Annotated in this window: 304 protein-coding genes, 6 tRNA genes, 6 pseudogenes, 1 CRISPR repeat array, 3 riboswitches and 1 other annotated feature (2 of these 321 only partly in view); of the genes and pseudogenes, 54 read left to right on the top strand and 262 right to left on the bottom strand. The window is 35.7% G+C overall.

Annotated features, from left to right (window positions below):
* Nucleotides 1-353, top strand: partial view of an IS30 family transposase gene (locus tag K412_RS0114215; RefSeq protein WP_024833736.1) — the final stretch only. It extends 949 nt beyond the left edge of the window; the window shows 353 of its 1,302 coding nt (coding positions 950-1,302); its start codon lies beyond the left edge, outside the window; it ends in the stop codon at nt 351-353.
* A 438-nt stretch (nt 354-791) separates the two neighbouring features.
* Here K412_RS0114215 and K412_RS0114210 read toward each other — a convergent pair whose 3' ends face one another.
* From K412_RS0114210 to K412_RS0114170, 9 genes are all read right to left on the bottom strand, one after another.
* Nucleotides 792-1,244, bottom strand: a complete 453-nt coding sequence (locus tag K412_RS0114210) for a threonine/serine exporter family protein (RefSeq protein ID WP_024833735.1) — start codon at nt 1,242-1,244, stop codon at nt 792-794.
* Nucleotides 1,245-1,248: 4 nt separating this feature from the next.
* Nucleotides 1,249-2,004, bottom strand: a complete 756-nt coding sequence (locus K412_RS0114205) for a threonine/serine exporter family protein (RefSeq protein ID WP_024833734.1) — start codon at nt 2,002-2,004, stop codon at nt 1,249-1,251.
* Nucleotides 2,005-2,261: 257 nt separating this feature from the next.
* Nucleotides 2,262-8,135, bottom strand: a complete 5,874-nt coding sequence (locus K412_RS0114200; protein WP_024833733.1) for a tail fiber domain-containing protein — start codon at nt 8,133-8,135, stop codon at nt 2,262-2,264.
* 83 nt (nt 8,136-8,218) lie between these two features.
* Entirely contained in the window at nt 8,219-8,398 is a 180-nt protein-coding gene (locus tag K412_RS0114195) for a hypothetical protein (protein WP_024833732.1), read from the bottom strand.
* Between the two features lie 61 nt (nt 8,399-8,459).
* Complete coding sequence (locus tag K412_RS0114190) at nt 8,460-11,141, bottom strand: tail fiber domain-containing protein (protein WP_024833731.1); 2,682 nt, start codon at nt 11,139-11,141, stop codon at nt 8,460-8,462.
* 61 nt (nt 11,142-11,202) lie between these two features.
* On the bottom strand, nt 11,203-11,379 hold the full coding sequence (locus K412_RS22540; protein ID WP_173585625.1) for a hypothetical protein: 177 nt from the start codon (nt 11,377-11,379) through the stop codon (nt 11,203-11,205).
* A gap of 23 nt (nt 11,380-11,402) precedes the next feature.
* Nucleotides 11,403-13,982 carry a tail fiber domain-containing protein gene (locus tag K412_RS0114180; protein ID WP_024833730.1) on the bottom strand — a complete coding sequence of 860 codons (2,580 nt, stop codon included), beginning with the start codon at nt 13,980-13,982 and terminating at the stop codon, nt 11,403-11,405.
* A 48-nt stretch (nt 13,983-14,030) separates the two neighbouring features.
* Nucleotides 14,031-14,768 (bottom strand): tail protein, encoded by a 738-nt coding sequence (locus K412_RS0114175; RefSeq protein ID WP_024833729.1) that lies wholly within the window; start codon nt 14,766-14,768, stop codon nt 14,031-14,033.
* Entirely contained in the window at nt 14,768-15,637 is an 870-nt protein-coding gene (locus tag K412_RS0114170; protein ID WP_024833728.1) for a baseplate J/gp47 family protein, read from the bottom strand. Before K412_RS0114170 ends, K412_RS0114175 begins: the two co-directional genes overlap by 1 nt.
* Before the next feature lie 413 nt (nt 15,638-16,050).
* On the opposite strand from K412_RS0114170, the gene K412_RS0114165 reads away from it, so the two are divergent.
* The gene (locus K412_RS0114165; RefSeq protein WP_024832178.1) at nt 16,051-17,340 is read left to right on the top strand and encodes an IS110 family RNA-guided transposase; all 1,290 of its coding nucleotides are present in this window, start codon (nt 16,051-16,053) and stop codon (nt 17,338-17,340) included.
* Between the two features lie 213 nt (nt 17,341-17,553).
* On the opposite strand, the gene K412_RS0114160 is transcribed toward K412_RS0114165, so the two are convergent.
* The 20 genes and pseudogenes from K412_RS0114160 to K412_RS0114065 form a co-directional block, all read right to left on the bottom strand.
* Entirely contained in the window at nt 17,554-21,162 is a 3,609-nt protein-coding gene (locus K412_RS0114160) for a putative baseplate assembly protein (protein ID WP_024833727.1), read from the bottom strand.
* Nucleotides 21,162-21,557, bottom strand: coding sequence for a GPW/gp25 family protein (locus K412_RS0114155; RefSeq protein WP_024833726.1), 396 nt, complete (start codon nt 21,555-21,557; stop codon nt 21,162-21,164). The genes K412_RS0114160 and K412_RS0114155 overlap by 1 nt, the downstream gene beginning before the upstream one ends.
* Nucleotides 21,558-21,621: 64 nt before the next feature.
* Nucleotides 21,622-22,017, bottom strand: a complete 396-nt coding sequence (locus K412_RS0114150; protein ID WP_024833725.1) for a PAAR domain-containing protein — start codon at nt 22,015-22,017, stop codon at nt 21,622-21,624.
* A 153-nt stretch (nt 22,018-22,170) separates the two neighbouring features.
* Nucleotides 22,171-22,773 (bottom strand): phage baseplate assembly protein V, encoded by a 603-nt coding sequence (locus tag K412_RS20835; protein WP_242835628.1) that lies wholly within the window; start codon nt 22,771-22,773, stop codon nt 22,171-22,173.
* Complete coding sequence (locus K412_RS0114140; RefSeq protein WP_024833724.1) at nt 22,770-23,816, bottom strand: phage late control D family protein; 1,047 nt, start codon at nt 23,814-23,816, stop codon at nt 22,770-22,772. The genes K412_RS20835 and K412_RS0114140 overlap by 4 nt, the downstream gene beginning before the upstream one ends.
* An 11-nt stretch (nt 23,817-23,827) precedes the next feature.
* Complete coding sequence (locus K412_RS0114135; RefSeq protein WP_024833723.1) at nt 23,828-24,442, bottom strand: CIS tube protein; 615 nt, start codon at nt 24,440-24,442, stop codon at nt 23,828-23,830.
* Nucleotides 24,442-25,887: a hypothetical protein gene (locus K412_RS0114130; RefSeq protein ID WP_024833722.1), complete on the bottom strand. Its 1,446-nt coding sequence runs from the start codon at nt 25,885-25,887 to the stop codon at nt 24,442-24,444. Before K412_RS0114130 ends, K412_RS0114135 begins: the two co-directional genes overlap by 1 nt.
* Nucleotides 25,888-25,911: 24 nt before the next feature.
* Entirely contained in the window at nt 25,912-26,385 is a 474-nt protein-coding gene (locus K412_RS0114125) for a phage tail protein (protein WP_024833721.1), read from the bottom strand.
* A 9-nt stretch (nt 26,386-26,394) separates the two neighbouring features.
* Nucleotides 26,395-26,580: a DUF6760 family protein gene (locus K412_RS22535; RefSeq protein ID WP_024833720.1), complete on the bottom strand. Its 186-nt coding sequence runs from the start codon at nt 26,578-26,580 to the stop codon at nt 26,395-26,397.
* On the bottom strand, nt 26,577-26,945 hold the full coding sequence (locus K412_RS0114115; RefSeq protein ID WP_024833719.1) for a phage tail assembly protein: 369 nt from the start codon (nt 26,943-26,945) through the stop codon (nt 26,577-26,579). Before K412_RS0114115 ends, K412_RS22535 begins: the two co-directional genes overlap by 4 nt.
* 208 nt (nt 26,946-27,153) lie before the next feature.
* Entirely contained in the window at nt 27,154-27,597 is a 444-nt protein-coding gene (locus K412_RS0114105) for a phage tail protein (protein WP_024833718.1), read from the bottom strand.
* A 22-nt stretch (nt 27,598-27,619) separates the two neighbouring features.
* Nucleotides 27,620-29,164 carry a phage tail sheath family protein gene (locus tag K412_RS0114100; protein WP_024833717.1) on the bottom strand — a complete coding sequence of 515 codons (1,545 nt, stop codon included), beginning with the start codon at nt 29,162-29,164 and terminating at the stop codon, nt 27,620-27,622.
* A 123-nt stretch (nt 29,165-29,287) separates the two neighbouring features.
* Nucleotides 29,288-29,896: a Pvc16 family protein gene (locus K412_RS0114095; RefSeq protein WP_024833716.1), complete on the bottom strand. Its 609-nt coding sequence runs from the start codon at nt 29,894-29,896 to the stop codon at nt 29,288-29,290.
* Nucleotides 29,896-32,130, bottom strand: a complete 2,235-nt coding sequence (locus K412_RS0114090; protein ID WP_024833715.1) for an ATP-binding protein — start codon at nt 32,128-32,130, stop codon at nt 29,896-29,898. The genes K412_RS0114095 and K412_RS0114090 overlap by 1 nt, the downstream gene beginning before the upstream one ends.
* 101 nt (nt 32,131-32,231) lie before the next feature.
* Entirely contained in the window at nt 32,232-32,453 is a 222-nt protein-coding gene (locus K412_RS0114085; RefSeq protein ID WP_024833714.1) for a hypothetical protein, read from the bottom strand.
* Nucleotides 32,454-33,057: 604 nt separating this feature from the next.
* Nucleotides 33,058-33,353 (bottom strand): annotated as a pseudogene (locus K412_RS23055) (transposase).
* A gap of 85 nt (nt 33,354-33,438) precedes the next feature.
* Nucleotides 33,439-33,723, bottom strand: a pseudogene (locus K412_RS21895) (transposase); the annotation flags it as partial.
* A gap of 299 nt (nt 33,724-34,022) precedes the next feature.
* Complete coding sequence (locus K412_RS0114075; protein ID WP_024833712.1) at nt 34,023-34,532, bottom strand: SUKH-4 family immunity protein; 510 nt, start codon at nt 34,530-34,532, stop codon at nt 34,023-34,025.
* Between the two features lie 48 nt (nt 34,533-34,580).
* Nucleotides 34,581-34,910, bottom strand: a complete 330-nt coding sequence (locus tag K412_RS22780) for a nucleic acid/nucleotide deaminase domain-containing protein (RefSeq protein ID WP_278244554.1) — start codon at nt 34,908-34,910, stop codon at nt 34,581-34,583.
* Nucleotides 34,911-35,157: 247 nt separating this feature from the next.
* Nucleotides 35,158-35,682, bottom strand: a pseudogene (locus K412_RS0114065) (transposase); the annotation flags it as partial.
* A 254-nt stretch (nt 35,683-35,936) separates the two neighbouring features.
* On the opposite strand from K412_RS0114065, the gene istA (K412_RS0114060) reads away from it, so the two are divergent.
* The 3 genes and pseudogenes from istA (K412_RS0114060) to K412_RS20825 form a co-directional block, all read left to right on the top strand.
* The gene (gene istA / locus K412_RS0114060; RefSeq protein ID WP_024831761.1) at nt 35,937-37,169 is read left to right on the top strand and encodes an IS21 family transposase; all 1,233 of its coding nucleotides are present in this window, start codon (nt 35,937-35,939) and stop codon (nt 37,167-37,169) included.
* Nucleotides 37,166-37,960 (top strand): IS21-like element helper ATPase IstB, encoded by a 795-nt coding sequence (gene istB / locus K412_RS0114055; RefSeq protein WP_024831762.1) that lies wholly within the window; start codon nt 37,166-37,168, stop codon nt 37,958-37,960. The genes istA (K412_RS0114060) and istB (K412_RS0114055) overlap by 4 nt, the downstream gene beginning before the upstream one ends.
* Before the next feature lie 47 nt (nt 37,961-38,007).
* Nucleotides 38,008-39,107: pseudogene (locus tag K412_RS20825) on the top strand (IS256 family transposase); the annotation flags it as partial.
* A 352-nt stretch (nt 39,108-39,459) separates the two neighbouring features.
* On the opposite strand, the gene K412_RS0114045 reads toward K412_RS20825, so the two are convergent.
* The 24 genes from K412_RS0114045 to K412_RS0113925 form a co-directional block, all read right to left on the bottom strand.
* Nucleotides 39,460-41,115 carry a peptidoglycan D,D-transpeptidase FtsI family protein gene (locus K412_RS0114045; RefSeq protein ID WP_024833709.1) on the bottom strand — a complete coding sequence of 552 codons (1,656 nt, stop codon included), beginning with the start codon at nt 41,113-41,115 and terminating at the stop codon, nt 39,460-39,462.
* A gap of 542 nt (nt 41,116-41,657) precedes the next feature.
* Nucleotides 41,658-45,059: a CRISPR direct-repeat array (repeat unit 32 nt; unit sequence ATTTCAATCCACGCTCCTACGTGAGGAGCGAC).
* 171 nt (nt 45,060-45,230) lie between these two features.
* On the bottom strand, nt 45,231-45,521 hold the full coding sequence (cas2, locus tag K412_RS0114040) for a CRISPR-associated endonuclease Cas2 (RefSeq protein WP_024833708.1): 291 nt from the start codon (nt 45,519-45,521) through the stop codon (nt 45,231-45,233).
* Nucleotides 45,522-45,530: 9 nt separating this feature from the next.
* Nucleotides 45,531-46,562: a type I-C CRISPR-associated endonuclease Cas1c gene (gene cas1c / locus K412_RS0114035; RefSeq protein WP_024833707.1), complete on the bottom strand. Its 1,032-nt coding sequence runs from the start codon at nt 46,560-46,562 to the stop codon at nt 45,531-45,533.
* Nucleotides 46,562-47,227 (bottom strand): CRISPR-associated protein Cas4, encoded by a 666-nt coding sequence (gene cas4, locus K412_RS0114030; RefSeq protein ID WP_024833706.1) that lies wholly within the window; start codon nt 47,225-47,227, stop codon nt 46,562-46,564. The genes cas1c and cas4 overlap by 1 nt, the downstream gene beginning before the upstream one ends.
* On the bottom strand, nt 47,214-48,071 hold the full coding sequence (gene cas7c, locus K412_RS0114025; protein WP_024833705.1) for a type I-C CRISPR-associated protein Cas7/Csd2: 858 nt from the start codon (nt 48,069-48,071) through the stop codon (nt 47,214-47,216). The genes cas4 and cas7c overlap by 14 nt, the downstream gene beginning before the upstream one ends.
* A gap of 13 nt (nt 48,072-48,084) precedes the next feature.
* A complete protein-coding gene (cas8c, locus tag K412_RS0114020) occupies nt 48,085-50,028 on the bottom strand; it encodes a type I-C CRISPR-associated protein Cas8c/Csd1 (RefSeq protein ID WP_340139729.1) in 1,944 nt (647 codons plus the stop codon).
* A complete protein-coding gene (gene cas5c, locus K412_RS0114015) occupies nt 50,006-50,743 on the bottom strand; it encodes a type I-C CRISPR-associated protein Cas5c (protein ID WP_024833703.1) in 738 nt (245 codons plus the stop codon). The genes cas8c and cas5c overlap by 23 nt, the downstream gene beginning before the upstream one ends.
* Nucleotides 50,744-50,753: 10 nt before the next feature.
* Nucleotides 50,754-53,165 (bottom strand): CRISPR-associated helicase/endonuclease Cas3, encoded by a 2,412-nt coding sequence (locus tag K412_RS0114010; protein ID WP_024833702.1) that lies wholly within the window; start codon nt 53,163-53,165, stop codon nt 50,754-50,756.
* Between the two features lie 323 nt (nt 53,166-53,488).
* Nucleotides 53,489-54,709: a peptidase U32 family protein gene (locus K412_RS0114005; RefSeq protein WP_024833701.1), complete on the bottom strand. Its 1,221-nt coding sequence runs from the start codon at nt 54,707-54,709 to the stop codon at nt 53,489-53,491.
* A gap of 20 nt (nt 54,710-54,729) precedes the next feature.
* Nucleotides 54,730-55,422 carry an O-methyltransferase gene (locus K412_RS0114000; protein ID WP_081741771.1) on the bottom strand — a complete coding sequence of 231 codons (693 nt, stop codon included), beginning with the start codon at nt 55,420-55,422 and terminating at the stop codon, nt 54,730-54,732.
* 53 nt (nt 55,423-55,475) lie between these two features.
* On the bottom strand, nt 55,476-56,756 hold the full coding sequence (gene mltG, locus K412_RS0113995; protein ID WP_024833699.1) for an endolytic transglycosylase MltG: 1,281 nt from the start codon (nt 56,754-56,756) through the stop codon (nt 55,476-55,478).
* Nucleotides 56,757-56,844: 88 nt separating this feature from the next.
* Entirely contained in the window at nt 56,845-58,662 is a 1,818-nt protein-coding gene (gene typA, locus K412_RS0113985) for a translational GTPase TypA (RefSeq protein ID WP_024833698.1), read from the bottom strand.
* 155 nt (nt 58,663-58,817) lie between these two features.
* The gene (locus K412_RS0113980) at nt 58,818-61,196 is read right to left on the bottom strand and encodes an endonuclease MutS2 (protein ID WP_024833697.1); all 2,379 of its coding nucleotides are present in this window, start codon (nt 61,194-61,196) and stop codon (nt 58,818-58,820) included.
* A gap of 59 nt (nt 61,197-61,255) precedes the next feature.
* Complete coding sequence (locus K412_RS0113975) at nt 61,256-62,935, bottom strand: AMP-binding protein (RefSeq protein ID WP_024833696.1); 1,680 nt, start codon at nt 62,933-62,935, stop codon at nt 61,256-61,258.
* A gap of 40 nt (nt 62,936-62,975) precedes the next feature.
* Complete coding sequence (locus tag K412_RS0113970) at nt 62,976-63,524, bottom strand: helix-turn-helix domain-containing protein (RefSeq protein ID WP_024833695.1); 549 nt, start codon at nt 63,522-63,524, stop codon at nt 62,976-62,978.
* 108 nt (nt 63,525-63,632) lie between these two features.
* Nucleotides 63,633-63,923 (bottom strand): hypothetical protein, encoded by a 291-nt coding sequence (locus tag K412_RS0113965; RefSeq protein ID WP_024833694.1) that lies wholly within the window; start codon nt 63,921-63,923, stop codon nt 63,633-63,635.
* 122 nt (nt 63,924-64,045) lie between these two features.
* Nucleotides 64,046-64,561 (bottom strand): hypothetical protein, encoded by a 516-nt coding sequence (locus K412_RS0113960; RefSeq protein ID WP_024833693.1) that lies wholly within the window; start codon nt 64,559-64,561, stop codon nt 64,046-64,048.
* A gap of 34 nt (nt 64,562-64,595) precedes the next feature.
* Nucleotides 64,596-65,237 (bottom strand): J domain-containing protein, encoded by a 642-nt coding sequence (locus K412_RS0113955; protein WP_024833692.1) that lies wholly within the window; start codon nt 65,235-65,237, stop codon nt 64,596-64,598.
* Nucleotides 65,221-66,099 carry a DUF5685 family protein gene (locus tag K412_RS0113950; RefSeq protein WP_024833691.1) on the bottom strand — a complete coding sequence of 293 codons (879 nt, stop codon included), beginning with the start codon at nt 66,097-66,099 and terminating at the stop codon, nt 65,221-65,223. The genes K412_RS0113955 and K412_RS0113950 overlap by 17 nt, the downstream gene beginning before the upstream one ends.
* A 96-nt stretch (nt 66,100-66,195) precedes the next feature.
* Nucleotides 66,196-66,759 carry a CDP-diacylglycerol--glycerol-3-phosphate 3-phosphatidyltransferase gene (gene pgsA / locus K412_RS0113945; protein WP_024833690.1) on the bottom strand — a complete coding sequence of 188 codons (564 nt, stop codon included), beginning with the start codon at nt 66,757-66,759 and terminating at the stop codon, nt 66,196-66,198.
* A 104-nt stretch (nt 66,760-66,863) separates the two neighbouring features.
* Nucleotides 66,864-67,289 (bottom strand): acyl-CoA thioesterase, encoded by a 426-nt coding sequence (locus K412_RS0113940; RefSeq protein WP_024833689.1) that lies wholly within the window; start codon nt 67,287-67,289, stop codon nt 66,864-66,866.
* 113 nt (nt 67,290-67,402) lie between these two features.
* A complete protein-coding gene (locus tag K412_RS0113935; protein ID WP_004617462.1) occupies nt 67,403-67,606 on the bottom strand; it encodes an LAGLIDADG family homing endonuclease in 204 nt (67 codons plus the stop codon).
* 20 nt (nt 67,607-67,626) lie between these two features.
* The gene (gene mtrB / locus K412_RS0113930) at nt 67,627-67,860 is read right to left on the bottom strand and encodes a trp RNA-binding attenuation protein MtrB (RefSeq protein WP_024833687.1); all 234 of its coding nucleotides are present in this window, start codon (nt 67,858-67,860) and stop codon (nt 67,627-67,629) included.
* Nucleotides 67,861-67,927: 67 nt separating this feature from the next.
* Nucleotides 67,928-71,404 carry a DNA polymerase III subunit alpha gene (locus tag K412_RS0113925; RefSeq protein WP_024833686.1) on the bottom strand — a complete coding sequence of 1,159 codons (3,477 nt, stop codon included), beginning with the start codon at nt 71,402-71,404 and terminating at the stop codon, nt 67,928-67,930.
* Nucleotides 71,405-71,610: 206 nt separating this feature from the next.
* Here K412_RS0113925 and K412_RS0113920 point away from each other — a divergent pair, with 206 nt between their 5' ends.
* On the top strand, nt 71,611-72,219 hold the full coding sequence (locus tag K412_RS0113920; RefSeq protein ID WP_024833685.1) for a hypothetical protein: 609 nt from the start codon (nt 71,611-71,613) through the stop codon (nt 72,217-72,219).
* Between the two features lie 106 nt (nt 72,220-72,325).
* On the opposite strand, the gene secA is transcribed toward K412_RS0113920, so the two are convergent.
* From secA to K412_RS20820, 3 genes are all read right to left on the bottom strand, one after another.
* Nucleotides 72,326-75,064 (bottom strand): preprotein translocase subunit SecA, encoded by a 2,739-nt coding sequence (gene secA, locus K412_RS0113915; RefSeq protein WP_024833684.1) that lies wholly within the window; start codon nt 75,062-75,064, stop codon nt 72,326-72,328.
* 93 nt (nt 75,065-75,157) lie between these two features.
* A complete protein-coding gene (locus K412_RS0113910) occupies nt 75,158-75,565 on the bottom strand; it encodes a hypothetical protein (protein WP_024833683.1) in 408 nt (135 codons plus the stop codon).
* Between the two features lie 4 nt (nt 75,566-75,569).
* On the bottom strand, nt 75,570-75,866 hold the full coding sequence (locus K412_RS20820; RefSeq protein WP_034847567.1) for a YerC/YecD family TrpR-related protein: 297 nt from the start codon (nt 75,864-75,866) through the stop codon (nt 75,570-75,572).
* A gap of 200 nt (nt 75,867-76,066) precedes the next feature.
* Between K412_RS20820 and K412_RS0113900 the strand changes: the two genes are divergently transcribed.
* Nucleotides 76,067-77,464 carry a hypothetical protein gene (locus K412_RS0113900; protein ID WP_024833682.1) on the top strand — a complete coding sequence of 466 codons (1,398 nt, stop codon included), beginning with the start codon at nt 76,067-76,069 and terminating at the stop codon, nt 77,462-77,464.
* Between the two features lie 121 nt (nt 77,465-77,585).
* On the opposite strand, the gene K412_RS0113895 is transcribed toward K412_RS0113900, so the two are convergent.
* The 9 genes from K412_RS0113895 to K412_RS0113855 all read right to left on the bottom strand — a co-directional run bounded on the left by K412_RS0113895 (nt 77,586) and on the right by K412_RS0113855 (nt 87,619).
* Complete coding sequence (locus K412_RS0113895) at nt 77,586-78,125, bottom strand: ECF transporter S component (protein ID WP_024833681.1); 540 nt, start codon at nt 78,123-78,125, stop codon at nt 77,586-77,588.
* The gene (locus tag K412_RS0113890) at nt 78,126-79,370 is read right to left on the bottom strand and encodes a homoserine dehydrogenase (protein WP_024833680.1); all 1,245 of its coding nucleotides are present in this window, start codon (nt 79,368-79,370) and stop codon (nt 78,126-78,128) included. It abuts the gene before it with no gap.
* A gap of 34 nt (nt 79,371-79,404) precedes the next feature.
* Entirely contained in the window at nt 79,405-79,845 is a 441-nt protein-coding gene (locus K412_RS0113885) for an ACT domain-containing protein (RefSeq protein ID WP_024833679.1), read from the bottom strand.
* Nucleotides 79,846-79,970: 125 nt separating this feature from the next.
* Nucleotides 79,971-81,494, bottom strand: a complete 1,524-nt coding sequence (gene thrC / locus K412_RS0113880; RefSeq protein WP_024833678.1) for a threonine synthase — start codon at nt 81,492-81,494, stop codon at nt 79,971-79,973.
* Nucleotides 81,495-81,657: 163 nt separating this feature from the next.
* Entirely contained in the window at nt 81,658-82,743 is a 1,086-nt protein-coding gene (locus K412_RS0113875; RefSeq protein WP_024833677.1) for a patatin-like phospholipase family protein, read from the bottom strand.
* Between the two features lie 155 nt (nt 82,744-82,898).
* Complete coding sequence (locus tag K412_RS0113870) at nt 82,899-84,026, bottom strand: tetratricopeptide repeat protein (protein WP_024833676.1); 1,128 nt, start codon at nt 84,024-84,026, stop codon at nt 82,899-82,901.
* A 33-nt stretch (nt 84,027-84,059) separates the two neighbouring features.
* Entirely contained in the window at nt 84,060-85,334 is a 1,275-nt protein-coding gene (locus tag K412_RS0113865; protein WP_024833675.1) for a bifunctional folylpolyglutamate synthase/dihydrofolate synthase, read from the bottom strand.
* A gap of 97 nt (nt 85,335-85,431) precedes the next feature.
* Nucleotides 85,432-86,016 (bottom strand): hypothetical protein, encoded by a 585-nt coding sequence (locus K412_RS0113860; RefSeq protein ID WP_024833674.1) that lies wholly within the window; start codon nt 86,014-86,016, stop codon nt 85,432-85,434.
* Between the two features lie 250 nt (nt 86,017-86,266).
* On the bottom strand, nt 86,267-87,619 hold the full coding sequence (locus K412_RS0113855; protein WP_024833673.1) for a glucose-6-phosphate isomerase: 1,353 nt from the start codon (nt 87,617-87,619) through the stop codon (nt 86,267-86,269).
* Between the two features lie 221 nt (nt 87,620-87,840).
* Here K412_RS0113855 and K412_RS0113850 point away from each other — a divergent pair, with 221 nt between their 5' ends.
* On the top strand, nt 87,841-88,071 hold the full coding sequence (locus K412_RS0113850; RefSeq protein WP_024833672.1) for an alpha/beta-type small acid-soluble spore protein: 231 nt from the start codon (nt 87,841-87,843) through the stop codon (nt 88,069-88,071).
* Between the two features lie 105 nt (nt 88,072-88,176).
* On the opposite strand, the gene pheT is transcribed toward K412_RS0113850, so the two are convergent.
* Nucleotides 88,177-90,558 (bottom strand): phenylalanine--tRNA ligase subunit beta, encoded by a 2,382-nt coding sequence (pheT, locus tag K412_RS0113845; RefSeq protein WP_024833671.1) that lies wholly within the window; start codon nt 90,556-90,558, stop codon nt 88,177-88,179.
* Between the two features lie 12 nt (nt 90,559-90,570).
* Nucleotides 90,571-91,602, bottom strand: coding sequence for a phenylalanine--tRNA ligase subunit alpha (pheS, locus tag K412_RS0113840; protein ID WP_024833670.1), 1,032 nt, complete (start codon nt 91,600-91,602; stop codon nt 90,571-90,573).
* Between the two features lie 55 nt (nt 91,603-91,657).
* Nucleotides 91,658-91,901: a binding site (T-box leader), on the bottom strand.
* A gap of 145 nt (nt 91,902-92,046) precedes the next feature.
* Here pheS and K412_RS0113835 point away from each other — a divergent pair.
* The gene (locus K412_RS0113835; protein ID WP_024833669.1) at nt 92,047-92,742 is read left to right on the top strand and encodes a hypothetical protein; all 696 of its coding nucleotides are present in this window, start codon (nt 92,047-92,049) and stop codon (nt 92,740-92,742) included.
* Between the two features lie 54 nt (nt 92,743-92,796).
* Nucleotides 92,797-93,144 carry a hypothetical protein gene (locus tag K412_RS0113830; RefSeq protein WP_024833668.1) on the top strand — a complete coding sequence of 116 codons (348 nt, stop codon included), beginning with the start codon at nt 92,797-92,799 and terminating at the stop codon, nt 93,142-93,144.
* 327 nt (nt 93,145-93,471) lie between these two features.
* Here the strand turns inward: K412_RS0113830 and K412_RS0113825 are convergent, their stop codons facing one another.
* From K412_RS0113825 to K412_RS0113810, 4 genes are all read right to left on the bottom strand, one after another.
* A complete protein-coding gene (locus tag K412_RS0113825; protein WP_024833667.1) occupies nt 93,472-95,826 on the bottom strand; it encodes a glycoside hydrolase family 94 protein in 2,355 nt (784 codons plus the stop codon).
* Between the two features lie 75 nt (nt 95,827-95,901).
* Complete coding sequence (locus K412_RS0113820; protein WP_024833666.1) at nt 95,902-96,915, bottom strand: LacI family DNA-binding transcriptional regulator; 1,014 nt, start codon at nt 96,913-96,915, stop codon at nt 95,902-95,904.
* Between the two features lie 93 nt (nt 96,916-97,008).
* Nucleotides 97,009-97,806, bottom strand: a complete 798-nt coding sequence (locus K412_RS0113815) for a TrmH family RNA methyltransferase (protein WP_024833665.1) — start codon at nt 97,804-97,806, stop codon at nt 97,009-97,011.
* A 150-nt stretch (nt 97,807-97,956) separates the two neighbouring features.
* Nucleotides 97,957-99,615: a nucleoside kinase gene (locus K412_RS0113810; protein ID WP_024833664.1), complete on the bottom strand. Its 1,659-nt coding sequence runs from the start codon at nt 99,613-99,615 to the stop codon at nt 97,957-97,959.
* Between the two features lie 244 nt (nt 99,616-99,859).
* Between K412_RS0113810 and K412_RS0113805 the strand changes: the two genes are divergently transcribed.
* The 4 genes from K412_RS0113805 (at nt 99,860) to K412_RS0113790 (ending at nt 104,153) form a co-directional block, all read left to right on the top strand.
* Nucleotides 99,860-101,482 carry a peptide chain release factor 3 gene (locus K412_RS0113805; RefSeq protein ID WP_024833663.1) on the top strand — a complete coding sequence of 541 codons (1,623 nt, stop codon included), beginning with the start codon at nt 99,860-99,862 and terminating at the stop codon, nt 101,480-101,482.
* Between the two features lie 68 nt (nt 101,483-101,550).
* Nucleotides 101,551-101,627 (top strand) — tRNA-Gln (locus K412_RS0113800).
* Nucleotides 101,628-101,630: 3 nt separating this feature from the next.
* A tRNA-Lys gene (locus tag K412_RS0113795) sits at nt 101,631-101,706 on the top strand.
* A 479-nt stretch (nt 101,707-102,185) separates the two neighbouring features.
* Nucleotides 102,186-104,153, top strand: coding sequence for an endonuclease MutS2 (locus tag K412_RS0113790; protein WP_024833662.1), 1,968 nt, complete (start codon nt 102,186-102,188; stop codon nt 104,151-104,153).
* 41 nt (nt 104,154-104,194) lie between these two features.
* On the opposite strand, the gene K412_RS0113785 is transcribed toward K412_RS0113790, so the two are convergent.
* A tRNA-His gene (locus K412_RS0113785) sits at nt 104,195-104,271 on the bottom strand.
* Between the two features lie 341 nt (nt 104,272-104,612).
* On the opposite strand from K412_RS0113785, the gene K412_RS0113780 reads away from it, so the two are divergent.
* Nucleotides 104,613-104,789 carry a zinc-ribbon domain-containing protein gene (locus tag K412_RS0113780; RefSeq protein ID WP_004617411.1) on the top strand — a complete coding sequence of 59 codons (177 nt, stop codon included), beginning with the start codon at nt 104,613-104,615 and terminating at the stop codon, nt 104,787-104,789.
* Between the two features lie 55 nt (nt 104,790-104,844).
* Here K412_RS0113780 and K412_RS0113775 read toward each other — a convergent pair whose 3' ends face one another.
* Both K412_RS0113775 and K412_RS20815 read right to left on the bottom strand, forming a co-directional pair.
* On the bottom strand, nt 104,845-105,909 hold the full coding sequence (locus K412_RS0113775; protein ID WP_024833661.1) for an aldose epimerase family protein: 1,065 nt from the start codon (nt 105,907-105,909) through the stop codon (nt 104,845-104,847).
* Nucleotides 105,910-106,016: 107 nt separating this feature from the next.
* Nucleotides 106,017-107,549 carry a glycosyl hydrolase family 8 gene (locus tag K412_RS20815; RefSeq protein ID WP_024833660.1) on the bottom strand — a complete coding sequence of 511 codons (1,533 nt, stop codon included), beginning with the start codon at nt 107,547-107,549 and terminating at the stop codon, nt 106,017-106,019.
* 337 nt (nt 107,550-107,886) lie between these two features.
* Here K412_RS20815 and K412_RS0113765 point away from each other — a divergent pair, with 337 nt between their 5' ends.
* The gene (locus K412_RS0113765; RefSeq protein WP_024833659.1) at nt 107,887-108,996 is read left to right on the top strand and encodes a dockerin type I repeat-containing protein; all 1,110 of its coding nucleotides are present in this window, start codon (nt 107,887-107,889) and stop codon (nt 108,994-108,996) included.
* Nucleotides 108,997-109,060: 64 nt separating this feature from the next.
* On the opposite strand, the gene K412_RS0113760 is transcribed toward K412_RS0113765, so the two are convergent.
* Together K412_RS0113760 and K412_RS22320 are read right to left on the bottom strand one after the other, a co-directional pair.
* Nucleotides 109,061-109,879 (bottom strand): ZIP family metal transporter, encoded by an 819-nt coding sequence (locus K412_RS0113760; RefSeq protein ID WP_117385207.1) that lies wholly within the window; start codon nt 109,877-109,879, stop codon nt 109,061-109,063.
* 113 nt (nt 109,880-109,992) lie between these two features.
* Nucleotides 109,993-110,142, bottom strand: a complete 150-nt coding sequence (locus K412_RS22320; RefSeq protein ID WP_157833829.1) for a hypothetical protein — start codon at nt 110,140-110,142, stop codon at nt 109,993-109,995.
* A gap of 134 nt (nt 110,143-110,276) precedes the next feature.
* On the opposite strand from K412_RS22320, the gene K412_RS22930 reads away from it, so the two are divergent.
* A complete protein-coding gene (locus tag K412_RS22930) occupies nt 110,277-111,281 on the top strand; it encodes a CAP domain-containing protein (RefSeq protein ID WP_024833657.1) in 1,005 nt (334 codons plus the stop codon).
* A 45-nt stretch (nt 111,282-111,326) separates the two neighbouring features.
* On the opposite strand, the gene mscL is transcribed toward K412_RS22930, so the two are convergent.
* A complete protein-coding gene (mscL, locus tag K412_RS0113745) occupies nt 111,327-111,740 on the bottom strand; it encodes a large-conductance mechanosensitive channel protein MscL (RefSeq protein WP_024833656.1) in 414 nt (137 codons plus the stop codon).
* Nucleotides 111,741-112,037: 297 nt separating this feature from the next.
* Nucleotides 112,038-113,606 (bottom strand): hydroxylamine reductase, encoded by a 1,569-nt coding sequence (gene hcp, locus K412_RS0113740; protein WP_024833655.1) that lies wholly within the window; start codon nt 113,604-113,606, stop codon nt 112,038-112,040.
* A 126-nt stretch (nt 113,607-113,732) separates the two neighbouring features.
* On the opposite strand from hcp, the gene K412_RS0113735 reads away from it, so the two are divergent.
* From K412_RS0113735 to K412_RS0113720, 4 genes are all read left to right on the top strand, one after another.
* On the top strand, nt 113,733-114,401 hold the full coding sequence (locus K412_RS0113735; protein WP_024833654.1) for a Crp/Fnr family transcriptional regulator: 669 nt from the start codon (nt 113,733-113,735) through the stop codon (nt 114,399-114,401).
* A 127-nt stretch (nt 114,402-114,528) separates the two neighbouring features.
* Nucleotides 114,529-115,701, top strand: coding sequence for an MFS transporter (locus tag K412_RS0113730; protein WP_024833653.1), 1,173 nt, complete (start codon nt 114,529-114,531; stop codon nt 115,699-115,701).
* A gap of 108 nt (nt 115,702-115,809) precedes the next feature.
* Nucleotides 115,810-115,892 (top strand) — tRNA-Leu (locus K412_RS0113725).
* Between the two features lie 136 nt (nt 115,893-116,028).
* Nucleotides 116,029-117,258, top strand: coding sequence for a hypothetical protein (locus K412_RS0113720; RefSeq protein ID WP_024833652.1), 1,230 nt, complete (start codon nt 116,029-116,031; stop codon nt 117,256-117,258).
* A 57-nt stretch (nt 117,259-117,315) separates the two neighbouring features.
* Here the strand turns inward: K412_RS0113720 and K412_RS0113715 are convergent, their stop codons facing one another.
* On the bottom strand, nt 117,316-118,368 hold the full coding sequence (locus tag K412_RS0113715) for an HD-GYP domain-containing protein (protein ID WP_024833651.1): 1,053 nt from the start codon (nt 118,366-118,368) through the stop codon (nt 117,316-117,318).
* 373 nt (nt 118,369-118,741) lie between these two features.
* On the opposite strand from K412_RS0113715, the gene K412_RS0113710 reads away from it, so the two are divergent.
* The gene (locus K412_RS0113710; RefSeq protein ID WP_024833650.1) at nt 118,742-119,551 is read left to right on the top strand and encodes a metallophosphoesterase; all 810 of its coding nucleotides are present in this window, start codon (nt 118,742-118,744) and stop codon (nt 119,549-119,551) included.
* Between the two features lie 62 nt (nt 119,552-119,613).
* Here K412_RS0113710 and K412_RS0113705 read toward each other — a convergent pair whose 3' ends face one another.
* The 14 genes from K412_RS0113705 to K412_RS0113640 all read right to left on the bottom strand — a co-directional run bounded on the left by K412_RS0113705 (nt 119,614) and on the right by K412_RS0113640 (nt 133,860).
* A complete protein-coding gene (locus tag K412_RS0113705; protein ID WP_024833649.1) occupies nt 119,614-121,344 on the bottom strand; it encodes a phospho-sugar mutase in 1,731 nt (576 codons plus the stop codon).
* Nucleotides 121,345-121,436: 92 nt separating this feature from the next.
* Nucleotides 121,437-122,129 carry a hypothetical protein gene (locus tag K412_RS0113700; RefSeq protein ID WP_024833648.1) on the bottom strand — a complete coding sequence of 231 codons (693 nt, stop codon included), beginning with the start codon at nt 122,127-122,129 and terminating at the stop codon, nt 121,437-121,439.
* Nucleotides 122,130-122,208: 79 nt separating this feature from the next.
* On the bottom strand, nt 122,209-122,904 hold the full coding sequence (locus K412_RS0113695; RefSeq protein ID WP_024833647.1) for an LrgB family protein: 696 nt from the start codon (nt 122,902-122,904) through the stop codon (nt 122,209-122,211).
* Complete coding sequence (locus K412_RS0113690) at nt 122,901-123,251, bottom strand: CidA/LrgA family protein (protein WP_024833646.1); 351 nt, start codon at nt 123,249-123,251, stop codon at nt 122,901-122,903. The genes K412_RS0113695 and K412_RS0113690 overlap by 4 nt, the downstream gene beginning before the upstream one ends.
* Nucleotides 123,251-125,224 (bottom strand): excinuclease ABC subunit UvrB, encoded by a 1,974-nt coding sequence (gene uvrB / locus K412_RS0113685; RefSeq protein WP_024833645.1) that lies wholly within the window; start codon nt 125,222-125,224, stop codon nt 123,251-123,253. The genes K412_RS0113690 and uvrB overlap by 1 nt, the downstream gene beginning before the upstream one ends.
* A gap of 143 nt (nt 125,225-125,367) precedes the next feature.
* Nucleotides 125,368-125,937 carry a manganese efflux pump MntP gene (locus K412_RS0113680; protein WP_024833644.1) on the bottom strand — a complete coding sequence of 190 codons (570 nt, stop codon included), beginning with the start codon at nt 125,935-125,937 and terminating at the stop codon, nt 125,368-125,370.
* 94 nt (nt 125,938-126,031) lie between these two features.
* On the bottom strand, nt 126,032-127,042 hold the full coding sequence (gene trpS / locus K412_RS0113675; RefSeq protein ID WP_024833643.1) for a tryptophan--tRNA ligase: 1,011 nt from the start codon (nt 127,040-127,042) through the stop codon (nt 126,032-126,034).
* A 112-nt stretch (nt 127,043-127,154) separates the two neighbouring features.
* Nucleotides 127,155-127,325: a hypothetical protein gene (locus K412_RS22530; protein WP_173585602.1), complete on the bottom strand. Its 171-nt coding sequence runs from the start codon at nt 127,323-127,325 to the stop codon at nt 127,155-127,157.
* 146 nt (nt 127,326-127,471) lie between these two features.
* A complete protein-coding gene (locus K412_RS0113665; RefSeq protein WP_024833642.1) occupies nt 127,472-128,413 on the bottom strand; it encodes an ABC transporter permease in 942 nt (313 codons plus the stop codon).
* On the bottom strand, nt 128,414-129,493 hold the full coding sequence (locus K412_RS0113660; RefSeq protein ID WP_024833641.1) for an ABC transporter permease: 1,080 nt from the start codon (nt 129,491-129,493) through the stop codon (nt 128,414-128,416).
* A complete protein-coding gene (locus K412_RS0113655) occupies nt 129,493-131,022 on the bottom strand; it encodes an ABC transporter ATP-binding protein (RefSeq protein WP_024833640.1) in 1,530 nt (509 codons plus the stop codon). Before K412_RS0113655 ends, K412_RS0113660 begins: the two co-directional genes overlap by 1 nt.
* A 123-nt stretch (nt 131,023-131,145) precedes the next feature.
* Entirely contained in the window at nt 131,146-132,294 is a 1,149-nt protein-coding gene (locus K412_RS0113650; protein ID WP_024833639.1) for a BMP family ABC transporter substrate-binding protein, read from the bottom strand.
* A gap of 72 nt (nt 132,295-132,366) precedes the next feature.
* On the bottom strand, nt 132,367-132,939 hold the full coding sequence (locus K412_RS0113645) for a xanthine phosphoribosyltransferase (RefSeq protein WP_024833638.1): 573 nt from the start codon (nt 132,937-132,939) through the stop codon (nt 132,367-132,369).
* Between the two features lie 182 nt (nt 132,940-133,121).
* A riboswitch (purine riboswitch) is annotated at nt 133,122-133,223 on the bottom strand.
* A 139-nt stretch (nt 133,224-133,362) separates the two neighbouring features.
* Nucleotides 133,363-133,860 (bottom strand): QueT transporter family protein, encoded by a 498-nt coding sequence (locus K412_RS0113640; RefSeq protein WP_034847554.1) that lies wholly within the window; start codon nt 133,858-133,860, stop codon nt 133,363-133,365.
* A 320-nt stretch (nt 133,861-134,180) separates the two neighbouring features.
* Here K412_RS0113640 and K412_RS0113635 point away from each other — a divergent pair, with 320 nt between their 5' ends.
* Nucleotides 134,181-135,581, top strand: coding sequence for an NAD(P)/FAD-dependent oxidoreductase (locus tag K412_RS0113635; RefSeq protein ID WP_024833636.1), 1,401 nt, complete (start codon nt 134,181-134,183; stop codon nt 135,579-135,581).
* A gap of 70 nt (nt 135,582-135,651) precedes the next feature.
* Here K412_RS0113635 and K412_RS0113630 read toward each other — a convergent pair whose 3' ends face one another.
* The 4 genes from K412_RS0113630 to K412_RS0113615 form a co-directional block, all read right to left on the bottom strand.
* Entirely contained in the window at nt 135,652-136,173 is a 522-nt protein-coding gene (locus K412_RS0113630) for a peptidylprolyl isomerase (RefSeq protein ID WP_024833635.1), read from the bottom strand.
* A 39-nt stretch (nt 136,174-136,212) separates the two neighbouring features.
* A complete protein-coding gene (locus tag K412_RS0113625; protein ID WP_242835623.1) occupies nt 136,213-137,553 on the bottom strand; it encodes a PIG-U family protein in 1,341 nt (446 codons plus the stop codon).
* A gap of 305 nt (nt 137,554-137,858) precedes the next feature.
* Nucleotides 137,859-140,045 (bottom strand): DNA gyrase/topoisomerase IV subunit A, encoded by a 2,187-nt coding sequence (locus K412_RS0113620; protein ID WP_024833633.1) that lies wholly within the window; start codon nt 140,043-140,045, stop codon nt 137,859-137,861.
* A gap of 68 nt (nt 140,046-140,113) precedes the next feature.
* Nucleotides 140,114-142,096: a DNA gyrase/topoisomerase IV subunit B gene (locus tag K412_RS0113615; protein ID WP_024833632.1), complete on the bottom strand. Its 1,983-nt coding sequence runs from the start codon at nt 142,094-142,096 to the stop codon at nt 140,114-140,116.
* Between the two features lie 188 nt (nt 142,097-142,284).
* On the opposite strand from K412_RS0113615, the gene K412_RS0113610 reads away from it, so the two are divergent.
* Entirely contained in the window at nt 142,285-142,887 is a 603-nt protein-coding gene (locus K412_RS0113610) for a hypothetical protein (RefSeq protein ID WP_024833631.1), read from the top strand.
* A gap of 203 nt (nt 142,888-143,090) precedes the next feature.
* Here K412_RS0113610 and K412_RS0113605 read toward each other — a convergent pair whose 3' ends face one another.
* From K412_RS0113605 to iorA, 7 genes are all read right to left on the bottom strand, one after another.
* Complete coding sequence (locus K412_RS0113605; RefSeq protein ID WP_024833630.1) at nt 143,091-143,987, bottom strand: DUF4097 family beta strand repeat-containing protein; 897 nt, start codon at nt 143,985-143,987, stop codon at nt 143,091-143,093.
* Nucleotides 143,988-144,034: 47 nt separating this feature from the next.
* Nucleotides 144,035-144,559, bottom strand: coding sequence for a folate family ECF transporter S component (locus K412_RS0113600; RefSeq protein ID WP_024833629.1), 525 nt, complete (start codon nt 144,557-144,559; stop codon nt 144,035-144,037).
* Between the two features lie 87 nt (nt 144,560-144,646).
* A riboswitch (THF riboswitch) is annotated at nt 144,647-144,754 on the bottom strand.
* 119 nt (nt 144,755-144,873) lie between these two features.
* Nucleotides 144,874-145,440, bottom strand: coding sequence for an FMN-binding protein (locus K412_RS0113595; RefSeq protein ID WP_024833628.1), 567 nt, complete (start codon nt 145,438-145,440; stop codon nt 144,874-144,876).
* A gap of 248 nt (nt 145,441-145,688) precedes the next feature.
* Complete coding sequence (locus tag K412_RS0113590; RefSeq protein WP_034847552.1) at nt 145,689-146,930, bottom strand: phenylacetate--CoA ligase family protein; 1,242 nt, start codon at nt 146,928-146,930, stop codon at nt 145,689-145,691.
* Between the two features lie 78 nt (nt 146,931-147,008).
* Nucleotides 147,009-147,470: a methylglyoxal synthase gene (locus K412_RS0113585; protein WP_024833626.1), complete on the bottom strand. Its 462-nt coding sequence runs from the start codon at nt 147,468-147,470 to the stop codon at nt 147,009-147,011.
* 56 nt (nt 147,471-147,526) lie between these two features.
* Nucleotides 147,527-148,132, bottom strand: a complete 606-nt coding sequence (locus tag K412_RS0113580; RefSeq protein WP_024833625.1) for an indolepyruvate oxidoreductase subunit beta — start codon at nt 148,130-148,132, stop codon at nt 147,527-147,529.
* Nucleotides 148,125-149,918, bottom strand: a complete 1,794-nt coding sequence (gene iorA / locus K412_RS0113575; protein WP_024833624.1) for an indolepyruvate ferredoxin oxidoreductase subunit alpha — start codon at nt 149,916-149,918, stop codon at nt 148,125-148,127. The genes K412_RS0113580 and iorA overlap by 8 nt, the downstream gene beginning before the upstream one ends.
* A gap of 223 nt (nt 149,919-150,141) precedes the next feature.
* Between iorA and K412_RS0113570 the strand changes: the two genes are divergently transcribed.
* Nucleotides 150,142-150,483, top strand: a complete 342-nt coding sequence (locus K412_RS0113570) for a P-II family nitrogen regulator (protein WP_024833623.1) — start codon at nt 150,142-150,144, stop codon at nt 150,481-150,483.
* A 368-nt stretch (nt 150,484-150,851) separates the two neighbouring features.
* Here the strand turns inward: K412_RS0113570 and K412_RS0113565 are convergent, their stop codons facing one another.
* From K412_RS0113565 to K412_RS0113530, 8 genes are all read right to left on the bottom strand, one after another.
* Nucleotides 150,852-152,741 (bottom strand): ABC transporter ATP-binding protein, encoded by a 1,890-nt coding sequence (locus K412_RS0113565; RefSeq protein WP_024833622.1) that lies wholly within the window; start codon nt 152,739-152,741, stop codon nt 150,852-150,854.
* Complete coding sequence (locus K412_RS0113560; protein WP_024833621.1) at nt 152,728-154,467, bottom strand: ABC transporter ATP-binding protein; 1,740 nt, start codon at nt 154,465-154,467, stop codon at nt 152,728-152,730. Before K412_RS0113560 ends, K412_RS0113565 begins: the two co-directional genes overlap by 14 nt.
* Nucleotides 154,468-154,495: 28 nt before the next feature.
* Complete coding sequence (locus tag K412_RS0113555) at nt 154,496-154,927, bottom strand: MarR family winged helix-turn-helix transcriptional regulator (RefSeq protein WP_024833620.1); 432 nt, start codon at nt 154,925-154,927, stop codon at nt 154,496-154,498.
* Nucleotides 154,928-155,072: 145 nt separating this feature from the next.
* Nucleotides 155,073-156,629: an ABC-F family ATP-binding cassette domain-containing protein gene (locus K412_RS0113550; RefSeq protein WP_024833619.1), complete on the bottom strand. Its 1,557-nt coding sequence runs from the start codon at nt 156,627-156,629 to the stop codon at nt 155,073-155,075.
* A gap of 74 nt (nt 156,630-156,703) precedes the next feature.
* The gene (locus tag K412_RS0113545) at nt 156,704-158,419 is read right to left on the bottom strand and encodes a methyl-accepting chemotaxis protein (protein ID WP_024833618.1); all 1,716 of its coding nucleotides are present in this window, start codon (nt 158,417-158,419) and stop codon (nt 156,704-156,706) included.
* 270 nt (nt 158,420-158,689) lie between these two features.
* On the bottom strand, nt 158,690-160,117 hold the full coding sequence (locus K412_RS0113540; protein WP_024833617.1) for an SPFH domain-containing protein: 1,428 nt from the start codon (nt 160,115-160,117) through the stop codon (nt 158,690-158,692).
* Nucleotides 160,118-160,207: 90 nt separating this feature from the next.
* A complete protein-coding gene (locus K412_RS0113535; RefSeq protein WP_024833616.1) occupies nt 160,208-160,873 on the bottom strand; it encodes an NfeD family membrane protein in 666 nt (221 codons plus the stop codon).
* 211 nt (nt 160,874-161,084) lie between these two features.
* The gene (locus K412_RS0113530; protein WP_024833615.1) at nt 161,085-161,336 is read right to left on the bottom strand and encodes a hypothetical protein; all 252 of its coding nucleotides are present in this window, start codon (nt 161,334-161,336) and stop codon (nt 161,085-161,087) included.
* Nucleotides 161,337-161,539: 203 nt separating this feature from the next.
* On the opposite strand from K412_RS0113530, the gene K412_RS0113525 reads away from it, so the two are divergent.
* Nucleotides 161,540-161,755 (top strand): hypothetical protein, encoded by a 216-nt coding sequence (locus K412_RS0113525; protein WP_024833614.1) that lies wholly within the window; start codon nt 161,540-161,542, stop codon nt 161,753-161,755.
* A gap of 76 nt (nt 161,756-161,831) precedes the next feature.
* Here K412_RS0113525 and K412_RS0113520 read toward each other — a convergent pair whose 3' ends face one another.
* From K412_RS0113520 to K412_RS0113505, 4 genes are all read right to left on the bottom strand, one after another.
* Nucleotides 161,832-162,335 carry a GAF domain-containing protein gene (locus K412_RS0113520; RefSeq protein ID WP_051461028.1) on the bottom strand — a complete coding sequence of 168 codons (504 nt, stop codon included), beginning with the start codon at nt 162,333-162,335 and terminating at the stop codon, nt 161,832-161,834.
* A 25-nt stretch (nt 162,336-162,360) separates the two neighbouring features.
* Nucleotides 162,361-162,909 carry a hypothetical protein gene (locus K412_RS0113515; protein WP_024833612.1) on the bottom strand — a complete coding sequence of 183 codons (549 nt, stop codon included), beginning with the start codon at nt 162,907-162,909 and terminating at the stop codon, nt 162,361-162,363.
* A 111-nt stretch (nt 162,910-163,020) separates the two neighbouring features.
* Nucleotides 163,021-163,662, bottom strand: a complete 642-nt coding sequence (locus tag K412_RS0113510; RefSeq protein ID WP_024833611.1) for a chloramphenicol acetyltransferase — start codon at nt 163,660-163,662, stop codon at nt 163,021-163,023.
* Between the two features lie 409 nt (nt 163,663-164,071).
* Nucleotides 164,072-165,856, bottom strand: coding sequence for an S-layer homology domain-containing protein (locus K412_RS0113505; RefSeq protein ID WP_024833610.1), 1,785 nt, complete (start codon nt 165,854-165,856; stop codon nt 164,072-164,074).
* Nucleotides 165,857-166,096: 240 nt separating this feature from the next.
* Here K412_RS0113505 and K412_RS0113500 point away from each other — a divergent pair, with 240 nt between their 5' ends.
* On the top strand, nt 166,097-166,681 hold the full coding sequence (locus K412_RS0113500; protein WP_024833609.1) for a hypothetical protein: 585 nt from the start codon (nt 166,097-166,099) through the stop codon (nt 166,679-166,681).
* Nucleotides 166,682-166,749: 68 nt separating this feature from the next.
* On the opposite strand, the gene K412_RS0113495 is transcribed toward K412_RS0113500, so the two are convergent.
* The 4 genes from K412_RS0113495 to K412_RS0113480 all read right to left on the bottom strand — a co-directional run bounded on the left by K412_RS0113495 (nt 166,750) and on the right by K412_RS0113480 (nt 172,594).
* On the bottom strand, nt 166,750-167,181 hold the full coding sequence (locus K412_RS0113495) for a RipA family octameric membrane protein (RefSeq protein WP_024833608.1): 432 nt from the start codon (nt 167,179-167,181) through the stop codon (nt 166,750-166,752).
* A 64-nt stretch (nt 167,182-167,245) separates the two neighbouring features.
* Complete coding sequence (gene thrS, locus K412_RS0113490) at nt 167,246-169,183, bottom strand: threonine--tRNA ligase (protein WP_024833607.1); 1,938 nt, start codon at nt 169,181-169,183, stop codon at nt 167,246-167,248.
* Between the two features lie 25 nt (nt 169,184-169,208).
* Complete coding sequence (thrS, locus tag K412_RS0113485) at nt 169,209-171,116, bottom strand: threonine--tRNA ligase (RefSeq protein WP_024833606.1); 1,908 nt, start codon at nt 171,114-171,116, stop codon at nt 169,209-169,211.
* A 725-nt stretch (nt 171,117-171,841) separates the two neighbouring features.
* On the bottom strand, nt 171,842-172,594 hold the full coding sequence (locus tag K412_RS0113480) for a helix-hairpin-helix domain-containing protein (RefSeq protein ID WP_024833605.1): 753 nt from the start codon (nt 172,592-172,594) through the stop codon (nt 171,842-171,844).
* A gap of 301 nt (nt 172,595-172,895) precedes the next feature.
* On the opposite strand from K412_RS0113480, the gene K412_RS0113475 reads away from it, so the two are divergent.
* Both K412_RS0113475 and K412_RS0113470 read left to right on the top strand, forming a co-directional pair.
* Nucleotides 172,896-174,218, top strand: coding sequence for a D-alanyl-D-alanine carboxypeptidase family protein (locus K412_RS0113475; protein ID WP_024833604.1), 1,323 nt, complete (start codon nt 172,896-172,898; stop codon nt 174,216-174,218).
* Between the two features lie 129 nt (nt 174,219-174,347).
* The gene (locus K412_RS0113470; protein ID WP_024833603.1) at nt 174,348-176,066 is read left to right on the top strand and encodes an AMP-dependent synthetase/ligase; all 1,719 of its coding nucleotides are present in this window, start codon (nt 174,348-174,350) and stop codon (nt 176,064-176,066) included.
* A 184-nt stretch (nt 176,067-176,250) separates the two neighbouring features.
* Here the strand turns inward: K412_RS0113470 and K412_RS22925 are convergent, their stop codons facing one another.
* From K412_RS22925 to fba, 9 genes are all read right to left on the bottom strand, one after another.
* A complete protein-coding gene (locus K412_RS22925; RefSeq protein ID WP_278244540.1) occupies nt 176,251-176,526 on the bottom strand; it encodes a transposase in 276 nt (91 codons plus the stop codon).
* A complete protein-coding gene (locus tag K412_RS22920; protein WP_278244553.1) occupies nt 176,439-176,666 on the bottom strand; it encodes a transposase in 228 nt (75 codons plus the stop codon). Before K412_RS22920 ends, K412_RS22925 begins: the two co-directional genes overlap by 88 nt.
* Nucleotides 176,647-177,258 carry an IS256 family transposase gene (locus K412_RS22915; RefSeq protein ID WP_278244539.1) on the bottom strand — a complete coding sequence of 204 codons (612 nt, stop codon included), beginning with the start codon at nt 177,256-177,258 and terminating at the stop codon, nt 176,647-176,649. Before K412_RS22915 ends, K412_RS22920 begins: the two co-directional genes overlap by 20 nt.
* A gap of 102 nt (nt 177,259-177,360) precedes the next feature.
* Complete coding sequence (locus K412_RS0113460) at nt 177,361-178,317, bottom strand: hypothetical protein (protein ID WP_024833602.1); 957 nt, start codon at nt 178,315-178,317, stop codon at nt 177,361-177,363.
* 152 nt (nt 178,318-178,469) lie between these two features.
* Nucleotides 178,470-179,441, bottom strand: a complete 972-nt coding sequence (locus K412_RS0113455; RefSeq protein ID WP_024833601.1) for an acyl-CoA dehydratase activase — start codon at nt 179,439-179,441, stop codon at nt 178,470-178,472.
* Nucleotides 179,410-180,525 carry a 2-hydroxyacyl-CoA dehydratase gene (locus K412_RS0113450; protein ID WP_024833600.1) on the bottom strand — a complete coding sequence of 372 codons (1,116 nt, stop codon included), beginning with the start codon at nt 180,523-180,525 and terminating at the stop codon, nt 179,410-179,412. The genes K412_RS0113455 and K412_RS0113450 overlap by 32 nt, the downstream gene beginning before the upstream one ends.
* Nucleotides 180,479-181,459, bottom strand: coding sequence for an acyl-CoA dehydratase activase-related protein (locus tag K412_RS0113445; RefSeq protein ID WP_024833599.1), 981 nt, complete (start codon nt 181,457-181,459; stop codon nt 180,479-180,481). Before K412_RS0113445 ends, K412_RS0113450 begins: the two co-directional genes overlap by 47 nt.
* Before the next feature lie 84 nt (nt 181,460-181,543).
* The gene (locus K412_RS0113440) at nt 181,544-184,537 is read right to left on the bottom strand and encodes a family 10 glycosylhydrolase (protein WP_024833598.1); all 2,994 of its coding nucleotides are present in this window, start codon (nt 184,535-184,537) and stop codon (nt 181,544-181,546) included.
* 276 nt (nt 184,538-184,813) lie between these two features.
* Nucleotides 184,814-185,749 (bottom strand): class II fructose-1,6-bisphosphate aldolase, encoded by a 936-nt coding sequence (gene fba, locus K412_RS0113435; RefSeq protein WP_024833597.1) that lies wholly within the window; start codon nt 185,747-185,749, stop codon nt 184,814-184,816.
* A gap of 317 nt (nt 185,750-186,066) precedes the next feature.
* On the opposite strand from fba, the gene K412_RS0113430 reads away from it, so the two are divergent.
* Nucleotides 186,067-187,314 (top strand): 6-phosphofructokinase, encoded by a 1,248-nt coding sequence (locus tag K412_RS0113430; RefSeq protein WP_024833596.1) that lies wholly within the window; start codon nt 186,067-186,069, stop codon nt 187,312-187,314.
* 140 nt (nt 187,315-187,454) lie between these two features.
* Nucleotides 187,455-187,534, top strand: a riboswitch (ZMP/ZTP riboswitch).
* 87 nt (nt 187,535-187,621) lie between these two features.
* The gene (gene pflB / locus K412_RS0113425; protein ID WP_024833595.1) at nt 187,622-189,850 is read left to right on the top strand and encodes a formate C-acetyltransferase; all 2,229 of its coding nucleotides are present in this window, start codon (nt 187,622-187,624) and stop codon (nt 189,848-189,850) included.
* A 77-nt stretch (nt 189,851-189,927) separates the two neighbouring features.
* Here the strand turns inward: pflB and K412_RS0113420 are convergent, their stop codons facing one another.
* From K412_RS0113420 to K412_RS20795, 13 genes and pseudogenes are all read right to left on the bottom strand, one after another.
* Nucleotides 189,928-190,515, bottom strand: a complete 588-nt coding sequence (locus K412_RS0113420; RefSeq protein WP_024833594.1) for a flavin reductase family protein — start codon at nt 190,513-190,515, stop codon at nt 189,928-189,930.
* 87 nt (nt 190,516-190,602) lie between these two features.
* Nucleotides 190,603-192,372 (bottom strand): glycoside hydrolase family 9 protein, encoded by a 1,770-nt coding sequence (locus tag K412_RS0113415; RefSeq protein ID WP_024833593.1) that lies wholly within the window; start codon nt 192,370-192,372, stop codon nt 190,603-190,605.
* Nucleotides 192,373-192,489: 117 nt separating this feature from the next.
* The gene (locus K412_RS20805) at nt 192,490-193,662 is read right to left on the bottom strand and encodes an alpha/beta hydrolase family protein (protein WP_242835698.1); all 1,173 of its coding nucleotides are present in this window, start codon (nt 193,660-193,662) and stop codon (nt 192,490-192,492) included.
* A 39-nt stretch (nt 193,663-193,701) separates the two neighbouring features.
* Complete coding sequence (locus tag K412_RS22770) at nt 193,702-193,941, bottom strand: hypothetical protein (protein ID WP_242835621.1); 240 nt, start codon at nt 193,939-193,941, stop codon at nt 193,702-193,704.
* 107 nt (nt 193,942-194,048) lie between these two features.
* Complete coding sequence (locus K412_RS0113405; RefSeq protein WP_024833592.1) at nt 194,049-195,329, bottom strand: DUF6179 domain-containing protein; 1,281 nt, start codon at nt 195,327-195,329, stop codon at nt 194,049-194,051.
* Nucleotides 195,330-195,356: 27 nt separating this feature from the next.
* Nucleotides 195,357-195,827: a DUF6323 family protein gene (locus K412_RS0113400; protein ID WP_024833591.1), complete on the bottom strand. Its 471-nt coding sequence runs from the start codon at nt 195,825-195,827 to the stop codon at nt 195,357-195,359.
* A gap of 236 nt (nt 195,828-196,063) precedes the next feature.
* Nucleotides 196,064-198,094: a methyl-accepting chemotaxis protein gene (locus K412_RS0113395; protein ID WP_024833590.1), complete on the bottom strand. Its 2,031-nt coding sequence runs from the start codon at nt 198,092-198,094 to the stop codon at nt 196,064-196,066.
* 217 nt (nt 198,095-198,311) lie between these two features.
* The gene (locus K412_RS0113390) at nt 198,312-198,599 is read right to left on the bottom strand and encodes a DUF1292 domain-containing protein (RefSeq protein ID WP_024833589.1); all 288 of its coding nucleotides are present in this window, start codon (nt 198,597-198,599) and stop codon (nt 198,312-198,314) included.
* A gap of 99 nt (nt 198,600-198,698) precedes the next feature.
* Nucleotides 198,699-199,127, bottom strand: a complete 429-nt coding sequence (gene ruvX / locus K412_RS0113385) for a Holliday junction resolvase RuvX (protein WP_024833588.1) — start codon at nt 199,125-199,127, stop codon at nt 198,699-198,701.
* A 64-nt stretch (nt 199,128-199,191) separates the two neighbouring features.
* On the bottom strand, nt 199,192-199,458 hold the full coding sequence (locus tag K412_RS0113380) for an IreB family regulatory phosphoprotein (protein WP_024833587.1): 267 nt from the start codon (nt 199,456-199,458) through the stop codon (nt 199,192-199,194).
* A gap of 84 nt (nt 199,459-199,542) precedes the next feature.
* Nucleotides 199,543-200,841, bottom strand: a complete 1,299-nt coding sequence (mtaB, locus tag K412_RS0113375; RefSeq protein WP_034847947.1) for a tRNA (N(6)-L-threonylcarbamoyladenosine(37)-C(2))-methylthiotransferase MtaB — start codon at nt 200,839-200,841, stop codon at nt 199,543-199,545.
* Between the two features lie 205 nt (nt 200,842-201,046).
* Nucleotides 201,047-201,867 (bottom strand): annotated as a pseudogene (locus tag K412_RS20800) (glycosyltransferase family 2 protein); the annotation flags it as partial.
* A 271-nt stretch (nt 201,868-202,138) separates the two neighbouring features.
* Nucleotides 202,139-204,361, bottom strand: coding sequence for a pectate lyase family protein (locus K412_RS20795; protein ID WP_034847546.1), 2,223 nt, complete (start codon nt 204,359-204,361; stop codon nt 202,139-202,141).
* Between the two features lie 437 nt (nt 204,362-204,798).
* Here K412_RS20795 and K412_RS0113355 point away from each other — a divergent pair, with 437 nt between their 5' ends.
* Complete coding sequence (locus tag K412_RS0113355) at nt 204,799-205,026, top strand: HPr family phosphocarrier protein (protein ID WP_024833585.1); 228 nt, start codon at nt 204,799-204,801, stop codon at nt 205,024-205,026.
* A gap of 50 nt (nt 205,027-205,076) precedes the next feature.
* Here K412_RS0113355 and K412_RS0113350 read toward each other — a convergent pair whose 3' ends face one another.
* From K412_RS0113350 to K412_RS0113305, 10 genes are all read right to left on the bottom strand, one after another.
* Nucleotides 205,077-205,544, bottom strand: coding sequence for a 2-thiouracil desulfurase family protein (locus K412_RS0113350; RefSeq protein ID WP_024833584.1), 468 nt, complete (start codon nt 205,542-205,544; stop codon nt 205,077-205,079).
* Nucleotides 205,545-207,917 (bottom strand): ribonuclease R, encoded by a 2,373-nt coding sequence (gene rnr, locus K412_RS0113345; protein ID WP_034847542.1) that lies wholly within the window; start codon nt 207,915-207,917, stop codon nt 205,545-205,547.
* 86 nt (nt 207,918-208,003) lie between these two features.
* Entirely contained in the window at nt 208,004-209,479 is a 1,476-nt protein-coding gene (locus K412_RS0113340) for a hypothetical protein (RefSeq protein WP_024833582.1), read from the bottom strand.
* A 4-nt stretch (nt 209,480-209,483) separates the two neighbouring features.
* Complete coding sequence (locus K412_RS0113335; RefSeq protein WP_242835620.1) at nt 209,484-210,899, bottom strand: sensor histidine kinase; 1,416 nt, start codon at nt 210,897-210,899, stop codon at nt 209,484-209,486.
* On the bottom strand, nt 210,884-211,579 hold the full coding sequence (locus K412_RS0113330) for a response regulator transcription factor (protein WP_024833580.1): 696 nt from the start codon (nt 211,577-211,579) through the stop codon (nt 210,884-210,886). The genes K412_RS0113335 and K412_RS0113330 overlap by 16 nt, the downstream gene beginning before the upstream one ends.
* 16 nt (nt 211,580-211,595) lie before the next feature.
* Nucleotides 211,596-212,498: a polysaccharide deacetylase family protein gene (locus K412_RS0113325; protein ID WP_024833579.1), complete on the bottom strand. Its 903-nt coding sequence runs from the start codon at nt 212,496-212,498 to the stop codon at nt 211,596-211,598.
* A 122-nt stretch (nt 212,499-212,620) separates the two neighbouring features.
* Nucleotides 212,621-213,169 carry an HDIG domain-containing metalloprotein gene (locus K412_RS0113320; protein ID WP_024833578.1) on the bottom strand — a complete coding sequence of 183 codons (549 nt, stop codon included), beginning with the start codon at nt 213,167-213,169 and terminating at the stop codon, nt 212,621-212,623.
* Between the two features lie 169 nt (nt 213,170-213,338).
* On the bottom strand, nt 213,339-213,590 hold the full coding sequence (gene secG, locus K412_RS0113315; RefSeq protein ID WP_024833577.1) for a preprotein translocase subunit SecG: 252 nt from the start codon (nt 213,588-213,590) through the stop codon (nt 213,339-213,341).
* 298 nt (nt 213,591-213,888) lie between these two features.
* Nucleotides 213,889-215,184: a phosphopyruvate hydratase gene (gene eno, locus K412_RS0113310; RefSeq protein WP_024833576.1), complete on the bottom strand. Its 1,296-nt coding sequence runs from the start codon at nt 215,182-215,184 to the stop codon at nt 213,889-213,891.
* Nucleotides 215,185-215,461: 277 nt separating this feature from the next.
* Nucleotides 215,462-216,376 (bottom strand): helix-turn-helix transcriptional regulator, encoded by a 915-nt coding sequence (locus K412_RS0113305; RefSeq protein ID WP_024833575.1) that lies wholly within the window; start codon nt 216,374-216,376, stop codon nt 215,462-215,464.
* 211 nt (nt 216,377-216,587) lie between these two features.
* On the opposite strand from K412_RS0113305, the gene K412_RS20790 reads away from it, so the two are divergent.
* Nucleotides 216,588-216,935, top strand: a complete 348-nt coding sequence (locus K412_RS20790; protein WP_034847539.1) for a helix-turn-helix domain-containing protein — start codon at nt 216,588-216,590, stop codon at nt 216,933-216,935.
* 58 nt (nt 216,936-216,993) lie between these two features.
* Here the strand turns inward: K412_RS20790 and K412_RS0113295 are convergent, their stop codons facing one another.
* From K412_RS0113295 to tpiA, 4 genes are all read right to left on the bottom strand, one after another.
* Nucleotides 216,994-217,191 carry a hypothetical protein gene (locus K412_RS0113295; protein WP_034847537.1) on the bottom strand — a complete coding sequence of 66 codons (198 nt, stop codon included), beginning with the start codon at nt 217,189-217,191 and terminating at the stop codon, nt 216,994-216,996.
* Nucleotides 217,142-218,218, bottom strand: a complete 1,077-nt coding sequence (locus K412_RS0113290; protein ID WP_024833573.1) for a hypothetical protein — start codon at nt 218,216-218,218, stop codon at nt 217,142-217,144. The genes K412_RS0113295 and K412_RS0113290 overlap by 50 nt, the downstream gene beginning before the upstream one ends.
* Before the next feature lie 149 nt (nt 218,219-218,367).
* Nucleotides 218,368-219,903, bottom strand: a complete 1,536-nt coding sequence (gpmI, locus tag K412_RS0113285) for a 2,3-bisphosphoglycerate-independent phosphoglycerate mutase (RefSeq protein WP_024833572.1) — start codon at nt 219,901-219,903, stop codon at nt 218,368-218,370.
* 110 nt (nt 219,904-220,013) lie between these two features.
* A complete protein-coding gene (tpiA, locus tag K412_RS0113280; protein WP_081741770.1) occupies nt 220,014-221,954 on the bottom strand; it encodes a triose-phosphate isomerase in 1,941 nt (646 codons plus the stop codon).
* 374 nt (nt 221,955-222,328) lie between these two features.
* On the opposite strand from tpiA, the gene K412_RS0113275 reads away from it, so the two are divergent.
* From K412_RS0113275 to K412_RS0113255, 5 genes are all read left to right on the top strand, one after another.
* Nucleotides 222,329-222,814 carry a hypothetical protein gene (locus K412_RS0113275; RefSeq protein ID WP_024833570.1) on the top strand — a complete coding sequence of 162 codons (486 nt, stop codon included), beginning with the start codon at nt 222,329-222,331 and terminating at the stop codon, nt 222,812-222,814.
* Nucleotides 222,815-222,913: 99 nt separating this feature from the next.
* Nucleotides 222,914-224,008, top strand: coding sequence for an ABC transporter permease (locus K412_RS0113270; protein WP_024833569.1), 1,095 nt, complete (start codon nt 222,914-222,916; stop codon nt 224,006-224,008).
* A 17-nt stretch (nt 224,009-224,025) separates the two neighbouring features.
* Entirely contained in the window at nt 224,026-225,261 is a 1,236-nt protein-coding gene (locus K412_RS0113265; protein ID WP_024833568.1) for an ABC transporter permease family protein, read from the top strand.
* A 12-nt stretch (nt 225,262-225,273) separates the two neighbouring features.
* Nucleotides 225,274-225,975, top strand: coding sequence for an ABC transporter ATP-binding protein (locus tag K412_RS0113260; protein ID WP_024833567.1), 702 nt, complete (start codon nt 225,274-225,276; stop codon nt 225,973-225,975).
* Complete coding sequence (locus K412_RS0113255; RefSeq protein ID WP_242835697.1) at nt 225,968-226,606, top strand: hypothetical protein; 639 nt, start codon at nt 225,968-225,970, stop codon at nt 226,604-226,606. Before K412_RS0113260 ends, K412_RS0113255 begins: the two co-directional genes overlap by 8 nt.
* A 257-nt stretch (nt 226,607-226,863) precedes the next feature.
* Here K412_RS0113255 and K412_RS0113250 read toward each other — a convergent pair whose 3' ends face one another.
* The 34 genes from K412_RS0113250 to hprK form a co-directional block, all read right to left on the bottom strand.
* Nucleotides 226,864-228,081: an IS256 family transposase gene (locus K412_RS0113250; protein WP_024833290.1), complete on the bottom strand. Its 1,218-nt coding sequence runs from the start codon at nt 228,079-228,081 to the stop codon at nt 226,864-226,866.
* 153 nt (nt 228,082-228,234) lie between these two features.
* Nucleotides 228,235-229,458, bottom strand: a complete 1,224-nt coding sequence (locus K412_RS0113245; protein WP_024833565.1) for a hypothetical protein — start codon at nt 229,456-229,458, stop codon at nt 228,235-228,237.
* A 46-nt stretch (nt 229,459-229,504) separates the two neighbouring features.
* On the bottom strand, nt 229,505-231,382 hold the full coding sequence (locus tag K412_RS0113240) for a beta-barrel domain-containing protein (RefSeq protein WP_024833564.1): 1,878 nt from the start codon (nt 231,380-231,382) through the stop codon (nt 229,505-229,507).
* Between the two features lies 1 nt (nt 231,383).
* On the bottom strand, nt 231,384-233,585 hold the full coding sequence (locus K412_RS0113235) for a peptidase domain-containing ABC transporter (protein WP_024833563.1): 2,202 nt from the start codon (nt 233,583-233,585) through the stop codon (nt 231,384-231,386).
* A gap of 403 nt (nt 233,586-233,988) precedes the next feature.
* Nucleotides 233,989-234,387 carry a hypothetical protein gene (locus K412_RS0113230; protein ID WP_024833562.1) on the bottom strand — a complete coding sequence of 133 codons (399 nt, stop codon included), beginning with the start codon at nt 234,385-234,387 and terminating at the stop codon, nt 233,989-233,991.
* 18 nt (nt 234,388-234,405) lie between these two features.
* Nucleotides 234,406-234,660 (bottom strand): hypothetical protein, encoded by a 255-nt coding sequence (locus K412_RS0113225; protein ID WP_024833561.1) that lies wholly within the window; start codon nt 234,658-234,660, stop codon nt 234,406-234,408.
* A 46-nt stretch (nt 234,661-234,706) separates the two neighbouring features.
* A complete protein-coding gene (locus K412_RS22525; protein WP_173585612.1) occupies nt 234,707-234,862 on the bottom strand; it encodes a hypothetical protein in 156 nt (51 codons plus the stop codon).
* A gap of 130 nt (nt 234,863-234,992) precedes the next feature.
* A complete protein-coding gene (locus K412_RS0113215; RefSeq protein WP_024833560.1) occupies nt 234,993-236,321 on the bottom strand; it encodes a sensor histidine kinase in 1,329 nt (442 codons plus the stop codon).
* Nucleotides 236,315-237,019, bottom strand: a complete 705-nt coding sequence (locus tag K412_RS0113210) for a LytR/AlgR family response regulator transcription factor (protein WP_024833559.1) — start codon at nt 237,017-237,019, stop codon at nt 236,315-236,317. The genes K412_RS0113215 and K412_RS0113210 overlap by 7 nt, the downstream gene beginning before the upstream one ends.
* An 86-nt stretch (nt 237,020-237,105) precedes the next feature.
* A complete protein-coding gene (secA2, locus tag K412_RS0113205; protein ID WP_024833558.1) occupies nt 237,106-239,415 on the bottom strand; it encodes an accessory Sec system translocase SecA2 in 2,310 nt (769 codons plus the stop codon).
* A gap of 18 nt (nt 239,416-239,433) precedes the next feature.
* Nucleotides 239,434-240,627, bottom strand: coding sequence for a galactokinase (locus K412_RS0113200; RefSeq protein WP_024833557.1), 1,194 nt, complete (start codon nt 240,625-240,627; stop codon nt 239,434-239,436).
* Nucleotides 240,611-242,176 (bottom strand): UDP-glucose--hexose-1-phosphate uridylyltransferase, encoded by a 1,566-nt coding sequence (locus tag K412_RS0113195; protein WP_024833556.1) that lies wholly within the window; start codon nt 242,174-242,176, stop codon nt 240,611-240,613. Before K412_RS0113195 ends, K412_RS0113200 begins: the two co-directional genes overlap by 17 nt.
* Nucleotides 242,177-242,356: 180 nt before the next feature.
* Nucleotides 242,357-243,544 carry an enoyl-ACP reductase FabV gene (gene fabV, locus K412_RS0113190; protein WP_024833555.1) on the bottom strand — a complete coding sequence of 396 codons (1,188 nt, stop codon included), beginning with the start codon at nt 243,542-243,544 and terminating at the stop codon, nt 242,357-242,359.
* Nucleotides 243,545-243,690: 146 nt separating this feature from the next.
* Nucleotides 243,691-244,716 (bottom strand): hypothetical protein, encoded by a 1,026-nt coding sequence (locus K412_RS0113185; RefSeq protein ID WP_024833554.1) that lies wholly within the window; start codon nt 244,714-244,716, stop codon nt 243,691-243,693.
* A gap of 550 nt (nt 244,717-245,266) precedes the next feature.
* Nucleotides 245,267-246,118 carry a hypothetical protein gene (locus K412_RS0113170; RefSeq protein WP_024833551.1) on the bottom strand — a complete coding sequence of 284 codons (852 nt, stop codon included), beginning with the start codon at nt 246,116-246,118 and terminating at the stop codon, nt 245,267-245,269.
* 295 nt (nt 246,119-246,413) lie between these two features.
* Nucleotides 246,414-247,424, bottom strand: coding sequence for a type I glyceraldehyde-3-phosphate dehydrogenase (gap, locus tag K412_RS0113165; RefSeq protein ID WP_024833550.1), 1,011 nt, complete (start codon nt 247,422-247,424; stop codon nt 246,414-246,416).
* 148 nt (nt 247,425-247,572) lie between these two features.
* Nucleotides 247,573-248,481, bottom strand: coding sequence for a DUF2156 domain-containing protein (locus tag K412_RS0113160; RefSeq protein ID WP_024833549.1), 909 nt, complete (start codon nt 248,479-248,481; stop codon nt 247,573-247,575).
* A 31-nt stretch (nt 248,482-248,512) separates the two neighbouring features.
* A complete protein-coding gene (locus K412_RS0113155; protein WP_024833548.1) occupies nt 248,513-249,625 on the bottom strand; it encodes a M20/M25/M40 family metallo-hydrolase in 1,113 nt (370 codons plus the stop codon).
* Nucleotides 249,626-249,706: 81 nt separating this feature from the next.
* Nucleotides 249,707-250,201, bottom strand: a complete 495-nt coding sequence (trmL, locus tag K412_RS0113150; RefSeq protein WP_024833547.1) for a tRNA (uridine(34)/cytosine(34)/5-carboxymethylaminomethyluridine(34)-2'-O)-methyltransferase TrmL — start codon at nt 250,199-250,201, stop codon at nt 249,707-249,709.
* Between the two features lie 126 nt (nt 250,202-250,327).
* A complete protein-coding gene (locus tag K412_RS0113145) occupies nt 250,328-250,792 on the bottom strand; it encodes a chemotaxis protein CheX (RefSeq protein ID WP_024833546.1) in 465 nt (154 codons plus the stop codon).
* A gap of 176 nt (nt 250,793-250,968) precedes the next feature.
* Entirely contained in the window at nt 250,969-251,325 is a 357-nt protein-coding gene (gene spoVAE, locus K412_RS0113140) for a stage V sporulation protein AE (protein WP_024833545.1), read from the bottom strand.
* Between the two features lie 25 nt (nt 251,326-251,350).
* A complete protein-coding gene (gene spoVAD, locus K412_RS0113135; RefSeq protein WP_024833544.1) occupies nt 251,351-252,370 on the bottom strand; it encodes a stage V sporulation protein AD in 1,020 nt (339 codons plus the stop codon).
* Nucleotides 252,371-252,421: 51 nt separating this feature from the next.
* Nucleotides 252,422-252,865 carry a stage V sporulation protein AC gene (gene spoVAC, locus K412_RS0113130; RefSeq protein ID WP_024833543.1) on the bottom strand — a complete coding sequence of 148 codons (444 nt, stop codon included), beginning with the start codon at nt 252,863-252,865 and terminating at the stop codon, nt 252,422-252,424.
* Nucleotides 252,866-252,964: 99 nt separating this feature from the next.
* The gene (locus K412_RS0113125) at nt 252,965-253,153 is read right to left on the bottom strand and encodes a hypothetical protein (RefSeq protein WP_024833542.1); all 189 of its coding nucleotides are present in this window, start codon (nt 253,151-253,153) and stop codon (nt 252,965-252,967) included.
* Between the two features lie 31 nt (nt 253,154-253,184).
* Complete coding sequence (gene sigF / locus K412_RS0113120) at nt 253,185-253,931, bottom strand: RNA polymerase sporulation sigma factor SigF (protein ID WP_024833541.1); 747 nt, start codon at nt 253,929-253,931, stop codon at nt 253,185-253,187.
* Nucleotides 253,932-254,118: 187 nt separating this feature from the next.
* Nucleotides 254,119-254,544: an anti-sigma F factor gene (spoIIAB, locus tag K412_RS0113115; RefSeq protein ID WP_024833540.1), complete on the bottom strand. Its 426-nt coding sequence runs from the start codon at nt 254,542-254,544 to the stop codon at nt 254,119-254,121.
* A 37-nt stretch (nt 254,545-254,581) separates the two neighbouring features.
* Nucleotides 254,582-254,923, bottom strand: a complete 342-nt coding sequence (spoIIAA, locus tag K412_RS0113110) for an anti-sigma F factor antagonist (protein ID WP_024833539.1) — start codon at nt 254,921-254,923, stop codon at nt 254,582-254,584.
* A gap of 57 nt (nt 254,924-254,980) precedes the next feature.
* Nucleotides 254,981-255,922, bottom strand: a complete 942-nt coding sequence (gene whiA / locus K412_RS0113105) for a DNA-binding protein WhiA (protein WP_024833538.1) — start codon at nt 255,920-255,922, stop codon at nt 254,981-254,983.
* Between the two features lie 19 nt (nt 255,923-255,941).
* Nucleotides 255,942-257,933, bottom strand: a complete 1,992-nt coding sequence (locus K412_RS0113100) for an amylo-alpha-1,6-glucosidase (RefSeq protein ID WP_024833537.1) — start codon at nt 257,931-257,933, stop codon at nt 255,942-255,944.
* 4 nt (nt 257,934-257,937) lie between these two features.
* Nucleotides 257,938-259,242 carry a gluconeogenesis factor YvcK family protein gene (locus tag K412_RS0113095; protein ID WP_024833536.1) on the bottom strand — a complete coding sequence of 435 codons (1,305 nt, stop codon included), beginning with the start codon at nt 259,240-259,242 and terminating at the stop codon, nt 257,938-257,940.
* Nucleotides 259,239-260,114: an RNase adapter RapZ gene (rapZ, locus tag K412_RS0113090; protein WP_024833535.1), complete on the bottom strand. Its 876-nt coding sequence runs from the start codon at nt 260,112-260,114 to the stop codon at nt 259,239-259,241. The genes K412_RS0113095 and rapZ overlap by 4 nt, the downstream gene beginning before the upstream one ends.
* A 33-nt stretch (nt 260,115-260,147) precedes the next feature.
* Complete coding sequence (gene murB, locus K412_RS0113085; protein WP_034847529.1) at nt 260,148-261,095, bottom strand: UDP-N-acetylmuramate dehydrogenase; 948 nt, start codon at nt 261,093-261,095, stop codon at nt 260,148-260,150.
* Between the two features lie 2 nt (nt 261,096-261,097).
* Entirely contained in the window at nt 261,098-261,820 is a 723-nt protein-coding gene (locus K412_RS0113080) for a phosphatase (RefSeq protein WP_024833533.1), read from the bottom strand.
* Between the two features lie 34 nt (nt 261,821-261,854).
* Nucleotides 261,855-262,781 carry an HPr(Ser) kinase/phosphatase gene (gene hprK, locus K412_RS0113075; RefSeq protein WP_024833532.1) on the bottom strand — a complete coding sequence of 309 codons (927 nt, stop codon included), beginning with the start codon at nt 262,779-262,781 and terminating at the stop codon, nt 261,855-261,857.
* A 259-nt stretch (nt 262,782-263,040) separates the two neighbouring features.
* On the opposite strand from hprK, the gene K412_RS0113070 reads away from it, so the two are divergent.
* Entirely contained in the window at nt 263,041-263,241 is a 201-nt protein-coding gene (locus K412_RS0113070) for a hypothetical protein (RefSeq protein ID WP_024833531.1), read from the top strand.
* Nucleotides 263,242-263,375: 134 nt separating this feature from the next.
* Here the strand turns inward: K412_RS0113070 and K412_RS0113065 are convergent.
* The 16 genes from K412_RS0113065 to K412_RS0112990 all read right to left on the bottom strand — a co-directional run bounded on the left by K412_RS0113065 (nt 263,376) and on the right by K412_RS0112990 (nt 279,229).
* A tRNA-Gly gene (locus K412_RS0113065) sits at nt 263,376-263,449 on the bottom strand.
* A gap of 4 nt (nt 263,450-263,453) precedes the next feature.
* Nucleotides 263,454-263,528 (bottom strand) — tRNA-Gly (locus K412_RS0113060).
* A 77-nt stretch (nt 263,529-263,605) separates the two neighbouring features.
* Nucleotides 263,606-264,334 (bottom strand): DUF554 domain-containing protein, encoded by a 729-nt coding sequence (locus K412_RS0113055; protein WP_024833530.1) that lies wholly within the window; start codon nt 264,332-264,334, stop codon nt 263,606-263,608.
* A 10-nt stretch (nt 264,335-264,344) separates the two neighbouring features.
* A complete protein-coding gene (locus tag K412_RS0113050) occupies nt 264,345-265,691 on the bottom strand; it encodes a CCA tRNA nucleotidyltransferase (RefSeq protein ID WP_024833529.1) in 1,347 nt (448 codons plus the stop codon).
* Nucleotides 265,692-265,780: 89 nt separating this feature from the next.
* Complete coding sequence (locus K412_RS0113045) at nt 265,781-266,155, bottom strand: hypothetical protein (RefSeq protein ID WP_024833528.1); 375 nt, start codon at nt 266,153-266,155, stop codon at nt 265,781-265,783.
* A 349-nt stretch (nt 266,156-266,504) separates the two neighbouring features.
* Complete coding sequence (locus tag K412_RS0113040; RefSeq protein ID WP_024833527.1) at nt 266,505-267,368, bottom strand: TerC/Alx family metal homeostasis membrane protein; 864 nt, start codon at nt 267,366-267,368, stop codon at nt 266,505-266,507.
* Nucleotides 267,369-267,757: 389 nt separating this feature from the next.
* Entirely contained in the window at nt 267,758-269,233 is a 1,476-nt protein-coding gene (locus K412_RS0113035) for a zinc ribbon domain-containing protein (RefSeq protein ID WP_024833526.1), read from the bottom strand.
* A 15-nt stretch (nt 269,234-269,248) separates the two neighbouring features.
* The gene (locus tag K412_RS0113030; protein WP_024833525.1) at nt 269,249-270,421 is read right to left on the bottom strand and encodes a SpoIIE family protein phosphatase; all 1,173 of its coding nucleotides are present in this window, start codon (nt 270,419-270,421) and stop codon (nt 269,249-269,251) included.
* Nucleotides 270,421-272,145 carry a [Fe-Fe] hydrogenase large subunit C-terminal domain-containing protein gene (locus tag K412_RS0113025; RefSeq protein WP_024833524.1) on the bottom strand — a complete coding sequence of 575 codons (1,725 nt, stop codon included), beginning with the start codon at nt 272,143-272,145 and terminating at the stop codon, nt 270,421-270,423. The genes K412_RS0113030 and K412_RS0113025 overlap by 1 nt, the downstream gene beginning before the upstream one ends.
* 86 nt (nt 272,146-272,231) lie before the next feature.
* On the bottom strand, nt 272,232-272,492 hold the full coding sequence (locus tag K412_RS0113020; protein ID WP_024833523.1) for a (2Fe-2S) ferredoxin domain-containing protein: 261 nt from the start codon (nt 272,490-272,492) through the stop codon (nt 272,232-272,234).
* 131 nt (nt 272,493-272,623) lie between these two features.
* Nucleotides 272,624-272,809, bottom strand: coding sequence for a hypothetical protein (locus K412_RS0113015; protein ID WP_242835618.1), 186 nt, complete (start codon nt 272,807-272,809; stop codon nt 272,624-272,626).
* A 112-nt stretch (nt 272,810-272,921) separates the two neighbouring features.
* Nucleotides 272,922-274,601 carry a [FeFe] hydrogenase, group A gene (locus tag K412_RS20785; RefSeq protein ID WP_034847525.1) on the bottom strand — a complete coding sequence of 560 codons (1,680 nt, stop codon included), beginning with the start codon at nt 274,599-274,601 and terminating at the stop codon, nt 272,922-272,924.
* Nucleotides 274,602-274,607: 6 nt separating this feature from the next.
* The gene (locus tag K412_RS0113005; protein WP_024833521.1) at nt 274,608-276,479 is read right to left on the bottom strand and encodes an NADH-quinone oxidoreductase subunit NuoF; all 1,872 of its coding nucleotides are present in this window, start codon (nt 276,477-276,479) and stop codon (nt 274,608-274,610) included.
* Nucleotides 276,479-276,952: a complex I 24 kDa subunit family protein gene (locus K412_RS0113000; RefSeq protein WP_024833520.1), complete on the bottom strand. Its 474-nt coding sequence runs from the start codon at nt 276,950-276,952 to the stop codon at nt 276,479-276,481. The genes K412_RS0113005 and K412_RS0113000 overlap by 1 nt, the downstream gene beginning before the upstream one ends.
* A gap of 289 nt (nt 276,953-277,241) precedes the next feature.
* Nucleotides 277,242-278,339 carry an aldo/keto reductase gene (locus K412_RS0112995; RefSeq protein ID WP_024833519.1) on the bottom strand — a complete coding sequence of 366 codons (1,098 nt, stop codon included), beginning with the start codon at nt 278,337-278,339 and terminating at the stop codon, nt 277,242-277,244.
* A 143-nt stretch (nt 278,340-278,482) separates the two neighbouring features.
* Nucleotides 278,483-279,229 (bottom strand): M48 family metallopeptidase, encoded by a 747-nt coding sequence (locus K412_RS0112990; protein ID WP_024833518.1) that lies wholly within the window; start codon nt 279,227-279,229, stop codon nt 278,483-278,485.
* Between the two features lie 151 nt (nt 279,230-279,380).
* Here K412_RS0112990 and K412_RS0112985 point away from each other — a divergent pair, with 151 nt between their 5' ends.
* Nucleotides 279,381-280,046 (top strand): putative ABC transporter permease, encoded by a 666-nt coding sequence (locus tag K412_RS0112985; RefSeq protein WP_340139728.1) that lies wholly within the window; start codon nt 279,381-279,383, stop codon nt 280,044-280,046.
* A gap of 4 nt (nt 280,047-280,050) precedes the next feature.
* Here the strand turns inward: K412_RS0112985 and K412_RS0112980 are convergent, their stop codons facing one another.
* From K412_RS0112980 to K412_RS0112890, 18 genes are all read right to left on the bottom strand, one after another.
* Complete coding sequence (locus tag K412_RS0112980) at nt 280,051-280,386, bottom strand: arsenate reductase family protein (protein ID WP_024833516.1); 336 nt, start codon at nt 280,384-280,386, stop codon at nt 280,051-280,053.
* A gap of 37 nt (nt 280,387-280,423) precedes the next feature.
* Nucleotides 280,424-281,446, bottom strand: coding sequence for a protein-glutamate methylesterase/protein-glutamine glutaminase (locus K412_RS0112975; protein ID WP_034847522.1), 1,023 nt, complete (start codon nt 281,444-281,446; stop codon nt 280,424-280,426).
* A 110-nt stretch (nt 281,447-281,556) separates the two neighbouring features.
* Nucleotides 281,557-281,730, bottom strand: coding sequence for a DUF1540 domain-containing protein (locus K412_RS21880; protein ID WP_081741769.1), 174 nt, complete (start codon nt 281,728-281,730; stop codon nt 281,557-281,559).
* 376 nt (nt 281,731-282,106) lie between these two features.
* A complete protein-coding gene (locus K412_RS0112965; RefSeq protein ID WP_024833514.1) occupies nt 282,107-282,748 on the bottom strand; it encodes a PilZ domain-containing protein in 642 nt (213 codons plus the stop codon).
* Nucleotides 282,749-282,930: 182 nt separating this feature from the next.
* Nucleotides 282,931-284,025, bottom strand: coding sequence for a diguanylate cyclase (locus K412_RS0112960; RefSeq protein ID WP_024833513.1), 1,095 nt, complete (start codon nt 284,023-284,025; stop codon nt 282,931-282,933).
* A gap of 198 nt (nt 284,026-284,223) precedes the next feature.
* Nucleotides 284,224-287,376, bottom strand: a complete 3,153-nt coding sequence (locus tag K412_RS0112955; protein ID WP_024833512.1) for an endo-1,4-beta-xylanase — start codon at nt 287,374-287,376, stop codon at nt 284,224-284,226.
* A gap of 623 nt (nt 287,377-287,999) precedes the next feature.
* Entirely contained in the window at nt 288,000-289,220 is a 1,221-nt protein-coding gene (locus K412_RS0112945; protein WP_024833511.1) for a macrolide family glycosyltransferase, read from the bottom strand.
* 2 nt (nt 289,221-289,222) lie between these two features.
* Nucleotides 289,223-290,656, bottom strand: coding sequence for an acyl carrier protein (locus K412_RS0112940; RefSeq protein WP_024833510.1), 1,434 nt, complete (start codon nt 290,654-290,656; stop codon nt 289,223-289,225).
* A 26-nt stretch (nt 290,657-290,682) separates the two neighbouring features.
* Nucleotides 290,683-291,894 carry a macrolide family glycosyltransferase gene (locus K412_RS0112935; protein ID WP_024833509.1) on the bottom strand — a complete coding sequence of 404 codons (1,212 nt, stop codon included), beginning with the start codon at nt 291,892-291,894 and terminating at the stop codon, nt 290,683-290,685.
* Between the two features lie 83 nt (nt 291,895-291,977).
* The gene (gene fabD, locus K412_RS0112930) at nt 291,978-293,231 is read right to left on the bottom strand and encodes an ACP S-malonyltransferase (RefSeq protein WP_024833508.1); all 1,254 of its coding nucleotides are present in this window, start codon (nt 293,229-293,231) and stop codon (nt 291,978-291,980) included.
* Between the two features lie 17 nt (nt 293,232-293,248).
* Nucleotides 293,249-301,444 (bottom strand): non-ribosomal peptide synthetase, encoded by an 8,196-nt coding sequence (locus K412_RS20780; RefSeq protein WP_242835693.1) that lies wholly within the window; start codon nt 301,442-301,444, stop codon nt 293,249-293,251.
* A gap of 27 nt (nt 301,445-301,471) precedes the next feature.
* Nucleotides 301,472-304,471 carry a type I polyketide synthase gene (locus K412_RS0112920; RefSeq protein WP_024833507.1) on the bottom strand — a complete coding sequence of 1,000 codons (3,000 nt, stop codon included), beginning with the start codon at nt 304,469-304,471 and terminating at the stop codon, nt 301,472-301,474.
* Nucleotides 304,471-314,196: a non-ribosomal peptide synthetase gene (locus K412_RS0112915; RefSeq protein ID WP_024833506.1), complete on the bottom strand. Its 9,726-nt coding sequence runs from the start codon at nt 314,194-314,196 to the stop codon at nt 304,471-304,473. The genes K412_RS0112920 and K412_RS0112915 overlap by 1 nt, the downstream gene beginning before the upstream one ends.
* A gap of 26 nt (nt 314,197-314,222) precedes the next feature.
* Complete coding sequence (locus K412_RS0112910; RefSeq protein ID WP_024833505.1) at nt 314,223-315,521, bottom strand: C45 family autoproteolytic acyltransferase/hydrolase; 1,299 nt, start codon at nt 315,519-315,521, stop codon at nt 314,223-314,225.
* A 13-nt stretch (nt 315,522-315,534) separates the two neighbouring features.
* On the bottom strand, nt 315,535-317,487 hold the full coding sequence (locus K412_RS0112905; protein WP_024833504.1) for a cyclic peptide export ABC transporter: 1,953 nt from the start codon (nt 317,485-317,487) through the stop codon (nt 315,535-315,537).
* A 240-nt stretch (nt 317,488-317,727) separates the two neighbouring features.
* The gene (locus K412_RS0112900) at nt 317,728-319,107 is read right to left on the bottom strand and encodes a stalk domain-containing protein (RefSeq protein ID WP_024833503.1); all 1,380 of its coding nucleotides are present in this window, start codon (nt 319,105-319,107) and stop codon (nt 317,728-317,730) included.
* A 28-nt stretch (nt 319,108-319,135) separates the two neighbouring features.
* Nucleotides 319,136-321,937, bottom strand: coding sequence for a stalk domain-containing protein (locus K412_RS0112895; protein ID WP_024833502.1), 2,802 nt, complete (start codon nt 321,935-321,937; stop codon nt 319,136-319,138).
* Between the two features lie 99 nt (nt 321,938-322,036).
* Nucleotides 322,037-323,143, bottom strand: a complete 1,107-nt coding sequence (locus tag K412_RS0112890; protein ID WP_024833501.1) for a hypothetical protein — start codon at nt 323,141-323,143, stop codon at nt 322,037-322,039.
* Nucleotides 323,144-323,484: 341 nt separating this feature from the next.
* Between K412_RS0112890 and K412_RS0112885 the strand changes: the two genes are divergently transcribed.
* Complete coding sequence (locus K412_RS0112885; RefSeq protein WP_024833500.1) at nt 323,485-325,104, top strand: cellulase family glycosylhydrolase; 1,620 nt, start codon at nt 323,485-323,487, stop codon at nt 325,102-325,104.
* Nucleotides 325,105-325,192: 88 nt separating this feature from the next.
* On the opposite strand, the gene K412_RS0112880 is transcribed toward K412_RS0112885, so the two are convergent.
* Together K412_RS0112880 and K412_RS0112875 are read right to left on the bottom strand one after the other, a co-directional pair.
* Complete coding sequence (locus K412_RS0112880) at nt 325,193-327,322, bottom strand: GLUG motif-containing protein (RefSeq protein ID WP_024833499.1); 2,130 nt, start codon at nt 327,320-327,322, stop codon at nt 325,193-325,195.
* Between the two features lie 9 nt (nt 327,323-327,331).
* Nucleotides 327,332-330,028: a hypothetical protein gene (locus tag K412_RS0112875; protein ID WP_024833498.1), complete on the bottom strand. Its 2,697-nt coding sequence runs from the start codon at nt 330,026-330,028 to the stop codon at nt 327,332-327,334.
* Between the two features lie 179 nt (nt 330,029-330,207).
* On the opposite strand from K412_RS0112875, the gene K412_RS0112870 reads away from it, so the two are divergent.
* Together K412_RS0112870 and K412_RS0112865 are read left to right on the top strand one after the other, a co-directional pair.
* Entirely contained in the window at nt 330,208-330,618 is a 411-nt protein-coding gene (locus K412_RS0112870; RefSeq protein WP_024833497.1) for a toll/interleukin-1 receptor domain-containing protein, read from the top strand.
* Nucleotides 330,619-330,627: 9 nt separating this feature from the next.
* On the top strand, nt 330,628-331,068 hold the full coding sequence (locus K412_RS0112865; RefSeq protein ID WP_024833496.1) for a DUF4231 domain-containing protein: 441 nt from the start codon (nt 330,628-330,630) through the stop codon (nt 331,066-331,068).
* 4 nt (nt 331,069-331,072) lie between these two features.
* Here the strand turns inward: K412_RS0112865 and K412_RS0112860 are convergent, their stop codons facing one another.
* On the bottom strand, nt 331,073-331,351 hold the full coding sequence (locus K412_RS0112860; protein ID WP_024833495.1) for a hypothetical protein: 279 nt from the start codon (nt 331,349-331,351) through the stop codon (nt 331,073-331,075).
* Between the two features lie 139 nt (nt 331,352-331,490).
* Here K412_RS0112860 and K412_RS22765 point away from each other — a divergent pair, with 139 nt between their 5' ends.
* Nucleotides 331,491-331,682: a hypothetical protein gene (locus K412_RS22765; RefSeq protein ID WP_024833494.1), complete on the top strand. Its 192-nt coding sequence runs from the start codon at nt 331,491-331,493 to the stop codon at nt 331,680-331,682.
* Nucleotides 331,683-332,063: 381 nt separating this feature from the next.
* Nucleotides 332,064-332,966 (top strand): alpha-hydroxy acid oxidase, encoded by a 903-nt coding sequence (locus K412_RS0112850; RefSeq protein WP_024833493.1) that lies wholly within the window; start codon nt 332,064-332,066, stop codon nt 332,964-332,966.
* Nucleotides 332,967-333,234: 268 nt separating this feature from the next.
* On the opposite strand, the gene K412_RS0112845 is transcribed toward K412_RS0112850, so the two are convergent.
* From K412_RS0112845 to K412_RS0112835, 3 genes are all read right to left on the bottom strand, one after another.
* A complete protein-coding gene (locus K412_RS0112845; protein ID WP_024833492.1) occupies nt 333,235-333,726 on the bottom strand; it encodes a hypothetical protein in 492 nt (163 codons plus the stop codon).
* Between the two features lie 153 nt (nt 333,727-333,879).
* Nucleotides 333,880-336,936: an FtsX-like permease family protein gene (locus tag K412_RS0112840; RefSeq protein WP_024833491.1), complete on the bottom strand. Its 3,057-nt coding sequence runs from the start codon at nt 336,934-336,936 to the stop codon at nt 333,880-333,882.
* On the bottom strand, nt 336,930-337,631 hold the full coding sequence (locus tag K412_RS0112835) for an ABC transporter ATP-binding protein (protein WP_024833490.1): 702 nt from the start codon (nt 337,629-337,631) through the stop codon (nt 336,930-336,932). The genes K412_RS0112840 and K412_RS0112835 overlap by 7 nt, the downstream gene beginning before the upstream one ends.
* Nucleotides 337,632-337,804: 173 nt before the next feature.
* Between K412_RS0112835 and K412_RS0112830 the strand changes: the two genes are divergently transcribed.
* The gene (locus K412_RS0112830) at nt 337,805-338,383 is read left to right on the top strand and encodes a TetR/AcrR family transcriptional regulator (RefSeq protein ID WP_024833489.1); all 579 of its coding nucleotides are present in this window, start codon (nt 337,805-337,807) and stop codon (nt 338,381-338,383) included.
* 67 nt (nt 338,384-338,450) lie between these two features.
* On the opposite strand, the gene K412_RS0112825 is transcribed toward K412_RS0112830, so the two are convergent.
* On the bottom strand, nt 338,451-339,401 hold the full coding sequence (locus K412_RS0112825) for an aldolase catalytic domain-containing protein (protein ID WP_024833488.1): 951 nt from the start codon (nt 339,399-339,401) through the stop codon (nt 338,451-338,453).
* Nucleotides 339,402-339,704: 303 nt separating this feature from the next.
* Complete coding sequence (locus K412_RS0112820) at nt 339,705-340,181, bottom strand: hypothetical protein (protein WP_024833487.1); 477 nt, start codon at nt 340,179-340,181, stop codon at nt 339,705-339,707.
* Between the two features lie 226 nt (nt 340,182-340,407).
* Here K412_RS0112820 and K412_RS0112815 point away from each other — a divergent pair, with 226 nt between their 5' ends.
* A complete protein-coding gene (locus K412_RS0112815) occupies nt 340,408-341,595 on the top strand; it encodes a hypothetical protein (protein ID WP_024833486.1) in 1,188 nt (395 codons plus the stop codon).
* A gap of 108 nt (nt 341,596-341,703) precedes the next feature.
* Here the strand turns inward: K412_RS0112815 and K412_RS20775 are convergent, their stop codons facing one another.
* The 21 genes and pseudogenes from K412_RS20775 to K412_RS21870 form a co-directional block, all read right to left on the bottom strand.
* Nucleotides 341,704-341,946 carry a peptide maturation system acyl carrier-related protein gene (locus K412_RS20775; protein ID WP_034847510.1) on the bottom strand — a complete coding sequence of 81 codons (243 nt, stop codon included), beginning with the start codon at nt 341,944-341,946 and terminating at the stop codon, nt 341,704-341,706.
* An 82-nt stretch (nt 341,947-342,028) separates the two neighbouring features.
* A complete protein-coding gene (locus K412_RS21875) occupies nt 342,029-342,190 on the bottom strand; it encodes a CLI_3235 family bacteriocin precursor (RefSeq protein ID WP_081741768.1) in 162 nt (53 codons plus the stop codon).
* Between the two features lie 96 nt (nt 342,191-342,286).
* Complete coding sequence (locus K412_RS0112800; protein WP_024833485.1) at nt 342,287-343,417, bottom strand: TIGR04066 family peptide maturation system protein; 1,131 nt, start codon at nt 343,415-343,417, stop codon at nt 342,287-342,289.
* 14 nt (nt 343,418-343,431) lie between these two features.
* Complete coding sequence (gene ccpM / locus K412_RS0112795; protein ID WP_024833484.1) at nt 343,432-344,820, bottom strand: Cys-rich peptide radical SAM maturase CcpM; 1,389 nt, start codon at nt 344,818-344,820, stop codon at nt 343,432-343,434.
* A gap of 200 nt (nt 344,821-345,020) precedes the next feature.
* Nucleotides 345,021-345,302: a peptide maturation system acyl carrier-related protein gene (locus K412_RS0112790; RefSeq protein ID WP_024833483.1), complete on the bottom strand. Its 282-nt coding sequence runs from the start codon at nt 345,300-345,302 to the stop codon at nt 345,021-345,023.
* Between the two features lie 13 nt (nt 345,303-345,315).
* The gene (locus K412_RS0112785; protein ID WP_024833482.1) at nt 345,316-346,452 is read right to left on the bottom strand and encodes a TIGR04066 family peptide maturation system protein; all 1,137 of its coding nucleotides are present in this window, start codon (nt 346,450-346,452) and stop codon (nt 345,316-345,318) included.
* Between the two features lie 35 nt (nt 346,453-346,487).
* Entirely contained in the window at nt 346,488-347,924 is a 1,437-nt protein-coding gene (gene ccpM / locus K412_RS0112780; protein ID WP_024833481.1) for a Cys-rich peptide radical SAM maturase CcpM, read from the bottom strand.
* A gap of 128 nt (nt 347,925-348,052) precedes the next feature.
* Nucleotides 348,053-348,235 carry a CLI_3235 family bacteriocin precursor gene (locus K412_RS0112775; protein WP_024833480.1) on the bottom strand — a complete coding sequence of 61 codons (183 nt, stop codon included), beginning with the start codon at nt 348,233-348,235 and terminating at the stop codon, nt 348,053-348,055.
* 396 nt (nt 348,236-348,631) lie between these two features.
* Nucleotides 348,632-351,253: a dockerin type I domain-containing protein gene (locus K412_RS0112770; RefSeq protein WP_024833479.1), complete on the bottom strand. Its 2,622-nt coding sequence runs from the start codon at nt 351,251-351,253 to the stop codon at nt 348,632-348,634.
* A gap of 833 nt (nt 351,254-352,086) precedes the next feature.
* A complete protein-coding gene (locus tag K412_RS0112765; protein WP_024833478.1) occupies nt 352,087-352,914 on the bottom strand; it encodes an ABC transporter permease in 828 nt (275 codons plus the stop codon).
* A 48-nt stretch (nt 352,915-352,962) separates the two neighbouring features.
* Nucleotides 352,963-353,883 carry a daunorubicin resistance protein DrrA family ABC transporter ATP-binding protein gene (locus K412_RS0112760; RefSeq protein WP_024833477.1) on the bottom strand — a complete coding sequence of 307 codons (921 nt, stop codon included), beginning with the start codon at nt 353,881-353,883 and terminating at the stop codon, nt 352,963-352,965.
* A 46-nt stretch (nt 353,884-353,929) separates the two neighbouring features.
* Nucleotides 353,930-355,573, bottom strand: coding sequence for a B12-binding domain-containing radical SAM protein (locus K412_RS0112755; RefSeq protein WP_024833476.1), 1,644 nt, complete (start codon nt 355,571-355,573; stop codon nt 353,930-353,932).
* Nucleotides 355,574-355,626: 53 nt separating this feature from the next.
* Nucleotides 355,627-362,115, bottom strand: coding sequence for an HAD-IIIC family phosphatase (locus tag K412_RS21390; protein ID WP_198527698.1), 6,489 nt, complete (start codon nt 362,113-362,115; stop codon nt 355,627-355,629).
* Nucleotides 362,116-362,174: 59 nt separating this feature from the next.
* Nucleotides 362,175-369,272, bottom strand: a complete 7,098-nt coding sequence (locus tag K412_RS0112745) for a non-ribosomal peptide synthetase (RefSeq protein WP_024833474.1) — start codon at nt 369,270-369,272, stop codon at nt 362,175-362,177.
* A gap of 20 nt (nt 369,273-369,292) precedes the next feature.
* Nucleotides 369,293-378,709 (bottom strand): non-ribosomal peptide synthetase, encoded by a 9,417-nt coding sequence (locus tag K412_RS0112740; RefSeq protein WP_024833473.1) that lies wholly within the window; start codon nt 378,707-378,709, stop codon nt 369,293-369,295.
* 35 nt (nt 378,710-378,744) lie between these two features.
* On the bottom strand, nt 378,745-384,816 hold the full coding sequence (locus K412_RS0112735) for an SDR family NAD(P)-dependent oxidoreductase (protein WP_024833472.1): 6,072 nt from the start codon (nt 384,814-384,816) through the stop codon (nt 378,745-378,747).
* Nucleotides 384,816-393,365 carry an SDR family NAD(P)-dependent oxidoreductase gene (locus tag K412_RS21385; protein ID WP_024833471.1) on the bottom strand — a complete coding sequence of 2,850 codons (8,550 nt, stop codon included), beginning with the start codon at nt 393,363-393,365 and terminating at the stop codon, nt 384,816-384,818. Before K412_RS21385 ends, K412_RS0112735 begins: the two co-directional genes overlap by 1 nt.
* Before the next feature lie 40 nt (nt 393,366-393,405).
* Nucleotides 393,406-394,674, bottom strand: a complete 1,269-nt coding sequence (gene fabD / locus K412_RS0112725; protein ID WP_024833470.1) for an ACP S-malonyltransferase — start codon at nt 394,672-394,674, stop codon at nt 393,406-393,408.
* 16 nt (nt 394,675-394,690) lie between these two features.
* Nucleotides 394,691-397,267: a non-ribosomal peptide synthetase gene (locus tag K412_RS0112720; RefSeq protein WP_024833469.1), complete on the bottom strand. Its 2,577-nt coding sequence runs from the start codon at nt 397,265-397,267 to the stop codon at nt 394,691-394,693.
* A 310-nt stretch (nt 397,268-397,577) separates the two neighbouring features.
* The gene (locus tag K412_RS0112715; protein WP_024833468.1) at nt 397,578-399,353 is read right to left on the bottom strand and encodes a MutS-related protein; all 1,776 of its coding nucleotides are present in this window, start codon (nt 399,351-399,353) and stop codon (nt 397,578-397,580) included.
* Between the two features lie 481 nt (nt 399,354-399,834).
* Nucleotides 399,835-399,972: pseudogene (locus K412_RS21870) on the bottom strand (ATP-binding protein); the annotation flags it as partial.
* Nucleotides 399,973-400,064: 92 nt separating this feature from the next.
* Between K412_RS21870 and K412_RS0112710 the strand changes: the two are divergent.
* The 3 genes from K412_RS0112710 to K412_RS0112700 are packed head-to-tail and all read left to right on the top strand — an operon-like array spanning nt 400,065 to nt 401,171.
* Entirely contained in the window at nt 400,065-400,460 is a 396-nt protein-coding gene (locus tag K412_RS0112710; protein WP_024833467.1) for a hypothetical protein, read from the top strand.
* Entirely contained in the window at nt 400,442-400,753 is a 312-nt protein-coding gene (locus tag K412_RS0112705) for a hypothetical protein (RefSeq protein ID WP_024833466.1), read from the top strand. The genes K412_RS0112710 and K412_RS0112705 overlap by 19 nt, the downstream gene beginning before the upstream one ends.
* Nucleotides 400,743-401,171 carry a helix-turn-helix transcriptional regulator gene (locus K412_RS0112700; protein ID WP_024833465.1) on the top strand — a complete coding sequence of 143 codons (429 nt, stop codon included), beginning with the start codon at nt 400,743-400,745 and terminating at the stop codon, nt 401,169-401,171. Before K412_RS0112705 ends, K412_RS0112700 begins: the two co-directional genes overlap by 11 nt.
* A 100-nt stretch (nt 401,172-401,271) precedes the next feature.
* On the opposite strand, the gene K412_RS0112695 is transcribed toward K412_RS0112700, so the two are convergent.
* Nucleotides 401,272-401,850 carry a VanZ family protein gene (locus K412_RS0112695; RefSeq protein ID WP_024833464.1) on the bottom strand — a complete coding sequence of 193 codons (579 nt, stop codon included), beginning with the start codon at nt 401,848-401,850 and terminating at the stop codon, nt 401,272-401,274.
* 81 nt (nt 401,851-401,931) lie between these two features.
* Nucleotides 401,932-402,339: a hypothetical protein gene (locus K412_RS0112690; protein WP_024833463.1), complete on the bottom strand. Its 408-nt coding sequence runs from the start codon at nt 402,337-402,339 to the stop codon at nt 401,932-401,934.
* A gap of 361 nt (nt 402,340-402,700) precedes the next feature.
* On the opposite strand from K412_RS0112690, the gene K412_RS0112685 reads away from it, so the two are divergent.
* A complete protein-coding gene (locus K412_RS0112685; protein ID WP_024833462.1) occupies nt 402,701-402,997 on the top strand; it encodes a hypothetical protein in 297 nt (98 codons plus the stop codon).
* Between the two features lie 48 nt (nt 402,998-403,045).
* On the opposite strand, the gene K412_RS20760 is transcribed toward K412_RS0112685, so the two are convergent.
* The 4 genes from K412_RS20760 to K412_RS0112670 all read right to left on the bottom strand — a co-directional run bounded on the left by K412_RS20760 (nt 403,046) and on the right by K412_RS0112670 (nt 406,266).
* On the bottom strand, nt 403,046-403,891 hold the full coding sequence (locus K412_RS20760) for a replication initiation protein (protein ID WP_242835691.1): 846 nt from the start codon (nt 403,889-403,891) through the stop codon (nt 403,046-403,048).
* A 31-nt stretch (nt 403,892-403,922) separates the two neighbouring features.
* Nucleotides 403,923-404,597 (bottom strand): IS21-like element helper ATPase IstB, encoded by a 675-nt coding sequence (gene istB / locus K412_RS20755; RefSeq protein WP_117385199.1) that lies wholly within the window; start codon nt 404,595-404,597, stop codon nt 403,923-403,925.
* Entirely contained in the window at nt 404,594-405,826 is a 1,233-nt protein-coding gene (gene istA / locus K412_RS0112675) for an IS21 family transposase (protein WP_024831761.1), read from the bottom strand. Before istA (K412_RS0112675) ends, istB (K412_RS20755) begins: the two co-directional genes overlap by 4 nt.
* Before the next feature lie 86 nt (nt 405,827-405,912).
* Nucleotides 405,913-406,266 carry a PDDEXK family nuclease gene (locus K412_RS0112670; RefSeq protein WP_024833461.1) on the bottom strand — a complete coding sequence of 118 codons (354 nt, stop codon included), beginning with the start codon at nt 406,264-406,266 and terminating at the stop codon, nt 405,913-405,915.
* A 326-nt stretch (nt 406,267-406,592) separates the two neighbouring features.
* Here K412_RS0112670 and K412_RS0112665 point away from each other — a divergent pair, with 326 nt between their 5' ends.
* The 3 genes from K412_RS0112665 to K412_RS0112655 all read left to right on the top strand — a co-directional run bounded on the left by K412_RS0112665 (nt 406,593) and on the right by K412_RS0112655 (nt 409,234).
* Nucleotides 406,593-407,009: a hypothetical protein gene (locus K412_RS0112665; protein ID WP_024833460.1), complete on the top strand. Its 417-nt coding sequence runs from the start codon at nt 406,593-406,595 to the stop codon at nt 407,007-407,009.
* 34 nt (nt 407,010-407,043) lie between these two features.
* Nucleotides 407,044-407,694, top strand: coding sequence for a hypothetical protein (locus K412_RS0112660; RefSeq protein ID WP_024833459.1), 651 nt, complete (start codon nt 407,044-407,046; stop codon nt 407,692-407,694).
* A 313-nt stretch (nt 407,695-408,007) separates the two neighbouring features.
* Nucleotides 408,008-409,234 (top strand): IS256 family transposase, encoded by a 1,227-nt coding sequence (locus K412_RS0112655; RefSeq protein WP_024831416.1) that lies wholly within the window; start codon nt 408,008-408,010, stop codon nt 409,232-409,234.
* 379 nt (nt 409,235-409,613) lie between these two features.
* On the opposite strand, the gene glmS is transcribed toward K412_RS0112655, so the two are convergent.
* From glmS to K412_RS0112640, 3 genes are all read right to left on the bottom strand, one after another.
* A complete protein-coding gene (gene glmS / locus K412_RS0112650; protein WP_024833458.1) occupies nt 409,614-411,440 on the bottom strand; it encodes a glutamine--fructose-6-phosphate transaminase (isomerizing) in 1,827 nt (608 codons plus the stop codon).
* A gap of 687 nt (nt 411,441-412,127) precedes the next feature.
* Nucleotides 412,128-413,477: a phosphoglucosamine mutase gene (gene glmM / locus K412_RS0112645; RefSeq protein ID WP_024833457.1), complete on the bottom strand. Its 1,350-nt coding sequence runs from the start codon at nt 413,475-413,477 to the stop codon at nt 412,128-412,130.
* Between the two features lie 79 nt (nt 413,478-413,556).
* Nucleotides 413,557-413,629, bottom strand: partial view of an NAD(P)/FAD-dependent oxidoreductase gene (locus K412_RS0112640; RefSeq protein WP_024833456.1) — the 3' portion only. 1,514 nt of this gene lie beyond the right edge of the window; 73 of the gene's 1,587 nt are visible here — the last part of the coding sequence; the start codon falls outside the window, past its right edge; the stop codon is at nt 413,557-413,559.

The raw sequence follows: 413,629 nt of genomic DNA, 5'->3' as shown, positions 1-413,629 counted from the left end.
ACAGAGGTACGGAGTTTTCAAACCCAGAAGGACTGGAATGTGGGATTGATAATACCATACGCACATCCATATTTTTTTGTGATCCTATGGCTTCGTGGCAAAAACCAGGTATAGAAAAGAACCACGAATATATACGTTCTGTTCTTCCCAAAGGCTCATCCTTTGATAAACTAACGCAATGGGATGTAACAAGACTTGCAAATCATATTAACAGTACAGCAAGAGCCAGTCTAAATGGTAGAACCCCATTAGAACTGGCTCAATTGCTACTGGAAAAACATGCATTAAATGCATTCGGACTAAGAGAGATATCCTGCGACGATATCATCCTAAAACCAAAACTGCTGAAATAGAAACACAAACCAAGAGTTAAAACTGCGGATAGAAACCTCAATATCAACTCTATTCCGAGTGGAATTTAGTTTTACAAAAAATCCTCCAGTCGGCTGTTTGCCATGCAATTTTTTCTTCAGAGCAATTTCTGTATGCTTATTATACTATATTTCAGGCACAAAGAATATAGTTCAAAGACTTGATTTAGTGGAATTTACTCTTCATTGTGGAATTAAAATTTACAGTGGAATTTAACTTTTCAATTAACGGTAATTGTAGGATTACAATACATATGTGACAATTAGTAAAAAATAATGCAATAAATTTTAGTCCTTTATATTGGAGCAAATGTGGTTTTGAATTAATGTACCAAAAGCGATTATCAAATACACAGAGCAAATAATTCTTCTATTGGAAATGATATTTCAAATAGATGTATATTAATCAATAGCTAAATATTATAATTTGGTTAGCAACTTTTTTCTGTTCTTTTGTATTCTCGATATAAATTTAAAAATTGTAGTTGCAAGCATTATTCCAAAACCGATTGCACCGCCTACTGCTAATGTCTGAGTTCCGCTGCTGAAAGCTGAGGACATGTTATTTTCTACTATAAATAGCAGTGTTCTATATGCCATCATTCCCGGTACCAGTGGAAATATTCCTGGTATCAAAAATTCAAATGTAGGTGTTTTAAGTATTCTTGCCATGGATTCACTGTAAATACCAACAGTAAGCCCACCAAAAAAAGATGACAATATGGGATTGTTTGTATTTTCATATACAAGGCTGTATATAATCCAGCCAATAGCTCCACAAAAACCTGCCCATAGTATTTTTCTCCTATCAATATTAAATAGTATAACCGGAAATATACTTCCAAAAAAAGCCAGCACGGTTTGCTGAAACATAAAATCACATCCATTTCATAAATAGCGATAATGCACTTACTATACCTGCACTCATTGCAATAATTATAAGTACAGCCTCGCCAAATTGTGCAAGTCCAGAAACATAGTCACCATACAGTATATCCTTTATGCCGTTTGTGAGGGATACTCCAGGTAATAGTACAATTATTGCTCCGGTTATTACATTATCCTTTTGAATAATAGGAAGCAAATGCTGTATTGAGATACTTAATGCTCCTATTAATAACCCGGATAAAAAGTATTGGAGAAATTGAAAAAAACCAACTTCGTCAATTTTTTGAAGAATAAAATAAATTCCCAGGCTGATTATCAAAGCTACTATCGCATCAGGAATGGTTCCCTTAAAAAATAATGTATATACAAATGAGGTCATACTGGCTGCCATTAATCTTATTCCAAGGTTAAAGCTTGGAGCATCGGTTATATCCCTTAGAATTCGCTTTGCTTCTTCATATGAAACAGGTTTTTCCATCAGGCTTCTTGAAAAGGAGTTTATGAGTTCAACCCTGTACAAATCCACACGCCTTTGACGTATCCTTTTTATTGATGTAACCATTTCACCGTCTGGACCTGTTATTGAAATAAAAATACCGGTAAGATTTGAAATACATTCACCAGTTAAACCATACGAACTACATATTTTAGATATAGTATCCTCTACTCTGTAAGCTTCTGCTCCATTGCTCAACAGTATTTCTGCAGCTAATACTGCTATTTCAACAACCTTTTTTGTCTCCATAAATACCTCAATATAATGTGTATATCATTAATATGTCCAACATGATCATAATATAACACTTACTCATTTTATGTCTACAATAATTGCTGCAATGGGGCAGCAATAAATTCAATATTTTATCTCATTGTGTAATATCTTTATCTTTCTTATTGACATAAAATATGCTCTCCTCTAAGCAAACAAGTTTTTTACTATTTCACTTGTCTACTAAGAAGAGAGCATATCAATTGTTAGCACAACAGCAGCTGTTAAATGTTTTAAACTCCAAGTAATCCTGCTACCTGTTTTTGTAATGCAGACAGTTGTTTCTTTATTGCTATTGATTCAGAGTGTTGTTTTTTTACTACAGATGTTAATACTGCTACAATATCCATTACTGATATTGATTTGCAATCATCACTGGCAAATATCTCAGGAACATCCTCCGCAATAAAACCTATATTATGTTTTTTCAAACTGTCATTTTTATAATCAAATGTGACAGGATTTAGTTTTTTCAATAAATCTATTGCTGTTTTTAATGGCAGTGCTGATATATTTTCCTTAAGGGTTCTAGATGACGTTTGGGTCAATGTCGTTGCTGTTATGTTATTAGCCTTAATATCACCTTCTACAGACAATCTGACTCCATTTTCAGGAGTTCTACCTATTCCTACGTCACCATCATCACTTACATTTACTATGGGATCAGTTTTTGAATAAAGGGTGTTATGTGTATGTTTACTAAGAGCTATTTGGTCAGAGTCTGTTTTTGTACCGGCTTTCCATGAGGTAGTTTTTTCATCCCAGAAAATCTTGGCGTTATTTTGGTCGATTCTGGTTAATTCAATTCCAGTATTATTTATTATTGTACCACTCGCTGACAGTGTTCCTGTAACTACTACATTTCCTGCAACGGATAGCTTTTCGGTAGGTGATGAAGTTCCTATGCCTATATTTCCATTACTTACTGTTAATGCTGAAGTAAGATTAAACTCTGGGTGTGTATGGTCAGTAAAGCATATGGTTTTCATGTCATCGGTAGTACCTGCTTGCCATTCTCCACTTGATTCATTCCATGTAATTATACCCTTAGTTGAGTTACTTCCTGTTACTTCAATTCCCTTATTTAATTTTGTAACGACGCTTTTACCGACTGATAGTGCTCCTGAAACTTCTACATTTCCTGTTAAACTTATACTCTCGCTATTTGTTCTTATAGTATTTGTAACTAGATTAGAAGTCTTCACAGTTCCTGAAACTCCTACATCCCCTGTAACGGATAGCTTTTCGGAAGGTGTTGGAGTTCCTATACCTATATTCCCATTACTTACTTTTAATGCTGCAGTAAGCTCTGAAATTCCGCTATAATTATATTCTGGGTGCGTATGGTCAGTAAAACATATGGTTTTCATATTATTGATGTTACCTGCTTGCCATGCTCCACTTGATTCATTCCATGTAATTTTACCCGTATTTGAGTTACTTCCTGTTACTTCAATTCCTTTATCTATTTTTGTAACGACGCCTTTACCGACTGATAGTGCTCCTGTAACTCCAACATTTCCTGTTATACTTATACTCTCGCTATTTGTTCTTATAGTATTTGTAACTAGATTAGAAGTCTTCACAGTTCCTGAAACTCCTACATCCCCTGTAACGGATAGCTTTTCGGAAGGTGTTGGAGTTCCTATACCTATATTCCCATTACTTACTTTTAATGCTGCAGTAAGCTCTGAAATTCCGCTATAATTATATTCTGGGTGCGTATGGTCAGTAAAGCATATGGTTTTCATTTTATCTGTAGTCCCTGCTTGCCATACCTTACCCAGTTCATCCCATATAATCTGGGCATTGTTTACGGTACCTCCGCGGAACACCTCGATTCCGGCTTGATTGGGGACAGGTTGAGTCTGAGAATTATACTTGTTTAGAGTTATAATATTATCTTCAACTTCTAATGTTTTTGTATTAACTGTAACTGTGTCACCATTTACAACCAGATTACCACCTATTGTCAAGTCATTGGTTATACTGATATTGCCAGCTTTTAACGTACCGTTTACATCAGCAGTTTCACTCTTGACATTGCCTTTTGCAATAAGACTTCCAGAGACATCAACTGAAGTTACCCTTAAATTTCCTGCAACATCAAGTTTTGCTTCGGGTATGCTCTTTCCAACCCCAACGTTTCCACTGTTATCAACATAAATTACTTCTGTCCCAGTAGAAGTACATACATTATTGTGTGTATGATTCCCTAAGCAGATTTCTTGAATGGAACCTTCTATTCCTGCTTGCCAGACCTTGTTCTTTTCATTCCAGAGTAATTTGGCCGGCTTTTCGGTGTTTCTGGGTATCTCCAAACCTTCAGCAGCAATTTTTAATGTTGTACCCGAAGAGTTTGCTAATGTTAATTTACCGTTAACAAATGTATCACTGTATATGTCAAGTTTTCCTCCAGTAGTCTTTGCATCACCTATTTTGACATTACCGTAATTGTCCACAACTACTACAACGCCACCACCGCCGCTTGTATATAATTTTGAAGGAAGAAATGTATTGTTGAGATTTAGTTCAAATAAATGGTCACCAAATCCAAATGTCCATGCACATTTTTGTTCATCCCATAAAATTTTGGCATTAGGTCGTTCTGTTCCGTCCGAGGCAACCTGTCTTTTGACTTCTATTCCCCCGTTCAATACTATACTTCCGCCTAAATTTAAGCTACCGTTTATGTCAGCACTTCCAGCAGATAATTTACCTTTAACTTCGGAGTTACCAATAATTTCCATGTTGCCGTGTACAATTGCATTTCCATCTACGTCAAGCCTTTCTTCTGGATTTAATTTACCTATTCCAACCATCCCGTTGCTGGTAGCACTGATACAATTAACATCTCCAAATCCCAATTTCCAAAAATTCGTATCAAACTTCAAATATGTTGCTGTCTCGTTTACTCTGTTTATCTGTATACCATCCTTTTGAAGTGAAAGGACATCTCCGATTAGTGCACTTCCAGTGCTTAATTCTTTCTCTATTTTTGCAATAGGAGTCTGTATACTTCCATCATTGTTAACAACCAAACATGCTGAATTACCCGACGGAACCATTTCCTGACCACTATATTCCTGAGCCCAGGTCCAATCGGACATTCCTATTTTCCATACTCCTGCCTCTTCGTCCCAACTAAGAATTGCACTTTTTTCATCAAGCCCCCTGTAAACCGAAAGAGTACTTGTTCCCTTTTTAACCTCTCCAGACTCACTTTTATTCATAGTAAGTTTGTTACCTTCAAGTTCTATATTGGTACTTTTTATTGCTGTTACATCACCTTTTACATTAAGGTTTCCGGATACAGTAAGGTCTTGACTTACAGTCAAGTCGTGTTTTATGTCAACATTTCCTGTTGATGTTGTACTTAAAGAAAGTATGTTGCCCTTTGTATTGTAAAGCTGACCGTGGGTATGAAGAGCATCTGCGTTACCTTTTTTAGAAAGTTTCTGCCATGCAGATCCACAAGCTATTTCACTAAGGTTATTTCCAACGCCTATTTTCCATATAGAATCCTTTTCATCCCATATCAATCGGGCATTGTCTTTTGAAGTTCCCCTGAAAATTTCTAATCCACTTTCATTTAAAGGTATTTCATCTCCATCAAATTTGTTAAGAAGTATTACATTGTCCTGGACTTTAAGATCAGTTTTCTCTACATTTGTAACTGAGCCAACTACTTTAAGGTCTCCAGTCAAATTTATGTTTCCAGTTACATCAAGATCTCCTTTAACCTCCGTTGGTTTATTTATTGTGATTCTGTCATCTGCTACAGTACTGATTGCAGTATTACCCTTGGTATCACATACTGATGAATGCCAATGAAGGTTATCAGCTATCTTATTCTTAGTTAAAACTTCCCATTTATCTCCATACGCAAGCTCGTACATGGAATTTTTTGTGCCAACTTTCCAGATTCCTTCTTTTTCATTCCAAACAAGTCGTGCTTGATTAGAATCACTGCCGCGATATACTTCCAAACCACCTTCATTATTTATAGGCTGAGCTGCCCCTGTATATTTGTTGGCCATGATTGTGTTGTTTTCTATTTCAAGAATATTTTGTTTGATTACAGTTGGAGTTCCTATTACAGTCAAATCACCATCTATTGTAACAGAACCTTTTACGTCAACGTCACCCTGAATATACTCGTCATTATCTACAATAAGATTTCCTGAAACACTTAGATTTTTATCAATATCTACATTACCATTCTTGTCAACGGCTGCAACTACTGTTCCATCCTCCATTGAAAGTTTTCCATGGCTGTGCATATTGTCAATAACCTGTCCATGTGTAAGGTACTCCCACTCAATACCTGATGGTATTTCCGACATATTACTGCCTGTTCCCATTTTCCATGTGGAGCTACCTTCATCCCATATTATTCTTGCATTTTCATAACCATCTCCACGATATACTTCCAAGCCACCTTCTTTAACAGGAGCTTGCCCATTATCAGGTTTATTGACAATTACTACATTTTCTGTGACTACCTGATTAATTTGCTTATATTCCGTAGCCGGATTTAGTACCGTCAGCGTTCCTTGTACTGTAAGGTCTTCACCCACTGTCAGATTCGAGTTGATTTTAACATCTCCTGTGGGACCTACACTTATTGCCAAATCTCCATCATTGTTATAAACTTCACTGTGTGTATGAAGTGAGTCCGCATTTGTGCCAGTTGTTAAATCTTCCCATGCTCTGCCATATGGTATATTGTACATGTCATTTTCTATACCAATTTGCCAGCGACGGTCACTTTTATTCCATATAAGTTTCGCCTTCAAATCGTTGCCCGGCACTTCAATACCATTTTGGGTTACTATTGTTCCTCCTACAACTATATCGTTGGTTACATTGACATTTCCATCTTCAGCTGTCAATGAAATATTTCCATTGGCATCATGTATATAACTGTGTTTATGAAGATTGTCCACATTTGAACCATTATGCATTGCATCCCAATCAGGACCATATGCAAGCTTATATATACCGCTTTCAGGAATATCGTCCTTCTTGTCGGTTCCTGCCTTCCAAACTTTTTCATTCTCATCCCAAATCAGTTTTGCATATGGAAGCTCTTTGCTTCTGTATACTTCAACGCCACTGCTCTGTAATCTTGGTTCTGTTTCATTGTCCTTTGGGGTATACTTGTTTACCGTAAGCATATTACCAGTCATAACCACATGTGTTGTATCAATAGTTGTATTGTCACCGCTTACATTAAGTCCTCCCGTCGCTGACAGGACACCTGCTACTGCAGCAGTCTTGGATATAGTCACACTGCCTTTTGAATCAACTTTTAGGGCGGGTACATTATTAATATTAACTGATAATGCTCCATTTAAATCTGTATTACCATTTGCTTTTAAGTTTCCTGTTATTACTGAACCTGAAAATTTCGTATACGGTGAATGAACTTCCAATCCATCATTTTGACCAAGGGTTGGATCTGAAAGCCCGTCTATGTATGGAAGATTTGTTTTTTCCTGTGCACCTATTGAAATTTTCTGAAACTCCTGTGAAGTTCCCTGCGTAACAGCGTGTACTACTCCATCTTCTGCCGTATCGTAAATTCCTTCAATGGTCTTTTGTCCTGAGCCTGCATCCTTTAACCTGACACGCGCTACAATGATGTCTGTAATTTCGTCCTTGGTTTTCGGGTCTGGTTTAATTCTGCTGTGTTTTATTTCTGAGCGCTCCCAAATGTGGATTTTTTTATCCCCGCCCTTTTTGATATCTACATCTGATTCTACTTCTTTATATGATACCATGATGTAAATATCTTCATTTACATCATATTCAGATAAGTTTACGGGGTTATCCGGATGGTTATCACTAATCCATATCTCCTGACTGATTTTCTCTTTAGTTTTTTCATCTATTGTACTATTTAGTGCCAGTCCTTTAGTCACCTTTACCTGAGGATAGTTTCCTACTGCTTCGACCTTGAGGCCATCTACAATTCCCCAGTTATGAAAAAACCTGTTGTGCATACGGTGAAAATTTTTATGATAGTCTTGATCAAGCTCAAGGTCTTCTTTTTTTAGCAATAGTCCATCGAAATAATTCATACGCTTGATTTCGTTTGACATTTTATTGTTCCTCCAATTTCTCAGATTTTCCTGTGCCAATCCTTTTATGTTCACTTACAGAAGTACAGTTCATTTTATAACTTTTATTGCTCAGGAACATTTTCTTCAGGCATTAATTCCTCTAAAGCCTGTATAGCACCGCTTATACGTAAAAGAGTCTGGTTGAGGCCTGCACGTTTAGCATCCAAGTCCTCTAGTATCTTTTGACCATTTTCAAATTCACCTTTTAATTCCTTAATTCTTTCTTCAATCTTTTCTTTCATTAATAAATCCTCCTTTTTTAGTGGATATGATAATCCTCTTATTAATTAGTTTAGCTTTATATCAGGCTTGCAATTCTGCAACCTTTTTCTTGAGTTTTTTAATTAAATTTTCCTGTTCTTTTACTTCTCCTACTAGTACCGTAAGTATTTCCATTGGGCTAATGGCTTTTTTATCACCGGATGCAAGAATATCAGGAACATCCTCTGCAATAAAGCCCATTGTTTTTCTTTTCCTATCCCCTTTGAAATTAAACTCAACCGGTTCAAGACTATCAATGGTACTTCTTACTTTTTCTTCTTTAAGTTTCTTTATATTTTCTTTTGCTTCTTTTGTAGACGTATAATAGAAGTGTCCTTCAATGTATGTACCGCCGCTTGCCCTCAAACGTATTCTGTCTCCCTTGTTTCCTATTATTGTAGTGGTTACCGTCTTCCAATAACCACAGCCGTTAGGAATATTCCAAGGACATGTGGAAACAAAATAATTTTGTGTGTATGTTTCAATATTTGTGTCATTTGCGATTCCTATCTCAAGTGTCATATTTTCTCCGCCTCCGCGGAGTGTATCTGAATAGTATCTAATCCACGCAGCATCATCAGTGTTTTTAGGTCTTTCAAACATTATTCCTTTTACGTTGCAATTTCCAACTCCCGGTATTATTGCTCCCTTTACCTGCATATTTCCGGTAGTTATTAATGGTCCGTTAACATCCAGATGATCCCATATTGAAACCTTTCTACCCTGTCCACCCGATCTGTTTCCTACTATCATTAGTGTTTTATAGTCTTCTGTATCGTTGGATATTTCAGCATTTCTTGAGGCTATATCCGGGAATCCGCTCCACTTTTTTGTAAAACGTATGGGGTTTAAGCCACTCATAAATTGTGCGGTTCCAGTCACATCCAATTTGTCCAAGGGTGTATAGGTCCCTACCCCTACATTGCTGGGTGTTAAAATACATATGTTGTCGTCACTGTCATTTGAAGTACCTATTTCCAAGGTACATGCTTCTCCATATTTGGGATAATACTTTATCCAAGCACTGTCCGCTGAACCTCCACCGGGGTTACTTGGAAAAATTATACCATTATTGCCTGCTCCTGCACTCAAGGTCAGCCCCTTGGAAACTTGCATGTTTCCATTTATACTTAGTACTCCGTTAACATCCAACCTGTCCCATATTGCTACTTTCCTCCCCTGTCCTGCAGACTGGTTTCCTACAATCATCAGGGCTTTGTGTACTGTTGTATCATTACATATTTCTGCCTGATTTGTTGTAATATCAGGAAAAGCAGTCCATTGAGAAGTAAACCTTATTGGATTTAATCCTCCAAGTACTCTTGTACTGCCACAAACTTCAAGAGTATCAGATGGATTTATTGTTCCAATACCAACATTCCCGTTGTTTTTCCAGGAAAGAACCAGCTTCTGATCATTCTCAGCTGTGCCGAGAATACCGTTCTTTTTTCCTGTTAATACAGGGCCATCTACATCATTATTTGCAAATGATTTACCGTCTCCATAACATGACAGTGAACCTGATAAAAATGATATGTCTTTTTGGGGAAATACCATATTTACTAAAGAAGATATGTCTCCGACTTCATTTACAGACAACATTGTTCCTTTAGTTGAAGAAAATAGTTTGCTGTGTTCATGCATATTATCAGTAAAATGCCTTTTATCCTTATTATTTAGCTTCTCCCACGTATCCCCGTATACAATAGGATAAAGATCATTTCCTAGTCCTGCTTTCCACACTTTGTCGCTCTCAGACCATACTATTCTGGCATCAGGTGTACCTTCAAGGCCTCCACGAAAAACTTCAAGACCTCCGTCCCTAAGTTTCCAGATTTCAGGACAATCATCATTTTTGCTGTTTACTTGAAAGAAGCTCTTATTGACGAGAAGTTCCCCCATAGTTTCACCGTCTTTTTTGTGGATTAAACTTCCTTCAAACTTTAAATCATTAACTACGTCCACATTGCCATTAAATTTCACATATTTGGAATCTATATCAAGTTGTTGGACATTAACTTTATCTTCTTCAGGTATTGAAGAAATATTAGGCATGTTATTTAAATCTTCACCTAATTTGAAAATAAACTTTTTAAGTTCTAAAACTTTGGCATATGGACCGGCATATACTCTCAAAGGAGTTCCGTCAACATCGTCTTCAAAAATACATGTACTGTCTACAACTACTTCATAATATGTACTGATACTGCCGTCGCTATTTGTTATTTTTTTCTCAACTTTTTTAGGTACAACTCTTGCTAATATGATATTTTCTTTGCAGTTTTCGGGTTTTTTATTTGCGTGACTGATTTTTCCACGTTCCCATAAATGTATTTCCTGACCTTGACCTTTCTCATTGTCCCGATCAGCTTCGATTTCACAATAGCTAACAAAGATATAAATGTTTTCTTCTGCCGGATAGTCCGAAAGATCAAGTGGATTATCCGGATGCCCCTCGTATATAATTATTTGCCTGCTGGTACTCTCTTCTAATCCATAAGTTCCGATATTGGTTAAGTCCAGTGCAGCTCCTTCTGTAACAACAACCTCCATACTGCTGTCTATTACTGGCTTCACCTCAAGACCACAGACTATACCCCAAGTATGTAAGTACCGGTTATGGAAACCCTGAATTCTCCTAATGTACTCTTTATCCTGTTTATAGTCTTCCGCCTTCAAAAAGAGTCCGTCAAAATATTTCATTCTCTTTAATTCTTTTCCCATTTCCTCTTCCTCCGGATACTCAAAATGATGCCATCCTCGGCACTAAAATTTATTCTTTTCATCAGGAATCAGAGGATTCTTCTTGTATAAGCTCTTCAAGTGCCTGTATGGCTCCATTAATTCTTAAAAGAGTATACACAATATTTGTACGCTGCACTTCCAGATTTTCCATTGCTTTCTGTCCGGACTCAAGTTCTGCCTTGAGTTCTTTTATCCTTGCATCAATTTGCTCATTCATATTTAAAACCTCCTATATTTTGATTAACCGGCTAATGCTTCTATTTGCTGCTGAAGTTGATTTATGGCCTCTCTCTGATCCTTTACAACACTAGTTAATACCGCAATTATTTCCATAGGGCTAATAGCTTTTTGATCATTTGCAGCAACAGATCCCGGCATCTCCTCTGCTATGAAGCCCAAAGTTGTTTTTTCATTGTCTCCCTTAAAATTGAAAGTAACAGGATTCATTCCATCCAGAATTTGTTTTGCTTTTTTCGTTGTAAGAGATGTTATGTTTTCCTTAAGCTCCCTAGATGAACTGTAGTAAAAATATCCATCTATATAAACGCCACCGCTGGCAGTAAGCTTTATACGATCACCGCCTCCATAATATCCTCCTGTTCCAACATCATTGGCGATACCAATCTCAAGAGTCATGTTTTCACCGCCGCCCCGGCTTTGATCCGAGTAATACCTTATCCATGCACTATCACCGGTACCCCCATAATAATCCTTAGGGAACATAATTCCATTATTTTCGCTATTACCTATACTTGGAACTATTGCACATTGAGTTTGAATATCACCACTGACATTCAAAATACCATTAACTTCCAATCTGTCCCATATTGAAACCTTTCTACCCTGTTTTCCTGACTTGTTTCCAACTATCATCAAAGATTTGTAATTTGTTGTATCATTGCAAATCTCAGCCTGATTTTCTGCATAGTCAGGGAATCCGCTCCAAGATGATGTGAACCTTATTGGATTTGAACTACTCAAAAGTCTTACATAGCCACTTACATCAAGCTTATCATTAGGATTTGAGGTTCCTATTCCCACATTTCCTGATGCCATAAATGAAATGCTATCATCAGCATCGTTAGAGGTTCCTATCTCCAAAGTACACGCTTCACCGCTTCTGGGATAATATCTAATCCATGCACTATCCCCCGAGCCTCCCCCTGGATCACTTGGAAATACAATACCATTGTTTTTTTCTTTTCCTGCACTTGGCGTAAGTGCTTGATTTAACTGCATATTGCCATTTACATATAAAAACCCATTTACTTCAAGTCTGTCCCAAATAGCTACTTTTCTGCCTTGACCCGCCGATCTATTTCCTACTATCATTAATGCTTTGTGGTAGTTTGTATCATTACTGATTTCAGCACCATTGGTAATTGAATCAGGAAAACCTGACCATGCAGAAGTAAAACGTAATGGATTTGAATTGCTGAGGATGCGCATTGTTCCGTTGACTTCCATTGTGTCATCTTTTGGATTACTCTCTCCAATCCCCACATTTCCAAGGCTATTCCAAGTTATAACAGGTCTCTGTCCGCCATCTGTCGTTCCCAATATCCCGCCTTTATGACCAAATAATACCGGTCCGTCTACATTCAGACCTGCAAATGGCTTTCCGATACCGTACCAACCAAGACCATTGTTGACATTTCCATTGTCCCTAAGCCATATTGTCTTGTCATTCATACTCAGATTTCCGTATGCAGAAAGATTTCCTTTGTTATCTGACTCAAGGGCTACACCACCTTCAAAACTGATTTTTGAATGTCTGTGCAGGTCATCTACAATATCATTTTTTATTAGTCTTTCCCAAATCGGGCCATAGCCTATATTCCACAATTCTCCTTCATAACCAATTTTCCAGCATTTATCCAATTCCGACCATACAAGCCGTGCATCTAATGACTTCCCATCTTCATAGTCCCTGTATACTTCCAATCCTCCATCCTGTAGCTTCCATGTGTCGTGATTCTCAGTTTTACTGTTTACCTGTATGAATGTGTTTGATACTTCAAGTTCATTTTCAAATACTGCTCCTATACCTGTAAGACTTCCATGTACTTCTAAGTCCCCCTTAATGCTGACAGATCCTGTGAAATTTGCAAACGTGGAATTAACCTCAAGACCAATTCCCTTGCTCTTCTCTTCTTCCAAGGCTCTTATAAATGGCATTCCGGCTACATCATCATTTAATTTGAATATGATTTTTTGCAAGGACAATACTTCCCCAGCGGGACCTGCATATCTTCTAAGTGGAATTTGTTCATCATCATCATCATAGTACGATATTGAGCTTATAACTTTTTTGCTTTCACTTCCGTCTTGATTTGCAGCAAGTCCGACTTCTACTTTGGCTAGAATTATGTACTTTTTCTCGTCATCTGGCTTCTTGGTACTGTGCCAGATGCGTCCTCTCTCCCAAATATGTATTGCTTCGCCTTTGCCCTTTTCCAGGTCTTCCTTGTCTTCTTCAACCTCTTCATAACTAACATAAATGTAAATGCTCTCGTCATTTGCACGGTATTGGGACAAATCAATAATGCTGTCCGGATGTCCGTCATATATGTAGATATACTGACTTGTACTTTCATTGTTATCTTCTGTTTCAACTTGATTAATTGCTATTCCTTCCTGTACTTTTACTGAACAGTTTTCTAACGGTACAACCGTTAATCCTGCAATTATTCCCCAAGTATGCAGATATCGGTTGTGTAGCTGCTGAATTCTTTTCTGGTAATCCTGATCCAGTTTATAGTCTTCTGCATTCAAAAACAGTCCGTCAAAATAGCGCATTCTTTTTAATTCTTTTCCCATTTTGCCACTTCCTCCGGATATTCAAAATGTTATTTCTTCTTTAATGTCCTACTCATCAATCATACCGCCCAGCAAAGTCTCTTTTCCCACCCTGGAATAAACCCCGACCCGCATTTCCGGTATCTCTACATTAAGCCTGTAATTTGTATAAAATGGCTTTTCATTCTCTATAACTCTTCGTATAAGTCCAATCTTGTTTTCCAGCATACTTTTACTATGAGCCGGAATCATTGCATTTACACAAAAGAAACTAGTCGAAGAGTTACCAACCATGGTATTATGACCTATTTCTCTGGATTCCCCGATTCTTGCCGTATCCTGGAATTCATTTATTGAAATAGTACTTTCCTCACCTGCATACAGTTGCAGGTACTCCAGGAGACCATCACAGGTTCCGCGTTTTTTGTATAGCTGAACAATAGCCCCTATCATTTGTCTGTTGACTGAAGAACGTTTTTCATGTAGTGGCAGTATTTGAACTTGATTGACATTTTTCTCTGCAGTATCTTCTGCTCCAAAAAATTCAATACCTTCTTCCAAGTCCAGAGCAACCCAACTTGCAAGCCATTCGAGAAACTGCGGAGGAGTTAGTTCAGGGTCCAGATACATATCAAAATCATCTAATATCTCCTCAATTCCCAGTGTTTCCTGCATCTCCGTTTTTCCGGAAAGAATTTGTTCAAAAGCCTTTAGCAGACGTCCCAAAAAATCTCCATCTTCATTGTTTCCATTTTGAAAAATACGTGGGAGGTACTGGATATATTTACTGCTTTCGTGATTACTCATTATTCCACCTCGATGCTTAATTCTTTCAATCGTATTAATTGATATGGTTTAAGAAGGGGAGCATCCAGTTCCATATGTTTTACATGGTCAATCCCCTTTATATCTTCCACAATATAATAGAGGTCGGATGCATAAAGATTTCTTCCCAAGGGCCATCCATTTTTATTCTCGCCGCCTGTAATAGGGTCAATATATTTTTCTATAACCTCTCTTACCGTATCACCCATTTTTTTATCTTTCGCAACGACCTGCATGTTGATTCTTATTTCCTGATAGTCAGGATCAACTACATGTACTCTGTTTGTAAGTACTTTTCTTTCCGTCAAGTATTTTTTAATATACTGCTTGATGTCATAGGTTTCTTTGGTCAGTTCATTCTGATTATTTGTTGACATAATTAATATCAAGGATACATGACCAAATTGCCCAGCTTCCTCTGTTTTGTTGTTTTCCATGTCTCGGTTCGGCAGACAGATTGTTCTTGCAATTAAGTCAGGGTAGTTTTCTTTTATTCCGGGCTTTTCCATAAGTGCCTTCAATGCAAGAAACTCAAAATCCTGGGGAGTAACTGCTCTGGTACACTCATTAAGCTGCTGCACACCACGTCTGATTGCCGACGTTAGTTTCTCCCCTTTCTCAAGTTCTGTCCCCAGAAGTTTTAGAAAACGCAGGTTGTTTTTTTCCGGTACCTGATCAATTCGGTAAATAATCATTTCACAAAGCCATGCAAATAATTCTATTAAGGTAATTCCCGGATCTGAAGGATTATGGTTTGTCCATTCAGGGGCATGCATTGGTATCAATGATTTTGCTTCCTTAACAAGATCATCGAACGTAATTTCATCCAGTTTTTGTATTTGCAGTGACATTTTATATACCTCCTTGTACAATTATTTTGTATTAAATCAGTGACCAAAGCCACTGTTCGACCCATTAAAAGTCATAGTTAACATAACACTTCAAATTTTATTCTTTTCCAAACATCAAGCACATCATCCGGCTTCACATCTTAGCCATTATGCCAGCGTTTGTTGGCCTGAACTTTGACAATCATGTATAATATCTTCCGGACTTGGAAGGTGTGTGTTTCACCTCCTGGGACGGACCTTGGCGGGCCGATTACCCGTATGAAAGAGTATTTTTCCATTCCGGTAAGTCTACATGATTTGGCTGGTTGAGGCCAGCTTTTTAGCTGGTTCCTCGTGTCACATGCAAGGTTGTTTGCTTACATGAGAAGGAATGGAGGCTTTTAAGTCCATTAATTTTTTAAGGAGGCATTTTGATGAATTTCAGACCTATTGCAGGAATCGATGTAGGTAAATTCTTCAGTGAGATGGCAATTCTTTCTCCATCCAATGAAGTGATTGCCCGCATGAAGATCCACCATGATTCCAGTTCTGACGTTGAAAGAGTCGTTGAATTACTGAAAAAAACGGAAAAGGACTTTGATTCTAGGCCTTTCGTCGTCATGGAATCCACCGGGCACTATCACAAAATCCTTTTCCATTCACTTTGTAAAGCTGGATTGGAGGTCTCCATCATAAACCCCATCCAGACTGATTCTATCAAAAATATTGGAATCAGAAAAGTGAAAAATGATAAAGCTGATGCCCGGAAAATTGCCCTGCTATACAGATTTCAGGAGCTTAAAACTACTAATATCCCCGATGAGGATATTGAATGCCTGCGAAGTCTTTGCCGACAGTACTACAAGCTCTCTGACGAACTTACTGCCTACAAAAACAGGCTTACGGGTATTGTTGACCAACTCATGTTAAACTTCAAGGATGTATTCCCCAACATCTTTTCAAAGGCTGCTCTTGCAGTATTGGAGAAATATCCTACGCCTGCGCATATTCTTAAAGCGAACAGGAACAAGTTGATTGCACTGATCCAGAAGAATTCTCGCAGAAGCCTTAAGTGGTCAACTGCAAAGTATAATCTTTTGGTCTCCAAAGCCAGAGAGTTTGCGCCTTTGACTGTTCATAATTCCTCGAACATTGCTATGCTGGGTGTCTACATATCCATGATCAGAACTCTGGAAGATAACTTGGCGAAGGTCCTAAAAACCATTCATCTATTGATCGCTGAAGATATGGCAAAGGATATGCCCATGCTAGCATTAACTCTTGAACTTTTTCAGAGCCTGCCAGGTATTGGCCTTCTTACTGCTGCCACCATTCTAGCAGAAATCGGCGATTTTTCCGCTTTCTCTAAGCCGGGAAAACTGGTTGCTTACTTTGGCATTGACCCCTCTGTGATGCAATCCGGAGAATTTACCGGCACACGGAATAAAATGTCCAAGAGAGGTTCCAGGCTACTTCGCAGGGTTCTTTTTACAACTGCTCTTGCCAATATCCGAACTAAGCGGAATAAAGAGGCTTGCAACCCTGTATTACTTGAATTCTACAAGCAAAAATGCCAGAGTAAACCTAAGAAGGTAGCTTTGGGAGCAGTTATGCGTAAGATCATCATTTACATCTTTGCTGTTCTAAGGGACAGAAAACCGTACCAGTTACGCAGTCCTCAGGAACATGCTCAGATATTAGCAGCAAAGCATATAGCAGCTTAGCAGTACCTGCACTTGATGTTTAGTTTTCAAGGATCAGTATTTCATTTTAGACCAGCTATTTTATGTCTACTTCGCAAAGGTGGTCTTGTTGTTATGCATTTTTTCTATGTCAGGAGTTTTCAAAAATTCATAAAGCTTTTTCTTAAAAACTCTTGACTTTAATTAGCTGGTCTTTCATATTTTTTCATAGAATTAGAAATTAAAATCTAATTCTTATTTAGGAAAACAAAGGTTACATTTTGTTCCTTTGGGTTCGTCACTGATTTTTTCAAGATATCTTCTGTCTTCTTTTAAAAATTCTCCAATATTACATTCTTCAGCAGGATTGATGGAATCATGTATAACATTTGTATCCCTGTTAAGAAGGTATGGAAATTTAATTTCTGACTTTTTATTTATGAAATGCTCTCCGCTGTACACCAGTTCATCTTCCTCTAAAAATATGTCACCCTCCAAAACTTCTCTTATTTTTAGAGGTGTTGTATTGACATATTCATCATTTCTGCTTAAAAAGACTACATCTCTGGCTTCAGGAACAGCTATTTTGATATAAAATGTTTCACTCTGTGCTTTTAATTCATTAAGTATGAATGATCTTATGGTTAAATCTTGCGTAGCCTCAGCTTCTATATCGCTGCCAACCGGATAATCAACCTCAAGAGGTTCCCCGTCAAAAGTTCTGCATTGAAGTGTATCTCCTTCTACTGATTCCACAATCAGTTCCTTTGGAGGGCAATTTACACAGGTAAGCATAATTGTATCGCCTTCTCTAAATCCTTTTACAAGGAGGGTTCGAACATCCTTGTTTGCCTCGAGTTTTTGTGCTAATGCAAATATTATTCGGTTATCTTTGCTTTTTACGGCACAATATGATGGATAAGAAATAGTAGGTCTAAAGGGTACATCATTTATTAATTCAATGTTAAGGGTATAACATTGAACTGAAGCTTTAACTGAGATGTCTGTAATATAGTCTACTCCAGGTGTATTTTTTATTACTGAGCAAACCTCGGATATATACAGATTTTTCCCAAGGCTCCATCCGGTTTTTTCCTGGCCACCTCTTAAAGGGTTCAAAAACTCCCTTAGATTTTCAATAATATTACCCTCTATAATTTTTGCAGATTCAGGTTTTGTGTACTTTACCGATGCCTCTATTCCGACTCTTATATAGTCAGGTCCTATTATGTCAAGCCGCGGACTGTCAGAATTATTTAAAACAGCTGGGATTCGTTGAGTCAGATATTTCTCTATTTCATTTAGCAGCTCCTGACTTGGATTAGGTTTTGGATCATCATAATCAGGAACCACAATTACTGTTGCTTTCCCGGGGCAAAAATCTAGATTCTTATCCATTGTTGGAAAGCACTTTACAATTGCTATCTGAGGTGCAGCCTCACGAACAAGCCATTCTATATCTTCACAGGTTATTCCCCTGTCCATACTTTTTAATGTGTGTGGCCCTCTTTTCTTGGTTTCCTCTATTTCTTCCTGGTCAAAGCCTCCATCAGCTGCTACGGGGTTTGTGACGGAATCGATACCTGGATAACTGTCCCATAACTTTTTTATTGTATCTGCTTCAACATTTCCACAAGAGCCCCCACCGTATTTATAATCACACTGTATGTTCTCTTTTCCAGCAGGGGGAATCATGCCGTTTATACCATCTCCAAAGGTAATAACACCACTTTCGTTATCAAGCATATAATGCCTGCTGTTCGGTTCTGATAATGAAAAAGTCTGAACTTCTTCCCATACTGTGGAATTGCTCTGTCCAAGTGTTTCCGTTACCCTTACCACTTGACCATTTAATACCGGAGTACGTGAAAATTGGAATGTTTGGTTTGGCTCCCCATTACTTGAACCCAGGATTTCATTTTGAATTGTATTTGAGTTAGATGCCCACACTGCATTTGAATAAATTGCCCTTAATCTTGGATAAACTACGTAATCTCCGTCAACTTGATCTGCACTCTCCAGCCTAGCTCGCACCCAAAACATTTCTGACCCAAAAAGAGGTATTTTTTCAATATCCCCAGGAATTACAAGCTGTTGAATCTCTCTCCTTGTAAAGTCCCTTACTGCATCATTAACACTGAGTGTCAACCATTTTCTTCCGTTTGAATATTCCCATGCAACAACCGGATTTTTGCCTTTCTGATCTCCAGTAAGAGGAAAAAATAAAGAAACAGGCAAATTACTTATGTCTTTGTTAAAGCCAAGGTATAAGGCAGGTTCCTTATCAGTACATGAAGAGAAAAGTTTAAAGGTTTTTCCTGAGGCAAGACACTCCTTAGTTTTTTCTCCCATAATAAAGTTATTCTCTGTTACAACATTCTCCGGAAATACTTTCGGAGATGAATATGTATAATCTATTAGTAATTCCTTTATTGATGGCGGATTAAATGTAGGTTCGATGTACTCAGCCTCTGTTAAAGTAACTTCCTCATCATTTAACAACACAGTCTTTGGTACATATGAAACCTTTCCATCTTCACCATAGTTGCCCCCGATTATTCTTACACGTATCCAGTAATTTTCCTCACCGTTTATGCTGTGTATTTGTATATCGGGACATATAAACTTTATTTCTCCGCTTTTTGTTAAGGCATAGGTAGTATCTGAATAAATTAAACCTTCCTTTATAAACTTACTGTTACCGGATGTATCTAATATTCCAGTCTTTGCAAATTCACTCCATTTGACTCCATTCCAATATTCCCATGCAAGTAAAATATTTTTTGTATCAGGTATACTTTTTGCATCTGAAAGATTAATATTTAAAGTTATATCTGCATCTTTTTTTGAAAAAGCCTCTCTACAAGCAAAGTAAAAAGTATCATTAAATATAGGTCTTTCTCCAAATGGGAAAAAATCCTTTGTTAAGTCAATGGGTGCGTAATTAAATACTGCTACTCCCGGAGCAATACCACTTGCAAATGTATCAACACTTATTGTTATATCCTCAACATCAGGTAATAGATTTGAATCTTTCAAGGCTGATTTTAACTCTGCATAAATCCAATGATTTTTCCAGCAACAAAAGGAATTGTCTTTCTTGTATCCTGATATTTCCTTTTGAGAAATTCCCTTTATACCTGAAAATGAAATTCCTCCAGTTTGTAAAAGAGTCTGTCTGCTCCCATTTTCAAGCTTCAGTGGCTGCGAATCTCCTTTGTCGTCAAAATAATACCACTGAAGGCTGTATGTATCGTCGCTATCACCATTGAGTTGTAATTTTACATTTACTACAGCATCTTCTATACTGAATAATTTTGAATGTCCTATGTATATGCGGTGTATTATTGGTGACTCTCCTCTAAACAGTTCTGCCTCAATACCACTATTATTTTCATCCAGCAAAAAATCCAAATTGCTCCATTTGTCTTCTCGCGGATCTATGCTGATAGCCTTGATTAAGTCTGGTCTAATTACCGTCAAATCACTTTGAGTTTCAAAAACAACCTCTTCTTTATTCTCCGGTTGAGCTGAAATCTTAGCGCCTGCAGGTATAAATCCATCCTTGTCCCAATCATCTTTAAGTTTGAAAACCAAGGGTGCTTTTGACGGTATCGGAGAAGTAGGACTAACTCCTATAAGGTTTAGAAAAGCAGTAAAATTCTTATCCAATGCCTGATTCAATGAATAATTGACATGTCCCATCATATTGGAAAATATATTTACAAGTGCATCAAGTTCTTGGTCTGCAACAATGTCATCAATACTTCCAAATTCAGGGCAATAATAAAGTATCAAGCGTCTTATTTCACTAACCAAATCCTGTTGGCTTCGATTATCAATTTTTGGTATCATATCTGTCATTATCTTCCCACACTTTCAAGATAGAATGGATAAACAAGGTTCGCTTTACTGTTACTGGACTTTATAATGTATTCTATATTGATTTCTACAGTCGGCTCTGTCTGGCTCATAGTAGCCGATACGCTCTGTACTTCTATTCTAGGTTCCCAATTAAGTAAAGCCTCCTCTACATAGGTCTGGATTAATGTAGCCGTTCCAAGTTCATTGGATGAAAACAGCATGTCATTTAGTCTACATCCAAAATCTGGTCTCATTACCCTCTCACCTCTGGAAGTTCCCAGGATAAGCATTATTGATTCCTTTATAGATTCCTCGCCGACAGAAGTACGCAGTTTTGATTTTTTTGCTGAAACAGGATATTTCAATCCTTTTCCTAAAAAATCTATTACTTCCATATACCCTCCATTTCTCCAATGTTCCCGGCTAATGGTGACATCAGGATAAAAAGTATTTTTTTATTCAGCCTCCGATAATTACAGTACCTGCAGCAACTACCTTCCCCACCGGAATATCCGCAGGATCATTGCATGTAATAGCCGTATCTCCGTTTCTGGCTGCCATTTTTCCATTTATTTTAACAGTGGCACTACCCACTGAGATTTTGCCCTTATTTTTCGGTGCTTTTTGGAAAGGCCCCGATTTCGGGGAATGAGATGGTGTATTTGTAGCTGTTGAATCTACTGTTGCAGCTGGCTTTCCCATAATATTTACATTACTGCTAAGGTTCCCGTCTATAATGCCTGTAAAAGGATTCGGTATTGGTGTCGGCACTGTGCTTTTCCCCACCGGAACTAATTCTATATGCGTATCCGTTGCTATTATGCGGTCGCCTTGCTTTGCAGCTGGTTGTCCCATACACTTCTTCTCCTTTTGTATAATAAACTTGTAATTAATTTATGTTAACAGTTGCCCCTTTAATAGTCATGTTAGCGGATGACTTTATGTCCATTGCGGATGAAGCTTCGATTTTTGTAGCTGCAGAGGATTTAACTTCTATATCTTTTGCATTTATTGAAAGTTTTCATTAGGTGCTGAAAGTTCAATATCTTTACCTGATTTTATAGTTATTTTATTGTCTTTTGTACTGATATTCAGTGCATTACTACCTGATTTATCTATAATCTGTATACTTTCAGCTCCATTTTTGTCATCAATTTGCACTATATGGCCTTTTGAGGATTTCAATAAAATTCTTTCTTCACCGCTTTTGTCTGAAAACTCCAATATATGTCCGCTACGAGACTTTATAACCCTGATATTATTTTTTCCATCACTGTTTTCTTCAGGGGGTGTATCTTTTCCATTCCATAGAGCTCCGATAATAAAGGGCTTATTTACGTCTCCATTTTCAAATGCAACAAGTACCTCATCACCTACTTCAGGAAGGAAAAAAGCTCCTCTCTCTTTTCCCGCCATAAAGGATGCAATTCTGGCCCAATTTGACTCTTTCATTCCAAGTAATGGAATCTGTACCTTTACAAGACCCGGCCCAGGCTTTTCAGAGTCATTTGCAGAGTCATTTTTTATAACAACCCCTATCATCACACCTAAAACCTTTTCGTCTTTTTGAACATATTCGGTAAAATTTGAAATGCTGATACTTTCACTCATATTCCGGTCCTCTTTACCTTAAATTTAGTCATATAGCCCTGTTTATCTATGTTATGGATAGTTGAAATAATATAGTAAACTCCAGTGAAGCGTTCATCTATCCCTAAAAGTTTTACTGATTTCCCTGCCCTGACCATAGGATTACCATAGCATTTTCCCTCACCGGTTATAAATTCTCGCAGGAGACTATTATACGCTGCCGCCGCTGCCGCTTTACCTTCACTAACATCAATTAGGTTTTCAACCCAGAAGGATACCGGAGCTTTTTCAATACTTTTTTCAGTTAGTTCATAGCCCGATTCTTTTCCACCCATTTTTGTTGTTTCATCCCCTTTTTTTGCTAAGGCTTCTATTTCCTTCTTTTCCTTAACATTCCAACCTCTTACTGTGACTTCACTTCCCTTTGTTAATGCTCTGAGTTCAAGATTGAGTTCCTCATAATCTCTTTTGTAATTAAAATCAGGAAGTTCAGGGGCTTTAGGAGCCCTAGACTTAACAAAGTATAATTTCTTATCCTCGGCATAAAGCTCATAGTCTAGATATGCAGCTCTTTTAATCAAGAAATCATAATTGCTGATATTATTCTGAAAAACATATGGATAAACGGTTTTTGTGTCATCTACCTGAGGAGTGAGACCATGTTCCCTAGCGATTTCACTGGCAATTTCACTGTCTTTTTTCTTTGTAAAAACCTTGTTTCTTGTTCCCATACGCAGCCTGTGAAGCATGTCGTAGCCTCTTATTTCAACTAAACTGTGCTCGGCTACCAACAACTCCAAAGAGGTTATCTCTCCACTTATCATTAATTCGGGCTTGTCAAGCCCCATTGAGATTGATATCTTATCTCCGGGTTTGAAAGTTTTTAAATCAATTCCTCGCCATTTACCGTTACCGCTGTCCACCATATTCATTTGTATTCTAAACAGTGCTGGCAGATTTATTTCATCTTCAATTGTTACTGTTTCTATAGCGTTAAATAAGTCAGGGGATAAATCCGAGCCATTGAGCTGAATTTTATAATTTGCAACTTTTGTAGTATCCATAGTTCCACCCCTTAATCCGGTATTACCAGAGTCCTTCCGAAATCATTTTTGGTAGGAAAACCTATTGGATTAACTATTCCGTTTGCAGCAGCAATTGATCGCCACTTTAAAGGATCTTTGAGTGCTTCATTTGCAATTATATCCAGTCTGTCCCCACTCTTGACTATCCACAGTTTTCTACAAGCTTCCTTACCCTGAGCAAGTTCAACCTTCTTCTGGGGTTCGTCTGATATGAGTGTTATATCCAGCAATGACCTTACAGGAGTTCCGTTTTCCAGAAACATTGTATATTTTTGCTCTATCTTGCTGATAACCCCTCGATATGAGTAACCGCCCCAAACAAATAAACATGTTGGTGGCTTTTTTGTACTTTTCCCGGCTACTTTTGGGTCAAGCAGATCTGTTATTTTCATTGTTTCACGCCTTACGTCGCTTCTCTTTTCATATGTGTCATAAAATAATGAGACTTTAAATTCCGGTGTTTCTGCTATCTGAAACTGCTTCTTATCATTTTCTCCTGTGTATTTCCCTTCAAAGGATACGGTGTATTCATTTGGGTTAAACATTACCGATATCGGTTGGGCACCGGGTAAATCCAACGGGATTATTTGTGCTTTTTCTGCCATTACCTAAGACCCCTCCTATCTTTTTGAATTGTCAACCTCTTCTCAAGTATTTGAAAAACTTTGTCTGCCAGCACTTTTACTTCCTCATTTCCTATGGTTTGCGGCTTTCTATCCTGCTTTGACTGGGAGATTGCTTTAGCGTATACATTTTTTTCTGCTTGCATAACATCCATTGGCAAAATCTCTTTTATTTCGTGTTCTTTTTTATCTTTCTCCTTCATTTGAGGCCTGTAAAAAACTAAATCAATAATTTTGTCATTCTTTTTAGGTAAAAAATGAACAAACTTTTCATACTCATCTAAGTCCATTTCTTTTATTTCATGCTCTCGAAAAATATTACGATTAATTTGTTGTTTATATATACTGTGAATTATATCTTGTGTTGGAAAGCCTTCTTCAGCAAAAACTCTCTCTGTATTTAGTTCACCTGATTTCAGAGGTTGGTATTTTTCTTTTGTGATAAGGTTATTTATAAAAGTACTCTGGTTTATAATCCTTTTGTCTATATTTCTTTGGCTTATGTTTTTTTTGATTATGTTACTTTGACTTATATTCCTCTGGTTTATGTTTTGTTGGTTTATGTTACTTTGACTTATATTCCTTTGCTTTATGTTTCTTTGGTTTATATTACTTTGCTTTATATTTGTGCCTTCAAAAGTTTCATAGAGCCTTTCCCCTAAAGGTTTTGTTATCGGAAACACATTGTATACCAATGTGTTTAGGTTATGCTGCCCCACAAAGTTATTGCCTGCCATTACTGGCTTCTGAGCTATTTCCCGTACTACTGTTTGTTTTTCATAATCTTTCTTATATGTAATTTCTTTTTCAAGAATATTCTGATATGTATGCTCAGGTGCTTCTTTTATTAGCTTTTCAGTTTCAATCAGCTTTGTATCAGTTTCATCATAGAAAACATTTTTAATATTATTTTTGATATCCGTAACATGGTACACATATTTGTTATGATTAGTAGCGCTGTTCCTTACTTCAGTAAATACATCTGATGAAGCTAATTCTGTTTTTTCTGTGAGCTTATGAAAATAGTTTTTTTGCTCCTGCTTATTGTTATTTAATATAACTTTTTGAATAAGTTTTGTAGGTTCCGTTTTAGTATATAGCTTAATTTCCGTTGGGGATGTAATATTTACAGTTTTGTCGTGTATATTATATGACGGTTTTAAACTTACAGTATGTGTTGTGCTGAGCAATACTATTTTAGGAGAGCTATTATTTAAATATTTATAAACTTTTAGTAAATTATTGAACCTTTTTGTTTCAGTATAATAAATGTTTTTTTTCTCTTCACCGGATTCAGAAACCATATGGGAGTTGTTTCTAAAAATCAGTCTGGTAAATTGACCTTTCCACCTACCGATACCGTATTTGCTCAGTATATTTTGTGCAAAGGACGTATTAAGTTGGTTTATCTTTTTTATTTTAATCATATATTTACGTCCCTACCCTATGTTTTATTTATGCATATTTATACCATTATGGGTCAATACCAGTGTTTCTGCCGCTATAGAACTGCTTGTGGCACTAAATGCAGGGCCTTCCCACTTAATAGGACAAGCTTCCAAAAAATCCCACCATAGTTTTGGATTACCTGAATGATCCAATAAGCAAATTGAGCCGTTTTTTCTAGTTATCCTTCCATTGATTACCATTCGATACCAATTCCACAAATAATCATCATTTGTAATTCCATGTTTCAATGTTATATCGCTGTATTTAGTCTGAGTTAGGAATGTGTACTCTTTGTGGTTTTCTCCTCCGAAGGTTTTACGCTCCACCTGTGTTTCAATACTCAACCCTGAAACATCAGTAAATCCTGCAACAGCAATACCATCAATCTCTACTACAAAGTTAAATGTAAGGTATGGATCTTTTCTGTATCCTGGAACCCAGTTTCTTCTTTCCACCAAATTTAGTATATTTGCCATGGTATCCTCCTAAACCTCAAAGAAATCTTTCTTGCCTTCATCTCCGTTGAGCTTCTTGTTTATTTCACTTACTTCCCTACACCAGCGTTCTCTCTCAAAATGCTCCAAACCCATCACTGTTTTGTAATCCCAGTGCAGGTAGTAGGACAAAAAGGCTACCTCCTCGTAGAGGCGGTCGAGAGGGTAGCCGGTTATTCCCCCAGAATCTCAGCCTCTACCTCAAAAGCATGATCACATTTGGGACACTTGGTTTTTATAGTATTAGATCCATTCTGGTTGATTCTGTTGTATAATTCCTGCAAATAGGAAAAGTCAGAAGTATACAACTCCTCTATAACTCTGGGGGTTATCATTTTAAGTGTACCTAAGTTTGTTACTACACGTGAAAGCAGGATTACTGATAAATAAGCGGGATTTTGCTGAACACGTGCATCACGAAGGGGCATAATTTCATCTGCGGCAGTAGCAAGTCTCATTGTTCCCTGCTTATGTATTGTTCCTGTCTCGTCCACATACCCTTTGGGCAGTGTAAAGTTAAATTCAGTTTGTAAAATATCCATTCTGCATTCCTCTCTTTTGATTATTACCTTTACTGATGTAAGGTGCAGCTTCAGCCCTGCAAAACTGGGCTGAAGCGACCTTCACCATCATTTTGTTCCTCAAAATACACAATAAAGGGATAGTTATTGAAATTTGATTGCTTATACCAATATTTAATTTTTTGCAGTATGTTATCAATTCAATAAAAATCCAGCTAATTATTTAAATTTACTTAACTCTTGATATGCCTTCATGGGCAAGCTCAATGTTTTCAATACTAACTTCATTTCCCTTAGCACTTAATGCACTAACGTCATATTTGATTGGCCATGCTTCAATGATATCCCATTGAGCTTTATCATTGCCTTCTTCATCTACCAATATTATGGATAGGCTTCTTCTGTTGTTAAGTGCACCCTTTTGCACAACTGCTTTACGCCAGTTGTACAGTTCCATACTATCTGTAAGACCCCTCTTTAAAGTTACGTTACCGAACTTAGTAAGACCTGACAGTTTTCTTGAATGAGGTGCATCTGTTCCCTCTCTGTATTCTACTGCTTCTGTAGATATATCAGGAATTGTTGCATCAGAAAACGCTGCTATCTGAATGCCGTCAATTACTACTCTGAATCTAAAATTTCTGTATGGATCATTTCTCTTTCCTGTTGCCATTGGTTAATCTCCTCTCTGGATTTTATTTAGACAGCGTCTTTTGGCTGACTTTAATTATTACAAATTCTGCCGGTTTAACAGGAGCTACACCGACTTCTATTACTAATTGACCTGCATCTCTAGATGCTGGAGGGTTGTTTTCCTCGTCTACTTTAACGAAGAATGCTTCTTCCTGGGTGGAACCATATAGTGCTCCGTCTCTCCACACTCTTGTCAGGAAAGCTGATATGTTCCTTTTTACCTTACCCCAGAGGGTTGGCTCATTGGGTTCGAATACTACCCATTGGCTTGCCTTGTCAACTGATTCTTCAATATACATCATCAGACGTCTGATATTTATATAGCGCCACTCTGGATCAGATGAGAGAGTTCTGGCACCCCAGATGCAAATTCCCTCAGGTAAAGAACGAATTACATTTATACCTATAGGATTGAGAAGTTCCTGCTCACCCTTAGTTACTATCTTTTCAACACCTACTACTGTGTCAAGATATCCGTCTGTAGTTCCTGCAGGAGCTTTATGTACTCCTCTAGCTGAATCAACATACGCATATGTACCTACAACTGAACCTGATGGAGGAATGAGCTTTTTCTTTCCTGTAAGTGGGTCGTTGATAAATACCCATGGATAATACAGTGCACCATATGAAGAATTGAATGAATTACCTGCAAATTCTCCTGCACCCTCTTTGAAGTCCTTTACTTCCTGAGGTGTCAATCCGTGTGGAGGATCAATAACGTAGAAGCAGTCTTTTCTGTTCTTGCAGTAATTGAGAATTGCAAGAATAATACTTCTGTTAGACTCCATATTTGCTACGTCAGGAGCTGCAAGTATATTAATTTCGTCTATAGGGTCAAATGCATTAATTCCCAACTTTTGGTTTTCGCTGTCAATGTACTCTATGTATGATATTCCATCCACACCATTAGCCAATTCTATATAGTCATCTTCGTCAGTGAACATTGGAACCTTATCCATGTTATCTAGTTTAGTAAGATCTACCAATGGTGTTACTGTGATAAATGATGATACATCGTTGATTTTTTCTTCAAAGTTGGTTATCAGTAAATTATCAAATGTTTCAACAAGTTCACCTTCAACTTCTTCTCCAACATACTCATCGCTGAATGAACTCTTCTCGGTATACTTGATATTAAGTTTGAAACCGTTCATCTGTCCGTTTGATGAACTACCTATTTGAAAGGAAATTCTATTACCCCAAATTCCTTCAGAACGGGCACTGATTTGGAATAGATTTTCTCCTTGATCATCCTTTACAATGCAATATGCCTTCTTTGCATCTTCTGATGCGGCTCTTACAACATAGCAGGATGTTCCTCCTTCCGCAAAGAAATTATACACGGCGTAAGCAAGGTAAGCATTTGGAATAAATCCTCCAAATTCTCTGACATACTGGCTCCAATTAGTAACCAGAACAGCTTTACCAATGACACCTTTCTCAGCGACTCCGATAAAAGCGCCAACTGCTGTACCTACGCCTTCTATCGGCTTCACCCCACTGGAAACTTCTTCTACATAAACTCCTGGTGATAAATAATTTGGCATTTCAAGTCCTCCTTGTTATAACTGTTTTTATGGTCCTTCTATTGAATGGACCTATATGCCCTCGCTATATTTTTCAATAAGCGAAATCATATTCGTTAATTTGTATAATCTCTAGTTGAATTATCATGTATTCTTTTCTGATAATTCTGTATGGGTTTTTAAATTGTAAAATTTTGGCTTTGGTTCCTCTGTAATTAATGGTAATGTAATTATCTTTTCAGCCGGCATCCTTACTGCAGATACCAGATAAGACAGGCTCAACTTTGCAGGTTTTCCCGGGAATACCTCCCATAACTGTTTAATGTCCTGCAGTGATAGATTATTGTAGGATATTCTTATTTTCTCGTTTCCACAAGCAGCAAGGTTTCCTTTAAGGTCATCTCCACTGAGCACCGCATGCTCGTGAAACAGTTGAAACAGTTTTCCCAAAATCAAAAGTTCGGTATCCCTGTCCTTTGCATATGGAGTCATCAAATAATACAGGTCAAGATAGGAAGGAGAGTCAAATAACTGGTTTGTCCCTGGTATTCGTTCTCTCTCACTGTTTCTCATGCTATGGCTTTCGGTAAGGTAATACAAGCACAATGAAAGCGTCATGTTTGCTGAATCCACATCACTTGGAGAACCAAATGTTATGTAACTATCATCATTTAATTCCGGAACATTTGCTTTAATTAAAGCCTTTAGGCTTGCACTAACATCTCTGATTACTGTACGGGTTTCCACAGCCATTATTTCACCACCTCAATCAGTTGATAATATGGAGCAAAATCTGATTTCAAAAAGGTTTTACCCATTTTTTTGTATTCTCTTTTTGCCGCCTGCATAATTTGCTTTATCCCTATGGGGCACCCTGCATGGGCAGCATAAAAAGCTGCATTTACTGCTATATTTTTTATATTTCCCCCCGCCATAACAAATTTCTCTGCCAGAAAGTCATAATCTAAATTCTCATCTACCGGAGCCCCGGAAGGAAAAATACCCAACCATATGAGCTTACGCTGTTCCTTATCAGGAAATGGAAATGCTACGTTGAAGTGCAATCTTCTCAAAAAAGCTTCATCAATGTTCTGATTCAGGTTTGTAGCTAGAATAACTATTCCCTTGTACTCTTCCATTCTTTGAAGTAGATACCCTATTTCAACATTTGCATATCTGTCATGGGAATCTTTGACTTCGGAACGTTTTCCAAACAGAGCATCAGCTTCGTCGAAAAACAGTATGGCATTTGAAGTCTCAGCTTCATGAAATATTTCCCCAAGATTTTTTTCCGTTTCTCCGATATACTTACTTACAACTCTTGAGACGTCAATCTTGTATATTTCAAGGCCTATCTCATTTGCTATTACCTCTGCGGCCATTGTTTTCCCACTGCCCGGTGGGCCAGAGAACATAATATTTAATCCTTTTCCCAGGGCGAGACGCTTTTCAAATCCCCATTTTTCATAAACAATCGAACGGTATTTTACCTGCCTGCATATTTCTTTCATTTGCAACATTTGATCTTCAGGCAAAACAAGCATATCCATTGTATAAAGTGTGTCTATCTTTTTTGCCAATTCGCCAAGTTTTCTGTTTGATTGAGTATAGCAGGCATTAGTTAGGTATTTTGTCTCAATCCTTCCATCTCTGACTCCATTCCATACCGAATAGTTTTCACCCAATCTAAGAACATTTTCAATTTGACCCGGTGTAAAACGGAAAACTTCAGCAAAATTATTGAGGTTTAAATTTGAATCCAGCTGATATTTTTCACTAAGCTCTTGCCAATATTTCTTTCTTGCTATTGCTGAAGGATAAGGATATTCCACCGCAACATAGGCAAACCTGCTGTCGGTATTTGTTAAATGCCATTGAGTTCTCCCAAGAATAAATGTTGTTTCAGAAAACTCATGGAGCATTTGCAGGATTCTGTTGATTCTTATCTGCTGGCTCCATTCTTCTGAAACCAATAGTTGAAAGTTTTCAAGGCAGAGAATACAATTGCTTATTTTGATCTGCCTGCCCAGCAGTCTAAGAATTTCATCAAATGGTAAATCAGAGCTTAATATCTTTTCTAAATCTGCTGCAATAAGAGGTAATCTAAGGTGCTCACATACTGACAGTACATAATCTTTTTTACCGGCTCCCTCAGGACCATAGAAGTAAAGTATTTGATTTCTTTTTGTCCTTCCATTCCTGTAATAGTCGATAAAATGCAGTATTCTGTCATTTTCATGATTAGGGCTTATGTAACCTCTTTCCCGCGTTTGAATCAGTTCAGCCACATGTATTAACCGTGAATCAAGTATATTGATATCCAATAAATAGTTGACTACCCAATCATCTAATTTAAGGTGACGTGATATCAACGGAATGCAGTTATCTGACAGATCATTTCCATTTTCAAGCAAAAGTCTTACCAAAGGTGCTTGCAGACTGAAAAGCTTCCTTGCTTCAATTCTTTCATCCTCTGTTGATAAAAATATTTTCATCAACAAGTTAATGCTTGGATTTTTTATTGCTGTATCATTCTCAAAATACCCGTATACTTTTTCATATTTTGTATCTATCTCAGGGGCTATACAGGCGATAAGGCATCTTTCTTCAAACAGACTAAGGTTTAGCAATTGTGAAATATACGGTAGTGAAAGATTTATCCCGGATGCCTTGGTTGCTTCCACCCTTTCGGAAATTTCAGTTTCCAGTTCGGCAAGCCTGTACTCTATAGGCTTTTCCTGTCCTTCAATATTTTCTTCTTCCAAAAGACTACATATTTCTTCTTTTGATAGAACTATCCCCGCATATGCCGTTGTATTGCCCTCTTCTTTGTTGTCCCGGATATATCGTCTGAATATTAAATCCAGACGCCGTAATTCATCCACTATGTGTTCTCGGCTTGAAACATATGCCTTTGATTTCTCTGTACTTTTCATATCACCCTGATTTGCGGGAATACCTGTTGCATTGTTTTCTGAACTTATCATTTTTTGGCCTTTCATCAAAGATATACTTTACTTTGCTTCGGATTTAATCCGTTCACTATATACGGAAAATTTACAGTGTAATTTACAACTGCTATTGAAAATTATTTTTTATCTGTCCGCCTATAATTGATTAATTCCTTTTCTACCGCTTCAAGAAGTCCAATAACATTTTTGAGTCTGAAGTCAGCAGTCCAGTATTCCTGATATAAATTTCCGTATTCTATATCCTGCATTAACTTCTCATCCTGACATGAATTGAATACTACATTGTTTTTCGCCCTGATTTTTTTCAAGAGTTCTATTATAGTCTTGAGTTCTTCCATTAGGGAGTTCTCCTTTTTGTTTTGATTTATAACTTCTCACTTTATAAGTAAATAATTATTTTTGATTAACAACTAATAATATTAAGAAAAAAGCAGAGAAGAAAAAATTTAATCTTCTCTGCTTACTAACTGTTGTTTTTATGTGTCAAATGTTGTGCTTTACAGGGAATGCTTCGGAAATTTCCACTTTCGCCCTAGCCGTGTCTCATCTTGTCATGAGTAAAAAACGATTTATGCAGGTTTCACTATGGACTGTGCATGCTGTTTCGTTCCAACTTTATTTGATTAATCTTCAGACTCATTCACTATCAGAACTCTGTCTCAATGTATCTTGCATCTAATTAGCGATGTGCACCACTGTTTCCTATTATAAATTGGCTGTATGGTACGAATACCCTTGCAAAGACTGAAATGAAATTTAAGCCAATTTGACAACTGTTCATTTTTATAAGTATTTCGAACAATTCAGTACAACCCCATAAGGTTTATTATCTCTTAAAACAACATAAATAATGTTCGTTAGTTTTCTTGTGACATGACCTATAGCATTCATGTACGGCTTGCCTCCGGTCCGCTTTCTCTCCAAGAAATATTTCAAGTTTGGCTAATACATAGCTGCTCCTACGGACGCTTGCCAAATGGCTCGCCTAATATACGGTGATCCTCGCTTAGACATATGATTTTTAGTGGAGCTATATTCACCAGATTGCTTTATTGTAGGATCTATTCCAGCAAAAGTGCTAATTTTGCTGCCGATGAAAAACGGCTAATTTCCCTAATCTCACTGAAAATAGTCGCTCCTAATATAGGACCGATGCCTAGAATAATCGTAATGTAACACTCGAAAGTACTAAATAAATCGGTTAATTTATCATCTATTTCTTTTATTTGCCTTTCCATAAATTTAATGTACTCAACATGTTGGCGGATTATTAATTTCATCGAATCAAAGCCAAGAACAATGCCAAATGAATTTTGCGCAAGATTTTCGGTCTCGAGGCACATCGATTTCTGTGTCTCCAAAACTAATATGTACTGTCTTAGAGGAATATCCATTTCTGCTATTGTCAGTATCTTTGTTGCGATAATCGTACCTAGTATAGCCTAATTCTTCTAATTCGCCATCTAGGCCATTTTCAAAAACTTGATATATTAGTTCTTTAACTAAATCGTTGATGTCAATTGAGTCTTTGATAGGATTTTCTCGTAAAAATTCTCCTATCAATGCTCTACGTCTTTTCCTTTCGGGACTTTCATTTCTTCTTCCCATAAAAAACCCTTCGAATTGATATATTTATTCTAACATCAATTTGAAGGTTTACACAAAATTTGAAACGGTCTCTCCTACATACCTTACAAACAAATAAAGAACCAATCACCTGTTAAGCAATTGGCTCTTTATATGAAAATTTCAGTTTACTGTTCTACCCTATTGATATATAACCGTCTTAACAGAGAATGTATCTCCATTAAGACTTGACATATACATAGCGCATTTGTATTCGTACTAAACATTTAGTAAATAGGACTAAAACAAGCATCAGATTGTTTATTAAATGTACAGCAATTCTATAGTAGTCCTTGCTCGGTTTGCTCTAAAATAACGGCCCACCAATTTTCCTCATTACTTAATGCCATAGCATCTAATTTATCAAAATCATCTCTCATTGACCTTACTATTTCAACTGCTTCCTCATCATCAGCCTTTGATAGTTCAGGTCTCCTTGTGAAATAAATTTGCAAGAAATTTATAAAATGTTCAATACTCGAATTAATAATCCGAATGTTCATATCTCTTTCAATATCAACTGATATTATTTCATTTAAATTCTCTCTAATGCATATTTTTGTTCCGTAATCATCTCCAATTGCAATATAATTGCAACCCTTGATACTAATTTGCTCAAAAATATTATAAAAGCTAATATTTAGGTCTTTAAGGAACTCACAGTTTACTGGTAGCCCAAAAAGTTCCAAAAACTCTTTAGTCTCTTGTGTTAATGAGCATTTAGAAAGTAGTTCCATATTAAATCGAACGAGTGAATCATTCCAAAATTCTGTAATACTTTCCTTATCCATCTTATCGTAGCCCTCCTTTTTTATAAATGGATATGTATATTTTTCTTGTTACTTTCCTAAGCTCTGTAATGCTTGTTTCAATAAATCTACACCATTTGCTCTTGAAGCCGCTGATTCTCCGTACTCAAAGCAATAAGTAACTTCAGCTTGCTGAAAGGTACTTTCTATAAATCTTTTGCAGTAACCACCAGGAGCACTACATGGTTCAAGCTCAGAAAAAATCCTTGTTACTTGAGACGGTGGTATCCCCATTCCTTCAAGTTTTTTTGCTATAAGCCTTTCAGCATGACCTGCTCCCCTTTCACTTGCCATTGCTATCGTTTTTGTAACACCATTTTTAGTATATTCAAATACCGAAACATTTCTGGCTGTAAATATTCCATTAGCATTTCTAAACGCTATAGCAGATTTGCTTAAATCTGAACTTCCATACGGGATTTGTTTTATTGCTTTAACTGCTTTAGTAACCTCACTTACTCCCGCATTATAGATATTCTATACTGTGGTTGTATCCTGTAAGCCCTTTTTACCCCTAAAATACATAATCTATTGAAAGCCTCTTTTCAGAGGATTTTTTACAATTTTTACAATTCTATTCTATCAATAATAAAAGTTCTAAACAACATCAATATTCTAACTTTTCAAACGGCTTGTATTCGGTCTTTGTCCGCATCATGCCGTATATAATCCTTACAGCTCTTCTTGACACACAAACAAGAGCTTGAGGCTTACTCTTACCCTCTCTAAGCTTGCTTTCAAAATACTCTCTGAATACTGGATGCCTTGCTTTACCGTTTGAATTTACCTGTACCAATTGGATTGCAAGAAAGTGGAATATAGCATTTAAAACCCTGTTGCCCTGTCTGCTGCGTTGGTCTTTACCCTTTCCGGCAGAACTGAAATTAACTGGAGCTACCCCGCTAAATTGAGCCAGCTTGTTAGAGTTGGGAAACCTTTCAATATTGCCTATCTCTGAAATAATGCTTGCTGCTGTGATAAGGTTAATGCCAGGCATGGTATGAAGCTTATAGCCTGTAAGCTGAATCAGCCTTTCCAATTCTCTGTCGATATCCTCATTTTCCTGCTTCCTGAACTTTAATTCCCGCACAAGGCTCCTGATAACAAGGTCACGCTCATCTTGATAATGCTTCTCTTTCGGGCTGTTTACTTCTGATAATGTCAATATTTGATTCACTTTCTTTACAGTTGTACCCCTATGCACCTTCCTCAATTCTTCCAAAAGAGCTTCTGATTGAACGTCTTTAAGGTGCTTTGGGTGTGGATATGTTTCCCTGTCAATGACGGTGATAAAATGTAAGAAAACAGCGGTTAAATTTTGTATGTATATGGTGGTAACAAAATAACTTGTGATACACTTCAAATAAAACTTGGGGTGTACAAAGAATGAAAGGAAACTACTGGATGGAAATACGAAATGATCGCAAGAAAGGATTATCTTACACAGAGATTGCAAGGAAATATCATATGGATCCACGTACTGCAAAGAAATATGCAGAATCAGATATAAAACCTGTCTATCAGCTTACTGGTCCCAAACCTTCTAAATTAGACTCTTACAAGCACCAGATCGATTTATGGCTAGAAGAAGCACCATTTAGTGCAGTAAGAATTCATGAAAAGCTTCTAGAACAAGGCTGTAACTGCAAATATACCATAGTCCGTGAGTATGTTTCATCAAAAAAACAGGACTTAAATCAAAAAGCCACTGTCCGATTTGAAACGATGCCTGGACTTCAGGGACAGGTTGACTGGGGATTCTTTGAAAACTATAAGGTACTGGAAAATGGAGAATATAAAAAGCTTTACTGTTTTCTCATGGTTTTAGGGTATTCTAGAATGAGATATATTGAATTTGTAACAGATATGAGTACTTCAACACTAATACGTTGTCATGTAAATGCTTTTCGATATTTTGGAGGATATCCTGAAGAAATATTATACGACAATATGAAACAAGTTGTTGTAAAGCGATTATTAAAACAAGCTGACAGTGAACTCAATAGACAGTTTGAAGATTTTGCAGGATTTTATGGATATAAGCCTGTTCTATGTAGACCATATCGCGGACAGACAAAAGGAAAAGTAGAACGAACCGTTGCATATGTTAGAGACAACTTTATGACAGGTATAAAATACGCTTCTCTCGATGACTTAAATGGACAGGCGTATGCATGGTGTAATAAGGTTAACAGCAAGGTTCATGGAACTACCAATGAACGTCCTATTGATCGATTGAGAGATGAGATGTTATCTCCATTAAAAAGAGAATACATAATAGACAAAATTAATCTTCGAAGAGTTGAAAAAGACTGCCTTATCAGCTATGCCGGTAATAAGTATTCTGTACCAGCAGAATATGTAGGCAAAGATGTGGCAGTCATTGTCCTTCAAAATATGTTAGCTGCATATTTTCAAGGAAAACAAATATCAATTCATAAATTATCATACAGTAAAAACACCTTAAACGTCAACAAAGAACACTATAAAACAATGTTGGTTAAACAGAGTTTTGATATAGAAAACACACTTCTACATAATCCAGATATTGTAGATTTTCCATCTCCAAAACATTCTCTTAAACAGTATGATGAGCTGATGGGAGGAGTAACATTTTGAGTGAACTAGCTTACGAAAGAATCAAGAACAACCTTGAAACATTAGGAATGAGAAATACACTTACGATTATTGATAATTACTTAGAGCAAGCCATTCATGAAAAGAGAAATATCGTCGATATCTTAGATCATATTTTCACAGAAGAAGCCAAGTCAAAGAAATCAAGAGCTGTGGAAAATCAAATTAAAATGTCAGGATTTCCATATAAAAAGACACTTGACATGTTTGACTTTGATTTTCAACCTAGCATTAACAGAGAGCAGATCATGGAACTTGCGACCATGCGCTTTGTGGAAAATAAAGAAAATGTTGTTTTTCTAGGTACTCCTGGTGTTGGCAAAACACATCTTGCTGTAGCACTTGGAATGATTGCTGCAGAGCATAGATATTCCACTTATTATATTAACTGCCATAACTTAATTACGCAGTTGAACAAAGCCCATTATGAAAATAGACTTCAGGAACGATTGAAGAACTTTGCCAAATACAAGGTACTAATCATTGATGAAATTGGATATCTTCCAATGGATATTCAAGGTGCAAACTTATTTTTTCAATTAATAGCCAAACGATATGAAAGAAATACAACCATATTTACTTCAAATAAAGCTTTTTCAGCATGGAATGAAGTATTCTCAGATATAACTATTGCCTCCGCTATTCTTGACAGAATTCTACATCATTGTCAAGTTGTAAGTATTAAAGGTGAAAGTTATCGTCTAAAGGAACGAAAGGAGATGATGACAGGAAGTACCACAATGGTAAATACATTATTTAAGACTAAGGAATAATTTTTTTGCCATAAAACAGCAAAATTTAAACGCTATAAAATTACAAAATCGAAACGTCATTGACAGCCGAGATGGATCAGCATTTAGGCTATGAGCCATACGAACGTTCCAATAACACCAATTACAGGAACGGAAAAAATCCAAATCAATACAAAGTACATATGGTAAGATGGAAATTGACGTTCCACAAGATCGAGAATGTTCCTTTGAGCCACAAATCGTGAAGAAGCGTCAAAAGGATATCTCAAGCATTGACCAAAAGATCATTGCTATGTATGCAAGAGGTTTGACAACTCGCCAGATCTCTGACCAGATCGAAGAAATCTACGGATTTGAAGTTAGTGAAGGCATGGTATCCGATATCACAAACAAACTGCTTCCAGAAATTGAGGAATGGCAACAACGTCCACTATCCAGCGTTTACCCAATTGTATTCATAGATGCTGTGCACTTTTCTGTTAGGGACAACAATGTCATCAAGAAGCTGGCTGCATACATCATTCTTGGAATCAATGAAGAAGGCCAAAAGGAAGTGTTAAGCATTCAGATAGGCCAAAATGAAAGCAGTAAATATTGGCTTAGTGTCCTAAATGAACTGAAGAACCGTGGAGTCAAGGATATTCTTATACTTTGTGCAGATGGCCTGAGTGGCATCAAGGAATCCATTGCTGTAGCTTTTCCGGAAACAGAGTATCAACGCTGCATAGTCCATCAGGTAAGAAACACACTAAAATATGTTGCAGACAAAGATAAGAAGGAGTTTGCTAATGACCTGAAGACAATCTACCATGCCCCTACAGAGGAGACCGGATATGAGCGTATGATGCAAATTACGGACAAGTGGCAGGACCGTTATCCTAACGCCATGAAGAGTTGGTCTACGAACTGGGATATCCTAAGCCCGATTTTCAAGTTTTCTACGGATGTTCGCAAGGTAATCTACACAACCAATGCTATAGAAAGCCTGAACAGCACATATCGTCGTCTGAATCGTCAAAGAAGCGTATTTCCAAGTGACACAGCCCTCTTAAAGGCCCTATATCTAGCAACCTTTGAGGCAACCAAGAAGTGGACTATGACTCTCCGTAACTGGGGTAAAGTCTACGGTGAGTTGTCCATCATGTATGAGGGCAGGCTTCAGCAATAAAATCAGGACAATCAAAAACACCCTTTTGGAAGGGTGCTATTGACATGCCATTAATTTACTATTATATTGTAGACAAGTTATGAAAGCCAGCATCTGGCCTTCACAACTCTAATAAAATTATCATAGAAAGCTATTTACAGAGATTATTTCACACACTCCATATCAACAACCCAACAGAGGGTGTACTTGACATGCCATTCTTTAATTATTATATTTATTAATAAAGAGAACTCCATTTATATTATGGGTAACTCATCAAAAATTATCATAGAAAGCTGTATTTACAGAAAAACCTTCACACACTCGTTAAAATGGTTTCACAGTCCTTTTATATCTGTGAAACCATTTTTTATTATAGCCCTTTTTTCATAATCTCTTTTCCAACCTCGGCAAATATAGGTGCTGCTGATTCTCCACCGCTTCGTCCGTCCTCTATAAAAACAGCTACCGAATATTTAGGTGATTTTGCTGGGAAATATCCTGCAAACCAAGCCTGAACTATTTTTTGACCGTCTACATATTGGCCTGTCTCAGCACTTCCCGTTTTTCCTCCTGCTCCCCCAAACTCATCAATACTGGCCTTTTTTCCTGTTCCGGTGTTTACAACACCTTCCATTAGATTTTTAATCTTGTCACTTGTGGCCTTTGATAATACCCTTTTTTGCTCTGTTTCTTTTAAATCCCTTACTTTGTTTCCTTCTTCGTTTACTATACAATCAACTACATTAATATTGTTTTTTATCCCACCGTTAGCAATAGTAGCTATCATATCAGCTATCTGAACAGGAGTTGCCATGGTTTGTCCCTGCCCAATAGATACGTTTGCTACATCACCGGGATTTTTAAGATCCGCTATAGCAGGAATAACGCCCTTTGCTTCTTCAATGCCTTGTTTTGACAGTCCTGTAGGTTTTCCAAAACCCAGTTTTTCACACATTGATATTATGGGTTCAGCTCCCAGATCCATAGACATATTAATAAAGTAGGCATTGCATGATTTTGCTAGAGCACTGTTAATATCCATGATGCCATGGCCTCCTACATTATATGAAGAACATTTGAACTCGGTATCTCCTATCTGTATATATCCTGGACAATTAAATACCATGTTATAATCCTGATCCTTCTCCAATACAGATGCTAAATCAATCAACTTAAAAACTGAACCAATATTGTATTGAGCAACAGCCCTGTTAAATAAAGGTTTTTTGTTGTTGAGCAAATAGTTTTCGATATCGTTAGGGTTAAAATCAGGTTTACTGCACATACCTACTATATCTCCAGTTGCTACATCCTCTACTACTATGGCTCCTGTTAAACCTTTTTCATCTAAAACTTTTTCAATAATACTCTGTATATGGTAATCTATAGTAAGCCTAATATCTAGCTTTTTATTATCACTGTTTTCCTCAATTATTCTATACCCAAGACCGCCCAGCAAATTATTGTCTCTGTCAGTTATTACGCCTATTGAATCTGTTTTTCCATAATTCAATGTCTTTTCATATATTTTTTCTAATCCAAAACTTCCTACCTGGTCAACTTTGTTCAAATAGCCTAGCAAATGTTTTGCCTTAGTATCAGTATTGTACCTGCTTAAAGTGTTTACAAAAGATATTCCTTTAATATTAAGCTGAGAAAGAACATCCTTTGTTTCACTGTCAACTTCCATTATTATAGGAGTATTCTTTCTTTGCAGGGATTCTTTTGTCTTGGCGGGATCAAGCCCCAATATCTGACATATATTATCAACGGCCTCATTCTGCCCCCGCAAAAGAGAAGGTTTCAAAACCGCGGTAACTTTTGGTGTTCTTCCTGTAAGCTTTATTCCATTTCTATCCAGAAAATCACCTCTGGAATTTTCTATATTAACGTTGTTGACTCTTTGACTGGACGCTTCCTTTGAATAGCCGGGACCAACTACAGTCTGTATATAATATAGTCTTGTCACAAGTAAAGCACATATTGCCATAAATATAAATAGTATTGTTTTTATCCTTTTAGTCATATTAAACCCCTTAATTGAAAATGATTATTTATACTAATTATTTCCATACTAAAGGGAAGGTTATACAACTTATGTATATTCCTAAAATTGAATTATTGCATTTTCAAATATTATGTTTATAAAACCCATTTTTCATATAGGTGTTCAGCAACTATATTATCAATATCAACTCCTACAGAAATTTCTTCAAATCCAAGTTCTTTTGCATAATTAATAAGAAAATCAAGACATGGCTAGCATACGTAAAGGTATACCCGTTTATCCAGATTGTTATAATCATGGCACTGTTTAGTAATGCTAAAGTTTTCTGTCCTATAAATTTTCCATTTTATGTATAATCAAAAATAATTATTGTACCCTATACTAATTCACATATCCCCTCTTGGTATTTTCAAAATTACGCATTATATCCCTATATACTGCATATAGAGTAAATATCTAAAGCTGCATCTCATTTCAATTAACTATTTCTTTGATTCTATTCCTGTAGCTCCTACGTGAGGAGCGACATAAAGTTTCAAGAGATAAGTAATATTAAAAAAATTTCAATCCACGCTCCTACGTGAGGAGCGACTTTAAAAAGGGTGTTAGTAATATTCCTTGTATTGAAAATTTCAATCCACGCTCCTACGTGAGGAGCGACTATAATTTCAAAACAAATAAAAAATTACCAGATTATATTTCAATCCACGCTCCTACGTGAGGAGCGACAATATCGCAGTTATCAAATTAATTGTAGCTGCAAATTTCAATCCACGCTCCTACGTGAGGAGCGACCGGATACTTTGTAGTTGTTGCATAAACCTTTGACGATTTCAATCCACGCTCCTACGTGAGGAGCGACAAAATCATTTTCAAAACATTCTTGACCACAATTAATTTCAATCCACGCTCCTACGTGAGGAGCGACCCCTAAAGGCATAAGCCATAATTTCAGTTGTGATATTTCAATCCACGCTCCTACGTGAGGAGCGACTACTGGACATCTATTGCAAAGCCAATTATAACAATTTCAATCCACGCTCCTACGTGAGGAGCGACAGACTATGCAAAAAATAATCACAAATATGGTCAAATTTCAATCCACGCTCCTACGTGAGGAGCGACATATCCCGAGGCGGTAGAAGGTGAAGAGCCAACGATTTCAATCCACGCTCCTACGTGAGGAGCGACCTTTGGACAGAGTTGTCTTACCCATTTAGGCATAATTTCAATCCACGCTCCTACGTGAGGAGCGACGATACGTCATTTTCCCTGTCAACAAGTAGGCTGTATTTCAATCCACGCTCCTACGTGAGGAGCGACAGGATATTAAAGAAGGGGGAGATATAGTTGAGTATTTCAATCCACGCTCCTACGTGAGGAGCGACGTGAATGTACATAAAGATTATAAATTATAGGGACATTATTTCAATCCACGCTCCTACGTGAGGAGCGACGTCAGAGCTAGAAACATCATATAAGCATCCTGTAATTTCAATCCACGCTCCTACGTGAGGAGCGACTTAATCTCTTGATGTTGAACCATTCTTGCTAAAATTTCAATCCACGCTCCTACGTGAGGAGCGACTATCCTGTCTGGTATAAAAGGCACTTCTTGTAACAATTTCAATCCACGCTCCTACGTGAGGAGCGACGTTGAGTGTCAGGCACTTGAAAAGATTGAAATTATTTCAATCCACGCTCCTACGTGAGGAGCGACTTGCTTGGAATGTATTTAGTATTTACCCCTAACGATTTCAATCCACGCTCCTACGTGAGGAGCGACTATAATTTCAAAACAAATAAAAAATTACCAGATTATATTTCAATCCACGCTCCTACGTGAGGAGCGACGACGGCGAATAACCGTTTCAAAAACTAAGCCACTAATTTCAATCCACGCTCCTACGTGAGGAGCGACGAGGATAAGTTATGAATCTAACATGGAGGGGTAAGATTTCAATCCACGCTCCTACGTGAGGAGCGACAAGACGAAACAAAAAAAGACCCATATCAACGGGAAATTTCAATCCACGCTCCTACGTGAGGAGCGACGTATCCCATGTTTTCACCGGGTTTGTCATACTTAGATTTCAATCCACGCTCCTACGTGAGGAGCGACAGATGGATTCGTGCAATAGATTAAGTTTGAAAAAATTTCAATCCACGCTCCTACGTGAGGAGCGACATCTTAATTGGAATAATGACATGGAACTAGCTGTATTTCAATCCACGCTCCTACGTGAGGAGCGACTATATCATTTTGATAATGGTTCAATTCCAACAAACGATTTCAATCCACGCTCCTACGTGAGGAGCGACTTGGCTACTACAAATATTGCATTTACGCTAAAGAGATTTCAATCCACGCTCCTACGTGAGGAGCGACCCAGAGCCAAGACAGATAAGGGTATCGTGGATAATTTCAATCCACGCTCCTACGTGAGGAGCGACTCCTTTGTAACCTGGCATTTTATCAAAAGTTGTAATTTCAATCCACGCTCCTACGTGAGGAGCGACGATTGTTAAAATACATGATATTCATATCTTTTGATTTCAATCCACGCTCCTACGTGAGGAGCGACTTAAAGGTAAATGCATCAATGCTGCCTGAATAATTTCAATCCACGCTCCTACGTGAGGAGCGACTTAAAAATTACTTAAAAGAAAAGTATAAGGATGAAATTTCAATCCACGCTCCTACGTGAGGAGCGACTTTACATTCAAAGTACATTACAGCAATGGTGCAATTTCAATCCACGCTCCTACGTGAGGAGCGACATAATCTGGCACAGAATTTGGGTCAAGCGGTATAATTTCAATCCACGCTCCTACGTGAGGAGCGACTTTATATTAAAATAAAGGAGATAATTTAAAATATTTCAATCCACGCTCCTACGTGAGGAGCGACACCTGCTCTCAACACCCTTCTAATTGCTTCGGAATTTCAATCCACGCTCCTACGTGAGGAGCGACACCAGCATCTGCAGGTGTGTGGCCTGAGGCTGAATTTCAATCCACGCTCCTACGTGAGGAGCGACGGTTGTAGAATCTCCATCCGTAGCTGCCATTGTTGATTTCAATCCACGCTCCTACGTGAGGAGCGACATAGTATGAAATGTAATTGTACTAATAACATGATTATTTCAATCCACGCTCCTACGTGAGGAGCGACTGTGGAGATGAGGTAATAGACTATTCTTTTGTAATTTCAATCCACGCTCCTACGTGAGGAGCGACGGATATTTAAGTAGTAATAATACAATTAAATTTATTTCAATCCACGCTCCTACGTGAGGAGCGACTAAAGCTGTCGAAAGAGCTTCAAATAGCCATTAAATTTCAATCCACGCTCCTACGTGAGGAGCGACAGCGTACTTGGATTTTTTGGGCAACTGGGAAGTATTTCAATCCACGCTCCTACGTGAGGAGCGACGGCTTGATTTTATAACCTTCTTAATGGCTATTTATTTCAATCCACGCTCCTACGTGAGGAGCGACTCAAAAAGATTAGTGCCTAACTAAAAAATTCAACTATTTCAATCCACGCTCCTACGTGAGGAGCGACAGGTTGGTACGAAATCAGACATGACTTAGGATTTATTTCAATCCACGCTCCTACGTGAGGAGCGACTGATTGTGTCGCCGTTGAAGATTGCCGAACTGCCGATTTCAATCCACGCTCCTACGTGAGGAGCGACCCTCTCGCAATTTATGCCCTGTAGGAGCTACTTGATTTCAATCCACGCTCCTACGTGAGGAGCGACACTTCCGGACGTTCTTTCAATGCTACTCCAGTCATTTCAATCCACGCTCCTACGTGAGGAGCGACCCATGGTTAGCAAGTCAAACGGATATGCTTGCAATTTCAATCCACGCTCCTACGTGAGGAGCGACAATACTTGACCTCATAGAGTTTGATTGGGATTTATTTCAATCCACGCTCCTACGTGAGGAGCGACAGCAAAAATAAACAAAAGAAATAAATCTACTTGTTTATTTTGCACAAAAAATAAACATAAAAAGTCTATTTACAAAAAATATTAATATCAATAATTAAAAATTGATTAATGAAATACTATATTTTAGGTGCGAATGTCCCTAGCTTTTAATGTTTGCTATATATTCGCACACTATATAATTAATGTTCCTTCTACATCAAAAGATTCTTTTATGCCAATATGTTCTACTTTATTTTGGTAATTGTTACCTAGATAATAGAATCTTAAGCTGTCCCTTTCCTTGTCAATTATTTTTTCCAATTTATTCTTAACTTCCCTACATTTTGCAGAATCCATAACACATTCAAAAACAGAATTCTGAACCCGTTGTCCATAGTTCATACATTGTTTTGCAACACGTCTTAACCTCTTTTTTCCACCCTCTGATTCAGTATTAACATCATATGTAATAAGTACCATCATAAAATTCACCTACTTCCATAAAAATGGAGGATACTCGTCTAAATCTCCTCGAATAAATCTTGCTAACAGCATAGCCTGAGCATAAGGCACAAGTCCCCATTCAAGTTTTTCCTGTAAAAAAGGATGTGTAATTTTCTCTTGTTTTCTGTTCTGCCAGGCTTGTAAAATTGTTCTTCGGGTATCATCATCCATAATTACTGCACCATCCTCTTTCTGCATAAAACCACTGAAGTTGACTACCCTTTTATTAATAAGAGAAATTACAAATCTGTCAGCATACACATTTCTCAGTTCCTCCATTAAGTCCAACGCCAAAGATATTCTTCCGGGTCTGTCCCTATGCATAAAGCCTACATAAGGGTCAAGACCGACAGTTTCAAGTGCTGCGGCAGTATCATGTGCTAGTAGTGTGTAAACAAATGATAACATAGCATTTACATTGTCAAGAGGAGGGCGTTTGTTTCTTCCATGAAAGAAAAACTTGTCTTTTTGTTGAAGAATCAAGTCATCAAACACACTAAAATACTGTGTTGCTGACTCCCCTTCAAATCCCCGGAGTTCATCCAAATTTCTACTATTCAATACAAGATTCAAGGCTTTTGCCAACCCTTCCGATACCTTCTTGAGCTTAATTGCGTCAAGCCTCTCCGAATAATCTCTGGTAGCACGTTCAATTACCCACCTTCCGTTATAAATCTTCCCAAATATAAAATTTCTGGCTATCTTAGTGCTTTCTTCCATATTATCCGACAATCTGTATTGTGCTTTTCTTAAAGTAACATTTCCCCTTACCTCTCCAACGACTCTTGACAAAAATTTACCGCTTTGACTCATAAAACTAAGAGCAATATTTCGTTTTGCACATGCACCCATTAGTGCTGGACTTGCTCCGGTATATCCAAAAGCAATAATGCTTTCCAGATTGTGAAGCGGCAGCCTTGCCGCCTCAGTACTTCCCTTTTGTATAACAAGGTTTTCTCCATCCAGAGAAAGATAGCTGTCTGGAGAGGTAATATAAACTGTATTCAAAAGTTTTCTCATTACTCTGCCTCCTTCAAACTATCTCTAATGTATTTTGACACAGAAGTATTTTTGCATAGTCTTGGCATACAGATATCTGCCAAAGAACAGGCTTTACAACTCTTAGAAGGTTTTACCTTTGGCGTATACTTCCGTTCAAACAACTCATGCATTTCTTGAATAACGTCTCTAACCCTCTCACGTAAAGCATCATCAAGTGTAATTTTCAGCCTACGTTTAGTCTCCCCGTAGAACATGTATGCTTCCTTTATTTCACACAAGAGCATTTCTTCAAGGCACATAGCCTGTCCGCATAATTGAAGAATATCAGCATCATTTTCCTTTGGTTTACCCCTCTTGTATTCTATGGGAACAGGCCTGTACAACCCTTCCCTGCCAAATATGTTCACACCATCGGCACATTTATGCAATTCCACAATATCGCATACACCGCTGACTCCAAGGGTTCTTGAGAAAACAGCCATTCCCCTTGAAATAATTACGTCTCCGCGTTTTTCTGAGAATCCGTCATCATGAGCCTTTTCATGCAGTATATTCCCTTCAACCGTCCTCAGATTCTCCTGCCACTGCTGTTCAATATGTATCAGTGCCCATTGCCTCCTGCAAAAAGCAAAGTGCTGAATGCCTGATAATAGCAGGAAGTCTTCTTCGTTATATTCCGTCATAAACTTTCGGTTCCAATCCATCTAAATCATCAATGTAAATAGAATAATCATTAATGCATTTTGGCACATCAACATTTGCCTTTATTTTAAGACTTCTATGTACCTTTGCAGAAGAGTATTGCCCTACTTCGCAATTATGCTTCCACCAATAAAGCTTATATACCTCCATACTTCCGTCAGGCCTTGCAGACGAGCAATCATTTTCAAATAATGTTCTTAACGCTTCTTTAATATGTTCACTATCTTCTTCACTAAACCCTGTTTTAGATGCTAATTGAGTATTTATACTCCCATAAATCACATACACACCAAAATCAACTCTATGCTTCATACCCATTGTATCTGCACTCTTTTTGTCAGGGTCTTTTCCTGTCTCTCCATTTACACTTTTTGTAATTTGCATACTTGATATTTCTATTGGCGAAACACTTACAGCCGAATGTATTGATACAGGTCCCCTTATTCCTATAGAGACTGAATTCTCCTCACCTGCTTTAAATGCAAATACTTGGCCAAAGCTCCTTACATCAATCCATTTTGAGCAGGCGTACTCTGCATATTTCTCTTTATCCTTAGTTAATTTTTTTAATTCAGGACAACCGTCTGCTCTATCTTTCAAACTTCTGAAGCCATCTGTTCTTCTTTCGTCTGACTGAACAAATATCTCTTGCTTCATATCCTGCAAACGATTTCTTATTTTTCTTTTTATACACACATCTGATATTTCTCCATATCCGTCATAATTTTCTCTAGGACGGTTTCCATTCAGTGGGTCACCGTTTGGATTAGCATTTTTCACCGAAATAATCACTGCAAAATCAATCTTGTTTTTTAAAATACTCATATAAACAACTCCTTTAATTTATATTTTCAAGTTTCTTTTCATTTTTATCTGCAATTCTTCTATTCTTTTCATCAATAAACACTTGTCTCTGGCAGTAATAACCTAATATATAGCTATCCTCCAATGACTTTAGACTCGTAAAGTCTTCAAATGATATCCGTGAATTGACTTTGGTCATAAGTTCTACCAGAATATTTTTCCCACCCAGCCTTGCAATATATGGTCTGAGCTTATTAGTTATTATCCCCCATGTTTTATAAGGGTGGAGTTTAAATTGATGCATAAGCCTCTCCGCATTAGTATCCCTTTTTTCGCCTGTTATACTAATAGCCCATGCTTCAATTTCTTGTGCAATTGCTAGTAATCTTCCAAAAAGATAGCTCCTGTCATTTTGATTTTCATCAAGTGCCATGTCCCATTCCTCCTTTTTAAATTTATCATTTCTATACTTTTTTAATAAAGAACATGCAATACTTAATGTCTTTTCCCAATTGAAATAATTCATAGAAATCGGATTAGATGCCCTATTCACAGCCGAATTAACAATATCATACGGTAATCTTGCACCATCAATAATACATGGAAGTAATCTTTCTATTGTTGACTTTATTAATTTGTCATCAACCTCAAGCTTTTCATTTCTTTCAACACCGAAAGCTGCCCTAACAATTTCTTTTGGAGCCGGAGCTCCAATAAATTCTATTGTTTTATACTTGTTTTTTCCTTTTTCATCAGTCCCATCCAGAATCCTTTTATAACAGTGCCTCCAGCTACACGTATTGTGCCACTTTTCAATTCTGTTCAAAAAGTCCGGCCCTTTTAGCTCTTTGTAATATGTTATAGACAGCCTTCCGGTTGTCGCAGAATTAAGCCCCATTATTACAATATCTGCATTGGTGTCAAGCTCGCACCCATATCCGGCAATTGCCTTATTGAGTCGTTGTGCGTATTCCTTCTGAGTAGATACTATGATTAGTGAATCCTCTTCTTCTCCAAAAATATCATCCGTATCCGCTAATAAGGGAGGAACCTTTTGATTATTAGTACCCCACGCAACAATTACCTCTTCACCATCCTTGGGATTTCCAAATCTATATCCTTGGATATCGATAAGCCAGCGAAGTGCATTGTGTGCTTTTTGAGAAACTTCATAACTTACAATTACCGCCTGCTTTTTATCAGAGAACCTTCCACGGTATGTAAACCCGCTTTCATCATTAGCCGATATTAACTTTGCTTTATCTCCTGAGTTTCTTACTTTAGAAGGGTGCTTTTCAGAATATGGAATACTCACCCCTTTTATATAGCATAACTCTGTACCTTTCTCCTTATTTAGGTAATATTCTATATAGCTTTTGTAAATCTCATTATCAAGCCAAACCGCTGTTTCACTACTAGGATTTTCTGTATCCTCAACCTTGAATCTTATAAATGCATCAATTTGAGAAACTGTTCCGAGTTTTATGTCTTTTTTTAAATTACCGCTTTCATCACAAGTCAATATTTTCTGTTCAACTAAGTCTTTAATGAGCTTCTTCTTTTTTAAGTAATCAAAAACAGCACAAACTTTTTTGTTTTTATGCATTGAGCTACACCAGTCTTCAAGCTGCTCAATATATTTATTAAAATAATCTTCACTTTTTTCATTTTGTACATATTCTAAGTAGTCCCCGGCAACATATATAAATTTGTCGCATAATGCATGTGGAAAGTTTCCGTTTCCTCTTGATGCTGAATCTTCTGTTACAGGAATTATTGTAACCTGCTCTTCCTTTTCCAAAATTCTAGCACGACGAAAATTCCCTTCTATATCAATTACTACCTCAATTTGTGCATTTTGTGTAGAATGTCCCACAGGCAACAAAGGAATCTTTTTATCAGTTCTACGTTTTCCAACTTCACTTATACAATTTTCATATGTATCATAAAGTTTATCAATCCAGCCCAAGTATTTCACCTCCCTTATCAAATTCTTTAAGACCGCTAAAATTACTATTATTAAACTCTTTCATTCTCATTGCCTTTATCTCACGCTTTATCTCACACTTATCAGGTCTGATGAATTTTATATATCCGTTTTCCATTTTTGGATACCACAGTCTTGCTACAAGCTTGTCCTTGCCAGATTCATCATATGCCTCTTCAGGGTAATCAAAACCGTGAAACATTAATCCAAAAGATATCTCTCCGTAATTGTCATAGACTCCTTCACCATCTCCAAAATTACAAGGCTCCACATACCCCTGACACTCTCGTGTTCCTAAGAAAATATCTCGTCTTCCGCCTCTTTCGATCATTCTGTTAGCTACACTAAAATGTTTATTTTCATTTCTATCCTCTTCTAAATCCCTACGGTTATAGTTCCACTCGAAATGAGCTTTTACCTGATACTCCACATCAGTAAGATAAGAATATATTGATAGTGTATTTCCTCCTGTATAATTAATGGGTCGCATACCCTGTGACTGGGTTTTAATATATTTCATAACCCTAAGCTCATCTATATACCAGATAAAAGTGGGTTTCCAGTAAACACTCTCCAAAATTCCCTTTATAGCCTGATAGGTAGGTATTTGGTATGATACTTTTTCACCTCCAATCCTGTTTATTGGATCGCTGAAAAGTGCATACCTTCCGCTAACCTTAAATTCTACGCTGTTTGCTCTTTCCATCATCATCACCTCAATAATTTAAAAATTCCTGTTGTTGGTTTTCAGCGGTAATTCCTACGTTTTTATCATAAAATTCCTTTCTCAGTGCAATCACCCCTCCGTTATTCACTTGTACAAAAGCTCCCGAGTGATTCAAAATTCTATATTCCTGATCGTATAAATTGACCGAGTACTGCTGAGCCTCCTTTAAATATTTTTTTAAATCTTTAAGATTGCATTTGCCATTAATTTTTGTTATTAACTCTTCTCCCTTTTCGTAAGGCACAATTACACCAACTGTATTCTGGTCTATAACCCTGAAATAATCACCTGCCGTTTTAAAGGAATTATATAGCATCAAATCAGGTTTTACTTGTTTTCTATCAATATAGTCTTGTACAACTTGCTTATTTTCAGAGAGTAAATCAAACATAGTTTTATCAGCATATGGCTTAGGGAGGGTATAATTCATTTCTAATTTCAATTCATTGAAATAGTACTCGAAATATTTAGCAATAGCTTTTGGTGAGAGTAAGTCACAATCAAAAGCTTCCGGATTCTGATTATATTCTTCAAAAATCCGTAATGTTTTATCCTGACCTGCTTTTATCTCCAGAAGTCTGCTTACATTTTCACTGCTTGTATCCATATTTATAACAAAAACATTTCCGCAATTACTCTCAGCATGTCGATTACATCTTCCAGCTGCCTGAGCAATACTGTCCAGTCCTGCCAGAGAACGTACAACACACTCAAATGAAATGTTTACTCCTGCTTCAATCAATTGGGTACTAACACATATCACTTTTTTCTTGCCAAGAACTTCCCTTATTTTATTTAGTGATTCTATTCTGTGAGCAGGACACATATTAGTACTTAAGTGAAATACAATTGATTTTTTCTCCTCCGGTAACATTGAATTATCATTATTAATAGCTTTAAATAATTCTTTTGCTGCATTCTTTGTATTTAGTATAATTAAAGTACTGTTTACCTTCTCCATCAAACATAATGAAAAATCTTTTAGGTCTTGTATACTGTAACCTCCAGCTCGAATTCTTGGTATAACCTTTGTTCTTGTAAAATATCTGAATTTTTCATCTGCATTAGGGATAATATCTGCATTCTTCTCAATAAATACAGGCATTTCAGTCTTAGAAAGTAATGGCTGAGTGGCTGTACATAGAATAACCGTTGTATTGCAAACTTTAGACAAGAAATTTATAGCATAGTTAAACATATTAATACACTTAATTGGAATGGCTTGGATTTCATCAAAGATAATTATTGAGTTTACAAGATTGTGCAATCTTCTAACACTTTGAGTTCCACCGTTAAAAAAAGTATTTAGAAACTGTACCATTGTTGACAGAATTATTGGGCTATCCCATCTTTCCGTCAAAAGCTTATAATCTTCATTATCATTGTCCATTATCAGATTAGAATGATGCTCTAAAACAACATCCTCCCTATCCAGAAAATCCTTAATTTCTTTAGAATTCTGGTCTATTATGGTGGTGAAAGGTATTATGTATACAATTCTATCTTTCTTGAATTCCCTAGCATGCTCCAAGGCATATCTCAGGCTAGAAAGTGTTTTTCCTCCACCTGTAGGTACCAAAAGCTTGTATATTCCTGTATTATTTTTTGCAAAACTTTTGCATGATTGTGAAATTAAATTTCGTAGTAAATCTATGTTAGATATTTTTGGTAAATCATCAAGTTTTCTATTTAAATGTTCCGAAAGTACTGTCCATAGACAGTTTTTAAGTATACCCTGTTCGTTATCAATTATGTCTTTTGATTCCATAAAACTATATGTATCATATCTATCCGCATCAATAAGGCAGCTGAGTAAAAATTTAATTAATAGTGCCATAGAAAATTTAACAAAATGTTTTTTATCGTATACCAATCTAATTCTCGTTAAAATATTTTTTATCTCCTGAACGGCTTCCATGAACAACCTATAGATTTCATTCATTTCACAGCAATCCTGAAAAAAATTATTTATAGCTTCATCATAATTTATCTCTAAATCGTCTCTATTCATTCTTGAAGTAAATTTATCTCTCAATTCTAAATCAATACAATCGATTAACCCTCCATGATGAGAGCAAATTACAAGACAGATAATTTGTGCGGTAAGCTTTTCATAAGGATTTTTTGAGCAATAATATGTTTTGTAAATAAATTTAGCACCTGCGGTAGCATGGTCGACTGTTCCCCTACGAGACTTATCTTCAGGGTATTGAAAACTATATATTATATAATTTTTAAATTCTGTTGTTTCCTTTCCCATATCATGAAGCAGACCGATTAATCTTCCCATATTCTCCAGTGATATTTTTTTACAAGCTGTTGAACATAGCAAAGCTACATTCTCTAAATGCTCCTTGACACTTTGTTTTGTACCGTCTTCTCTTATATGAGCAACATACATTGCTTTTCTCTCCTCTTAATATGTTGAACTTTTCTTAATATAGTTAGATAATAATTAATGTAATAAAAATCAGAATGATTAATTTACATTTTTATCTATATATTACATTATCTTGAATATATCACTTTTGGAATAATATGTCAATGGGTTTTGACTTATTTTTATTCTGTTGATATAATTTTTATATAGTCAAACATTTGATTTATAATCTTTAAATGTCAAATGTTTGTGGATTGAAATAAGATAATGTATTATATAAAAAAGAAGAATACCATTTGGCATTCTTCTTTTTTATGTTTTAATGTTAATTATATAGCTAATGTCTACTTCCTTCTCAAAATCGTATAAGGCCCCACTTCTTCATCAATAGGCATATATACAATCATTTGTGCATGAGGTGCAGTTCTGATACTTTCTCCATCCTCATTGTGCATTTCTTTAATAGTTTGGGTAAAATAGCCTTTTCGGGGGCTTACCACCTCTATTTCATCTCCTACAATCATGCGGTTTCTCTGCTCAATCTTTGCAATACCGGTTGATTTATCATATTCCAGTACCATACCAACAAAGTCGTATTCTCTGATATAGGAACTGGTATTATATATCTGATCTGCACCTGTGGTCTTATTAAAATAAAATCCCGTGGTATATTCCCTATGACTGGCTTTTGAGAGTTCTATCAGCCATTCAGGGTCAAACCTGTAATTGTCAGGGTCAGCTAAATATGCATCAATAGCCTGTCTGTAGGCACTTACAACTGTAGCTACATAAAAGGAGCTTTTCATTCTTCCTTCAATCTTAAAGCTGTAAATACCCGCTTTAACTAATTCAGGAATATGTTCAATCATACACAAATCCTTGGAATTGTATATATATGTTCCCTTTTCATCCTCATAAACCGGATAATACTCACCGGGACGCTTTTCTTCAACCAAATGATACTTCCATCTGCAAGGATGAGAACATGCTCCTCTGTTGGAATCACGTTCTGCCATATAGCTGCTGAGCAGGCATCTTCCTGAATAGGAAATGCACATAGCTCCATGGATAAAAGCCTCTAAATCCAAATCATCAGGTATTTTTGACCTGATTTCACTTATTTCTTGAAGAGAAAGCTCCCTTGCAGTAACAATTCTTTTAGCCCCATGCCTGTACCAAAACATAGCACTGGCGTAATTGGTGTTATTAGCCTGAGTACTTATATGAATCTCCATGTCAGGAGCATTTTCACGTACAATATCAAAAATTCCAGGATCAGAAACTATAACCGCATCTATTCCCAGTTCATCAAGCTGCTTTATATATTCAGGTAATCCCTCAAGATCTTCATTATGAGGAATTATATTAACAGTCACATAAACCTTACATTCTCTCTGATGTGCAAAATCAAGTCCCTCCTTGATATCCTCAAGAGAGAAATTGTCAGCAGATGCTCTTAAACCAAACTTCTGTCCGCCAATATATACCGCATCTGCACCATACATAATTGCCATTTTAAGCTTTTCAAGATTTCCCGCCGGAGCCAAAAGCTCAACTTTATTCATAAATCCTCCCACAAATTTGTTTACTGTTTATTATAGCTAAGTGCTACTCCGTCTCCTATAGGAATTATACCTGTCTCAAATGACTCATCCTGGCAAAGCTCCTTTAGGAAACTTCTCATTCTGTTAACTATAGTTCTCTTTCTTCTTACCACAAGCTCATCACTTGCAGTCATACCCTTATATAGAACATTATCGGAAATAATAATTCCACCTGGGGCAAGCATCCTCTTACAATGTTCAAAAAACTCACTGTACTGTCCTTTTGCTGCATCAATAAATATCATATCATAGCTTTTGTTAAGGCAGGCTAGAACCTCTAGAGCATCGCCTGCAATTACATTTATAGTATCCTGAAGTCCGGCACGCTTTATATTTTTTCTTGCTATCTCAATCATTTCTTCATTTCGCTCTATGGTATCTATTATACCCTTTTGCTGCAAAAATCCTGAAAATAAAATTGAAGAATATCCTATTGCTGTCCCAACTTCCAGAATTCTTGTAGGTCGTTTCATATTTCCAATAACCTTCAATAGTGCTGCAACCTCAGGCTGAATTATTGGTACATGATGCTTGGAAGCATATTCTTCAAGCTCAGCCAACAATCCAGTGTTTGGTTTGATAGTCTCTCTTATATATTGAGTAATGTATTCGTAATTAATCATTTCATTGCTCCAATCAGTTACAACGTCAAAAATAAAGATGGCTGCTGCCATCTTTATTTAATACATTTCCGGCATTTAAGCCAGTCTAATTAATTTTTGCATAATTATTTTGCCAATCCGTATTGCTTCATAGCCTTTAAGTGTTCGGCATAAGTTTTTGAGAACTTAGTAGTTCCGTCACCTGCTGATAAGAAGAACATGTAATCCGTATCCTCATCAGGATACAACGCTGCGTTTATTGCGTCAATACTCGGTGAGCAAATAGGTCCTGGTGGTAAACCTGGATTAAGATAAGTATTATACGGATTATTAACATTCCTATCTTCGTATGTTATTACCTCATGTACCTTTCCCTCAGTATTTAAGAAAATATATTGAAGAGTAGCACATGACTCTAACTTTCTCAGATTCTTATTCTTATCTTTCAAACGCCTGTGAAATACTTCTGATACAACTCTTCTTTCCTGGGTGTTACTTACCTCTCTCTCAATTATTGAAGCAAGAGTAATAACCTCGTCCATTGTCATACCTAATTCCTTGGCACGTTTATAATGCTCTTTTGTTACTTTGTTATTAAAGTTTTCAAGCATTACATTTATTATTGTCTTTTCACTGGCATTCATTGCAAATTCATATGTATCGGGAAATAAATATCCTTCTAGCTTGAATTCACGGTTATTACTGTCTTTTATGTCCTTTATAAAATCATAGTCATACTTTTGATACTTCATTGCATAATCAAATTTATCTGCAGTACCAAGTTCCTTTTTAACAAAGGTATTGACAATCTGTCTGTAGCTCAAGCCTTCAGGTATGGTTACTTTTTTACTTTCAGGCTTTCCAGTAAGTATTGTCATTATAGTGTTGAATTCCAATCCCGGTTTCAAAATATGGGTACCAGCTTGATACTTGCCGTCAAATCCGTTAATTTTTGACACAATTGTAAAAATCTGAGGTTTATTAATAATACCTTCATTTGCAAGAATTTCCGCAATAGTCTTGGTATTTGAACCCATAGGTATGTCAATCATCTTTGCGCCTTCGGCATCAGCCTTTATTTTGACTTCCTTGGTTACTGCCTCAGATGTATCTGTGGAAACCGTACTCCTAAAAGTTATAGTGGCTCCCACAGTAAAAATAAATACAAAAACAATAAAAATGGTCAGCCAGAAAGACATCTTCTTCAATCCGGCTGATATTATAAATAATCCAAAAATAACCAAAGTAAGCCCTACAGCCGTAAACACCGCATTAAGCAAACCAAACTTAGCATCAAAACCTTTCAACAGAGTTCCGAAATAGTTCATGATATTTGGTATTGATAGCAATATACCAACAACCACAGTCAGTATCCCTGTCAATGATACTTTTAATCTTCTATCCATCAAATATGTGACTCCATTCTAAAAATTCAAAAACTCTTATAATAAATACTATAATATTCTTTTCAAATTTTGTCCATATTCCCGGCAATTACATTTTACTTCTCATTTTCGCTCTTGTTTCTGTATCCAGTATCTTTTTTCTTAAGCGAATACTTTTTGGAGTCATCTCTACAAGTTCATCTTCAGCAATAAATTCCAATGCCTGTTCTAGGCTCAAAATTATAGGAGGTGTTAATCTCAACGCTTCATCTGAGCCGGAAGCTCTCATATTTGTAACATGCTTCTTTTTACAAACATTTACAACTAAGTCATCGTATCTGGCATTCTCACCAACAATCATTCCTTCATAAACCTTTGTTCCCGGTGTTATGAAAAGAGTTCCTCTTTCCTGAGCATTGTACAACCCGTAAGTAACAGCTTCGCCATCCTCCCAAGCAATCAATGATCCTCTTGTCCTTGTAGGAATTTCACCTTTGTATGGTTCATATCCATGGAATACGTGATTCATTATTCCATTTCCTTTAGTATCGGTAAGCAATTCTGACCTGTATCCAATCAAACCTCTTGCGGGAATCTTGAATTCAAGTCTCATATACCCCTGGTTTGCAGATGTCATATTAACCATCTCGGATTTTCTTTGTCCAAGCTTTTCCATTACTGTTCCCATAAATTCTTCCGGAACATCTATCATCAAATATTCAATAGGCTCCATTAATACCCCGTCAATTTCCTTATTAATAACCGTCGGTTTTGAAACCTGGAATTCATATCCCTGCCTTCTCATTGTTTCAACTAATATTGACAGGTGAAGCTCACCTCTGCCCGAAACAACAAATGCATCTGGAGAGTCAGTTTCTTCAACTCTAAGACTAACATTTGTTTCCAGTTCTTTGAAAAGTCTGTCTCTCAAGTGCCTTGAAGTTACAAAAGTACCCTCTCTTCCTGCAAATGGGCTGTTATTTACACTAAATGTCATTGACAAAGTAGGCTCGTCAATAGCAACAAAAGGCAATGGGTCAGGTGCGCCTACTTCACATATTGTATCTCCAATTGTAACATCACCTACACCGGAAACCGCAACTATATCCCCCAGCTTTGCTTCTGCAGTTTCAATTCTCTTGAGGCCTTCATAGCAATAAAGCTTTGTTATTCTAGCGTTAAGCTGATTTCCTTCCTTTTTGCAAATTATTGCAGGCTGGCCAAGCTTTACCGAACCTCTTTCAATTCTACCTATAGCTATTCTTCCAACATATTCATCATAGTCAATATTTGAAACCAAAAGCTGAAGAGTTCCACTCAGTTCACCCTGCGGTGGAGGAACCTTATCAATAATTACATCAAATAATGGTTTTAAATCTCTTCTTTCCCCTCCAAGGTCGCAAACTGCAAAACCTTCTCTTGAAGAAGCATAAATAACCGGGAATTCCAATTGTTCATCGTCAGCACCCAATTCAATAAACAATTCCAGAACCTCGTCAACAACTTCCTCTGGTCTTGCTTCTGGTCTGTCAATCTTGTTTACAACAACAATTGGCTTTAAATTCAGTTGTAATGCCTTTTTAAGTACAAACCTTGTCTGTGGCATTGCACCCTCAAAAGCATCAACTAATAGTAAAACACCATCAACCATTTTTAGTACACGTTCAACTTCTCCACCGAAGTCGGCATGTCCGGGAGTATCAACAATATTGATTTTAAATCCGTTATAATTGACAGCAGTATTCTTTGCAAGTATTGTAATTCCTCTTTCCTTTTCAAGGTCATTGGAATCCATTACTCTCTCAGCAACAGCTTCGTTTTCTCTGAAAATACCGCTCTGCCTAAGCATAGCATCAACCAAAGTGGTCTTTCCATGGTCAACGTGTGCTATTATTGCTATGTTTCTTATATCTTGTCTGATATCCACAAAAATTCTCCTTCGCTACTCCTAATATACTATCTATAAATCAATCTCCTTTTTAAGCCATATTAAACCATTTAAATCTAATATAAAGTAAAAAGCCACTAATTATTCTAATTTACCCTGTTTAAATTGTCAACCTTAGCTGTAGCCAATAGAATTTATTTAAGCTCAACAACCGTAACCCCGTTTTCACCTTCACCTAGTTTACCTAGTCTAAAGCTTTTTATATGAGGATTATGCTTCAAGTGCTGATGGAGTCCTGCTCTTAAAGCCCCAGTACCTTTTCCGTGTATAAGCGTAACTTCTCCCATACCTGCTATACTTGCATCATCAAGATACTTATCAACAACGTCAACGGCCTCGCTAAGCATCATTCCACGCAAATCAATTTCAGTAGACATATTCTGTGCTTTAGAAACACCTATTTTACCCATTCCGGTTCTTTGTATCTGCTGCTTCTGTTCATCTACCAATTTTAGATTTGATATATGAACATTTATTTTCATGATTCCAGCTTGAATCTGAGCTTCTCCGTTTTTATCCGGCAGCGATAAAACCGTACCCTTCTGGTTAAGGTTTACTATTAATACGGTATCACCGGGTTTGAGATTTTTAGGCGGTTTCACAAGGCCCTGTCTTGGCATTATAGACTCAACCAAAGAATCATCCAATTTATTTATACTCTTGTTAAGTCTTTGACGAAGTTCCTCTGTTTGTCTTCGTACTTCAGCCTCTTCCTGCTCCTTTGCCAGTCTTTTCATTTCAGCAATCAGTTCATCTGCCTGACGTTTTGAATCAGTTAAAATACGGCGAGCTTCTTCACGAGCTTTGCGAAGTTCGCTTTCCTTCTGGGCTGCTAATCTTCTTTTTTGCTCCTCCAAATCCTTTTTAAGTCGTTCCGCTTCCTGCCTGTAGCTTTCAGCACGCATTTTCTCTTTTTCGGCCTCGCTACGATTCTTTTCTATACTTAACAGGATATCCTCAAACCTTATGTCCTCCTGAGACAGAAACTCCTTTGACCTTTCGATTATGTCATCTGTCAGACCAAGCCTTTTTGAAATGGCAAATGCATTACTCTTTCCTAGCACACCAATAAGAAGTCTGTAAGTTGGTCTCAGGGTTTCAACATCAAATTCACAGGATGCATTTTCAACTCCTACTGTAGAAATTGCATAGACCTTGAGTTCACTATAGTGTGTAGTTGCCAGAGTTGTAGCACCTATCTGGTGCAGAGATTCAAGAATTGCCATAGCCAAAGCAGCCCCTTCTGTAGGGTCTGTCCCTGCTCCTAATTCATCCAGCAGTATCAGCGACTTTTCATTGACATCACCTAGTATATCCACAATATTCTTCATATGGGACGAAAATGTACTAAGGCTTTGTTCGATGCTTTGCTCATCCCCAATATCTGCATAAATCTTTTCAAACACACTCATCTCTGTTCCTTCATTTGCAGGAATCAGAAGCCCCGACTGTGTCATTAAAGTAAACAGTCCTACTGTTTTTAGAGACACGGTTTTCCCCCCTGTGTTAGGGCCAGTAACAATTAATGAACTGAATTTTTCGCCAATCCAGAAATCAATTGGTACTACTTTTTGAGGATCCAGAAGAGGGTGTCTTCCTTTTTTAATAATAATTTTTCCGTTATCATTGATTCTGGGACAAATACATTTATAATCTACTGCCATTTTTGCCTTTGCAAAAATAAAATCAAGTCTTGCCATTATACTCATGTTTGCATTCAGCTGAGGCAATATTAGTGAAACATCCTGAGACAGCTCGGCTAGTATCCTGTCTATTTCCGTTTGCTCCTTCACCCTAAGCTGTTTTATACTGTTGTTCGCCTCAACTACCGCCATTGGCTCAATAAACAATGTTGCACCACTGGCAGAAGAATCATGCACTAACCCCGGTATATCTCCCTTATGCTCCTGTTTTACTGGTATTACATATCTGTCCCCTCTCATGGTTACGACAGATTCCTGAATGAATTTCTGGTATTTGGTGGAACGAATAATGGAATTCAGCTTATCCTTAATAGACGCTTGCTGCTCCTTAATCTGACGTCTGATGCTGCTTAGTGCAGGGCTTGCATTATCAGCAATCTCATCTTCGCTTAATATGCAGTTCTCAATTCTCTGCTCCAACCTCTGATTTGATTCAAGACAGGATATCAGTTCATTGACAACATTAGTGTTATTTTCATCCAGCTTATCGTTAACATATCCTTTTAGCCTTCTGGCGGCTCTTAATACTCCTGCAATACGCAGTAACTCGCTTGGATTCAGTATTCCCCCCATATCAAGTCTTTTAAGGGTCATCCTTATATCCGTAATCCCACCAAGAGGCGGTGAGCCTCTTTTTAACACACAATTTACACCGTCATTAGTCTCTGACAGCATTTTCTCAACCGTCCTGAAATCAGTTTGAGGAGTTAGCTCTAAAACAAGCTCCCTCCCCAATTCAGATGCGGTTAAGCCTTTTAATTTATCAATAATTTTATCAAATTCAAGTACTCTCTGAGTTTTTTCATTCATAAGATAATCCTTCCAATTCATATGAAACATCAGCTTCTATGATAACTTGGAAGTTTGAATCATGTAGATTCAAACTTTTTATGATCATCTTGACGAAGCTGTGCTCTTTTTATTTTTCCACTAATTGTTTTTGGTAATTCATCAACAAATTCTATTATTCTTGGATATTTGTATGGTGCCGTAATTTTTTTTACATAATTCTGAATTTCCTTTTTTAATTCATCTGAAGGTTTATATCCTTTTGCAAGAACAATAGTTGCCTTTACAACTGTACCCCTTATACTGTCAGGTGCACCGGTAACAGCACATTCAACAACTGACGGATGCTCGATTACTGCACTTTCTACTTCAAAAGGACTTATCCTGTAGCCGGATGCTTTTATAACATCATCATTTCTTCCTACAAACCACAGGTATCCATGCTCGTCCTTGTAAACAACGTCACCAGTATGGTATGTGTTATTATACCACACTCTTGCCGTTGACTCAGAATCTTTGTAATATCCGCAGAACAACCCTGCAGGCTTATTGGTATCAACGTCCCTTATTACCAATTCACCTTCCACTCCAACCTGACAGGAATTTCCTTCTTCATCCACTACATCAATGTCATAGGCAGGGTTCGGCATTCCCATAGCACCTGGATCTACAGGCAGCCATTCAAAATTTGCTACAATTACAGTAGTTTCAGTCTGTCCGAATCCATTTAATATTTCATGTCCCGTTAACTTTTTAAACCTGTTGAAAATCTCAGGATTTAACGGTTCTCCTGCTGTTGAACAGTGAGTTAGAGATGATAAATCATATTTCGTAATATCATGCTGAAGCATAAACCTGTAAATTGTAGGCGGAGCACAGAAAGTCTTTACCTGGTATTTTTCTATTTTCTCAAGCAGATTACAAGGATCAAATCTATCCATATCATATAAAAATTGTACAGCACCGCATATCCATTGTCCAAAAAGTTTACCCCATGCAAATTTAGCCCAGCCTGAATCGGCAACAGTCAAGTGCAGTCCATTTTCTACAACCCTGTGCCAATACTTGGCTGTAACAATATGACCAAGTGGATATGTAAAATCATGTATTGCCATTTTAGGCATACTTGTGGTACCCGAAGTAAAATATATAATCATATAGTCTTTATTTTGAGTATCCAATTCTCCTTCAGGCCTTGACCAGTTATTAGAAAATGCATTAATGTCCTTATCATAATCCATCCATTTATCTTTTGCTCCACCAACCATTATGTACTTTTCAACAGTAGGAGAATCTTCCATTGAATTCTCAACATGTTCAATAATTTCCGGATCATTATACGCTATAATAGCCTTTACTTCTGCTGCATTGTTTCTATATACTATATCTTTCTTCATCAACTGGTTTGTGGACGGAATAAAGGTAATACCTATTTTCATGGCAGCGAATGCAAAGAAATAGAATTCATACCTTCTTCTTAATATAAACATTACCTTGTCGCCCTTGCCTAATCCGTTAGCTATTAGGTAATTGGCAGTTTTATCAGACCAGTACTTCAAATCTCCGAAAGTAAACTTCTTTTCGTTTCCGTGGTCGTCGCACCATACCAAAGCAAGTCTTTCAGGTTCCAATCTTGAATACTCATCTATTATGTCATAAGCAAAGTTAAAGTTAGATGGAACATTTAGCTTAAAGTTCTCTCTAAAATCCTCATAGGATTCAAAATCAGTTTTACTCAAATATCTAGTTTCCAAACTCATTCGTATAGCCTCCCAATAACATTTAAACCAAATTTTAAAATTAAAGTAAAATTACGGTAAGAAATCTAGCTTCTTTACCACCCAAGGCAATCTGTTTGTGAGGAAGTGAAGAGTTGAAATATAAAGAATCCCCTGGCTCTAAATCAAATTTCTCTTTACCTATCAGCACCTGCATTTTTCCTTCAAGGCAATAATTAAACTCCTGTCCTTTATGAGAAACCATTTCAGGACTATTATGAGGATCAAGTACAACAAGCATAGGTTCTATTTTTCTGTTGGAATATTTGTAAGCAAGACTTTCAAAGCTGTATTGGTCATATCTTTCAACTTGGAGACCTTCCCCTTTTTTTACGTAGCATATATCGTGAAGTTTTGGTGATGTTCCTGTTAGAATTTCAGTAATGTTGACCTTATAAATCTCTGCCAGCTCATATAAAAGACTGACAGGAATATCGTCTTCCGCATTTTCATAAGACTTGTATTGCGTAAGCTCAATTCCCAACTGCTCTGCAACTTCTTCTTCGGTAGACCCTGCCAGAAGCCTGAGTCCCTTTATTCTGACAGCAATGTCCTTTACTTTTTCATTCATATTTAAACCTCCGTGAGTATTATATCAATATAAATATCACCTAAAAAATAACAACAATATTTTTATTATAGCATATTTAACCAGAGGTTTATTATATTTTTATCTATTTCATGGTCTGATTTTTTTTCTCAGGACAGGATAGAGCCAGAAGCCGAGAGTCATTGTTATAAGACAGGCAGATATGCCAAAAAGAGATGGCATGGACCTTAAAAAAAGAGTTTGAAATGATGTTTCAGAAGTTCTTTCAATATAGATAGCTGAATTGACTATAATGTACGTAAAAAAGAAGGCTATCCCCAGCAACTGAAATATGTAATGCTGCTTTAACAGATTAACTGCAAAGCCTGCAATAAATATTATAATAAAAACTGCTATTGAATAAAAAAAAGCCGGTGACATAAATAACCTCCATTATATTTTACACATAAAAAACACTGAATACTTTACAAATATTGTAATATACTCAGTGCCTTTATACAAATTATTTCTCATTCTAAGGAAATCATAACTAAATGACTAATTTAGATTTTTAGTTTTGGTTTTAGTGTAGAAGAGTAAAACCTTACAAACAAAGTGTACACATAGTCATAGACTACAAAAACTATTTCCACTAAAGCTGCAACTACATACACAGGTGCAGTTAATGTAACCCCCATCATTAAAAATTCTTTTATAAATACAAAACCCAGGAGCAAACATATATTAAAATAAACCAATTTTAATACATATTCTAAAACTCTGCTTTTCTGTCTTTCAAAATATAGTTTCAGCAATCCATATACCCCGAAAAACACTATATATGGCAGTACTTCAAGTCTGGGAATCAACACTGCCGTCAAAACAGCAGATGCGGCATAAAAAGTCCATCCTGCTTTTAAGCCAAATTCAATTATTATAATTGAAATAAAAAGTGAACTTATTGCATATAACGAAAGCTTGCTGGTAGGCAAAACAGATGCAAGAAATACACATATGACAGTAAACCCAAGAAGAATTCCGCTTAATGCAATTTTTTTAGCTCTTGTTGCGTTATTCATATCTACCTCATAATCTTAGTTTAAATCTGGAGCATTAGCAGCAAGAAATTAAATCTCCTCCACAGCACTCACATAATGAATCAGAACACCATAAACATGTACACATATCGCAAAAACTAGGTCCTGCACCATATCCACGATTAACGGCATTACCTCTGTACATGTTATTATTCATATTTATTCGGTTAAGGGCATCCCTATATTCATAGTTTGAAGGGTCCATGTTTACTGCCTGCCTGATATTCATTACAGCTTCATTATACCAACCTTTTTTCATAAAGATGAGCCCACGAAGATAAAACCATTCGGCATTTCTGTTTTGAATAGTTTCAAGTAGTGACTCCGCAGCTGCAATGTTACCTGTATTTATATACATTCTTATCTGACGGAAGTTATCTCCTCCTGCATTACCACCCGCTGCACCTCCAAAGCCTGAAGCCCCAGATGCACCGCTTCTGCCACTCCAACCATTACTGGTTTTTGCAGTATGACCTTTTCCAGTAAGATACTCGTATGCTTCATTTACTTCCCTAAGCTTTTCTTCAGCGAGTTTGGAAAGAGGATTATCCTGATATTGATCCGGATGATATTTCTTTACCTGTTCTCTGTATGCTTTCTTTATTTCTTCTTCTGATGCACCCTCACTTATTCCAAGTACTTCATATGGATTTTTCACCTTTACCACAGCTCCTCTGGCACAAAATTTTATCTGTTTTACTTAACATACCTATATATAATATGTTCTCTAATATTCCTTTATTTTCTTTTAAGCTAAGCAACTCAAATGCCTTGGATGCTTCCTGCAAACAATATAGCACTGTAAACTCAGCCTGACTTTTAATATCATTCTTAAAAACCTTCAAGTCCTGTCCTTTGTAATTGAACTGAGTAAGAAATGGGTTGTAGCTAGAGTTTTTTATATCATCTTCCATATCGTCAAAAGCATCAACAAGATATATCCATTTCCCGATATTATATCCCATCCATCTTAAAATCTGTCTGGTTTTATGGTCTAGTTTTTCATAGTCTAAAACCTCTTCCATTAGCTTTGCAAAAGGTTCTGCAGCAGCATCTATGGAATTGCACTTTTCCTTTTCCAGTATAGACAATTCACTTAGTCTTTGGTTAATTATAGCACACTTTTTGGGATATTCCATATCTAACTTTTTATATGCTCTTTTAAAAGCTGCTATACCTGCTAGTGCTACTTTCGATTTGTCATCTTTCCATTTATCTTTCATATTATTATACGCTAAAATAATATTTATGTCGGAAGAATAATCAATAATTTCATTATGGCTCACAAAAGATTTTTTTAATGGATGAACAATACATCTTTCTTTGGTAAGAGTTGTTTTTATATTAAGTACGGAGCCCAAAAGAAGTGCCAGAAAAGCAGCATCATATGTCAGTGTCATTCTTTTTATCTGTCCGTGTCTTTTTCCTATTGATTTACACACACCGCAATAATATGCCCTGTATATGTCAAATTCCTTTATTTTTAATTCCGGCTTTTCCGGCATTATATACCCGAACATTGTATCCTCCATTGATAAACATTGCTGCGACCCTTAAAACCCTAATTTTATTTAAAAAGGTACACGAAAAAGTGTACCTTTGAATATAGCTAAAATTTATTTGTTTATTTTCTCATTATAATCCTTGGAGAATCTAAAATAAATAATTATATACATTGCCAGTGCAAATAACGTGCAAACTACTGCCAAACCTATTGCTATATATATGGCATTTGATGCGTAGCCACTATCACCTGCAACAATTTTAAGTATAATGGTTGTGAGTATTGCAAAATAAAATATCACTGTGGCCAGCTTACCGTACCAGTTGGCACCAATAACTGTCTTTCCTTTTTTATACACCATTATACCGCCTGCCAACATTAAAGACTCTTTTATTATAACAATAACCAAAACTATTAAAGGTATAAATTTATGTAGTACAAGAAAGACCAATGCTGTTATTTGCATAAGTTTATCTGCCAAAGGGTCAAAAAACTTGCCCCATTTTGTAATTAAATTATACTTTCTGGCTATATAGCCGTCAAGTACATCTGTGAACCCACCAAAAGCAAAAAGAATAATGGCTATAGTATATTTTTCACAGTAAAAAAAGTAACCTAAAAAAGGCACTATTATGAGTCTTAAAAATGTTAATGCATTTGGAATATTTTTTTTCACCAGTACACCACCTGATTACCAATATTAGAGTAAATAGCAAACCTAGTTTATCATATTATGTCATTTAATTGCAATAACTTCTTATTTCTGCAACTTACACAACTTTATTCTTCCTTTCCCACTTTTTCAATGATTTCATACAGTTCAGGAAAGTGTTTTTGCAAATTTATAGGCTTTAAATCACATGTAGTCCAAACATGACAAGTTTCTCCTATTGTAATAGGATTTTTCATATTATCCGATTTAAATACCTCATATTTAAAGTTTAGTCTTGTTTTTGAATAGCTTTTGATGCTTGTCCTTACTATTATATTATCCTCATATGTAGATGAGTTGATATACTTACAATGCAGCTCCAACAGAGGCAGCATAATACCCATAGATTCCACACGTGAATAAGATATTCCGCTTTGTTTGATAAATTCTGTTCTGCCTACTTCAAACCATACAGGATAATTTGAATGGTGAACTATGCCCATCCTGTCTGTTTCAGCATACCTGACTGTTAAAGGTACATCTATATATAGCATACGGTTATTCTCCTTTAAAAGTATGATAGTTTATATTACAAATAGTAATATTTTGGCCTACTAAGCAGTAGTAGCTCCGGGCAAAAGCTCGGAGCTACTATCATTCATTTTTATTAATAACCCGTTTCAATGATTACGCTATGTGCCTCTTCAACCTCTGCTTCAGGAACGAGAACTTCATAATAGTTGTCATTATTTTCATGATTTTTACTTATAGGCCTCAGTTTCACAAGAATACCCTCATTGGACAAAAGCTCCTGAAGCTGATTAGCAACATCTTTGCTTTGGGCCATATATACCACTGTCCACATTATCATTTACACTACCTTTCAAATTGTTATTCACCGCTTTGAATAGTACCATATCTGCAATAAACTGTGGCCTTGCCTCTTATTTTTATCGCAGAAGTATTCTCTGTAAATTGCGCCAAAAGAACTTCGCCTTTATCCAATTTCTCGGTATGATGAAATTTTGTATCCCTTCCACGCGTTAACCCGATAATTGTGACCCCGTTTTCCACAGCCTTAATAGCAACGTACTCACCAGATAACTTATCCTCCAGGTTGTCCATATATAACCACCTCGACACTTATATTATATTATTTTGTACAAAAAATCAATATTTGGCTACTTATTCATTATTTTAATAATACATTTTCTTCGCCCAGCCTATTTACTAATTCTTCCATTATTACATTATTGACATATATCCAGTATTGCCTGTCAAGTTTTTTGAAAATTTTCTGATTTTTTTTTGTAACGTAAATTGGAGTAGTCCCCGAAAAATATTTTAAAAGTGCTCTCAAAGCTACACCATCTTCCTTTGGAAAATGTTCAGGCAAAGTTAAATACACTCCTTTTTCCTGAAGACCTTTTATAGGCAGAACTTCCTCAGCAATTATTTTAGGCTGTTCATCTTCTCTCACGCTCAATCTTCCATTTACAATTATTATACTTTCCGGTTGTAAAAGCTGGGTGAATTTCTCATACACTGTTGGAAAAACTATAAGTTCCATAGTGCCGAACAAATCTTCAAGACCTACGAAAGCCATTAAATTGTTATTTTTTGTTGCTTTGGTCTTTTTGGATACTACTATCCCCCCTACAGTTACCCTCATGGAATCCTGGAGTTTTTTACTGTTTATCTCCATATCACTTGAATTTTCATCATCAACATAAAATTCACTGCTGTATAAGTTTACATGCCGCTCCAATATATCCTGATATTCGCTTAGTGGATGGCCTGATACGTACAATCCCAGCATCTCCTTTTCCATTGAAAGAAGTGCATTTGCCGGGTATTCCTCTATATCAGGGAAATCCTCTTGAATAAGCTCCTGTGGTTCACTCATCATATCAAATATTGACATCTGACCGTCCATATTCTTTTTACGGTTCTGTGAAATTCCATCCAAAAGCTTCTCATATACTGCCATCAGCTTGGATCTGAATACTTTAAGAGAATCAAAAGCTCCGCTTTTTATAAGGCTTTCAACGCACCTTTTGTTTATATCACGGCCCTCAATTCTTTGACAGAAATCCAGAAAAGATTTAAATTCTCCATTTTGTTGTCTTTCTGTAATAACAGATTGAATTGCATTTTCTCCTACATTTTTAATTGCAGCCAAGCCAAAACGTATATTTTTATTTACAACTGTAAATTTTACGCTGCTTTCATTTATATCCGGCGGAAGTACTTTTATATTTAAGGTTTTACACTCATTGACGTACTGGGACACTTTATCGCTGCTCCCCAAAAAGCTGTTTATAGAAGCTGCCATAAACTCTACGGGATAGTAGTGTTTTAGCCATGCAGTCTGATATGCCACAACAGCGTAAGCAGCAGCATGAGACTTGTTAAAGGCATAGCTTGCAAAGTCCATCATTTCATCAAATATCTTATTAGCTGTAACTTCATCTACACCGTTTTTTACAGCACCCTTTACAATCTCGTTGCCTTCCTCATCTGTTATTCCGTATATGAAGTTCTTGCGCTCCTGTTCCATTACAGATATCTTCTTTTTGGACATAGCACGTCTTACAAGGTCAGACCTACCCAGCGAGTAGCCTCCCAGCTCTCTTACTATCTGCATTACCTGCTCTTGATACACCATACAGCCATAGGTAACATCAAGAATACTTTCAAGCATGGGATGGTGATATTTTATCTCTTTTGGGTTATTTTTGTTTCTTATATACCTTGGTATTTGATCCATAGGCCCCGGTCTATAGAGAGAAATACCCGCTATGATATCTTCCAGTGAATTTGGCTGGAGTTCTTTCATAAACTGAGTCATTCCTGCACTTTCCAGCTGAAATACCCCTGCTGTTCTGCCATCTCCAATCATTTTATAGACTTCTTTATCGTCATAATCTATTTGCTGGATATCGATTTTCTTGCCATGACCTTGCTCTATCAAATCTATTGCATCACGTATTACTGTAAGAGTTCTTAGTCCAAGAAAGTCCATTTTGAGAAGCCCCAACTCTTCAAGGGGCACTGCAGGTACTTGGGTTGTCACACTGTTGTCATTTAATTGCAGAGGTACATATTCCACTATTGGCTCCTTTGATATAACCACTCCTGCCGCATGTGTGGATGCATGACGAGGAAGACCTTCAAGGGTTCTTGCTGTGTCAATTAACACTTTTGTCTCCTCGTCGGTTTCATATCTTTTTTTCAGTTCCTGATTTAGCTCCAATGCCTTATCTATATTCATACCAATTTGAAAAGGTATCATTTTTGCAATTGAATCAACATCCCCATAAGGAATATCCAAGGCCCTTCCAACATCTCTTATAACCGCCCTTGCAGCCATAGTTCCAAAGGTAATTATTTGAGAAACCCTGTCTTTACCGTACTTTCCGATTACGTAATCAATTACTTCCTGTCTGCGCTCATAGCAGAAGTCAATATCTATATCAGGCATGCTGACTCTCTCAGGATTTAAAAATCTTTCGAACAAAAGATTATACTTGAGAGGATCAATACTAGTTATTCCAAGGGCATATGATACTATACTTCCTGCTGCGGAACCTCTTCCTGGCCCTACCATTATACCGTGATCTCTTGCATATCTTATAAAATCCCATACTATAAGGAAGTAATCAACATAGCCCATCTGTGATATAACTGATAGCTCAAATTCAAGTCTTTGAATTATTTCTTCCGAGCAATTCTCACCATACCTTGACCTAAGTCCATTATAACACTGCTCTCTCAAATATTCGTAAGGAGTATAACCTTCCTCTACGTCAAAGCTTGGCAAATGCAGTTTTCCAAATTCCAGTTCTACATTACACATTTCGGCAATTTTTACTGTATTTTCTAGAGCCTGTTTGACATTTTTAAAGTTCTCATACATTTCCTCCGGTGATTTTACATATACTTCATCAGTATTAAACCGCATTCTGTTATCATCATTAATTGTCTTACCTGTTTGAATACATAAAAGAATCTCATGAGATTTGGCATTTTCCTTTGTGAGATAATGTGCATCATTTGTGGCAACCAAAGGTATTCCCAATTCCCCTGACATTTTAATAAGCTGCTGGTTAACAAGAGTTTGATCATTTATACCATTATGCTGAAGCTCAAGGTAAAAATTTCCTTGTCCAAATATTCGATTTAAATTAATAGACAATTCCACTGCTTTTTCGTAATCGTTATTCAATATTGCAGACGGAATATCCCCAGATAAACATGCACTCAGGGCAATAATCCCTTCTGAATATTTTTCCAAGGTCTCATAATCTACTCTGGGCTTGTAATAATACCCTTCCGTAAACCCAAGTGAAACTATTTTCATTAGATTTTTGTAACCAATCTGATTTTTTGCAAGTAAAACTAGATGTCCGTAGTTAGAGTCAATTCCCGGCTGCTTGTCCGTCATTTTTCTTTTTGCAGTGTATACTTCACAACCAAGTATAGGCTTAACTCCATTTTTTACAGCTTCTTTATAAAAGTCTACAACTCCGTACATTACTCCATGGTCAGTAATGGCTACGCTGTCCATGCCAAGTTCTTTTACCCTTTGTATAAGATCTTTTATTCTATTTGCTCCATCAAGAAGACTATATTCAGTATGTACATGCAGGTGTACAAAATTCCCCATTCTATTCTCTCCAAACTAAATTAAAAACATTTTATTTAAACTAACCATAATAATTATACCACAATAAGAATATAACAATTTTTATGTTTTTTTCAGTCACAATATGTCTTATTATCCATTGGAACAGCTTGAAATAAACGGGTTTCGGGAAATATAGCGACCTAATTGTATTTTAGTGATACAATGTATATACGAGGTGGTAATAAATGGAATATACAGAAGACAAAGCAAATTCCTTAACAGGTATACTTAGAAAAGCGGGACTATTGTCCATAGATTTAATTTACAGGATAAACTATAAGCTTCTATTTGGTTCAAACCTCTACTATAGACATAGAATTTCATCCTTTAGGTCCTGTGTTTTTTGCCGCAATCTGCACTACAACAAGACCATAAAAAAATACGTTTGTTCATATAAGGAATATGAAGCCAGCAGCTCACTTGTTCCCTGTATTATTCCCGATACATATTCAAAGCTGGTTAAAACATATAGTGAAGAGGCCTTTGAAATACCCTGGCTTTTTAAAAAACCCTGTTTCAATTTTGACGTATTGGAGCCCAAACGTTACTATCGGAATTTCCTTTCTCTGAATATGACAAACAGTATTATCAAATTGGAAACTCTTGAAGGAATATTAACTGGCAAATGTTATGGAGAAATTCCATGTCATATATGTGCCTTGGTAAATAAAGATACTTACACAGGATGCCGGTATGCCACCCGAGCCAAGGAAGCAGGCAGGTGCAGTATTATTTATGATAATCTCAAGAAATACTATGCAAGTTATGATTCTTCTATGGCCAATGTTTCCTAAAATCTTTAATTTACATTTTACGCCTAACCCCTATTAGTGCTTAAAAATAAAATAACTCAACTTCTAACATAGAAGTTGAGTTATTTTATTTATATAATACGTGTTATTATTCACCTTGACCACAGCAGAATTTATACTTCTTTCCGCTTCCACATGGGCACAAGTCATTTCTTCCAACCTTCCCCTTGTTTACAACAGGTTTCTTAGGTTCGTCACCATGACTTGCTGCAACAGGTTCTGCAACCTTTTCACGTTGCGGCGCATGTTCCCTGTCAATTCTTGCTCTTACCAGTAATCTAATAGAATCTTCCTGAATGCTCTTAATCATATCTTCAAACATCTGGAATCCTTCAAACTTATATTCAACAACAGGATCTCTCTGTCCGTATGCTCTCAAACCTATTCCTGACCTTAGTTGATCCATTGCATCTATATGATCCATCCATTTTTCATCAACAACCCTGAGAAGTACTACTCTCTCCAACTCTCTCATTAATTCAGGAGTGTTTTCCATCTCTTTGAATTCATATATCTTATTAACAATTTCCATGAGTTTTTCTTTAATGTCTATCTTATCCATGGAAGCCTTTTCTTCGTCGGTCAGAACAAGAGCACCCTGCGGAAGGAACACACTCTCAAGATAAGCTATTATACTTGGCCAATCCCAAGCATCGGAATATTCACTTTCTGTACAGTAGTTTGCTATAACACCATCTATAACGCTTTCAAACATTTTTAAGAAGTAATCTTTCAGGTTGTCACCATCTAAAACTGTCTGCCTTTGAGCGTATATGATTTCCCTCTGCTTGTTCATAACATCATCATACTGCAGAACTCTCTTACGTATGTCAAAGTTTCTTCCTTCAACTTTCTTTTGAGCATTTTCAATTGCATTTGAAAGCATTCTGTGTTCTATAGGCTGATCATCCTCAAGTCCAAGGGCATTAACTATATTGGTTAACCTTTCTGAGCCGAAAAGTCTCATCAAATCGTCTTCCAATGAAATGTAAAATCTTGATGAACCCACATCTCCCTGACGACCAGCACGACCTCTCAACTGATTGTCTATACGTCTGGACTCATGTCTCTCAGTACCTATAATGTGCAAGCCTCCTGCTTCCACAACCTTTTCTCTCTCTTTATTTATAATAGCCTTAAATTTGTCATTTAATTTTCTGAACTGCTCTCTTGCCTCAAGAATAAGCTCATCATTTGTATCGTTAAAGCTGGTTGACGCATTTATAAGTTCCTCGTCATAACCCATCTTACGCATTTCCTGTTTTGCCATATACTCAGCGTTACCGCCAAGAACTATATCTGTACCTCTACCTGCCATGTTAGTTGCAATAGTTACAGCTCCAAGTTTTCCAGCCTGAGCAATAATCTCTGCTTCCTTGTCATGATACTTTGCATTCAATACCTGATGTGGAATTCCCCTTCTTTTCAGCATAGTGCTTAGGAATTCGGATTTTTCAATAGATATTGTACCAATAAGTACTGGCTGACCTTTTTCATGGCACTGTACTACATCTTCTATAACTGCATTAAATTTACCCATTTCGTTTTTATAAACAACATCCGGATAATCTTTTCTTGCCATTTCCTTGTTTGTAGGAATAATGATTACATCCAGTTTATATATTGTGTTAAACTCGTCTTCTTCAGTCTGGGCTGTACCAGTCATACCTGCCAGTTTATTGTACATTCTGAAGTAGTTCTGGAATGTAATCGTTGCAAGTGTTTTACTTTCTCTTTCTACCTTTACGCCTTCTTTTGCTTCTATTGCCTGATGGAGACCGTCACTGTAACGTCTTCCATACATAAGTCTACCTGTAAATTCATCAACAATGATAACCTCTCCATTATTAACCACATAGTCCTTGTCTCTTTTCATAAGACCATGTGCTTTTAATGCCTGATTAATGTGGTGAGAAATTGTCATATTTTCAGGGTCGGATAAGTTCTCTATACCAAAATACTGCTCCGCCTTTTTTATACCATTTGCTGTAATTACAGTTGTATGTGCTTTTTCATCGACAATGTAATCTTCGTCAAAGACTTCATCAGCATCAACTTTATCATCCATCTGAGTAATTACTTTTGCTTTTAACGTTGAAGCAAAGGAATTTGCTCTTTTGTATAAGTCAGTAGACTTATCACCCATACCTGAAATAATAAGAGGTGTTCTAGCTTCATCTATGAGGATGGAGTCGACTTCGTCTACTATGGCATAGTTCAATTCTCTTTGAACTCTGTCTTCCTTGTATATAACCATGTTATCTCTTAAATAATCAAAACCAAGCTCGTTATTTGTACAGTAAGTTATATCACAGTTATATGCTGCACGTCTTTCCTCATTTTCCATATCATGCACTATAAGACCTACAGTCAATCCCAAGAAGGTATATATTTTACCCATCCACTCACTGTCACGTCTTGCAAGGTAATCATTTACGGTAACTACATGAACTCCTTTTCCTGATAGAGCATTGAGGTATACAGGCAATGTTGCAACAAGGGTCTTACCTTCACCTGTTTTCATTTCTGAAATTCTTCCCTGATGCAGTACTACACCGCCTATGAGCTGAACTCTGAAGTGTCTCATACCCAAAACTCTTCTTGACGCCTCACGAACTACAGCAAAAGCTTCCGGCAAAATGTCATCCAAAGTCTCACCATTGGCAAGACGTTCTTTAAATTCAGGTGTTTTCGCCTTGAGCTCTGCATCTGTTAATTTCTGTATCTCCGGCTCAAATGCCTCGATTTTATCAATAATAGGGTAAATCCTTTTTAATTCTCTGTCACTATATGACCCAATAATTTTTTCTATAAAATTTTTAACCATGTCCTAATCCTCCATAACCCGAAACGGGAAATATTTTTATAAATATGACCGCACAAAATTAACCCCATATTTGTGGGGTAATTATTAAATTCATCAGCAAATAGGCGGTGAGGAATCAGATTGGCTAATCAAAAGCCTTCTCGAAGAAAATTTTTTATTATTTATATTTGAATTATAATAAACTAATACCAAAAGACATAGGATAGCAATGGAAATAGGCATCAGCAATGCTATTTCCCAATGTCTGTTGTTATTTGGCATTTCCTCATTTATAGCATCTGCGGAAATTGCCTTAAAAAATGAAAGAGGTGTTCCTTTTCTAATTAAAGAGTCCTCTTTTTGCGATTCTAAAACAGAAACAGCACTTCTGCTTTCCTGAAGCATATCAAGATGTGTAAGATTCACCAAATATAAATCATATAAATCCGCAGCATTATAAACCCCATTTTCAGAGGCTAATGCAGATAATATGATTATACTTAAAACAAGTTTCTTAAACATTCATTTACCCATCTTTCTCTTGCATTCTATCAAGTACGGTATTATAACCATCAGCACCATAAACAAGACATCTGTTTACTCTGCTTATTGTTGCCGTACTGGCTCCGGTTTGCTCACAAATTTCTGTATAGGTTCTCTTTTCTCTTAACATTTTCGCTACCTGAAGCCTTTGTGCCAAAGCCTTAAGCTCTGCAATAGTACAAAGATCTTCAAAAAAATTATAACATTCTTCTCTATCCTTTAAAAGTAAAATTGCATCAAATAAACTGTCTGTATGTTCATCCCTTAATTTGGAATTCATAGTTAAACTCCTCAACTTATTAAAGCAAAAATATTCTGCATAAATTATTTTATTATAAAGATACAATAACAGCTTTTTATAAATCAGTCAAGGTTCTACAAATGCTACTTATTCTCATTAATCCAATTCTATAATCACAGATAAATGAATAACTATATATTGTGTCAAGGGTATTTACCGAAGTTTATAAGGAGGAACATATGAATCGGCTTATTATGATAACTAATAAACAGAAACTTTTAATACTGGCTATATCACTTATATTTATTATACTATCTGCTGCCTTAGTTTCAATGCTGGAATTTCCAAAAACTTCAATAAATGATACTCCCATAAAATCACAGAACCTTTCCGATTCTCAAAGGGAAAACAAGCGGTTGAAGGAAATTTTATCCTCCATTGTTCCCAAAGCTAATAAAATTCTATATGAAGATGATTTCCGAAAAGCAAGTGATTCAAAAAATCTGGCTGGTGCTGCTGATGTCAAACCTGCAAACATACAGAATTCAGGGGATTCACTTTCTTATAATACAATTTATTCTGATGATGAGTATTTAAGGCCGATATATGTGAATTCGTGGAAACAAGCTTATTATCGTGGGTGGCTGTACCTCCCTCGTAAAGTAATCTATGCAAGGCATAATTTATTTGCTTATACAGGAAATGCCACAGATATTTTAGATATAGAAGGAGAATTGGGATTCCATCCTAACATATCCATAAGTAACGAAAACTATTTGAATTTCCTTATTTACAATTTTGATTTAGAAAATGCAGTTAAGCAGGATAATCGGATTGTCTTTTTAGGAAAACCTTTAAAAAAGGGCGTCCAGATAGTTGCCATAAAAAAAGAGGATATAAGTAATTATGAAAATTATAACAATATAATAGTTCAGCTTTGCACTCCGGCGGGATATGAACTGGATTATCAAAATGTAGTTTTAAGTAATAATGGAAATATAATAGAAGATTATGGGATTGATGATGATACTGTGTTAACATATTCAAAAAATAACCAAGACTTAACCAAGCAAAATATCCAGTTGCGTCAGGAATTGACACACTATATTTCAGATTCCTCTCAGGAAATCTATTTTCAACAAACCGGAAGCTATCAGACTTCTGATGTCCTTTATTCAAATATAGATATAGAAGACAGCTTTAACAGCTCTAAGCTTCTAAGTCATAAACTTCTTTACAATAACTTGAAATACAAAAGTCCGGTATACCATCCTGACTGGAAAAAAAATTACGACCTTGAATGGTGCTACTTGCCAAGAAAAATATATCTTAATATGAAAGAAATTTTTGTATTGCCTTCAGATATTGATGTTCTTAACGACTTGTATGGCGAACTTGGCTTTTTTGAAAAGAGTCCTTCCATAAATAAAAAAGATGTTGGATTTTTTATAAGGAACTTTTCTGTTGATTCTGTACATTTGTTTGAAAACAATATTATTGTTACTGGTACTCCTTGTAGAAAAGGAGTACAGATAATCAGTATTCCTAAAACTAATTTAGCGAAAAACACAGATTATGCAGTCAGACTAGTTACAAATGACCTATACGAAATTGATGCTGACGTATTGAAAAATTAAAAAACTGCATTAGGACTGCTTCAATGGTATAAATTGTATCAATGATTGCTATAAAGCTTCCATTGATACAATTTATACTCCTAAGTACAAGTTACTGAAGATATAAATTAAATCAACCTATTCAACGTAATAAATTTTTAACTGCTTTTGTCCTATATAGTACAGCAAGAAAAATCAATGCAAGAACTGCACTAAGAGCTCCCTGAATCAAATTTCCGGGAAGGTCTGCAATAATACTTGCCATACCAAGGTCACGGTTAATGGCTTTCATAACTGTGGCTTGATAAACAAAATACCCCAGAACCATTTCCAGTCCACCAGCTGCAACAGCGACTACCTGTCTCAGGCGGGATGGAACGCCATTTTTACTATTGCCGATTACCCCTATTATATATCCCTCAATACCTTTGATTATCAAGGTTGCCGGAGCATATATATAATAACCTGCCACAATATCGGCTAGTGCTGAGCCGACTCCACCTGCAATACATCCTACTCTTCTTCCTAAAAGAATAGCAGCAATCATTATAGCCGCATCTCCTATATTATAGTATCCCTGAGTCATTGGACTCGGAATCTGTAAAAACGGAGTGAAGGTTATAATAAAAACAATAGATGTCATTAATGCACATAGTACTAATTTTTTTGTGGAAATTCTCATTTATCCTTCAATCCTTATTCTGTTTAATACTGTAATGTCCGGTATGGATTCAAGCTTGTCAAGCTTTGCGTTGAAATCTCTTTCTGTTGTTTCGCCGCTTATAAATGCAAACTCATTATCCTTTGATTTAGAATGTAATTCTACAAATTCAGTTTCTCCGAATATTGATAGAACGTTCTTCTTAGTATCTGCTATATTCTTAGCAGTTACCCTTACCAAAAATCTCGTAGAACTTTCTTCCACTGGAAGTACATTGTTTTCCTCAGTCCTCACCCATACCCCTGTAGTTACGGAATCCGGATGTTTTGCTATATCAATTACATCGGCTACAACAGCACTTGCAGTAGGCAATTTTCCAGCCCCTCTTCCATAGAACATTGCATCTCCTACCGCATCACCATTAACAACAATGGCATTAAAAACATCTTCAACATTTGCAAGAGGATGTTCGCTAGTTACTATGGCAGGTGATACCCGTGCAAATATCTTATCGTTTATCTTTTTGCTAACTGCAATTAATTTAATAACACCGCCTATGGCCTCGGCATATTTCATGTCATCAACAGTTATCTTTGTTATACCTTCTGAATATATATTTTCAGAATCAACAAATTCATTATATGCAATGGAAGATAAAATGGCAATTTTTCTGCAGGTATCGTGACCTTCAACATCAGCTGTAGGATTCTGCTCTGCATAACCATTTTGCTGTGCTTCCTTTAGTGCAGTTTCAAAGCTTTTGCCTTCTTTTTTCATTTGGGTCAGTATATAGTTTGTAGTACCGTTTAGTATACCTGTTATACCATTTATCTCATTTGCTGCCAAACATTGGTTCAAAGGACGAATAATAGGAATACCGCCACCAACACTTGCTTCAAACAGGTAGCTAACACCTTTCTCTTTTGCCAATTGCAGCAACTCAGGTCCATGGGTTGCAACAAGCTCCTTATTGGAAGTTACAACACTTTTACCTGCCATAAGAGCTCTTTTTGTAAATTCATGAGCAATCTTTGCTCCACCTATTGTTTCTACTACAATACTAACTTCACTATCATTAAATACATCATCCGCATTTTTTGTAAGAACATCCTTATCAGGACTGTCAGGAAAATCTCTTATATCTAATATCCATTTTACTTTTATATCTGTGCCTGCACGCTGTCTTATGCTTTCACTATTTTTCTTAATAACCTCTGCAACACCGGAGCCAACAACTCCGTATCCTAGAATAGCAACATTAACCATAAAAACCCTCCTGCAATAAATACATTTTGTTACATTACCTTGCTAATATTTCACTTTTTCTGACACCTTCAACCTTGTTAATCTCTGTTAAAAGATTTTGAATATCTATTTTCATATTCATAGTTTCAATAGAAATTGTCACATCCGCCAATCCATTGATAGGTATGTTCTGGTTTATTGTCAGTATATTTGCACTGGCCGAAGCAATTTTGTTTATAATACTTGAAAGAATTCCCGCAAAGTCTTCTACAACGAAAAATAACGTTATGACCTTACCCCTTGATGTCTCATTAAAAGGGAAAACATAATCTTTGTATTTGTAGTAAGCACTTCTGCTAATTCCTACTTCTTTAACTGCATCATTAACAGTTTTTATTTTACCTAGACTTAGAATCTTTTTAACTTCTATAACTTTTGAAAATATGTCAGGCAAAATAAATGAATCAACTAAAAAAAATGTAGATTCTTGTTTCATATTTTCTCCTGTCCGCGTGATACGTACAATTGTGTTTCCTTGGTGTAATGTTAGCATATTTTTTATTTTAATGCAACTAAAAAAGCACTAATCATACAAGATTAGTGCCTTTTTTTATTAAACATTTATTTTGCTGTTTTGATATTTTCTTGGATATTTAACGCATCCTTAACCATATCAATCATGTTTACCGGTTCACAGAAGCCCTTGTGAAGAACAGGCTTTTTATCCAATTCCCTTAATGGATTAGGAATTTTAAGACCAGCCATTTCAGACAATACAGAAAGCAGCTCAAATTCAGTCTTTCCTTTAACCGCCTCTTCTCCCGCAATTGCCTTCACAACACTCTCGTTAAACTTAAATGGACTTGCTGTAGAAACAATAACGGCTTTTGAAACATCGCTTGTAGAGATAACGTATTTGTCGTATACATCCACTGCAACCGCAGTATGGGTGTCAACTACATACCCTGTCTCCTGATAAACACTTTCAATTGTTTTTAATGTATCACTATCATTTGAGTAACCTGCCCAGAATATATTCTGGATTTTCTTTTTGGTATCTTGGTCTACAGTATATGAACCTTCATTCTTAAGCTTGTTCATCCACTCGCAAACCTTTCCGGCATTATCGTCAGTTATAAGATACAAAAGACGTTCTAAGTTACTTGAAATGAGAATGTCCATTGATGGAGACAAAGTCTTTTTGAATTCTCTGTTTTTATTATATTCCCCTGTATTAATAAAGTCTGTCAGTACATTGTTGTCATTTGAAGCACAAATAAGCTTGTTAATAGGCAAGCCCATCTGCATAGCATAATATGCGGCCAGAATATTACCAAAATTACCTGTAGGAACGACAAAATTAATTTTTTCCCCAGCTTTAATTTCACCATTCTTTATCATATCAGCATATGCTGAAAAATAGTAAACTATTTGTGGTACCAATCTGCCCCAGTTTATTGAGTTTGCTGATGAAAACTTGTATCCGTGTTCTTCCATTAATACAGATACATCCTCATCTCCAAATATTCTTTTAACACCATTCTGAGCGTCATCAAAATTGCCATTTACGGCTATAGCGTGTACATTGCTGCCCTCCTGGGTAACCATTTGCATTTTCTGTACCTGGCTGACGCCTTCGCTTGGGAAAAATACTATAATTTTTGTCCCATCTACATTCTTAAATCCTTCAAGAGCAGCTTTTCCTGTATCTCCTGAGGTTGCTACCAAAATTACTATCTCTTCTTTTTCCCCTGTCTTCTTAAGTGCTTTAACAAGAAAATGTGGAAGTATTTGCAGAGCCATATCTTTGAATGCACTTGTAGGCCCATGCCACAGTTCCAGTATATTTACAGAATCATATAGCTTATGCAAAGGAGCAATATCATTACTTTCAAATTTCTCTGCAGTATAAGCCTTGTTTACACACTCTGAAAGTTCCTCGGGAGTATAATCGTCCAAATAACCTTCCAGTATTTTAATCGCTCTTTCCTGATAACTCATTTCACTCATGAGAGCTATTTGCTCAAGACTAAACTGAACTGTTTTTTCAGGTACAAACAGACCTCCGTCTGCAGCAATACCTCTTTTTATAGCTTCAGCTGCACTCACACTTCTGCAACTTCCTCTTGTGCTTCGATATAACATTTTTACCTCCTGCCAAATACCCAACCATATGTTATTTATGAGATATATTCTTTATTCTTTAGTGCTTTAGTTTTCTTATTCTCATTAAACTTAATAATATAATAAAAATCGAAAAAAAGCAACGAAGCTGTTAACATTAATATAACAATTAGAACATTTTACCTTAAATTCTCCATCCTCTGTTTTTTTTCTGCATACTGATAAAAAGCTTCTGAACAGCCAATTTACCTTGATTATAGAGGTAAAGAGATTCTTCGGCAGATATATCAAAATCCAAAAAAGAGATTTCTCCGGTATTTATATGAGCAATATTATCTATGTTGTAGGAGTTTTTGGGAACTCCTGTGTCATGGGAAGAATGTAGTAATTTTTTTAATATATGTTCTGCCGAACTCAGGCCTTTTGGTTCCTTGCCTTCCAGTTTAAGTCCTATAATTACATTGTTATCTGTGCTTTCAATGAGCCAAACCGGAAAATTATCAAGAACACCCCCATCTATTATGTAATGAGTTTTAGGCTTGTTTTCCGCATCTTTATAATCAATTGTAACCGGGTCGAAAACAAAAGGTATGCATGTACTCATCCTTACCGCCTTTGCAACCTCCAGTTTATCAGGGTCAACATTATATAGTGCCATATCATCTGGAAGAACAATAACTTTACCTGTATTGGCATCAACCGCAGTCATTCGTACTTTGTATCCTCTGGGATTAACCTTATCTGCTATTCCTCCCCTGAAATCACTGAAGGTGCGTATTCCTTTGTTGGCAAGGAGCTGAGCAACCCAGCTTTCCATTAGTTCACCATTCAAAAATGCATTCTTTTTACTGAATGCAATTAGATTTACAAGAAGGTTTCCTCTGGAACCCACAAAGTCTTCCTTGGACCTTCTAACAAGATTTAATTCTGTGTAATCCTGGCGGTGGAGCAAAGTATCCATATCACTTTCATTAAGAACTTTTTTTTCCTGCTCTATACTTCTCATACTATTAGCAATAGAAATATCCATTGTTATCTCTCTGCCATATGTTAATGAACTAAAATCAAACTCCTTCATAATCTTGCCTAATTCCCTTGACGTATATCCCGCTCCGATAAGTGCTCCCACCAGTGCACCTGCTGAAACACCTGCAATATTGCCTATTCTTTTATATTTTTTTTCAATTTCCTCATATGCTCCAACAAATGCGATACCTTTTATTCCGCCTCCGCTAAGTACAAGATTTACTATTCGGCTTCTTTTATTCATATATACATATCCCTCAATAAAAAACTATCTAAAGTATATATATTATGACAGGAAGTTAAATAGTATATTGTACATACCATCACTACATGTACAAATTACAGCTGTAAAAAAGCACTTTTACACGTGGTGTAAAGTGCCTTATAAACACGTACATGTTATTGTAATGACTCCAGTCTGCTTCTAGCATATTTTATATAAGATGAATTGGGATATTCACTAATTAGTTTTTTATATGCTTCTGCTCCCTTTTGAGGCTCATTGTTTGCCACATAACTTTTACCTAGTACGTAAAGAGCTTTGTCTCCAAAAGACCATTTTTCTCCGTAGGTAAACACCTTTTCAAGCTTTTGAATTGCCTCTTTGTACTTCTTCTTATTAAAGAGACTTACTCCCTCTGTAGTTAATTGGTTTGCTGCATTTTTCATTACATTATCTTTGATAGAATCATATTTCTTTTTATTATCTGCAGATAACTCCTTTGCCGGTATAGCTAAAAGCTTGTCTGCAGCTTCAATATATTTGTATTGTCCATATAATCCCGATACCTGAGATAACTGTGAAGACAGCTGTATTTGCTTTAATTTCAAATTAGCTGCATCCAAATCTTTCTTGAGTTTTTCATTTTGAGCTACTACCTTGTCGTATTTCTCATTTAACTCAGTATTTACAGTTGTATCCGGTCCTCTTTCATCGCTACGAGTATTTTTATAATTCACTGCAAAAAAAGCTATTGCAGCTATAAGGCATAAAACACTTAAAATGTTTATGGTTACGGCAACAGAAGGTTTCGCTAAATATGAACCTATACCTTTGATTAGTACATATTCTGCTTGTACTTCTTCGTTAGAAGGCTTCTTTGGTTTTGAAATTCTGTTTTTGGGATTAGGCTTTTGTGGATTTACTTCAGCTTTTACTGTTTTAGTATTGCCGCTGCTCTTTCCAGAAGTACTCCCTCTGCCTATATAACTTAAATATTCTGCTGCTTTAACTGAATTGCCTTCAGCATCTGCGACTCTGCCAAAAAGTTCTTGTGCCTTATCTATCTGATTTGTATACGCATAACATAGGCCCAGTAAATTAACCGCATCATAAAAATCAGGATTAACTGAAATGACCTTCTTCAGTTCAATCATAGCTATATCTTCACTGCCTGTACGCAGATTTTCTATAGCTTTATTATACACTTTTACAGAGTCTATTACCTTTTCGGACACGTTCTTTTCCTGGGATAGTTTTTCTATGTCAATAGGAGTATAACTTCTGATTTCCTGTTTCAAATCCATAACAAAAGCTCCCTTCAAAGTATTTTAATTTTTTTATTTATAATGTCCTCTTATTTCTCCAATCATATAAAGTGAACCAAAAGCACAAATGACACTTTCTTTATCCGCAATACCAACTGCAATCTGTAACCCATTTTCAATGCTCATTCCATCTATTACATTCTCAGAGTACATCTTTAAAATTTGAGCCAGTTCAGCGGATGGTATGGCTCTCTCATTATTGGGAGTAACGGTAATAATAGTATCTGCTTTACTGCTCAACATATCCATTATTCCTTTAAAATCCTTATCACGTAAAAATCCTACAATAAAGATCTTTTTCTTTTGAGTAAAATACTTATCAATTGCGGAATTCAGAGCCTGACCACCCTCAAGGTTATGTGCACCATCTATCATAATTAAAGGGTTTTTGCAGATTATTTCCAACCTGCCGGGCCAAACAGTTTTTCTCAAACCATCCAATATATTCCTATGTGTAATAGCAAATCCTTTATTACGTAAAAGTTCACAAGTATCAATTGCAACAACAGCATTTCTGATTTGGTGATCACCCAATAAACCGATTTTTATGTTTTCATAGTCTTTATAATCAAATATCTGTCCTTCTAAACCAAAAGATTTTTCGGATATAGTTGAAAAATCTACATAATGTACTTTTGCGTTTTTATCTTTAGCAACTTTGTTTATTACTTCTTCGGCTTCTTTCTCCTGAGGATAAAGCACCACCAACCCATTTTGCTTTATTATACCTGCTTTATGGAACGCAATCTCCCCAAGAGTATCTCCTAATCTATCTGTATGATCCATACTTATTGTAGTAATAACCGATACTTCCGGCAAATCTATTACATTAGTAGAATCTACAATACCTCCAAGGCCTACTTCCAATACAACAAATTCACATTTTTTTATGTAAAAATACTCCATAGCAGCAGCCGTTATAATTTCAAATTCTGTGGGATGTTCAAATCCACTGCTTACCATTTCTTCAACTTTTCCCTTTATTTTTAAAACCAGCTCAGCCAGTTCATTATTTGATATCTCAGTATTGTCAACTTTAATTCTTTCTGTAAATCTTTGAATATACGGAGATGTAAACATGCCTGTCCTGTATCCAGCCTCAATTAAAATGTTGCTGATAAATGCTGTAGTAGAACCCTTGCCATTTGTTCCAGCAACATGGATGAACTTTAGCTTTTTATGGGGATTACCCATTAAATCCAAAAGTTTGGTAATTCTGTCAAGTCCGAATATACTGCCAAACTTTAGGGTACCATGTAAATATTCCAATGCAGCTTCATAATTCATGGTAAACCTCCAAATATTATTACGTATAGCCAAATATATATAAATTAACAATAGCAGTTTTTTTATACACAGTCAATGTGAAACGGTAAGGAGCTTGTTACAGTATGTTTTCATCCAACATACTTTTTAATTCTTCAAAACTTTTTGAAGTATTTATTCCCATACTTCCGAGCATTATATGATCAAAAATAACCATACTGCACTTGTTACTACGTTCTTCTTCATCTTCTTTAGAAAAGGTTTCTAAATCACTAAATCCCCTTGAAATATAGTACCTTACTCCATACTCAGGAATCATTTCTGTGAATTGTTCATTTCTCCAAATGTTTTCGTCAGCTAAAATATAGATTTTCAAGCCCTCAACTTTTTTACTCTCAATGGGAACAGATAAGAATGAACGTTTTTTGTCGTAATGAACCTTGTTTACTATATAGTTCATATTCAGATTCTCTAAAGCAGCTGTCAGACGTCCAAGTAAGTAAATCTTTTTATCCTCATCCAAAGTCATCAGTGAACTGTCTATTTCAACAATTATATTTTCATTGCCTTTAAGTGCTGATATTATTTTATTACTGACACTTTTGTTGTCCGTTTTTTTGGAGGAGTACGATATTGTAAAATCAGATATTGCACCTTTTACTTTTTTGTTTTCCGATATTTTTAGCTTTATTGATTTATCCATTGTAATCTCCTTAATGTCCTATTATTGCTTAAATTATATACTTAGCTTTAAACAATGTGAATATACTTTAGATACTTAACAAAAAAGGCTGCTGCAAAAGGAAAAATCCCCCTGTTTCAACCCAGGCACTCTAGTATCAAATCATATCAATGATTATTTTCAATCTTTCATTGATGTAATTTATACTACCAGTACAGGCTAAAACTACTTTTGCAACAACCCTTTGATTTAGAGTTAAAATTTATATAATTTACTTACCAAGTCTTGCTTCCAGTTCTTTCTTTTGCTCCTCATATCCAGGCTTACCAAGGAGAGCAAACATATTTTTCTTGTATGCCTCAACACCTGGCTGGTTAAACGGATTTACAGCAAGAAGATACCCGCTTATTCCACAAGCCTTTTCAAAGAAGTATACAAGGTTTCCGAAGTAATATTCATTAAGTTCAGGAACATTAATAATAAGATTAGGAACTCCGCCATCTGTATGTGCAAGGAGTGTTCCTTCAAAAGCTTTATTGTTAACAAAAGCCATTTCTTTTCCTGCAAGGAAGTTAAGACCATCAATATTGTCCTTATCTTCCTTTATTGTTATGCTTTTCTTAGCCTTACCAACATTTATAACAGTCTCAAAAAGGTTCCTCAAACCATCCTGTACATATTGTCCCATTGAATGGAGGTCTGTTGTGAAATCAACTCCTGCAGGGAAAATGCCCTTCTGATCCTTTCCTTCACTTTCTCCGTAAAGCTGCTTCCACCATTCTGTAAAGAAATGAAGTGATGGCTCATAGTTAACCATAATTTCAATAGTTTTATTCTTGTTATAAAGTACGTTTCTTGCAGCTGCATATCTGTAACAATCATTGTTTTTAAAATCAAAGTCCTTGTACTGGTTGTATGCGTCAAGAGCTCCCTTCATAATCATGTCAATGTCTGCACCGCATACAGCAATTGGCAGAAGTCCAACAGCTGTCAGAACTGAAAATCTGCCGCCTACATCATCAGGTATTACAAATGTCTCGTAGCCTTCTTCATCAGCAAGTTTCTTTAAAGCTCCCCTTGCCTTGTCTGTAGTAGCATATATTCTTTTCTGTGCTTCCTGCTTGCCATACTTGTTTTCCATGTATTCCTTGAATATTCTGAAAGCAACTGCAGGTTCAGTTGTTGTACCTGATTTTGATATAACATTTACCGATACTTCCTTTCCTTCTATTAATTCCAATAGGTCAGAAAGGTAAGTTGAACTGATATTGTTTCCTACAAAGTATATTTCAGGAGTTTTTCTTTTATCTTTTGGCAGCATATTGTAAAAAGAATGTGAAAGAATTTCTATTGCTGCTCTTGCCCCAAGGTATGAACCACCAATTCCGATAACTATCAGCACATCAGAATCGGATTTTATCTTTTCAGCTGACTTTTTTATACGTGCAAATTCATCTTTATCGTAATTTAATGGCAAATCAACCCAACCCAGAAAATCATTTCCTGGGCCGTTTTTTTCGTGAAGCATTTTATGTGCCTGTTCTACGTAGCCTTCGAAATAGTTAATCTCGTAATCGCTTACAAAGCTGGAAGCTTTGGAGCTGTCAAATGTTACTCTTTCCATAAGTATCCTCCTAAATTGCTCTTTTATGCTAAAGAATTTTATCTTTACTAGTATAACATTTGGGACTAGCAAATAAAAGTTTTATTTCCTTTTTTTATAATAAAATGAAATATTTTTTGAAGCAAATCTAGTAATATTTGCATGTAAAAAAATCTGCGTTGTTGATAAAAATACATTTAAACGGAATATTTCCGTTAATAATATAAAAAAGGAGAATTATTATGTCGAGACCTAAAACACCACTTGTGGAAGGCAGCAGGGAAGCTCTTACCAGGTTTAAGATGGAATGTGCTGCTGAAATAGGCAGAACACAGTTTACCAAAGAGAACAACGACCACTATAAGGGCGATTTAACAGCAAGACAGAACGGCTCTGAAGGTGGCCCTATCGGTGGACAAATGGTTAAGAGAATGATTGAAGCCTATGAAAATCAATTGAAAAATCAACAATAAAATGTATAAATAAAAACAAGCACATTAGCTGAAAACCAATATAAATAAGGTATTTTGCTAATGTGCTTTAATTTTTAGTAACTGATATCCATAATTACTGAATTCTTATCTGAGTGTATAACCAACTCCAGCCATATAATCCAGCAGACTCTTTGCAAACTCATTTATTTCATCGCTGGAAAGAGTTTTTTCCGCTGAACCGATTACAAACCTGAAGGTCATACTTTTCTTTCCTTCCGGCAAACCTTTTCCGTTGTATATAGTAACAAACTCAAAACCGTTTAGTATCTTTGATTTGAAACCTCTGATGTCCTGCATGAGCTTGTCAAATGTTACACTATTGTCAACCAAGAAACTGTAGTCAAGACGAACTTCCGGATATTTTGACGGTTCCTTGTATTTAACCAGTTTTTGCTCGATGCTCTGAAGAACATCTCTGTTTATCTCAAGCACAGCAATGTTTAATTTTTTACCGATGTTTTTCTTTATCATAGGGTGAACTACCGAAATATATCCCATCAGGTTTCCGTTAAAGCTTACATCCACTGATTTCATAGGATGAACCCAGTTATGTTCACTAGTACTTGCTGTAAACTCTAAATCTACGTTTTTTAAAGTTTTAGCAATAAATGAAAGCATTCCTTTCAATTCATAGAAAAGCTCGTCTTCACTTTTAAGCTTGCTGGCTAGCAAAACACATATATTCTTGTGCTGTTCACACTTATCCTTTGGAGTTGCAGCACTGAATACACTTCCAATTTCAAACAATGAAAAATCGTCATAAGTCTTTTCATTTTTTTCAGCAAATGAAAGCATTCCCGGAACCATGCTATCTCTCAAAGTATTAGAATCATGTGCCTGTGGGTTTAGAACCTTTACCTGTGCATTTGTTTCAATACCTACTCTTGAATTAAAAATATTGTCATACCATATATAGCTGTTGACCTCAGAAGCACCAAACCTTTCTGAAAGTATTTCCTTTACTTTGTGGTCAAGAAGTCTTTCTTCATTATATTGCAGCGGTTTTAAAGCAATATCAAGGGTTTTAGGCTGAATGTTATCATAACCAAAAACTCTTGTTATTTCTTCTATTATATCTACCTTTATAGTTATATCCTTTGTTGCTCTGAAAGTAGGAACTTTTATTCTAAAAGTATCTCCGTCCACGTCAACCTTGAATTCCAAAGCCCGGAGTATCTCAACCATTTTTTCGGTAGATAGAGTGTTTCCGATATATTTGTCAATATACGGTTTGGTTATTTCTATATCAATTGGTTCAAGCTTATTACAATAAACATCCGTTAAGGCTGAAGCAAACTGTATATCAGGCTGCATGTCGCGGAGGAGTTTTACAAACCTTTGAATTGCCTGAACTGTCATATTGGGGTCAAGCATTTTTTCGTACCTTGCACTTGCTTCAGTACGAAGTCCTATTTTTGTTGAGCTTTTTCTGATGGATGAACCCTCAAAAGTAGCTGATTCCAGTAATATTGAAGTGGTATCTTCAAGTACTTCTGAATTTTCCCCACCCATTATACCAGCTATTGCAACAGGCCGTTCCTTTGTACAAATAAGCAGTACATCCTCCGGCAGCTTTCTCTCTACTCCATCCAGTGTTTTAAATGAAGTAGTTTCTTTTGTTGAACGGACTACTATTCCGCTTTCAACCTGTCTGCTGTCAAATGCATGCATGGGCTGTCCCATTTCAAGCATAAGATAATTGGTTAAATCAACCAAGGGAGATATTGACCTCATTCCGCAGTAAAAAAGCCTTACCTTCATATTCAGAGGAGTTTCCAGTTTCTTAACTCCATCAATTTTGAGTCCTGAATATCTAAGGCATTTCTCTGTATCCTCAACACTTATGTCTAGTTTTGCCTTATCCTTGGATCCTTCCAGATTATCAAGGTTCATTGGCTTCAGTTCTCTACCGTAAATAGCTGCTATTTCACGGGCAATTCCATAGTGTCCCCACAGGTCAGGTCTATTAGTAAGGGACTTGTTATCTATCTCAATAATTACATCATCAATGTCAATTATTGATTTAATGTCAGTTCCCGGTGCATAATCACCCTCCAGAACCAAAAGTCCGCTGTGATCATCGCTGATTCCCAACTCTGATGCAGAACACAGCATACCAAAACTTTCAACTCCCACAAGTTTTGCCTTTCCAATTTTTGGTATTTTCTTTACAGAACCACCAATTTTTACCAAAGGTACTAATATTCCTTCTGCCACATTAGGAGCTCCGCAAACAATCTGAATTACACCATCTCCTGAATCTACTTGTGTAATTTTCAACTTTTTGGACTCAGGATGAGGAACTACGCTTAAAACCTTCGCTACAACTACATTTTTTATGTCCTGTCCTACAAACTCCACATTTTCTACTTCAGCTGTGGACATAGTAAACCTATACCATAATTCCTTTATATCAATGCCTTCCAAATCAACATAATCTTTAAGCCAGTTTAATGATATTTTCAACCTTTTTCCCTCCTATCTTACTGAAAATTGCTCCATAGCTCTTAAATCACCTGAATTAAGAACACGGATATCGCTTATTCCATATTTCATCATTGCAAGTCTTGTAAGTCCAAGTCCGAATGCAAAACCTGTATATTCTTCAGGGTCAATGCCACCGTAGCGGAGTACATTTGGATGAACCATTCCGCAAGGCAGTAATTCTATCCAACCTGAATGCTTACAAGTAGGACAACCTTTTCCGCCACAAATCATACAGTTTAAGTCAAGTTCAAAGCCCGGTTCAACGAACGGGAAGAACCCTGGTCTAAGCCTGATTTTAACATCTCTCTGGAATACTTCTGACAAAAGCAGCTTCATTACATAAATAAGATTTGCAATTGAAACGTTTTTGTCAATCATCATTCCTTCCAACTGGAAGAATGTATTTTCATGAGAAGCATCAGTACTTTCATTTCTAAAACATCTTCCTGGAGCAATTACCTTGAGAGGTGCTCCGTACTTCTGCATTGCTCTGACCTGGCATGGAGATGTATGTGTTCTCAGCAAAGAACCGTTTTCCAACCAGTATGTGTCCTGCATGTCTCTAGCAGGATGATGTTTTGGTATATTTAATGCTTCAAAATTGAAGAATTCTTCTTCTGCCTCAGGACCATCAACTATATTGAAGCCCATTCCGGTAAATATTCTTTCTATTTCCTTTTGTACAATAGTTACAGGGTGCAGAGAACCAAGTTTAAAGTTAGTACCAGGTAAAGAAATATCAAAGTTTGACCCGCTTGATAAAGACTTCTTTACATCATTTGCACTAAGCTCCTTGAATTTTGCTTCAATTATCTCAGTCAATTCGTTTTTCAATGCATTAGCTTCCTGTCCGAACTGCTTTCTTTCCTCAATATCCATATTCTTGAGGTCCTTTAGCATTTCAGTCAATTCACCTTTTTTACCCAGCAGCTTTACTCTGAGTTCTTCTACCTCTGCGCTGCTGGTGGCTTCCTTGATTCTGCCTATGGCAGTATCTCTTAAAATACTGATTTTTTCAATCACCTTATTATCTCCTTTCATTACTTACTGTCACAAAATAAAAAACCTTCGCCCCCAATAAAGGGACGAAGGATATCTTCGCGGTACCACCCGGATTTCCGGATAAATTTACCCGGACTCTCTTTTAATGTAACGGCTTTTAACCGGCAACCTCTACAAATGATATAAAAGCATATCACGGTTCAAAGTTGCAGCTTCGGAGGGAACTTGGGCAAGTCGCATAATAAAGGTACTTTCAGCCGATGATACCTTCTCTCTGAAGTATTCGTCTCTTGCTTACTTTTCTCCATCATTGCTATTGTATTATATTATTAAAACCACATATATAAAGGTATTATAGCAATTTAGTACAAAACAATCAAGGAAGAATTTTGCATGTTTATATTTGACTACAATTATTCCAGAATATATAATGATTGGGAAATATTATTAACATAAGAGGTTTTCATGGTTACTGCAGAAAAAGTTAGTTTTGGATTAAAATGTATATTTACAGGTGCACTGATTTCTATAATTTTAGCTATCCTTTACAATCTCTATAATTTTATTCAAGAAAAAACATTTATGTTGACTGGAGATTTACTGTTTGTTCGTTCAAGTTTACTGAAATGGGTTTTTGTCCTGTATGGTTTAGTTTTATGTTTTTTAATTATTTCTCGTGAAGAAACAGGTTGTTATCCTGCCACAATATATAAAATCATAACTCGATTGGGAATTAAGAAAGTCTTTATGATTATTTCTGTTATTTTCTTAGTAATATCAACCCAGATGTTTTTTACATATTCTAAGGTAAATGAGAATGAAATAAAGTCAAGTAATGGTTTTATCCTTAAAACACAAACATACAGCTGGAAGGATATAAGCAATGCCGCGGTTTACTGTTCATACAATAGAAAATCTATTTCAAAAGTTCACCTTCACTATATTCTGAAGTTTAAAAATGGCAAAGAAATAGATGTGGCAGAATCAAAACAGTTCTGGAAAAATATATTAAAGGTTGAGAATATTCTTATACAAAAAGGCATTATTATTTCCAGAGGGTTTATTGATTACAAGACAAGTATTGATATTCTTATGGATAGCGGATACTCTGACGAAAACAAGAATACATTAAATAGAATTATTTATGTTGATAACACATAAATACAAAATACTCTTCTTCCCATGGAAATATAAACTCTTTAGGAGGTTACAATAATGATTTGTCCTTTGTGTAAAGCAGAATATGAAAAAGGTTATACTAAGTGCAGTGACTGTCATATAGACCTTGTGGAACGAGCTGATATTCCCAGATATGTAAACAGCTTATCCCAAAAGGGATTATCCATGCTTAAATTTGGAATCGCTCTGTTGTTTGTAACTATGTTTGAATTGATGACATTAATAACTTTACATGATTCAAACATAATGCACACGACATACGGTGAAGGCCTCAGTGGGTTGTTATGCTATATAAATCCAATAATAAAACTTTTTCTTGGAGTTCAATTCATTATTTCATTATTGGTTTTGATTTATGGATTTTGCTCAAAAGAAAGGAATTAGCAAAGGGAGTTATTGCAATATTAAGTTTAATTTATGTTAACCTGTACTCAGGAGTATAAATTGTATCAATGGAAGCTTGGTTAAAGATATTTGCAGTTGTTTATAGGCGAAGCAAGGATATTTTACCGGAAAACCTATCACGATGTAGGTTTTAGCGAAACCATGAATCATGGACGATGAATGTGAGCGACGGTAAAATATCCTAAGCTGAGCCGCTATAAGCACTTGCAAATATCTAAAGAAGCAATCATTGATACAATTTTATACGGGAGTACCAGTGTTAAACAGAAAAACTTTATGTGTTGCAACAACTACCCTTTACTTATCTTATTTCATTACAACCACTACATTGTGCTCTGTTCCGGTCTCAAACACAGGTATCTTTTCTGTTTCAACACCGTCTACTATTACTTTTGCTACACCTGTACAAACTCTGTTTGGATTTTGCACCTCTATATTATAGGTAGCACCTCTGAACACTCTTGTAGCTTTAAAACCTTTCCAGCTTGAAGGAATGCACGGGTCAACTGTCAATGAATCATAGTTTGCTCTTATTCCCAGTATATATTGGCTGGAAGCCACCATATTCCATGCAGCTGTTCCTGAAAGCCAAGAATTTCTACCTATTCCAAACTGTGGATGTTCTTTTCCCAGAATATTCTGGCAATAAACGTAAGGCTCTACCTCATAAAGCTCTGCGTCATCATTTCTTTTGCCCGGCAAAATCTGATTGTAATACATATAAGCCTTGTCTCCATTGCCAAGCATTACCTCTGAAATCATTACCCAAGGATTTGTGTGAAGGAAAATCCCTCCATTCTCTTTTGCTCCAGGAGGATATGTGGTTACTCCGCCTTTTGTGGTATCATGCTCCGTATAAGCAGGATACATGGTTACAATCCCGTACTTGGAATTCAAATACTTTTCAACAGATTCCAGTGACTGCACTTCTCTTCCGTTTTCCGCTACTTTACTTAATACTGCCCATGACTGGGAGTTAATGAATATTTTGCCGAACTTATTTTCTTTTGAGCCAAGAGGCTGACTGTTATCATCAAAAGCCCTCTTGTACCATTCACCATCCCAACAAGTATCATTTATTGCCTTCTTCATGTCCTCATACATGTTGGTGTATTTTTCTATCATATCCGTCTTTTTTAAGAATTCCAGTATTTCAATCATTTCTAATAATGCTCTGCAATAAAGCATTGACGTAAATACACTTTCTGCAACACCCTTGCCTGTATCAAGGTTAAGTGTGTCATTCCAATCAGCACGGCCAGCCAAAGCAATATTATGAGGACCACGGTTATTATTTGTAAATTCCAAAGCTTTATCAAGATGCTCCATTACTGTCTGAGAAGTAATTTTATCATTATATGGAACTTCCATGTTAAGGAAATCAAAATCTCCCGTTTCCTTTATATATGCATTTACAGCAAGTATTAGCCACAGATGGTCATCAGAGTACCAGTCGAATTTCTTGACTGGAGCATCCCCCTGTCCGCCTTCACCTGTAAGCGGAAAGAACAAATGATATGCCCTTCCGTCGGTGTACTGACATTTGAGAAGCTTTATTATAAGTTCCTTTGCCTCCTCAGGTATGGTATGCATTACCCCCAGTGTATCTTGAGCACTATCTCTGATACCCATACCCCTTCCCAGTCCAAGTTGATACATTGAAACAAATCTTGACCAGTTAAAAGTTGTTTTACACTGATACTGATTCCATATATTTACGAAAAGATTCATATCCTCATCAGGTGTTTCAACACTGAGCTTGGATATATAATTAACCCATGAACTCTGTAGTCTGCCAAAAGCTGCCTTAGCATTTTCTGGCAGCAGATATTCCTTTATATCATTTTTTATTTCTGATCTTTCCTCTGCAAACCCAAGTACAAAAACTAATTCACGCTCTTCATTAGGGCCAAGATCACAATCGATGCAAAATGCCCCCACTCCATTTGTCCTGTATGATATAGAATTGCTGCAGCCACCCTGTTCTACTGCAATAGGATTACTTTCGGATCTATACTTTCCTATAAAAGTTTCCAGATTGGTATCAAAGCTGCTTACCCTTTCACCAGTTGCAAAAAAAGCAGCGTTGTCACTGATGTGGTGGGGATGCCAGGTGATAATTCCATCATTGAACCTGCCCTGATTAATCTGTTGAACCCAGTCAACATTTTGCTGATCCATGATTGCATCCCAGAAGCAGAATTCTGAGTATGCAAAAACCTGAAGATTCTGCTTTATGCTCCGAGTATTAGATACCTTGACTAACCATAATTCAAAGTTCTTATCATCGGGTACAAAATATGTAACCTCTCCTATTACCCCTTGATATTCTCCGGTCAAAACAGTATAGCCCAAGCCGTGACGGCAGCTGTAATTATCAAGTTTTTTCTGTACAGGCTGGTATCCAGGATTCCAGTACTCCCCGGTATCTTTATTTCTTATATAAATGTATCGTCCGGGTCTGTCCATTGGTATATTGTTGTATCTGTATCGTGTTACCCTGCGGTTCTGAGGGTCCTTATGGAAGCTGTACCCTCCTCCGGTATTGGAAACTATTCCCCCGTAATTTCCGCTGCCTATGTAATTAATCCATGGCGTTGGCGTATCAGGCCTTGTAACAACATACTCTCTGTTCTGTCGATCAAAATATCCAAACCTCATATTTTCCTCCTTTGCATACAACGGGAACGTTCCCATTGTATGCTAAAAAATAATAATTTATAAAGTTTCCCTCAGCTATTTCATTTTACAACAAGAAGTACCATGAAATATTTCCGTTTCAAATGAAATAATCTGAGGTTGTGCATTAATATTATCAATATTTGTCATCATTAAACGTATTGCGGCCTCAGCCACTTTGTCCATGGGCTGTTTCATAGAAGTCAGCCGAATATTTGACGGTATAAACTTTAGTATATCGTAAATATTATCAAAACCAACCACTGATAAGTCCTGAGGAACACTTATTCCCAACTCGGATGCTCTTTGAATTACCTCATATCCCTGTATATCATTAAAAGTAAAAATGGCAGTGGGAGGCTCTTTTAATCTTAGCAATTTGTCTGCAGATTTGTATCCGCTTTGCTCACCTGAATCTGTATGTATGACGTATTCCTTGTTGTAATCTATGCCGTTTTTATCTAAGGCTTTTATATAACCGTTGAGTCTTTCCAACGTAACTTTGTGATTTTTATTTCCGGTAATGTGTGCAATTTTACGATGACCCAACTCTACCAAATAATTTACAATATTTACTGCTCCCGAAAAATTATCAATTATTATATTATTTACCTTTATATTGTTAAAGTGATTCTCTATTAATACTAATGGAAAGCCTGTTTTAAGAACTTGCTTAACCAACTCTCTGTCTCTCGAGTCACTTCCAAACAGTATAAGCCCGTCTGCAGCACCTCCGGTGAAATACTGAACATATCTGGATTTGGAATCGTAATTGTCGTTTGAACTGCAGAAAACTACATTGTAATTATATTGAGCTGCGTATTTTTCCAGATGATTTGCAAGTTTGAGATACACAGAAGCATTAAATTCATTTAAGACAACTCCGATAACCCCGGTTTTTCTTGAAACAAGACTTCTGGCAACATGATTCGGAACGTAATTTAGCTTTTTTATGGCTTCCTGTACCTTTATACGGGTTTCCTCCCTGACACCGGGCTGGTTGTTTATTACCCTTGAAACCGTAGTTTTTGATACACCTGCCATCCTCGCTATATCAAAAATATTGTTCAATAATTCCTCCATGAAACGATTAGTATGGGAACGTTCCCATTTAAGAGTATTATATACGGATTTTGGTAATTCTACAAGTACTAATAACTAAAATCATATAACTTTCTGTCTCACAATTTCATAAATCATTATAGAGGCCGCAATGGAAGCGTTCAATGATTCAGCCTTGCCTGGCATGGGTATTCTCACGAGACTGTCCGACATATTAGCTGTATCATCAGAAATACCATTTGCCTCATTGCCTATAACTATGGCACTTCTGCCTGTCATATCCTCTTGAAAATAATTGTTTTTACCTGACAAATGAGAAGCTATTACCTTGTAACCTTTTTGTTTAAGTACTTGGATAGTTTCTGTAATATTCAACCCTTCAAATATGGGAATATGAAAAACAGAGCCCATTGTAGATCTAAGAACTTTGGGAGAATAAAGATCTACACAGCCCTTGGACATAAGAACTGCTGAAATTCCTGCGGCATCTGCAGTTCTTATGATTGTCCCTGCGTTGCCGGGATCTTGGAGGCAATCCAATATTACCACCGAACTGCCTTCCTCAATAACCTTCTGAAAATCAAAATGACTCTTTTTAAGAACTGCAAGAATACCTTGAGGGTTCTGAGTATCTGAGACTTCTTTGAACAATTTTTCAGGAACAAGGCTTATGTCGCTACATACACTTTTAACCTTTTCTATCAGTTCACTACCACCATTAAGGCCCTCTAGCTTATCAGAAATTATTATTTTTGAAATAACCTGTCCGTTATCAATAGCATCACTAACAAAGCGTATTCCCTCTACAAAATATAAGCCCTGAGAATCCCTGTTTTTTTTTAAATGCAGGGACTTGATTTCCTTTATAGATGAGTTCTGACTGCTTTGAATATAATTCATATATGTTCTTCCTCCGTAAATTTGTAGGAACAATAGGTTCTATAAACTTTTTACAAATATTATCCCCAAAATAGTTTCCGGCTGCTCTACTTTTAGGATAATCACTCATCCTTAAGGCAGAACACCCTTGAAACAGCCTTTTAAATGCTTTTAGAAGAAACAACTTCCACCGATAAACTCTTTTACAATTGAATTATTGGGAACATCTTTTTCATCTATTGGCAAGAAGTAACTCAAAAACTCTATTAACCTTTTCACTTCTGAGTATCTTTCATTATCAGGCCCAAGTTTAAGGAGCAAAGGCTCTGCATATACTTTTAGCAGACAAAGTTCATATACAAGAGATGAATTAAACATAACGTCTGCATTTTCCTGAAAAGGAAATATATTCTTCTCCTCACCCCTCCGTACTGAAGGCCACCTGTTTATTGTATTAATTGCAGAACACCCTCTAAATTGATTATCTCTTACAATTCTCCTTAAGATTCTGGTATCAGTTGACGGTATTCTATTATGGTCATCAATGTTTATAGATGTTAATGCACTGACATAGATTTTATATTTATCTTCACTGGACACTAATTCGGTAAGTTTGTCATTTAGACCGTGAATCCCTTCAATTACAAGGATATTATTATCCTTCATAACCATTCTTTTACCTACCGGCTCTCTGGACCCTGTCTCGAAATTATAAATCGGTATTTCAACTTCATTGCCTTTTAGCAACTGGGAAAGATGCTCATTAAACAAATCAATGTCAATAGCTTCAAGTGCCTCATAATCATATTCTCCATATTCATCTATAGGAGTTTTGTCCCTGTTTACAAAGTAGTTGTCAAGGGAAATGGTTCTTGGTACAAAACCGTTTACCCTAAGCTGTATACCCAGCCTGTTTGCAAATGTTGTTTTTCCTGAAGACGATGGGCCTGAAATAAGTACGATTCTTTTTTCCTCTTCATTGTTTGTTATTTTATCTGCAATTTGCGCAATCTTCTTCTCATGCAGGGCTTCGTTTACTCTTATAAGATCACCTATTTCACCGGATCTTACAATTTCATTAAGTGAACCAATGTTCTCGACACCTAATATTCTCACCCATTTTTTATATTCAATAAATACATTAAACAGCTTTTTCTGCTCAGTAAAAGGCTGAAGTTTGCAAGGGTCTGTCTTGGTCGGAAACTGGATAACTACGCCGGGTTTATGAAACTTTAGTGCAAAACAGTTTATATATCCTGTATCAGGTACCATGTACCCGTAATAATAATCTTCATAGCCACCGCAATTGTAAAAAGTAACATATGGCTTCTGCCTGTGTTCCAGCACTTCATACTTATCTAGTTTACCATTTTCCTTATACAGCTTTCTCGCACTTTCTGTTGAAATTTCCTTTTTTTCAAAGGGTATTTTCTCAGATACTATCTCTCTCATTCTTTTCTCGACCAGCTCAATATCATCCTCAGTGAGCTCATCCTTACCGTTTATTTCGCAGTAAACACCATTGCTCATAGGATGGCTTATCACTGCTTTTCTATCAGGAAAAACATCATGAACTGCCATGATAAATATAAAATACAAACTTCTCCTGTAAATTCTCATTCCGTCTTCATCGGTTAAATCTATAAAACTTATATCAGCGTTTTCTTTTATTCTAAAGCTAAGTTCCTTAATATCATTATTAACTCTCGCCGCAACAATTGTGGATACGTATTCCTTTTTAAAACGTTTGCTTAACTCCAGTAAAGTAATGCTTTCTTCCAATTCATAATTTTGATTCTTTATTGTAATAAATATTTGACCGTTGCTCATTCAAAACCTCCGAATCCTTTATTGTACATGACTTTATATAACGTTTACCTAATTATACTATTTTATAAGAATTTTTAAATACCCTTTCAACAATTAAGCTACCATTTGAAAGTCTTTGGTAAATTTTAACACAAATTTAGATATTGTAAAACAATTTTCTAATATTCATTACTATTTGACAGTAACAAGGCTATAATATACAATGAAACGTGGTTATTAATAGAATTTCGAGAGGTTATAAAAGATGCCTGATTTAAAAGATGAAATAAAAAGAGAAGTATCTCGCAGAAAAACTTTTGCTATTATTTCTCACCCTGACGCAGGAAAAACCACTTTAACCGAAAAACTTCTACTTTATGGAGGAGCTATACGACTTGCAGGTTCTGTTAAAGCAAGAAAAGCCAATAAATACGCTGTGTCCGACTGGATGGAGATTGAAAAGCAAAGAGGAATATCAGTTACTTCAAGTGTAATGCAGTTTGAATATAACGGCTATTGTATCAATATATTGGATACACCTGGTCACCAGGATTTCAGTGAGGACACTTACCGAACTCTTGTTGCCGCTGATAGTGCAGTCATGCTTATTGACGGTGCCAAAGGTGTGGAAGCACAAACAATTAAACTATTTCATGTTTGCAAAATGAGGGGTATTCCCATATTTACATTTGTAAATAAAATGGACCGTGCCAGCAAGGACCCCTTTGAGCTTATGGAAGAAATCGAACAGGTTTTGGGAATCCGCTCCTATCCTATGAACTGGCCTATAGGTACAGAAGGTGATTTTAAAGGTATATATAACAGAAAGCTTTCGCAAATAGAGCTTTTTGACGGCGGTTCACATGGACAAACCCAAGTATCATCAACAGTCGGTAAAGTTGATGATAAGATATTTGCTGACCTTCTTGGAAGTCATTACCACGAGAAGCTTTGTGAGGATATAGAGCTTTTGGATTTGGCCGGAGACGAGTTTGACAAGAAAAAAATTCGCAGCGGAGAGTTGACTCCTATGTTCTTCGGAAGTGCCATGACAAATTTCGGTGTTCAGCCATTCCTTGAATCCTTTTTGGAATTAGCGCCTTCACCTGGAGTCAAGGCAACTTCCAATGGTGAAATTGATCCTGAAAGCGACAAGTTCTCTGGTTTTATATTTAAAATACAAGCAAATATGAATCCCACTCACAGGGACAGGCTTGCTTTTTTACGGGTATGCTCAGGAAAGTTCACAAAAGGTATGACCGTAAAGCATGTAAATACAGGAAAAGATGTACGTCTTTCACAGCCGCAGCAGTTTATGGCTCAGGAAAGAACTATCGTGGAAGAAGCATATCCAGGTGACATAATTGGTTTGTTTGATCCGGGCATTTTCAATCTGGGTGATACATTATATCAAGGAAATGGCAATGTAAGGTTTGAAGGTATTCCTATCTTCCCTGCCGAATTTTTTGCAAGAGTATCTCCTGCAGATACAATGAAGAGAAAGCAATTTATTAAAGGAATTGACCAATTATCTGAGGAAGGCGCCATACAGGTATTCAAACAGATTGACATAGGTATTGAAGCTCTGATTATAGGTGTTGTAGGTGCCTTGCAGTTTGAAGTTCTTGAGTACAGACTAAAAAATGAATACGGTGTTTCCCTTCGTGTTCAGAATCTTCCTTTTAGACACGCAAGGTGGATTGAAAATGAAGGTCTTGATCCCAGAAAATTAAATTTGCCAAGTACATCAATTATTGTTGAGGATAAAGAAGGAAGAAATTCAATTCTATTTGAGAATGAATGGTCTATACGTATGGCAGAAGAGAGAAATAAAGACCTTAAACTTATTGATATAGCAACACAGGATTTTAAAGTTAAAAAATATTAAAAATATTTTTTTTGATAATGCTTGACAAAAAGTGCAAACCCCTTTATAATAGGTTTTGCGCTTGACGTTGGGATGTAGCCAAGTCGGTAAGGCACCAGACTTTGACTCTGGCATTTCGTTGGTTCGAGTCCAGCCATCCCAGCCATTTGACCCATTAGCTCAGTTGGCAGAGCACTTGACTTTTAATCAAGGTGTCCGGCGTTCGAATCGCCGATGGGTCACCAAAACTCTTTTAACTTTATTGTTAAAAGAGTTTTTTATTATTACTCTTTAGTTCCTTGACAACTTTAAATGGCATATGCTATCATGAAGTAAATTTTAACATGGAAGGAAAGTTTTGATGTCAGTATTATCTGTAAAGGTGATTAACAACTAAATAGTTGTAAAAGGTTCTTTTCTTAAACAGGTCGTAATCCTGTTTATTTAGTGTACCTTTTTTATTACAGATACCTTTATTTTGGTATCTTAGGACACCTGCTTCGTACGTTCAGTACATTACAGATATGCTTCAAAACCATTTTTACTAATATATAGTTATTAGCCGTATTCAAATGATTTTAGCAAAGCGTGACGGGTTTGTTCCTGTTACGCTTTTTAATTTGTTCTGGTGAACGTATATATATGGCTCGTGTCCCATTAATTAAAATAAATTTTCACGCAGATTGGACACACCTATCTGCCTGCTAATAACAGGAGGATAATTATGAACAAATATGCTATAACACTTGAATTTAACAAAATAATTGAAATGCTTGTGGAAAATGCCGTTTCCCAGAAAGCTAAAGATAAACTTTCACTGCTTGAACCATATATGAGCGAAAGTGAATGTAAAAGAAGAATGAAGGAAACCACTGATTCAAAGAGGCTTCTTGAAAGCTTGGGTACTCCCCCTCTCTCTTCAATGAACGAGCTTGATAAAATTCTTGATTTATGTGCCAAAGGAGCGATGCTTGTTCCTGAACAATTTGAAGAAGTCTCACAGTTTCTTCTGGCTTGCCGACGCATGAAATCATATCTAAAAAGGGCAGAAAGCCTTGGGAATGATATTGCTTATTATGGAAACTCAATAGATGCTCTTAACGACTTGTGTGAAGAAATTGAGGGTTCAATAAGAAATGGTCGCGTTGATGATTCTGCTTCACCAAAACTGAAAGATATACGTAGGAAAAAGGATAATGCCCATCAGCAAATACGCTCTAAACTCGAAAGTATTTTAAGAGGTAAAAAGGAATGGTTTGCAGACAGTTTTGTTTCTATGAGGAATGGGCATTTTGTGCTGCCAGTTAGAAAAGAATATAAAAACATGGTAGCAGGTTCTTTGATAGAAACCTCGGCTACAGGAGGAACATGTTTTATAGAGCCTTCTGTTGTTCGCAAACTACAGGATGATATATCAAACCTTACTGTTGAAGAAGAGAATGAGGAAAGAAAAATCCTATATACTCTGACCTCATTAGTAGATGAGCAATTACCGGTGATTAAAACCAATGTGGATATTATGGAAACTTTAGATATTTATTTTGCCAAGGCCAAACTTTCTGCTCAAATGAAGGCAAATGCAGCTGAAATCCATATAAACCGCAGGATTTCTATTAAATCCGGACGGCATCCTCTTCTCAATCAGTCAGAATGTGTACCTCTTGACTTTGAAATCGGTAATAAAACCAGAGGAGTTGTTATAACAGGCCCAAATACAGGAGGTAAAACTGTTGCCCTTAAAACTGTAGGATTGCTTTCAATTATGGCTCAAAGCGGACTTCATGTTCCTGCTGAAACGGGAAGTGTATTTTCAATGCATAATGTGATTTTGTGTGATATTGGCGATGGTCAGAGCATTACAGAAAATTTATCAACGTTTTCAGCACACATAACAACCATTAATGATATTCTAAAGCAATCTACGAGAGAAAGTCTTATCCTCTTGGATGAGGTAGGCTCAGGAACCGACCCTGCAGAAGGAATGGGTATAGCCACAGCAATTCTGGAAGAACTAAAAAACAAAGGCTGCCTCTTTGTGGCAACTACTCATTACCCTGAAATAAAAGACTATGCTAGAAATACACCCGGACTTGTTAATGCTAGAATGGCTTTTGACAAAGAGAGTCTAAAACCATTATATAAACTTGAAATTGGTGAAGCCGGAGAAAGCTGTGCCCTGTACATTGCAAAAAGGCTAGGTTTTCCTGCCCATCTTCTCAGACTTGCTTATGAGGCTGCCTATAAGGAGTACAGCATCGGCAAAACTTATATCCGAGAAAGTCATGAATCTTTCTTAAGGGCTATCGAAAAGGAAAAGCAAACTGAAATTATGTCAGGCCAAGGCTCTCCTGTGTTAATTAAGGAAACTCCAAAAAAATCTGTACCTCAAAACCGAAGCAACAAATTTAACATAGGAGACAGTGTTATGGTCTTCCCCCAGAAAGAATTGGGTTTGGTCTATCAAAAAGCCAATGAGTATGGCAAAATAGGTGTTCAGATTAAAGGCCAAAAAAAGCTTATCCCTCACAAAAGAATAAAGCTCCACGTGCCTGCCAGTGAGTTGTATCCACCTGACTACGATTTTTCAATAATATTTGATACTGTTGAAAATCGCAAAGCAAGACACAAGATGGGAAAAAAACATAATCCCGACTTAATGATTGAGTATAACAATAATAACTCTGACAAGTAGTAAAAAAGCCGATAAAATAAATTTATCGGCTTTTTTAAATATGGGGTGAATAGTGGAATTCGAATCCACGGCCTCCAGAGCCACAATCTGGCGCTCTAACCAACTGAGCTATACCCACCATTTATTATTATGTCCCGCAAGACACATTTGATATTTTACGGTACAATGTTACTTTTGTCAATAGGAAAAATTTAATTTTAAATATTTTTTATAAAATAGCTTAATTACTGTGGAAATATTGTAAATTAAGTATTTCTTAGTGGTCCCAAAATCCATTTAGATTCTTTTATGTAATTTTTTTACATAAATTATATTAATTCTATTGCTTATTATTATACCAAAGTGTATAATGAAAGTGCAAAGCTTATAATTTCTTATACTGATTCATAACATTCTTTTTGTTCCGTAATGTTTAAGTTCTTATATGCTCAGCAATAAAATTTTTTAGGAGGTATACCCATGGAAGATAAGACTCTTACTTGTAAAGATTGCGGTGCAACTTTTACATTTACGGTTGGCGAACAACAATTCTATGCTGAAAAAGGATTTACTAATGAACCAGCTAGATGTCCTGATTGCAGAAGAGCTAAGAAGGCATCACAGAAAAGCTTTAATGGCGGATTTAACAGAAGGTAATTTTCATAATTACAAGTAAAATGAAGCCCCTGATTATTCAGGGGCTTTTTTGATTTTATTTATTTAAAAACTTATATATTGTTACATAATGATATGTTTCGTTGGCTTTAAGAATTGGTGAAGGAAAATTTTTATGTTTCATTCCATTTGGGAAAAACTGTGTTTCAAGACAAAGTCCTGCTCTCTTATTGTAAACAGTGCTATTTTTCCCAATCAAATGTACTTTTTCACTTAAGTGGTTTCCGGAGTAGAACTGCATGCCCGGTTTTGTTGTGAATACCTGCATTGCACGGCCGCTTTCAGGGTCATACAGCTCACAGGCAACTTCATTTATATTTCCATTTGTATTCAGCACCCAGTTATGGTCATAACCTTGACCGTATACAATCTGCTCATCATCACTGAAAATCCCTTGGGAAAAACTGCTCAATTTAGTAAAGTCCATTACAGTACCTTTAACATCACGAATTTCTCCTGTAGGAATACATTCATCATTTACAGGGGTAAATTTGTCTGCATTAATATAAATCTGATGTTTCAAAACATCTCCGGAGTCATGTCCTGATAGGTTAAAATATGCATGGTTTGTAAGGTTTACAACCGTGTCCTTATCAGAAACCGCAGTGTAGTCTATTTTCAATTCATTATCTTCTGAAAGTGAGTACTCTACCTTTACGTTGAGATTTCCGGGGTAATTTTCTTCACCGTCAGGACTAGTATGAGTCAAAACTAACTTTTGAACTCCGTTTTCTTCTTGTATTTCAGCATCCCATACTACATTATGAAACCCTATTGTACCGCCATGAAGGTGGTTATTGCCATCATTCTTCACAAGTTTATATACTTTTCCGTTTAATTCGAATTCGGCATTCTCAATACGATTTCCGTGTCTTCCAATTAACGCTCCCACATATGCATCATTTTCCATATAGCTCTTAATGTCATCAAATCCCAAGGCAATATCGGCAATCTTCCCGTCTTTATCCGGCATGAGAATAGAAACAATAGTTCCTCCGTAGTTTAATATATCTACAGACATATTGTTTGAATTTTTCAAGGTATAAATATCTACTTGCGTACCATCCGGCATTTTTCCAAAAATCTTCTTAGTTATTGTCAATGTTATATCCTCCTGCAAATTAATATATGTTTACCTTCTATTATATAATAGTTCATTTATGTGTATATTGTAAATAAATATTACCTTATTTTCTCAAGTATCACCAATCAGGGCTTTAGCCACTTTCCGCTTGCAGTAATGAGAGTCAGCATTTTTATACTATCTCCATAATAATCATAGATTTCGGTATCAGATGAAGCAGCCCAAAGTGCGTCAACCCATTCTTGGGCATTTGCAACCGATTTGTCCTGACACATTGCCGCTAATAAGAACGGTAGTGTAAAACATGTATCATTATAATTAACCAGAGGGTTTCCTTTAAGGTCATAGGTTCCCATTATTTTGTCGGGATTGCCTCCTGTAGACTTCTTAATCCAGTTATTTTGCATATCAAGAATTTCCTTTGCCCTTTGGTCCCCTGTCATAATATAATCTGTTGCAAATCTCCAAGGTGTACGACATGAATTATATGCATAATCGTCATCATTTTCACCCTCAAGGAAATATTCATAAGCTGGAGCATATGTACCATTGCTTTTCTTAATTACAAAATCCGGTAACAAACCAGTGTTATATCCATTACCTTTCACCATATTTAATGCAATAGAATATGAAGCATCTATTACTTTATTCCAGTTATTGTTACCTGTCACTTCAGCAAATACTTTAAGCTGTTGCATAATAAAATCAGAGCATCTTGTTGCCGTATAATAATCATCGTTATAATCACAAGTACTGCACCAGGAGCCTAACTGTAATGTCCAATCTTTCTTGTTGACCTCATATGTCATAATATCATTAATAATTGCCAATGCGGCCTTTTTATAGTTTATCTCGCCACTACTTCCCCACTTTGCATCTGCAAGAAGAAGAGCATATGCAATATCTATATCTCCGTCTGTTGCAGAATCCGGGGTATTAGTGGCATTATATCCGTCATTCTCACAATCAAAAATCTTTTTACCATTATCCGCCTGCTGCCATGCCATCAAATTGGGACCAATAGAACTTGGGTGTGCTTTATAAAAACGATAAAGCCCGTCAAAAATATCCTTTGCCCCGTTATCATAGTCTGCCATCAAAGCTGTAATAAGCATTCCATATCCTTGAGCTTCTGAAACAGTAACTGCCACTCCTGCTCCTGGAGGAGGATTATTCGGATTGTATGACTGACCACTATACCACACATAATACTGTAAATCCTGAGTGTATGGATTTTTTACAATATAGGTTTTCTTCCATTCATCATAGTATTTTTCAGTTGTCTGAATCATAGCATTTAATCCTACCCTAGGCAGCAAAATTGTATTTTTTTCCTCTATAGGCTGAGGAGTACGATTTTCTAGTATTATGAGTTTTAAGTTTGCAAGGTCAATTGAATCTATATTACTATCTATATTAATGTCTGCAGCTTCCATGCTTATCATAACATCTTTCCCTAAAAGATACGACTTAATTAGTGCTAAGTCAATCGAGTCTATAAAGCCATCTCCATTTAAATCCCCATAATATTTTGATTCTATAGGATTGCTCACATTCGCAAAACTACTTGAAAATCCCATATAACTGAGCAATATTGCAATTACCAGTATAATTGATGTCGTTAAGTGGCTTTTCTTTCTTCTGTTTTTCAAAATCATTTTACCTATCCCCTCTCTTTTTTTAGATGAACTTTAACACAACAGAATACCAAGAACATGTATAGTTCATCCGTAATTTTAATGTATTGCTAATTATACCATTTTTCCTAAATTTATACTATATTTCACAATAATACAATATATTATTTACTTAATTCACGGTATATTTTTAATCCAAATTTAATCTTTTTTTGTAAAATATATTGATTTTTGGTAATTATTTTTGGTATTATTTGATTTATTAATTTATAAGGAGGCTTTAATTAAATGTTAAGAAAACTTTCAGCTTTAATCACAGTACTTATATTGTCACTTACTTTTTTAAGTACTAACGTATTTGCCGACAACAGCCCCCACAACTCCCGGACAGTACAATGTTTTAAAAATCCCTATACCTTGTGAAGATAATCGTAAAGAGTATTTTCTTGTAGAAAACAGGCAATTAACCGGCTTTGATTCCGGTCTGGATACTTATGCACCAGGTGGTATTGCAGTTTGGCATGTGAAAGAAGCACCAAGTTATTTATCAAAAATCAAAGTAGAACCTGCAGGTGTTGCATATGTATCTTCGGATGGACTTCCTGTCTTTCCGTACTTATACCATAATGGAGCTAATGGAAACAACACATTTGGACCGAATACCACCCCTTCCAACAGTAAGAGTTTTTCAGGTGAAAATGGAATAGTAACCATTACAGTAAATGGTCCCAGTTCAAGCTCTATGTCAGTCAATGTAAAACTTCTAACACCCCCTCAGAATTTCAAGGTAACATCAGATGGTACAAACATCAGGCTTTCTTGGGATCCTCATGAAGATGCAACTGAATATGCAATAAGTATAGATAATGGGGAGTTTATCAGTGTCGGCACTGCAACGAGCTATTTACTGCCGCCAAATATCGGCAAACATTCATATAAGGTAAGAGTAAAAGATATAAACGGTGGTGTTGTTGAAACAAAAGCACTCAATACAAAGGGAATTATTTTTGGGGATGTAAATAGGGACGGTGAAGTGTCTGCATCCGATAAGAGCTTGATACTTGAGTACCTACTTGACCCAAATACCGCCCTAACTGATACGCAAAAGCTGGCTGCCGATGTAAATGGCAGTGGCAATATTGACTCAATGGATTATTCATTAGTTACTGCGTATCTTGACGGCTCCATATCCCAATTTCCTGTTGGAAAATTTAAAGTTATTACATACGGTGATGTTAATGGGGATGGATTAGTAACTTATGAAGATTATGAAATAGTTTTAAATAATCCTGACGGTCCCAACGGTGAGCATACCCTAACTGACTTTGCACAACGTATTGCTGCACAGGTAAGCTATTGTGCCTGGACTGAAATCTATATTACAAGTACAGATGCTAGTTTAATAAAAGAGTATCTGGACGGGCAACGAAAAAACTTTCCTATATTAATAGAACCCCTAGATATATAGCTTTTATAAGAATATAAAACCCCTTTTCAGGAATTACTAAAAATATCCTAAAAAGGGGTTCTTATTAACCAAGGGCAACATCCAGAATCATCATTACCGTAAAACCTATAATACATCCTGCAGTGGCCATATGTGTACTTTTGTGGCTTCCGCTTTGGGCTTCAGGAATAAGTTCTTCCACTACAACAAATATCATTGCTCCTGCGGCAAAAGCAAGTGCATACGGAAGGATAGGCTGTACATACATTACAAGTGCTGCTCCCAAAACACCTGCAATGGGCTCAACTATACCGGAAGCTTGCCCGTACAGAAAGCTTTTTGTACGAGATAATCCCTCCCGCCTTAATGGAATTGATACAGCGGCACCCTCCGGGAAATTCTGAATTCCAATTCCCAGTGCAACTGCAATTGCAGATAACAATGTTATATCGTTAAGTCCATTTGCCGCAGCTCCAAAAGCAACTCCCACTGCAAGTCCTTCTGGTATATTATGTAAAGTTATTGAAAACACAAGTAGTATACTACGTTTTAGCTTTGTTGATACGCCTTCGCTTTCACCATCTTTAGAATTTAAATGCATATGAGGAATTAACTTGTCAGCCAGATAAAGAAAAACCGCACCACCTAAAAAGCCTAATGCCGCAACTAGCCAAGCAGGTATTTTTGATGAATTTTCCGCCATTTCTATTGCAGGAGCAAGCAGTGACCAAAAGCTTGCCGCAATCATTACCCCCGCTGCAAAACCAAGCATTGTATTAAGCAAGCGTTGGTTTATTTCCTTAAAAAAGAAAACCATTGCAGCTCCCAATGCAGTAAGTGCCCATGTACATAATGTAGCAAGCAGCGCCAGTAATATATGATTTAAATTATTTAAATTATTCAACAACTCCATGGGTTCTCACCTTTCAAACATATATTTTCTAATATATTAATACCCTTATTTGTTAAAAGTAAACAATATCTTACCTAATTCCATTAAAAAAATAGTAATATTAACTAACCTTCAAAAGTTATTATAGTAAGTTTTGGCCTGTCTATCCCACTTCCTGTAAGGCCTGCAACCAAAAACCACATCCTTGAACAGATATCTGTATACCCACTGTAAATAATTGGGGGGTTGTTACATCTGACTATGAGTGTTAACATAATGTCCATACCCCGGTAGGCTGATGAATATTACGCTGATAATTCTTTTGGCAGAAGCAACGTCGCAAGAACGCTGATTATGGGCAAGAAGAAGAAACGAACGTAAAATTAATCGAAACTAATGGAGGTAAAATATGAATAAAAAATCATCTATAGTAATTTCAAGTGTAGCTGCATGTGCTATTTTAGCATCAGCCTTTGCTTTTAACGGTTTTGCAATCGGAAATACAAAAGCTGAAAGTATTGCAGCACAAGATACAGCAAAAATCAGCCAATCAACAAATGCACCATCAAAAATACTAGAGTCAATAATATCTAAAGTATCACAAGCTACAGCACAAAATAGTAATAATGTATCCGACTCAAGTAAAGTGACTGTTAACAGTGCAGCCACAAATACTTCAAAATCAACAAATTGCCCAACAAAAAATAATGTTGATACAACTGCTCCGGCAAACAAAGTACAAAATTCTTATAATCAGCCAACTACAGCTACCAATAACAATATCCAATCAGCAGATATTATGGATAAGCTGCAAAAAATAGCATATAAAAATAATTGCAATAACTCAACTGCCAAAAATAATAGTTATTCAAATATTCAGTCTGCATTGAATTCATTATTGAATTCGGGGTCATCAGCAGCTAAGCCTGCTGCTTCAAAACCATCAACAACAAAACCATCACCAGCAAAGCCATCAGCTTCCAAGCCTGCTGCCCAAACACCTGCAGCAGCTTCAACAGCAAGCGGTGATTATGCTGCTTTCCAGAAGAGAGTTGTTGAACTTGTTAACGCTGAAAGAGCTAAAAACGGCTTAAAGCCTTTAACAATGAATGCTCAGGTTAACAAAACAGCAACACTTAAATCACAGGATATGGCTAAATTGGGGTACTTCGATCACAATTCACCAACTTATGGCTCACCATTTGATATGATGAAAAAATATGGCATCAGCTACAGAACCGCAGGTGAAAACATTGCAATGGGACAAACCACACCTGAACAGGTAATGAATGGTTGGATGAACTCTCCTGGACACAGAGCAAACATCCTTAAATCATCATTTACACAGATTGGTGTAGGTGTAGCAAAGAATTCTAGCGGAAGATTATACTGGACTCAGCAGTTTATAGGCTAATAATAGAACCTCCATTCATGAAACTTGAATGGAGGTTTTTTTATTTTACTTTCTCAGCAAATCTCTGATTTCAGTAAGTAACTGTACTTCTGGCGACGGCTTCTCTTCTTTTACTTCTTGTGTTTCCTCCACCTTTTTTCTTTTCAGCATATTTATAAACTTTACCATCATAAATACAACAAAAGAAATTATAAGAAAATTAACTACTTGTTGAATAAATGAGCCAAAATATACTGCTACTTCAGGTATGTCTCCCTTTGCCGCTTTTAATGTCCATTTAAAATCAGAAAAGTTTATGCCCCCTATTATAAATCCTATAACAGGCATAATAATCTGATTTACAAGTGAATTAACTATGGCTGTAAATGCAGAACCAATTATGACACCCACAGCCAAATCCACTACATTTCCTCTAGATATAAACTCTTTGAATTCAGAAATAAAAATTGATTTTTTCATAACAACATCCTTTTAATATTTAATTACTATGTAAAATTAGTATGTACAAATCTTACATAAATTAACGAAATGATTAAACTTATGTTAACCACAATTATTATTCTACAACTGAGAATTTCAGAACAGCCTTTAAGTGAGGTTAAAAAATATCTATATAATATAATAAAAAAAAGTCCAACCATCTATGACTTTTTGAATCGTAAATGATTGAACCAAAGTATATTTTATATATTGGGAGAATCCCAGCCTACTCATAGCACTATGCATATAAAAAGGCCGGGAATATTAACTTTATGCTTATCCGAGAATCTTTTTCAAATCCTCATCAGGAGTAGAAATCGGGCTGATGTTGAATTTCTCTACTAATATATTTAATACATTTTGTGAAATAAATGCAGGCAGTGTAGGCCCAAGGTAAATATTCTTAATTCCAAGAGAAAGCAGAGTCAGTAGTATGCAAACGGCTTTCTGTTCGTACCACGAAAGTACCAGTGAGAGAGGCAATTCATTTATATCACACTCAAAAGCGTTAGCCAGAGCAGCAGCAACCTGTATTGCACTGTATGCATCATTACACTGTCCCATATCCATAATTCTTGGAAGTCCACCTATTTCACCGATATCGAGGTCATTGAAGCGGAACTTTCCACAAGCAAGTGTCAATATTACAGTATCTTTTGGTGTTTTCTTAACAAATTCTGTGTAGTAGTTTCTTCCTACCTTCGCACCATCACATCCTCCTACTAAGAAGAAGTGTTTTATTGCTCCTGCCTTAACAGCATCAATTACCTTATCTGCTACCGAGAGAACAGTACCCCTTGCAAAACCGGTTGTTAATGTATCACCGCCGTTAATACCTGTAAACCTTGTGTCTTCCTTGTATCCACCAAGTTCAAGTGCTTTGTTTATTACAGGAGTAAAGTCCTTTTCTTCTCCTATATGAACCATTTCGGGATATGCAACTACCTCAGTTGTAAACACTCTGTCGCTGTAGCTTGGTTTTACAGGCATAAGACAGTTTGTTGTAAACAGTACAGGAGCCGGAAGATTATCAAATTCCTTCTGCTGATTCTGCCAAGCTGTACCAAAGTTACCTTTCAAATGAGGGTATGCTTTAAGTTTAGGGTATGCATGGGCAGGAAGCATTTCACCGTGAGTATAAATGTTGATTCCCTTATCCTTTGTCTGCTCCAGAAGAAGGTACAAATCGTAAAGGTCGTGACCTGAAATCACAATAAAAGGACCCTTTTCAACTGTCATTGGCACGGAAGTAGGAACTGGAGTTCCATAGGTTTCTGTATTTGCCTTATCAAGAAGAGCCATACACTTTAAATTAACTTCCCCTGTTTCCATAACAATTGACAGCAGTTCATCAATAGACATATCACTTCCTACGGCTCTTAGTGCCTTGTAGAAGAATGTGTTAACATCTTCATCAGAATATCCGAGAATCATTGCATGGTATGCATAAGCTGCCATTCCTCTGATTCCAAATAAAATAAGAGATTTCAATGAGCGAATGTCTTCATGAGCATTCCATACTTTTTCCATATCATAATTATTATGTACTGCAACTCCATTTACCAAGCTTAATTTCTCGCTATTAACTTTATCAATATGTCTAAGAATAGATGCATTGTCAAAGTTAACATTTGTTATTGTTATAAACAGACCTTCAATAATTGTTTTATGAGTACGATGGGTTGGTTTAGCATTTTGTGCTGTATTTGCAAGTCCAATCATAGCACCTGTAAGCAAATCCTGATAATTTGATGTATCTGCTTTTTTACCACAGACACCTGCACCTCCTGTGCACCCTTTTCCTCCTGCTGTTTGTTCACATTGAAAACAAAACATATCTGACATAATATAACTCCTTTCAAAAAACATTTATTTTATTTAATTTGATTTTGTATTGATTGACTTTACGAGATGATTATACTAAACTTGATTTAGGAAATCGGTTGCATTTGCAACAAGGAGTAAAAATTTATGAATAATTCAATAGAAATATTAAAACAAGTGGCAATTTTTCAAAACGTAAGCGATAAAAGTATTCTCCATATGTTGAATTGTCTTGGAGCCTATGAGCAAGTTTATTCTAAAAATGATATCCTGCTGCTGGCAGGGGACAAGGTATCCTCTGTAGGGATAATTCTATCTGGTTCTGCCCAGATTGTTAAAGAAGATATAATGGGTAACAGAAATATAGTATCTGAAATCGGTGTTGCAGACATGTTCGGGGAAGCTTTTGCATGTGCAAATGTATCGAAAAGTCCGGTAACAGTCCTTACTACTACGGGATGTACTGTAATGTATATAAAGTTTAGCAGGATTATTACAACCTGTTCTTCTGCCTGCAGCTTTCACACCATGCTTATTTCAAATATGCTTTCACTTATTGCACAGAAAAATATATTTCTTAATAACAAAATAGATATTCTGTCACAGAGATCAATTCGTGAAAAGTTAATGGCCTATTTCTCAATGCAAATCCAAAAATCCGGAAAAAATAGATTTAGAATTCCTTTTTCACGTGACGAACTTGCAGACTTTTTATGTATAAACAGAAGTGCTTTATCAAGAGAATTATCTAAGATGAAACAAGAAAACATACTTGATTTTGACAGGAATGAATTTGAGATATACCCGATGGAGTAGCAGACTCAGGGGATTGATTTTATCCATTTGTAGAACCTTTATTTTTTAATATAATTTATATTTTTGTAAAAAATAAAGACTGCAAAAGTATTATGTAAAATCATCTGAGCATTGACCGGAGGTATTGATGTCAATAAAAGCAAAATTACTATTAACTGTAAGTGCACTTTTCACCCTTGCAATGGGCATTTCAAATGTCTTTCTTAATATCCTATTATGGAAAGAATCAAAGAACTTTATAGTTTTAGCAGAGTATAATCTTATGCAATATGTATTCCACCCCCCTGCTTTTCTTTTTGCAGGATGGCTGTCAAAAAGAAAAAACGGCATATGGTCACTTAGGTTAGGAATACTTTTTTATATTATTTTCTTTGGGCTTATCCTCTTATTTGAAGACAAAATTTCAAAATTCGTGTTGCTATTCGGTATATTATATGGAGTAGCCGCAGGTTTTTACTGGCTTGCCTTTAATGTTCTAAGTTTTGATTTTACGTCCACCGAAAACAGAGATACATTTAATGGATATAATGGCTCCATTGCAGGTATCTGCGGTGCTGTTGCACCTATTTCTTCCGCATATATAATAAATAAAAATATTATGGGAATGGGTTACACAATAGTATTTTCTATCTCACTGCTGTTATTTATAGTACTGATATTGATATCCTTTTTATTAAAAGCAGAATATTACGGAAGTAAAATGAATATTAAAAAGATATTTGGCAGTAACTCTTATGATTGGAGCTTTTTAAGAAAAGGCTTGTTCATATGGGGCTTTAGAGATGTCATAATAGGATTTCTTATAGTTGTCCTTGTTTTTAAAACTACGGGTAGCGAATGGTCTGTTGGAACTTTTTCACTGATTGCTTCTGTTATTTCATCAGTAGCTTTTGTAGTTGAACAAAAGCTTATTAAACCAAAATTGAGGATAAAATCAATGCTAGCAGGTGCTATATTAATGTTTATAGCAGTATGGGGTTTGGTTGTCAATATCAGTTATGAAACCCTATTGTTGTATATGATAATGGAATCAGCATTTCTGCCCTTCTTTCTGGTTCCTTTTTCTTCTGCCAGTTTTAATATAATTAGTCTCCAGCACCAGGAAGATTTGCGGCTTGAATATATTATTAACAGGGAAATCGTTCTTAACATCGGTAGAATTGTAAGTCTTCTTATATTAATAGGCTTATTATGGTTTATAAAATACGACCAAAGCCTTAACTATTTTTTACTGTTTATAGGCTGTACACAAATCATATCTCTGTACTTTTTACGAAAAATGAAAGTCTGGGGATTGTAATTTTCACGAAATTATATTAAATTAGTCATTTGATATGACCATAAAAAAATTTTATTTAATATTTTGTTGACAAAACTATCAAATGTATTTATAATAAAAACTGCTCGTGCGGATGTGGCGGAATTGGCAGACGCGCTGGATTTAGGTTCCAGTGGGCGACCGTGGGGGTTCAAGTCCCTTCATCCGCACCAAAAGAGAGTTTCACAATTGTGAAACTCTCTTTTTTATTCCATAATGTCACATAAAAGTAATTTTAAATAAAAATTGACACATTTTGGTGTATAGTGTATTATTTCAAATAAAAATACATAACAGGAGAAAAATACTATGAATGAAAGAGTCTACACCAAGGTACAATTTATTGGCCATGTGTTAAGTTCTACCCCACTGCTAAAGGAATCTGTTGAGGGAATAAGCGATTGGGGAATTTATCTTGGCCTCGCGAATGATAATGATGATATAAATGCCCGTTTACAAATAGTGTCAGATGTACTAACACAGGTAATCAGCATTGGCGATATCAGCAAAGACCCTTCTACACTAAAAGTATTTACATTGCCTGAATTTTTCTGGAGAGGGATTAAGGGTGCATATTTAAATTCACAAAAAGCTAACGATGAAATGTACAAAAAAATAAGTGACGGCCTTATTAATATTATTAAGACTTTGGAAAAGCAATATGATTTCAGTGACTGGCTTTTCTTATTCGGTTCTATTCTGACAACCTTCGATATCCCCGACTGTATAACTGATACAGACAAAACACTTTCAAAAGTTGGCGATGATTATTTAAGCGTATACAGCATACTAAAAAAATCTACAAGCAGTAAAAATATTCCAAAAGTCTCTCACTTGCTGAAAATTATCGATAAAAAACAATCATCAGAAAGCAGCTATGACCAGGAACTATCAGATTTGCTGTGCGATATATTGAATATGAGTGACGGTTTAGCCAATAAAATAGTTTATAACAGGTGTTTTATTTATTACAGACAAAATACAATATCCATTCAAAAGCAATTCAAGTCCAAAGAAGACTTTATTTTAAATAACCCTTCTGCTTCAAAAGGCATAGTTGAAAATTACCTGCAAACAATGGTTAACTATCCACCTATATCTGATACTAATAATCCCGTACAGACATTAACCTACTCAACATTTAACTGCGGAGGATTGAATATAGGTGTTGAAATCTGTCTTGACCACAGTAGAAAAAGACTCTTTAATTATTTATGCGAGAAAAAAATAAAGGAATTAGATATTCAAATAGTAATATCTTGCGGCATGTCTTTGAGAAAGGATTCTGCTGCAACAAAACAAGGCGGTATACTATTTAATTGCGACGGAGAATATATTATAGATGGTGATGCTCAAAACGGAGATTGCTGTCACTCACAGTTAAAAACTTTTAGTTTTGATGTAAGCTGCGGTCCGATGCTGTCAGACCATATTCCTGCATCAATTGTTACAGATGTTAAATCTTCTGCTGCTGAGAAAAAGCTTTATCCTCGTGGATTGGGACAAATACATGTTTATAGTCCTCAAAAAATAAAATAACAGTTATGGTTATAATAAATAAGCAGAGATGACTTATTTTACGTCTCTCTGCTTGTTTTAACATGATGATACTATAGAATAATTCTTACAGGTTTCCAGATTTATTTCTTCATAGGGATATTTTGAAGTTCCGTCAGAGTTTTCAAACAATCTGACAATGGGAATATGCGACTTGTTCACTCCTATAACAATTCCCTTTTCTCCGCTGCTCATAGTAACTTCAGTGCCAATAGGATATGGCGGAATAACCTTAAGGAAACAGCTTAAAACTTGTGAATCAAGGAGCAAATTATTAATAGACTCAAGATAATTTATAGCATTTAGCGTTCCCATTTTCTTGCGGTATATCCTGTCCGATGTCAAAGCATCAAATATATCTGTCACAGCTACTATCTTTGAATAAAGATGTATCTCCTCCTTATGCAAAGCCATTGGATAGCCTTTTCCGTCGCATCTCTCATGGTGATTCAATGCAACCAATGCAGACTTATCACTAATACCCGGTATATTTTTTAGGATATCATAACCTAACTTTGAATGACGTTTTATAACTTCAAATTCTTCATTGGAAAGCGAAGACTTCTTATTCAGTATTTCTGTAGGTATCAAAACTTTACCAATATCATGTAAAAGTGCACCTACTCCCAGTTCCTGAAGTTCAGCCTGACTAAGCTTAAGATTTATCCCTATTATTAAGGACAGAATACAGACATTTACACTGTGAGAAAAAGTATACCCATCAAAGGTTTTTATATCCATCAGATTAACAATTATTTCTTCGGAATCAAGGATATCATTTAAGATTTTATCTACAATTGAAATGATATTTCCGGATGGTGGCATACCTTCTAAACTATACTTTTCCATAGTTTGTTTCATAAAGCGAATGGCTTCCAGCCTAGTGACGTCTTTTATTACGTCTTTTACTTGTACATCCTTTGAGCAATTATCCTCAATATACAATTCAGTAATACCAAGAGAGGCAATTTTTGCTAAGTGGGTTGGTGTTAATACAGTTCCTGTATCAAATAACATTGATGAACCATCATAATATACAGCCTTCCCTAATGTCATTCCTGCCTGGCAGTTTGAAATATTAATCTTTCTCATTGTTTCCTCTTCAGCCTAAAACCGTGCGCTAAGCCAGACATACCCCGTAGCATGACAGCTCCAGCACTGCTTTGATTTCTAGTATTCCGGGACATTAAAATACAATCCGGAACAATTTGTGTATAATAATTGTAGAAACATTATCTAAAGCTTAATTACACTACTACCGAATTACGTTGTATTTTATGATTTGACTATTAATTAACCCCAGTTCTTATTTGATGTGACAAAATTTAGTATCTACCAAAACAATTATACTTTTTTTCCCAATTAATATCAACAAAATTTTGTTTTATTTTACAAAGAAAATATTTTAGAATATACTTTATTTATAACATTATTTAGAATAATGAATTAAAAACAGGAGAAATTAATGAGTTACTTTATAATAACAGGCATTGTAATACTTCTGCTGGTTTATATGCTGTTTGAAACCATTCTGATAAAAAAGAATTATATCAATTTTAGTAAAAGTTCAAAAGGCCTTAAAATCGCACATTTATCCGATTTACATGTAAATCATATTCATATTAGCAATAAGAGGATTGTAAACGCATTAAAAGAAATTAATCCTGATGTGGTTCTCATATCAGGAGACTATATTGAGACAGAGAATGATATTCCGAAAGCTCTTGATTTAATAAAAGCAATAGCTGATATTTTCCCAGTATACCTTACACTTGGGAATCATGACCATAAAGCACACCTCAATAAAAAAGATGGCGTACAAGGCTTTATTGTACAACTAGAAGAAACTGGGGCTTTGGTACTGAACAACTCATCCACAAGCATTTTAAAAAATAATACTACTTACAATATTGTTGGTATTGATGATCTGAAAAGAGGAAAACCCGATTTGGCTAAAGCATTTGCAAATATAGATTCCTCCACTCATAACCGCATTAATATTGTATTTTCCCATAACCCTGATACAGTACTTACATTATCTAAAGACCAAGCTGACTACTTTTTATGCGGTCATTTTCACGGCGGACAAATTTGGATGCCTTTTCATCTGGAGTTCAAAATTCTTAGAAAAGAACAGCTTTGCAGGATGGGATACAGGAGAGGGCTTCATAAAATCAACGGAATAGTTGTTTATATTAACAGAGGCTTGGGTAATGTTCTGATTCCTTTACGATTTTTTTCTGTACCGGAAATTGCAGTTATCCAGCTTCCTTAGTCAAAAACCCTTAAAGCAGGTGAAACTAACCTGTTTTAAGGGTTTTATTTGCTAAACTTAAATTATAAAAGTGGCTTTATGACATCAAGAACTCCAGCCTTAAACCTTTCAAGCTTATCCTGAGATAAATTCAAAGTCTTGTCCGACACTCCGTAATATATCTTTATTTTAGGCTCTGTTCCAGATGGTCTAACACAGAACCATGAACCGTCTTCCATTTCAAAATAAAGAACATCGGACTCAGGTAAAGTTATTTTCTCGGTAGCTCCGCTTGCAATAACATACCTTTCTGATTTCTTGTAATCTCTTATAGCCTTAACCTTGATACCTCCAAATGCTTCATATCTGGTATTTCTCATAGTTGACAAGGCTTCTTTTATTTTCATAACTCCATCCTTGCCCTCAAGGGTAAAGGAACTTATACCCTCAACAAAATAACCATACTTTTCATAAACATTTATGAGTGCGTCATACAATGAAATACCTTTTGCCTTGTAGTAAGCAGCCATCTCGGCTATAAGCATTGATGCAACTACAGCATCCTTGTCTCTAACATCTGTTCCTGCAAGATAACCGTAACTTTCTTCAAAACCAAACAAATATTTCTGGTTTCCGTTTTCGTCTCTAAGCTTTATCTGTTCTCCTATAAATTTGAAGCCTGTCAAAACCTCAACCAACTCAATATTATAATAATTGGCTATAACCCTTGCAAGTTCCGTTGTAACTATTGTTTTTACAACAAAACCGTTAGCAGGAAGCTTTCCTTCTTCTTTCATTGCAGTGAGTATATATTCCAACAGCAAACACCCTGTCTGGTTACCAGTGAGAACTGCATATTCCCCATCATTTTTTCTAACAACTACACCTACTCTGTCGCTGTCCGGGTCAGTTCCAATAATTAAATCAACATCATTTTCTGACGCAAGCTTGATTGCAAACTCGAAGGCTGATCTTTCTTCAGGGTTTGGGGATTTTACAGTTGAGAACTGTGAATCTGGAAGCTCCTGTTCCTTGACAACTAGTACGTGTTTAAAGCCACTTTCTGCAAGTATTCTTCTTACAGGCTTATTACCCGCTCCGTGCAGTGGGGTGTATACGATTTTAAAAGTATCTGCTACCTTGGCAGCAGCGTCCTTATTTATTCTCAGCTTCTTTAGCATCTCAATATATGCATCATCAACTTCACTGCCTATAATTTGAAGGAGGCCTTTACTTATAGCTTCTTCCTTTGAAATAATGTTAACTTTTGTAATGTCTTCAATCTTATTTATTTCAGATATAACCGCATTTGAGCCGTCGATAGAAAGCTGTCCGCCGTCTTCTCCGTACACCTTGTAACCATTGTACTCCTTTGGGTTATGACTTGCAGTTACAACTACTCCCGCAGCAGCTTTCAAATATCTTACTGCAAATGACAATTGAGGTGTAGGTCTCAATTCATCAAACAAATAAGCTTTAATACCATTGGCACAAAATACCTTTGCAGCTTCCAATGAAAACTCCGGTGACATAAAGCGTGAGTCATATGCTATTACAATGCCTTTATCCTGTTTTCCCAGGTGGTTTATATAATTTGCCAAGCCCTGTGAAGCAACTCTGACAGTATAGATATTTATTCTGTTGGTTCCGGCTCCGATAATACCCCTGAGCCCTCCTGTGCCAAACTCAAGGCTTTTATAGAATCTGTCTTCAACTTCCTTGGCATCGTTTTTTATAGATAAAAGTTCTTTTTTTGTATCTTGATCGAAATATTCATTATCCAACCAAAAGTTAAGTTTTGAAAGGTATTCCATTATATAAGCAACCTCCTAAAAATTTCATTTGAATACTAGTATATCATAAATGTAATCAAATTCAATGAAGATTGAAAAGTTGAATGGAAAATCTAAAATGTAAAAATTTTATTTATCTGTGAAAGTTTTGAAGTGATATAAAAACTATATAAGATATTACGTTTAATAAGCCTGTAGAAATGATTTAAGGTATATGCTACCTCATTTATAACTCCGGATTTTTCAAAAAAATCCTCAGTATCAAAATTTACACCTTCAATAGGCTTATAGGCTTTTAAACAACCACTATAGGAAGTATATCTTTCAAGAAGAGTATGAATCTCGTCAGGAATGATATTTTTAAAAGTACATGTATCCCATAAAACATTACCTTCTACAAGAGTTCTTACTACGAAATCAGAACACGTATATGCCTTGTATGTGTCGAATTTGCACCCCAATAAAACACCTATTGCAGCTAAAGAATTGTAGATATTCTCTTCCCTATCATTTTTTATTTTATATATAAATAATTTAATTGCTTCATACTGTTCTTCCGTTACAGGAATTTTGAAAACCTTTATACAAACATCATTCTGCTTTCCGAGAGTAAACCTTTCCGGAAATTCTTTTACAAATCCCCCAACCAGAGGATTAGAAGCCCTATAGCGAGCAAAGGAATACATCTCGTTCAGATTCTCCGTAAGACTTATAGAAGAATGATTATAGAAGCTTCTGGTAAATACCCTTATAAATTTCCCCATCATAGTAGGGGTTGAAGATAATACAACATAAATGTTTTTCATATTTTCACTTCCTTAAAAACATTTTCTATCTTATTTTACTTTACGAAAATAATTCAAACAGTATGAAACTTGTCTTGTATTAAAAGAATCCAAATTTAAACAATATAGTTGCAACTATAACTGTTACAAGTCCGGCAAGTCCTATAGCTAACCCACTCATAGCCCCTTCTGTTTCACCTATATCAACAGCCTTTGTTGTTCCCAATGCATGAGATGAAGTTCCAATAGCTATACCTTTTGCTGTCTTATCCATTATTTTACAAGCTTTCAATACCCATTCCGCAAACACAGCACCAAATATACCGGTTATTATAATAGCAGCTACTGTTACAGAAGGTATTCCATTTATTTGGGTTGATAATTCAATTCCAAGGGGAGTGGTTATAGACTTTGGTATTAGAGATGCAATAAGTTCTTTTGAAAGTCCAAAAGCCTTTGCCATAGCCCACACACTAATAATCGCGGTAACTGATCCAACAATTACACCTCCCAGTATAGCAACATAATCTTTTTTTAAGGAATTTATATTTTTATATAAAGGAACGGCCAGTATTACTGTTGCAGGTGTCAGAAAAAGAGAGATAAAATCCCCTCCCTTTTTATAATCCTCCAAGGGAATGTGTAATGCCAGCAAAATCCCAATAACCAAATCAATTGCAATCATTAATGGATTGAACAATGCTATCTTTGTTTTTTTATTTATAAAAATACCTATTTCATAAGCCAATATTGATATAAGCAGTGCGAATAAAGGTGACCTTATAATCTCATTCATTTACCCTTCCTCCCCTTAATCAACTGTATGGTCCACCCGGTTACAATCATAACTACAAATGTTGTTATAAAACATATAACCAATATAGGAAGTATACTTTTCTTTAAAACTCCCACATAACCAAGTAAACCAACCCCTGCCGGAATAAAAAAGAATGCAAGATGGTCTATTAAAAACTTACTTATCTCATCTATTTTTTCCAATTTGATAACTCCGGTTATCAGACAAATAAAAAGCAATATCATTCCTATGATACTGCCCGGGAGCGGAACATGCACTACTTTGTTCAAGACTTCCCCAATAAAGCAAATAATTAGTACAATTAAAAACTGCCTTAGTAGCTTCATTACTTCCCCCTGAGTGATTCTATCTTATCTCTTAATTCTGCAGCACGCTCAAATTGCAAATCAGCGGCTGCCTGCTTCATTTCTTTCTGGAGTTTAGCTATAAGTTTTTCAAGTTCCTTTTCAGACATTTGAGGTTCTTTCTTTCCAGCATAATACTTATCCTCTTCTTCAGCAACCTTTGTGGCTTCAATAACATCTCTTACCGATTTCTGAATAGTAGTCGGAACAATTCCATGCTTCTTATTGTAATCCATCTGAATCTGTCGTCTTCTATTAGTCTCACTTATAGCCCTCTGCATTGAACCAGTAATGCTGTCAGCATACATTATAACCTTTCCTTCAGAATTTCTGGCAGCCCTTCCTATAGTCTGTATCAATGAAGTTTCAGACCTCAGAAACCCTTCCTTATCCGCATCCAATATGGCAACCAGCGATACCTCCGGAATATCTAGTCCTTCTCTTAACAGGTTTATACCAATGAGAACATCAAAAACTCCCAACCTTAAATCCCTAATTATCTCCATTCTCTCAAAAGTAGCAACGTCGGAATGAAGGTACTTAACCTTTATATCCAGTTCTTTCATATAGTCCGTCAAATCTTCTGCCATTTTTTTAGTAAGAGTTGTAACAAGGACTCTTTGATTCTTCTCGGCTCTCATATTAATTTCGCCAATTAAATCATCTATCTGCCCTTTTACTGGTCTTACTATAATCTCAGGATCAATCAAACCAGTAGGTCTGATAATCTGTTCTACTATCTGAGTAGAATGTTCTCTTTCATAGACCGCCGGGGTGGCACTTACGTATACCACTTGATTTACTCTCTCTTCAAATTCATGGAATTTAAGGGGTCTATTATCAAATGCTGAAGGCAATCTGAAGCCATACTCTACAAGAGATTCTTTTCTGGAACGGTCACCGTTATACATGGCCCCTACTTGTGAAACCGTAACATGAGATTCATCTATAAAAAGCAGATAATCATCCGGGAAATAATCCATCAATGTATATGGTGCACTTCCGGCTTCACGGCCGCTTATATGACGTGAATAATTCTCTATTCCCTGACAAAATCCAATTTCGGACATCATTTCAAGATCATATCTGGTTCTCTGCTCCAGTCTTTGAGCTTCAAGGAGTTTACCTTCCATCTTTAACTGCTCCAGTCTTTCCTCAAGCTCTTTTTCAATAGAAACCATTGCACGTTCCATTTTAGGCCTGGTTGTAGCATAGTGAGAAGCCGGGAAAACTGCTATATGATCTCTTTTTCCAAGTATCTCACCTGTCAAATAATCTACTTCGGTAATTCTTTCTATCTCATCACCGAAAAATTCTACTCTTAAAACCTTTTCGGAGCTGTTTGCAGGAAATATCTCCAGAACATCTCCTCTTACTCTGAATCTTCCTCTTCTGAAATCTATTTCATTTCTTTCGTACTGTATATCTACCAGCTTTCTGATTACTTCGTCTCTGTCCTTTTGCATACCTACCCTAAGGGATAACATCAAGTCTGTATAATCCTCCGGGTCACCCAGACCATAAATACAGGAAACACTAGCAACAATTATTACATCCCTTCTCTCAAACAGTGCAGCTGTGGCTGAGTGTCTTAATTTATCTATTTCTTCATTTACGGAAGAATCTTTTTCTATATACGTATCCGTAGACGGTATATACGCTTCAGGTTGATAGTAATCATAATAGCTTACAAAGTATTCAACAACATTATTGGGAAAAAACTCTTTAAATTCACTGCAAAGCTGGGCTGCAAGTGTTTTATTATGTGCTATTACCAGAGTAGGCTTTTGCACCTGCTCTATAACTTTAGCCATGGTATATGTCTTTCCTGAGCCTGTTACTCCCAAAAGTGTCTGATGTTTTTGGCCTTCAAGTATACCTTTGCTGATCTTTGCTATAGCTTCAGGTTGGTCCCCCATGGGCTTATACTGTGAAATAACCTCAAATTTATTCATAATAATAAAACCTTTCTGCGATTACCAGCCGGTAAATCAGCAAAACAGCTTTATTACCGGCAGCATTTCTCCTTCTGTACATAGTATAAAAAATATTATACCACATATCAAAGGAAAAACAAACGTACGTTTGGTAAATATATCTAACCCCCGAAGAACATATGCTGTACAAATATCTTGATACCTATTCCCACTAATATTAATCCGCCGACTATTCCTGCACGCTTTCCAAGTAAATTGCCAAACCTTTTAGCCAACAATATTGCAGCCGTACAGCACATGAAAGTTATAATGCTTATAATTGTTATTGAATATAGAATATTTACATTTAGAGCAGACAGGCTTACTCCCACTGCCAATGCATCTATGCTGGTTGCAATTGCTTGTATTATAAGCAATTTAAAGGTTAATGCAAACAACGAGCAATCCTGTTCCTCATCAGCAGTTATTGATTCATGAAGCATTTTTCCACCGATAATGACAAGCAAAATGAAAGCTATCCAATGGTCAAATCTTTCTATGACGGTTTCAAAGGAATTTGCTGCATAGTAACCAATTAAAGGCATTATTCCTTGAAATACAGCAAACGTTATTGCCATCTGCAGTATATGTTTTACTTTTATTTTTTTGATACAAAGTGAATTTGATATTGATACAGCTGACGCATCCATAGATAAACCTATTGCCAGCAAAACAAGTTCTATTAAACTCATGTAAGCCTCCATTAAACTTAATGCGGTAGAATTGTATTATAAAAAAACAGGGAATCATTTCATACACCGCAAGAAATGAATCCCATATACTATTTTAACCTCTAGGTAAAAGACCAACTTTTCTTTGAACTTTTGAAAGGGTTTTTCTTGCCATATAAGCAGCTTTTTCTGCGTTTTCCTTTAGAATTAAGTTCAGCTGCTCCTTATCAGCCGAAAATTCATTAAATTTCTGTTGGATTGGTACCAACATTTCAACCACCGATTGTCCTACTGTTTCTTTTAAATCACCGTAGGATCTTCCTTCAAATTCCTTTTCAATGTCACTGATACTCTTTCCGGTAACACTGGAGTATATGCTAATTAAATTGCTGACACCAGGCTTGTTTTTCTCGTCATAACGTACTTCACGCTCTGAATCGGTAACAGCCCTTTTAAACTTACGCATTATGGCATCTTGTGAATCAAGAATCAAAACAAATGCATTCTCATTTTCGTCTGACTTGGACATTTTCTTTTCAGGTTCCTGAAGGCTCATTATTTTTGCACCTATTTTAGGTATAAAGGCTTCTGGAATTGTAAAAGTATCTCCATATATGTTATTAAACCTATCTGCTACGTCTCTGGTAATCTCAAGATGTTGTTTCTGATCCTGTCCGATTGGAACGAGGTCTGCCTGATAAAGAAGTATATCTGCTGCCATAAGTACAGGATATGTGAACAAGCCCGCATTTATGTTATCACCATGTCGTTGTGACTTGTCCTTAAACTGGGTCATTCTGTTCAACTCACCCATATATGTGAAACAATTGAGAATCCAAGCCAATTCTGCGTGTGCACTGACATGTGACTGTAGGTACAATATGCTTTTTTTAGGGTCAAGACCACAGGCCATATAAAGTGCCAGAAGATTTAAACTTCTCTGTCTTAATTCGGCAGGTTTCTGACGAACTGTAAGTGTATGAAGATCTACTACACAATACAAACATTCATACTCATCCTGCAAAGGAATCCAATTCTTTATAGCACCCAGATAATTTCCTATGGTAAGGTTTCCTGATGGCTGAACACCACTGAAAATCCTTTTCTTTTGTTCTATCTGTTCCATCTAAAACACATCCTTACGAATTTATTATATTTTTTTCCAATATTTCATACCTAAAGATTTTATCTTAAAATATCGCCGATAACAAGGTATTTTCAATCATATTGAAAAATAATCAGTCTTTTCCTTTGGACCTTTTATATGAAAAATATATTATATAGAATCCTACCGCGGCTATAATGTAATATACCCCTGAATTTTCCCGGCCTGACATAATGCGTATGATTCCAAAAGCCAACAGCGCAATGGAGAAAAATAAACTGCCCAGCCTCAAAATCTTGTTCATGCTGGATGAACCTCCTGTTACAAATAATATTACATCAAACATATTTTAGCACAGAATTTATACTATGTAAGCATTGAAGCACTGACTTTAGACAATAAAAGCCGTAAAACTTTAATTTTTCGTAGCTTTACGGCTTTTATACTATTCTATCGTTCTTCTCTGAAGTATGGTTCCCCAAGTGCTTTTGGTGGTTGGTTCTCCTTTGATTTTTTTATAGAAATCATAATAAGAACTATTATTGTTACCAGATACGGAAGCATGTCGAAAATGCTCTGTGGAATGGGGATATAACTTTGAAGATATAAACCTAAAATACCCAATCCGCCGAAGAAATATGAACCTAGCATGGCTTTATATGGATTCCATGTTACAAATATAACAAGAGCCACTGCTATCCAGCCTCTTCCTCCAGTTACACCCTCCTGCCATGACGGTACTGTAACCATTGACATATACGCACCGGCTATACCGCTTAAAGCACCTCCCAATAGTATATGAAGATACTTATACATAGTAACGTTTATTCCCGCTGTGTCGGCAGCACCGGGATTTTCTCCTACCGTTCTCATACTCAGGCCGATTCTGGTTTTATACATGTACAATCCAATTAATACTGCTGTTACATATCCAGCATAAACAAGGACGTTCTGATGAAAAAAAGCATTTCCTATAATTGGAATGTCTCCAAGTAAAGGTATTTTAATAGGTTTAAAACTGTTTCTTATGGAATCAGATAAAGCCTGGCCAATCATCTTTTGTCCTAAAAAGCTTGAAAAGCCTGTACCAAAAATTGTAAGAGAAAGACCTGATACAATTTGGTTTGCTCTTAACGTAATTGTTAAAAACGCGAAAATTAAAGCACCTCCGGCTCCTGCAAGCATTCCTGCAAGCATTCCAATTATCGGATTACCAGTAGATAAGGCAGCCCCAAAACCGATTACAGCACCAATAAGCATCATTCCCTCAACACCAAGGTTTAACTGTCCAACCTTTTCTGTTATTATTTCTCCTAATGTTGCAAATAGTAAAGGAGTTCCTGCTGTTACGGCACCGGCTAAAACAAATGTAATCAAGTTAACTAAGCTCATTTATGCCGCCTCCTTTCCGATTTTATGCTCTGCACTTTTGTTGCGTACAAGCTTGTATTGAATGAAAAATTCACTTCCCAGAACAAAGAAAAGAATCATTCCCTGCAGTATTTGCGCAACCGATGAATGTATGTTAAAAGCAGTTTGAATATATGTTCCGCCCTGCTGCAGCACAGCGAAAAGGAAACATGCAACAACAATAATAGGAGCACTCAAGCCCGCAAGCCAGGTTGTAATAATTGCTGTAAATCCGACCCCGTTTGCAACCTGGTAACTCAGAGTATGATTTACTCCCGATACCTGAAACATACCCACCATACCGCACAAAGCACCACTTAGCAATATAGAAGACAGAATTATCTTTTTTACATTCATTCCAGCATATCGGGCAGTATTTTCACTTTCACCGATTACTTGTATTTCGTAACCTCTTTTTGTTTTATTTATAAAGATATGCATTAAAATAACCAATACAATGGCTGCAATCCATCCTATATGAATACCAAAAACCTTAGGAAGTGCTGCATTGTCAGAAAACATTGCGATTTTACCGGCTCCAAGTGCATTAGGGTCCTTCCATGGACCATATTGCAAGTACATAAGAAATTTTTGTGCAATGTAATTCATCATAAGAGTAAACAGTGTTTCATTAGTACCAAACTTTGCCTTAAAGTATGCAGGAATTAGCGCCCAAATGCCTCCTGTAATTACCGCTGAAACAAACATTAATAAAAGCAGTAAGCCGGAAGGGATGTTTGAATGATACAAAGCAAAATAACTGGCAGCGAAAGCTCCCATTATTATTTGACCTTCTGCTCCGATATTCCAGAACTTCATTCTGAAAGCTACTGATATACCAAGGGAGGTAATAATCAAGGGGATAGCTTGTATAATTGCTTCCCTGAATCTATACATAGAGCCAAATGAACCATCAAGCATTGATACATAGACATCTATGGGGTTAAATCCTATCAGCATTATAAAAATACTGGTGGCGACAAGTGCTCCAAATATTGCAATGATTCTGAATATAACCGATTGTTTTTTTGTAAGATCTGTCCTTTTAATAATTCTGAACATTACATTCCCACCCCCATTACTTTTTCCATATGTTCTCCTGCCATCATAAGACCTAGCTGCTCCTTTGTTATTTTAGACGCTTCAGCAATACCAGTAATTCTTCCATTACATATAACCATGATTCTATCGCAAAGCTCTATAAGGACATCCAAATCTTCTCCAATATAGAGTATACCAACGCCCTTTTCCTTCTGCTCGTTTAGAAGGTCATAGATTGTGTAAGATGCGTTGATATCCAATCCTCTAACCGGATATGCAGTTATGAGCAAATCGGGGTTTGACTCTATTTCACGGCCCAGAAGCACCTTTTGTATGTTACCTCCTGAAAGCTGACGTACGGGATGGTTAATACCCGGAGTACTTATTTCAAGCTTTTTTATTAGTTTTTGTGCCAAATTTCTTGCAGTCTTCTTTTCAATAAAAACGCCCTTCTGATTTTGGTATTCTTTAAGAATAAGGTTATCAACCATTCCCATGGAAGCTACCAGTCCCATACCAAGTCTATCTTCTGGGATAAAGCTCATGCTTATTCCCATTTTGATTATGTCACGAGGATTTTTTCCTACGATATTTTCACCTTTGTATTCTATAGAGCCGGAAGCAATAGGATACAAACCTGCTATAGCTTCACACAACTCTTTTTGACCGCTTCCTGCAACACCTGCAACTCCCAGTATCTCACCTGTTGAAAGTGAGAAGCTAATAGAATCAAGAGCCTTAACATTTTCTTCATCTACTACTGTAAGATTTTTTATATTCAATATTGTTTTATTATTTTTGTTTTCAACCCTATTAATTGAAAGATCAACAGCTTTACCTACCATCAGGTTTGTAAGCTCAGCGGCACTTGTATCTTCCTTGTTTACAGTACCTACTGTTTCACCTTTTCTCAAAACAGTAATTCTATCTGATATTTCCATTACTTCATTAAGCTTGTGAGTAATTATTATTACTGAACAGCCCGACTGCTTCATTTTTCTTAATATATTAAAAAGACCTTCTGTTTCCTGTGGAGTCAAAACTGCAGTAGGTTCATCAAGAATTAGTATTTCTGCACCTCTGTAAATTACTTTTAATATCTCAACAGTCTGCTTTTCACCTACTGACATATTATAAACCTTCTTATTCAGGTCAACTACCAGTCCATACTTTTCAGATATATTCTTAATTTTCTGGGAAAGCTTTTTGTTTCCTATAAAGAAACTATCCTTCTGTCCGGCTATAATATTATCTTTTGCAGATAATACCTCCACAAGTTTAAAGTGCTGGTGAATCATTCCTATACCCATAGCCATAGAGTCTTTAGGAGTCTTGAATGTAACCTGTTTTCCCTTTATGTATATACTTCCGCTATCCGGAGTGTATATACCAGAAAGCATATTCATTAATGTACTCTTACCGGAACCGTTTTCTCCCAGTAATGCATGGATTTCACCCTTCTTTACCTCAAGGCACACATTATTGTTGGCGACAACAGGCCCAAAGGTTTTTGTTAATTTGTCAATTTTTATATACACTTCGTTTTTCACAGCATCACCTTTTCATAATAATTATTTACCTGGTAAAATTTTAGCAGTAGCCGATTACCGACTAAATCGGTTCTATCAACTACTGCTAAATTGTCATTGCTTCAATGTATCAAAAACCCCTGATTAATTGTCTATTTTTCCGTTTACGCCTTCAACAAACCATTTGCAGGACTGCTGTTCTTCAACTGTCATAACTTTTCCTTCAGGAATCTTTACTGTACCTGTTTGATCCTTGATAGGACCTGCAAAAATATTTAATGAACCATCAAGAATCTTTTTCTTTGCGTCTTCAACTTTAGCCTTTATATCTGCTTCAACTAAGTCTGATATTGGTCCTATATCAACAACTCCGTCTTTCATTCCTCCAAGATAATTCTCTGCTTTCCATGTTCCGTCCAGAATCTTCTGAACCTGATCAACATAGTAAACTCCCCAGTTCCATATAGGAGCTGTCAGGTACGCCTTTGGAGCTGCCTTACTGCTGTCTGAATTGTATCCTATTGCAAATGCATTCTTTTCCTGAGCCGCTATTTGTGCAGCTGTTGAATCTTGGTGCTGAGCTATAACGTCATTTCCTTCGTTAAGAAGTGCTGTAGCTGCATCTTTTTCAACCTGAGGATCGTACCAAGTGTTTGTCCATTTTACACTTACAACTGCATCTGGGTTTACAGAACGAACACCAAGTGTAAAGAAGTCTATTCCTCTGATAACCTCTGGAATCTGCATTGCTGCGACATATCCGATTTTGTTTGTTTTTGTCTTCAATCCTGCTACAATACCTGAAAGATATCTTCCTTCTTCAATCTGACCGAAATAGTTTACGAAATTTGTAGTATTTGATTTATATCCCGAGCAGTGGAAGAACTTAACATCCGGATGTTCTTTTGCTGCTTTTTCAACAAACTCCATGTAACCATAACTTGTAGCGAATATAGCCTTACAGCCTTGGTCTATAAGGTTGTTAATTGATTTTTCAACTTCAGCTGTTTCAGGAACATTTTCAACTTTTACTGTAGTTACACCTTTGTCTTTAAGTGTCTTTTCCAGATATAAACGTCCCTGATCATGTGCATAGGTATATCCTACATCTCCTACTGAACCGATAAAGATGAAACCTACTTTTAAACCGTCACCATCTGATGCAGATGAACCTGATGCTGTAGAGGCAGATGATGAATTTTCACTGTTGTCTGTTGCACTTAATCCACAACCGGATAATACTGCCATACAAACAAATACAATTGTTAACATTAACGCTGTTAATCTTTTCATTTTGTTGTCCCCCTATTTTTTAAATAAAAATAATATATTTTAAATGTTTCAATAAATAGAAACATTAAATAACTAATCTGCAAAAATCAGTTTTCCCTTTTCCATACTGCTGATAATAGCAAGAGACTTAACATCAAAGCCTTTTTCTCTTAACAGCTTTCCACCGACCTGAAAACCTTTTTCGATAGCTATTCCTATTCCCGCAAGCTTAGCTCCAGATTGCTCTACTATATGGGCAAGTCCTAAAGCAGCTTTTCCATTCGCCAGAAAGTCATCGATTATTAAAATGTTATCTTCTGAATTTATATAGTTTTTTGAAACCCGAATTGTATAGGTTTTTCCCTTCGTAAATGAAAAAACCTCACTAAGATAAGCATCGCTGTCCAGATTTCTGGATTCTGTTTTCTTTGCAAATATTACAGGTACATTAAAATATTGTGCTGCAATACATGCAATCCCAATACCCGATGCTTCTATTGTAAGAATTTTAGTGATATTTTTATGGGCAAACAGTTTATGAAATTCCTTGCCCATCTCATTGAAAAGAGCTACATCCATTTGGTGATTCAGAAATGAATCAACTTTTAATATGTCGTCCCCGATTACTCTTCCGTCTTTTAGTATCCTTTGCTTTAAGAGTTCCATCTTATCCTCCGGTAATAAAAATGTCATTAATCGCAGTAATATCCATACCTTTACAAAATGATATCAATTCCTGCAGCCGCAAGAGAAAATACCATAAGTATTTAAACGTTACGAACTTATGCCATAAACCTAAAAAACTCCCAATCAAAGATTGGGAGTTCAAAATCTTATGACAAAGTGCGATGTCTAAGATGAACACCCGTAGCAAAGCCATTTACGGCGGCTTCGTAGAAACAGTCGGACCATATTACCGAAAATATACGGGATACTTTTCCTAATTTAATTTTATAGTTAAAAAACCAAAAAATCAATTATTTGGAAAATATCTGTATTAAAATTTTTTTATTAATCAAAACTAATAGTATTTCGACAAAATTATTTTATATTAGACAAAAGAAAAAATCAAGATAAATATGAACGTTTTTAAGAAATATCTTTAAAAAGTTCGTTTATTTTTTTTGTTCTCTCAAAAAGTAACATTAATGGGAATCCAAAGACATAGCAAGCCAATAGCTGTCCCAGACCTACAGATAACATTGTGGCAAAAAGTGGCACATCAGAAAGTACACTAAGCATACTACCAACTGCTACAGCATTTATCAGTACTGGGGGAAGTGGTGCCAACCATTTGCGTTTTGGTTTTTTATAGGTCAACTTATAGGTAAGGAAAGCAGCAAGCAAAGACGAAAGACTTCCTATAACCACGTCCCATATTCCGTTTCCACCCAGTATATTTGCCAAAACGCAACCTACAAAAAGTCCTGGTATAGCTACCGGCGTGAAATACGGAAGTACCGTAAGTGCTTCAGCAAGTCTACTTTGCAAGGGCTGAAAACTGGTAACATAAAAAATCATTGTAAGAACTAAATACACTGCTGCTATCATTGCTGCCACTGTTAATTTTCTAATATTTCTTTTCATTTTAACCTCCATTGTCGTGACGAGGTTCCTATAAAATCCTTTATACAAAACAAAATACTGCCCTGCATATATGCAGGCAGCGTCGCCATAGTTTTGTTTTTAGACAGGATGGTCACGAACTGTCTTTTTTATTTTGTGTAAAGTATATCACTTTTAAAATAGTTATTCAAATAATAAATGAAAGTTACATAATTAATTATTTTCCATTTACTATTCTATTTTTATAATATATAATGTATAATTTGGGTAGACAATCTACCAGCTACCAGATATTTTTATGTAAAATAAAGAATTAGACATTTTGTATATGGAGGGTTTACATGAACAATTCAATGTACGACGTTGCAATAATCGGTTGCGGTATCTCTGGTATCTTTGCCGGATATGAACTAACTAAACAAAATCCCCAACTCAAGGTAGTAATGATTGAACAGGGACATGATATTAATAAAAGAACCTGCCCGATTGTTGCTAATAAGACAAAGGACTGTATCCGCTGTAAAACATGTGATATAATGCGTGGTTTCGGTGGTGCTGGAGCATATTCCGATGGTAAATTCAACTTTACAACTGCTTTCGGCGGCTGGTTGAATGATTATCTACCTGATGACGAAGTTATGAAGCTTATAAATTATGTTGACAATGTTAATGTAGAATTTGGTGCTACAAAAGAAATGTTCTCCACATATACTGATGAAGCGAAGGCTATTGAAAAGAAAGCATTGGAAAATGACCTTCACCTTTTACAGGCATCAGTAAAACATCTTGGTACAGAAAACAACCTTGAAATACTTAAAAGACTATATAATTATCTAATGGAACGCCTTGAACTTATGTGCAATACACAGGTTCTGAATATTGAACCACGTAAAGACGGTGGTTATGCAGTAGAGTTGCATGAAGGGCAAACCATTAACTGCAAGTATCTTATTGTAGCTCCCGGTAGATCAGGCGCTGAGTGGTTTTCACAGCAATGTAAGAAGTTAAAACTTGACCTTATTAATAATCAGGTTGATATAGGAGTAAGAGTTGAGCTGCCTGCCAAGGTATTTGAACACATTACGGATGTTGTATACGAATCCAAGCTTGTTTACAGAACAAAGCAATACGGTGACCTTGTGCGTACATTCTGTATGAATCCATACGGACATGTTGTATCAGAGAACGTTGACGGAATTGTAACAGTTAACGGACACAGCTATACTGATCCAAAGCTAAGAAGTGAAAACACAAACTTTGCACTTCTGGTTAGCAACAGGTTTACATCACCCTTTAATGAGCCTTACCAATACGGTAAGAGAATTGCCTCTCTTTCAAATATGCTTGGCGGAGGAGTACTGGTACAAAGATTTGGAGATTTAATCAAGGGTGCAAGAACTAACCCTCACAGACTGGGTCAGAGCTTCACTCACCCCACATTAAATGCAACACCTGGAGATTTAAGCCTTGTATTAACCAAGAGACATCTGGACAATATCATTGAAATGATTTATGCTCTTGATAAGATTGCTCCGGGTACAGCAAATTATGATACACTACTTTATGGTGTAGAGGTTAAATTCTACAGTTCAAGACTTCAGCTTACTAATGAACTTGAAACCAAGCTTCCAAATATGTTTGCCATAGGTGATGGTGCCGGAGTAACAAGAGGACTTTCACAAGCCAGTGCCAGCGGTGTTCTTGCAGCAAGAACAATTATAAATAGAATCAGTAACTCTTAATATAAAAGCAAAAAGCACTTTGAATCAGTCAGTAAAGACTTGATACAAAGTGCTTTCTTTTTTGAATAATTTATACCTTTTCAGGTTCTGGGTACTCTACACCAAAAGTTTCAACAGTAACCTTCTTCATTACCTGTGGTTCTTTTGGCTTGTCATTGTAGTCAGTCTTTACACTAACTATTCTATCAGCTTCTTCAATTCCCTCTATTACCTTACCAAATGCAGCATATTGGCCGTCAAGGTGAGGAGCTTTTTCAACCATTATAAAGAACTGTGATCCAGCAGAATCAGGTGCCATTGTTCTTGCCATAGAAAGAACTCCTTTTTCATGCTTTAAGTCATTTTTAAATCCATTTGATGAGAATTCCCCCTTAATGCTATAATCAGGGCCTCCCATTCCTGTTCCTTCTGGGTCTCCTCCCTGTATCATAAAGCCAGGTATTACTCTGTGAAATATTACTCCATTATAAAAACCTTTATTTATAAGGGAAATAAAGTTATTAACAGTATTGGGAGCTATTTCAGGATACAGTTCAGCCTTCATAATATTCCCGTTTTCCATTTCAAATGTAACAATAGGATTTTTGCTCATATTCAGTATTCCTTCCAAAATATATATTTTTTGCTATACTTATTTTATAGTTTTATCCACCGTTGTCAAGTATATTCTATTGTGCCATAATTCCAAACTTCTTTTTATAAGAATTGACAGATACCGAACTCCTGATGATGCCAGTATGAATATAAAAATCATTTGAAAGTCTCGGTACCTGGACTGAATTTCTATAATGGTATATACTCCGAAATTGGCAAGGGTAATTAATAAAATTGGAATAAACCCTTTTGCATACTCTCTTTTTTTGATTCCTATCCAAACTCCTATTAAAGCCATAAATAATATAAAACAATAAAATACCTTTTCCAGTTTTAAAATTCTTATTTTAAAGTTCTCATATACAATATGTTTTCCCAAAAGTGTTATTCTGCTTTGATTTATGTACTTAAAACCCCAATCGATTGTATCATCCATTTTAACCCACATTTTTTTATGCTTACTAATCATTAAGTCCTTTATTTTACCTCGGTCTGCCAACCTTTCTTTTATAATTCTTAATGCCACTTGATTTCTGACTTTACTATCTTTTATTCCAACCAGTTTTATAGCATCCTTATTGGAATAATATCCTGAAGTCTCATTGTTTAATCCCACCACTATTTTATATAATGGAAAGTTGTTATCCAATCCGTTCTGATTTACTCCAGAAATCTGTGTTACCATGGACATACCTTTTCCTAAAAGTATATAAACAGTAACAAAGCCTATAATGCTTACAGTTGTTTTTACCTTAATTTTTTTATCGGCATTATGGTGTAATAATTCTATTATCGCCCAAATAACAAATCCGGCGACTACTACAATTCCCTGTGGACGTAATGCATTTCCAACAGCAATCATTATAGCTGCCAATACAGTATTTCCTACTGTGCTGATTTTTCTGAAAACATACAAGTAAATTCCCAATAATATGAAAAAATTAGAAATATGTTGGTTTGTTAAAACAGAACATAAGAAAAAGGTTGCAGGATAAAAAAGGTAAATTACTGAAATGAATCTGGCATACTTATCACCAACAAGCTTGTCCGAAATCAAATAAATAAGAACATTAACTCCAGCTAGAAACAAACAGTTGTAAATTTTAAGACCTATGACATTACATCCAAGTTTAAGGAGAAACCCATAATATAAAACAATTCCCGTTTGATATGACCACAGACTGAAATATTTTGTATTTGAAAATGAAAAATCACCTTGTGCAAATTTTATTGCTGCATTATAAATTAATTTAAAATCCGATTTTGGAATTGCATTATAACGAACCGCAACAAAGCCTTTAAGGCAGAAAGCCATAATAAACAATAATATTACGAATATTCTTTTGCTTACTTTTAATCTGTTTATAACCAAAAACACACTTATACAAAAAAGCTCCCGAGGAAAAACATATACTGAAGCTTTATTTTGTACTAAATAAACAAGGTTCCAAACTGATGTGATTAATAGATACACCAAACAATATAATATTGCTGTTTTTTCTGTGATTTTATGTAACATATATAGTAACCTTTCAGCTATGATAGAATTGTAATTAATTACCTTTTTTACCATTATTGCATCAGTTTACTATATATGTCAATTATGTAACGTATTCTTAAATAAAACTCCATATCATTGTAATAAAAAAAGTACCTAACAATTTGTCAGATACTTTATATATATTACTCTAACTCCAGACTCATCTGCTTTTCAGTCTTATCTTCTTCTTTAATATAGCACCCTATTGCCGGAATATTTTTTGTTCTGTAGTAATCAATATTAGTTAATCCCATTTCATCCAGAGTTTTGATTCCAGTCATGGTACTACCTTTTTTAGAAGTAAGAACCTGAACTCCCTGTGAATTCTTTGTTGTTTTTACATTAATATTTTCTGTATTAAACACAAGTACCTTGTTAATACTGCTTATAGCAACCAATTCAATATCCTCAGTTACAAATAACATTCTTATAAGGGGTGAACCATTGTAATAAGCATTTGCAAGCTTTTTCCTGTTCGTCTTGGTAGCATACCCTGCCAAATCAATCTTTGCACCCTTGCCGTTTTCATAGAAAAACAGCATATAACCCTCGTAATTATCAGTTGCTGTAATGTAAATTATCTTTTCATCACTATCAAGGCCAAGAAGATTTGTAAGGTATTCTCCCAGACTGCTTGCCTTACAGTCAGGAATTTCATAAATCTTTGATTTATAAACATTATATTTATTAGTAAACAGGAGTAAATCAGCTTTATTATGTGTCTCTATCTCCTGAATTATTACATCTTCGTCCTTTAGCTTATGCTCCGGGTTTGCCCTTAAAGAAACCAATGGTATCTTTTTCAGGTAGTTCTGCTCAGTAAGAAATAATTTTAAATTGTAGTCTTCTATAAAGTGTTCTGTGGTGATTTCCTCTACCTGCTCATCACTAATAATTTCAGTACGTCTTGGTTTTCCGAACTTTTTAGCTATTTCGCTAAGCTGATTTTGGATAATCTTTTTTACTTTCTTATCGTCTCCGTGGATATCTTTTAATTCTGCTATCTCTTTTTTGAGATTTTCCGTCTCACTTACCCTGTTGAGTATATATTCCTTGTTAAGGTTTCTCAATTTTATTTCAGCTATGTAATCAGCCTGTACCTGGTCTATTTCAAAACCAGCCATCAAATTCGGGACAACCATTTCTTCCTGTTCTGTTTTTCTAATAATTTCAATTGCTTTATCAATATCTAAAAGTATCTTTTTAAGACCCATTAACAAGTGAAGCTTGTCACTCTTTTTTTGTATATCATATAATATCTGACGTTTTATACAATTAACTCTGAAAGACAGCCATTCATTCAAAATAGTCCTGACACCCATTACTCTAGGTCTGCCGTTTATAAGAATGTTAAAATTACAATTAAAGCTGTCCTGCAGCGGAGTAAGCTTGAAAAGCTTATTCATCAATATATCAGGATCAGTATTCTTTCTGAGATCAAGAGTCAGCTTAAGACCATTTAAATCTGTTTCATCCCTTACGTCAGTTATCTCCCTGATTTTACCGCCCTTTATAAGATCTATTATCTGGTCTATAATAGCTTCAACCGTTGTTGTATAAGGAATTTCAACAATTTCAATGCAATTGTTTTCCTTATCATAGTTATATTTTGCACGAATCTTGAAGCTTCCTCTTCCGTTGTTATATATATCCCTTATTTCCTTTGGAGAATATATCAACTGACCTCCAGATGAGAAATCAGGTGCTTTAAGATAATCTTCAATAACTATATTTTCATCATCAATAAGTGCTGATGTTGTTTTACATATTTCTTCAAGATTGAAACTACATATATTACTGGCCATTCCAACAGCTATCCCCTGATTTGCATTCACCAAAATAGTTGGAAAAGTTGTTGGCAGTAAAACAGGCTCTTTCATTGTTCCGTCATAGTTATCAACAAAATCAACTGTGTTTTTATCAATATCTTTAAATATTTCCTCACATATCTTATCAAGCTTAGCTTCAGTATACCTGGGTGCTGCAAACTTCATATCCCTTGAATATTGCTTCCCAAAATTTCCTTTAGAGTCTATAAATGGATGAAGTAATGCATTATTGCCCCTGGTCATTCTTACCATTGTCTCATAAATGGCCATATCACCATGGGGATTCAGTTTCATGGTTTGCCCTACAATATTTGAAGACTTGGTTTTTGCTCCTGTCAAAAGTGACATCTTATACATGGTATAAAGAAGTTTCCTGTGGGAAGGTTTAAAACCGTCAATTTCAGGTATAGCTCTGGAAACTATAACGCTCATTGCATAAGGCATATAGTTACTTTCCAGAGTTTCTGTGATATTTTGTTCAACCAGATTCATATGAGTCATTTTTTGCCTCTTTCCTTTATTCCGATATATTTAAAGTGCAGTGATTTTGTAGTAATTTTGAATTTTTGTTAACTGACATCAATCATATCAAGATATTTGCTGCCATTATCCTCTATAAACTGTTTTCTCCCTGCCAGATTATCTCCTAACAGTATGTCAAACATCATAGCTGTTTTTTCTACATCACTTGGCATTACCTTTATCAACCGTCTTGAAGCAGGGTTCATAGTTGTCTGCCACATCATTTCCGGCTCATTTTCTCCAAGTCCTTTTGAACGCTGTATTGTGTATTTATTGCCTTCAAGCTTTGCCAAAATTTCAGCCTTTTCCTTTTCCGTATAAGCAAAGTAGGATTTGTTTTTACAGGTTATCTCAAACAAAGGTGACTCGGCTATAAATACTTTTCCTTCACTTAAAAGTGTAGGGACAAGCCTGTAAAGCATAGTAAGAATCAATGCTCTGATTTGAAAACCGTCAACATCCGCATCTGTACAGATAATGACTTTATTCCACCTTAAGTTTGCCAAATCAAATGTATTTAAATCTTTGTTATGCTTTGATTTAATTTCTACACCACAGCCCAGTACTTTGAGAAGATCTACAATTATTTCATTTTTGAATATGCTGTCATACTCAGCTTTTAAACAATTGAGAATTTTTCCCCTTACAGGCATAATTGCCTGAAATTCCGCATCTCTACCCAGTTTACAAGCTCCTAATGCAGAATCTCCCTCAACTATATATATCTCTCTTTTAGTTATGTCTTTTGTTCGGCAGTCAACAAATTTCTTTACTCTGTTGGAAATGTCCACATTTCCGCTAAGTTTCTTTTTTATATTAATTCTGGTTTTTTCAGCAGTTTCCCTGCTTCTTTTGTTAACCAGAACCTGCTCTATAATTTTATCGCTTTCTACTTTGTTTTCTATAAAATAAATTTCCAACTGCTGTTTAAGGAAATCAGTCATTGCTTCCTGAATAAACTTGTTGGTTATAGATTTCTTAGTCTGATTCTCATAACTTGTTATTGTTGAAAAAGAATTAACAACCAATATAAGACTGTCTTCAATATCCGCAAAGGTTATTTTTGACTCGTCCTTGTTATACTTCCCCCTTGCCTTTATGCACTTGTCAATTTCATATATCAATGCATTTTTGACAGCCTTGTCCGGGGCACCGCCATACTCAAGAAAGCTTGAATTATGATAGTATTCCAGAAGGTTAGTCTGGTTGTTAAAACAGAAGGCAAACTGCATTTTTACCTTGTATTCAGGTTTGTCTTCTCTGTCCCGGCCCTTTGCAGAACCCTCATAATACTGAATTTCAGTAAACCCTGTATCTTTAGTTATTTCCTTTACATAATCAACTATTCCGTTCTCATAAAGGTATATAAAGGTTTCCCCTGATTCTTCATCCTTTAGAATAAATTTAAGTCCTGCGTTGACTACTGCCTGTTTTTTTAATACCGTTTGAAAATGTTCCAGTGGAATATCTATTTCAGTGAAAACATCTATGTCCGGTCTCCATTTTTGAATTGTAGAGGTTTTGTCATATTTACATTTTTCTTTTTTCAGGCCTCCGATATTTTCACCTTTTTCAAAGTGAAGGTCATACCTGTACCCATCACGGAAAACAGTAACATCAAAATATTCAGAGCTGTATTGGGTTGCACATGCTCCAAGTCCGTTTAGTCCAAGACTGTACTCGTAATTCTCACCAGAGTTGTTCTGATACTTTCCTCCTGCGTACAACTCACAATAGACCAACTCCCAATTAAAACGTTCCTCTTTTGTGTTGTAATCTACAGGCAATCCTCTTCCCCAGTCCTGAACCATTATTGATTTGTCAGCAAACCTTGTTACTTCTATTACATTTCCATGGCCTTCTCTGGCCTCATCTATTGAGTTTGACAAAATTTCAAAGAAAGAATGTTCACAGCCGTCCAACCCGTCTGAGCCGAATATAACACCTGGGCGAAGTCTTACCCTATCAGCTCCTTTGAGAGATGAAATACTCTCATTCCCATATTCATTCTTTCTATTATCCTTTGTCATTTGTAAAACCTCCATAAAATACTTGTATAGTAATCCACCTAAACATTATTTATCAAACTTGTGTTCTCTGTCAAGTATTATAAAATATTTATGACAAGATGCAAACTTTATAATATAATATTTCTACGGATAAAATTGGTACAATTTTCCGTTACTTTTTAGCAAATTGAAGTAGGGAGGAAAATAATATGAAACTAAGAATAACTGATAAAGACCTTGCCGAACTTACAGTTGAGCAAAAACAAAATCTCTGTGATTTATGGCTGCCCCGGGTATATGATGTTGCTGTTGCCAATGTTTGTGTAGACGCCGCCGAGGAAAAATATAATCAGATTACATTCGTTATAGGTGGACTCAACATAACAAAACGTAATGATATTATTCTCTACGATATGAAGTTTTTACCTGATAATCTTTTCACATTGCCATCTGAAAATAGCTCAGAGGACGATACTGAAACTGATAATGATACGGATGCAGAACATCCTGATGATAGCCTGAATGATGATTTTTCAGAAGATTTTTCCATAGATGAAGATTTCAGTTTTGAGTTTCAAAGACCTGAATCATTTCACAAAGAAGATTGTCTTCCCTTATTAGATATAGGGCAAATGATTGATATTCTTCAGCGAAAAAATTTCGGAGACTGCGAATTTTCCCTTTCAATAGCATTTGATGACAAAACCTTTGATATGGGAAAAAACACCTCCTTAATTGATACATATGCCGGTGAAGGTAATAATTGTGAGCTGTGTGATATTTTATGGCATTCACTAAAGGCAGTACTATAATGGATAATTGTATACAAGTGTTTCTAGCGACTCATCATAGGATATTTTACCGGAAAACCTACCTCGTGATAGTTTTTCCGGTAAAATATTCATGTTCGCCGACAAACATCTTAAAATATCTTTAACCAAGCTTCCATTGATTCAATTTGTACTCACCTACAGCTAGAAAAGATAATAATTAAGTTTTAATATGCTCTTCTATGTTATCCTTTATCAACTTCTGTGTTTCCAACACCTGTACTTAGCTCAACCTCAGGGCCGCCTCCGTTTACATCTCCGTTAAAACTATTCTTAATCTTTTCATCTGAATCTACAAAGAAACCTGATAAATGTCCAAGACCGGTTTTGGCATTAAGAGACATCTTTGTATTTTCAGGCACTTTCATTCTGACATTCCCAACTCCTGTTGAGGCAGTGAAGGAGGTAACTTGGTCTATATCTCCGTCAAAATCTACATTGCCTGTACCCGTTTCCAATGTTGTTTCGCCTATTGCTGAAACATTATCAAGGTCAATGTTTCCTGCTCCAGTATTGGCAGTTATACTGGCAGCTATGTCTTTTATATCAATATTGCCGGCACCCGTCTCTGTAATTAATTCCTTTACTCCTTCTGGAACCGATACAATGTAATTTACACTACAATCCAAAAGACTTAATTTGTGTTTATTCAAATCCCAAAAATCATTGCCGTCTTTTGTCTTCAATACAACATTTAAGTTTTTCCCATCTCTTTCTAAAGTGACGCTTGCACTGCGAAATGCGTCTTTTATTTCTTTAGAGGATACTCCCCTCATCTTTTTTTGAATTTCCACAACAAGTTTAGTATCGTCAGACTTTTTAACTGTTATATTTCCGGCATTATTATTTATACTGAGCACTTCTCCTAATCCAATTTCCTCAGTAATTTTTTTGATACCCTCTTTAACCTTAGTTTCGCTGGCTTCTTCATTATTAACATCGTCATCTTTATTGTCAACTTGATGATTTGCTTTAAATATAGTATAGTCCTTACCGTTTATCCTTACACCACAGCCTGCTGTAAGAAAAAGCATGCTAACTACTGATATAGTTGCAATAGATGAAAAAAACTTCTTATTCAATTTCCTCAACTCCTAAATATTCATTTATAATAAATACGTAATGGAATTTAAAAAGTCTTATTGAATATTAAAGTACTTTTTACAGTAGCCTCAATGGCACGCCATAAATAATATATAACAAAAGTTTGTATTGGCAGCATTATTAAATCCTTGACTATTCTAGCACTTAATATGACAAAGGCTGCTTTGTTTGTTATAATCACCAGCCAAATTGTATTAAGTACAAGAGATGTTGAAATCACTACTGTAAGGACTGCAAAAAAGCATCTTTTTATTGTTATCTTCTTTTGATATAGGATGATTCCGTACAAAAACCCCGATACAAAAGCGCTTAGTGTAAATCCCGGGAAGAAGGCTCCTCCTCTAGAGAAAATTAACATACCGAAAATATCTGCTATAGCAGCTGCGACACCTGCCGTATAAGGGCCAAGTATGATTGCCGATAAGGCTAGAGGGATAAAGTCCAACGATATTCTGATAATTGGAGTCTGAATAGATAAAAATCTTGTAGTAATAATTTCAATGGCAATAAAAAGACTTGCCAAAACCATTTTTTTGACATTTCCGTACACAATGTATACCTCCTTTTAATGTGAGGGACAAATAAAAAGCCCCTTTAAATATTAGAAGCCACACAAAAGAGGTATTCTCTTTTTGGTGGCAGCGGAATGCGATATTTGTACCGCAAACAATAAAATCTATTGTTTTTCGTCCGAAAGGCAACTTCCCGTCCTTCCGGCACTTAACGCACAAAAATCTACTCTGCCATTTTTTATAACTTTATTTTAACTCCTTATATTTATAAATGCAATATGCATAATTATACAATAATCCCATAAAAAAATCCGGGAATATATACACATTTATATACCCGGATTTTTTTGTTTTACTTCTTTGCTTTATCAAGAGCCTTTTGGGCCGCTATTGACCAATTCTTTGTTGTTGTTGTGGCACCTGCAATGGTATCAACCTGTGCACTTTGCTTTTCTACCATATTCTTTGCCATTGTCTCTTTAAATTCTTTAAGATTTGGGTACTGTTTTCCATCATGAACTTTACCGTCAAACAAGCTGTAATCTACTTCTGACTTACCATCCTTGGTCAATCTTTTCAATGATACATCTGTAATTTTTCCGTCCTTAACCGTAACTATTGCTTCTTCCTGACCATTTTCCCATGGGTCACCTTTTGCAGAATAAGTTCCATCCTTATAGCTTCCTGCCTGAGCTGACTTTGAAGGCGTAGCAGTTGTTGCTGAGGGTGATGTTGTTCCCGGTGTTGAAGATGTTTCAGCAGGTGTAGTAGGTGATGTAGTTGTTGGTGATGTTGTAGTGGATGTGTCTGAAGTAGGCGACGGTGATGTTGTTGAAGATCCCGGTGTAGAGGCCTTATTACATGCTACCATACTTAAAGCCAAACCTAATGTTATAACTAATGCAAAAATTTTTTTCATAAAAAGTTTCCTCCTATAGTGTTAATAATTTATATATAATCCTTTTGCATAGGATCATAGAGCGTAATACTAAAATGTCTTTCTAATTGCTTTTTGCCTCCTCAAAGCTATGCTTATATTATTATTAGTAAAATCAGCAAATATATACAATTCTTCCATGGAAAATTTTTTCTTGGAAATAAATTTAAGATAAAAAAAGACAGCCTGCTTATTAAAGCAAACTGCCTCGCTTATTTCAATAAATTCATTTAGCTATGTCTGTAGTCAATAATTCTTTTGCTCTTTTTTTCGCTTCTTGGAAGGCTGCCAATGCGACTTGCCTCGGCTATAATATGTATTCCGATTCTTTTTTTGAATAAATCAACGATATTGGATTCGATTTCCTCACGCTCAGTATCCCCATCGGAATTATATTCAACCTTGAGAGTCATAACATCCTTTCCGTTTAAATGGTCAATAATAATCTGATACTCACTGCTTGCTCCGTCAACATCTTTTAGTATCTCGTCAATCTGACCAGGATAGATGTTTACTCCTTTTACCTTAACCATGTCATCAGTACGACCAATAATCCTGTCAATACGTGGATATTCCAGACCACACTTACATTTACCCGGAATAATTCTGGTCAAATCTCTTGTTCTGTACCTCAAAAGCGGTGCTCCCTCTTTTCGAAGGGTAGTTATTACCAGCTCACCAACCTCTCCCTCTGGGAGAACCTCCCCAGTTACAGGGTCAATTATTTCAAAGTAAAGGTAATCATCATAATAGTGCATTCCGTCGTGGCAATGACAGTCAATGGCTATGCCTGGTCCATAAATCTCTGTAAGGCCGTAGATATCATAGATATCTATGTTAAGCTCATTTTTGATACGCTGTCTCATTTTTTCTCCCCAGCGTTCTGAACCTATTATACCTTTCTTTAAATAAATCTCAGAACCTATTCCTCTTTTTTCAACCTCTTCCGCCAGTACAAGTGCATAGGATGATGTTCCTATAATAACTGTAGATTTTAAATCTATCATCATCTGAAGCTGTTTGTCAGTATTACCTGGTCCCATTGGAACAGCCATTGCGCCAAGTCTTTCAGTACCTGCCTGAAAACCTATACCAGCTGTCCACAATCCGTAACCTGGGGTTATCTGAACCCTATCAAGAGGTGTAACACCTGCTATACTAAAGCTTCTTGCCATCATTTCTGCCCAATCTGAAACATCCTGAGCAGTGTATGGTATAATTATTGGCTTACCTGTGGTTCCTGATGACGAATGTATTCTGATAATCTTTTCGTCGGGTACTGACTGTAGTCCAAGAGGATATGCATCTCTAAGTTCTTCTTTTACAGTAAAAGGAAGATTTTTTATCTGTTCAAGGGACTTTATATCGTCAATGTTTACACCGTCTTTTTTAAATTTGTCCTTGTAAAATGGACTGTTTTGGCTTATGTTTACCAGTAAGTTTTTTAAAAGCTCAAACTGGTCTATTCTCATCATATCTCATCTCTTCTCTTTATTATTTTTCTTTATTATACAAATTTTTGCATTTATTGTCTATGAATTTTGATAAAATTAGATACCTCCAAAATGTTCCTTCCTTATGCGGCTGTAGTAATCTACCACATTCCTTTCATAATCGTCCTCCATCAAATTTGACGTCAGAAGAAAATCAGCCGTTGACTGATTCATTGCAACCGGGATATCATACAAAACGGCAATTCTGAGCAGTGCCTTTACATCCGGATCATGTGGCTGTGAAGTAAGCGGATCCCAGAAAAATATCATAAAGTCCACTTCACCATTGGCAATGCATGCGCCTATCTGCTGGTCGCCTCCAAGCGGTCCGCTTTTAAACTTCTTAACCGGCAATCCTGTTTTTTCGGTAATCATTTTTGCTGTTGTACCCGTTCCGCATAAAAAATGCTTGCAAAGTACATCTGACTTGCTTTTTGCCCAGCTAATCAAGTCTTCTTTTCTGTTATCATGTGCTATTAATGCTATGTGTTTCTGCTTGCCGAGTTTGTTTCCGTTCATGGTTTTATCCCCCTGTAATTAGTACGTTTAGTCGTGTAATTTATGTTATATGTTTTTTAGGCTTTTATTATTAACTTAACAGTTGCTTCATATCCCATTTCAAATGCCTTCTGGTTCAGCTCTCTGAATTTTTGGGGAACATTCTTAATTATGGCATCTTGCATTATTTCTTTTGTAAAAGGCATTTTTCCTACAGCTGTGGCAGCTCCTAGTAAGACTACATTTACAGCCTTTACATTTCCAGCCTTTTCTGCCAAAGAATATCCATCTATAAAATACACTTCCTGTGAATTATCTTTTATATATTTAATTATTTCATTATTATCATAATGGGAGTTACCAAGAGATGCCGACACAGGCTTTATTACCTGTGTATTCACAATACAACAGCCTTTTTTTGAAAGTCTCGGAATATTACGTGCGGCTTCTGCCAGTTCGAATGCTATAAGCATATGGGCACTCCTTAATGGAATTACTGAGCCTGATTTTTGACTGTCTATACGCACATGACTGACAACACAGCCACCTCTTTGTGACATACCTATAGTTTCAGCAGTTCTTGCAAAACAGCCCTGATTAATAGCTGCTGCAGCTATAAGCCTAGAAGCAAGCACTGTGCCCTGTCCTCCCACACCTGATATCAATATATCAAATTTACTCATTTTCTTCACCTCCTATGGCATTAAAGGGACATACATTTGTGCATAATCCACAGCCGTAGCAAAGTGAAGGTTCTATACTGACTTTGCCGTCAATAAATGATATAGCCGGACAGCCAATATCAGTAATACATTTTTTGCAATTTTTACAGTTCTCATTAATTGTGTATTTTACAGGCGGCTTGAAAAGAGCAATACAAGGAGCTTCAAATATTACTACTGATGGGCCTTTGTATTCTGCTGCCTTTTTAATTATATCCACAGCATTGTTAAAATCCAAAGGATTTCCTTTAACAATGTGTTTGACACCACAGGCTTTTACCATTCCGTAGATATCTATTTTTTCAGATATGTTGTTCATCATTGTTTTCCCTGTTCCAGGATGTGGCTGATGGCCTGTCATAGCTGTAGTACTGTTATCCAATATGACTACTGTAATATCGGTATTGTTATAAACGGCATTTACAATGCCCGGTATTCCTGTATGGAAAAATGTGGAATCTCCAATAAAAGCTATATGCTTTGTATCAGGCTGAGCTCTTTTAATTCCTTGTGCTACCGTGATTCCGGCACCCATACAAAGACAGGTATCTACCATATCCAAGGGTTTTGCATTTCCAAGTGTATAACAACCTATATCACCTGTAAATACTGCCTTTTGGCTTTTCATTGCAATTTTAACAGCATAGAAGGAAGCTCTGTGAGGACATCCTGCACAAAGTACCGGCTGTCTTACCGGAAGTTCAGGAGCTAATGTATTTTCAAATTCCTCTATTTCAATATTGAGATATTTTGCAAGTGCATCATAGACCAATTCAAAGGTGTACTCTCCTGCAAATGGCAAATGCCCAGTTTTTTTACCAAGTATTCTTATTTTCTGTTGTTTGGAGGCACAAAGCATGATTATCTCCTCTTCAACAACAGGATCAAGCTCTTCAAATACAAGAACTTCGTCCAGCTCTTCAAGGAAGCTAGATGCCACATCGCTTGGCAATGGATAGGGAGTTCCTACTTTAAACAATTTGACATCTGCATTTAATTTTTCCAAGGCTTCCACAACATATGAATATGCAACTCCTGACGCAGCAACACCTAATCTTACATCTTTTCCTTCAACCTTGTTGAAGCTTAAATCTGAAAAGATGTCACTGAGCTTGTGTTGAAGTTTCTCTATATGTATATGCTTCTTGTAGGCAAGGCTTGGGAATATAACCCATCTGGGGTCTTTCACAAATCCTTCAATCTTATGCTCAAGCCTTTTTTCATCTAAATCTATAGTTGCACAGGAATGACATATCCTTGTAGTCGGTCTCAAAAATACAGGAAGCTCCACCATTTCTGACAATTCAAAAGCATATTGGATCATTTCATATGCTTCTTCAGGTGATGATGGGTCAAGTACAGGAAGATTGGAGTATCTTGCAAAATGCCTTGTATCTTGCTCAGTCTGAGATGAAAAAGGCCCTGGGTCATCAGCTACCAGTATGACCATGCCGCCTTTTACTCCAATATATGCCAGACTCATAAGCGGGTCAGATGCAACATTCAATCCTACCTGCTTCATAGTTACCATGGTTCTGGCACCTGAATATGCCGCACCAGCAGCTACCTCCATGGCAGATTTTTCATTTACAGACCATTCAACATATATATCACCGGGATTATTACGGGCTACTGTTTCAAGTACCTCTGTAGAAGGGGTTCCGGGGTACCCTGTTACAATATTTACCCCTGCTCTTATAGCACCAAGGGCTATGGCCTCGTTACCCATAAGTAGTTTCTTAGACATTTTACCTCCCCCTGAGCCAAAACAGCTCAAAAACTAATTTGTTAGAAAAATTATATCACATATCCTGCGGAATTCGCAAAAATTCGTCAAATATCCGCTTAGATTCAAATATTCCTAATTAGTTTATTAATTCCTTTAGAAGTAAACAGTTCTATTTATTAGATACGTACAGTAATATTAGTATCTATATATACCGATAATATATTAAAAGGAGGGTTTTCTTATGAAGATGATAGTTGCAATTGTAAGGCCAGAAGCCTTTGAAGATGTAAAGCAGGCACTTTTTAATGCGAAAGTTACAAAAATGACAGTAAGCCACGTAAAAGGCTGTGGTCAGCAGATGGGATACACCGAATGCTATCGTGGAACAGTTACTGAAGTAAATCTTTTGAACAAAATCAGATTTGAAATCTGCGTAAATGATGAGTATGTAAAAACCACCGTTGATGCCATAATGGAAGCTGCAAGAACCGGAAACATAGGAGACGGTAAAATTTTTGTACTACCCATCGAAGAATGTTATAGAATCAGAACAGGAGAAGAGGGCTCCGAAGCTATCGGGTAATGACGGTATCGGAGAAAGTACCTCTCAGAATTTCCATATTCAGATTTATAAGGGAGTGCTTCAAAACTTAATTTTTTTTAGCCGTACGTTAGTATAAATTGTATCAATGGAAGCTTGATTAAAGATATTTGCATATGTTTGTCGGCGAAGCAAGGATATTTTACCTGAACACCCACAGGATGTGGGTGTTAGCGAAACCATGAAGCATGGACGATGAATTGAGCGACGGTAAAATATTCTATGATGAGCCGCTAGAAACACTTGCAAATATCTTGGAAGCAATCATTGATACAATTTAATACGGGAGTACAGGTATTAAAGCAAAAAACTTTTTGTTTTGCAACAACCCCTTTAATTCCTTTTTATCTTTATGAAAGCTCAAATGCTCCTGTATATAATTGGTAATACTTTCCTTTTTGCTTAATTAAATCGTCGTGGCTTCCCCTTTCGATAATTCTACCTTGTTCTAACACCATAATCACATCAGAATTTTTAACAGTAGAAAGCCTGTGTGCAATAACAAATACCGTTCTTCCTTTCATGAGCCTGTCCATTCCCTCTTGAACAATAGCCTCCGTTCTTGTATCAATACTGGAAGTTGCTTCATCCAGAATCAAAACTGGCGGGTCGGCAATAGCAGCTCTTGCAATAGTCAGAAGTTGTCTTTGACCTTGTGACAGGTTGCCTCCGTCTCCAGTAATGACTGTTTCATATCCATTTGGTAAATGCTTTATAAATTGGTGTGCATTGGCAAGTTTTGCTGCAGCAATAACCTCTTCATCTGTTGCATTTAATTTTCCATATCTTATGTTGTCTGCAACTGTTCCCGTAAATAGATGAGCATCCTGAAGAACTATTCCCAATGAACTTCTTAAATCGCTCTTTTTAATTTTGTTGATATTAATACCGTCGTATCGTATTTTTCCGTCTTGAATATCGTAAAATCTGTTAATTAAATTAGTAATAGTTGTTTTTCCTGCTCCTGTAGCCCCTACAAAAGCTACCTTTTGTCCCGGCTTTGCATAAAGACTTATATTGTGCAATATAATTTTATCTTCTCTATAACCAAAATCTACATCATCAAAGACCACTTCACCCAGAAGCTTTGTATAGGTTACAGTACCATCACTATGTGGATGCCTCCAAGCCCATATACCTGTACGTTTTGCTGATTCTGACAGTTCTCCTTGTTCATTTTCATTCACATTAACCAATGATACGTAACCTTGGTCTACTTCTGGTTTTTCATCAAGAAGCTTAAAGATACGGTCAGCTCCGGCTAATGCCATTACAATAAAATTAAACTGCTGAGAAGCCTGTCCTGTAGTCTGACTGAAATTTCTGGTTAATTGAAGAAAAGATGCCAGAGCTCCAACAGTGAAACCACCAAAGCCTGAAATGGCCAATATTGCTCCAACAATGGAGATCATTACATATGTTATGTTTCCAATATTTCCAAGTATAGGCATTAAAATATTTGCAAATTTATTAGCGTTATTTGCGCTATCAAAAAGGTTGTCATTCAATTTCTCAAAATTTAGTTTTGCTTCTTCTTCATGGCAAAATACCTTTACAACCTTTTGACCTTCCATCATTTCTTCAACATATCCATTAAGTTTACCAATGTCCCTTTGCTGAAGTCCGAAATACAAACCACTCTTTCCACCAATTGCCTTAATTACATAAAACATAACAGACATTGATATAATTTGAACAATCGTAAGTGGTATGCTTAAAAAAACCATTGAAAAGAACACACTCACAATTGTAATAACTGAAGCCAATAGCTGTGGTATACTTTGACTTATCATCTGTCTTAAGGAATCTGTATCGTTTGTATATAGACTCATAATATCCCCATGAGAATGTGTGTCAAAGTGACTTATAGGTAAAGTTTCCATATGGGCAAACATATCATCTCTTATCTTTTTTAGAGAGCCTTGAGATATTACAATCATAATTCTATTAAATACGTAATTAGTCAAAACCCCTACAAGATAAATTGAGGCTATGGTTAGTATAGCTTTTAACAACGGCCCGAAATCAGCAACTTTTTCACTTAATAGTGGAGTTATATAATCATCAATAAGATTTCTCAAAAATAATGTACCTACAACATTAGAAAGTGAGCTGATTAATATACATATTACTACAATTGCAAATAAAAATTTATATTCCTTTAATATATAAGACAGTAACCTTTTTAAAACTTTAAATGGATTTTCAATACCCTTTCCTTTTGGATTACCTTTCGTCATCACTATCAGCTCCCTTCACTTGAGATTCGTAAACTTCAGTATATATAGCATTTGAATTCAATAGTTCCTCATGTGTCCCAATACCATCTATCTTTCCATCATTGAGAACTATTATTTTATCTGCTTCCTGAACGGATGAAATACGCTGTGCAATTATAACTTTAGTCGTATCAGGAATACACTCTTTAAATGCTTTTCTTATAAGAGCATCGGTTTTAGTGTCCACAGCACTTGTGGAATCGTCTAAAATCAAGATTTTAGGTTTTTTCAGTAAGGCTCTTGCAATACAAAGTCTTTGTTTTTGTCCTCCAGATACATTTGTTCCACCCTGTTCAATATATGTATCATATTTCTCAGGGAAGTTTTGTATAAATTCATCTGCTTGGGCCTGCTTACAGGCAGTAATTATTTCTTCATCAGTTGCTTGTTTGTTTCCCCATCTTAAGTTTTCTTTTATTGTCCCGGAAAACAACACATTTTTCTGAAGCACCATAGATACTTCATTTCTAAGAGTTTCTATATCATACTCTCTTACATCTATACCACCGACTTTTATTGAGCCTTGTGTTACATCATATAATCTTGGAATAAGCTGAACAAGACTTGATTTACCGCTTCCTGTTCCCCCTATAATTCCAACAGTCTCCCCTGACTTTATTTCAATATTGATGTTTTCAAGTACTGGGTTGTCCATTTTCTTACTATAACTAAAATTAACATTACTAAAACTTATAGAGCCGTCCCTTACTTCATAAATTGGGTTATCAAAATTGGATAAATCGCTCTTTTCGTCAAGGACTTCTACAATTCTATCCGCAGAAGACTTTGCTATAACTGTCATTAGAAGCACCATAGATAACATCATAAGACTCATCAATATGTTAGTGGTATATGTGAAAAAGCTCATAAGCTCTCCTGTTGACATAGAGCCAGACACAATCAGTTTTGCTCCAACCCAGGACAAAAGCAATATACATGCATTCATTGTAAACTGCATTATAGGAGAGTTAAAAATAATTATCTTCTCAGCTTTTATAAAGTTATCATAAATACTTTTTGATGCTTTATAAAATTTATTTGTTTCATACTCTTCTCTTACGTATGCCTTTACGGCACGAATTCCTGTCAGGTTTTCCTGTACACTTGCATTTAAATCATCATATTTTCTAAATACATTCTTAAAATGTGGATGTGCACTGGTCATAACAAAATACAAAGCCAATCCGAGAAAAATTATGGCTCCGACAAATATTAAAGCAAGCCTTGCATTCAAGTAAAAACTCATTACCAGAGCTGAAATAAGCATTAGCGGGGGCCTAGCAAACATTCTTAAGGCCATTTGATAAGCATTTTGTACATTTGTGACATCTGTAGTCAATCTGGTTACCAACCCGGCTGTTGAAAATTTATCTATACTTGAAAAAGAATAGCCTTGTATTTTATCATACATTCCCTTTCTCAGGTTTCTCGCAAAACCCGCGGATGCTCTTGCAGCATATTTACCTGCTAAAACACCAAAGGTTAAAGAAAAAATTGATATTATTACCATTACGGCTCCGACAGTAAGTACATATCTCATATTTCCTTTTTCTACCCCATTATCAATAATCCATCCCATTAATAACGGAATAGCTATTTCCATGGCCACTTCCAATGCTATATATACAGGTGTAACTATAGAATCTCTTTTAAATTCCTTTACATAACTCAATAGTTTTTTTATCATGTTTCTCATCCCTTTTTATAAACTGGCATTAATCCGCTATTTTATCAGATAATCTATTGATTAATCTGACCAATAATTCCTTTTCTTCATTGTTTAATTCTTCATCTAATGATTTTTCAACTTGGAGTATGGAGCTATATATTTTATTTTGAATTTCTATTCCGTGTTCAGTAAGTATTATCTTCTTAAGCCTTGCATCCTCAGAAACACTAATTCTCTTAATATATCCTTTTTTCTCCATCAATTGAAGTACACTGGTTACAGAAGAACGCCTTATATCGAACTCTTCTTCTATATCCTTTTGAAATATATCCCTTATTGGAGACTCATTATATACAAAGCCAAGAATTCTGCCTTGAATACTTGTTAATCCATACTGCCTGACTTCCTGCCCTATCTTTCTATGAATTCTTTTATAAAAAATACTGATTAATCTCCCGATATGAACATCATTATTCATATCAATCCTCCCTCTAAAATATAATTGTTAGGTTTCTAACTAATTGTAAATTAGGTCATTAAGTTTGTCAATATTGCAATTTGTACAATAAAAAAGCACTAGTCTATATAAAGATTAGTGCTTAATATTTCAGTTTTTAATCCTATTAAACTATTTTTGTTGTCCAGTTTTCTACATTCCAAATATCGGTAACCCAATCCTCATAGAATTCGGGTTCATGGCATACCAGCAGTACTGTACCCTTAAACTCTTTCAATGCTCTTTTTAACTCGTCTTTTGCATCAACATCCAGATGGTTTGTAGGTTCATCCAGTACAAGCCAGTTAACATCCTTCAACATAAGCTTACACAATCTAACCTTTGCATTTTCACCACCGCTGAGTACCATCATCTGGCTAGTTATATGCTCTGTAGTCAAACCGCATTTAGCCAAAGCTCCTCTTACCTCAGCATTGCTCATACCGGGATAGTCATTCCAAACCTCTTCTAATGCAGTATTTGTGTTATAGCGTTCAGATTCCTGTTCAAAGTACCCCGGATACAGATAATCATCCAGCTTTACACTTCCTGAAAAGGGCTTTTGCACACCTAAAAGAGTTTTCATAAGTGTAGATTTACCAAGCCCATTTACTCCCTTTACGGCTACTTTTTGTCCTCTCTCCAAGGAAATATTCAAAGGACTGGACAAAGGAGATGCATAACCGATTACAAGATTTTCAGTCTGGAAAATATACCTTCCCGAAGCCCTTGCCTCTCTGAATTTGAAAATTGGTTTAGGCTTTTCCTTAACCTTCTCGATAATATCCATCTTGTCAAGCTTTTTCTGTCTACTCTTTGCCATGTTTGTTGTTGCCACACGGGCCTTATTTCTGGCTATAAAATCCTCAAGCTTTTCGATTTCCTTCTGCTGCTTCTCATATGCCTGCTGAGTCTGCTGTTTCGCTAGTTGGTACATTCTCTGAAACTCATCATAATTTCCTGCATACCTTGTGAGCACAGCATTCTCAACATGGTAAATTACATTTACAACGTCATTCAGAAATGGAATGTCATGTGAGACAAGAATAAATGCATTTTCGTAGTTCTTTAAGTAATTCTTCAACCAGTTAATATGATTCTCATCCAAAAAGTTGGTAGGCTCGTCCAATATTAATATCATAGGGCTTTGCAGAAGTAGTTTTGTAAGAAGTACCTTTGCCCTCTGCCCTCCGCTGAGGTTTGATACATCTGTTTCAAGACCTATATCACCAAGCCCTAGACCGTTTGCCACCTCTTCTATTTTTGAATCCAATACGTAAAAACCGTTATGCTCCAAAACACTCTGTATATACCCTACGTCTTCCATCATTGAGTTAATTTCGCTCTCTGAAGCATCACCCATTTTTTCGTATATCTCCAACATTTCCTTTTCCAAATCAAACATATACTGAAAAGCTTCTCGAAGTACTTCTCTTATCGTCTTTCCTGGAGTAAGAACCGTATGTTGGTCAAGATATCCCGTTGTTATTCTGTTGCACCATTCCACTTTACCTTCATCAGGTACAAGCTTACCGGTTATAATATTTAAGAAAGTGGATTTTCCTTCACCATTGGCACCCACAAGTCCTACATGCTCTCCTTTTAGAAGTCTGAAAGAGGCATCCTCCAATATTTTTCTGGCACCAAAGCCGTGACTGACATTCTCTACATTTAATATACTCATTTTTTACCCCTGATAAAATACATTATGCGCAAGAACTAGTATAACTTATAATAACGGCTTTAGTCCACAGAAATCTATACTTTGAACTTTCCAACAATTTCCTTTAATTTCTGAGTACTTCTGCTGCTAATTTCCATTTCTTCCTTAACCTTATTTACCATTTCAACTATCTCAATATTCTGCTCTGCTATGCTTTGTGTTCCTGCTGCCCCTTCATTTACTGTTTTTGATACATCATTAATAGCATGGATTATTCCTTCTACTGAAGCTGTGAGTTCTTGTGATGTTGCACTAAAATCAGAAATAAGTTCGAAAACAAATTCTGCATCGTTATTATATGATTCACCTGTTTTTACCATATTAGAATAATCAGGTCTAACGGTAGTATCCAAAAAGTCCAATACTGTCCTGGAGCCTTCCGAAAGGTCTGCAACTGCAGATACTACTTCGTTTGTAACTTCCTGTATCTCATTTACTGCTGTTTTGGATTCCTCAGCCAGCTTCCGGATTTCCTCGGCAACAACAGCAAATCCCTTTCCTGCTTCTCCTGCTCTTGCAGCTTCTATTGCTGCATTCAGTGCAAGAAGATTAGTTTGTTCTGCTATTTGTAATATTGTTCCGGTTAGAACATTAATTTGCTCTACTGCCTTTGAATTTTCCAATGCAATTTTTAATTTATGTGTTGTTTCATTATAAATCTCATTTGCTGTTTTCTCAGACAATATTGAATTGTCCCTTAATGTAATAGCTCTATCACCTATCTCTTTTGCCTCTACAGAACCATTTTGAGCCTTTTCATTCATTGCTTCTATTGCTGATTCAATTTCCTGTGAGGATGCATTTACTTGTTCCGTTGCAGCAGCCGTCTCTTCCATTCCAGCAGAAATCTCTTCGGTAGTAGCTGACACATTTTCAACAAATGTATTTAAATCCTCCATTTTCTCTTCGACTAATGCTATGGAGTTTTCAACAACTGTTGATTCATTAATTATTCCTCTTACAATATTTTTTAGATTAGACAAAAACTGATTAACTGAATCTGCAAGCTGTCCTACCTCATCTTTACGTTTTATATCTATTTCCTGTGTAAGGTCTCCGCCTGTTTCAACCAATAAGTTGAGTTCTTTTTTAAGCATTCCTATAGGTCTGATTATTCCATTTGCTATCAAGAAGCTAAGCAACAAGCCCAAGGCCAATGCAAAAGCAACTAACGAAATCATAATTATCAATGCAAATCTAAAGTTTTTATCATTTTGTGAATTAATGTCATTAGCAGTATTTCTGCAGTATTCAGATAAATCCTCAAGAGTCTTTTGCTCGCCCCTCAAATAACTAATATTGCCATTTAATAAATCAAGGGCTTCTGCCTTTTTTCCTTCACATGCTGCCGCTATCATTTTCTCCCTTGCAGCTCTGAATTCTTTTCTAGCATTTTCAAATCGCGCAATATTGTCTGATTCAAATTTATCCAGCTTTATTTTTTTATATTTTTCCCAATTCTCATCTATTATTTTTGAATTATTTTCAATATTCTTTATAAACTGGTCTTGGGCCTGGCTATCATTACCGTACAATAGTAAATAAAGCATGTATGATTCGTTTTCATATGTTTTACTTATACTATCGTTCAGCCACTGTATAGGCAATAACCTATCTTGATACATACTGTTCATTTCTTTATGAGAGCTATTAATAAAATAGTACCCTGTAAAACCTACAATAACTATGAAGAAAAGTAAAACAGCAGATAGGAAAATCATTTTATATGCTATCTTTAGGTTTTTTAACATATATTACACCTCAACAATTTATTTTATGGAAACATATAAATTGTAAACCTGTATAATATACGTGTCAATTTTACACCGTGCAAATATTTGATTTTCATTTAATTGCTTAATATTTCGAATATTATATAAAAGATTTATGTGAATTTTTACAATATAAGATTTGTATAAATTATATAATAATGTAAACCGCGGGAATAAGAAACAAATAACTCTTTTACTTATTAAAACAGCCCCTGCAAAACTTAATGCAGGGACTGTTTTTTCTAAATTCTATTCTACATCTACTGATTCATTTTCATTCTGTGTTTGAACTGTATTCTTTTTAAGGAAATCCAGCACATTCATTCCAGTAAGTGCTTCTACAGTTTCAGGCAATTGAGATATTATATCTGTTACATATCCTGTTACCTTTGATGCACCTTTTCCTTCTCCGCCATTGTCTACTATAACTATCTTCTCTGTCTTTGAAAGCGGGCTTGCTACCGCATTTGCTATTTCAGGAAGTTTTTCTATAATCATCTGTGTAACGGCTGCATCGTTGTACATTTTAAAGGCTTCAGCCTTTTTAGCCATTGCAAGAGCTTCCGCTTCACCTTTTGCTTTAATAATTTCAACTTCTGCCATACCTTCGGCTCTCTTAGCTTTAGCTTTGGCTTCACCTTCCATCTCAATAGCACGTGATCTTGCTTCTGCTGCTGCAACCTCTCTGTACTTATTAGCATCAGCCACCTTTGTTGCCTGATAGTTTTCAGCATCTGCCTGTTTCTTTACAGTAGCTTCCAACTCTTTTTCTCTTCTAATTGCTTCCTGTTCTGCAAGTTCAATTTCCTTTTGTTTTTTTACTATTTCTACCTGCATGGCAGTTTCGGCAACTTCCTTCTTAACGATATTGGCTTTAATATCGTATGCCAAGTCAGCTTCGGCCTTAGCTGTCTGCTGTTCCTTGTTATAGGACTGAACCTTCAATTCCTTGTCCTTGTTTGCCTCTGCTATTTGAGTTTCAGCCTGAATTCTTGCTGCTTCACCCTCTCTGTTAGCCTCGGCAGTTTTAACCTTGGTTTCCTTTGTTGCGTTTGCTTCTGCTATCTCAGCATCTCTCTTTACTTCAGCAATTCTAGGTTTTCCAAGGGCTTCCAAATAACCGTTTTTATCAGCTATATCTTTGATTGTTAGAACCTTCAATTCAAGACCCATGTTTTGAAGCTCTGTTGCAGCAACACCTTGAACGTGTGATGCAAAGGTTTCTCTGTCTTTATAAATTTCTTCTACAGTCATTCTTGAAACGATTTCACGGAGCTTACCTTCCAGAACCTGTTGAGTGGTTTTTGCGATTATCCCGAGCATGTAGTCAAGTCCCTTTGAAGTATTGAACTGCTCCGCAGCCGACAGAATCGATTCCTTGTCAGATTTAACTTTCACTACCGCAACTCCATCAGCTACTATGCCAACCCCCTGAGAAGTCAATGCTCCATCAATTCTTATATCTATCTGCATGTTTTCCAGTGAAATGATGTCTGTTCTTTCAAGCATAGGCACAACAATACCGCCACCACCGGTTATAACTCTTCTTCCTCTGAATCCTGTTACTACCAAAGCTTTGTCCTGAGGTACCTTCTTGTACATTGAAACAAAGGTAAGAATTAATATAAATAGTACAACTATAATTACCACCGGCACAAAATAAACTGAATCCAACAACATTTTAACACTCCTTTGTGATTTTATATTTCAACCTTAAATTCTCCATATAATGATTTATTTGCTTATTTGGAAAATAAAAGTTGTTTTCTAAATTACTATTTTTGACAACTCACTAATATAAAAAATATTATTCTCTATTTTGCATATAAAGACCTTTTCCCCTTGCTTTACTGGTCTATTTTCAATATGTCTTGCAGGTGCTGTATATTTAATTGAATTAACAGTGTAATTGATAGTACCAAAACCATTTTCTATAATATCTGTTGTCACTTCGGCCTGAACTCCCAAAAGTTTATCTCTTGATACATTGGAAGTATTTTCACTCCTGTACAATGGCTTTGCAACTAAATTATATAAAATTGCTGAAATAATTATGCCTGAACCCAGTGCCACAATTAAAACCACAATCCAATTCCAACTGAAAAATCTGGTACAGGTAATTCCTATCCCTCCAAACACTGTCAGAAAGGAAACTGCTACTAACGGATTGAACAATAATCCCAGCCACGAGAGAGTGCCGTTTGACATATCAGTCCCGTCCCCACTATGAGAGCTGTGAAGCGAGTGATTTCCATCAATACTTCCTCCATCGACATGAATATGTCCGGGTATATGACCACTGTCTCCTCCATGCATATGAGATGCGCCAAAGTCTCCGTTTGAATGAAAAAATCCCGATATACCACTTATAATAAATGAAACAATGGTGTAAAAAACTCCCACCAAAAAAACTGTTGTATAAAAGTGATACATAATACACCCCCATTTATAGATTGTACTAATCCAGTATAATCCTAGTTAAATTATATCCTAGAAACCAATTATTCTCAATAATTCAGGATAATATTGTGATATTGCAATAATGTAATTATTTTGCATTTATACAAAATATATGCAAAATATACAAAAAAGCACAGACTTTTTATTGCCTATGCTTTAACTTTTTATATTATATTTATATTAATTAGAAGTTTCCGTGAATAAGCTTGTTTCTGATTATTTTTTCAGACTTAATTCTATTGTTTTTGCTTAACGTTTGTGCAGCTAAATCAAAGGCATTATTAATGGTAGCCTCACTCATCTGAAACTCTTTTGCTGCAAGTTCCATGACAACCTTATCATGCTTAGGACTATAATGTCCGGTCTTTTTCTCAAGTTTTTTATACTGACTCTGACAAAATTCATAAATCTCCAAACATTTTCTGGCATCCAACAAAGCTACACACTCCTTTCAAGATATATATACCCTAATTTTCTCTGCATAAACAGTATACTGAAAATTTATTAAAAAAGTATGGTGTTAATGTTAAATATTTTTGACAATTATCTTGGCTGATTTTTCATGGAATCTTTCTTCTTGCTTTTACACATATTTATATAGGAGGCTTTATAAGTTAACTAGTGAAAGGATTTGATACTATGCAGAACCGAAAACAACAAGACAGTATCGCCGTTAATAATATAAGTCAGGAAAATAAAATAAAAAGAGAAGCAAATAAAGATACTGGAAATGCAGGAAAAGACCCATTCTGCGTATATGACCACAAAAGACACGCCGTAGGGTCAAAAATTACAAGTGAAAATGGTTTGCAGTCAGTTTGTACTGAAGAAGGCTCTTGGAAAGTAAAAAAATAATATACATGTGTGCATGAACTTGTATAACCTCTTCCTTTTCTTCTCTACTGTGCTACAAGTTCATGCCTTTCTAACTTTACTTTGTGTAGTTCCATTGGCAAGATTCCTCAATAATGCGTGCAATATTTTCAAGTTCATCAGCATCAAGCTTGTCAAATCTCCCTATTAGCGGACTATCAATATCCAACACTCCCACTACTTCTCCTTTGTGGCGTAGAGGCACTACAATCTCGGATTTTGATGCACTGTCGCAAGCAATATGTCCCGGAAAATTATGAACATCCATAATCAATTGAGTTGCATTTTCCTTCACTGCAGTACCGCAAACACCTTTTCCCACGGCAATATGTACACAGGCTACCTTTCCCTGAAAAGGGCCCAGTACAAGCTCTCCATTATTCATAAGGTAAAATCCAACCCAATTGATATTCTCAAGAGCATCATTTAATAAGGCCGAAGCATTGGCCAAGTTTGCTATAGTATTTGTTTCTCCTTCAAGAAGCACTTTCATTTGTGAAGCCAGTAGCCTATACATATCTTTCTTATCAGAAGGATAAGAGTTGTCTATATTATTTATCATAACGTCTCCTATATAATATTTGATTTTATAAATTTTCACCGCATATACGCATAAATTTTATAATAGTATATGTAAGCAAAATTGAAAAAATAAAGATTGAAAATATAAAAGCTAAACCAAATACAGGAATGAAAACCAATAAAAAACCTAATAGTGAAATAAGCTGTAAGTACAAAAACTTCTTCCATTTATCGTTTGCTTCATCAGCTATGTCTTCAAAGCCTCTGTTCTTCGCCATTTCAATAATTCCTTGAAATAAATAATACACTACTAATATACACAAAATAATGATTGCAATAGCTATTGGAATTCCCAGAAGTCCCAAGGGGCCAAAATTCATGTCTCCGGATTGAGCTGGCTTTTCATAAATTGAAAATATTGAGACAATTATCATTGGGATAGTAACGTATAAACCCTTTCTGAAATACTCACTATAAGAAATCAGGGATTTGAACCCAAGGGCAAACAATATGTAGCCTATAAAATCCGGCAATATGTCAAAACCCATTATTTTAAAATCAATCAATACAAATAGAAAACCATATGCAAATTTACCGAATGCACTTCTATTCATCATAACCTCCTCGTTCTTTTAAGCTGTACTCAGCATAATATCTAATTACTAAGTAAACTCACCCATAAAATGAAAAATAATTTATATTACCAATGATTTTATTTACGTTGATTATAACTCTTGGTATATGTTATCTATACGCTTTTGAAGTTTTGTAAAATATTCTCCCACATGTACTCCGTCAACTAAGGCATGATTAACCTGAACAGAAAATGGCAATAAAACTTTATCGTTCTCAATAAAATATTTTCCCCAGGAAATTCTCGGCACAGAATCATTCTTATTCAATGAGAAGGTATGAGATATATGAGTAAACGAAACCCAGGGTATACAGGTGATGTATACTAAATCATCTCTTCCGGCAATTTGATTTAAGGGAAAATACTCTGTCTGGCTCTGTGATTTATCTTTTGCGTATTGTACAAATTCAAAAATATCTAACTTTAAATCAACAGTTACAATCTTAAATAAATCATCCTGTTTGTTACTTAAATCAGTAAATGAGGGATGAATGCTTTCATGCAATACAACTTTATCCTCCCGTATCCTGTAGCGGAAATTTATTATTTCATTTGCTGCATGAGTAGAAGCATAAATCATAGCATAATAAAATGAAAGCTCTTTTTCCCTTACAAATTTAAGGAATCTGGTAACATCAATATTCGCACAAATATTGTATTGGGCATAATCTGTATTATAAAAAAAATCAAAGTGCTCTTTTCTTTTCCAAGTGTTTAATTCAATATATTCCATAATTATGACTGTACCCAGCGTTTTGAATAAATTATATTTATAGAAATAGCATGGGGTCAGTACCTCCTCTAATTAAAATATTCCAGAGTGATATACTCTTATTGTATCATTCTGATATATGATTTCAATAAAGAATATGCCCTCAGTATTAACGAATATTATTATTATATTTATTTCTGGGTCTGTTCAATACCACGCGCTTCGATATACTCAAGAGAATTAAATCCCCTTGCTGCTGCAAAGCTTGAAACAGTCATTAAAAACAGCATAGCATATGTATTACATTAATCTATTTGACTATAAAGGATAAAAAAATATCACTTTGTGTTATTAAAAAGCGTAACAGATATAAAAACCTGTTACGCAATAAAAGTTCAAACTCTGACTTCAGCTTTTTTATATAACCAAATTAATTTATGGGACTTACAATCTCTATTTCTTCTCCAATGTTGGTATAGGTACTATTGACCGTCATATTAATATCCGCAGTTGAACCGTTCATATCAGTTACTCCCGAAATAGCCGTCGACTGCTTTACCAGCTGTCCTTGAGAATTAACGTATATTGATATTATCGTGTCAAAGCCATTATTATATATATCTTCAAGTCCTAAGTCATTTACCAGAACACCTGTGGAAAATAGCCCTTTAAATAAGTCTAAACTCAGCTTTGCCTGATACTTTGAAACTTCTTCCCCGTTTAAAAGAGTTTTTCCCTCATAAGAAATATTCATTTTCTCATATATGTCTAGTAACATAAGCAGTTCATTTCGATTAGACTCAAAATCAGTATACAGAATCCCTTCTTCTTTCGCCTCACTTCTGGTGTATGTTATCCAAGAATCTGTATCGATACTTTTAGCATATATCTTGTCCCCAATATTTATAACTTGATAATTCATAAAATCTTCCTGTTCACCGTCAAATGAAACTGTAAATTTAGAATTTGTAGTTGAGTTATTCCCGTTTATTGCACCCTTAATAGAAATGTTTAATCCAATATCCATACCTAAGCTGTTTTCTTTCATGCTCATAATTATGTCTGAATTATACTCGCCTTTATACTCCAGCATACTTTTTAAAGCATTATACATCTGCGGATTTTTGGGAACAGCACTATCCGTAATTTTCAGTAGGTTGAATTTAGAATTCCAGTCCATCGTAATGCCAAGAGCATCCACTACTTCCTTTGCAGGAACAAGAATAGCCCCGTCTATTTGTTCAGGTGCATTATTTAGAGTAACCAGTTTATCCTGAGCAGATGGCTCCGAACTTGGGTTGCCACTTCCTGTATAATTTATATAAGCTGATTTACTATCTACATTCATATAAATATTTTTGTCCTGATTTGTTAGGCTTTTAATAGCTATTAAACCTGTTTGATTATCAAAATCAACCTTTGCCCCTGTTTTCGAAAACACCTCAGCCGGAATCATAATATCATTTTCAATTACCTTAACAGGTTTTTGAAGCTTTACAAAGTCATCGTTATAAGTAACAACTATTTTTTTTAATGAAGCTGCATTTTCCTCAATACTTTCCTTGGAATTTAAAAACTTGTATAAAATAACAGCTATCTGTTCTTTTGTTGCTTTTCCTGATGGAGAAAATAAATCAGCACTTACTCCGCTCATAATATTATTTGAAATAGCAAACTTAATTGATGCCTTAGCCCAATCAGACATTTTTCCGACATCTTTAAATTTTGAAAGTTCATCCAATCCCTGCTCTGCAACAACAGCTTCCTTTGAAACAGAAAGATAATTTAAAAGCATAGTTGTAACCTGCTCTCGTGTAGTCAGGCTGCTAATCCCAAACTTACCGTTTCCTGTACCACTGGTTATACCTGCTCTATTGGCGGCTTCAACGTATTTGAAGGCCCAATGGCTTGTAGGTACATCAGAAAAAGCAGCTGTTGAAGGCAGGTTTGAAGTATCAATATTCAGTGCCTTTACCAGCAATGTTACAAGTTCAGCTCTTGTTATGCTTTGACGTGGATTAAAGTTTCCTTGCTTATCTCCGCTGATAATATTATTGCTTCCCATCCATTGAATAGCTTCTCTGGCATATGTTGAACTTTTACTCAAATCATTTATCCCACCAGCTTGAACAACCGTTGAACCCAAAACCATGTTTCCTGCAATCAAAACCGCAAATAATGTCTTAAATAGGTTGCCCATTTTTACCTTTTGCATATTCCACCTCTTAATAATAAATAAACCCTTAAAATTTATAATATCAACTTTATGTATACTTGACCAGTAAAATTTTTTCCAAACAACTATCCTTTAGCTTATTTTAATGTATATGCTTAATTAGTTCAATTGCCAGGCTACAATTTCAATTAACTGAAAACTGTTTATATCATATGAATAGGTAACATAAAGTTAATCACTTGAATATTATGTAAATATAATATTATAGGAGGAGGATTTATGTTTAATATTAGATATCCTTTTGTAAGCCAGCAGCCAGCGGTTATGCAAGAACAACCATATTACCCTGTGCAATCTGAATACGATACTTACCAGTATACAGATGATTACTATGATTTCCGTCAACCTTCACCGGTTTTAAGCAATAACCCTGCTACTACTAACATTGTACTTTTCAAAGAACTCACCGGTTATCCAAACTACGGAAATCCAAGCAGAAATGCAGATATACTTTACACAGGAAATCAGGGAACATGGACTTTTGACCTTCCTGCTTTTTTAGTTATAGCTGGAAACCAAAGAGCACAACTTGTTATAAGGTCGGTTCTTGATGATCATTCAAGTGTACCTGTAAACCGTTACTCTGCAAGAATCACAATAAACGGTACTGTTGTCCACAACGGTCCTTTATCATTGCAGCATGGTACTCCTTCCGGAGGAATGTTTACTAATTGGAGAAATTTAACCTTTGATGTACGTAATTTAAGACGCAACAACAGAGTTACAATAGTAAATACCTCAACTGCAGGCCCAAATGATTGGATAGCATTTGACTGGATGGAACTCAGACTTAATCAAAGGTAAATATTAGAAAACAAGGCATGAACACGTAAAATGGTATTCATGCCTTGTTTTTCTATATTATAAATATTCTATTTTAGTATATCTAAATCCAGCAGCAAAGTATTTATAATCAGGCAAACCCAGACAAGCATAAACACAAACGGTATAAATCTGTGTGCAGTAATGATTGACTGTAAACGGCTTGTCTGAAGCTTGGCTCCAGCCCATACAGGAGGGAAATCCATATAATTCATATTATTTTTCTTTAAATACCTGTTCCAGTTATCCATAATAAAGGCTATGGCTTTTTCACTTGACAGGATAGAATACCTCATACATAAGGATATCACAAACCCAAGTATTCCAATAATATATAGTGAAAATCCTCTGGTTGTTAAGCTTGAATAGGCTGCAAATAAAAATCCTTCCAAAAGTATCAGCCAGTTCATCCTGTTGTTTACAATGGATGTCTCCTCTTTTATCATTTCTCTAATAACATTATGGTAATTTGTGTCGTTCATGTATACCTCTTAAATACATTTTTCTTATCCAAAAGGCTACCATAAATATACATAAAAGTAAATATTATTTTGCACGTGTTCTAATTTCTTCAACTATCTTATCAACAAATTGTTCTGCTGACATTGCTCCAAGATCACCGTCTTTTCTGGAACGTACCGAAACTGCATTGTTTTCCATTTCCTTATCGCCTATTACAAGCATGTACGGTATTTTTTCCATCTGTGCTTCTCTAATCTTGTAACCAATCTTCTCATTTCTTGTATCAACTTCAACCTTTACTCCCTTGTCTCTTAACATTTGTGCAACCTTTTGTGCAAAATCATGATGCTTGTCAACCAAAGGAAGAATTTTCGCCTGAACAGGGCATAACCAGGTTGGGAATGCTCCTGCATATTTTTCAATAAGCATTGCAAGTGTTCTTTCATAACAGCCTATTGATGTTCTGTGAATTATATATGGATGCTTCTTTTCATTGTTTTTATCAACGTAAACCATACTAAGTCTTTCGGCAAGAGCAAAGTCAACCTGTACCGTAATAATGGTGTCTTCCTTTCCGTGAACGTTCTTGCACTGTATATCAAGCTTTGGTCCGTAGAAGGCTGCTTCACCTTCTGCTTCCTTGTAATCTATCTTCAAATGGTCTAAAATAGTTCTCATTTGGCCCTGAACATTTTCCCAGTCTTCTTCGTTTCCAATATATTTTTCCTTATTCTGAGGATCCCATTTTGAGAACCTGTATGTTACATCATCCTGTATTCCCAAAGTTTCCATCATAAATTTAATCAGGTCAACTACTCCCTTGAATTCTTCTTCAAGCTGTTCTGGAGTACAAACCAAATGTCCTTCTGAAATTGTAAACTGACGGACACGTATAAGTCCATGCATTTCCCCAGATGCTTCATTTCTGAACAAAGTAGAAGTTTCAGCGTATCTTATAGGCAAATCACGATAGCTGTGAAGCTTTGTGTTGTATATCATAAACTGGAAGGGACAAGTCATAGGCCTTAACGCCATCACTTCCTCGTCCTTTTCCTCATCGCCTAACAAGAACATTCCATCCTTATAATGCTGCCAGTGTCCTGATAACTTATATAAGTCACTCTTTGCCATGAATGGAGTCTTTGTCAGAACATAACCTCTTCTCTCTTCTTCATCCTCAACAAATCTTTGTAATGTCTGAACAATTCTAGCTCCTTTTGGCATAAGCAAAGGAAGCCCCTGTCCTATTTCTTCAACAGTTGTAAAAAGTTCAAGCTCTCTACCAATTTTGTTATGGTCTCTTTTTTTGGCTTCTTCAAGTTTAGTTATATATTCTTCTAATTCGCTCTTTTTAGGAAAGGCTGTGCCATAAATTCTCTGAAGCATCTTGTTTTTTTCATTGCCTCTCCAGTATGCACCGGCAGCACTCATAAGTTTCACAGCCTTTAGCTTTCCTGTTGACAGAAGATGAGGACCTGCACAAAGGTCAACAAAGTCTCCCTGTTTATAGAAAGATAGTTCTTCACCTTCAGGTAAATCCTTTATCAGTTCAACCTTGTAAGGCTCACCCTTTTCTTCCATAAATTTGATTGCCTCTTCTCTTGGCAATGTAAATCTTTCAAGAGGAATATCTTCTTTTATTATCTTTTCCATTTCCTTCTCAAGCTTTGTCAAATCCTCAGGTGCAAAATTCTTTTCAGTATCAAAATCATAATAGAAGCCATTTTCAATAGCTGGACCTATTGCAAGCTTGACGTTTGGGAACAGCCTTTTAACAGCCTGTGCAAGTACATGTGATGCAGTGTGTCGGTATGCAAGTCTTCCTCCTTCATCTGAAAAAGTTAAAAGACTAAGTGAACAGTCATTTTCCAGCTTAAAATCAAGTTCCTTTATCTTTCCGTCAACCTCTCCAGCTAAAGCAGCCCTCGCTAGTCCTGCACTAATGCTTTCAGCAACTTCTTTGATTGTAATGCCACTCTGGTATTCCTTGCTGCTTCCGTCCTTTAATGTAACCTTAATCATTTTATTACCTCCGTTTAATACTATTTTATTTCAGCTTATTTTTTATTTCATAGGATATTTTCTCTGCAAACTGTTCAGGTGAAATAGTACCTAAATCACCGTCTTTTCTTGATCTTACAGACACCAGTCTGCCTTCCAGTTCTTTGTCTCCTATCACCAGCATATAAGGAGTCTTTTCCATCTGAGCCTCACGAATCTTATAACCTATCTTTTCATTCCTGACATCTACTTCTACCCTGACATTTTCAGCTTCCAGAAGTTTTTTAATTTCATAAGCATAATCGTGATGTTTGTCAACCAACGGCAGTATTTTAACCTGAACAGGGCTCAGCCATGTTGGAAATGCACCTGCAAAATGCTCTGTTAATATGGCTATAAATCTTTCTATACTTCCAAAAACAACCCTATGAATCATTACTGGTCTGTGTTTTTCACCATCTGGACCAATATAACCTAAGTCAAATCTTTCCGGAAGGTTCATATCTAGCTGAATGGTTCCACATTGCCATGTGCGGCCTATTGAATCCTCCAGGTGAAAATCTATCTTTGGCCCGTAAAATGCGCCATCACCTTCATTTACAGTGTACTTAATACCTTTTAAATCCAAAGCTTTTTTAAGTCCCTGTGTAGACAATTCCCACATTTCATCTGAACCAATTGAGTTTTCGGGTCTTGTTGATAATTCTACATTATATTTGAATCCAAAAACTTTATAGAAATCATCTATTAAATTTATAACACCTACAATTTCATCAGTAATCTGCTCTGGTGTCATAAAAATGTGTGCGTCATCCTGTGTAAAGCACCTTACTCTCATTAGTCCGTGAAGCGCCCCTGAAAGCTCGTGTCTGTGCACCAGTCCCAACTCTCCCATTCTTTGAGGCAAATCCCTGTAAGAATGCAGTTTACGTTTAAATACAAGAATTCCTCCGGGGCAGTTCATAGGTTTTATTGCAAATTCCTGCTCATCAATATCCACAGTGTACATATTCTCTTTGTAAGTGTCCCAGTGTCCTGATCTCAGCCAGAGTTCCTTGTTCAGAATAACAGGTGTTTTAATCTCCTGATAGCCGGCTTTTTTATGCTCAGAGCGCCAGAAATCCTCAAGAAGGTTGCGGAGAACCATGCCTTTTGGCATAAAGAATGGAAATCCAGGTCCTTCGTCCAATATATCGAATAAATCCAACTCCCTTCCCAGTTTTCTATGGTCGCGCTTCTTTGCTTCCTCCAATCTGAAAAGGTACTCATCAATCTGGCTTTTCTTGGGGAAGGCTGTACCATATATTCTCTGAAGCATTTTGTTCTTCTCATTACCTCTCCAATATGCACCTGCAACAGAAAGTAATTTTACAGCTTTTAATTTACCTGTCCCGGATAAATGAGGCCCTGCACAAAGGTCTGTAAAATCCCCCTGTTTATAAAAGGATATTTCTTCATTTTCCGGAAGATCCTTTATCAGCTCTACCTTATACGGTTCACTCTTTTCCTCCATGAACTTTATTGCCTCGTTCCTTGGAAGCACAAACCTCTCCAGCTTTAAGTCCTCTTTTATTATTTTTTCCATTTCCTTTTCAATACTTGCAAGTTCTTCGCTTGAAAATGGTTTTTCTCTCTCAAAGTCATAATAAAATCCTGAATCTATTGCCGGTCCTATTGCAAGCTTTGCATCAGGGTACAGTCTTTTCACAGCCTGAGCCAAAACATGGGAGGCAGTGTGCCTGTATGCAAGTCTTCCTCCTTCATCTTCAAAGGTTAAAAGGTTTAATTTGCAATCAGTTTCCAATTTAAAATCCAGCTCCGTTACCCTTCCGTCAACTTCTCCTGCCAATGCTGCTCTAGCCAGTCCTGCACTTATGCTCTCTGCAACCTCACGGATTGTAACGCCCTTTTGATATTCCTTTATAATACCATCTTTTAATGTTATCTTTATCATTTACAAAACCTCCTATTGGCAATGCTTTATTAGACATAAAAAACTCTCGTCCTCATATAAGGACGAGAGTTATCTCGCGGTTCCACCCTACTTTCTTCTCAGTGCGTAAAAAATACGCTGATTATAACGTTATCACCGATACAGCTCAGAGGTGGTCTTCGGTAAAGTGAAGGTTTGGATACTTTCAGCTAATAATATCCAATCTCTGAAACCCCAGCTTTTACTTACTCTTCTCGTCAACGCCTTTGTTGTTATTAAAATTATCTTTTACTTATTATATTCCTTACTGTTTTTATATGTCAATACTTCATAATTTGTTTGAATTTAATGTTATTTTTTATATTATTTGTAAATAATATAAGTATTATACCATATAATAAAAATCAGGAGGACTAGTTTGAGAAGCAAAAGAGTTATACGTTATAAAAAAGAAAGGAGAAAAAAATATTTTAAACTATTAGTTTTAGGTTTCGTACTGCCAGCATTATCGGTACTATTAGTTTACGTATCTTTTTTAGTGTTCATTATGCCGCTATATGTCAAGTAATTGTTAATATTGCATATCATTTTGGTTAATTATTGTAATAAAATCGTATATTAATACTATTTGAAATAGCTAAGTATAATAATATAATAAGTACATGGATTAAATTATATTTTCCTCCTTTAAATTATTTCGAACCGGCTGAAAACAGCCGGTTTCTTGTTTTGTGTATCTATAATAATCAATCAACGCATATGAAGTTTTTTATTTTATCAAATGTCTTTTGCTTAATTCCCGTTATTTTCATAATGTCGGTTAGCTTTGCAAAACCACCGTTTTGCTCCCTGTATTCTATAATAGCTTTTGCAGTTGCCGGTCCTACATTGGGAAGCTCTTCAAGCTCTGCCTGAGACGCTTTGTTGATATTTAAAAGTTTAGATTTTGAGCTTTCAGATGAATTACTCTCTTTTTCTCCCACATCAGCTCCTAAACTGTCAATTATAATATCAACGCCACTGTTTATAGTACTTCCCCCTGTAGCTTTAGCTGATTGAGACTGACTACCTGTTTTATCAGTACTTGCTGCTTTTGCGGTTCCCTTGGCCTTGATTCTAATCATAGTATTTTCATTTAAAGGGTACGCCAGGTTAATATTTTCAAGATCAGCTTGTTTTGTGGCCCCACCGGCATTTTTTATGGCATCTTCAATAATCTGTCCCTTTTTGATTGTCACTACTCCCGGTTTGTTTACACAACCTGTAACGTAGACCTTGATATCAGGTACTTTTTCCTCTTCGGCCTGTTCTTCAGCTGGCTCAGCTTTTTTTATTACCATTGCTGTGTTTTCTGCTTCAACCATTGGTTTTTCAAGGGGATGATAAACCTGCTTAAGAATAAAACCCAAAATACCTGCACCAAATGCCATAACTGTAATTATACACACTACATGAATTTTACTTAAAAATATCTTTTTGCCGAAAACAGATATCTCCATAGTATACCTCCTATTGTGTTAATTAAAAAAAATGAAATATAAGAAAATATAAGAAAATATAAGAACAAATAGAAAAAATAAATTTATTTCCACATCTGCCAACCAATAATACTTTGAAAATTCAACTTTATAATTTATACTGTGGAAAGAAATTAAAGAATATAAAGAATGGTTATATAAATATTATATTACATATTTTAGTATTTTACCATATTATTTAAACAAAAATCATTAAAAAAGTTTAAAAAAGTGAATTCTTGCTTTATACTTATAATATAATTACTTATTCAGAGGAGGAGTTATGAAGAAAGTACTGGCAACATTAATCATATCAATAATAATACTATTTCAAGTCACACCTGCATTCTGTGCAAATCTCGACATTGATGCCGCTTCATACATACTAATAGACGCTAAAACAGGAAGTGTTTTGTACGAAAATAATCCCGATATGAAATGGCGTCCTGCCAGCACTACAAAAATAGCAACTGCATTAATAGCTCTAAAAGAAGGAGATTTAAATCAGGTAATGACTGCCAGTAATGAAGCAGTTATCGATATAGGCGTGGGTGGCATGAATATTGGAATTATGCCCGGTGAACAGATGTCGTTAAACGATCTGCTCCACGCACTTTTGATAGTTTCAGCAAATGAAACTGCCAACATAATATCCGAAAACCTTTTTAATGATAAAAGTAAGTTTATAGCGGAAATGAACAAGGTAGCTTTGGAATTGGGAGCAAAAAACACCACTTTTACTAATCCCTGCGGAATTGATGAATATGAAAAAGATGCGAATCACTTTTCCTCTGCAAGAGACTTGGCTCTCATAGCAAAAGAGTGTTTAAAATATCCCCTATTTCGTGAAATTATAGGTCAGAAGCAACTTAGTATGCTATCTCCTACAAATAAACATAAAACTTGGAATGTTCTTAATACTACAAATAAATTACTGGGACAATCCTTTAAATACGGGCCTGAAACAGGCGATGACAGAAATCAGTTTACCATAACAGGTCTAAAAACTGGTTCAACTTCCCGAGCAGGCGCTAATTTTATTTCCAGCGCCATAAACAAGGATGGTCTTGAATTAATTTCTGTTATACTGGGTGTAAATAATAAACCTAATCGTACTGTATTCGATTTTACAAAAACACTTTTAAAAGCAGGATACGAAAATTACTCCAGACAAATGATTATTGACCGTTCCACAAAAATTCAGGAAATTACTGTCAAGGATGCGGCAAATGGTGATAAGGTTGATCTTATAACCAATGGAGCAATTGAGGCACTTTTACCTAATGATAAAAATGAATGGCGAATTGATAAGAAAGTAAATGTCAGACAGGATGTAACAGCTCCTATAAAAAAAGGAACAGTTCTTGGAAATATAGAGTATACAAGAGACGGGATATCATTGGGCAAAGTCGATATTGTTTCTTCAAGAACAGTTGATCAAACACTAAAATCAAAATCCAAGACATATGTAAAGAATATTATAAATAATAACATCTTTAAATATATTGTAATTGGAGTAACTGTTATTATATGCTTTTTAATTACCAGGTTTATACTAAGAAAAATATCAAGAAAAAGAAAATATAGATTAAGAAACTTCAATTAAAAATCCTTTTTTATGTTTTTATTTGCCACATATATTGATTTAATTTAAATATACTTATATTATATATATGTTTATATGCAGTAAAGTAAATAACTAAAAAATTATTGGCTTTTAAAAGGAGTGTAGTCAATGAAAACCGAACCGATTTACCAGACCAGGAAAATCACTGATCTCAAAGATCTTATGGTTCAAAGTGCAAAATTATTCGGGAATAGAAATGCATTTTACATTAAAGACAAAAATGGTGATTACTACGGAAAAACATACACTGAACTAAAAAGTGATATTGACGCATTAGGTACGGCATTGATAAATTTAGGTTTAAAGGATAAAAAAATTGCTATTTTATCACAAAACAGCGCACAATGGTGTACCTCGTACCTGACAATAACAGGCGGTGTAGGTGTTGTAGTCCCATTAGATAAGGAGCTTCCTTTTAATGAGGTTGAAAACCTTATTTCACGTGCAGGAGTCAGCGCAATTATTTTTTCGTCAAAATATCGCAGTAATATGTTAAAATTATCCCATAATTCAGGGGTTGAATATTACATAGACATTGATCAGACAGAAGAAGAATCCGACGGATTTTTATCCTATTCATGTTTGATTGAAAAAGGTAGAAATTTATTAAAACAAGGTGACAGAAGATATCTAGATGCCGAAATAGACCCAGATGCCATGTGTGCACTAATTTTCACATCAGGGACAACAGATTTGGCTAAAGGAGTTATGTTATCAAGTAAGAACATTGTGTCCAACGTAAGAGCTGTTGTATCAATGCTCTACATAGATGAGACCGACAGTGTTCTTTCTATTTTGCCTCTTCATCATACATATGAATGTACAGCAGGGTTTTTAGTAATGATGTACAGCGGATGTTGTATGTCCTTTAATGAGGGACTGAAATATATAGTTCAAAACTTGCAGGAGACAAAACCTACAATTCTCATGCTGGTTCCTCTTATACTAGAAAACATGCACAAAAAAATAGTAAAACAGGCTTCAAAAACCCGTTTGGGTAAACTTAAGTTTAATACTGCAATAGAAATAAGCAATTTTTTATATAATTTCTTAAAAATTGATATACGAAAAAAATTATTCAAGCAGGTTTTGAACACCTTCGGAGGCAGAATAAGACTGGTTATTTCCGGTGCAGCTGCAGTAAATCCTGATGTTTCAAATGACTTATGTGCAATGGGTATAAGAATTGTCCAAGGCTACGGACTCACTGAATTTTCACCAATAGTGGCAGTTAACAATGACCACGGGTTCAGACATGATTCTGCTGGAAAACCTCTTGCAGGAGTAGATGTTCAGCTTGAAAATATCGGTGAAGATGGTATTGGAGAATTTGTTGTATCCGGTGATAGTGTAATGTTAGGTTATTACGAAAATCCATCAGCAACCAGAAATGTTTTAAAAAATGGTCGCTTATATACCGGTGATTTAGGATATATTGATGATGAGGGCTATATATATATTACAGGCAGAAAGAAAAATGTCATAGTCACAAAGAATGGTAAAAATATATTCCCTGAAGAAGTTGAAGCATATCTTGCAAAGAGTAAGTTTGTCAAAGAAAGCCTTGTTTGGGGCAGATTTGATGAAGAAACCGGTGAAACCGAAGTTAATGCACAGATATTACCGGACATTGATGAAATAAAGGAAATGCTGAATTTAAATATTGTTTCAAATGACCAAATACGCAAGATAATTCATGGAGAAATCAAGGAAATAAATAAGCAAATGCCTCTTTATAAGCGTATAAAGGACTTTACAATTCGTGAAGAAGAGTTTGTAAAAACAACAACCAAAAAAATCAAGAGATATGTTGAAAATGTCGGTTAAGTTATAAAACTGGAGCTGATGCAAAAGAGTGTGTGAAATAATCTCTGTAAATAGCTTTCTATGATAATTTTATTAGAGTTGTGAAGGCCAGATGCTGGCTTTCATAACTTGTCTACAATATAATAGTAAATTAATGGCATGTCAATAGCACCCTTCCAAAAGGGTGTTTTTGATTGTCCTGATTTTATTGCTGAAGCCTGCCCTCATACATGATGGACAACTCACCGTAGACTTTACCCCAGTTACGGAGAGCCATAGTCCACTTCTTGGTTGCCTCAAAGGTTGCTAGATATATGGCCTTTAAGAGGGCTGTGTCACTTGGAAATACGCTTCTTTGACGATTCAGACGACGATATGTGCTTTTCAGGCTTTCTATAGCATTGGTTGGGTGTAGATTACCTTGCGAACATCCGTAGAAAACTTGAAAATCGGGCTTAGGATATCCCAGTTCGTAGACCAACTCTTCATGGCGTTAGGATAACGGTCCTGCCACTTGTCCGTAATTTGCATCATGCGCTCATATCCGGTATCCTCTGTAGGGGCATGGTAGATTGTCTTCAGGTCATTAGCAAACTCCTTCTTATCTTTGGCCTTCTTCATTGATTCCAAGAATGATGTATGCAGCCAGCTTCTTGATGACATTGTTGTCCCTAACAGAGAAGTGCACAGCATCTATGAATACAATTGGGTAAACGCTGGATAGTGGACGTTGTTGCCATTCCTCAATTTCTGGAAGCAGTTTGTTTGTGATATCGGATACCATGCCTTCACTAACTTCAAATCCGTAGATTTCTTCGATCTGGTCAGAGATCTGGCGAGTTGTCAAACCTCTTGCATACATAGCAATGATCTTTTGGTCAATGCTTGAGATATCCTTTTGACGCTTCTTCACGATTTGTGGCTCAAAGGAACATTCTCGATCTTGTGGAACGTCAATTTCCATCTTACCATATGTACTTTGTATTGATTTGGATTTTTTTCCGTTCCTGTAATTGGTGTTATTGGAACGTTCGTATGGTTCATAGCCTAAATGCTGATCCATCTCGGCTTCCAACATGCTCTGAATGGTACCCCCTAACAAGTCTTTAAGTGCTTCCTGGATGTCTTCTGCAGTCTTGATGTCATACTCTTGAAGTAGGGATGCAATAATGTTCTTTTTTCCTTCGCTCATCGAATTCTTTCTTCTTGCCATAAAAAATAGCCTCCTATGATAATTTGATTTTATCATAGAAAGCTGATTTTACAGACTTTTCTTCACAGGCTCATGCAAAACTTAATTTTTATCTGTTTTGCGTCAGCTCATTTTTATATTTTCAATAACTTTTTCCCACACTTCTTTTTCAGTCATAAAAGCATCTGCAATTTTATCCTCTATTCGATTAAGTTCTGCAAAGTTTTTTCTTAGGCAATGTTTAAGATATATACCCTGAATATTTTTCCAAGTGATACAAGACTCGTCTATTACTTCACTTAACTCCTCAGTGAGGCGTTCATCCAACAGTCCCTTATCCTTAAGGTAGCAAAGTAACAGCTTGTTCCCTTTTAACCTGTTTGATATTTTAGAAAACTCATAATTGTAATGATAAATTTTAGAAGCATCCTCAATTATCATTGTTTTATTTACAACTTCATGCCTTTCTATAAGCATATCCAAATTATAAATCAGTTGCTCTGTACATTTTGTAAACTGATTTATGTCTATCTCATAAGAGGGAATTGAATCAGTTTTAAAAGTAAGAATTCTATAATCTGACTTAATTTGTTTAAGTGGTGAATGAAAAGCTTGAATCACTTCATTGGTACTAATTGCTCTTATATTATAAAATAAGTTTACATCATCTTCAAATGCGTAAAAAACATCTTTTTCTTCATCGAAACCTGTAACAAAAGCAAAATGAGATGTATGAATTTTATTAAAATAATACCCTGTGCTATTCCAGTAATATAAATCAACATTGAGAGTTGCATATAAATTGTTCATGAGAACAGCTTTAAACTCTTGTATAAAATTCTCTTTATTCTTAAAATTGAATGATTCATATTTAAAGATATTATTTGCGAAAAAATCGTAGTACTCTTGGGTGTAATCCAAATGAAAAACATTATCTGGATAATAGCTATACTCATAATAATTGAGATATGCAAGTGGTTCATAGCTTACGTCAACTTTTGTAAGTATTGAAAGGAACATATTCACAATACAGTTCCCCCAGAATTTATTATATGGCTGTAAATCCTTTATGTATCGCATAAAATTTCTCCCACTTTTTTATCTCTTAATAATTTGATTATAAGCGATTCTATTTTACATTACAATACATAATAAGTATATAAAAAGTAAATACAGCTATAACCGGGAACCCATTATCTCTCGGCTATAGCTGTATAAACTTTCACTTTTATTTATACGGCTGCTCCACTCCATTTTCCGCATCTGTCACCCCAGCATGCAACCGGGTTACTATCAATTATTATCTGAACTACTTCGCAACCGTTTGAACAGCCATCACACTCACGGCTTTTTGCTTTATAATCCCCCATGAGTCTATCAAAGCCCGCAAACCTGGTTTTTTCATAGCTACTTCCCAATCCTTCATGTGCAAGTATGGCAACACCATAAGCGCCCATAACATCATAGTTTTTGGGAATAACAATTTTTGTATCCAATGCCCTTTCAAAGGCCTGAATTATTCCTATATTGGCAGCAACACCGCCTTGAAAAACCACAGGGCTTTCAAGCTTCTTTCCTTTCCCCAGATTTGCCAAATAATTTCTTGCAAGTGCATCACACAAGCCTCTTACAATGTCTTCACGTGAATAACCCATTTGCTGCTTATGTATCATATCACTTTCAGCAAATACTGCACATCTGCCGGCAATTCTCACAGGATTTTCAGACCTTACTGCATATGCTCCGAAATCCTCTATGGATATTCCTAATCTAGCTGCCTGTCTGTCAAGAAATGAGCCTGTTCCGGCAGCACAAACTGTATTCATTGCAAAATCATGTACTACATTATTTTTTAGCAATATAATTTTTGAATCCTGGCCGCCTATCTCAATAATTGTCCTGACATCAGGAATTTCTTTCTGAGCTGCTACTGCATGAGCGGTTATTTCATTTTTTACAACATCAGCACCAACTATTGCTGCGGCCAACTGTCTTCCACTTCCTGTTGTCCCTACTCCAACTATCTCAATGCTTTGACCCATTCTCTCATACATATCCGTCAAACCTGTCCTGATGGACTCTATAGGTTGTCCGTCTGTTCTCATATAGAGTTTTTCCAGTAAATTATTATTTTCATCAATCAAGGTTATATTTGTGCTTACAGAACCTACATCAATTCCCATAAAGCATTTTACTCTGCTCATTCAAATGTTCGTCCCTTCTCTTTTTTAGTAAATCAATAAATGCTTCTACTCTTGTTGCAAAACCTGCTTCTCCTGTCATTTCATCTCTTATTACCGTCATAATTGGTATACCATAATCTTCCTCAATTCTGGGCAGAATCGCCTGAGATACTATCTCCGGCATACATCCCAAAGGATAAAGATGAATTACTCCGTCATAACCATGCAGTGCATTCAACACACTGTTTCCAACGGTGTGTTGAGCATGTCCTCCAACCATATGAGGCATATATTTTTTTGCAGCTTCCTCATGTTTATTGTCTTTTAAAAATGGTAATCTTTTTTTAATCATTTCATTTATAATCCATCCGCTTACAGTCACAGGCCTTGTGACCATTACTCCTATTTCACCAAGCATTTTTTCAAGCCAAAAATTTGCATAGGGCTCAATTGTAGTAAATATCTCACCAACAATTCCTACTCGAAGAGGTTTTAAGTCCATGTTGACATCTACCTGATTTAATGCAGTCTCAGTATCTTTTATAAGATTTTCTATTTCCTCAGAACCTTTAACGTTGAGAACATCCTTTTGAAAACCTTGATAAATCTTATCAACACTTCCTTTCACCCTCTGCACAGAACGCTTTTCCCTTGCAAGATGCTCCAGATTATCCAGCATGACAGAAATGTTTTTGGCGGAATTAATTACTCTGGCTATATTAAATACATTAGCTGTCCCGCTTACCTTTCGAATACGTGCTGCAAGCTCTTTTAGTCCTTGGTCCGGTACCTCCAAAGTAATTAAGTCCATTTTAATGCCAATATCTTGGGCCTGTTTTTTCAGCATCTCTCCAAAATAGCCCAATCTGCACGGCCCACAACCTCCTGTAATAAGCATGGTATCAGCTCCCATTTCGTAAGCCTGTACCATATTTCCAACAAAAAGTTTAAAGGGAAGGCAATGAGCTTCTGCACAATATTTTAGACCTATTTCCAGTGTTTTATCACTGTTGAAAGGAGGAACTACATATTCTGCACCAAAATCATCTAAAAATGATTTAGCAATTATATAAGTGTTTCCCAGATGTGGAAATGTAAAAATCATTATTACGCCTCCTTACAATCATATCAATAAATGCCTCGAGTCTGGTTAAAAATCCGGCTTCTGCAGAATGTTCGTCCAGTACCAGCTTCATAAACGGTATATCGCTTTCCTTCCTTATCTTATTTTCTACAAGTTCGTCTACAAAGCTGTCTACACCGCAGCCAAAAGATGTAAGCGCCAGAATACCGTCTATTCTGCCACTCTTAATAAGCTGTATAGTGCCTCCATATGCCCTTGTGCCGTAATCCCAGAAGAACTGTTTATCCAAATCCTTACAACTATCCTTTGATACCATATAATCCAGCATATCAAGTGTCACCACATTTGCACCGAATTTATTTAGTTTTTTCGTAAGTTCCATATTGAGAAATGTATCATAAACAGTGTAGCTATGACCTAATACTGCAATAGTCAATTTATTCTTTTCAGGAAATGCACCAATCTCTGTATCAGCAAATTTCAATGCTCTTCGCTTGCTCTTATACTCATTTAAAGCTTCTTTGTAAGCACTGCTTATTTTCTTCCTGTCACTCGTCAAAAACTCTCCAGTATAAAGGGCCGCATGCCATGAATTTTTAGGAGATTCCCTTAAGTTTATTTCAGTATCAATTATTTCCGGAAGGTCTTTAACGGAATTACGTATCATATCAGTTACACCACAAACTTCAGGGCATATATATTGTTTTCTAGCAATACTTGTAAATCTCGGCATAAATAAATAATCAACTTTACCTATCAATTCCATTACGTGACCAAAATACGCCTTAATAGGTATACATGCTTCTGAAACACATTTATTGGAACCATTTGTAAGTATTTTTTTATTGGTAGTATCAGAAACTATTACATCTACACCAAGATTTCTAAAAAAGGCTTCCCATAGTGTCGAATATTTGTAATAATATAGTCCTTTTGGTATACCCACACTTTTCATAAAAAAACCACCTCAATACAATTATTGACGTGGTTTAATTCTGTTATACAGGTATTAAATTTTCTTCCCATTTTATATTATACATTATCTTGCATTTGTATACGCCCATTTTTCAATGGCTTTACCAATAGAGTTACCTATCTTAACCTGATTATTATAATCTGCCAGCCACTCATACTCAGCCGGATTTGACATAAATCCTCCCTCAATAAGAATTGCTGGTGATTGGGTAACAGTACACACTGAAAGGCTTTGCCACCTGTAGCCATCATCCCTCCTCTTTAGGTCTGTCACCAATTGGTCTTTGATATAGCCTGCTGCTGCTTTTGAGCTATCTTTAGAGTATAGTACCAGTAACCCTGTGTGCTTAGTATAGTCAGCAGTCACATCCATTGAATTATTATGGATTGAAACTGCAATATCTGGTTTTTCCTTTCTTATAATGCTAGCTCTATCATTAAGGCTGACAGTTTTATCGGAAGTCCTTGTCATAATAACCGTTGCTCCAAGTGATTGCAGATACTTTCTTGCATTTAAAGTTATTGCCAGATTTATATGTTTTTCATAGAGTCCGTATTTCCCCATTGGCCCCGTTGCACCTGATTCAGAGCCTCCATGCCCTGCATCAAGGACTACCTTTAAACCAGTCAGTGGCTTTGAACCACTCCCAGAAATCTTTGGTGCATTTTTAATGGAAAATACAAGTGAGCCATTTTTATATTCAGCATAATAGCCAAAATAATTGTTGGTTGATTTCAACTCAAAAGTATACTGCGCTCCGCCGTTAACAGCTTTATACTTAACTGCAGAGAATGGAGCACCTGATGGTATTGATTTACTAACATTCATACCTGATGTATTATATATGGTCAATTTGAGAGTTTTTGAATCCGCCTCAACTCCAAACACTGCATTGACAGGCATTTTAAAGCTAATATCCGTATAGCTCCCGTTTGACTTTAAGGTTACAGCTGAAATTTTGTTGGCTGAAAGTGCCTTATCGTTTATAACCTTTACATTGCTTGCAGCTGTCCACACTCCGCTCTTTAACAAGTAAAAATCGTTCTGCTGACCTACTATATAGTCTGTGGCACCGTTTATCAAAGGTGTGATTCTTGAATAATCCGTAGACGGACCTGAACGTGCTACAGCTTCTGCGTCCTTTGTACTAGCAACAGCATATTTGTAGTATTTTGATGATTGTATACTTATTGTATTGCTTTGCTTTGAGGTTATTTTTTTGCCTTTGTATTCCATTACAAAAACAGGTTTTCCAAGACTTTTAATCCTTTCTTTACCTGAAACCTGTGGCATTGTAAATGTTCCTGAGTATTTAGCAGGTGTTAGTGTTCCTTTGTTTTCATCAACTGTGGCTGTCTGTTTCAACTCTGTCTTATATCCTCCGATTTCAACCCAAACCTTAGAACCCGCAGGAGCCTGACAGGAAAAAGTAATCTTTTGACCTGTCTGCATAGTCATACTCTGGGTAGGAGAAAAATAACCACTTCTGAACTCAACCTTTGACATTTTGTAAGTACTTGAGTTTGTGCTACTATTGCGAGTTATCTTTAATACCGTTTCCTTACCCTTGTGGGTGAATACAAGTTTGTTTTCCCCTACTTTCAAATCGGTATATATTGTAAAGTAACCGTTATTCGTTATCTCAATTTTCTTACCGTTAAGATATATAGGTTGTTTTGGGTCACCGCCCCCCAAAATACTTACTTTGGATGCTGAAGTTTTATAACCGTTGGACGGAGAAGCTATATAAAGCTGTCTATCCTCAGGTACGGCACTTCCAGGGTCTCTGTCGTATACAAATATCCCTCTGAGTTTGTCTTTTATACCAAGTGTATTGTCTTTCAACTTTGAATAACCATAGAATATACTTCCGTCTACAGCATTGCTTTTCCTGTTGTATTCAATTTGCTTTGGAATTTGCAATGGGTCAAGCCAGTCATTTGATTGTGATGTATCATTTATTTTATATGCAGCATGGCCCACATATAGTTTCACGTTTGTATCCCTGCAAACTTCTTTCCACCAGTTTACCAATACAGTATAATCTGCTACCTTGAAGCCTATATTCCAATAAATCTGAGGTGCTATGTAATCAATATATCCTTCCTTTACCCACTTTTTAGAATCCGCATAGTGGTCATAATATGTTGATATACCACCTTGTGTATTTGAGCCCTCTACGTTTCTGTCTTTGTTTGACCATATTGCAAATGGACTTATACCAAACTGAACCGATTGCTTTATACTTTTTACAGTATCGTAGGTACTTTTAACAAGTGTATTTATGTTATTACGTCTCCAATCATCCTTGTTGTTAAAACTACCCTTATATTTCTTATAAGTAGCCGAGTCGTTAAAATCAACACCATTGCTATCTGATTTAGACGGATAAAAATAGTCATCAAAATGTATACCATCTACATCATATTTTTTTACTATTTCAGCTACTCCGTCTGTTATCAGTTTTATGGCAGCCGGATTACCAGGATCAAGATACAACTGTCCTGTTGGAGCCGCAACAACTGCCTCAGGTATTTTTCTGGCAGGATGATCTGCTGAAAGTACATTTACGTCCTTGTCAGGTTTAGATGCTGTTCCCATTGATAGTCTGAGAGGATTAATCCAGGCATGAACCTGTATTCCTTCTTTATGAGCCTGTTGAATTATATATGCCAAAGGGTCAAAACCATTATCGTTAGCTTTCCCTTGTTTTCCCGTCAAGTATTTTGACCATGGAAAAATTGATGATTTATAAAGAGCATCTCCCGTGGGTCTTACTTGAAAAAAGATAGCATTGAGCCCCATATATTTGGTATTTTTCACTATTTCATCCAGTTCCTTTTTCTGATTTTCTGAACTGATACCAGGCTTCGAAGGAAAATCTATATTAGACACTGATGCAATCCATACCCCTCGTAAATCCTCATTTTTTGTTATAGTCTGTGCATTTGAGACATTTCCTTCGAAATTTTTATCTGCCAATAGTCTATATCCGGCGATTGGCAGAATCGCCATAAACACCAGCAAAATACATACTATCCCAATTTTTTTATTCATTTTAACCCCCAAAAACCCCTATAATTTAAAATAACCAAAAATCAAACAATATTCTATATATTTCATATAATAAATATAAAGCATTTATGGTAAGATAAACAACAAGTGTACTAAAATTTAATATTTTTTTAATACTGTAATACAAAGATTTTACATCAATGAATATTTCTACAAATATATATTACATTCCATATAAAACGAAAAGCCGATTTGATTATTTGCTTTTGCAAAAAACCAAATCGGCTTTACTTTTTTAGTAATATTTAAGTTTATCTATTAAGCTTTACCGTCGCATCCAAGAACGTTAACTATCTTGTTCTTTACAAGACCCTTTATAGCCTCTCTAGCTGGCTTTAAATATTGTCTTGGGTCGAAATGATCAGGATGTTCATTGAAGTACTTTCTGATTGAACCAGTCATAGCAAGTCTTAAGTCAGAATCGATATTGATCTTACAAACTGCCATCTTAGCAGCCTGACGTAACATATCTTCAGGAATACCTATTGCATCAGGCATTTTTCCTCCGTTGCCATTTATCATGTCAACAAATTCAGGAATAACAGATGATGCACCATGGAGAACTATTGGGAAGTTAGGAAGTCTCTTTGAAACTTCTTCCAATATGTCAAACCTTAACTGTGGCTTTGTTCCTGGCTTGAATTTGTATGCACCATGGCTTGTACCAATTGCAATTGCCAATGAATCAACACCAGTCCTTGAAACGAATTCTTCAACTTCAGCAGGGTTTGTGAATGCTGCATCAGCCTCTGATACGTTAACTGCATCTTCAATACCTGCAAGTCTACCAAGTTCAGCTTCAACAACAACTCCTCTTGCATGAGCGTAATCAACAACCTGCTTTGTAAGAGCTATGTTATCTTCAAATGAATGATGTGAACCGTCTATCATAACGGAAGTGAATCCGCCATCGATACATGATTTACAAAGTTCGAAACTATCACCGTGGTCAAGGTGCAAACAGATTGGCAAACCTGTTTCAATAATAGCAGCCTCAACTAATTTCATAAGATAAGTATGGTTTGCATACTTTCTTGCTCCGGCAGATACTTGAAGAATAAGAGGAGCATTTACTTCTTTTGCTGCTTCAGTTATTCCTTGAACAATTTCCATGTTATTAACATTGAAAGCTCCTATTGCATAGCCGCCTTCATACGCTTTTTTAAACATTTCGGCAGAAGTTACTAATGGCATATTTATGCACTCCTTTATAAGAATAATTTTACCTTTATATTATATATTGTTTATCCAATTTTATCAGAAAACAATAAGGTAATTCTAAAATTAACCAACACAAAACTTACCGTTATTATTTTATGCAATATTATCTTTAAAATCAAGGGATATTTTGATATTTATTTGTCAAACCTAGGTAATGTATAATTGCATTTTCCAACTTGTTATGCTATATTTTAATTTGATTGCGGATTGTAATATCAGTCCTTTAGAAGAAAGGTCTGGTAAGAGCAACGTATATATTAATACTTAATATAAATCAGGAGGTATATAAAATGACTGTTTTAAAAGGCGCCGCTATTTTTGGACAATCAGGTGGACCAACATCAGTAATTAATGCCAGTGCTTGCGGAGTATTCCAAGAAGCATTAAAGCAAGATGCAATAACAGCTGTATATGGTGCAGCTCACGGAATCAAAGGTATTCTTGATGAAAAATTCTATGACATGAGCAAGGAAGATGCTTATGAACTTGACTTATTAAAGACTACTCCTTCTTCAGCTCTCGGTTCTGTTCGTTACAAGCTTAAATCAGCAGACGAAGATGAAACCGATTATAAGAGACTTCTTGAAGTTTTCAAGAAATATAATATCAGATATTTCTTCTATAACGGCGGAAATGATTCAATGGATACTTGTAACAAGGTAAGTAAGTACATGCAGAAAGTTGGCTATGAATGTAGAGTAATGGGTGTTCCAAAGACTATAGACAATGACCTTTATGGAACAGACCACTGCCCTGGATTTTCAAGTGCCGCTAAGTACATCGCTACATCAACTATGGAAGTTTATCATGACGCAAGAGTATACAATACAGGTATGATTACAATACTTGAAGTTATGGGAAGAAACGCAGGATGGTTGACAGCTGCAACTGCTCTTGCTGCATATAAAGGTGCAGGTCCTGACTTAATATACCTCCCTGAAATCGATTTTGATATGGATCAATTCCTTGCTGACTGTACAAGAATCTACAAGGAAAACGGCAACTGTATCGTAGCAGTTTCAGAGGGTATAAAGGACAAAAACGGCAAATACATTTCTGAATACGGCTCAGACCTTGCTCAACAGAAAGATTCTTTCGGACATGCTCAGTTAGGCGGTCTTGCTGCTACTCTGGCTGCAATCGTTAAGGAAAAGACCGGAGCAAAGGTTCGTGGAATCGAATTCAGCCTTCTCCAAAGATGTGCTGCTCACTGCGGTTCTGCTAGAGACGTAGAAGAATCCTACTTGTCAGGTCAAATGGCTGTAAAATATGCTGTTGAAGGAATGACTGATAAGATGGTTGGCTTCAAGAGAGCTGAAGGAAGCGAATACAAATGTGAAATTCAGTTACTTGATTTGAACGATGTTGCAAATACTGAAAAGAAGATTCCTAGAGAGTGGATTAACGAAGCAGGAAATGGCTTAAAGCAAGAATTCATTGACTATGCTTTACCGTTAATTCAAGGTGAATCAACTCCACCTAAGGAAGACGGTCTTCCTAGATTTGCAAAGCTAAAAAAAGTTCTTGCAACTAAATAATTAATATATTTTAATATTAACAAAAGTCGGATGCACAAATTTTAAATGTATCCGACTTAAATTTTATATAATTTATTTATTGACATATCCGAAAATTGTTTTATACTAAAATTATAAATCATTTTACATTTTAATAGAACAAACTGTCATACAACTGGCGGAAGTGGAGATAACCACATGGGAGTATGACTTTAACAAGCCGGCCGCCTGGGCATCATAACTGCCCAGGTGGCATTTGTTTTATTGTTTCCAAAAACATACAAATAAGTGTTTCCTGGGGAGAATTTTTCCAAGGGGGTACTAAAATATGAACTTAAACATTTCTGATTTTAAACCTGGTAAATGGCAGAATTCTATCGACGTACAGAACTTTATTCAGACTAACTACACTCCATATGATGGTGATGAAAGCTTTCTTTGTGGTGCCAGTTCTAAAACCAAACAACTGTGGGAAACCTGTAAAAGTCTTTTGGTTGAAGAACATTTAAACGGTGGAATACTTGATATCGACACAGATACCGTATCTAGTATAACAAGTCACAAGCCCGGCTATATAGAAGAAAAATATGAAGTAATAAAAGGACTTCAGACAGATGCACCTCTAAAAAGAGCTTTTCTTGCTAAAACCGGCTATAGAATGGCTAAACAGGCCTGCCAGCAATTTAACACTTCGCCGGCACCTGACATTGATAAAATTTTTAGTAAAAACATAAAAACACATAATGACGGTGTTTTCAGTGCGTACACAGATGAAATGCGTAAGGCCAGAAGATGCGGAGTTATAACGGGTCTACCAGATGCATACGGCAGAGGCCGTATAATAGGCGATTACAGAAGAGTTGCCCTGTACGGTACTGACATTTTAATAGAGCAAAAACAAAAAGATCTGGATAGTCTAAAAGGCACCATGACTGACGGCGTTATAAGGCTTAGAGAAGAACTTCACGATCAGATTGCAGCACTTAACGATTTGGTCACTCTTGGAAATTCTTATGGTTTTAACCTTAAACGTCCTGCAAATAATGCCTTTGAAGCTATTCAATGGACATATCTAGCATTTTTAGGTGCCTTAAAAGAAACAAACGGAGCTGCCAATTCTTTAGGCAGGCTTAATGTATTTTTTGATATATTTATTGAACGAGATATAAATAACGGAACCCTTACAGAAGCAGACGCTCAAGAACTGATTGACCAATTTGTAATAAAACTTAGATTTATTAGACATTTGCGTACTAAGGAGTACAACGAACTTTTTGCAGGAGACCCTGTTTGGTTGACAGAATCCCTTGGGGGAATCAGCAGTGACGGAAGACATATGGTTTCTAAGACCTCCTATAGGTTCCTTCAAACATTGAATAATCTTGGAGCTGCACCTGAACCAAACCTTACGATTCTATGGTCAGTAAAGTTGCCTGAAAATTTCAAGAGATTTTGTGCCAAAATATCTATTTCAACAAGTGCCATCCAGTATGAAAACGATGATATTATGCAACCTCAATATGGCGATGATTACGGTATTTCCTGCTGTGTATCTGCTATGCGTCTTGGAAAGGATATGCAGTTCTTCGGTGCAAGATGCAATCTTGCAAAGCTACTATTATTATCCCTAAATGGAGGCCGTGATGAAATAAGCGGTGATCAGGTTGCACCTGAAATAAAGCCATATGAAGGCGAATATTTGGAATATAATGAGGTTATGAAGAACTTCCGAGAGCTTCAGAGTTGGCTGACTGGTTTATATGTTAATACCATGAACATTATACATTATATGCACGATAAATACGCATACGAGCGCCTCATGATGGCTCTTCATGACACAGACGTCAACAGGCTTATGGCCTTCGGTATTTCCGGATTATCAGTGCTTGTGGACTCTTTGAGTGCCATTAAGCACACCCGTGTTAAAGTAATAAGGGATGAACGTGGTATTATTACTGACTTTGAGCTAGAAGGAAGTTATCCTCAATACGGAAACAATGATGATAGAGTTGACAGCATTGCAAAAGAGGTTGTTACAGGGTTCTACGAAAGTCTGAAAACTCATCCTACATACCGCAATGCAAGGCATACTTTGTCAATCCTTACCATAACTTCAAACGTTGTGTACGGCAAAAAAACAGGCTCCACTCCTGACGGACGTAAAAAAGGAGAACCTTTTGCCCCCGGTGCAAACCCAATGCACAATAGAGATAAGTCCGGGATACTTGCTATGATGAATTCAGTGGCAAAGATACCTTATAGTGTGTGCAACGACGGAATATCCCTTACTCTGTCAGTTATCCCAAATGCTTTGGGTAAGGAAATGGATACTAAAATTTCAAATCTTTTTGCACTGATTGACGGTTATGTTATGAGCGGAGGCCACCATATAAATGTCAACGTACTTGATAAAGAAACTCTTGAAAATGCCATGAAGGAGCCTATGAAATATAATCAGCTTACAGTTCGTGTTTCAGGTTATGCGGTACATTTTATAAAACTCACAAAAGCACAGCAATTAGAAGTAATCTCAAGGACATTTCATGAAGCAATGTAAATATAATAGCCTTATCAATAAAAACCAATAGAGCTGGTTTTTATTGATAAGGCTTAGTTTTTAAAAAACCTATTATGTTATTTCTGATTCCTCTTAAGATTTTTCCTTTTAGTTACAGAGTATCCAAAGTAACCCAACGAATTCCCCAGAGGATAATACTCGCCATGTGAATAGCAAATCAAATCTGCTTTCTTTAAGTCCAACTTACCCTTTTCATCCAACAAAGATTCTTCAACATTTGTAGCTACGATTTCAGCCAAAAACAATACATGTGAACCCAGCTCTATTGACTGTTTCACTACACACTCAATATTCAAAGGACATTCCTTTATAAGTGGAACTTGCACTTTTGAAGCAGCTTCAGCCGTTAATCCCATTGCCTCAAATTTGTCTATATCTCTACCTGATTTTACACCACAGTAATCAGTTGCGAAAGCCAACTTTTTTGTGGGAAGATTAATTACAAATTCACCTTTTTCTTTTATAAGTTCATAGGAATACCTTTCTTTTCTTACTGATATTGAAACCATAGGAGGGTCAGAATTGATTGTCCCAGTCCAGGCAAGAGTGATTATATTGGGCTTTCCTTCACTATCGGTACATGATACCATTACCACCGGTACAGGATTTAACATTGTAGATGGTTTCCAAACTTGTTTTGCCAAAATAGCAGCCTCCTTATATATTTCTTATTAAAAATGTTAACATCAATATACTATGAGTTATTTTTTTATTTGATACCCATTAGTAAATCATTTGTTTGAGTTTAAATACCCTAAAATAAAAATTGCAGATGAATTCCAGTAGGTAGCAACCTCGTTTGTTGAAAAGGAATTAACATCATCAATATAGCACTCTGCAGGGGATTTACCTGAGAGTTTACTTTTTGCTACATCGTCCTCTAAAGCCGAATTCGGCCCTCCTACCAGTAGTCCTGGAACTGGTTTTAATGCAAAGTCTGCTGCCGACGGTCTATGATGGGGCTTAGTAACCTGTTTTGAGCCAAAACCTGTTATATAGCTCTGGTTAAGTGTATTCCTACCCAGCAGATAATGTATGCACTCTTCGGCTGTCTGGGTATATTTTTCATCTACCTTGAGCCTGTCGGCTATAAGCAGATGCATAGCGTGTGTTGCAACATTCATGTTACTTCCCCAGTTATACTCCATTTTGTGCATTGCAACCAGATATCCGTCTTTTTGCCCTGTAGAAGTAAACATATCAGCTTTGGCCAACCACGACTTTTTGATTTCATCCACTTTTTCCTGATCTGTTCCAGATACATCTGAGAACAGATATGCAATTGCAGCAAATCCGCTTACATTCTGCCATCCAAGTCCAAAGCCTTCAACTTGATAATTGTCTACAAAATATTTATTGTACTTCTCATTTCCTGTGGCTCTGAAAAGCTCTGCTGCTGCCCAGGCCTTCTCATCTTTTCCCGAGCTGTCTCCATACTCGCCAGTTGCAACATCCGATGGGTTCTTGAACTCCACGAAATTCTTGTTATTCTCAAGCCATTCCCAGGCTTTTTTGGATGCTTGCAGACAGTTTTGAGCAAATGCCGGATCTATAGTCATATATATTCTTGAAGCCATTGCCGTAACTGCTGCAAAATCCGCAGTAGCAGTAGTGGATATAGGCATTACAAGCTGATCGTCAACATCTTTGTCAGGCATTGTTGTTATTTCGGGAAATCCCCTTGAAGTAACCTTGTGATATACTCCCCCTGACTCGCTGTCCTGCATTTTTAGAATCCATTGTATTCCATATTTTGCTTCATCAAGAATATCAGGTATCCCATTTCCGCTTTCAGGAATACGTGTTGCATCTGTAAAAGCTTGTGGATAAAATTCATATGCCAAAAGTAAGCCTGCTGCTGTAACAGATGCAGGTACAACGTATTTTCCGTAATCTCCTGCATCATGCCAGCCTCCGCTTACATCAATCTTTTTCGTCTCATCGCTATATAATTTGGATAAAGCTTTATGGCAATCTGCATGACTGTATTCGCCTGCATATTCGGTTGTCAAAGCCATTCCACACCGTTGATAATATAGCGCTTTTTGCATTGCATCGTTAATCTTTGTATATACACTGTCATCTATTAAAAAATCGTAAGATTTACCTAATCCAGATATGGACATAAAGTACTTACCGGGTACTGTAATTTTACTAAAGTCTGCATAACATACAGTATCTCCACTGGATTCATCTTTTAGATTACCTGTCAAATCTCCTGTTAAAACTGCCACACCTGTTTTACTGTTAATCACCTGAAACTTTTTATATTGCCCCTTAATTACAGCTATTTTTTTTGCAAGTGTCTTGTAGCCCAACTGGTCTATGTGGATTTCATCACTTAGTTCATTTTCAATTTTCAAATTCTTAGACATATTCTCCTCTACTTCTATAGTTTTTTCTGAAACATCGCTGCTTACAGGCTTTGAAGTACAGGAACTCATGGTGAAAATTAAACTGCCTGCCAGAGTAAGACTTATAATTAAATTTTTCCAGTTCATTAATAAACACTCTTTCCATTTTATCAATATAAAATTGCAAAACAACATCTATTATATATTATTCCTGAAGAGAATGTATTAATTTTTTATTAATTAATGGATTAAGTCTTTTCAATATTAATCATTTTTTGTCTGTGTGAACTCTATATTTTTATAATTATTTGCGGTATTTTCAAGAGAAGCAGACGAATCTCCCAATAAATATTTGTTAAAAAAAGTTAAAGTAAAGTCATTTATTATTTTATGTACATCATGTGGATTATAGCCAATAGATAATAATGGAGTAAAAAGGCTTAAATCGGTATAACTAATATGTTGCGTATTATTTATTAAAAGAGAATACCCTCCGTTTGAAATAGCATTATTTCTTTTAATGTACATTTTTGCAAAAAAGTCTTTGTATTTTTTTAACAAATCACCAGATATTCCATTTTTGATAAATATATCATCTTTACCTTTGTATGAGTTCAAAGTATCTTCAGAATCCATCACCAAAAATGGCTTTCCTAGCCCTTTTTGTGGAATAGGAGCTCCCATAAAAGCACCATCCATGTTTATGCCCGCTTTAATTCTTGAATCCTGCATAATAATTTGTCCTGCAGTTGCACCTCCATAGGAGTGCCCGAATATTCCTATTTTATCTAAATCTATTCTTCCTGTAAAATAATTAAGTGGATCCTTTTTATTTATCTCTTCAATTTTATCAAGTACAAACTGTACATCTTCTACCCATATTTTATTATGACTATCCATTTTTTCAAAGTCTTCAGAGATCATTTTTTTATTATCACTGTTATATAAAGCAACCCTCCCGTCCGAAAACACTGTAGCCGCTGCATCGTAAGTATGGTCAATTCCAACAACAATATAACCCTGACTTGCTAATTCTTCTACTTCAAATGTGTTTATATTTCTAAAATTCCCAAATCCATGTGAAAAAATCAGAAGTGGATATTTCTGTTGTTTTGCGGATATCTTAGTATTTAACCAAGAGTTACTTTTCACATACTTTAAGTGGCTAAACAATACGGAAGGTATACCATCTGACTCCTCAAGTCCTTTCGTTACCTCCGGGACATTTTTTATATATGGTGCTTTCTTCAAGTTATCAGTTTTTTCAGAAGGATACCATACCTGCACCATCAACTCTCTTTTATCATTAGGTTCCTTCGTTGCCTCTTCCAAACGGTTTTCATCAGTCCAATCATATGTAACTGTGCCTACTTGGTATGGCCCGGTTGGTTTTTCGAGAGAAAAAACGGGAAATAGTACTGGAAATGCAGCAGCTATTACAAGGTATAGAAATGAAAAAATTGAAGCAAGAACAATTTACCATATTTTTCCGGGCTTTTTACCTTTACGAAAGAAAATCAGTACATTTAGTGGAATACAGATGTATGTCGGCACCATTTGTATTCTGTAACCTTCTATAATTATTTGGATAAGTGTTATTACAAGTGAAATTCCAAATAAAATATAAAATATTTTCTTGTTATTCTTTTTACTAAATAATAGCCATCCTAGTATGAAAAAGTTAATAATAATAAGTACTATTTCAAATAATCTCAATTAATTATCCTCCTAATAATTATTCAACATGCAACTATATACATATTATTATATGGGTTAAGTATTTATAATATCACGTCATATGGATAAAAGTGAATAACCTCTTGTTAGTCTGCTGCAAACTCAAGCAATGCACATTCCCACTCATAAAAGGAGGAAGGATCATTCTTATTTTCGACAATCCTCTTTTTCAGTTCTTGTATTTCTCGTTTATCAAGGAGTTTAAACACACTTTCGTACTCCCCTTCAAAGAAACATTCATTAAGAACTTCAGATAAATCCTCCAGGCTTTTTATACTCTGCATAACCATTGCAATTTTATCCTCCAAAAACCTGCAGTCCTTCATTTCATCAATTAATACTCTTAAAGCTTCGTCTTCCATTTTATTACCATCAATATATCCCGAAATTAAGTTTTCATCTTCCCCTTCTTTTAAAGTTACAAACACTTTTTCCAGCTTCCTCAGATTTATATTATGTTTAACTCTTGAGATAATATTTTTTAAAGTTAGTTTAAAATAATCAATAGTAGCCTGTGATTCAACTTTCATAAAGGATAATACTTCATAAAAAGCCCGCTCCATTTTTTGTACAAGTACCGTGTCATCGACTTTATTAAGTTGTACTAACAGCCAAGCCCTATCTTCCTCACTTATATCCAGTCTGTCAAGGGTATATCCCAGCATACTTCTACCAAGTAAATTCGTAAGAATTAACTCAAATATATTTAGCAGATCTTCTCTGAAATACTTGCTATACCCCCTCAGAAGACACTCAATGCTATGTGAATCATAGTGCAAACAGAAAGCATTTTCCATAGTAAGATGTGTTAAGTATTCATGGATATATTCTATTCCTTTTAAATCCATTTCATCGTAGGAAAGAGGATAATCTATACTGCCGTTCGTTTCATGTGCAGAAAATTTGTAATCATAAAAGTTAAAGAATTCCTTCAATCCTTCATTAATAGTAGAATTGTAGGCTATATTACCGGTTCTAAAGCCATCTGTTTTTATTTCAAACCAAAGTCTTTTTGAATCCTCAAAATATTGTCTTATCAGCTCGTTTCCTTTATTGAACAGTTCTTCAACTCTTTCATGTTTAAGTAATTCTGAGGCAGAAATAATATTGCCCTGCTGCTTTAATGCTACACTTATAGAGAAGCAAATTGATTTAAGTAAATTTTCAGCTTTTTCCTCTGTTACAGAACTACTCTCTCCTAAAGTGTATTTTTCTATTTGTCTGGAAAGGAGACCTAGCAGCCCCACTTGTATTTTCTTTACCTGCTCAGAGCTGATGATGCCCTCTTTTGCTGCACCCTGTAAAAGAGACAAGAAGTACTCGTTTCTTACAGTTTGAATATGCTCATATCTCCGTAATGTATCCATAATAGGTTCTCCTCCTTCATACATCTGTTACTCATCATCGTAAGAATCAAAATACTTATACGCCTCCCGCCCGTATCTTATACTTCTGCATACATCTTCCAAGCTGGTTTCCCGCAAGTATTCAAGTGAACCTTGACACTCATTATCAAAACTCTTGCGCATATAGCGTATCAGTTCATCATCTGTAAATTCATCTAGAGATTCATTTTTAAAATAATAAAAAATATCCTGTAGTTCTGATAAAGTATCCATGTAGTTTTCCTGCCAGATAAACGGCGAATCAGAAAACTCAAAAATCAGTTTTTCTAAAATTCCCTTACCCAGTTCTACACGGCCATATTTTTTTAGTGTAGTATATCTTTCTTCTAAAAGAATTCTGATTTGCTCATTTGTAAGAACTAAACCAAATTTTGACGAAAACTCATTACATTTTTCAATTTGATTAATTTCAGACTCGTTATCAGAAAACAGATTTTTGATTTGTAAGAAATCTTTCATAAAATTCCTCCTTTTATTAAAAATCCCCTTGACAATCATTGGCTTTTATGATATAGTATAATTGGGTAGATTTTAATCGTTTTATTAAAATCACTAAATTTAATAATATAACTTTTGATATTATTTGTCAATATAAAAGCAGAATTCAATGTTTGAATTCTGCTTTTAATTCTTTATAATAATAAACCCACCCTGCCATTCTCTTAAAGCAGAGTGGGTTTTCAATATTTAAATTGTTACAGCTTAAACTTAGTTACAATGTCATAAAGTTCTTTGGCACTGTCAAGATTTTCTGCCGCTTTTTCATCAACCTCTTCTGTTTTTATAACAATGGATGATGTCTTTATGGCAATATTTTCAATACCTCTAGCACTTTCAACAACTGTATGTGCCACTTCATTAATTGCAGTTGATACACTTGTTATTGTACTATTAAGTTCTTCTGAAGTCTGAATAAAGTCAGACATTATTCCATTAACCAGGTTTGAATCATCATTGTATTGTTCACTGATACCTATTAATTTATTATAGTCTGCTAATACATCCTGGTCTACAAAGGACAGTATAGAGATTGAGCTTTCATTCATACTTTTAACTGCCTGATTGACTTCTTCAACCATATTCTGGATGCTTCCAACTGTTTGTGATGATTGTTCTGCAAGTTTTCTTATTTCTTCTGCAACCACTGCAAATCCTCTTCCGGATTCACCAGCTCTAGCTGCCTCTATGGCCGCATTAAGTGCCAGGAGGTTTGTCTGTTCAGTGATTTGCAGAATAGTATCTGCCAATAGGTTTATTTGCTGTATACTCTTGGATTGCTCAATAGATTTCTCTATTTTGTGTTTTACGTCTTCATATATAGATTTTGCATTATCACTGGATATAAGAGCGTCTTCCTTGAGTTTCAAAGCTCTTTCAGTAATCTGATTGCACACATCGGCACCCTTTTTGGTTCTTTGTGCAATGGTGTTCACATTATTTTCAACTTCATTAATTGATGCTAAAATTTCCTCTGTGGAAGCAGCAGACTCTTCAGCTCCCGCTGACAACTCCTGTGTAGTGGCGGAATTATCCTGTGAGTTCATTTTTACATCATTTGCAAGAGTACTTACCTGCTGTGCATTATCATTTATCTTTTCTGATACTTCAATCAGCTTACCTGCAATACCACGCAGAACCTGTCGCATATCTCTTATAGCTCTGGCAATGGTCCCTATTTCATCTTTACCCCGCAGATATTTTTCAAATGAGGTTTGATATTCTAAATCTAACTTGGATGTTTTTATAATAATCTGTGCTACTTTTTCTAAAGGTTTTGATATACGCATTGCTATTAAAAATCCAATCACGGAAGCAACTAAGTACATTATCAAACTTAAATACACAATAAAAACTTGCATAGTTTTTACAGGTGCAGTAACCTCATTAACTGTTCCTGTTAAAACAAGCAACCATCCTGTTTTATTTATAATTTTATAGGCTGCTATTTGTTTTTGTCCTTCATATTCATAACTAAGAACATCTGATATTTTGTTTCCAGGATTTTTAATTATTTCTTTTATTTGAGGTATATCTATGGCTTTTCCGATTTTAACCCTGTCTGGATGGAATAAGATATTACCCGTCTTATCCACTAGAAAGGTATAGCTTGATTTTGTTCCAAGAATCTTCTTATCCTCTAAGAAACTACTAAAGGAATCCATATAAACCGTTGCAGCTACATATCCCAGCAAAGTTCCAGCAGCATTCCTTACAGGATATGTAAATGCAGAAACGTTTTTGCTAGTTGCTTTAGACGTCATTACATCACTTATTACTGGTTTACCTTCTGATAAGGTTTGTGTTGAATATGGACGGTCAGATATATTACTCCCCAGTGTTTCATTATGTGTATCTGCAATTATTATATTTTCAGTGTTAACAATATAAGCATGTTCTATATTAGGGTCATTTTCTGCTACATTTTTTAACAGTCCAATACAATAATTATTTAGCTCCGGGTTTGGTAATGTTTTCTGACCTGGCTGATAGTGTTCAAGTAATTCAATAATGCTTGTTTGAGTTGAAAGCATACTTACTACTGATTTTTCCGAATCAATACGATTAGAAATATTTTCTGCATACGATGAACTTAAATCCTTTGCCATTGTATTTGTTTGGGATATAATAATGTCATTGGATTTAATAAATGACGCTGTTTGAGTCACTCCGATGGAGAATATTGCTAAACCTGCCATAAAGATAGTAAGCTTTTTTCTGATATTCATATAGGTCTCCTTTACATCTTTAGAGTTTAGTAAATGTGCACAATTTTTATGAAGTTTACATAAATATATTTTACATTATTCTATTATGATATGGAATACTATTTTAAAAATTTTTAATTATTTATTGCTTCACAAAATAAAAATTGGACTGTAGCCTCAAAAGCTACAATCCAACTTATTTTTTGTGTGTTTATCTATTCGTTTAATCTGAATTTGACTACTCATCAAAATCGTATTCGTCTTCCATTCTGGTTTTGAATTCTTCAAATACTCTGTTAAGTTCTTCTTCGTCATCAACAGTAATAAACGAGTCTTCGTCATCTTCATTGTGTTCAATTTTCAGAATAACTACTTCATCAACTTCTTCGTTTTCCTGCTCATCAAGGGGGAGTAAAACAACATACTCGTTACCGTCCATTTCTATAGTGTCGAGATGTTCAAATTCAACTTCCTCTCCATCCTCTCCTAACAGTACTACAATATCATCTCTTTCTTCATCGTTCATATATACTTCCTCCTAGTATAGTCTTTGAATGCCCTAGAATGCATCAGGAATCTGAATGCATTAAGTTTATAATAACACACATGTAGATGATTTCCAATATCAACTTTTTTTATTACCTGCCATTCTATCAAGATAACCTTGGAGAATTAGCACCGCTGACATTGTATCCACAATGCCCTTTTTCTTTGAAGCTTTTATCCCCAGTTCATTCATAGTTCTGTGTGCTGACACTGTAGTAAGTCTTTCATCCCATTTTATTATATTAAACTGACCCAAATCAGAAATCTTTTTTATAAATTCTTCTGTTCTTTCCGTTCTTGGCCCTTTAGTACCATTCATATTGATAGGATACCCTATAACTATGTCTGTGACATCATATTCCTTTATTATTTCTGATAAACGAAAGACAGCCTTTTTCAAACTATCCTTAATCTTAATCATCTCCAACCCTTGCGCTGTCCAGCCCATAGGGTCACTTATTGCTACTCCTATTCTTGAATCTCCATAGTCTATTCCAAGTATTCTCATTCTTGCCTCCGTAAGCAGATAAAATTAACAGGCACTCTCATTTGAGAGTGCCTATTTTAATCAATTATTCAGGTTCATTATTATGATTTTCCAGGTAAAATTTAAGGACTTCTTCCAGTAACTCATCTCTCTCAAGTCTTCGAACAATACTTCTGGCATTCTTATAATTTGTGATGTAAGTAGGATCTCCAGACAAAATATACCCAACCATCTGGTTTATCGGATTGTAGCCTTTTTCTTTTAGTGCCTGATATACAGAAACTAAGATTTCTTTTGCTTCATTCTCTTTTTCGTTATCCACTTTAAACATCATAGTCTCGTTAATTCCCATTTATATCACCTTCCCAGTTACCTCTAGTCAACATCCATCTTTTTCTAAATTTGCATAAGGCTATATAGTATATATAGTACCTCATTAATCAGGCTTTTGCAACAATTTTCCTTCAAATATCACTCCATTAACTTTTGACAGTTGCGTTTGAGCAAGTTTTCCTTTTAAACTAATATCTCCTTTTGCCATAACTCTGATATAATTATTTGTCAGTCCTTCAATATATCCCTCATGTCCATGCATCTCCTGCTCGTATAAAACTTCCATATTCCTTCCAACATACCTTTCCAGATATTTTTTTTCAAGTTCATCCGAGAGGGCCAGCATTATTTCGCTTCTTCTCTCCTTTTCTTCAGGACTTATCTGGTTTTTCATTTCCGCCGCAGGGGTTCCCTTTCTTGGTGAATATTTAAATACGTGAATTTTTGAAAAACCAATTTCCTCTGCAAAATCACGGGACGTATAAAAGTCCTCTTCCGTTTCACCGGGAAAGCCTACCATCAAATCAGTAGTTATAGCAACATCAGGAATATTGTCTTTAAGCAGCTCTGCACTTTTTCTATACTCATCAGTGTTATATTTTCTGTTCATTTCCGCAAGAGTTTTATCACAACCGCTTTGCAATGACAAATGATAATGGGGACAAAGCTTGGGTAGTCTACCAGCAGCTTCAACAAACTTCTTTGTAATTGTAGTAGGCTCTATAGAACCCAACCTTATTCTCTTAATCCCATCAATACTGTGTATTTTCTGAATAATATCAAGCAGGTCAGTGCCCTCTAGTTCTCTGCCGTATGAAGCGAGATGAATACCTGTTAATACAATCTCCAAAAATCCACTGTCTGCAAGCTGCTTTACCTCTTCTATTATATCATCCGGTTTTCGGCTTCGTATAGGCCCCCTTGCATAAGGAATTATACAATAAGAGCAAAACTGGCTGCACCCTTCCTGTATTTTCAGGTATGCCCTTGTCCTCTCTTTATATGTATTTAGTTTAAGCTCCTCAAAAGCTCTTGATGTCATTATATTGTCCACAGCATTTATTCTGCATTCTCCTGCTACAATTCTTTCTACATACTCTATAATCTTGTTACGGTCCTTAGTGCCTATAACCATATTAACACCTGGAATCTTCAAGACTTCTTCTGAGGATGTCTGCGCATAACAGCCCATAACAATAACTATAGAATCAGGGTTTGTTTTTTTTGCTCTTCTTATAGCCTGTCTAGATTTTCTGTCACTTAGATTTGTAACCGTACATGTATTTATTACATAAACATCTGAAGCCTGTTCAAAAGAAACTACTTCATATCCGTTTTGCTCAAATATTGAAGAAACTGCTTCCGATTCGTATTGATTAACTTTACAGCCTAGAGTATACATTGATATGGTTTTTCTACGTCCATATGCTCTATAAAATTCTTCATTATTTAGTGTCAAATCTACTGATTCAGTACTTGTATTTTTATCCATCATAGTATAGTTTTCTCCTTAAGCAATTAACAACAATATTCTAACACACAAATTAAAATAGCTCTACATTGTAGAGCTATTTGCTTATTTTTTACTTATTATTCATATTTGATATCTATCTCTTAGCATATCCAAGTATAAACAATATACGATGATAAGCAAAATAAGTTTTATAGAGTATAATGAAGGGAATAAAGAAAATCACATAGAAACGTTTGGCCTTAAAACCATAATATATTACTTCATTTATGGATTTAAAATAATTTTTGGTGAATACCAGTATATTTTTTAGTAACCCTTTATGGTTTCTATCCAGTTGACTCTTTTCCCCCACAGGTTTTGCCCAGGACTTTCCGTGTCCCATAAATTCACTAAATGTATCCCTGTTAATGTGCTGAACTTTTGCTTTTGGCTCAAAATATAGCAAGTATCCCTTATTGCTTACTCTTAAGCAAAATTCGACATCTTCTCCTGTTTTCAAATCTTCATTGAACATTCCTATTTCTTCGACTAAGCTTCTTGGAATACTGATATTAGCAGACGGAAAATAGTATTTATCTATTTGTGGTTTCAGATTAGGATGATATGTAGACCATGAACAGAAGTCATCACATACCGCCCAAAAGTTTTTGTTATAACCTCCTATTCCGCCGCCTACCATTCTTACTTTAGGATTACTTGTTTTTAAATCTAAATGAGCTTTTACATGGTTGAGAACAAAATCACTATCAGCAATACAATCTGAATCTGTAAAAATCAAATATTCTCCACTGGCAATGGATATTCCCTTGTTTCTTGAAGGAGATGGGCCTTTTTTTCATTAAATGCATACCTTACATTAAAGGATTTTATTATATTTGCCGTATTATCCGTTGAATTATTATCCACAACAATGATTTCCATTTTTTCTTTTGGATAACTCTGGTTAGTTATGCTACTAAGACATCTTTCAATATATTTTCCCGCATTATATGCAGGAATAATCACAGATATTAAAGGAAAATTACCTGTATCTGTACTATGTATAAACTCAGTTTTCATAAACCCCATCTCCTTTTTAAATAACCTTGTTAACACACAATAATTTTATTCTCTAATCTATAATAATTATTTTACCAAATCATAAAATGTGAAGCTATTAACAATTTCCATACTTTTGCTTATAAAGGAATACTTACAAAACAAACTAACGGAAATACTATTGGGACTACTGATTCGCTACTTTCTCAAAGTTGTTTCCTCCATTACCACTTGCCTGACATCCTATCAGTGTTAACTTACCGGGATTACTGTTCCAGGTAAAACCGTGCTTTTTATTATTGAATGCTTTGCAGTTAACTAATTTGTGATCAACACTTATGCCGCTGCCGCCTAATTTGAACCCGTTTCCGTCACTGTCTGTGGTTGTAGAACCGTTTTCAGTCTTCCCGTTGTAGCTAGCTTCACAGTTTTCAAAATAAACTGAACCAATTGGACCAGTATCATCTTTTGTATACAAATCCCAACCGTCATCAACATTATATTTGGATATACATCCGATAAACTTATTACCCTGACCACATGTGAGTTTTGCTGCAAATCCGTCAGCATCCTCACCATCGTCAGGGTCGTAGTTGCTGTGAGAATAGCAATTTTTCACAGTATTATTACTTGGCCATTGTGAGATTGTGTTGTAGTTTGAATTAAATCTTGAAATCTGCAGACCAGTATCACAGTTTGCATAAAACTCACAGTCTTCAATTATGTTATTGTTCCCTGCCAGCAACATTCCATTGTCACCGGCTTTCTGGATTTTGAGCCCTTTTATATTCCAGTAATTACCAGCCAATACTACGCCCCTGTTGGATGAATTAAATGTCATGCTAGAAAAATCCAATACTGCCTTTTCATTACCCAGAACAGCTATATTTTTCATACTGCCCTCATTTCCATTGTTACCCTCTGCTATAATTACTGTCTTGGAAAATGAGTATGTGCCGCTCTTTAGGTAAATTGTCTTACCCGGTTTAATATTATCAATAGCCTGTTGTAAAGTAGTTGAACCATTAGGCTCAATTATAATATCGCCGTCAGCGGGATTACCAGTTCCATTGTTAACTGGCAGAGTGTTTACCTGTCCCAACAAATATTTTTTTAATACCGCAAGGTCAAGGATGGATATTTCTTTATCGCCGTCCAAGTCAGAAGCCTCAGTTTTGATTGGAACCGATTGTCCAAGCAAATACATTTTTAATGTTGCAAAGTCGATGGTATCTATACTACCATCACCATTTATATCACCGCATTTTATAGTTTGCTCTGGCTCTTGTGGATTGGTTGGGTCAGTAGGGTTAGTTGGATTTGAGCCATCCAGTTTGCCAACTCCCGCATACCGTGTAACCAATTCCTTTACCTGGCTTGAAGGCGTCAGGTAGTTCGCATACTGGTACGGTGGAGTATAGCTGCAAGTTGAAGTTGTGGGTTGATTACCCTTACAGTTTACATATGTATTATCCTTTACATCGTAATAACCTATTAATTCACTATTATAGGATCCTATAGGGCCGGCAGCCAGTCCCGATTCTTTATTAACTGAACCTGAACCGACTCTTTCAAAATAATTGCTTTCAACTTTGAGCTGAGCTCCCATTCTGGAATTTACAGCACTGCTCCACACATCAGCATAATAGTTGCTAAATATATGTCCTGTTCCAAATCTGTAGCTAGGTAAGCGTTCCTTCAGGTTTATAAACATATTATGGTGATAAGTCATTTTTCTATCATAGTTGTCACTGTCAGATGACCCAACTAAACTTGTCTTAAAAGAATCATGAAAGTAATTCCATGAAACTGTAATATATGCACTATCTTTTTTGCAATCCAGCAGACCGTCATACCAATCTACATCACCGCCGGAAATGTCACCCTTCTCGTCTATTATTCCATCGCCATTGCAATCTCCTATCATATTGTATAACTCACAATGGTCAATCCATACATTTTTACTATTCTCTATGCCTATGCAATCGGTAGGAGCCAGAGTATGGTGTATCTTCAGGTTTTGAACAATTATGTTGCTGGACTTAACAATATTAAGCCCAACGCCTTCCAGTTCTCCGGCATTTCCAACACCTATAATTGAAACGTTTGAAACCTCTTTAACTCCAATGGCACCTGTTCCGGTAAGCTTAGATGCTACTTTTATAATCAACGGAGAAGTGTCATTGTCTTTTTTTCTCTTGTTTAAAAGATCTGACATTTCTGTAGCACTTTTTACGGTCACTTCTTTTCCACCGGCGCCTCCAGTGGTTCCACCATTTAGCGTAGCAAAACCAATCAAACCAAACAGGCCATTTTCTGCACCTTGAGCTTTATTAACCACGCCAAGTCCTATAAGTGATTGTGCCATGACAGCCCCGGCCAAAAGAAAAATTTTTATTTTCCTTAACATAAAAACCTCCTTTAAATTATTTATAATTTTTACCCTTTAGGTATCTTTCTGTAATAAACCGCACCTCCTTCATATATTTCCCAGATTATTATAATTTCCGTTTCTTATCGTCTGATATAATTATACAATATTGTGCTACATATGTTATTATTTTACACTGAATTCGTATAAAATGGTCTTCTCCATACCTATAAACTCAACTACCCACCTTGTCTCAACTCAAAGAAATTTATTAATGAATTATTGAATGAAAACATTGCCCAAACTTTGTAAGAAATGCACAACAAACTTCCAAACCCTTTATATAGTGGTATTTGGTGGTATTTTTTATACTTAGCCTTTAAACATCTTCATTGACTATTAATTCAAAAGCGGTTAATATTAAAATGTAAAAAAAATTATTGTTTTTTACCTTAATTATAAGGAGGATGGATAATATGAAATCATTTGATATTTCTTTAAAATCTATTAACGACGTAAAGGATTTTGTAAATATCGTTAACAAATATGACTTTGATGTTGATTTATCATCAGGACGTTATATCGTAGATGCAAAGTCAATAATGGGAATTTTCAGTCTTGACCTTAGCAAGCCAATCAAAGTTGAAATTCAAAACGATGATTGCGAAAAATTCTGTGATGAAATTAAACGTTTCGTAGTATAATTATTTATAAATTAAGAAAGATAAAAGCGAGTTTAGGAACTCGCTTTTTGTTATTTTAAATCACAGCAACTGTTGGTCACGTCATCTTCAGTTACTACTTCAAAACCATTTCTTATTAAAAGTTCCGCTGTAACTCCATTACCTTTAATAAGCTTTCCAGAGAATGTTCCGTCATATATCTTTCCAACGCCGCAGGACGGACTTTTTGATTTTAATATTGCTTTGTTTATGTTATAGAGTCTGGCTACCTTGAGAGTTTCTTCAGCACCTTTTAAAAATTTCTCGGTTTGATTTTGTCCTTTAGAGTCTATTATTTTTGATTTACCCGATAGGACATCGCCTCCGTCACCGCACACAATCTCACAAGAGTCCCTTGGAGTAGGCAACCCTCCCATCTGTTCAGGGCATACCATAATCGCCTTACCTTCCCTGACAAGTCTCTCTATGCACTCATTATAATTGTTTTTACCGTTATATTTACTGTCAAGTCCTGCCAGACATGCACTGACCAATATCATTTAACCCTTCCTTTTCTTCCTTTTTCTTTTCCCCATTATTTTTTCATAAACTTTTTTATCGATGATTTTCCCTTTTTTCACGGACTTTTTGCCTGAAGATGAATTCCTTCTGCCCTTTTCTTCAGCTTTATCCGATTTTGTGCTACGACTGTTTCTCTTAACATATGAGGGTTCTTTTTTGTGCTTTGTAAATATTATTTCATCTTCCGCTTCCTCATCTATGTTGTCAAAATCATCCATATCATCAGATTCAACCAGTAAAAACTCTATTTTCCTTGCAGTTATATCAGCTTTTGCAAGTATTACCTTGACTATATCACCTATTCTGTAAATTTTACGTGTTCTCTCTCCTACAAGGCAGTAATGAGCTTCATCATAGTTATAGTAATCATCTTCCATACTGCTCATTCTGACCAGACCCTCTATGGTGTTATCAAGTTCTATGAACATACCAAAGGAAGTTACATTTGCAATAATACCTTCAAATATTTCTCCCTCATGGGCTTTCATATATTCTACCTTTTTTAAGTCTTCACTTTCTCGTTCTGCTTCATCTGCCCCTCTTTCACATTCTGAACAGTGTTTTGCAATTTCAGGCAGCATTCCTTCCAATTGGCTGATTTTTTCTTCACTCATTTCGCCTTTTAGATAAAGTTTCATTATTCTGTGAATTATTAAGTCAGGGTATCTTCTAATGGGCGAAGTGAAATGGCAGTAGTATTTTGCAGCCAAACCAAAATGACCTATACTTTCATCACTATACCGTGCTTTTTGCAGGGATCTTAGCATAACTGTACTTATTATTCTCTCATGTCTGGTTCCTTTGACCTTTTCCAAAAGGTCCTGTAAGGCTCTGGGATGAACTTTATTTATGCCCTTTATGCTGTATCCCAGATTGTAAAGAAACTCGTTTAGATTGCGTATTTTTTCTTCATCAGGGTCTTCATGTATTCTATATACAAATGGTGTATTTGTCCAGAAAAAATGCTCTGCAACAGTTTCGTTACAGACAAGCATGAATTCTTCAATTATCTGGTTTGCAATGGTTATCTCATATCTTTTTACATCAATAGGTTTTCCATTTTCATCCAGTACCACCTTTGCTTCATCAAAATCGAAATCAATAGCGCCTCTTTGAAATCTTTTCTTTCTTAAAATCAGTGCAAGTTCCTGCATTTTGTAGAAATCAGGAACCACATGACTATAACGTTTTATTAGTTCTTGGTCATTATCCACCAGTATTTTGTATACGTTGGTGTAAGTCATTCTTTCATCTATATTAATTACGCTTTCAAAAATTTCATGGTTATACACCTTACCGTTTTTATCTATGTCCATCATTACGGTAAAGCTGAGTCTGTCAACATGTGGATTAAGACTACAAATACCATTGGATAGTTTTCTTGGAAGCATTGGAATAACCCTGTCAACCAGATATACACTTGTGCCTCTGTTAAGCGCTTCCAAATCTAGAGGAGAATTTTCTGTAACATAATTAGTTACATCCGCAATATGAACCCCAAGTCTGTAATTCCCATTTTCCAGTATTTCTATTGAAACCGCATCATCAAGGTCTTTTGCATCTTCTCCGTCTATGGTAACCATACGAAGTCCCCTTAAATCACGCCTTCCTTGTATCATTTCCTCTGTTACTGTTTCGCTAATGGAATTTGCCTGATTGAGAACATCCTCTGGAAAATCCTCTTCGAGATTATAAGATTTTATAATTGACAATATATCTGTACCCGGTTCATTCCTATCACCGATTATTTCAATTATTCTGCCCTCGGCGTTTCTTCTGGCTTCCGGGTATTTTAGAATCTCAACAACAACCTTCTGCCCTTTTTTCGCTCCGTTAAACTCACTTTTTGAAATAAAAATATCACCGGAAATTCTCTTATTATCAGGAACAACAAAACCAAAACTCATACTGTTTTCAAAGGTTCCTACCAAAGTAGTATTAGCCCTTTTAAGTATACGTATTATTTCGCCTTCCATTCGCCTGTCTGCAGAACTTTTCTTATTTACTCGTGCTACAACCCTGTCATTATGCATGGCCCCGTTAAGACCGTCTGCGGGGATAAATATATCCTCCATAAGTTCATCATCAGGTATAAGAAATCCATATCCCCTTTCATGGCCTTGCAGCCTTCCTGTTACTAGGTTTAGCCTTGAAGGTACAGCATACCTTTTCCCATGGGTCTTAAAAATCCTTCCTTCTTCTTCAAGTTCATCCATTACCAGGGTGAAAAGTCCAATATCTTCTTCAGGCACATCTAGAACCATTATAAGTTCCTTAAATAAAAGAGGTTTATACGCTTTATCCCTCATAAATGCGACTATTCGTTCTTTACGTTCTTCCAAATCTGCCATGTATTAATTACCTTTCCTACGTTTTTTATAAATTCAATGTTCTCCTTTTACTTCCTTATACTAATATATTATTCCAAGTATTTCAATTAAAATTCACCGTTGTCATAACTATTATCAAAGGCCGTATCCGCAAATTCCCCCCACATATCCGCATACTTCCCGGTAGACCATTCCGTCATGATAATGGACTCTCCGTTTTTAAGAGGTATTTTAAGCAGCTGCTTATTTATAGTATTCTTGTTTTGAACTGTATAAACTATTATATTATCCTCTGATACCAGTATAAGAATATCTTTATTAGGCGACATATATGCATCCCTTGTCCAAGGTGCTCTGAATTTAATTTCATTCCACGGAATATTCATTTCGTCATAGTGTATTAGCTTTGATGGTACCATCTGCTTCACATCAAAATCTTCATACTTTTTATTACTGGATGTGTCTTTATAATAAAGGCGGCTTTTCATAATCCAATGCCCATTTCTTCTCTGCAATGTAAAATTGCTTTCTTGAGGCTGATGGTTTAATTTACTTACCTTTTCTCTATCCAACGATGAAATAAATGCCTCTGCCGATTGCTTTAAAATATTTGCAGAGTCACCTTCAATTATATCTGACAGTAGCACCGGTTTTTTTGTTCCCAGATTGTCTATGGGTAAAACTCCAAGTCGCATGTCGCTTTCAATACCTATATAATCATTCCCCACGAATAATACTTTAGAGTCAGACTTTATATTTATTGTATTTATTTTACTCATAGTCTTAGATTTCTGCTTTTGGGATAGGTCTGCAAAAGGTTCAGCATATATACTTACTGAATCGTCGGTGTATATAGAACCAATCTCCCAAAACCCCTTTGCTCTAGGTACAACTAGTTGGCTTGTATATAATTTTGCTTTTATTTCACGGTTTTTAAAATAAAGCCATAGTGTATGGTAAGTGTTATCTGGAGATCTTATTCCCATAAGAACCCCCGACCTAAGCAAAGGGTCTTCCTTATAATCTCCGCCGCTGTCTATATCCAAACCAACACTTCCAAGACTTTCTGCTCTGATTTTTTCATCTATATCCACAGAAATTCTTTTCAATGCTAAAAAACCACCTTCCATGTATACATATGCTGTATTTGCATCTGTAACTATAAGCTCATGAAACAGCTGGTTATCTGTTGTAATTGTGACCACATTAACATTCTCGGTAGTAATTCCAAGTATGTCTTCACTTATACGGTATTTATTTTGAATAAAAGTACCTACAGAAGTTCTTATACTTTTGTATTGAGGATTAATACAGACATCCTTGTAAATAGCACTGACTTCATTATCAAAAACAGCTTCCTTCCCGATAAACTGTTCATACTTCTCCTGTTTTTCAGGGACTTGTGAGCTGTTGTCAGTTAAAATGTAATTCTGTATTTTCCATGTACCTTTTACGGCAATGTTCTTGCCTTCCGGCGGCTTTATGGTATCCTCAATACTGAAATTAACGGTACTACATCCTGAAAATAAGGATGCAGAAATTAACAATAATGTTGTTAAAAGTATTCTGATTTTCCTTTCCAAAATATCAGCCTCCAAAAGGAATCCTTACTGTTACAATTGTTCCTTTATTAAGTTCGCTTTGAATATCAAGACTTCCGTTGTGAAGCTTTACTATCTCATCACATATTGAAAGCCCCAATCCAGTGTGAGAATTACTACTCTTTCCTTTGTAAAATTTTTCCGTCACAAGAGGTAATTCTTCCGGACTTATTCCGCAGCCAGTATCCTCAACCCTGAAAACAATATTCTCATTCTCCAAAAATGAAATTAAAGATACCTTTCCGTTTTGAGGGGTAAAATTGAAGGCGTTTCCCAACAAATTAATCAAAAGCTGGGTTATCCTATTTCTGTCCAACTCTACATTTGGCATCTTTTCACAACTTACACTAAAGCTTATTTTTTCTTTTTTTGCCCTATCGCTCATTTGCTTTTCTAAATGCTTAATAATCAAACAGACATCGGTCTTTTCTTTTTTAAGCTCAACATTTCCAGAAACAAAACGGGAAAAGTCCAAAAGTTCCTCAACCATATCTGTTAGTCTATCGCTTTCCTTTACGATAATATTTAATCCATCGCTAAGAATTTCCCTGTCACTGTAATCATCATCTATAATAGTATTTGCCCAGCCTTTTATTGATGTAAGAGGAGTCCTCAGCTCATGTGAAACTGTAGATATAAAGTCATTTTTGATTCTTTCTCTTTTTTGAATTTCTGATGCCATGTAGTTCAATGTGTCTGAAAGCTTACCAATCTCATCGTTTCTGCTTTTATTTATTCTTACATCAAGATTTCCTTCGGCCATTAATTCGGCTGCTCCAGTTACATTTTTTAATGGGTGTATGATACTGTGGGCTAGAGCTATACTTATAGTTCCTGCAACAAGAATAACAACAATACCAATGACTATAAATATCATTGATATATTAAATATTATTTTATCTACATCTTTTAAGGAAGTTATAAACCTCACTACTCCAACCTGCTCGGTATCAGATTTTAAAGGATAAGATACTATCATAATATGCTCGCTGCTATTATTGAGTTTTCCTATCCAAACACCCTTTTTACCCTGCTGAGCCTGCTTGAAGTCGTTGCCGGACACATATTCCCCCCACTCAAGGCCTTGTGAATCCAACAGTACTTCTCCGTTATTTTTTACTATTTGAACCTGACCTGTAGTTTGTTTCCAGAACAAATCAGCATTGTCCATTATATTAACATCCAATGGAACATCAGAAAAATATCTGGTATAAAAATCAGAAGCTGTCTTAATTTGATTTGTCAAAATACTTTCAACATTGTTATAGAAATAAAAACGCGTAAAATAGATAAGCAGTGCTTCAAAAGCAAGAACGCTTATGAGGATAATCAGTATGAAATTTCTTACTAATCTGGCTTGAATACTGTTTTTAAATTTCATAGAAGTCATTCCTTCCGCCATCTGTACCCAATACCCCACACTGTTTCGATATACATACCATGGGAATCCTTATCTTCAATCTTGCTTCGCAATCTCCTTATATTGACATCAACTATCTTAGTATCTCCCATATAGTCATAGCCCCATATCTTGTCCAAAAGCTCATCTCTGGTAAATGCTTTATTCTTGTTTTCTAGGAAAATTTTTAATAAGAAAAATTCTTTTGGTGTAAGAAGAATCTCCTTATCTTCCTTAAATACTCTTTGAGAATAAAGCTCAAGCTTGAATACTCCGCTTTTTAAGGTATCCTCTTTACTGTCTGATGCACTTTTGCCTCCCAACCGTCTTAAAAGGGATTTTGCCCTTAAAATAAGCTCTGTAGTATTGAAAGGTTTAACAACATAGTCATCAGCACCATATTCCAAACCCTTTATTTTGTCAATGTCCTGTCCTCTGGCTGTCAGCATTATAATTCCCACGTCAGGTAATTCTTTTCTAAGTGTTTCGCAAACCGTAAATCCACTTATCCCAGGTAGCATAACATCCAAAAGCACAACATCAGGATTTTCCTGTCTTGCTTTCAATAGTCCTTCTTCCCCTGTAGCTGCTTCGATAACAATGAAATTATGTTTTTTGAAGTTTATTTTCAAGAAACCTCTTATACTCTCTTCATCTTCTATTATAAGAACTTTATTTTCCATATAAAAGAATTCCTTCCTACTTTTTCTTGTAACCATTATTATATACTTGCCCATTCTGAAGCTTTACCCCTCTGGCAGAAAAAAGCTCATCAATAGTAACCAATTTATATCCCTTTTCAGTTAATTTTTGTATTATTACTTCTGCTGCTTGGGCAGTTGGTTTATACAAGTCGTGCATTAACACAATGTCTCCGTCCTTTACTTTACCAACCACTCTATTTACTGTAGTTGTCTTATTCTTTGTCTTCCAGTCTTGAGTATCTATGGACCAAAGAATTAACGGAGTGCCTGAGGATGATTTTACCTTATTATTTACACTGCCATAAGTAGGTCTCATTATAGTCGGCTTTTTTTGAGTAAATTTCTTTATTATATCAGATGCCTTATTTAATTCTTGCTTTATGCCTGCTTCATTTAGCTTTGTTAACTGTTTATGGCTATAACTGTGATTGCCAATTTGGTTTCCATTATTTGAAATTTGCTTTATAGTATCCTTATATTTCTCTACTCTGTTACCTACAACAAAAAAGGTTGCATGTCCATTATATTTTTTTAAAGCTTTGAGTATCTGAACTGTATACTGCGGATGAGGCCCATCATCAAACGTAAGCGCAACCATAGGTTGGACTTTAGCAGGGGCCGGAGGTTTTGGATTAACCTTTTCCGGATTTACCTTTTGTGGTTCTACAGGTTTTTTTTCATCCGGTTTTTTTGTATTTGAAGGAGCCGAAGGATTCTCCTTAGTCTCCTGTGAAGGTTCTTTTTTATCATCAACTACATTTTTCTCATTGTTTATTTTTGCTTCAATACTGCTTTCACTATTATTTTTCTCTAATACTTTATATTCTTTAATAATTAATGCTTCAACAAAAAATATTACTAGCAAAATCGCAATTGTAACCCCAAAAAATTTCTTCAATTATTCTCACCCATACCCCTATTTATATTATATATTAATTATTTCAACTACCTTCATTTTATATTTATTTCTTTTTTCAGTAGTTACAAAATAACAAAAAAAAAGTTACAAATAAGTAACCTTTATATCCTCAAATTGTCAAAAGCCTTTTTCATTGCGTGTAAGGTTATTTCTACAAATTCTTGTAGTGTAATATTCAATTCTTTATACTGCTTTATATGTTCAAAGTTTATTCCTTTAACATCTTCTTTTGTAATATTTTCAATTACCATTTGGACTGTAACATCTGAAAGGTTTTTATCAGGCAATTTATCGGCACAGTAAGATATTAACTGAGTAAGATAATCTACTGCATACAATACTTTATCCATTTTTCGTTTACGCGGTATTTTATGGTAATCATTTTGAGCCCGGATGCTGTATATAATAGATTCGTCTATATCAAAATTCTCAAGTATTTGTGCAGCTACAAGACAATGTTTTTCCGGATTGCCGGCTGTTTTTTCAATATCAATATCATGGAGCAAACCGGCCAATCCCCACATCTCAATGTCGGCATCATAATATTTTGCAAACTCTCTCATTACTGCTTCCACCGCTAAAGAATGTCTAAGAAGATCCTTGTCGTATAAACGAGCTTTAAGTTCTTCAAAAGCCTCATCTCTATTCATAATAACCCCTCCAGAAGCCGCAAATATCATCTAAAACTCTTTTCTAATATTAGCATAGTATTATGTAGAATATCAACCAATATATATCCATATTATATGCGAAAATGCACTTAAAATGCAAAAAGCCCAAGTGTACAATATACACTTAGGCTTAACTTTTAAGTACATATTAACCAACTTTATCTATCAACAAGTAAAGAGCAATAGATGTAACGAGAAATGCAATTGCAGCAAAAGCTGTATACTTTCCAAGCAATGCATCAATAGTACGACCCTTATTCTTGCCAAAGAATGTCTCTGCTCCTCCTGCTATTGAGCCAGACAAACCAGCCTGTTTTCCTGACTGTAGCAATACGATAATGATAATTGAAATAGCAAAGATAATGTGAAGTATATTAACAATCCATTTTGCAGCTTCCAACCTAAACACCTCCTAAAATAGACAAGTCAAATTTTATCATACTTAAATGGAAAAAACAAGTCCGGAGACTTGTTTTTCTAATTTATTTTATAAAAACACTTTTCCCCAAAAAAATTTATGGGGTACAAGCTTAGCACCCATTTTTTCTATGATATATGATTTCCACTTAGCATTTCTCTTTACCCATAATAATTCAACTAATGGTTCAATTTAGAAGCATAAAGCAAGTGTTCTAAAGCTAAGCCGTACCCCGTATACTAGGAAGGATATGTTTTGTATCTGGCTTTTATATTTAGTGTTATTTTAGATTAAACCATGCTTTTATACCCGGAAATTCCGCAACTTCTCCTAATTCTTCTTCAATTCTTAATAATTGGTTGTACTTAGCAACTCTATCTGTTCTGGAAGGTGCTCCGGTTTTTATTTGACCTGAATTTGTTGCTACTGCAATGTCAGCAATAGTTGCATCCTCTGTTTCACCTGATCTATGAGATGTAACTGCAGTATAACCTGCTCGGTTTGCCATTTGTATTGCATCAAGTGTTTCTGTAAGCGTACCTATCTGATTTACTTTTATGAGAATTGAGTTTGCAACACCTTTTTTAATTCCTTTTTCAAGTCTCTTTGTGTTAGTTACAAAAAGGTCATCCCCAACCAACTGAATCTTACTGCCCAGTCTTTCGGTTAACAATTTCCAACCTTCCCAATCCTCTTCTGCCACACCGTCTTCAAGAGAAATTATTGGGTATTTATTAACCAAATCAGCCCAGTAATCTACCATTTCTTCTTTACTTTTTCTTATGTTTGTCTTCCAGAAGAAATATGAGCCATCGTCTTGATACATTTCAGTTGCAGCAGCATCTATAGCTATTCTGAAATCATCCCCAGGTTTATAGCCGGCTTTTTCTACTGCTTCCAATATAACCTGAATTGCCTGTTCGTCGGTATCAAGATTTGGTGCAAATCCACCTTCATCACCTACTGCAGTACTAAGCCCTTTGCTGTGCAAGACTTTTTTGAGATTGTGGAATACTTCTGCACACATCCTAAGAGCTTCCTTAAAACTTTCAGCTCCAACCGGCATTATCATAAATTCCTGTATGTTTACACTGTTATCGGCGTGTTTTCCTCCATTTATTATATTCATCATAGGTACCGGAAGTGTCTTTGCATTTACTCCTCCAATATATTGATACAATCCCAATCCCAAAGCCTCTGCAGCAGCTTTTGCAACAGCAAGGGATACGCCTAGTATTGCATTGGCACCCAATCTCTCCTTGTTAGGTGTACCATCAAGATCAATCATAAGTTTATCAATGGCAACCTGGTCAAATACATTCATTCCTTCTACTTCAGGCGCTATAGTATTATTTACATTGTCTACTGCTGTTTCCACACCTTTTCCCAAATACCTGTCGCTGTTTTCATCTCTCAGCTCAATAGCCTCGAAAGCACCAGTTGAAGCTCCCGAAGGTACAGAAGCTCGTCCAACAAAACCGCCCTCGGCAATAACTTCCACCTCGACAGTGGGATTTCCTCTGGAGTCAAGAATCTCTCTAGCAAAAACGCTTTCAATTGGTATATATTGTTTCATACTTAATTCTCCCTTCAAGGTAGTTATTCATAATTAGAATACCATTTGATTTGCTTTATTGTAAAATATTTCCCTGAACGTTATTTATATATCGTATCTTATTATATGTAGATGTTCAGTTAAAATACAAAATATGACTTAACATTAATTGGTATTCTTATTATAATTTTCATTCAATACATACCTACCACTGGGGGTGAATTTTAAACATGAAAAATAAATAAGCGAAAGCAGTGCCTGTCAAGAACACTGCTTTCGCTTGACTAAGCCAAAATTTTTATGGATTTAGCTCTTTAACAGGCCTTGCCTCAATGTACCCTCTGTATCCCATTGGTGCAAGCTGAACTCTCGGAGCTTCATCGTCCGCCCACTGAAATCCATATATCTCAGGGTTATAGTTATTTATTACCTTCCATAGATGTGATATAGATTCCTCAAACTTTTCATCTTCGTAAGACTGTCCCTGAAAAACCATCATCTTGCAAGGATTTAAGTCTATTATCTCAAATCCCTCGGGAATGTCTCCGGAATAGTCCAGGGGTACTTCTACCCCCTGAACATATAGTGACGTACCGGGCTTAATCATTTTTTCCGGCAGCCACATTCCTGTGGGCTCGTAAATTGCCTCCTTTATACCTGATAATATATCCCATACACCGCAACCAACTTCTTCACAGTATTCAAAGTAATGTTCAGCTTTTTGCCCTCTCTTTAATATGAGCTTTCTTGCAGGTCTTTCAACGACTTGTACAAATACGGTTTCGGTACATGGGTTAGGATTCTCAGCCATATTATCCACTCCTTTTTGAATTCTAAGGTAATATCCACGGATTCTTTCTGGAATATAGAACTTTATTTCCGGTTTTGTTTTTGAATATTGCTTCGGTGTTATGCCAAACTGCTTTGAAAAAGCTCTTGTGAAACCCTCGTGAGAATCAAACACAAAGTCAAAAGCAGCATCAATAACTTTAATATTGTCATCTCTGAGTCTTTCAGCAGCCATATTCAATCTCAATAACCTGATATACTCGAAGGGAGCTTTACCGGTAATCTCTTTAAAAATCCTCGCAGCATACCACGGGGAGTATCCCGCTTCGTTAGCCAGCATGTGAAGCGAAATCGGTTCTGAGATGTGCTTCTCAATGTAGTTTTGCATTTTTTCAACGATTTTTATCTTACTCCATGTATCCATTTTAATCACCTCATATAAAAGGATACCATCAGGTACAACGGATTTCTTGACTTTCTTTGCAAAGAATAAATCTCAAGTATAAATTTGAGGTTTTTCCTTACACTAAGATTATATCGCATATTTTGTTCGATTTCAATATTTTTTAGAATATTTTATTCTATTTTATCAAATGATTTTTTTTGCCTGATATATTTATATTTGGAGGCATATTATGAGATTTGGTGACAGATTAAGAGAACTAAGAGAAGAACGAGATATCACTCAAAAGGAATTAGGAAAATTAGTAAATGTTTCTGCTAGAGTTATTGGTTATTATGAAGCCAATGACAGATTTCCAAAGGACGAGAATGTTTTGAAAACTATTGCTGATTACTTTAATGTGTCGGTAGATTATCTTGTGGGCCGTACCGACATCAGACAGTTCTCCGAGGACATTGTGGCAGAATCAAAAATTCCTTATAATCTGGACGTTAATGGGCTTCCTGATGAGGCTTTGAAGAAAGTAGAAGAATATATTGATTTAATTAAAACCAAATACAAAACTGATAAAAAAACTTAAAAAGTAAAATAAATACTCCCGGACTATTACTCGGGAGTAAACATAAATAATATTTTTACTATGTCATTAGCATTGAATTTCTTTTTAATATCCTCAGTTCCTTTTCATACTCGCTTATAAGCTGTTGCCTTCTGTCTTCAAAAGTACCGTGATCTTGGATAAAATCAGTATCTTCATGGATAAATCCAATGCTGTCTAAATTGTCATTAGTCCCTTGGGGCAATATATGAATTATTTTCCCCATAGTGTTGCTCATACTTACTCATCCTTTCCAAATAACTCTTTCTTTTTTCTTTGCTTTTCTTTAGTATGTCAAATTTTTTAATTAATACATTAAACAGTTCTTCTCTATAGTAATTAACCATAAGAATATGTACATAGGCCATAAATGGCTTTACAAACTCTCTGATTTCTTCACTAGTTCTTCCTAATAGTTGTTTTTCAGATATTTCAATCTGTAGAAGTGAAACTATCCCCTCATTTTCGCAGAATACGGGAATAGCAATATATTGCTCTATATTCTTTTTAGTATACTTTTTACCATATACAAATTCTTTTTTAATCTCACCTGCATTTTTTAATATATATATATCATTCTGCTGTTCATTAAATATTTTTACATGATAATAACTCAAATCACTGTCAAGATAAAAGTGTTTATCAAATATACTTGGCGAAATCTGATTTGAATTACCATAGCTAATCATTTTAATATATTCTCGACCTGTTTTTTTCTCTTTAAACCTATGCATCAGAGAAACCTGATGAGTGTCTTTTTCCGTTGAAATTTTAATAGCATCATAAATGTTATGACATACCAGAGAGGCAATATCCTGATAACTTAGAGTACTAAAGTCAGCTTTTGACGGTATCAGAACTGCTTTAACACAGATACTTCTGGTTATGTCGTTGAGTTTTCTGCTAATTGTCTGATTAATTACAGCTTCCCGGTTTATAACTTCTTTCAGGCATTTTACTCGGCTCTCCTTGTATTTCTGATAATTATCAATAGTTAGTGTTATCCAGTTGTACATGATAATAAACACGAATGTTACCAGTATATGCAGCTTATCTCTGTAAAATTCCTTTTCATAGATATTATATGTCTTAAAATCGGTAAGTTGCATTTGAAAAGCGAATACAAAAGTAAAAAGAAAGTTCACAAAAGTTCTGAAATACGAGGACTTGAGCAATCTATAAAAGCAATAAAGTATTGAGCCCAGCTTTTTGTAATTGTCTGAAAGCTTCTTAAGCTGTAAAATTACTTTTGAAGGTTTTTTCATTTATTGCACCTCCTCTTTTTACATAATATATTCTATATATGGTAAAAATATCCTTTTTGTGGTAATAAAAATATCCACCGAAGCATTACTTTACCCCGGTGGATTTTCTTCAAATCTAGTTATTACTGTGCTTTGAAGGAATTTACTTTTTATTTTTGAAGAAGTGAAGTTCCTGTCATTTCTGCAGGTTTATCAACACCCATTATGTCAAGCATTGTAGGTGCCAAGTCAGCAAGTCTTCCTTCTTTAAGAGTTGCATTTCCCAAACCAATACCGATAAGCGGTACTACGTTTGTAGTGTGTGCAGTAAATGCTCCTCCATTATCATAATCAATCATCTGCTCTGCATTTCCATGGTCAGCAGTTATTAAAACCACTCCACCCTGTGCAGTAACAGCATCAACTACTTTTCCTACACATTCATCAACTGCTTCAACAGCAGCTTTTGCAGCATCAAATACACCTGTGTGTCCAACCATGTCACAGTTAGCAAAATTAAGAATTATGACATCGTATTGTTTTGAGTCAATTCTCTTAACCGCTTCTTCAGCAACTTCATATGCACTCATTTCAGGTTTTAAATCGTAAGTAGCTACTTTCGGTGAAGGGATAAGTGCTCTGTCTTCTCCTTCGTACTGAGTTTCAACACCACCGTTGAAGAAGAAAGTAACATGTGCATACTTCTCGGTTTCAGCAATTCTCAGCTGTCTGTAGCCAAGTCTGCTTACATATTCTCCGAAGGTGTTATCCAGAGTCTGAGGCTTAAACGCAACCAAAACATTTGGCATTGTCTTATCATACTGTGTCATACAAACAAAGCATAATGGGAAGAAGCCTTTTGCTCTTTCAAATCCTTTGAATTCAGGATCAACAAAAGTTCTTGTTATTTCTCTTGCCCTGTCAGGTCTGAAATTGAAGAATATTATTGAGTCATTTTCAGCTATTGTAGCAACTGGTTTGCCATTCTCCATTATTACTGTTGGTTTAACAAATTCATCAAATTCGTTTCTTGCAAAAGATGCCTCTACAGCTTCAACTGCTGAATTTGCAGTTAAACCTTTTCCGGATACCATTGCATCGTATGCAAGCTGTACTCTTTCCCAACGGTTGTCTCTGTCCATGGAATAGTATCTTCCCATTACAGATGCAATTTTGCCCACTCCGATTTCCTTCAACTTTGCTTCAAGTTCTTCAGTATATATCTTTGAGCTATCTGGCGGAACATCCCTGCCGTCGTAGAAACAGTGTATAAATACATCTTTTAGACCATTTCTCTTTGCCATCTCAACTAAACCATACAAATGTGTGTTGTGGCTGTGCACTCCACCATCAGATAAAAGTCCGAACAGGTGAAGCTTTGAATTATTCTTTTTGCAATTTTCAACTGCCTTAAGAAATTCCTCTTTATTAAAGAAATCTCCATCATTTATTGACTTTGTTATTCTAGTTAATTCCTGATAAACTATTCTTCCTGCACCTATATTAGTATGTCCAACCTCAGAGTTTCCCATCTGACCTTCAGGTAGTCCTACATCCATACCGCTTGTATGAATAATGGTATTTGGATATTTGGCAAGATAGCTGTCCAAATTTGGCTTGTTAGCAGCCTGTATGGCATTTCCTTCTTGTTTCGGGTTGTTTCCGAAACCATCAAGGATCATTAATGTTACTAATTTCTTTTCCATGTGGTTATCTCCCTCTTAATGTTACTATAGTTTGACCCTCCAGTACTAACCGGAGGGTCAGATAATTCAATTTTATACTTAAATCTAAATTATCTCCAGACAGAGAAAACTTATGCTTTTGCTATTATTGAGAAATCCTCAACCTTTAAGCTTGCTCCACCAACAAGTCCACCATCTATATCAGACATTGCAAACAAATCAGCAGCGTTCTTTGCATTAACGCTTCCGCCGTACTGAATTCTAACTTTTTCAGCTACGTCTGCACCATAAAGTTCAGCAACCAATTCTCTGATAACTGAGCAAACTTCATTTGCTTGTTCATTTGTAGCAGTCTTACCTGTTCCAATAGCCCAGATTGGTTCGTATGCAATAACAAGCTTGCTAACTTGTTCCGCAGTCAAACCAAGTAACGCTACCTTAATCTGATATCTGATATGGTCAGCTGTAACTCCCTGTTCTCTCTGAGTGAGTGTTTCACCACAGCAGATGATTGGAGTCATACCATATTTGAATATTGCATGAGCCTTTTTGTTTATCATTTCGTCGGTTTCAGCAAAATATTCTCTTCTTTCAGAGTGACCGATAATTACATAATCAACACCGAGGTCTGCAAGCATTGGGCCGGAAACTTCCCCTGTAAATGCTCCTTTTTCTTCCCAGTGCATATTCTGTGCTGCAACCTTTATATTTGAACCTTTAGCAGCTTCAACAACTCCAGGTAGACATACAAATGGAACACCAACTACTACTTCATTATCTGCATCCGCAACAGCAGGCTTTAATGCATTTATAAATTCAACAGCTTCAGAAGGAGTTTTATTCATTTTCCAGTTACCAGCAGCAATTACTTTTCTTGGGTTCTTATCCATAAGTACTGCTATTCCAGGAAGTACTTTTCCTTCCAAGAATTCAAGAGAAGCTCCTCCACCAGTGGAAATATGTGTAATCTTATCAGCAAAACCTAGTTGTTCAACTGCAGCAGCTGAGTCTCCACCACCAACTATTGAAAGTGCTCCTGATTCTGCAACTGCCTTTGCTATTTCCTTTGTACCTGTTGCGAAGTTAGGGAATTCAAATACTCCCATAGGTCCGTTCCAGATAACTGTCTTTGCTTTCTTTATTTCTTTTGCGAATTTTTCTATTGTAAGTGATCCGATATCCATACCCATCCATCCGTCTGGCATTGCATCTGATGGAACGTATTTGATTTCAGTATCGTTCTTGAATTCCTGAGCTACCATACTTCCAATTGGAAGCATCAAGTCAACTCCCTTAGCTTCTGCTTTTTCCATAAGAGTCTTAGCCAAATCAATCTTGTCATCTTCACAGATTGAATTTCCGATGTGATATCCTTTTGCCTTTAAGAAGGTATAAGCCATACCACCACCGATTATCAAAGTATCAACTTTGTCAATGAGGTTTTCGATAACTGCGATTTTGTCAGAAACCTTTGCACCACCCAGGATTGCTACAAATGGTCTTGCAGGGTTAGCCAATGCCTTACCCATGAATTCAATTTCTTTCTTTATAAGGAATCCGCATACAGCAGGGAGATAGTCAGCCAAACCTGCAGTAGAAGCGTGTGCTCTGTGAGCAGTTCCGAATGCATCATTTACGAATATTTCAGCCATGCTTGCAAGTTCTTTTGCAAAGTTAGCATCGTTCTTTGTTTCTTCCTTGTGGAATCTTACGTTCTCAAGCATAAGAACTTCGCCGTCTTTTAATGCAGCAGCCTTTGCCTTTGCATCTTCTCCTATAACATCCTTAGCCATTATTACTTCTTTTCCAAGAAGTTCGCCAAGTCTTACAGCTGTCGGCTTCATGCTGAATTTATCTTCAAAACCATCCTTTGGTCTTCCTAAATGGGATACAAGTATAGTCTTAGCTCCCTTGTCAACAAGATACTTAATAGTAGGAAGTGCTCCAACTATTCTCTTGTCATCAGTAATCTTTCTGTCTGCGTCCAATGGCACGTTAAAATCAACTCTTACTATTACCTTTTTGCCGGCAACATCAATGTCTTCAATTGTTTTTTTGTTCATCATGCTCATAACTTCACGCTCCTGTATATATTTTATTTATTTATAAGATGAGTCAAAATTTAGGAAATGATTGCAATATGTATAATATCCAAATTTCCATCCAAATAACCAAAGTAATTTTACCTCTTTTTACATGCTATTTCAATACTTTGTTAGCAAATTAACAGTTTTACGACTATGTGATATATTTCTGGAATGCTAAATGAGTTTTAGTTTTACCATTTATCCCTATGAATTTAACGTATTATACATTTCATCTAAGTTATATTTTGAATATTTCATCACAATAAATAGAAATTTACATTCATTGACATTGATTTTAATATATGTTAATATGTGGCAAGTTGATTAACTAAATTTAACACTATTGAAAGGAGTTATTTATGCTTGCAAAAGTAAATAGTGGTAAATTAATAACTATCATTTTATCTCTTTTAGTCACTTTTTCTATTCTTGCTTACGGCTCAGGTGCAGCAACATTTGCTCATTCCTGTTCTAGTTCGGACAGCCAAACCTTTACTGACAGCGGCGGTACATATTATCTTCAAGTATCGTATGATTATGGTACTTCATTCCCATATGATGATGCTCGTTGTACCGCAACAGCTGGTGCAGCAACATATAAAGCCCGCGAGGTTTATGCTTATTTAGTTAATGGCTCTGCCACAACAGGTGTACAAAGACATTCCTCATTCAGTGCGATTGGGAGCGGAATTCAAAATATTTCTATTGCTGCAGAACTATCAGGATATGACCATGCAACCGGTTATGCCTATGCAGCCACATATAATGGTTATACCTTCCAAAACGGATATGATCCTACATATGGTCAAACTATAAATAAGGATTCAAGACTGAATATTTATTAAAATCTACAAATATAAATTACAAAAGGCAGCAGATTTACTGCAATACAGTAATCTGTTGCCTTTATAAAAATTTATTAAATATTGGAATTGGAGTTCAATATGAAAAAGAACATATATTTATTATTTTGCAAAACTATTTCACTAATAAAAAACAACCGTCTGATATCAGCTGTGCTTTTGCTAGTTCAGATTATTACAATCCTATCTGTCACATTTTTCTTCACAACTATAGTTAAGTCAAGGGCATCATACGTGGCTACATATACAGCAATGCGTACAATAGCCGTAAATATGTCAAACGGTAAATATAATGCTAAGAATCATGACATTGCAGCTAAGATAGCAAATAACGGAATAGCCGAGATAGAAAATATTGAATTCCATTTTTTTGATAAGAGCTCATCCGAAAAACAGCCAAGAGAACTTATAGCTTATTTACATCCAGAACTTTGCAGTAATGATGTATTTGGAACACCAATTTCACAGGAAGACATCAAAAAGTGCAAAAAAGTAGTCATACCCAGCAATCAGAACAAAGAGCTTAATCCCTCCGCAGAAGAATATAAAATAGATGATACACTGAGAATTGCAGGAAATAGTTTTAGGGCCTCTGGAATACGTCATGGTGGATATTTAGATGAAATACCATATACAACTGGGCTTAATTTGTTATATCTTTCATCCTTCCGGGTAATTATTCACCCAGATGTTTCTCAAAATCAAAAAGAAGATCTTCAGCAGTATTTTGAAAATACATTTCAAGGAACGGTACGTCTTCCGAAGCCAGTCTCTCAGAAAACTATATCTAGCTTATTCTTTCCTTTGATTGCGAGTGTTTTTATCGGCATTATTGCAATATTAAATTTTATATTTATATATAAATATATGATGAAAAAATGCAGAAGGGATTACATAATTCTCCGCATTTGTGGCTGCTCCCGTTTTATGACTATTTTTCTAGTGTTCGCCCAGCTTGTTCTCATTTTTTCGTTTTCATATATAATTAGTATGTGCCTGTTTTTCCTTTTACGGCAATTATCTCTGGGAAGAGTTATTTCTGATATAACTGTAACATTTCAAGACTGCATTATTATTTATACCTGTTTTGTATTAATAATCATTACGATTATAGCTCCATTTGCTTTAAGCTTTTTTAGAAATTCATTAATTTCAAGTCAGAAATTTAATACGTAATTATAGGTGGTGAAAGTGTGAAAATCCTTTTTTTAGCTTTAAAATTATTTAACAAAAATAAGGTTTTGAATATCATACTGGTTTTAGAATTTGCAATCATAGGGATAATAATGGTAGTTGGGTCAAATATGTCTCTATACAGTAACAGCAGTATAAATACATTTAAGAACAGCAGTGACCGAATTATCTACTGCATAGATCCCAATTGGTATAAGAAAGATAAAATAACACTTGATTTTTATTCTGACTTACGCGTTAAAACAAAGGATTTCAAGTGGTTCAAAGGTATTTCTGAAATAGGCGGAACTTTTATATATTTTAACAGAAAGCAACTTGAAGACAAATTACCCGCAAACGGCAAGGAAGCTTCCAATGTAATTTTATATGATGATGAAACAGCTAAAGCAATCAGATATCCCTTGTCCGAAGGAAAATGGTTCGGTGTGGAAAAAGTTAATGGTTATGTTCCCTGTGTCATAGGGGGAATCTATGCTAAAAACTATAAGATAGGAGACAAACTCACAGGATATACTTTTGTTGATAATAATTATAGAATTCAAAAATGTAATCTAGTTATTACAGGTAAGCTTGCAAAACCTGAACAAGTGTTGATTCTTGACTATACCTCTATTAATTTAGATTTACCAGTTTCAAAGCTCTTTATAAATATGATAGAAAATGAGCTTTTTTTGATAGCTCCGGGCTCACAATTACAAATTCCTTCCCAAATAACTCCAAATGCCCTTATTTATCTGGACAAATCTTGTCCTAGAAGTGAAATTGAGAGTCTGCGGAAAAGACTTACATTTTCTTACACTAAAATGGATACGGAATTAATTGAATCTGAAAAAAACGAAAATTCTCAGCTTGTAGCAATTATACTGCCCTTTGTATTCATGCTGGTTTTAATATCCATGTGTGGGATTATCACCATGTGCCTTCTTACAACACTTACTAACATGGAAACCTTCAGCATCTATTACCTAACAGGTTGCTCAAGAAAGAAAACAATTATTATCACCGGAGTTTACTCACTTTTATATTTTATTTTTGCCGGAATCTTGTTTGTTATCGGACTATCTGCTTTTTATCACAGTAATAACTCCAGAATCGTAAATGTATATTTTATTATGAATTCCCAAAGTATTACTTTAACAGCAGTGGTATGCATACTACTGGCTTTGCTTTCTTTTATTATTCCATTCTATGCATTAAGAAAAAACAATCCTGTGGAAATGCTTAATATAAATTAAGGAGACTTATTTATGATTGAAATTAATAATTTATCAAAGAAATTCAATATTGGCAAAAAAAATGAACTAACTGCTATAAAGGATATATCCTTAACCATAAACAATGGAGAAATGGTAGCAATTATGGGAAGATCAGGCGCCGGAAAATCAACCCTTATGCACATCCTTGGCTGTCTTGATAATCCAACAAGTGGTTCCTATTATTTAGACGGAAAGCAGATAGATGGCTTATCAGAGGGAAAGCTTGCATTTTACAGAAATAATTATATTGGAATTCTCCTGCAAGACTTCGCTCTTGTGAATAATGATACGGCTCTTCAAAATGTTATGACTCCATTATTTTTCAGTAAAGTGCCAATATTAAAAATGAAAACAAAAGCAAGAGAGGCAATGGCAATGGTGGGTATTGAAGCATTATGCAATCAAAAGGTAGGAACAATGTCTGGAGGTCAAAAGCAGAGAGTAGCTCTTGCAAGAACTCTTGTTAATAATCCGTCAGTTATTTTAGCCGATGAGCCTACAGGAGCACTTGACAGTAATACTGCAGATGAAATTATGCTCCTGTTGCAGAATTTCAATAAAAAGGGCGTTACTGTTGTAATCGTAACTCATGATATAAAAATCGCGGGCTACTGCAAAAGAATCATTGAAATAGCCGACGGTATGCTCAGTAGCGATAAAGTATTGGAGGATAATTGTATTGATAATGAATAAATTCTCTAAAAAGAAAAAAATAATTATCGGTAATGTGTTGCTTATTGCATTTGTACTGTTAGCCTACATACTAATCGATCAGCTTATATTTTTTACAAACAAACCTGAAATTACTGGATTTATAAATAAGTATATGCAGTCCATTGAAGGAATAAATATGCTTTCTACCGATTATATCCCTGATAATGATATAGGAGTAAAAAACATAGCGGATAAGAAAATAACAGGTTTTCGTGATTTCTATAAAAAATATTATTTTGCTAACGACAGTAATAATGATAAGCTCAAGTATATTTTCAATTCCTATGATTTAGGTATTCAAAATATGCTTAATAAAAAAGGTGAGCTAAAAAAGTTGGATCTTAAATCATTTAAAATAATTTCAATATTTAAGATACCCTTTGCATCTCATATAACGGTTAAATTATCTTACAAATTAGATTACAAAGTAAACGGTTCTATGTGCTTCTTTAGTGGTACAGACATTTTGGAAATTCAGTCTGCCTCCACTAATGAGGAAATTTCAGGTTCAAATCATATTCAAACCACTTTTTACTTGAAGAAAGTAAAAGGTGATTGGAAAATATCAAGAATTCCCCGTTCAGAAAGTACAAATATAAGCGATAAATAGGGACTGTAAATAATTTTGTGTATGAAGCCTTTCAAACTCAATGATGGCTAAGTATTTCCAAAGTATTAACTCTCAAAAATTTAATACTATATTTCAAATTATTGCCAGATTATTCTATTTTTATGCATTATTTAGATTAAATCTGGCAATAATTATTTAATAATGGTATTTCTATGCTTATACCTGTATTTTGAAGGTCTAGCCCGTCCGGCAATGAGGACGAGCCCTTCAGGGCGGTGGGGGCTTTGCTCTATGTTTTAAATATAGTTATCCAGTCTCCCATCGTACATAATCATTAATTGACTCATGACCTGATCCCAATTCCGGTATCGTTGAGTCCATTTTTTTATTACATTCATTGATGCCAAATAAAGCATCTTTTCAAGAGAAGTATCAGAAGGAAAAACGGATTTTGTCTTAGTAACTTTTCTGAACTGCCGATGCAATCCTTCAATTATATTGGTTGTATATATTATTTTTCTTATCTGCTCTGGGAACTTGTAATATGGTGATAAAACTTCCCAATTGTTTTCCCAACTTTTAAATGCATATGGATAATCCTTGCCCCATTTGTTTTTCAGGTCTTCAAACCGGTTTAATGCTATTTCTTCACTGGGGCTTGTGTAGACAGTTTTAAAATCCTTTGAAAAAGCCTTCAAATCCTTATATGAAACATATTTAAATGAGTTTCTTAGTTGATGAATTATACACCTTTGAATTTCTGACTTTGGAAAAGCAGCTGCAATAGCTTCTTTGAGCCCTGTAAGTCCGTCCACACAGAATATGAGTACATCTTCTATACCTCTGTTTTTAAGGTCATTTAACACACCTAACCAGAACTTGGAGGATTCGTTCTCTCCAATCCATATTCCAAGGATATCTTTCTTACCTGAAATATCTACACCCATAACAACATAAGCAGCTCTATTTACTATTTGTCCATCAGTTCTTACCTTGTAATGGATAGCATCCATAAATACAAAAGGATAGATAGCCTCAAGGGGCCTACCTTGCCATTCTTTTATTTCAGGAAGGATTCTTTCAGTTATTTTACTAACCATTTCAGCAGAAATATCTATTCCATAAAGCTCTTTAACCTGATCGTGAATATCTCTGGTAGACATGCCTCGGGCATAAAGAGAAATCACCTTATCCTCAATTCCTGATACATCCCTTTTGTACTTGGGAACTATTTTAGGCTCAAACTCACCTTTTCTGTCCCTTGGAATATCAATCTGTACAGGGCCGAATTCACTCTTTAGTTTTTTTGTTGAGTAACCGTTTCTACTGTTGTCGGTAATTTTATGTCTTGACTCATCTCGGGAATACCCAAGAGAAACATCCATTTCGGCTTCAAGCATTTCCTGAAGAACATCTTTAAATGCCTCCTTTAAAAAGGAGATTATTTCTCCGGGATTTTTAAAATCATTCTCCGCAATTATTTCCTGTACTAGCTCTTTTGATAATACGCTCATAAAAAATATTCCTTTCTGGTTAATACTTAAATTCTTAACCATAAAAGAGTATTTCCTATGTTTCATACACAAAATTATTTACAGCGTCGATAAATAGTTGCAAAGCAGGTTTTGTTGAATAAAAAACATATATATACCTGCTTTGCATAATCATTAAGGACTAACATTACCGCTTACTGCCTTCTCTATTTTTCCGAGTGCTTCTACATACCCGAAAAGGCTGTCCCAAACTTCTTGGGCGGCAATTTTGTAATTTACTTCAGCTTCCTTTAAGGATAGCTCGGTTGCAAGTTTGTAGTTGTATTTATTGAGTAGTATTATATACTTTTGATACAGTGCATTTGCCTTTTTTTCTTTTATATTAAATTCATAGTATTTATTTTTATAGTCAGAATAATAATTCTGGAGTAAAGCTCTTCTTTCAATAAGCCATCTCCTTGCTTCAAGTTCTGCCTGTTTTTTTTCGTTAACAGCAAGTTTTACCTCGTTTGAGGAATCCTTATAATACTCCTTTAATATACTTATTTTCCCCTCAAGTATTCTTAGCCTTTCCCCCATCTGCATATTTTTGTAATCATTTAAGTAAAAGCTTTTCTCTATGTCAGAAAATTTTTTTAGAGAAATAGCTCTGATTGGTGCTAAAGTAACTTTAATTGTTAAAGCCCTTGACATATCTATACCGCAGCTACTTAATAAATTTTCCATATTCGAGTTGACTTTCTGTGTGAGTAACTCCTGCTGGCTAATGTAATAGTCATAATCAGCATTATATATGTCTATATCTGACTGAAAGGCCATATCTTTTGATTTGCTAATTTCCTTTGTATTTGCTTGCAATTTGGCGTATTCAGCCATGGTTTTCTGAATCAAACTCTTTTCATATATAAGTTTCGTCTTAAATATATTGTCTCTGAATTCTGATATTTGTGAAGCACGCTGTATATCACGATATCGTGAAGAGTTATTATAGGTTATAATACTGGTTTCTTTGTTTACATACAGTTCTGCCTTCTGTGTTATTAACTCACCAAGCTTCTGTTGATACTCAACATTATCCTTGTCTTTGTCAATGAGTTTTTTTATGCTTGCAATATCATTATTGATTTTATCAAACTCCACAGAATATTGCTGATAAAGTAAATTACTGTTTTCTATATCTATTTCTGTACCTTGAACATTGTAATAATTATTCAAATATAAATTACACATTTCGTCATATGTATAATTTGCCTGGTTTCCCGTACCCGACACAAGGTTAAAGCTATCCCCTATACTCCAAGTTCCAGGGGACACCACCGAAGCTGCTCCAGTAGTACTTATAGACGCTGTCATCAGTGATACTGCTAATAATACCGTACAAAGTCTCTTTATAAACATTATATTCTCTCCCATAGCCTGTAGTAAATTTTACTCTTTAACAACATTAGTCAAGCAAATTTATCTTTTCAAGAAAATAACGTAGAAAGCTCTTTTGCTTTGTTATTACATTTGCTTCACATATCATCCCTGCCTTTATTTCTCCCTGCCTTCCGGAACTGCCTATCATTTTTGTTCCCGGAACTGTAGCTTCAACATTATAGTAGCTTTGGCCGTTTTCAATATTTACGGCGTCCTTTGATATACTTGTTATTTTTCCTGCTGCTTGTCCGTATTCTCTGTAAGGCAAAGCTGCAAAATTGTATTTAACCGTATCCCCTATATTTATTTCACCAATGTCTTTGTTACTTACAGTTATCTGCATTTTAAATGCTGAGTTGGTATTAGGTATTATTGTTAATATTTCAGTACCTGCAGCCACCAAATCTCCAGGGTATATTTCTGTAATTATGTTAACCTCTCCACCTACACTGGCCTTTACAATGGCATTATTTATACTTAGCTGCAGTTTTTTTATATTATCTTTAACTCCTGTAATACTATCTGTTACTTCTTTAATCTTTTCATCAGCAGCAACTAATTCCTGGACCTTTGTTCTTTCAACCAATGAGTAATCCAATGAGTCTTCGTTATCACCGTCAGCATCTGTTATAGTTTTTAGTTCTGCATCAGAAAGTACATTTTTTTGTCTTAGGGTTTCCACTGTATCGGTTAAACTGTCTATTTCCTGAGCTGCAGCATTTCTCTCCTGTAAATACAATGCTTTCAAGCTGTTTTTCCTGTCCTTGTCGTTTAAATTTAGAAGCCCCTGTTTGTCCTGGGTGCCAGAAATCTTACTTTCCTTTTCCTTTATGCTAATTTCAGTGCTATTAATGTTATATTCCAATTCTGATAAAAACTTACTTTTATATGATGTATACTCACTTTGCGCATTCTGCATCTGCACACGTGCATCTTCCAATTCAGATTTTGTAACTGCTATTCCGCTAAGAGAAAGATATGCTTCATAAATTCGCTTTTTCTCATCATATGTATTTTTCAGTAAGTTCAATCTATTTTCATACTCCGTGTAAAGATACGAATATCTGTCACCGGATGAAAAATTATTTTTTGATTCACTGACACTTTTTTTCAGTGTCTCATATGCCTTTAACTGAGTTTTTTCCTCTTCCAATGATTGCTTCATGGCATCTAGGCTGTTACTTTTAATATCATTAGCTTGTTGGTCATATTTTCTTTCTATTTCTGCCTTTGCTATGAGGTACTTATCATATTTTTGCTTGTATTGCTTTTCCAGTTCATTTACCGAATTTAAATAGTTTTTATTATTATCCAAGGATTTTATGTACTTTTTTAAGTATTCTATTTCTTTAAGATTTTTGTCCAGTTGTGTACTATTCAGAATCTTTTCTTCACTAAGCCTTGTAGTTTTATATTCTGCATCTGTTTTAGAAAATCTTAAATCCATCAGAAGTTTCCTTACTTTTTCATAATATACAGGCTCATTTATTGAATCAAAATGGTTTTCTTCCGTAGTAATACAGTTTCTATATATTTTAAGGTTTTCCAGCTCGTTTTCCAGCTCTTTAAGCTTTTCTTCTGCGGATTCTCTTTCCATTAGCAATTTGTCGTGTTTGATAATGTATAGAATATCTCCGGCCTTTACTGTCATCCCTTGTTTGTAATGAGTACTTTCCAGTTCTCCTTCCAGAATATTTCTGACAGTACTTATTCCTGATTCTGGCCTTACTTGTCCATGGGCCTTCACTACTATTTCCTTTTTACTGAAAGCTGCCCATATTACAGCTGTTACAATCAACCCCATTAAAATATATGTAAATATCCACACGAAGGGATGAGGCTTTGAATGGTACATTTCTCGGCTATCCGTAAGTTCATTTATGTCAACCAGTACTTCCTTCATGCTAGAGTTTACCTCCTGTCAGTGAATATGCATCTGTTTCGGGCAACTGACCCTGCCATAATTCAAAATATTTACCTCCAAGCTTCATAAGCTCCTGGTGGCTGCCGTGTTCAATAATGCTGCCTTCCTCCATTACATATATTCTGTCACAGCGTTTAATAGTGCTTAATCTATGGGCTATTATAATAGTTGTTACACCACTGCAAACAGTTTCCAGCGTTCTCTCTATTGCCTTCTCAGTAATTGAATCCAGATTGCTTGTGGCTTCGTCCATTATAAATATGTCAGGTTTTTTCAATATAGCTCTAGCTATTGCAAGCCTTTGCTTTTGCCCTCCCGATAAATTTGCACCGTTTTCCTCAAGATAAGTTTCATACCTCATTGGAAGCTTATTTATAAAATCATGTGCTTTCGCCATTCTGCATGCCTCAACAATTTCCTCCATATTTATATTGGGGTTACCTAAAGTAAGATTTTCCCGGATTGTTCCGCTGAACATAAATATATCCTGAGAGATATAGGCAAGCCTTTCTCTAAGATAATCAAAGGATATATCCTTTATATTGTAGTCTTTTATTGTGATTTCACCTTTTTCCCATGTATACAGGTTCAATAAAAGCTTTACCAGCGTAGTTTTACCTGAGCCGCTTTCCCCTACCAAAGCAATTTTTTCACCCTGCTTTATAGTAAAATCAATATTCTTTAATACCAGAGAACGTGTTCCATATCTGAAATCAACATTTTTAAAAGAAATATCTCCTTTTAAATCAACGGGTTTAATTTTCTCCCTTTCATTTTTACTCTTTTCCAACTCAAGGTCAAAAATTTCTCCCAGACGGTCGGACGCTACTATTGCGGTTTGCAGCATTGGCTGTAGATTTATGAGGTTTTTTATGGGATCAAGAAAATACACCAGGAGCGCATTAAAAGTTAAAAGCTGTCCTACCGACATGCTGCCTTTTATTACATTCCATGCACCTACCCACAAGATAACTACGCCTCCGGCCAGTGCAGTGAAGGATGTAATTGATGAACGTACATTATTAATTATACCGCTTTTGAATATAGATTTGAGGAGCTTTACAAACCTTGCTTCGGTTTTTATCGCTGCTTCATCCTCAGCATTAAAGGCCTTTACTGTTTCAATTCCATTTAATGATTCAACAAGATAAGAAGTAAGTTGTGCATTTTCCTCCATTTGCTCCTGATTTACTTTCTTAATTGGCTTATTAAATGCAAAAACAATAATCGCGTATATTACTCCTATCATAAAAGTTATCAGAAAAAGTGTATGATTCTGCATATAGAGTATAATTGCTCCCGCCAGTGCCATTAATGTGTCAATCATAATTGTAAGAGTAGCACCTGAAATTGCATCTCTTACCTTTGATGCATCCATAAATCTTGAAATAATTTCTCCAACCTTCCTTGTGCTGAAGAAGTTCATGGGAAGTCCAAGAACATGCTGATAGTAGCCCAATATAAGCGGGATATCGATTTTTTGTGACAAGTACAGTACCATGTGAGAGCGAAATGCACCTAATAGCGTCTGAAAAAGATACAGCAAAATAATACCTATTGATATGACATGCAAGGTCTTTTCCAGATTGTATTGCAAAATATCATCAAGTAAAAATTTAAAATAAAATGAACCCAAAATTCCTAATACAGTATACATTAAAGATGCTAAAAATATATTAATTATTAGTTTCTTTTGCGGCAAAAGCAGACTGTAAAATCTTGAAAATAACCCTTTGGTTTCATTACCCTTGCTAAAAGAAACATTTGGAACCATTAGAATAAGTACACCTGTCCATATTCTAAAAAAATCCTCCGGCGTATACTCTACAATGCCCTTTCCCGGGTCAGCAACCAAAACCTGTTTTTTAGTTATTTTATGTATAACAACATAATGAAGCAATGTACCTTCCACGACAACATGTGCTATACATGGAAGAGGAAACTCAGAAAAAAAGGCCTCTTGATTGCCCTTCACTCCTTTTGCTGTGAAACCTAGACTTTCAGCTGCCTTTATCAATCCATATGCATTTGTACCTTGTTTGTCGGTGCCAGCTGCTTCTCTTATCTTTGTTATTGATGTTTTGAAGCCGTACTGCTTGCTGATAGTAGCCAGACAAGCTGCTCCGCAATCTGTGATGTCATGTTGTTTGACACAATAATAGCGTTTAAATAGGGTTTGCATTAGTTAACTCCATTATTATCTTTATTTGTATTTGCAATACTTGATATGCTCACAACAGCAAAACAAGTTATTAAAATAATTATTACATAACTGATTCTGAATTCGTCACGTCTAAAATAAAATATATCTAAAAGATATAATCCTAATATAGCAATAAACATTGGTATGAATTTTTTTAACTCTCAAATTCTACTATTTAATTACATAGTTTAACATATTTGTTTGATACATAGAAGAAAAAATCTGAAGTTTGTAAAATCTCTTTAGAAAGATGAAAGGCATTCAGCTTCTTATTAGAAACCTGAATGCCTTTTCAAAGAATACAATATAAGTTGTAAAAAGAAATGAGTATCGGTAAAATCGATACCTTAGAAAAGCTTAATGAATTAAATACATCATATTTTCAAGCAAGAAGGAAATCCTTTTGCTGTGAGTTCATGTTTAGTTTGTCATAGATATTTCTGCACAAAAAGTTATGGATTTTACTTGTTTCCTGTTCACTTTCTTGTAAAATACACACCGCATTAACCATATGAAAAATAGGTTTAAAAACATATTCACTGGAAATGGTTATCCTTTTTGACAGCGGAACAAGTATTTCCATATCTATCAAAGGTACTCCATTTTGCATCTCTATTGAAAATGTTACCGTTGTTATTGTGCCAGCCTTTTCTAGTCCATTTTCTTTAAGAAATTTCATTAGTTTTATAATTTCAAAAATAATCTCTTGACTTGTCATTTTCTTTCTTAAAGTAAGGACATTTCTCAATCGATAGTCCTTTTCTACTGCTGATAATACCATTTGGATTCTCCTTTGAGCTTAACCAAGTTTATTTAAAGCTCCAATTATTACATTTATTATTGCAGCAACCAGAAAAATACTGGAAAGTATAATACCTACAACTGACATCCATCTTTTAGTCGATTTTATCCCAAGTATCCCTAATATCAGTCCCACAATCGAAACCGGAATCCCTATAATAGGCAACAACCAAGCCACAGTATCAACTATGCCTAATATAAACGAAGTACGGGCTTTGTCCATACAATCCGGTTCATTATTTACAAAAGACAAACTTACAATTTATTCCACCTTCTATTCCTACAAAAATCAATAGTCACTAAAAATAATTTATAATTTTGATTATTCCTAAAATAATAGTTGTTACGCATTGCCTTGGCGAATCAATACCACCATCTATGTACATAGCCTCTTCGTTGTTTAAACTTTCAAATTGATCTGCCTTAATTTCCATACAAACGTTTTTCTTACTCATAAAAATCCTCCTTAAAAAAAACTGTATTTGGCAATGTCTAAACTTCAACCAAATACAGTTTATTATATTTACAGTTATATTCAATATTTTTTGCATAACATGTCTTAATTATGTCATAAGATGTATATGTTCATATTTTAATATTAAGTAATATTTCCAACTTAAATACTTTGTTTTCACACATGATACTTAGACTACCACCGTATTTTTCCACACTATCATTGATATTTTTAAGCCCGAAACCATGATGTTCCTTGTTTTGCTTTGTAGTTTCAATCTCTTTGCCTGTAATTTTTATATCCTTTTCAACTGAATTTTCAATTAGAATAAACAGGCATTTACCTTGAATGTGTGTGAAAATCTTGACAAATCGTTCAGAATCATTGGATTTCACTGCTGCTTCTATAGCATTATCCAATGCGTTTGAAAAAATTGTACTGATATCAAATGGATTAATAAAGTTCTCCCTTGGCAATATCCCGGAAAACTCGAATTTTATCCCCAAGTTATGGGCCAACTTGTTCTTTTCGTTTAATATTGCATCTGTGATACTATTACCACTGCTTATTTCAAGATCTAAACCTCGCATTGTGTCCTCGATTTCGTCAAGGAGCCCCTTTGCTTGGTCTATATCATTATTTTCAATCAGGGTTCTAATGAGTCTCAGGTGATTTTTCATATCATGCTTTAGTTTTCTGGTTTCCTGATTTTTATCCATTATCTGTTCATAATGATTAAACTGAGTTCGCAGCTGAGCTTGCGAAATTTCATTTAGATGTTTATATTTTTTATTAAGAATCATCTTATCAATTAAAATCATTACTATAACGTTGTATATTATAGTACATAAAGATGCTATAAGCAGAAAAGCAGATGTATTTATGGGTATATCTACGAAATTTCTTACTCCCCAGTCAAGAATTGTGATTGTAGCAAAGCTGAAGGCGGGAAGCATGATAAGAATTAATGTCTGAACAGATGAAAGTATGTCTATTTTTAATGTTGTGTCAGTTGCAAAGTTCCTTAGGAGAATATATACAAGTATAACCATTATTATTTTTATTACTGTAACCCATATTCCCCTTATTCCTCCTGATAATGTGCTGAAAAACAAATTATAGTTAAATCCCATATTTGTAAATGAGATAATAAAAATATCAACAACATAGTTAATACAAATTGCTATACTAAATGCAAATATTTTATGTGCAAAGTTCCCTTTAAAAGCAGTAAAAACAAAAAAGAGTACGAATAATGAAGTGACGAAATCAACTAAAAATACAATAGGAAAAATGATTTTAGCAACTTTAAGTAATCCGTATATAACAAAATACAATATTACATTTTTTTTTGCTCTTTCGGTAAAGTCTAAAAAAATTGAAATCATAAAAACAAAAATCAATATTTCAAATATACTTGAAATCAAGTCAATTAGGCTGTTCCCCAAAATTTCTAGCATTTTATATTTCCTTTCATAAACGCCTTAAAAGCCTCCTTGAACAAGCTAATTTTTAATCTGCTAATTAAAACTCTCTGGTTATTTGTCAAAATAATCTCATTATTTGAAAATTCGCAAACGTGCTCAAGATTTACAAGATAACCCTTATGACATCTAAAGAACTGCTTGTTTCTGAGAGAGGCTTCTATTTGATTCATTTTCCCCAAAATAGTAATTGTACCGTTTTTTGAATGAATATCTATTTTTCTTCCATTACTCTCAAAGTAGTAAATATCCTCTATTGGAATTCTAAAAGTATGATTATTAAATACGGCTTCAAAATGAGTAGTTTTCCTGTCAATAACTTCATTTATGGCATTGTTGAGAATATTGTTTACTTTGTCTATGTCAATGGGCTTTACAATATAGTTATACGGCTTGACCCGAAAAGAATCAAATACCATTTCCTTGTGAGATGTGAGAAATATTATCATTCCCTCATAACCGCCTTTGCGAAGCTCTTCGGCTGTTTCAATACCGTTTATTCCTTTCATTTCAATATCCAGTAATACAATATCATTGTACAGGTACTTGCTGTAAAGCAAATTCTCTCCACAATCAAAGGAAAGTACTTCTATATCAGGTCTTATGTCTTTTATGTTAGCGGCTAATGTTTCAGTAATTTGGGTTTCATCATCGCATAGGGAAATTCGTATCATTCAATCACCTGCAAAAAAATATTATGTATATTGTACCATAATTTCCTAATATTCTGAATATTTTTATAACATAAGATTAAGATATATTATAATCTGCTAAAAATCGAGAAATTTTTTACTTTGATGCTGTCGTTAATTATATACGTCCAAGTGGCCGAAGGAGTTTGCAGTCCCTTATCAACAAGTTCACTGTCATCCATGGAAAAATCAGTATTTTCAAGAGTATGGAGTATTTTATCATGTATTTCTTTCTCAAGGTGTTCAAATTTATTTATACTAAGTCTGTTAAACTCGTCCACAGGGTCCTTTCTGCCTGCTGATACCAGATTTATTCCTTCCTTTATGTTTTCGCAGTATTCAAGAAAGTCATACCATACCTCATCCATACAATTAAGAGATATTCTTCTCTGAATTTCATCAACTCTTTCTTTTCCGTACTTTATGCACAGTTCTTTATACATTTCTTTTTTCTCAATGGCCAAAAGCCCTGGTTTATTGCAAGACAAGACGTCAAACCTGCTTTTCATAAATGTCCTTCTTTGCCATTCAAGGAGATATGAATATTTCGCCAATGTTTTTCTTATCTCAAAATTCTGGCCATCGACTACTCTCTGTATATGACATATAAGTGACAACAGCTTTCTGTCATCAATCCTTTCCCCTTGCCTGAATCCATAATATTTTGATGGAATAACCTTTTTTATACCGAATTGCACTAGTAAATCGTCTTCCAAGCATACAAAAAAACGTGAAGAGCCGGGATCCCCCTGTCTTCCTGCCCTACCCCTCAACTGATTGTCTATTCTGACACACTCATTTCTGCTAATACCTATAACATAAAGGCCTCCCAATTCCAAAACTTTTTTTCTTTCTTCCGGAGAATCCTCTCCGCCCAACTTTATGTCTACTCCCCGCCCTGCCATATTAGTTGAAACGGTAACAGCTCCAAGCTTTCCTGCAAGAGCGATTATTTTCGCTTCCTCTTCGTCATTTTTTGCGTTTAATACAACACATTCTATCCCCTGTTGTTTGAGCATAGTCGCCAGCATCTCTGATTCCTTTATATTAGAAGTCCCTATAAGTACAGGACGCCCAATTTTATGGCAGGCACATACCTCTTTAACTACAGCATTGTATTTTGCTTCTTTGTGGGTAAAAACATAATCATCATAATCAACACGAATACATTTTTTATTTGGAGGGACAACATATACATCATGTTTATACGTACTTCTAAATTCGTCTTCAGACGACTTTGCAGTTGCCGTCATTCCTGACATTTCAGGATATAAGCTTACGAAGTTCTGAATTGATATTTTCCCCAGTATTCTGTTACTGGCTGTGCATTTAATTCCTCGGAGAGCTTCCAAGGCCATCTGTAGGCCATAGTCCCATTTTCTTCTATCTGCAACTCTTCCGGTAAATTCGTCTATAATTTCGATTTGTCCGTCTTTTATAATGTAATCAATATCTTGTTTTAAAAGGACTTTTGCATGAAGAAGGTTGTTTATGTCTGTAAGCGTTTCTACATTCTTGCTGCTGTACAGATTGCCGCAGCCAAGATAATTTTCCACAAGAGAACTTCCTTTTTCAGTTAAATACACATTTCTGCTGTTCTCATCAGTCATGTAATCAATATTCCGCCTTAATAACCCCACCAGTTCTAGAAGTCTGCTATCTATTTGGTGCTGATTGCCAGTATTTCCTGCAATAACCAAAGGTATTCTGGCTTCATCAATAAGAATTGCATCTGCCTCGTCAACAATTACGGCGTTGAATGGCCTATGTACAATTTCATCTTTATGATAAACTATGGAATCCTTTAAATAATCAAAACCTGCTTCTTTGGGGGTAACGTAGGTTATATCAGCCAAATATGCATTTTTTCTTTGAAGCCTGTCCATGTTCTCTTGAACATACGCCGCTTTCAATCCCCAAAATTCATATATTCCCAGCATCCATTGGGCATCTCTTTTTGCAAGGTAATCGTTAAATGTAAAGATATGAACACCTTTTCCCTTTAGGGCATTTAATACTGCTGGAAACACTGCCGCAAGGGTTTTTCCCTCTCCTGTTGGTAGTTCTGCAATTTTTCCAAAATATAGAGCTATTCCCGTCAACAATTGTGAATCATAGGGATTAACAGATAAGACTCTCCTGCAAATCTCTTTGGTAATTGCATAACATTCAGTCATGTATTCATTAACAAACTGCTGATTATGGTCAATGTTTGAATTATTGTTATTATTAAAATACTGGGAATAGTTATTTCTATAAGTACTAATTAATTTCTTCAACTCATAATCAGAAAACATAGAAAAATCTTTCTTGTTAATTATATCAACCAATGTTTTGTACTGCGCCGGCTTTATAACTTTTTTTCTTTTAAAAAACATAATATACCTCCATAATACTTAAGGAGTTATCTCTCTTGCCCCGTCACCTATCTCACTTATATAAAATTCAGGAGTCAGGCCTGTCCGGTCTTTGTAATTCCTGCCAACTTGATTTATAAAAAGCTCGACCTTATCTTCTCTGACAATATTTACAGTGCAGCCTCCAAAACCGGCCCCTGTCATTCTTGCACCAATTACACCTTCAACTTTTAATGCCTCTTCTGTCATAATATCAAGCTCTCTGCCTGTAACTTCATATAAATCCCTGATTGAGTCATTTGCTTCCACCATTAGTCTTCCCAATTCACCTATATCATTTCTCTGCAAGGCATCTGCTGCTTTCAATACTCTGGCATTTTCACAAATAACATGGGTTACTCTTTTTCTGACTACTTTATTTTCTATTTTTGATTTATATTTTTCAAATTCATCTACGGTTATATCACATAGATTTTTTTTGTCAGGCATGTATTGCTTTAGTATTCTCAAACCCTCAGTACATTCACTGACTCTTTCATTGTATTTTGATTCTCCCAAGGCACGCTTTTTCTTTGTATTTCCAAGAACAATCTGGTATTCATCTAGTTTTAGCGGCAAATACTTATATTTTAAAGCTCCGCAATCAAGAAGAATTGCATGATCCTTTTTTCCCATGGCAGAAGCAAACTGATCCATTATTCCACAGCTGACTCCGCAGAATTCATTTTCTGTCTTTTGGCCTAAAGCTGCCATTTCCACCATATCTATTTGGTTATTAATTCCGTTTGCCCTATTCCCCAGAGTTACCAGTGTAATGGCAGTAACCATTTCTATAGCAGCTGATGAAGAAAGTCCAGACCCCAGGGGTACAGTATCATGGAATAACATATCTACCCCTGTGAGGCTGTAGCCTGCCTTCTGAAGCATATATGCTACCCCTGCCTGATAGTTTCCCCATTTCAATCCTTTTGCGCTCTCAAGGCTATCTAGACTAATTTCAACCCTATCTGGCAAATCCGTTGCTGCAAGGCTTATAGTATTTTTTCCGTTTGGCCTAGCTATTACTGTTGAATCCAGACTTAATGCCGCCGGAAGTACATATCCTCCGCAATAATCAATATGTTCTCCAATAAGATTTACCCTGCCCGGTGCAGAAAAAATTCGTAAATTCTCTTTCTCTCCTCCGTAAATACGGCAGAATTTACTTTTTAGTTCCTCATAGTTCTTGTTCATATTTTAGCTCCAATCCCATTGATTTCAAAAATCTGTTAAAGGCTTCAAGCCCCTTTTCATCCTGTTTAAACACTCCCGAATGCTCTAGACAAATTTCAAATTTCTTACCAATTTCATGCTTAAGTACTCGGTCTGCATCATCCTCCGTCATAGATGTCCCGTATTTTGAAACAAGCTGCTCTATCCAGTCTTTGTGTTTGAAAAGGACATTATCACTTTCGTAAATACTATCAGTACCCGAATTCCCCACTAAAATTTCTTTTATATTAATGAGTTCATTTTTCAATCTTCCCGGCAGTATTGCCAAACCCATTACCTCAATTAATCCGATATTCTCTTTCTTTATATGATGGATTTCCTTATGAGGATGAAAAATACCATCGGGATGCTCCATTGAAGTCCGGTTGTTTCTCAATACTAAATCCATTTCATATTTACCTAATTCGTTTATCCTTGCTATAGGAGTTATTGTATTATGAGGAACTCTACCTTCCTCATTGTCGGTATATGCTAAAACATCCACCCTTTCGTCACTATAACCTTTCCAACAGGTCAAAATATAATCAGAAAACTCAACTAATTCATCTATTCTATTACAGGATAAACGGATAACTGACAATGGCCATTTTACCAAACCAATGTCTATATTTTTGAATTTATCAAACTTATATTTTGCAGTAACAGGTGCCTTTTGCATTGGGAATAGGTAATTTCCGCCCTGAAAATGGTTATGGCTTAATATGGAGCCTCCCACAATAGGCAGGTCTGCATTTGAGCCGCAAATGTAATGTGGGAACTGTCTGACAAAGTCCAACAGCAATTTGAAAGTCATTTTTGAAATAGCCATAGGCTCATGTTTTTCACTTAATACTATGCAATGCTCATTGTAATAAACATATGGAGAGTACTGCAAATACCATTGTTCCCCGCAAAGGGTAACCGGTATAATCCTGTGAGTCTGTCTTGGAGGAAAATTAATTCTCCCTGCATATCCTATATTGTCTATACACAGCATGCACTCAGGATAATTACTTTTAGGCTGAAGCCTCTCCATTGCAATAGTTTTAGGGTCTTTTTCCGGCTTGGTCAGATTAATGGTAATTTCCAACTTGCCATATTTTGATTCATTGACCCATTTAATGTTCTTCTCTATTTGTGACATTCTTATATAATTTGATGCAAGGCATAAATCATAAAAATAATCCGTTGCAGCTTTAATGGATTCTTTTTCAGTCAAATCCGTAAATTTTCTTATTATTTCAGACTCTCTGGGCATCATCGTCCCCATTATTGCGGTATCAAAAAGTTCACGGTATACATAGATGTCCTTATCAAAAAGTCCCGCTTCCTCGGCATAATCTACAATTTTTTCAAGTATTTCCCAAGGGTATTTCAGATATTCATCTGGTATTTCTCCATAGAATGGCTCTTTAATCTTTAGTAAGTCCAAAAGCTTATTTCTTGCAATAATTTTATCTAATTTATCTATCATTCCATGTCTTTCACCATATTGAAGAAGCCGCTCAATCTCATAAGCAGGATTAATCAACGCTCTGCCCCCTTTTACTCGTCACTTGCTTCAACAAAAATTTACATTCTGATTATTTATTTTATTATATATCACTATACCAATGTTTTATAGAATGATTTTCATAAAAAAAGCATAAACTCGGAGCAACTGCACTGTGCAGAATTCAACCGATTTTATGCTTTTCAAATAATAAATAGTTTAGTCTATACCTTCAATACTTACTTCTATATCAACATCAGCATCATAATCAACATCTTCAAATTCAAATCCGAAAAGTCTGAAAAATTCTTTTCTGTAGCCTTCAATATCAGTAGTGTCTTTTACATTATCGTTATTGGCCTCATTCCAAAGTTTTGTTACCTCAGCCTGAACCTCCGTCTGCATTTCCAAATCATCCATACAGATTCTACCCTTGCTGTCTAGTTTCAAATCCCCTGAATAAATCCTATCACTGAACATTCTGTACATTTGTTCGATACAGCCCTCATGGATATTTTTTTCTTTCATTACTTTAAATAATGCACTAATATAAAGGGATATAACAGGTATGGCTGCACTGGCTTGTGTTACAACCGCCTTATTAAGGGAAACATAAGCTTTTCCGCCGATACCCTTAAGATTTTCATTAATTTTTACCACAGTAGCCTCAAGGTCATCCTTGGCTTTTCCTATAGTACCCTCTCTATAAATAGAATGAGTCATTTCAGGACCTACGTAGGAATATGCAAGTGTAATTACATTTTTATCAAGAACATCTGCCTTATTAAGGGCATCCATCCACATGGCCCAGTCTTCCCCGCCCATTACTGCAATAGTTTGCTTTATTTCATCATCACTGGCTGGTTCAATGGTAGTTTCAGAAATAAGCTGCGTATGAAAATCCACAGTTTTTGATTTATAAGTTGAGCCAATTGGCTTTATAACTGAATTGAAAACCTCACCAGATACAGGGTGTGTTCTTCTTGGAGAAGCTAGACTGTAAACTACCATATCTACTTTACCAAGATCTTTTTTTATCAAATCTATAGTTTTCTGCTTGATTTCATTTGAAAATGCATCACCGTTTATGCTTTTTGCATACAGACCTTCTTCTTTTGCTATCTTTTCAAAAGCAGCTGAATTGTACCATCCTGCAGAAGCAGTTTTAGTTTTAGTTGCAGGCCTTTCAAAGAATATACCGATTGTAGCTGCTCCGCAGCCAAATGCAGCAGTTATTCTGGATGCCAATCCATAACCCGTCGAAGCTCCAATAACCAGTACTTTTTTAGCACCATTTATCTTTTTCTGGTTTTTTACATACTCAACCTGTTTTCTGACACTGTATTCACAGCCGACAGGATGAGCTGTTGTACAAATAAATCCACGAAATTTAGGTGTAACTATCATAAAATCCTCCTTGAATTTTAGCTTTATATATCACAAGCCGGATTAATGCTTAGTATATTATTTTAATCTCCACTATATATTATAGCACAGTATGATAAGATTTAAAACTAGATATTAATACTTGGTAATAAATATTCTTACTTTAATTATTCAAAAGTCACATAATAATTTCCATAATTGCCTCCAGGCAACATAAATCTAAAATTCGCAGTTTGGCCGCTCCCCAGTTCCTCTATCCAGAACATGTCCGTTGTAATCTTTTCACCAACCTTCCAAGGACCATTATTAACACTGTAAACAAGTGTTGCATATGGTCTATCCTGGCTCCATTTGGGACTTATAATTATTTTCTTATTAGCAGCATTGTTTATTTTTATATTGTAAACAACGCCATAGTTTCCACCATGGTATTTTGATGAGCCTTGTTTTGAGTTTATTACACCATCGTACTCATATGTATTAAGTGACTGAGGCCATTCACAAAAGGTTGTTATGTTGTTTGAATCGGCATCAAGTGTAACTTTTTTCTCGTTGTACCCCAATTCACCGCAAAAGCCATGTCCTACTCCCTTTACCGGAAGCTTTTCTTTGAAAACATCGTCAGCAGTTTTTGATTGTCCGGCTGCAAATACTCTTAACCAAACTCCAAATTTCTGATTGGATTTAAACTGAGCTCTGCCGTACACAAATTCAGAAAATCCGGGTGTAAATCTGAAGTCATCTGACCATACTATTTTCTTTTCTCCGGGATTGAGTCTTACAGTTTTATATTTTGCATTCTGAAAATTCTTTAGCACCTGTGAAGTATCTTCAATGACAGCAAGGTTATATCCGTCTACCGTTGCTGTACAACTTCCTTTGTATGTTATTATTGCGGGATTGGGACCTTTGTTCATTATAGCCACTCCTACCCTGCAGGCTCCTGCATTTGACCAAGAGTTATATAAATGATGATAAAATTCAACATCCTTATAAGAATTCCCAAGGTTTGTACCGTACAAATATACTAAATCCCCTGAGTTAAGCCCAAAGGACTCGGGATTATTAACATAAATTAAATGATTTCCACTGCTAGAAAAAGTTAGACCGGTTAATGCATATGATGTAAAGCTAAAAAATAAACATATGGCAAACATAACACAAATAAGCTTGATTAAGTTTGATTTTATCATTTGTTCCTCCTGCACTTACAAAGATTAAGCCTATCAGGCATAAACCTGTAGGCTTAAAAGCTCTGAATCAGTATTTATTAAATCATTATGTTAAGTATAAGCAAAAAATGGAAATTAGACAAGTTATATATCTAAGGATATCTTTCATTTTAAGATATTATGGCGGAAATACTCTTTATTTCAGCATAGAATGCAGGTTAACGGCTAAGAGATTAAACAATATTTGATTAAAGTACTTCACTCTAAAAACAGATGCTTTCAAAAAATGCTAAAAATTAAAAAAGCATGACACTTCGTAACCGATGTATCATACTTTTTTAATTTCTTTAATTCTTAGCTTTAAACGCTTTAATCATAGCTCTAGTACAGACAGTAATTGTAGAACATAAAAATAATATAGCGAACATTATAGCAGATAGAAATGAATTATTTGGATTACCCCCGTCAAATATACTACCTAATGTTGACGTGATAATAAATCCAATTATTAATATAAATAGTCCAAGAAATATTGAGGTTAGATATTCTTTCATTTTACACATATACCCCTTTAATATTCAAAATATTGATATGTTGGAACAGATTTTTCATAAACAGTCTGTACATCGCAGGTAAAAGATATTTCTGGTGCTGATGAAAATCCTGCTGTTACACCACCTATACCTACCCCAGTATGACAATACTGAGCCACAACATTTGCACTACCAGTGCTTCCAGGATAGAGATTAACTTTAGCAACTTCTATATAATCCCCTCCTGTAAAATCACAACCCGCTGGTATATCAACATCATGGGAGACACCCGCTTCAACATTAACATTGTTACGCGGACAATTTATACTAACCCAACTTCCATTTACATAATTATTATAAGTACAAGAATCATAATAAAGAGTAAAATTATCTGACCAAGCTAATGCTGCAACATCAACAAATTTCCAATATGGTATTTCATTCCATACTCCATGATTAGTAAATTTAAAATTATCACCTGTCTTTTCATATATTCTCTGAGCAGTACAGATTTGTCCAAATTCACTACTCGGGTCTAAAGTGGAAACAGTTACAGTATCTCCCTCATCCTTTTTCTGGTCTTTAGACTTTTCTTCTTTTAATAGATCACGATCAGATACTTTTTGAAACTTTCCGTTTTCATCTATATGAAAACTAACCTCACGAACACTTACAAATTCACCCTTATCTTTTAATAGTTCATCAATATAAGCATCTGATGATTTTTCCAAAACACTTAGCGGCATTCCTTCTTTTTGCAAAATCTCAATTTTTTTATCCCTTGATAATTCATTCTTTGTAGCTTCTTCTTTTGCCAATGATACTTGAGTTAAAGATAATATCATACTTAAACTCAATACTCCAGCTAAAAACTTTTTAGACATTCTCATACAATAACCACTTTTATAATATTTTTTACAAATATAACATATTATGTAATATTTGTAAATATAATATTTATGTGTGGCTAATAGGATCATCTAATATATCTTTCACGGTGGATTAATTAATTTCTAACAAAACCAGTATTATTTTTGTGTAGCTATTAATTGTACGTTGTGATAATTTTCGGCATTGACAATTAAAGATAAACTCCTCGGAAATTGTAGAAAGTAGCATAATAAAACAGCACTGTACTTAGATGGATTTATCACATCTAAATAAAGTGCTGTATAAAAACTTTAATTATTTAGCATCAACAGTAGCCATATGCTCGATGAGGTTAACAACTTTGTTTGAATAACCCCATTCATTGTCATACCATGAAACTAACTTAACGAAGTTTCCGTTTAATGCGATACCAGCACCTGCATCGAAGATTGAAGTACGTGCATCGTGTACGAAGTCAGTTGATACAACTGAATCTTCAGTGTATCCGAGGATACCCTTGAGGTTAGTTTCTGAAGCAGTCTTAACAGCTGCTTTGATTTCTTCGTAAGTAGCTGATTTTTCAAGACGAACTGTGAGGTCAACAACTGAAACGTCAGCTGTAGGAACTCTGAATGCCATACCAGTTAATTTTCCGTTCAATTCTGGAATAACCTTTCCAACTGCTTTTGCAGCACCAGTTGATGAAGGAATGATGTTTCCAAGGATTGATCTTCCGCCTCTCCAGTCTTTCATTGAAGGAGCGTCAACTGTCTTCTGAGTGTTAGTAGCAGCATGAACTGTAGTCATAAGACCTTCTACTATTCCGAAGTTGTCGTTGATAACCTTTGCCAAAGGAGCCAAGCAGTTAGTAGTACATGAAGCGTTTGATACAACTGTCATGTCTTTAGTGTATTTGTCATTGTTAACGCCCATTACGAACATTGGAGCGTCAGCTGAAGGAGCACTGATAACAACTTTCTTTGCTCCGCCCTTTAAGTGAGCTGAAGCCTTTTCAGTAGTAGTGAATACACCAGTTGATTCAACAACGTATTCAGCACCGCAAGCACCCCAAGCAATAGCTGAAGGATCCTTTTCTGAGAATACAGCGATTTCTTTTCCGTTAACAACTAACTTGCCATCTTTTACATCTACAGTTCCTTCGAATTTACCATGAACTGTGTCATAAGTAAGCATATATTTCATATACTCGAGATCGATGAAAGGATCATTGATTCCCTTTACTTCAACATTAGGGTTGTTTATTGCAGCCCTGAAAACAAGACGTCCAATACGTCCAAAACCATTAATACCCATTTTTACTGCCATTGGTGTTACCTCCTAAGTTTTTTTATTAATTAGTCAAGCAAATTAATGCTTATCGACAAAATAAATGGTTTCATTTTCCTAAACCAAAATAATTCTATAATATTTCAAAAACATTTTCAATAGTATATACGCTTAATTTAATATTTATTTAGGAAACTTCTATTGTATATTTTTCTATTAAATGATCAGGATTATAGGATAATTTTGCCTTTCTTAATCCTGGAATTCCCAGATCTTGTTCTCTGTTTACATATTCCATATGGAGCCATTCATTGTTTATAAACTGCTGATTTATTACTGTATAAATACCGTGAATTCCAGGGTTTGCCTTTTCGACGTGAATAACTGCTGTATTTTTATTAAGCTGTTCCCCAACCGTAAAAGCCTCTGCTTCGCCATTAACCCTGATTAATGCACCTTTTAGCCCAAGTAATCCATAGTTGTCAAGGAGCTGATAGTTTGCTGTTCTTTCATGAGTAAGGCTTTCATTATCTTGACCTCTCTGGCTGTACCATTTTTCTACAATGTTCTTACAGTCTTTTATATTTAATGGTGATATTTTCTCATACTCATAACTGTAGAGTTTCTTGAACTTGTTAATATGGTTTCTCTTGCCGTCAAGCTTCTTTCCGGCTAATGTTGACAAACTTTTCACAGTATATACATAATCGGCATTGTCTCTATCTTCTGTAGCGTTATACTCTATTCCAAGTTCATCAAGAATTCCCATTTGTTGTTTAGTGACTCTTGAAAAAATTAATTTCCATCCTTCTGAATCAAAATACTCCTTTATTGTATATATAGTCTTTTTTAATTCTTCTCCTTTTTTATAGTCTCCTACTGGGAAGAAGCAAAAAGGAGTTAAATTATCCCTTACTGACATTATGCATAAAAAATCATTTATTATTCTGAATCTTATTTTATAGTAATCCTTCCACATGAAAAAGTTTGTAAAAGTCATTTCAGATGCAAGGACATCAGCTGTTTCAAAATATTTATCGAAACACTCTTTGTCGTTAATAGATATATCTTTATCTATTAAAATAGTTTGCAACATATATATCCCCCTGTTAGCTGCCTCTTGTCAGTTATTTAACATTTTGTATTATTGCGGTAAGATAAGTAACGGCGTCCACCATATCTTTAATTGATATCTGCTCTTCAACACTGTGTACCTTGGTCATACCAACACTTAAATCAACTGCTTCAATTCCTTTTGAGTTTATAATGTTTGTATCGCTTCCGCCTCCAGTAACCACTGCCTCAAATTCAATACCGCAGTCCGCTGCCGCCGACTTCATTATACTTACAATTCTGGAATCTGTTGGTATATCGAAAGCCGGATATTCCAATTCATAGTTGAATTCAACCTGCCCGCCGAATTTTTCTGCTGCTTCTATAAAACAGTCTCTCATATGGGCAGTTTGCTTTTCAAGCTTATCCTGTTGTCTGCTTCTGGCTTCACCTTCAATTTCAACTCTATCACATACAATGTTTGTAGCCGTTCCTCCGTGAATTATACCAATGTTTGCCGTTGTTTCCTCATCGATTCTTCCAAGCTTCATGTTTGCCATAGCATAAGTCATAATTGCAAATGCACTTATCCCGTTTTCAGGCTCCATACCGGCATGAGCAGCTTTACCTTTAATCACCACATTTATTTTGTTATGTGAAGGAGCTTTTACTGCGGCACAGCCTATTCTTCCGTCACTGTCAAGAATAAATCCGTATTTTGCGTGAATCTTGCTATAATCTAAGTTTTTTGCCCCAAGTAATCCGATTTCTTCAGCTACTGTGAATACTACCTGTATATCACCGTGAGGAATGTTTTCCTCTTTGAGAATCCTAATTGTTTCCAGTATAATTGCTATCCCGGAAGCGTCATCTCCTCCAAGAATTGTCGTTCCATCAGTTTTTATTATATCACCGTCCACAATAGCTTTTTTCCCAACACCAGGAACCACAGTGTCCATATGTGCTGCAAGTAAAATAGCAGGAACATTCTTGGTTCCTTTAACTGTGCATATTATATTTCCGCTGTTTCCTCCGATTTTCTCTCCTGCGTTATCCTCTATAGGCATATACCCCATATTTTCAAGCTTTCGCTTCAGTAGATCACACATTTGTCTTTCTTTTCCTGATAAGCTATCTATTTTTACCAGTTCTAAAAATTCATCAACAAGTCTGGTTCTATTAACCATTTTAACCCTCTCCCAGATTGCACTTTTTTATTATACTTTTTTAATATACCCATATTTTATATTTTAACACCATTATATTTTTTACCACTGGTATTTTACCATATGTCCCTCAAGTTTCATTTCTTTGAAATTCTGCTGTCTAAGAGCCTCGTATAAAACAATTGCTACGGAATTTGAAAGATTAAGGGACCTAATGCCATTTTTCATAGGTATTCTAATGCAATATTCCTTATTATCCTTTAGCAATTCCTCTGGAAGACCTGCTGTTTCTTTTCCGAATAAAATAAAGCAGTCATCTTCAAACTGTACATCACAATAATTGTTTACTGCTTTAGTAGTTGAATAATAGAAAGTTTTTCCTGGAAACTTTTTCAAAAATTCATCAAGGCTGTTGTAATACCTTACATCTGCCTCGTCCCAGTAGTCTAGTCCAGCTCTTTTAAGATATTTATCTTCTATTGAAAAGCCAAGAGGCCCCACAAGATGCAGCACAGTCCCCGTTGCCGCACAGGTTCTCACTATATTCCCTGTATTCTGCGGAATTTCGGGCTCCACCAGTACTATATTAAGTGCCATATCTAATCACATTCCTTTCAGTAACTTAAGAAAATCTACTAAAACAAACATACAATAAAAAGATGGCATTACTGAACCATCTTTTTATTGTATGTTATCTTATTTTATCATTTTACTTATAATTTCTCAATCCTGAACAGATATATCAATTTCAAGAATCTCGGTATCCGACAAATATAAGGGTATACATATTGTCTTCATTTTAGACTGTGAAATCTGCAAATTCTCACCAAGTAGCAATGAAGGCGGGGTAATTTCTATACCAATTCCTTTATTATAAAGTAAAGTGGCTGTATTCCCCAAAATCATATTTGTAAGCTCGGACAAAGCACTTTTTGATATCTCATTTAATTCGTCAACAGGCATGCCCATCATCATAGCTGAAGCTATCTTAAACGCTACATTCTTTGACATCGTAAAAATAGCTTGTCCACGAATTTTACCTGTAATTCCTACAATTATAAGTATTGCTTCTCCTTGATAAGGAGAAGTTTTCAAAAACACTTTTCCCAACCTAGCATCAACGTTCACAACTTGTTTAAGAACTGTCTGGCTTGCTTCAATAAATGGGTTTATATACTCTATGTTCATAATTCATCCACCTTGTTTTTATGTATTGTTCTTCTAACATTTTTAATTTCGTTGATGAGCATAAAAAATCTTCTTCAATTATAAACAATTTCAAAGTAAAATTCCATACATTTTTTTAAAAGTAAAAGAAGAATATTTAATTCATCAAAAACTAATTAAATATTCCTCTGTTATGTTTATCTTTTGGCTTTCGGTTTAAATACTGCAGCCATCATAAACCCAAAAAATACAGCAGCAGCAAGTCCTGCAGCTCCTGCCTTAAACCCTCCCGTAAATGCTCCTAGCAATCCTGTTTCATCCACACCCCTAAACACACCTTTTGCCAAATTATACCCAAATCCGGTAAGGGGAATAGTAGCCCCTGCGCCTCCTATATCAACTATTTTCTGATATATACCCAAGGATGCCAATACCACTCCAGCTACTACATAAACTACCAATATCCTTGCAGATGTTAATTTTGTTTTATCTATTAATATTTGTCCAATAGCACAAATTATTCCACCCACTATAAACGCACTCAAATAAGTCATTATTTCACCTCATTATCTTAACTTGTCAGTCTAATGTTCTGTGAATTGCCACAGCATGTGCTATACCTGGTATAGATTCCTTCTGTTGGGAACTTATAGGACTCATTAATGCCCCAGTAGCAACGAATAGTACTCTATTTAAGTTCCCCTGCATTAGCTGCTTGTATATATGTCCAGCAAACACCGTTGCAGAACATGCACATCCGCTTCCTCCTGAATGAGTATCCTGGGTTTCTGCATCAAATATCATTACACCGCAGTCATTGAACCTGGATTCTATATCCAAACCATTTGACTTTAACATTTCCTGACAGATTTGCTTTCCAACTCTGCCCAGGTCGCCTGTAACAATCAAATCATAATATTCTGGCTGCAGCCCGGTATCATCAAAATGTGCAAATATTGTATCCGCCGCTGCCGGAGCCATGGCAGCCCCCATATTATTCGCATCCTTTATTCCCAAATCAACGATTTTCCCTGTTGTAATATGCTTTATGAACGGGCCTGTACCACCAGAAGAAAGCACTGCCGCACCTGAACCTGTTACAGTCCACTGTGCAGTAGGAGTTCTCTGACTTCCCAATTCAAGAGGAAACCTAAACTGTTTTTCTGCTGAACAAAAGTGGCTGGAAGTCATACATACTATGTTTTCCGCAAATCCTCCCTCAACCAAAAGACTTCCAAGGCTCATTGATTCAGCCATGGTTGAGCATGCTCCGTACAATCCAAAAAATGGAACCTTCGTCTCTCTTAATCCATAGTTTGCTGCTATACACTGGTTTAGAAGATCCCCTGCCAGAACATAATCAATTTGATCATTGGTGAGTTTTGCCTTTTGAAGAACTTTTGCAAATGTCTCTCTTACAAGCTTACTTTCTGCTTTTTCCCAGCTGTCCTCTCCCCATAATTCATCGGGGATAATATAATCAAAGTCATTTTTTAAAGGACCCATACCTTCCTTTGGTCCCACAAATGAAGCTGTTGCTTTAATGGAAGGTGGATTTTTTAAGAATACAGTCTGTTTTCCAATATGTTTTTCTGCCATTGTTTATTTTATTAGCCTCCTTTAGCAATAGCTATCTCTTTTTTTAGGCTATTAAGTAATAAGATAATGTATAATACCTGCAATTATTGATGCGCAAATTCCATATACAATTACAGGCCCTGCAACAATAAACATTTTTGCACCCATTCCAAGGACATATCCTTCTGACTTGAATTCCATTGCAGGAGATACAACGGAATTTGCAAATCCTGTAATAGGTACTATAGAGCCTGCTCCCGCAAATTTGCCTATTTCGTCATAAACGTTAAGTCCCGTTAAGAGTGCCGCTATAAATATCATTATTATACTTGTTATGGCCGATACAGTATCATTGTCCAAACCTCTGTTTTTCAGCAAATTTATAACTAACTGCCCAATATCACATATAATGCCTCCAACCAAAAAAGCCTTTAAAACATTTGTAAAAATCTTAGATTTCGGCGAGACTTCTTCAACGTATTTGGCGTATTGCTCCTTGGTAAAACTCTTTTTCATAAAAGTCCTCCCATATACATAAAAAAATGAAAATGCAATTTATTATATTAATATACTTTGCATTTTCATTATATTTATTATGGTAAATTTTATATTCTGTTATAAACTTAATTCAATAGGACAATTGTTTAATACATAAACTCCCTTGTTGTGTATTTTTTTTGAAGAAGGGAAACCTGTGAGAACTAGCACAATTATTATAGCTCCCAAAATTAGTACGGCTAAAATTGTAATAATAGCTTTAATTTTATAAAAAGACATTTTTCCAGTTTTATAGTTGTTAAACATATAAATGCCACCTCGTATGATGTATAAAACATTAATTATTGTTTGCAATCATTTTAGATTTAATATCCCTAAGTATCTTCTTTTCAATTCTGGAAACTTGTACCTGAGAAATTCCCAGTAGCTTTGCTATCTGAACCTGTGTCTTTTCTTTGAAATATCTTAATATGATTATCTGTCTCTCTCTTGTGTCCAATGTATCCAGTATTTGTCTTATGGCAATTTTATCAATAAGATCAACTTCACAGTTATTATCTGCAGCATCAATTCTGTCTATAAGCAGTATGGGTGAATTATCTCCATCACCTATAGTACTGTACAGAGATTCAGGAATACACCCTGCCTCTATTGCCATTACAAGTTCTTCAGGTGAAATATTCATACGCTGAGCAATTTCATTAATTGTAGGCTCCCTCCCAAGTTCCTTGCTCATAATTTCCTTGGTTATACGCGCTTTTGAGGAAACCTCCTTTAGTGATCTGCTTACTTTAATTATTCCGTCATCTCTGATAAATCTTTTTATCTCACCTATTATCATAGGAACAGCATATGTAGAGAATTTGACATCATAAGATGTATCAAACTTGTTTATTGCTTTGATTAACCCAATGCTTCCTATTTGAAATAAATCGTCAACTTCATATCCTCTATTCTGAAACCTCTTTACAATACTCCATACAAGGCCTACATTCTTTTCAACCAGAACGGATTGGGCTTGTTTGTCGCCAGCCTTGGCCTTTATTATAAGCGTTAAAACAGCATCATCTGATGTTTCCTTCATATTTTCCGCCTAAACCTTTCTGTCACATATTTTGCCTGTCGAGGGCCGTATATTATTACTTCAGGGAATAATCTTATATAATCAAATTATTAGCTGTAATTTATATTTTTATACATAAATTCTAATTATTTACATTTAAAAGTAATAATCGTCAGCCTCGGGGATTATTTAAATTCAAAAATATTTTTTAGGATTTTAATTTTTTAAACATTGTGACAGTTGTGCCCTTATTGGGCTCAGAAACTATTTCGACGCTGTCCATAAAACTCTCCATAACGGTAAAGCCCATTCCCGAGCGTTCCATGTCCGGTTTTGAAGTGTAAAGAGGCTGTCTTGCCAGCTCAATGTCTTCTATCCCTTTTCCTTTATCTGATATGATTATCTGAATACCTTCGTCATATAGTCTGCAAATCATTTCTACTGTTCCTGATGTATCTTCATATCCATGTATTATGGCATTTGTCACAGCCTCGGATACAGCCGTTTTTATATCCGCCAATTCCTCTACCGTAGGGTCAAGCTGAGATGCAAATGCCGCAGCAACAACTCTACCAAAAGATTCATTATTGGATTTACTCATAAATTCAAGCTTCATCTCATTAACCAGTTGCATTTTTCTTCCTCACTCTCTTTAACATGATGTTACAATATTAACCGCACATGCTTGAAATAGCTGTATCCAAACTGTTGTACACAGGAATAATCTTCAATACTCCAGACATCTCAAATATTTGTAATATTTTTGGATTTGCATTTACTATAGCCGCCTTACCGTTTAACTTGCAAACATTTTTGTACCTGCCTACAACAACTCCTATGCCAGAACTGTCCATGAAGTTTACATTGGTAAAATCAAATATAATATTTTTTATGGTTGCTTTGGTAATCTCACTGTCTATCTTTTGTCTGAGATACTGTGCAGAATGATGGTCCATATCCTCCATTATTCTTACCACAAGGGTTGTCCCTTTTTTTGAAAGCTTAACATCCAAACCTGTTTCCTCCTATGTAATAATATTCACAGTAACAGATTCTATATTTCCCTGATTTTACCTTTCATTATTTTTTCTAATCTCATCAGCAATTTCGTCTAGTTTTCTCAATCTGTGGTTAACTCCTGATTTCCCAAGTTTTGGATGAAGCATCTCTCCAAGTTCTTTAAGGCTTGCGTCACTAAATTGCATCCTTAATTCAGCTATCTCTGCAAGGTTCTCAGGAAGCTTATCTATTCCTATAGTGGATTGAATATACTTTATATTTTCTATTTGTCTAATAGATGCATTTACAGTTTTCTCAAGATTCGCCGTTTCGCAGTTCACTATCCTGTTTACACTGTTTCTCATATCTTTTAGTATTCTTACATTTTCAAGTTCCATAAGGGCTGTATGTGCACCAATAATATTAAGGAAATCTACTATCTGCTCTCCTTCTTTTATATAAGCAACAAAGCTGCCTTTTCGTTTGATTATCTTTGTGTTTATATCATAATCATCCAGCAAATCTTTAATAATTTCGGCAGACATTATATTGTGAGTTGCTATTTCCAAATGATATGTTTTTTCGGGGTCGCTTATTGAACCTCCTGAAAGAAAAGCCGCCCTTAAAAAGCTTTTTCTACAGCATACCTTTTCAAGTGTACTTGCAGTAGGAATATATTCATCTCCAGAAAAAGCACTTATTCCAAAGTCATACAGTATTTTGTTTATCATCTGCTTCGGTACAAGGGTAAGAGAATAGGATACATGCTTTTTGAGTTTGCTGCTTCTTCTGATAGCAACCTCCGGGCAAATACCATAAATTCTCCGGAATATTGAATATATTCTTCTGGCAAAAGCAGCATTCTCAGTAACCACCTTTGTATTTCTTAATATTTTTTCATGGGAAAAGAGGTTACCTGTGAGGATAACTCCTAAAATTTCGGACTTCATGCAACATTCCTCATGTAGCTCAATCCTGCAAAGCTCATCTTTTACTATAGTCGAAAAAGACACTTAACAACACTCCCACACACTAATAATTTATTCTTTGACCAAACTGGTCAATACCTATGTCTTCAACAGCAGCTCTTAGTATCTCCGATACACTCCACGCCTGTGCAAAACATCCTCTAGGGTAGTGAGGGTTATCTCCGTCAAATATTTCGGAAATACTACCTAATCCACTGTTTTTTACATGATCTGAAAACGGATTTATAAATTCCAGGGCATTTCGGCGTGCCTGCTCTGTTCCGCCTTTTATGTTGACATATGCTTTAATAAACCTTCCCAAAAGCCATGTCCAGACTGTACCTTGATGGTATGCACCATCTCTTTCAAGCTGATTTCCACAATAAACTCCCTTATATTTACTGTTATTACTAGATAATGACCTAAGTCCATAAGGCGTATATAACTCCTTCCACACCTTATTTAGAATTTTTTCAGCCATTTCTCCCTCAATAACCGGATAGGAAAGGCCGATGGCCAGAATTTGATTTGGTCTTATATCTGCATCTTTACCTTCCGAATTAATTACATCATATAAGCACTCATCATTTTCATTCCAGAACTCCTTTTGAAATGACTTCTTAGTTTTGGAAGCTATATCAGAATAGATGTCTATATCGCCAAATTTCTCAGCAAGACTTGACATAATCATTAATGCGTTATACCATAAAGCATTAATTTCTACAGCTTTTCCATGTCGAGGTGTGACTACCCAGTCTCCTACTTTTGCATCCATCCATGTTAACTGCGTATTTTCACTACCTGCCGTTACAAGGCCGTCATCCGTCATTTTAATGTCATAGATGGTACCATTTAAAAATCCTTTGCATATGTCCTTCAGACTGTCGTATATTCTATTCTTAATAAAATTGTAGTCCTCTGTGTAAGAAAGATAACTATTAACAGCCTCAAAATACCACAAAGCAGCATCTACACTGTTATAAGCCGGTTCTTCTCCATCGTCAGGAAACATATTTGGTATAAGACTATGATTAACATACTTTGAGAATGTCAGCAATATATCTTTAGCATCCCCGTATCTTCCTGTTGCCAATGTAAGGCCGCTAAAAGCAATCATGGTATCGCGGCCCCAATCTGTAAACCATGGGTACCCAGCTATTATCGTCTTTGATTTAGTTGATTTTCTATATACAATGAAGCTGTCCGCTGCAAGTACCAGTCTTCTGCATAGCTCATTCTGAATACCGGCCCTGTCCAGAAGCTCTTTTAATCTTTCTTCTTCTAATTTTATAACCCGGGAAGCATTTATACTTTCAAGGTCATAGTTTTCAGTTGTTGCAATAAATGAAACTATCTTTGTTTCCCAGGGTTTAACTTTTATACTGAAGCAACCAGGTATAAAGTGGTCTTCAGTGTAATCCAATCCTCTTTCCCTTTCAACCTCATATAGCATGTCATAAAAAAAACAGTCATTATAGCTTTTAAATTCACCGCCATCAACCAGAAACCTGATTTCCGATTCTCCATTTCCTGATACACGGATTACATTTGCTTCATGTTTTATTCTGAATTTAAAATGACTGCTTTTACTGGTATAATGATGATCTCTGTTGTTTACAAGAGGAGTAAGCTTAAAAACTGCTTCTTTACTCCCATTTCGTATTTCATATTGTACAATTACGGTATTATCTCCCTGCTTCATTGATATTTTCTTCTTTATAAAAATATCTTTATAAGAGTATACGAATTCTGGCAGATAATTATATTCAACCCTTTGCAGATGTACATAGCCATTATTTATATATCCACTGCCTGTTTGAAAGGAGCTAAGAGATACAGTAGTTCCATCTTCAAAGCTCATGTCTTCGAGAATATTGGAGAGAAGGAGCTGCCTTTTAGTAGGAGGTACAGATGCAGAAACCAGCAATCCGTGGTATCTTCTGTTATTGGAACATATCAGGGTCAATGACGAATAGCCTCCGATGCCGTTAGTGATTAACCATTCTCTTTGACAGCCTTGCTGGTAGCTGTACCAGCAGCTTTTTCCAAAGTCCATGTTATCAGCCTCCGATTTTATTGATTCTATCTTTTGCATAATAATAGTCAAGTATTCTGTCTCCGTCATTTGCCAGAACAAGTTCTGTTACCAGTTCCATAATATTTTTGGCAATCTTGTTTGAATCATGCCTTACATAACCATTATTTATACTTTTAAAATCTCCGGTAATTATCTCAATACCCATTTTCTTTACTACGTCAAAATCAACCTTGACAAGCTCTGCTCCGTCTTTGCGGTATCTTTCCATCATTTCTTCAGGAATTGTTGATGTATTAACAATACAGTAATCAATCAAACCCCTCTGTGAGTGTTTTTCTATTGCCTTTATATGATCACTCAATTTGTAGCCTTGAGTTTCACCAGGCTGTGTCATTACATTACATACGTATACTATAACACCCCTTGTTTTACCCAATGCATCACATACTCCGTCTACCAAAAGATTGGGTATTATGCTGGTATAAAGACTTCCAGGTCCTAGTACAACAATATCCGCTTCCAAAATGGCTTCAATTGCTTCATTCAGGGGCTTAACATTTGTCTGATTGAAGAAAACCCGGTTTATTCTGGAGTTATCATTTTTACTTCTGTGACCTATATTAAACTCCCCAAGAATTGTGTTTCCATTGTCTGTTTCAGCACATAACCTTACATCTTCAAGAGTAATAGGCAAAACCGTTCCAGTTACCGCCAGAACATCACTCATTTTTTTTACAGCTTCTTCAAAGCTGTCTGAAATGCCGTCCATTGCTGCCAAAAACAGGTTTCCGAAGCTCTGTCCTTTTAACATTCCATCCTGAAATCTGTATTGAAGCAGTTTTTGCATTATGGGCTCTGTATTTGCTAATGCAAGAATACAATTTCGGATGTCACCCGGAGGCAGCATGCCCAAATCCTCCCTGAGAACTCCTGAACCTCCTCCGTCATCAGCCACCGTAACCAAAGCAGTAAGATTTGACGAATACTGTTTAAGGCCTCGTAGCATTGTAGAAAGACCTGTACCTCCTCCTATTGCCACTATTTTAGGCCCATTGACCGAAAATTTTTTTTCATGGAGAAGACTGCTTATATCCTGTCCGTTCATTAACTTACCTGCAAAATTTTTCACAAGAAGTCTGAAAGCTGCAAAAACACCTGCAAGACCCAAAAACCCCAATGTAGCCATTTCAATAATGTATGGGACTCCCTTATCGTAATTATATATGGTAAATAAGATACTGAAACATATTAAGGCTATACCTGCAGAAAGCAATACTATCCACCTTTTGATTCTGGCGCCAGGCTTCATCCAACTGAACCGACTCATTTTCCAACCCCTTTACCGTCTTTCTCTATATCCCTATGTTCAATAACCACTCTATGCATTTTTTCTTCCAATCTTCTATATATTTCATCAGCAATTGCAACCGACCTATGCCTTCCGCCTGTGCAACCTATTCCAATGTCTAATTGAGATTTTCCCTCTTTTATATAATTTGGAATCAGGAAATCCAGCATATCGTCCAGCTTTGATATAAACTCCTTTGTTTCGGAAGCATTTAGAACGAATTCCTTAACCATCTGATCCTTTCCTGTCTGCTTCTTCATAGGAGCTATATAATAAGGATTAGGTATAAACCTGACATCAAAAACAAGGTCACAGTCTGTTGGAATTCCATACTTGAATCCAAAAGATACCACATTGATTATTATCCCTTTAAAAGTCTTACCTTCTAGGAATATACTGTTTATCTCCTGTTTTAGTTGTCTGGTTACCAGAGTCGATGTATCTATTATATAGTTTGCATTTGATTTTATTGTCTGAAGTGCTTTTCTTTCCTCTCTGATTCCCTTAATAAGACGGCCTTCCGGTGCTAATGGATGCTGTCTTCTGCTTTCCTTATATCTTTTTACAAGTACATCATCATCTGCTTCAAGAAAAAGTATTTCATAGCTAAAGCCTGATTCCTTGACATCTGCCAAAGCAGGGAAAAGGTCGTGTAAAAGTTCACCGCCTCTTATATCTATAACCAGAGCAATTTTCTCCATTTTACCCTCACTCTGGGCACTGATTTCGGCAAATTTGGGAATCAGTGCTGGAGGAAGATTATCAACGCAGAAAAATCCTATATCCTCTAAATACTTGGTAACAAGGCTTTTGCCCGCACCTGACATTCCCGTTACTATTACAAATCTCATCCTAATCCCCCAAATCTTTTGTATGTGTAATCTTTATCCGTTAAAGTCTCCTATAATCCTTAGTTCAGGTTCTAACTGAACACCAAATTTTTCATTAACCGTATTCTGTATATGCTTTATCAAGGCTAAAACATCACTGCATGTAGCGCCTCCCCGATTTATAATGAAGCCGCTGTGTTTGTCTGATATCTGTGCCCCTCCAATTCCGTATCCTCTGAGTCCGCAATCATCAATAAGCTTGCCAACAAAATGTCCCTGAGGCCTTTTAAAAACACTTCCTGCACTGGGCCATTCTAAAGGCTGCTTATCCCGTCGCTTAAAATTGAACTCATCCATTTTTTCTTTTATTTTTATACTGTCACCCTTCTGAAGCTTTAACCTTGTTTTCAGAACTATCCCTTTTGATTTCTGTATAATACTGTTTCTGTAGGAAAAACAATGTTCCTCCCCGGTTATGGTCCTGATATTGCCTTCCCTATCCATGTATTCGGTCTGATGAACAACCATACACATTTCACCGATATAGGCTCCCGCATTCATAGTCACTGCCCCTCCTACAGTACCTGGGATTCCTTCTGCAAATTCAAGTCCTGTAAGGGAATTTTCAAGGGCCAGTTTAGATGCCTTGGAAACAAGTATTCCTGCTTCAACTTCAATTGAATCATTGTCAACTTTGTAAGCTGACATGTTGTCATAAATTTTAATTACGACACCCCTAATTCCCTTGTCTGACACCAGCAGATTAGTACCATTTCCCATAACCATAAAAGGCATATTGGACTTTATGCACTCTCTGACAACACATCCAAGCTGACTACTGTTTCTAGGGTAAACCATGATATCCGCAGGCCCGCCTATTTTAAAGGAGGTATGATTAGCCATAGGTTCATTAACTGACACTCCGTCCTTTCCGGTAACAGAAACTAGCTTCTGAACAAACTCTTCAATCTGTAATATAACGCATTCCTCCTTCTCCAGAATATCTATTTCTTAATACGTTTTTTCCTTTCGGACAGATAATTTTCCATCTTCTCAACAGAAGTAGTAATAACCAGTTCCTCTGGCATTTCCACTTCTTTTAAAATTTTCATGACATTATCAAACCTGCCAATACTGAAACTAATGTGAGAGTCTGTCCCGGTTGTTACCCTTACACCGTATTTTTTACACATTCGTGCTATTTCCCTGCAATTCTCTTCACTTCCCCTGCGTACAAAAAAGGAATGATTGTTTAGTTCAATAAGCTTATTGTAATCCTTAGCGGTTTTAACAACCTTCTCAATATCTATCTGAAATTGGGGATTCCCGGGATGAGCAAAAATATCTATATACGGATTTTTTAATATTTCAATGGCTGCATTGGTGTGATTTTCAATGGTAGAAGGCTCTATACAGATATCATGAAAGCTGGCCAGAACCAGCTCCAACATTTTTAAGTATCCCTCCGGCATATCAACCGTACCATTATAATCTATTATATTAGCTTCTACTCCACGAATAATCCTTACTCCATACAATATATCCGGTATGACTCGAAGATTCCCGAAATGATATAGAAATGGAGCTCCCTTCATTGCAGGACCATGGTCTGAAATATTAATCATGCTAATTCCGTTTACATAAGCCTCTTTTGCGTTTTCTTGAACTGTACTGTATGCGTGTCCGCTTGAAATTGTATGTGTATGTGTATCAACTACTATATTCAACGCTCCTACCTCCTCAGCAGGGTTTTAAAAGTATTTATATATCTTTATTTATATTTCCCAGGACTCTTTCACTAAGAGCCTTTGCAGCATTGTACCCCATTTTTTTCTGTCTGTTGTTCATGGCAGCTACCTCAACTATAATAGCCAGATTTCTGCCCGGGCTAACAGGAATATTAAGGCATGGGACTGTTAGACCCAATATATCAGTAAATTCATCTTCAAGTCCAAGTCTGTCATATATTTTCTTATCATTCCAATGTTCAAGTTTTATTACAAGGTTTATATTCTCTGTCATCTTTACAGAGCCTACACCATAAAGGTTTTTTACATCAAGAATACCTATACCTCTTATCTCTATAAAGTGACGTATGATGTCAGGAGCAGTACCTACAAGAGTCTTATCCGAAACCTTTCTAATCTCAACATTATCGTCTGCTACAAGTCTGTGCCCTCTTTTTACCAACTCCAAAGCTATTTCACTTTTTCCAACTCCGCTTTCTCCGAGTATAAGTATTCCCTCACCGTATACTTCTACAAGAACACCGTGCATACTTGTTCTTGGTGCAAGCTGAAGATTAAGGTATCTTATAACACCACTCATAAATCTGGATGTAACATCGTCTGTCCTTAAAACAGGAATGTTATATTTACGCCCTACTTCTATCATTTCAGGAAAAACCCCTAATCCTCTTGCTACAACCATACACGGAAATCCACATTTAAAAAAGTTATCCAGTCTCTTATATCGTTCTTCTTCTGTCAACTGCATCAAGTAGGCAGTTTCACCTTTACCTATTATCTGCATTCTATCAGTTCCAAAATATTCCATGTATCCGGCAAGCTGTAGTCCCGGCCTGTTCACATCGGCTGATGAGATTTCCACATTGTCGCAATCCGGGGTTCCGGTCAGTTCTTCAAGCTGAAACTCTTCCATTATCTCTTTTATGGTTACAGAAAACATCTGAAACACCTCAATTCGTTGTATATTAGGCTAACACAATGCACCTGTTTTCTTCTTTAAGATACATACTCTATTATTATAGTATAATGGAGATAAAAAGGAAATGGGCTGGATAAAAACTGTGCTCTGAGCGCTATTTCCATTGCATGAAAATCAAAAAGAATAGAAATTGGATAACTTACACAACTTTATATGCTGTGAATACATTTTCCTCCTTTTACCATAAAAGTTAAGAATCCTATATACTATTTTATAGGCTATGTATTCCCAACATTCGGATTTTTATGAATTTCTTGATGAAATATCTTTTGGAACTGTTAAATGGTATCACGGAGCACACTATCTGTTATGCAAAGGTAAAGAGAAAGCATCAGCAGAGCTGGGGCTTAGCTTCCTTGCCTATAACATAAGGAGAGCGATAAATATGGTAGGAGTTAAGAAGTTAATTGCAGCAATGTAGTAAGGTATTTCGTACCTTTTCTCTTTAAAATGCAAAAAGGACATTAATTTTGAATTTTCACTTCAAAATAGTATCCTTTTTTTGTTTATATAACGCTGAAAAGCCTGATAAAATCAGGCTTTTCAGACAAATTGTGGAGCGGGTGATGGGAATCGAACCCACGCAATCAGCTTGGAAGGCTGATGTTCTACCATTGAACTACACCCGCAAAGTGGAGCGGGTTACGAGATTTGAACTCGCGACTTTCACCTTGGCAAGGTGACACTCTACCGCTGAGTTAAACCCGCATCACTGACTGCAAGAGATATTATACCCAGCAGTAAATGATTTGTCAACCCGTTTATTTAATAAAATGTAATTTTTTCTACATAAAGAGCATTTTTATTATATAGTAAAATACAGGTATGAAAACAGCCGGAAGTAAATTCCCTACACTTATCTTCTTAATCTGCAAAAGATTAATACCTATTGCAAATATTAATACTCCGCCTATAAGGGACATTTGAGAAATTACGGCATCAGAAAGCCATGGTTTTATAACCCCCGAAAGTAGGGTTATTCCACCTTGATAAACAAATACAGGTATAGCCGAAAACGCAACACCTATGCCCAGTGTTGAAGCAAAAACCAAAGATGTAACTCCATCAAGAATAGATTTTGCAAATAATGTTGAAGGATTCCCTGAAAGACCATCTTCCAGAGCCCCAACTATAGCCATGGCACCTACACAAAAAACAAGGCTTGCAGTCACAAAGCCATCAGAAAAATATCCTCCTTTGTCAGGAATCCTTTTTTGAAACCATGTTCCCAAGTTTTCAAGTCTTTTTTCTATTTTCAAAAACTCCCCTATAAGACCGCCTATTACTAAGCTGAAAATCATAAGCATTATATACTGCCTGTCCAACTTATTGCCATCTACTATTGTGACCATTTCCTTTATTGTACCAGATATCCCAATAAAAACCACCGATAAACCTATGGCCTGCATTACAATATTTTTATACTTTTCAGGGATACCATTTCTAAGTACTGTCCCTGCCAGTCCTCCAAAAATTACGGCACCTGCATTTACAATTGTTCCAACCCCAGTCATAACCTCTCCCCTACTTCATTCGTTTTTTCGCAATTTCTAATAATTTTTGCTTTTCATTAAGCTCTGGACATTCCAATACACAATCAAATAAATAATCCAGCATTTCACGTATTTCTATTCCAGGTTTCATTCCAAGCAACACTATTAAATCATTTCCGTTAACAGCCATATCTTTTTTATTCAAGCATTGCTGTTCACTTTTTATATCTGAATAAATCTTCTCTATTTTATTCCATTTTACTATTCTCTCGGCAAGAAAATCCGGATTCTGTGCCATTTTATCGGCCTTCTGAACCTTTAACAGCAAGGGAAACAACTCATCCCCTATCTTATTTATTGCTTTTCTTATAGATCTTGGATTATCCTCTATATCCATATCATGGTATTTTATAAGCAAAACAATCTTCCTTATTGAGTCCTTGTCAAACCTCAACCGATTAAGTACTTTTTTTGCAATTTCACAGCTTACTGCCTGATGCCCGTAAAAATGATCTATTCCTTTTGCATCAGTTGTTTTTCTTGGTGGTTTACCTACATCATGCAAAAGCATTGTCCATCTGAGAATGTAATCATTCTCAATACTTTTTACTGAATACATTGTGTGGTCTGCTACATTGTAAATATGATAAGGATTTACCTGTTCAGTTTTATAGCATAGCTCAAACTCCGGCAAAATGTATGGTAAAATTCCTGTCTGGTGGAGATAATTGAAATTTAAAGGATTCTCTGATACCAAGGTTTTACTCAGTTCATCCCTTATCCTCTCGCTGCTGATATTGGCTATAAGTGCTGAATTGTTTTTTATAGCTTCAAATGTAGATTCTTCAATGGTAAACCCCAGCTGAGCTGAGAATCTTATTGCTCGCATCATGCGAAGAGCATCTTCCCTGAATCTCTGCTCCGGGTCACCAACGGCTTTTATCACTTGTTTATTTAAATCCTGTAAACCTCCGAAAAAGTCAACCAGACCGTGTTCAGGATGATATGCCAATGCATTAATAGTAAAATCCCTTCTTGCTAAGTCCTCCCTGAGGCTTGCGGTAAACTCAACATTTTCCGGGCGTCGAAAATCTTTATAATCTCCATCTATCCTATATGTTGTAACTTCCAAACTCATTTCACCTGCGAGTACAGTAACTGTACCATGCTTTATACCGGTGTCATAGGTTTTATCAAATATCTTTTTTATGTCAACAGGCAGTGCATTTGTTGTTATATCCCAATCATAAGGTGTTTTACAAAGGATACTATCTCTTACACAGCCTCCCACAAAATAAGCTTCGTATCCAGCCTCATTTAGTTTTTTTATAACATATCCCGCATTTTCGGGAAAATCAAATTTTTCACATAAAATCATACATATCCCTTTTTTACCGTGTTTATATATAACAATAGTAATTGTATCACAATATTCAATTTCTAATACATAATAAATTAATCATTGCTTTATGTAATATTATGTACAAAGGCTGTGACGGCTTCAAGAGGAATCTCAGCTATTGTCCCTATTGTTTGGTTGTAAGGACAGAGAGTGCAGAAGGAATAATTAATATTTTTACTGCCGCAAGCATTTCCTAAAGAACACTGGGGTGGTGCTGACGGCAGAATTAAAAGCTTTAGATATGAGTCCGTTTGAAGCAGTAAAACCCCCGTAAACCCATTTCCCGCTGCGCCACCGGAATTTACAAAGACTGTTACTGTCTGCCCCTCATATTCATGGTAATTTATATGCTGCTTTTGTATTAACAGACTTTTTTCAGGAACAGTAAGCTTTACATTTGCGGACTTATTCTTACTCTTCTTTTTTCGTATTAGCCTCATATATACCTCCATATAACGTAAAAAGATTTATATTTTATTATATTTTCTTTAACGCATAATGCTAACCAAATATTTCAAGATGTGTAACACAATTAATCTTCAATGAATACTATGTTATTAGCCATTTAGTTACCAAGCTAAAAAGTTTATCATTAATCTTTGGAGGGAGTTGTATACCTATGTCTCACAAGAAAGGTTTCTTTGGTGGATGTAACTGTATCGACGAAAGAATAATATGGGGTCTGATTATTATTTTCATTATTGCATGCTGCTGCGGAAATGATCATCATGACTGCTAACGAAAATGGCCTAAGAAGTACATATGCTTCTTAGGCCATTTTATGCTTTTTTATAGATCTACTTTTTTAAGCTTAATTTCTTTTTCCTTCTTTTCCTCACTTTTTGACTTAAATACTGAGAAAATTACGCTGCCTACTAATATTGTAAATATTGTAAGCAGTGAGATAAGTATAGGTATTTCAAGATCAAAGAACAAAATACCAAGTTTTACACCTGTGAATACAAGTATAAGTGCTACACCGTATTTCACATACTTGAATCTTTCCTGTAATGCACCAAGAACAAAATACAAGCTTCTGAGTCCTAATATGGCGAATATATTTGATGTATAAACTATAAATGGGTCAGTTGATATTGAAAAAATAGCAGGTATTGAGTCTATAGCAAACAGGATATCTGAAGATTCAATAAGTACAAGTATTGCCAGAAGAGGAGTTGCATATCTCTTACCGTTTTCTTTAATAAAAAATCTCTCTTCATGCATCTTGTCCGTCATTGGTAAAAACTTGCCCATAATCTTTAATACTTTATTATCCTTGTGTTCCACAGGCTTTTCATGACCAAACATCATCTTGCAGCCGCTTATTATCAATATTACTCCGAAGATATACAGAATAAAGTGAATTTTGTTAACAAGAGTTATTCCCAGTACTATAAATATCAGTCTTAAAACTATAGCTCCAAGTATTCCATAGTTTAAAACTCTTCTCTGATAGGCAGGCGGTATTCCAAAGCTTGAAAATAAGATAAGGAACAAAAACAGGTTATCAACACTGAGACTTAATTCAATTACATAGCCTCCAAGGAATTCTGATGCTTTGGCAGGACCCTCAATCAGCAAAACGCCGATATTAAATATTATGGCTAATGCCATCCAGAATCCAACCCATTTTAGTGCTTTTTTAGTAGACATTTCTTATCCCCCTAGTTAGTTTTTATTTTAATATTGCCAGTCTATATATAATTCATACAATTTATTGCAGATATATATAAACAAAAAGACCTTGAATGTATAAAAGCACTACATTCAAGGTCTTGCTTCCCATGTGGAGAATAAAGCCAGGCTCTTTAATTAAGCCGGTTGTTGACTTTATCGCTTACAAGCTACTCCCCTTTACTTTTATGATAGTTTATCAAAATATGTGTCTATAGTCAATATTTTTTCCATAAAGTTACATTAAAGAAGCCGCTTTCAGAAAACTAATTCCAAAAGCGGCTTCTTAACTAGATAGCTGCACTTTTTTATATGTTTTAACATATAAGCTTACTCTGTAAGCAATGTGCGGCAGCAAAAGCACAAAATTAAATTATTTCTATATTTGCAAAATTGCTTTTTACTAATTTATCAATAATACTTTTTATATCCTTAAAATTAAGTTTGGAGTTAATATAATTATCCTCTTTTTTCTCCAGTAAATTCCTTATCTCTTCCTTCAGCCGTTCGTAAGGATTTTCATTCTTGTGAACAAATATATCCAACCCTATAAGTTCATTATTCAGGTACATACCTTCGCTTGTCCTTCTTGCCTTCAACTTGAAGGTAGTATTTTCATACTTTATGAGTTTTACGGCAAGATTTCTGCTGCCAAGTTCATCTATACTATAGCTGGCTCCACAGGTTGTGCAGATAAACATGTTTTCTGAAAACCTGTTTTTTCTGGTGTTGCTTCCGCATACACAACATGTATGGAAAATATCAACAGAACTTACTTTCGCAGGAATCGGCAATCCTTTTTGGGGAAGCTTGTATTCCAGTACTCTTACAAGGTCATTGTACATTTTACAACCATAAACGGGTTTGTGTACAGTTCCTCCTTCACTCCAACTGAGTTTGTCCCCCTTGCCCACAAGGTTCTGAAGAATTACCATTGATTTATTTTTTAAAGCTATATCTGCTATTGCATTTGCCATCTTGCATATTATTTGTTTTCTATCCTTTGATTCTCGGCAATTTTGAAGACTTCCCTTTATAATTGAGTTTCCTTTTTCATCAACAATCGTGTAATTAATATCATTTTTTATACCCCTGCTAACACCCATAAAAGTGGTAGTTTTTACTTCCTGCTCCTCCGGAAGATTTATACTCATGCTCAGAAAGTACTCGTTATTCCTGCACAACAAGCGAGCTGTTCTAAGTATTTCAGGCTTTTCAACGGCTTGCCTAAGCATATTTTCCTGCCATTTCCCGAATGAAAGAGGAACTACAATAAAAGTTTCCCTTTTTAGACTTTTGGCAGGCTCGGGTTTTTTGGATATATATATAAGTTCTCTTTTATTTGCTGATATATTACGTACCTTTGCATTTTTTACATTCATCAGGAACAGTTTAGCAAAGTACTTGTTGTCGTCAGGATCATATAGGAGACAAAAACTTCTTTTTGTGTCATACCTGCAAAAGTATATGGGTCTCAACTTTTCATTTCCTTGAGTATTATCCTGCTTGAAATTCGGAAACACCATATCAGGGTTTGTTTGCTTCTGAGCAAAATAACTTGCCATGGTCATTCCAAAGTCAAACTTTAAGGAGTCCTTGAAAGGCTGAACATCAAACTTATTCAATTCCTTCGACCTTTTACTGTCTATCCATTTTGAAAGAGACAGTGTACTGTAAGTCCCTTTAGGGGATTTATAATTACTTTCAATTTCATCTATATTATCAAAAGCAGTTTTTAATAAATAATTAAATGCATTATTATAATTTTCAAATGCTTTTTGAATAATTTCACGTTTAAGCTTACTGGGTTTATGAAGTTTTAAATGTATTGTCCTAAGACCCAAGAAAGCTCCCCCTCCCTAGCAATACTCTATACTTATATGTTTTCCCGTTTGTGTAAGCAATGCGGCCAGTTCTTCCACCAGCTTGAATTTCATTCCCATATTGAGTGGAAATTCAGGATTCTGATGTGCAGGATTCATTGCTCTTCCAACAAAAAAATATATACTTGTACTCTCCTCAAGGAGCATTTTTGCAAGCCTTGAAGCACCATCCTTTTTATTAAGTTTCAGCATATCTCCCATACCACTTTCAGGCGATACGCAGGCTTTAAGCAAATCAAGTGTTTTTCTAAGGGTAAGTACTCCCTCTGTAGTCAGGTTAATACCTTCTATCTCTGCTGTAGGAGGAACCGCAGGATTAAAGTATTCTATTGACGTCTTAATTTCCTTTCCTAAAACTCTGGCAACAATCTGAGAAGTAGTACCTCCACAAATTACTTTTTTCCCCTCGTTTGCTATAAATCGAGATACAATCTCCTCATCTCGTGAAGAATCCACAGGCGGTCCTATCATCAGGTTCAGCTTCACAGGTTTTTTTGCTTTAAGAGTAACAACCGTAGTGTCATCGCCGGGTTCATGGGAATAAAGGTTGTCACAGGCTGCCAAAAGAAGTTTTGCAAGTGTCTTAGAAGATGCATCCTTTTTATAGGTCCTTTGTATGTAATCACTGACATTTTCCCACTGCCACCCAAGATTTAATGTCTGACCTATGCCGGCATGAATAACTCCGTCGCTTATCATTACAAACAAGTCATCAGGACTGACTTTAAACCTGGCTTCTTTTATGAGTTTATCATTAACAACCCTGCTTTCTGTCTCCAGGCTCATTATTTTACCTTTTCGCAGCCTTACTACAGAAGGATTATCAAACTCGGCCAAGTATCCTTCACCATTATTAAATATCTGTATTATGGAGAAAGTTGAATATGCAACCCCTCTCTCCTTACAAACAGGAAGAGTTTTGGCTACCGTATTAACAGCCTCTTCTATATCCAGACCATTTGACATAATTGTACCTATTATTTTTGATGTCAGAGTTGCAAGAATATTTGCCTTCACACCGCTTCCAAGTCCGTCTGCCAAAACCACTACAACGGAATCGGGGCTTCTAATAATTTCAACCTTGTCTCCGCATAATTCTTCTCTATATTTATTTATACTTTCGTAACTTACATCAATATATAGGCTCACTATAATTCACCCATCTCTGACATAATTGATTTTTTAAGCTTGGTTAAAGCCACCTTTGTTTCTGCAGTAGTTTCACCAAGCAGACTGGCGATTTCCTGAGCCACCGTCATCTGTTTTTCCATAATTTTTTGAGCAATATCTATATTCTGAGAACGACTTTCCAGAATTTTCTGCCTCTGGGCCTCCTCTTTAGTGATATCATTTATTATAACTATAACAGTATTATGCTGTTTTACGTTTATAATGGACTGCTTTACCACCATACCGTATTTTTCATAAACATATTTTTCATCATACACATTTTCAGCACCTTCCAACACCTGTTCAAAGCCATCACAGGGGAGTATCTCCAAAATACTCTTTCCATTCATGTTTCTGGCTCCCAGGTTGAACATCTGTTGGGCAGACTTGTTAAGCTCTTGTATTTTAAGGCTCTCATCCAGAGCAAAAATTGCATATGGTGTATAATTTATAATAATATTTGAAATAGACTCTGCCCTTTCTCTCATATAGGGCAGACACATATGAACCTGTGCCTTTCCGTGGAATACGGCTATAGCCTTTTCTCTGCAGGAATGATAACCACAAGCTCCGCAGTTTAGCTCTTTATCCTTACTGAATTTTCCAATACTATTTAATATACCTTGTATTACTGCCTCTGACGGTACTTCCAGTTTCTTTGACCTGTCAACGAATTTCTTCTTTAAATCAACCTTAGTCAAAGCCATTACAGAGTTTGTCAGCGCCGAATTCGTTTGAATTCCTGTCCTTTTTGCATAGTTTAAAAGTCTCTCTCTTGCAGTGAGAAATCCTCCAGGTACATGTTTCATGCATGGCCCCCCCAAGCAGCCTCCTTTGCAGCTGCTCATTTCAATGAAATAATTTTCAATATCACCTTCTACTATGGATTGGAGAACATCCATGCATCGTTCAACACCATCTACACTAATAGATCTGTAATTTTTCTTGTATTTTCTGTCAATAGTTTTTAAGATACCGCCAGGTATGGGATATATTCTCGCTGATGTATCAAAGCCTTTTATACCGTCAATAATTTCATCTGACTCATACAGGCCTTCTTCCTCAAACCACTTATCCAAATCATCAAAAGTTAGTACAGCATCAATTTGACTGTCATTTTGAAGGTCATTATATTCTTCTTTCTTTGAAATACAAGGTCCTATAAATACAACTCTTATTCTTTGTCCATATGTTTCCCTGAGCATTTTAGCATGAGCTATCATGGGAGAAACTACCGGAGCAAGCTGATCCAAGAGCTGAGGATAATATTTTTCTATTAATAATATTATTGATGAGCAGCAGCTGGTTATGATGTTTTTCATCTGCTTCTGCTTCAAAAGACTTTCATACTGCCTTGATACCTGATAAGCACCATTGGCTGTTCCTTCTATATGTGTAAATCCGAGCTTTTTCAGGGCATAATAAATCCACTTTTCATCATGGTCAAATGCAGAAATAAATGAAGGTGCAAGACTCACATAAACTTTTTCACGTTTCTGTATAAACTTTTTAACTTTTTCAACATCACTGTTAACACTTTTTGCATTCTGAGGACATGCCGTAAGGCAAATTCCACAAAGCATACACTCGTCATGTATGATTTCAGCCTGTTCGTTTTTAAATGCAATAGCGTTTACAGGGCAGCTTCGTATACATTTATAACAGTTTTTACAGTTCGCTTCTTTAAATTGAATTATGCTCATAAAGTCGCCTCCATAGCCCTGACGGCTCTTATGCAGTTAGTAGTATATTTATGTCTGTAGTCCTATGTAATTTGAGATAATTTGCACTATGCCTTCTTGCCTTCAATTGTGTTAAATACTTTCTCATTAAAGAAACTTTCAGCATTTATTGCGCCTACATCACTATAAAAAGTATCGCCTATTTTAACGCAAACACCTGTTGTGCAATGTCCCATGCAAAAGGATGCTTTTAACTCAACTTTACTTTCAAGATTGTTTTCCTTAATCATTCTTTGAAAGCAGTTAATTATCTGATAAGATCCCTTGAGATGGCAGGAACTACCAACGCAAACATATATATCAAGCATATATTCCACCGCCTATGTTTGTTAAACAAATAACAATATAATTTTAAATTATATAATTTTTTATGTCAAATCCATTTAGCTACTAAAAATCTAATTATATGTATGAAGGTCTTTATTCTTAAGCCTATAGCCTATTTACGTCCTGAAAATGCGGGTACCATACCTAAAACCATAGGGTTTAATTCACAGTATGATTTATTGCAGCTATTACAGCAGTACTCCATATCGGTTTTTGCTTCATCAACCATCATTAACTGCATGCAAATGCTAATGTTATTACCTGCTACGTCACACAACATTTTATTTTCCTTATTCATTATAATATCCTCCTTTTGCCTTATAGGCTAACAATTAATTTTTTTAAAACAGATGAGGCCAAAGACTTTTAATCTTTTAGCCACATCTGTAAAAATATAATTTTAATGTTTCTTAGTCTCTGTGAAGAATATGTCTGTTACTGTTTAGAATGCCATTATACAAAGCATCTATAGTAGGATTGTCATCAGAACGTTTGATGGGTAAAGACTTATCTACCTTGTATATACCTTTTGCTCTTAATTTTCTTACATTTTCATTCTGTGGAATCGGCTGTCCCGCACCGCCTATACAACCTCCAGGACAAGCCATTACTTCAATAAAATCGAATTTTTCTTCACCTTTTTTAATTTTTCTAATAAGTTTTTCAGCATTTTTAAGACCGTGAACTACTCCAATTCTTACTATTCTTCCGTCAATTTCAGCTGTTGCTTCCTTAACACCTTCCATACCTCTCACTCCTGAATATGAAATACTTTTCAGGGTTGAAGCGTTTCTTTCCTTATAATAGTAACGAAGTACTGCCTCGGATACACCTCCGCTGACACCGAATATTACACCTGCTCCACTGGTAAATCCGAAAGGCATGTCAACGGCTTCGTCTTCAAGTTCATTAAACACAATACCGTTTTCCTGTATCATAATTGCTAACTCCTGTGTGGTTATAACCATATCCACCTGTCTTTCACCGTTTATTGCATTTTCAGGTCTTGCAGCTTCATATTTTTTTGCAGTACACGGCATTATTGCAATTACAATATTCTCTTTTTCATCAGAAGACTGTTCCTTTTTAAGCTGTTCCTTTATAACTGCTCCGAACATCTGCTGTGGAGACAGACATGAAGACACATTTTCCATAAGTTCAGGATGTTTTTGCTCTGCGTATTTAAACCAAGCAGGGCAGCATGAACTGAACAAAGGCAGCTTTTCTTTTCTCTGAATTCTATCCATGAGTTCTTCCGCTTCTTCTATAACAGTCAAGTCAGCGCCAACAGCAGTGTCAAATACCTGATCAAAGCCCAACTTTCTAAGTGCTGCTACAATCTTACCCATTGAAATCTCACCAGGTTGAAGTCCGAAATCTTCTCCGATTGCAACACGTACTGCGGGAGCTATCTGAGCTATTACACGCTTATTTTTGTTCTGAAGTGCCTCATATGCTCTGTCAATATCTTTCTTTATCATTAATGCTCCGGTAGGACAAACAACCCTGCACTGACCACAGTTAACGCAATCCACTTCCTGCAATGATTTATTAAATGCAGTTGTTACCTGAAGATTTGATCCTCTGTAAGCAAAATCCAGTACCCCTACACCTTGAATTTCCTGACAAGCTCTTACACAGTCTCCACAAAGTATACACTTGTTTGGATTTCTGATTATCGATGGACCAAGATCATCTATAGGCATTTCTTTCTTTTCTTGTCCAAACCTTATTTTCTTTACTCCAACTTTTAAAGCTATTTCCTGAAGCTTGCATCTTCCGCTCTTTTCACAGGTTGTACAATCTCTGTCATGGTTTGCAAGAAGAAGCTCCAATATCATTTTTCTGTGTTTTTTAAGCTTATCTGTATTTGTCCATACCTCCATTCCATCCTTTGGAGGCGTTGAACATGAGGTTATGGTGCCGCCCCATTTATCTTCAACCATACACATTCTGCACGCACCGTAAACACTGAGCTCTGAGTGGTAGCAGAAGGTCGGAAGCTCAATACCTGCTTTTCTTATTACTGCCAGTATATTTTTTTCATCGGTATATTCAACCATCTGTCCGTCAATTATCATAGTTCCCATTGTTATTTACGCCTCCTTTATTGCTGCAAATGGACATGTTTCCAAACAGGCACCGCACTTGATACATTTTGACTGATTAATTGTATACGGCTCCTTAATCTTTCCTTCAATTGCCTGAACAGGACATATTCTGGCACACTTACTGCAGCCCTTGCATTTATCTTTTTCTATAACTATAGAAGCCAAAGCCTTACAGGTATGTGTTTTGCACTTCTTATCTATAACATGTTCCAAATATTCTTCTCTGAAATACTTCAATGTACCTACAACAGGGCTTGCAGCTGACTTACCCAATCCGCATAATGCCGTACTGCTTATGGTATCTGCCAGTTCCTCAAGTAAATCAAGGTCTTCTTTAGTACCTTTTCCGTTTACTATCTTTTCAAGAATTTCAAGCATTCTCTTGGTTCCTTCACGACATGGTACACATTTACCGCAGGATTCGTTTTGTGTAAAGTTCATAAAAAACCTTGCAACTTCAACCATGCAGGTGTCTTCATCCATTACAACGAGTCCCCCTGAACCTATCATTGCTCCTACTTTTTTTAGTGAATCAAAGTCCAGTGGTAAGTCCAGATGTTCTTCTGTGAGGCATCCTCCTGAAGGGCCTCCTATTTGAACGGCTTTAAATTTCTTGTCATTCTTGATACCTCCTCCGATATCAAAAATTACTTCTCTTAGGGTTGTTCCCATAGGAACTTCTATTAATCCGGTATTGTTAACGTTACCTGTTATGGCAAATGCTTTTGTACCCGGACTGTTTTCAGTCCCAATACCTTTATACCATTCACTTCCATTATTTATAATTAAAGGAACATTTGCATATGTTTCTACATTATTTAGTACAGTTGGCTTTCCCCAAAGTCCTTTTTCAACGGTTCTTGGAGGCTTAACTCTTGGCATTCCTCTTTCGCCTTCTATTGAAGCAGTTAATGCACTACCCTCACCGCAAACGAAGGCCCCTGCACCTTTGTTTATGTTTATATCAAATGAAAATCCGGAATTTAGTATATTCTCACCCAACATTCCGTGCTTTCTTGCGTCTTCAATGGCTATCCTCAGTCTTTCTACCGCAAGAGGATATTCTGCTCTAACATATATGTATCCGGCAGTACTCTGGGTTGCATACCCGGCAATAGTCATACCTTCGATTACACCGTGAGGATCACCTTCCATTATACTTCTGTCCATGAATGCTCCAGGGTCACCCTCGTCACCGTTACAAACAACGTATTTAATTTCGCTGTTCTGTTTTAATACTTGTTTCCATTTATTCCCTGCTGGATAACCTCCGCCCCCTCTTCCTTTAAGGTTGGAATCCAGTATGGACTGACATACTTCCTGTGGCTCCATTTCGAATAATGCTTTACCCAAGGCCTGATAGCCTCCCTTTGCAACATATTCTGCAAAGGATTCGGCATTGATGCTTCCACAGTTTTTCAGAACCATTCTTGTTTGCTTTTTATAGAAAGGGATGTCTTCCTGTGCCTTATATACTTTGTTGTCCGCTGTATACATAAGTCTTTCAACAGCTTCGTTATTCATAAGGGTTTTGTTTACGATTTCTTCACAATCATCTATCTGAACTCTTAAATACAAGTAATTTTCAGGTTCTATTCTTACCAAAGGCCCCATTTCACAAAAACCGTGGCAGCCACTCTTTTTTACTCCTATTCCTTCTTTTTCGTAATCCAGTTCAAGATCAACCAGAAGGCCTTTTTCATTTATAAGCTCTTTGATTCTGTTGTATATCTCTAATGACCCTCCGGCTACGCAACCTGTTCCCGCACACACCAGAACCTTCTTTTTTTGCTTTTCAAGTGCCTGTGCCGACCTGTCAGAAAAGGCTTTAAATTCTTGCAAATTATTAATTTTCATTATCCTTCACTCCTCAAAGTCTTTATTAATTCTATTGTTGAATCCGGCGTCATTTTTGCATATACCTTATCATTTATTGTAATAACCGGGGCTAATCCGCAGGCCCCCAAGCAGGAAACTGTTTCAACTGTAAACAGCTTGTCATCTGTAGTGTGTTTGCTTTCAGACAGACCCAGTTCTTTTCTCATTGCATTTAAAATAGGAATTGATTTTCTAACGTGACACGCTGTACCGTCACATACCTTTATTATGTATTTTCCTTTAGGTACCAAAGAAAAGTTTTCGTAAAAAGTAGCTACACTGAATATCTTTGAGAGATTAATCTCCAGCTTTCCAGCTACGTAATTCAAAACATCCTCGGGCAAATATTTGTATTCATTCTGGATTTCCTGTAAAATCGCTATCAGGTTCGATTTATTGTTGTCATACTTGTTTAAAATCCCGTCAACCAGACTGCATTTGCAATCATCCATTTTGTTTTCCCTCCTCAAGTACTTGTAAAGTGCATTTACTTATCAGCTATCATTGTTATTTTTTTGACAATATAATTCTAGCCAGAGGAATTCCTTCTGCCAATGTTTATATAGAAATACAATATCTGAAATTAAGTTATAAATAAGGTTTTTGGAATTTATTTCAAGGAATTATTAGGATATTTCGTTAAAAGAATACAAAAAATCAGCAGATTGTAATATTATATTTTTGCAATCTGCTGATTTTATACGGGTTAGCTTAGTTATCAAGTTTGATGGTAAAATTAACTTATTTACTTGCATCTTCAAATGCACTAATTTCTTTTAACCTGTTTATTATTGGCAAGTGCTGTGTGCATTTTCTTTCGCACAAGCCACATTCTATACAATTGTTAACATCCTCCTGCTTGATTCCCCAATGGTATTTAATGTTGTTCAAAACCTCCTGAGTATTACCAAGAATATGGTTGTTATATGACAGCATATATTTTGACACAGGTATTTTCTTTGGACAGTATTCACAATAACGGCAGCCTGTGCAAAGTTTATCCATGGAATTAAAGAGTCTACCTTCAATTTCCTTTAATTTACTTTGCTCAATTTTAACCAGATTATCGCCAACTTTGCAATTTTGAACTACCTCTTCAATACTGCTCATTCCGGCTAATACGGTGGTTATTTCATCATGGGAAGCATTAAACCTTAAAGCAGCATCAACTACGTTTTTGTCGTCTTCACTTCTGATAAAATCAAAATAATCAGCCTTTTGAGGAATCAGACCTCCTCCAAGGGGATTCATTGTAGCTATACCCAGTCCCTTTTTATAACCAGCTTCTAAACCTTTTTGCCTGAACGGGAAGTTAAGTATATTGTAACCCACAGTCATTCCTTCGAAGCAGCCTTCATTTACTATTGTTTCAATCTCGTCTCCTGTACAATGGGTTGAGAATACAATATGTTCTATAAGTCCTTCTTCTTTTGCCTTTAGGGCAGCCTCATAAGCACCGCCTTTTACCATCCTGCTTCTATAGTCGTCAAGACTCAGGATACACCATATATGGAAAAAATTAATCTTTTCAAGATTCATTCTCTTTAAAGATGTCTCAAGCTGCTCACGTAATTTTGAGCCATCTTTTTGGCTGCTTTTAGTTGAAACATAGAATGGCTTTTTCATGTTTTTAAAAGCATGGGACATAATAAATTCACTATGGTCATCATTATATCCCGGTGCAGTATCAAAATAGTTTACACCAAGTTCATTTGCATGTACTACTATCTCTGCACATTTATCATAGTCGTAGCTATCTCCGGTTTTAGGAAACCTCATACCTCCAAAACCTATTGCAGATATTTCCTTGCCTGTGTTACCGTATTTTTTATAAATCATCCTACAATCCCTCCGGTTTCCCCGATTAATATATGCACCATTTTATATATTGATTTGAGTGGTATTATGTTAATAATTATACTTTATATAACTAAATTTCAATATACATTTTTATATTTTTACATGAGATTTTATAACTATTTTTACTCAAAGGATAAAGTATAGCCATTTTCTTTCAACCATTTTCTGTAAACTTTGTAATCCGGCATAATAGCTTCAACAATTCCCCAAAATTTCTTAGAATGATTCATTTCTTTCAGGTGACAGAGTTCATGTATTACTACATAATCAGCTACCGGCAAAGGTGACATAACGAGTTTCCAATTAAGATTAATATTACCTTTTGAGCTGCAACTTCCCCACCTTGTTTTTTGCTCTTTTACAGCTAATTTTTTAGGTGATAAGCCAATCAGAGGTGAGTATATTCTGATTCTTTCAGCCAATAGCTCTCTGGCCTTTGATATATACCATTTTTTTAGGACGGATTTTATTTTTTCCTTGTCTGGATTATCAGATATCTCTAAAACCATTAGCTCCTCTTCAAAGCGTACATTTGGCTTTTTGGTAATATTATTTTCAACAATTTTAAGCTTGTATTCTTTGCCTAGATAATAAAATAAATCGCCATTATCAAAGGTTTTTTTCATCACCCTAGCGGGTTTCTCCTGAATTTCAGTCAGCGTTTTTAGAATCCACTTCTCTTTTTCAAACAGAAATTTCTCTATGTATGCTAAGGGAGTTTTTAGCGGACAAGCTACAATAACCTGTCCAGTGTTTTTTATCATAATAGAAACTGTCCTTCTGCTGCTTCTTCTTAGGTAATATTCCATTTCTTTTCCGTCTAAGTTAATTCGTGACAATGTTTCTACAGTTTTTTGAGATTTTATCAATTTAAATATTCCTCCGCAAGCATAAATACCTGTATTTCGATATTAGCAAAGCATATCTCCAATGTCAATTATCAAAAGCATATATTGAAATATTATTAAAAGATTTTGAATACACATATAAAAGTAACTCTATTCGTTTGAAATTCATAGCATGATATTAAACAATAAATCAAATAAGAGAGCTGCAAATATGAACTGTTACATATCTAAAAATTTAATAAAGATATATGATGTATTTCTATGTTTTATTATATATTCCTTCTGCGGTTGGTTAATGGAAACAGTTTATTTATCCGTTTATCACTGGCAGTTTATAAAAAGAGGGTTTCTCATAAGCCCTTTATGCGGAATTTATGGAATAGGTACAATTTTGGTTGTTTTTCTTCTAGACAAACTAAAATCTCGCCCAGTCCTTGTATTTTTTAGCTCAATACTTATAACTACTGTTCTAGAGCTTATTACAGGACTCTTCCTTCAAAATGTGCTGAAACGTGAACTATGGGACTATAGCGGGTATTTTTTTAATTTCCTTGGAATAATATGTTTGAGGAATACTCTTATTTGGGGAATTATGTCACTAATAGCAATTTATAGTATTCATCCTGTAGTAATGAAAAAAATAAAATTACTTTCCCCACATACCAAAGCATTAATCAGCAGTATATGTTTTGTATGGATTTCGGCCGACTTATGTATTTCCATATTTACAAGCCTTCAGGGCATAAATAATATTCACTGGGTATACAATTTGGTATTCCACAGACTAAATGATATTAAAAGTATGACCGTAAAGGTAGTTTATTATATGAGGCATTAAATGATTAATCCCATTCACTCCATACATCCGGTCGATAACCTACTGTTGCCTGTTTTCCGTTTCTTACTATAGGAGTATTAAAAAGCTTAGGGTTTTTTAATAGAACTTCCTGTGCAGCTTTGCCTACCCCCAGATTTCTCATATTGAGTTTTTCATATTCTTTTGATTTTGTATTTATCAAATTACTTATGCCAACAGCTGCTTTTACACTTTCAAATTCACCTTTGCTCATTCCATACTTATAGAGATCTATATACTGGTAGCTAATTTTCCGCTCTTTAAAATATCTCTCTGCTTTCTGTGTGTCAAACCCTTTGGCTCCATATATCTGTATATTCATAAAGCTCCTTTCATCTGACAGTTTATAAAACTTTCTTTTACTTTAACATTGAAAACAGTGTCTTGGGAATATCCTCAAGATATGTCTGCTTTTCCACTGCCCCAATTTCATATGCAACTTTTGGCATGCCATAAACAACAGAAGACTTCTCATCTTGTCCTATGGTTCTTGCACCTTTTTTTCTCATAGAAAGCAGTCCTTTAGCTCCGTCAGAACCCATACCTGTCAATATAATTCCAACTGCCTTGTCTCCGGCTTCCTTCGCCACGGATTCAAACAATACATCCACTGAAGGACAATGTCCACTAACCTTTTCGCCCTGAAACACTTCAACTTTATAACGTTCCCCTGTTTTTTTGACTCTCATCTGGTAATTTCCGGGTGCAACAAGTACTTTTCCTTCTTCAACATAGTCACCGTTATTAGCCTCTTTAACCCGTAATCCGGTTTGTTTATTAAGTCTTTCAGCGAACATTCGTGAAAACATTGGGGGTATATGTTGAACTATAACTATACCTGGAATATTTGGAGGCAACTGTTTAAGTATGTTGAAAATAGCTTCCGTTCCTCCTGTTGAAGCGCCTATTGCGATAATTTTACTGCTGTCAAATTTAATATTCGGATAGGCAGTTTCACTGATGCTTCTGACTCTTTCCGGAAGTTTGGATTTTTTCGCAGTTTTTACTTTGGCTATCAATTCGTTTATAAATTCTTCTACATTTTTGGATATTTGCATATCCGGCTTTGGTATAAAATCTACTGCTCCTGCTTTTATTGCATCGAACACAGTTTCACTGATTGAACTTACAACAATAGTAGGAATCATATGCTGTGGTAATAGCCTACTTATAAATTCAATACCATTCATTTTAGGCATTTCAATGTCGCAAATCATAACATCTGGGGCATACTTATCTATTTTATCTCTGGCATCAAAGGGATCAACGGCCTTTGCAACTACTTCTATTTCAGGATCCAAAGTTATCTGTCTTGAAATCACTTCACGAAATAATAAACTGTCGTCAACAATCAGCACTTTGATTTTTTCCATATCAATCATATAACCTTTCCTGTATAATCATATTGTTATTCTATTCTACATTAAAACACCATACCCCATGTTTATAGAGGTATGGCGTTTATTGGGTCTAATATTTCAACTTTATTTGATTACTGGTTTTGAGGCAAAAAAGTAGCACAATCTGTTTCCTGAGTGTCTCTTGCATTTCTAGGCTGAACTTCTATCTGTTCAGCACTGCAGTGATCACCGCTCATATAATATTGACAAGTATTAACAACACATTTTACACCAGTATTAGGCTGACTCATCTTTTTAACAGACATTGTGTATTCCTCCTTTGAAAATAGATTCCTAAGTATTATTTGCACAAATTCTGTTTTAATTCATTTTATAAGAATTTGCATCATCTACTCTTTTTGTACAAAGAAGGCTTAATATCTGAAACCAGTTTTATATGACTATTTGACTCAGAATGACCTATAAATATCCGCCATACTATAATATACCATAAATCATATTTTTTGTGATATCCGTAAAATATTTTTTATGATTAATTTGGTAATAATTTTAAAAAAATAGTCCGCCCTATGAAACAAAAAATTGTTATTTACATAATTAGTTTACTATTAGATTTAAAGGGTTACTAAAAATATTTAAAAATTGCCCAATTTAATTTCTCTTAGTTATATTTCTTATGTACTAAAATCTATAATTTGCACTTATCAAATGCCTGTACATCAGCTCTTTTTCACTGAGTATAAAAGATGTTAATTGATTCTGTGTGGAATACATTGAATTTTTATCCCTATGCATAATCTGTATACCATACTCACATCTTCCGAAGTTAACGTTTTTTCTGACTATGGTTGCATCATACTTAATAACATTATTACTGAGGAATACACTAATCTCAACTTCATCGTCTTTATTGAACTCATCGCTTGAATATATGCACATGCCTGCATAGCTAAAATCCTTTATGCATATGGGTTCTCTTTTGTTGGAATTAACAAGCTTAATTTCACCAGCCAGTGAAGTGGGGAATCTCTCGTATTGTCTTCTTTCAGTTTCGAAAGCTATATTTTGAGGATTATTTGCATGGATTATGTATTCTTCTTCATTCGGAATAGCACCTACTATATTACCACCACTTAAATAAAGAGTTTCGTCATTGTTTAAAAATCCAATAAGTACGGGGTCTCCCTTTAGAATTTCAGCACCATTTTTTTCATCTTTACATAACTTTACAGTGAACACTTTTTGGGTATCACCACTCACAACAGTACAGTGCATGGGTTTGACCTTGTTATAATGTCTCAATACTAAGTTTAACTTTTCCATACTATCCTCCCAATACAAAAATACACAATATTAAGTTTAAAACAGAATATTCTTGATATGTTTACCCAATGATAAAAGAATAGCACATAATAATTTCTCGAACAAGACTATATCTGGGAAATGGGTTATTTATTTACATAATTTGATTTAAAAGAACATCTTTTTAATATTCATTATGTAAACTATCCCAGTATAGCTTCATCTGAAACTACAAGGTTCCTTCCTGTACGCTTTGCTTTATAAAGAGCATTGTCAGCCCTCTCAATTATCTGTGTTATATCTGTAACTGTCTCAGGAAATGAAGATATCCCAATGGATACTGTTACATTAATTCTCCTTCCACAAGAAATCTCAAATTCATTTTCAGCTATAATTTTTCTGATTCTTTCAGCTATCTCAATAGCTTCTCTGTTTGAAGCATTCTCAAGTAAAATTGAAAATTCTTCACCGCCATTTCGCGAAATTTTATCATCTGCTCTGCAACTCTGTCTTAATATCTTTCCTATTTCTTTTAAGACCTTATCGCCTGCCTGATGACCATGTGTATCGTTTATTTTTTTAAAAAAATCTATATCTAATAAAAGTAAAGAAAATTTTTGATTATTGCTCACTGCCTTCTCTATTATTAGCCTGAAAAATTTATTGAATTCCCTTACGTTGTTAAGTCCTGTTAAATAATCCTTTGAAGCTTCCTCTTTTAACTTCCTATACAATAAGCTCATGTTATTAAGATATAACATATATTTGTATATGGTATAACTAACGACTACAGTTCCCAGAATAAAATACGGATATACTGTAAAGAAGATTGAGATATTATTGGGAAAAATATAATAATAAACTCCACAGCTTACAATGGTCATGTAAATTGTAGATAGAAACCATTTCTTACCTAGAGGTCTTTTCGTTTTAAAAATCATCAGTATTCCTAATGTTACCAATATAATAACAACTGTTCCAGCCTCAGAATATTTATTTAGCCCAAAATACGCAATTCTGAAGCCTCCCATGGCAATGCCTGATATAACAGCAGCTGTACTTCCTCCTACTGTAGTTGCCAACAAAGTAGCTATATTTCTAAAATCTACCAACGTTACATTTTGTATTCTGACACTATACCACATTAGAAGGATACCTAAAATTCCACATACTAATCCAGTACAAATTTTAAACAAGAATCGGGATTGAATTTCTTTATCCCTATCCTTATAAAATTGATTTGCTATGCTTAAAAAAGAAATAAGAATAGCTGCATTTATTATCAGGTCACTTAACATTCTTTATTCCCTTCTTATGTATACCTACTCATATATAAATAAATATAATGAGAATTAATATCTTTAAATAGTATTTCTTTATATTAGTTCAGATATTCGCTTTTAATTATCATTAGTCTGACCTTTCAAAAACAATTATCCACAAAAAAAGCCGACCCCCAAAATCTTGGGAAGCCGGCTTAAAATGCAATTCAGTTATTATTTAGCGGACAATTTCTTTACTATTGATTCTGTTTGTGAAACAGTTATATTTTCTTGCGGTGCAATCATTTTTCCGCTCTTTCCGGATATAATTCCTTCTTTAATACAAGCAGCAACCGAAGCTTTTGCCCAGTTGGCAACTTTGTTTGAATCCTTAAATTCCTTGAGTATTTTATTTATTTCAGCAGTTGAGTAGTTAACATTCTTTCCTGTTACCTTTATAGCCTTGGCGATTATTGTCATTGCTTCCTGACGAGTAATCTTAGCCTGTGGTTTGAATTCTCCATTCTTATATCCTGATATTATTCCTTTCTGGTAAGCAGCGCTTACAGAAGCATAATAGCTGGAATCCTTTTTTACATCCTTAAAGGAATCTTTAGCCTGAACATTTTTATTCAATCCTAAAGCCTTAATTATGGAATCAATAAATTGTCCTCTTGTGATGTATTCACTAGTGCTATTGCTATCGGATTTTGTCAGGGTTAGAACACCATATACTGAAGTATCCTGATATCCTGTTCCTTTAGTATCATTCCAAGTAGCAACGCTCTTACGTGAACCATCTTTACCATCGTTAACCTGAACATCAAAACCAACTTTCATATTATCAGAAGGAGTTAAAGTTTTAAAAGGTATCTTCATTTCAACAATATAACTTGTTCCTGAAACCTTTGTTGCGGACTCAAATCCTTCTGCAATTGATGCAGGGTTAAATGAAGTCTCATTATCAAAGTTAACTCTGTACTGTCCGTCATCATCCTGGTAGAATGAAGTTTTTCCGTTGTTCTCATCAAAGAATACTTCAACAGAGTCTTGTTCGTATGCATTAGCACTCTTCTTATCAAGCTCTGAGTCACTTACCTGAACAAGAACATACAGGTTTTTGTCATCCCATAGAGCCTTTGCAGTTCCTGTAGCTCCCTGCCATGCCATTTGATATGTATTTACAGGTATTGCATGTGCTTTACTCCAAACACTGTCTATAGTACCGTCAATTACAGGTGTTCCGTATTTTGCAGTTGTATGCTTAGCATCTTTAGGTGTTTGAGGTTTATGTTCATCCATGTACTTAGCAGGGTCTATTAAACCGAAAAATGCGAGCTTTGCCTGAAGATTCTTGTCAAATGGCAAAGGATTTGTAGATGATCTCCAGCTTGTGCCGTCATCCAATCCCCAAATAGTAACACGGCTTATGTTAGCTGCATGTTTCTTATATATATCAAATAACTGTGCGTATAAATATCCCTGTGCTTCTGCAATTTCATCAGTTAACTTGAAGTCACTGCCTGCCTGTACATCAAGCTCGGTTATGCTTACTTCAACACCCAGAGAAATAAATCTCTCCAATGAAAGCTCAACATTGGTAGGATTTGTTGATAAGCTGTAATGTGCCTGCATACCAACTCCATCGATAAGAAGCTTACCAGGGTGAGTTTTTGCATATTTTTCATTTAACTCTTTTACCATGTAGTAAATAGCTTTAGATTTGCTTTGATTATCATCGTTATAATCATTATAATATAGCTTCACATCCCAATCAGGGTGAGCATCCAGAACCTCTCTTGCTGCTAAAAACGCCTCTTCTATGTAATCAGGACCAATTGCCTGATACCATGGGCTTTGACGTAATGATGCTTTCCAGTCAGCAGGATTAGTAGGATTATCATTCATACCTTCATTTACTACGTCCCATGATATTACCTTGTTACCGTAGTGCTCTACAACTGTCTTAATATGGGTTCTTAGATTTGTAAGAGCTTCCTCACGTGACAAAGGTATAGCATTTCCGCTTGCATCAACTTTTGTATTTAACCAAGCAGGTGACTGCTGATGCCAAACAAGAGTATGTCCATGCATCTTGAATCCCTCTGCCAGAACCTTATCAACAAGCTTATCTGCATCTTCAAATGTAAAGTTACCCTTTGAAGGTTGTAATGCATCTGGCTTCATAGCATTACCAGCTGTCATTACATTAAAGTGCTTCTTTAACAGGTCAAGTCTGACCCCTTCCATATCCTCTGCTGCTATTGCGTTTCCAATAAGGAAATCCTTTTTATATACATCTTTAATGGATTTTAAATCATCTTGGATTTTGATTGGTCCTGAACCCGTTTGTTCAAAGCTAATATCGTCAATATAGAAGGAAGCATTAGCACTGCTTGCACTTTCTACATATATAGTAATGTATCCGCTGGAAACATTGTTGTAACGATATGTACCCTCGAACTTAACCCAGCCATCAGCAGTACTTATTGTTTTTGCTGCAAGGCTTACATAAGAAGCACTTCCTCCATTTCCAACCTGAGTGGAAAGTTGAAGTTGTGTACTTTCAGGGCTAATAAGTTTTACCCAAGCAGTAACCTTGTATTCACTACCTTGGCTTACATTCTTCTCAACATGCAATGAAGGACCATGCCAAGTCATTGTTCGGTTTTCTACTTTTAATGCGTATGAACCATTAGCTGTGTGATTGGCTTCTTTTGTTACAGTCAGTTTTTCTGAGCCTTCACCGCCTCTAGGTTCAAAGCCCTCTGTTGTATTATCTTCAAATGTTATTGTTTTGAAAGTTTCTGCCTTTGGTTGATTAGGATCAACAGGTACTTCTTCTGTAGCCTCTTCTGTAATTAAAATGTCCCCAATATAGAAAGGAACTTCTTTACCTTCATCATTGGATTGAACACGTACCCTGCTGTCCTTTGAAGTATCAACAGTATACTTTCCGCTTAATGTGAAAGCCTTTCCAGCAACGAATTCTGCACCTGCCAGCCATGCATAGCTGTCCGCAACCTGAAGAAATGCCTGTGCACCTGCAGGAACCTTTGCATTTGAGTCAACAAAACCTTTTACGGTTATGTTATAAGTCTTACCGTCCTTTAATCCAATATCTTCAAATTTGAAATCAGCTGCGTCCCAGTTATTTATTCTATTGCTTACATATAATGCTGCTCCATCATCATTTCCTTCAAAAACCTTATTTCCTACTTTCTCTAGATTAGCTCCTCCAGATTGGGTAGCTATACCCTTTCCATCTGCAAAAGTCTCGTGATAAGTAGTTTTTGTGTCAGCCATTACTGTGCTGATTGGCATAACGGAAATGAGCATTGCAAAAACTAAAAGCAGTGCTAAGACCTTATTTCTGTTTCTGTACATTCAATCGTCCTCCTGATTTTAAATGTTTTTACTTGCCAAAATTATGTGCGAATTTTTCTATGAACTTGATTATTACCGTACTATCCCCCTTTCAAAGTATAAAGTTGCTTTATTATTAACTTTTAATAATTCCCTAAACTAAGTGGCTATGGTATCAATTTATGTGAAAAACAGGAATTAATGATGTAATTCTATCTACTTTATAAGCTACAATTAAGAGAGTTCTTTATATAGTGTGGTAAAATTAGGAAATAACGTCAATTAAATTAATAATGTTTGATAATTTATGAATTTATAACAGCTTAAATTTCCTCCTTGAAATAGGACTGATGCACTGTATAAACTGGAATATAATACTATATTTAAAATACTACTATTGTTTTTATAAGTCAACGACTGATTTTACATAATTTGTACCGAAAAATCTTATATCTTTTTCTTGTTATTTTTTTATTAATGGAAACTCTACATGAATTGATTTTCTTCTCTAACGCAATCAAGGCGGAGGATCTCCTCCGCCTTCAAGCATTTGATTATATTGGAAGTCAATTGACTAAATTCATGGTTAATAAGCTCAACTCTGACAAGCTGCCTTTTATCTCCTGTAAGCAAATAGTACAAAATCATTTAAGCATTTCTACTATTCTTTTCTTTCCTACATAAAGAAGTATTTCTTCAACAGCCTGTTTTGGGCCCCCTGCGTTTATAAATGAATCCCTCATCTTTAGCGCATTCTCCCGATATGAATAGTCAGACATTATTTTTTGAACCGATTCTCTTAGTAATTCAGAAGTAACCTTTGATTTTTTCAGACAAATACCACTTCCTGTTCTGACTACCTGCATAGCTACATGGGCCTGCTCCTGCTGCTGCGGTATAATGATTAAGGGAACCCCGTAAAAAAGACCTTCTTGTGTACTGTTCATCCCACCATGAGTCATAAATATATTACATTCTTTTAATATTTCCAACTGGGGAACTTCAAAATAATATTTTACAGTAAAGTTGTCGGGGATTTTCAATGAGGATATGTCAATGCTCTTTCCTACCGACATTAGAACATCTATTTCCATGTTTCCGAAAGCCTCAGTGCAAGTATTGAAAAAGTCTGTGTTGTTGTTGAATATTGTTCCCATGGATATAAACAGCAGTGGCTTTTTAGTGTTTCTGTTTAGCCTTAGTTCCGGTACATTCTCTTTTCTGTACATACTTGCTGGTCCTACAAACTTGTAACGTTTCATTAGTTTTTCGGACTTGGGTTGAAATTCTTTTGAAGTATATACTAAGTTCATTTCTTCCTTGTTTAGGACAACATCCATCAGACTGTTTACTTTTATATTATAACTACTTTCAATTATTTTTTTGATTCTGCGTATTTTTATCATGTTAGGGATATTTCTCAGTATATTAAAAGCCAGTGCTAAAACAAATCCAGTAGTTAAAATAAATCCATCTGGTTCTAGGGCTATAGTTGTAAAGGTGTTAATTGCAGGTATATTGGTGATTTTTGACAAGTGCTTTCCCCAAGGGCACATAGTATCATGTATTATATATGCAGGCTTATCTCTTTTCACATCCTCTATCAATTCATCCAGTATTAATAAACTCAATTCAAGATGAACCCTGAACAAATCCGTAATATTATATGTTACATAATTTTCATCAAGATAAAATTTACTGCTGTAACTCCTGAACACAGCTCCGGTACTTTCAATCTTTTCTCTGAAACTTTCGTTGCAATAATATATTACTTCCTCGCCGCTCTTGACCAACTCACTAACCAGACCCAAACTGGGATTGACATGGCCATGAAAAGGAATGTTGAAAAAAAATACCTTGGACATATTTACTTTCCTCCTTTGAAGCCTGTTTCAAATTCCCTGCAAATTTCTCTTAATAATTCTTCTTCCCTATCCCCAATTGCTTTTATTGTATCTATCACTTTCTGGAATGAAACCATTATATCTTCAAAGTTCACAGCAGCCGGATCAAAATTAAATCTTAGCATATGCTCTAAGTCAAAAAATGTAATTCTTGCAGTATTCATTTTTTCAACCAGTTTATTAAATTCATTCAATAAGTCCTCTAATTTTCCAGACGTGTAGAATTTACTAGTAATATATTTAAATCTGTCATAAAGTCCTTTTTTATGTTCATAAAGTAAATGAATGCTTCTGTAGTCAATTGCAGGCATTATATCTGCTAGCATCTGTTCCTTTAGCTGCTCTACCATTCCCTGAACATCCAATCCCTGAAGGATGTCTTTCCCAAGCTTTTCAAGGCTTTCCACCACTGCGCTGTATATTTTAGGTCCATATATTAAATTAGTGCACATTTGCTGCTCTTCCAAAGGTATGAGTTTTTCAATTCTGGATTTATCCTGATTTGAACCGTCTAAATATTTATATATTTCTTCCATGAATTTATTCAAATCAAACTTGTATTCCCCTACATTTTGCTTTGGTGTTAGAAGTTGTATCGCTTCCGTCTCTGCCCATGGTGCCGTGAACTTATAATTGGTCTTAGCCGATTCATATGCTTTGGAAAAATCATCATAGTCAAATTCAAGTTCTTTGAACATCATATTTGCGTCAAAACCTAGCCCCATTAATTTTCTTTCTGCTTTATCATAACCAAAAATCATTGATTGGTGAACATAGTGATGTTCATTGTAGCTGCCCTTCTGGGGTAAATAATATTCATCAACATTTATTGTAAGATATGTGCCGGAGTCAATGTTGTTTTCAATAAATTCAATAATATCAGACTGTTGTTCATCATAAGTGAGGTATTTCTCGTCAAATATTTCTTCAAAGTTGTTTTTTGGCTCTAAAAACTCCAATCTTGAAAAACTGTTATTATATGCAATGTAAAATATTTGAATATAGTGTTCATAAAACCATGTATAATACCTTTCGTCAGATAATATAGCACATAAAGGAATAGACCTATGTAAATATGTTGTTATGTCTCTTTGATATTTTATTTTAAGTTTTTTTCCTTTTGATATATTATGATGCATAACTGTATCTTTTTCTAAATTATCAGTATTACGGATGTTTTTTGCTATTTCAGAAATTGTCCTGTAGTTAAAAATGTCGTTAGGTGTCACCTGAATACCTTTTTCCAAACATATGTCTGTTATAATCTCAGCTTTAAATGAATCTCCTCCCAAATCAAAGAATCTGTCATTTACATCTAATGTCTTTACGTGCAGTACTTCCTTCCAGATATCTGTCAGTATTTCCTCAATTTGCCCTACATTTTGTTGTTCTTTCATAAATATCCAACACCCTTTCCTTTAAATCATGTCATCCTATCAATACTTTTTATATAAGAAAATATCTCCTCTGCAGCACGCTCCGGCCCGCCTGCTTTTAGAAATGAATCCTTCATTTTCTCAGCATTTTTACCATATGAATCGTCAGAGGTTATTTTTTTATAACTTTCTTTTAATGACTCCGGTGTAACTTCCGACATATCAAGATATATCCCGCACCCTGTTTCGGCTACCCGTTTTGCCATATGAGCCTGTTCCAACTGCTGTGGTACGACTATCAATGGTATTCCAAACATAAGTCCCTCATGGACGCTGTTCATTCCACCGTGAGTTATAAATGCATCACATTCATTTAGTACTTCTAACTGGGGTATCTCATAAAAATGCTTTACAGTAAAATTTTCTGGAATTGCAAGAGATGATATATCTATTTTCTTGCCTACCGACATGAGAACATCAATATCCATGTCACCAAAGGCCTTAATACATTTTATAAAGAATTCCCTGTCATTATTAAACACAGTACCAAGGGAAATAAAAAGTAAAGGTCTGCCTTCTGATTTGTTTAGTTTAAAACCTTTTATTTTCTCATTTCTATACATACTTACAGGCCCTACAAATTTGTAATTTACACCAAATTTATAAGAATATGGTTGAAAATTGTGAGATGTAAATACCAGTGTTAAGGCCTCCTTATTGTCGATAATATCACTCAAACCTTTTACTTTGATATTATATTTCTTTTTTAGCCTACCAGAAATTTTACGTATATCTATCATTCTTGGAATGTTCTTGAGCATCATAGCTGCCACTGCCAGAACTAACCCAATTGTATTAATAAAACCTTTTGGTTTTTCTACAAATGTTGTGTAAATATTGACAGCTGGTATATTTGAAACCCGTGCTGCATGCTTTCCCCATGTAGACATAAAATCATGAACTATGTAGTCTGGCTTGTCCCGTTTTATATCCTTATGCAGTTGTTCCATAATAATTTCACTTAACTCAAGATGAACTCTCAAAATTTCTATAATGTTGTGTGTAACAAAATCGTCGTTTAGATAAAATTTGCTTCCATAGCTTCTAAATACAGCCCCCGAGCTTTCAATTTTTTCTTTGAAGCTGTCAGTACAGTAGTATATAACCTCCTCTCCTTTTTTCACCAATTCTTTGGCTAGTCCCACACCGGGATTAACATGACCCGAAAATGGTATACTGAAAAAAAATACTTTTGACATATTAGCCTCCACCTGAGGGTTTATATAATTTCAAAAACTCACCCTATAACCTCTAATCCATTTAACACCAATACTTGTTTTCCTTATAAACTACCAGTATTAGATTGTAATCCTGCTTCTTTAAACAGTTTATTAAATCTTTCCTCCTGTTCTATAACCGGTAATAATTTTGTTTTAAATATTTGTTTTAATAAATCCACAGCCTCTTCAATATGCGCTTCTGTAGGCTGTATTTTTTGCTTTATTAGCTCTTCCTTTAGCGCAACTAATTTTCTGTAAGGCTCTACTACACCTTTGTTATATGCATTTTCATCCCAATTACGGTTTTTCGTACTAACTGCAGCTGCTATACAACCGGTTATAAACATAAGACCGTTATTTATGGGCTTTTCAGAATCTTTTGCTAAAATCAATTTTTCCTTCATAAGGGATATATCTTCTGTTGTTTCTGATGAAAACACCGTTATTGCCTTATTGCTCCGCAAAAGGTTTTTCAAAACAGTTTTTGGACCCATTTCAACAGCTTTGTTAATTCCGGAATTCTGTAAGTATTCTATGGTAGACTGCCAATTAACAGGGCTTGTTATTTGTAATGACAAATAATCAACAATTTGCTCTTTTCCCGGGTATGGCTTTGCCGTAACATTTGATATTACAGGCCATTCCATATGATAAAAGTTATATTTTTCCAGCTCATCTCTAAATTTATCTGCAGCAGACTGCATCAAGGGACTGTGAAATGGTGCACTCACTTTTAGATAAACCACTCTTGCACCCATGGACTTCAACTGCTCTCCCACATCATTAACCGCTTTTACATGGCCTGATATTACTATTTGCTCTAATGAATTATAGTTGGAGACCACCACAATACTTCCTTCTTTTGATACACGGGAACATTCCTTTTCTATAACTTCCTTTTCAACGCCACTAACGGCAGCCATACTACCCATTCCTTCAGGAACTGCTTCCTGCATAAGTCTTCCTCTCTGCTTTACAAGCTTAACAGCGTCCGTAAAATCTATTCCTCCTGCGCAGCAAAGTGCAGAAAGCTCTCCAAGGCTGTGTCCAGCGGTATAGTCAGGTTTAATACCTATCTCCTTCATATATACTCTGAATGCCGCAACACTTGCGGTCAGGATAGCAGGCTGGGTATTTTCTGTTTTTGTCAAATCCTCCATACTTCCTTGGAAGCATAGTTTTTTTAAATCAAAGCCAAGAGCTTCATTTGCTTCATCAAAAACCTGTTCAGCAACCGAAAAATTTTCACAAAGTTTACTGCCCATACCAATATATTGAGCCCCCTGTCCTGGGAACAAAAAAGCCAGCTTATTCATACCACATCCCTCTCCTTCTAAAATTTACTTTCTATACCTAAATTTAAAATTTCATAAAGATATTTCTTAAATCTGTCAAGTAATCCTTTCATTGTGCTTTCGTAATACTGATGCTTGTTGTAATGCAGTGTAACATTCAAGCTTCCATCTAGAATCATGAGTTCAATAATTAAGGTGTACTTTCTTTCAGATTCGGGACTCTCATTTAAATTTTTGTACAGAGGTGATATACTGAAGCCTTGAAAATCATCGTTTGTACGGCCTGCAAAATCACCTGAATAATTAAACAATATTTCCGGATTCAGATTTAGTTTTAATTCTTTTTTATTCTCAGGCAGAGTAATCTCCCTCAATATTTCATACCCAAGTCCTCTGCCGGGAACATTTCTGAACATATCTCTGATTGATATTATCTGGGCCGGAAGATCTTCCATCTTGGACATATCAAGTATTGCCGGAAATTCTGTAGCAAACCATCCCACTGTTCTTGAAACATCAACTCCGTCAAAAATGTTCTCCCTACCATGAATTTTATAATCTATGAGTATGTTATTCATGCCTGTCCACTCTTTTACAGCTGCCCCGAAAGCCGTTACCAGTAAATCCTTTATATCAGTATCAAAGCTCTGATTTACACTCTTCATTAGTACCTTTGTTTCCTTCTCCGAAAGCAGTGTTTCGTTTATAACAACATCATACTTATGCCTTTCCTCACTAAATGTCGTATCCTTAGGTAGCAATGTCACTGGAATGTTTTCCACTTTCTTCCAATAATCTATTTCCTTTAAAAATTCACTGCTGTTTGAATAGTCATATATTTTCTCAGACCATTTCTTTAATGAAGAAGTTTTAGGTGGAAGTGATATTGGCTCATTTCTTTGCAGCTGATTATACGCTGCTGCTGCATCCTCAAGTACTGTCATAAGTGATAGTCCGTCACAAAGAAGGTGATGTATCACAAGCAAAAGATGATCTCCATCATGGCGTCTGAAAAGTGCTAGTTTTACAAGGGGTCCCTCTGTAAGATTCATACTTCTGTGTAAGACATATGCCATATTATCCATATTGGTTGTATCATCTTTGTCAGCTATACAGTCAAACAGCTTCATTTCAAATAGTTCTCCGTCTACTCCTCTGTTGTACTGGCTTATGTTCTCTCCGTCAATTATGAAGTTTATTCTAAGTACATCATGTTGTTCTAATATTTTTGTAAAAGCCTTTTTGATAATATCCTCATCAAGTCTGTCTTTACTAAACATCATTACGGAAATGTTCCAGTGATTTATATCCGTCCTTGTTTTTCTGAAGAATCCTTTCTGAGTAGGAATTAATCCTATTTCCCCGGTAACTGGCCCCTCAATGTCAGTCTTTGCAGAGAGCTTTACCAGATTACTTAGGCTTGCTATTGTCTGTCTTTCAAACAAGTCTTTTATTTTAAGCTGTAGTCCCTGTTTTTTCAGCATAATGATTGTTTCCATTGCCTTCAGAGAATCTCCGCCTATATCAAAGAAATTGTCGTTTATTCCAATCCTGTCTAAACCTAATATTTTCTGCCATATATTTACCAGTTGCTTTTCCGTATCGTTTCTTGGAGCAATATAAACCCTGTCTGTTGCAATTACGGGAGTAGGTAGCGCCTTCCTGTCTATTTTTCCATTGAAGGATAGAGGCATTTTTTCCATAAAAACATAGATTCTTGGAATCATATATTCCGGGAGGCTCTTTTCAAGGAAGGACTGTATACTGCCTTGTTCTGCTCTCATACCATTTTCGCATACTACATATGCTACTAGCTGTATATCACCCTCACCTTTCTTCCATGCAACTACCACACACTCTTTTACATCCTGGTGAGCCGCCAACTGCTTTTCTATCTCGCCAAGTTCAATCCTCAGCCCTCGTATTTTAACTTGAAAGTCCATTCTCCCCAAATATTCAATATTTCCATCCCGTCTCCATTTTGCCAAATCACCAGTGCGGTAAAGTCTCTCTTGAGGTTGGTAAGGATTTTCTACAAATTTCTCATTTGTCAGTTCAGGTTTGTTCAGATACTCTCTTGCAAGGCCAATACCGCCAATACACAGTTCTCCTGCAACTCCAACGGGCTGGAGTTGCATATTTTTGTCCATTATAAGGAGCTTTGTATTGTCAATGGGCTTTCCAATAGGAATAGAATCCAATTTGCTCTCTATATCGCAGTTAAAATATGATACATCTATTGTCGCTTCAGTAGGTCCATAAAGATTTATAAGTCTGGCTCCATTTTTTGAAAGCAGTTTTTTAAATACCTCTACCTGCGAAGGTGTTAGTGCCTCTCCGCTGGCGAAAACCATTTTAAGTCCAGCAACTCTTTGTACCTCCCCTGTTTGCTTAAGATATTCAAGAAAAATACTTAGCATTGATGGAACAAAATGAATAACTGTAATATTGTTTTTTTCAATTGCTTCCACAATCTTTACAGGGTCTTTTTCAGCTCCGGGTTCAAGAAAACATACCTTGGCTCCCGCCATAGACCACCAGAACATTTCCCATACAGATACGTCGAAGGTATAAGGTGTTTTTTGCAGGATAATATCATTTTTGTCTAAAGGATATTTTTTCTGCATCCAGTTTAACCTGTTCACAAGAGATTTGTGCTCTATCAGTGTTCCTTTTGGCTTACCTGTTGAGCCTGATGTATAAATTACATATGCAATATTCTCAGGAGTTGCAATCAAAGACAGGTTTGATTTTTCTACATGGGATAAATCAACTAAATCAAGATTTATCTTTTTTATATTTTCCGGAATTTCACAATCCCCGAATTCCTTATGAGTCAACAATATTTTTGTTTGGCTGTCTTTTAGTATATAATCTATCCTTTCAGAAGGAAAATGGGGGTCTATGGGCAGATATGCTCCTCCTGCTTTCTGTATTGCCATTATTGCTATTATCATCTCAAATGAACGTTCCATCATTATTGCTACAATGCTTTCTTGTACTACTCCATTGTCTTTCAGAAGTCTTGCAAGGCAGTTTGCTCTGTAATTGAGTTCACCGTATGTCAATTTCTTATTTTGAAATATTACTGCCGTATTCGAAGAATCTTTTGTGGCCTGTTCCTCCAAGTATTGATAAATAACCTTGTTATCCGGGAAATCAGCATTAGTATTATTAAAGTCTTCTAGTATCTGTTTCTTTTCTGTTTCTGTAATATATTCAAGTCTTGATACCTTCTCGTTAGGCTTTTGTACTATACTTTTAAGTAATTTAATAAGATGCATTGATATTGATTTAACTGTTGCAGGCTCAAATAGCGATATGTTATAGTCAAAGCCGCCTTTTATCCCTTTTTCTGTCTCTGTCAACTGCAACCTTAAATCAAAAGGAGCCATATCACTTGTCACATCTATTTCAGTTATTTTCAGTCCATCAAGTTCCAGTTCAGCTTTTTTATTGTTATGGAGTATAAACATAACCTGAAATAAGGGAGCCCTGCTTAAGTCTCTTTCCAATTTCATTTCTTCAAGCATTTTGTCAAAAGGCAATTCTTGATGTTCATATGCTTCCAGAGTTGTCTTTTTAACTTTTAAAAGAAGGCTTGAAAAGTCCGGATCCTCCTCAAAATTAGTTCTAAGAACCAATGTATTTATGAAAGGCCCCACTGTATTTTCAATTTCAGCCTTATTTCGGTTTGCAACTACTGTGCCCGTAAAAATATCATTTTGTCCCGAATATCTGTGTAATAATGTCTGGAATGCAGCAAGAATTAGCATAAACAGTGTTACACCCATGTCATTTGAAAGCCTTCTTAGCTCCGGCATCAGTTTTTCTGGAATTACAACACTCTCAAAACCACCTTCGTATGTACGATTTTTAGGTCTAACTTTATCAGTGGGAAGTTCAAGAGTTGTTGGATTTTCAAGCTGCTTTTTCCAGTATCCCATAAGCTTGTCCAATCTTTCCCCTGAAAATCTGTTTCTTTCCCATATAGCATAATCTGCAAATCTTATTGGAAGGGATTTTGCCTCTATGGCTTGTCCTTTTGCCAGTTGACTGTAATTCTCTAAAAGTTCTTCTACAATAATCGTATTTGACCAACCATCAGATATTATGTGATGCGTTGTCATAGAAAAAATGTATTCATTTCCGTTGAGCAAGAAAAGGCAGAATCTGAACAATGGGCCCTTTTCCAGATCAAATATATATCGTGCCTCCTGTTTTAAAAGTTGTTCTATTTCTTCTTCATTTTCTTTTTTCATGTATGTAAGGTCAATTTCATTTATCTCAACATCAATATTTTCATTTATAACCTGCACAGGACTGCCATTTATGTTCTTAAATGTTGTCCTTAAAGCTTCATGAGACATAACTACATTTTCCAGTGTTTGCTTAAGGATTTCAGTATTCAGTCCGCCGCTTATACGTACAGCGCTGGACAAGTTAAAAACTGCATTACCCTTGTTCAATTGGTCATAAAACCACATAGACTGTTGTGAAAAGGAAAGAGGAAATTCTTTTTTTTCGTCACTAGCCCTTGGTATATTCTCTTGTATATCATCTGAATTATCTGCCTCTTCAAAATCCCCTATTAACTTCCCTAATTGTGCTATGGTTCTGTTCTCTATAATCCATTGGAGAGGTATATATTTACGAAATTTATCTCTAATCCTTGAAATTATAGAAACAGCAGTAAGAGAGTGTCCCCCCAACTTAAAGAAATCATCATTTACTCCTATTTTCTCAATCCCAAGTATCTCCTGCCAAATTTGAACCAATATCTTTTCAGTTTTATTGCCGGGTGCTTTATATTGCTGGTTTGTAGTTTCCACTGTTTTCTTGCCCATATAGGGTCTATGAACAGGCAGTGCTGCAAGCAATTTCCCCGAAGCGTTTTCAAGTGGAAGCAAATATGCTTTGTGGAAAAGCATTTCCATGTTTACTTTAAGAACTTTCCAGTCATTACTTACTAACGTATTTTCATTTTCTTGTTTTATGCTAACCGGCTCATGTTTTACTTCTGTTACTACTTTGGACTTTACCATAGACTCAAATTTAGAATCAAAGTAACATTCAACCAGATTTTCTTGTTCAGGTATTTCGTTAATATCCAATTGGTATATGGTAATTCCATTCTTTTCTTTAATACTTTTCCATCCACTCTTTTCAAGAAATTTCTTAAAGGGCATATTTTTTTCAGTTGGTCGAAACTCTGCTTCAAGTATCCTTGCACCTGTATTATTACAAAGCTTTTTAAGACCAACAAGTATTGCATCTTCTATCCTTCTTCCCAACACTCTGCAACTCAGAAGGAATGTGTCTATTAAAAGCTTATCGCCGTTTTCCTTTGTTATTACCACACCTACCAGTCCATAATCACCAAATCTGTCGCTTACCTCTATTACATGGCATTTGCAACCCGGCAAACTTGTCAGCAGCCTCAATTCCTCTTCCGTTCTTCTTATTGTGCTAAGATTAAATTGATTGGTTCTATGAGTCAGTTGAGCGGCTCTCATATATTGTGAATTCTCTATGAGGTTCATGCTCATTTTAAGTTCAAGACTTTGTATAAAACCGTCCAGAGAATGAGCACTGTCCTGTATTTGCTTTCTCTCCTTCTCGGCTATATACATTTGTGTTCTTTGAGCATCTTCAGCGGTAACTTTAATTCTATCAAAAGCCCAGACATGCTGTAGATACGAAGGTATTTGTTCAGCATTTTCAGGCAAGTTAAGTGTTAACACTTCCGGCAGTTTAGTCATTACTTCACTGCATTCTACAGGACTATCATCTATAAAAATGAAGCTATCAACACCAAGATTTAGCTCCTGGGCAATTTCTCTTATGTTATCTGCTTTTGACTGCCAGTTTATTCTCCATGAAACAAAATGCTCCTTTTTTAGTAACATTCCATTGTTACTATCAAATACCTCCCATACATCTGCTTCATTATTCTTGCTGCAAAGAGCCAGAAGCATACCTTCCCTGTAGCAATCCAGCATAATTTCCTGTAATCTCATAAAGGGCTCGCTTATTATAACCCCCTGTGCTCCTTCTTCTCCACATACACCTTTCCATAGAGTATTATCACAGTCAAGCACTATAACCTTGAAATTCTGCTTTTTCCATGCACAAATCTTCCTGGCGGTAAATGTTCCTAAAGCACCGAAATACGTATCACTAAAAGGCATGTGTGCTTCAGTATCTTTTAGCGTATCAAACACGGTATCAATAGCAAACTGTTTGTCCAGATTTTCGCAGTCCATTACATATACATTTTCCATATCTTCTAAAGCCAGTTTCCATCTCTTGTTCATTTCTTGAATATATTCACTGACTTTGGGACTGATATTAGAATACTGTCCTACAGGAAATATTCCAACAAAATAAGGTATACTTTTTGCTTTTGATTTCAAAGTACTTAAAAGATAGGTATAGTTCTCTTCAAGCTTTTTAATCTGCTCAGCATCCTCTGACATATTGTTTCTTAGCCAATCCTCAAACCGAATAAGCAGTATATTTACACCGTCATTCAGAGAAATAAGGCTTGTTTCATCCAATAGCTGCTGAAAAACCTGATTGTAGGGCGCAAAAACTACTTCATTCTTAATGCCAAACTGCTTGCACCACCAACTTATATAATCTTCAACAGGCTCAGCTGTAAAGGTTGATGCAACAGCTATTTTTAGTTTATGTATGTTTTTAATGTCTTCCTGAGTAAAAATCGAAAGCTGTGTAATATTTTGCTCCTGATTTTCTACTATACATTCTATTGTCTTAATTAAGTGCTTTGCCAATCTTCTGATAGTAGAGGAATCAAAAATTGAAAGGTTATAGTCAAACCCGCCCCTTAAACCTTCCTGTGTTTCAGTAAGTTGCAGCCTTAAGTCAAATGGCGCCATACCGCTTTCTATATCAAGAGGCTGCATTGTTACTCCTGGAAGCTCCAAGTCCACTTTTTGAGTATTTTGAAGAATAAACATAACCTGGAAAAAAGGATTTACTCCATCCTCTCTGGGTGGTTTCAGCTCCTCCACCATCTTATCAAAAGGAAGTTCCTGATACGTAAATGCATCATAGGTGGTTTTCTTTACTCTTTCTAGTACCTCCGTAAAACAGCTGTCCCCTTCAATTTGGGTACGCAATGCAAGAGTATTCATAAAAAATCCCACTGCACTCTCAATCTCTTTTCTGTTTCTGTTTGCTACAACAGTACCTATGCAAATATCCTTCTGTCCCGAATACCTGTAAAGCAAAGTTTTAAAAGCAGCAAGAATAAATATGAACTGGGTAACGCTTCTATTTTTACAAATTGTATTTATTTTTTTTGTAAGTTCAACGGGTATTATCACAGGCTCATATCCGCCCTCAAAAGCACGCACTGTTGTTCTTTCACGATCTAGAGGAAGTTTTAGTGTACTGGTATTTGCCAGCTGTTTTTCCCAGTAGTCTAACAAATTTTCCAACAACTCTCCCTGCAGCCTATTTTTTTCCCAGCATGCATAATCTACAAATTGTAGTGATGGCAGCGGTAATGTCTGCCCCACACCCTGTACACTCATTTTATATAAAGTAAACAACTCTCCAACCAATACCGTATTTGACCAGCCGTCGGATATTATATGGTGTATTATCATTGTTAATACATATTCTTCTTCACCAAGTATAAATAAGTGAAAGCGGAATAAGGGGCCTGTCTCCAGATCAAATACCCGTCTTGCTTCTTCTTTTAAAAGGTCTTTAAGCCGGACTTCTTCAATAGAATTCTCTAAATATGTTTTGCAAAGCTCTGCTTTTATTTCTGCTTTTACAACCTGAACAGGATTCCCAGCAATACTTCTGAAAGTAGTCCTCAAGGCTTCATGTCTTCTTACCAGTTCATTTATTGCATTTTCAATAGCATCAATATTGAGTTTACCTGTTATTTTTACAGCATTTGATATATTAAAAGCAGGATTTCCTTTTATAAGCTGATCATAAAACCACATGGACTGCTGTGAATAGGAGAGTGGAAATTCTGTTATGCCGTCTCTAGGAGCCTGCGGAATTTGATCATCATTGGAACTTGCTTCCATTTTTAATTTTTTAAGAAATTCTATTATATCATCCTTGTTTTCAGATATTTCAGATAGTAATGCTTTATTTACTACTCCTTTTGGAGCCTTATACTTTAATTGACCCTTATCCAACCATAAATTTACTCCCATATTACGCAGTCTTGACAGAAATTGCATTACAGACACTTTAACCACCTCCTAAAATTATATTGTTCCGCCTTCCATTTCCTCTTCAGCAGCTGCTGCCTCTCCTTCTCCCTGTATAGCCCAACGGAAGGTTTCAACCATTTCTGCAACCTCGGCAATTGTTGTAGCCTCCAAAAGCTTGGTCATTGGTATCTGAATATTGAATACCTTACTTAAATCTGATGCAACGGCGGCAGCAATCAGTGAATGGCCCCCAAGCTCAAAGAAATCGTCGTGTATTCCCAGTTTTTCAAAGCCAAGAACCTTCTTCCAGTGCTCCGCAATTATTTTTTCAACCTCACTTGAAGGTTCCACATAAGGTACATCCAAATCGGGACGAGGCCTTTTGCTAAGCTTTTCAGAGCTGTCCAAATTACTCTCAGAGAGTTTTTCTGAACTCTTTAACAACAGAGGTGAAACTTTTATTTTCCCTTCAAATTCAGAGCATAATTTTTCAAGTTTTTCTTTGAACAAAAGCATTTCTTCTATTTGATTTATCTTAGGGGCATGTGTTTCTGAGCCTAATGTGTCTTCATCCAGCTCTATAGATACGGAAATGCTTGCTTTACTGGATTTCGCAAGCAACTTCTCATCTATTTCGGATTTATCAGAAACCGGGAACTCCTGCTCCCTTTTCTTATCAGTTCTTACACCAGGTTCAATCCAATATCGCTGTCTTTCAAATGGATATGTAGGCAGTGGAATACGGTGCCTCTTTTCTTCTTCATAGAATTTATTCCAATCAACTTTTGCCCCGTAAACCCAGACCTTTCCCATACATTCTATAAATGCCTCAGAGGAACTTTTGTTTTCAATCTGAACTGAAATCAAAGAAGTTCCGGCTTCTGCTAAAAACCTTTTACCATTACCGATTTCAACAAAAATCCTTTCATCATCAGAAAGAATTTCCTGCAAGCCTTGGGCTGAAAAATTGCTGTTGCGCTGTTGTAACCAGTAATCCGTACTTGTTGCCAAGGAATCATCCATCCATTTTCCCCTCATAGACGATACAAATGGTATTTGTGGTACATTTAATGTGACTTCCCCTAGAATTTCCGGAAAATCTTTATCTTCGGAAGCAGTAATTCTCAATACATCTTCAAGGCTCAATACTTCAGAAATACATGCGGCAACATATTCTCCTGCACCTTCCCCTATCATACTTTCAGGTTTTAAACCTGACTCTATAAGGAGTTTTGCCATCGAATACTGTGCAACAAAAGTTAATGATCTTTCAATGTTGTTTTCATTTGCAGTCCTGTCTGAATTCAGTAAAGTTCTTATATCAATACCCAAAATGGACACTAGATAGTCGGCACAGTAATCCACAGTTTTTCTGAACTTTTCTTCAGTCTTGTACAATTCGCCCCACTCATTTACGTATTTAACATCTCCTGGAAACATAAATACAACCGGCCTGTTCTTGTGTTTCTGAAAGTACGAGATAACATTACAACTGGCGGAATTATTTAATTTCTCTTTTAAATCTATAAGGTCTTTACAAACTACAATTCTACGGTGATTGAAGCTTCTTCTACCTACATGATGTGTAAATGCTATATCAGCTAAATTTAAGTCAGGATTCTTATTTATATGTTCAACAAGGTTTTGTGTCATTTTTTCAAGTGCTGTTTCTGTCTTTGCTGATAGTGAAATCAACTGATAAGGTCTTTTTGATTTTTCCGATGGTTGGACGTCAGGAGCTTCCTCCAAAATAACATGTGTATTAGTGCCTCCGATTCCAAATGAGCTGACACCTGCTCTTAGTGGAAAACCTTCTGTTTCCCATTTTGAAAGCTCGCTATTTACATAAAATGGACTGTTTACAAAGTCTATCTTAGGGTTTGGCTCCTGGAAATTCAGGCTTGCCGGTATTATCCTGTGTTTCATTGCTAGTATTGTTTTTATCATACTAGCCACACCGCCGGCATTTACTAGATGACCTATATTTGTTTTTACCGAACCTATTGCACAGAACTCCTTTTTATCTGTATATGCTCTGAATGCCTTGGTCAAAGCAGCTATTTCAATAGGGTCTCCCAGGTTTGTTCCTGTTCCGTGAGCATCTATGTATGTAATTGTTTCAGGATTGACACCTGACATTTCTATAGCCTCAGCAATACATTCAGCCTGACCGTCTACATTTGGAGCAGTATAGCTGTTTTTTGAAGAACCGTCATTATTAATGCCTGTTCCTTTTATAATTGCATGTATATAATCTCCGTCAGCAATTGCATCCTCAAGTCTTTTTAATGCTAAAATGCCCAGTCCGCTTCCGCTTACCGTTCCATTGGCTTTGGAGTCAAAGGCACGACAGTGTCCATCTGCAGAACCTATACCGCCTTCTTGATAAAAGAATGCCTCATTTCTTGACACTTGAAAGCTGACGCCTCCCGCCATAGCAATATCACATTCAAAGTTGTTAAGACTCTGACAGGCATAATGAACTGCTACCATAGATGATGAGCAAAGAGTGTTGACATTTACACTTGGCCCCATAAGGTTCATTTTATAGGACACCTTTGTTGCAAGGAAATCCTGTCCGTTTGCTATCATTATTTTGAAGGAACCCAGACTTTCAACCAGTTCTGGATTGGAATACAGGTTTCTTACCATGTATCCGCTTAGGTTTGCACTGGCATAGACTGCTATTCGTCCGTCATACAAATCAGAATTATATCCAGCACTTTCAAGTACCTCCCATGCACTCTCAAGAAACAAGCGGTGCTGTGGATCCATAATTTCTGCTTCTCTTGCAGAATAATCAAAAAACTCGGCATCAAACATATCCATTCCGTCCAAAATAGCGTCAGCTGCAACAAATTTTGGATTATCCAGCAGATGTTCGTCTATACCCATCTTTACAAGGTCATCATGTTTGAAAAATTTTACAGACTCCACACCATTATAAAGATTTTCCCAGAACTCCTCCGTATTATTAGCCCCTGGGAAGCGGCCTGCCATACCTATTATGGCTATTGCACCATCCAAGGAGTCATTTTCTTCAAAATTACTCATTACTGTTTCTCCCCCCTCTTTATCATCATCCTTTGCTTTCTTTGCTTCAGTCTTTCCTGCTGTTTGCTGACTCTTTCATTTATTCGTTTAAAGCTTGGCTTTTCATTCTGATGGTTTTCACCCTCAAGCTTTGAAGCCAGAAGTGCTATTGTATTGTATTTATATAAATCAACAACGGCTAAATCCGTAGTAAATACTTCTTTGATATTTGTGTGCAGTTGTACCAAAAGGAGAGAATCTCCTCCCAGTGCAAAAAACTCATCATGTATTCCTACCCCATCTATGCCAAGAAGGTTTTGCCATATCTGCACAAGCCTTTTTTCAGCCTCGCTTTTTGGCGCAGAATATGCATTTGGAAGGTCAGGCCTTGGATGCAGTGATTTTTGTTCATCCTTTTCAGCAACCATATTACTTTTTTTATTTATATAACCTGCGTTTGCAATAGCTTCTTTAATCTCTTTGGTTGATACAATAACCTGGTTGTTAAAATACTGTCCTGACAGTATTTTTTCAAAGGCTTTTCTTCCTTCGTCTACTGTCAATCCCGAGTCCATAATATTGTCTCTGTTTGAGCTACTAATTAAGCTGTCATATACTTGTATGTCTTCCGTAAAAGAATTTGAACTCCGACTTCTGTTTTTGATGTTTTCACTATTCTCTTCCGAAATTTGTCTCATTGAGAAATTCTTTATTTCAATGAGCTGTACACCTTTTTCATCCAATACATCAATATCGCAGGTTATTATTTCATTTGGTGAATTGTATTCGTCCTTTAATGTTATATTTGCATAAATTTTTTCAGGCAGTTTTTGTTTTACAATTATCTTCTCGTATGAAACAGGAAGAAAATTTCTTTTGGATGTTAGTCTAACCGAACCGGTCGCAACATCCAAAAGTGAAGGATGTATATTAAAGTACTTTAAATCATCTATAAATTCCGGGGACAGTTCTATCTCTGCAATTCCTTTTGTCCCATGGAAGCCAAACCTTTTCAGTGTCCTCCACCTGTCCCCGAAAGTTATAAATTCTTTAATATCTTTATTAATGTTTTCAAATTTTTCTTTATTAAATATGTCTGCTGATTCAGAAATATCAATCTGTTTATATTCCGAATCAATTGCAGCTAAAATCTTTCCATGTGCATGTTCTCTCCATGGATTCTCTGCCACATTTGAATGAAGTCTGCTAATTATTTTGAATTCATAATGTCCAACCTTTTTTTTCAATATTGTCAAAACGTCCTGTTCTTCATCCTCTCTAACTGCCATTGGAGTTAAAAAGGTAACATCTGATAATTCAACTGGTGTATCTCCATTTATATCTGCATAAGCAGCTCTAGCCATTTCAATATATGTAGTTCCTGCTATTGTAGGAATACCCATCACAAGATGTTCACGTAGCACCCAGTCCTTTTTAGGATTGAATCGTGATAAATATATGACTTTATCCGAAGATTCAGATATCTTTCTTTCCAGCAATGGATGAATCGGCTTTGTATCGGAATTTCTAAGAACTTTATTATCCTTGGCCATACCTACTCCGGGCCATCTGTCCCAGTTGATTGATACAAAGCGTGTTCCGTATCTAGAGTCATGGGCAGTTGCAAATGCATCCATAAAATTATTAGCTGCACTGTAATCTACTTGTCCAAAACCTCCTGTTATGGAGTTAAGGGATGAACTCATAATAAAGAAATCCAACTTGCAGTCCTTTAGTACCTCATACAGTACCTGTGTTCCCGTAACTTTTGGTGCAAATACATTTTCCACAAAGCTCTCTTCCTTTATCTGTATCATGCCTCCTCCGGGATTTCCTGCTGCATGAATTACACCGTCAATGCTGCCAAAGCAATTCTGTACCTGCTGACGTATACTTATCATTTCTTCCATATTGTCAACATTTCCACGGTAAATGAGAATTTCTGAGCCAAGTTCTTTTATTCTTTTTAAGGTTCTTATTTTTGTGGAAATTGGGTCATTTTCTCCCTTCTCCTTTAACCAATCATTCCACTTTTCAATGTCAGGGAATGATGAGCGTCCAACAAGGACAAAATTTACTTTTTCTGTCTCAGCAAAGTATTCTGCCAAAGCCAGTCCGATTCCGCCCAATCCCCCTGTTATGAGATAAGTTCCTTTATTCTTTATTTGAAGTACAGGCTTTTGCGTATTTTGGATTTCCATTTTATCAAAGCTTTGAATTAATCGGCTTTCTCCTCTGTACGCTACTGTTGTATCCCCAGAGTCACTATAGGCTTCATTCAAAAGCTGCTCCAAAAGCTCCCTTTCAAATGGACTGTCATTTTCACAAAGTATAAAATCCACACTTCTACACTTGATATTTTCATATTCTTTTGGAATTACTCTACAAGGACCTAGTACCAAAGCTTTTTCAGGATACAGGACTGATTCACCGAACACCTTTTGCATACTGTTTGTGAGAACAATAGTATTAATTTCTTTATTCAACGACTGCTTTCCCAATGCTTTTGCAAGAAACAGCATACTGTAGAAAAGGTCCTTGCCTCTGTTTTTATTGGAAATTCCCAGCATATTTATAATTCTGTCCGGTACTTTACCTTGATTTTTCAGTTCTGTCAGCAATATATCATAGTCCTGCTGCTGTTTTGGATTAGCTACAATGACATTTGCCCCTGATTCTTTTAACAACTCTATAAATTTATTTTCAAAGTTATTTTCTTTAGCTAGTACCAGTATGAATTTTATATTTTCAGGCAGTGTCACCTCTGATGAAATATTGTAAACTGTTTGTTTCCATATAGGTGCGTAAAAATATTCATTAATATTCTTACTTTCTGATTTTTTTGATTTTGCCCAAAAGGATTGACCTTCAAAGGGATACACTGGAAGACTAATCTTGCTTCTATTCTTCCCTTCATATAAACTTATCCAATCTATTTTTTCACCTTGCAGCCAGAAAATCCCCAGTTCTTCCTCTGTATACTCCTTCAATTTTTCCGGATTATAACTTATGTCCTTCTTTATATGGCCTGCATATATTAACTTATCATTTTCTATAGCTTCTATGGCTTCTTCTCTAGTGTCACAAACAAGTAAGCACCTGTATTCAAACTCTCTTCGACCTAGCTTCAGTGTGTATGCTGCATCGTTCATATCTATATTAGGATTTTCTTTTAAATGTAATGCAAAGTTTAATGTTATTTTCTTTAATGCACTTGGAGTTTTAGCTGAAAATATCAATAAATTTCTTGATTTTACAGGAGTTACCTTTCTTTTTGATGGTGCTTCTTCTAAAACTGCATGTGCATTTGTACCTCCGATTCCAAATGAGCTTACTCCTGCTCTTCGGGGTATCCCGTCAGTTTTCCATTCGGAGAGTTTTGCATTTACATAGAAATGTCCGTCTTTAAAATTACACTTTGGATTAGGCTTATTAAAATTGATGCTTGGGGGTATTTTAGCATTCTTAAGGGCAAGAACAGTTTTTATAAGGCCTATTACCCCTGATGCCGCATCCAAATGGCCTATATTTGTTTTGACTGAACCAATTGCACAATAATTTTTCTTGTCAGTTTTTTCACTGAACACCTTTTCCAGTGCTTCTATTTCTATAGGATCTCCAAGTGGTGTCCCTGTTCCATGGGCTTCAATATATGTAATTGTTTCAGGACTTACTCCGGCTAATTCCTGTGCCTTTGCAATAACTGCCGCTTCACCTTCAATTCTGGGAGCAGTATAACCTACTTTCAGAGAGCCGTCATTGTTGACTGCAGTTGCCTTTATTACTGCACAGATATTATCCCCCTGTGCTATGGCATCCTCCAGCCTTTTTAGAACAACTACTCCGGCTCCGTTCCCGCCTACAGTACCTTGTGCTTTTTCGTCAAAGGCTCTGCAATGTCCATCAGGTGACAGTATCATTCCTTCTTGATACAGATAACCTGTTTTTTGCGGAAACCGTATACTTACGCCTCCAGCCAGAGCCATATCACACTCTTTATTCAAAAGGCTCCTGCAAGCAAGATGTACCGCAACCATGGAAGATGAGCAGGCTGTCTGAACAGTTATTCCGGGGCCTTCCAGATTTAGCTTGTAAGCTACTCTGGTGGCAAGAAAATCTTTATCGTTATTTATCATTATCTGGTAATTGTTTGCAACATTACCATAGTCGCTGTCTTCTGATAGATATTTTATATATGTATTCATTCCTACGCTGGCAAAAGTTCCTATTGCTCCGTTGAACCTTTCTGAATCACAGCCTGCATCCTCTATCGCCTTCCATGCTTCTTCAAGGAATATTCTCTGCTGAGGATCCAGTATTTCCGCTTCCCTTGGATTAAATCCGAAAAACTGTCCATCAAATTTGTCAGCGTCCTCTAAAACACCCCAAGCCTTCACATATTCCGGTTTTTTTAATAGTTCGGGTGCAACTCCCTCTGCTATTATCTCTTGGTCACTGAAATGAGTTATTGATTCCTTACCCTTACAGAGATTTGTCCAGAACTCATCTAAATTCCTTGCACCCGGCACTCTTGCACTCATTCCTATTACAGCTATATCATTGCTTTGTAAAGAAGCCGTTTCAGGCATAATTTTTTTGCTGTGTATAGCAGTTGTTTTTTTGCCCAACCTCTCTTCCAGATATTCTGACAGTGTGTTGACTGTAGGATATTTAAATAAATCAATAACTTGTAAATCTATATTCATAGTTTTGGCTATTTTACTACGTACTTTTGCCAAAAGGAGTGAGTGTCCTCCCAAGTCAAAGAAGTTTTCATTAAGCCCTATGTTTTCTCTGCCAAGAACTTCTTTCCAGATATCTGATACCGTTTGTTGTACCCCATTTGACGGCTTTATCATATCTGAGTTTGAGCTAGAAGTAGTTTTTTCAGGTATTGGCAGAGCTTTTCTGTCTATTTTTTTGTTTGGTGTCATTGGGAAAGAATCAAGCTTAACAAAATATGAAGGTATCATATAATCAGGCAATCTTTCCCTAAGATAGGCCCTTAAGCTACCAGTATCTATTTCCATTGTCTTTGGGATTACATAGGCTATAATAGCTTTTTCTCCCGTAAATATTTCTCTGCATACAACTACACTTTGACTTATCAAAGAATTTTTGTTTAAAAGTGTCTCTATCTCACCCAGTTCAATTCTAAAACCTCGTATTTTGACCTGATGATCCTCACGGCCTACAAACTCTATATTTCCATCAGGCATAAACCTGACAATATCTCCTGTTTTATATAGTCTGGAGCCTTCCTCTCTGCTGAATGGGTTGGGTACAAATTTTTCTTGGGTCAATTGAGGAAGCTTTAAATATCCTCTGGCAAGGCCTGCTCCACCTATATATAGTTCTCCCGGAACCCCTACAGGAGTTGGATTCATTTCATTATCAAGTATATATACCGTTGTATTTGCAATAGGCTTTCCAATGGATACCGGCCCTACTTTTGAATCCAAGTGCATCATGGTAGACCATATTGTAGTCTCAGTAGGTCCATATACATTCCATAAGCAGGAACATCTGTCCATGAGCTCATTTGCTAAATCTCTTGGCAGTGCTTCTCCTCCGCAGAGTATTTTAAGATTGCTGCATCCCTGCCATCCTGCTTCCACAAGCATTCTCCATGTGGCAGGGGTTGCCTGCATAATAGAAATATCATGTTTCTCCATTAATGATATAAGTTTTTCTCCGTCAATTACTTCATCTCTTCCTGCGATTACAACTGAAGCACCTGTTATTAATGGAAGCAGCATTTCTAGGCCTGCAATGTCAAATGACAGAGTGGTTACAGCCAAAAGTCTGTCCTTCTCACTTAAATTTGTACTTGTACCCATTGAGAGCAAGAAGTTAGTTAATGCACGGTGTTCAATCTGAACACCCTTGGGATTTCCAGTGGAGCCTGAAGTATATATTACATATGCCAGATTATCCTTTGTCGCTCTGTTTTTAGGTTTTTCAGAACTTTGCTCCGATATTTCCTTCCATTGTTCACTGATGCAAATAACTTTTGCTTTATTTAAAGGTAGTGTATCCTTGATTATAGTATCAGTTAAAATGATAGGAACTTGTGCATTATCCAGCATATACTCCAGCCTGTCCTTTGGAAATACAGGATCCATAGGAAGGTATGCTCCACCTGACTTGTGGACACCTACTAAAGCCGTAAGCATATCTATGGAGCGCTCCATATAAATACCTACTATGGTTTCAGGACCGACTCCCTGAGATACAAGATAATTTGCAAGCCGATTAGCTCTTGTGTCAAGGTCACTGTAGGAAAGCTGTTTGTCTCCCTTTACTACAGCAACGGCAAGGGGGTTAGTTGACACCTTGTCCTCAAAAAGTCGTATCCACAAATCACTTTCAAAATCCACATGGGTATTGTTCCAGCCTTCCAGTATGGTTTTACTCTCCTCTGAACTTAAGATATTAAACTTGTTGATTTGTGTTTCGAAATTTTCAGTTAAATTCTCCAATAAATATGTGTAATGTCCAGCCATTCTTTTTATGTATTCTGCATCAAATAAATCTGTATTAAATTCAAAGTTTACTTCTAGGCCCTCCCCACTGTCGTTTATATCAACAGAAAGGTCAAATCTCGATGTGTCACCCTCTATATTAATACTTGAAATACTCATGCCAGACAGCCTTGCTTCTGGTACAGGTGTATCCTGGAGGTTGAAAAACACCTGGAAGAGGGGATTACGACTCATATCGCGTTCCAGATTAAGTTCTTCAACAATTTTTTCAAAAGGAACATCCTGATTAGAGTATGCTTCAAGGGTAACATTTCTTACATTTCTCAAAAGTTCACGAAAACTGTTATTTCCGCTGAAAGCTGTCCTAATGACCAGATTGTTTGTAAAGAACCCTATCATTGGCTCCAGCTCTGAACGGTTTCTGTTTGCAACAGGTGAACCTATGATTATGTCCTCTTGTCCTGTATATTTAAAAAGTAAGACCTTAAAGGCTGCAAGTAGAATCATATAAAGTGTGGCACCTTCTTGTTCCGCACTTCTTTTTAGTTTTTCACACAACTCATCTGAAAGGCTGCAATGGAAGTTGGAGCCTTTATAGGTTTGTACTGTAGGCCTTTGCTTTGAAAAAGGCAGTTCCAGTACAGGAAGCTTTCCGCCTAGTTTTTCTTTCCAATAGACAAGCTGTTTCTGTATAGTATTTTCCTTGTATCTGTCTATTTGCCAGCAAGCATAATCCGAATATGTGATTTTTAAATCCGGCAAAACATAATCTTCATTTTGCAGGTATGAATTGTATAAAGTTTCCAATTCTTTTAGCAGTACCTTGAAAGACCATCCGTCAAATACTATATGATGAGCTGCAAGAACCAGAATATATTCGTCTTTTTCAAGTTGAATCAATTTCCCTCTTATAAGAGGAGCCTTACTCAAGTCAAAAGGACAGCTTATTTCTTCTTTTGCAAGAGCCATGGCTTTTTCTCTTCTCATCTCTGAAGGAATTCCTGTGAGATTTACAAGAGGTAAATCCATATGCACTCCTTCCCTAATAGTCTGTACAGGCTGTCCATCATCTTCAAAAAAGGAGGTTCTCAAACTTTCATGTCTTTCTATGATTGTATTAAAGCTCTTCAAAATCAAGTCATACTGTAAATTTCCCTTTATGTTAAGACCAGTATATAACATGTATTGGGAGCTGTTTTCATTTAATCTATCGAGAAACCATATCCTCTGCTGAGCATATGAAAGTGGTAGCGCACCTTTCTCCTGTAAACGCTGTATTCTATTTTCATCTTCAGTTATTTTATCTGATTTTTCAACGATTTCAGCAAAGACATTCAATACAGGGTTATCAAACAAACTGGTTTGCTCCAATTTTACTCCAAACTCTTCTCTTATCCGAGAAATTGTTTGAGTAGCCTTCAATGAATCTCCACCCAATTCAAAAAAATTATCCTTTATGCCTATCTTCTTTACGCCCAGTACCTCTTGCCATATTCCTACAAGTTTTGCCTGTATTTCATTTTCAGGCAAATCAATTGCTCTGCTGTCTGCTTCTGTTTTTAGCAGTAATTCTATTTCATCCTTTAAGTTGTCAAACTCACCATTAATATATCTCTCACGTAACTTATAACGTTGTACTTTTCCGCTGGTGGTTTTGGGAATACTTTTTATTGGAATTACATGAGATACTTCAATTCCCATTCTCTCACTGATTAATTTTTTCAGAATACGTACTGTTCCAATAAATTTATCTGCCTTCATTTTAAACAAAACAAATAGTATCAATTCGTCTGACTTGATTTGCTCATTGAATGCTCCTACTGCAACAATCTTTCCTAGTTCAATTCCTTCGGCTTCCTGTGCAACACGCTCAATATCATGTGAATAGTAGTTTTGCCCCTTTACAAAGATTACATCTTTGGCACGTCCTGTTATAATAAGTCTTCCATCCCTCATAAAGCCCAAATCACCTGTATTTAACCAGCCGTCTTTGGTTATTGCTTTTCGGGTTGCTTCCTCGTTATTGTAGTAGCCTGATGTAACATTGGCACCGACTATGCATATGTAACCTATTTTGTTTTCGCCAACATCATTATTGTCTATATCGCATATTCGAACGTTGCAATCATATATGGGATATCCTTCATCTGCAAAACTGCAGCCTCTTGGGTCGTCCTTGCTGACTTCTCTTACAGTGTCTCCTATATTCAGGTAATTGCGGTCTAGGGTTATAAACCTCATTTCATCACCAAGTCGTGGAAAGGTAACTGCAATAGTTCCCTCTGCCAGACCGTATACAGTGTACATAGAATTTCTCTTCAAACCATATGGTGACAGCTTTTCTAGGAATTCATCACACAATTCATATGATATGGGTTCTGCACCATTGTAAATTAATCTGACACTTGACAAATCCCAGTCCTTTATTACCTCTGGCTTAAAAAAGGTAAGAAAATGTTTGTATCCGAAATTAGGCGAATATAATAGTGTAACTTTGTGTTCACTGGCTTTTTGTATCCACAATGAAGGATGTCTTATAAACAGTTGTGTCTCGATATTATATTGGTTTATACAAGCAATTACATCTTTTATATGTGTACCTATTAGACCCATATCATGAGTAAGGGGCATCCAGTTTAGACCTGAATCCTCTGAATTTATATTTACCCAGCGTATTACAGCGCCTATATCATATAGAACATTTCTGTGGGTGATTATTACGCCCTTGGGATCCCCTGTAGAGCCTGATGAAAACTGAATGAATGCAATGTCATTTTCCTGGGCTTCTGCAATTTCTCCTAAATATTCAGTTTGTCCTATATTCTCCATGCTTAAAGTTCTTTCTTGCATTATGTCGACTTGTTCTGATAAGCCGTTTTTATCTCCAAAGTTTTTGAGTCTTGCAAAGAAGTCACTAGAAGCCAGCATTTTTGGGTTTTTTAATATATTCCATATCTTAAACAGCTTTAGCTTGTGTTCATCGTTTGTCCCTGTTGTAACCGGAACTGGAATCATCCCTCCAAGTATACATGCCCAAAAGGCAAACATGAATTGTCTATTATTATCTATCTGGAAAATGACTTCGTCACCTTTTTTAAAGCCTGATGCCTGTAAACTGTATAACAGAGATCTTGCTCCATGGTATAACTCACCATAAGATACAAAATGTTCTTCCGTTTCACTTAGTATAAATGTGATACCCTTGGCTTTTTCATTCTGTCTTGAAACAATTAAATCTACCAACGTTTTAAAAGCATACATACTTTTCAACACCTCTTAAACTAATATTACTGAAACACTGATATTTTCTCAAAAACAGGTTTATCAGGCATTTCCAACGTATTTCTCGGAAAGAAATATACTTCCAATGAAAAAGTATCCGGTTGAAAAACAGTCATACTCAATGTAGCTTTAGTATACAAATACCTTGTATCCAATAAAGCTCTTGGTGAACCTTTGGTATATGTCATAATTTTTTTGATATCCTCAGGAGTAAACTTTGATTGCCCTCCTGACAACTGTTCTTTTATGTATTTCCATCTTCTTGTGTTAAACTTATTTCGGGTATGGTTGTCTGTGCTGCCCTCCAGAATAAATGAATTTACAGAAGCAACTGCGTCTTTTATTCCCCATTCAACACCTTTATTAAGTCTCGATTCATCAGTTCTTACGGCTCGCCTGACTCGTTCTGTCCCTGTACCTCTTCCACTGAAATTGTTCTCAAGAACTTTACTCTCATCAGAGTCAGAAAATACAATCAAGTGATTTACCGCATACTGTTTACTTTCGTCCTTCATAAAATCAATGGTTTTTTCCATCTTGTCGGTGTTTTCCAATGCATATCTTAAATCTAATGGATAAGACCTTTTCCCTGCCGACGAGTATGCTGCTCCTGATGTTGATTCTTGAACCGCAGCAAATATCTTTTTGTCATTAAATCCGGTTATTATACCCATAAATCCCATATACCCAATGGAGCATATACTTCCTTTTGCATTTTTCATTGTAATAACCGCCTGAATTCTTGGTAGTTGGTTCTTGTTTCCTCCATACCAATCAAGAATTCTTCCGGTAATGGTTTTACCCGTTGTACTCTTTGAGCCAAATACTGATACAAAACTGCACTGTGTAGACCTGATAACATCAAGGAATAAATTGAACATATAAAACTCGTCTTTTGATATTTTATTGTCTCCCCTGACATTTTCGTCACCGCCGGAAAACACTTCCGACATACCTTCAATTTCTTCTCTGTATTCTTTATCAATCTGTGTTTTTAAATCATCAACTCTCCAAAAAGCTTCTCTATATTCACTATTAAAAAGGTTTTCGGCTATGTATGAATCTACTAAAGCTTCATAATCAGGTACAACCGAGAGTATTCCTCTGGCAAATTCTCTTCCTATTTCTTTGCGACTTAATCCTTTTGTAAAATCAAGTGATACATCGAAATAATTTCCTTTATCTGTTATGGTGACACCGTTTCCCTTATAAAAGGATGCACCTTTTGTGACTGATATTTCCTGTGAGCATGCAGTCTGAAAAACTAATAATATAATTAATAACCCTGCAATTAACTTTTTCATTCCGACTCCCCCATTACACGTTTACCGACATAGTACTGCTTACTAACTTTCCCATGTCCATTTTGATTATCTTATCCGCCTCATCAAAATATCTATCATCATGGGTTATTGCTATTACTGCTTTTCCTCTTGCTTTGAGCTCCGGGAGAAGTGTTTTGTAAAAAAACTTTCTGAATTCAGGGTCCTGGTCGGAAGCCCATTCATCAAAAAGATATGCTGGGCGATCCTCAAGATAGCTTACCAATAGGGCAAGTCTTTTTCTTTGTCCTGAAGACAGCTTAAGTGTACTAAATTCTCCGTCCTTTATCTCAACCTTACTGTCTATTCCAAGAATTTTAAGATATCTTTCTATATCACCAAGCTTGTTCTTGTATTCAATTCCATACAACTTTTCAAAAAGGTGATAATCGCTGTATACTGATGAAAAATAGGCTCCCAGTTCTCTTGAATTTACTGGCTCCCCGTTGACTAATACCTGTCCTTCATCAGGCATGTACAAACCTGTTAAGAGTTTTGCAAAGGTGGACTTTCCGCTGCCATTGCCCCCCATAATAAAAACTATTTCTCCGAATTTAAAAGTATAATCTATAGGGCCTACTGAAAATGATTCACCGCTTTCGTTTTTATATGTGAACTTCACACCCTTAAATTCAATTGTGAGATTTTCTTGGTTGGTTTCAATTTCAGAATCCGTGTAATCCTCATCTGCTGAAAGGCTGTCGGCAAAACTGTTTATTCTCTTCCAGCTTACTACCACTCTCATACATGTAGGAACAATGGCAAAAAGTGCTTCATTTATTATTCCTCCCATATATAAAAGGACAAGTATAAAATTTTGCAGAGTTGCAATTTGTATGTCAAAAAGTATTGGAAATGAAAATACAATAACTCCAATTACTCCTGTATAAAGAATTTCTCCCAGTATGGTGACATTTGTAAATTTAAAGTCCCCTGCTATTCTAGAGTCTCGGTAAGCCTCACAGCTTACCTCTATATCACGTCTGAAACCCATACGTTTTTTTGCATTGATATAAAGCTCCTTAAAGCCTTCCACAAGGTCATTTATGTTTTTAAAGAAAGTGTTCTGAATACTTCTGTTTTGTTCAAAGAATTTTTGAGCACCGGATACAGCCAGTTGAAATACGCATATTGTAACAATTAAAACAATGAGGAAGAACAGAGTTCCTTTTTTATCAAGAATTGCAAGGTATATGAAACAGGTAATCAGTGTAATAACCCCTGTTATCCCCGCAACCAGATGTCCTACAAAATTGCCGATTGTTTCAGTGTCATTATTTAGTGCTGCATAAACACTGCCGTCTTCAAGAGATGAAAATTTATTGTAAGGCGCTTTTAATATCTTGTCTATTATCTGAATACGCTTTTCGAATATTATATTATTGGTAACAGATATCAATTTTTTTCGTACAATCATGGCTGCTACTGTAAAAAGTAGAATTCCGCATATAAAAAATATGTATAGTCTACTTTCTATTAAAGCCCATTTTTCTACGTCTCCAGCAAGTATTCCAAGTGCTCTATTTATTATAAAAACTACTATGGAATTTCCTATGCCGCTGATTATACTTAGGGTTATTACCATAAAGTAAGGTTTGTCATTTGGTTTATAAAAAAATGATGTCAGTACAAAGTATATATACAGAATAGAAATTACAAAGCTTAAACAAATTATAACTTTTTCAACATTATCAGGCCCTATCTTCTCCAGACTGTTCCATGATGACCCAAAAAAAAGTATTTCCGGTACATTGTAAAGGCAATATCCTATACTCCCCATAAATGCAAGAGACAGTACAAAATTAATCAGTCCTTTAAATCCTCCGCCCTTAAAATACCTTTGTCTACATACAATTTCATTTGTCGAAATAACAATGTAGAATATGGTTATTAAAGACACAACGGCTGAAATACATAGAATTGCCAAAAACATGCCGTCACTTATCATTAACTCCTACACCCCCCGATGTAATAACGCACTCATACCCTTAAAGTGCCATTATATCCTCTATTATTTATGTTCCCTCCGATATGTTTAAAATAGGTGTGGTGTTAATTGGTTTGGTGCTGATTATAAGAGTTTATTGGTTTGGTGGAACACAATATGAATACATATGTTATTATATAAGCAGTGGGTTAGTTTTTTATGGAATTATTAAAGAAGGATTTATGAAGAATTTATGAAAGATTATTGAATGATGTCTTTTAGTTCCATATTTACCTGTTTATTGCAAACAGGGTATTTGTCAGAAGTGTAAATTTTCAGACATTCCGTGTATTCCTCAATTGCTCTAAGGACATATTCACGTTTATTGTTGACCAAGGTTGACAATACTTTGTAAATATCACCAAGAAATTTATGTATTTGAGCGTATTCCAGCGGATAGCTCTCTACAGTCATTACAGTAAGTGCTTTTTCATAAGCAGCTTCAGCGTTTATTGCATTAATTTTTTTGTCTTCAATCAATGCTAAAGATTTGCAGACATTGCCCAGATTATATTGCAGTAACGCCCACATTTCTTCATTCTTCTCTTTGTTAACTTCTTTTAGGAGTACAAGGTATTTATCCTGTGCTTTAATAAAGCTTTCAACAGCCAACTGATTTTTTCCAAGGGAATAATAAACCATGCCGATATTATAATCTGTTAAAGCACTCTCTAGACCAGTGGCGTCCAAACAACCTGATTTTTGAATTTCGGCATAGATATCCGAAGCAGCCATCAAATCAGCTTTTTTTCCCGTTGTCTCCCATGAATTGAAATAAGCATTTGCAAGATTATTCAAGATAATTAAATAGTTATTACTGTGTTTATCAGATGAATAAATTCTAAGTGCATTTTTGTAAGCAGCTATAGCATTTCGATTGTTATTTTCTGCATCCTTGATTCCGGAAAGAATATTATATGCATTTCCCATATTATTTGTAACATGTGAATATATTTCCGGATTTTCTTTTTCTGATATGTTTTCTAAAATGTTTTTATACTTTCCAATAGCCTCCAAGGGCTTTTTTGCACATAAAAGCATGTCAGCATCATCTATCTGGTCATATACGGTTTCTATTCCATATGGCTCAAATATATTTACAATTATACCGTCTCCGACAATTATAATGTTTCCCTGACCGCTGACATTTATATTCCCAGTGTCTTCGTTTGAAAGTACTATCAGGTTATCCTTCCTATCCCATCTTACTTTTGCTCCAAATTCCTGAGCAATAAATTTACTGCTTACATATGATATACCTTTTATAACAACAGGAGGATTGTTTTGTATAATAGCAGTTCCGTTAAGTGTAGCAATTTTACTGCCTATTTTTATTACAAGTGTATTTTCTCCTTTAATCGCCCGCACAGACTTACTCTTTGAATCCCATGTGATTTTCCATCCAAGTGCTTCAAGTACGGGTTTTATTGGTATATATGGTTCTTTTTCTATTATTATCGGCTGTGTTTCAAAGTCAAAAGAGGGAGTTTGTACTGTTTTTATATTTTCAGCGTATATCATTACAGTGCCTGTCCACATAATCATAAGAAAAGCAATTATTATAAGCAGTTTTGCCTTCACAGTAACATTCCCCCTTTTAACTCTACTTTTATTTGATTAAATCTTTATTAATCTGTGTTATGTATACTTTTATTTCATCCAATTCAGCATCATTTTTTATATATTTTATAGCTGAATTAAAATGTTTCAGCGCCTTTTTCAGATTTTCCTGTTTATCTCTGGTTTCCGATATTTCAAAAAAGCAAATACCAAGCTGTTTTTGGATTTTTGCATACATTGCAGGATTATCTTCTTCCGGTACCAAGTTTTCAGCCCTCTGATAAGCTTCTATTGCATTTAATAAGTTTTCTTCCCTATTCTTAAGCGTTGATAAAACATAATACATATATCCTATTTCCGTATTAATTCCCGGATCAAAAACAGTACCATGTTCATCAGTGCAGTAACCTTCCAGTTCCTTATAAATTTCTTGTGAATTCTTTATTATATCTTCTGAGCCCTTTAGTTGCGCTAACCTAACGTATAATGCAGCCTCATTTGCTATGACCTCCATATAATAGCCTGAATAGTCCTCCAAAGTATACACTTTTAATGCCTCCTTACATGCCTCAAGACCTTTGTCGACTATTTCCTCGGAGGGGTTTGCATCGGCAATTGCAGTACATAAATATCCTATACAATATTGTGAAAATGCATAATCCAATGGGTATTTATCCAAGGTGTAGACTTTCAAAGATTCCTCGTAGCAGTCAAGGGTTTTTGCCAGATTTTCTACCGTATCTCTAATCTCAGACATTGACCAATATGCTGAGCCCATATTTATTACTGTATCTGCATATCTTATGGGATAATCTTCATATGTGTAAACTTTTAAAGCTTCTTTAGAAGCATTAATTGATTTGTTTATAATTTCTTCATCATCCAACACATCTCCTAAATTCATATAAGTATATGCCAGATTGCACTGTATTAAAGCGTAACTTAAAGGCTGCTTTTCCAATGTATTCCCCATAAGAGCATCATTGTATGCTTCTATAGATTTATATAAGTTATCCATCTGAAAAGTCATTGAGTACAAAGCTCTATAAGCGTTTCCTAAGCTATTCTTTATGTTTGCATAATATATGGGATAATCCTCAAATGTAATTATATTTAGTGCCTCATTATACATTTCAATAGCCTTTAAAGTATTTGCCTCCTTATCGCTAATATCACCGAGGCTTTTGTAGCATGTTCCCAAATAATAAGTATTTATTGAGTAATCAAAGGGATACTTGCTATAAGAATATACTTTCAGGGCCTCTTTATATGCACTTATGGAATTTAAGAGATTATCCCTTTTTGAGTTAAGACTTGAAAGTTGGTAATAGACTGTTCCAAGCCTACACTGTGCATTGGCATAATTCAAAGGATATCTTCCTATTGTAAGAATCTTCAGGCTCTCATTGCAGGCTGCTGCTGCCTTTGTAAGATTTTCCCCTGAATTCCTCACCTCTGAAAGCTTGATATAAGCATAACTGAGGGACATATTGGTTATAGCAAAGTTAACAGCATTCTTTTCCGGGGTAATAACCTTCAATGCTTCATTGTATGCTTTAATGGCCTTTAGACTGTTTTCTTCACGATCTCTAATATCAGACAACTTAACATAGCACTGGCCAATATTGTATTGTGCATATCCATATTCATTGGGATATGTATTTACACTGCATAGTCTCAAAACCTCGTTGAATTCCTCAAATGCCTTAGATATGTTTTTATCCGAATCTGATAACATTCCTAGTTCCGTATATATTAATCCTAATGTATTATGTAATTTAATATATGTCTGAATGTTCTCCTGAAGAGTAAAGTATTTTAAGGCCTCATTGCAATACTCTATAGCAGTTTCAAAGTTTTTTTGATAGTTTTTAGAACCAGCCAGAATTAAATAAGCAGAAGCAAGATTGTTTTGTATTTGAGCATATTCTCTTGGATATGAATCCTTACTGTAAACTTTCAAGGCATTTGCATATGAATCCAGAGCTTTTGATATGTTTTTTTCAGTATCTCTTATCTGTGCCAGAATAACGTATGAATATGCTAATCCATTTTGGGCAGCAGCATATACATCAGTGTTTTTTTCAGGAGTACTGACTTTTAGAGCTGCCTCATATGCCATAATTGCTTTTTCTGCGTTGTCCTCCTCGTTAACAATAGCCGCAAGCTTATTGTAAGCATTACCAATATTCACCTTGGTTCTTCCGTATTCCTCAGGATTTTTTGAGCTTGAAATATTCTCAAGAACTGTTTCATAGATGCTTATAGCACCGGTAAAGTTATTGTTATCCAGAAGCTTATCAGCATCATCTATCATATCGTTAATTTCGCTAACTCCATATTTGTTTGTTATGTTTACCAGAATATTATTTCCTACAGCGATTACACATTCGTTAGAATTTTCAATATCTATATTGATATTATTTTGGGAGCCAGATATGTATAAGGTATTTTCCTTACTTTCCCATTTAACAATTTTGTTTAGTCCCCTTTCAATTATCTGTACTGGTACATATAACCTTTGTTTATACACATATGAAGCTACAGCGAAAGTAATTTTCTTGCCATCTACTGTTATTTCCCTGCTGCCTATCTTAGTAGAAAGTAACTTGCGATTCTTTACAGCCTTAGCTGTTTTTGTATCTTTATCCCAACTAACATCATAACCAAATAAGGTCATTGTTTCTCTAAAAGGTACAAATAACTGCTTATTTACAAGTTGAAGAGGCATTGCAAATTCTATGGGTTCATTGTCAATTCTGATTTTAATACTATCCGAATTTGCCCCTATAGAAGTTATCTGCGCTATTATAATTAGCGCAAAAGTCAGTATTCCTAATAATTTTTTCATTATCATTCCTCCGGCATTTATTCTTTCTTTCCCATACTTTTTTACATGTTTTACTGTCCTGGAGGTATAAATTATGCTGCTTCAATTATGAATTATAAATTATTTTTTACTTGTATCAGTAGCTTCAGATGGAGAAGCCTCTGTCATCGATTTTGAGGGAGAAGGTTCTGAATTTTCACTATCACTTTTGTTGTTATTAATTATTATGTTGTTACCTACACCTATGTTTAAATCAGAGCTTCCTGATATATTTATATTTATATCGTTATTTTTCTGTTCAGTTTGAGTATGTATATTATTATTTGTTGATGGCTTGTTTATAGTTTTTTCTTTTGATTTATCCACATTAGCAGGACTTTTTTTCTGCTTCTTTTGGTCGTTTTCCGAAACTTCACTTGTTTTCTTTTCATTTGTGTTCTTTGCATGCTCTGTTTTTTCTGAATTTGCAGAAGTATTCCTCTGAGTTGCTTTTGCAGTGTCAATTGTATGATAAGCAGATTGTGAGGATTGAGTATTGGTTATGTCGGATGCTACATTTTGATTGTTCCTACCTGCCTGAATAAATGTATAACTTAAAATAGCAACAACAATAATTACGGTTAAAACACTTCTCGCTTCTATGAACTTTTTTGCACCCCCTACTCTACTTTTGGGTATCAAATTGATTTTACTGTTTTTTAGCACAGAATTTTTTTTACTTCCTGTTTTTTCCTCATTACTTTTATTTTTTGAAATCTCAAGGTCAAACTTTACAATTCCTTTATAGCCCCCCTCTATTCCCTTTTCAATATCCAAATTATATTTATCACTACTTATGAGCTTTTCTGTGAATCCGTCATTTGTGTTTACATCAGGTACGTCATAGGACCATGTAGTACATACATTTAGAGATTCTTCGATAAATTCACCAAAATCTTTTATTTCAATAAGCATTTCTTTTATTTCTTCTGAAATTGAAGAGTAGTTAATTATCGTTTGAATTTCTTTTCTAATCATTTTACGCTGTACTTCACTGGACTCTTTTACTGCAAACTCTACAATTTTGGATATATCTTCTGATTTAATATCTGCTTTGTTATTTTTCCATTTAGATATTATGGAAACTTCTTTAAGTAAATATCTATCTGCTAGTATATTGGCATTTTTTTTTGTTATTTTAAACAAAATACCCAGTATGTTTTTAAGATTAAAATAAATATCTTCCATACTATACTCCTATAGGTTTTTCTATTGGGAACTTTTTAAGTTTAATACATTTATTAATATTTTACCATATAATATCTAATATTGTAATCAAATTACATACACTTTTAGCGACAAATGACAAAAAAGGATATTTTGTTGTATATACATTGATTATATGGTATTATTTGTATGACTTTTAGTTTTGTCCATGGAGGTGATAGGTGGATTTAAAGTAAAATTAAAGGTTCTTGTAAGTACTTTTCTCATTTATATATTCCAATTCACAACTTTCATTCCCTAAAATATTTAATCTCTAAAAGAGAAATGTATCAGTATTTTTATTTTATTTGGGAGGAAAAAGTATGAAAAAAACAATTAGTGTATTTCTTGTGTTAATAATGTTTTTGACATTATTAACACCATCAGTTTCAAAGGTTTCAGCAGCAGAATCCAATGTGGCAGACCCTGGTGATGATTGGCTGCATGTTGAAGGTACAAATATTGTAGACAAATACGGCAATAAAGTATGGATTACAGGTGCCAACTGGTTTGGTTTCAATTGTCGTGAAAGAATGCTTTTGGATTCGTATCACAGCAATATTGTGGCTGATATCGAAATAGTTGCGGACAAAGGAATTAACGTTGTCAGAATGCCAATTGCAACAGATTTGCTATATGCATGGAGTAAAGGTGAATACCCTGCTTCTACGGATACAAGCTACAATAATGCCGATTTGGAAGGATTAAACAGTTGGGAATTGTTTAATTTTATGCTGGAAAACTTCAAAAGAGTTGGTATCAAGGTTATTCTTGACGTACACAGTGCCGAGACTGACAATATGGGACATAACTACCCGTTATGGTATAAAGGCGCCATAACAGAGGATGTCTTCAAAGCAGCATGGGTTTGGGTAGCTGACCACTTCAAAAACGATGACACTATTATTGGATTTGATTTAAAAAATGAACCTCACACAAATACCGGTACTTTGAAAATAAAATCTCAAAGTGCTATCTGGGATGACTCTGAACATGAAAACAACTGGAAAAGAGTGGCTCAAGAGACAGCTCTTGCTATACTGAAGGTTCATCCTAATGCGTTAATTTTTGTTGAAGGCGTTGAAATGTACCCTAAAGATGGTTTATGGGATGATGAATCCTTTGATACAAGTCCATGGACCGGTACTAATGATTACTACGGTAACTGGTGGGGCGGTAACCTCAGAGGTGTAAAAGATCATCCTATTGATTTAGGTCCTTATCAAAAGCAGCTTGTATATTCACCTCATGACTACGGTCCTATGGTTTTCGAGCAGGAGTGGTTTAAAGGAGATTTCCCAACTTGTGATGATGCTACAGCAAAGAAAATACTATATGAACAGTGCTGGAGAGACAATTGGGCTTATATTATTGAAGACGGAATAGGGCCTCTGCTTATAGGTGAATGGGGGGGCCTCACTGAAGGAGCAGACAAGCTTCTGGACGCAAATAAAAAATATCTCAGAAGTATGAGGGATTATATTTTAGAAAACAAGTACAAACTCCACCATACTTTCTGGTGTATAAATATTGACTCAGCAGATACAGGCGGACTTTTCACCCGTGACGAAGGAACTCCTTTCCCTGGTGGAAGAGACCTGAAGTGGAATGATAATAAGTATGATAATTATTTATATCCAGTACTGTGGAAAAACAGTGAAGGTAAGTTTATCGGTCTGGATCACAAAATTCCTCTTGGAAAAAATGGCGTATCCATTGGCAGTCCTGATGATCAGCCAACCATAAAATATGGCGATGTTAATAAAGACGGTGAAATTGATGCTCTTGATGGTATTGCATTGAAGTCATATATTTTGGGTATAAATCAGAATATTGACACACAAGCAGCTGACCTGAACAAGGACAACTCAATAGATGCTTTAGATATGCTGATTTTGAAAAGGTATATATTAGGCCAGGTAACTCAATTACCTGTGGAGTAATATAAGAATAAAAAACCAAGTTTGCATTTTTCTATGCAAACTTGGTTTTTTATTTATTTTAATTAATTACAAAACTAATAACTTTTTACTAAATATTTCTTAAAGAAGGATAAGAACTTCCTTCATTTATACTCCAAATATTCAGGAAATCCCAGTTTAAATAATTGCTTTGTTGCATCATTTGAGTCGTTGACCTTGCCTGTGCGGCCGGACTTGTAAAACCAGTAGTATTACTGTCAAAATAACAATTAGTAACTGTTGTAGAACTAACGTATCCGTGTAGACCACCCACTGTTGAGCCTACTCCTGTGACCTTTCCAACAGAATAACTATTTTTGAGAATTCCTGAGTACAAATATCCTATTAATCCTCCTGCATATCCGTTTGAAGAATTAGTTGCCGTAACATTTCCATTAGCGTAGCAATCATTAATCTGACATGTATAGTTTTTAGAACTATATGTAAAGTTCAGATTGGCTTGTCCTACCAATCCACCTATATAATTTGTCCCCTTTACATTTCCCGTAGCATAACTTTCTGTTATATTTCCAACACAGTAACCTACAAGTCCTCCAACTGTCGAACCTGTACTTGTAACATCTCCTGTAGCATACGATCTTGTAATGTTTGATGCAAAGTTTGTGCTATATGTACAGTGACCTACAAGTCCTCCTGAATAGTTTCCTGTGCTTACGACATTTACCATAGAACTGCATCCGCTGATATTACCATAGAAGCCTCCTACAAGTCCTCCTATATATCCTGTACCACTAACAGTACCTATTCCATCAACGCTACAATCGTCTATACTGCCGGAAGTCCCTGCTGCATATCCGGCTAATGTTCCTACATAATTTCTTCCGGATATACTGACATTTTTAATTTGTAAATTTTTTATATTAGCATTGTTTGTATAACCGAAAAAGCCAACATAATCTAACGTAGGCTGATTTATATATAAATTGCTTATAGTGTATCCGTTTCCATCAAAGCTTCCAGTGAATGGAGCACCATTTTTACCAACTATTGTCCATTCAGTATTTGTGAGGTCTATGTTACTATCTAGCTTATAGGATGACTGCAAATCATACTTAATATTGATAAGCTGTTCAGCCGTCTTTATAATGTATGGATTTGACGGAGTTCCATTTCCTCCCGCTACGTCACCCGTAGGTAAATTTGTAATTACCTCTGCCGGTTTTGTTACGTTTTTTAAATAAGGATATGAAACACCGGGAGTAATTGCCCATATAGCTGAGAAATTCCATCCTGTAAATGTTGATTGTTTTGTCATAGCACTTGTCAGTTTTCCCACATCGTATGAATCCTGCGGTATGTATCCTGACGCAACGCCATCATAATAGCACCCTGTCATTGTCACCGATGATATATATCCTATTATTCCTCCGGTGTATACTCCTTGTGAATTTGCTATTATACTTCCTGTACAATAACAGTTCTTTAATATACCACCTGATACATATCCAAGTAAGCCTCCTACATACGCATTGGTATTGGTTCCAGTAACACTTCCAAGTGAAAATGAATTACTTATAGTACATATATATATTGCTGAGTTGTATGTAAAGTTCAGATTGGCTTGTCCTACCAATCCACCTATATAATTTGTCCCCTTTACATTTCCCGTAGCATAACTTTCTGTTATATTTCCAACGCAGTAACCTACAAGTCCTCCAACAACCGAACCTGTACTTGTAACATCTCCTGTAGCATACGATCTTGTAATGTTTGATTCAAAGTTTGTGCTATATGTATAGTAACCTACAAGTCCTCCTGAGTAGTTTCCTGTGCTTACGACATTTACCATAGAGCAGCATCCGTTGATGTTACCATAGAAGCCTCCTACAAGTCCTCCTATATATCCTGTACCACTAACAGTACCTGTTCCACCAACGCTACAATCGTCTATGCTGCCGGAAGTCCCTACCGCATATCCAGCTAATGCTCCTACATAATTTCTTCCGGATATACTGACATTTTTAATTTGTAAATTTTTTATAGTAGCATTGTTTGTATAACCGAAAAAGCCAACATAATCTAACGTGGACTGATTTATATATAAATTACTTATAGTGTATCCGTTTCCGTCAAAAATTCCGGTAAAGGGTATTCCATTTGTACCAATCGGCGTCCATTCTATATTTTTAAGGTCTATATCGTTAGATAATACATAGCATGACTGAATGTCAAACTTCATATTGTTAAGCTATGCTGCATTCTCTATAATATATGGATTTTCCGGAGTACCATCTCCTCCTGCCATATCACCTAAAGGTAAGTTTGTACTTACCCCTGCTGGTTTTGGTAATCCTTTTAAATACGGATATGAAACACCGGATGTAATTGCCCATACAGATGAAAAATCCCATCCTGCATATGTTGATTGTTTTATCATAGCACTTGTCAGTCTTCCCACATCGTATGAATCCTGCGGTATGTATCCTGACGCAACGCCATCATAATAACACCCTGTCATTGTAACCGATGATATATATCCTATTATTCCTCCGGTATATACTCCTTTTGAATTTGCTATTATTCTTCCTGTACAATAACAGTTCTTTAATGTACCACCTGATACATATCCAAGTAAGCCTCCTACATACGCATTGACATCGGTCCCAGTAACACTTCCAAGTGAGAATGAATTACTTATAATACATGTATATGTTATTGAGCTATATGAAAATGTTAGATTAGCTTGTCCTACCAATCCACCTATATAACTTGTCCCCTTTACATTTCCCGCAGCATAACTTTCTGTTATATTTCCTGAACAATAGCCTGCAATTCCTCCAACAATAGAACTAGTACTTGTGACGTTACCTGTGGAATAAGATCTAGTTATTCCAGGTAAAATGGAATCATTATAAGATAAGTACCCCACAAGGCCACCTGCAAAACTCCCAGTACTACTTACATTAATTGTTGAATGGGAATTGCTAATGCTTCCATAGAAACTTCCCACAAGTCCTCCAATATAGGCTGTACCGGTAACAGTACCTGTTCCAGTGACGCTACATCCCTTAATACTGCCAGTTCCGCCGGTCGCATACCCTATTATTGTTCCTACGTAATTTCTTCCTGATATACTTACATTACTGATATTGACATTCCTAACAGTAGCATTGCTGGTATATCCAAAAAAACCAATGTAATCGGAGTTTGGTTGGTTAATAACCAAATTGCTTATGGTATATCCGTTCCCGTCAAAACTACCTGTAAAAGGGTTTGAATTGCTACCAATAGGTGTCCACTCTTCCCCTGCAAAATTAATATTGTTTGCAAGTTTGTAGTGGGCAGACAAATTATACCTGATTGCACCGAGTTGATTGCTGGTTGAAATTATATACGGGTCAGCTACTGTTCCAGACCCCTGCATACTTGGCAAGGAAGCGATATTTACAGCTCTGCTAGCAGTCACAGATGCTGTATTAGTTCCAGTAACTGTTACACTATAATTAAGTGTTCCTGAAGCAACGCCAAGTACAACTTCAACTTTCCATGATATTTGCTTCTCCAAGCCTGCTGTTAAAGTACCTAAACTTATTTCCTGTTGCTGACCACTAGATAATACTAGACCAGCTGGTAATGTAATTTTAACTTTAGTATTTGAAATACTTGTAGCGCCGTTGTTTCGAACATATGCTGTAACCGTGAATGGATTCGGATTATATCCGTCTGCTGTTAAATCAATATTGCTGTCGCCTGTTAGATTTAATCCAAAAGTACCATTTGATACTTGTGTCAAATCACTTAACCCATAATATGTAACAAATTCTGCACTTCCATTTGGAGCCAAAGTTCTTGGATTCCAGTAAATACCTACAGCACTATCACCTATATCTTGACTGGTATTGGGAATGTAATCCCAGAGTGTATTGTATATTCCACTCCATTTAACAAATTGAACTTTATCAGGCCTCAAATATTGTGATTTTAACAAAGTACCGTGTGCTACTACTGAAGGAGAGTTTAAATCATCAAAAGCCTGCCAGTATTGCGGAATACTATTTCCTGTAAGCTCAAGTTCTTTTGTAACCGCACCAATGCCAGGTACTCTGAATGGTGCACTATCATTACTTCCAAGTTTCGTATCCATCATAATTCTTAAACCAACATCATGCTGATTACTGTCGTTATTTTTTACAATATACTTAACCTCAACAATATCTTCACGATTTGTACTTGAATTTTTAACGATCCTAAGAACCTGTTTTACACTTACATTACTAAAACTACCTTCTGATGTATTACTAAGCTGTGATGCATCTACAGTAGGACTTTGTATATCGGGATTATATACATAATCATTCCCATCAACTCTTATCGTAGAAAATGATGTTTGAGGTTCTGGGTGATTGTATAGGAGCATTTGATTATCATCAGTTGAAATTGATGGATCTCCCCCTGTTGTACCTATTGTAAATCTTCCATTATAACTTCCTCCATTGGCAACGGCATATTCTAAATAGTCGTTATAAACTTTACCGTTACTGTATCCCATTAGATTAAGTAAGTTAGTACTTTTTTTATTTTCCTTAATGAACAATCCCTTTTTCCAAGCGTCATATAATGATTGGTCAGTCTCAATTTGATTATCAAGATTTAACTTGTCTGCGGGAACTTGTTCGTCCGCCGGAGTTTGTCCATCCGATGGTGTTTGTTCATCCACTGGTGTTTGTTCATCCACTGGTGTTTGTCCATCCGATGGTGTTTGTTCATCCACAGGTGTTTGTCCATCCGATGGTGTTTGTTCATCCACTGGTGTTTGTTCACTCGGAACAGTTGTACTACTAATAGTATTTACATTATAAATACTATTGTCTGTTTCGCACATGGCTGTTCCGAAGCTCATAAATAACATTGAAAAAACAATAATAATGCTTAAAGATATTCTCATTTTTTTTCATAATGCACCTCCTGAGCAAAATCCTACCAGTGATTATATAATTTGTCAATCAGGTGCCTTGGGATATTATATTCAAACGAAGTATAAAACTGTATTTAAAGCTGAAAGCATGTTTTCAATAGTACAGGCATACAATGTACTAATACCAAGCAATATTTGAGGGGATGAAAATGGTAAAGGTATTTTTATCATGCAGCAGTCACGACCAAACATATATACGGTATATAATAAATGCCTTGCGAACACTGCCTGAGAAATATAAGCTGTTTTATTTTTTACCTCCTTACAAAAAGGACATCCCTATTGATGATATTATAGAAAGACTATATGAAATTGACTTGTTTATTTTATTTATAACCAACAATTCACTTAATAGTCAATTTGTACAGCGTGAACTGAGACAGGCAATTTATTTAAATAATTTAAAAAGAATAAAAGAGATATGCCCGGTTTCATTGGATGAAAGCATTAATGTAAATCAGGATAGCCGAATACCTGAATATATTAGAAACCGTATTCATTTATCAGAATCACCTTCAAAAACAGTGCAAATAGTAAGAAATTTTATTATGAATTATTAGGTAACCAATATGAATGCAAAAAATAGATTTTACGCTAAAAATTATCTATACAGAAACCTTAATTATTACGATAAAAAGGCAGCCTCCAACAAAAAGCTGTACAACCTTTTTGTCATACTGGACATAGTTATTTCAGCTTTTATCCCTTTTACCGCTTTATTTAATGACGTATTTTTCCAAACTAAATATATAGTTGCCCTTATGGGGTCATTTATTACTATTTTGTCTGCTTGTAAGACAAGTTTCAGTTTCCATAAAAAGTGGGTTGAATACCGGACAACAGCTGAAATTTTAGAATATCACAAGCGCCTCTATTTAACTGAATCAGCTCCTTATAACAAGTCAAACAAACATGAATTACTAATTTCAAATGTCAACTCTATCGTTGAAAAGGAAAATCGTACGTGGAGGTCAGCTGAACTTAGCATAAAAAAGCCCTCTAGAAACTGATGTATCAAACATTTAATATTGTATAGGTTTTTAAAAAGATTTCCCTTTTACATGGATATCTCTCTCCGTCTACTCCTGTTATAATATAGTCTCCTTTGCTGATGTAATGCTTACCTTCCAAAGTAATTATAAACGGAATTTCGTTACGCTCATTAGGATTTACATAATTTTCTGTATCCAATCCTGCATTAATAGCTGTTTGAATATCGTCAAAACCGTCTTCCAGCCCTAATCTGTATTCAATTGCTTCAATTGGTATTGGGTTTTTAATATATTTTGCCAAAATAGATTCACCTCATGCATATTATCGCTCATTACGGTATTTTTTATTCAATTCACCACATTCCTCAATACATAATATGTAAAAAATTATAAAATGCTATACTTGATTAATATTACAAAATATTATTTGATTTATATTTGTGGTAAAATTATCATATATTTTTATTGCTGGGGTGAATAAAATTAGCAATTTTATTGAAATCAAAAATGCAAGAATACATAATCTTAAAAGCATTGATGTAAGAATTCCCAAAATCAAACTGACTGTTATAACAGGAGTATCCGGCAGCGGAAAATCAAGTCTTATTCAGATACCTTGGTTCCCAAATTAAAGATTTTGCTAAAGGGCAAATTTGTTGGGGATGAAGGCGATGACAATGAAGGATTTTCAGAGGATAATTTTGTGATAAGGGGCACTTGAAGTTACTAAAGATGGCAAAAATATCAGAGATATCCTGTCCCTTACTGTAGATGAAGCGGTAGTATTTTTTAAAGGCAGAGACAAGCAAATAGATAAAATACCTGCTGCTCTCCAAATGGTAGGTATGGGCTATATAACACTGGGACAAAACATTGTATATGTTATTCAGGCAACTCCTACAAGCCATAGCAAAAGCTACGGGGATATATTTAAAGTATGAATGGATTTCATGGACAAGGGAAGTATTATGTAGTAAACTTCAAATAAAAATAATTACAGGTGGAGGTTTAGGATGAAACAAAATATATCGCAAAACTACAGAGCAGGAGATTCAGATGAAATCACTCGCCAGTACTTTGATTCACTTTTAATTGAAATGCGTCACATTGATTCGGTAATACCATCTACTGAACTTGAGCTTTATGGCAAAAAATTTTCTACACCTATTATGACAGCTGCATTGTCCCATCTCAATAACGGCCGTAACAATGGAATGGTAGAAATGGCAATGGGAGCCAAGGCTTCTAACGCAGTTATGTGGACAGGTATGGGGGATGAAGCTGAGTTGGAAGCAATAACAGCCACTGGTGCCCAAACAATAAAAATTATTAAACCTCATTATGATAATAATACCATTTTTAAAAGAATTGAGCACGCAGAGAAATCTGGTGTACTTGCCCTTGGCATGGATATTGACCATTCCTTTAACAGCAAAGGGGAATTTGACAATGTTATGGGGCTTCCAATGTCAGGAAAATCACTGGATGAAATCAAAGAATTTGTTAAGGCTACAAAATTGCCTTTTATAATCAAAGGTGTTCTAAGCGAAAAGGATACTTACAAATGCCTTGAGGCCGGAGTCAAGGGAATAGTTATCTCTCACCACCACGGAATTATGGATTATGCAGTTCCCCCTCTTATGGTGTTGCCCAAGATTGCAAAAATCGTAAACCATAGTATCCCAATATTTGTAGATTGTGGTATCGTCAGCGGTATAGACGTATTTAAGGCATTGGCCCTGGGTGCTAACGCAGTTTCTGTTGGTCGTCCGCTAATTCCTCACCTGAATAAGGACGGAGCTGACGGAGTGCAAAAAGCAATTGAAGAAATGACTAAAGAACTGGCAGGCGTAATGGCAAGGACTTGTTCAAAGGACATTGCCTCCATTGATGCTTCTGTAATTTGGTATAGATAAAAAATACTCCGTATAAAATTGCATCAATGATTGCTTCCAAGATATTTGCAAGTGTTTCTATCCGCTCATCTTAGGATATTTTACCGTCGCTCACATTCATCGTCCATGATTCATAGTGTCGCTAACACCTACATCGTGTAGGTGTTCGGGTAAAATATCCGTCTTCGCCGAGAAACATCTGCAAAGGTCTTTAACCAAGCTTCCATTGATGCAATTTATACTAGCGTACTGGTTAAGATTTCCACAGCAACCCCTTCCGAATGCCTGTTTACCTGATTTCTCCTTCTCCAGTCTCTACTTTATTAACAAAGTCCATATTATATCGCTCAGCACCGTGGTCTTTAATTACCGTAGCTCTTGTAATACGGATTGCCAAAATAACGCAGTTTTCATTCTGTTCATTATTTGCGTAGTCGTACCACTCTGCAAATGTCTTACGAAGTTTAGCCCTTAGCTCCGCATTTTTGGGGTCTAAAACCCAACCTAAGTTTTCGCCAATTCCATTTCCGGATATCCATTGGGAGCAAACTGAAAATGCAACCTCATTATTTTGAGCTATCTGCTGCATTTTCGTTGATTCGCCCCAAGTAGTAATATAAAACACACCATCTTCATAATATGCGTCCACATCGCGTACACATGGACGGGGTTTTCCGTCACTGTTTGGCTTCATTGCAATTGTTGAAAGAGAGATAACATTATCTTTTCCGTTGCCGCATCTTTCCTCAATTAATTTTAATCCTTCTTCGTATCTACCCAATTTTGACCCCTCCTGCTATTTTTTCATATTTTTTACATATATTTGATTGCATTATAGCATAGTTAGTCTGGTAAGGCTATCAGAATATTTATGTTTCTAAAAAACCCCCTACCGCATTAATTCTTGCGATAAGAGGTATTTTTTGATTTTATCCTATTCCACAGACTTCAGTGATTCTATCATATCAATTTTCTGCAGCTTGAAATAAGTTACTACTTGCATTACCACAGAGAATATTACCGTCAGTAATGCCGCCAGTATAAAGCTAAGCCATTTTATTTTTCTGAACAACACCATTGAGTTTTCTCTAATTACGTCAATTACTAAACCGTGGATATATACTCCCAATATCAGTCCTATCACAATACTTACTATTGTAAGTATAAAAGCTTCTCTGTAAATATATCCGTTTGTTTCTTCATCAGTAAAACCAAGTACTTTCAGTGTTGCAATTTCACGAGTTCGCTCGCTTATATTGATGGCTGTCAGGTTATATAGAACGATAATTGCTAAAAGGGAGGCAACTACCACAATCAACAAAATTATGCTGTTAAGGCTTTCATTGTGGTCAAGAACCTTCTTTATCAAGTCCCCGTTAAACACTACATTCAAAACCAAGCCGCTGTCAATAAGCCTTTTAGCAAAAGCCTTTTCATCAGATGATGCATGATTTGACACAATAGCATTATATGATGCAGCTTTACCGAATATCTTATTGTACATTTGATTGTTCATATAAATGTAATCGGCTGTATAGTTTTCTGCCACACCACTAACAGTTAACTTATAAGAATTATTTTCAGCATCTTTTACAGTAATTGTGTCGCCCTTTTCGGCATTATAAACATCAGACAGTTTTTGTGTAATAATGACGCCGCTGTCATTCAGGGCTATCTGTTCCCCGGCATATGGATTTTTCAGGTTGAAATATTTGTAAAAAGTATCCTCATTTGCAGGTACTATTAAAAAAGCGTCATAGGACTTATTCTTTGTTTCACATTTTAATGCAGTTTGTTTAAGTAAAAGAGGTTCTTTTATCTGCTCCCTTGTTAAAAGATTTTCCAAGTCCCCCTGTATATTTTTAATTTCATTTTTTAATACAAACATATTGTCATAACGAAAAATTTCACCATATTGTTTTTCTGCCACACCATTCATGCTGTCCCTCAGGCCAAAACCTACAAGTAGGAGAGCCGTACATCCTGCTACTCCAACAATTGTCATACATGCTCTCTTTTTATACCTGAACATATTCCTTAATGTTACCTTCCATGTAAAGGACAAGCGACTCCACAGAGGTTTTATCCTTTCCAGAACAATTGTTTTACCATTTTTAGGTGGAGCCGGGCGCATTAATGCCGATGGTTTCTGCTTAAGCTCTTTGTTACATGATATAACCGTTACCATACTCATAAGAGCAAAGGTAATAAGTAAAATTATCGAAAAGGTTGCCATACTGTATTTAACAACAATGGACGGCAGAATAAACTGAAAGGTTGAGTAAATCAACGGAGGAATTATTCCACATCCTATGAAAAATCCTACAACTGCCCCTAATCCCGAAGCTGACAATACGTAGAAGAGATACGTTGATATTATGCTGCCGTCACTATACCCCAATGAGGTTAACGTACCTAACTCGCTCCTTTCTTCTTCTATCATCCTGACCATTGAATTTGATGCCATAAGCATTACAATAAGTATGAAAAAGAATGGAAATAGTGCTGCAACCGAAGCAACTACATCAATACCTGATTTTAAATCACTGTAACCCACCGCCGCCTCTCTTCCAAATATATGCCATTTTGGCATTTCAATGTCAGAAACGTCTTTTTCGGCATCTGTTATCTTTTTCTGTGCATCTGTTATTTCCTTATTAAATTTCTCAAGATTTTTATTGTATTCTGCATACCCATCCTTTATTTTCTTTTCATTCTGAGTTAACTCAGTTTTGCCCTGTTCTATTTTCTTTTTAGCTTTAGCAACTTCACTGTTAAAGGTACTAATCCCTTTATCCAGCTTTGCTTCCTGAGTGGTTAGTGTAGTTATTGATTCCTGCAGTTTTAGCAAGCCTTTTTGCATTTCTGAATATTGATTTATTGTAGCGTTAAGCTGAATATATTCCTGACTTTCAGCCGGAAGTCGGCTTAACTGTGCTTTCATATTCCCAATAGCAGAATTAAGTTCATTGATTTTAGTGTCTATTTCTTCTTTTTTAATTTGATACTTATTTAGTGCATTATTTATATCCTTCCAGCCCGCTGATATTTTTTCTTTTGCAGAAGCAAACTCTGCACTTTGCTTTTCGGTATCTCTTTTGAGTTTTGCCTCATTGGCAATAAGCTCAGCTTTTCCTTTTTCAATCTTTCGTGCATTTTCATCAAGGGTTATTTTTGCATCTGCAAGCTTCTTTTGTCCCTTTGCCTTTTCCTCATTTAATTTTGTTTTATTTTTTCTTATTTCACTGTCAGCTTTTGAATAAATCTCCTGATACCTTGCATTTTCTCGGTGGAATTTTATTTTCAAAAGTTCATCCTTCAGCTTTGAGGCTTCTATATCATATTCTTTAGAATATGCTGTTGTTTCCTTGGTACCTTTAGCAAGAAGATATATTTCCGTATATGTCTCTAAAATAAAATTGTCTTTGTTTATAAATATAAATGAAGAAAGCTTTCCGTCGCCTATAGTGGTGTTTCCGTAATCTTCAGCCAGATATAATACCGATTGTGCTGTACCTGTAACGGTATATTCCTTGTTTTTCAGCTTTTTCTCCGTATCGCTTGTAATTTTTATTTTGTCCCCTATTTTGTAGGTTTTACTATCTGCAATACACTCGTCATCTTTTTGAGGCATTTTGCCTTCAGCAAGTTCCAATTTATTTACCCCATTTTCTATTGCGTGAACACGGATAGCTTTATCTTTATCCAAAACATCCAGTGAATAGCTTGGGATAACTGTATTTATATTATTAAGTTTTTTAATTGCATTAACATCATCGTCAGTCAAACCCATTGTACTGACTATTTTAAAGTCTAGTAGATTATTTTCTTTATAATATTTATTTGCTATGTCTATCATATCAGGTGTAGTAGCTTGTATTCCAGCAAAAAACCCCACACCAATCATAACTATTATGAATAGCGATATATACCTTCCAAATGATTTCTTTATTTTTTTAAGAGTATTTTTATACAGCAAACCAATCACCACACAATCTCAGCAGCTTTTTTGGGATTTTCATTTTTAATAATATCCACAACAGTACCGTTTTTTATTTTTATTACCTTATCCGCTATATCTGCAATTACTGCATTGTGAGTAATTAAAACTGTAGTCATACCCATTTCCTTACAGGTTCTTTGCAAAAGCTCAATAATCCTCTGACCTGTTACGCTATCCAAGGCACCTGTTGGCTCATCACACAAAAGCAACTTTGGATTCTTGGCTATTGCCCGAGCAATTGCTACACGCTGCTGCTCTCCTCCTGATAGTTGACTTGGAAAACTGGACATACGCTCAGAAAGCCCCACCTGTTCTAACACAGTTTTAGGGTCAAGTGAATCCGGGCATATCTGACAAGCAAGTTCAACATTTTCAAGTGCAGTGAGATTTCCTACAAGATTATAGAACTGGAATACAAATCCTATGTCCCTACGTCTATAACTTATCAGCTTTTTTTTATTGTATTTGTGTATTTCGTTACCATCCACTATGATTTTTCCGTCGCTGGGGCTGTCCATTCCACCAAGTAGATTTAAAACTGTGGTTTTTCCTGCCCCTGACGGCCCCAAGATAACAACCAGTTCACCTTTTTCTATTGAAAAAGTACAACCATCAACTGCTGTAATTTTAACATCACCTACTATATATTCCTTCTTAATATTTTCAAATTCTATAAGCGCCATTTGCTGCCTCCGATTTATTAAACACTGTGTTGACAATTCAACTCGAATATATTATATTGACAGTGTGAAAAGAATACAACAATCAGAATTTTGATATATGTAAGTTACCCGACATATTTAAAAAAAATGTTTAGTAATCAACAAAATTATTTTTTTGGTAATAGGAGGCCGGTGTGAAATCAAAAAATGCAGACAGGCGTGTAAAATATACTAAAATGGTAATTAAAAATAGTCTTGTTAAATTCTTGAAAGAAAAGCCCATATCTAAAATTACAGTTAAAGAAATCTGTGAAGATGCAGACATTAACCGCGCTACTTTTTACGCACACTATACGGATCAATACGATTTACTCCAAAGAATAGAAAATGAAATTATTGATGATATTAATTTATATTTAAGCGAGTACAATTTCGAAGAAAGTAATCTCGTTGATATTAAAATAATTGAGAGAGTTCTAAAGTATATTGCCGAAAATGCAGAAGTTTTTGACCTTTTACTTAATCTCAACGGTGACATTAAATTTCAGCAAGAATTCATTAATATTATAGGTCAACAGCATTTTCTTCCTATATTGGGAAACAGTGCATTAAATAAAGAAGATGCTGAGTATCTATTTCACTTTTTAGCCTCAGGTGCTGTTGGTGTCATTCAAATGTGGCTTAAAAGCGGCATGAAAAAATCCCCCAGAGACATAGCCAAATTAATACTAAAAACCTCTAATAACGGAAGAACAGCTTTTATGCCATCATAAAATAAATGGTCCTACACAAAGTAAAATCATTTTTTCCATAAGACCTTTTTATTATTTTTTCTGTTTTTTAGTCACTGTTTATAATGGTATCATAAAAGTTTGTATAGTCTTCTCTTTTACTGTCTAAAAATGCGATAGCTTCACGTGGATGCCTATTTAACAATCCTGTAAGCATGTATGCTACATCAAACCCCCAATTGTTTTCTTTTTTTATTGCAGGTATATGCTTTTCAATACATTGAATAATCGGTCTTAAATTGTATTTAGGATTCTTTAAAAAGCCCAAAATCAACTCTATTGGACAATTTCCAGCTCCTCTGCCTAATCCCGCTATTGTAGCATCAATATATTCAGCTCCATGGTTAATTGCTTCAATGGTATTGGAATAGGCTAGTTGTTGATTGTTATGACAATGGATACCTACTTTTTTACCTTCTGATTTTGCATACTGCATATACTTTTTTACCAGTCTATGTATATCCTTTGAGTAAAGTGAGCCAAAACTGTCAACTATATAGATAACTTCTACTTCTGATTTTGATAACTGCTCCAAAGCATTATTTAATATAGTTTCAGATAGCAGTGATACTGCCATAATATTTATAGTAGTTTCATACCCTTTATCATGAGCATCCTTTATCATATCAACAGCCGTAGATATTTGATGAGCATATGTTGCCACACGTACCATGTCAATAACACTATCTGTTTTCCTTAATATATCCCTGTGATAGTCTGTTCTTTCAGCATCAGCCATTACAGAGATTTTTAATTCTGTATTGTTGTCTCCTACGATTCTGCGTATATCATTTTCATTACAAAACTTCCATGGACCAAACTGATTACCGGTAAATATTTTTTTGTCTGCCTTATAGCCTATTTCCATATAATCTATATTTGAATCAACACATGTTTCATATACAGCTCTGACAAAATCATCTTTAAAATTAAAGTTATTAATTAGTCCGCCATCCCTTATGGTGCAATCCAATATTTTTATATTTTCATCGTATGGCATAATGTTTCGCCCCTCTCTACTAGCTTTAATAAATGGATAATTAATAGAGAATACTGAGTTGTCTATAACTTAAAATTATACATTAAAATCCCATTTAAATCCATATAATGTAAAAATATTTACATATATCCAAACAAAATGGGATAATTTTTATATTTCTTGTTTTTACGTCGAAATTTATGAAAACAGAACAATACCATTATTACTGCCCTGTTCAGTCTATAGTCATATGAAGTTTGTCATAAAAATTTGTGCATTTTTTTGATAAACTGATCGATTCTTAGAATGATAATATTTATTATCTTATTTAAATGAAAATTTTACCTTGCCTTGTATTTGCTCATTTTTGCTTATTTCAATTGTGTATTTCTCTCCAAGAACTATTTCTGGTAATTCAAAGTACATCTGATAAGATTTAAACATAAAAAAGCTTGGCCCTGCAAATATATTGAAATCCTTTTTCATTGTTTTACCTGACTCTGAAGTTAAAACTACTTTTATTCTAAACATATCATCAGCTTCACTATTTATCATTGCAAAATGAAGCTGATGTGTATTTTTAAAATAAATCGGTTCGCTTATCCAAATACCATTTTCCGATTTACTTAGTGTTTTGCCTTTAAGTTTTGACTCTCTAGTAAATACATCTGTTTTTGTGTAAATAGCATGGGATGAATTATAGAAATTAAATCTAACATTAAAAAAACTATGACCATACAAACCTGTTCCGACTATAGCCCATACTATTATTGAAATTATGATTAGCAATTTCTTTTTCATAAAATCCCCTTTTATGTTAAATATCTTTTTTTACTATTAATTATTCCAACTACATAAAAAGCTTAGCACATTTTCGAATATAATTCCATTAATGTATAATTATTACATTTTATATAATTAATGGTTTACATTTACAATTATTTCCTTTATTATATAAATATGAATATTCATACTAATGATTCAGAATAGTATACTGTTCTTAAAATTCTTAATTAGGAGGTTAACGATGAAAAAAAATTTGATTTCTTTTCTGGCACTATTTTTAATTATTTCTCAGCTCTTTTTATTTACAGCATATGCTAATACAAATGAAATAGAAAATTCGGTTCCGGTTAATCAATCTATTGACAAAAATGAAACTCACTCAAACGCTGAAATTTTACTTAATAAAGAATCAGACTTACTTATCAATAAGAAAGAATTCAACTACAAAGAATTATACTCCTTTATAAGCAATCGGCAGGGTGGTGTTCACACATTAGGGAATAAATCAATAGTAACCCTTCCTGCAGACTCTTTTATTGATGCTAAAAAATTTGTACCCGCTTCAGCGGTTATCAACGAATTAACTATAATAAATGATTCAGTCATAGTTGGCTATGTTAAAAATTCAAAGAGATTTATTATTGAACTGTTTAAAGACGGTTCTATTCGAAAAACTATTTCCAAAAAAGACAATGATGTTATTACAGTATATAGCAACCTGAATAACTCAGATGTAAAAGAGATGAAAAGCAATGAAACAAAAGCGGAGACTATTAATTTAAAAAGCCAAACTGCTACAGATAATATACAACTCTTTGCTACTACAAAAACCGTTGACCCCAAACCAGTTTCCAGTTCATACCCTGCTTATAAAGCAAGATTGGTATATTCAGCAAATTGGAACTTTCCTGCACTTAAAAACGCTGGATATCCAGAAACTCAACGTGTAAAAATTTATGAAACAATGGATTATTATTCTGAAGCTAATAAATCTAGTAAGTTATTTGATGCCGCCACTAATGTAGTATCAATCGCATCATTTTTTGAAGTAGCAGTTGGAACTGCAACTGGCTGGCTAGCCTATGCAGGTGTAATTCTGGATGTTTATAACAGGCTAACAGAAGCATGCAAAGTAATAAACGAACATAGTTATAGTTTTTACGGTGGTAAAGAGGGAACTGTATACGACCCAACAGCTTATAACAGAGATGTGGAGGTACTTTCAGAATGGGGTGAAGGTATTCTTACACTCACTTGGCAGTACAATTCATCCACCGGATTTAAAGATCCAACATGGGGTATATCTAGTAGACCATATCCATTTTTAATCTCTAATTCCGATTTTGCAAATGATAATGCACAAAGCTATAATAACAATATTACTTCATTTGGCGTTTGGAAATGGGGCCCTGGCCAATTAGGATATTAATTTAGTTTGATGTAATAAATGACTTTTTGAGTTATACAACAAAACCTCCGTGCTAAAGATAAAGTACGGAGGTTTATATTTTCCGAAACATAATGAAAAGCCAAATACTTATATCATCTTAACTAAGTTATTGATGCTGCTGAAATTACCATTTTCTATGTCTTTTTCTGATATGGAAATGCCAAATTGACTTTCTATATCCATGAATAAGATTAATAAATCTCTAGGTTCTAATCCCCATTCTTTTCCCAATAAATGTTTGTCATAATCCATAGTACTCTTAGATTTTAAATCAATATTAAATCTTTTGAGAAATATATCATTCAATCTCATAAATATCTCTTCAGTCATTTAATTCACCATCCTTGCCGTTAACAAATATATAAAAATATAATCGGATTGATATACAATCCGATTATATTTTTTAGTTCTTTTAAGGATCACGATAGGCATTGAGGCTCTGTCGTGGTGCATAATTTGGAATACCAGTCGTTGGATCACTCCAGCAATACTTGTTACATTCGAAGTCACAATCAACAAAAAACGCCTGCAAGGTTTCTTTTTTGTCAACAAGCTTTTTCCCAAGCTTTTTCATATAATTCACCTCCCTTTATCTAAAATGTATTTTATGTATGACCCCATCTGTTGCATTTATCAACAAATGTTGTCAATAATTAAATTTCATTTTATACTATATTTTATTAACCAAAGCTATTTCCGAGTACTTTGCAAGGATTGATTCAGAAAATTCTGCAATGCTTTGTGCATCCTTTGAATTAGATATATTAAACGCAATTTGATACTGTGAATTTAATACAGCCTTAATTTCCTCAATATCTTTACCTGAAACACTAAAATATTTTAGCTCTCTCTGCATGTATGATTCCGGCATATCTAATCTAACATTGGACAGATTCAGGCAATCAATGTCATACCCAAACTTATGTTTAATTGAATTGTTGACATTCTCATATAAGCTATTTTCATATTGACTATAGTAGACACTTAAAATACATACATCAGGTTGAACTGCACAAGAAACCATATATGCCAGTATTCCAAAATCTTGAACAAACAAGTCATTTAGCGGAATAATACCTCCTGGAATCCCAATTATAAAAACATCAGGTTTTTCGTCTTTTTCAATGCTCTTTACATAACTGTTAAAACAAACTACTTTTTGTGATTCAGACATGGTCTTATCAAACATAAAATCAGGAAAGGAATTAAAACCCGCACATTCACAATACTTTCTTGTACCTATCTGACTTACCTTATATCCTTTTTCCAGATAATACTTGCGGAGTGCCAATTGAATATCAAATTTGTTAGTCTTCTCTCCTGTTCCTAAAATAAAAATTACAGGAACATCAATAGTTTGAATATTCATAACTGAATTTTCAATAAAATCATTATAAAATTTTTGAGATGATTCATTTTTATAATAGCTGAACCTTACTCCCTCATAATTGCATAAAGTTCTAATCTCAAGTTCAATATGCTTCTCCAATGGTATAAGACATATAATATCTTTCTTTTTATGCAGACTCTCAAGTATTTTAGGATAAATATATTTATTAAAATCAAGCGGTAAGCTATACTCGCAAAAAATTACACAGTCACATTCTTCAAGTTCGCTTTCAAAACATGACTTTACCAATATACCGATATACTCGCCGTCATCCGCCCGGCTTGCATCCTTGTCCGTCATACCCCAACCACCCGGAGCCACTAATCTGAATTCTTTAAAATCCAGACCTCCATACCTTAAAAAAGGTGTAAACTCCCTGTTATATGGGTATACCAACGCTATATTTCCCATCGTACACCTCCTGATTAGTTAAAATCCACACCTATCTCCTTTAATACACATATATCTTTTAGTCTACCTTCAACATCAGCTTTTACTGCCCTGCAATATGACAACTTCTGCTCTCCTGACAACTCCTTTAAATTATCACAGGAAACCAAACACAATGAGCAATAACGTATGACCCAACAATTTTTACATTTTTCCTCAGTTAGTTTACCGATATTTAATAAAGTTCTGACTTTGTCAAGATTAATTCCCGTATCGATATGTCCGATTTTTGCAGCTTCAGATTCCTCACTAACACGTTCGCATGGATAAAATGTTCCGTCTACACTCATAAATAGCCGTTGAGCCCCTGGAATACAAGGCCCACCATGATGATATTCCTTAGGCAAAGATTCCGTTATTTCCAACTGTTCATTATACATTTTTACTAACATATTTAATCTGGGCTTAACTAATGGAGATACTTTTTCAGAATCAAAACGATTTATCTGTGAAAGAAATAATTTAAAAAGCTCGTATCCCCTTTTTATAAAGTAATCTTCAGATATTTCCATTTTCTCTTTTCTATAGAACATATTTAATTCACTTGCATTAATTATTGCATCCTGTATAACCTCATTTCCGGAGAGAAACTGACTTGTACAAGTGTAGTCATTATCCGGGTCAGCTACAACATTAAATATTACCTTGTTGAAATAATCCGGGTAGTTTTCCTTAATCATCGTAACATTTTCAATAACTTTATAAAATGAACCAGAGTTATCTGGAAACACTCTATTCTTATCATGTATTTCCTTAGGTCCATCCAAACTTATCATGAGTACAACGTCATTTTGATAGAAATACTCTATTATTTCTCTTGTAATTATAGTTCCATTAGTAGTGATACTAAAGTTAACTTGCTTTCCGTCAAATTTTGCTTTAGCGTATTCTATGCAGTCTTTTATTAAATTAAATTCAATGGTGGGTTCTCCGCCATAAAACCCTATATTTACATAATCACAAGCAATGGAATGTTCCCAAAGAAAATCTATGCCTCTTTTAGCCATTTCTAAACTCATTTTCTTGTTTGAATGTTGTCGGTTATTATATTTTCCGGAGTATGGACAATATGTACATCGCAAATTGCAAGCCTGTGTTACCTGGATAGTTATCATATTGATTTTATTGTTAAGGTGGTATTCAAGAAATTTATCTTCAGGATGTATTATGGTCTCCACATGCTTGTCCGATAAAAAACCCTTTTCCATAAGGGCCTGTAATTGGGGATGCTCCATATCTTTTTTATTTAATGCATCAGCTAAATCCTCTGATAAGTTTATAATTGAATTTTTGTTTACGTCATAAAAATATTTATTCCCGTTAGTTTCGAACATATGAATAAATGGCTGGAATTCTTTACACATTTATTTTCACTTCCCTGCTTTTTCAGTTTTACATCCGTTGTTATCGTTCTAGTCTAATATTATATTACTTATATATCTATTTTACATATTTAATCCAAATATGTCAATTACTGGTAATAAATAATCACAATATTGTGCAACAATCTAGCCTAATATGGTAATAGGCCAGATTATTGACTAATAAGATTAGTTCTCATTGATTACATAGGACATGGAACTGCTTTCAAAGAATCCACCTTAAGGGAAAGCAAAATATCTGCTGTTTTATTAATTGTGCAAAAACTGCCATCCGCGATATATTTCTCTGGAATCTGAACACTAAATTCAGTTTCAACCTCCAGAAAATAATAAACTAATTCTCGAGGGGAAATTGCTATTGTATTCGAAAAATAATGTTCATTCACCATTGTATTATCTATATTTTTATTAAACATATTATTAAATAAAATTATTAGCCTTTTAACAACTTCTTCTCGCTCCATTATATTCTCCTTTCTAGACACTTCTTACCTCTGCATTTTGACCTAATTCATCTATCATGTATTCGTAAAGTTTTAATGAATCTTTGACATTTATGGAGTTAAACACCGGCAGACCTTCCCGCCTATACTTCTCTGAATAATGATCAATAACAGGCTTCGCCAGAGTAATATACTGCATCGCATCTTTTGCTGCAGTGGCATCCCAGCTTACTTTTGTATTAGAAAGGTTAAAGGCATTCACATCATATCCTAATTTGTACTTTATAGAAAGTTTGATTTGATTAAAATATTCTGGAAAATACTCTTCAAACAAAGTGCTAAATATTGCAAAATCCGGGGATATTGCTTGGGATACCATATAATTCACCAAACCAAAGTAGTTATGATACTTATCTGTATAAGGCATAATTCCCCCGGGAACACCAATTACAATAATATCTGGGTCTTCCCTTTTTTCCAGTTCCAATACAAACCGGTTAAATCTTTGTATCTTCTCAACATTATCAACTCGTTTATCAAACATAAACTTTGGAAATGAATGAAAACCAAACAATTCACAATAGTGCCTGGAGCCTATCTGTCCAACCCTATATCCATTTTCCAGTAGAAATTTGCGCAAAGTCAACTGTATATCAAACTTGTTAGCCCGCTCCCCGTTTCCAAACACTAAAACAACAGGAACTTTAGGCTCTTTAATAGAATAACCCTCCGAAATCTTTGGCTCAATATCACCAATAAGAAAATCCTGACCATTACTGGGATAATAGGTGAATTTTGCTCCTTTTTTATCGCAGTACTGACTAATTTCTTCTACCTGGTTTTCTTCTATTGAAAGAATGCTCAATATATCTTTCCCCTTGTCAGCTGCTTCAAAAATTTTTGGCCTTAATACTTTGCTATAATTTAATGCAATATAGGATTCAGTAAATATTACAGCATCACAATCCTCAATGCTGCTACTAAAGTCTCCATGAACAACATGTCCGGTACTGACTCCTGCCATATCTCCTGCATCACGCTCCGTTAGTCCCCAGCCATTTGGTGATACAAAGTCAACAATCTCATAATCAGTTATAAGTTCTAAACTTTTTAGAAGCGGAAAGCTTTTAAAATCATAAGGGTATATTATTGCCCTCTTTTTTTTGCTCATAATAATCCTCCAGTAATTTTGATAATCAATTCTTTTTAAAGCATATATATATCTTCTTCTTCGAAGTTCATTTCCTTTAACAAGCAATATTCTTTTAGTTGTTGTTCTACATTTTCCCTAACTTGCCTGCAATAGAACATCTTTCTATCTTTGGACAAATTACCTGAATCATCAGCAAACAACGCACATAAATAACAGAACTTTGCAGCCCAGCATCCTTTACATTGGTTCTCCGTTAGCTGGCCGATATTTATTAATTCGTAAATTTTATCTTTATCAAAACCACTATCAATACTTCCAATTTTCATTGCTTCTGAGCATTCACTTACTTTTTCACAAGGATAAAAATCCCCTTGTGCATTTACAAACAACTTATGCATTCCTGCTATGCAAGGTCCTCCATGATGCCCAATCTGTGCCATACTGGCAGTCACATGGCGGTTATCTATCATAGCATTTTTAATATTGAGATAGTAGGCTTCTACAATCTTGGATACGTGTTTTTTATCCAATCGTCCGATTTTTGACATAAACATCTTAAAAATTTCATAATCATATTGTTTTGAATATTCTTCAGTTGTGTCATAGATATCATCTATGATATATTCTTTAGCTATATGGGCAAAACTTGAATAAAATCCATTTATTCCTTCATAGTTTGTAAAAAAATCATTAATACATCCAAAATCGTTTCGTGGATCCAGTACACAATTAAACATAACTTTATTCGCATAGGAAGGAAATTTTTCAGATATCATTTTAATATTTTCTATGATAGTATCGAATGAACCGGAACAATCCTTCTTGATACGATTTTTGTCGTGTATCTCCTTTGGCCCATCTATACTAATGGTTAGATTTACATCATACTCCTGGAAAAAAGAAATAATTTGATCATTTAATAAAGTAGCATTGGTAGTTAGATTATACCCCTTTTCTTTCCCCTCGCTGTTTTTTTCTATATATTCTATTATGTTTTTTATCAAATCAAATTCCAACAATGGCTCTCCGCCGTAAAAACCAAAGTTTAGTTTATCTGTATTCGTAGAATGTTTTATATAAAAATCAACTGCTTTTTTTGCAGTTTCATAACTCATTCTGACGTTAGAGTGGTGTCTGTTCACAAAATTACCTGAGTATGTACAATATGCACACCTTAGATTACAAGCCTGTGTTACCTGAAGTGTCAGCATTTGCATACAATTATCAAGATAATATGGCAGCAATTTGCTGGCAGGGTGTAGAATTTCTTTCCATCGAAAAGAATTTAAGTATCCCTGACGTTGTAAAGAACTAATCACTTCTTTTGAATCAGGACTGGTAAAACTCAGTTCTCCGGTTTCTACATATTTATGAATATCATCATAAACATCATCATGGACTTTTAAAATAGCATTTGTATTAAAGTCATAAATGTAGTTAGCTTTATATGTTTTAAAAAAGTGTACGAATGGGGTATTAGTATTCTTCATATTTTCCTCACTTTTCTTTTGATTCTATATACCTAAATAAGAGCAATCTGATAAATATTATTGGGGAAACGAAGTTTCCGAAATATTTCGGAAACTTCGTTTGCAGGTATCCAGCTATGTACCTTTGATTAATTTCTCCTGCTGGAGTAGGAAGCATCGCTGGAGCTGTACTTTGTACTGTTAAACAATGAACTTGAAAGTGATGAATCACCCCAACAGTTACAATAGCAACCACAGCCAGTACACATACAGTATGCGTACGCTTGAACAGTTTCCTTTGTAACAGCAAGCTTTTTACCAATCTTTCTCATGTATTTTCCCTCCTCATATAATGTAAAATAGTATTTAATCAGTAACTAGGTTACTGTTCGACCCTCGCAAATCTATTTAGCGCTTTTTTTATGCATAGAATATTTACATGCAATACTATATTCTTACCACTTGTTTCCATTTGTGTCAAATTATGTATAGCATGAATTTTATGCTTAACCCAAATTACAATGGAATTTTATGAGTATTCACAATAAATTGAGTTTTTTGAATTTTTGATACTTACTGAGGTTGAATGTGTAATTAACAAAAACTCTGCTCGTAATTTTCCTTCAATAAAAAATAAAAGTAGACAAGGTGGTTTATTCCTTGTCTACTTTTATTTTTTAACTTCAACTAAACCGGTAGTTCTTAGCTAAAAAATTAAATCATAATCATTAAAGTGAGGTAGTTATCCCCAATAAATAACTTTTTAATACTGCCAAGTCAATAGCATTTACTGAACCGTCACGATTAACATCAGCAGCAAGCAATTGCTTATCAGTAAGCGTAGTTGAACCAAGTAGATACATTTTTAATGTTGCAAAATCCAGAGCATCAACTCTACCGTCGTCATTTATGTCTCCGATAGTATAAGTTGGTGCATCAGAGCTAGGCTCACCATACACAATACCTCTTCCATTGGTTGCAACAAATACTCGACCATAAACTCTTAAATCTCCTGTAATTGAGTAGTTTATAGAGCCATACTGGTGCTGGTCGTCATTTACTCTTACCCAGCTTTTAGCCATATCATCGGAACGATATACTGCATACAGACCGTCTTTTTCACCGCACATATAAAGTGCCAGGTAGTCTTCACCATCCTTAGCTTTACCGAATCCAATTACATCTGCTCTTGTAATGTCATTAACTTTATTAATTGTTTTTCCTCCGTCAGTTGTATAGGAAAGACCTGTGGTAGGGCCAGGAATCCATACATGCCCTTCTTTATTAGGAACTGCTTTGATTTTAGCAGTAGAAGATTCAAGACCTGTTTGTACTGCTGTAAATGTTAGACCTCCATCGTTACTTGTATAGAAAGTATTATCTGCATATGCATAGAACACTTTCGGATTAACTCTGTCAGAACAAACATTTGCACCTGCTGGAAGTGTGCTAACTGCTTTCCATCCGCCATTTACAAAGCATACAACTCCCTGACTTGTGCCTGTTGACCAGACAAATGTTGAACCATCGGCAGCTACTGCAACAGTACCTCCTTGTATAATGTCATCTTCAGTAGTTGCAGGGAATGTATAACTTATATTTGGCTGAACTTCAGCCCATGTTTTGCCTCCGTCTTTAGAAATTGCAACACTTTTTTTAATCATTTCGTATTGCTCTTTATCAGTATTACCTACCCTTACTATGATATTCGGATTGAGTTCTGCATAATCCAAACCTGTAGTGCTGGTAAATCTAGGAGTTAACATCATCATGTCTGGACCTACATTTAAGTCTTTATGTACAAATCCACAGATATCTCCAACCCCGCTTATCAGTTCCACACCATCAATTGGCGGGCATATCAGACTTAAAACAGCAGTTTGCTCAACTCCTGTTGCCATAACTTCGATATTTACTAATTTACCCTTATCCCAATCTGTCAGATTTTTTGTACCATAAATAGTAGCACCTGTACCATACATCATTTCATCGGAATTAAAAGGATTGATTGCAAGAGCGCTCATCATCCAACCAAGCTTTGGTGCAGGATAATTCATTATTTCGTCCCCTGTTATCAAACCACCGTTTGCTGCGTTTATTTTATTTCCAAATGTAAGCCAAGGCGCTTTGGAAATATCCATTGTATATTTAAGATTTCTAGAAGGATATGAGTCACCGTGTTCCCAAATAGCATCCCAAGTTTCACCGGCGTCCCTTGAACGGAAAATAAAGTTGTCAGGCCACCATGATTGAAGTGAGGATATTATAAGTGTATCAGGATTTTGTGCATCAACACTTAAACCACAAAATCCATAGTAGTTTTCATACTTCGGCGAACCATCCCAGTTCTTTCCAGATGGAGGTGTTATATCTTTCCAAACTCCTGTATTTGTATCGTATTTATAGACTGCGCCGTCATCACTCTGATAAGGACCTCCCCTATCACAGTATGTAACATACAAAATTCCTTTGCTGCTTACAACTGCTTGATGAGGAATACCGATTTTCAATGCATTACTGTTATGTTGTTTAAAGGTACTTTCTGTGGGTTGACCTTCAACCGGTTTCCATGTTTCTCCTGCATCATGACTGACATACAGCGGATTCTTTTTATCAGCAACACCTACATAAATGTCCTTAGTCGGTGTACCTTTAGTACCCTTATATGAATCAAAAGTTACAAAACACAATCCCAGATTATCTGATGAATACTCGAAATTGGGATCTTCAACATAGTTTCCAACATTTGTGAAACTTGTGACCTTTGACCATGTTTTACCGTAGTCTGTACTTTTCCAGAGACCATTACCACTTCTTGCAGCAAAATATAATATGTTATTGCTGTTGGGATCAACCATCAAACGTTCACCAACGGAACGCCCTGGCATGTTTCCTCCGAATTTGAAAGGCAGCTCGGTTCTTTCCCAGGTTTTACCATAGTCTTCAGAACGAAGAATATATCCATTCATTGATGTCCAGCTGTTTGTATATGTACCTGCTGCTATATACACTCTGTTTGTGTCAACTGGGTCGGTAGCTATACTTTCACATCCCAAAAGATTCCATTCATCTGGTGATACCCAGTCGGTAATAGGCTCCCATTCTAATGTTTGCTTGTTTCTTATATATGCACCACCCATGTCAGTACGAGCATAAACAAGACCTTCCTCAGTTGGGTTATATATAATTCCGACGACATATCCTCCTCCGCCACCGATTTTAACATTTTTCCAGTTATACGGAGCACTTACAACTCCATTTGCCGATACGGGTTGTACTAATAGAGAAGTACACGTAAAAGCAATAAGTAAATATAAAATCATAATTTTTTTGATATTTCTAAATTTCATAAGATTTACCTCCTAAAAATTTTTTCTTCTGAATCATAAAACTAGTAAATACAAAAAAACTTAGCCCCCCTTTCTTTTGAATGTAATATGTTTAGCTACCCGTGCTTTGCACAAATAACTTATGCAACATTTTTAAATTATTTACAAGCAACATTAAGAACTCCATAATATAACAGCTGATTCCATCTAGGATATTATGAACAAAGATAAATCTCATAATGAATAAAACTATAGAAAGGCATAGATACCATTAAAACTTTCTGTTTCCAAGGTATCTGATATGGTCGCATTCTTACAGAAATTGATAAATTCTTTAATTGGCTGATTCTTGTTACAAAAGTGGAACATTTCTACTACAGATTATTAATTGGTATGGGATATATTGGTAGGACTAACGAGTGAAAAGGTTATACTTTTCAGAGGTGAAACATTCTCTTAATATTTTGTTGTTGCTTAACAAATCCATAAGAGATAAGGCTTTCACCTTTTGTTATATTATGGTGCCTGATATATTACATTTTCAAGGTTCACATTTGTACGAAACATAGGCAGCTAGTATTTCCTCTGTTTGTGTCATGCTTGTAAATTACATTCTCAATTCGTGTTTATTATAACGAAATGACATATCTGTCGAATATTGTTTTGGTATACTTCCCTTATAATACTTTAATTACTATAAATATATAATATAGATATTTAATTTACAATATTAAAAATTATAGGTAGACATTCGTAGAATTTATAGGTATACCTACCTTCACACTAAAAAAATCCCCAAAGCATTAAGCTTTGAGGATTTTTTATTTCGGTAAAGCACACAGCCTAAACTATTATTAATCTACTTTACTAAAGCTTATGGCAGTTACTATTGTGAATATTATGCCTAAAACCACAAGTAAGATTATTTCATCCATAGAAGTTACTTTGTGATTCAACACTTCTAGGTTCATTCCCATGGCCTGTTTTAGTATAGGATTTAAATTATCCACATCTAGAACAATTCTCTTTAGAAAATCAACAATATAGGTCATTGGATTTATCTTAACAATAATCTCCATCCATTTTGGTATCCCATTTAATGGGAAAAATGCACCTGAAAGGAAAAACAATGGATAAAGAACTACTTGTACAATCATCTGGAATCCTTGAATGCTTTTTAAAAAGCTGGCAAGCAGAATACTTACTGCTGAAAGCGTAAAGGATATAAGAAGAATTGAAAGTGCAAGTTTTACAACTAATTCTGCATTTAGTGATAAACCGATAAATGGTACAAATACAAGCATCATAATTCCTTGCAGCAATGCGGTAGTAGCACATCCCAGTATTTTACCTATTGCAACTAATACCCTTGAAGCAGGGGAAACAAGCACTTCTTTCAAATATCCGGCTTGCCTATCCTCAATGAGTGAATAACCAGCAAACATTGTTGTAGTGAAAACAGCCATAGCTATAATACCTGGAAACATAAATTTAACAAAATTGAACTCCGACAACTCTTGTGAAGCATTAGCACCAAGCAATAGGGATTCTATAGCACCGCCCATACCGGTTCCAAAAACCACTAAAAATAAGAAGGGTAAAGCAAATGAACTGACAATAGTAAACTTATCCCTAAAAAATTTAATAGCATCTCTATACCATAACCCAAAAATAGTCTCCATAAAAACCTCCTAAATAAACAATAGTCAAGTATGTAAATTTTTAAATAATCACTCTCTGATATGTCTTCCTGTTAAGTTAAGAAAAACATCGTTCAAAGTAGGTTTCCTCAGATTTATACTTTTAATCGGAACATCAAATTCCTTTACGAAGTCTACAATAAACGCTTCTCCCATTTCAACTTCAAAAGTAATAATTCCATTTCTTTCCTTCACCTGCTTATTATATTTTTCAAGCAGCTTATTCTTAGCAATTTTGTTGTCTTCAGTTGAAATTTCTATAACATCTCCTCCTACGCTATCCTTTAAAGCTTTGGGGGTATCAGTTGCTATTATCTTTCCATCATCGATTATGGCGATATTGTTACAGATTTCCGCTTCATCCATATAATGTGTTGTAAGGAAAATCGTGATTCCTATTTCCTCTTTAAGCTTGATAATATAATCCCATACATTAGCTCTGGTTTGAGGATCAAGGCCTACTGTTGGCTCATCAAGGAAAAGTACTTTTGGGTAGTGCAATAGTCCTCTTGCAATCTCCAACCTTCTTTTCATACCTCCTGAAAATGTTCCGACAAATTTATCTTTTTTGTCTGATAGCTGTACCATTTCCAATACTCTTTCTACACGGCTTTTTCTTTCATTGGCTGGTACGTTATAGAAGCGGCAATGCAATAACAAATTCTCTTTTGCCGTTAATTTTTCATCAAGGGTATTATCCTGAAATACAATCCCTATAGATTCCCTAACTTTGGATTTTTGCCTGATAACATCATATCCCCCGATTAACGCCGTACCACTTGAAGGTTTTAACATAGTGCACAGTATGTTAATAGTCGTGCTTTTTCCTGCTCCGTTAGGACCCAGAAACCCGAATAATTCGCCTTCGTTCACTTCTAAATTGACACCTTTTACTGCTTCAGACTTACCGTAGCTCTTTTTCAAATCCTTTACTTCAATAATTTTTTTCATAATACCTCGCTCCCATGTCTCTGTGATATAAAACAATCCTTTTGTATTAATTTAAATCCACAATGCATTCTAATTCCTTCTGCAGCCAATCCGTAGGTATTTCTCTGAACACATCCTGGTTCCAATAAACGTCATCTACTCTGTCATTTTTGACCAATGCAGTGTTTGCAAAGTTTTCATCTGCTATTATTTTCTCAACAAAACTTTGGATGATAGATATGTATCCTTTGCCTGTCCTTTCTTTCATTTCAAAAAAAGCTTCCCTTAAAGGTGAATTTATAATTCTGAACAAAACAGCCGTTATGATGGAAGCCGATGCAATTTCTTCACTACTCATCCCGTTGGTAGACAGGACACAATGAGGTGCATTAATGGAAAACTGCATATTATAGTCACCGTAAAGCTTTTCAATCCCTGTTCCAGGAAGAACTTGCAGGACATGGATATTTAACACATGATCCGTTTGCCTGAAAAATGGCAATATAAATTCTAGCCCCTCAAAATAGGAGTCAAGGGTTTCAAATGGTAACCCCAAAATAAAATCCATTTTCAGTACAACATTAAGCTCCCTGCATTTTTCCATAAAATTTCTAAATAGTTCTCGATTCACTGGGCGCCTTGAGACAGCTTTTAGCGACTTTTCATTAAATGACTGAACTCCTAAGCAGTTAACAACAGTATAATCCTTTAGCATCTGTGAATATATCTGAGGTCTGTTTACGGGTACAGCTTCTTCACAGTTGTTGATATAATCCTTCTTTTTTAGTGCCGCCACACCCTCCAAAAAGGGTTCATCAACACTTTCATAATCAAATTCCCAGTATATCCAAGGTAAATTTATTCCCATTTCTTTTAAAGTTGCCAAATGCTCTACAATCAATTTTGCCCTATCCATATCAGACGTAAATACAGCGTCAATAAACCTCAATGCCAAAACCTTTTTCTCCACAATTAGGTAATCAATTTCCTCTAACACTCTTTCCATGGGGTAATAGGCCACATGAGGTAGGTTTTTATGGTAAACACAATATTTACATCTGTATTTGCAGCCGCGCTGGGTTTCTAAGAATACTTGTCCGCCTTTATAATATTTGTCCTCCAGAACACCCGTCAGGTATATGGATGGTATGTCCTCCAGAGGAACAATGGTATCAACTTCTTGGTAAACCATATTATCACTGTCTTTTTCCCATCCTACAATACCTGGAGGCAGTGGCATTTCTATTCCTGCATTTCTGAACATGAGATACTTCATCAAATTTGTCAGCTTAATCTCACCTTCACCAATGATATAGAAATCTGCAACCTTGGAGCCTCCAATGGTAGTGATACGCTCCATTGAAATCTCAGGGCCTCCCAATATATGTACAAAATCCATTTCAGCCCTTAAGGTTTTTATAATATCAATGAACTTTTCAATATTCCATACATAACTGCTATAGCCGATTACATCTGGAGAATGTTCTTTTATTTCATTGCAAATACTTTCCGTAGACATTGCTGGACTGAAGTTGACTACCTCTACCACCAGATTTTCCTCGGGAATCTTGCTTTCTAGGTAAGCCTTCAGCACATAGGAGGATAGCGTATATCTGGCTATGGAATCATCCGGGTAAATATTAACCATAAGCAGTTTCATGGGTTCATTCATGGTTGGCAAATTAGATATTTCAAGATTTTGTGTATACATTCTTCTTCGTCCCTTCAATATAATTTATAACATTATTTACAACTATTTTTTCTTTATAGGTTTGTCAGAATGTCATTGATGATTAATCCGTTATGGTCAGCATATTTCTCAAAAATCATATCATCATGGGGCCCCATCCCCTTGTAAACTTTAACTAATCCATTGGTATAATCAACCCACTCTTCACCGTTAGGGTCATGTTTTGAGTTATCTGACCTGATAAGATGCACCCTAGAACTTATACCTTTTTCATTAATGAGCTTCAGGCTGTACTCTGCGTATAAGCGGGAATGTTCAACTACCTCCTTAAGTACACGTTCAATATCCACTTCATCTTCGTTATATCCTTCATTGTCAGATAAGAACATTAGAAGTTTCTCTTTTGTAAACTCATATGTAATCAGTTCTTCAGAAGGTATTGATGTATACGCTTCTTTATTTGGTGCCGCATCCATGACAATCAAGTCGGATACCTTATGTCCTAACCTTTCCAATTCTTTTCCAACCTCATATGCAAGATTCGCACCAGCTGAATATCCGAGTAGAACATAGGGGCCTTCCGGCTGTATGCTTGTTATCGCATCTATGTACTTGTTGATTCTGTCCTCTGCTTCCAAAAACTCAAAGCTATAAAAGGAAGCTGATTTAACTTTCATAGCCAACCGATTGTAACCGATTGCATATCCTATCAATGAAGGGAATGCAAATACATTTTGCTTGGCTTTTTTATTAAGCAAAACAAAAGGCTGTTCAGAAAAAATCTCTCCTGTGTAGTACATGGATTTAGAAATATAATTTGCCAGCTCCTTAATCGTATGTAGCTTTAATATATTCATGAGTGTGAGCTGTGTATTTAACCTTTCATTTACCAAATGAATCAACTTCATGGCTTTTAAAGAATGACCGCCAAGCTCGAAGAAATCATCATTTATACCAATGTTCTCCACTTTCAGGACATCACGCCATATTTGAACCAATATTTCTTCTGTTTCATTGGTTGGTTCTTCATACTCACCTCTTCTGATATACCTTTCTATCCCATCAACGGTAGGCAGTTTAAGTAAATCCTGTGCAGTATAGTTTATTAGCGGCATCAAATGATTTTTGTGCAGCAGATTTCTTTCATTTAGTATATTCACATCCCATTTATAGGACTTTATATTTGATTTACTCACTGTTTGTTTGCCGGAAACTTCATTATATTCACTACCTTTTTGTATGTCGTCAGACGCCTGATTGGGCAGAGAATGAGTTGATTCAGGATTATTTGATTCCGTACCATTTTTATAGGTAGAATCAAAGTAGCAGTCAACTACACCATCTGGTTCCGGTAATTCTTTCACTGGTATAGAATATTTGATATATTCATCATTTTCACTTGTCTTCACAAAACCAATTGCCGCAGCAAAATCTAAAACCAGCATATTTTTGGCTGTTGGCTTATAAGACATTTCAATTGTACAAATATTATTGTTTTCACAATACTTTTTAAGCTGTTGGAAGATAGCGTTTTCTATCCTTTTACCCAATATCCTGCAACTTAATAGGAAAGTGTCAATAAACATGTTTCCTTCATTTTCAGCAGTAATCAAAACTCCCACAAGTCCATAGTCCCCAAACCTGTCACTAGCTTCTATAACACGGCAGCTGATTCCCGGCTTAGCTATAAGTTCATTGATTTCCTTTACATTACGGCGTATTACACTTAAATTAAACTGGTTTGTTCTCTGAGTTAGCTGAGAAACTCTTGATATTTGAGATAAATCCATTTTGTTTATACTAATCTTAAGTTTCAGCTCTTTTATAAACTCATCGAGTGACAGATAATTCGCTTCCGATTCCCGCCTTTTTCTCTCCTCAATATACATAGTTGTACGTTTTCTGTCTTCATCAGTTACTTTTAACTTGTCAAATGCCCATATGTGCTTAAGGAATGATGGTATTGCTTCAGGGTCCTTAGGTAATTGAATGGTCAACACTTCAGGGCAATTCATCATAACCTCTGCACACTCTGTTGGATTATCATCTACAAATATAAAACTATCAATACCCAGATTGAGGTCTTTTGCAAGTTTCTTTATTGAGCCTGATTTTGCTTCCCAGCCTATTTCCCAGCCTGCTATGTGCTCTCTTTTTAAAAGCATCTGCTCATTTTTTTCAAATACTTCCCACACATCTGCTTCATTGTTCTTACTGCATAAACACAGCAGCATACCTTCTTCTGACTTCTGAATCATGAATTTTTGGAGTTCCGCATAAGGCCCTTCTACAGATACACCTGTAGGTCCGTCTTCTCCACAAATTCCCTTCCACAACGTATTGTCACAGTCCAGAACTATAACCTTGAATAACTGTTTTCTGTAGGAGCATATCTTTCTTGCAAGTTCTGTTCCAATTGCCGCAAAGCACTTATCAGTAAATGGCATATGCCCTTCTTTGTCACTTATAGGATCAAATATCTCTTCGAAATTATAAATATCTGCCAGCTGTGTAAAATCCACAGTGTATATATCTTCTGTTTCTTCAAGGAACTGTTTCCATCTGGCATTCATATCCTCTATGTAGTTGTAGATTTTCTCCCCTAAAGCTATGTGCGTAGAGGTTGGAAATACTCCAACAAAATAAGTACCTTTTTTCTCTTTATATCTAATCAAATCTTTCAGATATTCAAAGTTATTTTCCAATTTTTGTATTTTTACTTCATCTTCCGTATTATCATGCCTTATCCAATCCTCGAATCTGATGAATAGTGCATTTATTCCCGGATTTATAGAAGTAATACTTTCAGGGTCGAGCAATTCCTGGAATACCTGGTTATAGGGAGCAAACTGGACATTTATATCTTCACCGAAATTCTTGCCCCACCATTTTATATAGCTTTCCACAAGTTCAGCAGTAAATGTTGCACTTATAACAACATTCAGCTGTTCCTTTTGTGAAGCAGCTCTTTTTTGCTCAATCATTACTTTTTCATCATTTGAAAACACATTCATATCTGAAATCTTTTTGCGCGGATTTTCCAATACTATTTGAATGAGTTCACTATAGTGTCTACCCAGTGTCTCCATGGAACTTTCCTCAAAAAGATTTGAATTATACTCCAATAAGCACTCCAAATTTCCCTCTGAATCAAAGAATATGTCCATTTTAAAATCCAGTGCTGAAGAATTTGTACTAATATCATACGGTGAAAACTTCAAACCCTGTATTTCAATATTGTTACTATGCTTTACCTGATTGTGAAAAACCAACATAGTATCAAACAATGGGTTTCTGGAATGGTCAACTTTTCCAGACATATGTTCTACAATCTTGTCAAAAGGATAGGTTTGGTTGTCATAGGCTTTTAAAATTGTACTCTTTGCATTCTTCAAAAACTCTATGAATTCTTGGTTGGTACCAAACTTCATTCTTATTGGAAGGAAGTTTATAAATACTCCTACCACATTTTCAAGATCTGCATTCTGTCTTCCTGCCACAAGTGAGCCGATTGTAATATCATTTTGTGCGCTGTACTTGTTAAGAAGTACAGTATATACAGAAAAAAGAAAAATATTTATAGTAGTATTCTGTTCTTTCACCAAATCCTGTATTTTCTTCACATTGCTTTTAGGAATGGTGAATTTAACTCTACCTCCCGAAAAGGTTAATATATCAGGTCTTTTGTGATCCAACGGCATTGCAAGTAAAGGTAAGTCTCCTTTAAATACATCTTTCCAGTATTCTTCCTGTTTTGCAATTATATCTGTTTCAAACAAGTTATTCTGCCATTCTGAAAAATCTTTGTACTGTAGCTTAAGGGCAGGTAATCTGTATCCTCTATACAACTGCATAAACTCTTTTATGATTATTGCCATTGACATACCATCAGATATTATATGATGCATGTCATAAACCATTATATATTTGTCTTCTTTTATTTTTAATAATCCTACCCTAAGCAGTGGAGCCTTATTTAATGTAAAAGGTCGTATCAATTCTTTTACTTTTTCTGATACTGTCTCTTCTTCCTGCTCGTAGTACTCTACTTCGAACTCCACATTTTTATTAACTATCTGTACTGGTTCTCCGTCTACAGTTTGGAAAGTTGTCCTCAGTGTCTCATGCCGTTCCACCAATTTTCTGAAAGCATTCTCAAATTTTTCTTTATCCAATCTTCCTTCCAATACCAAGGCTCCCGGCATGTTGTATGTCAGTCCCTTGCTGTCCAACTGGTTTAATATATACAACCTTCTCTGAGCAGGTGATAATGGATAATGTTCTTTTTCTTTGGCTTTGGCTATTGTCAGATATTGCTTCTCTTTAGCTTCTAAAATGTATTCTGTTATATCCTTAACAGTCGAGATATCAAACATATCTGTCAGTGTAATTTCAATACCTGTTTCTTTATGAATCTTTGACAAAAACAGTATTGCATTTAAAGAATGTCCTCCATAGTCAAAAAAGCTGCGTCCAATGTTGATTTCATCCACTCCAAGAACTTCGTACATAGCTTTAGCAACGATTTTCTCCATTTCAGAGTAGTTGCCGTCATCTCTTCCGCTTAATACTACATTTAACTGGTCATTTTCCGTAGTTATCTGCTTTTGCTCCGAGTAACTGATTTTTTTCTCTGATTTATCAAAATCTTTGTCCTTTACTTCCGTTTCATCAACAACATTCGGTACATCCAGCCAACATCTTGTCTTTTCAAAAGGATATGTAGGCAGGCTAATCCTATACAGCCTTTCTCCGCTGTAAAACTCACCCCAGACAATTGAAGCACCTTTTACATATAGGCTACAAATGTCACTTATTAAATCAGATGAAGTTTTTCCATCTTTAACAAATTGTCTGGTCTTTTGTAATGCCTCATCATTTATCACATCTATTTCTTCAGATGAAAACTTTTGCAGCTCATTGAAGTAAATTCCAACATGCTTAGCTTCTAAGCTTTTCTCCTTGAACAGAATTTCAAGTTTTTTTGTTAACTCATCAATATTCTTTGCCTGAATCGCCAATCTAAAATTATGATGCTCCCTCCCGGTATTGGCAGTATAGCAAACATTATCTATATTGACAGTCTTGTTTGCTTTCAAGAACTTATAATACTGACTAACCAGCTCATACAAAGAGTTTTCACTTTTGGCAGATAAGGCCAATATATTGTTCTTTTCACCTTGAAAAGCTTCTTTTACCTTTCTTTCAGGAGCTTCTTCAAGAACAACATGACAATTGGTACCGCTAATCCCAAAACAGCTAACTCCACTTCTCAGCGGAAACCCGTCTGCTTCCCATTTCACTAATTTGGGATTCACATATACTGGCGAATCTTCAAAATTAATTTGCTTATTTGGCTCTTTGAAGTGTAAAGTTGCCGGTAATTCCTTATTTTTCAATGATAGGACAAGTTTAAGCAAACCTGCCATTCCTGCAGCATGCCCCAAATGTCCTATATTTGTCTTAACTGAACCCACAGCACAAAAGTTCTTCTTATTTGTATACCTTCCAAAAGCTCTCTGCAAACCTTCTATTTCTATTGGATCACCAAGCTTTGTTCCTGAGCCGTGAGCTTCTACATATGTGATTGTTTCAGGGTTAATACCGGAATCTTTCCATGCCCTTACGATTACATCCTCCTGTGCTTCAGGATTAGGGGCAGTTATTCCCACAGTTGTTCCGTCCTGGTTTACTGAGCTTCCTTTGATTACTGCATGTATATTGTCTCCGTCTTCCAATGCTTGTGCAAGGGGCTTTAGTAAAAGAGCTACAACTCCTTCGCCTCCACCTGATCCGTCAGCACTTTCGTCAAAGGATTTTGTCCTTCCATCGGAAGATTCGGTTCCAATAACGCCATCGCCGGATTTTAACGGCGAAAAGGCCAACCTGATTCCACCTGCTATCGCCATATCACATTCTTTATTCCTTATAGCATTACATGCAATATGCAAAGCAACAAGTGATGATGAACAAGCTGTATCTACCAGTATACTTGGTCCTTTTAAATCTAACATATATGATACTCTGCTGGCCAAGATTGAAGGTATGTTTCCAGGAAATGCCATACCGCTATTTGAAGGATCAAATTTCTTAACAAGATCATAATAGGTCATGTTTCCACCAAAGCCAACATAAACACCTGTTCTGCTGCCTTTGATTTTTTCTCCGCCATAACCGGCATCCTCGATAGACTTCCATGCAGTTTCAAGGAATATCCTCTGATTAGGGTCCATAAGACTTGCTTCTTTTGGTGAAATGCCAAAGAAATTATAATCGAAGTTATCAATATGATCAAGAAAGGCCATATCTGCATATTCATAATCCCGCACATTATAGTGCTTAATAAGCTTTTCTATGTCCTTCCTTCTGCTTTCAGGAATATTTCTGACACAGTCAATTCCATTCCTTAGATTTTCCCAAAACTCATCAACATTTTCTGCCATAGGCAACTTTGCTGCCATCCCTATTATCGCAATATCCTTTGTATCATCGTTCCCATGGCAAGAAACATTAACTCTTTCATCAGCTTTATTAATATCAAAGTCTACCAGTTTTGTCAACATTTTTATTACCTCGCTTGTGCAAATAGTATTTGTATCCGTTCCATCAATAATTGCTATTTCTATATCCCTTGTTCCTTGATACATTTATCAATAAAAAGTTCCAAAAGCCTTACGTAACCATTGATTAACTGGCTGCCTTTTTCCCTGCTGATTCTGCTGCCAAACTCAATTTTTATGTTAATCTGTTCATCATACTCGTCAAATACTAAAATTAAATCAAAGTAATCTGAAGGTTCCAGTCCAGGGGCAACTAAATCTTTCCTAACAAACGCCGGTATAATTGATGTTTTTGAAATTTCCTTAACTCTATGACGTATATCATTGATATTAAGAATATCCCTTTCATCAAATTCCCCATGCTTTTTATTTACAATCTCAAAGAGGTCATTTATATTTCCAATTTCATCTTTATTAATGGCTATAGGGATAAACACATTACCGGTATTACTCATATCCAGAACCATTACTTCGTTCTGTTGTGTTATTTCAGCTAATAGATAGATATAAACCGCCATTAATATATCAATATTCCTTATCTTTCTATTCTCGGAAATAGTCTTGATAAGCTCTAGCTTGTCCTCATCCAAATTAAATTTATATGTACCGTTTATGCTTCTGTGCAAATCTCCGCTTAGGTAGTCAGGGCTTAATTCAATGGGTATAATCTTATTGCCTTTTACAGCAGCGCTTACAGTATTTTCTATTAATTCTGCAATTTTTCTGATAGTAGGCTTCGCAAAAAGATCAGTGATTTTGGTTATACCGGGGTATATTTTATCAATCTCATTGTGAACCTTTATCAAGCTTAACGAATGTCCTCCTAAATCGAAAAAGTTATCATCCAAACCAATCCTCTCTAAAGAAAGGATGTCCTGCCATATAGCTGCAATACTTTTTTCAATGGAGTTTGTAGGCGCTTCGTAGGCAACTCCCGTACTGATACTTCCATCCGGCTCAGGTAGTGCATTTCGATCCAGCTTGCCATTTGGTGTAAGCGGCAATTTCTCCAAACTAATATAGTAGGAAGGCAACATATACTCCGGCAGTTCTTTCAAAAGGTGTTCTTTTATTGTGTTCACCTGTAACTCTTCATTTGTTACCAAATATGCACATAGGTACATATTGCCGCTTCTATCCTTTTTGGTTATAACCACTGCTTCTTTAATCTTCTCATGTTTCAATAACTGTGACTCTATTTCTCCCAACTCTATTCTGAAACCGCGTATTTTTACCTGTTGGTCGATTCTGCCTAAGAATTCAATATTCCCATCAGGCAGCCATCTCGCCAAATCTCCTGTTCGATACATTATTTTGTCCGGTGCATAAGGGTTAGGAGCAAATTTCTCTTTTGTCAGCTCAGGCAGGTTCAAATATCCTCTTGCCAGTCCATCACCAGATATGCACAATTCCCCCTGCATATCTGACGGCATCAGCTTATTATATCTATCCAATATATATACCTGACAGTTACTTATAGGTTTACCGATTGGGATTCTCTCATAGTTTCCATTAACATGATAGCTTGTTGCCACAACAGTGTTTTCAGTTGGGCCATAGTTGTTGATTAAATCATAATTCCTTTTTTCATGGTACTTCAGATAATCTCCACCGGTGAGAAGCTTTCTAAGAGACTTGTTATCCAGCTTCATAAACTGCTCACATATATGGGTTGGAAGAAAGCTAACAGTTATTTCATTTTTCTCCATGTAACTATTTAGTTCTTTTACATCCATTCTTACTTCCTTTGAAATAATGTGGATTGCTGCACCTGATATAAGGTATGGGAATATTTCCCATACAGAAGCATCAAAGCCAAACCCGGCATATTTGGTACTGCGGTCCGAACTTGTGATACTAAAGCTTGTGATGTGCCAATAGCACAGGTTTACCAATGCCTTGTGCTCCACCATAACCCCTTTGGGCTTGCCTGTTGAACCTGATGTATAAATGATATATGCCAAATCTTCTGGTCGGGTATATGCGATAACCCCTGAACTATCCCCGGTATAAATTTCTTCATCATCAAGTCTAATGCATTCCATATCCTCTTCAAAGGCCGCTATCAGACTCTCGGTACCTAGCACAAGTTTACTCCTGCTATCCTTAAGCATATACCTTATCCTGTCTTCAGGATAATCAGGATCAATAGGCAGATAAGCAGCTCCGGCTTTCAATATTCCCAAAATACCTATGAACATCTCAAAAGACGGATCAGCAATCACCGCTGCAATATCTCCAACTTGAACGCCTTTCTCTCTGAGAACCCTAGCAATGCAATTTGATTTTTCATTTAGCTCCCGGTAACTCATTTCGTAATTTTCAAAGACCAGGGCAGTATTATCAGGTGCTTTCTCACATTGCTCCTCGAATAACTCGTGGATGGGCTTGCAGCTCGGAAACTTCATATAAGTATTGTTGAATTCCGTAAGTATCTGCTGCTTTTCCTTATCTGTTGCAAGCTCAATGTCATACAGCTTTACGTCCGGGTTCTCTGTAATCTGCATGAGTATGTGTACAAACCTAGAGGCCATTCTTTCCATTGTCTCTCGTTTAAACAACCCGGTACTGTATTCCATACGAAAACTTATACAACCGCTCTCTTCAGCCGCATAAAGTGTTAAGTCAAACTTTGATACTTTGTACTCAAATTCATAAGGGATAAACTTCAAACCTTCAATCTCTATGTTTCCCATATCCATATTTTGCATAGAAAACACCGTATCAAACAGAGGACTTCTGCTCAAGTCCCTTCTAAGGTTCAAACGGTCCACCAGTTCTTCAAACTGGAAATCTTGGTTTTCATATGCTTCTAGCGAGACTTCCTTAACATTCTCAAGAAATTGTCGGAATGTCAATTCCGCCTTTGGGTAATTTCTCATAGCAAGCATATTGACAAACATACCCACGATATTTTGTGTATCAGCATGTTGCCTTCCTGCAATGGAAGAACCTACTATGATATCCTCCTGACATGTATACTTTGACAAAAGTATGTTGTATGCCGCATTTAGAACCATGTATAATGTGGCTTCTGAAGACGATGCCAGTTGATTCAGCTTAGATGATAAGTCTTTGGGAGCGGTAAATAGTACAGTATCCCCTTCAAAGTTTTGAACCGAAGGTCTTGCATAATCCGTGGGCATATTCAGAACAGGTATTTCTCCTGAAAACCTGTTTAGCCAATATTCTTCCTGCTTCTTTATGGCTTCCGTTTCTAAAAGATTGTTTTGCCATGCAGCAAAATCCTTGTACTGAATCTTTAACGGCGGCATTTCCTTTTCTTCATACAAACTGACAAATTCACGAACAAGTATTCCAATGGAAGTTCCGTCAGAAATAATATGATGCATATCAAACATAAGTATGTTTGTGCTTTTGTCCAATTCTATGAGACCGACCCTAAGCAATGGAGCCTTTGTTAAATCAAAAGGCTTTATAAAGTCCTGAATCACCTCAGATACCTTATCCTTATCACAGCTGAAATACTCTACTGATATGTCAGATGTAAGACTTATTTTTTGTACAGGCTCTCCGTCAACTATTTCAAAAACTGTTCTGAAAACTTCATGCCTTTGGACTATTGATTTCAAGCATTCTTCTATACGCTTCTTATCAACCTCACCATCAATCTTCATTGCTACAGGTATGTTATAGCCTAGCCCCATAGGATTCATCTGGCTTAAAACATATATTCTCTTCTGAGCAGAGGACAAACTGTAAAATTCCTTTTCCTCCGTCTTTTCAATGGACACAAATTGATTTTTCCTGCTTTTCTCTATCAAATCCGCCAGTTCTTTGACAGTTTGGTTTTGAAAAACACTAGAAAGCGGTATTTCAACATCAAATTCCTTATGAATCATAGCAATAAGGGTCGTAGCTTTTAAAGAATGTCCCCCTAATTCAAAGAAATTGTCCATTGTTCCTACTTTATTTACCTTTAATACTGTCTTCCATATGTCAACTAATTTCTTCTCTGTTTCGCCTGTTGGTTCCATGTACCCAACACCTGTTTGGATACTGTCCATAGGATCCGGCAGTGCCTTTTTGTTAACTTTACCATTTGAGGTCATGGGGATTTCATCTATCCTGACAAAATATGAGGGTATGGCATACTCAGGCAGCTTTTGGGATAGATATGCCCTGAGGTCGGACACCGTAAGGGGTATACTGGAAACCAGATATGCGCAAAGATACTTGTCCCCACCATCATCCAACTTGTCCATGACAATTGCATCCTTTACCGCCTCATGCCTCAGCAGTGCATTTTCAACCTCTCTCAATTCAATCCTGTGACCTCTTATTTTTACCTGCTGGTCAATCCTTCCTAAATACTGCATATCTCCGTTGGGAAGAAGCTTTACCAGGTCACCTGATCGGTACAATCTCTCACCGGGCTTGTAGGGGTTTTCAACAAACTTTTCCTTTGTCAGCTCCTCCCTGTTCAAATACCCTCTGCATACACCGTCTCCACCCACACAAAGTTCTCCTGCTGCACCGAAAGGCAGCAGTCTCATGTTCTCACTCATTACATATGTTCTGAGTGTCGGTATGGGTTTTCCGATATTACTAGCATTACACTCAATTTCCTGCTGTCCGATTTCTTTATAGGTTACATGAACCGTTGTCTCAGTGATGCCATACATGTTGATAAGTTTCGTTTCACCGTACTTGTCATACCAAGCCGCCAGTTTTCCGGGTTTTAACGCTTCACCGCCGAATATGACATACCTCAGGCAAAGGTCTTTCGTATTGGACATAAGCTCTTCGTCCACCAACCTGTAAAATGCAGAAGGAGTTTGGTTTAAAACAGTCACCTTATTGAGCTTCAGCAGTTCAAGATAAGAGGCCGTATCCTGTGCAATTGATTTTGGAATAATAATCAGCTTGCCACCATAAAGCAAAGCACCGTACATTTCCCAAACTGAGAAGTCAAAACAGTAAGAATGGAACATTGTCCACACGTCTTTATGATTAAAGTCAAATGGCATCTTACTGTTCACCATAAGCCTTACTACATTTCTATGCTCAATCATGGCACCCTTTGGCTTACCCGTAGTTCCTGATGTATATATGACATAGGCAAGGCTGTCCGCCTTTGCTTTAGATTCAACACGCTCAGTACCGCATTTTCTTAGCTCTTCAAGTCCGTGTTGGAGTTTATGCTTTGTTATTTCAGAACTCTTACATGGTACAGACTTGTCAATGTGCAAAATTGTATCGTACCTGAACTGAGTCAATTCATTTTCTATAGTATGTATCTTTTTAGAAAAGTTAACGCTGCATATATCCTCAAAATCGACTCTCAGGTCTTCAAAGAATCCCTTTGACAGAAACAATTCCACTGACCATTCTGTCTTTGTCCTATAATTTTTATCACTATTATTTTTCTTAAAAGTTATTAAGGACTCAATTAAATCGGATTTTAATTCCTGATCCATAACGTCCCCTACAAAAACTGTGCCTTTTTCATTCAATAAATGAATACACTTTGCAATAACCTGCCTTAAATAATTGTGTCCGTGGAAACATTGGACAACACTGTTCAATATAATTATGTCAAAACCCTTTTCATCAATCTTATCTATATCATGGGCTGGGACACACGATAGCTTTATATTCCGGATATTCTCGTCCTTAATTCTTTTCCTGTTTCTCTCGATGATGACTTCAGATAAATCTGTTCCGTAGTAAAGTCCCACATGGGGTGCTATTTTGTACATGCTAAGTCCCGAAGCGCATCCGATTTCTAAAACTCTTACCTTTTCCCCCAGATAAGTCCTTAGCTTTTCGACTACATTTTCCGAATACTCTTCCATATCTTGTTCTGAAAGGTTTTCGCCGGTATAGCTGCTTACCCATGCGCCACCCTCAATATCATCCTTGGCATTCAAGCCTACGTATTTCCATACATCCTCTCCCATGAGTTCACTTTTTTCACTTTCTTCTTCGTTGTGAACGTCTGAGGAGTCCACGCACAAAAATGTTTGAAAACTGTTACACTCCCATTGCAGTTTGTTAAGAGTTTTTATATGTTTCTTAGAAGATACAACAATATTGATTCCGGAATCATCAATAATAGTCCTGATACGCTCTTCAGGATACCCTGGGTCAATAGGCACATATGCTCCCCCGGCCTTTAAAATCCCTAGCGTAACAGCAATCATTTCATCCGATTTATCGAGCATGACTCCAACCAGTGAATCAGCTTTCAGGTTATGATATTTGAGCAGATAATTCGCATATGTATTTGCTTTATCATCCAACTCTTTATAAGTAACTGTATTATTATTAAACTGTACTGCAATATTATCAGGGGTTCTGTCAACCTGCTCTTCAAACAACTTATGTATGGTTTTTTCTCGGCAATAGTCCGCATCTGTTTTATTAAAATCAAATAAGATCTTATTCTTTTCTTCATCAGACATGAAATCTATTTCATAAAGCTTTGTTTCAGGAGATTTTACTGCTTTTTCTAACAGGTTAAATATATGATCAAAAATCCTGGATACAGTCTCCTCTTCAAATAAAGAGTTATTATATTCTGCACTCACTCCGATACTGCTCTCCTTTATTTTAAAGGAGATGACGATTTCTGCCCCGCAAGCCTCAATATCTGTAGTATCATGAATTCCTTCTGATAATACAACTGTTCTGAAGTCAGGGAGCATACCTTCGTTTGTCTGAATACCCAAAAGCTCTGCAACCCCAACCATAGGGAAATTTTTATTAGCATCTGCCTCAAGGACTGTGGATTTGATATCGTTTAATAAATCTTTAAAAGATGCATCTGATTTAACAATGGTTCTTAGTGGCAGCAAGCTGTTAATCTCATTCTTTTCAGCAGTTTTAATTACAGGCATACCTATAATAATGTCTTCATGCCTGTTGTATGTATACAGGATACTTTTAATAGCAGTAACCAAAATAATATAGATACCCAGCTCAGACTTATTTGAAATTTGCATAATCCTATCAAACACTTCACCTGACAGCTCTTTTCGAAGGTGCGTGGTTTGGGTGGTATCATTTATATTATATTCGTTATCTGTCGGAAACCCTGTAGGCACGTATTCCCCTTGCAGTTTGTCCATCCAGTATAGCCTTTCGGTCTTGTACTTATCGCTGGACATCATTATATTCACCGTGTATTTATCCATTTGTTCTATGCTCCTTATTCCTAGAAATTAAACTGTATATCTTGTTTCAAAGTTGTTGACGTTTTAAGGATTGCATCCCCTATCTCAATTTGAGAAAGCTTAATGTTTTGGTTTTCAATCACGCTGGATAATATTTCAAGGTAGTCCTTTGACATCCTTTTCACAGTATCTTCTTTGAATAATTTATTACAATAATAAAAGTTAAAATATATGTTGCCATTCTCCTCATATGCCTCTAGTAATATGTCAAACAAGGCAGATCTCCCCTTGTAGTCAAATTCCTTGATTTCTATACCCTTATACTGTAATAAGGAGTTGTACATGTTCTGAAGAACAAAAACAGTGTCAAACAATGGGTTACGGCTTGCATCCCTCTTTACTCCCAGCTTAATTACAAGTTCTTCAAACTGGAATCCTTGATTTTCGAAGGCATTTATAGTAGTTTGCTTTACCTCTTCCAGAAATTCAGAGAAAAGTTTTTCTCCTGAAGGATAACTTCTTAATGCCAACATGTTTGAAAACATTCCAATAGTATCCTCGAAATCACTGTGAAGTCGTCCAGCTATAGGAGTTCCAACCACAATATCCTCCTGAGCAGAATATTTGGAGAGCAAAATGTAATACGCTGTAAGCAAAACCATATAAAGGGTGGAGCCTTTTTGTGAAGCTATTTTTCTGAGCTTTCTTGTGGTTATTTCATCAACACTGAATTTCTCAACACTCCCCTCAAAGCTTTGAATATCCGGTCTTGGAAAATCCGTAGGAATATTGAGTACAGGTATGCTTTCAGAGAATATATCCATCCAATATTTTTCCTGCAATTTCATAACATCCGATTTAAGGAACTGATTATGCCAAGCGGTATAATCCTTATATTGGACTTTAAGTTCCGGCAAAACAGCTCCCGAATATAGAGTAACGAAGTCCTTGATAAGGATACCTGCTGAAGTTCCATCGGAGATAATATGATGCATGTCCAAAAACAGCATGTATTTGTCATTGCCAATTAAGGCTATTGAAACCCTAAATAATGGAGCCTTAGATAAATCAAAAGGTTTAATCAATGACTTTGCCAATGAATCCAAATCTTCACCTTGAGCATCAACAAAGTCTACCTGGAAGTCTGCATCCTCCCATATCCTTTGCATGGGTTCACCATCAACGAACTCAAAGGATGTCCGTAAGGATTCATGTCGTTTGATTAACTTTTTGAACACAGCTTCAATCCTGGCTATATCAAGCTTTCCTTCTATAATTTTTACATCCTGAATGTTGTAGCCTGTACTTTGAGGTTGTAACAACTGCAGTAAAAACAGGCGTTTCTGAGCTGATGATACAGGATAGTACTCTTGCTGACTTAATCCGGGTGTTGTCACAGATATATCAGACTCGCTATTCTGTTTTTCTACAATATCCATTTCGTAGTGTTCAGGCTTTAAGCCCCCTTCAATGGCATGGATAAAGACTTGATTTTCATTTAAATTGAAATAAGTCTCTATTTTCTTAAAATCCATATCACCAATTGAGCATAGTCCGATATTCACTAACTCAGCTGACTGTGTCAAAGTGGATACCATTATACCTGAGTCAATACATCCAAAGAAATACCCCATTGAACCGTATTTGGGCATATTTGCCCTTGCATCATAAATCAGAAATACAGAGAATGCAGAAGATTTATATATTGCCTTATTACTGTAATAATGTACTTCCTCCGTCAGTTCAAAAGAGTCATTTACAATCTGGAGACTGTTATATACTGGGCTGTAGTAGTACAAACCTCTTTTTAAGCCTTCAACCCTGTTTTCTTTAACGTATACAAAAACATCCACAGAGTAAAGTCCTCCGGCACTTGGATAGTAATATCTGGTTGTACCGTCTTCCTCGTGCTGCATAAATACAGACATCATTTTAGAAAAGTCTGCAAATGGTATTTCCTTAGATTCATCAAAGGTTCTGTAGGAACGTCTGTCTTTTATATACTCTGGAAAATCTTCGTTGCCTTCAAGTATAATCTTTTCTTCTCTAGCCTTTTCAAAGCTTCTGTTTAGTTGTATCTTTTTAAAGTCATTGTATGCTGCCGGGTCATAAAGCAGTTCTTCTCCGTATGGATTATTGAAGAATTTCCCTTGTGGATACGATACCTCATGATAAGTGAGCATCCTGTCCACAAGAACTCTGTCATTAATCAAATCATTTATAAAGCTCTTCACTTTGCTTTCATCAAACTCAGAAAACTCTTTTACAAGGTCATTAAGCGTAATACCTTTCTGAGTGATAAAATAAAGTTTTGGGAACAATTCCAACGCAATGCCGCTATATGAATACATCTCTATATTTATGGCATTTTCACTTTGGCTCCAATGAGCTATAGGAGACCAGTAGTATTTCACTTCTTTTGTTGGTTCGGATTCCTGCTTTACAATGTCTGTTGTGCTTTGCTTTAAAATATATTCACTTATTTCTTCTATTGTAGGCTCCCTAAAAATCTGGATAATAGGAACTATTACATCCAGTTTTTTATTAATCCTGTTTATGAATGTCTGAGCCTTTAAAGAATCTCCTCCCAGCTCAAAAAAGTTATCTTTAATTCCAACCCTAGACACTCCCAATAAATCAACTAATATTTTTGCCAAGGCCTTTTCTGTAGAGTTTCTAGGCGCTACATAGTTGTCATCGTCCTCTGTGAACATTTCAGGCTCAGGAAGGGATTTCCTATCAACCTTTCCGTTAGATGTCAACGGAATTTTGTCCAAATGAACAAAATATGAAGGTATCATGTAATCAGGCAGTTCTTTTGCAAGGTGTTCACGTAACTCAAATGTTCCAAGAGAACTGTCTGAAGAATAGTATGCGCATAAGTATTTTTTACCGTTTACATCAGTGCGGTCTATTACAGCAGTGTTTTTTATGTCTTGATGTTTTATAAGGCAGTTCTCAATTTCATTTAATTCTATTCTATACCCTTTAATTTTTACCTGATGATCCCTCCTGCCAAGGAATTCTATATATCCTTCACAGTGAAGAACTCCAAAATCTCCTGTTCTGTATAGATTTCCAAGTTTAGGATGAACAATAAACGCTTTGTCGGTTTTTTCTTTGTCATTGCAATATCCCTTTGCAAGGCCGACACCGCCTATATATAGCTCTCCGGGTATACCCACAGGACACAATTCCTTTTCATAGTTCAGTACATAAAATGTCTGATTTGCCAGAGGCATTCCATAAGGTATGCTCTTCCACTCACTCCTTACTTCCGTAATGGGATAGTAAATAGACCATATGGAAGCTTCAGTGGCTCCTCCAAGACTAATAATCGCAGAGTTTTCAAAAAATCCTTTAATTCTCTCAGGTAGGTTTACTGGAATCCAGTCACCACTTAGAAGTACAAGCCTTAAAGACGAATTTTTAAAATCATCCTCCAGATTATCAACCAACATATCCATTATTGCCGGTACTGAATTCCAAATAGTAATATTATGCTCATTAACAGTTTTTCGTAATAAATTCACATCTCTTTGGTCTGAAACCAATACCAGAGCTGCTCCACTGGACAACGCACCGAAAATATCGTAAACAGAAAGGTCAAAACACATTGAAGACAATCCGATTATCCTATCATTTTCATTGACCTTAAATTTGCGATTTATATCAATTATGGTATTTGATACAGCATCGTGTGTAATAATTACCCCCTTGGGTTTGCCTGTGCTTCCGGAAGTATATATTACGTATGCAACATCAGAGATATCTCCAAGTATTTCTAATTCCTTACTTTCTGTCCACAGGTTTTTATCTTGATAAAGTTCAGGGTGTAATATCATCTTGCAGTTGCTGTTTGACAGTATGTAGTCCTTGCGCTCCTGTGGATACTCAGGGTCAACAGGTACATAAGCCGCACCAGCTTTCAGAATTCCCAGCATGTTCACAATAGTATCCATACATCGCTTTGCCGATAAGCCTACCAGCTCATTCCTCTGAACACCTTGACTTCTAAGATAATTTGCAACCTGATTACTCTTTGTGTTTAATTCCCCATATGTCATTATGCCTTCTTCCGAAATCAAGGCAATATTATCAGGTGTCAACGCTGCCTGATCTGCAAACATACTCTGTAGAGTGTTAGGGCAAATATCTTCCCGGGTACTATTATATTTTGCAATAGCATTCACATCGTTTTGGCATGGGATCAGTTTTTGGTCCCTGTCAGTATCAATGAGACTTTTTAAAGTTCCGGTATACTGATTGAATATGGCTTCAATTATATCTCTTTCGAATAGCTCATCTACAAACTCAAACCATATTTCAAGGTTACCGTCGATTTCGGTGACCTGATTATCTATATAGACCTGAGACGTCTGCCCCAGTCCCATTTTTATTTCACCAAGCCTATTTAAATGGTTTACGTTTCCATTAGCATCTCCGAATAACAAACTTGTAAATACAATAGGCATCGCTGCTTTTGTACCAAGGTTGTTATACTTGGATATTTCTCTGATATATTCAACTCCATCATAATGCCTGTGCTCCAAAGCCTCCATTAATACGGACTGCACATTTCTGGCGGACTCCCAGAAAGAGCTGTTGGCTTCTAACTCGATACCAAGCAGCACTACAGATGTAAAATCACCCACGATTTCATTTACATCTTTATGCACAGGATAACGATTGAATACAGTAAGATTAATAGCCAAATCCGGCTGGTTGCTCCAATATGCCAACACCCTTGCATATGCCGTACAGACCAGTGCAGAAGGAGTTATATTATTCTGCCTTGCCTTCTGTTTCAGTTTCTCCCAGTCCGCTTTTTCTATAATTGTGCTAAATCTCTTAAAATGGGGTGTAAAGCCCTGTTCCATTTTCTTCAGCGGAAGTGCAGGAGCTTGTGGGAAGCAATCCAGCTTGTCTAACCAATATTTTTTATCCGAATTGTAAAGGTCTGTTTGCTTAAAATCTTTGTAAGCCAGCATATAGTCTCTGAATGTAAACTCCAATTCCGGAATGTCCTTATCAGGGTTAATATAGAAGTCAATCAGGTCTTTACCAATGATTTGCATGCTTGCTCCGTCAGCTATCAGTAAGTCACGTCCAAAAAATAAATAGTGAGTGTCTTGGGAAAGCTTAAAAGCTTTTAACTCAAACAAAGGCCATTCTTCTGTGTTGAATATGAAGTGGGACATTCTCTGTCTTTCTTCCTCAATGTATTTCATCTGGCTTTGTGTATCAAGTCCGCTTACATCCATTGTTTTTATTTCATAATATGGCACATCTTCAAGAATCTGCTGCTGCCCATTTTTATAAACAACTGCCCTCATCATTGGATGTCTTCTAATCACCTTATTAAGGCTGTTTTCCAATAATTTCATATCCAGCTTTGTTTCTATTTCCATGTATGAGTGTGTAGAAACCCCACCCATTTCAAATAAGTTGTCTCTTCCCATCAAATATGCCATCTGTACATCAGTAAGCGGGAACGGAATGCTGATTTCTTCCGGCTTAGGCATAGCTTTAGGATATACTGAGTCAGATTGGTCAACTAACAGCTCACTTGCTACAGCACCGGTTGTATCTATTTCAGCACAGTGACTTGCAATATCCCTAAGGTACTTAATAAAGCTGTTTGCAAACTTTTCAATTGTTTCACTCTTGTATTCATGCTTGTTATAATTGACCATCAACTGCAGCTCGCCTTCTGTTATAATGCAGTTAATATCAAGTATATAACGTCTCTCAGAATCAGGAGAAACCATATCTCCAGCAGGTAAATTCGATATAGAGAATTCACTTGCACTCAAATCCTTGTCAAGCTGTCCAAAGAAGTTGAAGCAAATGTCGGGACGTATATCAAAATCAAATTCACTTTTGTACTCCTCCGGTGTCATATACTTCAATATACCGTAACCCACGCCTTTATTTGGAATGGCCTTCAAAGTATCCCTAATTGACATAAGGCTGTCATAAACAGAACCGCTTTCAGTAACATTCAAAGCAACAGGGAAAATTGATGTAAACCATCCTACAGTTCTGGATATTTCAACTGAACCGTCAACTTTTTCTCTTCCATGACCTTCAACATTAACCAAAGTATTGGTTTTTCCAGTCCATTCCCGAAGAGCAAGCCCAAGGGCAGTAAGCAGTACCTCATTATATTCAAGCTTGTAAGCTCTATAGGAAGACTTGAAAAGCTCATCAGTATCTTTTTCAGGCAAAGATACTGTTATCATGCTGCTATCAATATTTTTATTACTTTTTGCTGTTCCATCTGTAGGCAGCAACTCTTTGCTATAATTCCCCAAATGTCTCCAATAATCTATTTCATCAAGTAACTCTTTGCTTTTTGAATACTCCTCCAGAACAGATGCCCATTGCTGGAATGATTCTGTTTTATTAGACAATTTAATTTCTTTATTTTCGCATACCTGTTTATAGCCGGAAACAAAATCGTCAAGTATTATTCTCCAAGATACACCATCTACTACCAAGTGGTGTATTGCAATTAACAAATAATCGCCTTCAACGGTTTTAAATAACCCCAGTTTTACCAGCGGGCCTTTGCTGATATCCATACTGCTCTGAAGTATATTGCCCTCTTCCTGCATACTTTGCTTATAATCAGCCTTATCAGTCAAATCAATTGTCTCTAAAGTAAACAAATCCCCCTCTGTACTTCGGATTAACTGTGTCCATTTTCCGTCTTTCTGATTGAAAACAGTGCGGAGTACATCATGGTGTTCAAGGATTTTGTTAAATACTTTCTTAATCACAGCCCCATCAAGTCCTGTTTTTTTATAAAGCAAAATGGATTGATTAAAATGATTTATGTTTTGGGATTCTCCTGAGAAAAACCATCTCTGAATAGGAGTAAGTATGACCTCCCCCTCTACAGTCCCTTGATCAATCTGCTTTGTAAATGCGCCAACATGTTCGCTGAGTTCCCTTATTGTTGGATATTGAAACAAATCTTTAATCTCCAGCTTAAGATCATAATTATTTAAAATAGGCATCATCTTCATAGCCTTAATAGAGTCTCCTCCTAAAGCTAAGAAACTGTCGTTTATACCTATCTTCTCAATTCCCAGAACTTCTGCCCATGCCTTTGCCAGCTTTTCTTCAACATCATTTCTGGGAGCCTCATATTTTTCTCCCGTGGATATATTCCCTGCAGGTTGTGGCAGAGATTTCTTGTCAATTTTGCCGTTGGAATTCATAGGCAGCTTATCTAACTGTATGAAGTATGCAGGTATCATGTACTGAGGCAACATACCTGTGAGGTAATTTCTTATTTCTGCTACGGTCAAATCCCCATCTGCAACGAAATAAGCGCAGATAGACTTTTCCGAATCCTTATCTTCGTTTACTACCGCAACGGCTTCTTTTATTTTTGGATAACTTAAAAGCTGAACTTCTATTTCACTAAGTTCAATTCTATGCCCTCTGATTTTTACCTGATGATCTATCCTTCCAAGATACTCAATTTCACCGTTGGGTAATTGTCTTCCAAGATCTCCGGATTTGTATATCCTTTCTCCCTTTTTATAAGGATTATCAACAAATTTCTGTTCTGTTAAATCCGGTCTGTTGAGGTACCCTTTACCTACCCCATCACCTCCCACACATATCTCACCGGGCGCGCCGATTGGTAATAGCTTGCAATTGCTATCCATGATATAAGTAGTGGTTGTAGGAATGGGCTTTCCTACATTGCTAATATTGGATTCCATTTCTTCTGTGGTTATTTCTTTATATGTAACGTGAACGGTGGTTTCAGTTATCCCGTACATGTTGATAAACTTGACATGGGGAAACTTCTCTCTCCAAGGCTTCAATTTAACAGGTTTTAAGGCTTCACCCCCAAAAATGACATATCTTATACTCAAGTCCCTTTCGTTTTGCTCCTCCTCTATATCCGAGAGGTTATAAAAAGCCGTAGGTGTTTGGTTTAAAACAGTTACTCTTTCCCGTTTTAAAAGGCTTAAAAACTCCTTTGTATCCTGTGCAACATGTTTCGGTACAATAACAAGCTTACCGCCATACAATAAAGCTCCATACATTTCCCAAACTGAGAAATCGAAGCAAAATGAATGAAACATTGTCCAAATATCATTTTGGCTGAAATCAAACTGAAACTTGTCATTGGATAAAAGTCTAATAACATTTCTATGCTCAATCATTGAACCTTTGGGTTTTCCGGTTGTACCGGAAGTATAAATTATATATGCCAAATCATCCGGTGAATTTACTGATTCAATGTTAGAAATGTCACCTTGGTATATGCCCTCATCACTTAAATCAAGTATCTCTCCCTTAAAGTCTAAGTCGTATACAAGTTCATTCCGTGTCAGCATAACCTTTGTTTCAGAATCTTCCAAAGTATACCTGATTCTCTCTTGAGGATATGTGGGATCAATAGGCAGGTATGCACCCCCTGCCTTCAATACCCCCAATGCCCCGATTATCATTTCAGGGGAACGTTCCAGAACTATAGCAACAATACTGTTGCGTAATATCCCCTTCTCCTGCAGAAGCCTTGCCACTTGATTTGATTTCTGATTCAGTTCTTTATATGTTATATTTCTGTCACCAAAGGAAATAGCAATGTTGTCAGGCGTCTTTTCAACCTGCTCCTCAAACATCCTGTGTATTGTCATATCCTTTTGATAATTTGCATCAGTATCATTAAACTCAAAAAGAATCTTATTAATTTCCTCAGGTGATAAAATATCTGTATCTGATATTTTTATGTTTATGTCTTCCGAAATCAACTTAAGTAAATTCTTCATATGAGCTATCATATTTTGCATAGTTGAACTTCGGTAAAGCTTAGTATTGTACTCCAAATGCCCCTTGATTACTCCATCAGCTTCTATAAATGAAAAAATCAGTGAAGGCATGACACTATCTAAATAGGATCTGTCATGAATATTAAGTAATATAACGGCAGAATCAAACAATCTCCTTGCATTTTCCTTTGAATCGTTCCATAAATATTCTAAAGGGTAATTGGCATTTTCATAGGCTTTATTCACTGATTCCCTGACCAATAGAAGCATATCTTTAAAGGAGGTACCCTCGTCTATGGAATCCCTGATTAAGAGTATATTATTAACATAATCTGCTTCTTCTTGCTGTTTATACACCGATGTACCAATAGCGGTATCCTTTGAGCCCGTATACTTATAATGGAGACACTTAACTGCTGCCATAAGTATTAGGAAAAGTCTCTTATGTGAGTTATTACTGATACTAAGCAGTTTGGATGAAATTTTACCGTCAAACTCAAATTCGCATATGCCATACTCTGGTTCGTCCGTATCCTGTTCCCTAAAATCATATGGAAAACTTCCGTTTACAAAATCACCGGATAATCTGTCTTCCCAAAACTTTTTTTCTACAGAAAAACTATCGCTGGAAGCCAATACCTTACGTAATACACTCATTTCAAATCCTCCTTGTTAATTACATGTCCTATTCATCAATCAAGTATAAAATCTCCATCATCTTCTGCTTCGTACTTTATTACGGCTATATCATTTTTCAATAAAATATCGTTTAAACGGATGTTAATATCGTCTTTAATTACTTCCAGTATCTCAATGTAATGCTTTATAAAACTTTCTATAGTATTTCTTTTAAACAAGCATGTCCTGTACTCCATGAACATTTCAACCTTATTGCCTGATAAAGATGCACTAAGAGTAATATCAAACTTTGCAGTCTTATTTTCAAAATCTACAGGCCTTATAACAAGTCCCTGCAATGAAATTTCCTTATCAGAACCAATACTGTCAGGAATATTCATCATATTGAAACAAACGTCAAATAGAGGATTTCTGTTTTGTATTCTCTTAAAGTCAAGCTTCTCTAGAAGACGTTCAATCGGGTAATTTTGATTGTCATATGCTAACAGACAACTGTTCTTAACGTTATCCAAATATGTTTTATATGACAAATCGCCGCTAATATAACTTCTTACAGGAATAGTATTTACATACATCCCCATGGTGTTCTGAATATCCTCATGGGTTCTCCCCATTACATTACAGCCTATAACTAGGTCCTCCTGAGATGTTAGCTTATTAAGCAGAATATAGAATGCGGAAGTCAAGACCATATTAATGGTTGTATTAGCAGTTGCTGCTATACTGTTAAGTTCATCACACAACTTCTCATCCAATGAAAATTTGACACTTTCACCTTCATAAGATAGTATCGGAGGTCTTTTGTAATCTGTAGGAATATCTAACAGTGGAATTTCTCCTTTAAAAACATCAAGCCAATACTCTTCAGTCTTTTTTATTGCTTCCGAGTTGTAATAGCTGTATTGCCATTCGGCATAGTCTTTATATTGGGCAGCAATCTCAGTTAATGGATTATTTTTAAGCAAATTGAAAAAGTCATTGAGCATAATCCCTACCGAAGTTCTATCTGCGATTATATGGTGAACATCTAACATAAGAGTGTAGTTTAAAAGCCCAGTCTTAACAATCTCTACTCTCGGTAAAGTAGGTTCTTCCAGACAATACGGCCGTATAAAGGAATTTATTATCTTCTCAACAGGCGTACCCACAGCCTCAGAATATTTAATGTCAAATGTTACGTCATCATGGATTTTAAATACGGGTACTCCCTTATGCATATGGAAGGATGTCCTTAATGATTCATGTCTCTTAATCAACTGCCTGAATATTTGCTCAAATTGAGCTATATCCGGGTTTCCTTCAATGTTAATTATTATAGGTGTGTTATAGCTGATGTTCTCAGGAAACCTCTGATATAAAAGATAAATAGCTTTTTGCTGCGATGTTACAGGATAAAACTCTTTATGTTCAGCACGCTTCAAAACAGCTACATCATTTAATTCAATTGTACTTTCATTATTAAGCCCTTTTTCATCAAGGTAAGCCCCCAACTCATTCACACTTTGATAATTAAGCACGTCTACAATGCTTAAGTTTACATTTAAATGCTTATTTAAACTATTTACTAATTTCATTGCAAAGACGGAGTCTCCGCCCAAATCGTAGAAGTTGTCAAATATATTGACTTCCTGCAGTCCAAATATATTTCCCCATATCTTTGCAGCCTTGATTTCTGCCTGAGTATAATCGCTATCTTTACGGCCTTTAAGAACAACATCAGCTAAAGTGTCAATATTTTTTGTGTTTGAAATTAAACTGTTTTTGTGTTTATTAATTATACCTCTTATACTTTTTGATAAACCAATTTGAAGCTTTTCAATCATTGAGCTTTCATAATCCAGTTCACCTATTATCGCTCTATGGACAGATTTATGAATTATACTTCCAAATGCATTTATGGCATCCTCGGTAGATATTGGTTTAAATATCATATCAATATTTACACCGTGATTTACTGCCATACCTGTTTCACTCCACGCAGGCCAGTTAATAGAAAGCATTTTTCTTCCTTTTTTGCTGCAGTAGGCAGAAAATGCATCTAAAAATGAGTTAGCTGCCGTATAGTCTCCTTGTCCCGGGTATGCAACAAATGACGCAATAGAAGAAAACAGAACGAACATATCAAGCTGTTCATTTTCAGTCAATTTATCCAGAATCCATGCGCCATATACCTTTGGCTTAATTACGTTTTGGAATGTACATAAGTCTTTGTTCATCAAAAGACCCTGACCCGCAATACCAGCACTATGTACTATTCCTCTGATTCGTCCGAACTTTCTTCTTAAATCCTCCATTACAGCTTCCATTTGCTCATATTCACTTACATCAGCACTGTAGCAAACAATTTGAGAACCCTGTTGTTCAATGGCTCTAAGCTTCTCTAATATATTGCATAGACGTGAATCCTCATTCTTTTGGAGTATTTCATCCCACATTTCACGTTTAGGCAAAGAAGACCTGTTTACCAGTGCAAGGTTCACCTTAGAACAGGCAGCAAGATATCTGCATATTTCCAGACCTATTCCACCGGTACCTCCGGTAATTACATATACACCATCGGAACTGATTTCCACTATTTCCTCTGGTATAGCCTCAGTTCTCATTGGCTGAATCTCTTCTGTGTAGAACATCTTATTTCTGAATGCGACTTGAGCTTCAATATCGGAACAGCCTATTATTGATATAATGTCCTTAGCCGATATACTACCGTCACTATCAATGCTTCTACATCTGAAATCCGGATACTCATTATTAATAACCTTAGCTAAGCCGAATACACATGCATACTGCGGTTGCAGGAACTCTTCATTTCCCGTCACCGAGTTTACATTTCTGGATACTATATACATATCCACTTTCTTATTTTGTGCTTTGCCAATTAAATGCTTTGTGAGTGAAAACAAGCTGTAAACACTCTTTTCCAGGCTATTTGAAAGAGCATCTGTATCTTCAACCTCCTGCATATCATTTGCCGTACATAAATGAAATATATGTGTAAGTCCATCAAAATTTACTTCGTTTATAAAGGTTATATAATCCCTTTCATCTACAGAAATCTCATATCTGCTATTATCAGTTTTTGTATATTGAGTGCCGAGTCTCAACTCAATAACCTGCCACCCGCAGTTTTTCAGCTCTTGTACCAAATCGTCACCAAGTCCAAGGTTGTCCTTAAATACAATAGCTTTCCCATGTGTTACGGGAGTTTCATTCAAAGCAAGGTCTTTTTGTACCCACTTTGTAGTGTAAAACATAGGGTTATCTGCTTCCATATTTGAAATATTATTAGCCTTTTTGATGGTATACTCTTCAATTTCAGCAAAAACCTTACCTTCGCTATCTATAAAGTCAATATTGTAGGACTTCATTTCCTGCCGCTGGTCACTATCCTTTAAGTTATGAATATAGCTGTAGAATTTGGATGGTGTAGGCCCATAAATATTAATATTCTTATACGCAAATGGAAGATACCTTTCCTTTACAGTCAAAGCCAAAGCATTTAAAGCCATATCAAGTAATGCAGGATGGAGGTAATATTTCTCTAAGTCTTCAGCAAAGTTCTCAGGTAAAGTCAACTCCACAACTGCAGATGTTTTGCCTGTGCTCAGCGAAACACAATCAGTCCATCTGCTTCCAAACTGGATAAATCCCTGTGTAAAGTTATTGGGATTGATTTTGCCCAATTTGTCCATTTCCTCTGACAGTAAAGCGATATCCAGTTTCTTCTCGGCCTTTTCATCCAAAGGATATATCTTTCCTTGAACATACTCAATGAAGCCGTTATTGTTATTCTTATCTTCTGTTTCTCCAACAACAGCAAACTCCAGATAACCCTTCAGCTTCTTTACTATTGTTTGAATCCTCTTAGTCTCTCCTTCCCTAAGCATAAGAGGAAATATAACCGCCATATCGGCTAATCGGATATACTCAGTGTCAAAGTATTTTTTTCCAAGACACAACGCCATCTCAATAAATGAAACACCGGGCATTGCAAAATTCCCAGCAACTTTATGTTCTCCAATTACCCATTGCAAAGAAGGATTAAGTTCATTTATGTATATGTCTTGGTTCAAAGTTCTAAGATAAAGTTTTCCAAGCAAAGGGTGTATCTCATGGTTATCCCCATGAAACATCTCTGTGTCGGAAGTATTCTTTATAAACCTTGCTTCTATTGGTGATTTGCCCCTGCTTTCCGGCCAGCACCTTTTAAGATCAAATTGATATTTGGGCAAACTTACCTTTCTTGCTTCAGACTCTAAAAACAAGGTGTCCCATGGAATATCTGCACCATTAACATACAAATCACATAAATCCTTTAAAAGGCTGCTTTCATTCTTCCCACACTCAACATATTCCAAAGCTTTGCTTTTGGACAGCTCATCAAGTTTCTTTTTGTCTGACTTTGTAATAAGTCCATCTGCTCTTTCCCTTTTTACATCTGAAACCAGCCTGAAATCACCATAGTATATGTTTTCCTTTGGTATGCTTCTCAGTTCACCTTTATTTAAAATAGCAAGCTTGCCTTTTAGTTCAGCTATGCTATTTCCTACTATTGCAATCCTGTGATTGTGATGAACTCTACCTGTATTTACAGTAAAACAAACATCCTCTAAATCATAGCCTGTCTCATCTTCAAGAAAGTCAACATATTTACATATTAGTTTTTTTAATGATGTACTGCTTTTAGCGGATAAAGTGAATACAAAATCCTTACCAGTCGCTATATTGCTCTTTTCCTTAAGTTTGGGAGGTTCTTCAACAATTACATAACTGTTTGTACCGCTGATTCCAAATGAGCTTACACTTGCTCTTAATGGCTTTTCGTCATCTTTCCACTCAATTGTCCTGTCATTAAAGTAAACAGGAGACTCTATGAAATTTATATAGGCATTCGGTTCATTAAAATTGATTGTAGGTGGTATTTTTTTATGCTTCATAGCCATCAATACCTTAATTAATCCTGCCAATCCCGACGAAGCTACCAAATGTCCTATATTTCCCTTGGCAGTTCCGATAGCACATATCTGCTTCTTGTTGGTGAATCTTCTGAATGCATTTGTAATCCCTTTTATCTCGATTGGATCACCCAAAGCTGTTCCTGTACCATGAGCTTCTATATAGGATATGCTTTCGGGATTGATTTTTTTCTTCTCCCACAAATCCACAATCAGTTTTTCTTGGGCATAGGCATTAGGTGCAGAAATCCCGTTTGATGCACCATCATTGTTACATGCGCTGCCTTTTATTACTGCATATATATTGTCTCTATCCTTAATGGCTTTTGACAATGGTTTTAAGACAACAGCACTTACACCTTCACCCCAAACGGTTCCATTTGCTTCGTTGTCAAAGGGTCTTAATTTGTAATCAGGAGACTCAAGAGCTTCAAGCTTGTTATCCTTAACAGGCAGAAGCATTACCCTTACCCCACCGACTATAGCTACTTCGCAGTCATTATTTATCAAAGACTGGCAAGCAGTATGCAATGCCACCAGACTAGATGAACACGCTGTATCAATTACAAGACTTGGGCCATTCAGATTCAGCATGTATGATATTCGACTGGATAAAATCCCAGTAGCTGAGCCGTTAAATGCTATCATATCAAAGTCATCTATAAAATCCTTATAAAGAGGTTCATTCAAATGAGCCTTTCCTACAAAGACACCAGTTTTAGAGCCGCTTATTTTTGAAAAATTTATCCCTGCATCTTCTAATGCACCCCACACCACCATCAAAAACAGTCTCTGAACCGGGTCCATCGTATTTGCCTCTGCAGGTGATATATTGAAAAAGGCAGGGTCAAACCCTGATATATCATCTATATATCCTTGTTTAATAAAATCCTCATTTGTAAATTTACCTTTGTTTCTAACAAAACTTTCAATGTCTTTTCTTCGGTTTTCGGGAAAATCTCCGATACAATCTATGCCGCTTAGCAAGTTATCCCAGAATTCATTTATATTATTTGCTTTTGGAAGTCTGCAGTCCATACCTATAACAGCTATATCCTTATTGTTATCCTCTTGGTTTTCATATAGCTCCTTTAACATCAATGCAGCTTCATTTTTTGATATCTTCTGAGATATTACCTGCTCATATATATATTTCTTAATTTTTTCCACTATGCTTTACCTCCGGTTTTGATAACTTCATCAGCTTCACTCATGGAAATTTCGCCTTTTACCAACTTGTCCAAAATATCTTCTATATTGCTTTCTTCGACTACTCCGAAATCCGTATTTTCTTTAGCGCCAGCATTATCAATACCCTTGTTGTCTGTTTTGTCCTTAATATATGTTGCTAGTTGACTTACTGACGAATATGAGAATATGTCAGCAATATCTATAACTCCCGGAAATTCCTTGTCTATTTCTTTAAACATTTGTGTTGCAAGGATTGAGTCTCCACCCATTTCATAGAAATTCTCATAAATATCAATTTCTGTCATACCTAAAACCTTTGCCCATATTCCTGACAAAAGAATTTCGATGTCATCCAGCTCTTCAATATTTTTGTCCTTAATCTGAACACTGAGGGATTTACTCTTATTAATTTCTTTCTGCTCATTATGTTTCTTTTTCTTCGTAAATGCTGCCATCAGATTATTTGCCAAAATACTGCTTTCACCGTTCTTGGTAAAATACTCTGAATCCAATTCTCCAACAATGATTTCAGATAGTTTCTTATTTATAATTTCATCAAAAGCGCCTAGGGCCTCAGCTGTTGATATGGCCTTAAATGCTGTATCGGTATTCACACCATGGTCTACTGCCATTCCTGTTTCCTTCCATGCCGGCCAGTTTATTGATATTGTCTTTTTGCCAAGCCTGTTTCTATATGCCGCATAGGAGTTTAAGAATAAACTTGCTGCAGTGTAATCACCTTGACCCGGATATGCCAAAAAGGATGCAATTGACGAAAACAGAATCATGAAGTCAGGCTTATCCTCCCTTGTCAATGTGTCCAGAATAACCGTACCTTGGATTTTAGGAGCTATTACCTTCCGAAGTTCACCTTCTTCTTTCATAAAGATAAAACCGCTTCCGGCTACTCCGGCTGCATGAATAATCCCATTTATAGAGCCAAAATTCTTTCTTATTTCATTTAGTGCTTTTTCCGCTTGCTCATAAATTGAAATATCAGCACTGCAATAAATAACCTTTGAGCCTGGGGATTCAATATCAAGGATTGTTCTAATCAGTCTTTCTATCTTTCTGTCACACCCGCTTTCAAGAATACTATCCCATTCTTCACGGAGTGGAATTTCAGAACGTCCCACAAGAGCAATTTTTACCGACTTTCCTTTTGCAGCTATGTGCTTTGCAAATTCAAGTCCTAGCCCTCCTGAGCCTCCAGTTATTAGATATACCCCTTGTTCTCTTATATCCGTAACCTCATCAGGTACCTCTTCTATATTCATTCTTTCAATTCTGTTTATATACTTGATATTATTTCTTATAGCCATATTGTCAGGATTTTTATTAAATACAGCCTCTTTCATAATTACGTAGTTCCCAGATTTATTGTCAACATCAACAAATTTGCATCTTATCCCTTGATGCTCTTTGGATATTACCTTTGACAATCCGAATAACGCTGCATTCTCAGGATTTATACTTATTTCTTCACCTGTAATCTCGTTTGCATTTTTGGATATCACTATCAAATCCAAATCATCTTTTAATCCGTATTTCACCATACTTTTTGTAAGGTAAAACAGGCTGTATAATCCTTTACTCAAGTTGCTACCCGTATTCTCATCTGATGATGAGCTGTTATTGTCATCAACAGTCAGCATATGTATTATCCGAGATACCTTTTTGTCCTTCAAATCTTTTATAAGTTCATCATAGCTTTCCTTTGATTCACTTATTCTGTACATACCATCATTAAATTTCTCATACGCCGACCCTTGTACTACTTCTATTATGTCTTCTCCAGCAGCTTTGATTTCTTCAGCTATTTTTTTGCCAGCACCGTCCATGTGTCTAAGTACAACTGTAAGCCCTTGATTTAATACAACCTCACTTGAAGAAATATCTGCTGGTATCCATTTTGAATATGTAAAGATATTATCTCTGACCAGCGTTTTAAACTCATGAACCTTTTTTAGAGAAAACTCAGTTATCTCGATAAATACTTTGCCGTTCTCGTCGACTAAATCTATATCAAAACTTACGACTTCTTCATTTGCTCCTATATTTATACTTTTAATATAGCTGTAAAACTTATGAGGCATTTTTCCGTATACCTTTAGTCTCTTGTAAGATAACGGAAGATACCTTTTCTCATAAGTAAAACAATATGCTGCAGCAGCCATGTCCAGCATACATGGATGTATGTAATAAGTCTCCATGTCATGTACAAATTCATCCGGCAGAGATAATTGGGCAAGTGCCGTTTCACTGCCAACCCACAGCTTATGTATATTCAGCCATCTTGGTCCGAACTCAATAAAGCCTTTTGAAAGTTCATTTTGCTTAATCTCAAGTATGTCACAAGAACATCTTTCTTTAATCTGATTAATGTCATGGCTTGTAAATGCTGTGTCCTCATGAAAGCTAAAATTACCCTCTGCATGTTTTATCCACTTTTTAAGTGTGCCGTCGTTGCTGTCAGCAATATGGCTTACAATAGTAAATTCAAAGCTTCTATCTTTAAATTTAACAATTGTCTGAACTTCTCTTGTATCAGATTCCCTTAGTACCACAGGAGTATAGAAAGTTATATCATTTATCTGTATCTGACCATCATCAGATAACCTTCGGCCCGCTTGATATATCATTTCTATGTATGTAGTCCCGGGTATTACATAGCTTCCCATAATTATGTGATCTGATAGTACAAAATGTTTTTTAGGGCTAAACTCAGTAGAAAAAATAATCTGGTCTATGGATTCAACCATTTGCTTTTCCAATAATGGGTGTATAACTTTGATGTTATCACTAAAGTTGCGTTTTTCAGCTGAGTCTATATTTATCCAACACCTGTGTTTTTCAAAGGGGTAGGAAGGCAAACTTACTTTCTTTCCTGCTCTATTTCCCCTATAAAGAATATCCCAGTCAACGTCAGCTCCCTTTACATATAACTCACATAAACGCTCCAATAAGCTGTTATCAAATATATCCTGCTCTGCCAATTCCTCAGTGAGTAATCCCACCTGAGTAGTAAGCTCAAGTTTCTCCTTCTGTCTTAACTCGCCTTGCTGAAGGATTTCTTTGTCGATCATGATGACAAAATGTTTACCATAGAATCCTATAGCCCTGTCTAATCCACTAAACTTGTTTTCCAGAATAAAATCAAGCTTATACAGAAGTTCTTTTTTATCTTTAGCAACTACAGCCAGTCTGAAATTATGATGGGTTCTTCCCGTGTTTGCAGTGCTGCATATATCTTTTAAACATATTCCTTCTGAATTCTGGAGAAATGTTTTATATCTTCTCACCAATTCATATAGTGCAGCTTCGCTCTTTGCAGTGAGTCCGATTATTTCCGCACTGCTGTCATGGGCTACTGATTCATATTTAATTTCAGGAGCTTCTTCAAGAACTACATGGCAGTTGGTTCCACTAAATCCGAAAGAGCTTATTCCACACCTTCTGGCTGTGTTATTTACATCCCATTTTGTCAACCTGTCATTTACATAAACTGCAGTATCAATAAAATCTATCTTATCGTTTGGTTTCACAAAATGGATGGACGGAGCCAGTTCTTTATGTTTTAAGGACAAAACTGCCTTTAATAATCCTGCCATACCAGAAGCCTCATAAAGGTGTCCTATATTTGATTTTACAGTACTTATGGCACAGAAATTTCTTTTTTTGGTATGCTTCCTGAATGCTTCATTCAATCCTTCTATTTCAAGAGGATCACCTAATTCTGTACCTGTTCCGTGGGCTTCGATATATGACAATGTAGCCGGATCAATCTTCGAATCTCTCCATGCTTCAAGGATTACCTCTGTTTGTGCCTTAACATTTGGTGCTGTGATACCCACAGAAGTCCCGTCCTGATTCACAGCGCTTCCCTTGATTATGGCATATATGTTGTCTTTATCCTCAATTGCCCTCTTTAAAGGTTTTAAAAGAAAGCTTATTACTCCTTCTCCTATACCTGTCCCGTCAGAATCATCATCAAAGGCTCTTGTTCGGCCTGTTGATGATTCAATGCCGATTTTTATTTCATTGTCCAAGGGCATTATATTTATTTTTACTCCGCCCGCAATTGCTATATCACACTCTCCGCTCTTTAAACTTCTGCATGCCGTATGTACAGCAGTCAAGGACGAAGAACATGCAGTATCTATAAGCATACTGGGTCCCTTAAGGTCAAGGAGATATGAAATTCTGCTGGGGATTATGGATGTCAGGTTCCCAGACAAGGAAATAGGAAGTTCCCCCGGCTCTACATCTGAAATTATATCCACATAGTTATTAAGCGGGTTATTAGAAAACCCTACGAAAACACCTGTTTTTGTCCCCTTTAATTTATTTCCTCCATAGCCTCCATCCTCGATAGCAGTCCAGGCTGTCTCTAGGAATTTTCTCTGGTTGGGATCCATCAATGACGCTTCCTTTGGAGATAATTTAAAGAATTTGTAGTCAAATCCGTCAATTTCTTCCAAATATGCTGCTTCTAAGAATTTAAGATTTCCGATATCCTCCCCTTTAAATGAAAGATATTTTTCAATATCCTTTTTTCTATTTTCCGGTATATTTCTAATAAGGTCTTTACCATTTCGTATGCTATTCCAGAATTCATCCAAATTATGGCCTGTTGGCAAGTATGAACCTATCCCGATTATAGCAATACTGTCGTTTTTATCAGGTTCCGATTCTTCCTCAAGCATGAGATTATCATGAGAACCTTGGGAATCTGATTCGTCCAGTTGCTCACTCAGATATTTTGCTAAAGCTGAAATACTAGGATACGCAAACACCTTTGTCACACTTAGCATATTCGGAAAATATTTATCCAACTCTTTAAACATCTGTGAAAGCGCAATGGAATCTGCACCTAAGTCAAAGAAATTATCATATATGTCAATTTCTTTAAATCCAAGGACAGCCATACACACCTCAGCAATTTGCTGCTCAATCTTGCTGTATTGGTTTGTTTCTTTCCCCTTCAGTCTCACATTGGGCCTATTATTTGAGACATTCTGTTCCTTTAATAAAGCGCGCTGTTTTGCAGATTCCTTTAATTTATGTTTTATATCATCAGAAAGTTCAAAAGGCGCTTTCTCCAATAAAGCTGCCATATTACTCTCAAAATTCAGCTCACCAATCAACACTCTTGAGATATCTCTATGAAACACCTTATCAAAGCAATCCATGGCTTTTTTTGTAGTTATTGCTTTAAAAGTGGTATCCGCAGTAAATCCCTTTTCTACAGCCATTCCTATTTCTTTCCATGCAACCCAGTTAATGGTTGTGGCTTTTTTTCCATTGCCCCTTCTATAATCACTAAAGGAATCCAGATATGCATTTGCAGCAGAATAATCACCTTGTCCGGGAGCAGCCAATATGGATGATACTGATGAAAACAATATGAAAAAATCAAGGTTTTCTGCATTTGAAAAATGATTTAATAACCAAGTACCATAAACTTTGGCTCGGATAATAGCGTCAAAATCCTCTTTATTTTTTTCGATAATGAGTCTGTCATCAGCAACACCGGCACTATGAATAATCCCATGGATATTACCATACTTTTCTTTTATGCTATTTATGAGATTTCGTACATGAATCTCATCTGAAACATCCGCACTGTAGTATTCAACAGTTGAGCCTGTTTTTTCAAGACTCTTAATAGCTGATATCTTCTCCAAAAGCTTCTTGTTTTCGTTGTTAGCCGAAATAGTATCCCATGTGTCACGTTGGGGCATTTTCGAGCGATTAACCAATATAATATTAACCTTGGCTTCATTCGCCAGGTATTTGCCAACTTCATAACCTATTCCACTAATTCCTCCGGTTATTATATAAACGCCATTCTCCCGTACTTTTACTTCTGAGTTGCCGGATTTGTCAATATCAAACTCCGTGAAGCTTTCGACATACCTGTTACCATTTCTATAGGCAACCTGCTGTTCACCACTCCTTAAATGAAGTTCGCCAACCAAATCATCCTCACTAAACTCATCATCAATATCTATTAGCCTGCAAGAGATATTGGTAAACTCACGATTTATGACCTTAGCCAAGCCTGAAATAGTTGCATTTTCCGGAATAATTATATTGTCATTCTCAGCAATTTTGCTTATATTCCCAGCTACTATAAGAATACTAGTGCTATCAAAATCATAACCTTTAACTGCTTTTGCAATATTGAAAAGGCTATATAATCCATGCTCCAGATTTCTCTGCAATTCATCTGTGGTTTTCGCACTCTCATTTATTTCAGCAGCCAATAAATACACTATTTGTACGGATTTTGACTCTTTTATTTTGTCAAAAAGAAGGTTAAAACTATTTTCAAATGTATCTGTAATGTATTTGTTGTTATTTATCTGTTTGAAACCGTCCCCTAATGTTACCGAAACTATTCTGGCAGAACTGTTTTTAAGCTTATCTTCAAAATTTGAATAGCTCTTTTCAGAACTTCTCAGAATTACTATAGTTTGTGGGGTATCACCCTTTTCATCTTTCAACAGAGGCTTTTGCTTCCATACAATGTTATAGAAGCTTTTTTGACTATCATATTTACAGTTCTGAGCAGCAACCTCCTGTATCTCGCACCAGCAGCGCTCCTTGTCAAAAACATATGTAGGCAGACTTATTGTTTGAGGACGTTCTTTTTCATACAAAAAGCTCCAATCAATATCTGCTCCGTTAGAGTATAGACTACAAATTTCACTTAATAATGCCTTATCGGATTTATTAGTTCTGACAAATTCCTCAAGTTTAAAATGTGCCAGTCTATTCATACCTTCCAGTTTGTCCTCAGTAAGACCAACATCTGATTCAGTACTTTTCGTACCACGTATAACTTTGAAGTTATTGAAGAAAACATTTTCATAGTTTGATTTACTAACACCGTTACTGCAAAGCTTACTTATTGATTCTTTCAAGGATAGCAAATCCTGTGCAATTACAGCCACACGGTGATTATGGTGTTCTCTTCCTAAACTGGCCGTATAGCATAAATCTCTAATTTCTATGTTAGGATTTTTGTATAAAAAGCTGTTGTAAGCAGCAAGGAGCTTGTCCAAAGCCTCTTCAGATTTCGCAGAAATGGGCACTACAAACAATCCTGCACTTTTTACTTCACCAGCATGTCTGATTGCAGGAGCTTCTTCCAGAACCATATGACAGTTGGTTCCGCTGAAACCAAAAGAGCTTATCGCACCCCTTCTCAAATCTCCATTTGTGTCCCATTTTACTAGTCTGTCGTTTACATAAACAGGTGATTGTTCAAAATCAATTTTCCTGTTAGGCAAGTTAAAATGAATACTCGGTGGGATTTCACCATACTTTAAGCATAAAACAAGCTTAATAAGCCCAGCAATACCTGCGGCTTCATTCAAATGACCTATGTTGGTTTTAACTGAACCAATAGCACAAAATTGTTTCTTCTTTGTAAAACGTGAAAACGCCCTTTTTATTCCTTCAATTTCAATAGGGTCCCCTAGATTGGTTCCTGTTCCATGAGCCTCTATGTAAGATATAGTTTCAGGATTTATTCTTGCATTTTTCCAAGCCTTTGCTATAACATTTGCTTGTTCAGCTACATTGGGAGCAGTAATACCTATTGAATTCCCATCCTGATTTATGGCACTTCCCTTTATTACCGCATATATGTTGTCTCTGTCTCTTAATGCTTTACTTAGTGGTTTCAGCATTACAGCAGCCGAACCTTCTCCTACACCAATACCGTCAGAACTATCGTCAAAAGCCTTTGAACGATAGTTGGAGGAATCAATTCTAAGCTTAATTTTATTTATGGCCGGAACCAGGAAAAGCTTTATGCCTCCTGCTAAAGCCATATCGCATTCTCCGTTTCTTATTGCCTGGCATGCCAGATGTATCGCAACAAGAGAAGATGAGCATGCTGTATCTACAACCATGCTTGGCCCTTTTAAATCAAGGAAATAAGAAATCCTGCTGGGAATCATTGATGTCAGATTTCCGGTGAAAGCGCTGGGATTCTGGGCACTATCACTCTGTGATAATATGTCTGCATAAGTAACTTCTTCAGCATCACCAATGCAACCCACAAATACTCCTGTCTTGCTTCCCATAATCTTACTTCCGCCGTACCCAGCATCTTCTATAGTCTTATAAGTGGTTTCAAGAAAAAGCCTTTGAACCGGACTCATGAGGCTAGCTTCACTTGGAGTAAGCTTAAAGAATCCGTAGTCAAATTTATCTATCTCATTGAGAAATGCAGCTTGAAAAAATTCTATGTCCTCGGTATCACTACCTAATGAACGCAAATATTTCTCTATGTCACCCTTACGAGTTTCTGGAAACTCAACTATGCTATCTTTTCCGTCTCTTAAGTTGTTCCAGTATTCGCTTAAGTCATTTGCTTCAGGAAGATTTACCGACATACCAATAATTGCTATATCTGTACCTATCGAGTCATCATATGTTAGTCTCTTTTGCTCGCTTTCGTTCTTTACCTTATCTAAATCAAAGGAACTCAATTCTGAAAGATTAACTCCCATAATACCACCTTTATAAATTTTCTATTTAGAAATCTATAGACTAAAGAATACTGAAATCAATAAACAATTCTGCTGTTCCCGTTTCATTGAAAATCTGTTCAAACCTTTCCTTTTGCTCAATTTCAGGAACTTTCTTTGTCTTGAAAACAGATTTTAGCATATTTAAAGCACTTATCATTTCATCATAGGTTGGCTCTCTATTCTCACTCTCAATCTTCTCTCTCATTGATTTAATCTGTCTATATGGATTAATTACCCCAGCTGTGTACTCCTCGTCATTCCAGTTATAATTCCTTGTACAGACTGCGATTGCAAGACACCTGTCAACAACATTAGTTTTATTACTTGTTTTATTATTTTTTTCTTTATTCATAACTGAAATAAATTCCTTAAGTGACTGCACATCAGCGTTTCTATCAAATGAATATGTCTTTATCTCGGGAGCATTCTTTCTCATTAAGTTTTTCAATACAGTTTTGGGCTGCATCTCCACAGCAACTTCTACACCTTTGTCACGTAAATATTCCATGGACTGTTTCCACATAACGGGACTTATAATCTGAAGTTTGAGCTTATTTACAATTTCTTTTTCTGATTCGTATGGAAGTGCTGTTACGTTTGAAATAACAGTTCTCTTCATCTGGTTGTAGTTATATTTCACAAGTTCTTCACTAAAGTCGGAAGCTGCCGGATTCATAAGAGGGCTGTGAAAAGCAGCACTAACCTTTAAAAAAGTAGCAGTCCCACCTTCACCCACCAACAAGTCACAAGCTTTCTCTACATTTTCTTTATGTCCGGAAATAACTATCTGATCTTTTGAATTAATATTAGATAAAACAACAATTTTTCCATCCTGCGATGCCTTCTTGCACATTTCCATAAGTGCCTCCTGGGACACACCACTTACTGCAGCCATAGTGCCGGGAGCTTTAACTCCTGCTTCCTTCATTAATTCTCCTCTTTTTCTGACAAGTTTTAAACCGTCAGAAAAACTGATGGCATCACTAGCTACCAACGCTGATATCTCTCCTAGACTATGTCCAGCAAGACAAGATGGTTCTAGCCCAATTTCCTGCATATATGTACGAAAAGCGGCAATGCTGACAGTAAGAATAGCCGGCTGTGCATTTTGTGTCTCTGTCAGTTCATCTTTGTTCCCCTCGAAGCATAACCTTTTAATATCAAAACCAAGTACATCGTTTGCTTCCTCAAATGTCTGTCTTGCGATGCTTGACCTCTGGTACAAGTCAGAGCCCATACCAACATATTGTGAACCTTGACCCGGAAATAAAATTGCTGTCTTAATCATATTTTATTCTCCTTAATTAATACTTGTTAATCAATGAATTAATTATATGTATATACTGGTTTACTATTTGCTCAATTCCTTCTTTTTTCAGCCTTGCAGCATTGTACTCGCAAAAGATGTTGATAGAATCTTCGTAATCTTCTATCCTGACAACCATATCAAAGACTTCCATCAAATCAACATTTGCCTTAAGGCTACTCTTAGAATATATTAGAGGAAATATTGAATGCTGAGTCTTGTTTATACAAGCTTGTACCATATCTTCAAAGTTCACACCGCTGCCGGAACTTTCTCTTCGTGCCTGATTTACTTCTTTGAGCAAATCAGAAAGTTCAAATGAATTTGAAAAGTCAACTCTGACATTATTTATAACCTGATTTTTATTAAACAAAGATTGTATATCCAGCAGTCTGACCCCTGAAACCTGAGATATAGCAAAAGCGTACAACAATAGTAATATATCCTCTGTTTGAACTCCTTCAATTTTAGATATATTTCTCATTTTGTAACAAGACTCTTCGTTTAAAGTGAAGCTAATTTCCTGCTGTGTATTCCACGGATAGTTTTCTGATGCGTTAACAAAGAATCTCTCTGGAAGTTCCAGCGTTTTGACAGACGATGTTGACTCTTGCTTAGATATAGTTTTATATATATGCTGAGCCAATTTTCTTACTGTAGGAACTTCAAATGGATCTGTAACGTTTATTGCATCTGGATAATCAGCTTCTATTTGTGACAGCATTTGTACCATCAAAGAAGAGTTTCCCCCGATTTCAAAAAAGTTGTCATTTACACCTATGTTTTCCACATTTAATACACCAGACCATATTTTAATCAGTTTTTCTTCTATCTCATTTACAGGCACATCTACCTTTATATCTTTAATAGCTTCATCTACAAGCTGTTTCAGCTGACCTATGACATCGTCGAAGCACCCGTCTGTATATTCTTTTGCAAGCTTATATCTTTGAATTTTTCCGCTTGTAGTCTTTGGTAATTTTCTTAGCGGTATAACATCTCTCACTTCTATACCTAGCTGTCTGCCTATCAACTTCTTAACATTTAATAAAATGTCAACAAAATCTTCATTCTTCCCCTTAAACACTGTAAAAATAACTACATCTTCTTTTTGCTGTTCCTCGTTGTAAACGCCGCATGCAGCTACTCCACCGAATTCTACCCCTTCTACCTTTTCTGCTATTCTATCTATGTCATGAGGATAATAATTCTGTCCATTTATAAAAATTATGTCCTTTTGTCTTCCTGTTACCACCAAGCGTCCGCCATTTAAAAAGCCTAAGTCGCCTGTTTTCAGCCACCCATCCTTTGTTAATGCATTATCGGTAGCCACTTGATTCCTGTAGTATCCAGAAGTAACATTTTTTCCCTTGATTTGAATCTGTCCTACGCAGCACTCTTCAAGCACATTGTCTGCCTCGTCACAAATCCTTACACTGCAATCATCCACAGGGAAACCAACATTTACTAACGTCACACAGTTAATATCACTTTTATCTGCTTCAATAATTTTGTCACCGATATTTAGATGTCTGCGGTCGAGATTTACTTCAATGAATTCTTCACCCGGTATCGGAAAAGTAGCAGCAACCGATGCTTCTGCAAGACCATACACTGGGAAAATAGCTGTTTTCTGAAGTCCGTGTTCTTTCATTTTCCCAAGAAATTCTCTGCATAATTCTGCTGATATAGGTTCTGCACCGTTATATATGATTTTTATATGAGATAAGTCCCAATCCTTAAAATTGTCAGGTTTATAAAATGAGAGCAAATATCTATATCCAAAATTAGGAGATGAAAGTATATTAACTTTATGCTCATGGGACTTTTTCAACCAAAGTGAAGGACGCCTGATGAATAGAGATGTAGGCATAATATATTGATTAATTCCTGCAACCAAAGGCAGCAGATGAGAACCTATCATACCCATATCGTGAGTAAGTGGCATCCACGTTAACATAGAATCTTCCGGCCCTGTACCAGAACATCTGATAGCCGCGTAGATATTTGCTATCAAATTACTATGTGTAAGCACAACACCCTTAGGGTCACCAGTTGAACCAGATGAAAACTGTATAAAAGCAATATCGTTTTCTTGAGGTCTGAGAACATTTCCAGGCTCTATGCTTTGCAATTCATCAGTGAATAGGGCTTTGTTCTTAATTGAAAACATACTTTCACTCAACCCGTTCTGTTGTGTGAAGTTTTCCAAAACTTTGAATGTTTTTTTAGTTGTCGCAATATACGGGTTACTTAATATATCGATTATTCTGAAAAGCTTCAGTCTATGTTCTTCATTGTTACCTACAGTAACGGGAACGGGTATTATTTTTCCAAGAAGACATGCCCAGAACATAAAAATATAATCTTTGTTATCATCAATTTGAAGAATAAGCTCATCGCCGGGCTTCAAACCCTTTGAATTAAGGTAACCTAAAATACCTACAGCTTTTTCATAAAGTTCTTTATACGTTACGAAATTCTCTTCAACATCACTTGATATGAATGTGACACCTTTATTGCTATCATTGCTCCTTGTTTGTATAGCTTGAACCAAATCAGTAAATCTAGTCATTTTTTCCCCCTAATCAACGAAAAAATTTACGTAACCATACATATGAACTGCAATTATATCTACAAATTTAGTTACCGACTTCATATACTTTCTTCAAATTAGTTAAAGTATCTTTGGCTTATCTATTATTTAATTATTAATGCTGTACTGATGTTCATAGGAGTTTAATGTATAACTAGTTTAGGAAAAATTAATAGTGATGATATACTTGTATGCTTATACCTAAAAGAATTTATGGGCAGCATCGAATTAAAAAGGAGTTGCTGCCCAGGCCTAACCTAATTTATGCCTCTTGTTTGGGCGTACTTTTCTATAAAGAATCTTTGTGATATATCTTATCATAAACTTCATTTATTTCATTCATTTCAACCAAATGATTAATTTGACGGCGCTCCAGTAATATGCCCATAATTTTATCAATACTGATACCATGTCTTAGTGCAATATCTCTTGCATAGCTTAATCCACTAGGTGCTCCTTGAGTTATCTTGTAAGTTCTCTTAGCTGAATCGCTACTTGAACTTTCTTTTACAACTCTTGAAACCAAACTGACTATAGTGCTGTCCCCAGGTATTGATGAATTTATGACATCAAGGTCCGTTGCAAGTTCATGAACATGTGTTGTAATAATAGCACGTGTACCAAGCATTTTTAGCCCTAATAGTACTTCCCTGGTTATAAAAAGTGCTTCAGTAGAACTGGTACTGGAAAAAGACTCATTCAAAAGTATCATACTATGTCTAGTAGCCTGGCAGAATATTTGATTGAGCCTATTGCACTCTTCCGCCATACGTCCCATATTTGAATCAAAAGTCTCTTCTACTGGAAAATGCGTAAACAAACTATCCACCGGGCTTATTTCTGCCTGTATTCCCGGAACAAAAACGCCTAACTGAAACAGAATCTGAACCAATCCTATGGATTGAATATAAGTAGTCTTACCTCCCTGATTCGGTCCAGTTAACACAAATATTCTTCCTTGATCATCAAAAGATATATCATTTGATACTATGGTGTTTCCCAAATCTGCCTCAGGATTTCTATCATGTATATTTAAAGCAAGAATAACATTATAACTACTCTTAACTGTACATACACGTCTTTCGATTTCAGCAACTTTTGGTTTGCAAACCGCTAATCCACTAGCCTTTAGTTTTCTTATCAGTTTTACTGCTCCCAGCAAGTAACAAAACTCTGGTAATAACTTAGTTAAAAATGCAGTGTTTGTATTAAGATATTTGTTTACTACCGGAACCATAGGACGAACCACTGACTTTATAAGACTTTCAAGATTGCTGTTTAAAGCCTTTAAAAAATAATCATATTTCTTGTCTCCTGCCAGTAATGTGTCCGCCATTACTCTATCTGAATTAGCATTTTTATTTATCTTATATAGTGGGGTAATCCCAGTTAACTTATCTTCGCCTGTAAATTTACCTGAAATACGGTCAAAAAAGCTTTGCTCCTTATATGGCTGGTCATTTAATGATACTAAGACAGCTTCTTTTGGATAAAGCATTGAATCAAGGTTAATACCGATTGTAACACTGGAAATGTTACTTACTCCAAGTCTCAGCTTCGGAAGTTCAGCGCATAAAGAAATAAAAGACTCCTCATTTGTAATTTCATCAATTAAATTAAGAAGCTCTTTCAGTCCCTTGGATGTTATGCTACTCTTGAAGTTTACCAACAGATTTTTCAACTCGTCGATACATTGTACAAATACACCTAGTTCAGAAATTCTTTTAACTGTCTGAAGCAAATTCATATCTTCGAATTGATTTCTTGCGATGATGCTAGTCAATTCATCTATCATTGGTATTAAACCTTTTATCCCGTCCTCAAGACCAGGATTGTTTACTAAATCTTCTATTATATCTAAACGATATTGTATAGTTGAAGGATCTGAAGTAAAATTTGAAAGCAATGTATCAATACTTAACTTATGGTAATTATCAATACTCATCTCTGAAGCGATTCTCTCAATATCTAAATCGTTTATAACGTTTGTGTTCTCTTTATCAAAACAACTGTTTTCACACTTATCTGGCCATAATAAACTTATACTATACTTATTAGTAATCAACAGATATCCCTCTTCTCATCAATCAGTCTTCAGTCTCTATTTATCTATTTATTTATCTATTTATTAATACTATTTTTTAACATTTTGTTTACTTATATCATGTTTAAATTTAAAATAACAAATTAAGAAAATCTTCTAAAATTTGTTTTGCTCCTACTAAAAAATCGCACATATTCTCTTTTATGTAAATATTATGTGAATCATTATAACTAAATATATATTTAATGTCAATTTTTTCTTCATATTTTACAAAATATTGTCGTTATGTGTATTTAATTGTACTTTTATGTAAAATATGTTATTGATAATCCTTATAGAAAATCTGTTGAATATTCAAAATGAGGCTATCGCAAAACAGAAACAGGTTAAAAAGATAAAAATTAGTTTTGCGACAGCCTCGTCTATTATTTTACCATTGTCAATGACGTTTCGATTTTGTAATTTTATAGCGTTTAAATTTTGCTGTTTTATGGCAAAAAAATTATTCCTTAGTCTTAAATAATGTATTTACCATTGTGGTACTTCCTGTCATCATCTCCTTTCGTTCCTTTAGACGATAACTTTCACCTTTAATACTTACAACTTGACAATGATGTAGAATTCTGTCAAGAATAGCGGAGGCATGCTTCATACACTCGCCGTTAGGCAGAACACAAATGTTCTACTCACAAGAACAAAGAGCTATTAAGAAAAGCTACAGAAGCCAAGAGTTTGAGCGATAAGGCTTTGAAAGAAGCTGAAATGGCAAGGAAACAAGCAAAGGCAGAAGCAGACCGAGCCGAAAGGGTATTACAGCAGGCTAGAAAGGAAGAACATGAACGGTATAAGGAACAAGAAAAGACACGAAAAATTGAAGAACAGGCTAAAAGCTCTAAAATGGCATATAAAAGCCTTTTTATTGGTAACGGCATATTTTTTACTATTACCCTTGCCTTTTTAATGGCTTATAACAAACGTAGTGTGTTTACAGAGGTATTGAAATGGTTTCCAGACCGCTTTAATAATATCAAGGGTGTCGCTTTATGGTCCAAGCGAATTTACATAGGAGCTGCCACACTGATAAACGAGCATTGGAAGTTGTCGGTAGTATGGTGTTATGTGATATAAGCCTGGTATCTATTGCCCTTCTTTTAGCTTTATTCTTCCTTTTGAGGTTGGCATTTGAGGAAATAGCTTATAAAATACAAGCAATTAAGCGGCAGTACAAAGATGGAGTTTTTAAAGGGATTATATCTGCTGACATTACACTTTCTCTTTTATTTGTATGCCTATGGTTTTATGAACCAATACGGCACGTTTTATCTCTCAATATCTTTTCAGTGTGGCTGCTACTTTCATTTATTGGATGTGCAGCATGGAACAGCAAAGAGATTATAGGAGGTCTAAAAGATGGATACTAAAGAACTTCTAACCGTCAAAGAAGTAGCCGAGATTTTAGGGGTGTCTGTTCAAGCAATTTACAACCGACTTGAAACTGATTTAAAGCCATATTTAAAAATTGTGAACGGCAAAAAACGACTTAATAAGACGGTTTTGCAGTATATAACTCCAAAACAAAATTCAAGTGATTTTAAAGAAGATGTAAAAATTTTTAAAGAAGTTTTAAACATACTTGAAAAACAAAACGAACAGTTAAGCAAAGAATTAGAGATAAAAAATGAGCAGATTAAAGAACTTAACGCTAGGCTTGCCGAAGCTCACAAGATGGCTAACAATGCACAGCAATTACATTGTGTAGACAAAGCATTAGAACTACAAGCTCCAGTAAAAGACGAACCGAAGAAACAAAGACTAATTTCAAGAATATTAAAACGATAAATCCAAAAAGCCTTGGGTGGATCTGCGGAGCAATCCACCCAAGGCTTTTTGGATTATTGACAATGGCCAAGGTAATTATAGCTATATAAAGATTATTTTATTATATTTCTTTATTCGATGTATAAGTGAGACGATTTTGAACAAGAAACTTATAAAAAACTGATTTTTTAAAAAGAAAATAACCTAAAGTAAATCCAATAGTGTTTAATATAACATCATCTATATCTGTAATCCTGTATGTGATACCAATAATAAATGATATTAAAAACTGTAAAAACTCAATTGTAACCGAAGACAGAATACCTATAGTAATAGCCCTCTTAAAATTGTCGTACTTTTGAAATATCACAGGTACAAAGCATCCTAATGGAACCATTAAAAGAATATTACCAAATAGTTGTTTTAGAATAGTAGTTTTATTTTGAGTTTTTATTATTCCGATTATGTCCTTAAATGGTATATAATTGTTTTTCAAAAACGAAGATTCTTTTAATAGTTGAATATCTAATTTTCCCACTGGTATTGGGAATAAAGTAATAGAAATAGTAGCTACAATATAAAAATAAAACATGAATAAAATAAAATGTTTTTTAAAAGAAAAATTTCTTTTTATTCCTATTATTAAGATAATTATATAAAAAGCAATAGAAATTACTTGTATTATGGAAGCTTTTAGCATAGTATTATCTCCTTAATATTGGATATAATAAGAGCAAGCACAGAAAATATATTTGTGCATTGCTCTTTTATTAGTATTTTATTAATAATTTTCGAAAACTACTGTTTGATTTGATGATGAACCTGCATCTAATGTAACTCCGTCTATTGCTTTAGATAAACAAACATAATATTTTCCTTTTCCTACATTAGACCATTTTGCTGTGTCAGTAGTATCTCTTTTTAACGCAACTGTTCCAATTGTATCGTCTGTGAAGAAATTAGACCTTTTTAAGGTTACGTTATAGGTTTTATTATCTTTATGTACAAAAGGAGATGAAATTGCTGTTGCAGTAAACCTTATATTCGTTCCCTCAAAACTTCTTGTTTCGCCTGTTAACGTACTATCAAAGGAAAAATAGGTCTTATAGCTACTTGCAAACACAAATACCGACAATAACATAACTGATAAAAGTAAGGTTGATGTTGCTGTTAAAATTTTGTTTTTCATTTTTTGCCTCCATTAAAGTTAGTTTTTCTAATAATTGTATTTTATTTACAATTATTGTCAAGTTATAACTTTCAAAAACTATCACTGTGCCCTTTAAATAAGCCTTGCAAAAATATTCCATGATGCTATAATTTTTCTAGGGAAAATTAAATAGTTGCTATGATTTCTAAGTGCTACCAACACTTAGAAACTCATGCAGGTGCATAACCACCCACACGTATGGACTTTCGTCCACCACAGCAACCAGTTTTATTATACTTGATTTATCTTTTTATGCAAATATAAACAAGTGCGTGTAGGGTTATACCTATTCGCACTTGTTAATTTTCCCTCCATTTTTTCTTTTGGAGGGAAATCATATATGTTTTTTAGTTATTCGGAGGATAGTTTAAAAAAATCCAAAAGCTTTTTTATATCATGTATTGAAGATAGAATTAACGAACTAAGCACGGAGTATAATCAATCTGTTCAATACTCCGACTTTTATAAACAATACAATGAAGTTCTAAAGAAGTTAGAACAAATATTATCCCAGGAAGCGTTTGCTTTAATTCTACAACTTGACAGTCTGTATGAAAAGCTCTCAGTAGACTATCAAAATTTCTTCTATGAACAAGGATTTATGGATTCCCGTATTCTTTCAAATTTTTTTAAATAGGTAATCATCGGTAGTAACGCAACACCCTTATTAATATTTTAAAGCCGGTTATGGCTTATTTGTAAAGAATGTACTCCAGTATTCGTCAGAATACTCCCTTTGCTCAAAATTATCCCTGTTTGAAAGCTTATCTTTGTTTGATTTAATCATAACAGAAACACTTTCAGGTGTCATTTTGTGTTTGAAAGCATAAATCAGAGTACCTATTTTTTTAGCTACGTTTTTTTCGTTGTTTTTTATAACATTAACATATTGTTGTAGCAGTTCCAAATCAATATCATTTGCCTTTATAACTTTAACAAGTTCGGCTGCATCCACTTCTATAGGTTTAAGGATTTTTGCTATTTCTTCTAGCTCAACAACCTCTATAACAGCATCAATTGTCAATTGTTCTGTTGTTGCTAAAATCTCACTGGCTGCTGATATTTCTTTTATCCTTGGTTTTGGCTTTTGTTTAACAAAAAACTTGATTGTCATCGTTTTCTTGCCTTTGTTTGTGGTTGTATAGTCCAGTATTATATCCGTTTTATCCGAGTTGATTTCCTCAAGAGCAGGAGTTAAAACCTTATGTCGCAATACTCCAAAGTCATTGTAATTATTTTCTGTTCCTGTAAGTTTTCTAAATTCTTCAATAGTCATTTCTGGTATTTGCGCTTTTTGATACCTTATAGCCATTTCATAAAGAATAATTGCATATTTCCCTTCAAGACCTTTAAGCATCATTAAATCAAGAGTTGTATAAAAAGTGTTATCTATTAAGGCTTGTCTCACTTGATGGGGCAATTCTACTACTAATTGGCTCCCCTTTTTTTCAGCTCCAGATATAAGTCCAAAAACCGCCCAATCTCCATTATTTTTAATTGTTTCAACATCTATTTTCCTTAATTTTTTTATTTCATTTTTTAGACGTATATCGTCCTTACTATTAATACCCGAGAGCTTTTTTAATAGTTATATCTGAGAATACTTCATTCCATGCTGAAAAAGCTTTATTTGAAGTAAATATGGTTGTATTTCTTTCATATCGTTTGGCTATTAATTGAAAAAATAAGTTTGCACCTTGAATATCCATTGGAAGATATCCAATTTCATCAATGATTAGTACCTTGTATTTGGCAAAGTTCTTCAATCGTTCCTGAAGTCTATTTTCATAATGGGCTTTGTTCAACTGCGTAATTAAGTTATGGCAGTTAATATAATAAGTGGAATATCTATGCTCTGCAGCAATCATTCCAAGTGCTACAGCAAGATGTGTTTTGCCAACACCAGGAGTACCTAGAAAAACAACATTTTCTTTATTTTCCACAAAGCGCATGGTCGCAAGTTCCATGATCTGCTCTCTGTTAATGCTAGGTTGAAAATCAAAGTCAAACATGTCAAGTGTCTTTTTATATGGAAATCCTGACATTTTAATTTGATTTTCCACAGCTCTTGATTTCTTTGACTTGGCTTCTTCTGTGAAAATATGATCTAAGATATCGACGATATTTCTCTTTTCATGAATGGCTTGCTCTAAGTAATTATCAATAATCGTAAGTGTATTTCTCATTCCTAATGTTTCAAGGTTGTTCTTGATTCTTTCGTAAGCTAGTTCACTCAAAATGTTACTCCTCCCATCAGCTCATCATACTGTTTAAGAGAATGTTTTGGAGATGGAAAATCTACAATATCTGGATTATGTAGAAGTGTGTTTTCTATATCAAAACTCTGTTTAACCAACATTGTTTTATAGTGTTCTTTGTTGACGTTTAAGGTGTTTTTACTGTATGATAATTTATGAATTGATATTTGTTTTCCTTGAAAATATGCAGCTAACATATTTTGAAGGACAATGACTGCCACATCTTTGCCTACATATTCTGCTGGTACAGAATACTTATTACCGGCATAGCTGATAAGGCAGTCTTTTTCAACTCTTCGAAGATTAATTTTGTCTATTATGTATTCTCTTTTTAATGGAGATAACATCTCATCTCTCAATCGATCAATAGGACGTTCATTGGTAGTTCCATGAACCTTGCTGTTAACCTTATTACACCATGCATACGCCTGTCCATTTAAGTCATCGAGAGAAGCGTATTTTATACCTGTCATAAAGTTGTCTCTAACATATGCAACGGTTCGTTCTACTTTTCCTTTTGTCTGTCCGCGATATGGTCTACATAGAACAGGCTTATATCCATAAAATCCTGCAAAATCTTCAAACTGTCTATTGAGTTCACTGTCAGCTTGTTTTAATAATCGCTTTACAACAACTTGTTTCATATTGTCGTATAATATTTCTTCAGGATATCCTCCAAAATATCGAAAAGCATTTACATGACAACGTATTAGTGTTGAAGTACTCATATCTGTTACAAATTCAATATATCTCATTCTAGAATACCCTAAAACCATGAGAAAACAGTAAAGCTTTTTATATTCTCCATTTTCCAGTACCTTATAGTTTTCAAAGAATCCCCAGTCAACCTGTCCCTGAAGTCCAGGCATCGTTTCAAATCGGACAGTGGCTTTTTGATTTAAGTCCTGTTTTTTTGATGAAACATACTCACGGACTATGGTATATTTGCAGTTACAGCCTTGTTCTAGAAGCTTTTCATGAATTCTTACTGCACTAAATGGTGCTTCTTCTAGCCATAAATCGATCTGGTGCTTGTAAGAGTCTAATTTAGAAGGTTTGGGACCAGTAAGCTGATAGACAGGTTTTATATCTGATTCTGCATATTTCTTTGCAGTACGTGGATCCATATGATATTTCCTTGCAATCTCTGTGTAAGATAATCCTTTCTTGCGATCATTTCGTATTTCCATCCAGTAGTTTCCTTTCATTCTTTGTACACCCCAAGTTTTATTTGAAGTGTATCACAAGTTATTTTGTTACCACCATATACATACAAAATTTAACCGCTGTTTTCTTACATTTTATCACCGTCATTGACAGGAACATCGTTCTTATTATTCTGCGGATGCTTAATACCAAGCTTGTCCGCAATCCTCATGGTATCCTCCAGATTCATGGGGTATTGCTCTCGTATATCTGTTACATCATCGGCCCATTCAAGTAAATAGAAGTATCTCAACTCGTTATTAGACAAAAAATGGCAGACCCGATTAGATTTCCAACCAGGCTGCCTTGAGCTGAATCCGTCAGAAGGGAAGTCATGTATAGTAATCCATGGCTTGTAGTCTTTTCCTACACCTTGACCCCGTCCCTCGCTAATATATTTTTTTAATTTATTTTCATCCCAATTAAGGTTATACTTACTCATATTAAATCCTTCTTATACCATAATAATAGTAATTGTACCACAAAATGTAAAACTATATTTATAGTCTCTATAAAAATGTATTTTAAAATACCTTTCTATAAATTTTTATTGTACTATTATTTTCATAATAACTATAAGTCAAACTCTGTTTTTGCAAAATTTGTATAATTATTATAAATATTTACAAATATTACAATGTGTATTGAATATCTAATTTAAATCATTTATACTTGGTTTGTAAAATCATGATTTTATTTACTATTTAAGATATTAGTTATCAAAACGACTTAAGGCACCATAAAAATCAATTCATTGGGAGGTTATCAATGTATCAGGTAATACCAAAAGATGATTCGTATAAGGACTTGTTATCATCAGTAGTTTCAATTTATAAAATAGTACACCATAAAGGTTTTTTGCACAGCTATTTTTCCGAAGAAAACTTTAAAACAAAGTTTTACAGTTCCAAAAGAATTTTGCAAGCAGCAGTTAATCTTTACTGTGAAGGTTATGTTGATTCTATCTTTTATTTTATTATTGAGCTAGAATTCAACAAAGCTGTTAATCAGAATCCCCCTATCTCTGAGGAAGAACTATGCGAACTAACATTAGCAAAAGTATTGGTAAAATACATAAGGGAAAAAAACTCTGATGCCATATATGATTTGATTGGCTATACCTGTACTGGTTCTACAAGATTTGAACTTGTACCAAACACAGATTGGGCTGATAACCCAATATAAGAATTTATAAATGAAAAATGAAAAGAGGAAATTCATGAAAAATAAAATTACTAAATTGTTTAGCATTTTTCTCGTTATTTCGTTGTTAATTTTATCTAACATTCCTGCATTTGCAAATGAGAATACTTCAATTAACACGAACAATGATGTAAAAATAATTAATGTTGATATTAATAAGTATCCAAGCTTTGACATTAATAACTACGAGGAGTATAAGCCGATACTTGAGAAATACGGTATATCTGAGGATGAAGTAATCGCAATATTACCAATTTCTCAAGGTAATTTACAAGATAAAAATGGTAATAAAATTACTCCAGGTGAGGATAGCACTACAAGTATTCAAAGTAACGCTAGTACCGCAAGTGTTCCTGCTGGAGTACTAGTTTTAACAGGTACATTTGTATCGCCTTATCAATGGAATCTTACTGTATTAAATGTAGGTATACTAAATGTTTCAGATATAGAAGCTGATGTTATACTTATTAACTATGCTCTTGTTGGCACTACTCATGGACCAATAATAAACTCCCAAAGATATCTTGGAGCATTAGGAAAATTTGGATCTATTACTGAAAAGTATTCCTCAGGTGGTTACGTAATTGATGTAGCTGTAACAACTGTTACTGGAATAACAGACACAGGCGAGTATTTTACTATGGGAGGAACTCAAACTAGGCAGTAACCAATAAGCCGTATTAAAATACTCATCTGCTTGTATTTTCTATAATGATATGATTTATAGTCAACATTACATAGATAGATTATTAATTGGAATCAAGTCTTATATAACCCGTATTTTTAATGACGTATTATACGCGACTTGTAGAACAGGAGTGTCATAAAACGACTTGAAAAATAGTCGATTGATGCTCTTTTCTTTTTATTAACTTTTATTTATTAATAAGAAGATGTTGAAAAATTCTGAGCCTGTGAAGAAAAGTCTGTAAAATCAGCTTTCTATGATAAAATCAAATTATCATAGGAGGCTATTTTTTATGGCAAGAAGAAAGAATTCGATGAGCGAAGGAAAAAAGAACATTATTGCATCCCTACTTCAAGAGTATGACATCAAGACTGCAGAAGACATCCAGGAAGCACTTAAAGACTTGTTAGGGGGTACCATTCAGAGCATGTTGGAAGCCGAGATGGATCAGCATTTAGGCTATGAGCCATACGAACGTTCCAATAACACCAATTACAGGAACGGAAAAAAATCCAAATCAATACAAAGTACATATGGTAAGATGGAAATTGACGTTCCACAAGATCGAGAATGTTCCTTTGAGCCACAAATCGTGAAGAAGCGTCAAAAGGATATCTCAAGCATTGACCAAAAGATCATTGCTATGTATGCAAGAGGTTTGACAACTCGCCAGATCTCTGACCAGATCGAAGAAATCTACGGATTTGAAGTTAGTGAAGGCATGGTATCCGATATCACAAACAAACTGCTTCCAGAAATTGAGGAATGGCAACAACGTCCACTATCCAGCGTTTACCCAATTGTATTCATAGATGCTGTGCACTTTTCTGTTAGGGACAACAATGTCATCAAGAAGCTGGCTGCATACATCATTCTTGGAATCAATGAAGAAGGCCAAAAGGAAGTGTTAAGCATTCAGATAGGCCAAAATGAAAGCAGTAAATATTGGCTTAGTGTCCTAAATGAACTGAAGAACCGTGGAGTCAAGGATATTCTTATACTTTGTGCAGATGGCCTGAGTGGCATCAAGGAATCCATTGCTGTAGCTTTTCCGGAAACAGAGTATCAACGCTGCATAGTCCATCAGGTAAGAAACACACTAAAATATGTTGCAGACAAAGATAAGAAGGAGTTTGCTAATGACCTGAAGACAATCTACCATGCCCCTACAGAGGAGACCGGATATGAGCGTATGATGCAAATTACGGACAAGTGGCAGGACCGTTATCCTAACGCCATGAAGAGTTGGTCTACGAACTGGGATATCCTAAGCCCGATTTTCAAGTTTTCTACGGATGTTCGCAAGGTAATCTACACAACCAATGCTATAGAAAGCCTGAACAGCACATATCGTCGTCTGAATCGTCAAAGAAGCGTATTTCCAAGTGACACAGCCCTCTTAAAGGCCCTATATCTAGCAACCTTTGAGGCAACCAAGAAGTGGACTATGACTCTCCGTAACTGGGGTAAAGTCTACGGTGAGTTGTCCATCATGTATGAGGGCAGGCTTCTGCAATAAAATCAGGACAATCAAAAACACCCTTTTGGAAGGGTGCTATTGACATGCCATTAATTTACTATTATATTGTAGACAAGTTATGAAAGCCAGCATCTGGCCTTCACAACTCTAATAAAATTATCATAGAAAGCTATTTACAGAGATTATTTCACACACTCAAAATTCTTTATAAACAGCCATCGACAACAATGTCTATAGACAATCTGTATTACAAATATTCATTTTACTTATAAAGTAAAAAGAGATATAAGGTCTGATTTTTTAAAACAGATCTTATATCTCTTTAAAACTTCACTACTTTTTTATTAATTCCACTACTTTTTTATAAATTCTAAAACTTTTTTATGATTCCTCAATTCCCCACTTCACCACATTACCCTTACTCCACCGTTACACTCTTGGCAAGATTCCTTGGCTTATCTACATCACAGCCCTTTTCTATAGCCATATAGTAGGCAAATAACTGAAGCGGAGTAACTGCTGAAATCGGAGCAATTAGTGAGTCCACGTCTGGTATTGTTATTACAGTATCTGCTGTCTTTCGAAGTTCTTCTGCATGCTTTTCCTGTGTAATAGCAAGAACCACGGCACCTCTGGCCTTAACTTCACGGATATTGCTTACCATTTTATCAAACAGGGTATCCTGAGTCATTGGGCAAACAACAAGAGTTCCCTTTTCAATAAGTGCAATAGTTCCATGCTTCAATTCACCACCTGCGTATGCCTCTGAGTGAATGTATGAGATTTCTTTCAGCTTTAAGGAGCCTTCCAATGAGAGAGCATAGTCAAGGCCTCTTCCAATAAAGAATATACTCTTGGCATTGTAATGCTGATGAGCAAATTTCTGTATATCTTCCTTATTCTCAAGAATCTTTTCAATATCCTCAGGAATTTCCTTTAGCTGATTTAGAATAGTGTCAGCTTCCTCTTTTGTAATTGTACCCTTTTTAAGTCCAAGCTCAAGAGCCACCATATAAAGAGCAGTCAACTGTGTATTGTACGCTTTTGTTGATGCTACAGCAATTTCCGGCCCTGCCCATGTGTATAGAACATCATCTGAATCACGAGCAATAGAGCTGCCTACAACATTAACTATAGAAAGAATTCTTGCTCCCCTTTTCTTTGACTCACGGAGTGCAAACAAGGTATCCAGAGTTTCTCCCGACTGGCTTATTATTATTGTCATATTCTTATCAGAAATAAGTGGATCACGGTAACGGAATTCAGATGCAACATCTACCTCTACCGGTATTCTGCAAAGCTTCTCTATAATGTATTTTCCTATAACACCTGCATGATATGCTGTTCCACAGGCAACTATATATATTTTTTCCAGTTTATTTATATCATCCTCAGTAATTGTAACATTATCAAGAACCAGTTCTCCGTCCTTTATTCGAGGATTTATAGTATCCTTTATAACCTTTGGTTCTTCATACATTTCCTTCATCATAAAATGCTCATAGCCGCCCTTTTCAGCAGCTTCCACATCCCAATTCACCTTAAAAACCTCTTTATCAACAGGAGCACCAAGGCTATTGAATACCTGCACGCTGTCTTTTGTGAGAATAGCAACTTCCTTATCTTCAAGAATATAAATATTTCTTGTATATTCAAGAATTGCAGGAATATCCGAAGCAATGAAGTTTTCACCTTCTCCAAGTCCGATAATCAAAGGACTGTCTTTTCTTGCACATACAAACATATCCTCATCATCCTTGCAAATAACTCCCAGCGCGTAGGACCCTTCAATTTCATCAATTACCTTCATTACAGCATCTACAAGGTCTCCATCATAGTAATATTCCACCAGGTGCGCAATAACTTCAGTATCAGTCTCAGATTTAAAAACATACCCCTGACCTTTTAAAAACTCTTTAATTTGCATATAGTTTTCAATAATTCCGTTATGGACAACAACTATTTCACCTGACTGGCTTATGTGAGGATGTGAATTAACATCGTTAGGCTCTCCGTGAGTAGCCCATCTGGTATGACCAATTCCCATGCAACCGATTAACTTCTCAGATTCAAGCTTTTCCTCCAAACATGCAAGTCTTCCCTTGCACTTGATAACCTTTAAAACTCCGCCCTCATTAACAGAGACGCCTGCTGAATCATATCCTCTGTATTCAAGCTTTGACAATCCATTTATAAGAACAGGTACTGCTTTTCTATTTCCAATATATCCAACTATTCCGCACATATTAATTCTCCTTTTACATTTGTCGGTTTACATAATTATTCCTTGTTGCAATGGTTAAAGCCTAAATAAACTTTTTCAAACACTCTTTACCCTAAAAAGACACACTTCTCCCTTAGTACACAAAAATAGCGTAAGTAGACAAATATATACTTATTCTATATATACTCATCCGTAGAAGGCCTTTATGACATAAAAATTCCGCAACAAGGGCAAAGCTAAAAAACCTTCTCAATTACAAAAACAATATTAAATTTTTATATATAATGAATTTTATAAGATATGATACAGGATTAGTTACATGAGACCATTTTGTTCTTGCAGTCGCCTGCAAGTTTTGTTTTGTCTCTCTCGACCGTAACAGCCGGAAGGTATCCGCCGAATCTTTCGATACGACACACATTGGTTTGTGCATCGCTTCCTTCTCCTCGTCAACAGACTTATAAAAAATCTGTCCTGGCGCCTTTTTAATTCAATTTAATCCCGCCTCTATTTTCACCCCCTCAGCATCCAACTATTTCTAAAATCCATTCACATATATACTACAATATATTATATATGCTGCAAAATTGTCAACACAATTCATAGTTTTTTAACTTTTATGGGTAATTGTACTAAATACTTTAACAATCAAAAAAGCAAAAAAAAGAAGGGCGGAAAAAATCCCCACTCCTCCTATTATGTATACCTTTATGACAATCTTCCTTCAATAACTCTTACAAGTTCCTTTGCACGTCTGGTAATAACATCCTTATTCTTGCCTTCAATCATTACCCTAACCAAAGGCTCAGTTCCTGAAGGCCTTATAAGAACCCTTCCTTCTCCCTTGAACTCGTCCTCAAGCTCCTTACACATCTTCTTGATTACTTCGTCATCAAGGTATTTATATTTCTTTTCATTTGTTACCTTTGCATTTATCAATACTTGGGGTAATATCTGCATTACTCCTGCAAGCTCCGAAAGCTTTTTGCCTGATTCCTTTAGAACCTTCAAAAGCTGAACGGCAGTTAAAAGACCATCACCTGTAGTGTTATGATCCAGGAATATAATATGGCCAGACTGCTCGCCCCCAAGCATATATCCCTTATTGAGCATTTCTTCCAGAACGTATCTATCTCCAACCTTTGTTTTCTCAATATTAAGGCCATTATTTTTAGCCATAATATCAAGTCCCATGTTACTCATAACCGTTGCCACAATTGTATTTTGAGACAGCATACCTTTTTCCTTCAGATATAAGCCGATAATAGCCATTATCTGGTCTCCGTCTACAATATTACCGTTTTCGTCAACAGCAAGAACTCTGTCTGCATCACCGTCAAAAGCAAGACCTATATCAGCTTTAATCTCCTTTACATAGGCCTGAAGCTGCTGCATATGTGTAGAACCGCACCCGCTGTTAATATTTGTTCCGTCAGGTTCATTATTTATAACACTTACATCAGCCTTTAAATCAAGCAATGCCATTGGAGCTGCTTGAAATGATGCCCCATTTGCACAATCAATTGCTACCTTTATTCCTTCAAGATCACCTGTAATAGTTCCCTTTATAAAGTTTACGTAATCTTCAAGAGCATTTTCCTGATAGCATTTAAAACCAATATTCTGAGCTACCGGTTTAGGCAAATCTTCACCGTCATTTAATATAATTTCTTCAATTTTATCCTCGATAGCATCAGGTAATTTATATCCATTGGAATTAAAAAACTTTATTCCATTATATTCAAAAGGGTTATGTGAAGCTGAAATAACAACACCTGCATCGGCATCATACTGTCTTGTAAGGTACGCTATTGCAGGAGTTGGAATTACTCCAAGGCTGACAACCTGAGCTCCCACAGAGCAAATTCCAGAAATCAGTGCGGCTTCAAGCATATCCCCTGAAATTCTTGTATCCATACCAACCAGAATTTTAGGTGTGTGCTTGGTTTCTCCGGTAAGTACGTAAGCGCCTGCCTGGCCAAGCTGATATGCAAGTTTTGGAGTCAATTCAAGATTTGCAACACCTCTGACCCCGTCAGTTCCAAATAATCTTCCCATTTTATCCTCCAAGTTCCATTTATTTCGAATTTAACTTTCATATTATAATATATCATTTTTTAATATGTTATTAATAGTGTTATTTCGGAATTGAATAAGTTTTAATAATTTGTTCTGCTATCCGTATTCCATCTACTGCAGCACTTACTATT

The organism is Ruminiclostridium josui JCM 17888, assembly GCF_000526495.1.
Classification (GTDB): Bacteria; Bacillota; Clostridia; order Acetivibrionales; family DSM-1351; genus Ruminiclostridium; species Ruminiclostridium josui.
The sequence above is the reverse complement of the archived record's forward strand: the minus strand, read 5'-3'. Positions and strand labels throughout refer to the sequence as shown.

Bases quoted from the DNA above. Each gene is read 5' to 3' on its own strand.
- K412_RS0114210 (WP_024833735.1), bottom strand. From the start codon at position 1,244: ATGTTTCAGCAAACCGTGCTGGCTTTTTTTGGAAGTATATTTCCGGTT.
- K412_RS0114205 (WP_024833734.1), bottom strand. From the start codon at position 2,004: ATGGAGACAAAAAAGGTTGTTGAAATAGCAGTATTAGCTGCAGAAATA.
- K412_RS0114200 (WP_024833733.1), bottom strand. From the start codon at position 8,135: ATGTCAAACGAAATCAAGCGTATGAATTATTTCGATGGACTATTGCTA.
- K412_RS0114195 (WP_024833732.1), bottom strand. From the start codon at position 8,398: ATGAAAGAAAAGATTGAAGAAAGAATTAAGGAATTAAAAGGTGAATTT.
- K412_RS0114190 (WP_024833731.1), bottom strand. From the start codon at position 11,141: ATGGGAAAAGAATTAAAGAGAATGAAATATTTTGACGGACTCTTTTTG.
- K412_RS22540 (WP_173585625.1), bottom strand. From the start codon at position 11,379: ATGAATGAGCAAATTGATGCAAGGATAAAAGAACTCAAGGCAGAACTT.
- K412_RS0114180 (WP_024833730.1), bottom strand. From the start codon at position 13,982: ATGGGAAAAGAATTAAAAAGAATGCGCTATTTTGACGGACTGTTTTTG.
- K412_RS0114175 (WP_024833729.1), bottom strand. From the start codon at position 14,768: ATGAGTAATCACGAAAGCAGTAAATATATCCAGTACCTCCCACGTATT.
- K412_RS0114170 (WP_024833728.1), bottom strand. From the start codon at position 15,637: ATGTCACTGCAAATACAAAAACTGGATGAAATTACGTTCGATGATCTT.
- K412_RS0114165 (WP_024832178.1), top strand. From the start codon at position 16,051: ATGAATTTCAGACCTATTGCAGGAATCGATGTAGGTAAATTCTTCAGT.
- K412_RS0114160 (WP_024833727.1), bottom strand. From the start codon at position 21,162: ATGACAGATATGATACCAAAAATTGATAATCGAAGCCAACAGGATTTG.
- K412_RS0114155 (WP_024833726.1), bottom strand. From the start codon at position 21,557: ATGGAAGTAATAGATTTTTTAGGAAAAGGATTGAAATATCCTGTTTCA.
- K412_RS0114150 (WP_024833725.1), bottom strand. From the start codon at position 22,017: ATGGGACAACCAGCTGCAAAGCAAGGCGACCGCATAATAGCAACGGAT.
- K412_RS20835 (WP_242835628.1), bottom strand. From the start codon at position 22,773: ATGAGTGAAAGTATCAGCATTTCAAATTTTACCGAATATGTTCAAAAA.
- K412_RS0114140 (WP_024833724.1), bottom strand. From the start codon at position 23,816: ATGGATACTACAAAAGTTGCAAATTATAAAATTCAGCTCAATGGCTCG.
- K412_RS0114135 (WP_024833723.1), bottom strand. From the start codon at position 24,442: ATGGCAGAAAAAGCACAAATAATCCCGTTGGATTTACCCGGTGCCCAA.
- K412_RS0114130 (WP_024833722.1), bottom strand. From the start codon at position 25,887: ATGATTAAAATAAAAAAGATAAACCAACTTAATACGTCCTTTGCACAA.
- K412_RS0114125 (WP_024833721.1), bottom strand. From the start codon at position 26,385: ATGGCAAATATACTAAATTTGGTGGAAAGAAGAAACTGGGTTCCAGGA.
- K412_RS0114115 (WP_024833719.1), bottom strand. From the start codon at position 26,945: ATGGATATTTTACAAACTGAATTTAACTTTACACTGCCCAAAGGGTAT.
- K412_RS0114105 (WP_024833718.1), bottom strand. From the start codon at position 27,597: ATGGCAACAGGAAAGAGAAATGATCCATACAGAAATTTTAGATTCAGA.
- K412_RS0114100 (WP_024833717.1), bottom strand. From the start codon at position 29,164: ATGCCAAATTATTTATCACCAGGAGTTTATGTAGAAGAAGTTTCCAGT.
- K412_RS0114095 (WP_024833716.1), bottom strand. From the start codon at position 29,896: ATGGCTGTGGAAACCCGTACAGTAATCAGAGATGTTAGTGCAAGCCTA.
- K412_RS0114090 (WP_024833715.1), bottom strand. From the start codon at position 32,130: ATGATAAGTTCAGAAAACAATGCAACAGGTATTCCCGCAAATCAGGGT.
- K412_RS0114085 (WP_024833714.1), bottom strand. From the start codon at position 32,453: ATGGAAGAACTCAAGACTATAATAGAACTCTTGAAAAAAATCAGGGCG.
- K412_RS0114075 (WP_024833712.1), bottom strand. From the start codon at position 34,532: ATGGATAAGGAAAGTATTACAGAATTTTGGAATGATTCACTCGTTCGA.
- istA (WP_024831761.1), top strand. From the start codon at position 35,937: ATGAAAGGAAACTACTGGATGGAAATACGAAATGATCGCAAGAAAGGA.
- K412_RS0114045 (WP_024833709.1), bottom strand. From the start codon at position 41,115: ATGACTAAAAGGATAAAAACAATACTATTTATATTTATGGCAATATGT.
- cas2 (WP_024833708.1), bottom strand. From the start codon at position 45,521: ATGATGGTACTTATTACATATGATGTTAATACTGAATCAGAGGGTGGA.
- cas1c (WP_024833707.1), bottom strand. From the start codon at position 46,562: ATGAGAAAACTTTTGAATACAGTTTATATTACCTCTCCAGACAGCTAT.
- cas4 (WP_024833706.1), bottom strand. From the start codon at position 47,227: ATGACGGAATATAACGAAGAAGACTTCCTGCTATTATCAGGCATTCAG.
- cas7c (WP_024833705.1), bottom strand. From the start codon at position 48,071: ATGAGTATTTTAAAAAACAAGATTGATTTTGCAGTGATTATTTCGGTG.
- cas5c (WP_024833703.1), bottom strand. From the start codon at position 50,743: ATGGAAAGAGCAAACAGCGTAGAATTTAAGGTTAGCGGAAGGTATGCA.
- K412_RS0114010 (WP_024833702.1), bottom strand. From the start codon at position 53,165: ATGTATGTTGCTCATATAAGAGAAGACGGTACAAAACAAAGTGTCAAG.
- K412_RS0114005 (WP_024833701.1), bottom strand. From the start codon at position 54,709: ATGAATAAAGTTGAGCTTTTGGCTCCGGCGGGAAATCTTGAAAAGCTT.
- K412_RS0114000 (WP_081741771.1), bottom strand. From the start codon at position 55,422: ATGGCAGCAGCCATCTTTATTTTTGACGTTGTAACTGATTGGAGCAAT.
- mltG (WP_024833699.1), bottom strand. From the start codon at position 56,756: ATGGATAGAAGATTAAAAGTATCATTGACAGGGATACTGACTGTGGTT.
- K412_RS0113980 (WP_024833697.1), bottom strand. From the start codon at position 61,196: ATGAATGAAAAAACTCAGAGAGTACTTGAATTTGATAAAATTATTGAT.
- K412_RS0113975 (WP_024833696.1), bottom strand. From the start codon at position 62,935: ATGAGTTTGGAAACTAGATATTTGAGTAAAACTGATTTTGAATCCTAT.
- K412_RS0113970 (WP_024833695.1), bottom strand. From the start codon at position 63,524: ATGAATGAAAAAGTAAAGGACATTGCTGTCAGAATAAAGGGACTCAGG.
- K412_RS0113965 (WP_024833694.1), bottom strand. From the start codon at position 63,923: ATGTCACCGGCTTTTTTTTATTCAATAGCAGTTTTTATTATAATATTT.
- K412_RS0113960 (WP_024833693.1), bottom strand. From the start codon at position 64,561: ATGAATAACGCAACAAGAGCTAAAAAAATTGCATTAAGCGGAATTCTT.
- K412_RS0113950 (WP_024833691.1), bottom strand. From the start codon at position 66,099: ATGTTCGGGTATATAATGCCGGAAAAGCCGGAATTAAAAATAAAGGAA.
- K412_RS0113940 (WP_024833689.1), bottom strand. From the start codon at position 67,289: ATGCTATATATAGATGTACCTTTAACAGTCAGGTATGCTGAAACAGAC.
- K412_RS0113935 (WP_004617462.1), bottom strand. From the start codon at position 67,606: ATGATAATGTGGACAGTGGTATATATGGCCCAAAGCAAAGATGTTGCT.
- mtrB (WP_024833687.1), bottom strand. From the start codon at position 67,860: ATGGACAACCTGGAGGATAAGTTATCTGGTGAGTACGTTGCTATTAAG.
- K412_RS0113925 (WP_024833686.1), bottom strand. From the start codon at position 71,404: ATGGGGAATTTTGTACACCTGCATGTACATACTGAATATAGTCTTCTT.
- K412_RS0113920 (WP_024833685.1), top strand. From the start codon at position 71,611: ATGGAATATACAGAAGACAAAGCAAATTCCTTAACAGGTATACTTAGA.
- secA (WP_024833684.1), bottom strand. From the start codon at position 75,064: ATGGTTAAAAATTTTATAGAAAAAATTATTGGGTCATATAGTGACAGA.
- K412_RS0113910 (WP_024833683.1), bottom strand. From the start codon at position 75,565: ATGTTTAAGAAACTTGTTTTAAGTATAATCATATTATCTGCATTAGCC.
- K412_RS20820 (WP_034847567.1), bottom strand. From the start codon at position 75,866: ATGAATTCCAAATTAAGGGATGAACATACAGACAGTTTATTTGATGCA.
- K412_RS0113900 (WP_024833682.1), top strand. From the start codon at position 76,067: ATGAATCGGCTTATTATGATAACTAATAAACAGAAACTTTTAATACTG.
- K412_RS0113895 (WP_024833681.1), bottom strand. From the start codon at position 78,125: ATGAGAATTTCCACAAAAAAATTAGTACTATGTGCATTAATGACATCT.
- K412_RS0113890 (WP_024833680.1), bottom strand. From the start codon at position 79,370: ATGGTTAATGTTGCTATTCTAGGATACGGAGTTGTTGGCTCCGGTGTT.
- K412_RS0113885 (WP_024833679.1), bottom strand. From the start codon at position 79,845: ATGAAACAAGAATCTACATTTTTTTTAGTTGATTCATTTATTTTGCCT.
- thrC (WP_024833678.1), bottom strand. From the start codon at position 81,494: ATGTTATATCGAAGCACAAGAGGAAGTTGCAGAAGTGTGAGTGCAGCT.
- K412_RS0113875 (WP_024833677.1), bottom strand. From the start codon at position 82,743: ATGAATAAAAGAAGCCGAATAGTAAATCTTGTACTTAGCGGAGGCGGA.
- K412_RS0113870 (WP_024833676.1), bottom strand. From the start codon at position 84,026: ATGGATTTGAAACAGGAAATCAGAAGTTATACTCCTATTGACATAGAA.
- K412_RS0113865 (WP_024833675.1), bottom strand. From the start codon at position 85,334: ATGAATTATGAAGCTGCATTGGAATATTTACATGGTACCCTAAAGTTT.
- K412_RS0113860 (WP_024833674.1), bottom strand. From the start codon at position 86,016: ATGGATAAATCAATAAAGCTAAAAATATCGGAAAACAAAAAAGTAAAA.
- K412_RS0113855 (WP_024833673.1), bottom strand. From the start codon at position 87,619: ATGGAAAGAGTAACATTTGACAGCTCCAAAGCTTCCAGCTTTGTAAGC.
- K412_RS0113850 (WP_024833672.1), top strand. From the start codon at position 87,841: ATGTCGAGACCTAAAACACCACTTGTGGAAGGCAGCAGGGAAGCTCTT.
- K412_RS0113835 (WP_024833669.1), top strand. From the start codon at position 92,047: ATGGTTACTGCAGAAAAAGTTAGTTTTGGATTAAAATGTATATTTACA.
- K412_RS0113830 (WP_024833668.1), top strand. From the start codon at position 92,797: ATGATTTGTCCTTTGTGTAAAGCAGAATATGAAAAAGGTTATACTAAG.
- K412_RS0113825 (WP_024833667.1), bottom strand. From the start codon at position 95,826: ATGAGGTTTGGATATTTTGATCGACAGAACAGAGAGTATGTTGTTACA.
- K412_RS0113815 (WP_024833665.1), bottom strand. From the start codon at position 97,806: ATGAATTATATTCAAAGCAGTCAGAACTCATCTATAAAGGAAATCAAG.
- K412_RS0113810 (WP_024833664.1), bottom strand. From the start codon at position 99,615: ATGAGCAACGGTCAAATATTTATTACAATAAAGAATCAAAATTATGAA.
- K412_RS0113805 (WP_024833663.1), top strand. From the start codon at position 99,860: ATGCCTGATTTAAAAGATGAAATAAAAAGAGAAGTATCTCGCAGAAAA.
- K412_RS0113790 (WP_024833662.1), top strand. From the start codon at position 102,186: ATGAACAAATATGCTATAACACTTGAATTTAACAAAATAATTGAAATG.
- K412_RS0113780 (WP_004617411.1), top strand. From the start codon at position 104,613: ATGGAAGATAAGACTCTTACTTGTAAAGATTGCGGTGCAACTTTTACA.
- K412_RS20815 (WP_024833660.1), bottom strand. From the start codon at position 107,549: ATGATTTTGAAAAACAGAAGAAAGAAAAGCCACTTAACGACATCAATT.
- K412_RS22320 (WP_157833829.1), bottom strand. From the start codon at position 110,142: ATGTTAACACTCATAGTCAGATGTAACAACCCCCCAATTATTTACAGT.
- K412_RS22930 (WP_024833657.1), top strand. From the start codon at position 110,277: ATGAATAAAAAATCATCTATAGTAATTTCAAGTGTAGCTGCATGTGCT.
- mscL (WP_024833656.1), bottom strand. From the start codon at position 111,740: ATGAAAAAATCAATTTTTATTTCTGAATTCAAAGAGTTTATATCTAGA.
- hcp (WP_024833655.1), bottom strand. From the start codon at position 113,606: ATGTCAGATATGTTTTGTTTTCAATGTGAACAAACAGCAGGAGGAAAA.
- K412_RS0113735 (WP_024833654.1), top strand. From the start codon at position 113,733: ATGAATAATTCAATAGAAATATTAAAACAAGTGGCAATTTTTCAAAAC.
- K412_RS0113730 (WP_024833653.1), top strand. From the start codon at position 114,529: ATGTCAATAAAAGCAAAATTACTATTAACTGTAAGTGCACTTTTCACC.
- K412_RS0113720 (WP_024833652.1), top strand. From the start codon at position 116,029: ATGAATGAAAGAGTCTACACCAAGGTACAATTTATTGGCCATGTGTTA.
- K412_RS0113715 (WP_024833651.1), bottom strand. From the start codon at position 118,368: ATGAGAAAGATTAATATTTCAAACTGCCAGGCAGGAATGACATTAGGG.
- K412_RS0113710 (WP_024833650.1), top strand. From the start codon at position 118,742: ATGAGTTACTTTATAATAACAGGCATTGTAATACTTCTGCTGGTTTAT.
- K412_RS0113705 (WP_024833649.1), bottom strand. From the start codon at position 121,344: ATGGAATACCTTTCAAAACTTAACTTTTGGTTGGATAATGAATATTTC.
- K412_RS0113700 (WP_024833648.1), bottom strand. From the start codon at position 122,129: ATGAAAAACATTTATGTTGTATTATCTTCAACCCCTACTATGATGGGG.
- K412_RS0113695 (WP_024833647.1), bottom strand. From the start codon at position 122,904: ATGAATGAGATTATAAGGTCACCTTTATTCGCACTGCTTATATCAATA.
- K412_RS0113690 (WP_024833646.1), bottom strand. From the start codon at position 123,251: ATGAAGCTACTAAGGCAGTTTTTAATTGTACTAATTATTTGCTTTATT.
- uvrB (WP_024833645.1), bottom strand. From the start codon at position 125,224: ATGAATAAATTTGAGGTTATTTCACAGTATAAGCCCATGGGGGACCAA.
- K412_RS0113680 (WP_024833644.1), bottom strand. From the start codon at position 125,937: ATGAGTTTAATAGAACTTGTTTTGCTGGCAATAGGTTTATCTATGGAT.
- trpS (WP_024833643.1), bottom strand. From the start codon at position 127,042: ATGGAACAGATAGAACAAAAGAAAAGGATTTTCAGTGGTGTTCAGCCA.
- K412_RS22530 (WP_173585602.1), bottom strand. From the start codon at position 127,325: ATGAACAAGATTTTGAGGCTGGGCAGTTTATTTTTCTCCATTGCGCTG.
- K412_RS0113665 (WP_024833642.1), bottom strand. From the start codon at position 128,413: ATGAGCTTAGTTAACTTGATTACATTTGTTTTAGCCGGTGCCGTAACA.
- K412_RS0113660 (WP_024833641.1), bottom strand. From the start codon at position 129,493: ATGTTCAGAATTATTAAAAGGACAGATCTTACAAAAAAACAATCGGTT.
- K412_RS0113650 (WP_024833639.1), bottom strand. From the start codon at position 132,294: ATGAAAAGATTAACAGCGTTAATGTTAACAATTGTATTTGTTTGTATG.
- K412_RS0113645 (WP_024833638.1), bottom strand. From the start codon at position 132,939: ATGGAACTCTTAAAGCAAAGGATACTAAAAGACGGAAGAGTAATCGGG.
- K412_RS0113640 (WP_034847554.1), bottom strand. From the start codon at position 133,860: ATGAAAAGAAATATTAGAAAATTAACAGTGGCAGCAATGATAGCAGCA.
- K412_RS0113635 (WP_024833636.1), top strand. From the start codon at position 134,181: ATGAACAATTCAATGTACGACGTTGCAATAATCGGTTGCGGTATCTCT.
- K412_RS0113630 (WP_024833635.1), bottom strand. From the start codon at position 136,173: ATGAGCAAAAATCCTATTGTTACATTTGAAATGGAAAACGGGAATATT.
- K412_RS0113620 (WP_024833633.1), bottom strand. From the start codon at position 140,045: ATGACTCATATGAATCTGGTTGAACAAAATATCACAGAAACTCTGGAA.
- K412_RS0113615 (WP_024833632.1), bottom strand. From the start codon at position 142,096: ATGACAAAGGATAATAGAAAGAATGAATATGGGAATGAGAGTATTTCA.
- K412_RS0113610 (WP_024833631.1), top strand. From the start codon at position 142,285: ATGAAACTAAGAATAACTGATAAAGACCTTGCCGAACTTACAGTTGAG.
- K412_RS0113595 (WP_024833628.1), bottom strand. From the start codon at position 145,440: ATGAAAAAAATTTTTGCATTAGTTATAACATTAGGTTTGGCTTTAAGT.
- K412_RS0113590 (WP_034847552.1), bottom strand. From the start codon at position 146,930: ATGAGAATAGACCAGTTTGAGCTTTTAAAAAACTTACTGGTAAACATA.
- K412_RS0113585 (WP_024833626.1), bottom strand. From the start codon at position 147,470: ATGAACGGAAACAAACTCGGCAAGCAGAAACACATAGCATTAATAGCA.
- K412_RS0113580 (WP_024833625.1), bottom strand. From the start codon at position 148,132: ATGAGTAAATTTGATATATTGATATCAGGTGTGGGAGGACAGGGCACA.
- iorA (WP_024833624.1), bottom strand. From the start codon at position 149,918: ATGTCTAAGAAACTACTTATGGGTAACGAGGCCATAGCCCTTGGTGCT.
- K412_RS0113570 (WP_024833623.1), top strand. From the start codon at position 150,142: ATGAAGATGATAGTTGCAATTGTAAGGCCAGAAGCCTTTGAAGATGTA.
- K412_RS0113565 (WP_024833622.1), bottom strand. From the start codon at position 152,741: ATGACGAAAGGTAATCCAAAAGGAAAGGGTATTGAAAATCCATTTAAA.
- K412_RS0113560 (WP_024833621.1), bottom strand. From the start codon at position 154,467: ATGATAAAAAAACTATTGAGTTATGTAAAGGAATTTAAAAGAGATTCT.
- K412_RS0113555 (WP_024833620.1), bottom strand. From the start codon at position 154,927: ATGAATAATGATGTTCATATCGGGAGATTAATCAGTATTTTTTATAAA.
- K412_RS0113550 (WP_024833619.1), bottom strand. From the start codon at position 156,629: ATGAGTATATTAAATGTAGAGAATGTCAGTCACGGCTTTGGTGCCAGA.
- K412_RS0113545 (WP_024833618.1), bottom strand. From the start codon at position 158,419: ATGTTAAAAAACCTAAAGATAGCATATAAAATGATTTTCCTATCTGCT.
- K412_RS0113535 (WP_024833616.1), bottom strand. From the start codon at position 160,873: ATGTATCACTTTTATACAACAGTTTTTTTGGTGGGAGTTTTTTACACC.
- K412_RS0113525 (WP_024833614.1), top strand. From the start codon at position 161,540: ATGCAGAACCGAAAACAACAAGACAGTATCGCCGTTAATAATATAAGT.
- K412_RS0113520 (WP_051461028.1), bottom strand. From the start codon at position 162,335: ATGATAAATAATATAGACAACTCTTATCCTTCTGATAAGAAAGATATG.
- K412_RS0113515 (WP_024833612.1), bottom strand. From the start codon at position 162,909: ATGAATAGAAGTGCATTCGGTAAATTTGCATATGGTTTTCTATTTGTA.
- K412_RS0113510 (WP_024833611.1), bottom strand. From the start codon at position 163,662: ATGGAATATATTGAATTAAACACTTGGAAAAGAAAAGAGCACTTTGAT.
- K412_RS0113505 (WP_024833610.1), bottom strand. From the start codon at position 165,856: ATGCAAAAGGTAAAAATGGGCAACCTATTTAAGACATTATTTGCGGTT.
- K412_RS0113500 (WP_024833609.1), top strand. From the start codon at position 166,097: ATGTTTAATATTAGATATCCTTTTGTAAGCCAGCAGCCAGCGGTTATG.
- K412_RS0113495 (WP_024833608.1), bottom strand. From the start codon at position 167,181: ATGAACGACACAAATTACCATAATGTTATTAGAGAAATGATAAAAGAG.
- thrS (WP_024833607.1), bottom strand. From the start codon at position 169,183: ATGATTAAGGTTACATTAAAGGACGGAAGCAGCAAGGAATACCAGAGT.
- thrS (WP_024833606.1), bottom strand. From the start codon at position 171,116: ATGATAAAGATAACATTAAAAGATGGTATTATAAAGGAATATCAAAAG.
- K412_RS0113480 (WP_024833605.1), bottom strand. From the start codon at position 172,594: ATGGAGATATCTGTTTTCGGCAAAAAGATATTTTTAAGTAAAATTCAT.
- K412_RS0113475 (WP_024833604.1), top strand. From the start codon at position 172,896: ATGAAGAAAGTACTGGCAACATTAATCATATCAATAATAATACTATTT.
- K412_RS0113470 (WP_024833603.1), top strand. From the start codon at position 174,348: ATGAAAACCGAACCGATTTACCAGACCAGGAAAATCACTGATCTCAAA.
- K412_RS22920 (WP_278244553.1), bottom strand. From the start codon at position 176,666: ATGAAGAAGGCCAAAGATAAGAAGGAGTTTGCTAATGACCTGAAGACA.
- K412_RS22915 (WP_278244539.1), bottom strand. From the start codon at position 177,258: ATGGCAAGAAGAAAGAATTCGATGAGCGAAGGAAAAAAGAACATTATT.
- K412_RS0113460 (WP_024833602.1), bottom strand. From the start codon at position 178,317: ATGCGATACATAAAGGATTTACAGCCATATAATAAATTCTGGGGGAAC.
- K412_RS0113455 (WP_024833601.1), bottom strand. From the start codon at position 179,441: ATGAGCAGAGTAAAATGCTTTATGGGAATTGATGTAGGTTCTGTAAGC.
- K412_RS0113450 (WP_024833600.1), bottom strand. From the start codon at position 180,525: ATGATTTTTACATTTCCACATCTGGGAAACACTTATATAATTGCTAAA.
- K412_RS0113445 (WP_024833599.1), bottom strand. From the start codon at position 181,459: ATGAAAAGTGTGGGTATACCAAAAGGACTATATTATTACAAATATTCG.
- K412_RS0113440 (WP_024833598.1), bottom strand. From the start codon at position 184,537: ATGAATAAAAAAATTGGGATAGTATGTATTTTGCTGGTGTTTATGGCG.
- fba (WP_024833597.1), bottom strand. From the start codon at position 185,749: ATGCCATTAGTAACTTCTGCCGAAATGTTTAAAAAAGCGTATGAAGGC.
- K412_RS0113430 (WP_024833596.1), top strand. From the start codon at position 186,067: ATGACTGTTTTAAAAGGCGCCGCTATTTTTGGACAATCAGGTGGACCA.
- pflB (WP_024833595.1), top strand. From the start codon at position 187,622: ATGAACTTAAACATTTCTGATTTTAAACCTGGTAAATGGCAGAATTCT.
- K412_RS0113415 (WP_024833593.1), bottom strand. From the start codon at position 192,372: ATGAACTGGAAAAATTTAATTATAAGTCTTACTCTGGCAGGCAGTTTA.
- K412_RS0113405 (WP_024833592.1), bottom strand. From the start codon at position 195,329: ATGGATACATTACGGAGATATGAGCATATTCAAACTGTAAGAAACGAG.
- K412_RS0113400 (WP_024833591.1), bottom strand. From the start codon at position 195,827: ATGAAAGATTTCTTACAAATCAAAAATCTGTTTTCTGATAACGAGTCT.
- K412_RS0113395 (WP_024833590.1), bottom strand. From the start codon at position 198,094: ATGAATATCAGAAAAAAGCTTACTATCTTTATGGCAGGTTTAGCAATA.
- K412_RS0113390 (WP_024833589.1), bottom strand. From the start codon at position 198,599: ATGAACGATGAAGAAAGAGATGATATTGTAGTACTGTTAGGAGAGGAT.
- ruvX (WP_024833588.1), bottom strand. From the start codon at position 199,127: ATGAGAATACTTGGAATAGACTATGGAGATTCAAGAATAGGAGTAGCA.
- K412_RS0113380 (WP_024833587.1), bottom strand. From the start codon at position 199,458: ATGGGAATTAACGAGACTATGATGTTTAAAGTGGATAACGAAAAAGAG.
- mtaB (WP_034847947.1), bottom strand. From the start codon at position 200,841: ATGTATACTCTAGGCTGTAAAGTTAATCAATACGAATCGGAAGCAGTT.
- K412_RS20795 (WP_034847546.1), bottom strand. From the start codon at position 204,361: ATGTTAAGGAAAATAAAAATTTTTCTTTTGGCCGGGGCTGTCATGGCA.
- K412_RS0113355 (WP_024833585.1), top strand. From the start codon at position 204,799: ATGAAATCATTTGATATTTCTTTAAAATCTATTAACGACGTAAAGGAT.
- K412_RS0113350 (WP_024833584.1), bottom strand. From the start codon at position 205,544: ATGATATTGGTCAGTGCATGTCTGGCAGGACTTGACAGTAAATATAAC.
- rnr (WP_034847542.1), bottom strand. From the start codon at position 207,917: ATGGCAGATTTGGAAGAACGTAAAGAACGAATAGTCGCATTTATGAGG.
- K412_RS0113335 (WP_242835620.1), bottom strand. From the start codon at position 210,899: ATGGCGGAAGGAATGACTTCTATGAAATTTAAAAACAGTATTCAAGCC.
- K412_RS0113330 (WP_024833580.1), bottom strand. From the start codon at position 211,579: ATGGAAAATAAAGTTCTTATAATAGAAGATGAAGAGAGTATAAGAGGT.
- K412_RS0113320 (WP_024833578.1), bottom strand. From the start codon at position 213,169: ATGAATAGAGATGAGGCTTTTGAAGAACTTAAAGCTCGTTTATACGAC.
- eno (WP_024833576.1), bottom strand. From the start codon at position 215,184: ATGAAACAATATATACCAATTGAAAGCGTTTTTGCTAGAGAGATTCTT.
- K412_RS0113305 (WP_024833575.1), bottom strand. From the start codon at position 216,376: ATGGATACATGGAGTAAGATAAAAATCGTTGAAAAAATGCAAAACTAC.
- K412_RS20790 (WP_034847539.1), top strand. From the start codon at position 216,588: ATGAGATTTGGTGACAGATTAAGAGAACTAAGAGAAGAACGAGATATC.
- K412_RS0113295 (WP_034847537.1), bottom strand. From the start codon at position 217,191: ATGAGCAACACTATGGGGAAAATAATTCATATATTGCCCCAAGGGACT.
- K412_RS0113290 (WP_024833573.1), bottom strand. From the start codon at position 218,218: ATGAAAAAACCTTCAAAAGTAATTTTACAGCTTAAGAAGCTTTCAGAC.
- gpmI (WP_024833572.1), bottom strand. From the start codon at position 219,903: ATGGAAAAGAAATTAGTAACATTAATGATCCTTGATGGTTTCGGAAAC.
- tpiA (WP_081741770.1), bottom strand. From the start codon at position 221,954: ATGAGCATGATGAACAAAAAAACAATTGAAGACATTGATGTTGCCGGC.
- K412_RS0113275 (WP_024833570.1), top strand. From the start codon at position 222,329: ATGCTTGCAAAAGTAAATAGTGGTAAATTAATAACTATCATTTTATCT.
- K412_RS0113270 (WP_024833569.1), top strand. From the start codon at position 222,914: ATGAAAAAGAACATATATTTATTATTTTGCAAAACTATTTCACTAATA.
- K412_RS0113260 (WP_024833567.1), top strand. From the start codon at position 225,274: ATGATTGAAATTAATAATTTATCAAAGAAATTCAATATTGGCAAAAAA.
- K412_RS0113255 (WP_242835697.1), top strand. From the start codon at position 225,968: ATGAATAAATTCTCTAAAAAGAAAAAAATAATTATCGGTAATGTGTTG.
- K412_RS0113250 (WP_024833290.1), bottom strand. From the start codon at position 228,081: ATGAGCGTATTATCAAAAGAGCTAGTACAGGAAATAATTGCGGAGAAT.
- K412_RS0113245 (WP_024833565.1), bottom strand. From the start codon at position 229,458: ATGTTTATAAAGAGACTTTGTACGGTATTATTAGCAGTATCACTGATG.
- K412_RS0113240 (WP_024833564.1), bottom strand. From the start codon at position 231,382: ATGAAGGAAGTACTGGTTGACATAAATGAACTTACGGATAGCCGAGAA.
- K412_RS0113235 (WP_024833563.1), bottom strand. From the start codon at position 233,585: ATGCAAACCCTATTTAAACGCTATTATTGTGTCAAACAACATGACATC.
- K412_RS0113230 (WP_024833562.1), bottom strand. From the start codon at position 234,387: ATGGTATTATCAGCAGTAGAAAAGGACTATCGATTGAGAAATGTCCTT.
- K412_RS22525 (WP_173585612.1), bottom strand. From the start codon at position 234,862: ATGAGTAAGAAAAACGTTTGTATGGAAATTAAGGCAGATCAATTTGAA.
- K412_RS0113215 (WP_024833560.1), bottom strand. From the start codon at position 236,321: ATGCTAGAAATTTTGGGGAACAGCCTAATTGACTTGATTTCAAGTATA.
- K412_RS0113210 (WP_024833559.1), bottom strand. From the start codon at position 237,019: ATGATACGAATTTCCCTATGCGATGATGAAACCCAAATTACTGAAACA.
- secA2 (WP_024833558.1), bottom strand. From the start codon at position 239,415: ATGTTTTTTAAAAGAAAAAAAGTTATAAAGCCGGCGCAGTACAAAACA.
- K412_RS0113200 (WP_024833557.1), bottom strand. From the start codon at position 240,627: ATGAACAAGAACTATGAGGAACTAAAAAGTAAATTCTGCCGTATTTAC.
- fabV (WP_024833555.1), bottom strand. From the start codon at position 243,544: ATGATAGTTACACCTAAATTTCGTGGATTTATTTGTACAACAGCTCAT.
- K412_RS0113185 (WP_024833554.1), bottom strand. From the start codon at position 244,716: ATGATAAAATCAAACTTAATCAAGCTTATTTGTGTTATGTTTGCCATA.
- K412_RS0113170 (WP_024833551.1), bottom strand. From the start codon at position 246,118: ATGAGAATGTCTAAAAAGTTTTTAGCTGGAGTATTGAGTTTAAGTATG.
- gap (WP_024833550.1), bottom strand. From the start codon at position 247,424: ATGGCAGTAAAAATGGGTATTAATGGTTTTGGACGTATTGGACGTCTT.
- K412_RS0113160 (WP_024833549.1), bottom strand. From the start codon at position 248,481: ATGTTGCAAACTATTTTAATAGATAAAGATATATCTATTAACGACAAA.
- K412_RS0113155 (WP_024833548.1), bottom strand. From the start codon at position 249,625: ATGGTTAATAGAACCAGACTTGTTGATGAATTTTTAGAACTGGTAAAA.
- trmL (WP_024833547.1), bottom strand. From the start codon at position 250,201: ATGGCACTTAATATAGTACTGGTGGAGCCCGAAATTCCGCAGAATACA.
- K412_RS0113145 (WP_024833546.1), bottom strand. From the start codon at position 250,792: ATGAACATAGAGTATATAAACCCATTTATTGAAGCAAGCCAGACAGTT.
- spoVAE (WP_024833545.1), bottom strand. From the start codon at position 251,325: ATGACTTATTTGAGTGCGTTTATAGTGGGTGGAATAATTTGTGCTATT.
- spoVAD (WP_024833544.1), bottom strand. From the start codon at position 252,370: ATGGCAGAAAAACATATTGGAAAACAGACTGTATTCTTAAAAAATCCA.
- spoVAC (WP_024833543.1), bottom strand. From the start codon at position 252,865: ATGAAAAAGAGTTTTACCAAGGAGCAATACGCCAAATACGTTGAAGAA.
- K412_RS0113125 (WP_024833542.1), bottom strand. From the start codon at position 253,153: ATGTTTAACAACTATAAAACTGGAAAAATGTCTTTTTATAAAATTAAA.
- sigF (WP_024833541.1), bottom strand. From the start codon at position 253,931: ATGAAGGAAACATCAGATGATGCTGTTTTAACGCTTATAATAAAGGCC.
- spoIIAB (WP_024833540.1), bottom strand. From the start codon at position 254,544: ATGCAACTGGTTAATGAGATGAAGCTTGAATTTATGAGTAAATCCAAT.
- K412_RS0113100 (WP_024833537.1), bottom strand. From the start codon at position 257,933: ATGGACTTTGGAAAAAGCTGCTGGTACAGCTACCAGCAAGGCTGTCAA.
- K412_RS0113095 (WP_024833536.1), bottom strand. From the start codon at position 259,242: ATGAGTCGGTTCAGTTGGATGAAGCCTGGCGCCAGAATCAAAAGGTGG.
- rapZ (WP_024833535.1), bottom strand. From the start codon at position 260,114: ATGAGATTTGTAATAGTAACGGGAATGTCAGGTGCGGGCAAAAGCCTT.
- hprK (WP_024833532.1), bottom strand. From the start codon at position 262,781: ATGTTTTCTGTAACCATAAAAGAGATAATGGAAGAGTTTCAGCTTGAA.
- K412_RS0113070 (WP_024833531.1), top strand. From the start codon at position 263,041: ATGTATTCCCAACATTCGGATTTTTATGAATTTCTTGATGAAATATCT.
- K412_RS0113055 (WP_024833530.1), bottom strand. From the start codon at position 264,334: ATGACTGGGGTTGGAACAATTGTAAATGCAGGTGCCGTAATTTTTGGA.
- K412_RS0113050 (WP_024833529.1), bottom strand. From the start codon at position 265,691: ATGATTTTATGTGAAAAATTTGATTTTCCCGAAAATGCGGGATATGTT.
- K412_RS0113045 (WP_024833528.1), bottom strand. From the start codon at position 266,155: ATGAGGCTAATACGAAAAAAGAAGAGTAAGAATAAGTCCGCAAATGTA.
- K412_RS0113040 (WP_024833527.1), bottom strand. From the start codon at position 267,368: ATGTCTACTAAAAAAGCACTAAAATGGGTTGGATTCTGGATGGCATTA.
- K412_RS0113025 (WP_024833524.1), bottom strand. From the start codon at position 272,145: ATGAGCATAATTCAATTTAAAGAAGCGAACTGTAAAAACTGTTATAAA.
- K412_RS0113020 (WP_024833523.1), bottom strand. From the start codon at position 272,492: ATGCTTGATATATATGTTTGCGTTGGTAGTTCCTGCCATCTCAAGGGA.
- K412_RS0113015 (WP_242835618.1), bottom strand. From the start codon at position 272,809: ATGAATAAGGAAAATAAAATGTTGTGTGACGTAGCAGGTAATAACATT.
- K412_RS20785 (WP_034847525.1), bottom strand. From the start codon at position 274,601: ATGGGAACTATGATAATTGACGGACAGATGGTTGAATATACCGATGAA.
- K412_RS0113005 (WP_024833521.1), bottom strand. From the start codon at position 276,479: ATGAAAATTAATAATTTGCAAGAATTTAAAGCCTTTTCTGACAGGTCG.
- K412_RS0113000 (WP_024833520.1), bottom strand. From the start codon at position 276,952: ATGGATGATTGCAAATGCAGTCTGGTTGACGGGATTTTAAACAAGTAT.
- K412_RS0112995 (WP_024833519.1), bottom strand. From the start codon at position 278,339: ATGATTTATAAAAAATACGGTAACACAGGCAAGGAAATATCTGCAATA.
- K412_RS0112985 (WP_340139728.1), top strand. From the start codon at position 279,381: ATGATATTAAACAATAAATCAAATAAGAGAGCTGCAAATATGAACTGT.
- K412_RS0112980 (WP_024833516.1), bottom strand. From the start codon at position 280,386: ATGAATATACAGATATATGGAGCCAAAGGGTTTGACACACAGAAAGCA.
- K412_RS0112975 (WP_034847522.1), bottom strand. From the start codon at position 281,446: ATGATTGATATGGAAAAAATCAAAGTGCTGATTGTTGACGACAGTTTA.
- K412_RS21880 (WP_081741769.1), bottom strand. From the start codon at position 281,730: ATGTCTGTTAAAAAGATGAGTCAGCCTAATACTGGTGTAAAATGTGTT.
- K412_RS0112965 (WP_024833514.1), bottom strand. From the start codon at position 282,748: ATGGAAAAGTTAAACTTAGTATTGAGACATTATAACAAGGTCAAACCC.
- K412_RS0112960 (WP_024833513.1), bottom strand. From the start codon at position 284,025: ATGTTAAGTGACCTGATAATAAATGCAGCTATTCTTATTTCTTTTTTA.
- K412_RS0112955 (WP_024833512.1), bottom strand. From the start codon at position 287,376: ATGTACAGAAACAGAAATAAGGTCTTAGCACTGCTTTTAGTTTTTGCA.
- K412_RS0112945 (WP_024833511.1), bottom strand. From the start codon at position 289,220: ATGTCCAAGGTATTTTTTTTCAACATTCCTTTTCATGGCCATGTCAAT.
- K412_RS0112940 (WP_024833510.1), bottom strand. From the start codon at position 290,656: ATGAAAGAACAACAAAATGTAGGGCAAATTGAGGAAATACTGACAGAT.
- K412_RS0112935 (WP_024833509.1), bottom strand. From the start codon at position 291,894: ATGTCAAAAGTATTTTTTTTCAGTATACCATTTTCGGGTCATGTTAAT.
- fabD (WP_024833508.1), bottom strand. From the start codon at position 293,231: ATGAATAAGCTGGCTTTTTTGTTCCCAGGACAGGGGGCTCAATATATT.
- K412_RS20780 (WP_242835693.1), bottom strand. From the start codon at position 301,444: ATGCAATTTCTGTCAAGACTGCGTAATATGGGAGTAAATTTATGGTTG.
- K412_RS0112920 (WP_024833507.1), bottom strand. From the start codon at position 304,471: ATGAGTAATTTTGAAGAAAATGACTCCTTGGATGGTGCAATAGCCATA.
- K412_RS0112915 (WP_024833506.1), bottom strand. From the start codon at position 314,196: ATGTATGCTTTTAAAACGTTGGTAGATTTAATTGTTTCAAGACAGAAT.
- K412_RS0112910 (WP_024833505.1), bottom strand. From the start codon at position 315,521: ATGAAAAAGTTAATTGCAGGGTTATTAATTATATTATTAGTTTTTCAG.
- K412_RS0112905 (WP_024833504.1), bottom strand. From the start codon at position 317,487: ATGATAAGTGACGGCATGTTTTTGGCAATTCTATGTATTTCAGCCGTT.
- K412_RS0112895 (WP_024833502.1), bottom strand. From the start codon at position 321,937: ATGAAAAAATTATTAGGAATACTGACTTTTGCGCTAATTATAATAGCG.
- K412_RS0112890 (WP_024833501.1), bottom strand. From the start codon at position 323,143: ATGGAAGATATTTATTTTAATCTTAAAAACATACTGGGTATTTTGTTT.
- K412_RS0112885 (WP_024833500.1), top strand. From the start codon at position 323,485: ATGAAAAAAACAATTAGTGTATTTCTTGTGTTAATAATGTTTTTGACA.
- K412_RS0112880 (WP_024833499.1), bottom strand. From the start codon at position 327,322: ATGAAGTTTGACATTCAGTCATGCTATGTATTATCTAACGATATAGAC.
- K412_RS0112875 (WP_024833498.1), bottom strand. From the start codon at position 330,028: ATGAGAATATCTTTAAGCATTATTATTGTTTTTTCAATGTTATTTATG.
- K412_RS0112870 (WP_024833497.1), top strand. From the start codon at position 330,208: ATGGTAAAGGTATTTTTATCATGCAGCAGTCACGACCAAACATATATA.
- K412_RS0112865 (WP_024833496.1), top strand. From the start codon at position 330,628: ATGAATGCAAAAAATAGATTTTACGCTAAAAATTATCTATACAGAAAC.
- K412_RS0112850 (WP_024833493.1), top strand. From the start codon at position 332,064: ATGAAACAAAATATATCGCAAAACTACAGAGCAGGAGATTCAGATGAA.
- K412_RS0112835 (WP_024833490.1), bottom strand. From the start codon at position 337,631: ATGGCGCTTATAGAATTTGAAAATATTAAGAAGGAATATATAGTAGGT.
- K412_RS0112825 (WP_024833488.1), bottom strand. From the start codon at position 339,401: ATGCCATACGATGAAAATATAAAAATATTGGATTGCACCATAAGGGAT.
- K412_RS0112820 (WP_024833487.1), bottom strand. From the start codon at position 340,181: ATGAAAAAGAAATTGCTAATCATAATTTCAATAATAGTATGGGCTATA.
- K412_RS0112815 (WP_024833486.1), top strand. From the start codon at position 340,408: ATGAAAAAAAATTTGATTTCTTTTCTGGCACTATTTTTAATTATTTCT.
- K412_RS20775 (WP_034847510.1), bottom strand. From the start codon at position 341,946: ATGACTGAAGAGATATTTATGAGATTGAATGATATATTTCTCAAAAGA.
- K412_RS21875 (WP_081741768.1), bottom strand. From the start codon at position 342,190: ATGAAAAAGCTTGGGAAAAAGCTTGTTGACAAAAAAGAAACCTTGCAG.
- K412_RS0112800 (WP_024833485.1), bottom strand. From the start codon at position 343,417: ATGGGAAATATAGCGTTGGTATACCCATATAACAGGGAGTTTACACCT.
- ccpM (WP_024833484.1), bottom strand. From the start codon at position 344,820: ATGTGTAAAGAATTCCAGCCATTTATTCATATGTTCGAAACTAACGGG.
- K412_RS0112790 (WP_024833483.1), bottom strand. From the start codon at position 345,302: ATGGAGCGAGAAGAAGTTGTTAAAAGGCTAATAATTTTATTTAATAAT.
- K412_RS0112785 (WP_024833482.1), bottom strand. From the start codon at position 346,452: ATGAGCAAAAAAAAGAGGGCAATAATATACCCTTATGATTTTAAAAGC.
- ccpM (WP_024833481.1), bottom strand. From the start codon at position 347,924: ATGAAGAATACTAATACCCCATTCGTACACTTTTTTAAAACATATAAA.
- K412_RS0112775 (WP_024833480.1), bottom strand. From the start codon at position 348,235: ATGAGAAAGATTGGTAAAAAGCTTGCTGTTACAAAGGAAACTGTTCAA.
- K412_RS0112770 (WP_024833479.1), bottom strand. From the start codon at position 351,253: ATGAAATTTAGAAATATCAAAAAAATTATGATTTTATATTTACTTATT.
- K412_RS0112765 (WP_024833478.1), bottom strand. From the start codon at position 352,914: ATGGAGACTATTTTTGGGTTATGGTATAGAGATGCTATTAAATTTTTT.
- K412_RS0112760 (WP_024833477.1), bottom strand. From the start codon at position 353,883: ATGAAAAAAATTATTGAAGTAAAGGATTTGAAAAAGAGCTACGGTAAG.
- K412_RS0112755 (WP_024833476.1), bottom strand. From the start codon at position 355,573: ATGTATACACAAAATCTTGAAATATCTAATTTGCCAACCATGAATGAA.
- K412_RS21390 (WP_198527698.1), bottom strand. From the start codon at position 362,115: ATGTTGACAAAACTGGTAGACTTTGATATTAATAAAGCTGATGAAAGA.
- K412_RS0112745 (WP_024833474.1), bottom strand. From the start codon at position 369,272: ATGGATAAATACACGGTGAATATAATGATGTCCAGCGATAAGTACAAG.
- K412_RS0112740 (WP_024833473.1), bottom strand. From the start codon at position 378,709: ATGAGTGTATTACGTAAGGTATTGGCTTCCAGCGATAGTTTTTCTGTA.
- K412_RS21385 (WP_024833471.1), bottom strand. From the start codon at position 393,365: ATGGGAGTTAATCTTTCAGAATTGAGTTCCTTTGATTTAGATAAGGTA.
- fabD (WP_024833470.1), bottom strand. From the start codon at position 394,674: ATGATTAAGACAGCAATTTTATTTCCGGGTCAAGGTTCACAATATGTT.
- K412_RS0112720 (WP_024833469.1), bottom strand. From the start codon at position 397,267: ATGACTAGATTTACTGATTTGGTTCAAGCTATACAAACAAGGAGCAAT.
- K412_RS0112705 (WP_024833466.1), top strand. From the start codon at position 400,442: ATGGTGTTATGTGATATAAGCCTGGTATCTATTGCCCTTCTTTTAGCT.
- K412_RS0112700 (WP_024833465.1), top strand. From the start codon at position 400,743: ATGGATACTAAAGAACTTCTAACCGTCAAAGAAGTAGCCGAGATTTTA.
- K412_RS0112695 (WP_024833464.1), bottom strand. From the start codon at position 401,850: ATGCTAAAAGCTTCCATAATACAAGTAATTTCTATTGCTTTTTATATA.
- K412_RS0112690 (WP_024833463.1), bottom strand. From the start codon at position 402,339: ATGAAAAACAAAATTTTAACAGCAACATCAACCTTACTTTTATCAGTT.
- K412_RS0112685 (WP_024833462.1), top strand. From the start codon at position 402,701: ATGTTTTTTAGTTATTCGGAGGATAGTTTAAAAAAATCCAAAAGCTTT.
- istA (WP_024831761.1), bottom strand. From the start codon at position 405,826: ATGAAAGGAAACTACTGGATGGAAATACGAAATGATCGCAAGAAAGGA.
- K412_RS0112670 (WP_024833461.1), bottom strand. From the start codon at position 406,266: ATGAGTAAGTATAACCTTAATTGGGATGAAAATAAATTAAAAAAATAT.
- K412_RS0112665 (WP_024833460.1), top strand. From the start codon at position 406,593: ATGTATCAGGTAATACCAAAAGATGATTCGTATAAGGACTTGTTATCA.
- K412_RS0112660 (WP_024833459.1), top strand. From the start codon at position 407,044: ATGAAAAATAAAATTACTAAATTGTTTAGCATTTTTCTCGTTATTTCG.
- K412_RS0112655 (WP_024831416.1), top strand. From the start codon at position 408,008: ATGGCAAGAAGAAAGAATTCGATGAGCGAAGGAAAAAAGAACATTATT.
- glmS (WP_024833458.1), bottom strand. From the start codon at position 411,440: ATGTGCGGAATAGTTGGATATATTGGAAATAGAAAAGCAGTACCTGTT.
- glmM (WP_024833457.1), bottom strand. From the start codon at position 413,477: ATGGGAAGATTATTTGGAACTGACGGGGTCAGAGGTGTTGCAAATCTT.